Source organism: Shewanella marisflavi (assembly GCF_002215585.1).
Classification (GTDB): domain Bacteria; phylum Pseudomonadota; class Gammaproteobacteria; order Enterobacterales; family Shewanellaceae; genus Shewanella; species Shewanella marisflavi.
Genome location: NZ_CP022272.1, coordinates 519,044 through 980,416 on the forward strand (window position 1 = coordinate 519,044; position 461,373 = coordinate 980,416).

Consider the following 461,373-nt stretch of genomic DNA (forward strand, 5'->3'; position numbering starts at 1 on the left):
CTTTCACACCCGTGACCCTAAATGCCAAAGAGGAGCAGCGACTGGACAACAAGTTGTCTCAGCTGGGCTGGCAGGTGGAGCGCAACACCGAGGGGCAGCGTGGTGGCGATAAACTAGAGCCCGAGCCCTATCGCGAACGCGACGCCGATCGTCAGGTGACCTTCAGTGAGAAGGAGGTCAATGCCATGATAGGCCGTAATCCTGACTTTGCCGAGCGGGTAGCGATAGACTTCTCCGACAACCTGGCCAGCGCCAAGATTTTAGTGCCTATCCCGCAGGATTTTCCCATTATGGCGGGTGAGATCTTAAGGGTTAATGCGGGATTGGATATCCATTTGGACGCCACTCGTCGCCCCGTGGTGGCGCTGGTGGGGGTTAGCCTGATGGGCGTGCCGATCCCTAACGCCTGGCTCGGCAACATGAAAAACGTCAATCTGGTGGGGGAGTTTGGTGACCGTGGTTTCTGGACGACTTTTGCCGACGGCGTTGATGATCTGCAGATCCGCGATGGCGAGCTCTATCTTAAGCTAAGACGCTAGCGGTGGTGCTGATAACTCAGGCTCATGCTGAATAGGAAAAGTAAAAGCCGGTGATGAAGGCCGGCTTTCGATGCAGTGGTGTAGGGAGTGTGTGAGATGGTGCTTAATCCTTAGCTTGCTGCGTGTTCGTCTCCTGCTGCGTGCCACTCTCTTGTTTCGTCTCTTCCTGTTTAGGTTTCTCGGCCTGACCGCCGCATCCGCCACAACAACTCATAATGACTCCTGTTATCTCGATTAAGTGGCCACAGAGTACTTGATTAAAATAGTCGGGTATTTGATCTCGATCAGCTTTTAGTGACTTGTTGTGATCGCCGCCGGGATCGGTCGGCGATCACATAGGCCTTAGGCTGTGAGTTCTTGCGGCGCCGTGCTGGCGCGTTTAGCGGCGAAATAGGTCAGGGTGTCGCCAATGATCACCTTACGCAGGCCGATCAGGGCGATGAGATTCGGGATCGCCATCAGGCCGTTAACCGTATCGGCCAACATCCAGATCAGATCCAGCTGAATAAAGGCGCCACCGGCGATAAGACTCAGAAAGATAAACTGATAGATCTTAATGCCGTTATCCCCTAAGCGTTTCCCCGTCAGATAGTACCAACAGCGCTCACCATAGTAGTGCCAGCCGAGTATAGTGGTGAAGGCGAAGCAGACCAGGGCGATGGTCACCAGATACTGACCGACGATGGCCGAACCGCCGCTGGCAAACGCGGCGCTGGTCATGGCGGCACCCGCGGTGTCTCCGCTCCATACGCCTGTGATGATCAGCACGAGTCCCGTCATGGTACAAATAATCAGGGTGTCGAAGAAGGTGCCCGTCATGCTGACCAGTCCCTGTTCTACCGGCTCCTTGGTCTTGGCCGCAGCGGCGGCAATGGGGGCGCTCCCCAGGCCTGATTCGTTGGAGAAGACGCCGCGGGCTATCCCTATCTGAATCGCCTGCGCAACCGTCGCCCCTAAAAAGCCTCCGGCGGCCGAGATGGGGCTGAAGGCCGACTGCACCACAAGTTGTAATGCCGGGACTATCTGATCGCTAAAGGTAAACAGGATCCACACACAGGCCAGCACGTACCCCAGTGCCATGCTAGGCACCAACTTTTGCGCCACATTGGCGATCCGCTTAACGCCGCCCAGGGTAACCGCGGCCACGAGTAGCGTAAGGATGATAGCGGTGACCCAGGTGGGCACATGGAAGGCGATGGTCATGGCATCGCTGATGGCGTTGACCTGAGCAAAGGTGCCAATGCCGAAGAAGGCGACGCCGACACCAAATAAGGCGAACAGTTTGGCCAGCCAGCTAAGCCCTAATCCGCGCTCTATGTAGTACATGGGGCCACCGGCAATATTGCCGCGCGCGTCTGTGGTGCGATACTTGAGTGCCAACATGCATTCGGCATACTTGGTGGCCATGCCGAAGAAGGCCGCCAACCACATCCAGAAGAGAGCGCCCGGACCACCAATCTTAATGGCGGTGGCCACACCAACGATATTGCCCGTGCCTATGGTGGCAGACAGTGCAGTACACAGGGCGGCGAAGGAGGAGAGATCGCCCTTGCCACTGGCAGGCTTAAACAGCAATCTGAGCGCCAGAGGGAGCTTAAAGATCTGTATTAGCCGCAGACGCAGGGTGAGATAGAGACCTGTTCCCACCAACAAGCAGAGGGTGATAGGGCCCCAGACGATGGCGTTGATCTCGCTTAGTAACGCGTGAAAATTCATGGTGTTCCTCGAATATTAAACTCTAGGGTCCGTAGACCCCCTAATATGGAGGAGGAAAAGAAATGTCTGTTTGGAGACTGGCGTTTGTGGCTTTGTGACACTTAATTAGCAGTGACAGGTATTCACTGTGACACGCTTTAAGGGTGGCGTGCACTAACAGGCCAAAAGTAACAAACGACAGTGACTGAATATAGCCGGGGCTATAACCGCTACAGTCATCCTCTCCTCTGTCCTTTTGCCTGAGCGTTTCGCGTAGCGCCTTGGGGGCTACACTTTCGCCTTCGGCGCCGTGATACTCAGGGATCATCCTTAGCTCACAGTCTCTCCAGAGGCTCGTCCAGTAACAGTCCACGCCATCATCATGGCACCTGAAAGAGTGCTTTATCGCCGATAACGCATGGCGAAAAAGTTGCCTCGTCGGTGTGGGGTTAACTCCCCACTCTCCTGCTACCTTCATCCGAACGGAATCCGGGGGCGGCAGCCCCCGGGGCCGTATAGGATGCGCTAAACACCGCCGTATCTCAAGGGATCTACGTCACATTTTTAAGGGGAGGAGAGGGCGAAAGTATGAGTGAGATAGCGATCATACTGGAGGGAGCATTGACGGCTGCTTTAGACCAAAGGCTTAAGATTTTTTTCGCCCAGCCCCTTACCATAGCGCCCTTCTAGGGTTTAGAATAAAAGGCCTTAACCACATTGTGGTTATGCAGGCATTCTTTGCTTAGCTGTCCAGCCTCTACGCTCACAGAAACTTCAGGTGTATCGTCACCTCACGACTTGCCATTTTTTGCCAAGTGCAGACAAGCCTTGATCTCGACTCGTTACACTCGATGTTCGCCATTGTGTCGTGGCAGCTAGCATCATTTCATCGGGATCAACATGTTATCAGCAGTTAGAAAAAGCATTAGCGCTAAACCCTCTTTGCAGGAGATACAGACCAATATCCTGGCGGGTTTGACCGTCGGGGTGATTGCCCTACCACTCTCTATGGCACTGGCGATCGCCAGCGGCGTGCCGCCACAACATGGCCTCTATACGGCGATGATCGCCGGCATAGTGATCGCCATTTGCGGCGGCTCTAAGGTCAACATCTCCGGGCCGACGGCGGCCTTTGTGGTGATTTTACTGCCCATAGTGCAGCAGTATGGTTTGGGGGGGCTGTTGCTTAGCGGTCTGATGGCTGGCGTGATTTTGCTGCTGATGGGCCTGGGTAAGCTGGGGCGATTGATTGAGATAGTGCCTTACCCAGTTACCGTCGGCTTTACCGCCGGGATTGGCGTGGTGATCGCTACCTTTCAGATCAAAGACTTCTTCGGCCTCGAGGTCGCCGCGGGTGGCGAGCATTACCTTGAGAAACTCTCCTATATCGCTCAGGCGCTGGGCAGCATCGCCTGGCAGGAAACCCTGATTGGCGCCCTGACCCTGGCCGTGCTGCTAACCTGGCCAAGATTGAAATCTAAGGTGCCGGCGCACCTGGCCGCGCTGTTAGTGGGCGCCTTAATCGCCTGGGTGATGACACTGTCTGTTGAGGGCTTTTCTGTGGCAACCATAGGCAGTCGCTTTCACTATGAGCTAGATGGCGTGCTGGGCAGCGGTATTCCGCCCATTATGCCGAGCTTCGACTGGCCCTGGAATCTGCCGGGCGCCGATGGCCAGCCCATAGGCATAAGTTTCGAGTTGGTGCGTGAGCTGCTGCCGTCAGCCATTACCATCGCCATTCTGGGGGCGCTGGAATCTTTGTTGTGCGCCGTGGTGGCCGATGGCATGTCGGGCAAGAAACATAACCCCAATGATGAGCTTATCGGTCAGGGACTGGGGAACATGCTGGTGCCTCTGTTTGGCGGTATTCCGGCAACGGCGGCGATAGCCCGCACCGCTGCCAACGTCAAGGCGGGGGGCAGCATTCCGCTGGCCTCAGTGGTGCATGGTCTGTTTATATTGGCGGGGATATTATTGCTGGCGCCGCTGCTCTCTTATATTCCCATGGCGTCTATGGCCGCGCTGCTACTGGTGGTGGCCTGGAACATGAGTGAGGCGAAGCATTTTGTGCGAACAATCAAGGTGGCGCCGAGGGATGATGTGCTGATCTTAGTGCTCTGTTTCGCGCTTACCGTGCTGTTTGACATGACGATTGCCGTGGCGGTGGGCATGGGGCTGGCAGCCATGTTGTTTATTCGTCGCAGTATTAGTTTGACCGACACCAGGGCGATAGAGACCAATCATCAGGCCTATAAGGTGCCAGAGGGGGTCGTGGTGTACGACATCAACGGGCCGCTGTTTTTTGGCTCGGCCCACAAGGCGCTTAAGACTATCGCATTGGTGCGCCCGGATGTGCGGGTGGTGATTTTGGATATGTCTGAAGTGACCCTGCTGGATATGAGCGCCATAGTCGCCATGGAGTCCATCGCCAAGGAACTGGCGGCGAAACAGGTGGGGTTAATTATCAATAACCTGCAACCACGCATGTTGCTAAAACTTAGGCGCGCCGGGATCCGTAAGCGTCGCGGCCAGGTGGAATATGCCCGCACCATGGATGACAGCTTTGCCCTGGCGCGGCGCATGACGGTGCAGGCCTAAGCGGGCTGGGATTTGGCTATTTAGGCGCTGGCGGCCTTTGCATGTCGAAACGTAGCGCCTCTGAGATGCCATAGTAGGCCGAAGGCCCACCCGCCCTGAGAATGGGTTCGGCCTTGGCGGTCAGGTAGGTGCCATCGGCATCCAACAGTTGGCGGTCGATATGCACGGCGACTACTTCGCCCAGCACCAGCCAGGTTTCAATTTTTTCGCCGCTGGCCGATTGCAGCTGCAAAGACTGCGATAATTTACACTCGAAATTCACCGGGCTTTCGGCCACTCGGTCGGCGCCCACCAGATTGCCCGGCACTGGCGTGAGCCCGGCAAATTCAAACTCATCGCTGCCTGGTGCTAGGGCTGCGGAGGTGAGATTCATCTTCGCGGCCAGTGGTCGGGTCGCCAGGTTCCAGACAAATTCGCCCGTGGTCAATATGTTGGCCAGGCTGTCTTTATAACCCACGCTGGCAAAGCCTATGATGGGGGGATGGTAGTTAAAGCAGTTGAAGAAGCTATAGGGGGCTAAATTACGTTTACCGTCCTGGCTGTGCGAGGCGATCCAGCCTATGGGTCTTGGCCCTATGATGGCGTTGAGCGGGTCGTGCGCTAAACCATGTCCTTTACTGGGCTCATAGTAATAACGTGCTTGTGTATCCATCTTATTGTCCTTTACCAAGACTGCCATCGATAGGGCTATTTAACGCTCCTTAACCTTGAAAAACAACTCTCTGGTCATGGACTGAGTTTTTGATTAGTCTAAAAAATCCCCGATATGAGAGATGAGACAATTAATGCTGGCTAATAAGAATAATAACTTGAGCCTCTATGCCATTTTTTGGCTGTTGTGTTTGACCTTGCTGCCTCAGACCAGCCAAGGTGCCGCAACGGACGAGATACTGCCGCTGCGAGAACGGGCGGCTTTGATAGACAGCCTGACCGAGAAACGTGTGCAGCAGTTGCTGCCCACGTTGATGCGCGAAAGCGATATCGATATGTGGCTGCTGATCAGCCGCGAATATAACGAAGATCCTGTGTTGAAAACTATGCTTCCTGCGACTTGGCTGTCGGCGCGGCGTACTACCATATTGGTGTTTGCCCGTGATAAGCAGGGCGAGGTGAATGCCTATGCTATCGCGCCTTACAGTGTCGGCAACTTGTTCACTAAGGCCTGGGATAAGGAGACACATCCCAGTCAGTGGCAGGCGCTGAATGCCTTAGTGGAGCGTTATCAGCCCAAGCGTATCGGCGTTAACCGCTCTGCCAGCTGGGCCCATGCCGACGGTCTGGTATCGGGTGACGAGGCGCGGCTATTGCGTCATCTGCCGGAACCCTATCGACAGGCTCTGGTGTCTGCCGAGCCACTGGCGATTGGCTGGCTGGAACGTCGTATCCCAGAGGAGGTTGCCCTCTATCCCAGTTTGGTCAAAATGGCCCATGAGATCATCGCTCAGGGCTTTTCCAATGAGGTGATACAGGTGGGCAAGACCACGAGCGAGGATCTGGTGTGGTGGTTCAGGGAACGGGTAAGAGAGCTGAAACTGCAAACCTGGTTTCAGCCCAGTGTCACCATTCAAAGGGCCAAGCAGGCCGACCTGTCCGGTGATACTGTGATCTTGCCTGGGGATCTCTTGCATGTGGACTTTGGCATCACCTACCTGAGATTAAACACAGATACCCAGCAACTCGCCTATGTGCTGCGCAGTGGCGAGACCCAGGCGCCAGACTATCTGGTGAAGGCGTTTAACAGCGGTAATCAATTGCAAGACATATTAACCGCTCAGTTTGCCGTGGGCAGGACGGGTAACCAGGTGCTGAAGGCCGCACGGGAGCAGGCCATTGCAGCCGGGCTTAAGCCGACGATTTACTCCCATCCCATAGGTTATCACGGTCATGGAGCGGGCACGACCTTAGGGATGTGGGATGCCCAGCAAGGGGTTGCTGGTTCAGGGGATTATCCGCTGCACCTCAATACCGCCTATTCCATTGAGCTTAATAACGCCGTGTTGATCCCAGAGTGGGAGCGGGAGATCCGCATCATGCTGGAAGAGGATGCCATGTTTGACGCCAGTGGGGTCTGGTATCTCAATGGTCGCCAGACGGGACTTATCTTAATCAAATCAGCATTAAGTATGAAAACCCAGACAGAACAGTAATGCGTTTGTTGTATTTTTGTTGACAGTTGATTGGCGTAGCAGTAGCTTCTAGTTTGTTTTTTTGAGGGAACAAAATCGTGACTAACTACAAGATACAAAAACATTTTTCGCTAATTTTAGGGCTTGTTTTATTAGGGCTGACAACAGGCTGTGCCACCTCCTACAAGGTGGACCCTGAGTTGGTCAGTCAATTCAAACCTGAAGCGACACCGACTCAGGATGAAACCTTCGTTTATGTGATCCGTGGATCTAATTTTCAGGGGGGTGCCCGCGGCGCCTGGGTGGCGGCCAACAAAGATGTGGTTGCCGATCTCTCCAACGGCAGTCATACCCTGTTAAAGCTGGCAACTGGGCTGAACTCTGTGCACCTGGTGCAGGGCTTGGTGGGATTCGGTTATAGTCGTGTGGACAATCGTCCCGGTGAGACAGTGTACCTGACCATAGATTACACCACGGGTAAGATGAAGGAGGTCGAGCACGATTTAGGGGTTTCTATGATCATGCAGACTAAGAAGGCCAAAGATATCGGCGCACCGAGAAAGAACGACGCCTACGATAACCTGATGGCCAATCCCGCCTTACTGGGCTTCCCTGTCATGAAGCTAGGTGTTGAACCGATTAAGCCCGATGAGAATTCGGCGGTGATCAACTTCTACCGCATGGAGAGGCTGATAGGTGAGGTGCCTTTTGATATTTGGTCTGAAACTGGCTATGTGGGCAGCACCAAGGCAGGCACCTATTTTCAGGTAAGAGTTACACCGGGTAAGCATACCTTCGTATCGCTTTCAGAGCGCTATTCTGTCCTTCAAGCCGAGGTCGAGGCGGGTAAAGAGTATGTGGTCGAATACGACGTCGACATGGGATGGAACCAGGCTCATGTTCAGATCTTACCGATCGATCCTGTCAAATCGGCTAAGACCATCAAGAAGTGGCAGGAAAAAGCCAGGCTGATGGTGCTGGATGAGACTGTCGTGCAACAGCCCGAATTTGCCCAGCGTGTGCAGATGGCAAAGGAATATCTGACGCCGAAATTTAAGAGCATAGATGCCGGCGAGATGAGTACCCGCATCTTGACTAAGCAGCACGCGCTCTAGTCCTTAAAGGCCGTATTTCAAAGGCGAATCACTGTTTAGGTGGTTCGCTTTGCTATTTTTTAGCCAATGCGAATATGAGCGCGTGTGAGCTGGCCCTCAGTTTCATTCCATAAGATCTTCCACAATCCAGTTATTGGCGTATGCCAATAACCTATGTTCAAACCGTTCTCAATGTCTTGCCTTGGTTTAGTCGCTATCGATTTGTGGCCATCAAATGATGGTTATGCCTGCTCAAGTCAATGTGGAAGTGGTTGAACTCATCGCAATTTAATCGATTAAGGGAATGGCCATGCCAAGACCTAAGAAATGCCGCCGATTGCAGTGCTGTGTACCCTGCAGCTTGTTCAAACCTAACGGTATTCCCAGTACTGAGCTAGAGAAAATCCAGCTTGATGCCGATGAATTTGAGGCCTTGGCGCTTGGGGACGTGCAGCGACTCAGTCAACTCGAGGCAGCGGCGTCTATGGGGATCTCCCGTCAGACCTTCGGCAATCTGTTGGCCAGCGCTCGTCAAAAGGTGGCGACGGCGATCACTCAGGGCCAGGCCCTGGTTCTGCCCTCATCGAATTCATAAGGAATTATCATGATAGTTGCTATGCCAATGAGCCGTGGACGTCTTGCGGCGCATTTTACCAAGGCGCAAAGGATCGGTTTTTTTAACGAGTATCACCAGTTAATCACCAGCTTCGATAATCCAGCACTTGAGGGAAACTGCCGTGCTAAGGCTGAGTTGCTGCGCCTGTTCCAGGCTCAAAAGACAGATATTGTCATAGTGCAGCATATCGGCGAGCGCATCTTGGGTAAGTTGTTAGCGGCGGGTATTAGCGTTAGCCAGGGGGATAAAGAGGAGAGTATCGAGGTGTTGCTCTGTCAGACTAAGGTGCTGGAGCGGCGCCTGGTTGATGCCTCTATGGGGCGCGCCTCACTCAATCATGCCAAGAAGGGCGGTTGCTGTGGCACTGGTGGCAGTTGCGGTTCGGCCGGAGGTTGTGACTGTGGCGGTATTGAGGCCGATAGTGTGCCACCTTCAGTGCTGCTGCAACCTTCAGTACTTAACAAGTCTATGTCTCATCAAGGCGTTGATACGCCTGTCGCCTATGGTGGCTTTCGTCCCTTTAAAGGATAAACTCGCCACACTTAGTCCAGTAGTTGATAGGGGCGGGCGATCGCCTCTTTCACCTCGGCCAAAGAGAACACCTTGATAAAGCGCCCAAATGCCTGGCCGTGAAAGTAGAGTTCAATAACTGGCAGGGTAAATACTCTATGGGCGGCGGCAATGTCGCCATGGGCTTCACAATCGATATAACAGAGCTGCACCTTTGGAAAATCACTGGCCAGCAGCTCGGCTAATCTGGGTTTGATACTCTGGCAGACGCCGCAGTGTTCCCCGCCAAACAGTATCATGACCGCTTGGGTGGTCTGTATGTAATGCGTTAGTGCCTCGGAGGATTCAATCTTGTCTGGATTCAACGGCCTTGCCTCTCTATATTAATGATTCGCTCTTGGGTGAGCAGGATGCCTCTAAAGAGGTATTTAAATTCAATATCATAGCCTAATCTCGCTATCTGGTTCACACTTCTTTATATCACCTTTAATTTCCATTGTTCAGCCGTGCTTGTCTCAGTAGACTGGCGACTATAAAGCTATATTTAAGATGTTTGTTTAAGCTTTTCTTTGGCAGAGGCGCAGAAGATGCTCAATATTGATGACCCTAAAGTGATCGACAAGACACCGGCGATTTGGCGTTTGGGTTTTCGGCCCTTTTTCTTAGGCGGTGCCCTGTTGGCCGCCCTCTATATACCGCTGTGGTTGATCACCTGGTATCTGCCTGAAATGAGTCTGTTACGGGAACATTTTTGGGTCAAGGTGGTGCCGCTCTGGTGGCATCCCCATGAGCTGCTGTTTGGCTTTGCCATGGCAATCGTTAGTGGCTTCCTGCTGACCTCGGTGCAGACCTGGACCAATCAGCCGAGCCTTAAGGGCTGGTCTTTAGCCTTGGTGTTTGCCTGCTGGTTACTGGCGCGTGTTTTGTTGCTATTGCCGCTTGAGCTGCCAGTCTGGTTACCGGCGCTATTTGATAGTCTGTTTCTCTTGTTGACCGCCGCCAAACTGTGGTCTTGTATCTACCGCGTCAAACAGTGGCGCAACATAGGTTTCCCCATCATGTTGCTGGTGGCCACAGGGATCAACTTACTGAGTTATTACGCCCTGAGTCAGCGAGACTTTGTACTGAGCCATCATATCTGGCAAGGCATGCTTTGGTGGCTAGGCTTGTTGATCACTATTGTGGGGGGACGAGTTATTCCCTTCTTTACCGCTGTGCGTATTAAGCAAGCCAAGCCCGATCCCATCAAGGCGCTGGATTTGAGTGTGATTGGGCTGATGATCTTATTGATAGTTCAAGGGATCACTAAGTGGTTGCCCCTTAGTGCCGAGCAAGCCTTGCTTGGATTAGCGGCTCTGGCTCATCTGCTGCGTTGGTTACGCTGGCAGCCCCATAAAACCTTGAAAGAGCCTATGCTCTGGTCATTGCAGCTGGCTTATCTCTGTCTGCCCGTGACCCTGGCGGCTATCGCCTGGAACATTGAGGATGAGAATGCCTATCGTCATCTGCTGCACCTGTTTGCTATCGGCACCATGGCTGGGCTCTGTCTATCTATGATATCTCGCGTCTCTCTGGGGCATACCAGTCGTAACATCTATCAGGGCCCTAAGATGGCGTTTGCCTTTTTATCTATTAGCCTGGCAGCCCTATGTCGCGCCGTGATGCCCTTATGGTTTCCAGCCTATAGTGAGCTTTGGCTCTGGATGGCGGGCAGTTTCTGGAGCCTGGCCTTTGGCTGGTTTGTCTGGTGTTATGCGCCAATATTGACCCGGCCCAGAGTCGACGGACGACCAGGTTAGCCCTGGCGTAAGTAAGAATATTAATGAGTGTGGAAAGTCCAATGAAGAAACTAAGCGCTATCGCATTGAGCCTACTGGGCTGGTGCACCCTGAGTACGATTTCAAGTTCGGCCTTAGCGGCAGATGTGAGCACTAAGGCTATTGAGAGCATGCAGGCCATGCAGACCAAGTACCCTAATCAGTATGCCAGCTGGGAGGCGACCTCGACCCAAGATGCGCGCAGCGACATGCTGGCCAGCTATCCTGCCGCCATCATACTCTGGGCGGGATCTGCCTATGCCAAGGAATACCATAGCCCCAGGGGACACCAGTTTGCGGTAGCAGATGTGACTCATACCCTGCGGACCGGCGTGCCGCCGGAGGCGGGGCAGAAAGGACTGTCGGCGAGCTGCTGGACCTGTAAATCGCCCGATGTGCCAAGGCTTATCGATGAGATGGGCGTGGAAGGCTTTTCGGCTAAGAACTTTACCGATCTCGGCACCGAGATGAACAGCGTCGTCTACTGCAGTGACTGTCATGAGCAAGGTAAGGCGGCATTGACCCTACCGCGCCCCCACGCGAGAGATGCCATGGCCAAGGTACACTTGCCATTCGACAAGCAAAATCAGTCGATGCAGGGGGCTCAGGTATGCGGCCAGTGTCATGTGACTTACTATTTTCAACCCGAGCGCAGCAATAAGGTGAATATTCCCTGGATCTTCGGTAGCAGTGCCGATTTGATCGAGAAATATTACGATACTCGCCGCTTCTACGAGTGGATCCATCCCGTTTCTAAGACCCCCATACTTAAGGCTCGCCACCCAGAGTTTGAGCATTGGAGTCGCAGCGAACACGCCAAGGCAGGCGTCACCTGTGTAACTTGTCATATGCCGGCCGCTACCGACAGTGAGGGTAAAGCCTACACTAACCATCAGGTGGGCAAGGCGCTGCCAAATTATGACTCTGTCTGTCAGGGCTGCCACCAAGATAAATCGGCCTTGATGAAGCAACTTAACTCCGCTAAATCAGATATTGCCGCGAAGGCCAGAAAAGTGGAGCAACTCCTGGTTAAGGCTCACTATGAGGCGGGCGCCGCCTGGGATGCAGGCGCGAGCTGGGCCATTATGAATGATGCCATCATGGCGATCCGTCATGCCCAGTGGCGCTGGGACTTTGCCATGTCATCTCATGGCAGTTATGCCCATAACCCTCAGGAAGCTAATGCTCTGCTGGATAGGGCGATAGTTCAGGCCGAATATGCCCGTCAAGGCCTTGCTGAGATCTTGAGCATGCTCTCTGTTACCAAAGTGAACTATCCCGATATCTCGACCAAGGAGGCGGCGCAGCAGGCGGTGGGTATAGAGCTGGATAAGCTGACTAAAGCCAAGCAGGCCTTCATTAAGCAAGAGGTGGATAAGCATTGGCCGGCGGTGAGCCTAACTGGTTACTAAGGTCAATAGCTTAAATTGCACAACGCCAGCAACCAACCCCTAGGGTTAATGCTGGCGTTGTTATTTTCTGGATATTGAATTGTGTTTACCGTTTGAGATCAGAGATCAGGTGCCACCGCCTGCGCCCCATCTCTAATATCACGCCTACGGCGAGTCCGGCGGCGGTATTGATGGTGAGACAAACGGCAGCGGTGGCCAAGATCACTAAGATGCAGAAGGGCTTTCCATCGATAAAGCGCTGTGACCAGGCGAGTTGCAAGCCGGCGATTGCCAGCAGACTACCGAGAATCGCCAAGGGGATCAGTGATAACACCTGAGCTATGGTGTCACCCCAGCACAGGGCGATCACTAAGCAGGTCAGGCCAAACAGGGCCGGAGCGCGCCAGCTGCGGGCGCCGAAATGATACTGCACCGCCAACCCTCCTGCGCCATGACACATGGGCGTCGCACCAAATGGTGCTAACACCAGGTTTGCCCAGCCTGAGCTGGTGGCCAGGCGACGGGGCGTAAATCGTTTGCTGTCGATCAGGGCATCTTGAGGGAATTTTCCACTTGCCATGGCTGAGGTGGCGATCACTGCATTGGTCAGCGTCAATGCCAGCTGTGGTAGTACAAGCAGGAGCGCCGCCGAGCTCCATTCCTCCATATTGGGCCAGCCCATTTGCCAGTCTGTGGTGGCCGATAGCGTAAAGCTGGCGGTACTGCCTTGAGTCGTTTGCCACAGGACACCTAGCCCTAGTACCAAGGGCATAGCAAGATAAGGAAGCGGCAGGAAACGGCTCATGAATAGCGCGCTGAATGCCAGGATACCGATTAGCCAGGTACCGCTCATCATCTGTCCGCCCATCCAGATCAGTTGTAACCCAATGGCCAGTTGAATGCCGATACTGATGGCGGGTGACAGCTGCCTTGCCATCCAGTTGATAGCTCCGCTATAGGCCAAGATGAGTAAAATCAGCCCCATCATGATGCCACTGGCTTGCAGCATGCCCGGTGTCAGCCCCTGGGCGATCACCAGCGCGGCGATCACCTTCATAGGTTGTACCGGAATGGGTCTGCGGTAGAAGTAGGCGGTAAAGAGGGCGAACAGGCCAAACCCGAGAAAGATCCCCTGAGGGGAAAAATGGTTGATGGCGATCAGTCCGAGTACGAGGGGCAGGAAGGTGCCCAAGTCGGCAAAGGCGCCGCTAAACTCTCCTATATGCTGGTTTAAATGGTTAAAGAATTTGGTTTTACATCTCATATTACTTGCCGTGGGAAATCATCACTTAATTTTGTGGCAAATTTAATGCCATGATTTTTGTAAGTCTTTTTGGGGTAAACCGAGGTAAAGTGCGCCATTTGGCTGAAGTGGATGAGACAAGTTGTCACACATTAGGTCAGCACTGGGACAAGAGATCTCAATATTGATTATTGCTAACTTTTTATGAAGTCTGCGCTAGCAGTGAATTTTTGGCTGCTTGTGGCTGTAAGTATGCCGCTTCTGACAAACGAAAAGAGATTAAGTCATGGGATAAAACTGTTTGTTAAATTGGGACCCGTTTTTTTGCTGTAGCTCGCATTCAGAGTCCACTAACGTTTAATAGGCACAAGGCCCGCAAGGCGGGTCTTGTGTTTCGTCAGAGTTGGTTATGCATATCGTTTAGGGCGCTGTGCAGCAGATCGTCATCATGAGCACTGGTATGCTGATCGTCTTTGGGATCTTCTATATCCATAAGGGATGGATGAGTCTTCTCTTTCTCGTGCTCCTCCAGCAGCGGGTTGTCGAAGTGATCGGCAGGAGTCAGGGTGAGATCGTCGGCGTCGAAGCGCTCTGTGGGCATCAGCGGCGTCTCCAGATCTGGCTGAGCTTTATTGGGACTATCGATTTGCGCCATACCCTGCTGACTCAGTCCCACCATCTGCAGATAGTGATCCACTGGTGCGAGCGCCACGGCCATAACTGGTCGGGCGTCGGTGACTTCTCCATTCGATTCAGCGCCATGGGATTCGGCGCTACTTTCAGCCAGCTCGTGGGGCTGGTTATGAACCGACTTGTCATCCTGATCTGCAGCATGCTTATCTTCTGCCTTATCTTCGTCTGTTGGGATGATAATCACCTGGGCATCATCTATCGCGTCTTGGTCGCCATCCCATTGGGGCGCATCATGTAGCTCTGGTGGTGCGGCAGGATTTGGCGTGGCTGGCGTGACCGTCATATCCACCAACTGGGTCGATAGTTGGTTGTGACCGCTGTGACCGTGAACATAGGTGATATCCAGATTCACTTCCACATCCACATTAGAGGAGTGGCTGTCGTGATAGAGAATATGGAAGATATCGTGATGGGTTTCAGACATGGTTTCGCCCGCCCAATGGGTACCGCCAGCAGCCTTGTCGCCCGGTGTTGGTGCCTGGTTATAGACATAGTCTACATGGCCGGTATCTGGGTCTATGGTCAGAGTGCCGTATTGGCCCCTAAGGCTCAGGGTGGGATGACCATGACCGTCATCGATCGCCCAGGCGCCCGTGGTAGGGGCGTTGGGCGCAAGCTGTTGCAGTAACGGCGGGGCAATGAGATCGCCCGAAATGTGGGAGCCGATGGCGCCCGTCCCCGTTGGCGTAGGCGGCGTGAGAAAACTCATGCTGGGAATGGGGTTAGCGTGGTCGACCACATACAGGGGGCTGCTCATCTGCGCGTGATTCCCCGCCATGTCGTTGACCATGGCCTTGATCTCCAGGTTCCCGCCCGGCAAGGCATCGACCTCGGCGGCGCTTAGTTGAGTGCTCCAGCAACCGTTATGCACGTCGGCATGGTATTGCTGCCCACCAATGGTGACTGTGACGGCCTGTCCCTCTTCGACATTGCTCACCGTCCCGCTGATGGTGAGTGGTTGATGCTGCTCGCCGGCCAGTAGCATGTTATCGCCGGCGATGGGGTTCATGTCTATGCTCGCCTGGGTGTCTAGTGTGATCGCCAGCGGAGTGGCTTGTACAGCTTGTTGGCTGCCGGGGGCCTGGGCGCTGGCGCTGATCTGATGCGCGCCCTCGTTCAGGCCGCTGAGCGCGACGCTGAAGTGCCCCTGGGCATCGCTTAACACGCTGGTGAGCTTGTTGCCCTGCTCATAGAGGGTAACCAGGGAGAAGGGGATGTCCGTCTGCCCTTCGACCACAGGGTGAGTGTCATGGGTGAGCCCGTCGCTGTCGGAGGATCCGGTATCGCTGCCATGGCTCAGGGTGAGGGTGATGGCGTTGCCTATGGTCTGTGTCGGTGTCGGCTGGGGACTGGTGTCTACCAGCTGCGATGGGCTGGTGACTGTGGCATGTAATTGGGGTTGTAAGCCTGCGCCTGTTGGCGCGGTGAGGCTGACCCTGGCATCGAAGCTGATAAATTTGGTTTCGCTGCCACCATGGTTATCACTGACCTGCACCTCGAAGGTGTCTGTTCCTTGGTACTGTCCGCTGGCCTTGTCGTAATGCATGCCGGCGACGCTCTGATTGAGGTGGTAGCTGTAGGCACCAGTGTCCGGGTCGACAACCAGGGTGCCAAACTGTCCTGTTTGCTGGGCAACCGAGAAGCTGTGGCTGTCTTGGCTGTCTGGGTCTTGTAGAGTGAGATGCCCCGTGGTGCTGGATAGCTGCGCCACGCCTAGCTTAGGGGCATCGTTGGTGCCAGTTATCTTGATGACGATATCCTGCGCCGTGCCATCCAAGGTATAGACTCTGTGGGTAACCAAGACCTCCTGATGTTCGCTCAGCTCTTGTAGCCTGGCGTTGTCGACGTCGTAGGTCCAGCTGCCGTCGGCGCCGATATGCAGACTACCGCCAAAGGGATCGTCCACTTGTGTCGCCGTGCCCGCTTGGAAAGCCGCCTGCCCCGCGTCGGGGTCCTGCACATTGAGTTGGCCCGAGATGGCTATCTGGTTTTGGGTGCCTAGGTGTTGATCCTCGACTAGCTCGCCCTGGGTATCCCCCGAGACCTGGGCCTGGTCACTCACCGCCGTGAGTGTGGTGCTGGCACCAGCGTGAGTTACGCCGCCGTGAGCATCTTTCACGTCATAGGTAAAGTGTACCGCGCCGTTGTAGTCCTTCTCAGGGGTGAAGGTGAAGCTGCCGTCGGGGTTGGTGGTGATAGTTCCATGATCGGCCTGGAGATTGTCGACCGTGAGTTGGCCGGCGTCGTTATCGTCGACATCTCTGGCGTGAGCCAGCAGCTGCGCCGGGGTGAGCCGCATCTGGGTATCTTCCTGGCCGTTGCCAAGACGGACGGCAGAGCTGATCACCGGCTTATCGTTGGTGCCATGCACCGTCACGCTGATGGTTTGGCTGGCACTGCCGTCGATGGAGGTGACGGTGAAGGTCTTGTTGAATGAATCATTCGCGCCCAAGTGCTGCAGATTAGCGTTGTCGATAGTGTATGACCAACTCCCGGAAGCATCGATTTGAAAATGGCCACCCTCAGGCGTGTTGATGCTTTGTGGGATAAAGCCCGCCTGATCATGGTCTGGATCTATAGCCACTACAGTGCCACTGCTATGGAGTTGATTGGTGGCATTACCCAGGGGAAGACGATCTTCATAAAGGTGGTTCTCTAGGGGGGAATACTTACCGACTTCGATGCGCGCCTGGTTATCTTCGCCGATGATTTTGACCATGACGGTGAGGCGCTGGCCGTCGCTGGTGCGCACCTCGTAAGGAACCTCCATCGACTCGCCTTTGTGTAGACTGGCGACCTTGTCATCGGCGTGATGGATGTGGGCGCCATCTAAGTGGAATTCATAGTGACCATCGGGCCATACGAATAGGTCCCCGGGAGCATAGCCTTGGCCGAGGTAGGTACCACTGAATGCAAAGTCTGTTTGATCGCCGCTATCGGGGTCGAACAGTTGTAGATGCCCCCCGTAGGCGACCTTTTGGCTATCGAGCGCCTGCGTCTCCGTCATCTGGATCACGTTAGAGACCAAGGTTGCCTTATCATCTGTGCCTTGAATGATCAGTTTGGCCGTCTGCTCTGTGCTGCCGCCGTGGCCATCTTCGACCCGATAGGAGAGAGTGATCGTCTGGTTCTGCCCCTTGGCAAGGTGTTCGAAGGCGGGATTAGTGGCATCGACCACCAGGCTGTGACCATCTGACGCCAGTGTTACGCCCGCCGGCAGTTGGCGCGAGGCTGGTTGGCCGTCTACGCTAACGCTGAGTTGGCTGATGGTTAGCTTGTCCCCCTCCTTGTCGGTAGCCCCTTGAAGTAGATCTATCGCATGTGTTTGTGGATCGCCTTCAGTGACGCGCTCTTCGAACGGCGACACGTCGGGCGCGTCATTGACCGCCGCGAGCGTGGTACTGGCCTGTGCGTGAGCGATACCACCGTGTGCGTCTTTGACGTCATAGGTAAAGTATACCTCGCCGTTGTAGTCTTTGTCGGGCGTGAAGGTGAAACTGCCGTCGGGGTTGGTGGTAATAGTTCCATGATCGGCAAGCAGGTTGGCGATGGTAAGTTGCCCGGCGTCGTTGTCATCGACATCAGTGACATTGGCGAGCAGCTGGGTCTGGGTGATGGTGAAGGCGTGGTCTTCCAATCCAGCTGGGAGTATCTGGGTGGCGCTAACCACCGGGGCATCGTTGGTGCCCTCTAGGGTGATCTTGATATCTTTACTCGTCCCATCGGTGCTGTAGACGCGATAGACGACCTGCTCAAACTGCCCCTTACCTAAATGCTGAAGGGCGTCATTTGAGACCACATATTGCCACACACCGTGCTTCTCGATATCCAGGCTGCCACCGATGGGATCCGATATCGCTTGAGCGTTGTGAGTCGCCCGAAAATAGCTCTCTCCCTTATCGGCATCCTGAACGTTAAGCGCTCCTGTGTAGTGCAGGGTTTTGTACAAGTCTCCGGCAGGATAGTAATCTTCCTTAAGGTGCCCTTTGTCTTCTCCGGTGATGACGGCGGCGTCATCTTGCCCTGCTATCTTGATCGATATCTGCTGCTCACTGCCATCCAGACTATGTACCGTCAGATTTTCGGTGAGCGATTCGCCGGACTTTAGCCCCTGAATGGCGGCTTGGGAGTTGTCGGCGGTGTAGGTCCAGTGGCCGAGATCGTTGATGGTCAAAGTGCCGTATTGGCCTTGCAGGCTGGTGGCGATAAATTGCGCCTCGCCATGATCGGCATCTGTGACCGTCAGCGCGCCATCGACTCTCAGTTGTCCCTGGTAGAGGTCTCTGTCCTCGGTCACGGCTCCCGTTGCCGTGCCGCCAATTACCGCCCTGTCGTCTGTGCCATTGATGGTGACGGTGACTTTCTGCGCTGTGCCATCGACGCTGTGGACATATAGGGTCTCGGTGAGTGACTCGCGGGACTTTAGCCCCTGAATCGCGGCTTGGGAGTTATCGGCGGTGTAAGTCCAGTGGCCGAGTTCATTGATGGTGAGGGTGCCGTACTGGCCTTGCAGGCTAGTGGCGGTGAACTGGTTTTGTCCGCTGTCAGCATCGGTGAGCGTCATCGCGCCATCGACTCTCAGTTGTCCTTGATAGCGATCTTTATCTTCGGTCACCGTCCCTGTTGAAGCGCCGCCAATCACCGCTTTGTCGTCGCTGCCATTGATGCTGACGGTGACCTTCTGCTCTGTGCCATCGACGCTGTGGACATATAGCGTCTCGGTGAGTGACTCGCCGGACTTGAGCCCCTGAATCGCGGCTTGAGAGTTATCGGCGGTGTAAGTCCAGTGGCCGAGTTCATTGATGGTGAGGGTGCCGTACTGGCCTTGCAGGCTAGTGGCGGTGAACTGGTTTTGTCCGCTGTCAGCATCGGTGAGCGTCAGCGCGCCATCGATTCTCAGCTGACCTTGATAGCGATCTTTGTCTTCGGTTACCGTCCCTGTTGAAGCGCCGCCAATCACAGTCTTGTCGTCTGTGCCATTGATGGTAACTGTGACCTTCTGCTCTGTGCCATCGACGCTGTGGACATATAGGGTCTCGGTGAGTGACTCACCAGATTTAAGCCCCTGAATCGCGGCTTGAGAGTTATCGGCGGTGTAAGTCCAGTGGCCGAGTTCATTGATGGTGAGGGTGCCGTACTGACCTTGCAGGCTAGTGGCGGTGAACTGGTTTTGTCCGCTGTCAGCATCGGTGAGCGTCAGCGCGCCATCGACTCTCAGTTGGCCTTGATAGCGATCTTTGTCTTCGGTCACCACTCCCGTGGCGGTGCCGCTTATTACCGCTTTATCGTCGCTGCCATTGATGCTGACGGTGACCTTCTGCTCTGTGCCATCGACGCTGTGGACATAAAGCGTCTCGGTGAGTGACTCGCCGGACTTTAGCCCCTGAATCGCGGCTTGAGAGTTATCGGCGGTGTAAGTCCAGTGGCCGAGTTCATTGATGGTGAGGGTGCCGTACTGACCTTGCAGGCTAGTGGCGGTGAACTGGTTTTGTCCACTGTCGGGATCGGTGAGCGTCAGCGCGCCATCGACTCTCAGTTGGCCCTGGTAGAGATCTTTGTCTTCGGTCACCGTCCCTGTTGAAGCGCCGCCAATCACAGCCTTGTCGTCTGTGCCATTGATGCTGACGGTCACCTTCTGCTCTGTGCCATCGACGCTGTGGACATATAGGGTCTCGGTGAGTGACTCGCCGGACTTGAGCCCCTGAATCGCGGCTTGGGAGTTATCGGCGGTGTAAGTCCAGTGGCCGAGTTCATTGATGGTAAGAGTGCCGTACTGGCCTTGCAGGCTAGTGGCGGTGAACTGGTTTTGTCCGCTGTCAGCATCGGTGAGCGTCAGCGCGCCATCGATTCTCAGCTGACCTTGATAGAGATCTTTGTCTTCGGTAACAGTCCCAGCTGAAGCGCCGCCAATCACCGCCTTGTCGTCTGTGCCATTGATGCTGACGGTGACCTTCTGCTCTGTGCCATCGACGCTGTGGACATATAGGGTCTCGGTGAGTGACTCGCCGGACTTTAGCCCCTGAATGGCGGCTTGGGAGTTATCGGCGGTGTAAGTCCAGTGGCCGAGTTCATTGATGGTGAGGGTGCCGTACTGACCTTGCAGGCTAGTGGCGGTGAACTGGTTTTGTCCACTGTCGGGATCGGTGAGCGTCAGCGCGCCATCGACTCTCAGTTGACCTTGATAGCGATCTTTGTCTTCGGTCACCGTCCCTGTTGAAGCGCCGCCAATCACAGCCTTGTCGTCTGTGCCATTGATGCTGACGGTGACCTTCTGCTCTGTGCCATCGACGCTGTGGACATATAGGGTCTCGGTGAGTGATTCGCCGGACTTTAGCCCCTGAATGGCGGCTTGGGAGTTATCGGCGGTGTAAGTCCAGTGGCCGAGTTCATTGAAGGTGAGGGTGCCGTAGTGGCCTTGCAGGCTAGTGGCGACAAATTGATTTTGACCGCTATCGGGATCGGTGAGCGTCAGCGCGCCATCGACTCTCAGTTGTCCTTGATAGCGATCTTTATCTTCGGTCACCGTCCCTGTTGAAGCGCCGCCAATCACCGCTTTGTCGTCGCTGCCATTGATGCTGACGGTGACCTTCTGCTCTGTGCCATCGACGCTGTGGACATATAGCGTCTCGGTGAGCGATTCGCCGGACTTTAGCCCCTGAATGGCGGCTTGAGAGTTATCGGCGGTGTAAGTCCAGTGGCCGAGTTCATTGATGGTGAGGGTGCCGTACTGACCTTGCAGGCTAGTGGCGGTGAAGTGAGCATCGCCGCCATCGGGATCGATCACCGTTAGCTGCCCCGATGTCTTTAGTTGCCCAGCGATTAGATTTCTGTCTTCTGTCACCGAGCCGCTGGCCATGCCATGGATTAGGGCTCGCTGATCTGCGCCGTGAATCTCTATGGTCACTATCTGGCTGACGGGTTGTCCTGAGCTGTCGGTTGCTGTGACTCTGAAGGTCTCAGTAGCCACCTGACCCGAATGAAGGGAGAGGGTGTTAGGCGAGCTATTATCGAGCCGATACTGCCAGGCACCTGTATTTGGGTTGATCACCAGCTCACCATAGATACCAGATGAATGGGGCACGGCCCAGTGAATACTGTCACCCGTATCCGGATCCGTAGCAATCAATTGCCCCGATATCCGGTCAACCGAGCCTAGTTCGTTGAGACTGGCGTGATGGACGCCTGAGATCACCGGTAGATCGTTACTGCCCTCGACGGAGACACGTATGACGCTGCTTACTCTGTTGCCCAGATTATCTGTGGCCGTAATGGTGAAGGTTTCATTGTGGTGCTCGCCTTCAAACAGGGCATTGGTCTTGGCATCGTAGTTGTTGAGATGATAGTGCCACTCACCTGTGCTGGGATTGAGCACAAGATCGCCATATTGCCCTTTACTGGTCTCCACCGTCCAGATGACGGCGTCCTTAGTGTCGCCACTGGCCGCGAGTTTGCCCGATACCGTATCGATAATACTATTTTCTTTAATCGTTTGAAAATCTTGTTGACTATCAATATGTAACGGGTTTTCATGCGTGCCAGTGCCAGTGCCAGTGCCAGTGCCAGTGCCAGTGCCAGTGCCAGTGCCAGTGCCAGTGCCAGTGCCAGTGCCAGTGCCAGTGCCAGTGCCAGTGCCAGTGCCAGTGCCAGTGCCAGTGCCAGTGCCAGTGCCAGTGCCAGTGCCAGTGCCAGTGCCAGTGCCAGTGCCAGTGCCAGTGCCAGTGCCAGTGCTAGTACCCGTCAGCGAGACCTGGGGCTCGGTAGTGGGGCGCTCTGTGGTTGGGGGCTGTGTGCTCGGATGCTGTGTCGAGTCGGTGCTCGGCTGCAGCGGCTTGTGGGCTGATGTCTTGCTGGTCGTCAGAGTCACCTGAAAGGCGGGCGGCTTGCCATCTGAGGTGAGGGCGTGGGCGGTGGGGGTCAGGCTCGGTGCCTGGCCAGTGTCTTTGTCGAAGCCGCTAAATTCATCTAGCCCCGTGGTCTGCGCCGAGCGATGAGCCAGCTTGTTTTGCGCCTGCGCTGCATTTCCTTGTGCTTCTAGCGTTTGGGGTTCTTGTGATTGAGCTTGCTGTGACTGCGCTGCTTGTGATTTTGCGGCTAATGAGGCCGAATCTAGCGACTGTGCATCTGATACTATCTTATCGTCTAATCCTGCTGTGTCAGGTGTCAGGTCGCCTTGAGCCTTCGAGTCGAGATCTGCACTATCTGCCAGATCTGAGTTTAGTTCCTCTGGCGCCGTGCTAGCGCTAGAGGGCGTGTGCCAAGGTTTGTCCGCCACTAGATCTTGATTGAAGCGTTTTTCTGTTTTGCTGTCGCGATACTCTTCGGCTTTGAGCTGCTTTAACGCTTTGTCCTGCGCCCTGGCGAGATGCTTCGCCTTTCGTTCACGCCGCTGAGCCTCCGTTAACTGCTCAGGCTCGCTCGCTGGCTGCGAATTGGTGAGCGGCTTGTCCTTATGAGGCTTGTTCTGGGGGCGCTTATTTTGGCTCATGGTGTTCTCCTAACGTTCACCAAAGGCTTCGGTCACATTGGTAAAGACTGGCTTCCACAGGTACTGGAAGACAGTTTTGTCGCCGGTGACTATGTCGGCTTCCCCCGTCATGCCTGGGATCAGTGCCAGCTTGTCAGGTTGGTCGCCGAAGTAGGGTTTATCGATGGCGATTTGTACCTTATAGAAGACTCCTCCCTTTTCGTCCGCGTCCGTGCTGGGGGAGATCTTCTTCACCAGCCCATCGATGGCGCCGTAGCGGCTGTAGTCGAAAGCATCTATCTTTATTCGGGCCTTCTGCCCTACGGTGACGAATCCTATATCTCTGGGTGACAGCTTGGCCTCAAGCAGCGCCGTGGGGGTGGTGGGAACTATCACCGCCACTGTGCCGCCAGGCTGGATCACGCTACCCGCCGAGTTGTTGGGGATAGATTGAATGATGCCATCTACCGGCGAGGTGACTCGGTTCTGCTGTACCAGGGAGTCAGAGGATTTGAGCCGGGCAATGATGCCCAGCAGTTCGGCCTGGGCGTCGGCGCGTTTCTCACCTACCTCGTTGAAGAGGCTCGCCTGTTTCTGGGCGAGCTGTTTCTCTTGATTGTCGATATTGCGTTGCAGCACGCTACGACGCCCCTCCAAGACTTTGAGTTCACGAATATAGGAATCAAGTTTCTGTTGCGATTCCATCATCCTGAGCTTAGAGACCGCTTGCTGCTCCTTGACCGAGTTCATCATCTGGAGAGTCTGTTCGACCGAGCGGATCTGATCTTTGAGTGGGGGAATTTCCTGCTCGATACTGGAGAGTTCAGCCTCAGACTTAGCCACGTCAGATTCGGATAGGGCGATGATCGCCTGTTTCTCCTGATTCATACGCGCTAGGGCGTTGATATGCTGTGTTACCAAGGTGGGAAATCCGAGCTGATAGGCGTTGAAGTCTGCCTCGCGCTCTTCGAGGAAGGCGTTGTAACGCTCTATTTTCAGCTCTAAGTTGGCCTGTTTGCTCTGAAGCTCCTCTTTGAGAGCCTGGCTGTCGGTGGCGACGAAGTTAGCGATCAGGTCGCCTTTCTGAACCAAGTCTCCCTCGGCGACGGCGATCGACGCCAAGGTGCCGCCGGTCTGGCTCTGGATCACCTGCCTGTGGCCCAGCGGCACCACCTGGCCCTTGGCCTTGGCGATCTCCTCTATGTTGGTGAAGATAGACCAGATCAGTAGAATAAAGACGGCCGCGGCGATAAAGAAAGTAATACGGCGAATGGCGCGCTTCTCGGCGGGCGCCTCGATGGCCTCGGTAAATTCGTGTTCAGGCCAGGAATGCTGAGTAAGTTGGCTGTCATTCATTTTGTGAGGCCTCCATGCTGGGGGTTGAGTCCTGATGAGTTGCACTTTGTGTTGTCACACTGTCTTGGTTAGGCAGCGGACCTGCGTAGACCACGGCGCCCTTGTCGAGGATCACTACCTTGTCGGCCTGCTGGATCAGCGCTTGATCGTGTGTGGTGAACAGGATTGTGGTCTTGCCCTTGAGACGTTTGAGGGTTTGGATAAAGCCCTGTCGGGCAAAGGGATTGCGATTGGCTATCGGCTCATCCATCACCAGGAGGGGAGAGCCTTTCAATAGGGCCCTTGCCAAACTGATATAGCTGCTCTCCACTGCCGAGAACATGCTGGTGCCGCGGGAGAAGAGGTTGGTATCTATGTTCTGTTTCAGCGCCTGCAGCAACGAGGCGCCACCGGCATCTGTGAGGGCCTGTTTGAGCTCCTCATCGCTGGCCTCTGGCTTGGCCAAGCGAAGGTTGTCGGCCAGGGTGCCGGGTAAAATCTCGCTATTGGTGGGGCTAAAGGCAGCCCATTGGCGGAAGATCTCTGGGTCGAACTGTTTCAGGTTTTTGCCATTGATGGTAACAAAGCCTGCCTGGGGCTCGATAACCCCTATGGCGGTGAGCAGCAGCGAGGTCTTGCCGCTGCCGTTAGGGCCGATAATGGCTACCGTCTCACCCGCTTCTATGTCGAGCGTAACCCCCGATAGGGCGGGTTCGCTGTCGGCGCAGTATCTCTGGGTCACATGTTTAAAGGATAGCGCTGGTGCCTGGTTAAGATTCGGTGAGTCGAGCCTGAGTTCATTGAACTCTGTGGTCACAGCCATGAAGCGATCAAACTGATCGATGGCGCCCTTGAGCAGGTTAAACTTTTGGCGCGAGGCGAAGGCCAGTTGCGCCGGTCCTGTGATCCGCCAGATCAACATGACACAGGCGATCAGCGCCCCCGGACTGATACTTTGGTTAAGTACCAGGAAGATGCCAGTAAACACTGTGGCTAGGGCGGTAAACAGCCCCATGGCATGGGCCACCGCGGCATTGAGGCCAGCACGTTTACTGTAGAGAAAATTCTGTCGGCAATGCTCCCGGGCCCGGCGTATAAATTGCTCGTACCAGGCGCCGCTTTCTCCCGCGCTCTTGAGCGGCAACAGGTGAGTCGCCAGCTCGTTGAGACTATTCTGATACTCGCCACTTATGGTAGGGGCTGCACCTTGGGTAAACTTATCCAGCGCTTTCATTACCAAATAGAAGAGTACCAACATCACCAACGGTACCAGCACTAAGTAGCCACTCAATAGCGTGATGGCGACGAGGGCGATGAGGGTAAAGGGGAGATCGATGAGGCCTGCGCCGCCTGGCCCAGCAACTAGGCTGCGTACCTTCTCGGCGTTACGCATCCTGGCAATATGGCTGGAGAGGCCAACACGCGAGAGCAGGCTAAGGGGCATGCTCAACAGACGATTGAAGGTGATGCCGGAAAGATCCCTCGCGAATCGGTTGCTGACATTGGCTAGTGCCTGTGCCCTAAGTAAGCGGCTGGCGACAAATATTCCCAAGGCCAAGGCAGCGCCAAAGGCGATACTAGGAAGGATCTGCGGCGCCTGACCACCAATAACCCTATCATATACCACCATCGTAAAGAGGGGGATGGCTAATCCGCTGAGACTGGAGAGCAGACTTAGCCAGAAGATGGGGCGATACCAGGACTTGAGTTTGGCTAGATGGGAGGCAAACACACTGCTGCTTTTGCTCTGGGTTGGCAGGCTCTCCACTAGAAACACGTGGCCAGTACTCGGCAGCTTATCGAGCGTGATCCATTGATTATCCTTGCTCAAATATTGAAAGCTATGGTTGCTGCGCCGCGCTACCATAGGTTCTCCATCCTGTGGCAGCAAGATGAATGGGTAGACGCTGTGTACCAAGAGGTCGGCATCCAGAGCTTGCACATTGATGCCCACATGATGTTTCTTCAGCAGAATATAAGCTTCAAGGTAGGTAAGCCTGTCGTCTAGGGGGCTCTTGTCAATATTACTGGCCTGAACACTGAGCCCTAGCTGATGGAACAGGGCGATCAGCAGTGGCTTAGGCAGATGTATCGGGTCTTGGGACTGATTCATGGACGCGTTCCTCCTTTCGTTAGGCTGAGGAGCTCGCCGCTTTCGCCAAGTGCGATCTGCACGTCGCTTAGCGCCGCGACTTCATCAAAATAGGAGGCGATGATCACCGTCATCTGTGTGCGACGCTCGTGTAACAGCTGCAGCAGGCGCGCCTGAGAGTCCGCATCCAGAGAGACCATGGGCTCATCCAGAAGCAGTATAGAGGGTGACTGCGCCAGTGCTCGCACTAAGGCGATTAACTTTATTGCGCCTTTGTTGAGCACCTGATTTTCAGTGCTGCCCACTTGAGTCTGGTAGCCTGCCGGCAGCTGAGCCAGGGTCGCCGATAGACCGAGTTGGTCGGCAATCAACATGGCGCTGGCCTCGCGTTCACGGCGAAACAGAGTCAGGTTGTCTAAGATGGAGCCGCTGAAGAGACTAGCCCACGGGGGGACATAGCAGATGGATTGGCGGTATTCGAAGCCATCGTGATCTTGCTGTGGCACACCCGCGATAGCGATCTGCCCGCTATCTAGTTGATGATAAGCCCCTATGGTACTCAACAGCAGGCTGGCATGGGTCATGGGATTGGAAGTGATAGTGGCTATGGCACCTGCAGGAATGGTTAGGTTGATGTTGTCGAGCCGGGCGCTGGTTTTCTCGGCGCAAACATCCTCTAAACAGATGGGACCCAGAGGAAGCTTATGTTGATAGCGAGTCTGGCCGTTAAAGGTTTCCTGGGGGGTATCGACTAGGGCGTTGACTTGATCCATCGCCTCTTTAGCGCTGACATATTTGGTCCTCAGGCTGCCGATGGCGCTAAGGGGAGCAACGGCGCGACCGGCCAGGATGGAGCATGCCGCCAAGCCGCCAGTGGTCAGGTTACCATTGAGCACCTCGAAACAGCCAATCATCACAAGGCATAGGGTGGTGGCTTGGGCGGTGCCCTGAATCAGCTCCTGTAGTTTCGCCGAAAGCCAGTCGACTTCTTCCTGCTGAGCGAGACGTTGATGATTGATCTTTTTATAGGCGTAGGTCATGCGGGATTCGAGCGCCATCGCTTTGGTGGTCGTGAGCCCTGACAGCACTAGCATCAAGAGGCGGGTGCGTTCATCCTGACTCAGGCTCAGCTCCTTGGTGGCGAGTGAGAGCTTCTGCCCCAGTTGCCATACTCTTATGCCTGCAATTAGCCAAACGATCAAAGGGATAAATACCAGAGGGCCACCAATGTAGGCCACTAGGGCGAGGAAGATAAGAACGAAGGGGAAATCCATCAGTGCCACGGCCGCCTGCCCTGAATAGATGTCACGCATTGCCGCTATGCCATGGATGCCGTGTGAGATCTTGCCTGCGCCGAGATTTTCAATGTGGTGGTAATCGGCATTGAGCAGGCGTTTCACCACTCGGGTTATAGTGTGCAACTCGTAGTTAGCCGCCGAGGCGCCTAGTAGCCAGCTGCGGGCGTATCTGAGTATTAGTTCTAGCAGGATAGCGATGGCTACCCCAATCACAAGTACCGTTGCGGTACCGTGCGCCTCATTGGGCAAGATGCGATCGTAGATTTGCAACATGGTGAAAGGCAATGCGAGTGAAAGCAGATTGATAAACACAGAGGCCAGGAGCAGTTCGATGAGCGACTGATTCTGTGCGAGCAAACGAAAGGTTTTAACCATCTATGCCATCCCTTGGAATAATTGGCGATTAAACAAGAGTGTAGTTCAATGTTGCTGGGACTAAAACTAGCAGTTATGACAAGGCTAAGATATAAAACAAATGTCTATATTTCTGATTTAACAGCAAAGCTCGGTTTGTCATAGTCAGTTGCTGAATGGGGCGGGGATAAGTTGCTTGAGATAAAAAAGAGGCCTGGCGAACCAGACCTCTTTACTGCGGGGGTGATGATGAAAATGATTACTTATTTAGCGTGTTTAGGGCCTTTCTTGTTTTTCATTGGGTCGCCGTCGTAGCCTAAGGCTTGCCAATTTAAACGTGTGCCCTTGTTGTGGCAGTCGTTACACTTGAGCGCCTGATCCTTTGGCGAAACCATGTGGTTGATGCGCCACCACATCTCGGTCTCGGCGAAGCCGTACTCGCCACTGTACTTGATGCCTTGTTGGGTCAGTGCCTGATTAGCTTCCATGCCAAGCTTGGCGGCCTTATCCCAATCAAACTCGGTCCAGTAACCGCCTTTGCCATAGGTTTTTGCCGTGATGATGATGTTCTGTTTAGCATCGAAGATCTGCTTGCCGCGATGTACCTTGAATGGATAGATCTTAGCTGTCTTGTCTGTGATATCACCCAGTGGTGAGGTGAGTTTAGTGACCTTAGAGGGATCCATCTTGTCACCAGCCATGTAGGCATCGGCCTTACCGTTGTACCAGGCATACTCAGGCTCAACCATCTTGCCCCAGACAAAGCTACCTTTCTTCTTCTGGAAGGTCTTTTTGCCGTTTTCATCCTTGGTTTCAGGTAGGTCTTGTCCTGCGGTAGACCAATCCCAACTCATCTTGGTGGGTTCGTTACGCGCGAAGAAAGGAATGTGACAGGTCTGACAGGCGACACTGGCGGTATGGGTATTGAGGCGCTTGTTGGCGTGCGGCGCACCATCGTGGCAGTTTTCACAGCCGATATCGTTCTGTCCACCTGGTGAAACCCCCATGGCATTACCGGTGATCTGGTGCTCCTGTGTGGTGTGACAGGTTTGGCACTGGAAGTCATTGCCGTCTGTGTCCATATGCACATCGGTGGCTTTATCGGGATAGGCCATAGAGGAGTCGAGATCTCCATGTTTGACCGCATCGCCGCCGCCACCATAGAAGTGGCAGCTACCACAATTGTCACGCACCGGCATGCCAACATTTTGCGCAACGCGCTCTAGGTTGACCTTTGCCAGAGCTTCACCTGCGCCGGCGGGATCTTTGATGTAAGTGCCCGTCGTGTCGTGACACACCAGACAGTCGACCTTGGTCATGTCGCTAAAGTCGAAGTTATTGTCTTTCCAACCATAGCCAGCGTGACAACTGGTACATCTTGGCTCGTTACCCGAAATTGAGGTACAGAAGTTATTGATAGCGTTCTTCTTACCACGCTTTACTGTGCGTCCAGGGAGATCTTGTTCCAGTTCCCAGGTCCAGTGAGAAGACTTCATAAAGTCTTTGGCGTGATCTTCATGGCATTCGATGCACTGCTCGGTCACCTGAGAGCCCTGGGTAAAGGGCCCCTGAATGGCTTCCTTGTGCGGATTTTCGGCAACAGCATTAAGGCTGGCCAAGCCGAAGATCCCTGCAGCAAACATCGCCGTAAGAGAGTATGTGAGTTTCATGCTGATTTCCCTACCCCCGGCCGAAGCCGGGGGAGACAATAAAGTTAGAAGTTGATGACTAATGAAGCGTTGAGGTCATAGGCAGTATCGACCACAGGCAACATTGAGTAGGCTGAGCCATTTACCACGTCATCCACTTTTTGTGGGGCGCCTACCGGAGTGCCGCTGCCGGTATATTCGTAGTCGTAGTAGAGACCAGCCAGCTTGATGAACATTCTTGGATTGATATCAAACATATAGTAGGCCTCTGCCACATGACCACGGGTAGCTAGCTTGCTGCCGATAGGGTCATCCTGCGCCTGAGTAAATGGGGTCCAGTACTTGGAACCATAGTTATACTCGAGACCGAACTTGCCGTAAGGTGCAGGGATTTGAATGCCCACATAGATACCATAACCATCTTTGGTGTCAGCTTCGTCGGCGGCACTTGGCATCATGATGATCTCGCTGCCATCGGCATTAAGCTGAGCTTCAAATATTGCATCGCTTAGCATGCCGCCAAACATACCTGCATTGCCGTTGCCTTCGGCGCGGGTCCAGCCGAAAGAGGCGAAGGCCTTGAAGTCTTCATCGCTCTCGTAGGCATAACCTATACCGCCAAGGTACATGTCGCCGATAACGCCGCTAGGCTGTACTCGGGTTTGGAAGTTGAAGTTACTGAACTTCTGCATGTCCTGGTACATGGTAGGGGCAAAGATTCCCGCAAGCTGAGTTGGGAAGGCCATAGTGCCCTTGAAGCCGTCGTTGATGTCTTTAGCACCAAACAAGGTAAATTGCAGGAAGTGATTACCGTCGTTGATGGCGTCGATGTTAAAGCCACCTAAGTGGGTGTCTTTAGTGACGATATCGCCAAACATCTCACCATTACCCCACTGGGATTCGAAGCCCTGGCCGTAGCAGAAACGTACGACTTGGCCTTCGATACCCGTGATCTCACCGAGATTGTAGCCCAGGGTCGCACCGTCGAAGTTGAAGTTCACCAGGTGGCCAGACGGTGTGCCGCCGCGTTTCTCATTTTCACGATACTGGGTTGGTGGGCCATAGGTAGATGGACGACGACCAATAGATAGGTAGGTGTTGCTGCCACCGATATTTTTCCAATCGAAATAGGCGCGTTCAACCCTTAGCCAATCGCCGCTGGTGTTACCGCTATTGGTGCCATCCATGGTGAAAGAGCGCCATGAATCGAAGACCTGAACACCCGTTGAGTCGCCCCAGTTTTTGTACATGCTGAGACGACCAGCAAAGCTGACGTTGTCCCATACCTTGGCCTTGAGGTTGAGTCTCAGACGCGTGGTGTAGAAGATATCGTTGTTGATGTCTTGTGTGGTTTTAGGTGCCAAGACATAGGGCATCACGCCTTGCAGCATACCGCTTTGGAAGGCCGCGGCGAGTTCCGGATTGGCTGCCATCATCTGTCCCAGCGGGGAGTCGGGATCGTTAGGCATACCAAAGGCACCAGACATGGCTTTAGCCCCAAAATCATTAAAGTCTACCTTGATTGCAGGGTTCCAGGTGACATTTTGATAATGCAATGAATGGGCCTTGGTACGGAAATCACCGGTGATTTCAAGTCGGTCGAGAGCAGTGTGGCGCTCGTTCTTGTCGACGCGGCTATTGATATTGTCAATCTCTTCGGTAAGGTCGGCAAGTTGTTGTTTCAGTTCAGCTAATTTTTGTGCGTCGCTATCGACAGCATAGGCTGTGCCTGACATAGCCAGGGCGTTAGCGATCAGTATAGACAGTAGAGTACGCATGTGAATCTCTCCTTAGGCGCTCATCGGGAGCAGTGAATGAGCGCTTCGATTACGAAACTGTGGTTAACCGCAAGTTTGTGGTTGATCGGAATCGGCCGCGTGGTCGTATAAAAATTGCTGAATATCCAAGCGCTCTTTGTCGGAGAGTTTTTTAAATACTTCAGGTTGAGCGCTGTGCATATCGCGTTTAAAGAAGCGGTCCCACTGGCTCATGGTCTTGCTCATAGGAGTGAGTTCACCAGCGGCATCCCCCTTGCTGTGGCAGGCTTTGCACTCTTTTTTGTAGAGATGTTTGCCTTTCTTAGGGTTACCGCCATCGACGGCGTAGACTTGTCCGCCGACGCAGAAAGCGAGTAGTAAACAGGTGCTGATTTTGGATAGGTTTTTCATCATCTTTTTCCTTAATCGCTACTGTGAGCGATTTATTAACATGAAACAAAATGCTTGTTTCTTGTTGGAAAATTTACCAAAAATGGGCAGTTGTAAATTTGATGTTGATCACCTTCATGAAATAAATCTAATTGATAAAAATATCATGGATAAAAATCTAATGGATGTTGCTTAAGTTGTTGAAAAATATTGTTTGTTTTTGTTTTTTAGCGAGAAAAACCAAGCAATAATTGGAGTGGTTAAGATCACACTTTGTTATTTAAGCACCCTCTAAATAGGTATTTAGACTTGTTTTAGCTCAGCCAATGCGCTCAATAACTCAAGTCGCAGAGCAGGTTTGTCGGCAAAATATTGTTGTAGGCGCTTGGGGCTAAAAAGGGGTGAAAAAAATTATCAAATTGTCCTGTTTTGCAGTCACTGTTTTGAGGGCATGGTCTATCTTTAAATACAGCTTGGTCAGTTTTTTAGAGCAAGTACAAGAATAATGAATGGGGTGAATGATATGAAATACCTTAGCTTGGCTATTGCGGTGTTATTGTCTTGCCATGTCTCTGTGGCGTCTGCTGCTTCTCTCTATAGCGAGGCTAGGAGCGATGCCATGGGCGGAACCGGGGTTGCGGCATCTAACCGCGAAGGTGCCGCCTTTATCAACCCTGCTCTGTTAGCTATTCATGCTCCTAAGTACTCTAGTGGTGCCGTGATGATACCGGCTTTGGGGGCCGAAGTGGGCAGCCTCGATGACCTCATTGACAAGTTTGACGCTCTGCAGGATTCCTATGACGGCCTTGAAGCCGCCATCGATGCCGGTGACGTGACGGGCATAAGCAACTATCGAGATCTGCTGATTTCCGATCTAGAGGCACTCGATGGCGAGAACGCTTACGCCAAGGTGGGACTGGGTTTTTCTGTGGTGCTGCCGACTAAGCGTATGCCCATGTCGATTTTCTATAAGACATATATAGATGTGGCGAGCGTGGCAGTGATAGAGCAGAGCGATATCGATTCCTTGACGAATCTGGATCCCAACAATCCTCCAGAGGTGACAGATTTAGACTCACAGGGCGCCGTGGTGGCGGGGGCTATTTCAGACCTTGGGCTTGCCTTGAGCTTTCCACTCTCGATAGTCAATATGCCGATAGCGGTGGGGATTTCTCCCAAGCTTCAGCGTATAGATACCTATAACTATGTGGTCAGTGCTAATAACTACGATGTCGATGACTTTGACGACAACAAGTATCGCAACGATGAAAGCGTGTTTAACTTGGATATCGGCGTGGCCATGCAGCCCATAGAAGGCTTAACTCTGGGCCTATCTGGACGCAACTTGGTGAGTCAGAAGCTCGATACCGTTGAGACCTTGGGGCGTCAGTTTACCTATCGCATCGAGGCCTTATACACCTTAGGTGTTGCCTATGATTGGGATAAGTTCAGTTTGACGTCCGATGTGGATCTCAATGGTCATAAGCGCTTTGACGAGCTGGGTGAAACACAATATTGGCGCATAGGTGGTGAAATGAGAGCCACAGATTGGTTTGCGCTGCGTTTGGGTTATCGCCACGATATGAAAGATACCAGTAGTAACCTCTATAGCTTAGGTACGGGCTTTACCATAGGGCGCTTCTTTAACTTAGATCTTACCGGTTTAGTGGGCAGTGACGATGCCTTTGGCGGCGTGATTCAAACTTCTTATCATTTTTAGCCTAAGGTAGCGATAATCGAAAAGCCGGCAATATTGCCGGCTTTTTCTATTTTATAGCAGACTCGTTATCGACTTGGCGGCCAATAGGATAGCACTCAGGCTACAGAGGATAAGCGTCATCATACGGGTCTTTTGTTTGTCTATGCGTCCGACGAGTCGGTTTGCCATCAGATAACCAAGCAGCACTGAGGGCAGTAGTAAGGCCGAGGAGTAAAAGTGTTGCGGGGTAAGCAGCCCTGTCAGCCCTAAGATCACCATGGCGATGGCGGAACTGAAGATAAAGAAGGCCGACAATGCAGCGCGAAACTGCTTGGCATCTTTGCCCGAGAGTAAGATAGCCAATGGCGGACCGCCGATGGCAGCTATGTTGCCGAAGATCCCCGAGATCACGCCAGCGCTAAAGAGAGAACGTCGATTGACCACCAGGCTAACCCTGAGCAGGCTCAGCACTACGGCAATTGCGACAATGATGGAGATTGTGAGTCCTAAGATAGCTTGTGGGGCGAACAAGAGTAAACCAGCGCCGATAAATCCACCTGGGATTCGACCGAGCAAGGCGTATTGCAGCCCATTAAACTCCAAGGCGCCGCGTTCACGAAATAGGGTCAATAGGGCGATAGAGAAACCCATTAAAATCACGGGCGCCGGAACCAATGAGGGCTCGATAAGATAAAGTAACGGTGAGGCTACTATCGCCATGCCAAAGCCGATAAGGCTCTGGGTGAGAGCGCCGACAAAGACGATAAGCGAGGCGAGCGCCAAGATCTGTGGATCGAGCGGAAGTGCAGGCACAGGGATAGTCCAGACTAAGTGTGAAAACTAAAGAGGGATCGCCTAGCGATCCCTCTGTCGATTAGTGTGTGGCCGTGTTATTCCATCTCTTCCCACTCAATGCCCATTTCGGTCATTAGGCGTTTTACCTCTGCTGGAATGCTGTCGGGTTTATCTTTAGACAGGTCATCATCGTGCGGCAGTGGCTGGCCAGTATAGGCATGTAAGAAAGCTTCGCAGAGTAACTCACTATTGGTGGCGTGACGTAAGTTATTGACCTGGCGCCGAGTGCGCTCATCGGTTAATACCTTAAGCACCTTTAGAGGAATAGATACAGTGATCTTCTTTACCTGCTCATTCTTCTTACCATGTTCAGCATAGGGGCTGATATAATCGCCATTCCACTCAGTCATTGACTCACCTGTAAATTCTCAAATTCGGTGCAGATTTTAAACCCTTACAAAATACAGTCAAATTATTGCCTCTAATTTTTGGTAATTGCAAATAGATTTCTAAATGTTTGGACGTCTAAACGTCTAAAGTTGTTGACGCTACCCGTTGGCTTAGGTACATTTAGACGTCCAGACATCTCTTTTGCCAGAGGTCTCTGCCCAGATTCGAATTGAGGAGTTGAAGATGACAGAGCGTAAACTAGCCACCGCCGCCGTAAGACAAGGCATAGAGTCAGACACTCAGCATGGTGCCGTGGTGCCGCCTATCTATCTGTCGACAAATTACTCGTTTGAAGGGCATCAACAGCCGCGGGCATTCGATTATAGTCGTTCGGGCAATCCTACTCGCTCAATCTTGGGCGATGCAATTGCCGAGTTGGAAAAAGGGGCTACAGGCGTGATCACCTGCACCGGCATGGCAGCCATCACTCTTGTGACCAGCCTGTTGGGGCCTGAGGATCTCTTGGTGGTGCCCCATGACTGTTATGGCGGCAGCTATCGACTCTTTACCAACCTCGCGAAGAAGGGGGCCTTTAAGTTAGCCGTAGTGGATCAAACCGATGATGTCGCGTTACGCCAAGCGCTATCACAAGCGCCTAAGATGGTGTGGCTTGAGACACCTTCTAACCCGCTGCTGAGGGTGGTCGATATTGAAGCCATTGCACAGGCGAGCCATCAGGTTGGGGCACAGGTTGTAGTGGATAACACCTTCTTGTCTCCCATCTTGCAGCAACCTTTGTTGCTCGGCGCCGACATAGTGGTGCACTCGACCACCAAATATATTAACGGCCACAGCGATGTTGTCGGCGGCGCCGTGGTGGCCAAAGAACCTGAGGTCGGCGAGTTACTGCACTGGTGGTCTAATACTTTGGGGCTGACCGGTTCGGCTTTTGACAGCTACCTGACCCTGAGGGGATTAAGAACTCTCTCGGTGCGTATTCGTGAACATCAGGCCAACGCCCAGAAGGTTTTGGCCCTGCTTTGTGACCACAAGGCGGTAGAAAAAGTGTATTATCCGGGCCTTGTCGAGCATCCTGGCCATGAAATTGCGGCTAGACAGCAGAAGGGCTTCGGCGCAATGCTCAGTTTTGAGTTAAAAGGCGGTGAATCGGCACTCGTTGCCTTCTTAGATGCGTTACAATACTTCTCGGTAGCCGAGAGTCTGGGGGGCGTGGAGAGTCTGGTGGCAGTACCTGCGACTATGACCCACAGAGCGATGGACCCAGAGGCGCGTCGCGAAGCGGGTGTAAAAGATACCCTGATCCGCTTGTCTGTAGGGATTGAAGATGGTGAGGATCTGGTGGCAGATATACTCGCCGGTTTAGAAGCGGCTATCGCGGTAAGTAGTTAAAGGGTTTGAGGAGCATAAAATGACACGATGTCATTTGCATAAATTTGGTGGTTCTAGTTTAGCGGATGCAGATTGTTACCGCCGCGTCGCTCACATTTTACTGACTCATGGCCACAGCGATGATTTGATCGTGGTGTCGGCTGCGGGTAAGAGTACCAATTTTTTATACCGCTTGCTGGAGCTGTGTGACTCAAATCAGCTATGGCAAGAGGAGTTACAGGTGCTGGTGAGTTACCAGCAAAACCTGATTGAACAGTTGCTCTCCAACGAGCAGGCCCGTAGCCTCAGAGAGCGCCTGTCGACCGACAAGTCGCAGCTGAGTAGCCTGCTGTCGCTGGATGAACTGAACGACTATCAACGTAACCAGGTAGTAAGTTTCGGCGAGCGTTGGTCTTCGCGTCTGCTGGCGGCGCTGCTGAGAGAATCTGGCGTGGCCGCATCGGATGTCGATGCCCGTACCCTGCTGGTAGCCGATGAAGGCGCCGTGCCGCAGATCCGCATAGGCGAGTCGAGACAAAGAGTGCAGGCACTGCTTGAGGCTCATCCTCAAGAGCGTCTGGTGATCACCGGCTTTATCTGCGCCAATGAACAGGGTGATACCCTGCTGCTTGGTCGCAACGGCTCAGATTTTAGTGCCACCCTGTTGGCCAGTCTGGCAGATATCGAGCGAGTCACCATCTGGACCGACGTCGAAGGGGTGTTTAACGCCGACCCCAACCGAATTAATGATGCCAAGTTGCTTAAGAGCATGTCGCTGACCGAGGCGAATCGCCTGGCGCATCTGGGCTCCCCTGTGCTGCACAATCGTACCCTGCAGCCTCTGTTTGATACCGAGGTTAGCCTGGCGGTGCGCTCAAGTTATGCCCCCCATACCGACTTCACCCTGATCGCGCCAAAGAGCTCGTCGGCCAGTGCCCCTGTGGTGACCAGTCTGCCGAGCGTTAGCCTATTCAGCTTGACCATAGATGTCGAGTTGCCGCAGTTACTGGCTTGCTTTGCCCGTGCAGGGCTGACGCCACTGGCCTATTGGTCATTGGCTCATGGTCGCGCCGAGCTGGCCTTTACCCATGAGAATCAGAAGCAAGCCCAGGCGATTTTTGAAGCCAATACTGGCGAGTTGGGTATCGATGAGTTGCAGCTTAGAGACGATCTCGGCCTAGTGGCCTTAGTGAGTGCCGACGCCAGCCTCTATCGTCGCGGCTTTTCCCGCCTGCTGAGCCGAGAGGCGCATCCTTTGTGTAACGATGGTTTGAGTCTGGTGACCTTAGTGCCTAAGGCCCAGGTGAATTTGTTAACTCAGAAGGTGCACAGACGCTGCGCCGGTCCACGTAAGCGCATCGGCGTCCTGCTGCTGGGTATAGGCAACATAGGTGAAGCCTGGATCGATCTCTTTAAGCGTGCTCGCCCTGTGCTTAATAAGGAGCTGGAGGTCAGCGTCGAGTTAGTGGGACTGCTGAGTTCCAAGAAGGCGCTGCTCAGTGAGACAGATATCGACCTTAACACCTGGCAAAAGGCCTTTGAAGAGCGAGGTACAGCCTGGCAATATACTCATCTGTTTGAGCAGCTTCAGGCACTGGACTGCGATGAGTTGATCGCTTTGGATATCAGCGCCAGTGCCGACCTGACTCTGCAATATCCTGAGTTCTTTGCCCGCGGTATTCATATTGTCAGCGCCAACAAGCTGGCGGGGTCTGGCCCGCTGGCTTTCTATCAGGAGCTGAAACAGCAGCTGGGCAACCGCCGTCTGTTCTGGCGCTATAACGCCAGCTGTGGCGCGGGTTTGCCTGTGCAACATGCACTCAACGATCTGCATAACAGTGGCGACAGTATCGAGGCCGTTGGCGGGATCTTCTCGGGAACCCTGTGCTGGCTGTTTGAGCACTATGATGCCACTAAGCCTTTTTCGCAGTTGGTGTTGGAAGCCAAGGGGCTGGGGATCACCGAGCCGGACCCACGCGATGATCTTTCTGGGCGGGACATGCAGCGTAAGTTGTTGATTCTGGCCCGTGAGATAGGCTATGACATAGAGCTTGATGATATTGAGCTTGAGTCATTAGTGCCGGCGTCTCTGGCTGAGATCCCATTGGATGACTTCCTTTCACGTATGGCGGAACTCGATGGCGAGATGTTGCAGCAGTATCAGGCGGCCGCCGAGCAGAACAAGGTGCTCAGGTATGTCGCTTCGCTGGACAGCCAACAGGGACAGCTTAAGGCTAAGGTGGGAATTGAGTGGGTCGATAGAAGTCATCCCTATGCCAACCTGACACCGGGTGATAATGTCTTTGTGATCCGCAGTGATTTTTATCAGGATAACCCGCTGATCATCCGTGGCCCGGGGGCCGGGCGCGAGGTGACGGCGGCTGCGGTGCAGTCAGATCTGGCGCAGATGTGCCGGGATCTTCTGCAAGAGTAATCTAAAGGGTCGATGCGTGCATCGGCCTTTTTTTATACCTTTTTATCTTCTTCTTTTTATCTCTCTTTCAGTGGGTTTCGCCGGATGAATCGGTGAGATCGGCCTGCCTGTGTCAGCCGTTTCGCTTTCGGACTATCTTATAAACAGATTGTTTTGCAATGAGTCAATTTTTAGGCTTGACATCACTCTGAGTTTCTCTAGTATATGGACATATAGACGTCCAAACGTCTAAAAATATTTTTGCTCTAGGTCTGAGGGAATTAAGATGGCTTTTCACCACGCACAACACGCCAATTCGTTAAACCAAAGCTTGTCTGAGCTCAATGGTGACATCAATGTGTCCTTTGAGTTTTTCCCGCCGGCCACACCTGAGATGGAAACTATCTTATGGAACTCTATCAGACGATTAGAGCCGCTTAATCCTAAGTTTGTGTCCGTGACTTACGGTGCTAATTCTGGCGTTCGTGATCGTACCCATGGGGTGATCGAGCGTATTCAAAAAGAGACAGACTTAGTGGCGGCGCCCCATCTGACCCTAGTCGATGCCAGCGACGAAGAGTTGGTGGAGTTAGCGAAACACTACTGGAACTCGGGTATACGCGATATCGTCGCCCTGCGTGGTGATCTCCCAGCGGGAAGCCCTAAGCCAACTCGTTTTGCCAATGACTTAGTGCGCTTGCTGAAATCTGTGGCCGATTTCGATATCTCTGTGGCGGCCTATCCAGAGGTTCATCCCGATGCCCCTAACGCCCAGGCGGACCTGATTAACCTTAAGAAAAAGATTGATGCCGGGGCCAACCGCGCCATCACCCAGTTCTTCTTCGATGTCGAATCTTATCTACGTTTTCGTGATCGCTGCGTGGCGGCTGGCATAGATGTAGAGATAGTGCCTGGCATTTTGCCTGTGACCAATTTTACTCAGCTGAAACGCTTTGCTGGCATGACCAATGTGTCTATTCCAAGATGGCTGCACAAGCAGTTTGAGGGGTTAGATGATGACCCATCTACCCGCCAGATGGTCGGTGCTAACGTGGCCATCGATATGGTCAAGGTGTTGTCCCGCGAAGGGGTGAAGGATTTTCATTTCTATACCCTAAACCGCGCCGAATTGACCTATGCCATCTGCCATACCTTAGGTGTCAGACCGGGTAAATAATCCATTTATCATCACCTCCGGCCCCGCTTTTATCAGCGGGGCTTTTTTATACCTATTGCCAGTATGCGTGGTGGGGTTTTACTCCTATGATTAACCACAGCTAATAAGGAGGTTGATATGTACAAAATGCTTATCGGAGTGACCGTTCTTTTTTTGAGTAACCAGGCGATAGCCGCCAATGAGATGCCGCCTGCAGCGGCGCTGTGTGGTAGTTGCCACGGCCCTACGGGGATGGGGATTGAGCCTATTGCGCCGCGAATTGCAGGCTTATCGTCAGACTATATTGCCAAGCAGATCCACTTGTTTCAGCAAGGTGACAGGCAGAACCCGACCATGACGCCTATGGCGATGACGGTGCAGGGAGATGCCATTGGTCAGGTCGCCGATTATTTCGCGGCGCAGCCTGTGCCCGCACCGACAATAGTCACGCGTGGCAGTCAGCTCACCTTTGATTCGGTTGCCGAAACCTTGGTGTATCAGGGGGACTGGCAGCGTACTTTACCTGCTTGTGTCACTTGTCATGGCCCCTCGGGGATAGGTGGTGGCCAGTTTCCTCGTCTGGCGGGCCAGCAAGCCAGTTATCTTAAGAGCCAGCTGGAGGCCTGGCAGTCAGGCACGCGCAAGGGGGATATTGATGGAATGATGAGTCATATCGCCAATAAGCTGAGTAAAGATGAGATAGCGGCACTTGCCGACTATTTTGCCAAGATGAAATAAAGGAGGCGGAAATGAACAGGAATCTATTGAGTCAGACACTAAGCGGCTTACTCTTAATCGCCCTTGGCAATAGTGTGCAGGCAGGGGAGTTGCCCGATAAGCAGGCTGAATTGAAGTTGGCGGCGCCAAGCCCTGACGCTGAGTATCTCAAGATGCGTGCGCTCTCGACCATTCCCCAGGGCGCATTCGGTGACAAGGTGCGGCTCGGGTATCAGCTGTTTGTGAATACGCAGCAGCTGCGGGGTAAGTATGTGGGCAATGAGCTTAATTGCGTTAACTGTCATATGGATGCCGGCCGTAAGGCTAATGCTTCACCTTTGTGGGCCGCCTATCTGGCCTATCCGGCCTATCGTAAGAAAAACGATAAGGTAAACAGTTATCAGGAGCGGATCCAGGGCTGTTTTACCTATTCGATGAATGGCAAGGCGCCCGAGTCTGGCAGTGAGCCATTGGTGGCGCTGTCGGCTTATTCTTACTGGTTGGCCATGAGTGGTCTGATGGACAAATATGGCGTAGCGGGGGCTGTGCCTGAGCTGAGTGATGAAGAACTGCTTAAAGGGGGCAAGCGGGAGGACTTTGTTTTACCAGAGGCGATTGCCAAGGCGACTAGCCTGGATGAGCGCGCTAAATTGCCGGGCCGCGGATTTCCCGCCATTCCCAAGCCAGAGCAGGCCTATTCTCCAGCACGCGGGGAACAGGTGTATCGAGCCCATTGTCAATCTTGCCATGGTGAAAACGGCGAAGGTGTTGCCATGGCAGGGGTTTATAGCCTGCCGCCTTTATGGGGACCAAACAGCTTTAACTGGGGGGCGGGTATGCACAGGGTGAATACCGCGGCCAACTTCATCTATGAGAACATGCCTTTAGGTAAGAGCATTCAGCTCAGTCATCAGGATGCCTGGGATGTCGCAGCTTTTGTGGTCTCCCATGAGCGACCACAAGATCCACGTCTGAAAGAGGGCAAAGTGGCCGACCTTGCCGAGCGTTACCACAAACATCAGGGTTACTATGGTCAGTCGGTAGCAGAGGGGGCCGTACTGGGCACTCAATCCTATCCCATCAACCCGGCGAAGCAATAAGCCCTAAACTTGTTCAACCCAAGACTGAGTGTTACCGTTGATGGCTAACACTCAGTTTTTTAATGTATGAATATAAAAGCCAGTATCTGCCCCCTGTGTCAGCAGCCTAATGCTTGTGCCATGGCGGCTAAGCGTCCGATAGAGACCTGTTGGTGTCAGCAGCAGGTCTTTGTGCCTAAACACCAGTTGGCACTGGATAACTTGGCGCCTGAACGCTGTATCTGCCAAGTTTGCGCTGAGGCCTTGAAACAAGAGGCTTTGCTAGGTGTCAGGCGTGTCGATAAGTAAAAAAGTATGATTTAAGGACAAACATCAATGAAAAAAATAGCAATAACCCTGTTGGGAGTTTTGATGCTACCAGGATGTGGCAATTTAAACCTAAGTGCCAATATTGCCCCTTCACCAGAGGAAGCTTTGAAGACTTATAAGGTCGAGGTGTACAGTGTGGAGGAGATTCATCGTTATAAGGCGGATTCTTTAGGCAAGGTTTCAACCTCCTTTTGCAGGATGCGTTCGAGCCAGCCAAGACCAACAGAATCTTTGTTAGTGGGTAATTTAAAGCATAAGGCGCAAAAGCTAGGGGCCAATGGCATAGTGGTCATGGAATGTGTCGACCATAAATTGAACAACGATTGTGCCGAGTATTTGCGTTGCGATGCGCTGGCGTACAGGGTTGATTTCGACAGGCTTTAAAAAGAAAAAGAGGCGAAATTGCCTCTTTTTTATCCTCTAACGAGCGCTCGGGGCGTTGCTTATTTAATTGAGTCTAAAGGCAAGCGTTTCTTTTCCCCAGTCAGATAACATTACATCTCTTATACGCTCGCCGTCCCCTTCGGAGCTACAAGCCCACATCTCGGCACAAGTTCGGCCGGCGATTTTGGAACCAGTACCCGATTCGGTATCGGGGCGAGTGGTGTTGAGACGGGCGATCTCATCATCGAAATAGCGATGATAGTCGGGGGCCGTAACAGTAATGGTTTCCATCTCACCAACAGGGGCATTACTGCCTGGTTTAGCGTTTTTATCGGCTTCGACCAAGGCGTATAACTTTGGAAGTGCTAGGTTTTTTTCCTGCTCTGAGTTTTTGAGCTTATTGGCAAGGTTTTTGGCAGAAACATTGTTTAGTTCGTAGGCTTTAGATAGCCATTTGTCTGCTTCGGCAAGATCTTGTTTGACGAGATTGTCATTGAGATAAATCTTACCCAGTATCAGGGCGCTCGGTGAAAAATCGACTTTCAGGCTACGTTCCAATAAAGATATAGCCTTATCGACATCCTGATAGTCGGTATCTTGAAGATACATGACTGCAGCCTTGTATTGTGCCGTAGTATTGCCAAATTTAGCCGCACGTCGGAACCATTTGAGTGCCTTTTTAGGGTTTTTCTTTGTGCCGTGACCCGCATAATAGAGTTCACCTAAGGTTGCCATGGCATCTGAGTGACCCCGCTTGGTTAAAATGGTGTAGGCCTTGAAGTATTCCTTACACTCGGCTGAATCACATTCAGACAAGCCTGAAGCATAACTGCTGGAGCTGATCGCCCACAGGGTTAAGCCTATAGAGAGCGATTTGATTATCCTTTTCATTTTAAACATCCTATTGAGGTGGTTGGTTGAGTACAACCCCTTAAGTCGTTAGTGACCTAAAGTACGACATGTTGAAGTGTTAAGTTATCTGAAAATAAGTGCTGCGGCTCCCCAGTCAGACAGGAGGAAGTCGCGAATACGATCGCCATCTCCTTCACTGCTACAGGCCCACATCTCGGCGCAGGTACGTCCGGCAATATTTGAGCCTGTGCCCTTCTCTGTATCGGGTTGGCTATGGTTAAGACGAAGAATTTCGTCATCGAAATATTGCGTATAATCCGGTGCCGTCACCGTAATGGTTTCCATTTCACCGACGGGCGCATTGCTGCCGGGTTTGTCGGCGCTTTTGGCGTCGATCAGGCTATAGAGCTTGGGTAGTGCTACTGTTTTGCCAAGCTCAGAGCCTTTTAGTTGTTTGGCAAATTTTTGCGCCTCCTGATTATTAAGCTCATAGGCCTTTGACAGCCAGTGATCGGCTTCGGCGAGATCCTGTATGACGAGCTCATTACCAAGATAGATTTTGCCTAATACGAAGGCGCTGGGTGAGAAATCGACCTTAGTACTGCGCTTCAGCAGGCTGATACCTTTGTCGATATCTTGATAGTCGGTTTGCTGCAGGTACATGATCCCTGCTTTATATTGAGCCGTGGTATTGCCAAACTTGGCGGCGCGTCTAAACCATTTGAGTGCTTTCTCAGGATTTTTTTCTGTGCCATAGCCTGAATAATAGAGCTCGCCAAGAGTCGCCATCGCATCCGAGTGACCTCGTTTGGTTAAAATGGTGTAGGCTTTGAAATATTCCTGACATTCTGCCGTGTCACATTCAGGCAGCCCGGCTGCGTAGCTGTATGAGGTTAGTGCCCATAGGCTGAGTCCGAGCGAGAGTGCTTTGAGTGTGTTCTTCATCATTTAGTCCCTTTCTTAGAGCCGATCATGTTCAACTCTTCTAGCTATACATGGCTATAAGTACGACATGTTGAAGTCAAAATTATCTAATGTTTGAAGCTAATGCGATATTTCCCCAGTCTGACAGCAAGGTATCTCGAATGCGTTCATTGTCTCCTTCGCTGCTACAGGCCCAAATATCTGTACAAGTGCGTCCGGCGATGCTGGAGCCCGTGCCTTTCGCTGTGTCAGGGCGACTACGGTTAAGCTGTGCGATCTCCTCATCGAAGTAAGCGGCAAAGTCAGGCGCTTCGACGAGAATCACTTCCATCTCTTCCATGGCGTTTTTACTGTCTGGCGCTATTGGCTTTTCTGCATCGACAAGAGCAAAGGCTTTAGGCAGCTTGAGTGAGCGAGTGTCGGGTGATTCTCTAAGTGCCTTGGTGAATTTCATAGCCTCTAAATTATTGAGTTTATAGGCTAGAGCGAGCCATCTGTCGGCCTCTTCGAGATCCGGTTCGGTTAAGGTATTTTGTAGATATATCTTGCCAAGGGCCAGTGCGCTTGGGGAAAAAGCAGCCTTAGCACTGCGCTTTAATAAATTGATCCCCTTATCGATATCTTGATGTGCCGAGGTTTGTAGATACATGATCCCCGCTTTGTATTGCGCCGTGGTGTGGCCAAATTTGGCAGCACGCCTAAACCATTTAAAGGCTTTATCTTTATCTTGCTCTGTACCGTAGCCTGAATAGTAGAGTTCACCAAGGGTCGCCATGGCACTCGAATGGCCACGCTTGGTTAAGATGGTATAAGCGTTAAAGTAATCTTCACATTCCGCCGTATTACAGGCGGACAACTGGGATGCATTACTGGTAGAGGTTATTGCGACCAGAGCAGCAGCTAACAAAAGCTGATTCACGATTCGCTGCATGCCAAACTCCTTTTGTAAAATGTTAATCACTATTACTATCAGTAACTAACGGATAGTGCCATAGTACTTAAGTGCTAATGTAGAAGCGTGATTCAAGGTGAGTTTTACGGTTAGTATCAGTGGGTCTCTGGGTCTGTTATAAGCCGATGATGCTTAATGTTGGTAGTATGGCCCGGTTGGGACGGCGACTATCTTTTTGATTAACCGGATATAAATTAAGGGAGAAAGCGGGCGATGGATAAGATGGATGCAGTGGTCGTTGGCGCCGGGGTAGTCGGGCTTGCGGTGGCTGCCAGGCTCAGCCAGCGTTTTAAGCGGGTGCTGCTCGTCGATCGCGCCGAGGCCATAGGTACAGGGATCAGCAGCCGCAACAGTGAGGTGATCCATGCGGGGATCTATTATCCCACTGGAAGCCTGAAGGCGAGACTGTGTGTGCAGGGAAAACATGACCTCTATGCCTATTGTGCCCGCCGTAGCATCGCGGTTAACCCCCTCGGCAAGGTGATAGTTGCCAGCCATAAGGGGCAGGAGGCTAAGCTAGATGCCTTGCTCGAGCAAGGACGGGCCAATGGGGTGGAAGATCTCGAGCCCCTGAGTCGTCGGCAATTGGCGGAGCTGGAGCCTGCGCTTAAGGCGGCGGGCGGGCTATTTTCTCCCTCAACCGGCATCATAGACAGCCATGGCTATATGTATAGCCTATTGGCTGAAGCCGAGGCAAATGGGGTGATTTTTGCTGCGCATACTGAGTTTATGGGGGCGAGCGCCCACAACAATGGCTTTAGCATAGAGCTGGTAAATGATGGATTAGTGCTGCAGATAGATACCCATTATTTGATTAATAGCGCCGGGCTTTATGCCTGTGAGCTGGCCAGTAAGATAGAGGGGTTGGGTAGTGCGTTTATTCCTACCTTGCATTGGTGCAAGGGGCACTATTTTTCCTATCAAGGGAAGAGTCCTTTTCGCCATCTTATCTATCCCGTGCCTGAGCCCGGTCTTAAAGGTCTGGGGATTCATGCAACCTTAGACTTGGCGGGTCAACTCAAATTTGGTCCTGATACCCTTTACTTGCCGCGAAGCAGCGGTGAAGAATATGCGGTGCCAGAGAGCTTGAAGGCGACATTTTACCGCGCTATCTCGGCCTATTTTCCTCAGATTGAGCTTGATAGATTGCAAGCTGACTATGCGGGTATCCGGCCTAAGTTACAGGGCCCGAATGATAGCCAGGTATCTGATTTTGTTATTCAAGGTGAGGCCGAACATGGCCTGGCGGGATTGGTTAACCTAATAGGGATAGAGTCGCCGGGGCTCACCGCGAGCCTGGCCATTGCCGATCAGGTCTCTAAGAGGTTACCTAGCCTGTGAGGCAACAAAAAAGGAGCCCTTAGGCTCCTTTTCTTTAAACGTCTAACGCTTAAGCGTTATCTTTACCGCCTTTGCGGTGAGATTTACGCTCGCCGACAGGCTTACGACGACGTGCTGGACGGCTGTCATCTGACGCACCCGCAAGTTCAGTTCCCGCTTCGCGAATATTGAGTGGCTTACCACATACGCGCACCTTCTTGAGGTGTTGCAGTATATCTTTTGGCATGCCATCAGGCAGATCGATAGAGGTCATCTGATCGAATAGCTGGATCTGGCCAATGTAGCGGCTGTCGATGTTGGCTTCGTTGGCTACGGCGCCCACAATGTTACCCACACCCACGCCGTGGTCACGGCCGACATCTATGACGTAACGGCACATCTTGACATCTGGATGATCTTTAAGCGTGTCAGCCTTACCCAGATTGGTTGGCGTTGGACGCGATTCACGACGGCCACGAGGGCTACGTTCGCCGCGCTCACCACGTTCACTACGATCACGTGAGTTACGCTCATCACGACTATCGCGCTGGCGTTCCTGGATCGGTGGCAGTTGCAGTGGACGCTCTTTTTGCACCATGTTAAGCAGGGCGGCAGCCAAAGCTTCGGTATCCACTTCCAGCTGCTGACAAAGCTGTGCAACGGCACCATGCATAAAGTCTAATGACTCATTGTTGATGGTGTTTGATACCTGCTCACCTAAGCGAGACAAACGACGCTCGGTAACGGTTTCTGGGCTAGGTACATTCATTGGCGAAATACGACTCTTGGTCGCACGCTCAATGGTACGCAGCATACGCATCTCTCTGTGGGTGACGAACAGAATCGCCATACCGGTACGACCCGCGCGGCCAGTACGACCAATACGGTGTACATAGGCTTCGGTATCGTATGGGATGTCGTAGTTGATCACGTGACCGATACGCTCAACGTCCAGACCTCGGGCGGCAACATCGGTAGCGATCAAGATATCTAGCTTGCCGCGTTTAAGCTGGTCTACTGCGCGTTCACGGGCCTGCTGGTTCATATCACCATGCAGCGGTGACGAGGCATAGCCACGGGCTTCAAGTTTCTCAGCCAATTCGACACAGCTGTTACGGGTACGCACGAAGATGATGATACCTTCAGTGTTTTCCACTTCCAGTACGCGTACCAAGGCTTCGAGTTTGTTGTGTTGTGACACCTGAACAAAACGCTGCTCAATTGACTCAACCGTGGTGTGGCTGGCGGCGATGCTGATGTGTACCGGCGTTTGCAAATACTTGTTGGCAACGCGCTTGATCTGCTCTGGCATGGTTGCAGAGAACAGCGCTAGCTGGCGTTGCTTAGGCGTATGCTCCAGGATCCACTCGATATCGTCGATAAAGCCCATCTTGAGCATCTCATCGGCTTCATCGAGCACCATAGCTTTTAGCGTTTCAAGCTTCAGGGTGCCACGACGCATATGGTCCATGACGCGGCCTGGCGTGCCGACTACGATCTGTGGACCACGACGCAGCGCATTAAGCTGCTGGTGCATGCTTTGACCACCATAGATAGGCAGTACATGCAGGCCTTTCATAAATTTGGAGTAGCTACCAAATGCTTCGGCGACCTGAACGGCTAGCTCACGTGTTGGCGCGAGTACTAAGATCTGTGGAGTATTGGCATTGGCGTCGATAGCATTTAATAAGGGAAGTGCAAAGGCACCTGTTTTACCTGTACCGGTTTGTGCCTGGCCTAAAATATCTTTACCCTCCATGAGGGGATCGATACTAGCTGCTTGAATTGGCGTAGGTTTTTCGTAACCTAGCTCGTCAAGAGCACGCAACAAAGGCTCGGACAGGCCGAGTTCGCGGAAAGTTTTTTCACTGGATGACATGGGTTGTAGCCTTGTGGTGTAACTAAGTGCAGAGACTGCACCAAAAGATTTTAAAGACAGAAAATCAACCCCGTGTCGACTTCCCGCACCGAAAACGAATCAGTAAGCCGATTATTATACCAGTAAGTGAGATATCTTTCCACCACTTGGCATAATTTTAGCAGTAAAGCAGGAGTGCGGTTAATTTAAACAGATATTTAACAATGAGTTACATTTTTCAGAAATACAAAATTCCCTGTGTTTTATATTAGTTATTTAAAAGATAACTATCAATTATTAACAGTTTGTAGGCAGTTTCCGTAACAGCGGCTAGAAAATTAACATCTATCTTGGATATGTCATCGCCAGGTTGGTGGTAATCCTTATGGGGTGGGACCCCGAAGTAGAGCCAGGGAATGCCTGCTTTATGAAAAGGATAATGATCTGAAGCTCTTAACCAGTCGATACGCTGAATGGTTTTGCCCGCTTCGGGGGGATGATTGGCGCGAATACAGAGGTTGACAGTTTGTTCCAACTCAGTCTTCAAGGTGTCGAATTGGCTAAATCCGCGACGCCCCTCGAGATAGATGCGGGCGTTACGTGCCGGTCGGCCTATCATATCCAGGTTGATCACCAATTCGATCTGTTCTGGCACGAGCTGAGTGTCTGGCGCCATCAAACCGTCGACAAACGCCTTGGAACCATACAGTCCAGGTTCTTCAGCATCTGTGGCAATAAACAGTAGGTTGGCTTCTCTTGGTTGACTGGCTATGTGGGCGGCTATTTCCAGCAAGGCGGCGACACCAGATGCGTTGTCGTCGGCGCCGCCATAGAGTTTGGAGCCCTGTTTGCCTAAGTGATCATAATGGGCCACCACGACTCGCCAGCGGTCACTGGGCGCGGTGGCGGGTAGCGTGCCGATCACATTGGTGCCGATGCGAGTACTGAATTGATACTTGTATTCGAAATCGTGTGAAAATTTGCCCTGCCAAGGGGTGAGTCCTGCGCCCTGCATCGCTTCTATAATGTACTCTCGGGCGAGGGCGGCGCCTTCTGTGCCTGTCTTGCGTCCCATGTAGGCTGGAGAACTCAGCGTGGCGACCCGCTCATATAGCATTTGTTGATTGGCCCAGGTGAGACGATACTCTTCGCTGCAGGTGGGCTGGGTATTGGCACAGCCCATTAGGCTCGTTGTGACTATGCACACAAGCAGCAAGCGGATCAGCTGACGAGCAGGGTCTGTGGCAAGAGGGGTTGTCAATTCAGTGATACCCTTTGGATGAAAACTCCTAACCTACCGAGGTTTGCTCAATAAAGGAAACAAAAAAGCCAGCCCGGTGAGGCTGGCTTTTGAAGGGTTGAGTTAGGATTAACCCTTTAGCAGCGGCTTAAGGAAGCGGGCCGTGTGTGAACTTTTATGCTCTGCCACCTGCTCCGGCGTGCCGCTGACCAGTATGGTGCCGCCGCCCGAGCCGCCTTCTGGGCCAAGGTCGATGATCCAGTCGGCGGTCTTTATCACATCCAGATTATGCTCGATGACGACGATAGTATTGCCGTGGGCCTTGAGGCGGTGCAGCACATCGAGCAGCAGCTGGATATCGGCAAAATGCAAACCTGTGGTGGGCTCATCGAGGATATAGAGTGTCTTGCCGGTATCGCGCTTAGACAGCTCCTTGGCGAGCTTGACCCGCTGGGCCTCGCCGCCTGAGAGGGTAGTGGCGCTCTGCCCAAGGCCAATATAGGAGAGACCTACTTCCATCAGCGTCTGCAGCTTACGGGCGATGGCTGGCACGGCGTCGAAAAATTCGCGCGCCTCCTCGACCGTCATCTCAAGCACCTCATGAATGTTCTTTCCCTTGTAGCGTACCTCTAAGGTCTCGCGGTTATAGCGCTTGCTCTTACAGGCGTCACAGGGCACATACACATCCGGCAAGAAGTGCATCTCGACTTTGATCAGGCCGTCGCCCTGACAGGCCTCGCAGCGACCGCCCTTGACGTTGAAGGAGAAACGTCCCGGCTTGTAACCACGGGTTCTCGCCTCCTGGGTGGCGGCAAATAGCTCACGGATTGGGGTAAAAATTCCCGTATAGGTGGCCGGATTAGAGCGCGGCGTGCGACCGATAGGGCTTTGATCGATATCCACCACCTTGTCGCAGTGCTCCATACCAGTGACTTTCTGATAGGGCGCGGGTTCATCTACCGTGGCACCGTTCAGCTGGCGATGGGCAATTTTATAGAAGGTATCGTTGATTAGGGTCGATTTGCCCGAGCCCGATACCCCGGTGACACAGGTAAACAGACCGACGGGGATAGTGAGATCGACGTTTTTCAGGTTGTTGCCCGAAGCGCCAAATAGCTCTATGACCTTGCTAGCATCGTACTGGGCGCGCTTTTCGCTGATCTGAATCTGCTTCTTACCCGAGATATATTGGCCGGTGATCGATTCGTCACAGGCAATGATCTCTTTTAGCGGACCGTCGCAGATCACCTGACCGCCGTGCACCCCGGCGCCGGGACCGATATCGATAATATGATCCGCCATACGAATGGCATCTTCGTCATGCTCGACCACGATCACCGTATTGCCGAGATCCCTAAGGTGGATCAAGGTATTGAGCAGGCGTTCGTTGTCTCGTTGGTGTAAGCCGATAGAAGGTTCATCCAGCACATACATGACGCCGACTAAGCCTGCGCCGATTTGACTGGCGAGACGAATACGTTGGGCTTCACCGCCAGACAGAGTATCGGCGGAGCGCGACAGACTGAGGTAGTTGAGGCCGACGTTGACCAGGAAACCGAGGCGATCGCGCACCTCTTTGAGGATCTTCTCGGCGATCTGGGCTCTTTGCCCGCTTAGGGTCAGTTGTTCGAAGTACTCCATCGCCTCACCGATAGACCACTCGGTGAGTCTTGGTAGGTTGAGGTCTTCAATAAACACATGACGGGCTTCTTCCCGCAGGCGCGAGCCGCCACAGCTCTGACAGGCCTGAGTATTGATATATTTGGCCAGCTCTTCGCGTACCGAGTTGGATTCGGTCTCGCGGTAGCGTCTGTCCATGTTGTTCAGGATCCCTTCGAAGGGGTGGTTGCGCACCACCACGTCGCCGCGATCATTGATGTATTTGAAGGCGATGCTCTCCTTACCTGAGCCATGCAAGACGATATTGCGTATCTTGGCGCTCAACTTCTCGAAAGGGGCTTCGACATCAAATTTGTAGTGCTCAGCCAAAGAGGTAAGCATCTGGAAATAGTAGAAGTTACGTCTATCCCAGCCGCGAATGGCGCCGCCAGCCAGCGACAGTTCGGTGTTAGTGATCACCCTGTCGGCATCGAAAAACTGCTGCACCCCTAAACCGTCACAGGTAGGGCAGGCGCCGGCCGGGTTGTTAAAGGAGAAGATGCGCGGCTCAAGCTCGGCCATGGAGTAACCACAGTGGGTACAGGCAAAGTTGGCCGAAAAGAGCAGTTCTTCGGTGTCACCATCCATAGAGGCGACAGTGGCAATACCGCCTGAGAGTTCCAGCGCGGTTTCGAAAGATTCAGCCAGGCGCTGCTGCAGATCATCGCGCACTTTAAAACGATCCACTACCACTTCGATGGTGTGTTTCACATGCAGTTCAAGCGTTGGAGGATCGGACAGATCGCAGACTTCGCCGTCGATACGGGCGCGAATAAAACCTTGGGCGGCTAGGCTCTCGAGCAGCTTAACGTGCTCACCCTTGCGATCATTGATCACCGGCGCCAGCAGCATCTGCCGGCTGCCTTCTGGCAGTGCCAATACCTTGTCCACCATCTGGCTAACGGTCTGCGCCGCCAGCGGCTGGTTATGAGTCGGACATCTGGGTTCGCCGACACGGGCAAATAATAAACGCAGGTAGTCGTAGATCTCTGTGATGGTTCCTACGGTAGAGCGCGGGTTATGTGAGGTCGACTTCTGTTCGATGGAGATCGCCGGGCTCAGACCTTCGATATGGTCTACATCGGGTTTTTCCATCAGGCTTAGGAATTGGCGCGCATAAGCCGATAAGGATTCGACATAACGACGCTGCCCCTCGGCGTAGAGGGTATCGAATGCGAGTGAGGATTTTCCTGAACCCGACAGGCCAGTGATCACGATTAGCTTATCTCTGGGGATCGTCAGGTTGATGTTTTTGAGATTGTGGGTGCGGGCGCCACGTACTTCAATCTTGTCCATCTGTCTCTCTGGTTGTGCCGAAAAAGAGACTGATTATCGCATAAAAATTGAGTTAGGTCATAGAAAAGCCAAGCTTGTGATCTAGCGATAGGCGAATGGTAATAGTGCATTTTGGTCGCAGCTTTTACTTTTCTTTTTGAGCTATTTCCATGCTTCATGATAAACTGCGCGACTTATTTATGGATACAGATCAGGGCGAACAATGGCCAATAATGGACTGTCTAAGACTGAGAAAAGAGTCGCGTTTTCACTAGCCAGTGTATTTGGGCTGCGCATGATGGGCTTGTTTATGATCATGCCTGTCTTTGCGTTATACGGACAACACCTTGAAGGCTTTTCTCCCTTATGGGTAGGCGTTGCCATCGGGGCATATGGATTAACTCAGGCCATCTTACAGATCCCAATGGGGATCTTATCAGATAAGTATGGCCGTAAACCTATCATTCTGATTGGTTTGGCAGTGTTTGCGCTGGGCAGCTTGTTGGCCGCTTCGGCCGATTCCATTTATGGTGTCGTTGCTGGTCGTGCGCTGCAGGGAATGGGGGCGATTGCGGCGGCTGTGTTGGCGCTGGCCGCCGATCTGACCCGGGATGAGCAACGTACCAAGGTGATGGCTATCATAGGGATGTGCATAGGTTTCTCGTTTGCCTTATCTTTGCTGGTTGGCCCTATTGTGGCTGAGCATTTAGGTCTTTCAGGCTTGTTTGCCATGACCGCAGGCCTTGCCCTGCTGGGTATGGTGATAGTGCAGCTGCTAGTGCCGACGCCTATAAGTCAGGCCCCTAAAGGCGACACGGTCGCGGCGCCGGCTAAGCTCAAGGCGATGCTTACCGATCCTCAACTGTTTCGTTTGGATGCGGGGATCTTCATTCTCCACCTGGTATTAACCGCAGTGTTTGTTGCTTTGCCGCTGGATCTTGTCGATGCCGGTCTGGTGAAAGAGAAGCACTGGATGCTCTATTTCCCTGCCTTTGTGGGCGCTTTCTTCCTGATGGTGCCGCTGATCATCATAGGGGTGAAAAAGAAAAACACTAAGGCGACTTTTCAAGTTGCGCTGATGATCATGATTGCGGCCTTAGCTGCCATGGCAATGTTTGCCGATAGTCTGATGGTGTTGAGTGTGGCCGTGGTGCTCTTCTTTACCGGTTTTAACTATCTTGAGGCCTCCTTACCTAGCCTGATCGCCAAATTCTGCCCTGTGGGCGACAAGGGATCGGCCATGGGGGTCTATTCCACCAGTCAGTTCCTCGGCGCCTTCTGTGGTGGTTTGCTCGGCGGTGGGGCTTACCAGTTACTGGGGGCGGCGGGCGTCTTTGCCGTGGCGCTTGGATTGATGTGTATCTGGTTACTGCTAACGCTGGGAATGCAAAACCCTGTGTTGTTAAAGAGCTATACCCTTGAAGCAGTGGTGGAAGGTAAAGATCAGGCTCGCGCGATGGCGACTGAACTATCGCAATTGCCAGGGGTGGCCGAGGCCATTGTGGTACTTGAGGAGAAGGTCGCTTATTTGAAAGTTGATGAGCATTTCGATTTGAGACAGGCGCGAGCTGTGTTAGGCTCTTCCAATTAACACTTTATCGGCCGCAGGTCGCTCGTTTAAAGTGTACTTAATTTAGATTTGTAAGATTATCGCAGGAGATTTCAATGGCCAGTCGTGGTGTCAATAAGGTAATTTTGGTCGGTAACTTAGGGAAAGATCCCGAGGTTCGTTACATGCCAAACGGCAACGCCGTAGCCAACTTTACAGTGGCGACCAGTGAGTCTTGGAAAGACCAACAAGGTCAGATGCAAGAACGTACAGAGTGGCACAACATTGTAATGTACCGTCGTCTTGCTGAGATCGCCGGTGAGTACCTGAAGAAGGGCTCAAAAGTTTATCTTGAAGGCAAGCTGCAGACCAGCAAGTGGCAAGATCAGCAGACAGGCCAAGATCGCTATAAGACAGAGATCAATGTCAACGAGATGCAGATGCTTGATAGCCGTGCTCAAGGTCAAGGCGGTCAAGGTGGTCAGCAAGGTTATGGTGCACCGCAGCAGAACCAGTATGCGCCTCAGCAATCGGCTCCAGCGCCACGTGCACAACCACAATCACAATCACAACCACAGCCATCGGGCGCAGCGCCTCAGGGTGGATATGGCGCGCCGCAGCAAGCGGCACCACAACAAGGTTATGGCGCACCAGCGGCACCAGCCTACGCTCCTAAGCCACAGGCGGCGCCGCAACAAGCACCGCAGCAACGTCCTGCGCCGCAGCCTCAGCAAAACTTCACGCCGGATCTGGATGATGGCTGGGACGACGATATCCCGTTCTAGATCCCAGTTATTATAGTTATGTAAGATTAGCTAACATAAATAACCCTAAACCCAGTCATTTGATTGGGTTTTTCTTTTTCGCGCCCGAATCTCTGTGGTTATGCAGGGATGGTATACTCGCGCTGGAGTGTTCATTTGCCGCCATGCGGTGTAAAATGCGCGTCCAGCCCCTAGAAGGGCACTGCTAAACTTGGGTTATCCTTATTTATGTCATCTGCCACTATGCCAACTGCCATTAATCGTACTTTCTCCATTGCGCCCATGCTCGATTGGACTGACAGACACTATCGCTATTTCGCGCGTCTCATGTCTTCTGAGTTGTTGCTGTATACCGAGATGGTGACGACCGGCGCAATCATTCATGGCAAGGGTGACTATCTCGCCTATAACCAGGAAGAGCACCCGCTTGCTTTGCAGCTAGGAGGCTCAAATCCTCAAGATCTGGCCAAGTGTGCCAAACTAGCGGCCGAGCGCGGCTATGATGAGGTTAACCTTAATGTGGGCTGTCCATCGGATCGCGTGCAGAATGGCCGTTTTGGTGCCTGCTTGATGGCTGAGCCTGACCTGGTAGCCGAGTGTGTGGCGGCGATGAATCAGGTGGTGGATATTCCGGTAACAGTGAAGACTCGCATTGGTATCGACGACCAAGATAGCTACGAATTTCTGACTGAGTTTGTCGATAAGGTGAGCGCGGCCGGTTGTGACACTTTTATTATTCATGCCCGTAAGGCTTGGCTGCAGGGGCTTAGTCCCAAGGAGAATCGCGAGATCCCCGAGCTCGACTATGACAGAGTCTATCGCCTCAAGCGGGATTACCCTCAGCTGAGCATCTCCATCAATGGTGGCGTTAAGACATTGGCTGAGTGCGGCGAGCATTTGACCCAGCTAGATGGCGTCATGGTAGGGCGTGAAGCGTACCAGAACCCATATATGTTAGCGCAGGTGGATCAGCAGTTGTGTGGCTCGGATAAGCCTGTGTTGAGCAGAGATGCCGTTTTGGAGAATATGATTCCTTATATAGAGAAACATCTGTTGTCCGGCGGACGACTAAATCATATCACTCGCCATATCACAGGTTTGTATCAAGGCGAGGCGGGGTCTCGGGCCTGGCGTCGTTATTTGAGTGAAAACGCTCATAAGCCTGGCGCAGGTATCGAGGTCGTGCATCAAGCGCGTGCTAGTATGGATGCTAAATAGGCGATATAAAATAAGCCTTATTTAGTATGGGTTTAACCCATATCTCATCGTAAAAGCCACTGCAGTGTTAGTGGCTTTTTTTGTTTATTATTTAAACTAACCACCAAAAATAGTGAAAATTACCAGCGGGTAGTGAAACTCACTATTTGTTGATTTTCGCTTTTCTTAAAAAATCCTTCACCGAATCATTATTTTTAGATAAATGCTTATTTATCATATTGTTATGTCTGAATATCAAAGTTGGCACACCCTTTGTATTGTCTAAGATGTCATAAACGAAATGGAAAGGAAGACATCATGAACAAGCTAACTAAAGTATCGCTAATCGCCTCTCTACTAGTAGGTGCTAGCTTCTCTGCCTCGGCAGACGACTTTATCCCAACAGATATTACCGCCAAGCTGGAGCGTCATTTAGCCACTCAAATGCAAGAGATGATGGCCACCGCTCAGCAGGAACTTAGCCTATCACTGCAGGCGCAGTTGTCAGAATCACTGTTTGATACCAACGTCAAGTTGGCCGAAACAACGACAACAACTGAAGAAGCGCCAATGACGAGTGCAATGGTTAAGGAATAACTCTGGTTAAGGAATAACTATGACTTATCTATTTGAGTTAGCAGCACTATTACTGCTCCCTGTATTGAGCTTCGCGCTCTGCGCAACCTTAGTCTGTACGTTGAAATGGCATAAGGTGTTATAGCGGAAGCTCAAGACTTTTTTGATGTAAGGACAAGCGTTATGAATATCGATGATCTGGTTAGAAGACTGAAAAATCCCCGCAGCATAGTGTGTGGTGTCGCGGCGATGACGGCGGATAAGTTTGCCTGGTCTTGTCTGTGGACTCGAGTGGTTTGGGCGGTTGCAGCCTTTATGAATCCCGCCTTAGTGTTATTGGTTTATTTTGTATTGGCGCTGGTGCTGCCCAAGTGGAAACCCGGTTATTAGTACCTAGGGAATGATAGTGTGAAAGGACGTACAGTATTACATAAAGCACTGGATATCTTCTTGGTCTTGGGAGTCATTACCTTTGTCGCGGCGACCATTCTGATACTAGGCCATTACTTTGAAGTCAGCTGGTTTTATATCACTCTCGAATCGCCCCAATGGATAGATATTGGTTTGTGGAGTAGTGCCTTGGTCAGCGCACTGTTACTGATTTTACTTTTATGGCTGACACTGGCATTTAGTTTTATCGCCCTGGTTTCTTCATTCTGCGTATTGAGCGCCATCGCCATGATGTTTGCGGGTTTTTCCCTATTTTGGCCGCTACTTTTGTTATTGTTGGCCGCATGGGGAGTCGGGTTGGCCAGTCGAGTCGACTAGCCAAGTTGAGTCATTATTTGCTGAGAAAGGCCTTAAACTTCGCCTTAGCCTCGTCGCTCTGTAATCTTAGGGCAAACTCTTCTAACTCCTTTAGCATCTGCTCTCTGATAAGCGCCTTATCGCCTCGGAGCAATTGACGACTGATCTTGAGTGCCTGAGGAGGTTTCTGTGCCAGCTTGATGCTTTGCGCCAAGGCGTAATTCATGAGTTCATCGCTTGGCACTGTTTGATTGATAAGCCCCATGGCTTGGGCGCTTTGAGCGTCGAAAGGTTCACCTAGCAGCAAGAGTTCATTGGCTTTGGTCTGGCCAACAAGGCGGGGCAGTAATAGGCTGGCACCTGCTTCTGGCACAAGGGCTAGATTGATGAAGGGCAGCTGAAACTTAGCCGTGTTGTCGGCGTACACAAGATCGCAATGCAATAGTAAAGTTGTGCCAATCCCAACTGCTGGGCCAGCCACTGCTGCGACTATAGGTTTAGTGAGATCAAGTAGGGTAAACAGGAACTTGAAGGTGGGGTGATTCGGTCCTAAGTCACTATTTTTTAAAAAGTCAGCAACATCATTACCAGAGGTAAAGCAATCACCTTCACCTTTAAGCAGAAAGGCGTTAATTCCGTTGTCGGACTCCCCTTGGATAAGGTATTCTGTGAGCCGAGTGTACATCTCAAGGTTCAACGCGTTGCGTTTGTCGGGGCGATTGATCGTGATGATGCGAACGCCCTGCTCATCTTGAAATTGAATAGTACTCATTGGTCAATAATCCTTATAGGCAAATGGGGTTAAAAAGGAGTTTAAGGCATTGAAACAGATTTTCAAACAAGCGTTTAATTTCGTCTTGCTATCATGCACTTCATTTTCTGTATTAGCAAACGTCATGTTTGTGGATGGCTATGTCAGAGCCATGCCGCCGAGCGTGCCTAACACTGCTGCCTATTTCACCCTGATGAATCACGGGCCAGATCTTGATCTGGTTGGTGTCGAGACCGACGTGGCGGGGGAAGCGCAATTACATACCCTGATCGAAGAAGATGGCGTGATCAAGATGCGTCAATTGCCTAAGTTTACCCTGGCGAGTCACAGTAACCTTGAGTTGAAACCCTCGGGGAATCATGTGATGTTGTTAGGACTAAAACAACCGCTGACCGAAGGACAGGAAGTGGTGTTAAGGCTAAAGTTTAGTGATGGCAGCGAGCAGCAAGTGACGCTTCCAGTTAGCAAGCAAGCGGCAGCGACACAAGATGATGGTGAGCATCATCATCACCATTAATGGAGTAATCATATGCAGGTAACATGGAAACGGGTCAGTCTAGCGGTGGCCATATTGTTTTTTATTGGCTACATCATCAGCGTTTGGTGGAGCATTGAGCCCGATGGTATAGAACCTCATCAGCTCAATAATGAGTCAGGCCATAAGATTGTCGGTTATGCGACAACGACGTCTTTGATTTTGACCATGGAAACACTCCTGGATAAAAATGGCGGTTGGCTGTCGAATGATGTCATGCCACCCTCGTTGTTTATGGATAATATGCCCGCTTTCGAGTTTGGTGCCATCGAGCAGGCGAGGGACTTGGCGCTGATCATGCGCAAAGAGTTTAGTCGCTCACAGTCGCAGTCTACCGCCGATAAAGATCTACTGGCGGCTCATTCCAAGCTGAATATCGAACACACGAGTTGGCTGGTGCCTAGCGCCGAAGGCGAGTACCGTGACGCCATTAAGCTGCTGAAGCTCTACCGTGCCCGCATTGCTGATACCAATAATCCAGATGCCCAATTTTATGCTCGTGCCGATAATTTAAATGAATGGTTGAAAGAGGTGCAGAAGCGTTTGGGCAGTATGTCTCAGCGTTTGTCTGCCAGTGTCGGGCAGGAGCGTATTAATACCGATCTGGCTGGCGAGACTGAAGCCAGTCAATCGACTCCTAACCTTGCGAGCCAGCAGATTAAAACCAGTTGGTGGAAGATAGATGATGTCTTCTACGAGACTCGTGGTGCTACCTGGGCACTGCTTAATTTTATGAAGGCGATTGAGGTCGACTTTGCCGATGTACTGAAGAAGAAAAATGCTGAGGTCAGCTTACAGCAGATCATTCGTGAACTGGAAGAGACTCAGCAGTCTGTGTGGAGCCCAATTGTCTTAAATGGATCTGGGTTCGGCATAGTGGCCAACCATTCTCTCGTGATGGCCAATTATATTTCCCGCGCAAATGCCGCGGTGATTGACTTAACTAACTTATTGACTCAAGGCTAAATAGATGAAAAAAACACTAGTTGCATGTGCACTGCTAGGGTCTATAGCAGCGACGTCCGCACACGCGGCCACAGTTGTTGGTTTTAAAGTGGGTGGTGATTATTGGGAAGCCGATGCAGAGGGCACCTTTGCGCAAAAAGGAGTAGCCCAACAAGAGTTTGATTACAGCTCTTCATCTCAAGGCAGTGTATGGGTTGCTATCGAGCACCCAATTCCATTAGTGCCAAACTTTAAGATCCGCGAAAACCGTTTGGATGCCGATGGTAAAGCAACACTCGGTGGCGACTGGGCTTTTGGTGGTAACGTGTTTAACGACGACGTGACTACGGCGAGTAACCTGAGCAATACCGATTTTGTACTTTATTGGGAGCTGCTAGATAACGATATCGTCGCTTTGGATCTTGGTGCCGCCTATAAGAAGATGCATGGCTCTTTTCGTGTTCATCAGGTCTCGCCATCTGGCGTAGTGGGTGCCTACTCACAGAAAGATCTCGATGATGGTGTCGTGATGGCCTATGCCAACGCCGAAGTGGGGATTCCTGGCATAGGTTTGTATGTTTTTGCCGATGTGATGCAGGGCGTAGATGAAAGTAGCGTCTATGACTATCAGCTGGGCCTAGGCTGGGCGTTTGATGGTACGGCATTGGATACTAAGATCCGTTTCGGTTACCGTGACTTTAACTTTGACGTGAATGACTTCGATGGTGTGACCGCTAATATGCAGTTCAAAGGCTATTTTGCCGGACTTGAACTGGTTTTCTAACGTCTTGTTTCAAGCATAAAAAAAACCGCCATTATGGCGGTTTTTTTATGTCTAAAGGCTTGCTTTCAGAGGTCTTACTGACTGACTTCTGGTGCCTTTAGGCCGTTATTGATGGCGATGACATCGTCTTCGCTCAATGTGCCTGTGGCCTGTTTCAACGCTAGGATAGAGTTGATGTAACCGTAACGGGCATTAGAGAGCTGACGCTTAGAGTCGTATAGGTCACGCGTACGGTTGAGCACGTCAACAATGGTACGGGTACCGACTTCAAAACCGGCTTGGGTGGCTTTCAGCGCACTTTCTGAAGAGACCACAGATTGCTCATAGGCGCGGATTGAGCTGATAGAAGCGCCAACGTTATTGAAGTTGTTACGCACATCTTTGACTACCTTGCGGAAAGTCTGCTCCATTTTTTCACTGGCTTCTACGTATTGGTATTGAGCCTGATTGACTTTGGAACTGACTTTAAAGCCTTCAAAGATAGGCACGCTAAGGGTCAAACCGACATTGGCATTGTCATAATCGTTCAAGTTACCCGTCTGATTCTGCTGATCCAGATTGGTGGTGTAACCCGCATTAAGGCTTAATGACGGCATATGACCGGCCTTAAAAAGCGAGATGGTTTGCTGAGCGATATCTTTACCGATACGTGTCGTTAACAGATCTACACTATTGGTTTCGGCCATCTTTAGCCACTCGCTTGGGTTACCTGGGGTTGGTGGTACCGCGGTAAAGCGTGTGGTATCTAAGATATCGATAGACTTGTGGTCTATGCCGGTGATTTCTCGCAGGGCTTCGTAGCTGTTGATCAGCTGGTTTTCTGCCAGAATTTCAGATGCACGAGCCAAGTCATATTGGGCTTGGGCTTCATGTACGTCTGTAATGGCGGTAAGGCCCACAGCAAAACGTTGTTTAGTTTGTTCAAGCTGACGCTCGATAGCACGTTTTTCTGCGCCTTTAAATTCATAGTTGTCTTTCGCGGCTAAGACATCGAAATAAGCACTGGTGACACGAATGATCAGGGACTGAAGTGTCGAGGCATAGGCCGCGTCTGCTTGAGAGGCGGCAAGCTCCGCAAGATCGAGTCCGACCCAGGCGCTATGATCGTAGATGACCTGTCTCAGCGAGACACCTGCATCTAGGCCGCTGTTGTACATGTCATCATCAACGTTGCTCCAACTTTTTCCATAGCCAATGTTGGCACTGATAGTTGGTAGGAGTGGAGCACGGTTTTCTTCGATCTGCTCGTAAAGACGGTCACGCTGTGCTTGTGCCTGCAGCGCAACAGGATCATTGGTTAGGGCCTGCTGGTATATCTGCAGGAGATCGTCGGCCTGCACGGCAGTAGTCGTTGCTGCAAGCGTCAACGCTGCACATAAGGTGCGGATCTTAAATTTCATTAGCTGTCCTTTTTTAGACATAAATACTCCTAGATGGGAGCCATTTACTTAATAAAGTTAAGTGATGCTTCTGGCAATTCATTTGCTCAAAAGCGGTTTGCGCTTCCCGACGCTTCCCATAGATCTAAACTTATTAAGGTTAAGATATTAAGAAATTAACCATTTTTAAGTCAACTAGGAAGTGTAACAGTTTTTAACTGTAAGTCTGCAAATTTTAGCGATCAACATGCTATATTGTGAGCCCTTTGGGATAAGCAATCACTAACAAAATCGTGGGATGTGATATGAGCCAGAAATTCACCGGTGATGATGTACAAATGTTGGGCAAAAGAACCCTTTACCAGGGCTTTTTTCGCATGGAAGAGTACAGATTCAAGCATAGGCTGTTTGCCGGAGGCTGGAGTCAGGAGGTGGTGCGTGAAGTGTTCGAGCGTGGCCACGCCGTGGTAGTCTTACCCTACGATCCCGTGACCGACAAGGTAGTGCTGATTGAACAGATCCGTATTCCTGTCCTGGAGGCCGCACCGACGCCTTGGCTGCTAGAATTAGTTGCCGGCATGATTGAGACGGGCGAGTCGGCAGAGCAGGTCGCCCATCGTGAGCTGCAAGAAGAATCAGGATTGGTGGCCAGTGAGATGCACTATGTCAGTCAGTATTTTTCAAGCCCTGGTGGTACCAGTGAAAGGTTTGACTTCTACTGGGCCAAGGTCGATGCTTGTCAGGCTGATGGCCTGCACGGGCTGGATGAGGAGCATGAGGATATTAAGGTGCATGTGATGCCGCGAGAGGCTGCTTATCAACTGCTGTGTGACGGCATCATCAACAATGCTTCGACTGTTATTGGCTTGCAGTGGCTGCAGTTACATTATCAAAACTTAAGGTCAACCAAGTGAGTGTGTCGTTAAATAAGCGCAAGCAGGACTATCAGGTCAATGTGAGTCGATTTCTTGCCCTGTGTAGTCGCAACTACTTTAATATCTTACGCTGGCTGCCAGCCAATTGTGAGCAGGGAGAGTGCTGGCAGGTCGAAGGCGATTTCGGTTGCCTAGAGGTGCGGCTGCTGGAAAACACTCAATACACTCAATTAGTCGAGATATCCCGAACGCTGGATATGGTGCAATATGTTGATACTCCTAAAGTTGTAGTACGTGTTTACCATGACGCTAAATTAGCAGAAGTGTTAACTAGTCGACAGATTTATCGATTAAGACCAGTATATGATTACCCGAATATACGTATGTACCATAGAGACGAAAAGTATCAGGTAAATGCTTTTCTTGAAGAGCTACTCATGATTGACAACCATGCCCGAGTTATTTGTCAGTCCGAATCTTAGGGTTTTAATGTGCTAAAAGAGGCTATCTCTTATTCTATTGATCACGATGAGAGCGTTAAGCTGGTTCAGGTGACGGACCCTCATCTTTTTGCTGATCCCGAAGCGCAGTTGTTGGGTGTCAACACCGCACATAGCTTGGATGCTGTGTTAAACACAATAAAAGCGGTTGAATACCCGGCACACCTCCTGTTGGCAACTGGTGATATTAGCCAAGATTATTCAAACCAGTCTTACCACAACTTTGTGGCAGCCATCGAAAAACTCAATCTTCCTTGTCATTACTTGCCTGGCAATCATGACGACCCGCGTATCATGAATCTGCATATGCAGGGCCCTAGGGTCTATGGTGATAGGCGTATCCTGTTGGGAAAGTGGCAAATTATCATGTTGGACTCCACCGTTAGGGGGAAACCTGGTGGGCATATGGCCGACAGTGAGATGGCATTTATCGAAGAGGCTGTGGCTGCCCATCCCGATAAACATACGCTCTTAGCTATGCATCACAATCCTATCCTGGTGGATTGCAAGTGGTTGGATCAACACTGTATGGACAATGGCGAGGAGTTTCTCTACCGGGTATCGTCACTGCCTCAGGTTAAGGGCTTGTTGTGGGGCCATGTGCATCAAGGGTTAGATCAGGTCTATGCTGGAAATAGCGGGCCGCTGCGATTGATGGCGACCCCGTCGACCTGCATTCAGTTTAAGCCTAAGTCTCCCTATTTTGCCCTCGATGCTCAGCAGCCGGGTTATCGCCTGCTCGAGCTCAGACCCGACGGTTCCATTTTGACCAATGTCTATCGGGTGCCTGGAAATAAGTTTTCACCAGATCACGAATCGAGCGGTTACTAGCCTTATAAGGCCCGCTAGACAATGCGGGCCTTGTCTATTATTGAGCGTTAATATTTGGTTAATTGCGTCGCCGATGTTAGCATCTTGATGCCGGTGCCGTATGGAGCCACTTATCCTATGGTGCTTCGTATCGGCGGGCCTGATTTGCCGTTTTATCAATCGCTGTCGAGGAAATATGCTGCTCTATATTCATGGATTCAATAGTTCACCACAGTCAGATAAAGGCGTGGTAACGGCCCAATATATAGCCAAGCACTTTCCACAGCTCAAAATTATTCAACCACAATTGCCAGCCACACCTGAAGCGGCGATGGAGATGTTAATCGATCTGGTTGAGCAGGCCTTGGCTCAGGGTGAGTCTCTGCGTTTTATTGGTTCATCCCTTGGGGGCTACTTTGCCAGTTATCTGGTCGAACGCTATGGTGGCCGAGCCGTATTAGTTAACCCTGCCGTGAAGCCTTTTGAGCTGTTTGATGAGTTTCTCGGTCCCCAGTACAATCCCTACACAGATCAAGCTTATCAAATTTTACCCGAGCACAAGTTGGAGGTCGCCAAGTATGATACACCCGCGATTCAGCATCCAGACCGTTTTCTTGTGTTACTGCAGTCAGGGGATGAAGTGCTCGATTATCGGCAAGCAGTGAATAAATACCAATGTTGTCAGATGCTGATTGAAGCAGGTGGTGATCACAGCTTTGTCGGATATCAACAGCAGATGGAGGGGATCTGTCGATTCCTGTTTCTTGACAAATAGACATGTAGGGCCGCAACATGGCCTGAATAACAATATACTGTGTGCGCTATGACTAACCAATACACTTCAGATGCAATTGAAGTCCTCAATGGACTCGATCCGGTAAAACGTCGACCCGGTATGTATACCGATACCACGCGTCCAAATCATTTGGGGCAAGAGGTTATCGATAACAGTGTCGATGAAGCCCTCGCGGGACACGCGACCAAGATTGATGTAGTGCTGCATAAAGATAACTCGTTAGAGGTGATCGACGATGGTCGAGGTATGCCTGTCGACATCCACCCGGAAGAGGGCATTCCCGGGGTCGAACTCATCCTGACTAAGCTTCACGCCGGCGGTAAGTTTTCCAACAATAACTATCAATTCTCTGGCGGCCTTCATGGGGTCGGTATCTCGGTTGTGAACGCCCTGTCTAATCGTGTCGAGATCACTGTGCGTCGTGGCGGCCAGATCTATGATATGGCTTTCGAGCATGGCGATAAGGTGGAAGATCTCACCGTGACAGGTACTTGCGGTCGCCGCAATACCGGTACGCGGGTGCATTTCTGGCCAACCGCCAGCTATTTCGATTCAGCCAATTTCTCTATCCCTAAGCTTATCTATCTGCTTAGGGCCAAGGCGGTGCTTTGCCCTGGGTTACGAATTAAGTTCACTAACAAGCAGACGGGTGATGTTGAGGAGTGGTGCTACGAGAGTGGCCTCACCGACTACCTTAAGTCATCGACGCAGGGCGCAGTGACCCTGCCCGAAGAGCCATTTATCGGCAGCATGACGGGTAATACCGAAGCGGTTGATTGGGCCATTACCTGGCTTCCCGAAGGGGGGGATTCACTCAACGAGAGTTATGTGAATCTGATCCCGACCCCGCTGGGGGGCACACATGTGAATGGCTTCCGTCAGGGCCTGCTTGAGTCGATGCGTGAATTTTGTGAGTTTCGCAATCTGATCCCTCGGGGGATCAAGCTGTCACCAGAAGATATCTGGGATCGCAGCAGTTTCATCTTATCGATAAAGATGCAAGATCCTCAGTTTGCCGGGCAGACCAAAGAAAAGCTTTCTAGCCGTCAAAGTGCGGCCTTTGTCTCGGGGATTGTGCGTGATGCCTTTAGCCTCTGGCTCAACACCCATACAGATCAGGCCGAAGCCTTGGCCGAAATGTGCATCAGCAATGCGCAGAAGCGCCTGAAGGCTGCCAAGAAGGTAGCGCGTAAGAAGGTCACTTCTGGCCCAGCGCTACCGGGCAAGTTGACCGATTGTAGTGGCCAAGATCCTATGCGCGGCGAACTCTTCCTGGTGGAGGGTGACTCGGCGGGCGGCAGCGCCAAGCAGGCGAGGGATCGTGAATTTCAGGCGATCATGCCGCTGCGTGGTAAGATCCTCAATACCTGGGAGGTGGATGCGTCGCAGGTGTTGGCCTCTCAAGAGGTACATGACATCTCGGTGGCAATCGGATGCGATCCTGACAGCGAAGATATTTCTGAACTGAGATACGGTAAGATCTGTATTCTTGCCGATGCCGATTCCGATGGACTGCATATTGCAACCTTGCTGTGCGCCTTGTTTATGAAGCATTACAAGGTGTTGGTGGAGAAGGGACATATCTATGTCGCCATGCCACCACTGTTTAGGGTCGATGTGGGTAAAGAGGTGTATTACGCCCTGGATGAGGCCGAGAAGCAGGGCATTTTAGATCGCATCGCCGCCGAGAAGAAAAAGGGTAAGGTACAAGTGACCCGATTCAAAGGTTTGGGTGAGATGAATCCCTTACAGCTGAGGGAAACCACCATGGATCCCAACACAAGAAGGCTGGTACAGTTAACCATAGACGACGCCGATGACACTATGGCTATCATGGACATGTTGCTGGCGAAGAAGCGTTCAGGTGATCGCAAGACCTGGTTAGAAACCAAAGGCGACTTAGCCCAGCTATAGCTATGTCATTAAAATAAAAAAGATAATTTGTTAGACAAGCTTAATATAATGCATAAAAAAAGAGTTAGTTTTTATTTTCTGAGTACTTTTTTTGCCATGATGGCGACTGGGGTGACGCTCGGCGTGAGAGCCGAACAACCTATCATGATCACTGTCACCAAAGGGTTTGGATTATCCCTGTATGCCTCTGACCTTGGTGACGCCAAGCAGATGGCGTTGGGCGATGAGGGTACTCTGTTTGTCGGTTCCTATAAGGCGGGTACCATTCAGGCCTTGGTCGATAGCAATGCCGATGGCCGAGTCGATAAGCGCTATGTGGTCGCCAAAGGGTTGGAATACCCAGAGGCGATAGCCTTTCATAACGGTGACCTGTACGTCGCCGAAGAGGAACGCATTCTACGCTATGTCGATATAGAGAACCGCCTGCGACGCCCAGGCCGTGGTAAAGAGATTTATGATCGCCTGCCGGGTAAGACCAATAAGAGCCGCCGGGCAATGCGTTTTGGACCCGATGGTCGTCTCTATGTCGCCATAGGTGCCCCTTGTAATGTCTGCGAGGCCCATGCGCCCTTTGGTAGTATCATTGCCATCGATCTAGAAACTGGCAGCAGCGAGCAGATAGCAACAGGGATCCGCAATGTCACAGGTTTTGACTGGGCCCCTGGCGATAACAAGCTGTGGTTTGCCGATTTGGGCCGCGACTGGATGGGAGACCGACTGCCACCAGATGAAATTAACCGTGTCGATACCATAGGTGCTCACTATGGCTTTCCCTATATCCATGCCAGTAGCGTACTAGAACCCGCCTACGAGAAACCCAAAGGGCTTAAAGTCACCCGGCCCGTCTTTGAGCTACCGGCTCACGTGGCACCCATGGGGCTTGAGTTCTATCGTGGCAATAGCTTTCCAGAGAAGTATAGAGAACAGCTTTTTGTGGCAGAAAATGGCTCTTGGAATCGTTCTAGTAAGATAGGTTATCAGGTCACCATGTTGACCCTGGAAGGTCAACAGATCAGCAAGCGCCAGACGGTAGTGAGCTTTCTTGATGGTGAGTTTCCTGTCGCCAGGCCCTATGACTTAATTATGGCGCCAGATGGTGCCATGTACATTTCAGACGATTTGAAAGGCAATGTGTATCGCCTGTTTTATAAAGAGAACGCGAGCGAAGAAAGTGAAGCGAGTGAACAACAGGATCCTAACCAATGAGTGATGCGATAGATTTAAGCCTCGATGGCGTCGAACAGATGCCTTTGAGACGTTTCACCGAAGAAGCGTATCTGAACTATTCAATGTACGTCATCATGGATCGCGCCTTGCCGCACATAGGTGACGGTTTGAAACCAGTTCAGCGCCGTATTATCTATGCCATGAGCGAACTGGGCCTGACGGCTCAGTCGAAGCACAAAAAGTCGGCAAGAACTGTGGGTGATGTCTTGGGTAAGTACCATCCCCATGGTGACAGCGCTTGTTACGAAGCCATGGTCTTGATGGCGCAGCCTTTTACCTATCGCTATCCGCTGGTGGATGGTCAAGGAAACTGGGGTGCACCGGACGATCCTAAGTCATTCGCGGCAATGCGTTACACCGAGGCGCGTCTTTCAAAGTTTTCTGAGGTATTGCTGAGTGAGCTGGGTCAAGGCACTGTCGATTGGGGAGTTAACTTCGACGGTACTATGAAAGAGCCGCTGGTATTGCCTGCGCGCTTGCCACATATTTTGCTAAACGGCATTACGGGGATTGCTGTGGGCATGGCGACCGATGTGCCGCCCCATAATGCCCGTGAGTTGGTCAATGCCTGCGTTGAGTTGATCGATAACCCTAAAGCCGATCTCGAGCGTTTGATGGAGTTTGTGCCCGGCCCGGATTATCCGACCGAGGCGGAGATCATCACCTCTAAGGCCGATATCGCCAAGATTTATGACACGGGTCGCGGTTCAATCAAGACCCGCGCCGTTTACACCATAGAGTCGGGTGAGATAGTGATCACCGCGCTGCCCCATCAGGCTAGCGGCGGTAAGATCCTGGAGCAGATCGCGGCTCAGATGCAGGCGAAGAAATTGCCTATGGTGGCGGATCTGCGTGATGAGTCCGACCACGAGAGCCCTGTGCGTATCGTGGTTGTACCACGCTCCAATCGTGTCGATTGCGATCAACTGATGGCTCATCTGTTTGCCACCACAGATCTTGAGAAGAACTTCCGCGTTAACCTCAATGTATTGGGGCTTAACGGGCGACCCCAGGTCAAGGGGCTGAAACAGCTATTGACCGAGTGGTTGGAGTTCAGATTGACCACGGTCAGACGTCGTCTGGAACATAGATTAGATAAGGTGTTGGCAAGGCTGCATATTTTAGAAGCCTTGATGATCGCCTTCCTCAATATTGATGAGGTGATCGAGATCATTCGTTATCACGATGATCCGAAAGCCGAGCTGATGGCTCGTTTCAAGCTGACGGAAGAACAGGCCAATGCCATCTTAGACCTTAAACTGCGCCACCTGGCGAAGCTGGAAGAGTTTAAGATCAAGACTGAGCAGAGCGAGTTGGAAGCTGAGCGTGAGAAACTTGAGCAGTTGCTGAGCTCAGATCGCCGCATGAAGACCCTGATCAAGAAAGAGTTAAAGCAAGACAGCGAAACCTATGGCGATGAGCGCCGCTCACCTTTGATTGAGCGCAGCGAATCTCGCGCCCTGTCGGAGCAGGAGCTGGTACCGGCCGAGTCGGTAACTGTTGTATTGTCTGAGAAAGGCTGGGTGCGTTGTGCCAAGGGGCATGATATCGACCCAACGGCACTCTCTTACAAGTCGGGTGATGGCTTCCTCTGCGCCGCCTCAGGGCGGAGCAATCATGCTACTGTGTTTATCGGTTCCACAGGCCGGGCCTTTGCCACCGATACCCACACCCTACCATCGGCCAGAAGCCAGGGGGAACCAGTAACGACTCGCTTCCAGTTGTCTCCTGGGGAGTCTATGGTTCATGCCTTGCTGGGTGAAGATGGCCAATGCTTCCTGCTGGCCTCGGATGCGGGCTACGGCTTTATCGGCGACTATAAGGATATGGTGTCTCGTAATAAGGCGGGTAAGGCGTTACTGAGTCTGCCGGCCAATGCCCAGGTGCTGCCGCCGAAACGGGTAGATAAGAGCCGTAGTGAGTCGATTTTGGCGATCACCAACGAAGGGCGTATGTTGCTCTTCTCTGTCGATGCCTTACCGCAACTGGCTAAGGGTAAGGGCAATAAGATCATAGGTATCCCGAGTGACAGGGCCAAGAGCCGTGAAGAGTTGCTGGTGCACCTACATGTTGTGCCGCAAGATACCGCGGTGACCCTGTGGGCGGGTAAGCGTAAGCTGACTCTTAAGCCGAGCGATCTTGAGCATTACCGCGGTGAGCGTGGCCGTCGGGGCGCCAAGTTGCCTAGAGGGTTACAGCGCGTGGACAAGGTAGAGTTGGGCGAGGATGAACCGACGCTCTAGTGAATTGACCATAAAAAAAGCTGCAATTAAGCAGCTTTTTTTTATGGAATAAGGGTAGAAGTAGGCGTTAAGCCACTTCGTAGAAATTGGGGGTGACATCCAGTCTTGCCTGAATGATGTCAGTTGCCATTCGGCTGCATTTACCACATTGATTACCAACACCTAGACGGCGCTTTACATCGGCTAGCGACATATCACCTTGATCTACGGCTTCTTTAATTTGCTTGTCGGTAATAGCATGGCATAAGCAAACGTACATTGATTTAACCCCTCTACTTCAGATGCATGCAAGTATAAATGAAAACGATTCTCAATGCTAATAACGACTAGTTATAGACAGTAGCGAAGGGCAATAATCTGCGTAATTAAAAAATGTGATCCATCCCCCAGGTTATGGGGGATCTGTCTGATACGCCGGCTTAGTAGCCGCGCTCGAAGTTGACCCTATGGCTTAGGGGCTCGCCCTTGATGAATTTGTGGTAGTTGTTGGCAAAGATCTCTACCACCTGTTCAGGGAAACTAGGGGCGGCGATGTGAGGGGTGATGATGACATTCTCCAGTGACCAGATGGGGTGTTCTGCTGGCAGCGGCTCCTGATTGAACACATCTAAAATAGCCTGTTGTTGTGGATGCTGCTGTAATTGTGCGAAGAGGGCGTCAAGGTCCAGTACATCACCCCGTCCCAAGTTGAAGAGGATGGCTTCGGGTTTCATTAGCTCCAGCAACTGTTTATTGAGTGCGCCTTGCGTCTGCGGCGTGCTGGGTAAGATAGCGGCGATGGCATCGGCTTGGCCTATGTGGTGACATAGGTTTGACAGAGTATCGACATTATCGAAGCCTATGGTTGGCTTAGCGCCGCGATTTATCCCAGTGACCCGCATACCAAAATGTTTTGCAGTCTGGGCGAGGTGCTTGGCGATATTACCAGTGCCGAGCAGTAGAAGGTGTTGTCCCTGCAGAGTGCGAAAATTACCGGGACGCCATATTTTTTCAGCTTGCTGCGACTGATATTGCTTGTGCTGACGCTGGTGGGCCAGCAGATAGCCAAACAGGTATTCGCTCATTAAGGGGCCGAAAATGCCCCGCACATTGGTGAGCATATAGTCTCGGCGTAGCCTGGGTTTCACCAGAAGATCGACGCCAGCATAGGTGGACTGCATCCACTTTATCTGTTTGGCGTGGCCGACTAATGGCGCCGCCAGTGGTGGTTCGGCCAGCCAGATATCGGCATCGAGTATGCTTTGCGGATCGTCGCCAAGCAGTGTTAGATGAGGAAGGTGACAAGAGCCGAGTAAAGTGCGGTATTTGTCGTTGTCGCTGGTGAGTAGCAGTAGCTTGTGTTCCATAGCGAGTCCTTGTTGCTGTTTTTATTTTTGTGTTGTTAGACCCTGATTTGCATCAGTTGCTATTGTCTTTTGGCTGCTAAGCCCTGTGTGATGATCTCGTTGAGATGCTTCTTTTGTTTGGATAAGCGTTAAGCTTACAGTTACAAAAAAAGCCAAAGGTGTCTATACCGCTTATGAGATTTGCTTATTTGTTGGGCATGTTAAGGAGAGTAGGTACTTGCGGCCTCACGCGTGAGCAACAACTGATGAACACAGTCTGCGCTGACATCAGGAAAATTACTGAAAATGCCATCGACGCCCATCTGCGCGAGATAATGGATATCGTCGCGATTATCGACGGTATAGACAAATACCATAGCACCGCGGGCATGGGCGTCTTGTACTAACTCTCGGTTGACGAAGTTGATGCTAAGGTGCAAAGAGAAGGCATTGAGGCGAGTAACGATGGCGGCTAAGTCTTCTGGTACGCCTTCGATAAGCGGTGCCAGCACGGCTTCTGGGTAGGCTTGTCGTAGCTTAAACAGGAAGCCGTGATGAAAAGAGGAGATAAGTAGCTGATCGGCGCGATAACTAAGCTTGTTTAGTATTTGAGGATAGAGTGCCATAAAGGGCTCAATAGAGTTTAACCCCTTGAGTTCTATGTTGATCAGGGCGTTAAAAGATTGCAGATAGACCAGCAGATCCCAAAGTTTTGGGATGGGCTCGCCATCTACGGTGACACTTGCCAGATACTCTTGGGTGACCTCTTCAATCAGCCCAGTTCCAGAGCTTTTTCCATCGAGTCTACGGTCATGGAATACGTAGAGTTCTCCCTCGACACTGTGGACATCTATCTCGACCGCGTTGCAGCCAAGTTCGACCGATTTTTTGATGGCAGCCAGGGTATTTTCGGCAACGTAGCCACTGGCCCCACGATGAGCATAGATACGCATTAGCTTCTAATTAACCCCTGAGTCTCTTTGTTCTGACCACCTTTAATATGCACCTCAAGTTGTGGATAGGCGAGCTCTAAGTTGTTCTCTCTGAGTGTTTTACTCACCTGTTTATGCAGTTTGTGTCTGAGTGGCCAACGTGTGTTCATATCCTTGGCATAGGCGCGAATTTCATAATCTTGGGTATGCTTACCAAAACCAGCAAACCAGACTTCAGGTTCAGGTGTCGTCAAAGCGTCATCACACTCTTCAACCGCTTGGTACAGGGCGGCTTCTACCCTCGCCGGATCTGAATCTCTGGCAACAGAGACATAGACGATCACTCTGGTAATAGGATCTGACAGAGACCAGTTAATCAATTGCTCGGTAATAAAGGCCTTATTGGGAACAATGATCTCCTTTCTATCCCAGTCGACAATGGTGGTTGCGCGGATCTGGATCTTACTGACGGTGCCAGTGAGCTCACGAATAGTTACGGTATCGCCGATTCGTACTGGTTTCTCAAAGAGTATAATCAGACCCGAGATGAAGTTAGCGAAGATCTCCTGCAGACCGAAACCCAGACCTACAGAGAGAGCGGCAACCAGCCACTGTAGTTTAGACCACTCCATCCCCAGGGTGGAAAAACCGCTGAGCATACCGAAGAAGACCACTAAATAGCGACTTACTGTAGTGACCGCAAAGCCTGTGCCCTGAGAGAGATCCAGTCGCTGTAGGATCATCAGTTCTAACAGACCTGGTAAATTGGTGGCAATCATCAGCGAGAAGCCGACGATGATCAGCCCGAGCAGCAGGGACTTTAGGGTGATGGGAAGCTGTTGAGCGATACCATCGACTGTACTCGAGCTGGTCCATAGGGTGATGCCGTCCAAGAAGGAGAAGATGGCGCTATGGGTTTGTGTCCAGAGCCCTATCAGACTGATTAAAAATGCCAGGGTGAGCAGTGAGCGCACCAGTCCGAGAGATTGGCTGGAGATGGTTTCTAAATCTACCACCGGCTCTTCATAGGTATCGGGAGGCTCATTGCTGTTGGGATCGTCCTCTTTTTCACGCTGAGCCAAGATCTCGGCGCGCTTAGCCTTGGCACGGTTGAAGGCTATGCGTCGTCGCTCGATCAACATCCAGCGCTTTATCAGTAGATACAGCAGGATAAAGCTTAACGATAAGATCAATGAAAGCTGAAGCTGCAGTAGCATCTGGTAGGCAGTGAAATAGTAACCTCTAAAGGCCAGTACAGCGCAGATGGGTGGCAATAAGATGAGTATCGACCAGAGCAGTTTTTGTAGTAGTCGTTTGTTCTTATCATTCTGGTGATAGTGATGTTCTAGCTTCGATAGGCTCAAAAGATCCCGGTAGAACCAAAACAGCATGACCGCCAGCAGAATAAAGGCCCCGCGCCCCAAGCTGTTACGTACCATAGAGGCTTCTAGGGTCTCGGTAAACCCGACGACGCCCACGATGGGCATGGCCAGTACAGTCAGGGCGCGCAGACGTTGCTGGCCGGCGCGAATGATAAGCTTATTTCCTTTAAAGTGGCCGATCAGCAAACCATTGTCTAATGCCAATAGATAGGTGAAACGGTATAGCAGATACAGCATGCCTATGGCCAAAACTCCCATCCCAAGAGAGGAGACCAAGTTATGGTCGCTTAGGTGGAAGATAAGGCCACCGACTATCAGCGGAAGTGGCTTGATGGTGCTGTAGAGTAAGGAGGCCACCAGAGTGTAGAAGGTATAGATAAACTTATCTTGGGTAACGTTGCCCACATAGGTGACGTTTTTCGCCATCAATTGGGTAAATTTGGGCGTGATCAGATCCTGCATCACCAAGCAAAGTACCATTAAGATCACCCACCATGACCAGAGAGTGCTTTGTTCGCTCAGGGAGTCTTTTACCTGATGCCAAGGTGCCTGGGTGAGTAGCCACTGGGTGCTTTGGAGTAGATCACTTACCCAGTGGCCATCTATGCTATTGGCATTTGCCACCCAAAATAGGTGTTCGTTAAGTGTGGTTTTGAGCGTTTGATACTGCTGGCTGAGCTGTTCATATTGCACTCTGAGCTCTGCCAGTTCGCCCAGGTAGAGATCATAATTTTCCAGTAATTGACGTTGCAGTGTTTGCTGAGCGCTCAGGAGTTTTTCCTGCAGTGGCGTTAGTGCCTGTTCGCTATTGCTGAGCAGAGGATGTAGGGCTTGCTCTTGCTCTATCTCGTAGCGTGCCAGACGTGCACTGGCGATCTCATTGCTGATCTTATCTTGGCTCGGCGGCTTAGGCAGAGAGTAAAGGATACGTAAGAAGCGCTCGCCAAAGGCCGAATTAAGTTTAACTAAGCCTATCTGCTGTTGAATATTAGTGAGCTGCTTAGCCTGTAATTGATACTGGGTCTCCGCCTGCTCCTGTTTATTGACTGCAGCTGTCATGGCGTGAGTCAGCTCTTTAAGCTGCTCACCATAGGCCTGATTCTGCGCGTTAAGCTTGAGAGCGATGGCATCGTCTGTGATGCTGGTTTCTATCTGGCTGGCCGCAATGGTCGCAGCGGTTGCCTTATGGCGCTGTTCGGCAATCGCGCTGTTGAGTTTTTCAATTAAGGCTTCTTGCTGCACCAGCTGGCTGCGCACTAAGGCGAGTTGCTTTTGGGTCAGAGCGATCTGCTTCTGGCTGCTTGCCAGTTCCGACTCGAGTGTCGACAGCGTCTGTATATAGACTCGGCGCTGCATCTCACTCAGAGGCTGGTTGTCGTTTTCAGTGGCCTGTTTATGTTTAGACAAGGTGAGGTTGGCCTGGCTGATCAGGCTAGGAAGCTGACGCTGACGCTTAATGAGCTCATTGACCTGATTGGCGAGATTGGCCTCTGTGTCCTTGAGTTCTGACAGTCTGAGGTAAGAGAGTGACGCCTGCTGACTCAAATCTTGATTGGGGTTGTACTTAAGGGGGGAGGTGGAGTCTTTCTGTTGCTGGTTTAGCGCCTGCTTCTGACTCTCATAGCTATGAATGATGGCATCAAAATTGGATTGCAGGGCTTTTTGTTCGGTAAGCTGCTGCTCAAGGATCGCTAGCTGCTCAGCGGTACTTTTATTACTGACCTGGGAATCCTGTCCTATGCCAAGACGCTTATTGAGGTTCAAGGGCGAATTTGCAGCGCCCGAGAAAGAGATTAGACAGAGAATAATCAGTAAAATACGAGACATAAGCCGCTTTGTTCACACCAGCATGAATGGACGAATATATATTACCAAGTTAGTTTAAAAATGATATCTATGAATCGTTTAATTTGACCCGAGTGGAGATAAGTTTGCCGCAGATGCTAGAGGGTTAACGGCTGGCCTTCTGAGCGCGATTGGCTTTGTGGCTCTTTTGGGTTTCATATACAGCGGTAAACACCACCAGGGCGCCACCGATTAAGGTTTTCAGCGCCAGTCCTTCGCCCAAGATTAATAGGGCCAGTAGGGCACCGTATAGGGGTTGCAGGCAGGAGACCAGACTGACCGTCTTGGCACTGAGCTGGCGCAGCGCCGAGGTAAATAGGGCGTGGGGCGCGGCGGTAAAGACGATACCTAATAAGATAACTAGCCACCAGACGTTGGCTTGGATGCTGCTGGGCTCGACCTCGAGCCAGGGTAGCAGAAATAGTGCGCTGACGCCGGTTTGGTAGTACATGGCTTGGGCGCCCGTGTAGCTGGCAAAGTAGCGCTTATGTAGGAGGTTTCTCGCGGTAAACAAAGCCGCAGAGAGTACTCCTATGATGATCCCTAGGGTGACATCATTCCCTAGGTTGGCTTCGGGGATCAGCAAGCTTACGCCAAGGAGCACGCAGATACCGCTGATAATATCGGCCAGCTCCAGTCGCTTGCCGGTAAAAAATGGCTCGACCAGAACGGTCATCACAGGGTAGGTAAAGAAGGCTATCATGCCGATGGCCACAGACGAGAGCTGCATGGCGGCAAAGTAGGTGACCCAGTGGAGGCTGACGATGATGCCTAGCCCAATGGCAATATAGTAGTCTTTAACTTGATTAAGCTTGAGGTGATAACCACTCAGTTTAACCAATAGGCCGAGAGCAAGTGCGGCGATGCAGCAGCGTAGCGCCGTGATATCCAGGGCGCTGAGTGGGATCAGTTTGGAAAAGAGTGCCGTTCCCCCAAACAGGAGGACGGCCAGATGCAGTTCAATTAATCCCGAGCGTTCGCTGCTGTGCGTATTCAATATTTCCTCTAATCGATTTTGGCGAAGGCTTGTCCCATGCGGGTGACGGCCTTAGGCTCTACGCCATCGGCAAAGTGTTCGATCGCGTCTTTGGCAAACAGCATCACGACTGTGCTACCCAGCTTGAAGCGTCCCATCTCGTCGCCTTTGTCTAAGGTAATTGCCTCTGGGCCCTCGGTCGGATAGTCCCAGGTAAACACCTTCTTGCCTGTCGGTGGCGTGACTGTGCCTGCCCAGACGGTTTCTATGCTGGCGACGATCGTCGCACCTACTAATACCATGGCCATAGGACCAATTTCGGTTTCGAAGATGGCAACCACACGCTCGTTGCGGGCAAATAGACCCGGAACATTTTCCGCCGTCAGTGGGTTAACCGAAAACAACTCGCCCGGTACATAGGTCATCTTAGACAAAGTGCCTTTGATGGGCATGTGAATTCTGTGGTAGTCCTTAGGTGCCAGATAGATAGTGGCAAAGTCACCGCCTTCGAAGCGTTTGGCATCATCACTTTGATCGCCTAAAAGGGCAAGTGATGAATATTCATGTCCTTTTGCCTGAAAGATGCGACCCTCTTTGATGGGACCGCACTGGCTGACCGCACCATCTACCGGATGGACGATATAGTCGTCATCATCACACAGAGGACGGATACCGGGCTTTAAGGCGCGAGTGAAGAAGGCGTTGAAGCTGGCATAGGCTTCAGGCTCGCTTGCGGCGGCTTCACTCATGTCTATTTTATATTGCTTGATAAACCATTTAATTACACTTGTGGTCACTGCGCCAAGTTCGGCGGCTGCCAGTTTACCCACGAGTCGTGATAGCAGGTGCTTTGGCATTATGTATTGCAAGGCAATCTTCAATTTGTCCACAGTATGTTTTCCTTCAAATCCAATCTGGCTGTTCTTACTTTAGGGTCTGTTGATCTCTCAAGTTTAAGCAAAGAACAACAGGCCCTAGTTAATCGGTGTCGTTTCTGAAATGACGGGCATGGCGCTGCTCATCTAGGCTATCGATTATACGATGATAGTTGTTGTATCTGTCTTGGGAGATTTTACCCTCCTCGAAAGCCTGGGTGATGGCGCAGCCCGGGTCATTTTTATGTTTACAGTCTCTGAACTTACAGGTGCCGAGGTAATCTCTAAATTCAATAAAGCACCAGCCTACGCGCTCGGCAGGCAAGTGCCATAGGGCAAATTCTCGTACACCCGGAGAGTCCACCAGATCGCCGCCGCTGGGGAAATGCAGCAGTTTGGCCGTGGTTGTGGTGTGTTGACCCAAGCCTGATGTTTCAGATACATCACCTGTGATCAATTCAGCTTCTGGTAACAGAGCATTAATAAGCGAAGACTTACCCACACCCGATTGACCAACAAATACGCTGACCTTATCTTTTAACAGGGCTTTAATGGCTTCAACCCCTTCGCCTGACTTGCTACTGACTTGATAGACGGAGTAGCCAATGGCCTGATACCGCTTTAGCGCCGCTTCGACCTGAGGTGCCTCTTCGTCGCTAAGCAGATCGATCTTATTGAGTATGATGACAGGGGCTATGCCTGTGTCTTCGGCAGCAACGAGATAGCGGTCGATAATTTGAGTCGTAAAACTAGGGACCACTGACGACACAATAAGGATCTGGTCGATATTAGCGGCGATAATCTTGATGCCATCATACAGATCCGGGCGTGAGAGTGACGAGTGCCTAGGATGAACGGCTTCGATGACGCCAGCTATGGTGGCGCTGGTTTCGGTGGCCTGACGAACAATGACTTTATCGCCAGTGACCAAGCTTTGAATGTTTCGGCGAATATTACAGCGAACCAGTTCGCCGCTTTCTGTTTCAACATCAGCATGTTGACCGAAACGAGAAATGACGGTGCCGAGCTGCTCTGGTCCCAGTGAGCTATCCTGTAACTCAACGGTGGCGTTTTCGGTGTCTTTTCGCTGCAAACGCTTCTCTTGATTGGCACGCATGCGACGGCGTTGACCTTGGCTTAGGGGTTTCTTCTTACTCACAATATCGTCATCGTCAAAATAAGGTTATTTTGTGTCATCTAAAAAAGCAGTATGATACACGGTCTTAAATAAAAAAGCCTGAATTTAGGCAAACACGCATTGATAAGGCAGATATATGGCTGCAGATGAAACGAATCTGATTTGGGTAGATCTTGAGATGACAGGGTTAGAGCCTGAGGTCGATAGAATTATTGAAATTGCGACAATCGTGACAGATAAAGAGTTAAACATATTGGCCGAAGGGCCCGTGATTGCAATTCATCAGAGTGAAGATGTATTAGCCGCCATGGATGATTGGAATCAGAAGCACCATGGCGAGTCAGGCTTGATCGAAAGAGTCAAAGCGAGTGACTTTAGTGAGCAAGATGCTATAGAGCAGACGATAGCCTTTCTTTCACAACATGTCCCGGCAGGTGTTTCACCCATGTGTGGTAACAGCATTGGCCAGGACAGGCGTTTTATGAATCGTTACATGCCAGCCTTGGAAGATTATTTCCATTACCGCAATATTGATGTGAGTTCAGTCAAAGAGTTAGTGCGTCGCTGGAAGCCAGAGGTGATGAACGGTTTCAAGAAGCAGGGGACTCACCAAGCCTTGGTTGATATTCAGGAGTCGATTGCCGAACTGCAATATTATCGCGAGAAAGTATTTAAAATTTGACCAAACGGTAGAAAATTTTAAATTAGGGGGTTGCAGAGGGGCGAAATTCTCCTATAATGCGGCCTCAACTTTTTACTAGCGTGTTCGTTGGTAGAGATTGAAATGCGATATTAGCTCAGTTGATAAAAGGTGAAAGACGATAACTTTTGTTGATGATGACAGTTAATTTAGCTCGAAAAAATTTATGCGACATTAGCTCAGTTGGTAGAGCGATACCTTGCCAAGGTATAGGTCATCGGTTCGAACCCGATATGTCGCTCCAAATTACAAAAGTTTGGTTACACCAATATCCAGACTCACAGATTTTAAGCGACATTAGCTCAGTTGGTAGAGCGATACCTTGCCAAGGTATAGGTCATCGGTTCGAACCCGATATGTCGCTCCAAATTTTATGCGACATTAGCTCAGTTGGTAGAGCGATACCTTGCCAAGGTATAGGTCATCGGTTCGAACCCGATATGTCGCTCCAAAATTTTATGCGACATTAGCTCAGTTGACTCTTTGTATAGAGCAAAAGAGCGATACCTTACCAAGGTTTATGTCATCGGTTGTTTGTTTCGAAGCCGATATGTCGCTCCAAGTTTAAAGATTTATGCGACATTAGCTCAGTTGGTAGAGCGATACCTTGCCAAGGTATAGGTCATCGGTTCGAACCCGATATGTCGCTCCAATCTTCTTTTTAGTTTTAACTCCCCCTTTAAAATTATTCACGACATTAGCTCAGTTGCTGCTTTGCGCAGAGTAATAGCGATACCTTGCCAAGGTATAGGTCATCGGTTCGAACCCGATATGTCGCTCCAATCTTCTTTTCAGTTTTAACTTCCCCTTTAAAATTATTCACCACATTAGCTCAGTTGACTCTTTGTATAGAGCAAAAGGGCGATACCTTACCAAGGTTTATCTCATCGGCTGTTTGTTGCTAAGGCGATATGTCGCTCTAATCTTCTTTTCAGTTTTAACTTCCCCTTTAAAATTAATCACCACATTAGCTCAGTTGCTGCTTTGTGCAGAGTAAGGGCGATACCTTGCAAAGGCTTAGGTCCAGTTCGTAGGGCTTATGCGTCTAACTCTTTATGTTGCTGCAAATTTCCCATCTAAAGTTTTTAATCCCATAGAAGCACTTTATTTCACTTATGTGTTGTTGTCACTATCGGCAACATTAGCTCAGTTGACTCTCTGTATCCTTCGCTGAGCGTATCTTGCAGAGGTATGGGGCCAGCCAATATGCCCCAGCAGGTTTTTTCTCACAAGCTTTTTTACAGCAAAACATCCTACTTCGATTTACCTCTGGGTTTGCCGTCAGCGGCACTCGCTCGATTGAATCTAGCTCCTTTGAATCCTGGCTTATCGGCTAAAGCATGCTCAGTTACCAAAAGTTGTTTGAAGGGTTGAGTCCTTCAAATTGTATTGTTCGTATATTAAAAACTGGCATAAATTAATCACAAGACGGAGAGATGGCAACAAAGATGAGTTCCCCCCGCTAGCTTGAGGAGGACCTAATCATACATTGACTACTTTCTGGTGAATCGAGAAGGGGAGGCAGAATCACAATGCAAATTAACATTGCGATTTTATCACCCCAACTATGGCCCCTGCTGTTTTGGCCGGTTCACGTAATCAGTCACTTGAGTTCATTTTGCAACCAAGGTGCATTGAACAATCAAGTTGTACTGGATTTTTAGTTAAGCCAACACATTGCAATCAATAGATTTATTAATGCGTAGGTTTTGTAGATTTAGTTCAAATTAGGAGACTCCACAATGGCTGGAATTCTAGAAGGTATCCGAGTAATTGAAGTTGCATCAATGGCAGCTGCACCATCTGCAACCGTAATGCTTGCCGACCACGGTGCTGAAGTGATTAAGATTGAACCGCTAGCAGGCGACCCATGGCGCTATGGTCACATGGTTGCTGGCATGCCAAAAAGCAAAATAGCCTACACCACCTATACACAGAACCGCACTAAGAAGTCAGTGGCTCTGGATTTGAAAAAGCCAGAAGCACAGGCGGCGTTACTTAAGTTAGTCGCGACGGCGGATGTGTTCTTAACTAACTCTCCACGTAATGTGCAAAAACACCTTAAGCACACCTACGAAGATATCAAAGCGGTCAATCCAGAAATCGTATACGCCTGGATAAACGGCTTCGGTTTGGAAGGTCCAGACAAAGATGCCCCAGGCTTTGACATGACAGCTTGGTATGCACGTACAGGCATTATGGAAGAGCTGCGTCCGAAAGAAGCTAGCCCAGTTCCGCTCCCAGTTGGCACCGGCGACTTGAATACCGCCACGGCGCTGTTCAGTGCAGTAATGACAGGCCTTTTCCATAAAGAGCGTACAGGTAAAGGCTCTAAAGTCTCTACCTCTCTGATGAATAACGGCTTGTGGGCTAACTCAAGCATGATGCAGGCCGCATTAGTTGGCGCACCAGCGATGAAGAAGTATCACCGCGAAGAGTGGCCAAACCCAGTCACTGGTGGTGTGTTCAAAACCCAAGATAACCGTTATGTCATTATCGTTGAGCTGAACCCAAACAACGTTGATAACTTGCGCGATGCCTTCGGCGCGGATCACTTAAAAGGTGATGAGCGCTTCGCAACGCCTGAGCAGCGTGCGGTAAACCATCAAGCGCTGTTTGATGAGATGCAAGCGATTGTTGGCCAGCATGATCTCGCTAAGGTTAAAGCACGCCTAAAAGAGTTCGGAGTCAACTTCAGCGTGGTGCAAACCACTGAAGAGTGTACTCGTGACGAGCACATGATCGCCAATGGCTGCTTCCCTGAAGTAGAGGGTACTGACGGTATCCGCACCATTGATAGCCCAATCCAGGTTGAAGGTAACGGCATTAACAAGGTTAAGCCGCAAAACCCACCTAAAGTTGGCGAGCACACTATGTCTGCGCTAACTGGCCTTGGCTATAGCGAAGAAGAAGTGCAAGCACTGGTTGCAGCGAAAGCCGTTGGACTTCCACGTTAATCACATCAAGCGAAAAGATGTAATACCAACCTGGGTGTATCTATAAGGCTATGGCCAGGTTGGGTTTCCAAATTCAAATAGAAGGTAAATATCATGTCAGATCATAAGTTTTTTGAAGATTTCGAAATTGGCGAAAGCTTTGTCACTAACGCACGCACCATTACGGAAACCGACATTGTCATGCATGCCATGCACAGTGGTGACTGGCAACCGCATCACACCAACGAAGAATTTGCTAAAGAGCAACCATTTAGAACGCGTATTGCCCACGGCAATCTGACTTTCTGTGTCAGTACTGGTTTGATTTTCCAGTCTTCTTCAGAAAATCCAAACATCATGGCTTACGGCTTCAACAAAGTGCGTTATCCAGCGCCTGTCTTTCCTGGGGACACTATCAAGGTAGAAGTCACCATCATTGAGAAGAAAGACCATCCTAAGCAGAAAACACACGGCCTGATAACACAGACCGAAGTGACCACTAACCAACGCGGCGACACCGTGGCTTATGTTGAGCATGAGTTGTTTGTGACCAAGCGAACTCCTACGGCATAACCCCAAGTGATTGAGCCTACCCCGCTATTGATATTCAGCGAGGATAGGCTCAGCCAGATGGCATGGTGCAGATGTTCGATGCCAAGCTAAATTTCCTTAAATTCTGCGACATGCAGAATTCAAAAAGAGAGAACAGATATGAGTGAAGTAGCGAAGTATAAAGAAGTAGCCAAATTCTTTGAAGATTTTGAAATCGGCGAAACACGTACGACTGCAGGCAGAACCATTACAGAAACTGATTTTGTTATGCACGCAATGCATTCGGGTGACTGGATGCCACACCACACAGATGCTGAGTGGTGTAAGACACAACCGTTTAAAAAGCCGATTATCCATGGCAACGCGACATTTAGTATCAGCACGGGGTTATGCATTCAAGGTGAGCCATTAAACCCACATGGCATGTCTTACGGCTACGACAAAATCCGTTACCCAAACCCTGTGTTTGAAGGTGACACCATTCAAGTCACCATGACTGTGATTGAGAAAAAAGATCATCCTAAACGCCCGACTCACGGTTTGATCACTGAAGAGAAAGTGACCACTAACCAACATGGTCAAGTTGTATGCGTCGCTCACCACGTTATCTATGTAGAGAAACGTAATCCTTAGTCTTTAAGGTTTATCTCGCAATTATCGTTGAAAGGAGAATAAGTCGATGAAAGTAAACGAACATAAAGCCTCTAAATTGGAACAGTTTCGTTGTATGGACGTTGCTTGGCTGCTGAACCAATGGGTTGAGCGCCAACCAGACAAGCCGTTTGTTGTTTGGTCTCCTTTCGATGACAGCCCAAGTCAATCTTGGACTTATGCGGAGTTATCACTTGCAGCCAAGCAGGTTGCAGCCGGACTGAAAAAGCGCGGGGTAAGTGAAGGAAAATTTGTCTTAATGCATTTTGACAATTCTCCTGATTTTCTTATCGCTTGGTTTGCCTGTGCTTATCTTGGTGCTGTGCCGGTGACGACCAATACGCGTTCAGTGGCGGAAAATGTTCACTATTTCGCGCAGGTCATGAACCCTGTGTGTGCGATCACGTCAGCAGACTATGCAAATGTGGTGCGTGAAGCATGCGGCGACTTAACGCCGGTGATTGTCTCTGGGGAGATGACACCAGAAGCTGTTGCCATTTTACATACAGAATCTTTTGCCGATCTCGCGTGCAATGAGCCCATTCCTGAGCTGACCAGCGATCCTGAGCGTAATTTTGCGGTTCAGTTTACATCAGGCACCACCTCACGCCCTAAACCCACCATGTGGAGCAATGCCAATGCATTGTGGGCGGGTAAGTCGATGTCAACCAACCTGCGTTTAAATAACGACGACAGAACTTTACTCTTTCTACCCCTGTTTCATGCCAACGCGCAGATCAGTTTATTAAGCACCTTGTGGGTCGGCGGTACTGTCGTTGTGCAGCCTAAATTCTCAGTATCGCGTTTTTGGGATGCTTGTGTTGCTCATGATATCACTTGGATATCTATGATTCCTTTCGCTTTTAAAGCGCTTAAAGGTAAGCCAGTGCCTTCAGACCATAAAGTCCGAGTGATGATGGGGCTTGAGCTGATGCCCGAGCTTGAAAAAGAGTTTGGTGTACAAATTATGGCGATGTGGGGCATGACGGAAACCCTCTCTGCTTGCATCGTGACCGACCCGTTTCACCCAGGCCCTGCGGGGAGCATTGGCCGTCCTTCACCCTTCTACGATATCGAAATTCGTAAGGAAGAAGATGGGCGTTTAGCCGGGCCAGGCGAGCAAGGTCTCTTGTTCGTGCGTGGCGAGCGCGGCGTGACGCTGTTTAAAGAATATTACCAACAAGCTGACCATACCGCGGAAGCGTTCGATAAGAGTGGCGCTCTCGATACCGGCGACATCATCCGCATCGATGAGCAAGGCTGGCTGCATTATGTCGCGCGTTACAAAGATATGTTGCGCGTTGGCGGTGAAAACGTTGCTGCACTAGAGATCGAAACTGCCATCGATGAAACCGGTTTGGTGATGGAGTGTGCCGTGGTTGGCCAGAAGCACTACATGTTAGGTGAAGTCCCAGTTGCATTTGTTTCATTGAGTGATGAAGGCAAAAAACTCAAACATGAGCAAGTGAGTGAGAGAGTGATAGCCCACTGTCGTGAAAAACTGGCGGATTTCAAAGTCCCCAGAAACGTGATGATTGTGGCGAGCTTTCCACGGTCAACCCTAGACAGAATTTCGAAAAAAGTATTGAGAGAACGACTGCCTCCAATCGAGTCATAAGCTCATTGTTGACGCGATTTTCAACTCAATATCAAAAACTTGTAAAGAATTAGTAATTAATCAGGAGCTAAAGATGGCGACCTACAAATATGTAACTACAGAACAGATTGGCAATGTGGGAGTGGTGACTTTTAATCGCCCTGAAGCATTAAACGCCTTGAACGAACAAGTAGAAATGGATGTGACCGATGCACTGAAAGCCTTCGATGCAGATGACGCTATAGGCTGCATGGTACTGGCGGGTGGCGACAAAGCTTTTTGTGCTGGCGCAGACCTAAAGTGGATTGCCTCACAAGACTTTGATTCGGCTTATCGTGGCAACCTTGCGGCCTATATGGACCAAGTGGCTAAGCTGCGTAAACCAGTAGTGGCAGCTGTGCGTGGTTTTGCCTTTGGTGGCGGCACCGAAATCGCTTTGATGTGCGACATCATCATTGCCGATAGCACCGCTAAATTTGCCTTACCTGAAGTGACACTAGGCGTGATTCCTGGCGGCGGTGGTCCTGCTCGATTAACGCGTGCGGTAGGCAAAGCCAAGGCCATGTATTACATCCTGACTGGTAAACCTTTCAGCGCCGAAGAAGCAGAGCGCATCGGCTTGATCACTAAAGTCGTTGAAGACGGTCAATTACTCGATGAAGCCTTGGCAGTAGCAAGTGCCATTGCCAGCAACCCCCGTTTAGCCGTGTTAGCCGGTAAAGAAGCCGTTAACCAACAAGCCGAAGTGCCACTGGCACCTGGGCTTAACCTTGAGCGTCGTCTTTTCCATGGGCTGTTTGGTACGGAAGATCAGCGCGAAGGCATGACTGCATTTGCCGAAAAACGCAAACCTAATTACAAAAAATATTAATTTTCACAGATAAGTATTGAGGAAAATATTATGAGTAAAGTAATCGTCGAAAAGAACAAGGGTATTGTGCATGTAAAAATCAACCGTCCTGAGGTGATGAATGCCTGTGATGGTGAAACCTATAATGCGATCGCCGATGCCTGGGATGAGCTGGAAAACGACCCAACGCTGCGTGTTGGTATTATCAGTGGTGAAGGTCGCGCATTCTGTGTGGGCACTGACATCAAATGGGTGAACTCTCCTGCCGCCGATGGTTTTGTTGACCGCCTATACCCACGTCTTATGACCATGACAAAACCTGTTATTGCGGCTATTCACGGTCACTGTAACGGTGGTGGTTTGGAGCAAGCTTTAGGCGCGGATATCCGCGTATGTGCCGATAACGCACACTTTGGTTTTGGTGAGATTCGTCTTGGCTGGATCCCTGGTGGTCACGGTACCCAACGTTTACCACGCGTGATCCCTCTGGGTAACGCGCTGGAATTGCTTTACACAGGTAACCGCATCGATGCCCCAGAAGCGCTACGTCTTGGCTTAGTGAATCACATGGTTCCCGCTGAAGAGCTGATGGCGAAATGTGAGCAGATCGCCAAAGATATCGTCAGTTCGGCACCACTTGCCGTACAGAAAATGAAATCTACCGTGATGAACGGCTTAGATCTGCCACTGCCTGAAGCGGTGAAACTTGAGAAAGCAGCGTTTGAATGGCTAATGGCTACTGAAGATGCCAATGAGGGTGCTACCGCCTTTGCTGAAAAACGTGCACCTAACTGGCAAGCCAAATAACGGCTAGTGGCTAGGTATTTAGCTTTAAGCTTATAAGGCCGCCATGGCTTATAGACTTTATGAAACAAGATATTGTTTATAGGATTCATCATGAAAAAGTTTAGTCAAGTCTCCAAATCTGTGCTTTTAGCCTCTGCGTTTGCTTGCGTTTTGCCGCAAGCGATGGCTCAAGATAAAACACCTCTTATTGAGTTTAAAAATGGTTTTCCAATAGAGCTTGAGAAGGCCACCCGTGAAGCAAACTATGGCGAGCTGTTTTTAGGCGGTGATATTTCTGCTTATTTCAACATGCGCGCTTCTGAGTTTTTACCTACGGCAGTGTTACCGGCTCGCCAAGCGGTGATGCCATTGGGTCAAAAGCCTATGCCTGAAGTGGGCTTAATAAAATCTGACATGACGTCAGAGAGTAAGTTAAAAGGGCCGCTGACGCTGGATCAGTTTTTAGAGCAATCTGATGGTGCCCAGGGTTTCCTCGTGGTGCACAAAGGCAATATCGTATACGAAAAATACCCACGGATGCGCCAAGAGGATGTTCATGTTTGGATGTCTTCAGCGAAACCTACCGCTAGTTTATTGATCGACATGCTTATCAGTGAAGGCAAAATTGACGAAAATGCCCCAGTAACTAACTACTTAACTGATTTTAAAGGCACCGATTGGGACGGCATTACCACACGCGATATCTTGGATATGGCGACCGGTATGGATTTGGAAGATACCAGCGAGTCTCGCTTTGATCCCAATAACGTGGCACGCCGTGTTTATGAAGCTGAATTTGGTTTCCCTAACGAAAAACACGGTCTAGAAACTTTGGCTGAAGTACTTAAAAGCACTAAAGCTAAAGAAGAACCGGGTTTGTCTTTTCAGTACGCTTCAGGCCTTACTCAAATGTTAGTGCTTATTGCTGAAGAAGTAGAGCATGAACGTTGGCATCAAATATTTGACCGTCGAGTATGGTCAAAAGTGGGCGCTGAAGGTTCGCTACAGTTACACATGACTACCGACGGTGTTGTGGCAGCTCATGGTTTAATCTCTAGTAACCTGAGAGACTTCGCACGCTTTGGTATGCTTTACACGCCAAGCTGGAACAAAATCTCTACCGAACAAGTAGTTTCAGATGACATTCTAAAACGCATTCATACTGAAAAACGTTCTCACGAATTCTTTATGAAAGGCTTCGATGGCGCTGTTATGGAAGACTATTTAGGTTCTACCGATATCGTTGCTAACAGCCGCCAGTGGGATGTACTTTGGGCTGATGGCGATATGTGGAAAGGTGGTTTGATGACTCAAGGTTTATATGTATCACCTAGCCGAGACCTAGTGATTGTATATTTCAACGTCAATAACGAAGACCACTCTGGCCACCGCTATGCGCGTAAAATTGCCACGTCAGGCTTATTCGACAAATAAACCGCGCTTAATCGCAAGTTGAATACTCGTAAGGCGGCACCCAATGGGTGCCGCTTTTGTATTGCTGGCGTAGATACGTTTTCACTTAAAGCCGGGGGGCATAGTGTTATAGGCGTTCATTGCAGTCGCTAGAAAGTGTCTAGGTTTCTCGCGCCTTAACAAGTGGCTGTCCGACGCGGAGGATGAATTTTTATGCATTGTGCTGGCTTCAATCTAAACCAGTTGTTGCCGGGCAAGTAGGTTGCCAAAGCCCCTAAATTAGCGACTATTGGCAAGACTGCGGTGAGAAGATCACAAAATTTGCATTTGCGTGATGTGAGATAAAATTCTTTAAGCTTGTCTAATGTAGCGACTCCAGAAGTGCCCAAACTATGACATTGTTCAAAAAAAACTGGGGTAAATACTTCCATAATGAAATCAAGTCAGTACTAACGCCTAGAATTGGCATCGATTGGAGAAGGTAAGATGAGATTTCAACAACTTAATGAACAGTTGGCATATGTCTCTAAGTGTCGCTTGGAAATGGCCCGTCTGTATGCGCGTTTGCATAGTGCTGTAGATTCTTCTCGTGTGAAGTTGATGCTGGAGTATTTACAGCAACATGAAAAAGAAGTGTCTCAGAAGATAGATGATTACATCGAAGAGGCACCATCTCGTCTGTTAGAGCTGTGGTACAACGATATCGTGTTCGAAGACTTTATCAAACGCTGCCAGGAGGTGATTCCTGCGGCCAATATGAATGAAGATGATCTGTTAGAGTTGCACCTGGATCTGGATAATCGTTTGATCGGTCTGTTTGAGAAGACGGCCGAATCCTCTGTGCCGGGTGATGTGAAAAATGCTTTAAATGATCTGGTGCGTGTCGAAAAGATCCAGCAACAACGTCTGGTGCATAGCAGCCTGAGAATGGAAGATATTTAACCCAGCAATATGTTGTAACGCTTGTTAAAAAAGGTGCCTTGTGCGCCTTTTTTGTTTGTGATGCTAAATATTGAATGTTTTATTCTGCACTCCCCTATTTTAAATCGCTTTTTTTCCTTACCTTTCTTTTTTATTTACGTAATCATCCCTGTTAAAGCCAGTTGTTGTGATAGCAATCTAACTGATTATGGCTGTTAGGGGGCTGTTTGTTGTCTGGGTGGCGATAACTGCCTATCAAGTCTTTTGAGTCTCCCTGTTGTTTTAGGCCGCGATTTCTTGTGCCAGATCAAACTTCTTTCATTCAGTGCTGTTTGACATGAATCTATTGGCGATTAAAAGCTCAAATATCGAATATGCTTAGGAGATTGGCTAGGGAGCCCGAAAAGATGAGATTTGTAAAGGAGATTCCAGATGTTGTTTAGTGACGGGCAGCTTCCATCTGCGTTATATACGGCGCAAGCAATAAGGGAAGCCGAAGCGCGCATGATTGCGTCCGGTGAGGCAAGTTTATGCGAATTGATCGACAAGGCAGGTCAATCGGCTTTCGAGCTATTACAGCGCGAAGGGAAGCTCAATAACAAAATTCTGGTCTTGGCCGGCTATGGCAACAACGGGGCTGATGCTTACATTTGCGCGACCTTGCTGCTCGAATCTGGCTGTGATGTCTCCTTGTATGCCGTTGAGCGTACCGAGTTAGGTGAGGGGGTCAATTATGCGAAGGCGGCTTTTTTGGCTGCCGGTGGGCATCAATTAACCGATTACAAAGACGCCTTAAAAGAGGCTGAGGTCGTGGTTGATGGCCTGTTGGGCACAGGGGTTAAAGGCGAGGTTCGTGCGCCCTTTGTGGATATCATCACCTTAATGCAAAGTTACTCGCCTTGGATCTTGTCACTCGATGTTCCCTCAGGAATCGATGTCGATACCGGCGCAGGTTTGTTGGCCGTTAGAGCTGATGTCACCTTGACTTTTGGCGCGCCCAAACAGGGCCTGATCACAGGTAAGGCAAGAGATTGTGTCGGGCGACTCTGGTTTGCCGATATTGGCTTACAGCCCTTCTTACCCGAATCTAAGGTGACTAATATCGCTTACCGTCTTACTGATCTCGGTTTGCCCGCTAGGGCAAAGAACAGTCATAAAGGCGCCTGCGGCAAAGTCACAGTGATCGGCGGTGACTTTGGGATGGCCGGGGCGCCTCGATTGGCGGCTGAGAGCTGTCTAAGGGCTGGCGCGGGCTTAGTGGCAGTGATCTCAAGGCCTGAACATTTGACCGTAGTGAATGCGGGTCGTCCGGAAATCATGTTCTGGGGTTGCGAGCTGGTGGATATGGAGGTGTATCAGCGTCTGGGCTGGGCGGATATTTTGCTGATTGGTCCAGGGCTAGGTAAACGCGACTGGGGTTACAACTTGCTCAAGGCAACGGGGTTGAGCGATAAACCCTGCGTGATGGATGCCGATGCGCTGAATTTGTTGGCATTAGAGCCGACTAAGCAAAGCAATTGGGTGTTGACGCCCCACAGTGGCGAGGCCGCCCGTCTTTTGGGAATAAGTATTGCAGAGGTGGAGGCGGATAGGTTCGCTGCCGTCTACAAGTTGCAGGCTAAGTATGGTGGCGTTGTCGTGCTAAAAGGTGCTGGCACCTTGATTTATGACGGCAAAAATTGCCATGTTGCGCCTGTGGGTAATCCGGGGCTTGCGAGCGGCGGCAGTGGTGACGTATTGGGCGGGATTATTGCAGCCTTAATGGCGCAAGGGATGCCTATGATGGACGCCGCCAGTGCAGGAGTGGTGGTTCATGGTGTGGCGGCTGATTTTGCTGCTGAAAAGGGGGAGCGGGGGATGTTGGCCTGTGACCTGTTTGAACATATTCGCGCCCTGGTTGATAAGATTTAGCTCAGGGCCCGTTGGTCTTTCAGGGGGCATTTGGATGACCCCTTTGTACGGCATTATCGCCAGCCGGTGTAGATAAAAACTTTACCGGCTCTGCCTTGTACAATTGGCCAACAAGCTGCTTCAAAAACAATCAGGAAAGATTAACAGGCTCTAACCAGATTAAAATGCGCTAATGTTTGTTTAGATAAACGCCGGTTTAGGTTAAAGTATCTGGCTCAAAAAAGGTTTGTCCTGAATTAGTGATAGATACGATGAGAACAGTGAAAGTTTATCTTGAAAATGAAGCAGAAACCGTTAGTTTAGGTCAAAGGTTAGCCAGTGCGATTAAGCCGCCATTGACTCTCTATTTGAGCGGTGAATTGGGCGCAGGTAAAACCACATTTAGCCGTGGTTTGATCCAAAGCCTAGGGCATAAGGGCGCGGTAAAGAGCCCTACCTATACACTGGTTGAGCCATATGAGTTGGGTGATATAGATGTGTATCATTTTGATCTGTATCGGTTAAGTGATCCTGAAGAACTTGAATTCATGGGGATTAGAGATTATTTCACTGAGTCGAGCCTGTGTATCGTTGAGTGGCCTGACAAGGGCGTTGGACTCTTGCCTGAGGCTGATCTGGCGATCGATATTCAATATCATCAACAGGGCCGCGAGGTCACACTGACGGCGCAATCGCGTGCCGGCGAGATTTTGTTAGATAGTTATACATAATAATGATAAGAACTGAATCACTAATAAAACGTATATTATTGATTGTCCTACTTTGTATTCCTTCCATTGCCTATAGTGCAAATAAGCTGGAAGGTGTACGCATCTGGGCGGCTCCTGAATCGACACGTGTGGTGTTTGATCTGCGTGAGCCGCCAAAATACACCCACTTCACCCTGACCAGTCCCTATCGTTTGGTCGTGGATCTTGCGACCACGGCAACGGGCCTAGATCTAAGTAAGATTGAAAATAACAGTAAGCTGGTAAAACGGGTACGTGTTAGTAAACCGCCGAAGAAGGGAACGCTGAGGTTGGTGATTGATCTGGTGAAGCCTGCTAAAGCTAACTTATTTTCATTGGCACCCACAGCCCCCTATGGTAACCGCCTGGTCGTGGATCTTGAAGGGGATAGTGTTAATAAGAAAACGGTAAAAGCGGAGCCAGAGCAAGAGCTTAGGGACGTTATCGTGGCCATTGATGCGGGACATGGTGGCGATGACCCAGGTTCCATTGGGCCCAAAGGCACTTATGAGAAAAAGGTGGTGCTGCAGATCGCTAAAAAGGTGGAGGCCAAAATTAATGCCACCCCTGGTATGCGCGCCGTCATGACCCGCACCGGCGATTACTTCGTCAACCTGAATAGGCGCTCGGAGATTGCCCGCAACAGCAAGGCGGATCTGCTGATCTCTATCCATGCAGATGCCTTTACTTCTCCTCAGCCTCACGGCGCCTCGGTATGGGTGCTGTCGATGCGCCGGGCCAACAGTGAAATTGGTCGTTGGTTAGAGCAAAAAGAGAAACATTCTGAACTGCTTGGTGGAGCCGGTGAAATTATTCAAAACACCGACAATGAGCAGTATTTGGCTATGACGCTGCTGGATATGTCCATGGATAGATCGATGGCGATCAGCCACAACATTGCCGGCGACGTACTAGACAACTTGGGCAAGGTGACGCGTCTGCACAAGCATAAGCCTGAGGCGGCGAGTTTCGCGGTGCTCAAGTCGCCAGATATTCCTTCCATTTTGGTCGAAACAGGCTTTATTTCGAATCATAGAGAAGAGCGTCTGTTGACCCAGCGCGATCATCAAAACAATATCGCCAATGCCGTTCATAAAGGTGTGGTGCGTTATTTCGAGAATAATCCGCCCGCACATACCCTGCTGGCGAGCAAGAGCGGTTTCAAGCATAAAGTGGCCGCCGGTGAGTCTTTATCTGTGATTGCCCATCGTTATCAGGTTTCAATCGCCAGCATTAAAAAAGCCAATAAGCTCAAGTCGAATACCTTGTTTATTGGCCAAAAGCTGATTATTCCCAGGGCTTAAGGAGCCAAGATGACGATTAGAGTTTTGCCTCCTCAATTGGCTAACCAGATAGCCGCCGGGGAGGTGGTGGAACGTCCGGCATCTGTTATCAAGGAGTTAGTTGAAAACAGCCTGGATGCGGGTGCCACACGTGTCGATATCGAGATCGATAAGGGCGGCAGTAAGCTTATTAAGATCACAGATGATGGCTCGGGTATTCCCAAAGAGGAGCTCAGTCTCGCGTTGTCGCGCCATGCCACCTCTAAGTTGGCCTCATTAGACGATCTCGACGCTATTTTGAGTTTTGGTTTTCGCGGTGAGGCCCTTGCCAGTATCAGTTCGGTATCCAGATTAACCTTTACCTCTCGTACCCAAGAGCAAGCAGAAGCCTGGCAAGCCTACGCCGAAGGCTCAGAGATGGCGGTCAAGGTGATACCTGCTGCCCATCCTGTGGGCTCCACGGTCGAAGCGGCGGACCTGTTTTTCAACACACCAGCCAGGCGCCGATTTCTAAAGAGTGATAAAACTGAATTTACCCATATCGATGAATGGCTTAAGCGTATTGCCTTAGTGCGTAGCGAGATTCACTTTACGCTTAAGCACAACGGCAAACAGGTGCGTAACTATCGTCCAGCGAAGACCGAAGCCCAGTATCTGCAACGTCTGGGTCAAGTTAGCGGTAAGGCTTTTGCCGAGAATGCCCTAAAGGTCGACTGTGAGCATAACGGCTTGAGCTTGAGTGGTTACATTCAGTCTCCCAACAGTGAGATGCCTGTCGGCGATACTCAATATTTTTATGTTAATGGCCGCTTGGTGCGTGACCGTTTGGTGAATCACGCGGTGCGTCAGGCGTTTGCACAGCAACTACAGGGCGAGCAGATAGCCTTTGTGTTGATGTTGAGCTTGGATCCCCATCAGGTTGATGTGAATGTGCATCCGGCCAAGCATGAGGTGCGCTTTCATGAGAGCCGCTATGTGCATGATTTTATCTTGCAAGCCCTAGAGTCGGCGCTGCGCCAAAGTAGCGAACTGAGTTTTGAACCTGCATTCGCTAGGCCTGCCAATGTTCCCGCTGCAGAGACGCAAACCGCTTATATCAGGCCGTTGATGTCTGAGTCTCAACGGGGAGAGAGCGGGAGGGAGTATGGCAACGCTCGAATCAGCGAGTCTCACGGCCAGGGTTACAGCAGTCAGCACCAGACGAGCAGTCGCGGCCGAAGTTATGCCAGTACCGAGCTCCCAAGCCAGGCGGCAGTCGATAGTTATGCTCAGTTGATGACCACTCCTGGTCAAGTAAACCATCAGGCTACAGCTAATCAGCCGCAGATGCCTCAGGTGCTAGACGGCCGCTATTGGCTGCTGGTGCGAGGAGCCGAATTGGCTTTGCTCGGTTTATCTAGCGTGGCGCGCGAAGTTGCTCGGCAACAGATATCGGCCAAGCTGGCATCGGGGCTGATAGGTCAGCCGCTCTTAATGCCTGTGTCGGTTAAAGTCGATGAAGATTGGCAACAAACCCTGTTTGAGCGTGAGCAGCTAATTAGAAAATTAGGCCTAGAGCTAACTATTCGTCTTGGCCAGTTGATAATTAAAAAAGTGCCCCCATATCTAAGGCAGAGTCAGCTGGCGAGCGTGGTTCCTGAGTTTTTACAGTGGATACGTTTCGAAGAGCCCACGACCGATGCGCTGATTAATTGGTTGGTTGAACAGTCGAGCGGCCAGTTTAGTTCTGCCAGTGCGCTGTGGGCTGAACTTATGGGATTACCAGAGTCGCAGCAGCAAGAAATTTTATCTATGGCTAAGGCTTTGCCTTGGCAAGAATGGTTAGGTGAGCAAACGAGTGAATAGCGAGAGTCAGCCGACAATTATCACCCTGATGGGACCGACCGCGTCGGGTAAGACTGCGCTTGCGATGGCTTTGGCCGAAGAGCATAATTGCGAGATCATCTCGGTGGACTCAGCGCTTATCTACCGTGGTATGGATATCGGCAGTGCTAAACCGACCCAGGAAGAGCTCAGTCGTGCACCTCATCGTTTGATCGATATTCGTGACCCGAGCGAAAGTTATTCCGCGGCGGATTTTCGCAGCGATGCGATAGCAGAGATAGAGCAGATTTTAAGTGAGGGTAAAACACCACTCTTGGTGGGAGGCACTATGCTCTATTTCAAGGCGCTATTAGAGGGGTTATCTCCATTGCCGCCAGCCGATGAAACGATTCGGGCAGAGATAGCGAAAGAGGCTGAGACCAAAGGGTGGCAAGCCTTGCATGATCAGTTACGCCAGATAGACCCTGTGTCTGCTGAGCGTATTCACCCTAATGATCCGCAGCGACTGTCACGGGCATTAGAGGTATACCGCATTAGTGGTAAGAGCCTGACGACCTTAACAGAGGTTAAGGCTGATGCTTTGCCTTATAAGGTGGTGCAATTTGGCATAGCACCCAAAGATCGTAAAGTGCTACACCTTGCTATAGCAGAAAGATTTAAATTGATGTTAAATCAAGGTTTCGTCGAAGAGGTGCAAGCGCTCAAGGCGCGAGAGGATCTGCATCTAGACCTGCCTTCGATGAGATGTGTGGGATATCGCCAAGTGTGGCAGTATCTCGATGGGGAATATGACTATGATACTATGGTCGAAAAATCCATAGTTGCGACTAGGCAATTGGCTAAGCGTCAATTAACATGGTTGCGAGGATGGGCTGATCTAAATTGGCTGGAGAGTGGTGATGAATCAAATCTGGCGCGACTATTAGAGCATTGTCGCTAGCTAATTCATTCACTCTATATAATACTAAAACCAAACCAGAAATTGATGCTGTATTAGGTTTTAATTAATTTTAATAAAAAGGAAATTACAAATGGCTAAGGGGCAATCTTTACAAGACCCATTTTTGAACGCATTACGACGTGAACGCGTTCCGGTATCTATCTACCTAGTTAATGGTATCAAGCTTCAAGGACAGGTTGAGTCATTCGATCAGTTTGTTATTTTATTGAAGAACACCGTCAGCCAGATGGTATACAAGCACGCTATCTCAACTGTGGTGCCTGCACGTCCATTTAACGTGAGCAGCCACCATAATACGCCAAATCAGTCTGCCGGTTATAACGCACCGCATGATGATAGTGCTGAGTAATTTCCTAAGGAGTTCGATTTTTGTTTGAACGCTATGAGGCGGGAGAAGCTGCAGTACTTGTCCATGTCGACTTTTCAGATGAAGACAGTAGGGAAGATATTACCGAACTTCGTTTATTAGTCGAATCGGCAGGCGCTGAAACCGTAGGCGTGATCACGGGAAGTCGTCGTTCTCCAGATAGAAAGTATTTTGTTGGTACAGGTAAAGCGGAAGAGTTGGCAGCCATGGTTGCCGCTACTGACGCCAATGTGGTGATTTTTAACCACGCCTTGAGTCCTGCACAAGAGCGTAATCTTGAGCTGATCTGTCAGTGCCGGGTCTTAGACCGTACGACACTGATTCTTGATATTTTTGCTCAGCGCGCCAGGACTTATGAAGGCAAGTTGCAGGTGGAGCTAGCGCAATTACGCCACATGTCAACGCGCCTGATCCGTGGTTGGACCCACCTTGAACGTCAAAAAGGGGGCATCGGCCTGCGGGGACCGGGTGAAACTCAGCTGGAAACCGATAGACGTTTGCTTCGTGGTCGTATTAAGACCATCAACAAACGGCTCGAGAAAGTCGATAAACAGCGTGAGCAGAGTCGACGCGCAAGACAAAGAAGCGAGTTAGCCACAGTATCACTGGTGGGTTACACCAACGCGGGCAAGTCAACCTTGTTTAACGCGTTAACCGTTTCCGAGGTCTATGCTGCCGATCAGCTGTTTGCGACACTCGATCCGACCTTACGTAAGCTGGACTTAGAAGACGGTTCGGTCATTTTGGCTGATACCGTTGGTTTTATCAGACATCTTCCCCATGACTTGGTGGCTGCGTTTAAAGCCACGTTACAGGAAACTCGCGAAGCGGATCTTCTGTTACATGTGGTTGATAGTGCTGATGAAAACATGGGCGACAATTTTGAACAGGTACAATTAGTACTGAAAGAAATTGGCGCAGAAGAGATTCCACAGCTCATTGTCTGTAACAAGATAGATCTGTTGGAAGAAGTGGGACCTAAGATCGACTATGATGGCGATGGGGTCCCAACGCGTGTTTGGGTTTCGGCTCAACAGCGTTTAGGCTTGGAATTACTTGAAAAGGCAATCAATCAATTGATTGGTCGTGCCATAGTAGAGTTGACCTTGTGTATTCCGGCGACGGCCGGACATTATCTTGGCCAGTTTTATCGACTGGATGTGATACAGCAGAAAGAGTATGACGATCTGGGGAACTGTATCGTGTCTGTACGCTTATTGGAGGCCGATTGGCACCGATTAGCTAAGCAGAGCCAAGGGGAGTTGGAAACCTTTATTGTTGAAACAGCATCAATAGAGTAGTTTTTAGTAATCTCGTTTATTTCATACACCTATGGAGTGCTAAATGGCTTGGAACGAGCCCGGTAACAAGGGTCAAGACCCTTGGGGAAACAAGAACGGCAATGACAAAGGGCCACCAGATCTCGATGAAGTATTTAAGAATATTTCTAAGCGTTTTGGTGGTAAAGGTAATGGCGCTGGCGGTGGTTTCAGTGCATTAGGTTTTATCATTGTATTAGGCATCGCCGTTGTCGTGTGGGGACTCTCAGGTTTCTATACGGTGAAAGAAGCCGAAAAGGGTGTGGCGCTACGTTTTGGTGAATATATTGGCCAAGTAGAGCCGGGCCTGCAGTGGAAGGCAACCTTTATCGATGAGGTCTTCCCAGTGAACGTGAGTAATGTTCGCTCTATTCCAGCCTCTGGCAGCATGCTTACCGCGGACGAAAACGTCGTGCTGGTTGAGCTGGATGTGCAATATATTGTTGTCGATCCTTATCGCTATTTGTTTAGCGCGGTTGATGCCAATTCGAGCTTGCGTGAAGCGACTGACAGTGCGCTGCGATATGTCGTAGGTCACAACAGGATGGATGACATTCTGACGACTGGTCGTGATCAGATCCGTCGTGATACTTGGGAAGAAGTTGAGCGTATCATCAAGCCTTACAATCTAGGTATTGAGATCCGTGACGTGAACTTCTTGCCAGCACGTCCGCCTGAAGAGGTAAAAGATGCCTTCGATGACGCCATCGCCGCTCAGGAAGATGAGCAGCGCTTTATTCGTGAAGCTGAGGCTTATTCTCGTGAGATCGAGCCTAAGGCGCGCGGTACTGTGCAGCGTATGGAGCAGCAGGCAAATGCATATAAAGAACGTGAGATCTTAGAGGCTCGCGGTAAAGTGGCTCGTTTCGAGAAGTTGTTGCCTGAGTACCAGGCGGCACCAGAAGTGACTCGTAACCGTCTCTACATAGATGCCATGTCAAAAGTGCTTTCTGGCACCAATAAGGTATTGGTCGACTCTAAGTCGGGCAATAACATGATGTATCTGCCGTTAGATAAGTTAATGGAACAGCGCACTCAAACTAAACCGACTAAGTCTGTTGAGTTGGATGCGGTCAATGATTCAGTTAATAGCATAGTAGATAGTGTGAGCATGCCGCTGGATGGAAGACCTTCTCGTAGCGACCGAACTCGTCAGGGGAGGAACTAAACATGGGTAGATTATCTGTCATTATTGCAGCTATCTTAGTTGCCGTAGGCCTGTCATCTTTGATGGTGGTCAACGAAGGTGAACGCGCTATCGTGTCTCGCTTTGGTAAGATCCTTAAAGATGATGGTGTGACTCGTATCTACAAGCCGGGTCTGCACATAAAGTTACCAGTGATCGATAAGATCAAGATTTTAGATTCTCGTATCCAGACGATGGATGGCGCTGCGGATCGCTTCGTGACCTCAGAGAAGAAAGACTTGATGGTCGATTCTTATGTGAAATGGCGCATCAAGGATCATGAGAAGTACTATCTGGCCACTAACGGCGGTAACAAGGTTCAGGCTGAGTCTCTACTCCAGCGCAAGATCAACAACGATCTGCGTACCGAGTTTGGTCGTCGTACCATTAAAGATATCGTTTCTGGTAGCCGTGATGAGCTTCAGCAAGACGCTTTGCGTAATGCCTCTGATAGTGCTCAAGATCTAGGTATCGAGGTGGTCGATGTGCGTGTTAAGCAGATCAACCTGCCTGCTAACGTGAGTTCGAGCATTTACCAGCGTATGCGCGCCGAGCGTACTGCGGTGGCGAAAGAGCATCGTGCTCAGGGTAAGGAGCAGTCTGAGATCATTCGCGCTAAGACAGATGCGAGTGTGACTATTCAGATCGCCGAGGCTGAGCGTAAGGCTCTGCAGGTACGTGGTGAAGGTGATGCCATTGCCGCGAAGATCTATGCAGATGCTTATAAGAAAGATCCTGAGTTTTACTCTTTCTTGCGTAGCCTAGAGGCTTATCAGGCAAGTTTCGAGAAGGGGTCTAACGTTATGGTCATTGAGCCGGAAGGTGACTTCTTCAAGTATATGAAGGACGCTAACGCTAAATAGTTCTCATTGAGTCTGATTTGTATTAAAGCCCGACAAGTTCGGGCTTTTTTTACTCTTATCGGCGCAAGTTACTAATTTAGCTTTGGTTGTTATTCTTGTTTATTATTTTTTGTCGTAAAATCCTGGTCGATTATCTTTTGTATTGCTGCTCTTTATCTTCTAGAATCGCCATTTTTCTATCATAGTTAACTTTGTGCTTTGTTTTACTATGATCTGGTTCTAATTTTTGGCTATAATGAGCCCCGCCTCAAATTTGATTTTTGCGCTTTGGGGTAAAACCCCAAAATCAAAAATTTTTAAAACAAAAATTCCAACACTCTCTGGAGATAAGTGGATGAGCAATGCGCCAGTCGATACCGGACGTCGCAGATTCCTGACCGCAGCAACCGCCGTAGTGGGTGGTGTTGGTGCCGTCGCTGTAGCGGTTCCTTTTATAAAGTCGTGGAATCCGAGTGCCAAAGCGAAAGCTGCAGGTGCGCCGGTTGAAGTAAATATTAGTAAGTTAGAACCGGGTCAGCTGATCCGTGTTGAATGGCGTGGTAAGCCTGTATGGGTTGTCCGCCGCACTGAAGAGATCTTAAACGGTCTTGCTACTCTCGATGATCAACTACGTGATCCAGCCTCAAACGAAGAGCAACAACCTGCCTACGCGCAGAATGCGGTTCGTTCTATTAAGCCTGAGTATTTTATTGCTGTTGGTCTATGTACGCATCTAGGTTGTTCGCCAACGTATCTACCTGATACCTTTGGTGAGCAAGTAGAAGGCGTTGCGTCTGGTTTCTTCTGCCCATGTCATGGTTCTAAGTTTGATATGGCGGGCCGTGTATTCCAAGGTGTACCAGCGCCGTTGAACCTAGTTGTTCCACCTCATCAATATATTGATGACGGCAACGTGATTATCGGTGTCGATCAGGGGGCTGCATAATGGTTAAGAATATTATCGATTGGATTGATGCACGCATCCCAATGACGGCGACTTATAATCGTCACGTTGGTCAATATGCGACGCCGACCAACTTCAACTTCTGGTATTTCTTTGGTTCTTTGGCCATGTTGGTGCTGGTAAACCAGCTACTGACCGGTATCTGGCTAACCATGAACTATGTGCCGACTGCAGAAGGTGCGTTTGCCTCTATCGAATACATCATGCGTGATGTGGAGTATGGCTGGCTATTACGTTACATGCACTCAACGGGGGCTTCTGCCTTCTTCGTGGTGATCTACCTGCACATGTTCCGTGGACTGCTCTATGGTTCATACCAAAAGCCAAGAGAACTGCTCTGGTTGTTTGGTATGTTGATCTTCCTGGTACTGATGGCTGAAGCCTTTATGGGTTATCTGCTGCCATGGGGACAGATGTCTTACTGGGGAGCACAGGTTATTATCTCGCTGTTCGGTGCGATTCCTGTTATCGGTGACGATCTAACACTTTGGATCCGTGGTGACTTCGTTGTTTCTGGCGCGACACTGAACCGTTTCTTCGCCCTACACGTTATCGCGCTACCTTTAGTCCTAGTGGTATTAGTGTTCTTACACCTTATCGCTCTGCACGAAGTGGGTTCGAACAACCCTGATGGTATCGAAATTAAGAAGAACAAGGATGAGAATGGCTGGCCGAAAGATGGTATCCCATTCCACCCATACTACACAGTGAAAGATATCATGGGCGTCGCTGGCTTCCTGATTGTCTTCTGCTACGTGTTGTTCTTTATGCCTGAAGGTGGTGGATACTTCCTGGAGAAGCCAAACTTTGAAGCGGCTAACCCAATGAAGACCCCAGAGCATATCGCTCCTGTTTGGTACTTCACGCCTTTCTACGCCATTCTGCGTGCGATTCCTGATAAGTTATTAGGGGTTGTCGGCATGGGCCTAGCGATTGCTGTCCTCTTCGTTCTACCTTGGTTAGATCGTTGTAAGGTGAAGTCAATTCGCTACCGTAGCATGATTCATAAGCTGAATATTGGTCAGTTTGCCGTATCTTTCATTGTCTTAGGCTACTTGGGTGCCGTACCTGCGACGCCGACGCTGACAATTGCTGCGCGTATCTTTACTCTGACATACTTCGGTTTCTTCTTAGCGCTGTGGCTATACAGTAAGAATGAGAAAACTAAGCCTGTACCAGAGAGGTTGACCCACTAATGAAAAAATTACTGATTGCATTAGTTACATTAGTACCATCTCTTGCGTTTGCTGCAGGTGGTGCCAATGTTCATCTAGAAAGTGCTAACGTCGACCTGAATGACAAAGAGTCGCTCGAACGTGGTTTGGATGCTTTCCAACACTACTGTTCAGGTTGTCACAGCACTCAGTACCAGCGTTATAACCGCGTTGCCGAAGACTTAGGTATCTCTGTAGACGATATGCGTAACAAGTATATGTTTAACAGTGACGCTAAAGTAGGCGATCTGATGGAGAACGCCATTCCTGAAGCCGAAGCGGCTAAATGGTTTGGTGCGGCGCCGCCAGATTTGACCTTGGTAGCTCGTGTACGTGGTGAAGACTGGGTTTACACTTATTTGAAGAGCTTCTACAAAGATGACTCTCGTCCATTTGGTGTAAACAACACAGTATTTCCGTCAGTGGCCATGCCACACGTACTGGAAGAGCTGCAAGGTTTGCCGGTTAAACAAGAAGATGGCAGCTTTGTCACTATGGGTGGCAAGTTAACCGCAGAAGAATATGATCAAGTGGTTCGTGATATCACTGGCTTCCTGGTTTATTCGGGTGAGCCAGTCAAACTTGAGCGTGAACGCTTAGGTTGGTGGGTATTGGGCTTCCTGTTTATTTTCTTTATTGTGGCCTACCTCTTGAAGAAAGAGTACTGGAAAGATGTACACTAACCCCCAATAAAGGTTAGAATATATTATCCGCATATTATAAACGGGGGGCTCTGCCCCTCGTTTGTTTTTGCTTTTTTAGCTTTTTGAATTTAAATCTTGGAGGGTATCAATGGCTGTTGCTGCCAATAAACGCTCAATCATGACCCTGTTTTCAGGCGCCGACGATCTCTATAGCCATCAAGTCCGTATCGTCTTGGCGGAGAAGGGAGTGACTGTCGATGTTCTGCAGGTAGATCCTAGTGAAATGCCTGAAGATCTTATTGAGCTAAATCCATACAACACAGTACCGACTCTGGTTGATCGTGAACTTGTGCTCTATAACTCACGCATCATCATGGAATATCTGGATGAGCGTTTCCCGCATCCACCTCTTATGCCTGTTTACCCTGTATCACGTGGTCAGACGCGTCTGATGATGCACCGCATCGAAAACGACTGGTACAGCCTGGTCGATCGTATCCGTAATGGCGATCGTGCCGATGAGGCGCGTAAAGAGTTGCAGGAAAGCCTGACGGCTATCGCACCTATCTTTAACGAAATGCCTTACTTTATGGCTGAAGAGTTCGGTCTGGCCGACTGCTACTTAGGCCCGCTGTTATGGCGTCTGCCTGTATTGGGTATCGAGCTAGATAGCCGCACAGCAAAAGAGGTTAAAGCCTATATGACACGTCTGTTTGATCGTGATTCATTTAAGGCGTCTTTGACCGAGGCTGAGCGCGAAATGCGCATGGGTATCTAAATGAAGCCGATGACCCCTAACCGTCCTTATTTGTTGCAGGCCTACTATGATTGGCTTATGGACAATGAGCTGACACCACATGTAGTGGTCGATGCCTATGTACCTGGTACGCAAGTGCCGCAGCAGTATGTTAAAGATGGACAGATAGTGCTTAATATTACCGCCAGTGCCGTGGGTAATTTGCAGATAGGTCATGACTTCATCGAGTTTAACGCCCGTTTTGGTGGCGTACCCCAGCAGGTGGTATTGCCTATGGCCTCGATCGTCGCTATCTATGCCAGAGAAAATGGCGCAGGTACAGTATTCGATCAGGAAGAGGCCTATCAACTGGAGGCGGATGCCCAAGATTTAAGGCTCTCCGTTGTCGATGAGACTAAGACTGAAGACAAGCCGTCTTCAACGGCGTCGCAAGACAAGGAAAAGCCAAAGCGTCGTGGTCACCTCACCATAGTGAAGTGAAACACCAACACCCGATAAAAAACCAGCCTAGGCTGGTTTTTTTGTATCACAAATCTTCCATTAGTATGTTGCTTTATCGGCAGAGGCTCAGCTCGAATAGGCAGAGTGGATGATCCCATCAGGACTCTGTGTTAGCATCTGCGCCAGAAAAACGCGACACAACTCACACGAGCAATTTATCCATGATCCTGATGATCGACAACTACGACTCCTTTACCTTTAACCTAGTGCAGTATTTTCAGCAGTTAGGTGAGGAGATAGTTGTCAGGCGCAACGATGAGGTGACGCTTGAGGAGATAGAGGCCTTGGCTCCGAGTTTGTTAGTGATTTCACCTGGCCCCTGCAGCCCCAATGAGGCGGGGATATCCTTAGCAGCCATCAGCCACTTTGCCGGCAAGCTTCCCATATTGGGTGTGTGTCTGGGTCATCAGGCGATCGCTCAGGCCTTTGGTGTTAAGGTGATTCGAGCGAAGCGGGTGATGCACGGCAAGACCAGCGCCATCACGCACAGCAATTGTCGCCTGTTTCAGGATTTAAATCAGCCGCTGACCGTCACTCGCTATCACTCCTTGCTAGTCGATGAAGTGCCAGAAGGATTTGAGCTGGATGCCTGGTTTGATGACCCTGTACATGGGCGTGAGATCATGGGCATGAGTCATCCTAGCCTTGGTCTCTACGGCGTGCAGTTTCATCCAGAATCGATACTGACCGAACAAGGGTTAGAGCTTCTGGCCAATATGGTTAAGTTAGCCCAAAGGCCATTAAGCTAGTTTTTACTTCCAGAAATACCAGCTTTTCTCTCTCCAAATTAGGTGTCGCAAAAGTTAATGAATCGCGCGGCTTTTTTTCAAAATGTTACAAGTTTTATCCTGCTAATCTCACCGTCCTTTCCTCATTTTATGATATAAAAGGCAGCAAAATAACAAGGCTCAGCCTCTTGCTGTCTGGGTAATATCAATAATAAGGAAGGACGATGACGGGTGCGTTTCGTGGATTGGGTCTGAGCATATTGACCCTCACCATCTTAGGGGGCTGTGCTGCAACCCCTTCAACTGACAAGGTTCAAACCAAGGCGCCATCGCCTGTCGTGCTGGCAACGCCGCCGAGTGTTGACAGTCAGCTGACACTGAATCAGATCATGGCTAATCCAGATTGGATGGGTATCCTCGCCAAGGGCGAATACTGGAGTGATGACAGCCAGTCAGTTTACTTTGCCCGTCAGGCGCATCAGTCTCCTCTGCGAGACTATTATCAACAGTCAATAACAGCCGGTGAAGCCTCAAAGTTGGCACTTGATGCCCTACATCAAGCGGATCAGCAATATGGCGTACTAGATAGTGACCGTACTCGTAAGGCCTATATCTATCAGGGCAATCTGTTCGTTAAAGATCTGCTCAGTGGCAAGGTGTCACAGCTGACACGTCAAAACACTAAGGTCGATGGCGTGCGTTTCCTGACCAATGGCGATATCGCCTATTGGCAAGGGCAGCAGGTGTTCCGTATCCATGGCGATACTGGCCTGTATGAACAGATTGCCAATATTAAGATGGCTAAGGCACCTAAAGGTGTTGAGGCGCCGAGCGGCTATATCGCCAAGCAGCAGCACAGGCTGATTGAGTATGTCGCCTTGCAGCAGACCCAAGCCGAACAGAAAGAGCAATATCAGGCTGAACTTGCCAAGCAAGATCCCACAATGACCGCTAAAACCTGGTATCTGGGCGAAGAGGAAACCGTTTCCCAGATGAGTCTGTCGCCCGACGGTCGCTACCTGCTGCTCTCTCTGGTCGATAAAAACTATAGCTGGCGCTCAGAGCATGACATTATGCCCAACTACTTAGGCAGCCAGGGTTATGTAGATGCTGTACCTGCCAGGGCCCGTGTCGCCGAAGATAAGTTTCCCGGGGAGCGTCTGGTGCTGCTTGATCTGGTGCAGCATGAGAAGCGCGATATCACTATCGAAGGACTCACAGGTTTCGATGAAGATGTGCTGGCTTCGGTAAAGGCCGAAAATGCCAAAGCGAAAGGCGAGACCTATAAGAGCGAGAAGAGTCCGCGTAAAGTCCAGCTGATGCAAGACTGGGGCTGGACTCAGAGCGCTATGCAGTGGCAGGCCAAGGACAACAAAGTCGCTATCATGCTCGAAGCCGTGGACAACAAAGATAGATGGATTGCCACCCTTAACCTGGCTGCAGGCAAGCTTAATACCGAGCATAGACTGCACGACGATGCCTGGGTTAACTACAATTTCAATCAGTTTGGCTGGCTACCAGAGAGCGATACCCTTTATTATCTCTCGGAAGAAACCGGTTATTCTCACCTTTACCTTAAGCCAAGTGGAGCCAAACCCCAGGCACTGACCCAGGGTCAGTATGTGGTTAGCGACATCACCCTGGGCCCCAAGGCCGAGTATATCTACTACAAGGCCAACAAAGACCATCCGGGTATCGACAATGTGTACCGCGTTAAGCTGGCCACGGGGCAGAGTGAGCAGCTTACCCAATGGGATGGTCAGTTGGATTACAGCCTGAGCCCAGACGGTAGCAAGCTACTGCTTAATGCATCGCGCCGCACCCAGCCTAGCGAGCTGTTTGTACAGGCCATTGGCGGAGAGCTTAAGCAGTTGACTCATTACACGTCAGATGCCTTCAAGCAGTATCCTTGGCAGGCACCAGAAGTGGTTAAGGTGCCATCGAGCCATGGCGCAGGCGATGTCTATGCAAGGGTTTATCTGCCGCAAGGTTATGATAAGGCGAGCGCTGATAAGTACCCAGCGGTGATCTTTAATCATGGTGCGGGTTATCTGCAAAACGCCCATTATGGTTTCTCGGGCTACTTCCGTGAGTTTATGTTCCACAACCTGTTAACCCAGCAGGGTTATGTGGTGATGGATATGGACTATCGAGGCTCTAAAGGCTATGGCCGTGACTGGCGCACAGCGGTGTACCGCAACATGGGCCACCCAGAAGTCGAAGATCTCAAAGATGGCGTCAGCTGGATGGCAAGCAATGTCAATGTCGATGCCAATCGCGTCGGCACCTATGGTGGCTCCTACGGTGGTTTCCTCACCTTTATGGCGCTGTTTAACGAACCAGAGTTGTTCCAGGCCGGGGCGGCACTGCGTCCGGTAAGCGATTGGGCTCACTATAATGCGCCTTATACCTCTAACATACTCAACACCCCGGATGTGGATGCTATCGCCTACGAGCGCAGCTCACCGATTGAACATGCCGAGGGCCTGCAGAAGCCTCTGCTTATCATGAGTGGCGTACTGGATGATAACGTTTTCTTCCAAGATAGCGTGCGTCTGGTACAGCGATTGATTGAGCTCGAGAAGCCAATGTTTGAAACGGCAATCTACCCGGTTGAACCTCACGGTTTCCGTCAGCCATCGAGTTGGTTAGATGAATATCGCCGCATCTTTAAGTTATTCGAGCAAGAGTTAAAGTGATAATCAAGAGGGTCTCCAATGGAGACCCTTTTTTTGTTGCCAACTTCTCGCTGTGAAGTCACTGAATTGGTGTAATATAAGGCCAGTGAGCTTAGTTTGCTGAGGAGAACAGCTTAGGTGGCAAAGTCCATTGCCGGTGGTGTCCGTCCGGGGATCATCATAGATATAGAACACAGGCTTTTGAAACAGATCATCGTCGGCAAGCAAAAAGCCGCGGCGTCTATGTTTGATGACCTAGACCGTGAACTGGAAAATGATGCCAATAAGCTCGATATCGAGCGTGACGCCGTGTTTGAGCGCCTCTCAAAGCAGATCCAAGCCAGGCAGGTGTATGAGGCGGTGTCGGCCCAGCTGATCACCACGATCACCACCACCTTGGATAATCAACTGGCGTCGCCTGATCTCTTGATAAAGCAGTCGGGGATCAACGAGAACCAGATGTTGATGCTGGAGCTTCTGTATGAGAAAAACCTCGATCTCAATCGTTTACGCCTGCTGATCGCCGATCTGCCTTGGCTGGCGCGGGATCTCACCAATATGGTCAATAGTCCATCCTTCAGACACAAGCGGCAACATCGTTCTGACGTTAAGGTGACTGAGATAAAGCTAGTGCTTAACTTTATTGGGGTGGAAAACCTTAAGCTGGTGATCCCCTATTTTTGCTTGCGTAATTGGTTGCCTACAGGCCATGCCAATCTACTGTGGACAACACGTAAGCTGTGGCGATACGCCATGTTAACTGGCATTGCCGCCAAGGCGTTGGCACAGCTTAACGAGCTGGATATCGCCCAAGCTTATACCAGCAGTCTGCTGCACCAACTCGGGATCTCTGTGGTGCTGAAAAACAGCGCTAAGGTTTATGAGAATATCTGGGGTACCTGGCTGCGCGAGGCTAGTGCCAGTCGCGATAAGGAGCTGCATGATGCCGTGCTGGCTACCGAGTTCCCCGCCGAGGAGATCTATCAGCAGGTGCTACAACATGCCCACAAGTTGAATTGGCGCCTGCCGGAGCTGCTCGACTTTAACACCAGCCTCCTGACCCAGACGCAAAAAGAACTCGACACCTCGCTTAGTTATAGTGAGCTTTCCGAGTATGCCGCCTTAGTGGCTCGCGCCAGCTGTTTTGCTAAGGTATTGATGCTCGAAGAGATGCGGATGATCTCGCCGAAAGAGAAACAGCTGATGTTCGACTATTATCTGTTGTCAGAGCAGGAACAGATACGTCTTAAGGGGCAAAACTACCGCAAGCTAGATCTTTATTGATTTTGCTTGTTGGATCCTTGTTATTTGGGTAAAGCCACGGCGCCTCTAGTGAGGGCTGTGGCTTTTGTTTTATGGAGCGCTAATCCCCGGCAGCAGTGGTCTGAGGTAACAGAGCCGGCGGAAAAGGCGGATTCATTATGACAGTCGAAATGAACTGGGTTACTGCCTGTTTTTAGTGTTATTTGCTGTGGAAATGTTTTACTATCCATTCACGTCGAATGTGACTATATATTCAAAATATTTACATTATTAGTGAAAGCTTGGGTCGATAAATTTTTTTCTGACTATTTATGCTCAACGCGGGGTTATAAACGCTTGTATAACCTTTAAGCTCAAATCTTTATGCATTTGTTATGCACATACAAAGAAGGCTTGACTAGAGGAACTGGTATTTTGATCACGTTTTCGCTATTAATGACCCCCTAGAAAACAAAATAACCGTCATCGAAGGGCGCCGCTTTTCGAAAAAAGACGGGTACGACAGGCTGTTGAAGCCTTCGGCAACATTGAAAGGATGAGTAGAATGAGCGTAAACCATAAGCTAACCCGAGCCCAGTTTGATGAAGTAATGGTGCCTAACTATGCACCATCGGCTGTGATCCCTGTCCGTGGTGAGGGGAGCCGAGTTTGGGATCAGGATGGCAACGAGTTTATAGATTTTGCCGGTGGTATCGCGGTGAACTGTTTAGGTCATTGTCATCCGGCGCTTGTGAGCGCATTAAAAGAGCAAGGCGAGAAGCTTTGGCATCTTTCAAACGTTATGACTAACGAGCCAGCTTTGGCGCTGGCGACTAAATTGGTTGAGGCCACTTTCGCCGAGAAGGTTTATTTTGCCAACTCTGGCGCAGAAGCTAACGAGGCAGCCCTAAAGCTGGCGCGCCGTTATGCCATGGAAAAATTTGGCGCTGAAAAAGATCAGATCATCGCCTTCGACAAGGCTTTCCACGGCCGAACCTTCTTCACCGTAAGTGTTGGTGGTCAGGCGGCATACTCTGACGGTTTTGGTCCTAAGCCACAATCTATTACTCACTTACCATTTAACGACATTGCGGCGCTTGAAGCCGAAGTGTCTGATAAGACATGTGCCATCATGCTTGAGCCGCTTCAAGGCGAAGGCGGTATCATTGATGCCGATCCTGAGTTCCTGCAGGCAGTTCGCGCCCTGGCCGACAAGCACAACGCCCTAGTGATCTTCGATGAAGTACAAACGGGTGTGGGTCGTCTGGGTGAACTTTACGCCTACATGCGTACCGACGTGGTACCGGATATCCTCACTACCGCTAAGGCGCTAGGTGGTGGTTTCCCTATCGCGGCGATGCTGACAACGACTGAGATTGCCTCTCACCTTAAGATTGGTACCCATGGTTCGACTTACGGCGGTAACCCGTTAGCGTGCGCCATAGGCAATGCGGTACTTGACGTAGTGAACACCCCTGAGGTGCTTGAGGGTGTTAAACGTCGCGAGCAGCTGCTACGTGATGGCCTGAACCAGATCAACGAAAAGTACAATGTATTTAGCCAAGTGCGCGGTCAAGGTTTGCTACTGGGCGCGGTGCTGAATGAGCAATACCAGGGTCGTTCAAAAGATTTCTTGGTTGCCGGTATCGGTGAAGGCTTGATGAGCCTGGTTGCCGGTGCAAACGTTATTCGTTTTACTCCTTCTCTTGTTATCCCTGAGGCCGATATCGCCGAGGGTCTTGCTCGTTTCGAACGTGCAGTAGCCAAAGTAGTAGCTGGCTAAGCGACAGTATAAGCGCGGGGTAACAGCCGCGCTTTTTTGTCTGTGGAAATACTTGAACCTCAAACGTGTCATATTGGTCTTAGTGTTAAGACTGTCTGCGTTTGAACGACAAGGACAAGTGAGGAGACTCAGAGATGTTAATTATCCGCCCCATCCGCTCAAGCGATTTTGATGCCTTGTATCAGATCGCTATCGAGTCTGGACATGGATTCACGTCTTTACCAGTCAATGAAGAACTATTAAGAAAAAAGATTGCCCGCGTTGAAGCCTCGTTCGTCAAGGAGATCGAGAAGCCCTTCGATGAAGGTTATCTTATGGTGCTGGAAGATACAGAGACTGGCGAAGTGGTCGGTACCTGTGGTCTCGAGGCCGCCGTAGGCATGGTCGATGCTTTCTATCACTATCGTCTGGGTACCGAGGTCTACTACTCTGAGCAGATCGATGTGCGCAACGAAGTGGAGACTCTGACCCTGTGTCATGATTACACTGGCGCCGCCGAACTATGTACTCTGTTTTTGCGTGATTCCTATCGTAAAAACAACAATGGCCGCATGCTGTCTCGCAGCCGCTTCCTGTTTCTGGCGCAGCACGCCGAGCGTTTCGGTGAAACTGTGATTGCCGAGATGCGTGGCGAGAGCGACGCAGAGGGCAACTCGCCTTTCTATGGTTGGTTGCAGAAGCATTTCCTGGGCATAGATTTTGTGCAGGCAGATTACCTGTCTGGCCTGGGGCAGAAGGCCTTTATGGCCGAGATGATGCCGAAAAACAGCGTCTATGTTTGTCTTTTACCAGAAGAGGCGCAAAAGGTGATTGGCGAGGTGCATACTAACACTCGTCCAGCGCTTAACCTGTTGCAGGCAGAAGGCTTTAGGTGTCGTGGCTATGTGGATATTTTCGATGGTGGCCCGACGGTGGAGTGTAATCTTCACGACATTCGCTCGGTCAGAGAGAGCCGTCTGCTGACGGTTAAGTTGGGTGAAATGCCCGCCTCTAGCTGTAGCTTTATTATCTCAAATACTTTGTTAGCGGGTTACCGTGCAACCTCGGCCAAATTGATGGTCAGCGATGAAACGGATGAGGTGATCCTCTCCCCCGAACTCGCCGGTGCGCTCTTGGTGGCCGAAGGTGAACAGATCCGTGTTTTGGCAATGTAGGAATTTATGATGAGTCAATTTATTAACGGCCAGTGGGTTGCCGGTCTGGGCCATGATGTGGTCTCGAAGAACCCTGCAAATCAAGAAGTCATATGGGAAAGCAAGACGGCGACACCTGAACAGGTTAATGCAGCGGTTGAGGCGGCTCGCGCCGCACAGTTCGACTGGTTTATGTCGGGTTTCGATGCACGTCTGGCGATTGTTGAAGCCTACCGCGATCAGCTAGAGGCTCACAAAGCCGATATCGCCGAGGTGATCGCTCAAGAAACCGGTAAGCCACAGTGGGAAACCGCCACCGAAGCGGGTGCCATGATTGGTAAGATCGGTCTGTCGGTTGCGGCCTACCATAAGCGTACCGGTACCACCGAGAGTGATACACCAGCGGGTCGCGCTGTGCTGCGTCATAAGCCTCATGGTGTAGTGGCTGTTTTTGGCCCCTATAACTTCCCGGGTCATCTGCCTAACGGCCACATAGTGCCTGCACTACTGGCGGGTAATACTGTCGTATTCAAGCCCTCTGAGCTAACCCCTAAAACGGCTGAGCTAATGCTTAAACTGTGGGAAAAGGCGGGTCTGCCTGCTGGAGTGATCAACCTGGTTCAAGGTGAAGTGGAAACCGGTAAGGCGCTGGCGTCACACTCTCAAATCGACGGCCTCTTCTTTACCGGTAGCTCTCGCACAGGTCATATCCTGCATCAGCAATATGCGGGTCATCCGGGTAAGATCCTGGCCCTTGAGATGGGTGGTAATAACCCGCTTATCATCAAAGGTGTTAAGGATACCAAGGCTGCCGTGCATGACATTATTCAGTCGGCCTATATCTCGTCGGGGCAACGCTGCACTTGTGCTCGTCGTCTATACGTACAGAAGGGCGCCGAGGGCGATACCTTGTTAGCGCAACTTGTTGAGGCGGTTAAGCAGATCAAGGTTGGCCCTTGGGATGCCCAGCCACAGCCTTTCATGGGCTCTATGATCTCAGAGACGGCGGCTAAAGGCATGGTGGAAGCTCAGCGTAACTTGGTTAACTTAGGCGGTACGCCTCTGGTTGAGCTGCAGCACCTAGAAGCCGGAACGGGTCTGGTTTCTCCGGGTCTTATCGATGTGACTCAGGTGATCGAACTGCCTGATGAAGAGTATTTCGGTCCACTGCTACAGGTGGTGCGTTACACTGATTTCGACGAAGCGATCAGGTTGGCAAACAACACCCGCTATGGTCTTTCAGCCGGTATTTTGGCCGATAGCCGTGAAGATTACGATTATTTCCTGGCGCGTATTCGTGCGGGTATCGTCAATTGGAACAAGCAGATCACTGGCGCATCAGGTTCGGCTCCCTTTGGTGGTGTCGGTGCCTCGGGTAACCACAGAGCGAGCGCCTTTTACGCTGCCGACTACTGTGCCTACCCAGTGGCTTCGGTCGAGGCCGATGCGCTGGCGATGCCAGCGAGCCTGAGTCCAGGTTTGACTATTTAGTAAAACAAGCATGGGAGTGGGTATTTTGCCTGCTCCCATTTTTATAGGCGTACACGAAAACTCTCGTTGTACTTATATCGTGAAAACAAACAAACCGGCGCGATAACGACCGGTAACACGATGATGTTAAGGAAGAAATTGATGCATACCGATGTAAACCAGCTATTTGCCGCCCTATGGGACGACTATGTTGAAATGACCCCCTCAGCCGCCAAGGTTCACCAGTTACTGGCCAAGGGTGAGACCATCATCAACGATCATATCGCCCTACGTACCTTCAACATTGCCAAGGTGAACCTGAGTGTTCTGGCTAAGCATTTCGAGTCACTGGGCTATGTGGCCTGCGGCGATTACGACTTCGAAGCCAAGAAGCTAAAGGCCAAGCACTTTGAGCATCCGGATCCAACTCAGCCAAAGGTGTTTATCTCTGAGCTGATGGTTGAGGCATTTAGCCCCGAGCTACAAGCCATTGTCCATGGCCTGGTGGAGCAGGTGGACGAAGCCGCAACCACTGCGGATAACTTCCTCTATTCTGGTCGTCACTGGGAGCTGGATTATGCAACCTATGAGCAGTTACTGGCAGAGAGCGAGTATGCGGCTTGGGTAGCGGCTTTCGGCTACCGTGCCAACCACTTTACGGTATCAATCAACCATCTGCCTGGATACAACACTATCCTCGAGGTGAACGAGACCCTTAAGCAGGGCGACTTCGTGCTGAACAGTGTCGGCGGCGAGGTGAAAGGGTCGGCTGAAGTATTGCTGGAGCAGTCATCCACCATGGCGGACAAGGTTGAAGTCAGCTTTAAAGATGCCCAGAAGACGATTCCAAGCTGTTTCTATGAGTTTGCCTTGCGCTACCCTAAGGCTGATGGCGAGCTTTACACAGGCTTTGTGGCAGCCTCTGCGGATAAGATCTTCGAGAGCACTAATAACGCCGGTTAATATTAGGCAGATAAAAAAAGCCGATGCACTGCATCGGCTTTTTTATGTCTGAATGTTAGGCATTGAAGCCTAAGGTGATCTTCAAGCCGCCGAGTTGTTGGCTATGCTCGAAGTTCAGGCTTATCTCGTACTGCTCGGCAATGTCTTTGACGATGGAGAGGCCGAGCCCATGGCCCATAATGCCCTCATCCAGGCGCTTGCCTCGTTGGGTTAGCTGGCAAAGCGCATCGTCAGCCACACCCGGGCCATCATCTTCTATGGTGAGCAGTATCTGCTCCTTGGTTAATTTCGCCGAGACTGTGACCTCTTGATTGGCCCACTTGAAGGCGTTATCCAGCAGGTTACCGATAAGCTCCATACCGTCTTCACGGTGAATGGGCAGGCGACAGAGTTGGTCGGGCAGATTGAAGCGGCACTCAATGCTCTTGTGACCGTGGACCTTGGTGAGGGTCTGCGTAAGATCCTGCAGATCTTTAGGCAGTTGCATCTGCGCCGCGGGTAGCATGTCGCCGGTGATCCTCGCCGCCGCCAGCTTGCGCTCTATCATCTTGTGGATCTGATCCAGTTGATTCTGCATGGCGCTGGCGGTCTCGGGATCTTTCAGCCCCAAGACTTCCACCTGTTGCTGCATCACCGCCAGCGGCGTCTTAAGGCCATGACTGAGGTTGCCCAGATTATTGCGGCTACGCTCCATCTGCTTGCTCGAATACTGCAGCAATTCGTTGTAGGTCTGCGCCAGGGGAGCCAGTTCAGGTGGGATCTTATTGACCTCAAGCGCCGTGATCTCGCCCTCTCTGAGTTTCATCAGAGCCTGCTGCATGTCGTTGATCGGTTTGAAGGATTGTCTTAGCAGAATAAAGATCCCCGCCACCATGGCCAGTAACATGGCGAGGTTGACCGACAGCTTAGTGCCATACACCTGGGAAAATACCTGACGACCGATACTGAGATCCTGGGCGACCGTGAGCGTTGCCTGTACCTTGGCGTCGGCACTGCTAAGTCCTAGCGACAGTAGCTGGATATCATGGTTTTGCGGCCCCTTAGTTTGCCAGACACGTGTCTGTCCCTTGGGCAGCGGTTGTATCTCTAGACGCTGATCCCACAAGGAGCGGGACCTGAGTTCGATATCTTTGAGATTTAGCTGGTAATAACGCCCGGAATAGACGGGTTTATAGAAGTTAGAGACCTGGCTGGGGTCAATGCTGATATCGCCGTTGTCGAGCTGTATCGCCAGTAATACTTGTTCTAAGTCTTCTTCAAGACGATCGATAATCGAGTCATGAAACGCCTGGCGTAACATGGACTCGAAGATAACGATCGCCACGAAGGTGGAGATGATGACTAAGGCTGACAGCCAGAGGCTGAGCTTAGTGCGGATTGATATCATGGTTTCAGGCCATGGAAAATATAACCCTGTCCACGGCGAGTCTCGATGGCCGTTTTGCCTAGCTTCTTACGTAGGTGGGTTACATAGACCTCGACCACGTTACTCTCTTTCTCGTCGTCAAATTGGTACAGCTTGTCTGTCAGCTGGGCCTTGGAGAGCAGTTTCTTGGGTGACATCAGGAAGATCTTCAGCAGGCGGAACTCCATGGCGGTGAGTTCAAAATGTTGCTCGCCTACGGTGACACTCTGCTGCCCTTCATCTAAGGTCACGCCTTCGAAGCTCAGCTCCTTGGTGGCGGTGTTGGTCTTGCCATGGGCGCGGTTGATCAGCGCATGAATACGCGCCAGCAGCTCCTGGCTGTGGAAGGGTTTACCCAGATAATCGTCGGCGCCGGCGTTAAAACCTTCGACCTTCTCATGCCATTGGCTGCGTGCGGTGAGCATGATCACTGGCGTGTTAATGCCTTGGTTGCGCCAGGTTTCCAATAGCTGCAAACCATTGCCATCGGGCAGGCCGATATCCAGGATGACGCAGTCGTAGTGGGTCTCTTTGATGAGGTAGTCGGCTTCGGCGGCTCTATCGGTGACATCGGTAACATAACCAGCCTGTTTCAGCTGTTTGGCAAGCTCTTCGACCAGTAGGGTGTTGTCTTCAACCAGCAGCAATTTCATCGTTTCTTTCTACCTTAGCGTTGTCGCACTGAATCTAGTTCTTGAGGCGCTTTAAATCGGACGCCTCGATTGATAATACACTTTTTCGTCTTAAGCGGATATTTTAGCGCTAGTTTTTGTGCGGTACGCAGGCGTCTGGCAGGGGCTTACCCGTCTGATGTTGGCCAGTGGTAGCGTCAATATCGAGGGAGATGAGTTCACCGTTTGCGGATTTGATCTGCAGATCATATTGCCATCTGCCCTGGGCATGGAACAGGTGGGCATCGACCAGTTTGCCATCACAGTAGGCCTGTACCTGGCTGAGGGTGAGATCGAGAGAGAGAATTTTACCTTCGCTGACCAGTTGTTTGGCCTGGTTGTGTTCCAGTTCGATGGCAGCGTTTACGGCAGGGCTTAACAGTGAGCTGACGATAAGCATGAGTGTGCTGGCTACGGCTGTCGGTTTCACTGATGCTGTCCTAAAAAAAATGGCCTGACAAGGAGTCAGACCACTTTAACTAAGATCTATTAAATCTAACTTAACGTTAGCTTAGCGGGTGCCATAAACCACGATAGTTTTGCCGTGGGCTTGGATCAAGTTCTGCTCTTCAAGCATCTTGAGAATACGACCCACAGTTTCGCGTGAACAGCCAACGATCTGACCAATTTCTTGGCGAGTGATCTTGATCTGCATACCATCAGGGTGAGTCATGGCATCGGGTTGCTTCGCTAGGTGCAGCAGTGTCTGCGCGATGCGACCAGCAACGTCTAGGAATGCAAGGTCACCCACTTTCTGGCTGGTGCTTTGCAGACGGTAAGCCATCTGAGAAGAGAGCTTCATCAGGATCTCAGGGTTTACCTGGATCAGCTGCTTAAATTTCTTGTAAGAGATCTCGGCAATTTCACAGGCTTGTTTAGCGCGAACCCAAGCGGTACGCTCAGCTTGCTCTTCGAACAGACCTAATTCACCGATGAAGTCACCTTGGTTTAGGTAAGAGAGGATCATCTCTTTGCCTTCTTCATCTTTAATCAAGACGGCGACAGAACCTTTTACTATGTAATACAGAGTATCGGAGTCTTCACCTGCATGGATCAGAGTGCTTTTGGCTGGGTATTTATGAATGTGACAGTGTGATAAAAACCATTCCAATGTTGGATCCGGTTTAGGCTTACCAATCAGAGCCATGCCTGTGTTCCTCGACTGATTAATGTAAATACAAGAATATGCTAAATAAGCAGACTACGTCAATTAGACCCCAAAAACCTCGTCAGAGATCAAATTATTGCAATAAGTATGCAGCGGGTAACGTAATTTAACTTGCTCTCAATAGTGGGAGTTTATTTTGATACATTAGTAATATATGTCAACTAATACCGTACGGTGCCCTGTTTATTTGGCTGACAATGCTGCCCATATCACATCTGTCTAAGATCTTGCTGTGCTTTCAGGAGATAAAGCTAGTGATTTTCATGCATTAAAATGCGGTTTTTACTCGACTTAGCCGGGAGATTATTGGTAGTGTTAGCCTCTGCGTCCCTGTAAATCCTTGGACAGAGGAACCTTAACGTTGTGGCTATTTCGTGTCTGTTAGCTGATAACACGAACTGGTGAAGGAGAGTCTTGAATCGTGACAAAGCATGTTTGGAAACTGGCTACCGGTCTGTTCGCCCTGTTTGCCTTGCATCAGCAAGCCATGGCGTTTTCAATTCCCGCAACCGCCGCGGCAGAGCCCGCCAGTAAGTTAGCCCATATTCAACTTAAGGCGACTCAAGGAGAGTCTGAGGCCCAGTTTCTGCTCGGCCTTATGTATCTCTCTGGTCGTTTCGTCGATCCCAATCCGCAGTTAGGTGCCACTTGGGTTGAACGCGCTGCCGAAATTGGTCACAAGAAGGCGGCTCAGACCATAGCGGATCTGGCCTTTGACGGTAAGATCATCCCGCGGGATCTTGCCTTGGCCGAGCGATGGTATCTAAGCCTTGCCAGTGAGAATGACAAGTGGGCTCAGTTTCGTTTGGGGTTCATCTATGCCGCCGGTGGTCACGGTGTGACACGCAATTGCGGTAAGGCGGTGGACCACTTCCTGGCGGTGGGCGATGAGATCTCATTGGGCAATGTGGTGTGGATTCTCTCTACCTGTCCCGAGGCCAAGTACCGTGATGGCGGAAAAGCGCTGGCAATCGGTAAGGGCTTGGTCGCGGCGAACAGCCAAGACCCCACCAATCTGGATAACCTAGCCGCTGCCTATGCCGAAATTGGTGACTACAGCTCGGCGGTCGACTTGCAAAAGCAAGCGATAAAGGCGCTCAAGCAGACGGCAGAGTATGATAAGTCAGATGAGTTTGAGTTAAGACTGGAAAACTATCGTCAGCAAAAACCTTACCGTGAAGTGGTGCCACTGTCGCAGTAATGAGTGTGTTCTCGCTGTAAAGATCTAGCCGTAAACGCCGACGCAAGTTGGCGTTTTTTTATGCCTATCGCTGGGCAACGCCTAGGGAAATCATTGCTCATTTGGCGGAAACGCTGAATATCAAGGGCGACGAATTAGATAATTTAGCTTTGGAGTGGTATCGCTGGAAGAGTGTCGGGACGCTAGCATACTCAAGGAAGCAAACAGATCAAGATGGGGGAATTCACTCCCAAGAGTATACTAACTATCAGTCTTTCGCCTGAAATCCCGATAGCAAACATTCTATGTGAGCTGACTTAAATAAAGCTTAAGTGAAACTCACTCTCGCTGAACTTCACCTATTTGCCGAAATATTACTCGTTATCGAGATCCAAAAGGTGCTGACGCTTCTCCATGAGATCGCGGATCAAGGGCGTCAGGATCAGTTCCATCGCCAGCGACATCTTGCCACCAGGTACCACAAGAGTGTTGATGCGCGACATAAAGGAGCCGTCGATCATCTTCAGGTAGTAAGGAAAATCGACATTCTTGATGCCGCGAAAACGGATCACCACGAAGCTTTCATCCAGGCTGGGGATGGTCTTGGCACTAAAGGGGTTAGAGGTATCGACCGTGGGTACCCGCTGGAAGTTGATATGGGTACGGGAGAACTGCGGCGTCATATGATTGATGTAATCTTCCATGCTGCGCACGATAGATCCCATCACCTTTTCGCGGCTGTGTCCTCTGTCTGAAGTGTCGCGAATGATCTTTTGAATCCACTCCAAGTTAACGATTGGCACCATGCCAATGAGGAGATCCACATGCTGAGCCACATCGCAATCTTCGGTCACTACGCCCCCATGTAACCCCTCGTAATAGAGCATGTCGGTATTTTCCGGCAGTGGGCGCCATTGAGTAAAGGTGCCAGGCATCTGGTTAAAGGGCACCGCCTCATCGAAGGTGTGAAGATAGGAGCGGGTTTCGCCCTGTCCGGTGGCACTGTAATCGCTAAAGCACTGTGCGAGCCTGGCAAAGTCGTTGGCCTCTGGGCCGAAATAACTGATATTACGGTTTTCATTTTGCGCCTGGCGGATCTTTAGCTCCATCTCGGGACGCGTGTAGTGGTGAAAGCTGTCGCCCTCTATCATCGCGGCGTTGATCCCCAGCTGACGAAAGATATGACTGAATGCCGTCGTGGTCGTAGTGGTACCTGCTCCAGAGGAGCCGGTGACGGCAATAATTGGGTGTTTGGCTGACATGTTCCTACCTAAAAGCGCTAAAGCCACGCCTTTTCAAAAGCATTTGTGAATCAATAGTTATACGGCACGGAGAACCTAAAGGTCAATAAGGACCATCATTTCGCCCCGATGACGCCAGGGTATTTTGTCTATGACGAATGGCGATAGATTCATCCTCTTCACTGTACTCCACAACGAGTTCATTGCGGGCCAGTGCCTGACGACACTGCTTGATGGCATGGGTCAACGCCGCGTCATCCAGGCTGGCGAAACTGCCATCTTCGGTCTGCGCGAAGAGGAACTCCTTGATCAGATTATCCAGGGTGTCGCCGGGGAGCTGCAAAAGCGCCTCATAGGGGACTAACATGCTGCCTCCAGGAGAAAGTTAACTATACGTTGTTCCAGATAAAACCTGGGTTTGAGCGGATGACCGCCGTCGATAAAGCCCACATGACCCCCTTGCTGATGTAGCTCATAGGTAACCTGAGGCGACAAGGCCTCTTGGCTAGGGATCACTTCATCTGTCATGAAGGGATCGTCCTTGGCGTGGATCACTAAAGTCGGCTTAGCCACCTGGCTAAGGTAGGGCAGGCCGCTGGCTCTGTGGTAATAGTCTTCCACGCCGCTAAAGCCGTGCAGCGGCGCCGTGATCCTGTCGTCGAAACGATGAAAGGTGGTCAGGCTGTCGACTTCGGCAGGGGTGACCGGCATCTGAGCGCTCAGTGTCTCCATGGCCAACTTGTCGCGAACCTTCTGCTGTAGCTGCTTGATGAGATAGCTTTGATATACCTTAGAAAAACCACGCTTAAGCCGGGTGGCACAGGCGCCCAGCTGCAGCGGCGCCGAGATCACCACGGCGCGCTCTACCAGACTGTCGGCGCCTTGTTCGCCCTGATACTTGGCCAGCACGTTACCGCCCAGGCTGTAACCCACCGCCAGCAGTGGTGAGTTGGGATAGTCTCGTTTTAGCATGCTCAGTGTGGTGTGTAGATCTTGCGTATCGCCGCTGTGATAGCTGCGGGCGAGGCGATTAGTGACTCCGGAGCAGCTGCGGTGGTGATGCACCAAGGCGCTGACACCATCCTGACTTAGTCGGCTTAACAGGCGTCTGGCATAGTGTGAATCGGCGCTGCCTTCGAGTCCGTGCACTATCACCACTATGGGCTCACCTGGGGCGGGTTTGGCTAACCAGTCGAGATCGATAAAGTCGCCATCTTCCAGCTCCAGCCGTTGACGGATTAAGCTGGGTTTATCCACTTTTCTCAGAACGGGCAAGATGGTTTGCACATGAGGATTTCTTGCCCACCAGGGGGGCGTAAAGGTACGCTGGGTCATAAATCGCTATTGCCGAAAATTAAAACGTATGTTTAATTACTAGATGTGTGGCTAGTGTAACATAATTTAGAGCGCGCCCTTGCTCCCTAAGGACGGCTCATAGGATATCGTCAATGACAGAGCACAGGGAATAAGATGAACCGACGCACCTTTCTGACCACGGCCCTGGTGGGCACAGGCGCCTTAGCCCTGGGGGTGAACCTATATCATCCACCGCAGGTGAGAGTGAGTGCCTCCTTGGATCAATCCCACCGACTGCTCTTCAGCCTTCTGGTGCCCGTGTTTCTCGATGGCGCCTTACCCGATACTCAGTCGCTAAGGGTAGCGGCGCAAAATCGCACCCTAGATGCCATAGTGGCAACCATGGATCTCTTGCCCGATGACTCCCGCGATGAACTTGAACAACTTTTAGAGCTGCTGGAATCGCGCCTGGGGCTTTTGCTGCTTACGGGGAATATGACCCCACTACTGATGAGGCAGCCTCAAGAATTAGTGGCCATGTTAGAGGCTTGGCGAACCAGTTTTCTCGACCTTATGGTTACCGCCTATCAGGGGCTGAGGGAGTTAGTGATGGCCAGTTACTATAGCTGCCCCGAACATTGGAAACGCCTAAATTACGAGAAGCCCAGTTTGTTTGGGTAACGAACAATTCCATATAGTTAGCGCATAAGAATAAGCCCTTAATCTCAGGGCAAAGGAGCAATATTGGCCATTGAAGATCCCATAGTAAGCGGCTTAGCCAGGGGGTGGCAGCATATTGATGCCAGCCAGCTCACCGAAAACAGCACCTTGGAGGCCGATGTTGTCATCGTTGGTAGCGGCGCCGGTGGCGGCGTGGCGGCCGAGATACTGACCGAGGCGGGCCTTACTGTGATTATTGTCGAAGGCGGGCCGCTGAAATCGTCGCAAAGCTTCAATATGGAGGAGCGCCGCGCTTACCCCAATCTCTACCAGCAGGCCGCGTCGATGAAGACCAAAGACAAGGCGATCGGCATCTTTCAGGGGCGGGCGGTAGGGGGCTCTACTACCATTAACTGGACCACCTCGATCCGCACCCCAGAGAATGCACTGGCGTTTTGGGCTGAGCACAAGTCGGTGACAGGTTTTTCCAAAGAGGAGTTGGCGCCCTGGTTCGATAAGATGGAGCAGCGGCTCAATATCACTGAGTGGCCTTTTGAGCCTAATCGCAACAATATGGCGCTCAAGCAAGGCTGTGAGGCGCTCGGTTGGGAATACACTGTCATTAAGCGTAATGTGGCTGGCTGCTGGAATACCGGCTATTGCGGCATGGGCTGTCCGGTTAATGCCAAGCAGTCGATGTTGATCACCACCATTCCTGCGGCACTGGACCGTGGTGCCACCTTAGTCAGTCGTGCCAAGGTGCATAAGATAGAGCATCACAACGACAAGGTGTATGCCCTCAAGGCCCAGGCGCTGAACGAATCACTGCGCCCTAACGGCGTACAACTGATGTTTAAGGCCAAGCACTATATCTTGAGCGGCGGCGCCATCCACACGCCTGCGCTGATGATGCGCTCTGGCCTCGCCGATCCACAGCAGATCTTGGGTAAGCGGACTTTCCTTCACCCGACCGTGCTCAGCGGCGCCCTGTTTAACGATGCCATTAATGGTCATAGTGGCGCGCCCCAGTCCATCTATTCGGATCAGTTTGTCTGGCAAGATGGTGCCGACGGTGAGCTGGGCTATAAGCTGGAAGTGCCGCCTATTCATCCCGTGTTGATCGCCTCTAAGTCCCTGGGCTATGGCCTGAGTCATGCCGAGCTGATGGCGCAGTTTAATCAGTTACAGATAACCATCGCCTTGATCCGCGATGGTTACCACGCCGACAGCCCTGGCGGTCAGGTGATGCTGACCGACAAGGGCTATACCTTGGACTACCCGCTGACCGACGCCTTCTGGCGTGCGGCGCGCCGTGCCTTTGCCAGTATGGCTGAGCTACAATTTGCCGCCGGGGCGCAGAAGGTATTGCCCATGAGTGAAGGTATGCCTTATCTGCCGAACTGGCAGGCGGCCAAGGAGGCGATTGCCGAGATGACGCTGGCTCCACTTAAGACTGTGGTGGCCTCGGCTCATGTGATGGGGGGCTGCCCTATGGGCGAAGATAAGATGCTCGCGATGGTCGATAGCCGAGGGCGTAGCCACTATCTGGAGAATCTGTCTGTGATGGACGGTTCGCTGTTTCCCACTAGCCTGGGGGCCAACCCACAGCTTTCTATCTATGGGATCACCGCCCGTAATGCCAGCCTGTTGGCCAGTGAGCTGACGGGAGCGACCGCCAGTTAATTCTTAGTCCAGTGAATCCTTAGTCCAGTGAATTCTTGGTCCAATGAATTTTTAGTTAATTGGCGTTAGGGTCTGTGCCAACTGCTGATACTGCTTCAAATCTATCTGATAGAGGGCGAGATAGCGGGGTAGGTTGGCGCTGCGCTGCTCGTTTGCCAGCTGTCTGAGCTGGAGGAGTATCATCGCCTGTGACTTGCGCTCCAGCATCAGCTCAACCTCTAGCATCTGCTGATACTCTGCCTTGGCCAGATTATGTTTGCTTAGCTTTCTCAGCCTGCGGTAGGGCTTGAGTACCTTCTCTTCCCAAGCTGCCACCTGGTCGGCTAACTCTTGCCAGTCTTGATCGCTCAGGTAATAGTGTTGCTCGTCGAGCCACTGGGCCAGCAGCAATAGGTTGACGTTGAGGCCATAATCATCCTGCAACTTGAGATAGAGCAGTTGCCCCTTCTCATAGAGGCGGTCACAGGTCTGCCAAAGGGAGGCGTCGAAATGATTAACATGGCTCATGGTTCATCCTTGTTGTGTCGGCCTGAGTGTTGACCTTAGCGTTGGGGGTTAGCCCAGCGCCTTGGCTTCTTGTTCTATGGCTTCGATGGTCTCTTGCAGTTCGAGCCACTCCATCTCACTGGCCTCCAGTGTCTGGGTGTGCGCGGTACGCTCGGCCAGGATCTGGGTCAGTTTGGCCTTGTTGTCGGCCTCATACAGACTGGTATCAGCCAGCAGATTTTCCAGCTCGGCCAGCTTGTCGCTGCACTCTTGCTGTACCTTCTCCAGCTTGGCCTGGGATTTTTTCAGCGGTGACAGCTTCTGTCTCAGCTCGGCTTCCAGGCGTTTCTGCAGCTTCTTGTCCTGAGCCGGCGTGGCCTCAAGTGAGGTGGCCTGTTTATTGGCCTCTTTGGCGGCGTCCAGCAACCATTGATGGTAGTCATCGAGATCGCCATCGAAGCTCTTCACCTCGCCGCCATCCACCAGGTAGTAGTCACTACAGCTCAGGCGCAGCAAGTGTCTATCGTGGGATACGATGATCATGGCACCTTCGAAGGATTGCAGGGCCATGGTCAGGGCGTGACGCATCTCGAGATCCAAGTGGTTGGTGGGCTCATCGAGTAGCAGCAGGTTAGGTCGTTGCCACACCAGCAGCGCCAGCACCAGACGGGCCTTTTCGCCGCCGGAGAAGGGACGAACTGGCGAGAGTGCCATGTCGCCGTTAAAGCCATAACCGCCGAGGAAGTCTCTCAGTTCTTGCTCTCTGTGTGTGGGGGCGAGTCGCGTCAGGTGCTGCAGTGGCGACTCATCCAGGCGCAGAAATTCCAGCTGATGCTGGGCGAAGTAGCCGATATTGAGGCCTGGGTTGGTTTCGTAAATGCCGCTCATGGGCTTGAGCTGCTCCGCCAGTAGCTTAATCAGCGTCGACTTACCTGCGCCATTGCGTCCCAGCAGGCCGATACGGGCTCCGGGCACCAGGTTGAGGTGCACATGGTTTAAGATAGGCGTGTCGCCATAGCCGACCGAGACCTGCTCCATCTTCACCAAAGGATTCGGCAGGGCATCGGGGGCGCGAAATGACATATAGAAAGGGCTGTCGGCCTTAGACGGCAGCAGCTCTGTCATCCGTTCCAGCGCCTTAAGGCGGCTCTGGGCCTGTTTGGCCTTGCTGGCCTTGTAACGGAAACGGTCGACGAAAGATTGTATATGGGCACGCTCTTTCTGTTGGCGCTCAAAGGCGACCTGTTGCTGAGCCATGCGCTCGGCGCGGATCCGCTCGAAGGAAGTGTAGTTGCCCTTGTAGAAGTTGAGCTTATGGTGCTCAACATGGACTATCTCGTCGACGATGGCGTCGATAAAGTCTCTGTCGTGGCTAATGAGGACCAGCGTGCCTTGGTAGGCCTTGATCCAGCTTTCCAGCCAGTACATGGTATCTAAGTCGAGGTGGTTGGTCGGTTCGTCCAGTAGCAAGAGGTCAGAGCGGCATAGCAGTGCCTGAGCCAGGTTGAGGCGCATGCGCCAGCCCCCTGAGAAGCTCTTCACCGGATTACCCTGCTCGGCTTCACTAAAGCCTAGACCGGCCAGCAGACTGGCGGCGCGTGACTGTATGCTGTAGCCGCCAATGGCGTCTATCTTGCCGTGGAGCAGGGCGATTTGGTGGCCGTTATCCTCAAGCTGGGCCTTGTTCAGGGCTTGTTCCAGCTCGCGATATTCTCTGTCGCCGTCAATCACATATTCCAGGGCGCTGACATCTAATGCCGGGGTCTCCTGCGCAACGGTGGCTATTTGCCAACCCGATGGCACGCTGATCTCGCCCTTATCCAGACTAAGCTGCCCCATGATCAACGCCAGCAGAGATGATTTGCCCGTGCCATTGGCACCCACCAAACCCACTTTGTGGCCGGGATAGACGGTCAGAGAGGCTTCATCCAATAGGGTCTTGGAGCCGCGAATAAGTTGCGCTTGGGAAATGGTGATCATTGAGGTCGACTTGATGCATAGCTAAGGATTAATAAGCTTGGGATGATAGCCCAGTTGGGGTGTTGCTTACCACTCTTTAGCGGGGAGATTTTGAATCCGATAGGGTGTTTTACGCTTGCTTATGGCAAAATGTCCCTATCGTCAGAGTTATCATCACCACAGGTTGAGTCAAGCGTGAGTAAAGTGAGAGTCAAGAAACGTTTCGTTGCCGGTGCCAAGTGCCCCAAGTGTCAGGCTCAGGACAGCATAGTGTTGTTTAAGGAGCAGGGTGTCGAGACGGTTGAGTGCGTCGAGTGCGATTACCGTGAGCAGCAGGCCGAGGCCGAGGTGGCCAAGCAGGCCACCGGAGATGTAATAGGCGTGTTTAAACCCTAGTCGTGAAAGCCCTGTTGTAGAAACAGGTGGCGCGTCTGGTTAAAGCGCGCCTCATCGGCAAGAACGAAGTCGATCGCCAGCTGGGCGTTTTCCTGTCTGAACTTCTCTGTTTTGGCTATCTCATATTCGTTCATCACGATATTCATCGCCTCTACCGTCCATTCGCACTCCCCCTGGCCTATGCTGACCTCGTCGGGATCATAATGGGTCACCATCCAGTCTTGTAACTCTTCATTGTCTATCTTGGCCTGCTGCCATGCCGTGAGTTGATCGATAAGTTGCTGTTTGCTGATATTCGTTGTGCTCATTTTTCTCAAATGTCTGCTGTAAGTGGGCATTTCGTTGGATACATGATAGCGATAAAGCGCTTTTGATGCGATGGTGCTGAGCTAGCGCCTTATCATCTCAGTCAACAAGAATGACAGTCTGGCACCAGCCATTGAGGGTTGCCTCCGTTCCCTCAGCCCCCATTGGGTGGCGTTTGTTATGGTCTTTTGGTCAGTTTGTTGGCTTCTTTTTGTAAAAATTGATCCCTGTCATGACGCTAAGGTTGCGTCCTTGCTCGCCTCAGGGTAGTTTGAGGTGTTTTTTCGCCTGGAAGACTAAAAATGAATAATAAAGCTACGTCCACTGCGGCGCCGCGCTTTCCTAGAATTTTCTGGATCGCCAACGGTGTCGAGCTGCTCGAACGAGCGGCATATTATGGGGTGTTTATCGTTATCACCCTCTATCTGTCACGCATCCTTGGCTTTAGCGATGTCGAAGCCGCCTGGCTGGCGGGTTCATTCTCCGCGGGTCTCTACTTTTTACCTACCTTTAGTGGTGCGTTAGCCGATAAGATTGGCTTTCGAGGCGCCCTGCTGTTGGCGTTTGGCCTGTTAACCATAGGCTATGCGTCGCTGGCGATATTTCCGGCGCTGATCGAATCTCAGGGGCTGGTGGAGTATGGCAAGGAGACGGTTTATCACGGCTTGAGAGAGGCAGATATCCGCTGGGCAATTGTGCCTATCCTTATCGTTATCATGATAGGAGGCTCCTTTATCAAGGCGGTGATCACAGGTACCGTGGCGCTGTCTACCACAACAGAGACCCGCGCCAAAGGTTTCTCGATCTTCTACATGATGGTTAATATCGGCGCCTTCTCGGGTAAGACAGTGGTGAAGCCGCTGCGTGAATCCATGGGCGATCTGGGTTTGATTAACCTTAACTATTTCGCTGCCTCTATGACGCTGATCGCCTTCTTCAGTATCTTCTTGTTCTTCAAGAGCACAGAGGAGAATCGCTCGGGCAAGAGCCTGGGTGAGATCTGGCAGGCGCTGCTTAAGGTACTCGCCAATGGGCGTCTAATTGCGCTAATTCTGATCATTACAGGTTTCTGGATGGTGCAGCATCAGCTCTACGCCACCATGCCAAAATATGTGCTGCGTATGGCCGGTGAGGGCTCATCACCTTCTTGGTACGCCAACGTGAATCCGCTGGTGGTATTCCTCTGCGTCAGCTTGGTCACGGGTATGATGGCTAAGCGTAGCGCGCTGACCTCTATGACTGTGGGGATGTTTATCATGCCTGTGTCTGCACTATTGATGGCATCGGGCAACATGTTTGCCGGTACTGAGACCATCTTAGGTATGCACCCTATCGCGGCTATGATGATTGTCGGTATCGTATTTCAGGGCTTGGCCGAGTGTTTTATCTCGCCGCGCTTCCTGGAGTACTTCTCGTTGCAGGCGCCTAAGGGCGAAGAGGGGCTCTATTTGGGCTTTTCGCACCTGCACTCCTTCATCAGCTCGCTGCTGGGCTTTGGTCTGTCGGGATACCTGCTGGAAGCCTACTGCCCAGATCCACGCAACTTTAGCGACCATTCCGCCTGGGTTGAGGCTTCGTCTCACGCCCATTACATCTGGTATGTGTTTGCCGCTATCGCCAGTATCTCGGCGGTCTCTCTGATCGTTTATGGCGCCGTGATCAAGCGTATCGATGCCAAGACTGACACAGACGCAGAACTGGCCACCGCATAAGCACGATAGCCGCCGCGACGGTTCGCGGCGGCTTTGATTAAATTCCCTTCCAATAGGCAGCATTGGTGAGTATTTGCTGCTATAATCGCCGCCATATTCACGCATGCCCTTGATCCGACTCAACGGCTGCGGCCATCTATTATTTGCATTACTTGTGTTTGAGACCGCCGAGTCTCATCGAGACACATCATTAGGACATTACCGTGAGTCAATCTGACGCTACTACGCCAAGCGGGGCTTTTGATAGCCTGCCGCTAAAACCCGCTTTGCTTGAGACCCTGCAATCCATAGGCTTTTATCAGATGACGCCTATTCAGGCCCAGAGTCTGCCTGCCATTCTCAATGGACAGGATGTCATAGGTCAGGGGAAGACGGGGTCGGGTAAGACGGCCGCCTTTGGTTTAGGGCTGCTTAACCGTCTGGATGTGAAGCGTTTTCGTATTCAGTCTCTGGTGATGTGTCCTACCCGTGAGCTGGCAGATCAGGTGGCGGCTGAGCTACGCACCCTGGCGCGCGGTATTCATAACATTAAGATCCTCACCCTGTGTGGTGGTGTGCCTATGGGGCCGCAGATTGGCTCGTTGGAACACGGAGCCCACATTATAGTGGGTACCCCGGGACGCATTATCGATCACTTAGACAGAGGTCGTTTAGATCTCGACAACGTCAACATGTTGGTGCTCGACGAGGCGGATCGTATGCTGGAGATGGGTTTTCAGCGCGAGCTGGATGCCATCATGCAGTCGGTGCCGCGCGAGCGACAAACCCTGCTGTTTAGCGCCACCTTCCCCGAGCAGATCCAAGGGCTTAGCGAGCAGATCATGATCGACCCCCTCATGGTGAAGGTCGAGGCCCAGCATGACAGCGAGAGCATCAAGCAGCATTTCTACGAGTGCGGCAATAACAATGATCGCATGAAGGCGCTGCAGCTTCTGCTGTTGGCTCATCGCCCCGAGAGCGCTGTGGTCTTCTGTAATACCAAGCGTGAAACCAAAGATGTGGCGGCGAAATTAATTAATGCCGGTTTTAGTGTGGTGTCACTGCACGGCGATCTGGAGCAACGGGATCGCGACCAGATGCTGCTCAAGTTTGCCAACAAGAGTGCCAACATCATGGTGGCGACCGACGTAGCCGCTCGCGGCCTAGATATCGACGCCTTAGACATGGTGGTCAACTACCATGTGGCCTATGACACAGAGGTGCACATTCACCGCATCGGCCGCACCGGACGTGCCGGCAGCAAGGGCGCGGCCTACACCTTCTTTAATCACGAAGATGGTTACAAGATAACACTACTGGCGGACCTTATTGGCCGCGAGATAGACGGCGAAGAGTTACCAGACGAAAGTCTGCTAAATACCCTGCCGCCTCAGCCTAGAATGGTCACCATTCAGATCGATGGTGGTAAGAAACAGAAGGTACGTCCAGGCGATATCTTAGGCTGCCTCACCGGTGACAACGGCATCGAGGGCAGTGAAGTGGGTAAGATTAAGATCACCGAGTTTCGCTCCTATGTGGCGGTGGATCGTAAAGTGCTGCGCAAGGCGCTCAATAAGATCGTCAAAGGTAAGCTCAAGGGTAAGAGTTATCGGGCGTGGGAATTGAATTAATTAATCGCGTAATATAGCGCGGTGATTGAAAAGGAGCTGACTAAGGTTAGCTCCTTTTTTGTTGCCTGGTGTTTGGCGGGATTTGGTATAGGGGAGTTTGTTTGTAGGCCATACCTTCATGGATACTTATTGCCTGCCGCAGGCTTTATGTGCAGCTACGCCTGTGAGACGGTGAGTGAAACGCAGCTTCGTGCTTACGAACGAGAGGCATGGATGCCGAACGGGCATTTAAACACGGATGTTGTTTGAATATATCCCTATAGGCTTCACGGCGGTACTGACCTACATGGATGTTGGAAATGCCAAAAAATGTAGGGAACATTTTTGGCCATGCCGCCGAGAGCCAAAAGCGTGCTTACACCCGTATCTAACGTCTCTTCGATTTGACTTTTTTGGTGTGAAGAGGGAATCAACTGCCCCATTCTGTGCAGACGCACTACTAAGCCTATTGACCAAATTTTAGTAATGCTACAACTTGGCCAGAACAAGGGGGCGATTCACATAAGAAACATGAATACCTCGATAAGCTAGGATTTCTTCGATATCTCGCAAGCTGAGTGTGAATCGATGAGTGAGTTAAACGGCATTACTGATGATTTGAGCCGGATATCGATGGCCGGAATTGATAGTTTTCATGCGGCTAGGATGCAATAACCGCGAAGATATTGCTTAACCTGACAGTACCTGTCTAATTAACGAGGTCCACTGCAGTGATTACTATGGTTATAGTACAAGAAGTAAAGGATTCAGGAAGTTAATAAAATGGAAAAAAATATACGTATCATGGTTTTGTTGCTTTCTTTGTTAGCGGCGTTCGGAGGGATGGCTAAGCCTAGTTTACCTGACCTAGATTTCGAAACCCATGATAAGTTTCCCACTGATGGGTGGAGGGTATCTGGAGGGGATACTGGGTATAGCTTTTCGGTTGACGATAAGGTTTTTCAACGTGGGCAGAGATCCGTTTCAGTTGAGTTTAAAGGAAGTAATCCTGGCGCTGGCTCCTTTGGTTATTGGTTGGCGCTCAAAGCGAAGGGGCAAAACATTAAGCTGAGGGGGGCAGTGAAAACTGAGGGAATTACTGATGGATGGGCGGGTTTGATGCTTAACGTTCACCCTGATCAAGCCTTTAGTAATATGTGGGAACAGAAGTTATTTGGTGACAATGATTGGAGGGAATTTGAGATTAGTTTGGATGTCGATCTTAAAAATGCTTCTTCTATTACAGTTGGTGGTGTGTTATCGGGTAATGGGAAAGTTTGGTTCGATGATCTTCAGATATTGATAGACGATAAGCCATTAACAAGTTCTCAACTACGTGAGACTCCTCGCGCATATAAGGATGACGAATTTGATTCTGGTTCAATATTGGTTTTGTCGGGATTGGATGAGACAACACTAATAAACTTAGACCTTTTAGGGAGGGTGTGGGGGTTTCTGAAATACCATCATCCAAATGTGGCAAGGGGAGATTATAACTGGGATTATGAACTGTTTAGGTTTCTTCCCGATTATCTTTCAGCTGTGGATGTTCAGGAGAGAGACAAGAGTCTGGTCGGTTGGATCGATCGGTTAGGTAAGGTGACTCCGTGTATTGATTGTAAGGTGACAAATCAGGAGTCTGTTCTGAAGCCAGATCATAGATGGTTCTATGAATTCGGTCTATCAAAAGAACTAATCAAGAAATTGAACTCGGTCTATGAGGGCCGGAGACAAGGCGCGAGCTTTTATGTAACCACTGACAGTAGGCGGAGGGTCATTTTTTCAAATGAAAAAGCTTATTCTAATATGCCGTATCCAGATGATGGGTTTAGGTTATTAGCTTTATACCGGTACTGGAACTTGGTTCAATATTTTTTTCCGTATAAGCATCTGACTGAAAAGGAGTGGGGTAGTGTTCTCGCTGAATATATTCCATTGTTTCTAGGCGCAAAAAATCGGTTAGATTATGAAAAAGTGGCGCTATCTTTAATGGGTGAGCTTAAGGATACGCATGCTAATTTATGGGCTGGTCGCGGTGAAGTTGAAAAAATGCGAGGTGAATTTTACCCTCCAGTTTTCACAAGGTTTGTTGAGGGCGAGCTTGTTGTTGTAGATTTTTACACGGAAAACAAGCGTGATATCAGCGATATGTCCCGTCTGAGCGGCCTGTCTATAGGCGATGTTATTACAGAGATCGATGGTGTCGCCGTGGAAGAGTTGGTTAGGGATAAGCTGCGTTATTACCCGGCATCAAATGAGGCTTCAAGGCTAAGAGATATTGCTCCTGATTTGTTGAGGTCGAATAAGGCTAAAATAGATGTAAGCTTTAGGCGCGACAAGTTAATGGGTAATACGTCGCTAAAATTATTCAAAAAGGAAGAGTTGCACGTTTTCCAGTTGTATCGCAAACCTACGGGTGAAAAAAGCTATAAAACTATCGATGGGGATATTGGTTACGTTACGTTGGCCATCATTGAAAAAAAGGATTTGGATTCTATAAAAAATCAATTCAAGGATGCGGCAGGCATTATAATTGATATTCGAAATTATCCTAACACTCCATCAATGTATAGTTTGGGTTCATTTTTCGTGGAAGATAAAAGAGCATTCGCGAAATTCACTTATCCAAACATAAATAACCCGGGTGAGTTTGGCGTTGGTAATGTAGCGGTTCTTAAACCGTCGGAATTGACTTTTAAAGGAAAGCTAGTTGTCTTAGTGAATGAAAATACACAAAGTCAGGCCGAGTTTACTGCGATGGCATTTAGGGCGGGTAGAGACACTACGATAATAGGGAGTAAAACGTCAGGTGCAGATGGCAACATTGTGAGCTTTGCTCTGCCGGGTTTATTAAGGACGACTTTTTCCGGTATTGGAGTTTATTATCCTGACGGTGGAGAAACTCAAAGAGTAGGTATTATTCCGGATTTAGAGGTTAAGCAAACCATAGAAGGAGTGAAGGAAGGTAGGGATGAGTTAGTGGAAAAAGCTATTGAGATAATTAGGGCTAGATAGGCTGCGATTAAGTAGTTATCTAATCCCTGCATGACTGTAGTTTTAATATTAGCCCTGACTGCGGCTCTGGCGGTATCTGGGCAGGTCATCGCTTATTATGAGCCAGTCTGGCTGCTGATCAGTGTGAATATGATATCTGGGCGCCACAGCGTTTGGATTATCGAGCGAGGCGATGCTCAGGGTGTAGTAATCTGGGTAATCGGTACTGCGATAGCTGATGCTGGTACCACACTGGTCGCAAAAGCCGCGGCGAATGGTGTCAGATGAGGCGTACTCCTTGGGCGTGCCCTTGAGCCAGTTGACCTGATCGGTCTTAAAATCCATCCAACAGGCGGCCATCGCGCCTGTGCTCTTGCGGCATTGGCTGCAGTGACAATAATCGCTGTCAAAGGGCTCGGCCGATACCCGGTAGCGCAGGGCACCGCACAGGCAGCCGCCTTGTAGTTGAGTTGCTGTTTTCATTCCTTTATTGCCACCCTTTGTTTCAGAATTCATTTCGTTTGCTCAACATTGCTAAACCATCTGCGTGTTGCTTAGTTGCGTGGGTAGATTTCGAGAATGGGAAACTTGTGCTCACCAAAGGCTAAGGTAATCGAGAGTATCTCGTTGGCGGCAAATCTCCTTTTAAAGATTTGCGGTGTTAATCTTTCACCGTTGGCAAACAGTGCCATTAGGTGGTTCTGATTTAAGGTACGTTGACCAGATGCCAGGTTTTCAATGGTCATAACCGCCCAACGTTCACCCGCTTCATTACTCATCAGCACGCTATTGAGCACCTTGAAGTCACTGATATCTGGTTGAGTGTTATTTTCGTTGGGAAATGAAGATTGAAAGCTACCTGAGACGCTACGGTCGACGGTTAACACATCGTCTATCGCCGCTACTGCGCCTGAACTTAACAGGGTGATGGTTAGTAAAATATATTTCAACATAGTGACCTCACTTATCGTCCATTTGGGTTCCGTCATATTAGGGGATTGTGCTATTTGACCTCGAGATCGAAGACAACCGTTATCGAGGAAGAAAAGCTAATGGTGGCTTGTAGATAGCGGCCTGGAGCTAGATCGCCGGCATCAATTTTTGAACCTGTTACAGAGATACGTTCAACATCACTGTATGCACTATATCCGTATCGACTAGAGTCGCTGCTTGAATTGATGCTGTAGATATTTCCTAACTCAGCGCCGAAGGCGTTGGCTAATGAGGTGGCCTTAGCTTTCGCATCTTCAACGGCGAGTACAGTCGCTTGTTTTTTATATTCATGTGACCGCGTTGATAACAATTCTACATCTTCGATTTCATTGATACCGACGCTGAGAGCAAAGTCGATAAACCCGTTCATCTGTTGCAGATCATTAAGGGTGACTTTCAATGTTCGAGTCGCAACATAGCCTGCGATCACCTCTAAGTCTTCATCGGTATAGTTCAGATGGGGTTCGGTGAGCAGATTAGAGGCCGAGACCTTGTCCTCATTAACTTTGAAATCATCTAAGCCTTTAAGCAGTGCATTGACGCGTTGATCAACCTCTTTCTTAGCTGAGAGGGCATCTTTTTGAATGCTTTGCACTTCAAAGGTGATTCTTGCCATATCAGGTTTGGTGACAATTTTCCCTGACCCGTGAGCCACAACATGTCTGTGGTTGGGAAGGCCCGAATTAGCCTGAGTGTATAGGGGGGTAAGGCACAAGAGGATGAAGGCGATGTATTTCATATTAAAAGTCCATTTCTAAAGCGTAACGGGTCAATGTTGTCGACCTAATGATGAGGCCGCTAACGGGTACTCATCTTTATAAATAACGACAATACAGTGATTTAAGCGAGGATGTAAATGTTAAGCGTGAACTTTCGAGTGAGATTCGATGGTGAGATTGAGACGGGTCTAAATAAAACTGGGGCGCAGACCTGCCAGGCCCCAGATGGGTTCTAGATTAGTTTTTTGCCTGAGTCGCTTGTCTCGGGCGGCGACGTCTGCGACGCGCTGGGGCGTTACCGTCTCTGTGCTCGCTCTTGCCTTGGCCCGCACTTTGTTGCTTACCTGCAGATGCCTGACCTTGGCTAGCAGGCTTGCCATTGCCCGAGCGACCTTTGCTTTGGCCTTCATTATCTGCCTTGGGCCTGTTGGCCTTCTGGGGCTGGCCGCTGCGCGAGTTGCGGTTGCCATCTGATTTGGGATTACGAGGTCCCTTGTGCTGGCCATGGCGCTTAGGCGTCAGCGTGGTCTCAGGCAGCTCGTGGGTCGGCTCAAAGCCCTCTACCTCGGTGCGGGGCAGTTGCTTGCCGATCAGACGCTCGATATCCACCAGTAGCTTAGCTTCTTCGCTGCTAACCAGAGAGATCGCCTTGCCGTCGGCGCCGGCGCGACCGGTACGGCCGATACGATGCACATAATCCTCGGGCACATTGGGCAGATCGAAGTTGACCACTTGAGGCAGTTGATCGATATCTAGGCCGCGGGCGGCGATATCTGTGGCGACCAGTACGCGTACATCGCCGCTCTTAAAGTTGGCCAGCGCCTTAGTGCGGGCGCCCTGACTCTTGTTGCCGTGGATCGCCGCTGCGGTGATCCCTTTGCCGTCCAGGGTCTTGGCCAGACGGTTGGCGCCATGTTTGGTACGGCTAAATACCAACACCTGCTGCCAGTTATTCTGTTTGATGAGGGCGATTAGGGCCGCCGACTTCTTACTCTTATCTACGGGGCAGATAAGCTGCTGTACCGTATTGGCCGTGGTGTTACGTGGCGTAACCGAGATCTCCACCGGATTGTTAACCAGCCCTTTAGCCAAGGTGCGGATCTCATCGGAGAAGGTGGCCGAAAACATCAGGTTCTGACGTTTGGTCGGTAAGATGGCCAGGATCTTCTTAATGTCGTGAATAAAGCCCATATCCAACATGCGGTCGGCTTCGTCCAGGACTAAGACCTCCAGCTGGCTAAAGCTAAGAGCATCTTGCTGGTAGAGATCCAACAGACGACCTGGCGTGGCTACCAAGATATCGACGCCGCGCTTAAGTTGACTGATCTGCGGCCCAATGCCGACACCGCCAAACACTACGGCGCTGCGAAGAGGCAGATGCTTTCCATAGGTGGTAACGCTTTCGGCGATCTGCGCCGCTAATTCGCGAGTAGGGGTGAGCACCAGGGCGCGTACCTGTTTGCTGCGGGCACGTGGTCCCTTGCTTAGTAGCTCGAGTAACGGCAGGGTAAAGCCTGCGGTCTTGCCTGTCCCGGTTTGCGCGGCGGCCATCACGTCCTTGCCTGACAAGACGGCGGGTATTGCCTGGGCTTGGATGGGGGACGGCGTCAGATAACCTTTTTCGGTTACGGCGTTTAAAATGGGGGCGGATAAACCTAGGGAGGTAAAACTCATAGATGGGTCTCTTGGGCTACAAAGGGCAGCAAAATACGGGGCCAAGTGCACTGGCGGGCGTGCAGCTTACAGTAAGACAGGCTAAAGTGCTATTTAATTCGCCTGATCGCCGTAGGGCCAGGGCGGGGATTGGTGCTAGGTTTTATGCTTGTTAGCGCCTGGTTAGAGGGATCTTTTTTAGCGAATTGTGCGCGCTAATGATTGAGTTTTATCCAGAGGAGACTACAATAGCCGCCTTTCTGACGACAGTGGATAAATTCATCGACTGTTTCCCTCAATGAGCGGCAAGTTTGCACTCGAAGATCGAATTAGGAAATTAACATGACACAACAAAAGAAATACGGTCTTCGCGTGATCGAAGCCGAAGGTAGCTGGACCGCTGAAGTGACTCGTCGTATGACGGCGCGCAAGACAGTGGTGACTAAATCAAAAACTGGCTTTGCCACTGAAGCCGAGGCGACCGCCTGGGGCGATGAGACCCTAAAAGGTATCGTTGAAAACCTGATGGTGCGCAACGAGCGCCGCGCCAAGCAACGCGCCGAGCGTGATCAGGCGCTTGCCGATAAAGAAGCTGCCGCCGAGAAATGGCGCGCCGAGCGTGATACGGCTGGCGAAAGCGATGACGACTTGTTCGACGAAGACGACGAGTAATCGCTCGCACAACATATGCGAAGAACCATAAAAAGCCCAGCATCTGCTGGGCTTTTTGCGTTAGTGGAGATGAATTTCGTAACTTCCTTAGCTGATATAGCTCTGACCCGCGTAGAGCACAAAGTGTCTCAGCGCCAGCACCCCGGTGAGGCTACAGCAAGCCACCGCAATCATTACGCCCTTGCTGTGGCGCGTCTGTGATGGCATCAGCATGGTGAGCAGTGGGATGGCAAAACCGATACCGACCACACCGACCCAGAAGACACTTGCCCACACACCTGTAGTGAGTGACGCCAGCGCCGCTGCAGCTGCACCGCCCTTGAAGTAGAGGGCGCAGAACAGCATGAACAGGAACATGATCTCGCTTAGCATCACGGGCAGTTCCAGGCCGTGCATCTTGCCCAGATTCGCATCATGGGGGTGAGTGTTAAACATCAGCAGCGCGCCAACGGCGTTGGCTGCGGCGCCTGCAGACAGACCCGATACCAAAAAGAGTGCCGGTAGCACAGCCGTGTTTAACATAGGGTAGGCGTTCATCGCCGAGATGAGGAAGCCTGTATAGGCACCGACACCAATGGCGAGCACAAATAACACCACTTCCATCGCCTTTCTAAATGGCATTAAAGCGTGTGCCACTGGCACTAGGAAGCCCAGTTTCCACTTAGGCAGCTCATCTCGCAACACAATTAAGGAGTAGGCGATCCCTATGGGTGAGTAAGCTAACAAAGCCAGCACCCCTATGGACATTACCGAGCTCAAGTTGTAGTTGATTAGAATAAGCCAGAAATCAAACGGCTTAGTTAAATCAAATATTAAGCAGGCAAGACCGACAGAGATAGCAACTGGGCTGATAATCGCCGCCGCTTTTAATATTGCACTCTCTACCGACTTATCTTTGCTGTACCAGCGCAGACCTATGCCGATCAGAATGGAGCCTGCCGAGAGGCCTGCCATAAACAGGTAGACCGCGATAATCCAGTTCCAGGTGACTGGATCATATTGCGCCATATCGCCCCAGGTATTGTTCATGACTGTATCCCCCCACGTTTAGTTGGAATGCGATAAACCCTGGGCTTGGTACCCAGATGGGTCTTCTCCTGATAGGTCGCTTTAGTGTTGATCAGTTTGGCCACCTCGCTGCTTGGATCGTTGGCATCGCCAAAGGTGAGTGCATCGGTGGGACACACGGTCACGCAGGCTGGCAGTTCGCCACGGGCCAGGCGGGTATCCTTACAGAAGTTACACTTGTCGGCCGCCTTGGTTTCAGGGTTCATGAAACGTACCTTGTAGGGACAGGCCGCCACACAGTACATACAGCCGACGCACTTATCTTCTTTGATAGAGACCAGTCCATCTTCGCCCACATAGGCCGCGCCTGTCGGACAGACGGTGACACAGGGCGCGTTTTCACACTGCTGACAGGAGACGCGGTTGTATTTAAAGTGCAGGTGCGGGGCATCGCCAAAGGGGCCTTCGACTCGCACTTGCAGACGGGTGACCCCTTCTGGGGTACCGTTTTCGCTGCGACAGGCGACGCTACAGGCCTGACAGCCGATGCAGCGATTCTCGTCGTGCACCATTACATATCTTTTACTCATACTGGACTCCTATTAGATCTTCGCTAGCGTGATGCCAGTAGTGTGAATATTCATGCCGCAGACAGGCGCCGTTTTGTTTGGCAGTAGGTTACCGCAGTGAACCCCTTTGCCGGTCGCTCTGGATAGCTCTTTATTTTTGGAGCCGAAGCCCATGTAGGCGAACACGGTATCCTGACGAATACCTGGGGTGACCAGGGCGGTACCTTCTTCGCTGCCGACGCTGCTGGTAAGGCGGATCTTATCGCCGCTGGCGATCCCTAAGCGTCCTGCGGTGATAGGGTGGATCCACACGCCGTTGTCAGACATCAGGTTGGCCAGCATGGGAATGTTGTGGGTGGCGCCATTGGTGTGCACCGCTACCTTGCCCTGAATAAAGTAGAGTTCGTTGGCTTGCTTGAGTTCGACTGGACGATACTTAATGACTCCGCGTCCGGCGGCCATCTGCTCGACCTTGTCTGAGCTGAGTTCAATCTTGCCGCTTGGGGTCTTGAAGCTCATGGCGTTGGCATAGGTGCCATCGTCATCGGTGGGCTTAGCATTGGGATACTGCTTCACGAACGCTGCTACCATGGCGGGTTCACGCAGCATCAATGGCTTGCCGTAGCTGACATAGCCCTTTTGCTTGATCTCATTAAAGCGTGCTACGTCGCGATCGACTTGCAGCAGTTGTAGGCTTTCCATGTTTTCCCATGGGAAGTATTGGCCTAGCCCCAACTCGTGGCCTAGCTCTTTGAAGATTTGCCAGCTTGGCTTAGTGTTGCCTATGGTCTCAACCACACGTTGGCGCACGTAGTAGGCCGGACTCTTGCCTGACTTGTCGGCGATCTCTTCGTCCCGTTCCAGATAGGTGGACTCGGGGAGAATGATGTCGGCGTAGGCCGCCGTTTCGCTGATATAAACATCACAGCTGACCACAAACTCGAGTTTCTTCAGGGTCTCAACCACCAAGGCTCTGTCTGTCATGGTCTGCATCGGATTGGTGCGGCTCATCACCCAGGCTCTAAGCTGATAGGGTTTGGCTTCTAAGGTGGCATCGAGAATGGTTTGATAGATACCGCCAGATGACCACATCATGGCGTACTGCTCATCTACCTGATCGATACGCTTGGCCTGTGGCTTAGGCATGCCTTCGACACCGGGTTTACCTAGACCTGGAGCAACCTTGTCACCGGCAAACTTGTTGTAAGTTTTAGCCTTCTTACCCAGGTAGAGACCGCCCTTGCGCTCAATGTTGCCGATTAAGATGTTGGCGGCAAACAGGGCGCGGCGCATCTCAAACTCTTCTGGGGTGAAGGTGGCGCGGTGACCAAAGTCCACTACGGCATGGGGCGCCTTGGCGGCAAACTCATGGGCGATACGGCGAATGTCCTTGGCTGGCACGTCGCTGATCCCTTCGGCCCATTCTGGGGTGTAGGCTTTGACTTCCTTGGCGAAGGCATCGAATCCTTCAACATGGCGCTCGATAAAGGCTTTGTCGTAAAGGTTGTCGTAGATCAGCACATGGCACAGGGCCAGCGCGACTGTGACATCCGTACCCGGACGTATGGCAAACCATTCGTCGGCCTTGTCGGCGACCACTGAGAAGCGTGGTTCGAATACCACTAACTTGGCGCCTTTATCCATCTGGGCCTTCATCATGCCGCGAGTCTCGGACATGTTGATCCCTTCATAGAGATTGTGGCCGAAGTTGATGATGTACTTGGAGTTGCCTAAGTCACGCTTCACCTTAGTGCCAAACATCGCCTTGGCGGCAATCACATAACCACCCGGGCAGGTAGTGGCATGGGTAAAGGTATTGGGTGAGCCGAAGGCCTTGGCTAAATGGAACAGGTGGCCTGAGAGTGAGCCAGATTTAGAGGAGAAGGCCACGGCCTCTGGGCCATGATCTTGCTTAATTTGATTGAGCTTCAGGGCGATCGTCTTATAGGCCTCTTGCCAGCTGATCTCTTCCCATTTGCCTTCACCGCGCTCGCCGACCCGGCGAAGCGGTTTAACGATACGCTGTGGATCATACAGCAGGCTGTGTCCGGCGCCGCCTCGGGCGCAGACTTTACCGCCAAAAGATTTGGCTGCCTTATTACCGCTAATAAATACATTCTTGTCATCGACGACCCGTGCCGAGATGGGACAACGCGTCGAACACATTTCACAGATACTGGCGACTTCCTTGCCCACCCCTTTTAAGGGTTTCTGCTCCAGCGCAGCTAAAGAACCGGGTAATAATGTCGCTAGCGCACAGCTTGCACCCCCTGCGCCGGCGCCCTTAATAAACGTTCGTCTATCAAGCTCTATCATGGTTTCCTCCTTCATCTGCCTGAGCAGATGAAATCACACACTGTTATTGGTTTTTGTTCCCTCCCGCAGGAGGTCTGAGCCATTGTTATCCCATATGAAATACAGGGGTATTGTGGTAAACCACATAGGCTGAGGTGGCGTGATCTGGCGCAACGATTTTTAGCGCGAATGTAAAAAAAGTGTGATCTTCACTCTCGCGTAGAGGCAATGAGGAGGGGGAACCGCTGGGTGATAAAGGCCAGGGCTAACAGCCAGGCTGAGCCGAGTGACAAGTCAGCAAGTGCATCTTAAGTGTCAGATTTGGCTGTATTTTGCCAGCTCTGCCAGGTTGTGTACCTTGAGCTTTTTCATTACGTTAGATCTGTGCACTTCTATGGTGCGCAGCGATAAATAGAGTGCCTCGGAAAGTTGCTTGTTGGTTTTACCTTGAATCAACAGTTCCAGAACTTGATGTTCACGCTCGCTGAGGGTGGCTAGGTTTTGACTCAGCTGTAGCGCCTCGAAGGCCTTCTGGCTGTGGAGCATGCTCTTGTCGATGGCGGCCGACAAGGCCTGACCCGAGACTGGTTTTTGGAAGAAGTCGCAGGCGCCCTGGCGAAAGGCGTTGACCGCCATGGGCAGGTCACCATGGCCGGTGAGAAAGATGATCCCAAGTGGGCTTTGCTGGTCCAGGAGTTCCTGTTGCAGCGCCTGACCGCTAATGGCTGGCATGCGGCTGTCGAGGATGACGCAGCCTGGCTGGCTCAGATCCACCTCTTCTAAGAAGTGCAGGCCAGAGACAAAGGTGGTGAGTTGGTAGCCAAACTGGCGCAGCATATAGCTGAGCGAATCGAGCACCGCTTCATCATCGTCGACCAAGTAGAGGGGCTGAGGTTGTGACATGGGATCTCCTGAGTCAGTTGCATCTAGCCTAGCGCCTTGATGGGCAAGCGGCAAAAATGGCGTTTGGGCCTTTGAGACAGATCACTAAATGATAATTTTCTGATGGAGGCCCTAGAGGGAGTTTGCACCGCTTCACATCAAAGCGTGGGCTTCTTGCTTAGAGTAGGGTTTGGATTAAGTGATTGGGCGCGCGATGAAAAGGCAATTAGGTAAATGGTTAGTATCTTGTCTGTGCACTGGCTGGCTGAGCCTGTTTGTGCCCTGCCTGTTACTGAGCTCCAGCGCCAGCGCCGAAGAGGGCAAGCAAGAGCGCGCGGATCTTATCCATCTCAGAGTCGGGGTATTGGCTAATCACGGGGTGCAGAAGGGAATTGAACGTTGGCAGCCCATGATGGATTATCTTTCTCAAGAGGTGCCTGGCACCCATTTTGAGGTGGTGCCGGTGGATTTCGATGAGATGAGCCGCCAACTGCTGGCCCATGAGCTGCAGTTTATCGTCACCAACCCTGGGCAATACTTAAACCTCAGCAGTAACTTTCCGCTTTCCTGGCTGGCGACCATGAAGAGCCACATGCATGGCGGTGCCACCTTTGCCATCGGCTCCACCATTATCGTGCGCGCCGATAGTCAGATCTATACCCTGCAAGATCTCGAAGGCAAACATCTGGTGGCCAGTGACCCTCAGGCGTTGGGGGGCTATCAGGCCGCCATAGGTCTGCTGCATAAGATGGGTTATAACCCTGAGAACTACTTCGCCTCGCTGCGCTTTCTGGGTTTTCCCTTAGAGCCCATCGTCTATCAGGTGCGCGACGCGACCGTCGATGCCGCTATCACCCCCTTCTGTACTCTGGAGGAGATGATTGAGGAGGGGCTGGTAAACAAGGAGGATTTTCGGGTGATCCACCCCACCAAGCCCGCGGGCTATGAGTGTTTGGTGAGTACCCAGCTTTATCCTAACTGGTCATTTGCCGCTGCCGATACCGTGCCCTCGGCCATTACTCAGAAGATCACCCAGGCACTGTTTGCCTTGCCTTCGGATCATCCCGCCGCCATTCAGGCCAAGACGCTGGGTTGGACCGCCCCCATCAGTCAGCTTAGGGTGATTAAGCTGTTCAAAGAGTTACAACTCAAGGCGCCACCGCCACCCCTGCATCATACGGTATTGAAGTGGATGGAGAAGAACAAGGAGTGGGGCCTGACGTTTCTAATGCTGTTTCTGGTGTCCACCGTCTATCACCTCTGGCTGGAATATAAGTTCAGGCAGAAGAGTGACTTTTTGATCGACACCGAGCGCCAACTTAAGGACAAGGCGCTGCAGGTAGAGCGGATGAAGAGCGCGGCGATCCTCGGCGAGATAGGCTCGGGTCTGGCCCATGAGCTGAACCAGCCTATCGCCGCCATTACCCAATACAGCGAAGGCGGCATGATGCAGCTTAACCGTCATGGTGATGCCGACTCAGAGCTCTACGAGCTGCTGGCCAAGATCAACGCTCAGTCTACTAGGGCAGGCGCTGTGGTGCACCGCATTCGAGGTCTGCTTCAGCGGCGTAAATCCCAGTATGAAGAGCTGTCCCTCGATGAGCTGGTCACCAACACTCTGGCGCTGTTTCGCCGCGAGTTTCAGCAGCAGGGAGTCGTCCTCACTCAGGAGGTTCAGGGAGAGCCCTATCGTCTGTGCGGCGATAGCGTCGGCCTGAATCAGGTGCTGGTGAATCTGATTAAAAACAGTCTCGATGCCATGGCCGAGATGCATTCAGAGCGGGAGAAGCGGCTGCTACTCAGCCTTGATTATGGTGAGCAACAGGTCATCCTCAAGCTGGTGGATAATGGCCCCGGCCTCAAGGGTAAGGCGCAGGATCTTATGGCCTCCTTCTACTCCACCAAGGATGACGGTCTGGGGCTGGGGCTTGCCATCTGCTGCGACGTGATGCGTCAGCACAAGGGCAAGTTCACCATAGATAATTGCGCCGATCACGCCGATCTTTCCTGGAAGGAGGGATGCGTGGTGAGTTTAACTTTACCAAGAAAGTTGGGGGCTTGTGAGAAGGGAAGTTAGCCGGTTTGGGCTAATCGGCAAATTAGCCTTGTTACCGTTGACTACATTAGTTGTAGTTTGAGTTTAGTTACTTAGTTGTAGCGTTAACCTGAGTTGTAACCAATAGCCTGCGGCTCGCTTTTGTGCAGATACGCCTGTGAGACGCCGCAAGTACGTTCCCTGTAGGCTCTGCCGTGACATCCATGTCACGGAAGCTCACTGGCCTATCTACACTGGGTATCCAATGTCTCTTCGATTTGGCGGTATTGGGTGCGAGTAGCGTTTGGTGGCATGTTTATTTGTTGAGTGGATTTGCAGGCTGTATTTTCAAGGTTATCTAACGCCTCCCCGGCGGGGGGCTGTCCATCGAGATATCCTATCTCTTTGTTTGATAGGTGTTTGGTTGCATGGTTATTTATTGAGTGAGTATGAAGGTCGCCCCTTCATGGCTATCTAACGCCTGCCTGGCGGGGAATGTGCAAGCACTCTTTTGGCCCGCCACGAGCACTTCCATGTGGGCTTCACGGCGGCGGCTATGCCGCCGAGAGCCAAAAGCGTGCTTACACCCGTATCTAAACGTCTCTTCGATTTGGCGGTATTGGGTGCGAGTAGCGTTTGGTGGCATGCTTACTTGTTGAGTGAGTTTGAAGGTCGACCCTTCATGGAAACTTATTGCCTGCCGCAGGCTTTATGTGCAGATACGCCTGTGACACGCTGTGCGCCATCCCTGGCCGCTCTACGGTTTCATCCCTGAAACCGAAGGTCACAGTCGTATCTGCACTGGGTATCTAACGTCTCTTCGATTTGGCGGTATTTGGCGCGAGTAGCGTTTGGTGGCATGCTTACTTGTTGAGTGAGTTTGAAGGTCGACCCTTCATGGCTATCTAACGCCTACCGGCGGGTGCTGTACATGGAAGTACCAATGTCGTGATCACAAGGATGTGAAGGAACGACGTACGTGTATTTCTTAGAGGTTATAACGTCAACCTGAAGCCTATGTTTTATAGGTTGTCGATGGTCAATCCATCACTGTTATCAATAGCCTGCGGCTCGCTTATGTGCAGATACGCCTGTGACACGCTGTGCGCCATCCCTGGCCGCTCTACGGTTTCATCCCTGAAACCGAAGGTCACAGTCGTATCTACACTGGGTATCCAACGTCTCTTCGATTTAACCTCACTGAATTTTCCCTAAGACAAGCTATTATTTTTCGAGAAAAAACAGGCAAATATGTGACATAACATGTTGATAGCCACTAACAAGATAGATTAAAGTATCACCACTTAAGGACAGAGCTAGGCCTACTCGAATCAAACATCGACCACGCCATTCAGGGAATGGAAAAGCCAATCTCCACTCGCCAATCAACTCCCTTATAAAGTTAACTCTGACCCCATTTATTTACAAAAAATGTAATCGGGTAGCCGGAGGTATCTAGCCTTCATTTTAAACTTTGTGGGGTTTAATTTTTGTACAAACGCCACAATTATCAAGGAAATATAATAGTAAAAGGAGCGAAGGATGCTTTGGCCTGATAATGAATCAAAGGTTGATTTACTCAATTACCAAGCGATTAGTTCTGCGATCATTAAATTATTGTCAGACACTAGTCGCTTACCTGTTTCTGTTGGTGTTCATGGGGATTGGGGAGCTGGAAAGTCTAGCATCTTAGCCATGCTTGAAAATTCCTACCAAGATGACGAATCGACAGTATGTATACGGTTTAACAGTTGGTTATTTCAAGGTCTTGAAGACGCTCAAACAGCCTTAATGCAGCAAATCACCTCTGATTTAATAAAGAAAAGAGGAAAGGTTGAGGGCTTTAAACAGCAGGCTAATGACTTTCTTGACCGAATTGATTGGTTCAAGTCATTTAAAACTGTTGCCAACTGGGGAGCTACTGTTTTCAGCGGTATTCCGACACCTTCTGCTATTCAGGATGTTAGCCAAGGTTTAGATAAATTAAAGGAATCAGTAACTAACCTTAGCAAAGACGACATTGAAAGTGGCCTATCAGCATTACAGGACGTAATTGGGAAACCTAAAGCCAAGCGCGTTGTTAAAGAAATATCTGACTTTCGCAATGAATATAATAAATTACTTAAAGCCGCAAAAATTGAGCGTCTTGTTGTCTTAGTGGATGACTTAGACCGTTGCTTACCTGAAACAGCCATTGCGACTTTAGAGGCAATGAAGCTCTTTTTATTCATGCCTAATACTGCTTTTATCGTTGCTGCTGATGAAACGATGATCGAATATTCTGTTAGGCGACATTTTCCTAAATTGTCCGAAGAAGTAGGTGGTGCAGCATACACGAGAAATTATCTAGAAAAGCTAATCCAAGTACCATTCCGGATACCTGCACTTAGTGAAAATGAGACGTCTATATACCTTTCTCTTTTAATTTCCCAAAATGTGTTGAAGGCTGATGAGGCTCAATTTGAGAGCGTTTTGTCTTTTGCAAGACAATCTCTGAAGGAACCATGGAAAAAAAGCGCTATCTCCGTACAAAAAATTGAGGAACTTACAGGCAAAACACTCTCAAGTGAAGACAAAGAGTTATTTCTGATGGCATCGCAGATTGCACCTGTGTTGACAGATGGAACTAAGGGGAATCCTCGTCAAATCAAGCGTTTTTTGAATGCTTTTATGACGAGGATTCTTGTCGCTGATGGTGCAGGTTATAAAGATGCTATAAAAGATTCCGTGCTTATAAAACTGATGATACTTGAACGTTTTAATCAAAAGGCATACGAGCAGCTTAGAAAAGATAGTTTAAACGGTGATGAAGGGGTTTCAAGAGCATTAAGAGAGCAAGAGAAAAATATAGAGCCTCAAGAAACGGATCCTGACGCTAAAGATAAGGTGATAAAGGCAAAAGTCGCTCCTATTTTTGATATAGAGAACGACTTCTGGTTATCGCAGTGGGTTAGAATGGAACCCCAACTTGGTGATGTTGATTTGACTCCTTATCTATTTTTAACCAGAGAAAAGGTTAAATACATAGGGCTATCTCAAGGAAGCGAGCTTGTAGAGCGGTTAATACGAATATTGCTCGGCAGTAAGCTTGAGGTAGCCGCAGCGACAAAGCTCTTGGAGCAGATTAGTGATGATGATGCTGAAAATGTCATGGACGTATTACTAGATAAAATTTCCTCCAACGCAGGAGTTAAATCTCCGCCGGGTTTTGCAGGAGCGCAGGAGCTAAGTAAGAGATTTAATCATTTACAGTTGAAGCTGCTTCAAACACTAAATGCCCTTCCTGAAAACAAGCTAGGAACTTGGGCGCCAGTTGGATGGGATGGAGTGAATCTTACGCCAGATGCAAGATCATATTTAGATGAAATGCTTCAAAAGTGGTCACAATCTACAGAAAATGCCATGTTAGCCAAGGTGGTCAATACGACATTGAAAAGGAATTAAGGAAGTATGGGAACGTCAACGACAAACTCAGGGCCTAACAGTAATAACCCTCTTGTACCCACTTGGCTTGAAGGTCAAGGCGGTGGTACAGGTGATGATAAAAATGATGGTCAAAATAACAAACCTGAGCAGCTGAAACAGCCACAAATCAAGCCTCAGCAGGGGAGAAGGTTTCAGAGCGCGAGAAGCGGTATAAATGACTATCTGAGGACAGGTAACACTGGTTCTATGAAGAAAGGAATCAGCCGTTACGTTAAAAGTTCAGGTGGAAAGTCTTCCGCTGTTAAGCGAATGGGAGCATCTCCACGAGCTGCTAGTAATTTTGTTTCTTTTCTAAGTGATGTTGCTCAAAATGGCATTCAGGCTGTAGCGAAAAACCTTAACTTAGCGCTACAAGGAAACGAGTCTGCTGATCAGCTCTTACTCAGAGTGGCGGATCAAATTTGTGAAGTTTCAACTAGCAGCATTCCTGATGCGGTAGTGAGAGTTTCTTATGCTGAAACAGTGGTTGAAATGACCACTACACTTGGAGTAACAGACTTAAACGCTATAACTTCCGAGCAAATTAAAGCCAGTCTAAGTTGTTTCATTGGAAAAAGTGTAACCAACAGAATAATCAATGATATCTGTAATAATCTGGTTGCTCAAAAGGCATCTCCGGAGAATTTACAAGCCGCATTAAGTGAATTGAGTGGCTATATCGAAGGACGAGCTGACGACGTTATAGCTAGCTTTCCGACAGAAAATTTGTCTTTGACAGATGAAGAGTTAGTGGGGGGAATAGAAAACCTGTATTCCGAGGTTTTTGAAATTTTAGCATCAGTGGAGGATGAATAATGAAGCGGTGTTCTGTAGTTGGTTTAATTGATTCCAAAGATACAGTTGAGCTATCCAATCCTGATAGCATATTGCTAAGCCTTGTATTACCTAATAAACATGAAAATACAAAGTATGGTGTAGGCGCATTTGTAAAAAGGGCAAAAAAGGTTATCAATGACCCAAATATTCATGCGTCCGAGTTACTCAATCTCGCAGCTCTAATTTATGCTGCGGACACCCGTATCAGCCGGAAGGAAAACTCTCAGGATGGCTGGACTCGAGAATTTGATATTTATTTTCCTGTTAATAACGTACAAGAATGGGAGCCTATTAGGCGAAATATCCAAGACATTCTGTCTTTTTTGACAGGAGACCTTTGGAGAATTTTTCTGCGAGCAAGGCCCGAAGAAAAGCCCTTAGAGCCATTACAATGCGATAGAGAAGAAAAGCTACAAATCAATGCTGTATCGCTCTTGTCCGGTGGGTTAGATAGCTTTATAGGAGCCATAGATTTACTAGAATCAAAAAATAACACTATATTTATGGGCCATTATACTGCTGATGGTACCCAGAATTATCAAAACCTAATTGAATCTGCTCTTAAAAATGAATACCCCGATTACTTCAAGGAGTACATAAAGGGGAATGTCTCTTTTAATAAAAGAGTTATTGATGATCAGCATAAAAGTATCGCGTCAGAGAATAGTCAGCGCTCACGATCGTTTTTATTTTTAGCCATGGGGGCGTATTTGGCATCTGGTGTTGGAGGTGTTTGTAAACTTGTTGTTCCTGAAAACGGATTTATAGCTCTAAATGTACCACTGGACCCGCTCAGAATTGGAGCTAACAGTACGAAAACTGTTCACCCAAATTTTATGTCGAAGATTAATGATATATTTAAATATCTGGAGTTGGGGATCGACCTTCGAAATCCTTACCGGCACAGCACTAAAGGTGAGATGATGTCTGATTGTTTAAACCAGAAGTTGCTAAGTGAGCATGCCTTTAAAACGCTATCTTGTGCTTCACAGGGTAAAATGCGATGGGATAATGGTAATAAGGCGAAAAGATTAGGCGGTGCTGGAGGTAATGGTAACTGCGGGTATTGCTTCCCTTGCCTCATACGAAAAGCTGCTTTTAAAAAATCAGCGGTTGCAGATGACACTCAATATGTTGCTATCTCAGATTTCGCTAAAGCGGAAATTAAGTCCGGAAAAAGTGGAAAAGGTTATGCTGAATCAAGAGATATCCTCTCCGTGCAATTTGCTGGTTATAAATTAAACAAAGGGTTGATCAATCCTGCAATTGAAATCCATAAGTCAGGTTCATTATCAACAGTAGAAGATGAGTGGAGTACTATCGCCGATATGTATCGCCGAGGGCTTAATGAAGTCTATGAATTGGTCAAAGATGTACCTATCAAACAAACTTTGTAATTTATATTATGCTCAGTAATAAAACGAAACTTGTCGATTTTCATTGTCATTATGACTTGTTACCTACTTTTGGGCGTGAACCTGGTGCGCAGCTATCTGATGTAACTATTTTAGGTGTAACTACAACACCACTCGCATGGTTGAAGAATCTGAAGGTGTCAGGAACAGTAGACAGAATTATTCCTGCACTTGGAATGCACCCTCAGCTGATCTCGTCTAGAGCAAAAGACTTTGAAAAGTTTTCCTATTACGTGGAGGACTCACGCATAATTGGTGAGGTAGGACTAGATGGTTCAAAAAACTTTTCTGATAGCCTTCCTACTCAAGAAAAAATATTTTCGAATATTCTCTCAATGTGTAATTCAGAAAACCCCAAAGTACTATCAATTCATAGTCTGAAAGCTGAGAGCAAAGTTATCAGTCATTTGAAAGAACATACCAATAGTTCTTCTGTGACACCAATAATGCACTGGTTTACTGGTTCTGTAACTCAAGCATCTAAGCTCTTAGATATGGGCGCAAAATTTTCGTTTAACCACAAGATGTTAAAAACAAAAAGTGGCCAAAAGTTATTAATGTACTTGCCTCGTGATTCAGTACTCACGGAAACGGACTTACCTTTTACCAGTAAATCGTATTCCCCAGAATTGCATCGAGATTTACTCGTAAACTCTGTTGACATGATAGCAAGCTTTTGGGATACCTCTTTAGAAGATTGCACAGAACACTTGTTGAAAAACGCTAACATCGTACTCCGTGAAAAATGAAATGGTACGGGTGCAATTACAGCATCAATCACGATAGAAAAACAAACTCCAATGATATGAAGGTGCGACCTTCAAAAAGTTAGCAAACACAACCCCCAGTAGTGGCTACAGTCATTAACCTAGTCACATGAAGACTGCATGAAATCCATCAAAATCCAACAAACCTGACACCTTAAAAACCAAACTCGATAAAAACTGAGTTCCCAGTTTTTTTGATCTAGCTCAATTTTTGTGAGCCTACTAACAATTCCCCACCCATTGGTTTATTCCTGTGCGATTGCCTGCGATACTCTTCTATAGAACTTAGTATCCTGCCTGATAACGCACGGAGCTCAATGGATAAAACCCTCGAAAAAGTCCTCGGCCGCTGGCTTAAACAGCAAAAATCGGCCTGTGGCGCCTATCTTAATTTAACTGTCCTGTTTGGCGTGCTCACCGGCTTTGCTCTGGTGGCCCAGGCCTATCTGCTGGCGACCATGCTTCACGGTTTGATCATCGAAAAATTGCCGCGGGAAGCCTTTACTAGCGAGTTTATCGCCCTGATTGCTGTGATAGTGCTGCGAGCAGCGCTGGCCTATGGGCGTGAGCGCATTAGCTTTAAGGCGGGCATGTTGCTGCGCAGCCGTATTCGTCAGACTGTACTGGATAAGCTGGTGGAGCTGGGGCCTGTGTTTATCAAGGGGCGTCCGGCGGGGAGCTGGGCCAGTATCGTGCTGGAGCAGGTGGAAGATCTCCATGATTTCTATGCTAAATATCTGCCGCAGATGATGCTGGCGGGCTTCATTCCCCTGACCATATTGGCCGTGGTATTTCCCATCAACTGGGCGGCTGGGATCATCTTGCTGGCGACCGCGCCGCTGATCCCTCTGTTTATGATCTTGGTAGGTATGGGCGCCGCCGATGCTAATCGCAAGAACTTTGGCGCTTTGTCGCGCCTCAGCGGCCACTTCATGGATAGGCTGAGGGGGCTAGGCACGCTTCGTCTGTTCCATGCAGGGGCAAGGGAGCAGCAGGCGATTGAGAGTGCCTCTGAGGAGTTTCGTAGCCGCACCATGGCGGTGCTGCGTATGGCGTTTCTCAGCTCGGCGGTACTGGAGTTTTTCGCCGCCGTTTCTATCGCCGTGCTGGCCGTCTATTTCGGTTTTAGCTTTTTAGACCATCTCGATTTTGGTCATTATGGTGCTGGCCTAACCCTGTTTATCGGTCTGTTCGTACTGATTTTGGCCCCTGAGTTTTATCAGCCACTGCGTGACATGGGCACTCACTATCATGCCAAGGCCCAAGCCATAGGCGCCGCCGAGGCTTTGATGGAACTGCTTAATCACCAAGGGGATGAGGCTGTTGATGCGCCGCGAACGACCTTTGCCAGCGAAACTCCTCTGAGCATTAAGCTGCAAGGGGCCGAGGTGTTAAGCCCGGACGGTCAGGTGTTGCTGGGGCCGATAACGGCTGAGATCTCCAGCGGCGAGCAGGTTGCCATCGTCGGGCCGAGCGGGGCGGGTAAGACCAGCCTGCTCAACATGCTATTGGGCTTCTTATCCTATCGCGGCAGTGTCCTGGTCAATGGCGAAGAGCTGAGCAGCTTAGACAGGGCGAGCTATCGCCGTTACCTTGCCTGGCTGGGGCAGGAGCCGCAGCTGTTTCACGGCACCATTGGCGACAACGTCGCCATGGGCAAGACGATGACGGATGAAGCCATCTATAAGTTGCTGGACAGTGCCCGCATCGGCGATTTTGTAAGGGCGCAGCCAGAGGGGCTATCTCACCCTATAGGGGAGCAGAGCGCCGGGGTTTCGGTGGGGCAGGCGCAGCGTCTGTGTCTGGCAAGGGCGCTTGGGCAGTCGGCCAAGCTGTTTGTGCTCGATGAGCCGACCGCTAGCTTAGATAGCCATAGCGAGGCGGCGGTAATGCAGGCACTGACTGATGCGCGTCTCGGTGCCACTAGCCTGCTGGTGACCCATCGTCTGGATGCCTTGGTTGAGATGGATAAGATCTGGGTGCTCGATGGCGGCAAGCTGGTGCAACAGGGGGATTACCACACCCTGATGGCTGAGCCCGGGCTGTTTAGCGACCTGTGTCATCGACAGGAGGAGGCGTAATGAAACATCTGCTGCCTTTTATCAAGCTGTTTAAGCGCCAGTGGTTGATGATGCTGGTGGGACTGCTGCTAAGCGTGACCACCCTGATGGCGGGTATTGGCCTCTTGTCTCTGTCGGGCTGGTTCCTGTCGGCTACCGCCGTGGCGGGACTGAGTGTGGCGACCGCTCAGGCCTTTAACTATTTCACGCCGGCCGGTGGGGTGCGTTTTCTCTCTATTGCCCGCACCGCCAGCCGCTATGGTGAGCGTTTGGCGACCCATGAGGCCACCTTCCGTCTGCTGACCGAGCTGCGAACCTGGACCTGGGGCAAGCTGATGCCATTGAGCGCCAAAGATCTTAGCCATCTGCGCGGTGGCGATCTGCTCAATCGTCTGGTGGCGGATATCGACACCCTAGATCATCTCTATCTGCGGCTGATAACGCCGCTGCTGGCCTCGCTGCTGATGATTGCCGCCCTGTATGGCTTTCTTTCTTGGTTCGATAGTGAGCTGGCGCTGACCCTGTGTAGCGTGCTGCTGACCCTGTGGTTTTTGTTGCCGCTGGTCTTCTATCGCCTGGGCCATAGACCGGGGATCGCCCAGTTGGAGAACCGACGTCAGTATCGGGTGCTGCTGCTGGAATACTTGCAAGGTCAGGCGGAACTGACCCTGTTTGGCGCCGAAAAGCGCTTTAGGGCCGAGCTGGATGACGCCCAGGCCAAGCTGTTTGCCAGCCAGTCCACCATGACGGCGGTGACTGCCCTGAGTCAGGCGTTATTGATCCTAAGCCATGGTCTGGCGTTGGTATTGATCTGTTATCTCGCCGCCGATGGCGTGGGGGATAAGGTACCGCCCGGGCCGCTGCTGGCGATGGTGGTGTTTATGACCCTGGCCTGTATCGAGATGTTGATGCCGCTAGCGGGCGCGTTTCAGCACCTGTCGGCCTGCGTACAGGCAGCCGAGCGGGTAAGCGATATTACCGAGCGTCGCCCCAGCATTGGCTATGGGGAAGAGGCCAACCTGTCGGCGAGTCGCGGCGCGCTGTCTATTGCGGATGTGCGTTTTGGTTATCAGCCGGGCCAGAAGGTGCTTGATGCACTGAGCCTTGAGGTGAAACCGGGCGAGAAGGTAGCCCTGCTCGGGCAAACCGGCTGCGGTAAGTCGAGCCTGCTATCGCTTATCACCCGGGAGTGGACGCCTGAGTCGGGCACTCTCTTACTCGATGGCCGACCCATTGAGGCCTATAGCGAGCAGGCACTGCGCCGTGCCATGACTGTCGTGAGTCAGCGCATCTATCTGTTTGCCGGTACCTTGCGCGATAACCTCACCCTGGCGCAGATTGAGCAGGTGGGCGAGGGCAGCCGCGCCGAGCGTAAGGCCTGGCGTGACGCTAACGATGCCAAGTTAATTGAGGTGTTAGAGCGTGTCGGTCTGGGAACATTAACCCAAGGCGACAAGCCGCTGGATAACTGGATAGGCGAGGGCGGTAGGCAGCTCTCAGGCGGCGAACGTCGCCGTATTGGGGTCGCCAGGGCACTGCTACGCGATGCGCCGCTGCTGCTGCTTGACGAGCCAACCGAGGGGCTGGATCAACGCACCGAGCGGGAGATCATGGCGCTGCTACTCGATTTCGCCAAGGATAAGACCATGGTGATGATTAGCCATCGTCTGACGGCCATGGAGAAGATGGACTGTATCCACCTGATGGAAGCGGGCAAGATCCGCATTAGCGGCAATCATCAAACGCTGCTGGCCCAGGATGCCCATTATGCCAGCCTGAATCGGGTATTGAGTTAGGCGTCTACTTAGTCCTTATTCTTAGTCCTTATTCTTAGTTCTTTTAGCCCTTGTGATGGCTAATAAAAAAGCCAGTGGTTGTCCACTGGCTTTTTTGTTTGTCGCTTAACGAGAGCGCTTAGCGAGCGAGATTAATCCTCGCTGTCACCCAGAGAAAGCAGGGTCGCGTTACCGCCGATGGCGGTGATGTTGTTGGTGCGCGTCTTCTCGGTCACGAAACGGCTCAGGTAGTGTGGACCACCCGCCTTAGGACCTGTGCCCGACAGGCCTTGGCCGCCGAATGGCTGTACGCCAACCACAGCGCCGATCTGGTTACGGTTGATGTAGACGTTACCCACATTCACCTTGTCGGCCACTTCCAGGGCGTGACCCTCGTTACGGCTGTGAATGCCTAGGGTCAGACCGAAACCGGTAGAGTTGATCTCGTCGATCACCTTAGGTAAGTCGGCCGCCTTGTAGCGGATCACGTGCAGGATAGGCCCGAAGTGTTCTTTTTCAAGCACCTTGATAGAGTCGATCTCGACCGCAGTCGGTGCCACGAAGTGACCATTTTCGGTACCCGCTGGCAGCTCCAGCTGGTTGATCAGACGACCCACCTGCTTGATATGGTCGATGTGCGCGTTCAGGTTCGCCTTGGCTGTCGCATCGATCACTGGGCCTACATCTGTCTTCACCGAGTTTGGGTTGCCTATGGTCAGTTCGTCCATGGCGCCCTTCATCACGTCGATCACACGCTCGGCGATATCTTCCTGTAGATAGAGCACACGCAGGGCTGAACAACGTTGACCGGCGCTGGTGAACGAAGAGGAGATCACATCGTTAACCACCTGCTCAGGCTGTGAAGTTGAGTCCACTACCATAGCGTTTTGACCACCCGTTTCGGCGATCAGTGGGATGATAGCGCCGTCGCGCTGAGCCAGCGTCAGGTTGATGCGCTTAGCGGTCACGGTCGAGCCGGTAAAGCAGACGCCGCCGATACGCTCATCGGCGGTAATGGCCGCGCCGACGGTAGCACCAGTTCCTGGTAGGAACTGTAGGGCTTCTTTCGGAATACCGGCTTCATGGGCCAGCTGCACCGCACGGTAACCCACGATAGAGGTTTGCTCGGCAGGCTTAGCAACCACAGTGTTACCTGCCGCTAGCGCCGCAGCGACCTGACCTAGGAAGATCGCCAGTGGGAAGTTCCACGGGCTGATACAGACGAATACGCCGCGACCTTGCAAGAACAGCTCGTTCAGCTCACCCGTTGGGCCAGGCAGTAGTTCAGGCTTGCCCATCATCTTCTTGGCTTGTACCGCGTAGTAGCGACAGAAATCGACCGCTTCGCGCACCTCATCGATGCCGTCTTGAATGCTCTTACCCGCTTCACGGGTACAGAGGGCGATCAGCTCTTCACGGTTCTCTTCTAACAGATCCGCCAGCTTTTGCAGGGCATTGGCGCGCACTTCAACCGGGGTTGAGCACCAGCTGCCGAAGGCGTTGTGAGCGCTGGCCAGGGCCTGCTCTACCGCTTGATTGTTGGCGAAGGCAACCTTGCCGACGATCTGTGTGGTGTCGTACGGGCTCTTCACCTCAATGGTGTCACCGCTGAGGGTTTCGCCATTGACGATTGGGCCGGCAGACCACTGTTGATCTTTAAATTTATCCAGTGCGGCGAAGAAAGGCTCAGATTCTGAGATGATGTTCATGTTGATTCCCTTGGAGTTTTTACGCTCGGCGCCGAAGATGTCGATGGGCTGAACGATTTTATTGTTGGCTAGGGTTTTATAGCTTTGTAGGGTCGTCAATGGATGGACAACCAAAGATTCGATCGGTGTCTTAGGGTCGACCAGCTTGTGCACGAACGAGGTGTTGGCGCCGTTTTCCAGCAGGCGACGTACCAGGTAGGGCAGCAGATCTTTATGGGCACCCACAGGGGCGTAAATACGTACCGTGCTTACGCCGCTCTCGGCTAGCAGGGTGTCATATAACTCTTCGCCCATGCCGTGTAGGCGCTGGAACTCATACAGACGATCGCTGGCCATGTCGGTAATGGCGGCCACAGTCTGGGCGTTGTGGCTGGCAAACTGCGGATAGATGGCGCCGCGGGTGGCGTCAGACAGCAGGTAGCGCGCACAGGCCAGGTAAGACACGTCAGTGCCTGCCTTGCGGGTAAACAGCGGGTAGCCGCCTTCACCAGCCACCTGAGCCCATTTCAGCTCGCTATCCCAGTAGGCACCTTTCACCAGGCGTACAGGGATCTCATCGCCCTGATCTTTAGCCAAGCGGGTGAGCCAGCACAGCACAGGCAGGGCACGCTTAGAGTAAGCCTGCACCACTATGCCTAGCAGACCCCAGCCCTTGGCTGTTTCTGAGTTATAAAGCTTCTGGAAGAGTTTCAGTGATAGTTCGAGACGGTCAACTTCTTCGGCATCGATAGAGACGCCCACATTAAGGCTACGCGCCTGTGAGACCAGCTTGACGAGCGTGTCGTACAGCTCGGTCATGGTTCTGTCTTCGTTAGCCACCTCATAGCGAGGGTGCAGCGCTGATAGCTTGATAGAGATAGTCGGACGTGGCGCCTCACTCTCATCGTATTGCTGCGCGCCCAGGGCCGCGATGGCACTGGAGTAATCTTCAAAGTATTTCCGCGCGTCTTTCATGGTCAGGGCGGCTTCGCCCAGCATGTCGTAGCTGTGGGTGTAACCCAGCTTGCGCTTGTCGGTGCTGTTTTTCAGCGCCTCTTGCACAGTGCGGCCAAGCACGAACTGCTTGCCCATGATCTTCATCGCCGCCAGCATGGCTTGACGGATCACTGGCTCGCCTAAGCGGTTGACCAGACGGTTTAGCAGGCTGCTTGGTTTGCCGTCTATGCTCTTGTCCAGGGTGATAATCTTACCTGTGAGCATCAGGCCCCAGGTCGACGCGTTGACCAGAGTCGAGTCACTCTTACTCAGGTGCTCATCCCACTTGGCGCCAGAAAGTTTATCTTCGATCAGGGCGTCGGCGGTTGCGGCGTCGGGAATACGCAGTAGGGCCTCAGCCAGACACATCAGGATGATCCCTTCTTGGGTCTCCAGGCTGTACTGTTGCAAGAAGGCGTCGATACCGACCATGAGTCCTTTCTTGTCGTATTGACGCACCTTGTGCACCAGGTCGTGAGCACGCTTGGTAATGCGCTGAATCTCGTCGTCGCTCGAGGGAACAAGCTTAATCAGTTCAGAGAGGTATTGCTCTTCGTCGACAATATAGTTGTTGGTGATCGCTTGAAATAGCTCATCTAGGGTAGCTGAGTCGTAACGACCAGTCAGAACTTCACTTGCTTTGAACATAGTAATCACTTCCACCTGGACCTAAATAGGGACAGTTTTGGCTTGAACAAAAGGTAAGTTTTCAGGCGTTTAGTATTATTTTTGTATACAATCTGGCGCCTTTCGCGCGCCGATTATACATCCAAAATGTGACGAGGGACACTCTTGTGTGGGCGAATGTGACCTTTGTTTGATCTCATCCGGCCAGAAGGCGCGTGAGGCCACTGTTTATGGGGCCTGTGGCGAATAAAAGCACAGCTAATTGGCGCCCAGAATTGAGCTGGATTGGATAGTAAAAAGCCAGGAACTGGGTCCTGGCTTGTTTGTTTCTGGCAAGAATTACCAGCGGTTTTTCTGGCGACGACGGGGACGCGGCAGATAGACCAGGATGACGCCGATTAACACACCAATACCGGCGATCATGCCGCCTTGCTTCATCAGCTCGAAACGCTCATCATTTTTTAACTTGGTCAGCTCACGAGTCGCGCTGTCACGCTCGCTCGAGGCTTTGGCTAGGGCTTCTTCGGCGCTGGCCAGTTGTGTACGTAGCTGGCGTATCAGCTGCGCGCTGCTGTCGCTCTCGTTAGTGACGCTCTCAAGCTCGGCCTTGACCTTGTCCAGTTCGGCCTGTACTTCAGGCAGCTGCACACGGAAGCTCTTGCTTGATTCGAGCATCTTGCTATCGACCCAGCCTTCGCGGCCCTTGTGGTCAACCACTTTGGCGTAGTCATTTTGCATCTCACCCAGGTAGGTGACGGGCTGACCGGCTTCGACACTGCCTAAAATGCGGTATTGGGTGCCTGGACCACCGTGGAGGAAGGTGTAGACGTTATCTGAGATATAACGGGTTTGCTCTGCCGCCATTAGCGACGATGACAGCAACATCATTGCAAGGATAGATAGGAGTCTTAACACTTTGAGTTCTCTTCAGCGAAATATTGGCACATGCTAGGGATTTAGCTAGCTATTTGCAAGTCCAACATGGGAAGTGTTACCAGGAATTAATCTTAGTATCAGTGCCATCTGGCAGATACCTTGCCCAAAACAGATCCGTTGCAATGTGATACAAAAAAGGAAGCCCTGAGGCTTCCTTTTTCTTTTCTCAATGATAGGGCTTAGCTTAGCTAAAGATCCCTTTAATCATGAAGAAGAAGATGATCGACAGACCCGCGCCCGCAGGTAGGGTGACGACCCAAGAGACCACGATGTTACGCACTACGCCGATATTGATCGCAGCGATACCACGAGCCATACCTACACCCAGTACAGCACCGACTAGTGTCTGTGTGGTTGAGATAGGCAGACCGGTACCCGAGGCGATAACCACGGTTGATGCGGCAGCCAGCTCGGCGGCAAAGCCGCGGCTTGGGGTCAGGTGGGTAATGTTTTTACCTATGGTTTGCATTACGCGCTTACCAAAGATAGCCAGACCCAGGACGATACCAAAGGCACCCAAAGGTAAGATCCACCATACCAATTCAGCTTTGCTGGCGATCTCACCACCGCTATTTACAACGGATACCACTGCAGCCAGCGGGCCAATTGCGTTGGCGACATCGTTAGAACCGTGGGCGAATGCCATACAACATGCGGTCACAACCATCAGGATAGCGAACACCTTCTCCACGTTGCCAAACTGGGTTTGACGATCGGCGCTCTTGCTCATCTTCAGACGCTTGATGGCTACCATGCCGCCAAGACCAACCAGGATGGCAATAAAGACAGCCAGTGAGTAGGCTTCCACATTGGTAAAGTGCAGACCAACGTGCTTAAGACCCTTCTTGATGGTCACCAGTGACATCACAAAACCAGCCAGTGCCATATAGAAAGGCACATAACGCTTAGCGTTTTCCAGCGGATTGTCAGTGTTGAAGATCAGCTTCTGTACGCTTTGGAAGATGGTAAAGGCGATAAAGCCTGAGATAGCCGGGGTGACCACCCAAGAACCGACGATCCCAAATACCTTGCTCCAAGCAACAGAGTCAGCACTTACACCAACGGCGGCGAAACCAACGATCGCGCCAACGATAGAGTGAGTGGTAGATACTGGCCAGCCCAGTGCTGAGGCTACAACCAGCCAGATACCTGCAGCAAGAAGCGCAGAGATCATACCGTAGACCAATAGCTCTGGTGAGTCGACAAAGTAAGCCGAGTCGATGATCCCTTTACGGATCGTGCTGGTTACTTCACCGCCTGCTAGGTAAGCACCGGCAAATTCGAAGATCATTGCGATGATGATCGCTTGTTTAATGGTGATCGCGTTAGAACCTACTGAGGTTCCCATTGCATTAGCGACATCGTTCGCGCCAATACCCCACGCCATTAAAAATCCAAATGCAGCCGCAATGGCGATCAGCCATGGGCCATTGGTGATTAATACATCAACCATGTTGATACCTTGATAACTTGTTTTTAGACGCGAGCCAACATTAGCTCTAGGCGGGAACCGACACGCTCGGCAAGATCTGCCAAGTCTCCAACCCACTCAATTATCTTGTACAGGAACATCACATCCACAGGGTTTAGCTCATTTTCAATGCTAAACAGCTGACGACGGATCTTGACTTGTAAATCGTCTGTGTCCTCTTCAATTTTGTCGAGTTCACCGATCATTTTTGCGACGAGATCGACTTCACGGCCTCTAAAACCTGTTTCTAGTAGGTCGTCGAGTTCGTTAATCGCTTGCTTAGCCTGTGCGACAGCATCGATGCAACGTGCTAGGTAAGCATTAAAAGGTTCTTGAATTGCTTCTGGGACAAGTAGTTGTCGGCCAATAATACGACCGGAAATGTCTTTCGCCTTGTTGGCGATCTTATCTTGCTGGGTAAGTAGCTCCAGTAAGTCAGTTCTTTCAACTGGCATAAACAGGCCACCGGGCAAAGTTAAGCGGATCTCACGCTTGAGTTCATCTGCTTCACGTTCTGCTTGGCTGATTTGTTTACGAAGTTGAACAGCTTTGTCCCAGTCACCTGCGACAGTAGCTTCAAAAAATGGTACAAGGATCGAGGCGCAGTCGTGCACTTTGTCGATATGATCTTGTAATGGTTTAATTGGCGATTTTGCAAACACGCCCAAAATAGAGTTTACTGGCATTGCCGTGTACCTATTTAGGTTATTCCACTGTTGGAAAATGCGGGCGCATGTTAACCCAAGCGTCCGCGTATTGAAACTGCGTTTTTATATAAAAACAGACAGTTTTTATTCTAACGAGTTATATATAAACTGCAATGCGAGATACTAGTGCCCTATTGTGACACTAATATGACACTGTGAAATTTTCATGAAAGTATAATGACACATTCATTACAGTTCCGAATTTTAGATCAAAAAAGTGAGCAGCTGGCGAATGGAAGCCGAAATAGAGTTAAAACTATTTTTCCCCGAAAACAAACGCGAAGCCTTGGTATCACTGCTAAACAGTCTACCTCATAGTGATGCAAAAGGCGCAACTCATCTAACGAATAGCTACTACGATACCCCCGAACTGCAGCTCAGGCAGTGGGACATGGGGCTGCGTGTTCGTGGCCGCAACGGCACCTATGAACAGACCATTAAGACCGCAGGTACAGTGGTGGGCGGGGTGCATTCTCGCCCCGAGTACAATATTGATATCGATCAAGCAAAGGTGAATTTATCGCTTTTTCCGCAAGCGATTTGGCCACAAGGCGCCGACATCGATGCGGTGCAGGCAAGCCTGGTGTCCCTGTTCGATACCGATTTTACCCGTATGAGTTGGCATATCTATATCGATGAGAGTCTGGTGGAAGTGGCGCTGGATATCGGCAGTATTACGGCGCAGGGCATCAGCGAACCTCTCTGTGAGTTGGAATTTGAACTTCTGGCCGGTGATGCCCAGGCGCTACTGAGTCTCGCCTCTCGTGTCACCGAACAGATCCCTGCGCGTTTAGGTCGTGCCAGTAAGGCGCAGCGTGGCTATCGTCTGGCGGCCATGGCCAGTCCTTTGCAGCTTGAGACCCTAGAGTTTATCGCGCTGCCGCAGGGCGGCTCGCTGAAACAGGCGCTGGTGACGTTACTGGAAACCGGTTTGGATCGTTGGCAGCAGCTGGAAGCTATGCTACTCGAGTCCCGCGAGGCCAGGGCACAATTGCCGCTATTGGGTTATCGATTGCGGGCTTGTATTCGTCTGCTGCGCTGCACTCTAGAGCAATTTTCCCTGTTAGATGATGCCCTTCAACAGGCCTTTGCTGCCGTTGAGGCGCACTTAGATTTCGTCGAGCCGGGATTGAGCCTGTGTGAGCTGTTAGATAACGATGGCGCCTTGCTGGGTAATCTGAGCGAGCCTGAGGGGCTGCTCGATGCGGTGAACTTGCAGCTGAGTGAGATGGCGATCCCGCAGCAGATAGATGCCATGTTGATGGATGTGGCCTATGGTCATCTGCAGGTGCGTCTGGTGAGCCTCTTGATGGCAATCAATGCCGGACAGGTGCGGATCGATGAGTTGCAGAGTCTGCAGATCTTTGCCGATACCCTGCAAGAAGCCTCCTGGCAGCGAATTGTCGAGCTGATGCCATCTAATGCGGAGCTAAGCAGCGAAGATTATCAATCTTTTGCCAAGGCATTGGATGAGAGCATCTTTGTGGGCGTGGCCTATGGCGAGCTTTATCGGCAGAAACCGCGGGATCAGTTTCGGGCGCCATGGCAGGACTTAGTATTGGGTATTCGTACCCTGGCCGCTTACCGCCGTTTGCGAGAGATTGCCACACAGTTGGGGCGTGACATAGGTGATTGGTTGGACAACAAGGAGCAGAGCCTGCTGTTTGCCATGGAGCATTCGCGCCGCTCGGCGCTGAAGGTTCAGCCCTACTGGCGCTAATGGCCTGATGCCTTAGAGATGGGCGACTTTCGCATGGGAGTCGCCTGTTATGGTTTACCTTTCTCATCCAGTTGTTGCTTGAGGATCGCTATCTCTTCGAGCAGTGTCTCTTGATTCTTTTCCATCCTGTGAAGCACAACTTCCAACTCGTCGCGCATCTGCTGGCTATGGGTTTCCTGTTGCTGTTTGCTGTCGGGGGCGATGAAGATAGAGGCCATATAACCTGAAATCACCCCAAAGAAGCTTACGCCACAGATTATTACCAAACCGCCGATGAAATGGCCTATGGTGGTCACAGGGTAAAAGTCGCCATAACCTACGGTGGAGATGGTCACCATGGCCCACCAGATGGCATCTTCTGCCGTGCGAATATTGGCATTGGGTGCACCGCTCTCGACCAGTAAGATCATGACAGAGGAGAGGGTGAGAATAGTGACCATGGCCACCAGTAGGCTGGCGAGTGTCGCCTCCTGACGCTGGCGCATCAGAGGAATTAAGATGGAGCGCGTCATGCGGATCAGGCGGATCACCCGCAGGATCTGGAAGAATCTGGCTAGCCTCAAGGCTTCGATGGCGGGAATGCTGGCGATCAGATCGATCCAGTGGTGTTTGAAGTAGTCGCGTTTATTGTCGGCACGAAACAGGTTGACGAAAAAATAAGTGATGAAGATAAGGCAGATGCTGGTATCGATAAAAAAGAGTAGACGGCGCGTCTCATCTTCCAGCTTGGCGAAGGTCAGCATTAACACTACGATGACCGATAGCAATGACAGTAGCATCATCGCCAATTCGAAGGGCGTGGGGGTGCGGTCTATTGGCAGTAACCAGCGCTTTTTATCGGCCATGAAATCGATTCCTTTTAGGCTGTGGCATCCAAGGTTAGCCTCACGGGGAGTCGCCTATGAATAACGTCAATTCATGATCTTATTCGTTTTCGTCGACAAAATGAACCAGGTCATCCAATACACGACGTTTTATTTCTAGCTGCTCATCGGCAGATAAGCCATATTTGTCTGCGAGTAACTGGTAATCTTCCGGGCTGAGGGAGACAGTGAGCCTCGGACGCTTAGGGCGTTTAGTGGTGGCGAGCCCTAAGATGCTGCGGATCTGATCCGAGGGGCTGACACCAGCATCCAGTGCGGCTTTGCGAATAGAGTACTGAAACTTCTCATCCAGATCGAAAGCAACCTGAGTAGCCTTGGCGGCTTTTTGATTCTGCTGCCACTGTTCGGGAAGCAATTTTTTATTCTTGGTCATTGGCTTACCTTAGAGTGCTATGGCTCTCTCTGATAAGGCGGCGTAGGCGCCGCCCTGTGTTGTTTATAGCTGCGCTGGCCAATATTGGCGAATATCGCTCAAGGGGCGATAGAGGGTCAGGCTAACGTCTGTGTCGCCACCCTCATAGACCTCGACTTCGACGGCGCGGGTTTCATCTTCGTCCAGTAGTAGATAGCTCTCGAAGGGTTCGCCCGATGTGTGTCCCTCATCTTGAGGTGGACGCATACCGCGATAATCGGCTCGGTGGAAGTAGCCAAACTGGGCAAAATTAATCTGATGATAGCGCTCGCTAAGCCAGCCCGTGAGGCTAGATGGAGTCTCTTTAACCTCGAGTTCGGCGTGACAATCCTCTTCGAAGATCTCGCTAAAGGCGTCTAGATCGAAGATCTGCTCCACCTGGCTGCGGGGCAGTTTGATCGAGAAGGCCAGATAGGTTTCGTCGTCTTCATCTAATGAGAGACAGAGAGTGTCGCTGCCGTGTCCCTTGAGTACCCATTCGCAGATCTGTTTGCGCTGATATTCGTAGGTGTTGACGCCTTCGACCCTCAGCTGTTGACCGCGCAGTTGCTCGGGCAGGGCGAAGCTGTCATCCAGGCTGATAATATCGCCTTTTTGTAAATGATTCGGGTGATCGAGCTGGCGTTTTGGCGCCTCTTTCTTACCAAAAAGCCCTTTTAAAAACCCCATTTGCGACCTCGTGCGATGAATAATGGTGAATACCAATCGTAATAAATAATTGATCTTTCTAGCTTTTTAAACGTTCGATAACTGGGTTACTTTTTTGATTGTAAAATAATGCGTTATCAAAAAGTCCTGCCTTGTTCTCAAGCGTTTTTCCTGCGCTATTTATGATCACTTACATATTGTTATAGGTATAAAAGCACCTTGGGCAGAGCCGCAAGGTGCTATTGGTTGATTTAGCAGGTGTTATTTACGTGCTTTGAGGCGATCCAATACCGCATTGGCGTTGGACTTCTGTTCGCCAATGCCAGCCTCGGCGAGTTTGGCCTGTAGCGACTTGTCGCTGTTCTCATCGGCCAGGGTTTCGGCGGCCTTGAGACGGTCGTCGAACTGCTGCTGGCGCGCCTTGATACGCTCTAAAGAGTCTTTGGCGTTGAGCAACTTAGAGTTGCTGCTGGCAAAAGAGTCTGTGATCGTCGCCGTGGCTTTCTGCACGCTTTCAGTGGTCTTGACCATGCTGAGCTGGCGTTGGTAATCGGCCAACTGACGCTCTGTCTTACGCACCAGATCTTTCAAACGAGCCGCGTGGGCGCTAAAGCTGTCATTGGCGCTTTGCTGTTCGGCCAGTTCTTGATCTAACTGGGCGATCTTCTCGGCAACTTCTAGTGCCAAGGCTTCGTTTTCTTTTTCGAGCGCTTGAGTGGCATAGCCTTCATGTTCGGCGATGGCGCGCTTAAGGCGATCCACCTCACGGCTGGCTTGCATCTCTTTGGCCATGACGTCGGTCAGCTCGCGCTTGGCCTTAGTCAGGTGTTTCTCGGCGTCACGGATCTCCTGTTCGAAGATGCGTGTTGAGTTGGCGTCGACAATGCTCTGGCCAACTTCGGTGGCACCACCGCGAAATGCGGTGAGGATCTTGTTCAGTATGCCCATAATATGACTCCTTTTGGGGTAACGGCACGGCTCTTGATGAGGGCCATTACATGACTAAATTGGTTCGCTGTTACTTTAAGAAATCGGCGAGTTCGTCGATCACTTCCAGGCAGTTGTCGGATAAAACTGACAGCTCCTGCTCTATCTCTAACATGCTCGATTGCACAGACAAGGCGCCATAGACCACATATTTATCGTCGACCTTAGCAAAGGAGGACAGTGGCATAGGGATGTTAAGTTCGAGCATGGTTTCAAACATCTCGCTGCGACGTTCTTGCTTAACTTCGTCTTCGCCCCATAGGTAGCTGATGCATAGGATTTGGTTGTCCGTTACCGATACAAACACAGGGATCTCTTCGCGCCCCACAATGTTGACTTGCAGTACTTCGACGTCACCATCTATGGGGTAGCAATCGAACTGAAAGCCTGTATGGCTATTGTCGCCAAGTTCATTGAGATGGTTGGCAATGTTGTGAATGTTCATATTTATCCTCTTTGACATATTATGTCTGCGATTAAAGATAGCACTGCGACATAATATGTCAAGCGCTATTTTCCCGTTCCATTTTTCCATCAGTTTAGGGTTAGGTTTTCACTCTCAGACCAAGCACGTTGATGGTAACGATACAGGTGCATGGAGCCGATATCGTTGACTTTCACTTTATCTGCATCGTCATAATAATTCTTAGGAAACTCAAAGGCTGCCTTGATAAGCCCTGGTGTAAGCCAGGGATCGTCTACGGGCAGTTGCGTCATGCTCGACAGCCTCTGCCTGGCATCTTGGCCCTTTATTGTGCCCAGGCTCCAGCCCCATTCGCCAAAGCTTGGCACATTATGATGATACTGCTGCACCTTGAAGCCCGCGGCCTCCAGTGTCTTACCCACTGAAATAAAGGCTTGCGGCGCATGGTAGGGGGAGGTCGACTGCACTGAGATCGCCCCGTCGGCGCTTAGTAGCTCTTTGAGCTTGCGATAGAAGAGATCCGAATAGAGCTTATTGAGATCAGGATGACTGGGATCGGGCAGATCCACGATAATGGCGTCATACTTTTCGCCGCGCCCGATCAGCCTGTCGGCACCGTTAAAGGCATCGTCTATCAGTACTTCGACGCGCTGATCCTCGAAGGCATTACCGTTCAGTTGCAGCAGGGCATTTGCGAGCCGCTCAGGCATCTCTGGGTCGCCCTCTTTGAAGAGCTTTACCAGATCGGCGTCAAGATCCATCAGGGTCACCTGTTTGGGTTGCCACTCGAGCACCTGTCTTAGGCCCAAACCATCGCCACCGCCTATGATCAACACCTTGTCATGACGCGCGCTGGCGGCCAGCGTCGGATGAACCAGGAAGGCGTGGTAGATATGTTCATCCTGGCTGGAAAACTGCAGGCGGCCGTTGATATAGAGGGAGTAGACGGGCGGCAGGTGATTACCCCGCAAACGCTCGGTAAAGGTTAGCTGCTGAAAACGGGTCGCCTTAGCGTAGACCACCTTATCCTTGTAGAGCAGGTTGTTGAACGCCTGATCCCATTTGGGGCCATGAATGGCTAGCACTAACAAGATGCCTGTGGCCATCAGATGCCCGACGAGTAAGAGTTTGGCAAAGCGGATCTTAGACCAGAAGCGCCAGATAAACAGAAAACCGGCCAGCAGATTAAAGCTGGCGGTGAGCGCAGCCGACAGCTGGATATCCAGCGCCAGCATGAAGAGTACCCAAATCGCCGCCCCCACGCCGGCGCCGATATAGTCTGCGCCGTAGATGGTGCCCGCGTTGTGCAGCAGGTGTTGGTCACACAAGGACTGTCGCACTCTAGCGATAAGTGGGATCTCCATGCCTATCATCAGGCCCAGCAGTACCCCCCAGACGTAGGGCAGGTACTCACTCAGTTTCTGCAAGGTGCCGATGAAACCCCCTTGAGGCAGCTGATCAGGCGGCAAACCTATGGTGTTTGCGATGATGATAGGTAGTTGCTGGCCGAAACCTATGACGGCGGCGGTAATGAGAATCGCCAGGGCGCCACACAGGGCTACGCTGAGTTCAAGCATCGCAAAGCCAGTGAAGGCGCAGCGGATCTTGCGCGCCGCGAAGGCCCCTATGCCCATAGAGACGATCATCAGGCCAATCATGGTGTAGATGGCGGCTTCTAATGCCCCTAATATGCGCCCGGCATAATGGGAGAGCAGATATTCGTAGATAAGGCCGCAGCCAGCCAGCACCGCCATGATCCCCAACAGCAGGAGATCATCGAACCAGCTTAATGATTTAACGCCTGCAGGTGCAGGCGTTGTAGTGTTTGTCGATTGCATTAAGCGTTTGGCTCTTAGGCCATTAGGCTGGTGAGTATCAGGGCGATGGCGATACAGATTGCAAGCTCGACGGTGGCGATCCCCACGTTGTGCTGCTGCTCGACCTCATCTTCAAGATTAATATTGGCCAGCACGAGTTTTTTCACTAAGGCCAGCAGTAGCGAAAGTGCGACCAGCATGATCACCGAGAAGGTTAGCCAGCCGATGATGTTGGTGACATAGGCCGTCGGCATAAAGACGATAAAGTGACTGGCGGCATTGAAACTTAGGGCCATGGCGAGCATATAGCCGCTGTGGCGAATGGCCAGTGCCGTATGCCCCTTGGCCAAAGCTGTCTGCATAGAGGTGTCACCATGGCGCTTGGCAAAGCTGCGCTCGCGCAGGCGAGTAAGTAGCACTAACATCAGCTGCGAGATAGCAAAAGCGCTGAAGATGGCGATAAAGGTGTCCAGGGTGAGATCTTCGGCCCATAGCAGCACAGAGCGGATAATGATGGCGGTGGCAATGGCGGCGGTGGCATCGACGATGGCGACCGAGATATTGCCCTTTAAGATCATGGCGTTTTTATCAATTTCGTTCAGTGCCACCTTGTCATGCAGGAAACGGCCAAGCTTGATAAGCATAAGGCCGAAGATACCATAGGCACTCATGCCGATGGCTTCCATCATGTAGGACTGGGCCGCTTCACCTGTGATTGCCCCGGTGAGCACAATCCCCAGGCCAGCCACTGCGCCAGCGGTACTGATACCGAAGGCGAAATTGTCGCGCTCGGACAGTTCATGGGTGCTGTTGACTTTAATGGTCCAGCCTTGCATATAACGCATGGCGGTGAGCAAGATGATGGCGATGGTCAGATCGATGGCCAAGATGATCGCCAGTTCCTGGGTCAGGCCGTAGTGTTGAAAAAATGTCATCTTAATATCCTTTATTTGCCCCGACGAACACCGCGCGTCGTACGACTGCTGGAGTTTCTGAAGTTACTGTTCTTAGAGTAGTTTGAGCGGAACTTACTGCCGCTACTTGCCCGTCCTGCCGTGCTTGCCTTAGGCGTAGAGGTACTCTGACGCGACAAGCTGGTGGAACCTGAGCGAGACTTGGCATAGGGGCTGTCGAATTGCTTTCCCTGACGGTTGAACTGCTTCTTAGTGCGCTCATAGGTCTGGTTCTGTGCACTGGCCTGTTTGGGTGAGGTGTAACGATAGCGACCGACGTCATTGTAGTAGCTGTAGTTACGGCGGCTCGACCATCTGTCGTAGTAGACGGGGCCGCGCATCAAGTTGGAAAACATGGAGTACATGCCGTACCAGGCCCAGAATGACATGCCGTTGCTACCGGTTTGCCAGCTACCATAGGCTGGGTTTCCCACCAGTTGACTGCCTGCGCCAAAGTCTTCGCCGCCGTTGGCGAGAATATCAGCCTCTCGGCTGATGGCATTTACCCTGGCTAAGGCGCCACCTGACATGTCGGCCACTACATTGACCGGATCTGACAGCATATCGTTAAACAGGCTAGGGTCGGCGGCCTGATAGAGGTTTTCCGCCTCGGCTAGCTGCTGATCCAGATCGACAAAGTTGCTCTCATTACCCAGCTCTTGCAGACGCCGTTTGAGCGAGCTGTACATAGGCCCTTGGCTGCTGGCGTCTTTGGAGAGCTCCTGCAACAGAGGTGCTACATCGGGCTTTTGCGAGGCGAGGATATCGGCGTACTGCTTGAGTAGGTTGGCGTTGCGCAGCTCACCGCCGTCGAGCATCTGGCCTAAGTTGTCGACCCTTGCTTGGGCGAGCTGCTGAAACTTGGCGATCTTCTCTGGCCTGTCGTCGCCACATCCGGTCAAGGCAAAGACCAGGGTCAGCGCGAGAACACGCATTAGCATCACTGCCATGTTTTCTCCATAAAATTAGTTAAGATTGAGACTGATAAATGAGTGATCAGTCTGCGACTTCTTTGCATAATATAGCGGTAACCTGAGTTATAGTAACCTGTAGGGCAAGATAAAAAGCCATCTTTAATACCCCCAAGTAATATTGATGACAATTTTATGCCAAGATGATTACCGCTTAGTTGCATTGACACCTTATCTATATCATCGATGACATAATATGTCGACCGTTTAAGGCTGAAGGATTTTTCTGGCGATGGAAAACATGAGTGAGCAAGCGTTACCCCATGAAGTCAATCAGGTTGCCGAGCAGCATTGGCAGCGCCTCGTCGAGTCCTGGCCGGATATTTCCGAACAGCTGACCCCGGAGCAGACCCGTGAGCTGAGAACCATTTTTGGTCTCAGCGATTTTGTCGCCGAGCAGCTATGCCGTCATCCCAACTGGATTGTTAGCCTGTTCGAGGGGCAATTAGCCAATGTCGCTCGCGATTGCTTCAGCACAGAGCTGCATTCTATCTTGGCTGGCGCCGAAGATGAGGAGCAGGTAAAGGCGATACTCAGGCGATACCGTAATCGCCAGATGGTGCGTCTCGCCTGGCGGGACTTTTTGGGCTATGCAGAACTCAACGACTCTTTATTGGATCTCTCTGCGCTGGCCGAGGCCCTTATCATCGCCGCTCGCGACTGGCTCTATGGCCAGATGTGCAAGCAGTATGGCACTCCCTGTGACAGTGAGGGGAACCCTCAGCCGCTAATGATTTTAGGCATGGGTAAGCTGGGTGGCCGTGAGCTTAATTTTTCTTCAGATATTGACCTTATCTTTACTTTTCCCGAACACGGCGATACCCAAGGTGGGCGCCGCAGCCAAGACAATCAGCAGTTCTTTATTCGTATGGGGCAACGTCTGGTCAACCTGCTCAATCAGGTCACAGTCGATGGCTTTGTCTACCGGGTCGACATGCGTCTTCGTCCCTACGGTGAAAGTGGTCCCTTGGTGGTGAGTTTTAGTGGCCTGGAAGATTATTATCAGGAGCAGGGCCGGGACTGGGAGCGTTACGCCATGGTCAAGGCCCGCGCATTGGGGCCCTGGAGCGCTTATAGTGATGAACTCCACGACATGCTGCGTCCCTTTGTGTACCGCCGCTATATCGATTTTTCTGCTATCGAATCCCTGCGTAAGATGAAACAGCTGATCACTCAGGAGGTCAGACGCCGTCGTCTAACAGACAATATTAAACTCGGGGCGGGTGGCATACGCGAGGTCGAATTCGTGGTGCAGAGTTTTCAGTTGATCCGTGGTGGTCGTGAACCGGCGCTGCGCCAACAAAGCCTGTTTGGTGCCATCGATACGCTTTATAAGCTGGGGCAACTGGAATATCTGGCGGTGGATGAGCTGAAACAAAGCTATCTCATGCTGCGACGGGTAGAAAACCTGCTGCAAGCCATAGGGGATCAACAGACTCAGACTCTGCCGCAAAACTTGCTGGATTGGCAGCGCCTCTGCTATGCCCTAGGTATGGCGAGCGAGGCCGAGCTGCGCACCCATATTGAGGCGGCGATGGCGAAGATCCATCGCTACTTCAAGGAGACAGTGGGAGGCCAGGAGAGCGATGAGGTGGCCGAGCTGTGGACGGCTCAGCTGTGGAGCTTGTTTGATGATGAAGACGCCGAAGCCTTGCTCAAGGAACATGGTGTGGAAGAAGAGGCGCTTTGGCCCGCCCTCAAGTCTTGGCACGCCACTGTCGCCAAACGCACCATAGGCCCCCGCGGCCGGGAAACCTTAGATAAATTAATGCCCTGGTTGTTGCAGGAGCTTATTCTGCTGCCGACACCGACTAAGGCCTTTATCCCAGTGACTAAGGTGTTGGATCAGATTTTGACCCGCACCACCTATCTTGAACTCTTGTTTGAAAATCCCGGTGCGCGCCAACAGCTGGTGAGTCTCTGTATGGCTAGCCCCTGGATTGGCGAGCAGCTGGCTAAGTTCCCTATGCTGCTGGATGAGTTGATCGATCCGGCCCAGCTTTATGACACTACGTCTCTTGATGATTATCCCAGCGAGCTGCGTCAATACCTGCTGCGGGTGCCCGAAGAGGATATGGAACAGCAGATGGAGGCATTGCGTCAGTTTAAGTTGTCACAGCAGCTTAAGATTGCCGCCGCCGATGTAACCGGTGTATTGCCCGTGATGCAGGTGAGCGATCATCTGACCTTCCTTGCCGAGGCGATTATCGAGCAGGTGGTTCTCCACGCCTGGCAGCAGGTAAGCAAGCGTCACGGCGTGCCGCCCTATCTGGCTCCTGAGGAGATGGGCTTTGCCGTGATCGGCTACGGCAAGGCGGGTGGCTTGGAGCTGGGTTATGGCTCAGATCTGGACTTGGTGTTTCTACACGACTACACCCGTGACAAGTACCCTGACGCTCTACAGACTAACGGCGATCGCCCGATAGATATCGGCCACTTCTACCTCAAGCTGGCTCAGCGTATTTTGCATCTCTTCTCGACCCGTACCACGTCGGGGGAACTCTACGAGGTGGATATGCGACTGCGCCCCTCTGGCGCCTCAGGGCTCTTAGTGAGTGAAATTGAATATTTCGGTAGCTATCAACGTGAAGAGGCCTGGACCTGGGAGCATCAGGCATTAGTCAGGGCGCGTTTTCTGTTTGGTGATAATCGCCTGGCAGGGCGTTTCAGTGAGTTGAGGGCCGATGTGTTGGCCATTGTTCGGGATAAGGAACTGCTGGCCAAAGAGGTGCGTGAGATGCGTCAGAAGATGCGCACCCACCTGTTAAAAGTCGATGAGGGCCGTTTCGATCTCAAGCATAGCCCAGGCGGGATTGCGGATATCGAGTTTATCGCCCAGTATCTGGTGCTGGCCAATACTCATGAGCATCCGGAGTTGGCTATCTGGTCCGATAATGTACGTATTTTCGAGGTGTTGTCTGAGCTTGAGCTCTTGCCTCACCTTAGCGCGCAACACCTGACTCAGGCCTACTGCTATCTGCGCGATGAAAGCCATAGGTTGACGTTGGCAGGCGAGGTGGGTCAGCTTTTGGTGGAGCAGGTCGAGGAGCATGCCGATCGTGTGTGTGCGATTTACAGCACCGTCCTTGGCGGCGATGCACCGGATGCAAGCAGCGAGTAACACTCGCGCGCCGATGCATAGCGTTAAGGTGTGCCGCAATCTAGCTGATAAGCGCTAGGTCGTCACCAGCGCATCGCAATAACGGCCTATTCCACGGGCGAGTTGTTGCAGCTCGGTCCCTGCTGCCGGTGCCAGATGCAGTGCCAGCTCCATGGCGGCCGCTGTAGGCAGCCCGCTTATGAGCTGGTGTTCATGGGCCCTGATAAAACGGCTGGGCAGCAGGCTTATTCCAAGGCCTGCCGCCACGGCGCAGAGTACCCCTTCGAGGGAATTACTGCTGTAAACCTGTTGCCATTGAATGCCCGCTTCATCCAGTAACTGCGCCATTTCGTTGCGATACAAGCCTCCCACTGGAAAAGTCACCAGCGGCAAAGGGCTGTCATCGAGCTTGGTCTGCCAGTGGCTAGCCGCCAGCCAGGACAAATGCTCGGGCCACAAGCCCCAGGCGTCCTGCTCACCCTGACGCTGTTTAATCAGCGCTACATCCAGCTTTCCCTCTTGAAAAGCCTGATATAACGGCTTGCTCAGACCGGATTGGACTTCCAGTTTTACATTTGGGTATTGCTCCCTGAGCCTGACCAGTACTGGCATCAGGGCCGCCCCGGCAAAATCTTCGGCAACCCCGAGCCTTACTAAGGGCCGGCTTTGGGGCTTGCTACCAGCCTCGGCCATCAGGCTTAGTATGTTTCTGGCGTAACTCAGCAGCCGCTCGCCCTCCGCCGTCGGTACCGCATAGCGCCCTTTGCGGCTCAGTACTTGATAACCCAGTTGCTGCTCGAGCCGCTTAAGTTGCTGACTGACTGTGGATTGGGTTAGGTGGGTGGTGGCGGCCGCCCGGGTAAAACTGCCGCTGTCGGCCACGGCCACAAAGGCTCGCAGAAGTAGGGGATCCAGTAATTCCTGATGAGCCAGAAGCTGTTGCTTGGTTGTTGGGGGAGGCATAAACAATACCAGTTGGAAATCCACTAGTGATTATTTCTTTATTTAATTTCTAAATCAATTATTGGCCGCCTAGAATGAAGCCACAATAAGAATATTCCTTAAGGACTCATAGCCATGCGCACACTCAAGCCTGTTTTATTCAGCCCCCTGACATTAACCCTCAGTTTGACCCTGGGGCTGATGACCCCTTCCCAGGCAGAAAGCCTGAAATTAACTAATTTCCAGATGGTGGATGTGGAGCAGGGCCGCCTAGTGCAGGGCAAGCAGCTGCTGATTGAAGATGGCCGCATAGTGCGCATAGCCCCGGCGAATGAAGTCATGCAGGCAGATAGCAGTAAGGATCTGGGCGGTCAGTATCTGCTGCCCTCCCTGTGGGACATGCATGTGCATTTTGAGGGCCGTGAACTGGTAGAAGACAATGCTATCTTGCTGCCGCTCTATCTTGCCTATGGCATTACGGCCGTGCGGGAAGCGGCCAGCGATCTGGCCCCAGAGGTCATGGTGTGGCGTCAGCAAATTGCCGAAGGAAAGCGCATTGGCCCGCGGATTTTTTCGGCCGGACAGAAGTTTGAAGGAATAGACTCTCTCTGGAATGGCGATATGGAAGTGGGCGATGAGGCTGCCATGAAGCGGGGTATGGACAAACTAGCGGCCATGAAGGTGGACTTTATCAAGATCACCGAAAATACCATGACTCCGGATCTGTATCTGAAAACCGTGGCCGAGGGCCATCGCCGTGGTTATCGCATTTCCAGCCATATTCCCTATGGTGTCAGTATCAAAGCGGCCGTAGACGCCGGGTTGTCGAGCATAGAACATGAGTCTTATGTGATGCGCCTTGGCCATCGGGACGAAGCGACTATCGCGGCTCAGGTGCGGGCCGGAAAGCTCACTGCCAAAGAGGCATCGGCCCGTTATCGCGAGGGCTTCGAGCAGCAAATGGCGGATAAGGGCTACCGTATGCTGGCCGCCAAGGGGGTGGCCGTGACCCCAACCCTGATAGGTGGCTATCAGCTGGCGAACCTGGATACCAATGATCACAGCCAGGATGACTATTTGCGTTACCTGACCACGGCCTTTACCGATAAGTATCGCTGGCGCATCGAGCGCATGGGGGAGCAAACCACGGAACAGTGGCAGGCACGTAAGCTGCGTTTCCAGGGCGAGGCAAACCAGCTTCCTCATTTGGAAGCCGCTGGGGTGATGTTGCTGGCGGGCAGCGACTCGGCCGCACTGAATACCTATGTGTATCCGGCCGAAGGTCTGCATAACGAGTTGCAACTCTGGCAGGACGCAGGTCTGAGCCCGGCTCGCATTTTGCGTGCCGCTACCCTGGATGGAGCCAAGTTTATGGGGCTGGATCAGGAGTATGGCAGCATAGCCATAGGTAAGCGGGCGGATCTGCTTATCTTGAACGCTAATCCACTGGCCGATATTGCCGCCACTATGAAGATAGACAGCCTGATCCTCGCGGGGGAATATCACGACAAGGCTCAGCTGGAACGCTGGAAAGCCGAGACGGCCGCCGCGGTGCAAATTCTCAATACTGGTCGTCAGGGGCTCTAATCTGGGCGACCAAGCAGTTTAACTTGGCCAGTCGGCGCGCAACATCTGCCTGAGCCAGCTCTGGTTGCGGTAAAACTTTAAAGCTCGGCTTGCCGTGGTCGTCGGACTGGTCTAGGGGCCTGAAGTTGCTGGTGGAAAGGTGGGCTGGTGGGCAAACGCCACAACGCTCCCTTATCTGTATCGGGAGAGTTTGGTTTTACTTGTTTAGCAGGGGCTTGCCATCTATCAACAGCTGCTCAATAGCGGCCACTAGCCCTTGTTGCGCGCTCAGATTCTGTTGCTGCGAATAGGTTGCGTGGCAATATATCTGAGCGGCTTTTTGCCTGCTTCGAAGGCGCTATCAAGGAAAGGCATGAGTCGCAGCTTAAGCCTGCACCACAGAGGTTAGCGGATTCGTTTGATGAGCAACTTGCCACTGTGATCTAGGCTGTGACGTAGCGCCAGGCTTAGGGCGCAGGCGACGCTCAGGCTTAACATGACCAATATTGCCAACATGATCACCAGTTGATATTTCACGGCGACTAAGGGGTCACTGCCGCCGAGGATCTGTCCTGTCATCATACCAGGCAGGGTGACCAGCCCCATGGTGCTCATGGCGGCTATGCTGGGGGCAAGAGCCTGCTGCAGCGCGTTTTGCAGAAAAGGAAAGGCCGCCTGCCAAGGCCTCGCGCCTAGGGCGAGACGTCCCTGATACTCTTCTTGTTTCTCTTCCAAGGCGCTAAAAAGACGTTGCAGCGCCAGTATATTTCCTGACAGGCTATTGCCCAGTAACATGCCCGCTAGGGGGATCAAATATTGCGCTTGATAGACAGGTGTGGGTTGCAGCAGCGCCAGCAGCAGTAGCCCCAGTAGTGGCAAGAGGCTAATGCAGAGGCTAAAGAGGAGCGCCGGCATTAATCTGCGTTTAGGCAGTTTAGCCCCGCCTAAGATAGCGCTGGCACCCACTATCAACATGAGTGCTAACCAGAGCAGATTGACCCAGAGGCTTTCAAGGTTAAACAGAAACTTAAGGTAGATACCCACCAGCAGTAACTGCGCCGTCATGCGGGTGGCGGCCAGTAGCATGGCTCGGCCCTGGGCCAGTCTAAATCCCCAATTGATCCCCAGTGGCACCAGCAGAATCAGCATAAACAGCCCGAGTGATAACCAACCTATATCCAGACTCGTCTGCATCTCCATGGTTTATGCCCTCTGCTTTGGCCGAACTGTGCTCAGGTATTGCCGCGATTGCATCTCGATCAGGCGACTGATGGTGCGTCTAAACTCGAAGGCTAGGGCGCCCGGCGTATAGAGTTGCTCCAACGGCAAACTGGCTTCGAGATAGAGTTTAACCCCTTGATCGTAGAGCTCATCCACCAGGGCGATAAAGCGTCTCGCCGGATCATCCTTGGGTGCGTAGTTAAGCTGGCGGTCACCTGCGGCCACCGCCGCGGCGCCATCTTCAGTGCCTCTGGCGCGGATCCAGCTGCGGGGCGTGCCCCCAAGGGGAGGCACATCGCTTAGTAACAGAGTGTCGAATTGGCTGGCGATGGCAATATAGTCGAGCTGAGAGCGCGGACCGCCGCACAGGGCGTCGAAGTCGAGCCAGAGGGTGGAGCTACCCCGGCGGATAACGCTAATCTCTCGGCCTAAGATGGTTAGCGGCGAGTCGCTGCCGCCTGGCTCCAGCTCGTCGAAGCGCTTGGCAAACTCTCCCTCACCATGCAGAAAATAGGTCTGCACCTTGTCGAGATGACGCAGGCGATGATCCACGCCGCCATCAAGGTGCAGGGCATCTGTATGTGTTTCTAACAGGGCGATACAGGGCAGAAATCTGTCTCTTGCCAGCCCATTCTCATAGAGGCGGGCTATGGGGGTATTGGAGGTGGCGACCAGGGTGATCCCCTCGGCAAACAGGGCCTCAAACAGGCCGGACAGTATCATGGCATCACCTATGTCGCTAACGAAGAACTCATCGAAGCAGATGACTCGGCAGCTTTGGCTGAGTTTACTGGCGATGCGCCTTAAAGGATCGCGCTTGCCGCTCTCGGCCTTGAGCTCATTATGAACCCTCTCCATAAAGCGATGAAAATGCAGCCTTAGCGCCATCCCTTCTGGCAGGCTCTGACAGAAGAGATCCATCAGCATGGTCTTGCCACGCCCTACATCGCCCCAGAGATAGAGTCCCTTGGCGGGCTGATCTTCTGATTTATGTTTTTGTAAGGCCTGATAGAGGGCCTCTAGGCATAGTATGGCCTGATGTTGAGCCGGGTCGTCGACAAAGTTCTCCTGGGTGAGTAGATGTTGAAAACCTTGTAGGGGAGAGCGCGACATGAAATGACCCAGGTAGTGAGCGGACGGCCATTATATCAAGATGTTATCAATTAAACAGCGCCCACAGGGGCGCCGTTTGATGATGCTGCTATTGCATGTCTGAGCGCAGTACCAGTTCGACACGGCGATTACGCTGTCTACCCGCCTCGTCCAGGTTGTTGGCCACGGGTACATATTCCCCTACGCCCATGGGGCTGAGCTGCTCCTTGTCTATGCCGTGAGATTGGGTGAGGGTGGCGACTACCGCCTTGGCCCGCTGCTCTGAAAGCCCCTTGTTGTAGCCTTGCTTGCCCTTATCATCCGTGTGACCCACCACATAGAAGCGCTGCTTAGGGTGGCTCTTAAGGTAGGTGGCCAGGATGGTGATCACTTCATCTGCTTCGGGCAGCATCTGATCGCTGTCAAACTTGAACAACAGGCCATCCAGCGCCACGTGGCCCTGCTGGGCGATCTTATCTTTGAGTCCCTCGAGATCTATGACCACTCTGTCGTCGACGAGTTTGGTCTCTTCTACCACCTTTATCTCGCTCCACAGGCCGCCATGATAACCTGTGATAAAGACCATGGCGTGCACAGCGCCCTCGGGGCGCTCTAACTTATATAGGCTGTAATATTGGTTTTCATCGAAACCTATATGGATCAGGGTTTTGATGCGACGTTCGATGAGATCTGTCTCACCGCATTTTAAGCCCTGGCAGTGAAAGCCGCGCACAAAGCCTAGTTTTTCCAGCGCCGCCTTATAGTTAGCGTCGACCTCATACTCCGAGTAGCCCCTTGGGAGTTTATAGCCAATGTCGGTGACCTTACCTTCTAGGGTCTTAATCTTGTGTTGGCCCTGTTCAACACCGTCAAATACCAAGGTCTGGGCATAGCCCTGTTGATGATATTTTTGGATGAAGGCACCGGGGAGCCTGGCGATCATCGGGTGATCCTTCGAGCCTTGGGTGTCCTTATTGCCTCTGTCTTTAAACTCGGTCTGGCTGACCTCGCTTGTCAGGTAGGCCTGGTTGGTGGCAAGCAGACCCAGCGGCTCGTCAATTACCTCGACGATATCCAGCTGTAGGCCAGCGCCGTTGTGCCAATTAGCGCCATAGACAGAGAGGTAGAGCTGTTTCTTGGTAAGCGTCAGCTTGGCGGTTAGCAGCGCGGGTGTCTTCTTGGGAATGTCGCTGAGCGGCGCTATCTGTTTTGAGAGTTTGTGGTCATCGCCGCAGGCTTTCTCCTGGCACTCGAACAGTATTGTGCCGCCGAGTTTTTCGATCTGAGCCTTATAGTTGTTGACGGCGTGGGAGGCCAGGTAGCTGCTTGGCAGCTTGTAATTGATTCGTTTCAGCTGACCGGCAACCGTCTGCGTCTGGTAAGTGTTTTTGTCGACGCCAATCACTAGGTCAAAGGGGGTGTAATGGCGCTCATGTTGTTTGTAGAGCTTACCCTCTGGTAGTGGCTGAAAAGGGAGGTCATTGGCCTGAGCCAGTCCGCTAAGGCCTAAGCCGCTGCATAAGGCGAGTGTGAAGGCGAGAGTTTGGGGTTTCATCTTAATTCCCTTTAAGTTTCTGAAAGGTTTGCTTTATCAATATCTGTTTTGTGTATATTGCACGCCCCACTTAAGGCGCGGGGCAATCGGTCATTATGGTGAGCCCCTGCATCGATGCCTGGCGTTGCATGAGGTCGGCCATGGCCTGTGGCGATAGGCCTTTGTAAAGCAAGGCAACATTTGGCTGTTCTGCGAGCGGCTTCAAGGCGTCGCAGCGGGTCGGCGACATGATGGCAATCGACTCGGCCTGGGCGTCTGCCAGAGCCTGCCAGTCTTGGCTATCGACCTCGCTGAAGCTAAGGTTGCCCTTAAGTGCCTTGAGGTCACCAAAGGTGATGATTTGACTCTGCTCTATGCTCAGCAGACTGAGATGGTTAAGGCTTGCCAGCGCCGACAGGTCGGTCAGCACGCCGCCCTGCAGGCTCAGTATCTCCAGGTTAGATAGCTTGCTCAGCCGGTTTAGGCTGACGGAGGCGCTGGATAGGCGGCAGCTCAACACAGTAAGCGCCTGGGCCGATGTCAGCCCCAGTTGCGAGACCTGCTGCTTGATACAGGCATCGAGCGCCTCGTCTTGCTGGCTAAGCTTGTCACTGTCGGCAGATTTTGAGTCAGAAGTGCTTGGAACTGCTGCATTATCATCGGGGCGGTTAGCATCCGCGCTTTCAATATCAGTCCCGTTAAGATCTGGTGCGTTAATGCTTGATTCGTCCGAGCTAATTTCATTAAGGCTAGATTCTGAATGCTCTAGCCCTTCAGGCTCGGATGTCGATAGGTTGGCCGCTTCTACCACTTCGGGTAGCCGCTCGGCCATAAGCCCTTCGAGCAGGAGGATATCCTGGGCGACTTCCGGCATGGCCTGGGTAACATAGCAAAGTTTGCTAGTCTCCAGCAGGTTGATCAGTATCGCCGCTTTGCTCTGACCGATATTTATCGCCATCAGAGCCGCGTAGGCTTCCCCTTGGTCTTGGGTCTGGGCTTGGGATTGAGTCAGGTCTTGCAGCTGGTTGAGATAGTCTTGTACCTCGTCTCTGGTCTGCTGAAATTGTGCGAGTCGTTTGGGCTGATAACAGCTGGAGTTTTTGTCGATTCGCGCGAGGAAGGCGCGATAGCGCGGCAGATAGTCGTTGGTCAGGGTTAACATCTTGCCTGCGGTGAGCGCCATCTCACCGATTAAGGCATCTTGCAGTAGCGGCCTGGCATCCTGGTATTCGTCAAGCTTGTTAGAGAAGCTCTCCATCTGCTGATTGTGTTTGCGACTGAGCTGATGGGCGCGCTCGGTCAGCGGCGTCGTTTCCCGTTGAAACTGTTTGATGGCATCTTTGTCTGCGCCGGTATCGCCGTACGCTAGGCCGCTAATTGAAACTAAGCTCAGAGCCGAGGTCAGCGCCAGTGCGAGCAGCACCTTGCTGCCGAAATTGGATATGCTTTTGGAGTTCCTAAGGTCTTGAGTAAATATCACGACTTAGCCTTTTCAGAGGGCGAGCGCTGAGGGATCCAATCCAAGGATTGAGGCGACTTGGCATCGACGCTCGTGCCCATACCAAGTCGATTAGGTTAGAAGTAGAGGTTGTCTACTAGCTTCTCGTTGACATAGAGCTCGCACTTATCGGCGGTGCTGCTCTTAGAAGATTGCACTATGCTCGCGATGGCGCCGAAGGCACCGCCTTGATTACCCAAAACAGAGCCGAAGTAGCAGTGGCTTCTTACGGCAAAGTCTTTGTAGTTCGCCTTAAGGTTTTGGGTAGGAGTGTAAGGGGCGAATCGGCCCTGCATGATAGGGTCGCCGTTGACGCTGAGGATCAAGATGTTTTTCTTGTCGTGGTAGCTGCCGTTAAATTTGAGCACTTTGCCATCGATTTCAACCGTCTTTTCCAGTGCCATGCGCGGGCCGGGATCTGAAGCGCAGGCGGTCAATAACAGGGCTAAGCTCAGGGCAGAGAGTGAAGCAATTTTCATTGATATAGTCCTTTATATGGGAATAAATTGTCCTGAGTGGAGGGAGGGCTTTGAAGACGAAATGTTCATCAATATGCTTTATTCACAACCACTTAAAATAAGCCTTTTGGTTTATTTGTTTGCGATCCTATCGCAAAATATCGGCCGGAAACATTATTCTTTCGGGTGTATTTCGGCGGTTAAATCGGCGAAAAATATTTCCTCGATCTACTTGTCGAGACCAAGGTATTGGCTCAAGAAGACGGTATCGACCCATTTCAGATTTTCCAGCAGGTGATTGAGTGAGTTCATTGTGATGAAAAGTCCCTTATTCTTCCCTTTAATGCTATTGCCATCCATGGTTTGTGCATTTGGTTAGCTCCTTGTTAAGTTGACGGCCTTACAGAAAATACTCTTTAAACAGCAAGCCAGTTACCGCTACAAGGGCGACTAAGGGAAAGGCGACAAACAGGCTACGAGCGACGATGGCCAAAGAGTGTCGACGTTTTTGCAGCGTGATTGGGTAGTCGAAATAGACCAGCAGGTAAAGTAGTGGCTTAATCGGGAAGTAGAGGCTCTTTAAACAGATTGATTGGCCCGATTCGAGTTTGATGATGAGTTCACTGACATCGTAGCTGGTGCGCAGATCGCGTGTGCTTGGCCAATAACGCACGCCTATCTCCTTTATGTCTCGTCGCTGAATTTCCACAGGGCCCGCTTTGGTATCGATAAGGCGACTGCCGGGAATGCTGAGCCTTTCAGCGTTAATTTGGCAAACTTGTTTTCCCCCTCGGCCATAGATGCTAGTGATGAACAGTTTTTTGAGGATCAGATAGCCTAAGAGGGCGGCGATGTTTAGCGTAAGCCAGTCCTCGGGAAGCATCAGGCTAGGATTGATAAAGGGCAGAATGGCCAATGTCAGTGGGCCAATGAAAAAGAGTATTTCTAACGGTAAGGGCAGCGGATAGAGCAGCCTAGATGACTTAAGGCGAATGTTGCTGTCGCTAGTTAGTTGATTCTTTCCCTTGAAATCTGTGGTACCAAACCAGGGAGTGTCGTCAAGGGTTAGCTTTTCCATGCCTTTCGAGTCCTTTCAAGTTGGTTGGGCTTGTGATTACCAGCTAAGATGTCCAAAAATGGCAGTCAAATTGCCCTGAACTGCGCTAAGAATGTCTCAGATAATAGGTGTTAATTCAAGGCTATAGCCGTAACGAGCGGAAATACCAGCTGTCACCTATGCGTAGGTATTTGCAAGCCGTCGCGCTACTGTTGCCTTTGTTACTGGCGATATAGAGGTCTACCTCCTTGGCCTCTAGCGCACCTAACTTCTCTTGCTCGACTTTGGCAGCCTTGGCTGACGTTACAGCCTTGATTTTTATGGTGTCAGGCTTAGCTTGGTATTCTTTAACATATTTACCATGGCGATCGGCGAGCTGTTTCCTCAAGGTTTTTTCACCGAAGATGCCTAGCCAGGGCTCGGGAAGTTCTGCCACATAGGCGTCGAAGTCCTCTGCGGCGTAGATATCCAGCATCTTGATGCAGCGCTGAGCCAAGGGGTCATCACTGAAATTTTGCTCGGTCGATGCTTGGAGGTTGGTTGATATTAGCGTTCCCGCTAATGTTCCCATTAATACTAATGCCATCCATGGTTTGTTCATCTGGTTCGATCCTCTCTAAATCATACTGCAATGGAGTTGGAGAACGGTGACAGTTGCCTAACCCGTTCCCTATTTAAGGTTGGCCACCCACACTCTATAATTTTTATTACATAATAAGTTTGATTATTACTCTTTTCATCAAAGTTGTTATTTCTGTATTTTTATCACTGGTTATATTTAACCAGGAGTTGTCCACGGCTCTTACAGTCGGTTTTTTTGTAAATGTTTTGTAAATGCATTTTGATGGTATTTATTGAAACATTCATTTTATTTGCTGCTTCTGAATTGCTCAGGCCCATACAGATAAAAGAGAGCACCTCTTTCTCCTTCTTGGTGATGCCTTGAAACAGTGCATGTTGCTCGGAGGGTTTAGAAGGTTTTTGCTGAGTCTGAATATAGTGCGACAGGGCGCTCAGGCTGAAAAACAGGTTGCCCTCGAGGACATTATCTAACATCTGCATGATGGCATGTGCCGGGCTGCAAGCCTTGGTTGCTCCACTAAATCCATGTTTTATAAGTGTTAGCTCGTCATCCATCGAGAGGTTTTCGCAGATAGCGATATGTTTACCCGCTGATAAAAGGTCAGGGTCTATCAGGCCAAGTTCGCTTTGTACGTCTTTGAGGAAATGAAACAGAATTTTTGGGGTTTTCTGGGTGTTATTCCAAGTGGTCAAGGGGGTAATACTGGTATTGACCTTTAGATTGAGTAACCCAGAAATATTCTTTAATAGCTGAATATTTTTAGTCGATTTACTCAGGGTAAATAATTCACCATTATACATTTCACATCCTTATGAGATTTATAATGTACTACTTTGTTACTAATAGGGTGTATTTATTTTGTAGAGCGTAATACTTTATTATGAATGAATTATTAAACGCTCGTTTATTTTCCCGTATTCTATATAAGGAGGAATTAATATCAAGGGGTGCGATTCATCATCTGTGTAAACTTGGTAGACATCGATAATCAAGCATCTGTGAAAAAGTGGTATGCGTCTGTGCCTTAAGGAAGGTGGTGAGACAACACCTTGCGGCCTCACCTTTGACATGAGGCTAGTCTATCGAGATGAGCTTGAGCTGCCAGTTGGGAAGTTTTTCTTCAAGATCTGGCCTGATGCGCTCAAGGTCGCCGCGAATGACGATAACTGGCACATGATTAAAGGTTTGCTGTGCTAAGGCTTGTAGCGCCTCGGGTGTCAATTGCTGCCAGAGTAGGAGTCGGTCTACCCTAGAGTCCCTTTGTGTTTGCCGGGCGAGCGCTTGGCTATAGTCTTCCATGCGCTTGCTCGAATCATCCTGTCGCAATGCGATCTGGCTAAACTGAGAGGTCTGCAGCGCTTCAAATTCGGCCTGTGATGGTGGTGCATCGGCCGCCAGCGTCAGGTGATCTAAGATGCCACGAATGAAGGCGCCCGTGTGCTGTTGTTGAGTGGCGCCGTAGTATTTGAGAATTCGGGCCATAGGATTGTTGAAGCAGCGGCCGTAGATACCATAGGTGAGGCCGCGCTGCTCCCTGAGATCGTAATAAAGACGTCCCGAAAAGCTACGTCCGAGCCAGTGACTGAGGGCCTCACAGGCAAATGCCTCTTGGCTGCCAGCCTTGAGTGGCAGGTGATAGCCGATCCGCACCTGAGTCTGCACAGTGCCGGGCGCATCAATAACAAATAACTGTTTGCCGTAGGGGCTAAAGATATCGACGAAGTTTTCCTCGTGTTCTGCTGTCTTGCCCAGCTCACTCAGACTGGCGGTAATTTGTTCCTTTGAGGGGCTATCAACTTCGTGTATTCCCTCTAGCACCAGATGCCACTGGCTCTGAGCCTTGGTTTGCTCGACCAAAGTGAGTAGTTGAGGCAAGTCCAGATCTTGCTGTAGTGCCTTGTTATTTAATGCCTTATTGTAGGGATGTGCGTTGCCGAGGATCTTCTCGGCCCAGACCTGTTCAATCTCGCTGCCGGTAAAGGCCTTGATATGCTTGTCCAGAGCCAGCTGGCGCCTGAGCTTGGCCAGATCCAGCTCGCGATAGGCATCTGGTGACCAGCTTTCGGCTAGAATATCGACCGCCTGCTGCAGTTCAGATGGCGGACATTTGAGGCTAAGGCGCAGGCTGTGAATGCTGGGGTGAATCGCCAGTCTTTCGATACAGGGCAAGTCGTGACGATTGGCAAATCTCAGGCGGAGTTGATCGAGCGCCCCATGCAAAACATCCAGGTTTTCATAAGGGGCATTTGGACTCACCGCCACCAGATGTATGCCGAGCAGTTGCGACGGGGGGCCTGGGAGTCGGTGCAAGCTTAAATTGGGCGACAGTGGCACAACCTCAGGTAATGTTATCGCCTCAAAGTTGGTTTGTATTACTGCTGGCGCATTGGTCGGTGCGGTAAAACCTGGGATCTTGGGAGCTTCTACTGGTGTAAAGGTCAGCTGGGTTTGCTGACAGCCACTGCTCCAGAGGCAGCAGCCGAGTAATATTAGCGAGGTTAGTCTCATAGCACTTTCTCCTCCAGCGAGTCAGATACGCCTTCGGGTAACCACTCTAATATCGCCTTGCCCCAACGAATGTACCAGGGTGGCAGTAGATCCAGACGGACATAACCCGGGCTCAGGTACTGTTGGGTGACTCTTTGGATATCCTCCGAAGTCACGGCTGCAATGCGCTCCCAGGGACCCGAGAGTGGCTGCTTGAGATCCCTTTGCTGGCTACTGCTGAGCAGATTAGCCAGTCCCACGTCGTTGTCGAGTTTGCTCAGATGGCCTAATAGCCAGCGACGCTTGAGTTGGGTTAGCTCTTTGTCGGTGATCCCTTTGTCAGCCAGTTGGTCGACCATTTGGCTAATGCGCTGGCTGAGCTCGTCGAGTGAAACCTTAGCCCTGGGCACCAAAATAAGATTCATCACGCCCAGATGTTCCATGGTTAGCGGGATGGAGTAATGCAGCAGGGTGTCAGGCGTCTTAAGCTGGTACTGCTCCAACATGCTAGTGCGATTTTGTAGCAGATAATCTTCGACTAAGGTGATCGCCGCCGCGTCTTTGTCCAAGGCGCCTACCGTGTGCCAGGCTAACAATAATCCCGGCCAGGGGCCGCGGCCATCGACTATCTCCCCTTGAACCGGGTGTCTGTCGACCTTAAGTGGTGTGAAGTTGGCGAGCGGAGTCGTGGGCTTCTGCCAGGCGCCGAAATATTGCTCGACCCAGGTGCGTGTCTGTGCGGGCAGGTCGCCGACGATAGCCATCTGCATCGCATCGGGGCGATAAAAGTCATGATGAAAACGGCTCAGGCTGGCAGGCGTGGCCGCGGAAACATCGTCAACCGAGCCGATCACGGCATGGCCATAGGGGCTGTCTTTTATCTGATTAAGCAGGAACTCCATGGCTGGGCGGATATAGGGTTGGTTATCTATCGTGGTGGCCATCTCTTCGAGCACGGTTTGCTGTTGATTGCGCACTGTCTCGTCGCTGAGTCTGGGCCGGATAAAGCGATCTGACTCGAGCCAGAGGGCTAACTCTAAGGCCTGGCTGGGCAGGTTGACATAATAGTTGGTGGCATCGAAGAAGGTACTGGCATTGAAGCGGCCACTGTAGGCACTCATGGTCTGGCTGTAACTATCACCCGGGGCATTTTCGCTGCCCTTAAACAGCATATGCTCGAACAGATGAGCGTAACCCGACTCTCCCTCTGCCTCGTTGCGTGAGCCGACGGCAAACTGGCTGGAGATGGCCACACTCTGCTTATTTGGCAGTGGTAGCAGATGGAGTTTCAGGCCGTTGTCCAACTCATGGTAGCTCAGTTGCTGCTCTAGCTGATAAAGCGGAGCGGCTAACGGCTCCAGGCTTGCCTCGTCAGCCATAGCACTTAAGCCTAGCAGACTAAGCAGGGCGATGAGCAGTGGTTGAGCGTGTCTAGAATTGGGCATCTTATTGTTATCAATGATATTCGAGTTATTTTAACCCTATCCGTTTTGCCAGGCGGTGTAAATTCCCCGAGTCCACTTCCAGCGCCCTGGCGGTGGCGGCCCAGTTGTCGTCATGTTGTGCCAGCGACTGTCGAATAAAGTCTGCCTGAAAGGCTTCGGTAGCCTGTTTGAGGCTGCCGCTATACTTGTGGCTGAACGTACGGTTTTGGGTAGGGACGATGCGCGGCGTTGTGTTGGCAAATTCAAAATGTTCAGGATTGATCAGGCCATTGCTGCCTGATGACTGGGCTCTGGCCAAAATGGCGGCGCGGTAGAGGCTATGTTCCAGCTCCCGGACGTTGCCGGGCCATTGATAGCCCTCTAACATCGTCAGACTGGCAGGGCTTAGTCTCAGTGTCTGTAGCCCAAGTTGCTGGCGGCAGCGCTCGACAAAAAAGCCGCTTAGCAGGGTGATATCTTGCTCCCGCTCTCGCAGTGGCGGCGCCACTAGAGGAAAGACACTCAGTCTGTGATAAAGGTCGGCACGAAAACGTCCCGCCAGTACCTCATTTTTCAAGTTTTTATTGGTGGCGGCGATGATCCTGACATCTACCTTGAGGCTGCGATCGTCACCTACCCGCTGCAGATCGCCATATTGCAAAACCCTGAGCAGCTTAGCTTGCAGCGTCAGAGGCAGCTCGCCTATCTCATCGAGAAACAGTGAGCCCTTGTCGGCCATCTCAAATTTACCGCTGCGATTGCTGACCGCGCCGGTAAAGGCACCTTTTACGTGGCCAAACAGTTCACTCTCGGCCACAGACTCGGGTAAGGCGGCGCAGTTGAGGTAAACCAAAGGTTGAGCGGCGCGCATGGAGCCTTGATGGATCTCGTGGGCAATCAGCTCTTTACCCGTGCCTGTTTCCCCCATGATCAACACATTGAGATCTGTTGGCGCCACTACGGCGATCTCCTGCTTGAGGCTGTTCATTACCTGTGAATGGCCAATGATCTCCTTGTTGCCCTCCTTGCTCTGGCCTGCGCTATCGCCTTTGTCCCACTGGGATTGCAGTGCTTGTTTCTCCAACTTGTCGATCAACAGGGCATTGTTGAGGGAGGCCGAGGCGATGGCGCTTATCCCTCTGAGCTGTTCGTTGGTGAAAGATTTAAACTGATCCGGGTCGAAGCCGTCTATGGTTACCGCACCTATCAGGTTGCCATCGGCCAGCAGCGGCAGGCCGATACAGGCGTGGACGGTGAGGTTGTCGCCTTGGTTGGGGATCAGGCCATCGTAGGGATCGGGCAGATCGCTGTCGGCGGGAAAGCGCACCACATCACCAGCGCGGGCGATCGCCTCGAGCCTGGGGTGCTCATGCAGTACAAAGCGACGTCCCAGTACATCTGGGCTCAGGCCATTGATGGCCAGGGGAGTAAACTGCTGTCCTTTGAACTCCAGTAACGCGGCGGCGTCGCACTGCATGCTTTCCCTGATGGTATCGAGCAAGCGCGAGAACCTGTCATGATTGGACAATCCCGAGGTGATATCTAACGCCATACGCGTCAGTTGGGTTTGACTTAATGCCATGGGGTCTCCGAAATGTAGCGCCTATGCCAAGGCATATCCTTCTTCGTTGGCATGCAGCGGCTGTATTAGGATGAAGTATATGTCAATTTAACAGTAATGTTTATTGTCATTTTTACACTTACTTTGAGGGTAAAAAGGGGTCGATATGACCCCTTTGTCGAGTGATGTTAGGCCTTATGCTTTAGCCGATAGCGCTGCATCGGCCACAGGCTCAGTGCCTTTAGCACTAATGGCCTTCTTGATGATGTCGAACAGGAAGGCACCGAGGAACAGACCGCCTGCACCGAAGACGACGTCACCAGGGACACGCATCCAGACCAAGGTTTCTACCAATGGGCTGTGGATCACCTCTGGTGAGCGGGCGAACCAGTAGCCGTTTTCGATGACGGCGAAGAACTGAGTCAGACCGACAGGTAGCAGTGACATGAAGACCATGGCTGCGAGACCAATATTTAGGCTCCAGAAGGCACCTTTAAGCAGCTTCTCATTCCACTGGATATTGCCCGTCAGACCACGCAGACAGAAGAGCATCAGACCAACACCCAGCATACCGTACACGCCCATGAAGGCAGCGTGGCCGTGAGTTGCCGTGGTGTTCAAGCCTTGGATGAAGTAGAGCGCGATAGGTGGGTTAATCAGGAAGCCCAGTACACCGGCACCGACTAAGTTCCAGAAGGCGGTCGCGACGAAGAACATGATGGCCCACTTATAACGTATCATCCAAGGGCTGGCGTTACGCATACGATAGCTTTCGATGGCTTCGAAACCGATCAGGGCTAGTGGAACGACTTCCAGTGCCGAGAAGATAGCGCCCCAGGCAATAACACCTGTTGGTGTACCTGTGAAGTAGAGGTGGTGCAGGGTACCGATAAGACCACCAGTGAGGAAGATAACCGTGGCGAAAAGTACGGCGCCGTTGGCGCTGCGGGCACGGATAAGTCCAAGACGCACTAGCATCAAAGCGATTACCGAGGTAGCAAAGGTCTCGAAGAAGCCTTCAACCCATAGGTGAACAACCCACCAACGCCAGTATTCGGCTATGGCTAAGTTAGTGTGTTTACCCATGAAGAGGCCGGCACCGTAGAATAGACCGATGGCAACACAAGAGGCGTACAGCACCCAGATCACGGGGCGCATTTCGCCTTGTTGTTTAAGGGCTGGACGAATAGAGGCGGTGACCAGTGCAAGCCAGATCAACAGACCCGCCAGTAACAGTACCTGCCATACACGACCGAGATCGATATATTCGTAACCTTGATGACCGAAGAGGAAGTTAGTGTCTAAGTCGAAGTACTGCTGTACGCCGATCCATTCACCAGCCATAGAGCCCAGCACCACAACTACCAGCGCCACCCAGAGGACGTTGACGCCCAGGCGTTGGAACTTAGGCTCGTAACCCGACAGCGCAGGCGCTATGTAGAGGCCGGTGCCAAGCCATGCGGTGGCAATCCAGAATACCGCCAACTGAGTGTGCCAAGTACGGGTGACAGAGTAAGGCAGTATTTCCGACAGTGGGATACCGTAGAAGTTTTGGCCTTCGACCGCATAGTGGGCCGTGATACCACCTAAGACTATCTGCAACAGGAAGAGTCCCACGGCAGTGACGAAGTATTTACCTACGGCCTTTTGTGAAGCGGTAGGCTTCTTAAGGAAGAGTGGATCTTGGTCCGCTGGTGTTGGCAGTGGCTCATGCTTACCCGATGCGTGATGCCAAACTAGGGCACCGATACCGGCGATCAGGGTGACAATACTTAAGATTGACCAGACGATGTTGTCTGAGGTCGGAGTGTTACCCAGCTGAGGATCGAATGGCCAGTTGTTGGTATAGGTGTAGTTTTGACCGTCACGTTCGGTAATTGCCGCCCAGGCGCCCCAGAAGAGGAAGGCATTAAGCTGCTGACGACGCTCAAGGTCAGGCACTGTGCCTTCTTTCATGGCGTACTGTTCACGCAAAATAGACAGTTCAGGGTCGTCACCAAAGAGTGACAGATAGTGCTCTGAGACTTGCTCTATGGCCTGAATACGCGTGTCTGACAGGCTGATGCGAATGTCGCCATTAGCTTGGGTTGTCAGGGTATTACGACGCATATCTTCACGAAGTGACTGCTCTAGGCCTGCTTGTTTGATCGAATCCAACTCATTAAAGGGGCGGTTATACTGCGCCTTGGCGGTGATATCCAGCCAGGCCTGCGCCTCTCGGTGCAGCCAGTCGGCGGTCCAGTCTGGGGCGACATAGGAGCCATGACCCCAGATGGAACCCAGTTGGTGTCCGCCCATGGAACGCCAAACCAGTTGACCACGCTCAATATCGTTTTGGGTGAACAGGGGCTGCCCCTGAACATCGGTAAAGGCAGTGGGAATAGGGGGTTTTTCGCGATAGATGTCACTGCCTATGCTCAGCAGGACAGAGAAGGAAGCGATAAGTACTATTAAGAGTGCTATCGCCGTTAGCCGTTGTTTATTCATAGAGCCTCTCAGCGCAATATAATTGTTGGTGTGGAGTACTCTGCTATAGCAGCTAACGTGCCACTATTTTAAGTTTATGATTTTAAATGATTTGCTGTCTGTTGGTGTCTTATTGATTTGTCAATATGACAATTGCCATCAAGTGTAGAAATGACACCGCATGTCATATTGACAATTGTTGTATGTGGGTGTCGATTTGATACTTTTTGAGCAGTTTAGTGGACGTTATCAAGCCAGCCCGAGGGCTGGCCTTTGGGAGATAAACACGGCAGGCTTAGCGATAAAGCGAGGGATCGTCTTTATTGGGACGTGTTTTAAAGCGTCTGTGTAGCCACATATATTGCGCCGGACTGCACGAGATGATGGACTCTATGATGCGGTTACCGCGCTTGGCATCCTCTACCTCGTTTTCGCCGGGGAAATCCTCAAGTGGCGGTTGGATCTCTATGGTGTAGCCCTTGTCATCTGGGTTGCGTACTACGACAAAAGGCATCACCTTGGCCTTACCCAGTTTAGCTAGTGTGGTGGCGCCCGTGATGGTTGCCGCATCTGGTACAGCGAAGAAGGGGATAAAGACGGCGCTGGAGCGACCAAAATCCTGATCGGCGGTATACCAGACCACATTTGGGTTTCTCAGGCTGCGCACCATCTGTCTGATATCTCGCTTGTGTACTAACCCTTTGTTAGAGCGCAGGCGCCCCTTGACCTGAAGGTATTCCATCAGTGGATTATTGTGGGGACGGTAGACCCCAACGCCTGGCTGAAATTGACCCAGGATGCGTGCCCCCATCTCAAGTGGTAGGCAGTGCACCGCAAACAGGATCACCCCCTGACCGGCTGCCAGTGTGCTTTCGACATGTTCTCGCCCTTTTATCGTCATGTGGCGTTGAACTTTCTCATCATTCCACCACCAGGCATTGGCGATATCGAAAATAGCTTTGCCTGTTTCTTCAAAATTTTGCGTAAGCAGCTGTTCTTGTTCCGCCGGACTCATCTTGGGAAAGCAAAGCTCGATATTGCGTTTGGCAGTATTGACGCGGCTGCCTGCAAGTTTCATCGCCAGTCGACCTATGCCTTTTCCCAGTGTCATCTGTGCCCGCAAGGGAAGCAGCTGTGTCAGTCGCATCAGGGCAACCCCGAACCAGATTAACCAGTATTTTGGATGAAAAAATTGTGAGGAGAATTGTGCGTTTTCGACCACGGCTGACTCTACGGGGTTAACAAAAATTACTGCTTATTCTAACTCAATTTGTGTAGAAAATTAGGTATAATCAGGGATTAATTTTCGCAAAAAGATAAGTGCCATATGAAGATTTCTCTGCCTGCTTTTGAAAAAGCTAAAGTTCTGGTCGTCGGTGATGTGATGTTAGACAGATACTGGAGCGGCCCGACGGGGCGTATTTCGCCTGAGGCGCCAGTGCCCGTGGTAAGAGTGAATCAAATTGAAGACAGACCCGGCGGTGCGGCAAACGTTGCTTTGAATATCGCCACCTTAGGTGGTCAGGTGCGCCTTGCAGGCATAGTGGGCGAGGATGAAACAGCTACTGCACTGACGCAGGGGGTTGAGGCGCTAGGCGTTGTGCCTAAGTGGCACAGAGTGGCTCACCTACCAACCATCACTAAGCTCAGAGTGATGTCCCGTAATCAGCAGCTGATCCGTCTCGATTTTGAAGAGGCCTATCCGGCCGAGCAGAGTCAGGCGCTGCTGGCTGGTGTCGAAGCTGAACTCGACAGCGTAGCCGTGGTGGTGTTGTCCGACTACGCCAAGGGTGCTATCGATAAGCCAGAAACCTTTATTGCCAAGGCGAAGGCGAAAGGGGTTAAGGTGCTGGTGGACCCTAAGGGGAGTGACTTTTCACGCTATCGCGGCGCCAGCCTGCTAACTCCTAACATGAGTGAGTTTGAGCAGGTGGTCGGTAAAGTTCAGGATGAAGCGGATCTGGTGGCAAAGGCCAAGCAATTGTTAGCTGATTTCGATTTTGAGGCGCTACTGGTGACGCGCTCAGAGAAAGGGATGACACTGATCACTAGAGATGCCCCCGAGCTTCATATTCCCACCGTTGCCCGAGAAGTTTATGACGTCACTGGCGCCGGTGACACGGTGATCTCGACCCTGGCCACCTCGTTAGCGGTAGACTGTGAGCTACCAGTCGCCTGTGCCCTGGCCAACACAGCCGCAGGCATTGTGGTGGGTAAACTAGGTACCTCTACCGTGAGCCGCATCGAACTTATTGCCGCGCTGAATCTCAGTCATGGTGAGAGTGGTTATGGCGTCGTCAGTGAAGATCAATTGGCCTATGCCCTCGAAGAGGCAAAGCTTAAGGGCGAACGCGTGGTGATGACCAATGGCTGTTTCGACATTCTGCATGCCGGGCATGTGAGTTACTTGCAGCAGGCGAAAGCGCTAGGGGACAGACTTATCGTGGCCGTTAACAGCGATGAATCGGTGAAGCGTCTTAAGGGCGATGGTCGCCCGGTTAATAAGTTGGAGCGCCGCATGGCGGTGCTGGCAGGACTCGCATCGGTGGATTGGGTTGTGCCCTTTAGTGAAGATACACCGCAGCGCATCATCTCACGGCTATTGCCAAGCAAGCTGGTGAAGGGCGGCGACTATAATGTCGAAGATATCGCTGGTGGAAAAGAGGTGATTGCAGCAGGAGGCAGCGTTGAAGTTCTAGGCTTCGAAGACGGTGTCTCTACCACGGCCATCATAGAAAACATCATGGCTAAGCAGTGATCCTTGAGACGTTTCTGATTGCCAGTGCTTGGTTTTGGGCGCCAATGCCCTCTGGCCAGGCATTGGTGTGTCAAACGTCTCAGATAACCGACTGTCTGGCCGAGCTTCCGCCTAAGGCCAGAGCCCAACTGCCAGGCGATCCTCAACTCTTGCTAACGCAGATGGGGCGGCGCGGTGCCATGGTCAAACCCTTGTCGCACCCTCAAGTGACAGGTTTGGTATTGTTGGCCAAGGAGCGGATACCTAGCGCTTATTCGGCGCTCTGGAATGGTCAGGTCTATGTTTTGCCGATTGCTCAGGGCTATCAGATGACCTTGGCCCACGAGCTAGGACATTTGGCGGTGAGTCGTTCAAGCTCGGTTTACTTGCAAACTGATAAGCTGAGCCCCTATCAACACGAATGGTTGGCTGACTTTTATCTGCTTTGGTCTCTGGCCCGGGCTGGGCAGAGTGAGACGCTAGCCTGGCAGCAATACCATAGACGTAATCTAGAGGTATTTGAGAGTGTGACGGCCATTTCTCATTGGTCACCACCCATGTTGTCGCAACTACTGGCGCGCTACACTTGGCAGGCCCTGGGGCAGTTTGACGATTTCGATAGTCTCATCAATGCCATTTACCCTGAGTTGGTTCAATATGAACAGCAGGAGCTCGACGAGTTTGCCAGTCTGATCCAACGTGTCTTTGGGGCCGGCACAATGCACAATTTACCGCAATATATGTTTTGGCGGCGGCCTAAAATGGGGGAGTTTATTCGCCCAACCATACGTCATATGATGGGCGAGCCTGCGGCGGAGCAGTGGTTGATTCAGCAGTCGATGCAAGGTGAGTAACTTATACCTGGGGCGACCAGATAAACGGCAAGCTGAAGCTGTCACAAGTTGGTCAGCAACAAGTTGGTTAGTAAAACGTTGAGCAGTAAAAAAGGAGCCTAGGGCTCCTTTTTCATTATTGCTTTCGAGGTGGACGTCGTTCACGCAAAACGATATCGGGATTAAAGTCGATATCTCCATCATCGTCTATGGTCGCGAGTTGATCTTCCTGCTTGGCGATGGCAGTACTCATTGTGGGTGTCTGTCTGACAAAGAGTAGCTGGTAGCCAAGTTTCGCTAAGGTGTAGAAGGCGAATCGCTGCGCCGTCGTCAACCTATCCCAATGTTCGTTAGCGTGAGCCTGAGAAACGCGTCTATCATCGAAAGATAGCAGTCCATTATTTAGCACTTGAGTTTGCATTTTCAAAGCCTCTTTAGGAAACGCTAACATGAGCATATGGTGATTATATAATCAGATGTGAACTCATTATGCAAGTGATTCACTTAGCCAAAACGCGGCCCCACAGCTTAAGTATAGTCGAAATGTTTAGATAACTTTCCATCTCACGGTGCAGGATTTTTAGCTGGAAAAGTAAACTGCTATCGAATCAATAAGATTTATCTAATTTTATTTTCTTTACCCAATAAAAAAGGCCGTCATGCGGCCTTTTTGACTCCTTGATACCTTAATCGGCTTCTTTAAGCGATTGAGTCAGATCCACAATCGCCTTCTTACCATCACCAAACAGCATGAGGGTGTTATCTTTGGCAAAGAGTGGGTTAGGTAGACCGGCAAAGCCTGGGCTCAGTGAGCGCTTAACTACAACCACGGTGCGCGCCTTATCGACGTTGAGGATTGGCATGCCATAGATAGGGCTCCCCTTGTCTTCACGGGCCATGGGGTTGGTGACGTCGTTGGCTCCGATGACGATGGCGACATCTGTCTGCTCAAACTGAGGATTGATCTCATCCATCTCGATAAGTTGCTCGTAAGGTACTTCGGCTTCGGCTAGTAGCACGTTCATATGGCCGGGCATACGACCAGCCACTGGATGTATGGCATACAGCACCTGGGCACCGCGCGCTTCCAGTACAGAGGCCAGTTCACGCACCGCATGCTGGGCTTGTGCCATCGCCAGGCCATAGCCAGGAACGATCACCACACGCTCGGCGGTTTCAAGGAGCATGGCCACCTCTTCAGGCGAAGAGGAAGTGACCTTACCCGCATACACCTCATCGGCATCTACGGTTTCACCGCCTTCGGCCATGACGCCAAAGAGTACGTTAAACAGTGAACGGTTCATCGCCTTACACATGATCTGCGTCAGGATGATCCCCGAGGCGCCAACTAAAGAGCCTGAGACAATCAGCACAGTGTTGCCTGTGATGAAACCTGTGGTGGCCGCCGCAATCCCCGAGTAGGAGTTAAGCAGGGCGATAACCACGGGCATATCGGCGCCGCCGATAGGCACCACTAGGAAGAGTCCTAACAGCAGTGAGACTGCTACCAGACCATAGATCAGTCCGGTATTCGTTGGCTCTAGCACTAGGCCAACGGCGAGTGCCAGCGCTGCGAGCAGCAGAGTGGCGTTGATGAACTTGTTGCCTGGAACCCGAATAGGGTTACCCGAAATAAGCTCCTGTAACTTAGCGAAAGCCACGAAAGAGCCCGACAGGGTCACAGAACCAATCAGTACCGTCAGGCCGATAGAGATCAGCGCCACAACATGGGTCGCCGAGCCAGGATCGAGGAAGCTCGCCAGGGCGATAAATAGCGAAGCACCGCCGCCGAAGCCGTTGAGTAGCGCCACCATCTGTGGCATGGCAGTGACCTGGATCTTGGTCGCCATCACGGCGCCTATTGAGCCACCCAGTAAGATACCGGCAATGATCCACTCATAACTTAAGATATTCTTGTCCAGTAGAGTAACGACAACGGCGATAAACATGCCGAGGGCCGACAGCTGGTTGCCGCGCACGGCGGTACGAGGCTTGGTCAGCCCCTTGATCCCTAAAATAAACAGACTCGCAGCCACAAGGTAGGCGAGATAGATAATCGTCATACTCATGTTGGCTTATTTCCTTTTAAACATGGCTAGCATACGGTTGGTGACCATGTAGCCACCGACGACGTTAATAGTGGCCAAGACCACAGCGATAAAGCCCAGTACATTGACCCAAATTCCCGCGCCAGAACCGGCTGACAGGAGCGCACCCACTAGGGAGATACCCGAGATAGCGTTAGAGCCTGACATGAGCGGGGTGTGCAGCGTAGGGGGGACCTTAGTGATCAGCTCAACCCCAAGAAAGACCGCCACCACAAACAGGGTGAGTAGTAATAAGATCTCCATTATTGAGCCTCCTCTGTTGCCGCCAGTGGCGGCAGTGCTAACAGGTCACGCAATCTGGCGTTAACCACTTCACCCTGATGGGCAACCACTGTGTCGCGCACAATCTCATCTTCGAAATCGAGCTGTAACTGCCCCTCATCATCGACAATGAGTTTGAGCAGATTTTCTATGTTGGTGCCATACATCTGGCTGGCGTGGGTCGCTGCGCTTCCCGGCACATTTGACGGGCCAAGAATGGTGACGCCGTTATGAATAACAGTTTCGTCCAGTTGGGTCAGTTCGCAGTTACCACCGGTTTCGGCCGCTAGATCGACGATGACTGTGCCTGGCTTCATGGCATCAACCATGGCCTCGGTGATCAACACTGGTGCCTTACGACCAGGAATAGCGGCGGTAGTGATAACGATATCTTGCTGGGCGAGCACATTGGCCATCGCCTGTTGCTGGCGCTTGATAAAGTCGTCGCTCTGCTCGGCCGCGTAACCCCCTTTGGTTTCAGTATTTTCGGTTTCCAGGTCCAGCTCTACTGGCTTAGCACCGACCGAGAGGATCTGTTCACGCGCCGCCGGGCGAATGTCATAGGCTTCCACCACGGCGCCAAGACGTTTGGCGGTGGCACAGGCCTGCAAGCCGGCAACCCCGACACCCATGATAAAGGCGCGTGCGGGCTTAAGTGTGCCTGCGGCTGTCATCATCATGGGGAACATGCGCGGCGCCTGATGGGCCGCAAGCAACACCGCCTTATAACCGGCGATGGTGGCCATGGAGGAGAGGATATCCATGCTTTGGGCGCGAGTGATTCTGGGAACCAGTTCCAATGCCAGAGCGCTGGTGCCTGTTTCGGCCAGCGTAGCGGCATTTTCGGGGTGCGTCAGGGGATCCATCATGCCGATAAACAGCTGCTCAGGCTTTGCCTTTGCCTTGATCTCATCGAATTGCTCGCCCTTTAGGTTGACCAGGGTGATGATATCGGCACCGAGGGCCTCCGCTCTATCGGTGATGCTAGCACCCGCTTCTTGATATTCCTGATCGCTGAATCCTGCAGCGAGTCCGGCTCCGCTTTCCACGAGAATTTGGAGGTTTTTTTTGATTAACCGAGTCACATTTGCCGGGATCAACGCAACGCGTTTTTCGTCGGCATGGCTCTCTTTAGGTAGACCTAGTTTCACTGAGAAACCTCTATAGTTGGGGACAGACGTCGTTTTGAATTATTGGCTCGCTATTGTGGCGAGTCTGAATTTAGACACAAGCGCGAATTATTCATAATCAGCGCTCATGCACTGGTCGGAGCAAAAAGTTTGCGCTAGTCCACAAAATTTCATTTCAAATTCTGTGGTTAAGGGCACACCTTAAGCAAATATCGCTCACCACTCTCACTTTTGTAGCTCAAATTATAACCTTTGCATATTCCAAAAACGAATTAAAAATTAGATTTTATTCTTTTTTGCTTTTCTATTAAGCCACTAAGCTAGGTTCATTACACTGTTATAGGGCCGTCTTCCATGCTGTTAAAAGAGCTTCAATCATTGGCTTCTCCTCTATCTGCGACGCAGGTGGATAAGCTTAAGCAACTCACCGCTGAACTAAATGCCGTACAACTCGCCTGGGTGGGTGGCTATCTTGCGGCAACCGCAGAGTTAAGCGGTAATGCCCCTGCTGCACAGCAAGAAAGTGAGCAGACCATTACCATTTTATACGGCAGTCAGACGGGGAACGGTCGAGGTGTTGCCACTGCGCTGGCCGAGAAGGCTCAGGCTCAAGGCTATGCGGTCAACCTGGCTTCGATGGCTGACTACAAGGTGCGTCAGCTTAAACAGGAAACCCTATTGCTTGCCGTGGTCAGTACCCATGGTGAAGGTGAGGCGCCGGATGATGCTATCGAGCTGCATAAGTTTTTGGCCTCTAAGCGCGCACCTAAGTTAGATAACCTGCACTACTCAGTATTGGCTCTTGGCGATTCCAGCTACGAGTTTTTCTGCCAAACGGGTAAAGATTTCGATCAGCGCCTCAGTGCCTTGGGTGCCAAGGCGATCGTGCCGCTCACCGAGTGTGATGTTGACTATGAGTCTGCGGCAGATAAGTGGCAGGAACAAGTGTTAACTGAGGTTAAACCATTTATTTCAGCTGGTGCCAGTGTGGTCTCTATTGGCAATGTCACTAGCGTGGCCAGCTCAAGTTACAGCAAGCAGAAACCCTACAGTGCCGAGCTACTGGCGAGCCAGAAGCTAACGGGACGCGACTCGGATCGTGATGTGCGCCATGTGGAGATAGATCTGGGTGAGTCTGGCCTTAACTATCAGGTGGGCGATGCCCTTGGGGTCTGGTTTAGCAACAGCGACGCACTAGTGACTGAGATCATCCAGGGCTTGTCACTGGATGGCGAGACAGAGGTCACTCTGGGTGAAGAGACGTTAAGTTTGGCTCAGGCGCTGAAAGAGAAGCGCGAGCTGACCCAGCTTTATCCTGGTTTGGTACAAAACTGGGCCCAGTTAAGCGGTAACAGCGATCTGCAAGCGATCAGCGAAGACAGAGAGCAGACCCGCCAGTTTGTGCTGAATCATCAGCTGGCAGACTTGGTGGCCAAGTATCCTGTGGATATCACCGCCTTCCAACTGGTTGAGCTGCTGCGTCCTATCACCCCAAGACTCTACTCGATCGCCTCTAGCCAGTCTGAGGTGGAGAGCGAGGTGCACCTAACGGTTGCCTTGGTGGCAGATGAGCGCGACTCAGGCACTCGTTTTGGCGGCGCATCCCACTTTTTAGCAAGTGCCGAAGAGGGTTGCGAGGTGAAGGTTTATGTTGAGCCAAACAACCACTTCCGTCTGCCGGAAAACACAGATACGCCAGTGGTCATGATAGGCCCAGGTACAGGTGTCGCGCCGTTTCGTGCCTTCATGCAGGAGCGCGCGGCCCAAGGTGCCCAGGGGGATAGCTGGCTCTTCTTTGGTAATCCGCACTTCGAACAGGATTTCCTCTATCAGACTGAGTGGCAGCAGTACCTTAAAGAGGGTGTGCTGACCCGTCTAGATTCGGCCTTCTCACGGGATCAGGAGCACAAGATCTATGTGCAACACCGCATCAAAGAGCGCGGTGCAGAGCTGTGGCAGTGGATAGAGCGCGGCGCGCATCTCTATATCTGCGGCGACGCCGAGCGTATGGCCAAAGATGTTCACCAGGCGCTGGTGGAGGTGATTGGCGAGCATGGTGGTAAGAGCACGGAGGAGGCCGAGGCCTTGCTCGAGACGCTGCGCAGCGAGAAACGTTACCAGAAAGACGTTTATTAATTGAGACAGGCGCCTATGGCGCCAACAGATTCATTTGCATGGGCCATGCCGGTGCAATCAATAGGATAAGGCAGTAGCCATGAGCGATCAGAAATTATCAGTAAACGAGTATCTTAAGACCGACAGTAACTACTTGCGTGGCACTATCGAAGAGGGGTTAGATACCTCGCTGACCGGTGCCTTCAACGACGCAGATCAGCAGCTGATCAAGTTCCACGGTTTCTATCAGCAGGACGATCGCGATCTGCGTAACGAGCGTAAAGAGCAGAAGCTGGAGCCTCTCTATAGCTTTATGCTACGTGCCCGTGTGGCCGGTGGTGTCTGTACGCCTAAACAGTGGTTAGGGGTGGACAAGATTGCCTCGACCCTGACCAGCTCAAACAGTATTCGTCTGACGACCCGCCAGACCTTTCAGTATCACGGTATTCCTAAGCGTAACCTTAAGACGCTGATCCAAGATCTGGACAGAGAAGCGCTGGACTCTATCGCCGCCTGTGGCGACGTGAACCGTAACGTGATGTGTAACCCTAACCCGGTAGAGTCTAAGCTGCATCAGCAGGCCTACTACTGGGCCAAGAAGCTGTCGGACAACTACCTGCCGCGCACCAAGGCCTACGCCGAGATCTGGCTGGGTGACGACAAGGTGGCGGTGAGCGAGAGCGAAGAGGTAGAGCCTGTTTATGGCAAGACCTATCTGCCGCGTAAGTTCAAGATGGCTGTGGCCGTGCCGCCGGATAACGATGTAGATGTCTACACCAACGACCTTGGCTTTATCGCCGTGGCCGAAGACGGTGAGTTGGTCGGTTTTAATATGGTGGCTGGCGGCGGCATGGGCTCGACCCATGGCGAAGTCGCTACCTTCCCGCGTTTGGGTGATGACTTTGGTTTCATCAAGGCCGAAGACTGCCTTAAATTTGCCGAGGCCGTGCTTAAGGTGCAGCGTGATTGGGGTAACCGCTCGGATCGTAAACAGTCGCGTCTTAAGTACACCATAGTGAAACACGGTTTTGAGGCCTTTAAGGCTGAAGTAGAGCAGCGCGCCGGGGTAAAATTTGAGCCTAAGCGTGAGGTGGTGATCGGCGATCGCGGCGATCGTTACGGCTGGATCAAGGGCGTGGATAATCAGTGGCATCTGACCCTGTTTATCGAGGGTGGCCGTATTAAAGATCTGCCTGGACAGCCTCTGCAAACCGGCCTACGTGAAATCGCTTTGGTACATAAAGGTGATTTCCGCATGACAGCTAACCAGAACATCATCATCGCCGGTGTGGCGGAAGAAGATAAGGCGCAGATAGAGGCGATTGCTCGCAGTCATGGCCTGATGGGGACGTTGATCAGCCCAACCCGTGGTCACTCTATTGCCTGTGTGGCGCTGCCGACCTGTGCTTTGGCGATGGCTGAGGCTGAGCGTTACTTCCCGGACTTTATGACTAAGGTCGAGGCGCTGCAGGAGAAGCATGGTTTCCTGGAGCAGCCGATAGTGATCCGTATGACAGGTTGCCCTAACGGCTGTGCGCGTCCATTTGCCGCCGAGATAGGCCTGGTGGGTAAGGCGCCTGGACGCTACAACCTCTATCTGGGCGCGAGTTTCGAGGGGACACGCCTGAACAAACTCTATCGCGAGAACATTCAGGAAGCCGAGATTCTGGCCGCACTGGATGAACTGTTTGCCCGCTACGTTAAAGAGCGTGAAGCTGGCGAAACCTTTGGTAACTTCACCGTGCGTGTCGGCGTGGTGAAGGCGGTAATCGATGCCGCTAAGGATTTCCATGGATAACTCAGTGATCTCTGCCCAGGCGCTACAAGCATTGCTGAGCGCACCTAAGGCAGAGCAGGATGCAGAGCTGGCCCGAGTCAACGCCTTCCTGGCGGGACTCACGCCTGCCGAGCGGGTGATCTGGGGTTTGGCTTATTTGCCGGGCACCCATGCGCTGTCGTCGAGCTTTGGTATTCAAGGCGCCGTGATGCTGCATCTGGTCACTCAGGTGCAGCAGGATATCCCGGTGATCCTGACGGACACTGGCTATCTGTTTCCGGAGACCTATCAGTTTATCGATGAGCTGACCGAGCGACTCAAGCTCAATCTGAAGGTGTACCGCGCGCCTATGACCAGCGCCTGGCAGGAAGCCCGTTTCGGTCGCCTGTGGGAGCAGGGGCTCGATGGCCTGGAGCAGTACAATCGCCTTAACAAGGTTAATCCAATGCAAACTGCGCTCAAGGAGTTGGGCGTCGGGACCTGGTTTGCCGGCCTTCGCCGCGCGCAGTCCAGTACGCGCGAGGAACTGCCGATACTGGCGATCCATGGCGATCGATACAAGCTGCTGCCGATCCTGGAGTGGAGCAACAAGGATGTGCATGAGTATCTCACCAAGCACGATTTGCCCTATCATCCCCTGTGGGAGCAAGGCTATGTGTCGGTGGGCGATACCCATTCCAGCCGCCCGTTGGAACTGGGCATGACGGAGGAGGAGACTCGCTTCAACGGTCTCAAGCGTGAGTGTGGTCTGCACTACGAAATTTGACGCAGATGGTAAATTTAATGACTGATAGTCGTATGATTTATTAATACTTTATTTTGATTTGTGCACTTTTTTTGCACAGGCTTATGCACAGATTTTTATTTTGATCTATAGTTGTAAGTTCCCGTAGATGGTTTTGAATTGTTGTCTGTATCGGATCTGATTTGGATCCAGTCGCTTTATCTTCCTCTTTGAAGCGACAGACAGAGCCGCCGACAGCTCGAAACCCAACTCGCTTAGCGAGAGCTAGATGTTTGATTGGTCTGCTGGCGCATGCTAATTAATAGCCATAGGCCCTGGATAGTCCGCTGCGGCTATCCAGGGATATCCCTGCTAATCTTATTTCCCTTTTTATTCATCTATATAGTAATATCGACGCCATTCTTTTCTTATAGCAATCAAATTAAGTCAGTGATCAGAAATAGCGTTTTAACCAGCTAAAATGATCAGCTATTTAATACGATTGGTATTACGTGCTTGCCAGCTTGGGATTGGCCTGACTGTCCGCACGAATTAACAGGGAGTTTACTGAATGAAGAAGGCATTAGTGGCGGCGGCCATCGTCGCCATAGGCGCGGGTGGCTACTGGGCGATGCAACAGGCGCCTAAGTCCGTGGACAATCAGGTATTGGCCTATGTGCCTGCCGATACACCGCTATTTTCCGCACAGTTTGAGCCTTTTCCGATAAAGGATTATATCGATGCCCTTCCTGAGGCGCAGAAGCAATACCCCAAAGAGATCAAGACCCTGCTATCTGAGGAAGACGATCCCAGAGCACAGTTTTTCTTTAGGGTGTTAGAACGCTATTTTGATGCCTCTCAGAGTGGTCAGCAGCTGATCGATACCTTCGGTCTGCCGGAGAAGCTCACTAGCTACTTCTATACCTTAGGTGTGATGCCTGTGGTCAAGTTAGATGTCGCCAGCCCAGATCGTGTATGGGCGGTGTTGGATAGGGCCGAGGCCGATAGCGGCATGACCCATGATGCGAAACAGATTGGCGAGGTTAAATACCGTAGCTATCGTCTTACCGACGAAGGGGAAAGCGAGCGTGTCGATCTGATCGTTGCCATCGACAAGGGCATGCTTACTCTGACACTGGATACCAGCTTCCTTGAGCCTGAACTGCTTGAAATTGCCCTTGGGATCAAGCCGGTTGAGCAGTCGCTTGCTAAGGCGGGTACTGTGGATGCGATCATTAACAAGCACGGCTTTAGCAAAGCCGGTATCAGCTACTTCAATCATGAGGAGCTCGTTAAGGCGATCACCACCTCAGATGGCAATCAGATGGCGCGCCAGCTGACGAAGATCTTCGCGCTGATCAAAGACGACCCCTTTGGCGAATTGCGCTCTCAAGCCTGTCATCGCGAGCTGAGTGGTATTGCGGCCAACTGGCCTAAAACCGTCATTGGTTACACGGATTTTGAGGTGAAGAACAAGCAAGCCAAGCTAGGCTTTAGCACGGTTATCGAGAGCAATAACCAGGTGATCCTAGGTGCCTTGCAGCAGATGCGTGGCTTTATCCCGGCCCATACCCAGACGATTGACAGTGGCGTGTTTTCCATGGCCCTTGGCATAGATGTCAATCAGTTCGTGCCGAGCGTTTCTAAGATCTGGGACGATCTACTTACCCCTAGTTATCAGTGTGAGCCGCTGGCACAACTGCAAAGTGAGATGGAAGGTCAAAGCCCGGCAATGCTCGGCATGTTTACAGGTATGGCCAACGGTGTGAAAGGGGTGTCAGTCTCCCTGCTCGATTACGCCTTGGAAAATGATACTCAGCAGATCGCTTTAAAGAGTCTGGATGCTGTCGCAACCCTGTCGGCGGATGATCCGGCGACCCTGTTTAACATGGTTAAACCCTTTGCGCCTGAATTGGCGAATGTCAGTCTGCCAAGTGATGGCAGTGCAATTGATCTTGCGGCCGCATTGCACCTACCGCCTTCATTAGGGGTTAGTGCTAAGATGGCGCTCAAGGGTCAGCATCTGGTGATCTACACGGGTGACAAGAGTGAGGCGATTGCCGATAAACTTGCTGGTGAGAAGCCTGTCGCCAACGGTTTGATGTCACTGTCGGCAGACTATGCCAAGCTGTTTACGCCAGCCATGAACCTGATGGCCATGAGCGGTGAACCTATCCCCGAAGAGCTTGAAGCACTAAAGGATTATCGCACCAAGTTACAGCTAGGTATGGACATTAATGATAAGGGGATCGTTTTCGATACCCTGATGCAGACACGTAACGATTAATATCTAGCCTGGTATAAAAAAGCCCCGAGACCTAAGTGGCTCTCGGGGCTTTTTATTGGGAAGAAAATATCCTTGAGTTACTCGGCCTTAGCGATGCCTAAGGCATTCAAGTTGGCGGCAATATCTTCGGCGGCCGTCTCGGGATTAATGTCTTCGTCGATTTTCAATATAGTGCCATCTTCACCTATGTAGAAGGTGACCCGGCTTGCCACTCTGACCAGATTGAGTACATCGTAGGCCTTGGCGGTTTCCTTAGTGGGATCGCTCAGCATAGGAAAATCGGCTTTCTGCTCCTCGGCAAATTTTTGGTTATCTTCGAGATCATCGACACTGGCCATCATGTAGACGGCCTTGTACTCGCGAATAAGATGACCTTTTTGCACTAAAGACTTGCACTCTAAGGTGCAGCCTCGCGTGTTCGCCATGGGATACCAGGCAAGTACTAAGGTCTGTTTACCCAGGTAGTCGCTGAGCTGATAATAATGACCATCTGTGGCCTGCAGTTTGAAATTCGGTGCCTTGTCGCCCACCTTCAGATCTGTGGCACTGGCTTGTAGCGACATTAAGAGTCCCAGGCTCAGGCCAAAGAGGAGTTTGCTGATTAGCTTATTCATAGTTTTTCCTTTCTTCTGTTAGTTGGGGGAAGCGGGAGCAAATAGCTCGATTAAGTTTTCCCAATAGACGGGGTCATCCATGGGGCGAATGATATCGGGTTGGGTAGCAATGCCCGATAAGCGTCTGCCGATGGCATCATACACTTGGGTGGCGTTGAAGCTTATCTTGATGGCGCTGTTGGGCAGAGAGATTTGCTGTAGTTTGCCAAAATCACCGCGGGTTGGCTCTCCAACCAAGAGGGTGTTTGGCCAGGATCTGGCAAAGTGGGCGATCCACTGGCATTGCTGACGACAAGCAGGGCCGATAATGAGCATCAGCTTACCCGTCTTAGGTTGTGGCAGACCGGCCCATGGCTGGCTGGAATGTTGCCAAAACCTTATCTGCCAAGGGCTAAAGTGAGGATTATCCTCTGGCAGCAGCGAACTCACCAGCTCAAATTGCAGACGCTGAGATTGGTTGAGGCTAGTTGCCGGCATAAAGCCTAAGGGTTTTAGATAGTCGCTGCGTAGATTCGCGCCCTTCTTATAGCGGGCAACCGCAAAGAGTGAGTCAGGCCATTCACTTAATAGTGGCGGCGTGACATCTGGGCTGAAGTAGTGACTCAAAAATTTTAGCAGCTCATCGCCAGTGCCATATCCCTGCTGTAGGTCCAGTATGGTAACAGGCGAAAATAGCGCACGTTTAAGGCGTTGTCCCAGTGGACTGTCAGGCGTAAAGCGTGAGAGATCGTAGAAGTTGAAGACGCCTTGGGGGAGATTGTCAAAGCTCTCTTGATGTTGTGGTGAACTCAATACTGTGGGCGGCTTGTGTGTTAGGGCGAGACTTATCTGATGCTGGGTGCCTTGGTTGTCAGTCAGGGTCAAACGACAGTCATCCCTGGCGGCAAGTCCAATCTCACGTCTGAGCATAGAGAGCATCTGCAGGAGTTTAGCCTGCTCTATGTTGCTTTCGGCCAGACTGGGGGGCAGAAAAGCCTTAGTCGCCGATAGCCAGAGGTCGATGGGTAGCCCATCTATGTGGCTAATAAATGGAGTCTCGTTATTCAGGGGCTGATGGTCTAGATCCAGCGCCAGCCAGCTATCCTCCCTTTTTCTTAAGGTGATAGGCAGATAAGCCTGAGCCTGAAAGGAATCGGCCTCTGCGAGTGGATCATCAAGGGCAGTTAAGACTTTTACTAGCTGCTGGGCGAACAGCATTCGTTCGCCTTCTAGCGGTAATTGGCTGAGGGCCTTATTGATCTGGTTTTCTAATTGGCTTTGACGTAGAGGCGACTCGGCGGCATTAGCCGAGTATTGCAGCAGGTGTTGCTGCAGATAGTCGAGATCTGCGCGCATCTCCTGCTGAGACAATTGGGGTTTGGGTGGTTCTTCACGCAGGGCTAAGGCCGTCAGCTGAATGCAGCTGATCAGCATGATGAGGCCGAAACCATTGATAATGCTCTGGTGTCCGAATGTCATCTGTTTTCCCTATTGTCATCGGCGCTTGGCGAATGAAACGATATTCGGTTAGAGAATGTCGTTGATCGAGAAGCCGATGCCGATCCGTTGGGTATGGGCGTTATAGTCGATTAGGCTTTCGCCATAGCCATTAAAATATTGCGTATACACGCGCAAGTTACCAATGATGGGGTAACTCCAAGTGAACTCGACGGCGCCGCGGTTGGGACTCTCAAGGTTATTACGCAGCATGAGCGTAAACCTGTGTTGGTCGATACCATAGACGCTGGTCAGCTCGAAGTTACCCATATAATCCAGAATATCTGGGTTGTCATCTCCCTTGGCCGACGTAGGTGTTTCTTTCTCATCTTCTGGAATACGCCACCACACTTTCAAGCCAAGGGCGAAAGGGCCATTATCGAAAAGCATGGTGCCATAGATACGGTTCCAACTGCGGGAGAGATCACCGGATTTACCGTTAGATTGATGCACGGCACCGACGCCCCAGAAGGAGTTGGTTAAGGGGCCGATTTTCCAATCGTTGTTGAACAGCATAAAGATCTCCGGCTCGTGGTTGGTCTCACGAAATGGCGAGGAGATCTCCTTGTTGTACACCTGCCAATAAGACTGATTGGTGTAGGCGACAAACAGATGACCATTGTCCCCAAACACGTTGTACATCAAGGGGAACTTAAAACTTATCTGGAACTTAGCTTCCAGGTTATCTATCTCGGAGTTGTTCTCGGCCAGCTCTTCAGCAAAAGGGTCCATATTGGGTGAGCTGTTATAGGTAACAGGGAAAAAGTAGTTGACCTTGTGCGGGGTTATCACGAAGGGACTCTCAGAGGTCGCCAACTCATCCTTGACGCGTTTGTCGAGTAATGAGGTATCGTCTTCGCTTTGAGCTGTTTGGCTCTGCGCTTCTTGGGTTGGCTCGGCGCCTAGGCTGGTCACAGGTAGGGAGAAGAGTCCGATTAAGGCGATCCATATAAAAGATTGGGTGATTTTCATCCGTGGTTCCTTTGCTTGCGCTGTCTGAGATCAACATATGTCGCAGTAAATCTTGCCTATGTTGTAACATTTGCAACTTACTCGTGCACCTATTTTCAATCTGGCCGTCTGATTTTACTCACTAAATGTCATGTAATGCTCTTTAATAACCAAATGGAATAAATTCTAATTATTATCTATTTTTTAAGATATAAGAATGACGCTATATTAACCTCATCACTATTGTATGAGATGCGGTTATGGAACTATTTACTCTTACCGGGCAGCAGGCACAGGGCAAAGTCTGGCTTGTGGGCGCTGGCCCTGGCGATCTTGAGCTATTAACGCTCAAGGCTTACCGCATCCTCAAGAAGGCCGACGTAGTGCTGTATGATGCCCTGGTGAGTGATGAGATACTCTCGCTGATCCCCAAAGAGGCCGAGCTTATTGCCGTGGGTAAGCGCGCGGGTAAACACAGTGCTGCCCAGGATGAGATCAATCAGTTACTGGTAACCAAGGCCTATACCCGTAAGAATGTGGTGCGCCTTAAAGGCGGGGATCCCTTTATCTTCGGCCGAGGTGGCGAGGAGCTGGAAACCTTAGTCGCATCAGGTGTGGCCTTTGAGGTAGTGCCTGGTATCACCGCCGCCAGTGGTACCTCTGCCTATGCAGGGATCCCTCTGACTCACAGAGATCATGCCCAGGGCGTGACCTTTATTACCGGTCATTGCAAGCTGGAAAGTCGTCCTATGGATTGGCAGGCCTATGCTAACAGCGCCAATACCTTGGTCGTTTACATGGGTATACTCAATGCCAATACAATACAACAAGGTTTGATCGGTGCGGGCCGCTCACCGCAGACGCCAGTGGCGATTGTCTCTAAGGCGACCACGGCGGCGCAGCAACGCTTCTTTGGTACCTTAGGTGAACTCACCGAACTGGCGGCTCATCCTGAACTGGAGATGCCAGCCTTGATGATCATAGGTGAGGTGGTTGGCCTGGCAGACAGCCTACACTGGTTTGAGCCAGAGACCAGCCCTAGAGTCTTGGATACGTCGATAAAGCAGTCTCTGGGTCAGTAATCTATCTTAAAGTCTTTTTTGAACAGTGCCTGCAGCGCGCGGGCATACTCTTCATCTGCCTTGGGGCGCACCAGCTGCGCCAACTCATCGCCGGTTGGCGTCAAACGATAATAGCTAAATACCAGATGACCATGCTTGGGCGTCAGTGTCATACGTTTGCCCGAGAGGGTGAAGCTGATGGGGTTTTTAGCGTTGAGCTGTCCCGTTTCAAACTCACTTCTGTGTAACAGCCCCGCATCGACCAGTGTCAGTATAGAGGAGTAGGGCAGGCCAAATTGCGACAGGGCGATCTGTGTGGCGTCGGATTTGCGAAACAGCTGACCAAAGCCACCATCATGACGAAAGCCGATCACTAGCTTGAGCTTAGTTTCGTTGTTGACAGTGACCGCCATCCCCAGTGCTTTTTCAAATATCTGTGCCTCTTTGTGAGTTAACTGTCTCAGAGTGGCCAGGCTTCGTAGGCTAAAACTCCCTGGACTGGTGATCTCATTGGCTAGGATGCGCCCCCAAAGCGCCTGCATATTACGGTTGTGGATCTGTTCCGCCTGCTGAAAGAATTGATGGATCCAGTCGGGGTCGAGATCTGTGCCTGTAACATCCGAGGGGGTATGAGAGAGGGCGATGGCGTAGATATTTTCCAGATTAGCCTGATATCGGCTAGCGAGCTTACGCAGGCGATGATCCGAGCGCTCGGCAATTGAGGCTTGGGAGGGGCGGTAGTCTTCATCACTACCCAGACCAATAAGGCGCCCCAGTAGCAGCGCTTTTCTGCGGGCAGATACATCGGGCTGGTTCGACCCTGAGTCGGATAGGTTAACAATCTCGGCCATAGTCTTGTCTTTCTTATATTGAATAAATCGATTCTATCTGAAAATCGGCGCTCACCCTAGCCTCAGGCGCCGGCAGGCCAATTGACGTGCTTATCCTGGGCCGGGTGGCGGGGAATATTGAGTGCCAAAATCAGAGAGCAGATGGCGAAACCCGCACCGATAAAGAAGACCCACTGGTTGGAATAGAGCCAGAGCATCCCCAGCAGTGCTGGGATCACCACGGCCGCGATATGGTTGATGGTAAAGCTGACCGACATGGTGGCGGCGATATCCTTAGGTTCGGCGATCTTCTGAAAATAGGTCTTGATGGCGATAGCCATGGCAAACAGCAGATGATCCAGCACATAGAGTACAGCCGCCATCTCGGCTTGCTCGACGAAGGCGTAGCTGGTGAAGATCATGAACAGACCCACATATTCTATGGTCAAGGCATTGCGCTCGCCGATGCGGCCGATGAAGCGGCCTATGGCTGGGGCGAACAGCAGGTTGACCACATAGTTGATCAGAAATAGTGCGGTGATCTGACTGACGCTATAGCCAAATTTTTCCACCATCATAAAGCCGGCAAAAACCATGAAGATCTGACGTCGCGCGCCGGAGAAGAAGGTCAGCAGGTAGTAGAGCCAATATCTTTGTCTGAGGATCACCTTTTTATGCTGTACCTCTCCTTGGGGAAACTGCGGAAAGTAGAGCGTCAGGGCGATCACCATTAGCAGCCCCAGGCCCCCTATGATGGCGTACATCCATTGATAATCCAGCTGCAGATAGGTCATCACTATCCAGATGCTGCCATAGCCTGTTAAGGCGGCGGCCGAGCGCCAGGCCAGCGCCTTACCCATGAAACCTGCGGTATCTGCCTTATCGACCCATTGCAGGGTAAGGGACTGATTAATGGTCTCGTAATAGTGAAAGCCCACCGACATTAAGATGGTTGTCAGATAGAGCCCCAATACTTGGGGAAAGAAGCCTGTAATACCAACACCTATGGTGAGTAAGGCAAGGGAGATCAAGGCGAAGGTCTGCTCTCTGAGCAGCAGCAAGATGAAGATGGCAGTAAAGGCCAGGAATCCGGGGACCTCTCTCAGGCTCTGCAAGATCCCTATCTCGGCGCCGGTAAAGTTTGCTCGTTCGATGACGAAGTTGTTGAGTAGCACCTGCCATACAGAAAACACCAAGGACATTACGAAGGTCATTAGCAGTAATAGGGTTTGTGGGGTCCTTTTTAACATTCCTTTGATTCCTGTATCGCACAGAAAGCTCAGTCTACCTCATCCTCTAGAGCTTGTTGATCTTTTCTGTTTGGTGATTAAAACCCAATGCGGTCTGTCTATGATTGAGCCGCTAACCAGGCTGCCTAACTAATGTTTTTCCGCTATCTTGCTCTATGCAATGGGCGAAGTCTTAAGCTATCGTTGCTGGTTGTCGTTAGGCTCGCCCAGGGGGAGTCGCCTTACCTAGGTTGCGATTTTTTATCACAAAATGTATCCATAATGTAATTTGTGAACTAGGTAAACTTAAGCCGGATTTTGCCCTTAGGGCTCGTGATCTGTTTCAATTAAATATTGCTCGGATTCCCCTATCATGATGCTATAGAAAAAGCTAAATCGACTTAGGGGCCTTTGTGAGCAAAATATTAATCATCTATTCAAGTGTGCATGGGCAAACCCGTAAGCTGTGCGATTTCATGCAGCGTGAGCTCGAGGCGCTGGAACATAGTGTGACCTGCGCCAGCATAGATAACCCGCCTTCTCTGGATGAGTTCGATAAGATAGTCCTGGGCGCAAGTATTCGTCACGGCAAACACAACCCTAAGGTGTACCAGTTTATCAGCGAGAATATTAAGGTGTTGCAGGAGAAAGCCAGTAGCTTTTTTGCCGTGAGTCTGGTGGCGCGTAAGCCCGCCAAGAATACCCCAGAGACCAACCCTTACATGCAGGCGTTTTTGGCCAAGTCTCCCTGGCAACCTAAGTTGCTGGCAGTATTTGGTGGTAACCTGGATTACCAAGGTTATAACGCCTTAGATCGTAACATCATACGTTTCATCATGTGGATCACTAAAGGCCCAACCGCGCCGGATACCAAGGTGGAGTACACCGACTGGGATAAGGTAAAGCACTACGCCCATGAGGTGGGTGCGCTGTAACCAATATGAGTGTGGTGCTTAGAAAGAGTCGTAAAAGCGCGTATATAGCACCTTAATGTGCCTAATAGGAGAAACATGATGAAGATGCTGGCCAAATTTAGAGAGGTACTGGAAACCTATCAGCACCTGTTTGCCATTCTCTTGTCGCTGTTTCTGATCGGCACCAGTGGCTGGATCATGATGGGGCGCGCCCTGCGAGCCAATGCCTCAGTGTGGGACTGGCTTCATGTCTATTTGGGGTTGTTGGCCGGGGTATTCTCTGTCACTATGCTGGTGACCAATGTGGTGCGCGGTCAGTGGCGCCAATATTTCCCCTATCTGGTGGGCGACTTTACTCAGTTGAGTAACGATGTATGTGGTCTGAAGCGCGGCAAGTTGCCCCTGGCTGGTGGGCGTGGCCTGTTTAGCGTGATAGAGGGAATTTGTATGTTGCTGTTTGTGGCGGTTGCGGCCACGGGCCTTATGTGGTTTTTGACCCAGGGCAGTAGCGAGGCGCTCAATTGGCGTAGCTATCATCACAGCGCGGCCCACGGTTTTATCGTCTTCATGGTGATCCACGCCCTGTTTGCCCTGTCGCATCTGCTGGATTTTATTCGTCGCTAGTATGATGCTTTGCGATAGACGAGGTTGAGTCGGCAATCTGAGTCGTTAGCGAATCGGATCTTTAATTTTGCGAAGCCTCATCAGAGATAAAAAAGCGCGGCAGAAGCCGCGCTTTTTAATAGCTCAATCAGTTCGCCTCGTCGGTTTTTTCTGCGCTGGGCTGAGGGTCTTGGTGTAACAGATTGAGCAGCAAGGTACCAATGAGCACTGCGATACTGATAGACACTAATCTGACCAATTGCGCAGAGAGGGCATCGGACTCCAGGTGGCTAATGATCTGATATACCAATACTACAAAGTTGGTAAACAGTAGTTGATAGATAGACTGGGGGCACTGGCGGCGTATCGCAAAACAGGCTAGCTGTATACCGCTGAATAGGGCTAAACCTATCACTACCCAGGTTGGCAGGCCGAAGGCAAAGGCCAACATAACCGGAAAGGTGAACAGGATACCGACTGCTGTGGTGACGAGGCGGTTTTGCTTAAAGCTTTGATGGTCTTCAGGATCCGCCAGTCTTATCATGCTGCCTATGGTAATGGCGATCAGCATGCTTTGTGAGCTACCCAAGCCAATTAAGGCTATCAAGACGATTGTCATGGCGGTGGCCTTTAGCAGGATAACCCCCATGTGAGTACTGCTGCTGTTTTCCTGGATTTCATCAGGATGAATATCTTCATCATTTCCTGGAAAGATGAAAAAAATCAGGTAGGTGAGAACCAGGGCCTTCAGCGCTGACACCATGAGTAACCAGGGAAGTACCTCAATCGACACCTGTAGCTGTTTGCTCATAACTGTCATGATGATCACCACGATCAACATGAGGGTAGAGAGAAGATCCTTAGGATCGTTATGGCTGCGATAGAAGCTCCAAAACAGCAGGGACCAGCAAAAGAGTAGATAACCTGCCGGGGTGTCGAGCAACATGCCGCCGACAAATACCAATCCGAAACTGACAAACATGACCACAAGCAACAGTTTGACCATGAGATTCAATGGCGGGCGCGATGGCATCAAGGTGAGAAAGAGCACCATGAAAACCGGCGCCAGCACTGGCAGTGGCGCAGCCTGATCCCATAGGTAAAACAGCAGTAAAATGGGGCCGAATACCAGACGGATGATAGGGTTCGCGGCGCTACGAAACATAGGTCCAGAGACTCACTATCTTGATCCAGATACCGACGAGAAACTCGCCTATGCTGCTCTGCTCAGTATAGAAGGCCACAGTAGCTTGAGAGCCGTAACGAATATTGCTGGGTGGTCTACCCTCGCTGAAGACGATATTAACCGGATACCTTTGTGCCTTGATTGCACTGTTATCTGCGGTGAGAAAACCGGTATTCTGATCTATGTTGTTACTACCGCCCGTACCCCAGCCAATGCTCTCCACGCGACCTTCAAGTATGCGACCAGGTAGCGCATCGAGTACGACTTCGACCTTTTGACCGACACGAATGTTTTCCAGCGAGTTTTCTCTCACCAGCGCTGAGATCCAGACGCTGCGGGGATCGATAAAGGTTAACAGTGGGCTACCCACATTGGCCCTTTGTCCCGGGGTCAGTTGTAGGTTGGTTACCACGCCTTTGCTGGGCGCCAGCACTTGGGTCTTTTGTAGATCCAGCTGAGCTTGTTCCAGCTTGGCCATGGCCGACAGGATCTGTGGATTGTCTTGACCCTTAGGGCCTAATGCTTGCGTGGCCTGGGCCAATGACGCCTCGGCGGCTTCAAGATTCGCCTGAGTTCTGTCTCTGGCTTCGATGGCGTTATCCAGCTCTGACTGGCTTAACACCCCTTGCCCTGCCAGTTCGCTGATCCTGGCAGCCTGTTCTTTGGCATTGTTGCGGGCTGCGATTGCATCGACAACCTTGGCCTGAGCGACTTCGACCGCGGCAGTGCTGGCACCGATATTTTGCCCCGCTAGCTCTAAGTTGGCTTGGGCAGCCTGCAGCGCAAGTTGGTAGTTGCGTGGATCGATTTGAAATAGGGGATCCCCCGCTTCGACAACCTGGTTGTCTTTGACATTGACTTCAGTGATGTTACCGGCGACTTCGGCAGCGACTCTTACGATATAGGTATGCACTCTGGCCTCGCTGGTCATCGGCGTGACCCGGTCGGCCCAAAGGCTATATAGCCAGACAGCAAAGATTAGCCCAATGATATAGAAACTCATTTTCCGTGATGATTTTTCCGCAGCAGACATCCCATGGCCTCAACAAATTTAAGTTATTTTATGTTAATCGGCGATGGTGTTATCAGCAAGTGAGATAGGTTAAATTAAGCGTTTTTATATGACATAGGTATCTAAAAATAATGAAAAAGCTATTTTGCTCTTGCTGTAAATCAGATAGAAGTCTATTAAGGAGTCTGGTAGCTTGCTGAATCCTTGCGCGCTTGCAGTGGGCGCCATAATTCAATAAACAGTAAACACTTAGGGAATAAATAATGTCAGGGAATATTTTTAAATATAAAGACGCTACCCGCTTGACGACATGGGTGCGTTATCTGCTCTACGTCCAGATCTTAGTGGCGTTGATTTCAATGGGCTCAAATTACTTAGAATACCAGCTGCTATTAGACTATCAGACTGGAGTGTATCAGTCAGAAGCGGTAGCCATTGCCGATGGTGAGGCGAACGATCAACGTCAGTTTCTGGTCGGCCTGCTGCATCTTGCGGTGTTTATCGTCTCGGGGATCATGATCCTTAAGTGGATATACAGGGCCAACTTTAATGCGCGTCAGTTAGGTGCCACTGACATGAACTTCACCCCAGGATGGTCTATCGGTTTCTACTTCGTTCCTTTTCTCTGCCTCTGGAAGCCCTATCAGGCGATGAATGAGATCTGGCATGCGAGTCATGATCCAGAAAACTGGAGCCTGAATAACGCAAATTCTGCCGTCAACCTCTGGTGGCTGATGTGGATCGTCAGCAATGTGCTGGGGCAGGCCGTGTATCGTTTTACGAATAAGGCCGAGGAGCTGCAAGACTTTATTAACGCTAACATGGTGTCTCAGGCCGCTGAGGTGGCAAGCATCCTTTTAGCGCTGGTGACCTTGAGGCTGATTAATCATATCTACCGGGCGCAGACTAAAAGCCAAGTACGGGCCGAACAGGAGGCCTTTCAGGGGGCGCAGCAGGTCGTCGTAGGCTAAATTATGACAAAGAAAAAGGCGCCATCAGGCGCCTTTTTTACAATCTATCTACGGCCTATTTGTGTTCTACGGCCAGGTAGTTGATCAGGTCGATCAGCTCACCCAAGGTGCGGATCTGGCTTAGGTTGACTGCATACTTATCGTTAACGATAAAGGTCGGCACACTCTGAACGCGAAACTCTCTTTGCTGAGTACGCCAGAGATCTAACTTGTCACTTACTGCTTTGCTGTCGGCGATTTCATCATACTTGCTGATATCTATGCCGTGGTCGGCAAAGACTTTCTTGATGTCATCTCGGGTATTGATAGCTGGCTTCTCATGGGCGCTATGGTCGTGGTCATGGCTGTGTCCATGGCCGCCTGGTTCGCCTTGGATGGCCGTAAACATGGCATGGATCATCTTGTCTTCGACGCCCATCTCATGAATCACACCAAGTGAGCGCATCACTTCTGTGCCAATGTCAGAGTTCATGAAATCCACATGCTTGGTATCGAAGCTGACCTTCTTGTTGAGGTTGGCCTTAATGTCGCCCAGGAACTGGGTCTCCATATTGAAGCAGTTGTGGCAGTAGAAAGAGAAGAATTCGGTCAATTTAGGACTGGCACTTGGCGCCTTGTCAGACACAGTCATAAAATGTTGGCCTTCGACAAACTTGGCGGCAAAACTACTCAGTGGAGCCACTGCTAGGGTCAGGGCGAGAGCGATATGTTTAATCATGATTATCCTTAAATGATAGCGTCGTGGTGCGATCAATGGCTAATGTCATTCGTTATTAGGTTTAGCCTAAATGGCAAAGCTTAATTATGACTGAAGCGCGCCGAAGAAACAGTCGCTAGAGTGTGACCTCGGCTAAAGAACTGTGATTCTTTGGGGTGATAGATGGGATCTTGGCAGATCGTCAGGTTCAGCGCTGCTCGCGTAAGGTCTGCCACGCCTCGCAGATCCGTTTAAATTGGTTTGCGTCGCCGCCATCGCGATCTGGATGCCACTGTAAGGCCAATTTACGCCACTGCTTGCGAATCTCTTTATCCGTTGCATCTTGTTCCAGCTCAAATACCTTCAGAGCCTGACGTTTCGGCATAGCGTTGGGGCTGGCGCCAATATAGGCTTCGTAGCGATTCCAGAAGGATTCCAACATCTCCTGAATGATATCCGGGCAGGTATCATAGTGTTGCCAGTCCAGATAATAGTCTCTTAAGGCGTCGTCCTGACTGAGTTGGGTCTCCAGATTAGTGGGAATAATTCTGAAGATCTGTATCTCCATCGCTTTAACCTGTAACCAGCAGCCGGGCAGCAGCATGGCTTGCAGTTCAAACAGGGCATTCATCAATAGAAAATTCTGTTTAAAGAGGGCCTTTTGTGGTTGTTCGTCGAGATCTTTCAGGAGTCCTTGTTCTTGCAGTGCGGCGGCCAGGTGATGAACCTTCCAGCTATGGTTGCTGCGTTTTAGCAAAGAGAGGAGTGGCCAGATTAGCGGGTTGTCACCCTTGAAAGCGAAGCACTGGGTGCTTGACGCCTTGTCTTGCAACAGGGGGGCTGTCGTGGTTGATTTAGCAACTAGCATCCTGAGAGTCTCATCCGTGACTGGTGATAATTTCTACTATGACAATCACCAAAATGGAACGCAAGTCTTATTCGTCGACCTATTAGCTTGTCGGGCCACAAAGCCCCACCGCAAGCAGTGAGGCTAAACTTAGGCTGGGATACCCAACGAGTTAGTGGGTATCAGTAGGCTGATCAGATCTCGGTAAAGAGTGTCTCGATAGGCAGGCGTGACTTAGGTAACTTAGCGTTGAAGTCTTCTTCGCTGCGATAGCCCAAGGAGACAACAACCGTGGCAGCATAGCCCTGTGCAGGGAGATCCAGCACCTGGTTGAGCTTAGTGGCGTTGAACCCCTCAATTGGGCAGGCATCGATATCCAATAGGCTAGCGCCCAGTAGTAGCGTACCCATGGCCAGGTAGACTTGTTTTTCCATCCAATGTTGAGCGTCTTTCAGCTCTACCCTGTGCATGTTGACGAAGAAAGAGCGGCCGTTGTGTTGGCCCTGTTTCGCCTGCTCGTCAGCAAAGCGGCCATCGGCAGCCTCTTGCTCGAGGAGTTTTTGCAGGTGCGCATCGTCCATACTGGTCTTAGCGCACAACACCAAGACATGGGAAGCATTGAGGATCTTGGGGGTGTTAAAGGCGAAGTCACTGGTGGCCTCAGCAATTTTAGCCTTTCCCTCATCGGTCGACGCCAAGACAAAGTGCCAAGGTTGAGAGTTGGTCGATGAAGGGCTCATGCGCAGCAGCTGTTTAATCTCTTCTATCTTTTCTTGGTCTATCTTACGGTTAGGGTCAAATGCCTTAGTCGTATAACGCTTGTTAGTGTAGAAACTGAGTGGTTGCATGATGAGCTTCCTGTGTGAGTCGATGTTGAGACCGATTTTACGTGACTCAACAGGTGATAAAAACAGATAAAAGTCACATATACTTTCAAAAAAATTTTGATAATTGGGTTTTCTTCTGGCCGCCACGACTCGGCATGTGGATTGTAAGCGACTCAAAAGATAATTTAGGCTTAACATTCTGAGTTACCAGCCAATGTTATACTCAACTGATACGCTCAGAGGGGATCGAGCTTAGGGCGAGCTTCAGACTAAGGAGTACAAGTGACCTATCCGACAACCGTGGATGAACAGCTAAGGCTGGCCAGCTTTAATCTGTTTAACTTTATCGCCCCGCCAGATGCCTATTATGAGTTTAACAATATCTACACTCAGGCTCAGTGGCGGCAGAAGTGTGATTGGATAAGTCACTATCTGACAACCCACCAGCCCTGCGTGATCGGCTTTCAGGAGGTGTTTTCGCCCGAGGCGTTGCGCGCTCTGGTGGCCGAGGCTGGCTATCCCCATTTCGCGGTTATCGATAGCCCTGAGGTGAGTGATGATTTTATCTATCGCCACCCTGTGTTGGCGCTTGCCAGTAAGTACCCTATTATCGACAGCATCGCCTGTGGCATAGATCGAGATGTTGCCAGCCTGATGGGAATAGCCCCTAGTTTTCAATACAGTCGCCTTCCGCTGAGGGCCACTATAGTGCTGCCCCATCTTGGCCCTTGTGACTGTTATGTGGTGCATTTCAAGTCGAAACGTGCGCTGTTCGAACCCGAACTGGCGGGTAAAAGTCAGCAGGGGGCATGGTTATTTGCCGCCGAGGCCGCGGCTAAGTGGGCGGCGTCTATGGTGCGGGGGAGTGAGGCGAGTCTACTCAGGGTGGAGATTGCCAAGCGCCGCGCCGAAAAGGGGTATCCTGTGGCGCTGTTTGGAGATTTTAATGACAGCCTGTCAAGCGGCGTCTTATCCGTGCTCGTCAGTGAAGATACCCGCCTGCTGGGGCAGTTTGATGAGCGAACTTTTCATGGCTATCGCCTTCAGGACGCATATCAATTATACCAAGCCTCTCAGTATAGTCCGGCCTCTATTGCCCGCGCACCAACGCATTATCACCTCAATCGCGGCGAGGTGATCGACTATATTCTCCTCTCCAATGAATTTGACCCTCACAACGATCAATGTCTGGCCGAAGTTGCCGGATATCACACCTATGATCGTCATCTGATCAATCCACAATATGAGCGCGACAGTCACAGCACAGATCATGCGCCAGTGATGGTTAGCCTGAAAATCAGAGAATAATAGACTTTAGCAGTCAGGGGGTTAACGTCTAACAACGTTAAAGCTAATGGCTATATTATTGTTTTAATTGTGGAATTAATTAGTTCTATCGGCTATATTTTGCTCAATAAAAAAGGCCGTTAGGCGAGTGTCAGTAATCACAGTAGTGGTGACAAAGGATAAGTTATGGACAATGAAACCAAGACGATACAGAGCAAACAATTTATCAGCAATATGACGGAGTCGGCGATACGTATCGGCCTGCTCGCCATCTTAGTGATCTGGACCTATGATATCGTGCGGCCTTTCCTGGTGCCTGCCTTGTGGGGCGGCATTATCGCTGTGGCCTTGATGCCCCTCACCCATAGGCTGGAACGACTGTTTAAGGGGCGACGAGGCTTGGCTGCGACTGTGGTCGCACTGGTCGGAATCGCATTGTTGGTGACCCCCTTTGTGGTGGTGTCGGGTTCCATCTTCGATGGCGTGTCCACTACGCTAAAAGTGTTGCAAAGTGGTGAGATCAACCTGCCGGAGCCGACGCAGCGGGTAGCAGACATTCCCATCATAGGTCAGAGCCTGTTTGATGCCTGGAAAGACTTTAGCAGTAATTTGGAAAAAGCCATCATCCACTTCTTGCCTGAGATCAAGGCGGCTTTTTCTGCGTTGGCGGGGATTATAGGTAGTAGCTTAGCTACTCTGGTGATGTTTATTATTTCGCTGCTGATCGCCGCAGGTTTCATGGCAAACTCAGAAAGCTGCGCCGCTGGCCTGAGCAAGATGGCCGTTCGAGCGGTAGGGCCTAATGCTCACGCATGGACCAGCCTGATGGCGGCGACCATTCGCAGCGTGTTACTCGGGGTTGTTGGTGTGGCTTTGATTCAAGCCATGTTAATTGGATCCGCGCTATTCGTCTTCGGTGTCCCTGCCGCAGGCCTGCTCACTCTGGTCACCCTGTTTCTGGGGATCGCCCAGCTACCGGCCCTGATCATCATAGTGCTGCCGCTTATTGGCTTTGCCTACTCATCGATGGAGGCCACCTCGGCCACCATCTTTAGTATCTGGGTCTTCCTCGGCGGTATTTCTGACAATATTCTTAAGCCGATGTTAATGGGGCGGGGCGTTGATGTGCCTATGCCTGTGATTTTGATCGGTGCTATTGGCGGCATGCTGTTTGCCGGCATCATAGGTTTATTCCTAGGCGCTGTGGTGCTGGCGATTTGGTATGAGTTGTTTGTTGCCTGGTTAAATGGCGGTCATCCTGAGGAGGTGTTGTCTGAGAGTCAGGGCGACTCCTCTGTAGATGCCGGTGACGGTATCTAATCGAGGTAGGTCATGTTAGATGCCATCTGCAAAATCGCAGACCATGCGCCGAAAACCTATTCGGTATTTAGTTTTCAGCGTCTGAGCGAGTCGGAGATAGAGAGTCTGCGTCAGCAGCTCTACTGCCCAGTGTGTGGCGGCAGGGCTTATTTTCGTAAGGCTTCGCGTGATGGCAAGGCTGCCTGCTTCGGCTCGCGCTACCATAAAGCAGATTGCAGCGAATTTAATCCATCAGCCAGCCGGCGTCAGGAGGAGCAAGACGCCCTCGAGGTCAACCAGCAACTGCTGGACAATGACGCCCTGATGATTGATTTCACCCTTCCCCCTAAACGCACGTCCAGCAAAGCATTGCGCCATACAGTCAAGCCTGACTTTGATGACAGTTCGGCTACAGATGCGGTAGATGGCGTTGAGAGCCCAAGGGCTCACTATCGACCCAGTTCTGCTGAGCCTAATGAAGCAAATAAGGCAGATGAAGCGCCAGAACAGCCGAAAGTCGCCACCCAGGGGCTGGAAAAATTACTGCACAGCCTGCTGAGAGGCAGCGATCTGGCCAGTTCAGATCTCTGGGTCTATACCGGCGATAAGTATCGCTGGCGAGCCAAGAACCTGTTTGTTAATTTCGCCGATGCCGAGCCTACAGAGCGAGGAGCGCCTCGTATGTATTGGGGCACCATCTCTCATGCAGACAAGGCGATGCTCTGGCTCAATCCCGCCGATTGTAACGATGTGGGCATCCCTATAGAGGCCTTCAAGAGTGAGCTATGCAAGCGCTTCGATATCTCCGATCGTCATGCACTGGAAGGCGCAGGTATTATGCTGTTTGGCAAATGTTTCTGGAACAAAGACAAGACGCGAAAAATTATTCAGTTGTGGAACAAGGATGTGACCCGCATGCATCTGGCTAAGGCCGATGATTAGTGATGCAAACTGCATTGCCATACGCATTTTTTTGACGTCTATTGGCAAGGAGCGCTTCGCCACGTATCAATACCTACAGAGATAATACTCAGTATGTGAATGGCTTAGCGTCACTTTTGCTCACTTGGTACGGCTTATGCTCCATCTGGTTATCGAACCAGACACCTCGATTGAGGATAAGGAGTCGGCGATGATAGTCAGTATCCAATCACCCCAGCTGGGATTTGAGGTCAACCAGAGCCTTTATGCCAGCAACCCAGCCTACCGCCAGCGTATCGACTACATTCGTAAGCTGATGAGACAGACAGTGAGCGATGCACCTGGCTGCTGCTTGACTCGTCGAGAGCGTCAGGCCCAGAGCCAGTTAAGTTGACTGGCTTAATTTTCCAGTTTTAGTTGACCGGCTAAGTCGACCGGCTTTGTTTTCGGTTTAGTCGAGCTGCGAGGCGCTCTTAGCCCGGCGTCGCGCCAGGAGCTTGTCTCCCCATTGATATAAGCCAAGCCCCGCAAGCACAAAACCTGCGCCTATCATCAAGGTTTGAGAGATATGTTCCTGATTCACTAGGGCGCCCAGGGTCATGGCAAAGACTGGCGTGATCAGGGTGACCAGGGCGACCGTGCTGGCATTGAGGTGCTGCAAGATATAGAAGTAACCGATAAAACCGATAAGCGAGCCAAAGATCCCCAGATAGAAGATGGCGGCAATCGAGCGCACCGACCAGGTGTCGATTGGCAGGCTGGCATCAAACAGTAGCCAGGCCAGTGCAAATAGGGGGGTAGAGAAGATCAAGGCGCCGACCGTGCTGGCGATAGGGTGAATGGCAAGTTCGACCGTCTTGATCAGCACGCCGCTAAGGCTAAAGAGAAACACGGCGCACAGCACAAGCACCAGACCTACCCAAGCCTCGCTACCTAGCGCGAGTTTTGCCGAACAGACAATTCCCAGACCGGAAAATGCCAGCACTAGGGCGATGATTCGCATCACGCCAAACTTGGGTTCGCCAAGCAGTCGCTGGGCCAGGAGTCCAGAGATCAGAGGTGATAACCCAAACAACAGCGACATGGTGCCCGAGGCCAGATAGCGAGCGGCAAAATAGCTGAGCAACATGCCGCCGACGATGCCGATGGCCGAAAATGCGTAAAGCTTAAAGGCGGTGCGATTCCAGGGTAGGCGTATGTTACTAAAGAGGATGATCAATCCACCTATGAGTAACGCAATTACCATGCGCAGCAAGACTGCCATGGTGGGATGTACAGTCTCGCTACTCCAGACGATCCCCAGTGGTGTGGTCGACCAGATGAGCACCACGGCCATAAAAGAGACGGGAACCAGCCGGGGAAGTGGCTGAGGCATTTGGCCTGACTGAAGGTTGGATGACATGGGAGAACACGCCCTGCTACAAAATTAAGGGATGATTGATAGAGGCGATTTTGACCGAGATTGTGGATGAAAGCTATGGCCAAATGTGGCCTTGAGAAAAATTTATGCCTGGGTGGCTAAGTTGGCTGGGCTTAAAAAGTCAAAAGGGGCAATGCCCTTTAGCATATGCCCCTTTTGTTGTTGGCGTTTGTATGAGCCTTTACCCTTCTTAGGTTTCTCAACGCGCATCTTAAATAACTCGCTGGTAACTATCGCCTTTAGGGCGTTGTCTTTAATAACACCGCGGCCGGTCTCATGGGGAGCCTGCGCAGTGCGCCGCTGTTTTTTGCTCATGCTATTTCCTCTATTGATCTATCACTTATCCTGGGTTGACGATAGCGAATCGCTGCGCCAATGCCATTGCCTGTGTAGGCTTTAACCTGTCAGGCGGCGCAAGATTACGCCTAGGTTGCTCAAAAAGCAAACAATATTTTACCATAAATAAGCAAATAACATTAGACTTTATGATTCAATGCCTTAGTTAGTATTGAGCTCAGATAAACAGGGTTGACCCACCAGAGATGGAGCAACCCTGAGAGGATTAGATCTCTGCCAGCTCATGGCGGTAGGGGATGGAGCGCTGCGCCCCTTGGCGGGTTACCGACAGGGCAGCGGCGCGATGGGCAAACTCCACCGCCGCCTGCATACTCAGGCCTTCTCCCAGCGCCACCATTAAGGCGCCGTTAAAGGTATCTCCGGCCGCCACAGTGTCTATGGCGTCTACCTCTACACCTGGCACCAACATACAAGCCTTATCGCTGCTGAGCAGGGCGCCCTGTTTACCTAGGGTGATGATCACCGTTTTGGGTCCCAGTTGATGTAGCATCTGCGCCGCCAGTTTGGCGCTTTGTTCATCGATGACCTCTATGCCTGTGATGGTTTCAGCCTCGGTTTCGTTAGGGGTGATCACATCGACCAAACGAAACAGATCTTTGCCGATCACCATGGCGGGCGCCGGATTGAGTATGGTGGTTACGCCCTTGGCCTTGGCGCGTTGTAAGGCGTCGAGTACCGTCACTGCAGGGGTTTCCAGTTGCATCAGCAGGTAGTCAGCCTGATCGATCAGCGGGTAGTGAGCCTTTAGCGCCTCCGGTGTCAGGGTGGCATTGGCGCCGGCGGAGACCCCAATCATATTTTCACCATTGTCGCCGACAAAAATCATTGCCGTACCCGTTGGCTGTGTGTCTGTGTAGGTGATCCCCTCTGGGGCGATGCCATCTTGCTGCCAGGCTTGAGCCATGGCTTGGCCTATAGCGTCTTGGCCCAGGTGGCAGATGAAGTCCACCCGGGTACCTTCTTGGCTCAGGCGGGCCGCTGCCACCGCCTGATTGGCGCCCTTGCCGCCATGTTCGAGGCGATAGCCACGGCTCATCAGGGTCTGTCCTGCGCTGGGCAGGTATTCCAGATTCATCACGTGATCGGCGTTGGCGCTGCCTAAAATTAACAGTCTACTCATGATGTCCTCTTGCCTTGTTGGAGGGCGATGCCCTCCATAGGTGATTTAGTGATTATAGGCGCTAAGGCAATCGACGAGCAGGTCGACGAAGCCCTGGCGATCCAGGCCAAAGAGTACGCTGGCATTGGCGGGACGGCCGGTGAGTTGATAGCGATCCACCACTGTCATCCCCTGGGTATGCTCCCCTTTGGTTTCGACACCGACCCAGCAGTCCTGCGCGTTAAACAGCTCAGGCTTGAGTAACCAGGCGATGGTACAGGGGTCGTGCAGCGGCGCGCCGGTAAAGCCCCATTTGGGATCTCTATGGTAGATCATGAAGAAATCCAGTAGCTCGGCAACGCACTTGGCCACAGGGTTGGGGATGGCGCGGATCCGCTCAATATCCTCATCCATGATCTGCGCCTCATGGGTCACGTCCAAACCACACATGGTAATAGGTATGCCAGATTTAAACACCATATCGGCCGCCTCTGGATCGACGAAGATATTAAATTCGGCTGCCGGGGTCCAGTTGCCAACCCCTGCGGCGCCACCCATCAGCACGATGCGGGCGACCTTGCTGTGTAACTCAGGATAGTTAGCGATAAACAGGGCGATATTGGTCAGTGGCCCAGAGGGCACTAAGGTCACAGGCACGTCGCTTTGGCGTACCTTTTCAGCCATCAGTTCGATGGCATTTTGGGTCACGGGTTCAAAGCCGGGATCGGGCAGTTTTGGACCATCAAGACCGCTCTCGCCATGGACGTTGTCGGCAATGATCAACTCTCTGGCGAGGGGCTTCACTGCGCCGCCTGCCACGGGAATATCGCTGCGGTTGAGCAGGGTCAGGATGCGCAGGGCGTTGTTCAGTGTCTTGTCCGGCGTCTGGTTACCGGCGCTGGTGGTCACCGCTAGCGGCTTAAGTTGCTCACTGCTGAGAGCCAAAATAAGCGAGATAGCATCGTCATGGCCGGGATCGCAATCGAGAATAATGGGAGTGGCCGAGGCAAGCGGGTGGATGATTTTGGGAGAAGCTGTAGCTGCAAAAGAATCTGTGGCAGCGGTTGTTTGAGTCATGGTCATGCTCCTTTGATTGACACCTGAGGCAGAGTAACACGCTTTAGAGTCGTGTCATCTCTGAAATGAAAATTTGTGATTAAACAGACAAAGCGGCGTCAGTCGGAGTCGTTTGGTCGGGAGCTGAAACGCATGTAGGAAGCACACGGCACCATTAATTAAGCGTTTTGGTTGCATAAGCCCTGTTTAGATGAGGTGAGAGATTAGCGCATTATATTTTACTTATATTGATATTTATCAGTGATTTATTGGTTTTTTCTGCCAGAGGTAAAATTTTTTTGTCGTCGGATAACTATTTCTGATTGACTCAGTCGTCATTGCAGATTATTTTGCGCCCGATGTTTTAGCTGGGGTCAAAAATAAAGGCATGGTTCGCTAAGGGCGAACGTCGTTATGTCCATAATAAAGCAGCAACTAAGCGTATAACTTTTTGGGTTCTACGCCGAATAAAATGAGTTTGCCGTATCGGCTCAATTTTAGAAGGACCTTAAGCCATGTCTGACGCGACAGCCTTAAGTCTTATTCCACCTGTGGTGGTATTGGTGTTAGCCATTTGGCTGCGCCGTCCAATCCTTTCGTTAGTTATCGGTGCCTTAGTGGGGTTAGTCCTGTATCAACCTGATCAGGTACTGAATAATTTCTCCGATATTTCGCTTTCTGTCATGGCCGATGAGACCATAGGTTGGTTGATTTTGGTCTGTGGTGGTTTTGGCGCCCTGATCGCTTTGCTGGTAAAAACCGGAGGCTCTATGGCCTTTGGTCGCCATGCGATCAAATACGCTAAAGGGCCTAAATCATCGTTATTTATGACCTTTATTCTGGGTGTAGTGATCTTCATCGATGATTATCTTAACGCCCTGACAGTGGGTTCGACCATGAAGTCGGTGACCGATAAGTTTAAGGTGTCACGCGAGATGCTGGCCTATGTGGTGGACTCAACCGCCGCGCCCATCTGTGTGTTAGTGCCTCTTTCTACCTGGGCGGTCTTCTTCGGTGGATTGTTGGTGGATAATGGTGTGGCAGGTGAAGGCCAGGGGATCAGCGTCTATATGTCGGCCATCCCTTACATGCTTTATGCCTGGTTGGCGGTGGCTATGGTGCTGCTGGTGGTCCTGGGTATCGTGCCTGCATTTGGCCCGATGAAGAAGGCTCAGCTGGCGGCCATGGCGGGCAAACCCGCCAAGGCGGTAGATGCCAGTGATGAGGTGCAGACTTCTGACGACTATGGCCTTAAGGCGATCGAAGAGGAGTTTAAGCATGCCGATAACCTGGGCAAGCTGCATAACTTTATGGTGCCTATCCTGCTATTGGTTGGTTTTACCGTCTACTTCGATATCGACGTGTTAAAGGGGCTTATCGCTACCTTAGCCGTGACTCTGCCTTACTACGGGGTTCAACGCCTGATGCCATTGTCAGAGATGATGGAGCAGATGCTCGATGGTTTTAAATCTATGTTGCCGGCCATAGGCACTGTGATTGCCGCCTTCGTATTTAAGGATGTCTGCGACAAGCTGATGTTGCCGCAATATGTCATTGGTAATTTGAGTCCCTTTATGACGTCCCAGTGGTTGCCCGCCGTGGTGTTTTTAACCATGTCGATTCTGGCCTTTGCTACGGGATCGAGCTGGGGGATCTTTGCCGTTTCTATCCCTATCGTGATGCCATTGGCACAGGCGGTGGATGCAAATATTCCTTTGGTGATCGGTGCCTTGTTGTCGGCGTCATCTTTCGGTAGCCAGGCCTGCTTCTATTCAGACTCTACCGTGCTGGCGGCGCAAGGATCAGACTGTAACCTGGTAAGTCATGCGGTGACCCAGTTACCCTATGCCTTGATTGCCGCTGGATTTACCTTTATCGGTTTCCTATTTTTGGCCTAAGCGGTCGTTATAGATAAATAGAGAAAGGGGCGTTGAATAGTCGATTCAACGCCCCTTTTGTTTAACCCATAGGGTGACTATAGGTAATCTAATCTTTTAAAACGCTGCTCTAAATATACCGCAACCTAAAACAGTGAGGCGTTCAGCCACAGATGCACCAGAATACTGGCTGCGTAGCCAAGGGCTATCACGGGCGTCCACTTGAGGTGGCTGGCGAAGGTATAGATACCGCGCGCCTGTCCCATCAGGGCGACACCCGCCGCACTGCCGATAGAGAGCATGCTGCCGCCTACACCAGCGGTGAGGGTCACCAGTAGCCATTGACCTAGCCCCATATCGGGATTCATGGTGAGTACGGCAAACATCACCGGAATGTTATCGACGATAGCCGAGAGCACCCCAACCGCCACATTGGCATAGGTCACGTCCCAGTGGGTATACATGGCCTCGGAGACCAAGCTGAGATAGCCCATAAAGCCCAGGCCGCCAACACAGAGCACCACACCATAGAAGAAGAGTAGGGTATCCCACTCGGCGCGGGCGATGCGGCTAAAGACATCGAATGGCACTACGTTGCCCAGCTGCTCCAGACGTTTGATGTTGTTATCTCGCTCGGCTTGCTCTTTTGCCTTGAGTACGGCCTTAGGGAAGCTCTTACGTAGGAAGAAGCCAAAGAATTGCAGGAAGCCAAGGCCCGTCATCATGCCCAGTACTGGTGGTAGGCCTAGCAAGCTATGAGTGCAGACAGCGGTGGCAATGGTCAGCAGAAACAGGGCGACTATGCGTCTGGCGCCTCGTTTCATGATCACCTTTTCCTCTTCAGCTTTCTGCTCCGTATTGACGATGAAGATGCTCATGATCGCCGCCGGTACCAAATAGTTGACCAGAGAAGGGATAAAGAGGGCGATAAACTGCTCGAAGTGCACCACCCCTTTTTGCCAAACCATCAGGGTGGTGATATCGCCGAAGGGGCTAAAGGCACCGCCGGCGTTGGCCGCCACCACTATGTTGATACAGGCCAGGGCAATAAACTTCTTGTTATCACCGCCGACTTTCATCACTACCGCACACATCAATAATGCGGTGGTAAGGTTATCGGCGATAGGTGAGATAAAGAAAGCCAAAAAGCCCGTTAGCCAGAATACGGTGCGCTGGCTAAAGCCCTTGCCCACCATCCAGGCCCGCAGGGCATCAAACAGATTCCGCTCTTCCATGGCGTTGATATAGGTCATGGCAACCAGTAGGAAGAGTAGTAGCTCGGCATACTCTAGCAGGTTGTGTTTAAAGGCCGCTTCTGACAGTTCAGACATGCCGTGTTGCACATAGATGTAGCCTATGATGCCCCAGATTAATCCTGCCGCCACCAGGACGGGTTTGGATTTTCTCAGGTGTAACACCTCTTCGCCCATCACCATGATATAAGCCAGAATGAAGATGACGAGTGCCACATAACCTGCACCAGTGGCGGTGAGATCTAATAGCTGGCCACTGGCCTCGCCACTACTGGCAAAGACAGCTGGGCTAAACAGGGTGGCCAGACATAAGAGTAAGCTTGTAAATGTAATGGCAAGGTTGCCAAAGTGGGGCTTAAGGTTTCTCATTAAGTATTCTCTGTGTTAGGAATCGCTTAAAAATTACCACAGCTTTTCTGTTGAAAATCTTGATGCGCCTCAAATTTATTTGCATTAGTTTCGTCTAAGTCACATAAAGTTTGCGAAATTATGCTTCAAAAATAAGCATTTACTCACAAAGTGGTAGTAAATGTATCTCTCGTTTTGTGAGAGTTACCTGTTTTACCTTGTTGGAGATCTTGCTCTGAGTCACGTTTTTACAGCCAGAAATGGCCTTTGTGCAGGGTAAAAAAAGAGAGCCTGGTGGGCTCTCCTTAATATGCTGGTTAGATGGCGCCGAATCGCCCAGCCTGATAGTCCTCGATCGCTTGCTGGATCTCTTGCTGGCTATTCATCACAAATGGACCCATATGTACGATCTTTTCGCGGATAGGTTCACCGGCAAATAATAGTGCTCCGGCACCTTGTTCACCTGCGGCGAGATCCAGTAGCTGCTGGCTGTCGACAATCAGGTATTGTCCAGCTTGGTAGGCTTTATCTGGCACAGATTGGCTGTAGATCTCACCTTGGTACAGATAGAGCCCGGCAAATTCTCGCTCCTTGAGATCGATCTGGGCGGTGCCCTTGGGCGGGAACATGAGATCGGCAATCTTGCCTTGACCCGCTAAAGTTTGAATTGGCGCCGCTATCGTTTTTTCGTCCGACAATTGCCAACTGCCAGCCAGGGCTCGCAGGCAGGTGCCACTTTTGTTGCGAGTTTCTGGTAGCGGCTTGTCTGTGCTGTCACGATAAATAGCTGGGCGCATCTTCTCCTTGGCGGGCATGTTAAGCCAGATCTGAAAGCCATGCAGACCATCTTTGGCATCGGCCAGTGGCATCTCTGAATGCACTACGCCGCTGCCAGTGCTCATCCACTGCACATCACCCGCCTTGATAGCCTTGACATTGCCTAGCTGATCTCTGTGTTCGAACCCCCCCTTACGAATATAGGTAAAGGTTTCTATGCCCCTATGGGGATGAGGTGGGAAGCCGCCGATAAAGTCTTTTTCATCGTCAGACTTGATCTCGTCCAGCATTAAAAAAGGGTCGAATCTGGTGTTCATAAAGTCGGCCACACGGCGTATGTTAACGCCATCGCCATCCATTGCGGGGCGAGCAGTAAATTGACTGTTCACTTTCATGGTATCTCCTCGCTAAAGTTGTCTAATGCCGGCTGGTTAGTTAAGTCTAGCTGGCGGGAATGATGTCAGATTAACATTCGCCTAATAGAACAAATATCGCGAAATTACGCTCAAATCATTCGATTAAATAGTAAATTTATTCTTGGTCGATTAACTTACCTTATGTTGTTTAATGAACTGGTGCTCTGTTACTAATTGTTTTTGTTATTAAATATTTTCATTTCGTCAGTATTATTGCCACGGAGCTGTGCTAGTATTCACGGCAAAATGAATCGGCATATCAGCGACACTGACTAAGCACGACGTTAATGAGTCGTGCAAGGTACAGATATCGAGGTCGTCCCTGCTTGCCGAGGAGCAAACAGCTACTAGTTGATTAGAGAAGGATCTTTTAATGGCAAATATTTGTCCTGGCTGCCATAAGGGCGTACTAAAAACCTATAACTTTCATGGTGAAATGGTCGACTGTTGCCGCCAGTGTGGGGGGATCTGGTTTGAAAATGGCAAGCTTAATGCGGCGCTGTCGAAAGCAGATAACGGTGATGAAAATGTCAGTTTTGAGGAGAGCTTAGGGCAATTACTGGGGAGGTCCAGCCGTTCTTGCCACCAATGTGACCGTAGCCTGCATCGTTACCATTTGATGGAGAGTTATCATGTGGAGGTGGATATCTGCCACTCTTGCAGTGGGGTCTGGATCGATGAGCATGAGCGAACCAAAGTCGTGCAATCACCAAGAATAAAGCAGGTGTTAGGCGAGCTGAATGCTAAGCCTGGGGCCATTAGTTGGGTATTTCAATTTCTATTAAAGATGCCGGTGGAGTTTAACCTTAAACCTAAGTCTCGCCCGCTGATCACCTATCTGCTACTGGCGTTAAATATTGTGATTTTTGCTGCCTATGGCTTCAATCAAGCCTCGACCGAGCAAGTGTTTGCTCAATTTGCCATGCGATCCAATGAGGTTTTGGCGGGGCATCATCCCTGGACTCTGCTGAGCCATATGTTTCTCCATGGCGATATTATGCACCTGGCAGGTAATATGTATTTTCTCTATGTGGTGGGGGATAACCTCGAAGATGTATTGGGGCGGGCTAAGTTCCTCGGTCTCTATCTGTTGTGTGGTTTAGCGGCCGCTGCGGCGCAGATAATTGCCGAACCTGCCTCAAGCGTTTACATGGTTGGGGCGAGCGGTGCAATCGCGGGTCTTTTTGGTATGTATCTAATGTGGTTCCGTCATGCCAGCCTGACCTTCATGATATTGATATTCCAAAAGAAGCTTAGCCCTATGGTATTTTTTGCGATCTGGCTGGGATTCAATATTTTCGGCCTATTGATGGCGGGGCAAGGCGTGGCTTACTGGGCCCATATCGGTGGCTTTGTTATGGGGTTGATATTGGGTATCACGCTAAAGGAAAAGGTCATGCACAATAATCCTATGTTGGCACTCCTCAGCGAACCCGAGGTCAAAATTGTTCGTTAGAGTGACGACTTACTAACAAGCCCCGTCTGTGGACTGGGCTTTTTATTGGCCGATTTTTGCCGCTGAAACTTAAGTGAAAAAACGGCGTCTACCCCTTGAATATATTCAGATCTTGATAGCTGGTAATTCGGGTAAACTTGGATACAATGTAACCATCATAACTGTCAAAGCGAGAGATAAATGTCCAGAGCCAAAATCTTGATCATAGATGATGATCCCGTCTGCACCGGAGTACTACTCGCCATGCTGGGGGACGACTATGACGTGACCTCGGCCAATTCTGGTATTGGTGGAATCGAAGTGTTGAAGTCTTTGACGCCAGATCTCATCTTGTTGGATATCACCATGCCCCATGTGAATGGCTATCAGGTGATCCAGCACCTTAAGGGAAACGAGCAAACCGCTAGCATCCCGGTGGTCGTGATCAGCTCGCTGACGGAGCAATCGGACAAAGCCTTTGCCCTCAAGCTTGGAGTGGATGGCTATATCACTAAACCTATCATGCCTGATGCCATTCAAGAGGTGATAGAGGATTACCTTTAACTCGCCTTAGTGCCTCGTCGCCCACTATTGAGTGTCGAGGCTTTCAGTTTAAATCATCTTTTTCAGTGGCTTGCATTGTAATTAGTGAGTCACTCATTCACCGATAGACTTCTCTCTAGACAGGTGTTCAGGCCTGGGCTATCTTATGGCGGCAACAAGGATGTCACCGCTTGGTTGACCAATTCAGCAAGTTAAATTAAGGGATTAATGATGAAAGCAAACCTGCTATTGCCGCTATTTTTTCTTCTCAGTAGCGCCCAGTGCGCCGAACTTCCGCCACCTGATGCCTATGGACTGGCCGGCATGGAAGTGGATGTCGCCAACCTTATCGAATATAACGTCTCTCAAATGAAGGCTGACGGTGACTTTATTGCCATGGAGCAGGTTTCAGGTATCGACAGTGGCAAGCTCGAGCGCGGTTACCGACGCGCCATGAAGAGCTGTTTCGATAAGCATGACCTCATGTCAGAAGAGAATGCTGAGCGTTTGTCTAACTGCTTTATCGACGAGACCGCTAAGGGGGTAGGTGCTACCCCTGAGCAGTTTAATGCTTGGTTAGATGAGCTTGACCGACAAGACGCCGAAAACCCCGACGCTATGGACGCCCTCTTTAATGAGATGGATAAGATCAGCGAAGCCATCTATGCCCTGCAGGATAAGCCTGAGCGAACCGAGGCTGATGAGGCGCAGCTCGAGAGGTTAGAGCGAAAGCTTATGGAGCTGAGCGAGCAGCGCGACAGGCTGCAGGCGCAGGAGACGGAAGCCACGGCCGCAGAGATGGAAGCCCTCTTTAAGCGCTAGTCATGCGCGAGTCGTTCACACATAACCTTATCGATAAAAAGGCTCGGTACTGTTGCATTCAGACCGAGCCTTTTTAATGTGCTTCTGGCCTAACTCTGACCTTATTAAGGCCTACCCTCTGGCGATGGTGATATCGGCAATATGCCCATGGGCGGTGGCCTTTAGGGCGCCCTGCAGCATCTGGGCGGCTTCATCGGCGCTCATGAAGCTTGAGGTGTCGAGGGTTTTGCCGCTGGTGGGCCAAAAACCAGTATCCATGCCGCCGGGATAAACGGCGATGATCTTCATCGGTTTGCCTTTGAGTTCCAGGCGTACCGACTCGATAAAGCCGCGTACTGCCCATTTGGCGGCGCAGTAGGTGGACTCTCCCGCTTTGGCTTGCTGGGCTGCGGTTGACATTACCACCACCAGATTCAGCGGCGTGTCCTGATAACGTTTGACTAGCTCTCGTACCAGTAAGATGCTGGTGGTGACGTTGTTTTGCATGAGCTTTGCTATCTCATCCGCCCGTTGCTCGGCGATAGGGCCGAAGTAGCCGCTGCCAGCGCAGTGGATCACCGTCTCGAGTGCGCCGCCCATTGTCGTTACGGCATCGAGCAGCGCCGCGACGCCTTGTTCATCGCAAAGATCGGCGGCAAGAGGATGCAGATTCATTGAGGTCTGTGCGATACCGGCCAGTTTGGCCTGGTTACGGCCGGATATGACCACCTGCTGATCCGCGTTGGCATAACGCTGAGCCAGGGCTGCGCCCAGACCGCTGCTGGCGCCGGTTATTAACATCATGATTGACTCACTTTATCACTTGCCATGGTTGGGTTGTCTATTATGCCGTAACGGCTAAGGGATGCCAGCCAGGCGGCACTAGAAAAAAGGGAAGCCTGAGCTTCCCCTTGATGGTGTGAGCTAATGAATGCTCTGGTAACTAAACCTTAAGTGCTTAGCATCTTTGATCAGCTTGATGAAATCTTCACGGCTGAGATGCACCAGGCTGGTGTGATCGCCAGCCTCAAGGTAGAGTTCTTTAGCTTCGATCAGCAGATCATCATAGATGGTCTCGATATTATAGGCCGCGCCGAGAGAGGGAATGGCGCCATGTTCGCAATCGTCAAACATCTGGTAGACGGTTTGCTCCTTCACCAGATGCAGATCGCGGTTGAGCTTCTCGCCCAATGCCTTGAGGTTGATCTTATGATTGGTAGGCAGCACCGCCATGATCCTGCGTCCCTGATGATCTTCTAAGATCACGCCTTTGGCCACTTGAGCGGGCGCCAGATGGGCGGCGATAGCCGAACTGATGGAGTTGTGGCTATGGCGATGCAGCACTATCTCATAGTTCACATCATGCTCGGCCAGATAGTGATTTAACCGGTTTGAAATACTCATATACTTGCCTCGTTAACGTTGTGAAACGTTATCGGTAAGTATAGTTCAGTAAGGCTCTCGCGCCGCTTTTCACTCTGCTAATGTCCCATGAAAAGTCGTTTACCTATCGGCTTATCCAAGTCTTGAACCGGCTCAGCAATGAGGGGCGATAAAATGGCGTTATCTTACCCAGGCAGTAATCGCTTACCGCATCGTGTTTATCAGTCTTGAGCAGATAAGGGCGAACCTCCCAGCCGTGAAGCTCCACCTCTTTGTGCAGGTGGCGACAATCGCTGCGAATGCGGCTGAAATCATCGCTTATCCTGTCCCCTTCGAGGATAAGGGCTAAGGTAAAGACGCTGTTCTGGCCGCCGCGGCGAATGTCCAGCTCGCAAGATTCCATGAAATAGCCGGCCTTCACGCTGGGATACTTGGCCAGCAGGGCGCGCACCGCGCCGAACATGGGCAGATCGCTTGCCAGTACCTTGCCTAGCAGCAGTAGTTGATTTCCCTGAGTGAGTAGCGTCATGTCAGGCAGCAACATATAGCGGATCTCATCGCTGCTGACGACCTTAGATAAGTTGCTATTGGGGTTGAGAGCCATATCCATCTGATTGGTCAGTAGCAGCTGAAATGCTTGAGGCGCATCTATCTCTATCTGACCGTGAAATTCGCTGCCCTCTGCTTCCATAACCGCCTTAGCCTGGTCGACCGACTCCTGCGAGGTAAAAATCGGCACGAAGTAGTGCACTTGCTCATCACTGACGGGGATGTGCCACTGCATGATGGAGAGCTCTGTGGTGCCATCGGCCTGAGGCGTGTCCTGGCCATCGCTCAGCAGGTAGAGCCTGGCCTTAATTAGGTGTTCATAGAGGGCTTTGGCCTGGGTGTGATCGGCAAGTGCCGCCTGCAGGGCGGTTTCGAGTGCGTTGCTCGGGGTGAGTGTAACTTCCATTTTCTTAAATCCTTGTTTCCAGCAGGTAGAGACCAGACATCCTGGTGAGCTGGCATAGTAGATCAAGGTGTTAGCCTGGGTCTAGTTTTGGCGAGCTAAATATCTAATTGTAATAGGTAAGTCATTACTTTTAGGGAGGTCACTCCTTTCGTTGAGAGAGGTCTCAATTGTTGTATCCACTGTCTTTTCAAAAGGGGGGGGGGTGTTTGGCATCACCTTTCTGTGGGAGCTCAAACCTCCTCCTATCAATCATTTGATATTGGCTGAGAACTGAGCCGTTTGTTTTATCAGTAAGACGAGTCAAATCTCGATTGGCAAGGCTATCATCATCTTGAGTTGTAGCGGCATAGTGGATTTAGCCAAAATGGGTATAGGCATATCTAGTGAGAGCTCTACTCATTTCATACTCTTTTTGTCTTCGCTTGGTCCCTTTTTTTGCGAATAAGTATTCACTTTGATCGCCTTTTGATTCTGATCGCCTGGTGTTTATTATACTTTGTCGAGCTTTTGAGTTGTTAACATAACCTTAATTAGAACTTAATATTCAAGCCAACCTTGCTGGCTAAAAATGCCACAGGCTAGATAGGTCGGCATATACCACTATATTAGCGGTTAATATATGAGCATTTGTTTATTTTTTCTTTTTATATAGCGACTTAGGCTTAATTATCTTTGTTGAATATATCATTTATGGTGAAAAGTTTGATCTTGAAGCAGTAATCAATATACCTCTTTAGGGATATTTTGACTGATCGCCAGTGACAATCTTCACACAAATGTTACCCGTATGTTTCTTCTTAACTATCCCTTTTGATATAGCTTTAATCGTCTTGATGACGCAGTGCTTACAATAAAATAACTACATAAAAAGTGAATAAAGTTCACTTGCAGGAGAGTAAGATGAAATTACAAAAGCTTGCAGTTGCTATTGCGGTCTCTGCCGTATTAGTTGGCTGTGGTGATGACGATGACACACAATTAGTGACTTGTGGTGAGGGTTCAACACTCAATACTGAGACGAATATCTGTGAAGTGATTGCTGTTGACCCCGTAGATCCCGTTGATCCTGTCGTGTGCGGTGAAGGAACTGTGTTAGATGCAGAGACCAATACCTGTGTTATTCCGCCATCAACTGGGCCTGTCGACCTATATAACAGCGATAACTGGCAAGAAAACTTCCCAGATCAACATGCAACTTGGGCAAGCACTGAAGAAAACAACCCTGAGTCTGGTGCGCCAACCGATCTGCTAGAAGCTAACCCTAATTTGGTTAGCGCTTGGGCTGGTTATGGTTTTGCCAAAGATTACAACCGCGCTCGCGGCCACCATTATGCATTGACCGATGTGATCAAAACGCTGCGAACCGGTAATCCGATTGTCGGTCATGATGGTAATGTTGTCGGCGAAGCGATGGCGGCATCTTGCTGGTCTTGTAAGTCTCCAGACGTTGCACGCATGTACGATCTGGTGGGTGAAGGTAAGTTTGCCAACAATAGCTGGTCCACGTGGGGCCATGAGATGAGCAACACCATAGGTTGTGCCGATTGTCATGAGCTGGGTGAAAATACACTGCGTTTGAGCCGTCCATATGCCGACCGTGCTATGACAAAAGTGGGTCTGACATTCGAAGCGCAAAATCATAATGATCAAGCGAGCCAAACTTGTGCTCAGTGTCACGTCGAATACTACTTCGATGGTACCGACAGTAAAAAAGTGCGCTTCCCATGGGATCACTGGGTTCCTGGTGTAGAAACCGATTATGCAAGTGTCGTAGGTTACACGGGTGATGATAAGCTCTATAAGGGCTTCGCTGCCGAGGCTCAGTTAGCCTACTACGACAAGATTAATTTTAAAGATTGGACTAACGCCATTTCTGGTACGCCATCACTGAAAACGCAACATCCTGAATATGAAAACTTAATGGATAGAGCTTCCCATGTGATGCCTAACCACCTTGAGTTCAGCTGTAATACCTGTCATATGCCTAAAGCTACAAATGCTGATGGTATCGAATACTCGAACCACAATGTTAAATTTGACCCCGCCAAGCTCCCTTCAGACTGTACGACTTGTCACAATGATAGTGCGCTTGAGTCTATTCTGGAAAAGAGAAAGACAGAGATTGAGAAGCTGCGTTTCGCAGCTACGGGTACCGATCCTCGTCTGACCGAAGCACACTTTAAGGCACAGGCTATCTGGGCTGCAAACGGTGTTGAAGGTATCGAAGCTGGCAAGACGATTGGCGAAGCTAAAGGTAACTATGAGGCAGCGCTGAAAGCAGGCAATGAGTTAGCGACCGAAATGAATAGTCTGCTTGGTAAACTCAGAAATGCTCAGTGGTTCTGGGATAGTGCAACGGCCTCACATGGTATGTATGCGCATAACTTTACCGAAGCAAAACGTCTGTTGGTTAAGTCTAATGCCATTCTGGACACTGTGATTGCTGAAGCTGACTTGCTACTGGCTAAATATGCGCCTGATTATGTCTATGACGCCACCAAGTACGATACGAAAGCTGAGGTACAACTAGAAGCTGGCCTTAACTTAGACGCTATGAAAGCGGCTAAAGAAGAGTTCATTAATGAGCGTGTTAAGAAAGAGTGGCCTGTCGAACTACGCTAAGTAGTCACTTCATCTCCAAACCACTTTGTCTCTAAGCAAAATGCCGGTCAGTTAAACTGACTGGCATTTTTTATCTCATGGCGATTGAGTTATGGTCTGCATCTGAACATGACTTTCCTTATAGCGTTTTGTGTCTTTGATTCTCTGATGGGGAAGGGGATCTGGGAACGATAAAAGTCGTGGAAATTGTGCCATGGCACTTGAAGTGCTGGCCGCTAAACAGGATAGGTAAATCACAGTGTTAATCGAGTAGAGCGACATCATTAGTCGCAAGAGGTAAGTCTAATGCTTGGTGGGAGCAAGTGTTGCAATCTTCATATGAGATGGCTGACAGTATGGATAAGCATACTGTCAGCAAGATGACCAATAGGGCGGTTATTTGATGTCGGTTGTGATTGACTCTACAACATAGTTGTCGAAATAAGCTGAGCGGATTTCACTGCCACTTCTAGAGTCTTTGGCCCAGGCTTCACGAATACCGTTCATGCCGACCGCATGATAATAACCAAAGAGTGTGAGGTCGACTTTTTCAATTTGTGTCGACAAGCTATCTTCTATTGCTGAAGGAAATTTCAGGTCAGGAATGACACCGCTTAGTTCGCCAAATATCGTCCAGTCCAAATTGCTACTCACTACACTGAGCTGCATGGCTTGATATCCGGTATTAAAATTGGTGAAGTCGTAGTTTGTTTGCGAGCTCGAATTGGTCGCAATATCTGTCATTGCTTGTAGTAATTCGAACTGGTTTTCTGGCAGCAGGATTTCATGGTTTTCATCTGGGTCGTTAATTGGATACCTGCCTCCTGCAGAGTAGAAAACTAAAGACTCTTGGTCGTTGCGAAGTTGTTCATGTCTATAGAACTGAATGAAATTTTTGGGATTGAGTTGTGGAAGCACAAAAACATTCGGTTGAGTATTGTAGTAATCCATTGGTCGGTACTGAAAGTGTACCCGTCCACTTTCGTTTGAGCCGTATGCATAAATGACGTCAACATCCAGATAGCCTCTATAGTAATTGACCTTTTTTGCCTGATTCTTCTCTTCGGTGAAGATGTCTGCAGAGACAGCGATAGTGTTTTGCGCATTGGGGATGTCGAGCAATGCACCATAGGCTTCTTCGTCGGCTTCGTTCGTCGGCAATAAGAGTAGATCTAAAGGCTTGAATGCTTCTTGAGGCGCGCGGCATACACGTTGAGCACCAGGCGCCGACGTATCTATGATAGTGCTTGCGATTTGTAATTGATGATTTGGATAAGCCGCTGCAATGTCACTGTAATCCAGGCTGATATCCTGGCAGATACAGTTAGCATTTAACGCGTCTGAATAGAAATTTTGAATGCCCATGTCACTCACATTTAAGTTGAGTGAGGTGTCAATATTGTAGTATCCGTTGTCTTGCCAAATCGTGGTGAGATGTTTGGCATCTTTGGGCCATGGGATATCAAACTTTCCTTGAGTATCCATCTGGTATTGACTGAGAACAGAGCCGTCAGCCTTATGAACAATAAGGGTTACATCTGTGTTGGCAACACTATAATCGCATTGAGTCGCGCTTGACTTAAACTCGCCGACTATTTGCTTAACTGGCAAGTTTGAATTTTGATTGTTATCTGTTTCATCTGAGCTGCCACCGCAGGCGGTCAGCAATATTCCCGATAATAGGAGGGGAGTCCCTTTTAAGAGTTTCATATGTCTTCCCTGAAAAAGTTAGTGTTTAATTCAACTTTGTCTAAATTAATAGATCTTTATTTTGTTATTTAATTTAGTGGTTTAGGTTATCATTTTGTTTCTTTTTAAGGAAGCCTAAACCGTTAGATCTTGGATTAATCACTGTGTATCAGGTTTAACTCGACAGTTAGGGAGTGTTGGTCTGGCGACCGAGGAAGTCGTGGGATTCCATCCTACACCCGGGAGAATGCGGCCTGATGGCCGAGGTAAGTTTCACTCAGGGTTAATTAGCCTCACGGCTGAAAAAGTCGTGGAACTCCGTTCCACACCAGGGCAAGAAGGGGATCAACAGCAATCCCCCTCTTGCATCTCCCCCTGCCGCCCCAGACGAAGTTGTTTTTCCCTCGTGCTTATGGATAAATCGCTATCGCTTCCGAAGGATGCATCCATGCACCTGCGGAAGCTAGTCGGGCATCCATGCCCGCCTCACCCGATTAATTCCAACGCCCTTCGGCAACTTCGATGGGGATCTGCTGTAGCCACAACCTTCTTTTCGAGATAATTATTATAACTTTAGCTTTAACTTAACTGACCGTTTTAAAACAAAATATCTGGACAGGTTATTTTTTGAACGCTATGTTGAATGCTGTCGATAGAAAGTGCTGCAGGGAAGGATTGGTACACTTAGGTATTTATATCTTAAGTATATTTCATGGAAGACGACGAATAAGAAACAATTATCAATTGCCTCCCATTAAATGTATCTCATTCTTTGCAATCATTTTAGGTTGTTTAGGGTTTCGGATAGTAAAGGTGTAGTCGTCTCGCTGCTATCTAGAAGCCTAATTTAGAGAGTCGAGATATCTATGAAATTATCCCAAGTTTTATCAAGTATTAATCAGGTCGAAAAGTCGAAATTTATTTCATGCTTAGATAAGTTGTGCACTAGTGCTTTACCAAATGATAAGCAATTAGCAAAATCAGTGGGTAAGATCGATGGACAGATAAAGAATGCTTCAGGTAGTGAAATCACTTCCTTGTTTGCTTTGGTTTCTTCTATATATAAAGAGTTTATTCAAGAGCAAATTGCTATGTCAGACGCTCAAATTGGTCTGCTGGTAAATATTCTTACGCGAGATGGGAATTGCATCGCTCGTATATCTTGGATTGAACACTTGTATAATAAAGAGTGGAAGAAGTTAAATGACTCATCACTAGAAATAAAAGATTTGATTGAGAGGGATAAAGATTCCGAAGATATGTGTTGGGGGAGGCAATTAGCCATATATCATGATTGTTTCAGTGTTGCATTCCTAAATGATGAGAAGATTAATCGCGAAGCAAGAATTACTGACGATGAAAGAAGTATATTGAATACCTTGGCTGATCGATTAGGTATATCTATGGATGAAGCTTCTGCAATAGAGCATCTGATTAATCCGATACCTCAAAATAATGTTCTGGATGGTTTGAACTCCTTGAGGGAAATGGGAGTGTTGTTTATAAATAGGAAGCGAGCAGAGGTATTGGTTGCGGATGAAGTTGTTGCTATTTTAAATGAGCTTCAGGGTAAGGAATTGGCAAATAAACACACCTTAAGAATACTTAGATCACTATCTGACCCTGAATTATCTAATGTGTTTAAACATTATAATAAGAAGATTAGAGGTGTTGAACGTTATAAGAAGATTAATGAAATTATTCATTCTAGAATTCCTATAAGAAATATTCTTCAACGAGATATATTTAGTTCTGGCGAGCCTCTTAATGAAAGAAAGGATAGGTTAAAGGCGCTAATACATGACTTGGATCTGAACGTAGATAAAATTGGCGCTACATTGGACGATAGAATTAACGTTATTATATCTAAATTAAATAACTCAACTCACCAAGAGTTCGAAAGTCTTAGTGCTGCAGGCTTTAAGGAGCTGTATGTAACACTTCAAACTCACTTTCCTGACTTTGAATCAATACTTAGAACTGAGTTTGAATTGGAAGAGTCTGAAGACATTGATACAGAGAAATTGAGGGCTTTAAGTATTACGCCGGTTGACATCCTCTATTTGTTAAGTAATGAACAAATAAAAGTGGTTCGGGATAAAATGTCACTGTCGAAAAGGGGGAATCCAAGGCAGCTGATTTTGGAGTCTTTCGCTAATGCAAATGAAAAATTAATAGATAATTATCCTGCGCTTGCAAGAAGGGATCTGGCTGCCTTAAGAAAAGCGGCAATTGAAATATCAGAAGCAGAGGTAGGTGTTAAATTTGAAGAGATAACCAAAGAGATATTTGAAAACTTGAATTTAGTTGTTGATGAAGATGTGAGGAAGTCAATTAACACAGCCAAAGATAAAGCAGATATAGTCATATCTTTAAGTGATGACGATGTGATTATTGGTGAGGCTAAGACATTTAAAAATGGTGATTTTGCAAAATATTCAACAACATCAAGACAGGTCAAGGCATATGTAAATCGCTGTGAAAATCAGGGGAAAAGAGTTGCTCAGGTATTGATTATCGCTCCAAGTTTTTCGCAGGACTTTGTTGAAAGTGCTGAAATGGATACAGAAATTAATATATCACTATTGGAAGCGGAAGGATTGAAGATGATCTATGACGCTTACAAATCTCGCCGTAACCCTAAATTCTCAGCAAAGTTACTAACTAAAGGTGGTTTACTAAAGGCTGAGTTGATTGCAAAAAATATCTAGATTTTGAGGTTGTTTATTTTTATCAGCTGTCATTATTAGTTTTCAATGCGGGTTAAAGCTACAACAAGTCCCCATCGAAGTTGCTGAAGGGCGTTGGAATAAATCGGGTGAGGCGGGCATGGATGCCCGACTAGCTTCCGCAGGTGCATGGATGCATCCTTCGGAAGCGCTAGCGATTTATCCATAAGCACGAGGGATCACAACTTCGTCTGGGGTGTCCTTGGGGATGCAAGGGGTATTGGACAAGCAATACCCCTTGGCCGGGTGAAGCCTGGAAGGCTTCGAGTTTTAGCCAAGCAAAGCTTGGCTCATCAAAGCGTAATAAGGTTTACGCAGGAACCCTCTTCGCTAAACATCATAATCAAGCACTGGTGCTAACCACCGCTCTGTCTCCTCGACACTCATTCCCTTACGTTTGGCATAGTCCTCCACCTGATCCCGGCCGATATTGGTTACGCCGAAGTAGCGCGACTGCGGGTGGGCGAAATACCAGCCGGAGACGGCGGCGGTGGGGAACATGGCGTAGCTCTCGGTGATCTTAAGATCTATGGTCTCATCGGGCTTTAGTAGCTCCCACAGCAGGCCTTTTTCGGTGTGATCCGGGCAGGCGGGGTAGCCGGGAGCCGGACGTATGCCTTTGTATTTCTCGCGGATCAGCGCCTCGTTATCTAGCTGCTCATCGGCGGCGTAGCCCCAGAACTCCTTACGTACCCGCTCGTGCATCCGCTCGGCGAAGGCCTCGGCCAGTCGGTCGGCCAGACACTTAAGCATGATGGCGTTGTAATCATCGTGGTTGGCTTCGAAGCGGGCCACATGCTCGTCGATGCCGTGCCCGGCGGTAACTGCGAAGCCGCCCATGTAGTCGGCGACGCCTGAGTCTTTCGGCGCGACAAAGTCGGCGAGACAGAAGTTGTCGTTACCGACACGCTCTATCTGCATCCGCAGATGGTGGGTGGTCATCTCGACCTGGCTGCGGGTCTCGTCGGTGTAGATCTCGATATCATCATGGTTAACCGTGTTGGCCGGGAAGAGGCCGATAACCGCCTTTGCTGTAAGCCATTTCTCTTCGATGATGGTCTTGAGCATCGCCTTGGCATCTTGATAGAGCTTGCGCGCCTCTTCGCCCACTACCTCGTCGTCGAGGATCTTGGGGAAGTGGCCATGTAGCTCCCAGCTGCGGAAAAACGGTGTCCAGTCGATACGCTCGATAAGATCTTCCAGCGGATAGTCGTCAAATACCTGTCTGCCCAGTTGATTGGGCACGAAAGGCGTATGAGTATTCCAGTCCTGCTGGCAGCGGTTTTCCCGCGCCGCCTCGATGGAGATGATCTGCTTGCGCTTAGCCTGTGAATTGCGTTTGTCGCGCATCATTTGATACTCGTCATAGGTGGCGTCTATGGTTGCCTGACGGGTCTCGTTGCTGATGAGCTTAGCTACCATGGGCACGGCGCGTGAGGCGTCGGCGATGTAGATGGCACCTTTGGGGGCATGGGGGGCAATCTTGACTGCGGTGTGTATCTTAGAGCAGGTGGCGCCGCCTATGATGGAGGGTATGGTGAGTCCCGCCTTATGGAAGGCTTTGACGTTGTGTACCATCTCATCCAGGCTTGGGGTGATCAGGCCCGACATACCGATAATGTCGACATTTTCCGCCTTGGCCACCTCGATGATCTTCTCGACCGGCACCATGACACCCAGATCGATCACCTCATAGCCGTTACAGGCCAGCACCACCCCGACGATGTTCTTGCCGATGTCGTGCACGTCGCCCTTGACCGTGACCATGAGGATCTTGCCGTTGGACTGCCCCTCGACCTTCTCAGCTTCGATAAAGGGGTTGAGGTAGGCCACGGCCTTTTTCATTACCCGCGCCGATTTCACTACCTGAGGCAGGAACATCTTACCCGAGCCAAACAGGTCGCCGACCACGTTCATGCCATCCATCAGCGGGCCTTCGATCACATCCAGTGGACGAGTGGCCTGCTGGCGTGCCTCTTCGGTGTCTTGGTCGATAAAGTCGGTGATCCCCTTAACCAGTGCGTGTTCCAGACGCTTGTTGACGGGCCAGCTGCGCCACTCAAGATCTTCTTTCTTGGGGCCAGCAGAGCCGTCGCCACGGTACTGCTCGGCGATCTCCAGCAGCTGCTCTGTGTTGTTAGAACCTTCAACCGGGCAGGGCAGATTTAGCACCACAGCCTCAACCCTGGCCTTAAGCTCGGGATCGATATCATCATAGATCGCCAGCTGTCCGGCGTTGACTATGCCCATGTCCATCCCCGCCTGGATGGCGTGGTAGAGGAACACGGCGTGGATCGCCTCGCGCACCGGGTTGTTGCCGCGGAAGGAGAAGGAGACGTTGGACACGCCGCCTGAGATCATGGCATGGGGTAGGGTGCGCTTGATCTCGCGCGTTGCCTCGATGAAGTCCACCGCATAGTTGTCGTGCTCGTCGATGCCGGTGGCGATGGCGAAGATGTTAGGGTCGAAGATAATATCTTCTGGCGGGAAGCCCACTTTATCAACCAATACCCGGTAGGCGCGGGTACAGATCTCTATCTTGCGCGCCATGGTGTCGGCCTGACCGACCTCGTCGAAGGCCATGATGATGGCCGCCGCGCCGTAGCGTTTTACCAGGGTGGCCTGCTCGATAAACTTCTCTTCGCCCTCCTTGAGGGAGATGGAGTTGACTACCCCTTTGCCTTGAATGCATTTGAGTCCGGCTTCGATCACCTCCCACTTGGAGGAGTCGATCATGATAGGTACCCGGCTGATATCTGGCTCTGAGGCGATAAGGTTGAGGAACTTCTGCATCACCTCGACGCCGTCGAGCATCCCCTCATCCATGTTGATATCGATGATCTGGGCACCGTTCTCTACCTGATCCCGGGCGACCGACAGTGCCTCTTCGTATTCGCCAGTCTTGATCAGTCGCAGAAACTTGGCCGAGCCGGTGACATTGGTGCGCTCGCCCACGTTCACAAACAGGGAGTCAGCGTCTATGGTTAGGGGCTCCAGTCCCGACAGGCGGCAGGCTACGGGCAGTTTAGGCAATGTGCGGGCGCTGTGTTTAGTGACAGCCGCGCGGATCACCTTGATATGCTCAGGTGTGGTACCGCAGCAGCCGCCGATAATGTTGAGCAAACCTTCTTCTGCCCAGGGGCCTATCACCTCGGCCATCTCCTCTGGCGTCTCGTCGTACCCGCCAAACTCGTTGGGCAGGCCGGCGTTGGGGTGGGCGGAGACATAACACTCGGCGATCTTCGACAGCTCCTCCACATAGGGACGCAGTTCTTGTGGGCCCAGGGCGCAGTTGAGGCCGATAGAAAGTGGCTTCACATGGCGCAGCGAGTTATAGAAGGCCTCTGTGGTCTGGCCCGTCAGTGTGCGGCCCGAGGCATCGGTAATGGTGCCTGAGATCATGATAGGCAGGCGTTGGCCCAGCTGGTCGAATACCGTTTCGATGGCAAACAGCGCCGCCTTGGCGTTGAGGGTATCGAAGATGGTTTCTACCATGATGATGTCGGCGCCGCCTTCTATCAGGGCCTCGATGGACTCGATATAGGCGCTGACTAGCTCGTCGAAATGGATATTGCGATAGCCGGGATCGTTGACATCCGGGCTGATAGAGCAGGTGCGGTTGGTGGGCCCCAGTACCCCGGCAACATAGCATTGGCGACCAGTTGCGCGGGTCACCTCGTCACAGGCGGCGCGGGCGAGGCGAGCGCCCTCAAGGTTGATCTCTCGTGACAGCTCCTGCATCTCATAGTCGGCCATGGCCACACGGGTAGCGTTAAAGGTGTTGGTTTCTATGATGTCGGCGCCAGCCTCAAGGTAATCCTTGTGGATCTGTTTAATCAGCTCAGCTTGAGTCAGCACCAACAGGTCGTTGTTGCCCTTAAGATCGCAGGGCCAATCGGCAAAGCGCGCGCCGCGAAAGTCGGCTTCTTCCAGTTTATGGTTCTGGATCATGGTGCCCATGGCGCCGTCGAGGATCAAAATTTCGTTATTGAGTCGCTCGCGGATCGCGTCGTTAATCTGTCTTACGTTTTGAACAGGGGATGGGGTCGCCATAACTTTTACCTACTTCAACTGACCTATTGCCTAAACTGACTGCGTCTAGCTCATCGACGCACTATTTTTGTTTTGGATGTATAAACGTATAGACGTCTATACTAATCGACTTATAATACCCAGGGCAAGTCAAATGAGTATAAGCGTAAACCCGGATGAAATTCGAGAGTTGCGCCGCTGCGTCCTGTTTAAACTGCATTGTATGGAAAGGCCGACAAAGATATTTAATTTGAAAGTTTTTCAATGTGTTAATTGTCTGGCGTTGCCAAGCTTATTGCCATAAGGGTATGCTGCTAGCGACTTAACTTGAAAAGGTTTAATGCTGCGGATATGACGCAAACGACACTCTATTTGATGCGACACGGCGAATGCGAAGGCGGTAACCTGCTGAGGGGGCACAGCGATCTGCCCCTGACAGAGATAGGTTTTGCTCAGATGCAACTCGCCTTTGCCAAGCTGCCGGAGCCGGTAGACAGGGTGATCAGCTCGCCGCTTAAGCGTTGCCGCGTGTTTGCCGAGCATTTGACTAGCAAGAGTCAGATCAAGGTGGCGTTAGATGCTGGTTTAAAAGAGATCTATTTCGGCCGCTGGGATGGTCAGCCCATTCCTGAGCTGCACGCCGAGCATGGCGCTGAGTTGAGCGCCTATTGGCAAGACCCCTGGAAAAATCCCTTGCCTGAGGCTGAAACCATGGCGGCCTTTGAGCAGCGTATCGACGAGATGGTCGAGCAGTTGGTACATCAGCATAGCGGTGAGATTTTGCTGTTGATCACCCATGGCGGGGTGATCCGTCACTTGATGGCCAAGGCCCTTGGGGTAGAGCGAGCGGTAGGCTTCTACACCCAGCTGAGCCTGGATTACGCCAGCGTGGTTAAGATAAGTCATTACCGCGACAAGGGGGGGGAAGGCTACTGGCGATTGCACTGGCATGACGCCGAATAAGCCATGGACTAACTTGTGTTTCGCCTTGTCTCTTGGCGGAAATACCGCATAATAACCGGGCGCAGGGACCGCCTGCGCCGGGAGTAAGGTGTCGAGATCCCACAGGGAATAACTCGGACTTAATAGGGAATTGGGGAAGGCCAAGTGCCGTTAGCCCAAACTGTGCCCGCAACTGTGAGTGTGCTGCCAGGTCGTATTATCGCCCGGGTCGCCACGAGTCAGGATACCTGCCTACTCTCTAACTACTATCTCAAGCGGGTGACTTGAGGGAGCCTATAGATGAAGAATACCTCGGGGCCGAGTTTGGCCCAAGGGCGAGGGCGCCTCGGCGCTGCTCCCCGGAGGGCGCGACCTTGAGCGCCCCTAGTCAGCCATCACAAACAGAATCACTCCTGTCTCTCGGCGCCAGTGACGGTGCTATTTTAGGTACAGACACAGGTGCTGGTGCAGCCATCGGCGATGGCGCCTGTGCGCGCCCGGCGCTGTCGGTGCGGGATCTCAGCTGGCGCTGCGGCGAGCGCGCCATCCTCTCTGGGGTCAAGCTGGATCTGCCAGAGGGTAAGATGCTGGGGATTATAGGTCCCAATGGCGCCGGCAAGTCCAGCCTGCTGCGCTGCCTCTATCGTTTTCTTACCCCGAGTCGCGGCGAGATCAAGCTGTTTGGCCAACCCATCGCCAGCCTGAGTGCCCGGGCCTTTGCCCGTGAGGTCGCCGTAGTGCTGCAAGATACGCCGCAGCATTTCGACATGACCACGGCGCAGCTGGTGGCACTTGGGCTGACGCCTCACAAGAGCGCCTTTTCGATGACGACCCCCGCCGACAAGCAGGCGGTGCGCCGCGCCTTGGAGACAGTGGGCTTAAGCGATCGCGCCGGGCAGGCATACGAGTCCCTCTCGGGCGGTGAGAAGCAGCGCGCCCTGATCGCCCGCGCCATAGTGCAGCGCCCTAAGCTATTGATCCTCGATGAGCCCACTAATCACCTGGATATCCGTTATCAGATCCAGATCCTTGAGTTGCTTAAGACCCTTGGGGTGACAGTGGTGATCTCTATCCATGATCTGAATCTTGCCAGTGCCATGTGCGATAAGCTGTTGTTGCTCGATCGCGGCTGGGCCGTGGCTCAGGGGACGCCTAAGCAGGTGCTGAGTGAAGCCCAGATCGCCAACACCTTCGGTGTCTGTTGTCAGGTGGCGCCTCATCCCCAGCATGGTAATCCGCAGATCCACTATTTCTATGGCTATTACGGCGAGCAGGCCCAATCTCACGGTGAGCAGGAGGCAAATCATGTTGAGCCTTAACCGTGGCGATCATAGCGCCAGGCGCTCACTGGCGCTTGCCTGCCTGGCGCTCTTGACGCTGGTGACGCCCATTTTGGCGGTGAGCTTCGGCGCCGCCGAGATAGGCGTGCTCGAGGTGCTTGAGCTATTGTTGGCTAAATTGAGCGGCGCCGATCCTGGCGGCGTCACAGCTAGGATCGTGCTGGAGCTACGTCTGCCGCGTATCTTGCTGGCTTTTATCGCTGGCTTCGGTCTGGCCATCGCCGGCGCCGTGTTACAGACGGTGACCCGCAACCCTTTGGCCGACCCCTATCTGTTTGGTATCTCCTCGGGTGCCTCCTTTGGCGCCGTGGTCGTGATCACCCTGCTGGGCGGCGCAGGTGGTGCCCTGGCCTGTATCGGCTTGCCGCTCGGCGCCTTTATCGGTGCCAGCCTGGCGGTGCTTATGGTGCTGGCCTTGTGCGGCGCCAACTTGAGCACCCAGATAGAGCGTATGCTGCTCTCCGGCGTGGCGATCTCCTTTCTGTTTGGGGCGCTGGCCAGTCTGATGCTCTATTTCTCCGGGCCGCAGTCGGCCGCCGCCGTGCTGTTTTGGAGCCTGGGCAGCTTTGCCAAGGCGAGCTGGCAGATGCTCTGGTTGCCCTGGGTCCTAGTGTTGGGCGCAACGGCTATCTTGCTGTTGCTCAAGCGGCAGATTTTGGCGATCAAGGCAGGAGATGAGACGGCCCATACCTTAGGGATCCAGGTGCGGCGCCTGCGACTGATCAGTCTGCTGCTCTGCTCGTTAATCACCGCCGTGCTGGTGGCCAACTGCGGCGGCATAGGTTTTGTCGGCCTGATGGTGCCCCATATGGTGCGCCTTCTGTTACCTGGTCGCTTCGCCCTGATGTTGACGGCCTTGGTGGGCGGTCTGTTTATGATCTGGGTGGATGTGCTGGCCAGGTGCCTGCTCAGCTATCAGGAGCTACCCGTGGGCATTATTACCGCGGTGATCGGTAGCCTGTTCTTTTTGTTTATTTTAGGCGGTAAGCGCCGTGGTTAGGCAAAGGTCCCCTATTGGGCGCCAGTGTTGTCAGCCAATCATAGAGGTTAAGCAGTATGTTTGAGATAGTCGGAGTCAGTGGCGAATTTGATGCCAAGATCCAGCAGCGAATCGATAGCAAGACCAAGCCGCTGGGCGCACTGGGCCAACTGGAATCTTTGGCGATGACCATCGCCCGGGTATTGGGCCCTGATAACCCGCAGATAGTCCATCCTGCCTTGTTGGTGTTTGCCGGCGATCACGGCATCGCCGCCTCGGGCGTCTCTATCGCGCCCAGTGAGGTGACGACTCAGATGGTGATGAATTTTCTCTCTGGCGGCGCGGCGATTAATCTTTTTTGTGCCCAGGCTGGGGTGACCATGGAGGTGATCGATTGTGGCATTGCCAATGAAATTGCCGACCAGCCTAGGCTGATTAACCAAAGGCTCGGGGCTGGCACGGGCGCAATACATAGAGAGAGTGCCATGACCCTAGGGGCGGTGAAACAAGGCTTTGCCATGGCCAAGGAGCGAGTGGCGCTGCACCATGGGCGCGGTTGTAACCTAATTGCCTTTGGTGAGATGGGCATAGGTAATACCAGCTCGGCGGCGGCCATTATGGCGGCGTTGCTGAAGCGCGAGGCGGCCGAGTGTGTCGGTCGTGGCACAGGTATAGATGCCGCTACCCTGGCGCGTAAGCAGCTGCTGGTCGAACAGGCGTTGCATCTGCACCGCGAACAGCTCGGCGATCCCTATGGCGTACTGGCCTGCCTGGGCGGCTTTGAGATAGTGCAGATGACAGGCGCCATATTGGCGGCGGCAGAGCTTAAGATGCTGGTGTTGATCGATGGCTTCATCGCCACCGCAGCGGCTTTGGCGGCGGTGACTATCGCGCCCCACGCTCGGGACTATATGATCTTCGCCCATGAGTCGGATGAACGGGGGCACAAGCTAATGCTCGAGCACCTTAATGCGCGGCCTCTGCTCTCTTTGGGGCTACGTTTGGGTGAGGGAACCGGCGCCGCGCTGGCGGTGCCTTTAGTGCAGGCGGCGGCCAAGTTTTACAACGAGATGGCCTCCCTCGAAGAGATGGGCATAGAGATTTAGCGGCAATAACCATGTAACGGTTACGGCAAGTAAAAGGATGAGGTTGGGATGTTTGCCAGAGAGTTAACCCTGTTTTTTATCGCCATGGGCTTCTTTACCCGGATCCCCATGCCGGCCTGGGTGCAAGTGGATAGTGAGCGGCTCAATCAGGCGAGCCGATATTTTGCCTTGGTGGGCGTATTGGTAGGCGGGATCTGCGCCCTGGTCTATGGCCTGAGCACCAAAGTCTTACCCAACAATATTGCCATCTTAATGGCCATGCTCACGGGTTTGCTGCTGACCGGCGGTTTTCATGAAGATGGTTTGGCCGATACCGCGGACGGATTCGGTGGTGGCTGGCGCGTGCAGGATAAGCTCACCATCATGAAAGATTCCCGCGTCGGTACCTATGGCGTGCTGGCGCTGGTGATGAGCCTGCTGTTTAAGTTTGTGTTGCTCAGTGAAATTGCCCTGTTTGATGGCGATCTTTTGATGGCGGCGCTGGTGGTGGGCCACTGTTTGAGCCGCCTGCTGGCGGCTTCACTGATCTTTACCGAGACCTATGTACGCGATGATGACACCAGTAAGAGCAAGCCTCTGGCGCAGTCACAGACGCTGAATGAGCTTGGGATCCTGCTTTTGACCGGCATAGTGACTCTATGGCTGAGTGGCATCGCCTCGGCGCTCTCTCTCTGCCTGGTGCTACTGGCGCTCCGCCAGCTATTGGTGCGCGGCTATCGGCGTCAGATCGGTGGCTATACCGGGGATGTCTTGGGGGCAACCCAGCAGGTGAGCGAGCTGGTCTGCTATCTGTTTATTCTGGTGATCAGCCTATGATCCATCTGGTGTTAGGCGGCGCTCGCAGCGGCAAATCACGATATGGAGTGGCCTTGGTGGCCGACTATGTGGCTAAGGGCTATGAGTGTCTGTTTGTGGCCACGGCCCAGGCGCTGGATGAGGAGATGGCCGCGCGTATCTCCCGCCATCAAACGGAGCGAGCCCAGGATGAACTTCCTTGGCAGATGCTGGAATGTCCGCTGGCGTTGAGTGAGTGCATCGAGGCCAATGCCCAGGAGAATCGGGTGATCTTAATCGATTGCCTTACCCTTTGGCTGACCAATCAGCTACTCGAAGGAGATGCTTGGTGTGACGCTAAGGCGGCGCTGCTGCGCGCCCTAAAGACGGCCCCAGGGGCTATCGTGCTGATCAGTAATGAGGTGGGTTCTGGCGTGGTCCCTGGCGATCCCTTGAGTCGGCGCTTCGTCGATGAGGCGGGTTGGCTGCATCAGGCGATTGCCGAGTTGGCCGACAAGGTGGTGCTGGTTTGCGCCGGGCTGCCGCTGACGCTCAAGAATGCTGACGCTCAAGAATGCTGACGCTTAAGGATGCGGCGAATCTGGCCCCCAGGGGATAGGAAATAACAGCAATGACAATGGATAACCCAAATAAGCAGTTTGATGCTGCTCAGCCGAGCTCTCAGCAGGCGGCTATCTTGATGGTGCAGGGCACCACCTCGGATGCGGGTAAGAGCACCCTGGTGGCGGGGCTATGCCGCTATTTCGCCCGTCAGGGAGATAAGGTGGCGCCCTTTAAGCCGCAAAACATGGCGCTCAACAGCGCCGTCACCATAGATGGTGGCGAGATAGGCCGCGCCCAGGCGCTGCAGGCCGAGGCCTGTTATCTGGCTCCCCACACAGACTTTAACCCGATTCTGCTCAAACCCAACTCGGATACCAGCTCGCAGGTGATTGTACAGGGCAAGGCGCTGTCGCACATGGACGGTAAAGCCTATTTCGGCAAGGATAGTCAGGGCTATCGCACCAAGGCGATGGCAGCGGTGCTCGACTCATTGTCGCGCCTAAGAGAGCAATATGCGCTGATCATGGTGGAAGGGGCGGGCAGCCCGGCGGAGATCAACCTGCGTGAGGGCGATATCGCCAACATGGGCTTTGCCGAGGAGGTCGACTGCCCGGTGATCCTGATCGCCGACATCGACAAGGGAGGCGTATTTGCCCATATCGTCGGCACCTTGGAGTTGTTGTCAGAATCGGAACAGGCCAGGGTTAAGGGCGTGGTGATCAACCGTTTTCGCGGCGATATTGCGCTGTTACAGCCGGGGCTGGATTGGCTGGAGGCCAGGATAAACAAGCCTGTGCTTGGTGTCTTGCCCTACCTTAAGGATCTGCATCTTGAGGCGGAAGACGCCCTGGATGCCCGTCAGGTGACTCAGGGTCAGGCTCGTTTTAAGGTGCTGGTATTGGTCTTTCCTCGCATCAGCAACCACACGGATTTCGATCCCCTTAGGCTGCATCCAGAGATCGACTTTCGCTATCAGACAGTGACCGAGGCCTTCGATGGCACACCGCCACAGGCGGATCTCATCATACTGCCTGGCAGCAAGAGCGTACGTCAGGACCTGGCCACCCTGGTAGAGCAGGGCTGGGATCGCATGCTTAAAGCGCACTTAAGATATGGTGGTAAGGTGATCGGCATCTGCGGCGGTTATCAGATATTGGGGCTGGCGATTGAAGATCCCCAAGGGGTCGAAGGTGAGGCGGGTGAAAGCGATGGCCTGGGGCTGCTGCCCATAGTGACCGAGTTGACGGCAAGCAAGCGTCTGGCCCAGGTGAGCGGTAGCCTGCACTTGCAGGGTGAGACGGCGCCAGTGACTGGCTATGAGATCCACTGTGGTCGCTCCAAGGTGCTGTCCTCGTCAAAGCATCCTTTGTCGCTTGAGGGGGATGATGGCAAGCACTTTAGCGACGGCGCAGTGTCGGCGGATGGGCAGATCTTGGGCAGCTATCTGCATGGCCTGTTTGATACCCCCGCCGCCTGTGAGCTGCTACTGAGCTGGGCGGGATTGACACAAGCTGCGGTTATCGATACTCAGGCAATTAAGCAGGCGCAGTTAGATCGCCTGGCCGATACGCTGGCCGAACATCTGGATATGACACGCGTAAGCGCACTGCTGCAGAGAAACCGCTAAAGGGCGACTGGAACAAATGAATTATTTACAGGGGAACAGGATGAACAGTGACAAGCAGTTAGCGGACAAGGCCGAGCGTCATAAGGCGCGCCAGCAGAAGGTAAAAGAGGCGGTCGACGCCAAGATCGCCAAGGCCCAGACCGAAAAAGGGGTCTTGCTGGTGATGACGGGGAACGGCAAGGGGAAGACCACGGCGGGCTTTGGCAATATCACCCGCGCCGTGGGTCATGGCAAGAAGGCGGCCGTGGTGCAGTTTATTAAGGGCAACTGGCCCTGCGGCGAGCGCGCCGTGTTAGAGCAAGTTGGCGTCGAGTTTCATGTGATGGCCACGGGCTTTACCTGGGAGACCCAAGACAGAGAGAAAGATACTCTGGCGGCGCTGAGCGCCTGGGAGGCAGCCGAGACCCTGCTGAGCGATGACACCATAGACATAGTGCTGCTCGATGAGCTCACCTACATGGTGAGCTATCACTACCTGGATCTGGACCGGGTGCTGACGGCACTTAAGAATCGTCCGCCCATGCAGCATGTCATCATTACAGGGCGTGCCTGTCATAGGGCGATTTTGGAGCTGGCGGATACGGTGAGCGAGGTGCAGCCCATAAAGCATGCATTTGATCACGGCGTTAAAGCCCAGCTCGGCTTCGACTACTGAAAATTGCTATTGCAGTGCTCAATTGCGGCGTTGCGACCTCATTCACGGCTCGCCTACCTATAGGTATGTCTTCGCCGTTCATTGCGGGGCGTCTTGCACTGGAGCACTTCATGACGCAATTTGGCTTTCTGCCTGTTTGCTCCTGTGGCGGTATTGTCTGCGCCGGCTCACCCAATCACATACTCATGTATGCTCATGGGCTGAGCCAGCTTGACGGCTTAGCCACAGAAGCGAACAGTTTGAAATGACGGATATGGGCTTCATGACGCAATTTGGCTTTCTGGCTGTTTGCTCCTGTGGCGGTATTGTCTGCGCTGACTCACCCAATCACATACTCATGTATGCTCATGGGCTGAGTCAGCTTGACGGCTTAGCCACAGAAGCAATCAGATTGAAATGGGCGAGTGGATTTTCTTCTCGCTCACCACGGTGGCGTTATTGTCTTCATTTCTACTGCCAATCACATACTTCTGTATGCTCATGTCATTAGAAAATCGACGGCTTAGCCACCGTGGCGATCTCTGTGAAAAATAACTACGAAGCTGCGGATTTAAATGAGTGGGGGCGCGAAATGAAACTGTTCAGTCTGCTTACTATGAAAAGGGAAAATGAATAGATGAAGATGAGGGTTAAGCTGTGGCTGTTGTTGGCCTTATTGCTGTGTGTGCCTGGGCTTAAGGCGGCGCCTGCGAAGCGGATCATCGCCCTGTCGCCCCATGGGGTGGAGATGCTGTTTAGTATAGGGGCGGGGGACAGTGTAGTCGCGACCACAGATCACGCCGATTTTCCCGATGCGGCCAAGGCGATCCCGCGGATCGGTGGCTACTACGGCATACAGATAGAGAAAGTTATAGAGCTCGACCCGGATCTGATTGTCATCTGGGGCGGCGGCAACAAGCGCGAGGATATCGAGCGCCTGACCCAGTTGGGTTATCCCATCTATAACAGCGACCCTAAGACGTTGGAGGCGGTGGCTGACGATCTGCTGGCGCTGGGTAAGCTGACCGGCAAGGAGCGCGAAGCGGAGCGGGTGGCCGAGCAGTACCTTATCGGCCTTAAGGCGCTCAGTAAGGAGAACCGGGCCAAGGCGGCGGTGCGGGTCTTCTATCAGCTCTGGTCCGTGCCCCTGATGACGGTGGCCAAGGGAAGCTGGATTGAGCAGATCATTGAGGTCTGTCATGGCGAGAATGTATTTCGAGATGCGGCCAATGAGTATCCTCAGGTGAGTCTGGAGGCCGTGCTGCTCAAGCAACCTCAGGTGATTCTGCAGAGCCAGGATGAGGGTAATGTACGCGGGATCGACTGGTCGGCCTGGCAGGAGATCCCTGCGGTGAAACAGCGCCATATCTATCAATTAGATGCCGACCTCTTGCATCGCGCCGCGCCAAGGGCCATCTTAGGGGTTGAATCTCTGTGCCAAGCCTTGGACAGGGCGAGATAATTCAGGAGAATATTAATGACTATGCTTTTGGGCTGTTTACTCTTTGCCATGTTGCTACCCTATCTGGCCAAGGTGCCTGTGGGCATGGCGATGGCCAAACAGGGGGGCTATGATAATGCCTATCCCAGAACCCAGCAGGCTCAGCTGACCGGCTTTGGTGCCCGGGCCTTGGCGGCACATCAGAACGCCTTCGAGTCCCTGCTGATCTTCGCGGTGGCGGCGCTGACCGTAATGGCGCGAGATAAGGTCGACGACACCGTCGGCTTGTTGGCCCTAGTGCATGTGGCGGCCAGATCTGCCTATCACCTCTTCTATCTCATGGATAAGAGCACGCTACGCTCTCTTTCTTGGTTTGTGGCCATCATCGCCGCCTTCAGCATCTTTGCCCGGGCGTTCTAATTCTTTCCTGATAGCCCTTCATGATAGCCCTTTATGATAGCCCTTCATTGGCGCAGTCCCTTGCCCTTCAGCGGTAAGGGCTGCGCACCAGCTCGCTAATCTTCCTATCGTTTTCATGATTTGTCCGCACGCTTTCATACGTCCGCGCTTTCTCATATGTCCGGCTTTCCTCATATGCGGACACCTGGGGAAAATGACCGGACACTTTTACGGGTGTCCGCGGACACTTTTAGGGGGCGTCTAGCGGGCATCCTTATCTAAAGCATTGAAAAATATTGAATATAAAAGTTGGCACGGCAATTGTAATCCTAATGGGCAGAATTCGACTCAGTCGAGTAACGGACACTGTTAGGGATAAACAATGATTAAAGATACCAGCGGACAAGATAAGCAAGTTGCCCCCAGTCTGGGACGCCGCATTAAATGGCCTGTCACTATCGGCGCAGGTGTACTTTTAGTTTCTGGCCTGGTGTGGGCCAGTGTGAGTGGCAGTAGTGTGAGCGAGTCGATTGACCGCAGCGAGCTGCGTTTTGCCACCCTGGAGCGCGGCACTCTGGTTCGCGATATTGCCTCGACCGGCAAGATAGTCGCCGCCAATGCCCCTATCCTCTACGCCCCGGAGAAGGGCACAGTGACCCTTATCGCTAACCCAGGTGACAAGGTGGAGCAGGGCCAAGTAGTGGCAACCATTGAGAGCCACAGCCTGACTAACAGCCTCAAGCAGCAACAGGCGCTGCTGGAAGGGATGCAGAGCGCTCTGGAGCGTGCCCGTCTCGACGCTCGCCGCGACCAGCTTAAGGCGATACAGACCCTGGATATGGCTAAGGTGGATCTTGAGGCCGCCGATCGCGAGAGCCGTCGTGGCGATCAGCTGATCGAGTCTAGCCTGATCTCCAAGATAGATTATGAGAAGAGCAAGGATGAGCTGCACAAGGCCAAGTTGCTCTATGCACACGCTCAGCAGGAAGCCGAGCTGATGAAAGATACCTTGAGCTTTGAGCTGAAAAACAAGGCCTCCGAGGTGGATCGTCAGGCCTTAGTGGTTAGCGAGCTGGAACGTCAGGTGGCGGCGCTAAATATCACGGCTCCTGTCGGTGGCATCATAGGTAACTGGTTGACAGAGCAGAAGGCCCGCATCGGCCATAGCCAGCCGATATTGACCGTGGTGGATCTTAGCGCCTTCGAGGCCGAGCTGGCGGTGCCTGAATCCTACGCCGACGAGCTGGGGATTGGCATGGATGTCGAGCTTAATTTCGGCGGTCAGCTGGTGATGGGCAAGCTGTCGGCCATCTCGCCTGAGGTGCGCAACCGTGAGGTCACTACCCGAGTACGCTTTAAGCAGCAAGAGGCGTTACACCTGCGTCAGAACCAGCGCCTGTCGGCCCGCGTGCTACTGGAAAACCGTCCCGACGTGCTCATGGTCAAGCGTGGCCCCTTCGTCAACAGTGGCGGCGGCACTCTGGTCTATGCGGTCGAGGGGGATCTGGCCGAGCGCACCGAGATCCAGCTTGGGGCACGTAGCATGAGTCATATAGAGGTGATCTCGGGTGGCGAGGCTGGTGATCAGTGGATTATCTCTTCCACAGACGCCTTTAAGAACGCCGAACAAGTATTGATCCGTTAAGGAGCGCAGCGATGAAGACCCTGATATTAAAGCTTAATCCGCAGCAAGTCGTCTCAGGCCTGGCCTTATTGCTCCTGCTGGTGGCGACTCAGGTCTATACCCAGTCTGCCTCAGACTGGTTCCTGCTTGGACTCAACATTTTAGAAGCGACCGGCATGCATGGGCAGGCCGTCGATACAAACCAACTTCCCGACGTCGCCAAGGTTGGCGGTGATCTCACTCAATGGTTATTGGCCCGATTGTCCTAAAGCATTTTGACATTGGTGCAATAACAAACTGAATAACGCGATACAAAAAATGAAGGAAACAACCCATGTTAACGATGAAAAATATCAACAAGGTGTTTAAAACGGATTTGGTGGAAACCCATGCGTTACGGGATTTCAATCTCGAGGTGAAAGAGGGCGAGTTTGTGGCCGTCACAGGGCCATCGGGATCAGGCAAAACGACCTTTCTCAATATTGCCGGCCTGTTAGAGGGCTTTACCCACGGTGAATATCATCTGGACGATGTCAACATCTCTAACCTGAGCGACAACAAGGCAGCAGCCATTCGCAACGAGAAGATAGGCTTTATCTTTCAGGGCTTTAACCTTATCCCGGATCTTAATCTGGCGGAGAATGTCGAGGTGCCATTGCGCTACCGCGGCTTTAGCGCCAAAGAGCGTCAGCGCCGGGTGAAGGCCGCGCTGGAGCAGGTGGGCCTGGGGGCGCGTATGAAGCATCTGCCGTCACAACTTTCCGGTGGTCAGCAGCAGCGTGTGGCGATTGCCCGCGCCCTGGCTGGCGAACCAAGATTTCTCCTCGCCGACGAGCCAACAGGTAACTTGGACAGCCTGATGGCTCGTCAGGTGATGGAGCTTTTAGAAGAGATCAATAAGGCGGGCACTACCATCATCATGGTGACCCATGATCCTGAGCTGGCGCGCCGCGCCCAGCGCAATATTCAGATCGTCGATGGTCAGGTGTGTGACTTTACCCTTTATCAGGGCGGTCAGCCGCATCTGGTGGACTCGGCCGAAAAAGCCGCCAGCTAAGGAGAGTAAATATGTTTTTATATTACGTCGATCTGGCCTGGCGCAGTATCCGCAAGACACCGATTATGTCGCTGCTTATGGTGCTGGCCATCTCCGTGGGAATAGGCATCACCATCACCACGCTAAACGTTTACAGCATGATGGCCTATAACCCAGCGGGGGAGCGCTCCGAGCAGCTCAACGCGATTCAATTCTGGTCACAGGGACCGGACTCCTGGGATGATTTTCACCGCCTGATCACCTATCAGGATGCGATGAACCTGCGTAAAGATAATAAGGCTCCGGCTCAAGCGGCGATGTTTCGTAGCGGCATGGCGGTGCAGACAGATAACCCAGAGGTGTTGCCAAGGTTGCAAGGTATTAGAGTCACAGATGGTGATTTCTTCAAGATGTTTGAAGTGCCCTTTGTCTTTGGTAATCCTTGGGACAAGGAGGTGGATCTGAATCCGGCCTATCAGGCGGTGATCGGTGAGAAGCTCAACCAAAAATTGTTTGGCGGTGAAAATAGCGTGGGCAAGACCATCTACCTCAACCGTAAGCCCTATCAGGTGGTGGGGGTAATTGGCGACTGGAACCCTCAGCCTAAGTATTACGACCCCACCAGTGGCGCCTTTGCTAAATCGGAGCAGATCTTTGTTCCATTTTCCCTGGCGGCTAACGAGGAGTTCAGCATCTGGGGTAACTCATCTGGCTGGAAATATGAGCAGATGAACAACTATCAGGACAGGTTGAATTCGGAGAAGGTGTGGCTGGAGTTTTGGACCTATCTGCCGACGAGTGAAGATCGCGCCGCTTATAAGAGCTATCTCGCCAACTATGTGGAGCAGCAGAAGGCGTTGGGTCGTTTTACTGATAACAAGTCGCCTGAAGATTCCCTGCTTATGTCTGACGTTGCAGGCTGGTTGGAGCGCAGCCATGTGGTGCCGGAAGATAATAAGATATTGGTGGGGTTAAGCGCCCTGTTCCTCAGCGTCTGCCTGGTCAATATTCTCGGCCTGATGTTGACCAAGTTTCTTAAGCGTGCCCCCGAAGTGGGAGTCAGACGTGCCATCGGTGCCAGCCGTGTGCAAATCTTCTCTCAGTACATGGTGGAAGTAGGGGTTATCGGCCTGTTTGGTGGCCTGGTGGGGCTGTTGTGGGCCTGGGGTGCTCTTTATGCCCTGTCTGCGCGCTTTGGCGTCGCCGAGGGACTGACCCATCTTTCTATGAGTATGTGGCTGATCACTCCAGCTATCGCCGTGGGTACCGCACTGCTGGCCGGACTTTATCCTGCCTGGGTGGTGTGCCGCACTAAACCAAGCGTCTACTTGAAGAGCCAATAAGGGATTGAAAATGCTTAATATTAAACCAATTTTTAGCAGCTTGTTGCGCAGTAAGAGTGGCCCAGTATTGCTGTTTGTACAGATAGTCCTATCGGTGGCGATTGTCGCTAATGCCAGTTTCATCATTCATGAGCGTCTGCAGTTGATGCAGCGCGACTCTGGCATAGATGAAGAGCAGGTACTGACCTTTAGTGTGTTTAACTTCGATCCCAGCATAGATGGCGAACAGCAAAATAAGATCGATCAGCAGATCCTGCGCGCTTTGCCTAACGTAGAGGCGGCCACCTCCACTAACATGTTACCCCTGAGCGGCAGTGGTTGGTCGAGCACCCTCAATCTGGGGCCAGATCCTGAGACGGCCAAGTCAACGCCACAGTTTGCCATGTACCTGGGCACAGAGCATACCGTTAAGACGCTTGGACTCAAGCTCGTCGAGGGGCGTAATTTCTACGCCGATGAGATCAATAAGAGCGTCAACGATCCCGGTAAGCTGGCGATCATCTCCAAGGCATTGGGTGAGGCGGTATGGCCGGGTGAGTCGGCCATCGGTAAGTTGCTCTATGTCGATGATGAGCAGCTTGAGGTGGTTGGCGTAGTGGAGAAGTTTCAGGGCGCCTGGGTCGACAGCGACGAGCTTGAATACAGTGTGATCCACAACGTCGACTTTGCGGGTTATAGCTATATGGTGCGTGCGGAGCCCAGTCAGCATAAGGCAGTGCAAGACGCTATTACCAAGGCGTTGATGAAGGAGAATCCCAACCGAGTGATCGACGATTTTCAGTCTGTCGCCGAGGTGAAGAAGCGCTCCTACCGGGATCACGAGCTGATGATTACCGTGCTCTCTATGATGGTGGTCCTGCTGCTGTTGATAACTAGCCTGGGCTTGACAGGTATGGTGATGTTCAATATCCAGCGCCGAACCAAGCAGATAGGCACTCGTCGCGCTCTGGGAGCGACCAAGGGAGATATCTTGAGCCTCTTCCTGGTGGAGAACTACCTCATCTGTCTCTCGGGTGGGATATTAGGCGCCAGCCTGGCGGTACTGCTGGGGCAGCAGTTGATGAAGTACTATGATCTGCCGCAGCTCAACCTCCTCTACCCGGTACTGACGGTAGTGGGTATGTTGCTGGTGACCACGGTTGCCGTAGTGCTGCCGGCACGCAAGGCGGCGAACATCTCGCCGGCCATGGCGACCCGTAGCGTCTAACACAAGGATGTTAACCCAAAGACGTTAACCTAAAGACGTTAACCCAAAGTCGTTAACCACAGATTCACCGAGAGCGTTTGCCCTTTTCATCGGCGGCGCTTTCGGTTAGTTTGTTGTTTTTATGTGTAAAAGGCTTAGGGTCTGTTTATCTTTCAGGTTTAGTTTATGTTCAATCTAAACGCATTTTTCTCAAGGCATGCGCAATGCGGCATAGCAGCGCTATGTTAATTGCGTATAACACAGAGCAGGAGGCGTTTAGATGAACCCCTTGGGCAGCGTTTGTAGGTCATTTTTACGGCGTTCTCGCCAGTTAGAGTAGAACAACTATAGGATACAGGTTTTGCCTTGTATCAATCACAGGCAAACGGCTGCAGAAACAAATAGGAAAGGTCAACAGACCCTATTAGAAGATATGGATACGATTCTCATCGTCGATGACAACCAGGCAGTTTGCAGCGCGCTTTCTTTAATGCTGGAACTCAATGGATTTAAGACCCTAAGTTGTTTCTCGCCGGACGAAGCCCTGGCGTTGGTGGCCGAGCAGGAGATCGCCCTGGTGATCCAGGACATGAACTTTACCCAGGACACCACCTCGGGCGAAGAGGGCAAGCGCCTGTTTTACGACATTCGCGCCTGTCAGCCCCAGCTGCCCATCATACTCCTGACCGCCTGGACCCAACTGGAGCTGGCGGTTGAGCTGGTAAAAGAGGGCGCCGCCGACTACATGGGCAAGCCCTGGGACGATGACAAGCTACTTAACAGCGTCAACAACCTGATCTCCCTTCACACCCTGTCACAGCAGAATTCTCAGCTGGCCCGCTCGGAGCATCAGCGGATGTCGGCGATAAAGGATGCCGATCTTTGCGGCATTGTCTTTGGCAGCGGCGCGATGCAGCGCTGCATTGACCTCGCGCTGCAGATCGCCAAATCCGACGTGTCAGTATTAATCACAGGGCCAAACGGTGCCGGTAAGGATAAGCTGGCGGACATACTGCACGCTAACTCGCCCCTCAAGCATAAGCCCTTCATCAAGGTGAATATCGGCGCGCTACCTATGGAGCTGCTGGAGGCAGAGCTGTTTGGCGCTGAGGCGGGCGCCTTTACCGGCGCCAATAAGACGCGTATCGGCCGTTTCGAGGCCGCCGACGGTGGCACCCTGTTTCTCGATGAGATAGGCAATCTGCCACTGTCTGGGCAGGTGAAACTGCTGCGTGTGTTGCAGACCGGCGAGTTCGAGCGTCTGGGCAGCCATCAGACCCGCAAGGTGAAGGTGCGGGTGATCAGCGCTACCAATGCGGATCTCGCCGATGATATCGCCAGCGGTCGCTTCCGTGAGGATCTTTTCTACCGTCTCAATGTGATCGAGCTGGCCCTGCCGCCCCTTAATCAGCGTCAGGATGATATTTTGCCCCTGGTGAATCACTTCATCGGTCAGGATTTTAGCCTGAGTAAGCCTACCCAACAGGCGTTGGTCAGCTATCCTTGGCCGGGCAATGTGCGCGAGCTGGAGAATGCCTGCAAGCGAGCGGTGATCCTGGCCGCCAGCCCCACGCTGACCATGACCGACTTTGGTTTGAAGCCTGTGAGCGACCAGCCATCTGTGGCGGCATTCAACACGGCACCGCAGGCGAATCCCTCTGCTGTTAGCCAAGCGCAAACCGCTACCGCTGAAGGTGCAGCTGATGTGGCTGAGACCAGCCGCAGCGAGCCTACCGAAGCCGATATCGAGCAGGCCCTGGCAGAGCATAACGGGGTGATCGCCCGTGTGGCCAAGTCGCTGGGGCTAAGCCGTCAGGCGCTCTATCGCCGCATGGAAAAATTTGGGATCGAGAAATGACCCTGACGCTGCGCACTAAGCTTATCTGGGGCAATGTGATAGCCAGTCAATTGGCGATAGGCCTGTTTGCTTTGCTGTTAGTAAATCTGTTCCCTGAGTTGTCGCAGAGCCTGACCCTAGGGCCTGTGCTGACTTGTATGCTGCTGGCTGGTGCCTTGGTTTGGCTCTTGACCCGCTGGTTGACCCAAGGGCTATCCACCAGTCTCAAGGCGCTGGAGGTCGGACTGCTTAACATCAAAGACAATGATTTCAGCGTCAATATTCCCGAGAGCGGCGACAGTCAGCTTAAGGCGTTGTCGCGTTTGTTTAACGAGTCGGCAGCGGTACTTCGCCGCGAGCGTCAGTATATCTATCAGCGTGAGCTGCTGCTGGACAAGGTGATCCAAAGTTCTCCCAATGTGATGGTATTGCTCGATGATCGCCAGCGCATCATCTATGCCAACGACGCCGCCCGTCATCTGTTTGCCAAGGGAGCCAGGATCGAAGGGGGCATGCTCGATGAGCTGCTAAGTGGCGTCAGTGAAGAGCTGGCGAGCGCAGTGAATAATCCCAAGGGTGGCCTGTTTACACTCGCAAGCCTAGATGAGGGCTGCGAAGATGAGACCTGGCATCTCTCTCGCGGGCGCTTTCTGCTCAATGGTCAGTATCATCATCTTATCCTGCTTAAGCAGATGACCCGGGAGCTAAACCGTCAAGAGGTGGCGGTGTGGAAGAAGGTTATTCGCATCATCAGCCATGAGCTCAACAACTCGGTGGCGCCTATCGCCTCTATGGTGAACTCGGGGCGCAAGCTCACCGCGCCGCTTGATGACCCTAAGCTTAAGCTTATCTTCGATACCATAGAGGACAGAACTACCCACCTGAGTCAGTTTATCTTCAACTATGCCCGTTTCGCTAAACTGCCTCTGCCCAAGCGCAGCGAGGTGGATTGGCACAAGCTGGTGGCCCAGTTGGCGGAGCATTTTCGTTTTACCTTTGTGGGGGAACTGCCCCAGCGCTGTGGTTACTTTGACCTTATTCAGCTGGAACAGGTGCTGCTGAATCTGCTGAAAAATGCCCACGAGTCAGGCTCGAAGGAGGAGGCGATCACCTTGAGTGTTAATGAGCAGCATTTGGCCGATGGCAGTGACGGGGTGAATATCGAGATAGCCGATGAGGGCAGTGGTATGTCGCCGGAGGTATTAACCCAGGCGCTGCTACCTTTTTACTCCACCAAGCACTCTGGCACTGGACTAGGCTTGGCTTTGTGTAGGGAGATCATCGAGGCCCATGATGGTCGCATCAGCCTGCATAATCGTGAGCAGAAGGGGTTAGTGGTGCGCATCTGGCTGCCCTATGATTTAACTCAGCCAAGCGATTAAGCGCTTAAATAAGACTAACTGAAACAGCAAGTTAAAATAAAAAAAACACCGCCATCGGGCGGTGTTTTTTATTGGCGAGATGAGCAATGGTTAGGCTTCAACCTGCCATTCTATGGTTTCGCCAGCGCGGATCGGCACGACGCCTGTGTCACCCAGTGGATAAGTGGCGGGCACTTCCCAGCTTTGCTTGACCAGAGTGATGGTGTCTGTGTTGCGCGGTAGGCCGTAGAAGTCCGGGCCGTTGAAGCTGGCAAAGGCTTCTAATTTGTCCAGAGCATTCACTGACTCGAACGCCTCGGCATAAAGCTCAATGGCGGCATGAGCCGTGTAGGAACCCGCACAGCCACAGGCGGCTTCTTTACGATCTTTGGCGTGTGGCGCCGAATCGGTGCCCAGGAAGAACTTCTTGCTGCCGCTCGCTGCCGCCGCCAGCAGTGCCTGCTGGTGGGTGTTGCGCTTGAGAATAGGCAGACAGTAGAAGTGAGGACGAATACCGCCGGCCAACATATGGTTGCGGTTATAAAGCAGGTGGTGAGCCGTGATAGTCGCGGCCACATTGTCAGGCGCGCCCATGACGAAATCCACCGCATCTTTGGTGGTGATATGTTCCAGCACTATCTTAAGTGACGGGAAGTCGGCAACTACCTGCTTGAGGGTATTGTTGATAAAGGTGGCTTCGCGGTCGAAGATGTCGATGCTCGAATCTGTTACCTCACCGTGGACCAAGAACAGCATGCCCACTTCCTGCATCGCCTCGAGTACCGGGTAGATGTTCTTCACATCTGTCACACCCGAGTCAGAGTTAGTTGTGGCGCCCGCAGGATAAAGCTTGGCGGCAACCACCTTACCCGAGGCCTTGGCGGCGCGGATATCGTCAGCCGTAGTATTGTCGGTCAGATAGAGCACCATCAGAGGTTCGAAATTGGTGGTGCAGACCGCTTTGATGCGCTCATAGTAGGCCAGCGCCGAGTCGACATTGGTGGCCGGAGGCACCAGGTTTGGCATGATGATGGCGCGGCCCATGTAGCGGCCAGTGTCTCTTACGGTATCGGCCAGCACGTCACCATCGCGTAGGTGTACATGCCAGTCATCGGGGCGGGTAATGGTTATTTTGGTCATCGAGGTATCTTTCTTTTGCGTAGAATGGCTGGATCTTATGTGGCTAAGGTAAGCCTGTAAAGGGTAAACGGCCCCAATAATTGACTATTTTTATCTTGTTTAAGAGAGTGGCTAAGCGCCACTCTCTGATTGTATAGAGACAATTAACGCAAGTGTTAGTGACTGACGCTCAGCTCAATATCGATGTTGCTGTGGCTTGGCTGGTTTTTTATTATCTTTTGGCAAGTTTCCTCAGTATTAGCCTTAGGCTATGACACTGCAACCGTGGTATTAGTTACTTATGTGGCAACTCAAATAGGTTTTGCTACCTCTTGGATGAACCCTTTTAGTGTGGCAATTGCTCAGGGGATCGCTGATGTTCCTATTATGTCTGGAGCAGGATTGAGAGTAAGCGCCTGGTGGCTATTTACCCTTACGGGGCTAATCTTTACCGTCAGGTACGCTAAAAAACATCAAGGTCAGCCAGAAAATCTAGCGACAGAGAAGCTTGGTGATATTCGCTGCGGAAGGTTTGAATGGTTAGTTGTTGCCAGCTTAATGGGGGTTATCGCCTGGGTTGTCTGGGGCGTTGTTGTGCAAGGCTATTATATCCCTCAGATCGCTAGCCAGTTTTTTGCCTTGGCACTCTTGGTGGGGGCCATTGCGATTCTGTTTAGGCGTCGCAGTGCTAATCAGGTGTCAGCTTCCTTTCAAAAAGGAGCTGCTGAATTACTACCCGCTGCGATGATTGTCGGTTTTGCCAAAGGCATAGTGATTATTTTAGGTGGCGACGATCCTACTCAAGCCTCTGTTTTAAATACTGTGCTTCATTACGCCGGTGAGTCATTGGGGTCTTTACCTCAGACCTTATCGGCGGTCGCTATGTACCTATTTCAGTCCTCGTTGAATTTCTTTGTGGCATCGGGATCTGGGCAGGCCGCTTTGACTATGCCACTGATGGCCCCTCTGGCTGATATTGCCGGTGTGAGTAGACAAGTGTCTGTACTCTGTTTTCAACTGGGAGATGGATTAACCAATTTAATTATTCCAACATCGGCCTCATTAATGGGGTGTTTGGGTGTCGCTAAGCTGTCATTTGGTCAATGGGTTGGTCTAATATGGCGTTTTCAGTTGCTGTTGACCTTCATGGCTAGTGGCTTGATTTTGTTTGCTGTTTTCATTGGATATAACTGATGCTAACTCTTATACGTAATGCTGCAATTTATAATCCTGAATTTATTGGTATTCAGGACATTCTTTTTAGTGGCCGTGATGTCATCAGTATCGGAGCCAAGATTGAGATGCCCCAATCACCATGGCTTAATCAGATTGATGCTAAAGGAAGAGCACTCATTCCTGGGCTGGTCGACCCCTTGGTGCATATCACTGGAGGTGGTGGTGAAGGTGGTTACCATACCCGCACCCCTGAGATGAACTTAACTGATGCCACACTCGCCGGGGTGACGACATTGGTTGCCGCGCTTGGTACTGATTCTGTGAGTCGTAGTCTCAATGACTTGGTTGTCAAAGCGAAAGCGCTGAATTACGAAGGGCTGTCGGTTTATTGTTATACCGGATCCTATGAATATCCCGTCAAGACGCTGACCGGCGATATCACCCAAGATCTGATGTTAATTGATAATGTTATCGGGGTGGGGGAAATTGCGATTGCCGATCATCGAGGTTCTCAATTGACCTCAGATGAACTTGCACGAGTTGCCTCTCAGAGCCGGGTTGGTGGCATGTTAAGTGGTAAAGCTGGAATCGTTTTTGTGCATGTGGGAGATGGGCGGTCGGGTTTAGCGCTCTTACATGATGTTGCCAAAAACAGTGATATCCCCCTGAGTCAATTTTATCCGACCCATATAAATCGCTCACAAACACTGCTGGAGCAAGGTGTGGCCTTTGCTAAAGCGGGCGGAGTCATTGATTTTACCGCATCGACCAATGCTTATTATCTAGATGAAGGAGAGGTCTCTATTGTTGATGCTGTGCAATTTGCGCTTTCTCAGCAACTGCCGCTAAGTCAGATCAGTCTTAGCTCAGATGGCAATGCCAGCCTGCCGGTATTTAATGAACGCGGCGATTGTGTTGGGGTTGAAGTTGGTCAAGTTGGCAGTTTGTTTGAGGCTTTTACGGCCTTAAGAGAGTCGGGTCTTTCTTTGGAGCAAGTGTTACCTATGGTGACGAGTAATGCGGCAAGAGTGCTGAAATTATGGCGCAAGGGAGGTATAGGTGTAGACAAAGATGCTGATTTGGTGCTGCTTGATGAACAGATGCAAATAGATAAAGTGTGGTGCCAAGGCCATCTGTTAGTCGATGCTGGTAAGCCTCTGCGAAAAGGAACATTTGAATAAAACCCAAAGTAAATGTGAATTAAATGCAGCCAATATGGCTGCATTTTTTTGAATTGATGCGGCTTTATTGAGCTGTTTATCGATATTGATCACTGTTTCAAATTTTCACTTAGATTTTTCTAATAAAACAAATTTGCATGTACAGGCGAATGTAATACACTCTCGGCCAAGGTCTGATTTGTGCAGTAGGAGAAGCATTGAGATGAAGAAGATACTGATCATAGGCGGCGTCGCGGGTGGTGCATCGGCGGCGGCAAGGGCGCGCAGACTCAGCGAAACCGCCGAAATCATCATGTTTGAGCGCGGTGAGTATGTGTCATTTGCCAACTGTGGTCTGCCCTATCATATCAGTGGCGAAATCGCTAAGCGCAGCGCCCTTGTGCTGCAGACTCCGGAAAGCTTTAAAGCCAGATTTAACGTTGATGTACGCGTGATGCATGAGGTGGTTGCTATCGATCGCGCCGCCAAGTTAGTAACCGTCAGACGTCTGAGTGATGGCAGCGAATATCAGGAAAGTTATGATGCCTTGCTGCTCAGCCCTGGTGCAGCGCCTATCGTGCCGCCAATCCCTGGCATAGACAACCCGTTAACCCATTCGCTGCGCAATATTCCCGATATGGATCGCATTCTGCAAACGATCCAGATGAACAATGTCGAACACGCTACGGTTGTTGGTGGTGGCTTTATCGGTCTGGAGATGATGGAGTCCCTGCATTATCTCGGTATTAAGACCACGCTACTGGAGCTGGCACCTCAGGTGATGACCCCTGTTGACCGTGAGATGGCGGGCTTTGTCCATCAGGCAATCCGCGAGCAAGGTGTTGATCTGCGCCTGGACACGGCGTTGAAAGAAGTCAATTATCAGGCGCAAACTCACGTGGCGAGCGACGCCGCCGGTGAAGAGACCGCCCATCAGCATCTAAAGGGACGCCTTAACCTCACCTTGAGCAACGGCGAGACGCTAGATACAGATCTGTTGATCATGGCCATTGGTGTGCGCCCCGAGACGCAGCTGGCCCGCGATGCGGGACTGGCGATTGGTGAGCTTGGTGGTATCGCGGTGAACACCATGATGCAGACCAGCGACCCCGCTATCTATGCGGTGGGCGATGCCGTCGAGGAGCAAGATTTCGTTACCGGTCAGGCTTGCCTGGTACCCTTGGCGGGCCCGGCAAATCGTCAGGGCCGCATGGCCGCCGACAACATGTTTGGCCGCCAGGAGCATTATCAGGGCACTCAAGGGACGGCGATCTGTAAGGTGTTCGATCTGGCCGTTGCTGCCACCGGCAAGAATGAGAAACAGCTTAAACAGGCTGACATCGCCTATGAGAAGGTCTATGTGCACACCGCCAGCCACGCCAGTTACTATCCTGGCGCTGAGGTAGTCTCTTTCAAACTGCTGTTCGATCCCGTTAAGGGCACCATCTTAGGGGCTCAGGCCGTGGGCAAAGATGGTATCGATAAGCGCATCGATGTGATGGCGGTTGCCCAGCGCGCCGGAATGACGGTTGAGCAGCTTCAGCATCTTGAGCTGAGCTATGCCCCGCCATACGGCAGTGCCAAGGATGTCCTCAATCAGGCCGCCTTTGTGGCCAGCAACATCATCAAGGGGGATGCCACACCGATTCACTTCGATCAGATAGATGATCTCAGTGATGATCAACTTCTGCTGGATGTGCGTAACCCTGGCGAGCTTAAAAATGGTGGCTTCGAGGGCGCGGTTAATATTCCGGTGGACGAACTGCGCGATCGCATGCATGAGCTGCCTAAAGATAAGGAGATAGTGATCTTCTGTCAGGTAGGGCTGCGGGGTAATGTGGCCTATCGTCAGCTGGTCAACAATGGCTATCGGGCGCGTAACCTCATCGGCGGTTATCGCACCTATAAGTTTGCCACTCTTTAAATTTTTACCAGAGGGTCTAATGGCCCTCTCGCTTTCTTTTCGCGACAGATGAAAGAGGTACTCGATGTTTTCATCACTCGCTATCGCCTTGTGCGGTGGTCTATTGATTGGCTTGGCGGCAAGCCTGCTCTTGGTCGTTAACGGCCGAATCGCCGGTATTAGCGGCATCATATATGGCGCGCTGTGGCGCCGCGAGTCTAAGTCCATATTGGGCTGGCAAGTTTATTTTCTCGCAGGGCTGGTGTTAAGCGGCCTGTTGCTGGCCGCGCCACTTAAGGAGTGGCTGGCGATTGAACCTGTGGTCTTGAGTGCCGGGGGGATCGCCTTGCCGACCCTACTGCTGGCAGGTTTGCTAGTGGGCATAGGCAGTTCTCTGGGCAACGGCTGCACCAGCGGTCATTGCATCTGCGGCATCGGCCGTTTGTCGCCGCGCTCCATTGCCGCGTCGCTGGTGTTCATGTTGGTGGGCATAGCTGCCGCCGTGTTGCTGAACTAGGGGGCGATATGCGTAATTTAATTGCTTTACTCTCGGGCCTGTTGTTTGGTGCCGGTCTACTGCTCTCGGGCCTTGCCGATCCCGCTAAGGTGCTGGGCTTCTTGGATGTCAGCTTGATCGCGAGCGGTCAATGGGACCCCAGCTTAATGTTGGTGATGGGCGGTTCCCTTAGTGTCTATCTGCCCATTTATCTCTTGTGGGTAAAACCCAGAATGGCCCAAAAGTTAGGTCCTGTGCTGGATAGTCATTATCAGGTGCCAAACAAGACACGTATCGATGGTCCTCTGGTGGTGGGTGCAGGGCTATTTGGCCTGGGCTGGGGCATGTTAGGTATTTGTCCGGGCCCAGCTGTGGTGAATCTCTCCAGTTTCGATCCCTTGGCGTTGGCCTTCATGGCGGCGATGATCTTAGGCGCCTATTTAGGTCGCCTGCTTCAACGCCTGCAACAGCGCAGAATGCAGACACAGGTCGAGGCTTAACTTACTTATTTTAGTGCGAAAGTACTTGGCAGCGCCTGGCTTTGATGCTTAGCTAATAGTGATTGATGGGGCGCGATGTTCGCGCCTCATTCTGGCCTTCACTTGACGAGTGTTGAGGCCGAACTGTTTAGGAGGCGCTGATGCATCGATATCGATTTCCCCATTATATTCTCTCCCTTGAGGCAAGCCCGGTACGCTAAATATGGCTATGATGGGGCTGAGCTTACTGTTACTCCTGGCGCTGTGCGTGCTGGTGTTTCTCTTGCTGCGAAGACGCAGCTGGGAGCCATTACGCTTTGAAACCTTAGCCTCCCAATTGGATGACGGTGTTATCCTTATCGATGCTAAGGGCAGTATTCTTGCCCATAATGCCCTGGCGGTGAGCTTGATGCAGGAGGAGGCGACCGATCTTAGGGGCAAGTCGCTGGCCTTGTGGCTTAAAGATTCTAATGGGGCACAACTGCGGCAGATTGACGATCGTCAGTTGGGGACCAGTTTGAATCTGGGTCGTGAGTTCTTAAGTTTTACCCGCCTGAGCCAAGAGGCGCGCGGCCAGTTACTCATAGTGCGTCACCACTCCTTAGAGCAGGATATTCGTCAGGATATTACCCGTTATCATCACAGTCAGTATTTTGCCCAAATAGGCACCTGGGACTGGGACGTTGGCACAGATACCCTCTATTGGTCCGATGCTATCTATGGCATCTTCGGCTACAAATTGGGGGAGGTCACCCCAAGTTATGAGTTCTTCTATTCTCGAGTTCACCCTGAGGACCGCGAAAAGGTTAGGGCGGGCGAAGAGCGCTGTATTGCTACCGGTGAGAATCACGACGAGGAGTACCGTATCCTCTGGCCTGACGGCTCGGTGCGCTGGGTGCGCGAGACGGGTAACCTGGTGAAAGACAGCGAGGGGGAATTGCTTAAGATGGTGGGTGTGGTGCGCGATATCACACAGGATAAGGCGCTGCACAACAAGCTTGAGCAGATGGCACATCAAGATCCTTTGACCGGCTTACCCAATCGTTTGCAGCTCGAACAGCATCTGGCACAGGCGATAGCGCGAGCGAGTCAAATCAAGTCGCGAGTGGTGCTTATCTTTATCGACCTCAATAACTTTAAACAGATTAACGACACCCTTGGCCATCAGGCAGGCGATCGCGTCTTGATGACGGCAGCCGAAAGGCTAAAAACCTGGCAGCGGCCAGAGGACCTGGTGGCGCGTATTGGTGGTGATGAGTTTGTCATCATGGTGCCAGATCTGCCTCTGGAGGCGATGCTTGAACAGGAGGTCTCAGCGCTTGCTAAAGGACTGTTCGAAGGCTTTCGTGAGCCCCTCTTGCAGACAGGAAAGGGGATTCAAGCCAGCTTAGGCTTTGCCGTTTATCCCGATCATGCCAGCAATATGGACGCCCTGCTGCATGTGGCCGATCAGGCGATGTATGTTGCCAAGGGGCGTGGGGATGACCAGTACCATCTGGGGCCGGATCTTCGTGCCGATCTCGGCCACCGTCTGGCGCGCTAAGGCTTCCTCTTTAGCGGCTAAGAGCCTCCAGCGTCTGGTTTGTCTGGTTCTGGTCTCGCTTGCGGCGCAAAAATAAGCCGTAATACCAACTCATCGCCGAGCACCAAGCGATCGCCAAACTCCAGACGTCGTGTGATAGAAAATGTGCGCCTCTGAGCTGCTGCGCCACGCCAAAGATAACCCCCAGCCCAAGCCCAAAGCCCAGCCCCAACCAGCGATAGCGCGGCGCGTAGCTAAGGGCAAAGAAGTAGAGTGCTACCCAGGCATAGCCGCCGCTAGAGTGACCTGCCGGAAAGCATTGCCCGGGCGAGTTGGCATCAACCTTAGGTGAAAACAGCGAAAAGTAATCGGCAGCTCCCCCGAATATCTTCAGATGCCAGGGGCAGTCTAGGTGAATAAAAGACTTGCCGAGTCTGACCAATATCACGCTGCTGAGCACGCTCATCAAGAGAAAGATCAAACCTCGGCGATAGTATGCCAGGGTGGCTTTTTTGCTGCTCAGGGCGAGCAGACTAATGACTATGACTCCTAGCAAGATCACCAGATCGCGGCCACCGACATGGATCAGTTTTTCTGTCAGCCAGGCGCTGCGTAGCGGCCAGCCATAGATACCGCCTTCGAGGTGAAACAGCCATTGGCTGAGGGCGAGGTCGATATGAAACAGTTCGATCAGCATGACAGCCAGGATAAACAGCATGCCGGGTACTAGAAGATGTTGGCGCCAAAAGGCGGTAGAGGTTTGCGTGTCTGCTGACATATAGATTGCCCCATTGGCACCTCGGTTGAGGTGCTAAATCAAAACAAAGTGCTGGGGACAAGTCTATGGGTATGGGCGTGAATATTATGTCAACAAGCACTACCTAAGGAGCAAGGCTGAGGAGTTAGTTGGCGGCCGCCTTGATCGCCTGTGCCAGCGCCAGTACGCCATTGGTTCGCGATGGGCTTAGCTGACCACTGAGTCCCAACTGCTCGAAATAGGCGTCAAGATCCAGGGCTGCGATGCTGGCCTTATCTTGCCCATGCGTAACGGTCAGCAGCAGGGCGATCAGTCCCTTGACGATACGGGCGTCGCTGTCCGCCAGGTAGTAATGTTTGCCGTCAATCTCTCTGTGATAGAGCCAGGCGTTGCTCTCGCAGCCTCTGACTTGGGCCGAGGGTTGCCGTAAAGCCTCGTCCAGAGACGGTAGGCGTTTGCCCAGCAACATCAGGGCGCGGTAGCGCTCCTGCCAGTTTGCCGCCTGGGTGAAGTTTGGCAGTATCTCCTGGGGATCCAGTTCGAGGCGGGTAAAGGCCTCTGGTTCTGGGCTTAAGGGGGTATCACTCATCTAGGACTCATCTTCGTCAGTTGTGGCGCGAGTTAGCGTCAATTAAAGCAAAAGGTCTTTTACCGATTGTAGCGCCTCGATAAAGCGATTTATATCTTCATCGCTGGAATAGACGCCGAGCGAGGCACGGCAGCAGCCTGAAAGGCCCAGTGTTTGCATCAGCGGCATGGCGCAGTGATGACCGCAGCGAACGGCGATCCCTTGTTGATCCAACAAGATCCCTACATCCTGGTGATGTTCGCCGGTGAGGTTAAAGGCTACCGCGCCGACATTGTCTTCGTGGGCGCCATAGAGGGTGATCCCGCCGAGGGCGTTTAGCTCGGCCTGCAGGCGTTTGAGCAGTACCTGTTCATGGGCCCTGATTTCAGCCCTTGGCAGCGACTGAAGAAAGTCGATAGCGGCGCCCAGGCCAATCACCTCGGCGATGGGCGGCGTACCCGCCTCGAGACGATTGGGCAGTATATTAAATGTGGTGCCCTCGAAGCTGACCTGTTTGATCATCTCGCCGCCGGTAAGCAGGGGCTCGAGTTTGTCTAGCTGATCAAAGCGGCCATATAAGATCCCAACGCCGGTCGGGCCATACATCTTATGGCCGGAGAAGAGGTAGAAGTCGCAGTCGATGGACTGTACATCCACCTCAAGATGGGCGATCGCCTGGGCGCCATCGATAAGGGTCAGAGCGCCAACCGACTTGGCCTGGCTAACCATCTCGGCTACTGGGTTAACCGTGCCCAGCACGTTGGAAACATGGCTCAGGGCAACGATACGCGGCTGACGTTTGAGCAACTCACGGTAGGCCGTTTGATCCAGACGTGCGTCATGGGTCAGTGGGATGGGGACGATTTCGGCGCCGGTTTGCTTGGCCAGCATCTGCCAGGGAACGATATTGGCATGATGGGCGGCGTTGTCGATCAGAATCAGATCTTGCGGTTTTAATTGGGATGCTAACCCTTGGGCGACCAGGTTGATCCCTTCTGTGGTGCCATGGGTGAAGATGATCTCTTCTCTTCTGGCGGCATGAATAAAGCGCTGAACCTGGCTGCGCACCGCCTCATATTGGCTGGTGGCTCGGGCGGATAGCTGATGGGCGGCGCGATGCACATTGGCATTATCTTGGGCGTAATAGCCGGTCATGGCGTCGATCACCCCTTGGGGTTTCTGACTGGTCGCGGCCGTGTCCAGATACACCAGGGGATAGTCGCCGAGTGTCTGGCTGAGGGCAGGAAACTGACTGCGCAGCTGGCTAAATTCCATCAATTGGTTCCGTTGCGTGGTTCAAACAAAAAAGGCGCTCAGATCTTGGGAGATCTCAGCGCCTATTGCAAGGTGCATTTCGTCTTTTAGGGTTGGCTAGGTCCACAAACCCCTTTTAAGGGCAGGGGATACGGTAGATGTTCGCCAGCTCGTCGATTCTGCCTAGCAGTTCATCGCTCAGGCTAACCGAGGCGCTGTCGATATTCTCTTTGAGCTGCTCGAGGTTGGTTGCCCCTATGATGTTGCTGCCCACGAAGCGGCGGCCGTTAACGAAGGCCAGGGCCATCTGCGCCGGACTCAGGTTAAATTCCCGTGCCAGCTCGACATAGGCCTGGGTGGCATCTAAGGCCATCTGCGAGCCAGTATAGCGGGCGAAGCGCTTGAACAGGGTGAGTCTGGCTCCATCTGGCCATTGGCCGTTTAGGTATTTACCACTCAGGGCACCAAACGCCAGCGGTGAGTAGGCCAACAGAGGTAACTCTTCGCGATGAGCGATCTCTGCCATACCCACTTCAAAGCTGCGATTGAGCAGGTTGTAGGGGTTCTGCACGCTGATGATGCGCGGCAGACCATGTTTTTCCGCCAATTGCAGATACTTCATCAATCCCCAAGGGGTCTCGTTAGACACCCCTATGTAGCGGATCTTACCCGCCTTGATCAGATCGGCCAGGGCCTCGAGAGTATCGACTATGGGGGTGAGCTTCTCCTGGTCACCTTGCTGGTAGAAGAGCTCGCCGAAAAAGTTGGTGTTGCGATCGGGCCAGTGCAGTTGATAGAGATCTATGGTTTCAATCTGCAGACGCTCTAAGGAGTCGTTGACCGCCTGATGTATGTTGCGCCAGTCCAGCGCCATGTTTTGACGAATATAGTCGCTCTTACCGCCTGGCGCGGCCACCTTGGTGGCGATCACTAAATTGTCGCGATTGCCACGTGCCTTGAGGTAGTTGCCAAGTATGCGCTCGGTTTCGCCCTGGGTTTCCGCCTTAGGAGGCACAGGGTACATTTCGGCGGTATCGATAAAGTTGATGCCTTGTCCGATGGCGTAGTCGAGCTGTTCGAAGGCCTCAGCCTGGGTATTCTGTTCACCCCAGGTCATGGTGCCCAGGCAAATTTTACTGACGTCTAAGCTGGAATGGGGGAGTCTAGTATAGTCCATTCAAATCTCCAGAATGCACAAGGATTACCTTTGAGGCTAGCAAGCTTTTTTAGGAAACACTAGATAAATTAACTCATCGTGAAGTAACAAAATATCTCGATGATTTAATTGTAATTTTCCTGGTTAAAGTTTGAGCAGCATAGGCATTTCGCAGGCATCGTGACCCGTGTTACCAAGGGGAGCATCCAGATGTTCGAATCCCAGTTTTTCATATAGCTTAACCGCCTCATGCAAACAGGCGGTAGTTTCAAGATAGCAGAGGCTAAATCCCTGGCGTCTGGCAAATTCAAAGGCCTGCAGCGCCATGCGCTTAGCGAAGCCCTTACCTCTGAGCTTGGGGTCGAAATACATCTTCTGCAGTTCACAGATCTCACTATGGCCGGGTAGGGGAGCGATACCGACGCCGCCCATGACCAAGCCCTTATAATCCACCACCCAGTAGTGCGCCTTGTCGCCTTGGTAGACGCTGTAGAGATCGTCCAGGGTGGGATCGGCGACGCTATAGCCTTTGTCTGGGGTTAAACCATATTCGGCAGAAACGTTACGGATCACCCGGGCAATATGGCGGTTATCTTGTTCTTCAAGGCTTCTGATCTCATAACCTTGCTGGGCGTTCGCCAGCTCTATGGCCCGGGTATATTGGCTGAGGCTGGCTTCGAGCTGGGCGATCTGCTCAAGTGAAAGCTGGGCCAGGATCTCCTGGTACATCTTGTTTTGTTGCTCATTTAAGCGGGTGAGCTGACGTTTGCCCTGAGGGGTCAGCTGGCACAGAGAGCTACGGCTGTCTCTGGGGTTGTTACGGCTCTTGGCAAAGCCCTTTTCGCATAGCTGGCTGACGGCACGGCTGGCGTTGGACTTGTCGATATTCAGCGCCAGCGCCAACTGCTTTATTGAAAGCTCCTGGGAGTCGAGTTCAATCAAGGCGTGGGCCTGCACCGGTGATAGTGGTAGATCGCCGCAGGCTGAGTTGAGCATGCCAAGCTGCCTTACCAATAGCCTGGAGAGGCTACGCAATGAAGAGCAAGTCTGCGGCAGTTCTATAGTCTGTGTGGGAGCTGAATCATCGAGTGTCGAAGGACAAAGTTGAGACATTGTGGCGATCCGAGTGTGCTATTTAGTTGCGGTTTACATCTAACTTAGTCGCCTAAATTTAGAAATGCAAGTTTTTGCTAATGTAGAGTATTTAAGCAGACGCAAGCTGTCGGCGTCTGCTGTTCACTTGGCTTATGCGAAGAGTTCTGGATTGAGTATTGGGGCCATCGCCAGCACGATCGCCTGGGTGTAGACACTCTCTCTGCTGGCCCTACCTTGGGTAAACAGACCGATGGCACCGCCTTTTTGTTTGATATTGACCGTGTTGAACAACCTGTCCATCACATCGCCCAGCTCTTCACCGGTCACCAATGCCTGATAGACCTTGCCCGGCAGTGGTAATTGGGCACTACGTCCTATGCTCAGCTCATTGTTGTGAATGATCGCCATATAGGCATAGGTCGCCGCGCCATGGTCGAACAGATCTACGCCGCCTTCCATCGCAATATAGAGGTCGGCCTTTAGCTGCTCATTCTCCTGTCCCATCTGTGCACAGTAGCGGGCACGGTTGATGGCGCCTTCGCGGGTCTCTTCATCTGTCATCGGCTGCGGCGCAACTCCGGAAGGCGCATGTATTCCCTGGCAGCGGATCTCAGCATCGGGAAACAGCAGCGAGAGCGCCTGACGTGCGGCACCAATTTTGACTGGATTGGTTGAGCCAACTGTGATGCTGATGGTGGATTGATGGGTTAACGCACAGAGCATGGGGTATTCCAAAAGTGAATGAAACGACAGGGCGCTATTTTGCCACAAAGTAACATTTGATGCATGGCAGTGGCGAGTCGGTGGCAAGGGGAGATGCTTAACCTATTGAGTCGGGTCTATAGGGCTAATGGCCCGTTTCTAATGGGGTTGCGTAAGAGGTCGCTCTAAATACCGTCTGGTGAACAATTGTAAAAAGGGTAGCGCGGATGTGAGCTTTTGGTTCGCTTTGGTTATCGCTAGATTGCCTTTGTGAAAATTTACAACGGAATAATTTGGACCTAGTTCACAAACTCGGTTTATTCTGAAATTTCATTACAAAATGAGGCGCCAGATCAATTTATCTCGGGGTCGCTGCTATATGCTGAGCGCGAATTTTAGTCGTACTTTCCGGGTTGAAAGCTTGCTCGGCGGGGCGTCGAAACACTCGAATGCTAAAGCATCGATAAGGTCAATTTATGCAAAACGAAGCGACAATCTCTGACGTTAATATTACCCAGCGCCCTGGCTGGACACGTAATGACACTACCTGGATGTTGAGCCTATTTGGCACCGCAGTGGGTGCCGGTATTCTGTTTCTGCCAATTAATGCCGGTATGGGGGGATTTTGGCCCCTGGTATTGATGGCGTTGATCATCGGGCCTATGACCTACCTGGCCCATAGAGGTTTATCTCGTTTCGTCTGTTCTTCTCAACGACAGGGCAGTGACATTACCCATGTAGTAGAGGAGTATTTTGGTGTCGGCGCCGGTAAGGCGATCACCTTACTCTATTTCTTTGCCATCTATCCCATAGTGTTGATCTACGGTGTGGGAATTACTAATACCGTCGACAGTTTTATCGTTAACCAGTTGGGAATGGCCTCACCACCACGCTTCCTGTTATCGGGTATTCTGGTACTGGGTATGATGTCTGTGATGGTGTCTGGTGAGAAATTTATGCTTAAGGTCACCCAGCTGCTGGTCTATCCGCTGGTGGGGATCCTGGCCTTTATGTCTCTCTATCTGATCCCAAGTTGGAAGATGGACGCCCTGATGGAAGTGCCTGCGACAGGCGAGTTTCTGGGCACAGTGTGGTTGACCATCCCAGTGTTGGTGTTTGCCTTTAACCACTCGCCGGCGATTTCTCAGTTCTCGGTATCACTCAAGAAGCAGTATGGTAATCAAGCTGCTAAGAAGGCCGATGTGATTTTGCGTAACACCAGCATGATGTTGGTGGGTTTCGTGATGCTGTTTGTCTTCTCATGCGTGCTGTCATTAAGCCCGGCGCAGTTGGCCGAAGCCAAGTCTCAAAATCTGCCGATCCTCTCTTATCTGGCCAACGTGCATGCCAGTGGTTTTGTAAGCTATTTTGGCCCCATCATTGCCGTGATCGCTATCGTCTCCTCTTTCTTTGGCCACTATCTGGGCGCCACAGAAGGTCTTAAGGGGATCATCACTAAGCAGCTGCGTAGCAGTAAGAAAGATCTATCCGATGCCAAGATCGACAAGTTTATTTTGGGCTTTATGTTCCTGACTATCTGGGGTGTCGCAGTGATCAACCCCAGCATCTTGGGCATGATTGAAGCTCTGGGTGGCCCTATTATTGCCGCCATTCTTTACCTTATGCCTATGTATGCGGTCTATAAGGTGCCTGCGCTGAAGGCTTATCGTGGCCGTATCAGCAACATCTTGGTGATCCTCGCAGGTCTGCTGGCAATGACCGCCATACTGTTTGGCATGCTCTCTTAATTAGCTCTCATCTGCGCGGTGTTTTGGCACCGCGCGATTGATGGTGGAAACAACTATGGTTAGCGCATTTGATATTTTTAAGATAGGTGTGGGTCCCTCCAGCTCACACACTGTCGGGCCGATGAAGGCCGCCAAAGGTTTTGTTGACGACCTGCGTCAGCGTGGAGAATTGCTGAATATTACCAGCGTCAAGGTCGACATTTATGGCTCCCTGTCGCTGACGGGTAAAGGGCACCATACCGATAGCGCCATCATCATGGGGCTGGCGGGTAACAGCCCTGAGACAGTGGATATCGATCTGACTCCTGAATTTATTCGCCAGGTGGCAATGACCTCTTGTTTACCGCTGGGCAGCGAGGGTCACGGGGTGGATTTCCCACCCGAGGCCGTGGTGTTTCACCCTGAGGCGCTGGCACTGCATGAAAACGGCATGACGCTAAGCGCTTTTGTTGGTCAGCTGTGTGTCTATAAAAAGACTTACTATTCCATTGGCGGTGGCTTTATTGTCGATGAAGAGCACTTTGGCCTGACGGCGGCTAACGAAGTGATCTTGCCTTACCCCTTCGCCGATGCGAGCGAGCTGTTGGCGCTGTGCCAAGAGACTGGCATGAGCATCAGTGCCATCATGATGGCGAACGAGAAGGTGCTGCATAGTGAGGCTCATATTGCCGAAGGCTTCGAGGCGATTTGGCTAACCATGAAGGAGGCCATAGAGCGAGGTTGTCAGACCGAAGGTGTGTTGGCCGGTCCGCTAAGAGTACCACGTCGCGCCCCCGCGCTATTTCGTCAGCTGGTGAGCAATGAGCGTCTGTCGTCTGATCCCATGATGATCGTCGATTGGATCAATATGTTTGCTCTGGCGGTAAGCGAAGAAAATGCCGCTGGTGGCCGGGTGGTGACCTCTCCCACCAACGGCGCTGCGGGGATCATTCCTGCGGTGCTGGCTTATTTCGATAAGTTTATCCAGCCAGTGGGGCCGAAGGAATACACTCGCTACTTCCTCGCCGCCGCAGCGATTGGTGGTTTGTATAAACGTAACGCCTCTATTTCTGGTGCCGAAGTGGGGTGCCAGGGCGAGGTAGGAGTGGCTTGTTCTATGGCCGCTGCCGGGTTGGCGGAGCTGATGGGAGGAAATCCTGCTCAGGTCTGTATCGCCGCCGAGATAGGTATGGAGCACAACCTGGGGCTGACCTGTGACCCGGTTGCCGGGCAGGTGCAGGTACCTTGTATCGAGCGCAACGCGATTGCCTCGGTGAAGGCGATTAACTCGGCCCGTATGGCGATGCGTCGTAACAGTGAGCCTAAGGTGAGCCTGGATAAGGTGATCGCGACTATGTATGAAACCGGTAAAGATATGCATGTGAAATACCGGGAAACCAGTCAGGGTGGTCTGGCGATTAAGGTGACCAGTATTTGTGCTTAAGCCAAATACTTACCAGAATGAAAAAAACGCCCGTCAGGGCGTTTTTTTATTGGGATGAATTGACCTACTTTTCCTCATACATCAGGTAGTAGCTCTGTTTCATGCCTAGGGCCTCATAGGTCTGCTGCGCCTTGCTGTTCTCTTGCTCCACATAGAGCCTGAAACTGGCTGCGCCGCCGTTTTCTTCGGCGATCTTCTTAACGGATTGATACAGTTTGGCGTAGATCCCCTGGCGACGGTTTTGCGGGCGGATATAGACGCTCTGGATCCAGTAGTAATCTTTGGCGCGCCAGTCGCTCCACTCAAAAGTGACCATGAGCGAGCCTAAGATCTCGCCTGCTTCTTCAGCCACCAGGTAAAACCCCCGGGCAGGGTTTTCCAGAAGTGTCTGTACCCCTTGGGTCAGCGTGGCTTGGTCTAGCTCAAGGCCTTCGGTTTCGTTGGCCATGGCCTGATTAAATTGTACCAGTGCGTTGAGATCAGATTGTTGGCCTTTTCTTATTTGCATTATCGCCTCCTTCAAATTTGGCCATACTCTAGCATGCTTCATGGCTAAGCCAAGGCAGAATTTTTTCGATTGGCCCTTAGACTAAAGTCTAACTCTGCTATGCTTTTAAGATGGGTCAGCTAAGTGGCTATGGGGTGGGGAGATGAGTGATTCTGAACAGCAAAATGTTAATAAACTCAATCCAAATCAGCGGGATAAGTTGGAGCTTAGTCGAGAACAGGAAGCGGTAAGTCACCTACTACATTTTCTGCTTACCTTGGCGACCTTTGGCCTGTGGGGATTGGTATGGTGGTATTTAATTCTGAAAGCTCAGGGAAAAGCTGAGCAACTGTTTCATGGTTTTGACGATGCCTATTGGAGCCATCTTATCGAGCGTGAGCAGCCTCCCGCCGCCTTACATACCTTCAGGGTCGATGCGAAACAGGAATCTGTCTATTTCGAGGCCTGATGGGCTCTCCCTTGATGTGAATCACAGCATGTTACGCTTTTATCTGCTATCATCGCCGTCCAATTTGCGTCTGCGTCACGCGCGTCTTTCATGACGGCGGCAAGGGCTATCACTCTCGCGATTCAAGGTTATTAACATGCGTCAACAATCCCCTTCTTGGCTAGGCCGTGCCTGGTCTGGCTGGATGTCTGTGCCTCTTTGGCTACAAATTCTTATCGGTATGCTGCTGGGTATCTGCACTGGCCTGGGCCTGGGCGAACAAGCTGTAATGCTTAAGCCCATAGGTACGCTTTTTGTCAACACCATCAAGATGTTGATCGTCCCCTTAGTGTTCTGCTCCCTCATAGTGGGGGTCACCTCTATGCAGGATACTGCCAAGATGGGCCGCATCGGTTTTAAGTCGTTTGCCTTCTATCTGGGTACTACCTCTATCGCCATCACGTTAGGTCTGGCCGTGGGCTACATCATGCAGCCTGGTGCTGGTCTGGGAATGACCTCGGAGGTGGCCAGTGGCGCAGTAAAAGAGGTGCCTTCTATCATGGAGACACTGATCAATATCGTGCCCACCAATCCAATTGCCGCCCTGGCCAGTGGTCAGATTTTGCAGGTGATCGTCTTTGCCGTTGCCTTAGGGATCGCCCTGGTGTTGATTGGCGATCATGGTAAGCCGGCGATCAAGGTGTTTGAGAGCCTAGCTGAGGCGATGTACAAGCTGACCGATATGATCATGAAACTGGCACCTTATGGGGTGTTTGGTCTCATGGCCTGGGTGGCCGGCCAATACGGCGTGGATATGTTGATGCCGCTGATTAAGGTGATCCTGGCAGTCTACATCGGCTGTGCTCTGCATATTATCGGCTTCTATAGCTTAGTGCTGACCTTTGTTGCCAAGCTTAATCCTATGCAGTTTTTCAAGGGCATTCGCAGCGCCTTGGCGGTGGCTTACACCACCTCAAGCAGCGCAGGTACCCTGCCAGCCAGTATGAAGTGCGCCAGCGAGTCCTTGGGGGTCAATAAGAAGATCTCCAGTTTCGTGTTGCCCCTGGGTACTACGATTAACATGGACGGTACCGCATTATATCAAGGGGTCACGGCGCTATTTGTGGCTCAGGCCTTCGGTATCGATCTGACCTGGGTCGACTATATCACCATTATATTGACAGCGACCCTGGCCTCTATCGGCACCGCGGGTGTGCCTGGTGCCGGTCTGGTGATGTTGACGCTGGTGTTAACCACAGTTGGTTTACCGCTGGAAGGGGTCGCTATTATAGCGGGTATCGACCGTATCTTGGATATGGCACGTACCGTAGTGAACGTCTCCGGTGACCTAGTCGCCACCACAGTGATTGCCAAATCAGAAGATGAGCTGAATCTGGAACACTATAACGCCGATGCCGAGCGTAGTCAGCTGATGGCCGAGCAGCTGGACAAACAAACGAGTTAATAAATTGGAATAATAAAAAACCGCCGAAATGGCGGTTTTTTATTGCAGCCAGATAAGGATTATTGCTTGCTAAGTACCAGCACTGTGTTGCCGTCGGCGTCGCTGAGCATCAGCTTACCTTTGGTTAATGTACCTTGAGTCACCATAGACATAGACTGCATCACCTTCTGTTCTTGCTGCATCAAGGCGTCAACACAGGCCTTCATGGTGTTGCCAGCGGGGGAGAGGGTTAAGCTGCGACCATCGAGTTGGTATTGACCGAAAAACTGATTGCAGCTGTTGTTGCCGCTGAGTGCACCATCTGCGGCGAAGACAAGCTGCGCCGGGCTATAGTCGATCACTGGTTTGCCTTGGGTGGCTTCGATGTGCCAGGTGCCTAGAATATCAAGATCTTCGTTGTCGAGAATGGAGACACTTTGACAGGCTGATAAACCGAGTAGTGCGATTGCAATAAAAATACACTTTTTAAACATGGGAGAGATTCCAAAACAGCGAGAAGAATATTTTGACAAGCTTAAGGCCAATTAAAAAGCCCTTTTTAGGGTTTTTCCATGATATTTTGTTCATGATAAGCTGCTTCTGCTGTCGTTAAGATAAGGCCGATATCTTTGTGTCGAACAAGAGGAAAGATAAAGTGATGATGACCGGATTGAAAATTGCCCACTGGTTAGGCGTGATCATGGTGCTGGCGGGGCTGGGGATCTATGGTCTTACTCAGTGGACTGAGCAGATCCAAGGGATTCTGCTCGTTTCTAGCTTGATCGGGCTGGGACTCGTAATGATGTCACCTTTCCCCATCGTAATGTTTATTCAATGGGCAAAGGCGCAGGAATCTGACCAGGCCTAAGCCGTGTAGTTCTTTTGCTGGCGAATCACACTGGCCTGTAGGTTCTGCCTTGCGGCTTCTACCATAGGTTCTATCGCCAAATGGGTGTTAGGCGTGAAGAAACTGACACCGATCGCGATCTCAGCTTTTATCTCCTCTTTGGCAATCTGCTTGAGTAACCTCTTCGTCAAGGCATCCAGATTGGCCTGGTTATCGACAAAGGCCAAAATGGCAAACAGTCCATCCTCGATGCGGGCAGATACGTCGGCGTCACGCATATTATGATGAATCACCCGCGCCAGTTGTCGCAGCCCCTGACTCTGTTCTAACGTCCCTTTGTATTGGGTCAGATCCTGAAGCAATACGATACCCGCGTGAGAACCGAAGCGGCGACTCAGGCTTAGCTGCCTTGGTGCCATCAGGTTAAAGCCATAGGGGTTGAGCATGCAGGTAAGATCGTCCTGTACCGACATCATCTGGATCTGCTGCATTAAAAACAGATGCTTAAGTTCAGACTGGATCAGCGCCTTGCTGTTTTCCAGTAACGGCAATAAGCGCCTAAAATGTTTGGTGCGTTGGCTGTCACAGATCAATATGACGCCGAAAGGTTGACCATCTGACCAGTAGAGAGGCAAGGCAAGTAGCTGTGAAAATTGCGCTAAGTGGCTCTTACTGTCTTGGCTGCTGGTGAACTGCAGCAGACCATAACCCGTATGGGCGCTCAGCGCCTGGGTCAGGCTGGCATCGTGAAATAGAGTGCCGGCGTAGAGGTTGAGATCGGTATCTTGGCGACTACAGACAACCTGGTATTCGCCTTCGATATGTTGCAGGACGATACAGGCCTTAGACTGATAAAATTCGTTAAGTAGATCAACTTGTTGCTGCCAACGTGGCAGTGTAATGGCAGGATGCCCAGATTCTCTGAGCCAAAGGCTGGTTTCGGCGCATTGTAATAGCATAGTATTGCTCTCTTATTGTTATTATTAAATTGCAGAACTCGCTAGGTGCGGTGCATCAAACGAAAGTCTGACAGCACAAACTGTTTACATCATACTCAAAAATCATATGTTGTGAGAATGTAAATTTTCAAATTTGCGAACAAAATCTGCTTTTTATCTCCTTTTAGTACAATTTAACCTGTCATTTGTTCGGTTTCTCAGGCTTTGTGCAGACAGTGAAACTGCTAACGACACCTATACCCAAATCGACACAAAGAGCCCTAAAGCTAAATAACAGGGCTTATTTTACTTGCACCTCATCTTGAGTTGTCTGCTGTGATTTTAGCTGCTGTTTAGCCTTTTCCAACATGGGCGCTAACTTGGCCGAGGAGTCGGGAGAGAAGAAGGAGTGGCCAGCGTCGAGCTTTAGCCTATCGTTTTGCTGTAGCAGTAACTTTTCGACCCTGCGGCTGATATGGTTCAGATCTCGTTCTGCGTCGACAAATACCAGTACAACAAATTGGCTATGGCTGTAATGGGCGGCAATATCGGCAGTCCGTATAGTGTCTTGAATGATGTTGCCCAGCAATCGAATGTGTTTGTCTTCTATCTTGTCGATCAGCGGTGGGTTGGGATAAAGCTCGAAAAATAAGATGCCGGCATGGGCGCCAAAACGTCGGCCTAAGTTAAGCTGGCGGGGGGCCATCATGATAAATCCATAGTGGTTTAACATGCCGGTATCGCGATCGCGCATCGATAGTGACTCTATGCGCTGACTTTGGCACAGGAGTGCCAGATCTTGTTGCAGCAGGATCTGGAAGGGTTCCAGCATAAAGGCATTGGCGTTGGCCGTTTCGCTATTAGCCGGGTTGACCACAACGAGGCAACCAAAGATGGTACCGTCTGGCCAAAGGATTGGGCGTGATAACAGATTGCTGGCGGTGGCGAGATCCTTAGGCAGTTCGGCATTGGATTCCTGGCTCAGGCTGATGCTCACCCCTTCTGGCTGACTGTTGGACATCCGGGTGAAAATATCAAACTTTTCATTGTATAAGGTGCCGGAGATGAACTTACGAGTGTCGTTAATGGAGCTGACGATGACCTCAAAACCCAGGTCAGTCTGCTGGGCGACAAAGGCGACGTCGGCTTCGAAGTAACGCTTCATCAGCTCACATTGATGCATCCACCTGACTAAGTTGATTTGTGTATTATCGTTTTCAAGTATACTCACACCCGTATGAATGTTTTCCGGCAGCATGATCGACCCTAAGCTATTGGTGTTTCAGGTTTGTTAAGTTTGGTAGTCGATCTGATAATTTGCAAATAACCCAACAAATAAAGGGGATATCATTGGGACACATGGACCAAGAGAGTGAACTCTTGATTCGGCAGGCCAGCGCCGCCGATCTCGCTGCCATTACCGCCTTAGAGGCCAGTCAGTGGCAAGCCGAGTTGGCTCCCGAGCAGCGAGGCGAGCTGATGAGCGGACAACAATTTAGTGTCCAGTCGCTTAGTGCTCTTATCAGCGACCACTATATTGTCGTGGCCCAGCATAAGGGGAAGATTGTCGGCTATGTGATTGCCGGCAGTTGGGCGTTTTTTGCGGCTTGGCCCATTTATCGTCGTCTGCTGAAAAATTTAACTGACCATAGCCTGGCTGGCCAGCCTCTGAGTGTCGATAACAGCTGCCAATATGGCCCCATCTGGATCGCGCCAGCCTATCGCGGCGCAGGGCTTTTTGCCGATATGGTCGCCAAGCTTAAGGCATTGGTTAAGCCTCAGTATTCCTTTATGTTGACCTTTATCGCCGAGGATAATGAGCGCTCTTTTGCTGCCCATACTCATAAGGCCGAGATGCAGGTGCTGGATTTTTTTGACTTCGACGACCGCGGCTATTATCTGTTAGCCACATCGACTCAGGCAGATAGCGCGAGCAGTGTAGGAGGGTAAAAGTGACAAGAGAAACAAGAGTGGCAAAGCCTAACTCAGAGCCAGTGCCTAACCCAGAGACTGTGCCTGAGATCGCCCCTGAACTCGCTCAGCGCCTTGCACCATACGCCGCGGTGCAACTGAGCGCCTTTGATAACCTTAAGCTGTTAACCGCGTTGGCAACGCAAGCTGAGCTTGATTGTGAATCTATTGAGTTGCATCGTGATGGCCGGGCGTTTTACGCGTTGAACTGGCAGGAGTGCTGGCTTGATTGCGGTTATAGCAATGACTACGCCGCCAAGATTACTCCCATGTGTGCGCCAAGCGAGCAGATGTTAGCTGTGGCCAGGAAGGTCGAGGTGCCAGTGCTAAACGCGCAGCAACTGAGCTTCATGTGTATGGAATATAGTCATTTTGATCACTGCTAATCTAATTAACTTTAAGCTTTTTCAGCGGATTGTGATTGTCTTATGGTGAAATTATTTGCCGGCTTAAGTGTGCTATTTAGTCTGTTTCTGGGCTGGATTATTTTCAGCGCCAGCACTGGGCAGTCTAATCTGTTTTTTGAGCTCGTGAAGCGAGTGCCTTATGGCGATAAGTGGGGCCACTTGTTGCTGTTTGGCACCCTGACACTCTTGGTTAACTTGGGTACCAATTTCAGGCGAGTTTATCTTGGTGGCTTTAAGCCCTATTTAGGTGCGATTGCTGTTGCCGTTTTCGTCTTCATCGAAGAGTGTAGCCAGGCGTACTTGCCGCAACGCACCTTTGACCTGTTTGATTTATTTGCCGATGCCTTGGGGATATTCTTATTTAGCTGGCTTAGCTATCTGATTGAAATGAAAACTAAAACCCTTATCCGTTAGTTGCCCCTGTCACCTAAGATGATCCCAACGCCTGCTTAATGCGTAATATCTTTAAATTCCCTTAAGCAGAGTGCGTCTATGTCCAAAACTTATTCTATGTTGGGGTATGCAGGGTTACTCCCCTTTATTTTGTCTACCTGCTTAATGCTGACGGGGTTGACCTTCTTCAGCCTAGACCCTTTTATGCTGTTCACCACCTACAGCGCGATTATTCTCTCGTTTTTAGCGGGCACCTTGTGGGGACGAGAGAGCTGCAAAGTTCACTATCTCACTGAGGATAAGCTCCTGATCATCAGCAATGTGGTCAGTGTCGCCGCTTGGGTCGCTATCGTCGTCAATCATCTTTATGTCTCGCTGCTGATATTGAGCGTGGGCTACCTAGTGGTCTACCTGAAAGACAGGCAGCAGTGGCGGGAAAAAACCTTATCCGATGAATATATTCAATTACGCACTCGGCTAACGGCTGTGGCAGTGCTATGTCATCTGATCATATTGGGGGCCGCTATATCATGAAACTACGTATTTTTTATGACAGTCAGTGTCCTCTATGCGCTGCAGAGATGGCTAAGCTCAAACGTTGTGACACTGAAGATGTGATTGAACTGGCAGATTTGGCAAGCGATGACTTTTCGGCCAAGTACCCACATATCGATGCCAAGTACGCTAATGAGATATTGCATGGTGAAACCGAAAATGGCGAATTGCTCACGGGTCTAGACGTCACCTATCTTGCGTGGGCGCTGGTGGGGAAAAAACATTACGTGGCGCCTCTAACCTGGCCAGTGATTAAACCTGTCGCAGACTTCCTGTACTTAAAATTTGCGAAGCATAGATATAAGGTGTCCTATCTGCTAACAGGCAAAAAACGCTGCGAAAGCGGTCAGTGTGGTTTGTCATGAAACCGGTAGTGACCCAAGCAGTAAACGGTGAAGGGGTGTCTGTCATCATAGGCGCCAATAGCGCTATCGCCCAGGCGTTAATTCAACGGCTGTTATTGCAAGGACCTGTGATTGCTATCAGCCGCCGACCCCTAGGCGTGATTGCCGAAGGGCTTGAATCCCTGCAGTGTGATTACAGTGAAGATGCGATATCCACCTTAGTTAACGAGCTAGCAACGAGGCAGCTGGTTATTAGTAGTGTGTTTATTTTTAACGGCATCTTGCATCAAGCGAGCATTAAGCCCGAGAAACGGCTCGAAGATTTAAGCGTAGAAGCGATGAATACCCTGTTTCAGATTAATACCGTCACGCCTATGCTATGGCTGAAACATCTGATGCCCCTGGTCAAAGGCGATAAAAAATGTGTGGTCGCGGTAATGAGCGCACGTATCGGTAGTATTAGTGATAATCGCCTCGGTGGTTGGTATAGCTATCGTGCATCTAAGGCTGCGCTGAATATGTTGCTGCAAACGTCAGCCGTTGAGTATGCCCGCCGCGCCAAGAATGTTGTCATTTTGGCATTTCATCCTGGTACAACCGACACACCCCTGTCCAAACCCTTCCAGCAAAATGTCGACAAAGAAAAACTCTTTTCAACCGAATTTGTTGCTGAGAGATTGTTAGCGGTGGCCCAAACCGTGACGCCTTCTGCGGAGGCTTACTTTATTGATTGGAATGGTGATTCAATTTTATGGTAAATCGAACCGTGCATATCGACCAAAACCAGTTAGCTGAGATGGAGCAGCGTTATCGAGCGCATCTGGTCAATAGTTTGTCTGGCTTTAAGAGTGCCAATCTCATAGGCACTATCAATGAGTCGGGGCAAACCAACTTAGCCATTGTCAGTTCTGTGTTTCACTTAGGCGCAGACCCAGCCTTAGTCGGATTTATCAGTCGGCCTAACTCAGTGGCGCGAGATACCTTGAGTAATATTATCGCTACGGGCAGCTATACCATTAATCAGGTCAATAGTGATATTTGGCAACAGGCTCATCAAGCATCTGCTCGCTATGAGCCGCAGCAGTGTGAGTTTGCAGAGGTCGGGTTAACTCCAGAGTATTATCAGGAGGTGCAGGCGCCCTTTGTGGCCCAAAGCCGATTAAAGTACGGCGTTAAGCTCGAGAGCTATCAGAGGATCGAACTGAATCAAACCTTGCTGGTGATTGGCAGTATTACCGATATATTGCTTGATGATGTGGCGCTCAAAAATGATGGCAGCATCGATATCGAGCAGCTCAATAGCGTTTGTGTATCAGGGCTTGATTGTTATCACCGCACCGAGCGGTTAGGCAGGCTCAGTTATGCAAAGCCAGGTAAGCCATCAACGCTTATCGATTAGCGGCTGCGCTGATAAAGGTGAGAAGCGGTCAGCAGGGGGGAATTACGCGAGTACCGACATAAAAAAACCGCCATGTAGGCGGTTTTTTTATTAAAGCGAATTACAGCTTAGCGTCTGCGCGCAGCGCTTCAGCTTTGTCGGTGCGCTCCCAAGGGAACTCGTTACGACCGAAGTGACCGTAAGCAGCGGTTGCCTTGTAGATAGGACGCGCCAGATCAAGCATCTCGGTCAGGCCGTATGGGCGCAGGTCGAAGTGCTGACGTACTAAGCCGATTAACACCTCTTCTGACACCTTACCGGTACCGAAGGTTTCAACGCTGATAGAGGTTGGCTCTGCCACACCGATAGCGTAAGAAACTTGAATCTCACAGCGATCTGCCAGACCAGCAGCGACTATGTTCTTGGCTACATAACGAGCCGCATAGGCCGCGCTGCGGTCAACTTTTGACGGGTCTTTACCCGAGAAAGCGCCGCCGCCGTGACGAGCCATGCCGCCGTAGGTATCAACGATGATCTTACGACCTGTCAGGCCACAGTCGCCCATAGGGCCACCGATAACGAAACGACCAGTTGGGTTGATGAAGAACTTGGTCTCTTTGTTCAACCACTGTGCTGGTAGTACAGGCTTGATGATGGTTTCCATCACGCCTTCGATCAAATCAGCTTGCTTAACACTGTCACAATGCTGAGTAGAGAGTACCACCGCGTCGATGCCGACGATCTTGTTGTCTTCGTAGGCGAACGTCACCTGGCTCTTGGCATCTGGACGCAACCAAGGCAGGGTGTTGTCTTTACGTACTTCAGACTGACGCTTCACCAATGCATGTGCATAGGTGATAGGGGCTGGCATGAGTACGTCGGTTTCGTTGCTGGCATAACCAAACATCAAACCTTGGTCACCTGCGCCTTGCTCTTTAGGATCGGCGCGATCAACACCTTGGTTGATGTCAGGTGATTGCTTACCAATGGCGTTCAGTACCGCACAAGAGTCGGCATCGAAGCCCATGTCTGAGTGGGTGTAACCGATCTCGCGAACCGTCTTACGGGTTAGCTCTTCGATATCAACCCATGCAGAAGTGGTCACCTCGCCACCTACCATCACCATTCCGGTTTTGACGTATGTTTCGCACGCAACACGTGCCTTTGGATCTTGCTCTAAGATCGCGTCGAGTACCGCATCAGAAATTTGATCGGCGATTTTATCTGGATGACCTTCTGAGACCGACTCAGAGGTAAACAAGTGCTTTGCCATAATGGAAAAATCTCGTCTTTAAACAATTTGAATGTGTAGAAGTATCTACATCTAGACGGCCATTTTAGTGGAAATCAGATCGGATAACACCCTTTTCAGTAAAAATTGTGGAGTAAAACCGGGTAAATATTCTAATGCCTGGGATGAGTTAATCTATTTTTGTTGTCTAAGGTTATGTTATTTATAGCCTTTAGTTGCTTTATCTAACTTTAAACTATCTTATTTCGATACGGGCGAGATTGCGCGGGTGATCAAATCTGCCTGGCTTGGTGTGGTCAATCTTATTCCGTTAGCCCCAGTAAAGGGTAAATAGCGGCGGACCCTAGGTGGGGGAAATTAGCGGCTATATGGATTTAATCTAAGGGAATCGGTGAATTTTATTTGCGTCCCATCCGCGAGTAGGGGAAAATATGCCCCCAATTATTGCCCGCAAAATCCCCAACATAAAATCAGCAGGAGAGAGCATGTCATCTCGTAAAGAACTCGCAAACGCTATCCGTGTGTTAAGTATGGATGCCGTTCAAAAAGCCAACTCTGGTCACCCAGGTGCCCCAATGGGAATGGCTGATATCGCTGAAGTGCTTTGGAATGACTTCCTTAAGCACAACCCGAATAACCCAGAGTGGGTCGATCGCGATCGTTTCATCCTATCTAACGGTCACGGTTCAATGCTGATTTACTCTCTGCTGCACCTAACAGGTTATGCATTGCCAATCGAAGAGCTGAAGAGCTTCCGTCAATTGCATTCTAAGACGCCGGGTCACCCAGAATATGGTTACACCCCAGGTGTTGAAACCACCACAGGTCCTCTAGGCGCAGGTATCAGCAACGCCGTGGGTATGGCGATTGCCGAGAAGACACTGGCGGCGCAATTTAACCGCCCGGGTCATGATATCGTCGATCACTTCACCTACTGCTTCCTGGGCGATGGCTGTCTGATGGAAGGTATCTCTCACGAAGCATGTTCACTGGCGGGCACACTAGGTCTTGGCAAGCTGATTGCGTTTTGGGATGACAACGGTATCTCTATCGATGGTCATGTTGAGGGCTGGTTTACTGACGACACGGCTAAGCGTTTCGAATCTTACGGCTGGCATGTGATCGCCGGTGTTGATGGTCATGACAGCGACGCGATTCGCGCGGCTATCGAAGAGGCTAAGTCAGTTACCGACAAGCCAAGCATGATCTGCTGCAAAACGGTTATCGGTTTCGGTTCGCCAAACAAGTCTGGTAGCCACGACTGTCACGGCGCGCCACTGGGTGATGCGGAAATTGCCGCGGCACGTGAGTTCCTGGGTTGGGAGCACGCACCGTTCGAGATCCCAGAAAACGTTTATGCAGGTTGGGATGCTAAAGAAGTGGGCGCGGCTAACGAGTCTGCCTGGAATGAGAAGCTGGCCGCTTACGAGGCTGCCTACCCAGAACTGGCTGCAGAATATAAGCGCCGCGTGATCACTGGTGAACTGCCAGCCGATTTCGAAGAAAAAGCACAGGCATTCATCAAAGAGTGTCAAGAGAAGGGCGAAAGCATTGCTAGCCGTAAGGCGTCACAAAACGCTATCGGTGCCTTCGGTGCCATCCTACCTGAACTGCTCGGCGGTTCGGCTGACCTGGCAGGTTCTAACCTGACTCTATGGTCTGGTTCTAAGGGCATTCAGGAAGATCCAGCGGGTAACTACATCTACTACGGTGTACGTGAATTCGGCATGAGCGGCATCATGAACGGTATCTCGCTGCACGGTGGTTTCATCAACTATGGCGCAACCTTCATGATGTTCATGGAGTATGCACGTAACGCGGTACGTATGTCAGCGCTGATGGGCATTCAAAACATCTTCGTTTACACCCATGACTCTATCGGTCAGGGTGAAGATGGCCCGACTCACCAACCGGTTGAGCAGCTGGCTAACCTGCGCATGACACCAAACATGATGGTATGGCGTCCATGTGATGCGGCTGAAACGGCTGTGGCTTGGAAGATGGCTATCGAACGTCGTAAGGCGCCGACCTCTCTGATCTTCAGCCGTCAAGGTCTGCCTGCACAGGCACGCACCGATGAGCAACTGGCTAACATCGCCAAGGGTGGTTACGTGATGCAAGACTGTGCCGGTACGCCAGATCTTATCCTGATCGCAACCGGTAGCGAGATGCAGTTAGCACTGGATTCAGCCAAGGCGCTGACCGAGCAAGGTAAGGCGGTACGTGTAGTGTCTCTGCCATCGACCGACGTGTTCGACGCACAAGATGCGGCTTACAAAGAGTCTGTATTGCCTAAGTCTGTTACTAAGCGTGTGGCTATTGAAGCGGCTCACGTGGATTACTGGCACAAGTATGTTGGTTTCGACGGCGCGGTTGTGGGCATGACCACCTTCGGTGAGTCTGCACCAGGCGGCGATCTGATGAAGCACTTCGGTTTCACCGTTGACAATGTTGTAGCCAAGGCAAACGCCATTTTATAAGGCCTAGTGCCACCCAAAAGGCATAGGGCAAGCAGTTGCTCTATGCCATGATGACCCGGCTTATCGATAACGATAGGCCGTTGTCGCATTCAGGAATGCCTATCTCAGGACGGTGTTAGGAGTAGAAGCACTTAAATGATTAAAGTTGCTATTAATGGTTATGGCCGAATTGGTCGCTCGATTCTTCGTGCCCTCTATGAGTCTGGCAAGCGGGATAAGATCCAGATTGTCGCCATTAATGAACTCGCCAAACCCGAAGCCATGCTTCACCTCACCCAATACGATACCACCCATGGTCGCTTTCAATCTTCCGCGTCACTCGACGACAATGTGATGACTATCGGGGACGACCGTATCTTATTAATCCATGAGCCCGATGCTGAAAAGCTGCCCTGGCAATCTCTGGATGTCGATATCGTGTTCGAGGCCACTGGTGCCCTTATCGATCGCCAGGCCTGTGAGGCTCATATCAAGGCGGGGGCAAAGCAGGTATTGATCAGCCACCCTTCATCGAGCGATGTGGATGCCACCATAGTCTATGGCGTGAATCATCAAGATCTCATGGCCGAGCACCAAATCGTCTCTAACGCCTCCTGCACCACCAATTGTTTAGTGCCTATCATTCAGGTGCTTGATCGCGCCTTTAAGGTACATAGTGGTGCTATTACCACGATTCACTCGGCTATGAACGATCAGCAGGTGATCGACGCCTATCATGATGACCTCAGACGTACCCGTGCGGCGGGACAATCTATCATTCCGGTAGATACCAAGCTGGCCAGAGGAATTGAGCGCATTCTGCCTGAGATGAAGGATAAGTTTGAGGCGATATCTGTGCGCGTGCCAACAATTAATGTGACGGCAATTGACTTATCGGTCACCTTAGATAAACGTGTCGATATCGATACAGTGAACCAGGTATTATCTCAAGCGGCAAATGGCTCATACCAAGGGGTTGTAGGCTATACTAATGCGCCATTGGTATCGTGCGATTTTAATCATGATCCCAGATCCAGTATCGTCGATGGCACCCAGACGCGGGTGAGCGACGGCCATCTGGTCAAATTGCTCTTGTGGTGTGACAACGAGTGGGGCTTTGCCAACCGTATGTTGGACACCAGTTTAGAGATGATAAAGGCCGTCAGAGCCTGATTTTAAAGTTTTTAACCCATGGCCGGTGAAGCGTCCTGGCGGTGGGTTACTCAGTTTTGCTTTAACTTTTACTTTTAACTTTACACTTAAGGAAACGTGAAATGGCGATTATCAATATGTCAGCGTTAGATCTTCAGGGCAAGCGTGTGCTTATCCGTGAAGACCTCAATGTTCCGGTAAGCAATGGTGTGGTGACCAGCGATGCGCGTCTGCGTGCCTCTTTGCCGACCATCAAGCTGGCGCTGGAAAAAGGCGCGGCCGTGATGGTGATGTCTCACTTAGGCCGTCCGACCGAAGGCGAATACAACAGCGAATTCTCTATGCAGCCTGTTGTGGATTACCTGGACAAAGCGCTGGATTGCCCGGTACGTCTGGCTAAAGACTATCTCGACGGTGTAGAAGCCAATGTCGGCGAAGTCGTGGTATTTGAGAACGTACGCTTCAACGTGGGTGAGAAGAAGAACGACGAGGCGCTAGCTAAGAAGCTTGCGGCCCTGTGTGATGTATATGTGATGGATGCCTTCGGCACCGCGCATCGCGCCCAGGCTTCGACTCATGGCGTTGGTCTGTATGCCCCTGTGGCTTGTGCTGGTCCTCTTCTGGCCGGTGAGCTGGAAGCCCTGGGTAAGGCGATGGATAATCCGGCGCGTCCGCTGGTGGCTATCGTGGGTGGTTCTAAGGTATCAACCAAGCTGACTGTACTAGAGAGCCTCTCAGGTATTGTCGATCAGCTAGTGGTTGGTGGCGGTATCGCTAACACCTTTATTGCGGCTGCTGGCCACAACGTAGGTAAGTCGCTCTATGAAGCAGACCTTATCGATGAAGCCAAGCGTCTGGTCGCCAATGCCCAGAGTCGTGGCGGTGACATCCCTGTGCCAACTGACGTTGTCGTTGCTGGCGAGTTCAGCCCAACGGCGAGCGCAACCCTTAAGGCGGTCGATCAGGTCGCGGATGAAGATATGATCTTCGACATCGGCCCAGATAGCGCAGAAGCCCTGGCTGAGATCCTCAAGAGCGCTGGTACCATCGTCTGGAATGGCCCTGTGGGTGTGTTCGAGTTCGACCAATTCGGTGAAGGCACCAAGCGTATCGCCCAGGCGATCGCCGAGTCATCAGCCTTCTCTATTGCCGGCGGTGGTGACACCCTAGCGGCAGTGGACAAGTATGGTATTGCCGACAAGGTCTCTTACATCTCTACCGGTGGTGGTGCCTTCCTGGAGTTCCTGGAAGGTAAGGAACTGCCTGCTGTAGCTATGCTGGAAAGCCGCGGCGAATAAGTAAAAAATAACTAGGGTCTGTTTATCTTTCAGGTTTAATTTTTGTTCAATCTAAACGCGTATTGCTCGCGGCGTAAGCAATGTTGCATAGCGAGCTATGTGAATTGCGCACAACAAAGAGTAGGGCGCGTTTAGATGAACCCTTCGGGCAGCGTTTGTAGGAGATTTCTACGGCGTTATCACCCGCTCGTGTAGAATAGCTACACCACACGGGTTCTGCCTTGCATAAATTGCCTGCAAACTACTGCAAAAACAAACAGGAAAGGTTGACAGACCCTAATATTATTATAAGAAACCGCCGACGGTTAAGGCGCACAGGATGCATGCACTGACTGTCGGTATCAAAATCTGTCCAAACGATAGTGACCTCGGTGGCTGAGCGGGTACTGCCCGAACACCACCCTATTATTGGAGTTAAAAATGGCCTTAATTTCCCTACGTCAACTGCTAGATCATGCCGCAGAGCATGGATATGGCGTTCCCGCATTCAACGTGAACAACCTGGAGCAGATGCGCGCCATCATGCAGGCGGCAGAAGCTACTGACAGCCCTGTGATTGTTCAGGCATCAGCCGGTGCACGTAAGTATGCCCGTCCTCAGTTCCTTAAGTATCTGATGGCGGCAGCACTTGAGCAGTACCCAGATATCCCTGTGTGTATCCACCAGGATCACGGTACTCATCCTGACGTATGTCAGCGTTCTATTCAGCTGGGTATGTCATCTGTGATGATGGACGGCTCTCTGATGGCTGATGGTAAGACACCTGCGTCTTACGAGTACAACGTTGACGTGACTCGTAAAACGGTTGCCTTTGCTCACGCCTGTGGTGTGTCGGTTGAGGGTGAGATCGGTTGTCTGGGTAGCCTGGAAACTGGACAAGCCGGTGAAGAAGATGGTGTTGGCGCGGAAGGTATCCTGAGCGAAGAGCAACTGCTCACTACGCCAGAAGAAGCGGCGCGTTTCGTTGCCGATACTCACGTTGATGCACTGGCCATTGCTATCGGTACCAGCCACGGTGCTTACAAGTTTAGCCGCAAGCCTACCGGTGATGTGCTGCGTATCGACCGTATCAAAGAGATCCACGCCCGTATTCCAAACACTCACCTGGTAATGCACGGTTCATCTTCTGTGCCACAAGAGTGGCTGGAAGTGATCAACCAATATGGTGGCGCTATCCCTGAAACTTATGGCGTGCCACTGGAAGAGATCGTTGAAGGTATCAAGCACGGTGTGCGTAAAGTTAACATCGATACTGACCTGCGTCTGGCTTCTACCGGTGCAGTACGTAAGTTCCTGGCTGAGAACCCAAGCGAATTCGATCCACGTAAGTTCCTGAAAGCTTCTATGGACGCGATGGCGGATATCTGTACCGTACGCTACGAAGCCTTCGGTGCGGCAGGCATGGCCTCTAAGATCAAGCCTAAGTCGCTGCAAGCCATGTATAAGGCTTACCAGTCTGGTGAATTAGATCCACAAGTGAACTAATCTGCTTCACATGAAAGAGCCCACCTTCTTGGTGGGCTTTTTTTTGCTTAATGTAAGCCGAACAAGACAAGCTAGAGTCACGCTGAAGGTAGGATTTACGCTTCTTTTTGGTACTTTCGGTAGTTCAATTTGCTGAAAAGGCAAGTGCAATTGTCATTTCTGTGTGCTGGATGTTAATATTGCGCCAATTTTTAAGGGACTTGGAACTATAGGTAAATCGATAATGAAAAAATTGCTGACAGCTACGGCTATCCTGATGGCAGCCCCCTTTGCAGCGCACGCGGGTGCCGATTTTGTTAAGGGTGACAGAACCTTTGCGGCAGATGCTGAAGTGGGTGCGACAGTGACCACAGGTAATACTGAGACGACTTCGCTTAAAGGGCGTCTGGATATGAAGCATGAGCTGGGTAACTGGGAAAACCAATACCTGCTAGAAGCCCTCTATAAAGAAGATAGTGGTGAAGAGACAGGTAAGCGCTACTACGGTCTGGTGCAGGGTAACTATAAGTTCAGCGATATCAATTATATGTTTGCCAACGCTAACCATGAGATAGACCCTTTCACTGGTTTCGACTCAAAGTCGACAGTATCAGTGGGTTATGGTCATAAGTTTGTCGATACCGAAAAGACAACCTTTGCCATCGAAGTGGGTCCGGGTTTCCAGTACAAGCGTCTGGACGATGTGAGCGCCGCTGAAGCGGGTTATGACACCGAAGAGAGCTGGGTGGCGCACGGGGTGATTAACTTTGAAACAGAGATCACCGACAACTCTAAATTCAAGCAGCTATTTGTCGCTGACTATGGTGAAAGCCTGGAAGGACGTTCAGAGACATCTATCACAGCTAACATTGTGGGTGCTCTGGCGATGAAATTTGCTGTGATCGTGCGTTATAACAGCGAACCGCTGGATGACAAGAAGAGTACAGATACAGAAACCAATATGACCTTGTTGTATTCATTCTAATATACTGATCTTATGCATAAAAAAATGGCGCCCTAAAGGGCGCCTTTTTTTTGAGCAAAACTCAGGCTGAATACAGGCTTAACCCAAGTCTAATCAGGCTTAAATCTGTATCTGGATGTATCATAATTATTCAGTTATTTTAATGAGTTATGTGCTTTTAGTCACGAAAGTTACCCCGCTTAAATGTCACACTGTAGGCCTAGGTTGCTTAGGCACCCCGAGATAAATAGTTGTACTCGTTAGTGTGAGAATTTTTAATGCAGATAGGTAGCTGTTGGTTTGATCCGTCGCAATCGACCCTATCAAACCAGGACAATGACACCAGTTGGCGTATGCCATGTGCGGAGTTTGCCGTACTCAAATTATTGACGAATCACAGAGGTCAGGTGCTGTCCCATGCCGAGCTGCTGGCGGCGCTGCCCGCTGAGGAGGCAAATATGGCCCGTCTCGTTCAGGCGATTGATCGCATTCGCTTCTTTTTAGGAACCCCCTCTGGCAAGTTACTGGAGTCCATCGATAATCAGGGCTACATACTGCATCATAAGCTTTCGCCTAATCTTGATTTAGTGGGGAGTGGCCCCACAAAACGTATGACTAACCAGCAGTATATCCTGTTGATTTCTCAGTTATTACTGCTAATTCTGCTCGTTTATTCTGTGTTTGAGCCTTTCAATTATCTTCCTGCTTTAAGAGAGTTTATCCGCGAGCAATAACCTCACCTCGCTTTGTTTTTGCTAGCCTTGCTTTGGCCGGTTCAGCGCTATTTTGTGTGCGTGTTGAACTTTGTCTATGGGACATAAAAAAAGGGCCACACACTAGGTGATGGCCCCCAAAGTGGTGCAGTGGGTTAAGTGGAGGGGAGCAGAACCAGTTCGTTGGTCGCCTTGGCACCTTTGATCTCTATGGCAACTTTAAATTCTTCAACCGAACCAGGAGCGGTATTGGCATCCCAGTCTAGATCGGTTGCACTAAAGCTGTATTGGCCATTATCTGTTTCTTCTAGCATGCCCTGGCAGTCGCCAGCGGCGCTATCGCATTGATAGCTTTGCGTCACGTGCCAATGTTTCCAAGCCTTGGCATTGCTTGACTTTGATTCGCCATCAGGGAAACCAAAGTAGACGATGTTGTAATCTTTGGCATTGGTAATCGCCAAGCCATCATCATCTTTCAGGGCAAAGCTCAGGGTGCCTGTCTCGCCGTCAAATTCGGCCAGAGTCAGGTTGATGGCCAAGGCCTCACCGGCATCTATGGTGACTGGTGGAGGCGGAATGATCACACCGCCGTCATCGTCATCATTGTCGTCACTACCGCAACCGCCGCACATTAGCAGTGTTGCTAATAGAGCTGTTAATAACTTCTCATTCATGACCTGCTCCTTTAGTTAAAGTGGCCGGTATGGCAAGTCGTGCATTCCATATCTGACTTCACGCTAGCTGCACTACCCATGGTTTCGCTGACGCCGTGACAGCTTTGGCAGGCCTGCGCTTCTTGTGAAGGCTTTGATTCAGGTAGCGCCGAGATATCTTCGCCCTTATAGGCGCGGTTCAGCAGCTCGACCACGTGATACGCAACAGAGGCCGATAGACGCTTACAGCGCTCGCCCTTCTGGCTGAAGGTAAAGCCTGAGGCCTTAGACCAGTTACTGATAGAAGAGTGACACAGGATGCTGTTGGCAACTGATGACTTACCCACTTCGGCTGTTTTCTCGGCGGTTGAACCTATGCCGGCAACGAACTCATCGCTATAGTATGGGAGTTCTTCAGTTTCATAGTAACGGAAAGAGGCGCCAATAACCGCGGCATTTTGGCCGTTGATGTCGTCTAAGATGTTCACCAACATACCGGTAGCATTGTTGTTACCGCACACTGTGCCCTGACCAACAATACCCGCCCAGCCATAACCAGCCAGCGCAGTAGGAATCGTCTTAAACTTGTCGGCATCGGCGCTTTCAGAGTTAGCCAGCATAGTGACTAGGGCATGGAAGACCTGGTGCATACAGCCGCCGCCAGTCTGATAAGCTAGCTTGGCGGTTGCCATAGGATCGAGTGGGAAATACTTAAGCTTTTCGCCTAACTCCAGTTTGTAATTACCTTGTTCGTCGGTAGCGGCGAAGGCTGATGTGCCCATAAGGGTGGCGCCCGCCGCCGCTGTGCTGATGCCGATGATTTGGCTAAGTGCTTGGCGTCTATTGATGGTCATGACAATGTCCTCACTTGGATAGATGTTATTTTTGTTGTTGGCACAAACTAAAAGATGCGCCGTTTTGAACTTGGAGCCAGTGTGGCCCTGGTAGATTGCAAATAGTGTGATTTGAGTCAGATGAAGCCTTGGGATAGGAGAGAGTTCGTTATCACAGGTTTTTCTAATGTTTTGTATCGGCTATCTGAATCAATACCCCGTTAGATTATCGGCGTGGGCGGTTGTGATGCGATCTGTGTCACCTTATTTGTAAAATTCATGTTAATTTACGGGTTTTTGCGCGCTTATAAATATCGACGTGTTGAGCGTGAAGAAAGAGGCGGAAGTCACAGAGGTTTATTTTCCTTACTCTTGTTAAGGATATTTTTTACATGACTTTCTAGGAGATAGAGGGGATCACAGATTTTTTTTGCTAGCTTGCATAAGATTATTTGCATCTGAATGACAGAGTAACCAAGATGCAACTGGGCGATTGCCGATTTGACAGACATAAAGGCGTGCTCACCAATGAATTGACGGGTGAAGAGTGGCATCTGCCGCGCGCTGAATTGCAGGTCTTATCACTCTTACTGGCCAATAATGACAAAGTGGTGGCTAAGCGGGTCTTAGGGGCGGGCGATGATGAGCATGCTCCTTTAAGTGACTCGTCGGTGGCGCGTGCCGTCTTTATGTTGCGCTCATTTCTCGGCCCGCTTCATGAGCATATGATAGAAACCGTCAAGGGTAAGGGTTATCGCCTACGCCTTGAAAACGCGGTGCCCTCAACGGTGCAGGCGAGTGTGAGTCGTGAGCCCTATGGTTTAGGTGAGCGGATTGAGGCGGTGTTGGCCTGGTTGTTTGGTAAGCGTCATCGCTGGATCAAACTCTGGGTTGGACTGATCGTCTTGCTGCTTGGCGTCCTGGTGTCACTGCAGCTGTTCTCCTCGGTTAATTTTGAGATAGAGCACACAGAGCCTTATTTGCGTCATAGCATTACCTTGGAGTCTGGGCAGAAGGTGATGTTTATCAGCTACGCAAAATCTAAGACCAATAACACTTCGCTATTGCGTCTGTCTGAGAAGATGTCTCAGGCGTTTGGCCACTGCGAGTCATCGCCTTGGAAAGAGGTCTATATGTCGCTTTCTCACGATAAACAGGTCTTTAATATCACGATGCGCGGCGAGAGGATGGGGCAGTCCTTGGTGCGCAACCTTAAGTTAACCGATTACAGGCAGCAGAAGGTGTTTATCTCCGATGTCTGGTTTAAAGAGGTATCTTTGTGTGAATAGAAAGGTGCTGTGGGCGATCAATTTCTTAGTGCTGGCGCTGTTAGCGGTTAGCATAACCATTAGTTATCGCTACCTTAACCCTAGCGAGAGTTTGATGCTGAGCTGTAGCTCAGAGTTATTCGATCGCCGCGATAATGCCAATGCTGAAGGGCGCCACTACCTATTGGTCGATATCATGGCCAAGCAGCAGCAGGCGCAGATCAACTATCGCTATTTTAACCTCGACGGTACGTCGGCCGGCACCATACGCATGCAGGGCAAGTATTTCGAGATCGATAAGCACAGTGGACGCTACCATTTTTCGGTAGAGACCAAGGAGGAGAGTGGCGCCGAATCCACCGAGGCCATGCCCAGACATATGCAATATCTCTCTTACATCAGCTCCTTTAATTTAGACAGTAAGGGGATGCATAATTTATCTATCGAACCGCTGGAATTAGATCCCCACAGGGACTATGCCGTGGTATTGTTTCAGCCTAGCAACACCGTCTGTGGTTGCCGTATAGTGCAATAGCCACTCTTCGGCTATACTCAGGATGTTAGTTTCTAAATTACTGAAATAATTCCATAATTCTGAGGTTTTGTGTCTAAGGTTAATATCAAGCAGGAAGAGTCACTGTCGATTAAGTTTACCCATCAAATGAAGGTGGGTGACCATAGACGGCTCGACCTCTATTTCTTTCTGCCCAAGGAGATGGGGATCAATTCCCAAAGCCTTGATGAGGAAGAGTATTACCATGCCGCGATTGCCGGTCGACGCTCCTATTACTCTTCGGGCTTGCATCTTCCTCTGGTGCAGGGGCGTTTTATCAGCCAGAAGAAACGTACCGTCGAGGAGTTCAGGCTCTACCTGAACCTATTTGCCTACCAGTTTGCCGTGGCGATTGAGACCGACAGTAAGGAGCTGGCTCAGGTAGAAGATATCGAGAAGTTTTATACCTCGCTCAAAGAGCTGAGCGAGATAGTGACTCAGCTACTGAAGAAGTTTCGCCGTAACGAGCCCAGCGACCCTAAGTGGAAACACTATTTCGAAAACTCAGATAACTATCTCTCCTGGTTCTGCGAGCAGCAGTTGTTGAAGCTGATGTCCCATGCGCCACGTAGCAGTGATTACAGCGAGGTGGTTGAAGAGGTGATTAACCTGTGCCGCAGCGAGAGTAGCTATCGTGACAGCAAGAACTACAACTCGGCTCAGACCCTGAATGATCCTAACCGTATCTCCAATAAGATGTTGCTGCTGCGCCGTTTGATCCAGCAAGGGGTTGTATTAAAAGAGGAGCAGAAGCGTCTTGGCGTAGGGCTTAAGAAAATGACCACAGGGATAGCCACCGCCTTTGTAATGCTGGTGGTTTCAACGCTTATCATCAAGGCCCAAGGGGTCTTTAGCGGCCTAACCATGGCCTTGGTGTTTACCCTAGCGGTGATCTACGGTTTTCGCGAGATCTTCAAAGAGGATATTCGTAATGCCCTGTGGCGAGTGATTCAGAAGGGACGGCCTCGTTGGAGCCGCATTCTGCGCGACACCACCAGTCAGGCGATGATCGCTAAACAGCACGTGTGGATAGACTTTATCAAGTCTAAGGACCTGCCCGAGGAGATCGACGAGATCCTAAGGCGCCGCCACAGCCAGAATAAGCTCGATGCCGACATATTGCACTATGGCATCAACTCCCGCATCGCTAACAAAGGCTTCCTTGCCGGCTACTCCACCATACAGGAGCAGGTGAACTTTAGCCTGGCGCCCTTCGCTCGTTATCTTGAGCGGGGCAAGGCAAAGATCTATAAGGAGGCCGACGGTAAGATCAGCAGCGACTCGGTAGAGCGCCGCTACCAGATCAACCTGGTACTGTCGCTGCAAGAAGGCCGCAACCCGCCACAATTCGCCCGCTACAAGATCACCATGAATCGCTCCACCATAGTGGATATCAGTGAGAGTGCGCTACCAGATGGAGTAGAGGCCATTGGGATGGAACACGATGAGACTGAGGGCTAACTTGCCCTTCGTCGGGGCTGATTACGAGGTTTAGCCACTACCTGAATAGGTGTTTGATAGAAAACCGTTCACCATGACATATGGTGTATCAATTGTCTGCCGCAGGCTCATGTGCAAACACATTTGTGACACGCTACGAGCACATCCCTGTGAGCTCTACCTCGGCATCCATGCCTCGGAAGGTCACAAATGTGTTTACACCTAGTTCTCTGTCTCTTCGATTAACCATTGTGGTTGATGGATAGGTTGATTTAGGTACTTCTGAAGACACGCTGATTCTTTTTGTATAAGAGGCATCCCGCGGAGCTCTACGACAGCATCTGAGCTGAATGGATTTACAAATGCCGCGATGACATGGAGGTCATAGAGCGGCCCGGCCTCGGAAGGCCTCAGCCGCACCTACACCGAGTTATCTGTCTCTTCGATTTAGCCGCATTTGATCTTTGCAATTGTTCAAGTTAAGCCATTTTTGGACATTTTCGAGTTAAAGCCTTAATTCTAACCTGTCAGTTTCGGATAAAAATTTCTATGGGATAACGCCGCATTAAGGTGTGAGCGACGCTTGGCTATACTTGAGCGAAGCGAAACTGCCAAGCGTTGCGAATCACTCTTAAATGCTTTGTTAGCTGGTATATAGTGACTGACATTTTTGTGGTATAGTTCTCGATTACGTTAGTTACCACTGTATAAAAAAACAGCATTAGTCTATCGTCTTAGTACTAAAATTTAAGAGTTAGCAATCGACATGACAAGAAATTTCGTATCACTATTCAGTGGAGCAATGGGGCTAGACCTAGGCATTGAACAAGCTGGTTTTGAAGCTGCTGTGTGCGTAGAGATAGACAAAGCAGCTATTAAGACCATTAAGAAAAATCGCCCAAACCTACCCGTGATTGAAAAAAGTGTCGCAGAAGTATCTGGGGATGAAGTTAAAAACATCACAGGTATTGATGAAATCGACCTACTCGCTGGTGGTCCTCCGTGCCAAGCTTTCAGTGTCTTTGGTAACCGTTTAGGTATAGAAGACGCTAGAGGGCAATTGATTTTTGAATACTTAAGATTGGTAGAAGAACTCAAACCTAAAGTGTTTATTATGGAGAACGTTAGAGGATTGATGTCTATGTCTATTGTTCCAAACTCAAAGAAAACTAAAGAAAGTGACATTGATCCAAGCTATCTTGAGAAAGGCTCTTTATTGAACAAAGTTATCAATGATTTCAATGAAATAGGCTATCACGTAGATTGCTTCGTTGTTAATTCAGCAAACTACGGCGCACCTCAGATACGTGAGCGTGTAATCCTAATCGGTAACAGGTACGGTCATAAAGCAGACTTTCCTCAACCCACTTTTAGTAATCGCCCTGAAGACAACTTACCTCCATTTAAAACCCTCGGTGATGCCATCGGCCCTGGAAGCAATTTTATCGACCCTTGCCCTGAGGTAATGAACTTTTCACCAAGAAAACTTAAGTATTTAGCGCTAGTCCCTGAAGGTGGAAACTGGAGAAGTATGCCAGAAGACATTCAGAAGGAGTCTATGGGTAAAAGTTGGTACCTAAAAGGTGGTCGTAGTGCATACTGGAGAAAGTTATCTTACGCCTTCCCATCTCCGACTGTAGTGACCATGCCGAACCATGCAGGAACAAGCATGTGCCACCCTAAAGAACTTAGAGCTATTAGTGTCGGTGAAGCAGCAGCAATTCAGGAGTTTCCTCTTAACTGGGACTTTCAAGGTACTACAACTCAAAAATTCCGACAGATTGGAAACGCAGTACCTATACGCTTAGGTAAAGTTGCAGCGGAAACAGCGAAGAGAATACTTGAAAAAATAGAGCAAAGCGTGCCGCCTGAGTTTACACACCCTTCTAGGACTGAAGAACATATCAGACCTCATATTAGAACGAGAACTTTCTTTAAGAATGGTAAAGCTTTTAATGGTGACACCTCATACTATCAAGCAGAAGAAAGTAAATCATCCGAGCAAGGTGAGTTGTTTTCTTAACTCAAACTGAGTTGATCTAGATAGAATGAAGAGGAGCCTTGCTCCTCTTCATTCTGTTTGTTTAACCATTAATCATCTTTAATAGTTTTTTCCAATCTGCATCACCATTCTCATCCAATACGGTTTTATTATATTTATCAACAACATGAAGTTTAAACTCATCGATTAGTTTCTTGTTGGTTTGCTTGATATCAGCTTCGATCACTGCTTCCTCAATAGCTTCAATCACCCAATACTGCGTGTCGCTCTCACCATCATTAAGCCATGCCCAAAATTCATGTCCAGCATAAACTTGAACATGTTCAGTAAGATCAACAACATCGTGGTTTGCTCCAGTGTTGATTCCTCTTAAAATCCTATACTTATCTGTAAGATCCGAGTTTTGACCATAAAAAACTCCCACCACGATACTGTCGAATTTATCAGAATGGTGCGAAAGTATGTCGTTAAAAGAATGGTTTAACTGGACTGCCATTGTTAGCTGAATAGTCCATTTCCCTGCTTTTAGTGACAGCAGTTCTACATCACCGTTCTCACGTTTAACGATATGATCGATCTCATCAAAGCAAGATTGGTTATACGGTGGATTTTGTTCTCTGAATTTTTTATCTAACTTTTGAGCACCAAAAACGTTCGGTAGAATTTTCTCATCAATTAACTTACCAAACCCAGTATCATGCCCTGTCATTAAATGTTTGGAGATAATCATTTCGACAACTTCATCGAAATTCTGTAGAGAATGGTACTCGAAAAGAAATGGCATCATGAACGGGTTTATAGACATTGTGTCAGACATCAATTCTGTAAGCTTCTTCTGTCTCTGCTCTATCCACCAGTTTGTCCACTTCTTTACTTCAAGCTTTACGTCTTCCTTTTTCATGCTTATTTCTCTAAAAGCATGAATTCTAACTCAAAACTATAAGTTTCATACTAATTTAATACTTGAATGACTTTTTTTTGAAGCGGTAGTCACGAATTATACCTGCTAACGCCTGCAGTTGCGGCTTGGGTGAACTGGCGGCTTTTTTGCTGCGCAGCGCGAAAAAGGTGACAGTTTACCCAAGTCTGGCAAGCTGCACTGGTTATGTGATTTCAACGCCACCACTCTGGCACTTCTGCAGTATGCTCAATTCCACGGTTGTCTACTGCGGTAGCTCTGGTTGAATACGTTGCCGCCTCAGGAGCTTTCCACGGGCTTTTAAAAATGAAACCTGGTGGATTTTTAAGCGTTTCATTGAAATCATAAGTTATCGATAGAGTAAATGAAACTACCATATCAGTAGATACGTTTTGGCTAGTAAGTATATTGATAAAACTAGAACGAATACCTTTAATATATGGAAGTATTTCAAGTGTGTTCATCGATACAGGCGCTATTGTTTCGGCTAATACATTAATTGTTATTTCTTGAGCATTAGCAGCCTTTGCAGCAGTGTACAAAGCCTTAACAAAGTAGCTATGATCATTGAAGTTTTCAATGCTCATAAACGAATGAGCCCAATTATGAATAGCACTCTTGATGTTCTTGTATTTAGCCATTTAGTTCACATAACGCTCCAATCAGAGGCAATAAAACAGATGGCTAAAATTAGCGACGAAGGAGCAAAAGCCAACTGTTTTTTGTCCTACTGAATTGGCTTGTTATATTTTTATACATGCTCTCTGATGATTTTATTTATTCCGTCATACCCATCATCATAAAGGACGTCAGGGATGATTTTTCTAAAATACATATCTCGCCAAATTATGTTAACAATATATTCTGATTCTTCATTCCATTCCAAATGCTCATTTGGATTTGCCATTGTAACCACACCTACAGCGTGTATTTTATTTCCATTTCTTTGATTGAAATATTGTTGCAGAGAGGCTAGTTGATTCCTTTCTTGATAAAACTCACTCTGCATGCTTTCTTTGTCATAATAACCATCATCCCAAATGGGAGCATCTTTCATTCCAAGTTGGGTTTGGAGGTATTGTTCATATTCTTCTCCAACATGGCTGACATGCTGATTTTTAACACATAAAGTCCAAATATCTATTTTGGATCCTTCATAAACACCGCTTTCCGCACCCATGATTGCGAGATTGTAACTACTAGACCTGCAATGACACTTTTCAACGTAGTTTGATGAAAATGCTTGATAGTAAGACACCAAATCATAGAATTCATGAAGAAAATTCTTTACTAATTTATAATCTTGTTTAATAACGACAATATTTTCAAAACTGTCTTTTGCTTTTTTAGACCAGTTGAAGCTACCTGTAATCACAATCTCATCATCGATAACGCAAAATTTATTGTGCATAAATGCTGTTGCTAACCTAGTGTCAATTGCATATGTACTATATAAATTGGTGGGCATTAACCCGTGAGTAGTGTTTGTTGGGTCATTATTAAACACTACTTCAATTTTCACTCCTCTAAGTGCTAACTCTTGTAAAACAGGAGCATAAACTTGCCTACTAATCCACGCCACACAAATACGAACTGATTCACGGGAAGAACGAAGTAATTTTTTTATTTCCCACTCAATATCTTCAAAATATGTTTCAACATTCATAATTGTGATTTTCACTTACATCGAAAAAATATAACATTTTATTAGTGCGCATGCGCGTTTTCCAAACCTATTATCTCAAGTTGTCAACACATAACTTATTGATAAAAATGAATTATATGAATTAGTACGTGTATAAACGCGCAAAATTATTTCACTATTTTCCTTGATATTCGGAAATATCAAATAATACTGTACAAATAAACAGTGCTTTAGGGTGAGGTTATCATGAGTCTAAAAAGCCCATTTCTAATCGGTGTTCAAGAAACAATGCGCATGCGTGGTTACAGTATTAGAACAGAAAAAACTTATCTGTATTGGATCAAGGCATTCATTAACTTTCACCACAAGCGTCACCCCGAAACAATGGGAACGGAAGAAGTTACACAATTTTTAACCTTCCTTGCCAACCAACGGAATGTGGCAATCAACACTCAAAAAATTGCACTTAATGCATTGGCCTATTTGTATCAGAAGCATTTGCACCATGAGCTTGGGGATTTAGGTTTTTGCTATGCCACTAAACAGCGACATTTACCGACAGTGTTATCCCCATTGGAAATATCATCGATATTAAATCAACTCTATGGCCGCGACAGGCTAATCATTGAGCTGCTCTATGGTAGTGGACTGAGAGTTTCAGTGTAGTGGTCAACTAAAATTGGCCACGGTTTTGTATTCAAGCCAGTATCTTCGCTCTGACTCATTGGGTGTCAGCCCACCGTTATATTGATGTGGTCTCAGCTGACTGTAATACCCCGTCACATATCGCGAAATCTCACTCTTAGCCTCACCGATATCCCGATAGCCTGTCATCGGTATCCATTCTGTTTTTAAGCTTCTAAAGAAGCGCTCCATCGGGCTGTTGTCCCAGCAGTTTCCTCGTCGACTCATGCTCTGCTTAATCTGATAACGCCAGAGCTGTTGGCGGAAGCGGCGGCTGGTATAGTGGCTTCCTTGGTCACTATGGAACATTAGGTCTTTCGGCCTTCCTCGCGCCTCAAAGGCCATGGTTAGTGCCTTGCTTGTTAGCGCACTATCGGGCGAAAATGACATCGCCCACCCCACCGGTTTCCGTGCAAACAAGTCCAGAACAACGGCAAGGTAAGCCCATCGTTTGCCTGTCCACACATAGGTCACATCGCCACACCACACTTGATTGGGAGCCGTCACTGCAAACTGGCGGTCAAGGAGGTTAGGGATGGCGACATGCTCCTTGTCTGCCTTTTTGTAGCGATGTTGCGGCACCTGGCAGCTCACTAGCCCCAGCTTCTTCATCAGTCCTGTGGCACGATAGCGCGTCAACCTAACGCCAGCAGTCGTCACCATATCAGCCAGGGTTCTGGCACCCGCTGACCCATTGCTGGCTTCATAAGCCTCCCGCACCAAGCTGTGCAGTTTTACCCGCTGCGAGTCAATGGTGGTAGGTCTGCCTCGCCAATACTTGTAACTGCTGCGGTGAATACCAAATACTGAACAAATCCGTTTTACGCTATGGCTCTTCTTGAGTTTCTCGACTAACGAGAACTGTTCAGTGAGTCTGACATCAAGAGAGCCGTAGCCTTTTTCAAAATGGTGTTCTCTTCTTCAATGCGGCGGATTTTCTTCTCCAGCTCACGGATCCGCTGTTGTTCGGGGGTGAGCGGTGCGCCTTTGGGGGATATGCCTTGCTGCTCTTGTCGAAGCTGGTTTACCCATTTACGCATGGCTGAATTACTCACGCCCATCGCGCTTGCAGCCTCAGCTATGCTGTATCCCTGTTTCGTTACCAGCTGCGCAGCTTCTAATTTGAACTCTGCACTGAATGTCGGTCTTGTGTTCTTCATTTCTACCACCTTTTTTCCAGAAGTTAGTCTATCACTTCGTCTATTCAGGTGGCCAAATTCACTATGCCACTACACTACAGTTCAAGAGTTACTTGGCCACAATGACGTGAGTACAACACAAATCTATACACATGTACTTGGCCAACATTTCGCGGGGACAACGAGTCCGTTAGACACACTGTAAAGTCGGAGTACTCTAGAAACTCTGTAGCATTACTAAAATTTGGTCAACTTATAGTTTGTAGAGTTAATTGTCAGCTGCCCCAATAACTCGCAATGGGGCAAAAATAATCCAGCCTTTAGATTCGCTACTCGTGCCAAATACCGTTAAATCGAAGAGACGTTGGATACCCAGTGTAAACACGATTTTGGCCTTCGAAATCAGGGATGATTTCGCAGAGCCCACAAGGATGTGCTCGCGGCGAGCCAAAATCGTGTTTGCACGATCCCCGCCGGACAGGCGTTAGATTGTCATGAAGGTACGACCTTCAATAGCCCTCCCAGCAACAAATCCGGTAGACGCTATAACAGCGAAATGTGCACAAACGAACCTGCCAAAGGAAAGGCATCAAGTCGCCATGCCGGGCACTCCATCCCCCCACCCGCTAAACAAAAAATTTAGCGGCAAAAAAAGGCACCCGAGGGTGCCTTTGACATTGCAGGGTGGAACTCGGTGCTCGGTGAGGGCGAGCACCTTTGGGTCTTACAGTTGATGACCGTGAGCGTGCATCAGCTTCTCAGGCGTATGACAAGTGGCGCAGGCTTCACGAGCGGCCTTGGCGCTGGCCTTGTCAGCACCAATATAGGCGCCGTTGTTAAGCATGTGAGCGACTGCGGCATCAGAGAGATACTTCTGATGACAACTCATACAGGCCGCGGCATCTGGAGAGGCATACCAGGTCTCTACCGGATTAACGGCTGGGTCGTTGCTCTTACCAGGGATAAAGCTAGGCACAGTGTGAGCTTGTCCCGCGTTACGGCCTAGCTCGAAGCCGTAGGAGAGACCGCCCCAGCCAGCTTCGGCCGAGTGACAGGTCATACAGTCAGTCTTGAGCAAGGTACCGCTGCCGCCATGGCCGTTGTCATGTCCTTTCGCCTTGTGGGCTTTGTACATTAAGCTGGTAGACTTCTTCTCGCCCCAGGCAACCGCATCGCCGTTGGCATCTTCAACTGAACCGAGCTTCTTATCATTGGTGTGGCAGGCGATACAGTTAACGCCGTTAGAGTCATGATAGAACTCATAGCTGTGACAGCCGTAACAGCTTTGGCTGTCGATGATGGCGCGGCGATCGGCAACAACGGCTTCGCTGTCATTAAGCACGGTGCGATAGGCGTCGGTTTGCACATAGGCTGGGTAAGCATTGTCCGCATCACAGCTGACGCGGTTGCTGCTGCCTTCGGCAAAGCAAACTTTTAGCACAGGCAAGACTTCTAACGAGCGTGAAGCGATGTCGGCAGGGAAGTTCATCGCCACCTTGACGCTGACGCTGTTGTCGGCATTCCAGGTAGCCTTGTTGGGATCTTTGATATCGATACGACGCTGGCTGTAGGGCGACTGTTCAAAGTCGGGATAGTCCTTTTCCACGTCCCAGCTCACCACCATGTAGGGCTTGCTATAGCCCAGCTTATATACCTCTTCCTGGCTGACCAGGTTGCCAGCAGGGTCGGTTATCGCAATATCGAAGCTGATCTCGTTTGCCGCTGAGATGGCGACCTTGCTGACGGTGACATCATAGTCTTTCGCTGCCTGGTAAGGCTTGGCGTGATCACCATGCACGGCGGCGCTATGACAATCGGTGCAGCTCAGCGCCGGGTTCTTGTCTGAATTATGCTGGGCAGGTGAGTCGGTGTGACAGCCGGTACAGGCATTGGCGTTAGCGTTGGCTAGCCAGAGATCTTTGTCTGCCAGATTTTCATCTTCGACGTGGCAGGCCGCACAGTCCATGAAGGGCTTTGTCGGGAAGGCGGGGTAGTCGAAGGCATGGTCGCCACCGTAACCTGCGATGGTGTAAGGCATAGGCACGACATTGCCGTCAGCGTCTTTACCCTCACGGTGCGGCCCCATATGAATAGCGTGTACCATATGGCCAAACTCGACCGAGATGGCATTAGGGTCTGTGACGATACCGTTATGACAGGCCTGGCAGTTTTCCATGTCTAGACGGCGGCCGCCGTGTGCCTCGAGGCTATCGACCTGGTGACAGGTGTAGCAGGTTTGCATGGTCACTAACTCACGGGTGTCGATCCCTTCGGTGCCATTGGTTGACGGTATCCAGTCGAAGTGAGCATTCTCAGCCAGCTCATGGCCTGAGTCATATTCGAACTGCATTTCGATGGCAATGCGTTGAGTCAGGTCGGGATTAAACTCAATGCCTGCGGCATCTTCGGCAGTGGTGAGGTTAGTGTTAAAGGTGTAGGTGTAGCTACCATCATTATGATCGACCAGGCACTCGATGCAGTCTTTAATCTTCTCGAAGCCTTGCTCAAAGGTGGTGCCGTCATCGTTGGTGGTGTCGTTGAGTAGCGATATCCACTGTTTCAGCTCGCTGCCTTCATGCGTCTGCAGCTGCGCCAGTGAAAAGCGGAAATCGTGAAACGGATTTTCGCCACTTAACCCAAACAGACCGACGCCCTGACGGTTTTCCAGTTCAAAATCGACGCTAATGATACCGTCGGCGTAACTGGCATTGGTGATATTGGCGATAGCGTCTTCAGCCATATCAATATGTAAGCCGACGGCGCCAGGTGCACCAGGATTGCCCGGCTGACCATTTTCACCATCGATACCATCTTTTCCATCATTCCCATCTCCACAAGCAGACAGCATCATTGCCGAAGCGATAAGTGCCGCCAGTGTGGTTGTTTTTGTTGTTATCATCATTTCTTCTCCAAGATAAACCACTGGGGTATAGCCAGGAGAAATGTTAAAGAAGTGGGCTTTTTTCAGATATGAAGCACATCACTTTAACAATAATGATTTGGGCGACGTTATATTCTGCTTATGGGTGTTGCTGGTGGTGGTTTGTTGTTGTGCCGACGCTTTGGTTTGGCGAGTTATCTTGTTTTGGCCTGTTTTGCTAGTGAGGTGTCTCGCTTTTTAGAAAGTGGAACTCTCATATTCATATTATGCAAATGGTAAAAGTGAATTTTGCCAGGCAAGATGGTTTTTTCGCTATCCTTATGTTTCTTTTTGGATATTTTGTTTTCCGCCCTTCTGGTTAGCCGCTGATTCTGGTTATCTACACTCTGGTGTGAATGGCATTTTTCGATGTCACATATTTAACAAATATCTTTATTTGGGGATAAAAGTTTGCACTGGATAAACGTAATGGCAGATTACATAGCGTAAATTAGCGTGTGTGCACTTAAGCGTGATTTCCCAAGGAGAGGCATGAGCAAGATCAATGCTAATACACTATTTAATATTAAAGTTTTTGTCTTACTGTTTGATACCTTAAGCGCCACCGAGGTGGCTCAGCAGCTGGGGGTGGCATCTTCTAAAGTCAGTCGCAGCCTCAAGGCGTTACGGCACGCCTTCGATGAACCCTTGTTTGTTCGCAGGCAACATGGCTTTGAGCATACTCCCTTTGCCCAGCGCATCTATCCCCATTTGAAGCGAATGTTAGCCCTCTCTGAAGCGAGCCTTAGCTGTTCCGATAAGGACACAGAGCAGGCGCATACCGAGCTGACGATTGCCTGCCCACCGCCCATCTCGCTCAATCTCTTGAGCTACCTGCAGGACAAAGCTTCTCAGCTTAAGCAGCGTTATACCTTCAACATCAAGCCTTGTAGTAATGATATCGATAAGTTGCTTATTCGACAGGATGTGGACTTGGCCATCACCTTGCGGGCATTTAACTCCGAGCGTCTGGCGTCAGATTTTGTCGCTCGGGCAAATGCCTATGTGCTGGTGGGTAACCAGCAGCATCCAATCTTTCATGGTGACGCCAGAACCGATGTCGAGGCGATATTGCAATACCCCTATATCAGCTTTAATGGCCACGAATTCGAGCTGGAACATGACCCGCTAGCCTTGTATGCATTAGATCACGGACTGACGATTAACCTGGTTGCTAAGGTCTGTCTGCTGTCGGATCTGATGATCCAGCTGGAGCGTAGCGATGCGCTCACTCTTATCTGTTATCGCGATGCCGTGGCATTCCTCTGTGCTAAGGCTAACCTGTCGGCCATGGCGCTGCCCGAAGATCAGAACCGATTACTTAACCGACGCGCCGATGGTCACAGCCATTACCTAACTAAGCTAAGAGACGCGGGCAACCGGCCACCATGGTTGGAGCAGGAGATCGCCTCTTATATTCAGGGGAATGTTATTTTAAATTGTGAGGGAGCCAGCCATGCCAAAGGATAAGCTGCTGGACATTTCGCTGGCGACCATAGAGATATTTTGTCAGGTCTATGTGAAGAAAAATGCCATCGAAGTGGCGAATTATCTGGATCTGTCACAGCCCAAGGTGAGCCGCGCCTTGGCGGCACTGCGCGCCGTATTTGATGACCCCTTATTTATTCGCCGCGAGAGTCAGTTTCAGGCTACCGATAGGGCCCATGACCTTTATCCCCTCTTTAGTGAGATGTTGCAGTGCCGTCAGCAGGTCGAGCTCTTGATGCGGGGCGTCGCAGGTGAGGGGCGCGAACATGTTGAAATAGCAACGGTACCGCAGCTGGAGGTCAACCTGACCCAAAGCGTTAAACAGGCAGCGCTTAGCGTCATGAATGATGAGTTGATGGTGGGCACCTCCCCTTGGGGAGAATCGACCCAGCAGCAACTGCTTAATGATGAGGTGGCTGCTGCCATCTGTTTCGAGCGGGCCAGCGATCGTGCCATCTTGTCTAAATCTGTCATTCAACATCGTGGTGGCTATCTTGTCGCCCGTGAAGATCATCCTATCTGGCAGGCCCCCAATGTGGATAACATGATTCATTATCCTCTGGTTAAGCTCAGAACCATGCCATTTCCCGCCAACAGATCGCCACTGGGCAATTATGCCAAACGGCAGGGCAAGCAGTTACAGATCTACGCGACGGCGCCGGATCTTGGTAGTGCGGCCAATAGCCTGCTAAATTCAGATGCGATCATCATCATAGGGGTGAAGGGAGCGGTAAACTTCTTCAGAAATATTAAGGGGCTGCGAGCGCAGAAGATAGATGCGGAGCAGGACCACATCATCTTAGAAAACTTCAGTCACCCTACGGTTTACCTCTGGCTAAAGCTTGATAGCAGCGGCAAGGTCACCACGCCTTTCTGGCTGCAGCGTTGCCTGGAAGACTACATTATTACCGCGCATCAGTAGTGAGCTGATTTCCCGCAGGGAATGGCCTGCGGGGGAATCTTAATTCTGCCTCGTAAACGCCTGGCAGATATTCTGCTCACCGATCTGCTTGGCACGCTTAAGCGCTACTTCGGCGTTACTCAGGTATTGCTCCAGATTCTGTCCGGTTTGATAGCTGGCGATCCCCATGCAGATACCCGTACCCAAGCCGATTTCGTTGAGGCTGCTTAGGGTTTTCACCGCAAAATGATGCGCATCGTCTGAGCTGGTGTCGGGCAGGATGACGATGAGTTTGCCTAGCTGCCAGTGGGACATCTGATAGTTGACCGGCAGCGACTTGAGGATATGAATCTCTACCTCACGCTGACGGCTTTCCAATTGGCCGATGTCACTCATGTGGCTTAGCATGCTCTCGGCGGTGATATCCAGTAGCAGCAAACTGGATTGTTCGCGGCTACTTTCGCTAAGGGATTTAAAGTAATCATCGAGATCCCTGAGGTTGACCAAGATGGTGCTGCGATGGGGAATAAAGTCGCCCCTGTCTTGCAGCAGGGCGCGTTTTTGCGCTTGTTCCAGGGTGCAGACGATATGTTCTATCTCTCCGGCGGCGTCCAGGTGTCCCTTAAGCGTTGCCTGTAGGCAGGTATTTTCCGTGTTGTTAGGGTCACACAAGATCTGTCCCTTCCAGCTACCTTGCAGGGAGATCTGCTGGGTGATTCTAGGCCATTGTGAGCAGAGATCGTTATTGAGCAGCTCGGTCAGATTCTTGTTATGGATATCATGGATAGAGACCAGTTCCATAAAGGCCTGGTTGGCCAGCTCAAGCATGCCGTTGGCCTGCACTAAGGCACAGGGGATGGCGTTGTCGTTTAACAGTTCGTTAAGCTTGGCTTGATGCTGGGCCTCTCTCAGCTGAGACACATCCTCGAAGGTGACCAGATAATATTTCTCCTGACGTTTGCGAGGTGGAGAGCTGGTCACTGTGATAGACAGATGGCCGCTAGAGGAGGACTCGACATCGATCACCCCTTGCCATTTTTGATCTTTTTCCAGTGCGGCGGCAATTTCGGCGTACTGCTCGTTTTCAAACTGCAAGATGCGTTGCAAGTTACGATCTGATAGTTCATCCAGCGGCAGACAGAGCAGCTCGGCCGCCTTTTCGTTGGCCGTCATGATGCGACTCTTGTCGTTGATAATCACGCAGCCGATATCTTGATGAAACAGGCGGTTTGCCAGCTCTATACTGAATTCGCGCGAGCGCTGACCGATACGGTAAAAGTGGCTGAGTAAAATCAGTGCCAGAGCCAGTAGGGTCAATATCACTGCGCCGACGATCAATATGTTGCGCCACTCGGAGAACAGGTCGGCGATGTCATCGTTTCGCACATAGGAGACCAAGTAGTATTCCCTGCGGGTCTCATATTGGGTGGTCAGTTCAATCTTGAGGTAGACGAAGGTGGCGTCATCGCCGTGGAACTGGCCAAAGTTGCTCATCGCCATCTTGCGCCATAGGGCCGGATAGGTCTGGCGCAGGCTGCCGCCCATGGTGTCTGGCATACGGTTGATAGTGGGCTTAATTTCGGCACCAGCGTACAACAGCCCCTGGGTGTCGACCATCAAGAGCGGTGACTCGGCACTGGAGTAGGCGGGTTTGATACTCTTTAACATGCGGCTCATTGACTGATACGTCAGCAGGTAGCCTCGAATGCTTTGGTCTGGGTTTTCCAGCCAGGCCAGCTGATAGAAGTAAGGTTCAAGCTTGCCGTTGATGGGGGTAAATTCCAGCGGCGAGGTATAGACCTCGTTGCCCCCCATGCTGCGCGCACCACCCAGTAGTGAAGGGGGGAGGGGGTCGCGGCTAAAGTCGTTAGTGGTGGAAAATTTAAACTTGCCTTGAGGGTCAAACAGAGCGATATCCAGCAGTTCCGGAATATTGCGTATCATCACCTCCCAGCTCTCCTGCAGCTTACGCTGACGTACCTCACTGGGAATCGTCAGATAGCGCTTGAGCAGCTCAGCGTTGGCAAACATCTGGGTACGAAACTGTTGAAAGGAGACCTTATCGGCGATCAGTGTGCCCACAGATTGCAGCTCGCTATACCTTTGGGTGGCCCAATCTTCCTGCAGGCGGCGCTCGCCCAGGGTGATAATGATGTTCGTGAGTAGCAATACGCTGATCAGCAAAATAATGATCTGTGTGACGACAGAGAAGATGCGTTGTGCAGACCAGTGCAGGCCCTGTCCGGCGATCAGTTGTGGATGTTTTTGCGTCAGCATTGCTCGCGGTGTTTTGTCAGTGATTTTGCGGCTATGTTAGCATGATTTTCGCCGCATAACACAGCCGCTTACATTCCGGTAACGCTTAACCGACTACGCCCAGCTTTCTATGTTTAAACTCTGCCTTGGCCGCCAACACCTGCTCGCGGCAGCGGTCAATATCCACCCCTTCTAATCCCTCGATGGCCGAGACCTGAACCTCGCCAATATACTCAGGTGCCAGACGAATAAAGTCCCATAGGGCTTCATAGGAGCCCTTAAGTTTAGGTCGACAATGAGTGAGATAGTCAGCTTCTGTGTCGGTATTGAGGGAGATAGAGAGGGCGTCAACCACCTCTGCCAGCTCTGGCAGAATATTACGGCGGTGAAATAGATTGCCCAGACCATCAGTGTTCACCCTTACCCTGCCGCCTCGGCGTTTGATCTCGCCTGCCACCTTAAGCAGGGTATTAAGGTTAAGCGTTGGCTCGCCATAGCCACAGAACACATATTCATCGAAATGACTGACATCGCCCAGTAGGGGGATGATCTCTTCACTCTTAGGTTGATGGTCTAGATCCAATTGATACTCGTGCACCTGCTTGCTGCCGTTATGTTTAGGACAGAATTGGCATCTGAGGGTGCAGCGTCCTGTGATGTTCAGGTAGCGGCTGCCGCGTATATCGTAGACTAAGGTAGATTGACTCATGGCGATGTTGGGCTAAATTTTTGGCTTAAAGGCAGGTGAATGGTGATGGCGTGAGTCTAGCGTTTTTTACCGGGCTAAAACCTCTGCTGGATCAAAAAGGGAGGCCAAGCCTCCCTTTTTAAGTTGATTACTCGCCTTGACGCTGGCTTCTTGGCTGCCACCACCAACGGATGAGGCGTCCCAGTGCCTGCCAAATGCGTCTCAGCAACTTTCTGATATCATCAAGAATTATGTAGAGCACAGGCACAAGGATCAGGGTTACCAGGGTCGAGAACAAGATACCAAAGGCCAGCGAGGTGGCCATGGGGATCACGATCTGCGCCTGCAGGCTGCGCTCGAGTATTATGGGCACCAGGCCGACGAAGGTGGTCATAGAGGTGAGGATAATCGCGCGAAAACGATAGCAACCTGCGTCTATGGTGGCATCTTTAAGCGGCAAGCCCTGTGTCCGGGCGCGGTTAACAAAGTCCACCAGGATCAGCGAGTCGTTCACCACTACCCCTGCCAGCGCCACGATACCACACAGACTCAAGACGCTCATGGAGAGCCCCAAGATAAAGTGGCCAAATAGGGCGCCGATGATGCCAAAGGGGATCACCGACATGATGATCAACGGCTGGCTGTATGACTTGAGCGGGATCGCCATCAAAGCGTAGATGGTGAACATGGCAAAGAAGAAGCCTTGGATCAGGCCTAACATGGCGCTCTGCTCGTCGGCGCTACCACCATCTAACGTGGTAGAGATGTGGCGATACTTGCTCTCTAAGTAGGGCAGGAAATCCTTTTGGATCTCGCCGACCACCTTAGAGGGCTCGACCTGATTTTTGTTGGCGTTGGCGATCACCGTAATGGCGCGGCGTCCGTCTACGCGAGTAATAGAGGAGTAGGAATCACCCAGCTCGATATCCGCGACGCTCGAGAAGGGAACCGAGGTGCCTTGGGGCGTGCGGATCATCATGTTTTCCAGATGTCCCAGGGTGCGACGCTGCTCGAGCGGGTAACGCACCATCACTTTCACTTCTTCCTTGTTACGCAAAATGCGCTGGGCCTCAAAGCCGTAGAAGCCATAACGCACCTGACTGGCCAGATCCGACAGGGTCAGCCCCAGGGCTTCGGCTTCGGGCTTGATGGCCAGGCGGATCTCGTGGCTACCGGACGAGTAGTTGTCTGAGATATCGTACACGCCCTCATAGGTGCGTAGCTTCTGTTTGAGCTCGTCGGCCGCTTGGGAAAGCTGCTCAAGATCGCTCGAGGTAAGCCTGAAGGAGATATCGCCGCCGGCATCATTGGTGCTGGCGTTGATATTGAGTTTCTTCACCGAGATCAGCTCTGGTAGCGCCTTGCGCCAGGCATCGGCGATGGTGACGCCGTCTACCTCTCTGTCTTCCCCTTTGGTGAGTTCGGCAAAGATAAAGGCTGATGTACGTGAACCCATATTGATAAAGCTGTGCTGCACTACAGGCTTGCCGTACTCCTCTTCCATCTGATCGTTCATCACATAGAGGGCGTTTTCGATCTCCTTGACCACCTTGAGGGTGTTGGCCTCAGAGCTGCCTACATCCATCTCTAGGCGCACTTGGATAAAGTCGGAAGGAATATCGGGGAAGAACACCCAACGTACCTTGCCACTGGTGACCAGCGCAATTGAGAGGATAAGCACACCGATAAAGGTGGCGACCACATTGTATCTGTGTTCAATACAGTGACCGATAAATACCCGGTACTTATGGTGGATGAAGTGTTGCACCTTGTTGTTGAGCGCCATCTTGAAGCGCACAAACGCATTGGGGTTGTCATTGGGGCGGCGCGGTTTTAGGTGTGCCAAATGAGCCGGTAAAATCAACTTGGACTCGACCAGCGAGAACGCCAGACAGAGGATCACCACCATACCGATAGATTTCCAGATGATGGCCATCGGACCGGACACCATCAGCATGGGGATGAAGGCGGCAATAGTGGTTAATACCCCGAAGGTCGCGGGCATGGCGACGCGCTGTGCCCCTTTGACCACATTGTCTAATGAGTGCCCATGCCGTTCTATCTCGGTATAGGCGCTTTCGCCGATAACGATGGCATCATCCACCACTATCCCCAGCACCAGAATAAAGGCAAACAGGGTCAGCATGTTTATCGATAGCGAGAAGGGCTCTAGCGGCATGAGTAACATGGCGCCGAGGAAACAGACGGGCAGGCCCATCATGACCCAGAACGCGAGACGCAGATCCAGGAAGAGTGCCAGAATGATAAACACCAGTAGGGCACCGTAGAACATGTTCGACAGCATCATGTTCAGACGTCCCTTGAGGTAGTGGGTGAGATCCCCCCAAGTATCTAGTTTGGCATATTCAGGCAGTGTGCCGCGGCGCTCCTCGACAAAGTCTTTGACTTGAGAGGAGATATCCAGCGCGTTTTGATCGTCGACGCTCAGCACCTCGATAATGGCGGCAGGCTTGCCGTTAAAGCGGGTGTATTCCAGGCGTTCCTCGAAGTCGTCGCGTATATTGGCCACCTCGGGCAACATGATACGGCTGCCGTCCTGGCGGGTCTTAACCACAATTTGGGCAAAGTCCTCGCCTGTGTAGGCCTGGCCTTTGGTACGCAGCAGAATGTCGCCATCTTCGGCACGAATCGAGCCGCCGGGTAGATCTATGGAGGAGTTACGTACCGCTATCGCCACATCGGCGAAACTCAGGCCATACTCTCGCAGCTTGTCTTCAGAGACCTCTATGCCGATCTCATAGTCTCGCACGCCAGTGACCTGAGCGCGGGTCACGGCCGGCAGGGCGGTGATCTCTTCGCGAATGCTTTTGGCCAGCTCCTTCATCTCATGCAGACTCATGTCGCCATAGACAGAGACCCAGATGACATTGTTTTCTGGCTTGAGGCGGAAGATATTGGGCTTCTCGATATTGTCGGGGAAGGTGGCAATTGCGTCGATTCTTAGCTTGGCTTCATCGAGAATATCCTGGGGATCGAAACCATCTTCAACCTCAATGGTGACATTGCCTGAGCCTTCACTGGCCACTGAGGTCACCTTTTTGATGCCGCTAATATCCTGGATCGCCTCTTCGATCTTGATGTTGATCCCCTCTTCGATCTCTTGCGGGGCTGCGCCTGGATAGGCCACGGAAATTTGCAGATAGTTCAGCTCAAAGGAGGGGAAAACCTCCTTGTTAATCAACACTGTGCTAAATAGACCACCGATTAGCAGCACCACCATCAAGAGGTTCGCCGCCACGCTGTTGCGGGCAAACCAGGCAATAATGCCCTTGTTTGTATTGCTCTCCATTACTGTTCCCCTGCTGCCACTAAGGTTTGCTGGGACTCTTCATCTTGATCTAGGCTTTGTGGTTTTTCTTCTTCGCCAATCACCTTGACCACTTGGCCTGTAGACATGTTGTTGATGGTGGTGAGCGAGATGCGTTCGCCGTCTTTGAGGCTGTCTTTGATATAGACGTTTTCGATATCGCTGCGTACGACGTTAACCTCACGCATCTCTAGCGTGTTGTCGTCGCGCACCACGGCAACATGATGCTCTCTGACGATGTAGCGTGGTAATTTGACTATGCCTTCGACGGTGCGCCCCTTGATGATAGCGTTAACGAAGCTGCCATACTTGAGCGGCAGTTGGCCTTCAACCGTATGCTCTCTCAGGTAGGGATCTTTCACCTCAGCCACCAGATAGACCATGCGGTTGTCAGCGTCGATCACCCCTTCACTGCGTACAACCTTGCCTGTCCAGCTCACAGTGCGTCCGGCAAGCTCGGCGCTCAGGGTGACTTGGGTGTCGGGATTATCTATCGACTCCAGATAGGCCAGTTCTTGGTTGGCCAGTGGCAGGCGGATCTCGGCAACGCGGGTGTCATACAGCTCGCCCAGGTTAGTTCCCAAGGTCACATATTGACCCAGATCCACGTTGCGAGCCTTGATGATGCCGTCGAACGGCGCGCGAATCGTCGTGCGCTCCAGGTTACGCTGGGCACGCGCCAGCGCGGCCTCAGCAAATTTTACATTGGCTTGCTCTTTCTTGAGTTGAGGCAGACGCAGACCCAGCTCAGGGGGGACACCGCCGTCATAACCTTTCCAGTCGTTCTTAGCGACTTCACCACGGGCGATCTCTTCATCCAGGGCCGCCTTAGCCTGAGCCAGGGTAGCCTGAGCCTGCATCAGATCGGCTTCATAATCAGAAGGTTCTATCTGCGCCAACATGTCGCCGCGTTTGACTATGCCCCCAGCAACAAATTTGTCAGAGATGGTCAGCATACGCCCCTGCACCTCTGTGACTAATTGCGTTTTGTTTTTAGGCTGTACCACACCGTAGGAGGGGAGATTCAGTGAAACGGTTTCACTCTTAACGGGCATCACATCGACAATAGGTACTGGTACCTCTTCCTCTTTCTGCTCAGGCGTTTTTTGTGTGCTCATCATAAGCTGGGCCAGTAGGCCGAAAACGACCAGAATAAAGAGGGGGGGAAGGACTCTTCGTAAGATAATTTTTATCATTGACTTCATGCTATTCCATGCTGAGCGTAATGCCTTATAAATTACCAGAGTCTGCTACGGTGACAAAAGTCTTTTTGTAAATAAATTGTGTCAAATTTGACGAAAAGTATGAATTTAACATATTGATAATCCAGTGAAGAGCAGTTAATTGATATCAGTTTGTTAAATTGGCATAAAAAAAGCGCCCCATGGGGACGCTTTTTTATACGCAGTTTGTTTATGCCTTAGCCCTTTTTCTTGGCCTTTCCTTTCTTGGCGGTTTTCTTATCCGCGCTCTTGGCCTTTTTCTTGGTGGGGATCTTGGCTTCTTTGTGTTTAGGCCGCAGTGAATCGATGACTCGACGTTTCAGTGGCTGCTCAATATAGCGTTCAATTTTAGCCACTACACGCATGTCATGGGCTTCAGCCAGAGAGATCGCCGTGCCTTTGTTGCCGGCGCGACCGGTACGGCCGATGCGGTGTACATAGGTGTCGGCCGAGCGTGGCATGTCGAAGTTGATCACATGGGTGATGCCGTCGATATCGATACCGCGGGCCGCTACGTCAGTGGCCAGCAGCACATTGACTTCCCCTTTGGTGAATCGGCCCAGAGCCTGAAAACGTGCCTTCTGCTCCATGTCGCCGCGCATAAAGGCGCAGGTGATCCCTGCCTGTTGCAGCTGGCCTTCGAGGCTGGCGACAACGTCACGGGTCTTGACGAAAACGATGGCACGACTCACCTCTTCGCGCTTGAGGATATCGCACAGCAGGGCAAACTTATGATCCTTGTCATCGGCAAGGTGCAACCATTGATGGATCTTGGCCTTCTCGCTGCGCGGCGGCTTGGTTTCTATGGTGATGGGATTCGACAGCAGCATCTCGGCAAATCGACTGACGCCGCCGCCTTCGAGGGTCGCAGAAAACAACATATTGTGTTTACGCCCTTGAGCCTGGATAGCGATCGCCTGCACCACAGAGGAGAAGCCCATATCCAACATGCGGTCGGCTTCGTCGATCACTAAGATCTCAACCGATTGCGCATCGAAAAGGTCTTTATCCAGATATTCCATCAAACGGCCCGGTGTTGCCACCAGAATGTCGATATTGTCCTTGAGCGCCTTCTCTTGAGGGGCATAAGGCACACCGCCGGTGATGATGGCGATATCCAGATCCAGTCCTGTTGCCAGGTGAGAGGCGTATCTGTGTACCTGGCTGGCCAGCTCACGGGTAGGAGTGAGGATCAACACGCGCGCATGCCCAGAGAATCGACGTGGGAAGTCCAGCAGATGTTGCAACGCTGGCAGCAGGAAGCTGGCAGTTTTACCGGTTCCGGTTGGTGCCCTGGCCATAATATCTTTATGTTCCAGAGCTAACGGAATCGTCTGTTGCTGGATGGTCGTGGGGGTAAGATGCCCCATCGCCTTGAGCGACTCAAGCAGGGTGTCGTCAAGGTGGAAATCTTCAAATTGCATGCGCTGCGTCTCTCAAAATAATAGCGCGGCATTATACACCCAAAGCTGGCTAAAGTGCGAGGCCGCCAGCAAGGGCAGAAGCGGAAAGTTAAAGTTTCAGGTAGAAGGCTCGCGTGAGGGCGATCATCGCCTCGCTATAGTGGCCTTTAGAGTCTCTGACACAAAGGGTTTGGGTTGCGACTGGGTGGTGGCAATCCTCGTCCTGGTTTTTGTCTGGCTGATGACCAAGGGTCAGCAGGTGTCTATGGGCTGTTTTACCGCTGACGCTGGCGACATCGAGTCTGACCTGCAGGCTTAATTCATGGCTGGGGAGCAGGCCAAGAAAGCGTTCGATGCTGGCGCTTGGCAAGATGAGGCTCGCCTGGCCTGTTGGGCTCAATAGCTGCTTAATCGCCTTAAGGAGAGCATCAAAGCTCAGGCTGTCTGTGTGTCTGGCCTGGGCGCGCTTGTCACATTGCGACTGAGGACCGTTTTCGAAGTAGGGTGGGTTGCAGAGGATATGGTCAAATTTTGTGTGGGCTTGAACATACCAATCGAGCAGGTCCGCCTGGATTAACGTGATGCGATCAGTCCAAGGGCTCTGGTCGATATTGTGCTGGCAATCTTGCGCCGCTAAGGGCTCTATCTCTAAGGCGGTGATATTTGCATGACTGCGCTGAGCCGCCATCAGGCTCAGTAGGCCGCTACCGGCGCCGATATCCAGAATGTTTTGCGCCTGAGTGAGCGGTGCCCAAGCGCCAAGCAATACGCCATCTGTACTGACGGGCATGCCGCAGCGGCTGTCATCGATATGAAATTGTTTGAAGGAAAAGGGCATTAACCTGTTGCCGTGTTCATTACGCTGGGGCGCCATTGTACGTTATCGCGCCAAAGGCAGAAAGCTTGCTGTTACGAGGGCGTAAAACAGTGAATTTCGCTAGGAGTAAATGTTGTTTCTTGTGAAGGGTGAAATCAGTTTGTGGGTTAATTGTTAAAGTTTGGCTCTTATTTGCGCCCTTGTTAGGCGGGATTCTTGTGTCTTAATTAGCTTTTTGCTAATAGTAGGTGCTCTTGTTGGGGCTGAAAGCCTTGATTTGAGCCAGGTAAGCCAGTTTGAATGCATTTTTAGCGTTAGTTAATCCTGCTGTCGTTCAAGAAGTAGCCAAGAATGGGCTAGATTTACCACGGAGACGTGTAATATTAAGTTTACACGCAATGAAGGTCGCGGTCATTGGTTAATTATTTCCACTAAGCGATTAAGATCATTACATAAAGCAGATTAACGGGGCGTTGTGTGCAAAACAATAAATTAAGTATGACAGATACATTAGGCTTAGGTTTTATGACCTTTGCCTTCTTCCTAGGGGCGGGTAACCTTATCTTCCCGCCTTTGGCCGGATTTCTTGCCGGTGAGAATATGTCTTGGGCCATGTTGGGCTTCTTGCTGACGGCCGTGACCCTACCACTGATCACTCTGATTGCCGTGGCTAAGGCCAATGGTAAGGTGATGGGCTTGCTACCGCCTCTTGCCGCGACCCTACTGGCGATTGCTATCTATATCATCATTGGCCCAGCCTTTGCGGCGCCCCGTGCTGGTTTGGTTGCCTATGAGATGGGCTATAAGCCTTTTATTGAAAATGCCGAGGCGAGTTTCGAACTGGCTGGTGTGGTATTTACCAGTGCACAACTGCTCTATACCATCATCTTTTTCGGCCTTGCCATGCTGCTGTCACTCTTTCCGGGCAAATTGCTCGATAGCGTAGGCAAGGTACTGACTCCTATCATGATCGTTTTGCTGGTCGGGCTGGCGTTGTCTGTGGTTATCCTGCCTGGTTCTGAAGTAGGACAAGCGGTGGGTGACTATCAAGCCAATCCGCTGACTAAGGGCATCATCGAAGGTTATAACACCATGGATACCTTGGCCTCGCTGATCTTCGGTATGTTGATTATCGATCTGCTGCGTAAGAAGGGCATTAATGCTCCAAAGGAGCAGACTAAATATCTGGTACGCGCAGCCTTTATCGCGGCTGGTGGATTGGCATTTGTATATGTTTCGCTTTTCTACCTGGGCGCTAGCGCTGGCGATCTTGCGGCGGGTGCCGACAATGGCGGGGTGATCCTGACTAACTATGTGAACCATCAGTTTGGTGCTACTGGGCAGGTGCTACTTGCCGCCGTGGTCACCCTAGCCTGTTTGACCACAGTGGTCGGTCTGGTCTCTGCCTGCGCCGAGTACTTCAACGAATTGATGCCTAAACTGTCTTATAAGTTACTGGTTGTTGTGATTAGTATTATCACCGCCGTTGTAGCTAACGTCGGCCTTGCACAGCTGATTAGCATTAGCATCCCTGTACTGGTGACTATCTACCCGGTTGCCATTGCGCTGGTAGCTGTGACTTACCTGACAGAACGCTTTGCCCAGCCGGCTTTTGCCCATCGTATGGTGCTGAGTGTGGCACTGGTGTTTGGTATCATTGATGGCCTTAAGGCGGCAGGTGCCGACATGAGCATGTTCGATGCTATGCCACTAAGCGGTCAGGGAATGGCATGGCTCATTCCGACAGCCATTACCATCTTTGCCTGTTTAGTGGTCAAACGCCCACGCAATGAGACAGTGTTGAATTGATGTCGTTTACGCCAATAGCGTAAGATAACGGTGTTAGCTCTAAGAGTTAGCACCGTTTTTTTTAATCTGATAAGGGAGTTTATATATGTCCGACCCAGTTCATCATATGGACCCGCTTATCGAGCCCTTTCTGGATGATCTTTGGGCCGCCAAGGGGCTAAGCGATCATACCCTTCAAGCCTATCGTAGTGACCTGTGCCATTTCGACCGTTATCTGCAGAAGCAGCGCCTGACACTCAGCAGCGCCGCTCAGGGTGATGTACGTGCCTATCTGGCCCAGCGAGTCGAGCAAGGCTTTGCTAAGACCAGCAGCGCCAGACTGCTCAGCAGTTTAAGACGTTTCTATAAGTACCTGTTAGCCAAGAAGCTGATTGAGCTCGATCCCATGGCGATGATCAAGCCGCCCAAGTTGGCGAGAAAGCTGCCCGACTCCCTAAGTGAGGCCGATGTGGAGCGGCTACTGGATGAACCCAATATAGAAGATCCCGTCGAGGCCAGGGATCGTGCCATGCTAGAGCTGCTCTATGCCAGTGGGCTGCGGGTGTCTGAGCTGGTGGGGCTGACCTTAGATCAGATGAGCCTAAGGCAAGGCGTGGTGCGCATCGTCGGTAAGGGGGGCAAAGAGCGCCTGGTGCCCTTTGGTGAACAGGCTGTGGCGGAGATCGAAGCCTATCTTAAGTCTGCCAGATTTGAGTTGTTAAAAGGGAAGGCCAGCGATGTGGTGTTTCCCTCAAAACGGGGCAATATGATGACGCGGCAAACCTTCTGGCACAGGATTAAGCTCTATGCTCAGCGCGCCGGTATTGCCGTGCACCTGTCACCCCATACCCTAAGACATGCCTTTGCTACCCATCTGCTCAATCATGGAGCAGACTTGCGTGTGGTGCAGCTATTGCTGGGCCATAGCGATCTCTCAACCACCCAAATTTACACCCATGTGGCTAAAGCCAGATTGGCGCAGCTGCATCAGGCGCATCACCCAAGAGGCTAGTTGCCAAGCGCATTGGATATCAGTAGGCAGTGACTAATGTGTCACTTTGCCATTATTCGTTTGCTTTCATTGTGATGAGCATGTAACTTTTCAGCCTTTAGGCCGGTCTATAAAAATGACATATTGCTCGTAGCAAGTTTTAGTAACAATTTAGGTTGGAATACCGACAGCCTAATTTGCTTTAATGCTATGAGCCCTAACACCCTATAGGAATTCGAATGAAGTTTACCCGAGCGCTCACCTTAGTTGTTGCCATGGTGGCCACCCCCCTGATGGCGGCATCAAATAACGTGGTCGAAAATGGCGACCAGTTGAAGCAGAAATTGTCAGACACATTAGGTGTTGAGGTGCAAAACCTTAGCCAGTCTCCGATTCCTGGCCTGTATGAGGCGATCACTAACCGTGGCGTCCTCTATATCAGTCAGGATGGCAGTAAGCTGTTCCACGGTAGTTTGTATGATCTCGATAACGGCATGAAAAATCTGACCGAGGCGGCACTGGCTGGCCCACGTAAAGAGGCAATCAAACCGTTTGAGCAAGATATGCTGGTTTATAAGGCCAAAAATGAGAAGCATGTGATCACTGTGTTTACCGACATCACCTGTGGTTATTGTCGTAAGCTACACAATCAGATGGACGAGTATAATAACTTAGGCATTACCGTTCGTTATCTTGCCTTCCCACGTCAGGGCGTGCCGTCTAAAAATGCCGTGGATATGGAGGCCGTATGGTGCTCAGCCGATCCACTCAAGGCTATGACAGATGCCAAGGCGGGCAAGCAGGTTTCCGGTGCTAAGTGTGATGCTAAGATTGCTCAGCAGTATCAGCTTGGTCAGAGTCTTGGGGTAAACGGCACGCCAGCTATCGTGCTGGAAGACGGTACCATGATCCCAGGATATCAGCCGCCTGAGCAGCTTATTCAGGTGCTGGATCGCATCCAATAAGTTGCTAACGCGCGAAACAAGGTGAGCCTGGGCTCACCTTTTTTTTGGCCATCTTTTGCTGTGTGTTCCTAGCTGGCTTTGCTATGCTAGCGGCAAGATTTTTTGAGGTTGTTTAAGTCGTGATCCATAAGATAGTACGCCGCCCTAAGGTAGATGATAGCCATCTGCCGAATCATCTTTCGCCCATCTTAAAGCAAGTCTATGCCAGCCGAGGATGCACCACGAGCGACTGCGAGTTAGCGCTGGCTAACCTACTGCGCCCCGATACGTTAAAGGATGTAGATAGGGCCGCGGCCATTATTGCCGACGCGATGGCCCAGCAGCAATCCATCTTGATCGTGGGCGACTTCGATGCCGACGGTGCCACCTCCACCAGTGTCTGTCTGCTGGCTCTGAGAATGATGGGCGCTGCCAATGTGGATTACCTTATCCCTAACCGATTCGATTATGGCTATGGTCTCAGTCCTGAGATAGTGCAGGTGGCCCAGCAAATGGGGGCGCAGCTGCTGATAACCGTTGATAACGGTATCTCCTCCATCGAGGGGGTCGCCGCCGCTAAGGCCTTGGGAATGCAGGTGGTGATCACCGACCATCACCTGCCGGGTCAAGCTGTACCGCAGGCCGATGCGATAGTGAATCCTAACCAGCTGGGTTGTGGCTTTGCCAGTAAGGCGATCGCCGGGGTTGGCGTAGCCTTCTACTTAATGTCAGCCCTGCGCGCCGAGCTGCGCAGTCGTAACTGGTATCAGGCTAAGGGCATTAATGAGCCTAATCTGGCGACCTTGCTGGATATCGTGGCCTTGGGCACAGTGGCGGATGTGGTGTCACTGGATACCAATAACCGCATCTTAGTGGACGCCGGGCTCAAGCGGGTGCGCGCCGGGCGCTGCCGTCCAGGGATCACAGCTTTATTAGAGGTGGCCAAGCGTAACACCTCGCGCATCGTGGCCTCTGATTTTGGTTTTGCCGTTGGCCCCAGGCTAAACGCCGCCGGCCGTCTCGATGAGATGGCTTTGGGGGTCGAGACCTTGTTGTGTGACGACATGATGCGTGCTCGGCGCATGGCGAGCGAGCTGGATGGTCTAAACGCCGAGCGGCGCGAGCTGGAAACCGGCATGCAGCAGGAGGCACTAAAGAGCCTAGAGAGCCTGTCCCTTAATGAGGCTGAGCTACCCTGGGGTATCGCCCTCTACCAGCAAGACTGGCATCAGGGGGTGATAGGTATCTTGGCGTCGCGGATCAAAGACAAATACCACAGGCCAGTTATCGCCTTTGCCGAAGCGGGGGAAGGCGAGATCAAGGGCTCGGCTCGCTCTATTAAAGGCTTGCATATGCGCGACCTGTTAGAGCTGATCAATGCCCGTCATCCTGGAATGATCATCAAGTTCGGCGGCCACGCCATGGCGGCGGGTCTGTCGCTGCGTGCCGGTGAATTCGAGCGTTTCGCCAAGGCCTATGATGAGGCGGTGCGTGAACTGTTAGCGCCCGAGCAGTTGACTGGCGAGATAGTCAGCGACGGCGAACTAAGCCCTGCTCAGCTCAATATGGCGCTGGCCAGAGAGCTTCGCAGCGCTGGTCCTTGGGGGCAAAATTTCCCCGAGCCGATATTTGATGGCGTGTTTCGTATCCTGCAGCAGCGGATTGTGGGTGAGCGTCACCTCAAACTCGTGCTTGAGAGTGAATGCGGTCAGACCATGGTCGATGCCATTGCCTTTAACGTGGATCTCACCACCTGGCCCGATGCCACCATTCAATATGCCGAAGTTGCCTATAAACTGGATATCAATGAGTTTCGTGGTAATGAGAGCCTACAGCTCATGGTGGAGCAGATCGAGCCTAAGTAGCCTTGTCATTAAGGCTGGTGCTTACTTTGCCGACAGGCGGTATTTTTTGAAATAGCATCTGATGGCCTTATTTTTGATACGCTTTTGGCTTTCGGCTACGTCCTGTCGCTGACAGTCAAAGGCGTAATAATACCCTATTGTTTCTTCGATTTGACTTCATTGCAGGCTCTATTACCTTGTTTACTCATGACAAACAGGGCGATGCCGCCGAGGACGGCGATGGAGGCGATGAGGAGTCTCGTGGTCATGGCTTCGCCGAGCCAGATAAAGCCGCCAAAGGCGGCAATCACAGGTACGCTAAGTTTCACCGTCGCGGCGGTTACCGAGGTGAGTGAGGGCAGCACTAAGTACCACAGGGCGTAGCCCAGGCCCGAGGCGAGGGCACCAGATGCCACGGCGTAGCCAATCCCGGTGGCGCTGATAGTCTCAGAATGGACGAGCAAGGCAAACGGCACCAGGGCCATGGGCACCGTGCGGATAAAATTGCCCGCCGTGGCCAGGGTTGGTCGATCAGTACTGCGACCGAGTAAAGAGTAGACCCCCCAGGAAATACCCGCGATTATCATCAGCACGGCGCCGACTAGGGATGGCGCGCTCACCCCCGGCAGTACCAGCCAAACCAAACCCGCTCCGGCCAGTAGCGCCCCTATTGTCTGTTTTCGATTTATCCGCTCGCCAGACCACAGACCGTAGAGGATCATGGTTATCTGCACCGCACCAAACAGCAATAAGGCACCCGTGCCAGCGCTTAGGCTGTTGTAGGCAAAGGAAAATGCGACTGCATAACCAAATAGCGCCGCTGCCGACAGCCAGTTGCCGCCCAGGCCGCCAGTGCGAATGTGAGGTGAAACCAGTATCCCCAGCATCAGGGCGCCGGAAGCGATACGTATCAAGGTGAAACTGGCGGCGCCGATACTGCCCGATGCCAGAGCCTCCCGGCAAAACAGCGAGTTGGCCGCGAATGCCAGCATAGTGACCGAGGTGAGTAATAGCAGGCGTATCCTTGAAAGTTGGGGCATGGTTAACCTTATGCTTGGGGGGCTTAGCGAGTCATATTCGTTATTCATTTCAGTGTATCGTGGGATTGACCGATTGCCACAGTGGTTTAGCGGTTGAGCTTTTGGCGGCGCTCTTGTTTGATTAGGGATTTGAAGGTCGTACCTTCGCTGCTATCTAACGCCTGCCCGGCGGGGGAGTGCGCAGATACGCCCGTGACACGCTGTTCGCCATCTGACCTCCAAGGATGGAGGAAATGCCAAAATATGTAGGGAACATATTTGGCCTTGGCCGCTCTGCGGTTTCATCCTTGAAACCGAAGGTCACAGGCGTATCTGCACTCGGTGTTCAACGTCTCTTCGATTTGACTGGATCTGTTGCTATTAAGGTGAACAGCTTTTGGTTGCATGTTTGTTTATTGAGGGATTTGAAGGTCGTACCTTTGCTGCTATCTAACGCCTGCCCGGCGGGGGATGTGCAGATACACCCGTGACACGCTGTTCGCCATCCCTGGCCGCTCTGCGGTTTCATCCCTGAAACCGAAGGTCACAGGCGTATCTGCACTCGGTATCCATCGTCTCTTCGATTTGACTGCATTTGTTGCCGATAGATAGGAAAACTTAGTGCATCTTTGCCGCTTTGTTATCTATAGGTGGCAAACCGTGTGATTAAAAAGCTCTTAAATTCATGTGCTTAAGCTTAAGTTTGTTAGGCGGGAGGTTTGGAAAAGCACATGCGCATTTTTCTGGATGGTGTATTTGAAGTAAAGGTGATAACTTCGTTGCAATACAATTAGTTAACAATGCGCGTGTTCACGGTTCTAACGAGGTAAACGCACATGCGCACTAATAAAATGTTTGGTATGCGTGAACATCGGCATTACGTTGCTCACCTTAACAGGGCTTTAGAGTTTTATGCAAATATTCGATACCCGCAATCCATATTCAATCTTCTTTGTATTAGGAACGATAATAGTCCTAATATTTAGTTTTTGGGGAATTGGGCATCAATCGGTAAACTCTCAAACACGCGAAAAAATAGCGAGACAATTGGAAATTTGGAAACAAAATGAACCTGAAAGGTACAGCTATGTTGCCCAAGAAGGTTGTATGTATGTAGCAGGATCAAAAGTTTTAGTCGTAAATGGTGTAGCACTTTTTGAGAAACTTGGTGAGCACGAGCATGAATTAGTTATTGACGATCTTTTTAAAGCTGCAAATAAAGGGTTATTTGAAGCTGCAAGTATGGAAATTAAATACCACCCAAAATTTGGATTTCCAGAAGTAATTGAAGTTGATTGGAGTAAAGACACAATAGATGACGAATGCTTTTATGAAATTAGTAAATTCAAAGTCATCGAGTAAAAAACTCTAACAAGGCCATCATGGCAATTGGACGCAAAACGCTTGGCTTGCGCTCATTCTTCGCTAAGTTTAGCCAACAATTTTAAGCTCGGTAGCGAGGTGCTACCCCTATAAATTCGATCTAAGTGGGTTAGAACAAAAAATCTAACATTGGAAATGTCCGGAACTTTCCCATGTCGTGTAATCGAAGAGATGGATAACCGGGTGTAGATACGCCGGTGAGCTTCCGAAACAGGGATGTTTCGGCAGAGCCTAAAGGGACTTATTTACGGCGTCTCACAGGCGTATCTGCACATTAGCCTGCTGCAGGCAATTGATACACCATGCTGTCTTGGTTAAAGGATGCCTTTCAAATACGAAATCGGGTAGATGTTCTAAAAGGATACTTTAAGAAAGCGTCATTAGGCTGGCCGCTAACCAGTCTAGGTTAGAGTAACCAGCCTGGGTCAGAGGGACTAGCCTAGTACCTCGGCCAACACCCGCTGCCAATTCCCCCCCATGATTTTAACGCGATCGCATCTTCTGAATCCGGCGCGGGATAGGGCACTGTCGATACGCTCCATGCGCTCGATATGGTTAAGCTCTGGGATCACCACATGCTGCGGTTCGTGGTCGAAGCCGAGTACGCCGCGTGCCCTAAGGCTGTACCACCACTCAATGTATTGTTTCACTCCTTCGGCGTTGTCATTACCCAGCGCCAATAAGTTTTCGTGGCCCCGCAGCGGATAGTCGTTGGCAATCGCCACGGCGTCGATGCCGCCGACATTGGCCACATGCTTGAGCTGCGCCAGGTAGTGGTCTGTGGTGGGTGTGTGCTCAGTGGTGAGCCAGAAGGTCATCATAAAGACGCCGAATAGGCCGCCGGTATCGGCGATCGCCTTGATCACCTCATCGGGTGAGCAGCGGGCGTGATTGACGATGGCACGCACGGCGCCGTGGCTCTGCACTATGGGCGCGCGGCTGGCCCTGGCGCTATCTAGTGCCGACTGAGGGCTGGAGTGGCTGACATCGAGCAGCATCCGCTTGCTGTTGAGCTTGTCGATTAGCTGATGGCCGGCCTGGGTGAGCGGTAGGTTGAGTCCCTGCTTGCCGTCGTTGTCCAGTGCGCCGCCGCTAAACAGGTTGCCATAGTGGTGGGTAAGCTGCAGTACCCTAAGGCCGCGCTCATAAAACTCATCCACCTGATTGAGATCTTGATTTATGCTCTGCTCGACGCAGTCGGCGCCCTGAATTTGAAAGAAGACGGCAGTGCGTCCGCTTTCATGGGCAAGCTCGATATCCTTGGCGCTGCGCCCCAGCAATAGTTTGTCTGGGTTGGCGTTTACCCGCTCTAAGGCCTCGCTGATGCTTTTGACACAAGCCTTGTAGGTGCGTTTGTAGTTTGTGGTGCCATCGGCCTGTTCTATGGCTTCGATGGCTGAGATATCACACAGGTAGGCATCAAGCTTTGAGGCGCTGAGATCGGCTAAGTCGTCGGGCAAAAAGGAGAGGCCATCGATATAGAGGGCTTTTTGAGTCGCTTTTGCCCATGCAGGGAGGGGGGCTAGCTGAGTCAATAGACCGGCAGCGGCCAAGCCCTTAAGTAGATGGCGTCGTTGCATTTGCACAGGCATATAGCGCTCCTCATATAGTTGTTATTATCGCGGCAAATCAATGGGATTAAGCTGCTGATACTAACATCAAACCATCTGGCAGTGGAGCTTTGCGGGACACTCATGGCCATTGAATTAGCCATTGAATTAGCCACGGAAATGACCATGAGTGTCGGTTGAGCTTAAGCTAAGTGTGCGGCAATCGCCTTACCAACGGAGCCAGCACTGGCAGGGTTTTGCCCGGTAATGACTCGTTGATCTTCTATGATGAAGGCATTCCACGGCTGGACCTTGTTATAGCGCTTTGCGCTGCGGGTCAGTGCTTCTTCGAGCAGGAAGGGGATCTTATCTATGGTGCCATAGTCGATCTCCTCTTCACGGGTAAAGCCGGTTACCGATTTGTCGGCAATCAGTTTTTCGCCATTGCTCAGTGTGATGGGCAGTAAGCCGGCTGGTCCGTGACACACGGCGCCAATGACACCACCATTTTCGTAGTGCGCCGCACTGAGCTGGGCAACGGCTTCATTGGTGGCCAGATCCGATAGCAAGCCAAATCCACCCGGATAGTAGATAGCGCTGTATTGCTCAATATCTATCTGTGAGGCGGGAATGGTATTGTTGACCCGGCTGATAAACGAGGCGTCCTGCAACATAGATGCGTTGACCTCATCACCTTCGATATCTGTGCCATATAGGGGGGCCTTGCCGCCGTCGATTGAGACAAGATCATAATCAAGGCCTGCGGCTAATAGCTCATGCAGCGCATGGGTGAGTTCTGGCGCAAAGGTGCCATTGGCTTCGTCAGTGGTGCCGAGTGTGGCGTGGTTTGTCAAAAAGATGAGTACTTTTTTCATGGTGCAGAGTCCCTGTTATTACAAAGTGGTCTCATTGTAATTGTTGCAGGTTGTTGTGATAATCCATCAAGTTTGCAAATTAATATTGTTATATAGCAACAATGGTGATGCATGGATAGTTTTGAGGGGATTGTCGAATTTATTGCGGTTGCCGAGTCTAATGGCTTTTCGGCGGCGGCACGCCAACTGGGAAGTTCGACCAGCCATGTGAGTCGTCAGGTGGCGAGGCTTGAGGCGCGGCTTGGCTGCGCCCTATTTGCAAGGACCACTCGCAGCGTTAGCCTGACACAGGCTGGGCTGGGTTATTATCGCCAGTGCCAAAACCTGATGGTGGGACTTAGACAGGCCAATGAGGAAGTGAGTCAGCAGCAACAGCAGCTCAGTGGCACCCTGAGGGTTAGTGCGGCCGGGGCGTTTGCCGAGCAGTATATCGCTCCGGTATTGATCGATTTTGCCAGGCAACATCCCGCCTTAACCATAGACATGGACTTCAACAGTCGTATGGTTAACTTTGTCGAAGATGGTATCGATTTCGCGATTCGCTTTGGAATGTTAAAAGACTCAGGCCTGGTGGCGCGTAAGTTAGCGAATCGAGACATGATGGCGGTGGCAAGCCCTGAGTATCTGGCCGAACATGGTACTCCTAAGACGCCTCAGGATCTCAGGTTGCATAGCTGCATCATCTCTAACAATGATCACTGGCTGTTTCAACAAGACGATATAGAGCTGAACATCAAGGTGGAAGGGCGCTGGCGCAGCAACAATGTGCCAGCGGTGATCGCGGCAGCAGAGCAGCATTTGGGGATTGCCTATCTGCCTAAGAGTAGCTTTATCGTGCCGCTGGCTAAGGGCAGCCTGGTTCCAGTGTTGTCACCCTATTGGAATCGCGGCCTCACCAGCTGGATTGTTTACCAAAACCGCCGTTTCTTACCCATGCGGGCGCGAATGGCTATCGACCATCTGATTGCACATTTTGCCGATTGGCAGGAGTGATCACCGCGCGGCCATGGCATTCCAGAAGAGGGCAAAGCTAGCGGCGCGCTGCTCTTCATCTTGCCAGCGCTCAGGGTGGTCGACAAAGTAGCGGGTGGCGGCCAGGTATTGGCCGTGGCAGTTGTCTTGCATCAGCTCAATGGGATATTTAGCCAGCTCGCCACTTGCCTGCCCCTGTCGGATCAATTCGGCAATAAAGCCTAGGATGCTGTGCATCGCCTGAGCGCGCACCGACTGCTCGACGGTTGGCGACATCGAATAGAGCTGAAAAAAAGCCTGTTTGAGCGGATTGGCCATGGCCCAGGTGAGCGCGGCAAACCACAGCTGCTTGGCATCTTGCTTAAGCTTGCCACTCTTGCTTGCACCCGCTTGTATGGCGTCGGCAAACTCCTGTTTGACGCCGAGAAACAGCTGCTCGAGCAGCTGCTCTTTAGAGGGAAAATGGTGAAACAGTGTGCCTGTGGCTACGCCTGCCTCGCGGGCGATGGTGGCCGTGCTGGTAGCGTGAAAGCCCTGACTGACAAAAAGCTGCAGGGCGGTATCTAAGATGGCTTGTTTCTTCTGACTTTTGCCCATGGCAATCTCTCTCAATCTCAACCTTTAGCGTAAAAATAGCTTCATCAGCAGCCGCTGAATGGCAGTGCCATAGGGAGGGTGTACCAGCTTGCCGGTATTGAGCTTGCCACGGCTCAGTATGGTCTTGGCGTGGCTCATGGTGAGGAAACCTTCCTTGCCATGGTAGTGGCCCATGCCTGAGGGGCCGATACCGCCAAAGGGGGCATCGTCCGCCGCCACATGGAATACGGTTTCGTTGATGCACACACCGCCCGAGTGGGTCTGGTTGAGTAGACGCTGTTGGGTATCGCTATCGAAGCTCATGATATAGAGCGCCAGCGGACGAGGGCGGTCATTCACATAATCGATCGCCTGCGCCAGGTTGTCATATTCGATGATGGGCAGCAGAGGGCCGAAGATCTCCTCCTGCATGACGAGCATCTGCTCGTTCACCCCAGTGATCAATTGTACCGGCAGCTTGCGGCTGTCGGGGGTAAGGGTTTCCTGAGAGCTTGGGATGATCTGCGCCCCTTTGTCGCGGGCGTCTTGCAGCACCGCCTGTAGGCGCTCGAATTGTCTTGGATTGATGATGGCGCCGTAATCTGGGTTATCAGCTATCTCACCGTACATCTGCTTAAATTTGGCGATAAAGGCCTGTACGAAGGCGTCGCTCTTGCCTTTAGGTAGCAGCACATAGTCGGGAGCGACACAGATCTGTCCGGCGTTAAGGCATTTACCGTAGATCATCCGCTCCACGGCGGTATCCAGTGGCATGTCCGGGGCGATGATCACAGGTGACTTGCCTCCCAACTCTAAGGTGACTGGCGTGAGATTGTCGGCGGCGGCGCGCATCACATGGCGGCCAACCGTGGTGGAGCCGGTAAATAGCAGGTGATCGAAGGCCAGTGCCGAGAAGGCGGCGGCGACGTCGGCTAGCCCTTCGATAACGGCAACCACACTCTCATCAAACAGGTCGGCGAGCATCTGTTTGAGTGCCTTGTTGGTCTCTGGAGTGAATTCAGACAACTTGATCATGGCGCGGTTGCCAGCCGCAAGCGCCGTGATCAAGGGGCCGATGGAGAGCATCACAGGGAAGTTCCACGGCACTATGATGCCCACGACGCCCAGGGGCTGATACTGCACCTGCACCTTGGCGGGCGCTAATAAAATCCCCGCGTGGCGACGGCTGGGCTTCATCCAACCTTTGAGCTTTTTCAGTGTGTAGTTGATGTTGTTGACGCAGGGCATGATGTCGGAGATGCGGCTGTCATCACTGGATCTGTGGCCATAATCGGCATTGAGGGCATCGACGATCGCCTGTTGATGGCTCAGCAGCGCCTGCTTAAGGGCGATAAGCTGTGTCTCGCGTTGCTGCCTAGATGGCGCCCCTTGCTCACGAAAGCTTGCCTTCTGTCTGGCGAGCAGCTGATTGAGGCTTTGGCTTATGTCGAGATTTGCGGGCATATTCATCTGGCTATCCATCCTGTCTGCGTTAAGTCTTTGATAAGCGATGACGCCATTTTTTACGGCGTCATAGGCGTGTTTCAAAAACCGACTGATTAGTCGGTCTAATATTATGTCAAGCTTGAAGTTAGGTCAAATCCTGAGCGATATCCGAGCAAAGTGTGATCTAGATCAAATGCGTGGTGATGGGATGAAAACTAAAATTTAGTTAGGGTCTGTTGAGCTTTGCTGTTTGTTTTTACAGCAGACCCTAGGCACTTTTGTTGTCTTGGCAGGAGGTTGTCATGAGCACTGAGTTACATGGTATCGCTATCGGTATAGAGCGAAATCAGGAGAATGTTTATCTCACCTTTAAGGCGGTCGGCAAGTTGACCCATCAAGATTATCTGCAGATGACGCCGCTACTCGAATCTGCCCTGGCCGGGGTTGAGAGCCCTGAGATCCTGGCGCTTATCGATATTACTGAGCTCGATGGTATTTCGCTACATGGTGCCTGGGACGATCTCAAGCTGGGGATAAAACATGGCAAAGAATTTAAGCGGGTTGCCATCGTGGGTGAGGGTGATGTGCAGCAGTGGATGACGCGTGTGGCAAACTGGTTTACCTCGGGTGAGTTTAAGTTTTTCGAGGATAAAAAGAGCGCGCTCGCCTGGTTGTTCTAGCCAGTTTAGTGCTTGATCTTCGTCAGTGGTGAATGGATTTGAGCTTAGCGATTAATCTTAGTTTAAGTAGTGGCTTGCGCAGCACTTGGGTATTAAGGTTAAGGGTGATAAAGGGCGCTGCAAGGGTAGGGAACTGTCAAGCCTGTGTCACCTTTATCCGCTATGCTTAAGTAAAGTGATTGCCGATTGTGCTAAGGAGTAACAAATGAGAAAAGGTCAAATTTTATGCCCGACAGATTTTTCTGACACGGCGTCCCATGCCCTGTCTTATGCTATCGAAATGGCAAATCTTTATCAGGTGGGATTTCGCCTGCTCCATGTGGTAGAGCAGCCTATGGGTGATGAGAATTTTCAGATCTTGGCTATCACGCCCGAAGAGCTTGCCAAATCGATGGAAGAGGCAGCCGGCGAAAAAATGAAGTCCTTGCTGGCTAAACTCGATAGTAATCTGCCTATCGAGACCATGATACGTCGTGGCGATCCCGTTACCGAGATTCTGGCCGAGGCGGAAGAGAGCAATGTAGGCATGATAGTGATTGCCAGCCACGGCCGCACAGGCTTGTCTCATTTTCTGCATACCAATGTGGCTGAATCGGTGGCTAACCGCGCCAAATGCCCCGTGCTGGTGGTGAAATAGAGTTGTGCTCAGATAGCACCGAACTAGCTTAGCGGGTCTGCCAAATCGGGGCGCGGCGAACGCTATATTTGAGGAGGTGTACTATGCGTACACGTCAAATACTGTGCCCAACGGATTTTTCCGAGACGGCATCACACGCCTTGGGTTATGCCATTGAGATGGCGACCCTCTATGGCGTCGATCTACGTATCGTTCATGTGGTGAGCGAACCTTACGGCGCCCATAACTATGGGATTGTAGTGGAGAGTAACGAGGAACTAGAGCAGCATCTGCATGCCTATGCCAACGGCAAGTTGGGAGAGGTGGTGAGAGAAGCAAAGATTAAGATGCCGCCAAACCTCAAGGTCCATAGCGAGGTTCGCTCCGGTGGCGTACTGGGCCAAATCTTACTCGACGCCGAAGAGCATGATGTGGGCATGATAGTGATCGCCAGCCACGGCCATACCGGTCTGGCACATCTGCTTAATCCCAGTGTGGCCGAGGAGTTGGCCAATAAGGCTAAATGCCCAGTGATGGTAGTGAAATAGCCTAACTGCGGCAGGTGTCTTGAAGAAGTTGCTGCGCCAGAGCGTGCAATACCTCTGGCGCGGGTTTGGTATGGGCAAAGGTTCTGAGCCCATAGATCCCCATGATGAAATAGCGCGCCAGGTGGCCGCCATCCCCTTTAATCTCGCCCTTGACGATAGCCTGTTCAAACTGGGCTTCCAGCGTCTGTTGCCAGCCGTCGAGATGTAGCTTAATAGCGTCTCTTATCGACTCATCTTGTTCAGCCACTTCATTTAGGGCCTTGGTGAGCAGGCAGGCTTTAGGTGTGCCCTCGCACAGACACTCATCGACTATGCCGGCTAAATAGCGTTTAAGCTGCTCGACGAAGGGGAGTGACGAGCTGAAGCAGGCCGTTAGCTCGGCGTGACGGTCTTGACCATATTGTTCGATGACCGCAAGCAGCAGGCCCTGCTTATTGTCGAAGGCGCAGTAGATGGAGCCAGGGTGTAACCCTGTGGCCTTGGTGAGATCTTGCATACTGGTTTTGGCATAGCCCTTGTCGATAAAGGCATTCATGGCCTGTCTCAGTACCTGCTGGCGATCAAATTCGGCGTTGCGCATCTGGCTCTTCGTGTTGTTGCTTGGGCGATAAAGGGCATTGTACTTAATTTTGAATGTTCGTTCAAAAAAGATCTTGAATTGATCCTAAGCAGGCGTTATCTTGAACGCTCATTCAAGATAGAGACCCGAATATGACTGCCAATCTTTTTGAGCCTTATGCGCTTAATGCCAGTATTACCCTTAACAATAAGATTCTCATGGCGCCGCTCACTCGTTGTCTGGCAGACGATGACTTGGTACCCACTCAGGCGATGGCGGACTACTATGCTCGCCGTGCCGATGCCGGACTTATTATCTCCGAGGCGGTGATTATTCGCCCCGATGGCCAAGGCTACCCCAACACGCCTGGCCTGTTTACCCCAGAGCAGATCCAGGGCTGGCAGAAAGTCACTGCCGCCGTTCACGCTAAAGGCGGTAAGATCTTTGCCCAGTTGTGGCACACCGGCCGTGTGGCGCACTCACATTTCTTCGGTGGGCAGATAGTGGCGCCATCGGCGGTTAAGATTGAAGGTACAGTGCCACGTCAGCGTGAACTGGCCTATGAGGTGCCTAAGGCGCTGACGACTGAAGAGATAGCTCAGTTGGTGGCCGACTATTCACAGGCTGCGGCGAATGCGATCGATGCCGGTTTCGACGGCGTCGAGATCCATGGCGCTAATGCTTACCTTATCGATCAGTTCTTGCATCACGACAGTAATCGCCGCGATGATGAGTTTGGTGGTACGCCAGAGAATATGGCGCGCTTCCCGCTGGCTGTGGTCGATGCCATCGTTAAGCGTATCGGCAATGATCGCACAGCGCTGCGCGTATCGCCCGGTGCCTACGTTAATATGCAGGGTGACAGCCGTGATCGCGCCGTGTTCGACTACTTCTTAAAGCAGTTGGAGTCTCGTCAGCTCGCTTATCTGCATGTGGGGATATTCGATGACGCCATGGAGTTTGATTATCTTGATGGCCGAGTGTCTGACTATGTGCGTGCGCATTATGGTCAAACCTTAGTGGGCGTAGGAAGCTACACGGCAGAGACTGGCGCGCGCGCCATCGCCGATGGACGCTTCGATCTGTTAGCTATTGGTCGTCCCTTTATCGCCAACCCAGACTATGTCGCCAGGGTGCGCGATAAGCAGCCGCTGGTGGAATATTCTGATGCTATGTTGGCCGAGCTGGTTTAATTAGATATTCGATAATTTATTCAAAGAGTTGCTATTAAAAAGGGCATATAGGTTTTCCTATATGCCCTTTTTACGTCGGGTTAGATCTTCCAGCTAAGGGTGGCGCTGTAGTTTGCGGGAGCGCCATAGAAGGCCTGAGCCCAATAGAGACTGTTGAGATATTTCTCATCGGTCACATTGTTGGCGTTGACGCTCAGTTGAACGTTCTCGTTAAACTGATAGCGGGCCATAAGATCGACGATGGCGTACGCGTCCTGCCGGGTAATGATCTCTTCGCCCGCATTATCAAAGCCATCGCCAACCACGCCCTGATGACGCGAGATATCGTCCTGCCAGCGCATGTTCATCCCAATCGATAAGCCTTCGATGGCGGCGACATCGTAGGTGGCGGCGAATTTGAGCAGGCGGCTTGGGGTATAGGCCGCGACTATCTCGGCGTTTTCGTCGTGACCATCAATATCGAAGTCGGTAAAGCCCAGGCTCAGGTTGAGGCCATCAAATACCTCTCCGGCGACTTCAAATTCATAGCCCTTACTGTTAATGCCATCGGCGCCTATGTAGCGCTGGTCGGTCGGCGGCAGATCCGCAGTGCGTGGATCTGGCACGGCCAGATTGACCTGTTGAATGTCGAAATAGGCCAGGCTGGCGATAAGGCGACCATTAAATAGCTCGCTCTTAAGACCTATCTCCTTACTTTCACCTGTAACAGGCGCCAGCAAGTTATCGTCGATATCCTTCTCGGTTTGCGACTTGAAGGTCTCGGTATAGCTGGCATAGGCCACTAATTCAGGAGTGATGCGATAAACGGCGCCCAGGTAGGGGATAAACTGGCTATCTTCTACATCTTGTAGCTTGCTGTAGGAGACCCCTTCGGCCTGCCACTTATTGAAGCGACCACCGGCGATAAGATGGAAGCCCTCGAACAGGTTAAAGCGACCGGTAAAGTAGGCGGCTTGCTGCTTAGCGCTGACGTCGCTGCCGCGGGGGCTGTCGGCAAAGATGGGCTTGGGCGTGTTACCATCCCAGTCGTTGAGATCTGGCATGGCCGGGAAACCGTTGCCCGTGGTGTAGTCATATAAAGAGGTGTCGATATAGTCCACCTTGGCATAGTTCACCCCGGCGACCAACTGATGCTCGCGGCCAAACAGGCTGACTTCGCCATCGACATAGATATCTACCAGATCATGACTCTCGTCGAGATCGTATTCGCTGCCATAGCCGGTGAGACCCAGGCCGGTTTCTCGGTCGGGCGTGCCGTAAACATAGAAAAGTTCGGTATCTTCATCGGTACTCTTGTGAGAGTAAGTCGCGCGTAGACGCCAGTCGTTGCCGAAGTAGTGACTTAACTCCACCACGGTATTTTGCTTGATCACCTGCCAGTTAGACCAATCGGCCGAGGTGTTGGTGGATCTATCGTAGTGGGTTGGGCTGCCATCTGTATAGTAGAGCGGCAGCGCGCCCCAGTTATTGCCCGTAGCATCGTTGTTGATGTAGCTGTGGCTGACCGACAGGCTGGTGTCGTCGCTCAGGTTAGCCTCCAGGAAGGCATAGAGCACGCTCTTATCTGTCTCGTAGCGATCGAGGTAAGACTCCTTTGTCTGTTTCACTGCCACCACGCGCCCGTCAAAGGTGTCGTTAAGGCGGCCACTGGCATCGGCCTCCACCCTAAGGTTGTTGAAGCTGCCGTAGCTGGCCTGCAGATTAAGCTGATTGTCAGCCGTTGGGCGCTTACGAATAAAGTTGACCGTGGCAGAGGGATTGCCCACGCCCGTCATCAGGCCGTTGGCGCCGCGGATCACCTCGATGCGATCATAGATGGCGGTGTCTTCGTCGGCATGGTTGTTACCCGAGGTGAGCGGCAGGCCGACGCCGTCTATCTGAAAGTTGGTGATGTCGAATCCGCGCGCCGTGTAGTAGGTGCGGTCGGTCTCGATACGCTCAACATTGATACCTGTCGCACTGTCCAGGGCGCTGTTGATGTCATTGAGCTGGAAGTCGTCGAGCTGTGCATCTGTGATCACCGAGACAGACTGAGGAATGTCGACAATGGCCAGATCCAGCCGTGAGGCGCCGCCAACTGAATGGGCGTTGTAGCCTTGCACATAGCGTCCGCGAACCTCGATCTTCTCGATCTGTTCATCGACCTGTTGCTTTTCTTGGTTTGTCTGAGCGGTTTGGGTTTCTGCATGGCCAGGCATGGAAGTCATGCTTAGGGCACAGAAGATTGCGAGCGAAATAGGCTTTAGTTTCATGATCTGTCGTCATCTTAGCGAAAGAGGAATAGTGAGGAGTCGTGCAAGCCGTTGAGGCTCGGCATGCCGTCCAAATTAACGCAACAAAGGATACCCAAAAAAAGCATCAGCTTAAATAGTAATGGTTATCATTTACATTTGTGTGGAGTGTAAAGAGAAATTAAAGAAAACCGCCAGGCCGTGGAGAAAAGCGCCTTTGTTCGCAAGTTCGCCGGCTTTTCCTATACTCAGTTATGTGAACTGGATCTGATTTTAAGGTGAGGCTGTCATGAGAAGAAGCGTAATACTGCTAACCACTCTGCTGTTGATATCAGTAAGCAGTTTGGTTCAAGCCGATCAAGAACTGGCAAGGACGAGCACGACGCCCGCATTTGACCATGCCCATGCTAACGCCGCCTTCCTGCGTTGTGGTACCCGTACCCCCTCAGATATTGAGGTGCGCTTACTTAATGAGCACCTGAAAGCCTTAAAGAAACCTAGCGGCGTTGGTAACGGCAATGGCGGCGGTGGTGGCAACGGTGGTGGTGGTTCGAGCGACCCATACACCCCGGTAGGTTACAATATTCCTGTTTACGTGCATGTTATCGTGAGCAGCAGCGGCGATGGCTATGTCCACTCCTTGATACAGGATCAGATAGACGTGCTTAACGATGCCTTTTCTGGTGCGGGCGGCGGAAGCGGCTTCGATACTAAGTTCAGTTTTACCTTGCAGGGTACCACAACGACAGAAAATGATGCTTGGTATACCGCTGGGCCGGGCACCAGTGCCGAGCGTGATATGAAGCAAACACTGCACGCGGGTAACGCCGAGACCCTGAATATCTATGTGTCCAACCCTGGTGGCGGCTTGCTGGGCTGGGCAACTTTTCCTACCGATTATGCCAGTAACCCAAACGATGATGGGATTGTGATCCTGAATCAATCTCTGCCAGGCGGCACTGCGGCGCCGTACAACGAGGGGGATACTGCCACTCATGAGGTGGGTCATTGGCTGGGCTTGTACCACACCTTCCAGGGCGGCTGTAATGGTGGAGGGGATCAGGTTGGGGATACACCAGCCGAGCGCTCAGCAGCTTACGGCTGCCCCACGGGGCGCGACACCTGTAGGCGCGACGCCGGTGACGACCCCATCTATAACTTCATGGACTATACCGACGATAGCTGCATGGTCGAGTTTACCCAGGGCCAGTCTGAACGTGCCGATATGTTGAGTGGTTTCTACCGCTGGCAGGCGAAATAAGGATATGCCTAGTTCTGTGCTGAAACAGGGCCTATGGACTCTCGCCATAGGCCTTTACTTTTGGGGAACGCCCTGTTTTGGCGAGCGGCTGCGCGCCCCCGATTTTGTTCCTTGCGATCGCAACCATCTTACCTCCTGGCAGGGGGAGGTGTTTAATTATCACAGGAGCGAAACTCAGATAGATTTTGGCATTCGTACCCTCGATGGCACCATAGAAAGGTTGAATATTGCCTATCAGCTGGAGCAGATGCGCTTAAACGGCGGCCTGTTTACCCGCCCCGACTGGAAGACGCTGGAGCTTTCCCCCGGTGTACTCAAGCCATCAGTGGCGGTGCGGGTATGGCGCTGTGAGCAAGCTGGGGTTGTCAGCTATATGATAGATTGGCGCAACTAATCTATCTGAGTGTTAGTGAAGCATGGCGGCGATACTGCCGCAGAGCGTCATTAAAAACAGAAACCACTTCAACACATTTGGACTGACCTTAATGGCCAGTTTCACCGCCAGATGAGCGCCCACCATAGTCCCTGCCGCTAAAATTAAACCGGGTAACCAGAGAATCAGATCTTCATAGATAAACACCAGCAGTGAGGCCAAGGTAAAAAACAAGGTGCAGAACACCTTTAAGGCATTGGCTCTGACCAGATCATATCTCAGGCTACCCGCCAAGGCGGCCAGGAGGACAAAGCCAACGCCAGCCTGCACGAATCCGCCGTAGATCCCGGCTAGCGTCAGCCAAAACCAGGCCTTGGGGGTCTGGCTCATCTTGTTAACCGGGGTGCCCAGTTCGGGGGAGATGATGGCCGGGCGCACCAGTATGATAAAGGCCATTAGCAGCATGGTGCCCAGTAGCAGGGGTTTGATCAACTCGCTGGGGGCGTAGGCGGCGGCGCCCGCACCAATAAATCCGCCGACAATAGTGGGCAGTAAAATAGGGCCCTTGTCGTCGGTATCCAGCTTGCCATGCTTATGAAAACCTATCATGGCGGTGATCGATTGCACAGTGACGCCGACGCGATTGGTGGCATTGGCCACCTCGGCGGGCATGCCCATCACCATGAGTGCGGGCAGGGTCAAGTTGGAGCCGCCACCAGCCAAGGTATTAATGATACCGGCCATAAAGCCGGTGACTAACAGCAAGAGGCCGTGGGCCAGGGTGATCTCCATGGGTACTCCTTAATCCCTATGGGTTAAAAGCTTGAGCCGGGCTCGGCGAGAAACGCCAGCTCCTCTTGGGTCGATTGTCGTCCTAAAATGGCGTTGCGATGGGGATAACGGCCAAATCGGTCGATGATCGCCTTATGTCGCTGTTCAAATGCCAGGTTATTCTCGGCACCCTCACGGTTAAAGAGGATCAGAGCTACCTCATGAATTGCCCTGGACTCGCTGTGCATATAGGGCATATAGAGAAAGGGAACTTGCTTAGGTTGCAACTGTTTGTCGACACCAGCGGCGACCGCTTCCTGGGCCAGGGCTAATGCCATGGGATCGGCGGCGAATGCCAGGGGCGTGTCCCTGTGGATGTTACGGCTAAATTGATCCAGCACTATGATCTCAGCCAGACGCCCCTGAGGTGTGGTGCGCCAGTGATAGAGTTCGCCATTGATTGCCTGAGTAAGCAGCTCGCCAAAGCGCGTTTTGATCCCTTGGTCAAACGCCAGATCTTTTGCAAACCAGGCTTTAGGCTCAATCTCCTCGAACCAAAACTTGAGTATCTCGTCAGGCGTATGGCTTATCCGGTTCATTTGTGCTCCTTAAATCCAGTTTTTGGGATCTTGCCTGGTTAAACTTAACGCGGTTTCGGCAATCAATCTAGCCTCTGTCAGCGGAATATAGGGGATCACCAAAGGTCCTGACGCAAGCCCTAAATGCAAGGTGGCCAGCGCGTTGCGTTTTTGCCCCGGTGTCTGTGAGATACTGACATCCTGAGTTTTTATCAAGGGAACCAACTGCCAGGATTGACCCAATATGCCGCTGTGGATCCAGCAGTCATCTCCCTCGAGATGATAACCACACTGGCGATAGTGCAGATACAGGCCGATTAGCGACAATAGGGTTAAGCCATACACAATTTGGGTAAAGGGCGTAAAACCTGTGATGGGGGTTAGCAGTAGAGGAAGGAGTGCCAGCGGCAAGGCGCGGCGCCAAAACCAGCCGATGTGGATCCCCTGAAAAGCTGAAGGCAAGCGATTTGCCTTAGTCGCCAGGTCATCGAGTCTGGGCAGCATCTCTGCTATGTCGCCTTGGGTCATGCTGGGGATCAGCAGGTGACGCTTGGCGAGCTGCTCTACCTCATTGCCCTTCACCTGCTCGAAATGCACCGTCCAGCGCTGTAACAGGCGGCCGATAGCGGGTTGCTCGAAACGCACTGTCTGGACCCTGTGCAGGCGCAGTGCATCTTGTTGTTTGGCCAATACTCCGCCGGTTCTGTGGAGTGTCCCTTGACGTAAGCTGAGACGATAGGGGTAATACTTGAGCACCGAAGATGCCATGGAGATCAGCGATAGCAAGAGGTAGACAAGCGTCAAAGTGACAAGAATAAATAGCGCCTGATAGCCAAGCCCGGTAGCGATATGGGTCTGATACCAGTGCAGCAGCCCTTGCACCAGCGCATTGTGCTGCAGGTTTTCCCAATCTATCTGTCCCAAAATAGAGCCTGAGATCAGTGACAGCCAGATGAGGTTGTTTTGGTACAGACCGAAGATCATTAATGCCTTAAGATCTTTGGCGATCACTAAGCCTTCTTTTGGTATTTCATGGTTGAGTTGAGTCTTAACCTGTTGTTCTATTGGTGACTGCTTTTGTGTATGCGCCCTAAACAGCTCTCTTTTGAGCTGCATCGCCTGGCGATAGTTGACGGCGGCGAGTACGGCTTCGTCTCGTTTGGAACCCGCGGTTTCCACCACCAAGCTATAGAGGCCAAGGGGGCGAAAATAGAGCGGCTGTTCCAGGCGGACATTCTGAATCTTGTTAAGGGGAATTTCCTGCGCCCGTTTAAAGATCAATCCCTGACGGATCCCCAACTTGGCGTCTTGCAATCGATATCGATACCAGGCCCATTGCAGGCTGGCATAGCTTAAAGTAAGCAGACAAACGCCTAACGCGACCAAGAGTACCCAAGGGGAGTTAAAACCCTGCTGCCACCCGGTATAGACCAGCGGGATCAGGGCGTAGCCATTGGTCAACAGTTGCTTGAGACCGCCAAAACTAAAGCTGATGATAGACCAGGGAGAGAGGCTGGCCCACTGGGCAAACCTAGTATTCATCAGCTTAGGCTTCCTTCTCGTCTGAGCCTTGCTGGCTTAACGAAGCCTTGGCCAGCAGGTGTCTGCGTAGCGGCTCAGCTTCCTGGGTATCCAGTCCTGGTAGGCTGATTTCGGCACTGCCGCTGCCAGCACTGAAGCACTTGAGGGTATGCAGCGAAAAGTAGCGTTCCAGCGGCCCTTGAGAGAGGCTGACATGTTGCAGTCGTGTATAGGGAAGGGCGGTCTTCTTGTGCCAAATTAGCCCTTTTTGCATGACAAACTCATGTTCAAATACGCCGTAGGCGATAGAGAGGGCGTGGCGATAACGGCAATAGCCGACTGTGGCTGCCAGGATAAGCAGTAGCGTACTTAGGGCGATGATCAGGCTGCCGGGCAGGTTGAGCAATATGCTGGCGATAGGGGCGATGATCAGTAGCGGCGTGAAGATCAGCAGGCTTTCTATCTGTACCTGCTGAATATAGGCCTGTTTGAGTTGGGTCAGTGGCAGCTCATCAATATTGAGCCAATCAGAGCTGTCCAGGCGTTGCCGTATCGGTGCAGAGGTCGCTTGTTGAGGAGTCACATCTTCCATTTGTTATCCTACCAAGTGGCGATTGAGTGCTGTTGATGAATGACTATATCACTTTTATCAGCGGCGTCAGCACTTTGCGCCTGTATGTGATGAATCTTTTATGTTACAAGAGTAAGAATACTAATTGTGGTAATAAGTTAGAGAAGAGAGGAAGCCTTGAGCCCCGAGTTATCTAAGCAGAAAATTGCCTTCATGAGAAAGCTCTATCTGGCCCATTTGATTGATGCTGAACAGCATAACCTGTTGTCGCTCAATAAAGCGACCTCTATGCCTCGGCGTACCCTGCAAGATGCCATTGCCGCCCTTGGGGATATAGGCATTAGCTGCACCTTCGTGCAGGATGGCGAGCGTCATAACGCCGGTTACTATCGGCTGAATGACTGGGGACCTATCGATAAGCGCTGGGTGAAGGCCCATATCGAGGAGATCGCCCAGTCCTTAACGCAGGCGTGATATCGCCCTAGCAGTCATAGTGCCGCCTTAATGATTGAGCAGGTAGGCACAAATAAAACCAACCCAGCTGAGGGCAAGCAGTAGCCAGGGCAGAATATTCACCTGCCTGGCCTCTGGCGATGGCGCTTCGGTGTCTGTGTCGTGCTGCTGACGCTGTTTGGCTTTAAGTTCTTGTTTACGCGCCTTATCCCTGTCTCTTGCCTTACTCTTCTGACGTTTCTTGTATTCGGCAATTCCCTTTTCTATCCCCTGGGCAATCAGCTTGGTTTGCTCTTTGGTTTGTCCCGGCTTTTGGGTCGCCTTGGCAATTTTTAAGGCTTCATCTTTGGTCTCGGTGGAAAACTGCTGGGCCATAACATCTTAAGGTGGTGAATTGTGGCCTCACTATAACATGAGAAGGTGTAGGAAGGAGGGGGGATATAGCAATGAATCCAGGAGTTGCCGATGACCCTATACGATAGTATGAATATGATTTTGTTTAGATATCGCTTAACCTGATCGCGGCTAATCAATAAATAATACTAAGCAATCAAGGATAAGAATATGCTCAATAAGGCCGCTCAACCTCTGGTAAAACTGGTCGATCGTTACCTACCCGACCCCTATATTTTTGTGTTGCTGCTGACGCTGCTGGTGTTTGGCGCTGCTATGCTGGTGGAGCAGCAGAGCCCTGTGCAACTGGTGACCTATTGGGGCCAAGGCTTTTGGTCGCTGCTCAGCTTCTCCATGCAGATGCTGCTGGTGCTGGTGGCGGGTTACATGCTTGCCAGCTCGCCACCTATCAAGCGCCTGCTCGATAAAATTGCCGGCCTGGCCAAGAGCGCTCCCCAGGCGATCATTTTGGTGACCTTAGTGTCCCTGATGGCCAGCTGGATTAACTGGGGTTTTGGCCTGGTGGTGGGCGCCTTGTTTGCCAAGGCCTTGGCGCGTCAGGTTAAGGTGGACTACCGCTTGCTGGTGGCCAGTGCCTACTCGGGCTTTGTGGTTTGGCACGCCGGCTTAGCGGGCTCTATTCCCCTGACCATAGCGACCAAGGGGCACTTTGCCGAGGATAAGATAGGCATCATAGCCACAGAGCACACTATCTTCGCCGGGTTTAATCTGGCCTTGGTGGCGATCCTATTCGTGCTTATCCCACTGGTTAACCGCTTCATGCTGCCAAGCGACGAGGAGAGTATCTATGTCGACAGGGACAAGTTAGCAGAACCCGAAGCCGAAAAAGAGGCCATTGTTCGGCCTGCCGATCATTTGGAAAATAGCCGTTTGCTTGCCTGGGCAGTGGGGGGATTGGGTCTTGCCTACCTGGGGCATTACTTCTTTGCCGCCGGTGGTAAGCTGAATCTTAATATCGTCAACTATCTGTTTCTGTTCCTCGCCATTATTTTGCATCAAACGCCCCGTAGTTTACTGCAGAGCCTGAATGAGGCGATTAAAGGTGGCGCAGGCATAGTGATCCAGTTCCCCTTCTATGCGGGGATCATGGCCCTTATGGTGCAGTCAGGGCTGGCCCAGAGTATTTCTGCCGGTTTTGTGGCTATCGCCAGTGCCAACAGCCTGCCGTTTTGGAGTTTTATCAGCGCCGGGATTGTTAACATCTTCGTACCCTCAGGGGGCGGTCAGTGGGCGGTGCAGGCGCCTATCATGATCCCTGCGGCCGAGGCCTTGGGCGCAGATGTGGCGCGGGTGGCGATGGCGGTCGCCTGGGGTGATGCCTGGACCAATCTGATCCAACCTTTCTGGGCGCTGCCGGTACTGGCGATCGCGGGCTTGAAGGCGCGGGATATTATGGGTTACTGCTTGATGTTGCTACTGATCACTGGCGTAGTAATTAGCATAGGCCTCACCTGGTTCTAGCGAGTCCTTGTCAGTCAGCATTAGGCTAGAAACAAAACCCGCTTTTCATGGCGGGTTTTGTTATTCTGTCAGCTAATTGCCCTAAATCGCTTAATCTAAGGAAGGCTTGCTTGTCTCAACCACTTGCCGCTGAGGTTACTCAAAGCAGATCCTCAAATACCAAGCGGGCCGTGCTGCCCTGGATTGGTGGCTTCTTACGCCCTTACCGTCGCCGTGTGGTGGCCGCTATTCTCTTTCTGTTTATCGGGTCCTTGGCCTGGCTGTCACTGGGACAAGGTGTGCGCCTCATGGTGGATGAGGGGTTTCTTAGGGATAACGGCGACCGCCTAAACGAGATCATCTTGCTGGTGATTGGGATTACAGCGCTAAGCAGCTCTGCCATCTTCTGTCGTTTCTATCTGATGACTTGGTTAGGGGAGCGGGTCAGCGCCGACATACGGCTTAAGGTTTATAACCATCTGCTTGAGCTCTCCCCAGGTTTTTACGCCAAATTGCGCACCGGTGAGGTGATTTCGCGCTTTACCGCCGATGCGACCTTGCTGCAATCTGTGGTGGGTTCGAGTCTCTCTATGGCGCTGCGGGCCAGTGTGACTGTGGTCGGCGGCCTGGTGATGATGGCGATCACTAGCCTTAAGCTTACCGCCTTAGTATTGCTGGCGGTGCCCTTGGTGCTTGGCCCTATCTTCTTCTTTGGCCGCAAGGTGCGTGAACTGTCGCGCCGCAGTCAGGATAAGGTGGGGGATCTCGGCGCTTATGTAGATGAGTCATTGCACGAGATCCACACGGTACAAGCCTATTGCCATGAGGATCGCGACAGGCAGCTGTTTGCCGAGCGGGTCGAGGAGGTGATGGCTGCTGCTAAAGGGCGCATCAAGTACCGCGCGATTTTGATCTCTTTGGTGATGTTTCTCAGTATCTTGGCTATTGCCTTGATCACTTGGGTGGGGGCAAAAGATGTGATGGCACAGGCGATCACCCCGGGTGAATTGTCGGCCTTTATGTTCTACGCCGTGATGGTGGCGGGCGCCGTAGCGACCATCAGTGAAGTGATTGGCGAGATCCAGCGCGCCGCCGGGGCTACCGAGCGGTTGATCGAGCTGGTGGATACACCCATAGACATTCCTCAAGCGCTTCATCCTAAGTTGCTGCCCGCTAAGGTGCGCGGTGAGCTCAAGTTAAAACAGGTACGCTTTGCCTATCGGGAGGCCGCCGAGGGTCAGGGAGAGAGTGAACATAATGATGAGGTGATCCGCGGTCTGGACCTGCATATTCGCCCCGGTGAGCGGGTGGCCCTGGTGGGGGCTAGCGGCGCCGGTAAGAGCACCCTGTTTGAACTGCTACAGCGCTTCTATGTGCTCAGCAGCGGTGTGATTGAACTCGATGGCATCGACATTGCCAGCCTGCGTCCCCAAGAGCTGCGCCAGCAATATGCCTTAGTGCCGCAGGAGTCGGTGATCTTTGCCACTAGCGTGCTGGAAAATGTGCGTTATGGCCGCCCCGATGCCAGCTTAGAAGAGGTGGTTCAGGCCTGTATCGCCGCCCGCGCCGATGAGTTTATTCGCGAGTTTCGAGAAGGTTATCAGACCTATCTGGGTGAGCGCGGCGTGCGTTTATCTGGTGGGCAGAAGCAACGTATCGCCATCGCCAGAGCGATTTTGGCAGACCGTCCCGTACTACTGCTGGATGAGGCGACCAGTGCCCTGGATGCGGTGAGCGAACAGAAAGTTAAGCAGGCGCTGGATCGTCTGATGCAGGGGCGTACCACCCTGATTATCGCCCACAGGTTGTCGACCGTGCTCAATGCCGATCGCATCTTGGTGATGGAGAAGGGGCAATTGGTGGCCAGTGGCACCCATGGTGAGTTGATGCAGGGCAACAGCCTGTATCGGGAGTTCGCCAGCTTGCAGCTGCTGACTGAAGAGTCCTAGCGGACAGGGGCTGATAGATTTAAGGGCAAACAGCAGGTGTTTGCCCTTTTCTACTAGCCTATGAATTAGCCTCTGTGGCCGCCGTGGCCGCGACCACACTGATGGCGTGTTTCTCTGCCACCATCTTCAACGGTGATCTCTCCGCCATCCTCAAACAGGCTAAATGCGCCTTGAGTCATATCGTTTTGGGCTGGATCATCCAGGTGTCCCAGGCAGGTATATCCCACCCTGTAGCTTCCCGAAGGCAGATATCCCATGGCAAAGAACCAGTTGCCATTGATGTCTTGGCGTACGGGGGAGATGGCTACCGGCGAGAAGAGACCATCGCTGCGGTCCTGAACTATGTCGCCCATCTGCGAGATGTTAGTCACTTCATTGGAGTAGAGGTAGGCCATGTGGTAGAACTGACCGCCCTCTGGTGCGTTATCGGCGTTTTGGGTCTCGCAGTCTGCAATCCATTGAGAGTCCATCTCACCGAACAGATGGCCCATGGTTTCATTGTCTATAGAGTAGACGCCGTGATGGTTGAGCTGATATTGGCCGTCGGAGAAGTGCATCGACTGGTAGAGATCAATCTCCATCGTCAGGTTAAGGTGCTGATGTTCACCTAGGGTAAAGTTCGCCATAGGAAGGTGGCCATTTTCTATCATCAAGGGGTGTAAGCCCTGACCGTTCTCAATGGCGCAGCCTTGTGCCTGATCGCCGTTGACTAAGGTGAAATGCACATCATGATATTGGCCTGCAGGAAGTTCGAGGCCATCGATCACTTTGTGGCTCTCTTTACCTTGGTAATCGAGCAGATTAAACCTATGTTGAGCCATATCCCGGCTATGTACTTGGCCATGAGCATCGGTCATCACCAATTTGTCGAGCACCAACTCGACCCGGCTGACCTGACTCATGGGGGCATCTGAAATGGCAATACTTACACTGCCGGTGCTAACAACTTGTTCTGGTGGGGTGTTATCGTCTGAGCCGCCGCAGCCCGCTAACATAAATCCAGAAAGAGCAAAGGGTATGAGGGTAAGGGGTAGAGTAAAGGATCGCATCTGGGGTACACCTTTTAATGAGTTTTTTCTAATGGTATTACTCATTCTAAGGGCACCTTAGTTAAAGAATAGTGATTTGTTGGTTAAAATTTATACTTTGTGAGCGGGCTAACGCTTAGGGAGAACAAGAGTTGAAGGCCCAATAAAAGTGCGATAGGAAAGCCATTTAGCCCCTAGTGAACCTTAGGGAAAATCGCTGCGTATTGCTTTAAAGATATGATTTTTCAAGCACACCTCAATAATTGGAGTATCCAAATGAAATGGCCGTTAACCCTGAGCTTGGTTTGTCTGTTAACTTTTTTGAGTGGCTGTACTAGCGCGCCCAAGGGCATAGCGCCGATTGAGGGATTTGAACTCTCAAGATATCTGGGCACCTGGCATGAGATCGCCCGTTTAGATCATGGCTTCGAGCGCGGCCTCAGCCAGGTGAGCGCAGAATACCAACTGCGTGATGATGGTGGTGTCAGTGTGATCAACCGTGGCTACTCGGCGGCGGATAAAAGCTGGAAAGTTGCCGAAGGCAAGGCCTACTTTGTCGAGAGTTCAGATATTGGTCATCTTAAGGTCTCCTTCTTCGGCCCCTTTTATGGTGCCTATGTGATCTACCGATTAGACAGCGATTACCAATACGCTTTTGTGACCAGCTACAACCGAGATTACCTCTGGTTGCTGGCGCGCAGTCCAGAGATAGATGAGAGCTTAAAGCAGGATTTTATTAATCAGGCCAAGGCGCTGGGCTTTGATACCCAAGCGCTTATCTGGCCGGGATGAGCAAAGGTGAGGTCAGCGCCGGGCGTTGAGAGAACCCCCGGCGTGATGCCCGGCCTATTGTCTTAGCTCTCTGCGTAGTATTTTGCCCACGGTCGATTTAGGTAAGGCGGCCATAAATTCGAAAATCTTCGGCACCTTGTAACCTGCCAATTGCTCGCGGCAATGCGCTAGCAGCGCCTCTTGGGTCATCTGGTGATCAGATTTAGGGTCTCTCAGCACGATGGCGGCCTTAACGGCCTCGCCGCTGCGGCTATCTTCGACGCCAATGACAGCACATTCCAGTACGCTCTCATGGGCCGATAGCACATCTTCCACCTCGTTAGGGTAGACGTTAAAGCCGGAGACATTGATCATATCTTTCATGCGATCCACTATCTTATGCATCCCATTATCAGTGGCCAGGGCAATATCTCCTGTCTTGAAGAAGCCGTCCTGGGTCATCACCTTGGCGGTCTCGTCCGGCTTTTGCCAGTAGCCTCTCATCACCTGCGGACCTTTGACTGCCAGCTCGCCGACCTCTCCGTGGGGGACCTCTTGTTCATTGGCGTCGATGATCTTGACCTGAGTGTAAATCACGGGGCGGCCTATGGTGCCAAGACACTCAAGGCCGGGGGCGTTGAGCGAGACCACGGGGGAGGTTTCTGACAAACCATAGCCTTCGGAGATGGTGCAGCCTGTAGTGGTTTGCCATATGGATGCTGCTGCCTGGGTCAGTGCTGTGCCGCCGGAGATAGTGATCTTAAGGTGGCTGAAATCCAGTCCTTGAAAGGCCTTTTGATGGCACAGGCCAACAAACAGGGTGTTGAGTCCGGCGAATCCGGTAAACGCATGCTGTGACATGGTTTGGATCAAAGCGCTGATGTCTCTCGGATTTGGGATGAGTACGCTACAGCCGCCCTGTTCAAAGTAGACAAAATTCACCATAAAGGCATAGATATGATAGATGGGTAATGGTGCGATGAAGATCTCTTCGCCCTCGACAAACTTACTGGACAGGCGTGATTGTACCTGCAGCATATTGGCCAGCAGGTTGCTGTGGCTCAGCATAGCGCCTTTCGACAGGCCTGTGGTGCCACCTGTGTATTGCAGCGCCGCCAGGCTCTCTTGCGCCACCTTAACTTGGCGATAATCAGATTGGCTGCCCAGGGTTAACACCTGCTCAAAACTCACGGGGGCCAACGGGCTGTCGACAAGGGGCTGAGGCGCGATGAGATCGAGGGCATGGGTGGCGATAAGGGTCTCAACTTGGGTGGCTGGGATCACCTGCTCCAGTGTCGGTAGCAGATCGCTAAGCACCACCAAGGCCTTTGCTCCAGAATCATTGTATTGATGGATCAACTCCCTTTGGGTATAGAGGGGGTTAGTGTTGACCAATACCATTCCGGCTCTTAGCGCCCCATAGGCGGCGATAACAAATTGGGTAATGTTGGGCAGCTGGATGGCAATTTTGTCGCCAGCCTTCAGCTGGGTATGTTGTTGCAGGTAGGCGGCGAAGTAGCGGGAGTCGCGTTCTATATCGGCAAAGCTGCTGGCTTTACCCAGACAGACATAGGCTGTCTTATCGCCAAAGCGCTTAGCAGCGGTTTCGATCAGATCGATCAGTGAGCCATATTTGTCCAGATCGACATGGGTATACGAATCATAATCCATGGACGCTTCTCCTTTGATTATTATTGTCAGCGTTATCGTAGAGTCTCAATCAAACAAGTGTTTAGACTGTGCTAAAAATTCGCCTAGGTCAACCATAACCGGAAGAAAATAAAACGCTTGTTTAACTAATATCTTGCTGAATAAAAAGTGATTTTCTTATTGCGGAGTGTTTATCTGGTCTGACCATGTGGTGAGGCCGATGGGAAGTATAGGCGCTAAAACATAAGTAGAGAGGCATACTCGCTTAGGGCTGCATACTCAGGTGTTAACCTTTTCATCGCCTTAGGAGTGTAACGGCCCCGGCTAAGGGGAAGCGCGTTTGGGCCGTTACCTACTTGGTCTTGTTAGAAGGGACTCAGACTAAAGAAAGGACTCGATTGAGAGACCTTATCCTTGGGACTACTCAGGTTGGTGACGGTAAAGTCGATAGTCTGCTTTTGCAGTTTAGTGCCAATGAAATCGGGCTGTTTTTGCTCGTACACTGTCACCGGATAACTCAGTTGCTCACCCGCCTTGATCAACACCTTTTGCGCTGTTTCTTTGGCGATGCTGTGGTGGTCAGTGCCAGTTAGGGCAATAAGATAATGGTGATCCTCCTGGGTCTTGTTGCGGATCTTCAGCGTATAGCTGTTTTCTATGCGACCATTGCCCACCTCTCGATATAGGCTCTGACGGTCACGTATCACATTGAGATCTATGCTTTGATGGCGATAGAGATCCAGCGCAAATACACTCAGCATAATCAGCACCGCCACACCATAGCCGACAAATTTAAAGGACGAGAAGCGTTTCACCTGCTTGCCCTGTAACTCATTTTCGCTGGCATAGCGGATCAATCCCTTGGCATAGCCAAATTTGTCCATGGTTTGATCGCAGGCATCGACACAGGCACCGCAGTTGATGCACTCATATTGCAGTCCGTTTCGAATATCTATGCCTGTGGGGCAGACATCGACACACAGATTGCAATCGACGCAGTCGCCAAGGTCGGTGGCCTGTTTACGTTTTCTCGGACCGCGTGACTCACCGCGGGCAGCATCATAGGAGACCGTCAGTGTGTTGGCGTCGAACATGGCAGACTGAAAGCGGGCGTAGGGGCAGCAGTGCAGACACATCTGCTCGCGCATCCAACCTGCGTTGAGGTAGGTGCATAGCGCAAAGAACCAGACCCAGGCGCTCACCCAGAAGCTGCCGCTGAGGGTAAAAATCTGTACATAGAGTTCGTTCGCCGGGATGAAGTAGGCGATAAAACCACAACCTGTGATCAGCGCTGCTAGTCCCCAGGCGAGGTGCTTGGCGGTGCGTTTGAGGAGCTTCTCTAGGTGCCAGGGCGCCTTGTCCAGGGCGTGACGCTTGTTACTGTTGCCCTCAATCTGCCTCTCTATCCAGACGAAGGCAAAACTCCAACTGGTCTGTGGGCAGAGGTAGCCGCACCAGACACGCCCCCAGAACACGGTGACGAAGAAGAGGGCGAAGGCGGCGATGATAAACAGCCAGGCCAACAGGGTAAAATCCTGCGGCCATAGGGTTAGGCTAAAGAAGTGAAACTCCTGGCGCTCGACATCCAAAAGGATCGCCTGGCGTCCTTGATAGGGGATAAAGGGGAGCAGGAAGAAAAAGAGGATAAGCAGGCTGTTGAGGCCGGTGCGCAGGCGTTGATAGCGACCCTTTTGCTCTTTGATGTGGATTTTTCCTGGCTTGGCGGGCAGGTTAACGACCGGGATTGCAGTGCCCTGTTTGGCCTGGGGCGAGGCGAGGGCGGCGTTACGGCTAAGATCTTGACTCATTGAATTTCCAAACTCTTGCTTAAGGGATTACCCGGAGCTAATGCAAGGAGGAAACCAAGTTTTTATACTATGTAATACATTGAAAAGTATAGGTTTAATTTTTTAGTTTGTAGTAGGTGTTAGCGATATATCGTGCTTTGGCGATATATCGCTAATTTACAGGTTGTGTGGCGCTATTATCCCGGGCGCTTTATTCCGAGTTTTTGCATGCGGGATCTTAGGGTACTGGCTGGCAGGCCAAGAACATTAGCGGCGCCATTGGGCCCGGAGATCCGCCAGTTGAGGCGTTTTAAGGTGCGGCGAATGTGGGCGGCCTCAACCTGCTGAAGGGTTTGAAATTCTCCCTTATCCTCGGGCGCAGGTTCGGCCTGCAGTGCGGGGATCTGCAAAATCTGTCCGTGGCAGAGTATGCTTTGACGTTCGATCACATTTTGCAGCTCTCGTACGTTGCCGGGCCAGTGATAAGCCATTAGGTGTTGCAGCCCTTGCTTACTGACCCCCTTTATCTTCTTACCTAACTTAAGATTCAGATTGGACACAATATCTTTGATTAATAGAGGGATATCTTCGAGTCGCTCGCGAAGCGGCGGTACATGCAGCGGAAATACATTGAGACGATAGTAGAGATCCATGCGAAACAATCCCTGTTCGACGCGTTTAAGCAAGTCGTGATGGGTCGCTGTCACCAGGCGGATATCGACCTTGATGGGAGTGCTGCTGCCCACGCGTTCAAACTCCTGCTCCTGGATCACCCTAAGCAGCTTAGACTGCGCCTCGAGGGAGAGTTCGGCCACCTCATCGAGAAACAGTGTGCCTCGATGCGCCAGTTCGAAACGGCCTTTGCGGCGGCTGGTGGCCCCGGTAAAGGCACCTTTTTCATGGCCAAACAGCTCACTCTCAAGCAGTGTTGGCGAGAATGCGGCGCAGTTGACACTGACCAAGGGCTGATGGCTGCGATCGCTCAGCGCGTGTATGTTGCGGGCAACCAGTTCTTTACCCGTACCGTTTTCACCGTTGATCAGTACCGTACTATTGGTGTTGGCCACTAACTTGATCTGATCGATAAGTGACTGTATTGCCTCACTCTCACCCGATATATTGACCTCTTGTCTGTGGCTGGCCAGCTCGGTCAGCAGATAATCATTTTCGTTAGCCAGCTTCTCCGATAGTGCCTGCACCTGTTTCAGCGCTTCTCTGAGCGAGGCTTCGGTCTGCTTCTGAATGCTGATGTCGCGAAATATCGCGACCACGCCGATGAGACGGTCCTGTTTGTACACTGGGGTAGAGGTGTAATGTACAGGGAAGCTGCTGCCATCCTTGCGCCAGAAGAGATCATGGCTGATCTCCCGTGCGATGCCATCGTGCAGCGTGTTATAGATTGGGCACTCTTCCTGGGGATAGGGGCTGCCGTCGGCATGACTATGGTGGTGACAGTCGTGGATATTTTTACCCAGTAGCTCCTCAGCTTTCCAGCCTGTCATCCGCTCCGCTGCTGGGTTGATAAACACCGCATTGCCTTCGAGATCGAAACCGTATATCCCTTCTCCTACGGCGTTCAGTAGCAGTTTATTCTCAGGTAAAAAGTCCACATGGGCATCGGCTACCCCTTGGTGCTTACAACTCATTTTCCCCACTCCGTGTTGGTGCCTGTTCCGCTAGTTTAGCCTGGGTCACGATATTTCGCTAAAAAAATTTTGAGTGGCCAGGCACTGCATACCTAACACTGCATCGTGGATGAACTCAATTATTCATTTAGAGGTATAAGTTAAATATTAGTTAAATTTTTATCATGTTTTGAGTAATTGTTCTATAGTGGCTGTTTGAGCTTTAATGGCTATTATTTTTAGTTTTTTGTCGTGAAATCATTACTATTGTTCACATTTTCGAGTTAGTGGCTTATGGCCTATCTGACTTATTTAGAACAATTAGTATTAGCAATTATTTCTTGTTTGTTATAGAAGTGTAAATGAAATGTTTTTATTTCACTCTGGGGAACGCCTGTGGTGGTTCGTGTGTTTTAGGCGCGAATGATGGCGAAATATAACAAAAATTATGCGGGAAATATGATGACAACAAATAAGAATAAAGGTTTTGGCGTGAGTGCGCTTAGCTTTGCCATCTCGTTGGCGTTAACGGGGTCGTTAGCCAGTACACAGGCGCTTGCCGATGAGCAGCAGGCTGCAGCGTCTGACAATATTGAAAAGATCGCCGTGGTGGGGACACGTTCTGCCCCGCGCTCAATTGGTGATTCGCCAGTACCTATCGATATTATTAGCAGTGATGATCTTAAGAAGAATGGTTCTACCGACATGATTGACATGCTGGTGACCTCGGTACCTTCCTTCAACTCCCGTGCTCAGCCAATTAGTGATGCGGCCACTCTTATTCGTCCGGTCAACCTACGTGGCCTGCCGTCTGACAGTACCCTGGTATTGGTCAATGGCAAGCGTCGCCATAGAGCCTCAGTGATCGCTTTCCAGGGGGGCGGCATTAACGATGGTGCCCAGGGACCAGATATCTCTGTGATCCCCAGTGCGGCGCTAAAACAAGTTGAAGTGCTGCGTGACGGTGCCGCGGCGCAATATGGCTCAGATGCCATTGCCGGTGTGATGAACTTTGTTCTTAAAGATGACGCCGAAGGTGGCTCGATCACCGTAGGCCAAGGAGAGTACTACGAGGGTGACGGTGCCACCACCACTATCGATGCAAACGTGGGGCTACCTCTGTCTGACGCTGGTTTCGTTAACCTCAGCCTGCAATACAAGAATGCCGATCCTACCAGTCGCAGCATGCAGCGTCCCGATGCGGCAAACCTGATCGAGCAGGGCAACACCTTCGTCGAAGACCCAGCACAGATTTGGGGTAACCCTGAGATCAAAGACGACTACAGCTTCTTCCTGAACTCAGGTTACGATATCAACGATAATGCGCGCTTCTATGCCTTTGGTAACCTTTCATCCCGCGATGTGGTGGGGGGATTCTACTATCGTAACCCTCACAATCGTGGCAATGTCTACTCGGTGGATGATGGCGAGACCTTGCTGGTGGGGGCGGTCAATGGCGATCCTTCGACCTGTGCCGTGGTTCCTATCCCTAAGGTAGATCTTGACGGTGATGGGATTCCCGATGTCGATGGCAACGTGCTCGAGACAGATGCCTACAAGGCGATGGTCGCCGACCCTAACTGTTTTGCCATGAACCAGCTGCGTCCCGGTGGTTACACACCACAATTTGCCGGTACCGTTGAAGATGCTTCATTTTTTGCTGGCGTGAAAGGTGAGTTAGGTGCCTGGAACTATGATTTCAGCGCGGGGATGGGTAACAACAAGTCTACCTTCAGCCTGAAGAACTCGCTGAACCCCTCGCTGGGCTTAGATACGCCTACCGACTTTGAAACCGGTGCCTATGAGCAGGCCGAAACCACGGTTAACCTGGACTTCTCACGTATGTTTACCGTGGGCAGCGTAGAAGATATCAGCTTTGCCAGTGGATTCGAATGGCGAGAAGAGTCCTTTGAGATCACTCAGGGCGAGGAAGCTTCTTGGATCGCCGGTCCCTATGCCGACCAGGGCTTCAACATTGGCTCTCACGGCTTTAAGGGCTTTGGCCCCGAGGCGGCAGGTAAGAACTCTCGTAACAACATAGGTGTGTATGCCGATATAGAAGCCTACCTGGGCGAGCGTTGGTTGCTTGGCGCCGCGCTGCGTTACGAGGATTTCTCAACCTTCGGTGACACCCTAAACTATAAGCTGACGGCGCAGTTCTCGGCCACCGACGCGCTCTCTTTCCGCGCTTCTCACAGCACTGGTTTCCGTGCGCCGACAGTGGGTCAGGAGAATGTGGTAAACACTCAGACCTCTATCGTTGAGGGCGATTTGATCCAGACCTTCATCGCGCCGCCAACGGATCCGCTATCGGCCTTCTATGGCGGTAAGGTGCTTAAGCCCGAAGAGTCGGTCAGCTACGCCATCGGCGCCGTATTTGAGCATGAAAACCTCTTCGTGACGGTCGACTACTACAATATTGAAGTGACTGGACGTATCGCTCAGTCGAGCCAGATAGAGGTTAAAGCCGATGACTATGAGGCGCTGCGCGCCGCTGGTGTCGAGTTCCCAGAGCTGATCTCTGCGGTGACATACTACACCAATGACTTCGATACCACGACTCAGGGTATCGATCTGGTGGCTTCTTATGATGCTCAGTTGTTGTCTGGCGATACTAAGTTCAGCCTGGCCTATGGCTGGACAGATACCAGTGTCGACAAGTACAACCCAAATACTACAGATGAGGGTAAGGTGCGTCGTTTAGAGGAGGGGATCCCGTCTCATCGTGCAACCCTGACCTGGGCTCAGTCTTGGGATAGATTCAGCATGTCGCTGCGCGGTAACTACTTTGGCGAGTATTATGCGACCCACGCCGACGACACCTCGGATTGGGGTTCAGAAATGGCCGATGCGGCGGTAACCTTGGATCTTGAGCTGAGCTATCAGTTCCTCGATAGCCTGACTGTCTCTATCGGTGCCAATAACCTGTTTGATCAGGAAGCGCAGAAGCTGAAAGACGGTACCCGTGGTGAGCTAGGTGCGATCTACTATGAGAGTGGCCCGTTCGATTACAACGGTGGCTACTACTATGGTCGTGTGAACTACCGTTTCTAATCTCGGCGCCCCAGGCGCTAGCGATTGAAAACATAAGAAGGCTGCATTGCAGCCTTCTTTTTTAGCGACTCTTTCTGTGCTGAATACACCTAGCCGCGAAGGGGGAGGGCGCTGAGCAGATCATCTATAGATAGCACCCTGGGCAGTATCAGCCCATTAGGATAAGCCTGGCTGTAGACGATATTAAAAGGCACACCATAGGCCTGATACTTTGCCAGATAGGCCTCAATCATGGCATCGCTGTGGGTGAGTTCGCCGCGCATTAACACCATATCCTTATCCTTTAATCGCTCAACCACCACAGCCTGATGCAGTACCCTGTCTTTATTGGCTTTGCAGATGTTGCACCAATCGGCGCTGACATCCACAAATACCGTTTTGCCCTCAGCGAGTATGCTCTCTATTTTTTCGGGGACGAGTGGCTGCCACACCAACTCTTTATAGGCATTGGCGTCGGCTTTAGGGTAGATAAAATAGCTGATGGCGCCATTAATAGATGCAAACACTAGCAGCAAGGCCAAGACGGCTGCAGGAATTTGACTGCCCTTTGCTTTCTTGTAACTGAGCCAGGCCAGTAGACCAAGCAGTAAGCTCAGGGTGAGAGCGCTGATCAATAAGATGCTATTCATGCTGTCCTTAGTATTTGTTTCATTGCATTATTTTACGGAACTGTCTTGCGTCGGCCAGTGTAACACCCCTTGGCTTAATTAAAGCTTGTTGGCGAATGGGGTGTGAAAGATTTGTTTGCAATTGATGCTTTGCGCCGACTGTAGAATCTTTGTAAGCTGCCCCATCACCACAATAGAATAACAATAATAGGATGTTTTTAATGGCAGATTTATGTTTGCGACCATTCTCGGTAATTCACAGCAAAATTAAATTGACCAAATATCTATGCGCTGCGGCTGGGCTGTCGCTCATGTTGTTGAGCTTGCCGGGTCATAGCGCAGAGCAGGACAAGGCAAAGACCGATAAGCCACAGGTCGCGGTCGAGCCTAAGGTCTACACCAGCGAAGGTCAGGTTAAAATTGCAGGAGAGCGGGTACATTATCGCACCATAGCGTCAGAAACCATCTTGGAAGATGACAAAGATAAGCCGCTAGCCAGTATCTTTTCAGTGAGTTATCTGCGCACCAAGACAGACACTAAGACACCAAGACCAGTCACTTTTGTGTTTAACGGTGGGCCTGGCTCGGCATCGCTGTGGCTGCACATGGGCTTGTTTGGTCCTAAGCGTGTGGTAGTGCCGGGTGATGCCAAAGACGATGGCGCCGCTCCTTATCGTTTAGTGGATAACGAGTTTTCGATTCTGGATAAGTCTGATCTGGTGTTTATCGATCCTGTCGGCACAGGCTTTAGCCGAGCACTAGGGGAGAACAAGGGGCAAGATTTTTGGGGCGTGAAAGAGGATGCCCAGTCGATCGCCGAGTTTGTCCGCCGCTGGCTTATCGAACATGGCCGTTGGAATTCGCCTAAATATATTGCCGGTGAGAGCTATGGTACGACCCGCGCGGCGGCATTGGTGAATGAGCTGCAATCTGGCTGGACAGATATTTCGGTCAATGGCGTTATGTTGATCTCATCGATTCTGGACTTTAGCCATGCCCGCTATCAGCCAGGAAACAATCAGCCCTATATCGGCTTCCTGCCAACCATGGCGGCGACCGCTTTTTACCATGACAAGGTGGCCGCCACCGATAAGGCGATGGGGCTAACCGCCTTCGTCGAGGCTGCGCGTCAATTTGCGATAAAGGATTATGCCTTGGCGCTGTTGCAGGGCAGTCGTTTGCCTGAGCAGGATTATCAGGCGGTGCGTCAGCAGCTGGCTCGTTTTACCGGCTTGAGTGAAAGCTACTTAGACAGAGTGAATCTCAGGGTTAGCGCCAGTCGTTACACCAAGCAGCTGCTTAGGGACCAAGACCTTACTGTCGGTCGTTTAGACAGCCGTTATCTGGGGAGAGACTATGACAGTGGCGGCGAGCGCACCGATGGCGATCCTTCTGGTTATGGCATAGATGGTGCCTATACGGCGGCCATTCATGAATACCTGTATAAAGACCTTGGGGTGCAGATCACTCGTCCATTTAACGTACTCTCTGTCGACGTTAACCGAGGTTGGAACTGGAATATTAGCGGTAAGCAGATGCACTATGTCAATGTGGCGCCATACCTTGGCGAGGCGCAGCGGGAAAACAGCGACTTTAAGATCTTGGTGGCCAATGGTTACTATGACTTTGCGACTCCCTTCTTTGCCACCGAAAATACGATGGCCGACAATGGTATAGACAATAGCCGAGTAGAAATGCACTACTATGAGGCGGGCCATATGATGTATGTGGAGCCAGCATCGCTGGCGGCTCTGGCTAAGGACGTTCGCCAGTTCTATCAGGCGAATTAATCTTGCGACAGAGGAAACGATATGAGTTTTAGTGCGTGGCTGGGGTTGTTAGCCATTTGTTGTTTGGGGGCCATGTCTCCCGGGCCGAGTCTGGCCATGGTGGTGCGCCATACCTTAGGTGGCGGTCGGGCAAATGGCATTGTCTGTGCTTGGGCGCATTCCATTGGCATAGGCGTCTATGCCCTGGTCACCCTGCTTGGGCTTGCTGTGCTGCTCAAGCAGGCGCCGCTGGTGTTCAATGGTATCGCCATTATTGGGGCGCTTTACCTGGCCTATATCGGTGTACAGGCGCTGCGCTCTAAAGGCGGGATGTCAGACAAGCTAGCGGCGGGGAAGTCGACCGATCTTGTGACTGCGGCCCGTGATGGCATAGCTATCTCATTGTTTAATCCCAAGATAATGCTATTTTTCCTGGCACTCTTTAGTCAGTTTGTGTTGGTGGCCGATGAGCTTTGGGGGAAGTCGCTTATCGTGTTGACGCCGCTGGTGGTCGATGGTCTTTGGTACACACTGATCGCGCTTTTGCTGTCGCACAAATCCGTGCTGCCTAAGCTCAGGGAGAAGGCGGGACTTATCGACAAACTCTCAGGGATAGTGTTGATTTTACTGGCGGTAAGGGTGCTAGTGACCCTCTAGTCTTAGGCTATGCGGCCAAGGTGTCTCCTTAGCCGCTAACCTGATTTCGCTTTTCAGCCGGTTCTAACCGTTAAATACCTGTACGGCATCGTCTTTAGTGGCTTCAGGCTCAGTCTTGGGTGGATTGTCGATATGATCATCCAGGTTATCGCTGAGCATCTCTTGATATTCTTTGGTAAACCACTCCAGAGCGTTAGCTTTTTCTGCCTTAAGATCGGCCGACTTAAGGGCGGCTTCGAAGGCATTGAAACGTGCTGCGGCAAAACGCAGTGCCGTGCCGACTTTGGCAACATCTTGCTCCTGGGCACTTAGCTCGTTGGCTAAGGCAATAAACTTATCGGCTAATTGAAAAATTGTGGTTTCTTTTTGCTGTTCAGACATGCGCTCGCTCACAGGTAAGTCAATTTGTAAGTCTGCATAGTAACGTAAATTAGCCGTTAGTGAAGCATAGATTTGGGCGTAATGAGATCTGTATCGCCAATCCTACCGGGTGTTTCAACCCTTAATTTAGCGGATCGCTATCTACGCTAACCTGGCCGTTACGCGAGTCATAGTAGATACTGAGTTTCTGGTTGTCGCTAAGGTGGTAGCGGCACTGATTTACGCTGATATAGTTGGCCTTATAATCTGTGTTACTCTGATCATCGCTGCGTGAGACACTGGGTTCGTCCCCCTGGAAAATGGTTTCCCATACCGAGATACAATCTTCGACATTATCCAGTTGTGGTGAGGCTTCGTCGTCTGTGAAATAGTGCTGAGCCGGCCAGCCGTTGACATTAAAATCCATCTCACCACTTTCGTCATCGCCAAAGGTTTTGAGGTTTTCTGCCGGGCCTGAACCGACGCGAACGGCCCAGACGGCGTGGGCGAGATCGATGCCGGATTTAAAGGCGCCACCAGTGGCTTTGACGCTGGAGACTTGAGCGTCCTGAGACAGGTTGATAAATTTCGGCAAGGCGGTGACCGCCAGGATCCCCAGCACTATGATCACAACGACCAGTTCTATTAGGGTAAAACCATGTTTATGGGCTAAGGACATAGTCAAAAACCTCTTGGATATGCAGAGTGTATGCTCACTGGGTGTGAAAGCTTAGCGTTTTGTTTCGTAATCAGAGCTTTGTGCCGGCAATACTACTTGGTTTTAATTATTTTTGAAGAGATAGAAAGAGATAGATATGACACAGATCAGCCAATGGCAAGATTTTATCGCCGAGGAAGCGCAGCAAGATTACTTTCGCCAGTTACAGGACTTTGTTCAGGCCGAGCGAGACGCGGGTAAGGCGATCTATCCGGCTAAAGAGCAGGTCTTTAGCGCCTTTGAGCTGACTCCACTCGATAAGGTGAGGGTAGTGTTGATAGGTCAGGACCCTTATCACGGTGAGGGGCAGGCTCATGGCCTCTGTTTCTCAGTGCAGCCCGGTGTTAAGGTGCCGCCATCGCTGGTGAATATGTATAAGGAGCTGGCCAGTGATATCCATGGTTTTACTGTGCCTGACCATGGTTATTTAGCCAAATGGGCCGAGCAGGGGATATTGATGCTCAATACCGTGCTCACGGTGGAGCAGGGTAAGGCGCATTCTCATGCCAAGATGGGGTGGGAGACCTTTACCGACAATGCATTAAGGTTACTCAATGCCCAAAATCGTCCCATTATTTTCGTGTTATGGGGCGGGCATGCCATGAAGAAGAGCAAGTTAATTAAGGCGGCGCAGCACCATCTGGTGACCGGGCCGCACCCATCGCCATTGTCGGCGTATCGAGGATTTTTTGGCTGCAAACATTTCTCAAAAATCAATGCCTTGTTAAAGGATTTAGGGCAAACTCCGATCGAGTGGCAGATATAAAAAGCAGACAAACATGCTACAAAATCATACTTGCCGTACCATGAAAACCTAATTATATTGATACATGAGTGTAACGTAACTGTTAATGAAACTGATCTGGATGACTCAGTTTCATTGCTTCAACAGGTTATGACTGCTTGGGTAGGTAGCAAACTTATCCAAACATGGCTTTCAAGGCGGACGGGAATATGGATATTAGAGCAAAGCGAGGAACGCTTGTTCGTTGGAATCAGGAGCAGCGCGTAGGCTTTATCGCACCGGAAGATGGTTCTGACGAACTCAGGATCTTTGGCATCAATCTGCTCCCCTATGAACACATGCCCAAAGAGGGCGAGCCTGTCGTGTATCGACAGTGGAAAGACACGCTACGTGGCACTAAGGTGACTAAGGCCGAGATAGATCTGGGTAATCCCATCACACTGACCTCTCCCTTCGAATCTTACGATAAATTTGCCAATGACGATGCGATCAGTTGGCGCGTCAAGGTCGCATTGGTGGCACTTGCTATCGCCTTTGGTAATCTGCTTTACCTGTTTATGATTAATTACGATGTGTCCGGTGAGGTTGATATCAAACCGCCTGAAGGACTTTTCCCACCCGGCTCTGAATACTATGTCGGTAAGCAAGATCTATCGGATGTGGTTTTTAGTTGCGATGCCCGGCAGCAGTGCCTGCAGATGACCTCTTGCCAGGAGGCCAAATTCTTTGTGCAAAACTGCCCAGGGTTTCAAAGCAAAGTGGGTGATATGCCCTGTGAAACGCTTTGGTGTAAACCTGATTAGGTGCCACTTAGATGATCAGTTAGATTTTCTCAGTTGATATTGCTGTGCCAGTGCCCCTTTAATGCGTTCGCCCTTTTCATCTAACATAAACAGAATATTCTCACCGACCTGAAGCTGCATTCCTCTGGCTTTGTCGTCTAAGATGATCTTATTGCCCTGGCCATTCCAGCGAAATTGCCCTTGTTGCTCAATCCCCTGTTGCTTGTCTGATTTCCCCAGGTATACCTGACTGAGTTGGTAGCTGTAGTCGGCGTTAATCTGCAGACGCAGAGCTATCCCTTGGCAGTCGGCGCAGGGCAGGGTGCCCGTATAGAGGCCGGGCCAATCTAGGGCGTTGCGGCTGGTATCACCTATGGGGATTTCGGCTGTTTTCACGGCTTGTGGCTCAGGTGCTTGACTGGTTTGCTGGGCACAGGCGCTAAGGGCAAGCAGGGCCATGGGCAGTAATCGCGCGGCAATCTTCATTTATCTTTTCCTTACTGGCGGCGTGAGCATGACTGAGGTAGAAACAGGGATGCGTAACACTTAAAAATACGATACTTGTCTTTGCACACTTTAGCCCGTCTTGGTGGGGCTTTCAAAGTGGGTTTCACTAAGACATTGCTTGCTTCGGTATTAAAACGTTCCGATGACAAAAATTAGACTAGATCTGCTTTATCTAACATTAGTGTTGGCCGTTAATGACTCCTCCGGAACAAACAGTATATTTGATGGGGTGACGATAAGCGGCAGTGGAATATCCCAGTGCTCGGTGGGCAGTGATTCGACCCGCTGGCAGTCATGGGCATAGCCGATGGGGTAGGGTTTACCCGTAAGCTGCCAGTCGCTCAGGCAGCGGTCATAGTAGCCGCCACCCATCCCCATACGATTCCCCTGCTCATCGAAGGCCACGAGAGGCGTAATGATGACGTCGAGATCCTGAGGCAGAATCATCTCGGTAATATCAAGTTTGGGTTCCCAAATCTTAAGACAGTTTTGGAGCAGATGGCTGGTGGGTAGGTATCTAAAAAACAATAAATTGCCTTTAGAAAATGGGTGTAGCCTCGGCAAATAGACGGTCACGCCCTGCTGCCATAGGGTTTCAATCAGGGGCTGGGTATCGAGCTCACCATCGCTGGTGAGGTAGAGAGCCACGTGTTTGGCCTGACGCTGGCGGATGATCTCCATTAGGCGAGCTGCAGCCTCGTGGGCAAAGCGTTTCTGCGCATCAGTGGGAATCGCCCGTCTTGCGCTGCGGACCTTATTTCGTATGGCTTGACGATCGATCTGCTTGGCCGCACTCGGTGTAAAGGCTGGTTTCAATATCCCTGCTCCCGTTAAAGAGGTCACTGAAGTCATTAGTGATTGAGCCACAGTCTAGCTTTGTTGTATCTGAGTTTTCAACACACTAAAGATAGAGGTTTGAATTTGATGGCGGCCAAGGCTAACTTGCTTGGGATATAAAAAAGGCCGAAAAGTGACCTTTTCAGAGCAATGTCTTCCAGCCTCTCTAATTTGAATTGCTCCCCAAGATGCCGTTATCTGTGTGGCTCTTGAACCCATAAGGGTTTTGAGGTGGGCTGTTTGCTTGGGAGATAAAAAAGGCCAGAAGGTTATCTTTTCAGACCTATGCCTTCCAGCCTCTCTAATTTGAATTGCTCCCCAAGATGCCGTTATCTGTGTGGCCCTTGAACCCATAAGGGTTTCGAGGCGGGCTGTTTGCCTGGGATATAAAAAAGGCCGAAAAGTGACCTTTTCAGTTCAATGCCTTCCAGCCTCTCTAATTTGAATTGCTCCCCAAGATGCCGTTATCTGTGTAGCCCTTGAACCCATAAGGGTTTCGAGGCGGGATGCTTGCTTGGGATATAAAAAGGCCGAAAAGTGACCTTTTCAGATCAATGCCTTCCAGCCTCCCTAATTTGAATTGCTCCCCAAGATGCCGTTATCTGTGTGGCCCTTGAACCCATAAGGGTTTCGAGGCGGGCTGCTTGCTTGGGATATAAAAAAGGCCAGAAGGTTATCTTTTCAGACCTATGCCTTCTAGCCTCTCTAATTTGAATTGCTCCCCAAGATGCCGTTATCTGTGTAGCCCTTGAACCCATAAGGGTTTCGAGGCGGGCAGCTTGCTTGGGATATAAAAAAGGCCAGAAGGTTATCTTTTCAGACCTATACCTTCTAGCCTCTCTAATTTGAATTGCTCCCCAAGATGCCGTTATCTGTGTGTCCCTTGAACCCATGAGGGTTTCGAGGTGGGCTGCTTGCTTGGGATATAAAAAAGGCCGAAAAGTGTTATACCTTTCAGCCTTATCGCTTATTAGCGTTAGTGTTTGAATTGCTCCCCAAGATGCCGTTACCGGTGTAGCCCTTGAACCGTAGGTTCAAGGCGGGTAAATGATTAAATCCTAAGGCTTCTCGGTTCGCGCCGAGCTTGCGCAATGTCATCAAAACATTCACCCTGAGTTTGTAAATATCGGCACAGGGACATAACCGACTCACGCACACCACAGGGAGCAAAATTGTTGCGTATCGACTCAGGCTTGGCCTGTTAGCCTAGCGGAGATTCAAGTAATGAATCGTCTCGCCTCACGCGTAATTACAGTTTAATCGTCTTTCGTTGCGCGCTCAACTAGCGCACTCTCTAAGGTCGACTGCAGCAGACCGATCTTTTCATCCATCTGCTTAATATAATCTTGATTCTTCTTCTGTTCTTCCAATAACTCGTAGCCAATATTAAGTGCCGCCATAATGGCAATTTCTTCTCTACTTAAGTTTTTGGTACGAACACGCAGGGAACTTAGCTGCTTTTCCAGCTTGTTGGCCACATGACGCAAAGCATCTTCCTGTCCAATCGGACAAGCGATGGAGTAGGTACGGCCCAATAAGCTAATTTCTATAGCATGGCTACTCATTTGCGATGTAGATCCTTTTATCCTGTTGTTGAGCGGACTATATCGGGCTGCCCTGGAAAGTGCAATAACACTGGGGGCTTAATAACGCTTTGTTAGATTAAATGTTGTTTAGATAACCAATAGTTTAGGTCACCGTGGTGAAAGGTGTTCGAATTCTGCGCTAAGTGAACGCTGGCGGAGTTTAAAGGGCTCGATGGCGTCAAAATACCTTATGGTCAGCTTACCGCTTTTGGCTTGGTCGTGCAGGCCAGATCTGCTAGCATGTCAGAAGTGATTTTACGATTGGAACCTCTTATGGCAACCCCTCCCTCTTTACGTATCGAAATTCTTTTCGCCGAGCTTACAGCAGCCGAGATCGCACAACATCCCGTAGAAGTTCATGGTTCCCTTGTGGGGCTTATCTGTGGTGGTGTGGGACAGGCCAAGAGCGAGTGGATCAAGCCGCTGCTGGAGCTGATCAACGACGGTCAGTTGCCGCCACCTTCTTTGGTGCAGCTGCTTGAGGAACTCTACCAAGATACTATCGCGCGCATCACAGACGCGGAATTTGGTTTTACTCCTATGGCGCCTGAAGAGGAAGAAGCTTTAAGCAAGCGTGTCGAGGCGCTCTCTTTATGGGTGCAGAGCTTTCTTACGGGGATTGCCATGGCACAGCCTAAACTGAATCGCGCCTCGAGTGATGTGAAAGAGGTGATTAAAGATTTGGCAGAGATCGCTCAGGTTGAATTTGATGTGGCCGAAGATGAAGAGTCTGAAGCGGCTTATATTGAGCTGATGGAGTTTGCCCGCATGGCGGCGCTGCTCTGTTATGCCGAATTCGGTCCAGAACCGAGCGAGATCAAAGATCAAGACCCCATGATTCATTAATATTGTCTGCATTTATCGGGGCGAGCAGGGTTAACTGCTTGCCACAGAAAGAGAAAGTGAATGACCACTTCGTCTACCCCTAATAACGCATTTGATATTGCCATCGTTGGCGGTGCCATGGCCGGTGCCACCTTGGCACTTGGGCTGGCTAACCTGGCACAGATTCAGCCGCGACCGCTGCGTATTGCGCTTATTGAAGCCAATCTCCCAGGTGATGGCCATCCCGGTTTCGATGCCCGCTCTATCGCTATCGCTCAGGGCTCCATATTCGAACTCGAACGTCTAGGTATCTGGCCTAAATTGTCCCATCTGGGCACGGCGATAGAAAATATTCATGTTTCAGATCGTGGCCATTTTGGCATGACCACACTTAACGCCAGTGACTTTCATCTGCCGTATCTGGGCCAGGTGGTGGAGCTTGAGCGGGTCGGTGCCAAACTGTTTAGCCTGCTGGAGCAACAGGATGTCAGCCTGTTCTGTCCTGCTAAGGTGGCCAGTATCGTCGCCGGAGTAGATGCTCAGCAATTGACGCTAGACGATGGCACTGCCATCAGCGCCAAGCTGGTCGTGGCCGCCGATGGTTTGAATTCTAAGATCAGACAAGATTTTAAGCAGCCGCTTGAACAGGTGGATTTCGAGCAGGTCGCAGTGGTGGCCAATGTGCTCACCGATAAGCCACATCAAGAATGGGCCTATGAGCGCTTTACCGACAGTGGCCCGTTGGCTATCTTGCCTATGGCTAATGTGGACGGGCAGTCCCGTGTCTCCTTGGTGTGGGCCTTGGCGCCCGAACATGCTGAGCTAATGCTGGGAGCGGAAAAGAGCGCATTTTTAGATGCGCTGCAAGATGCCTTTGGTTATCGTGCCGGTCGATTTATCGACGTGGGCGAGCGCTATGCTTATCCTCTCAAGCTATCTTACATGGCGCGTCCTATTTATCAGCGCACCGTATTTATCGGCAACGCCGCGCAGACACTGCATCCTATCGCAGGTCAGGGCTTTAACCTGGGGCTGAGGGATCTGGTCTGCTTGCTCGAGGTGATCGGCGAGACGCTCGAACAGGGCGAGGATGTTGGTGGTGCCAAGCTAACCCATGAATATCTGAGTCGCCGTCAGCAAGATCGCGACGCCACCATAGCTAATGTCGAATTCTTAGTGCGCGGTTTCTCTAATCAGTATTGGCCTCTGGTTGCCGGACGTAACCTAGGGCTGCGGCTACTCTCCTGGTGCCCGCCGCTTAAGACGCCTATTGCTCGTAAAGCCATGGGGTGGAAATCGCCCCAATCTGCCAGCCAGTTTCGATAAAGGATCTCTATATGTTCAGTACACAAACCTATGACGTGGCTATTGTCGGCGGAGGCATGGTGGGCTTGGCAACTGCCATCGGCCTTGGGCAGGAAGGCTTGCGGGTCGTGGTGATCGACGCCGGTGAAACCCATGCCGTATCGGGCGAGGCTAGACTGCGTGTCAGTGCCATCAACAAGGCCAGTCAACGATTGCTTACCCATCTGGGAGCCTGGGCTTATATCGACGAGTCCCGCATCGGCCCCTACCAGAAGATGGCGGTGTGGGATAAGGATAGCTTGGGCAAGATATGCTTCGATGCCCATTCGATTAGCGAGCAGACTCTGGGCAGCATCATAGAGAATGACAACATCAGCCATGCGCTGGCGACCCGAGCCAGTGAGCTAACTGAAATCACTCACCTGGAAAATCATCGTTTGGAAAAGATTGCCTTTGGTGAGCGCGAGGCCTGGTTGACCCTGGATAATGGCGACAACCTGTCGGCGGCGCTGGTGATTGGCGCTGATGGTGCCAACTCCTGGGTGCGCGAGCAATGTAAGATCCCCATGACTTTTTGGGACTATGGCCATCACGCCATTGTTGCCTCGATTCGCACCGAGCTGCCACACAACGCCACCGCCAGACAGGTGTTCTTAAGCGAAGGCCCATTGGCGTTTCTGCCGCTATTTGAAAAAGATCTCTGCTCTATCGTCTGGTCGGTGCCGCCAGCCAAGGCGCAAAGCCTCTTGGAAGGTGACAAGGTGCAGTTTGAGCGCAGCTTAACGGCCGCCTTCGACGGTAAGCTGGGCATGTGCAAGCTTGAGAGTGAACTGCAGGCCTTCCCGCTACGGATGCGTTATGCCCGTCACTTTGCCCGTCATCGCCTGGTGCTTGCCGGGGATGCGGCTCACACCATACACCCGCTGGCAGGTCAGGGCGTCAACTTAGGTTTTCTTGATGCGGCGGCTATTATCGAGACGCTGAGTGAGCTAAAGGCCAAGGGCAAAGATATTGGCGATTATGCCAATTTACGTGCCCTTGAGCGTTGGCGTAAGGCCGATGCGCTGGAGATGATCGCGGCGATGGAAGGCTTTAAGCGCTTGTTCGAAGGCAGCAATCCGGTGAAGAAAGCCCTGCGCGATCTGGGCCTTAACCTGGTTGATAACCTTTCTCCTGTGAAAACACTGTTTATGCAACAGGCTATGGGTAACAAAACCCGCTTGCCTGAGTTGTGTAAGTAGGTCGTGCTAGAATGCGGCGCCTTATCATTTTGTTTTTAAATACAAGTGGTTGACATCATTTGATTTGATATACGGATTTTCATGTAACAAAACTACATTTGAAACATGAGAAAAAGTAATGGAAAAATGGTTCGGATTAGAAAATTCTCTTGTATACAAAACTGTGACGCAAGGTATAATTTCGCCGCATTTTGATACCAAACACGTATCTTAAAACAAAATTTGTTGATGCATCTTATTCGACGCAATTGATGCAAAAACTCATCTTTGCAATCACATCCTGGCCCTATGTACCCTAGGTTCAGGTGTGTCAGTTCGAGGCGGTTTACCATGATCGTCTGCATCGCTTAAGCCTATTGATGACAAGAGAGTGCTTGACCGACCCTTTCGGCCTTAGCCCCATTTCATCAATCACGCCCTAGCACTGAGGCACCGCCAGGTAAGACCCGAAAAGGGCAAAAAAGAAGAGATAATAATGGCTAATAAAACTGTACTCTTTAACAAGCACCTAGAAGCTAACGCCAAAATGGTCGACTTCCACGGTTGGGACATGCCGCTAAACTACGGCTCTCAAATCGAAGAACACCATGTAGTGCGTCAAGACGCAGGTATGTTTGACGTGTCTCACATGACAGTAGTTGATGTTACGGGTGCTGAGGCCTGTGCTTTTCTTCGTAAACTGCTGGCTAATGACGTCGCCAAACTTAAGGTGCCAGGTAAGGCACTCTACGGTGGCATGTTAGACCATAATGCAGGCGTTATTGACGACCTGATCACCTATTATCTCAGCGACACCCATTACCGTATCGTAGTGAACTCGGCGACTCGCGAAAAAGACCTCGCCTGGATCAACGAGCAAGTTAAAGGCTATGACGTAACCGTCACTGAGCGTCCTGAACTGTCTATGATCGCCGTTCAAGGTCCTAACGCTAAGGCGAAAGCCGCAGCGGTATTTACCGACGAGCAAAACGCCGCAGTAGAAGGCATGAAGCCTTTCTTCGGTGTGCAGTCTGGCTCTCTCTTTATTGCGACCACAGGTTACACAGGCGAAGCCGGTTACGAAATCATCGTACCTGAAGCCGAAGCCGAAGCGCTGTGGCAAGCTCTGTTAGACGCTGGCGTTAAGCCATGTGGTCTGGGCGCCCGTGACACCCTACGTTTAGAAGCCGGTATGAACCTTTATGGTCAGGACATGGACGAGAGCGTTAACCCGCTGGCGGCTAACATGGGCTGGACCATCGCCTGGGAACCTGAAGACCGTGACTTTATCGGTCGTGAAGCGCTGACCGCTATCAAAGCGGCAGGCACAGAGAAGCTAGTTGGTCTGGTGATGGAAGCTAAGGGCGTACTGCGCACCGGCATGTCAGTATTTTTCACTGACGCAAACGGCGTTGAACAGCAAGGCACTATCACCAGTGGCACCTTCTCACCAACACTAGGTTACTCAATCGCCATGGCGCGTGTGCCTAATTCTGTTGGCGATGTCGCAGAAGTAGAGATGCGCAAGAAGCGCGTCCCTGTTAAAGTGATCGCACCTAGCTTCGTGCGTAACGGTAAGCAGGCCTTCTAACTGTTTGATAAGGGTTATCTCTGTTTAGCCGCCGGGCTGTCGAAAGGGCAATGGCGGGCCTGAGTTGCTGTGCATTATGCAACCTAAGCAACTTAGGCCAAAGCTGCTAAAATATCGGCTGACCCAGTCGAATGACAGGCGCTTGAGTGGTTATACAGTCTTAGTTTTTAAAAATTTAGCACTACGGAACAAGGAACAAAAATAATGAGCAATATTCCGACTGAATTGAAATACGCTTCTTCACACGAATGGATCCGCAAAGAAGAAGACGGTTCATACACTGTTGGTATCAGTGAGCACGCCCAAGAACTTCTAGGCGACATGGTATTCGTTGAGCTACCAGAAGTTGGCGACACTGTTAGCGCTGGTGATGACTGTGCGGTAGCCGAGTCGGTAAAAGCCGCTTCAGACATCTACGCGCCACTTTCAGGTGAAGTTATTGCGGTTAACGAAGCCCTAGAAGATTCTCCTGAGCTGGTTAACAGCGACGCTTACGGTGATGGCTGGTTCTTCCGCATCACGCCAAGCGACCTGAGCGAACTAGACAATTTGCTTGATGCCGAAGGCTATCAAGCGGTTATCGACGAAGAGTAATTGTCGATGCCTACGAAGCCCCATATCGCAAAGAGATGGGGCTTCGTTCGTTATAAGCCCGGGCATTATGCTAGTGGCGTATGACGAAAAGTAGAACCACATCAAACAACGAGACCGGTAACACCAGCCCCCTACAGCTAGGATACTGGCAAAAATGGAACTAGGTTAATCATGACCACTGAAACCCTCACTCAGTTAGAGCAGCACGAACTATTTATCCGTCGTCATATCGGCTCGGACAACGCAGAACAGCAAGAGATGCTGAACTTCGTTGGTGCAGAATCTTTAGAAGATTTAACGCAGCAGATAGTCCCTGAGTCGATTCGTCTTGGACGCGACCTTGCCGTTGGCAGCGCCTGTGGCGAAGCCGAAGGCCTTGGTGCAATTCGTAAGTACGCGGATAAGAACAAGGTGTTCAAGAGCTATATCGGCATGGGTTACTACGGCACTATCGTGCCAAGCGTGATTCAGCGTAACGTATTCGAAAATCCAGGTTGGTACACAGCGTATACTCCATACCAGCCTGAGATCGCCCAGGGCCGTTTGGAAGCCATCCTGAACTTCCAACAGCTGTCGATGGATCTTACCGGTCTTGATCTGGCCTCTGCCTCTTTGCTAGATGAAGCCACAGCAGCTGCCGAAGCCATGGCGTTGGCCAAACGTGTCTCTAAGGCGAAGAAAGCTAACATCTTCTTCATCGCCGACGATGTGTTCCCACAGACTATCGACGTGGTAAAGACCCGCGCCGAGTGTTTTGGTTTCGAAATCGTAGTTGGCCCAGCCAGCGAAGCGGTTAACTATGAGCTGTTTGGTGCCTTGTTCCAATACACCAACCACTATGGTCAAATCACCGACTTCACCGAGCTGTTTGCCGCGCTGCAAGAGAAGAAAGCTATCGTGACTGTGGCCGCTGACATCATGTCACTGGTATCACTTAAGTCACCGGGTTCAATGGGCGCCGATGTCGTATTCGGTAGCGCCCAGCGTTTCGGCGTGCCAATGGGCTTTGGTGGTCCACACGCTGCCTTCTTCGTGACCCGTGATCAGCACAAGCGTTCACTACCAGGCCGTATTATCGGTGTGTCACAAGATACTCGTGGTAACCGCGCCCTGCGTATGGCGATGCAGACCCGTGAGCAGCATATCCGCCGCGAGAAAGCTAACTCAAACATCTGTACTGCACAGGTACTGCTGGCCAACATGGCCTCTTTCTACGCCGTATTCCATGGCCCACAAGGCCTGAAGATTATCGCCGACCGTATCCACCGTCTGGCCGATATCTTTGCCGCTGGCTTGAAGGCTAAAGGCGTTGAGCTGGTAAACAATACTTGGTTCGATACCGTTTCCTTCAAGGTTGCAGATAGCGCCGCCGTGCAGGCTCGCGCCATCGCGGGTGAAGTTAACCTGCGTATCGACAGTGATGGCATCTTAGGTGTTGCCATGGCTGAGACCACCACTCGTGAAGATGTGGCGCAGCTGTTTGATATCGTTCTGGGTGAAGGCCATGGTCTGGATGTGGCGGCAATTGACGCCGACATCATCGCTAATGGCAGCAACTCAATTCCAGCCGAGTTAGTTCGTGAAGACGCTATCCTTGAGCATCCAACTTTCAATCGCTATCACAGCGAAACAGAGATGATGCGTTACATCAAGCGTCTTGAAAACAAAGATTTAGCACTGAACCACTCGATGATCTCACTGGGTTCTTGCACCATGAAGCTGAACGCGGCAACCGAGATGATGCCTGTGAGCTGGCCAGAATTTGGCAACATGCATCCTTTCTGCCCGCAAGATCAGGCCCAGGGTTACGCAGAGCTTATCGAAGAACTGTCAAACTGGTTGGTTGACATCACTGGCTACGACGCTATGTGTATGCAGCCTAACTCGGGTGCATCGGGCGAATACGCTGGCTTGCTGGCAATCAAGAAGTACCATGAGTCTCGCGGTGAAGGTCACAGAAACGTCTGTCTGATCCCTCAGTCTGCCCACGGTACTAACCCTGCTTCGGCCCAGCTTGCTGGCATGAAGATTGTGGTTACCGCCTGTGACAAACAGGGTAACGTGGATATGGAAGATCTTAAGGCTAAGGCTGCCGAAGTGGCCGAAAACCTGTCTTGCATCATGGTCACCTACCCATCGACTCACGGTGTGTACGAAGAGACCATCAGCGAGATCTGTGAAGTGATTCATCAGCATGGCGGTCAGGTGTATCTGGACGGTGCCAACATGAACGCTCAGGTAGGCCTTACCACACCAGGTTCAATCGGCGCAGACGTGTCGCACCTTAACCTGCATAAGACCTTCGCAATTCCACACGGCGGCGGCGGACCAGGTATGGGCCCAATCGGCGTGAAAGCACACCTTGCGCCATTCGTTGCTGGTCACGCTGTGGTTAAGCATGGTCGTGAGTCAGACAACAACGGTGCGGTATCGGCAGCGCCATATGGTAGCGCCAGCATCCTCCCTATCACCTGGATGTACATCAAGCTACTGGGTTACCAGGGCCTGAGACAGTCTACTCAGATGGCACTGCTGAACGCTAACTATGTGATGAAGAAGCTGTCTGCCCATTACCCTGTGCTTTACACAGGCCGTAATGACCGCGTAGCGCACGAATGTATTATCGACCTGCGTCCACTGAAAGAAGCCTCTGGCGTTACCGAAATGGACATTGCTAAGCGTTTGAACGACTACGGTTTCCACGCACCGACCATGAGCTTCCCGGTTGCGGGTACCCTGATGATCGAGCCGACAGAGTCTGAGTCTAAGGCTGAACTGGATCGCTTCATCGAAGCCATGGTAGCGATTCGCGGCGAGATCGCCAAGGTTGAAGCAGGTGAGTGGCCAGCGGACAATAACCCGCTGCACAACGCGCCGCACACCATGGCCGATATCATGGATCCTGAGTTCGACTCACGTCCATACAGTCGTGAAACCGCCGTATTCCCAACGGCTGCGGTTAAGGCGAACAAGTTCTGGCCGACCGTGAATCGTATCGATGACGTGTACGGCGACCGTAATCTAATGTGCTCATGTGCACCGATTGACGATTACAAATAATTGCTGCTTGGACTCGCTACTGCGGCGTTGAATCTCAGCTTTCGTGCTCATTGACACAAGTCAACTGCGCGCGAAAGCTCTCAATCCGCCTTGCATTAGCTTCGTCAGCGACGCAATTATGTAATAGCTAGCTTCATCTGAAGCTTAGATATAACAAAGCGAACCCTTGTGGTTCGCTTTTTGTTGGCTAATTAGTTTGTATAGTACGGCGTCACCCCGTTGTTTTCGCTGCTCATTGACTACAGTCAACTGCGCGGCGAAAACAGCAGGTTTCCTTGTCTTATCTTCGGCAGTAACGTCATTTGGGATGTGTACGGCACCGACCATAATAAAAAGCGAACCCTTTGTGGTTCGCTTTTTTGTTTCTGATTCTCTATTGTGTTTTGCCCTTCTAAAAAGTTAGCCCTTAATACGATAATCGCCTTTGGTCGTCAGGGTGACGGTGACAGGCGCATCGCTCTTGTTCTTCCAATACCAGCCGTGAGATCCGGCAAATGGCGTGGTGAGCGAGCCTTTCATTTCATTGGCGATGGTGATTGAAAAGCTTTCGTAATAGCCCGTGGTATCGCCTTTGGGTTCGCCATGAAAATCGAAGTAGAGCGGTTGGCCATCGGTATGCCATTCATATTCCAAGTGCACATAGGCATCCATGAGTAGCTTGTATTCCAAGCCTTTGCCCGCTGGGATAAGGATATCTATCGTATCGCTTCTCAAACCTGGGGTTTGGCGCGCCGCCTTTATCTGCTCGACGATTGACTTATTTACCGCCTCAGACGCCATGAAACCCAATTCGGCCTCTTTCATCGGAGTTGGCATTTCATTTTGCATCTGGCTGGGTTCTGCGACGCCTGTTTGTACCGCTTGCGCCTGGCTCGATTTCGCCAGCTCAGTTAATCCTGCCGCCTGGCCAAAGCCTGTTGGGTCGACATCATATTCCGCGGGTAAGATAAACAGCACCAGTATAACGGCGGCGATAAGGGTTGCCGCCAGGCTGGCTTTGATAAGAGTTTTGTTGCTGTGCACTGGGATATGTTCATGTGCTTGATGATTTGACTGCTTCATATTTAATTCCTTGTCCCGATTTATGATTGGAAATAACCGGTTAATTGATATCCGACTAACATCAAACCGCTGCTCATTAACAGGGTATTGGCCGCCACTGAAAATGTGAGGTAGTTGCGGTAGCGACGCCAAAAGCTAAACAGGATTAGCACCACGCCAAGGGCCAAGAACTGGCCTATCTCTACGCCCAGGTTAAAGGCCAAAATATTACTGACCAATCCTTCCTGTGGCAGCTGAAATTCTTGAATCTTGGTCGCCAGACCAAAGCCATGGAACAAGCCAAAAATCGCGACGGCAATCTTAGTATTGGGTTGGTACCCAAACAGTCGACGAAAGCCGCCAAGGTTATCAAAGCCTTTATAAATAATGGAAAAGCCGATAATCGCATCGATAAGGTAGGCATTGACCTGTATGTCGTTGAGTACCCCATACAGCAAGGTAATACTGTGCCCTAGGGTAAACAGGCTCACGTAGATCAGGATATCCTTGCCTTTAAATAGGAAGAATATCACCCCCACGAGAAACAGCAGGTGGTCATAGCCAGTGACCATGTGTTTTGCGCCGATATAGATAAAAGGCAGTATCGATACGCCTTGATTCGTCGACAAGAAAGCCTGTGTTCCGTCATCCACGCCGTGGGCAAACAGCGAGGTGGATATAAACAAGCAACAGAAGGTTACCAGCAGGGTCAACCCGCCAGCAATTGAACGATTCATGATTACACTCCCAATTCGATTAGGATAAAAATACAGTTGTTTTGTTGTGTTTTTACCCAGCCAAGAGCGGAGGGCGAATTGGTGGCGCATCACAGCGCGTCAGGCAGACTTGTATCAGCGGTGTGAGTGTTTGCGCTTGGCGCTGCACACTGACAACCCTGTATTCCGTTGGAGGATGAGAGGCCATGTAGCTGTGATGGTCGTGCTGATGCTCTTCATATTTCGTGGCAGGTTTTTCGATATCAGAGCTATTAATATGAGCGGCAGTTTGCTCGGCCAACGATGCGATGCTTTCAACGGCGTTAAAGGGGGATAACTGTTCAACATCTCTAAGGTCATCGCCAGGATGATCGGTGTGATTATGGCTTAGATGATGAGCTTGATGATGGCGGTTGGCAAAGGAGTGTGAGTGACTGATTGTGGCGCCGAAAGCATGGCGTTCGTTGGCGTAGCGCACGCTTAACGCGGCCCCGGTTGCTAGAGACTGGCACAAGATCACTAATAGCAAGCAGATCAATAGCATTGATGATGAGTGTCTACGCTTAGTCGGCGCAAAATGGGGGCTTAACAGCGCGGGCTCCTACGACAATTGGGTCGATGTTATTTTTTATTATTTGATGATTGATTAAACCAAAAATTTACAGAAACTACGAGCCTTAGATTCGGTGAGCCAGATGCTGTGCTTTGCTATCAGGTCCCCTGTAAATGTTCGTTTGAGCTGAGGTTCTAGTGTCTGTTCTGGCGAATGTTTTGATGTATGTACTCGTGTATGTAATGGTGTATGTACTCGTGTAGGTGCTCGTGTATGTATTAGAACCGTTTAGCGCTTGGTCATTGCATCAGCACGGGTTCACCAGCACAATCAAAGCTTATCGATAAATGAGTTTATCCCCACAGCCAAGGTTTAGGGTAAGCAGACAGGTAAGTAAGCGAAAAGCTTACGCAAGAGGTAAAGAAAGCCATGCAGCAAGGATTTCCCATCACTATCACGGCCGATGACAGATTTTCGAGTTCACTTAAGCCCTTGCTGGCTAAGCTTGAGATGTGGATCAACTTTCAGGCGCTAAAGGCGGACTGGTATGGTAAGGAAGACCATATTTTATCCTTCGATTTCACCCTGGTCAGAACCCTGGATGACAAGGCTGAGCAGCTAACATCAAAGAACTGGGTCGTCGAGCCGGGCTATGCCTACCACTATGAGAGTAGTCACCTGATGACCATTGCTTTTATCGCCGTTGATGACTTGCTTGAGCGCGGTACAGGGATCGAGGAAGAGATAAAAAGCCGATTGGTAGCGGTTGCTAATGCGGTGGGGCAGCAGCATGGCCTCATCAGTCTAATTGCTGCTTAGGATTGATAATACTGTCTCAGTTCGAGATTTTCACATTATTCGAAATAAGGAGTTTGACAGCAGTCAACTCCGCGGCGAAAGCCCCAAACTTCATCATCTTATCATCGCCAGCGATGCAATTATGGAGTAGCTGTTATTAGTGGCCTTGGGTAAAAAGAGCTAGACGGTAAGGACTCTATTCACGCATCCACATCGGAGGCCAACCATAAGTCTCGGAAACGGCTCTGGATATTTCGTGGATTAATTGGAAGCCGTTGTCCGAGTTGGTCATCACAACAAAGCCTCGCCCAGAATTAGCAAAGGAAACTGCATAGCAAGTGTATCCGGCGTTTCCGCCGGTATGCCTAAATCGAAATGCATTTGCTTCACCATCGATCCCTATGCCCGTCCCACCTGCGCCTGGCACTCTGGTTAACATTGTTTTGGCTGATTGTTGAGATAGTAGAGTTTCATCCTCGCCGCGGTAGGCTTTACCCAGTGCGATCATAAATTTTGCCAAATCGGTAGGCGTGCTCCATAGACCTGCTGCAGCTTTCTCTGGATAGAGATGATAACCGCCTTCAATCATGTTTCCTTGGCTATCGTATCCATTTGCAATCTGGTTCCTGAGTTCATTCGGCAGCGGTAGCTCGAAAGAGCTTTGTTTCATATTCAAAGGCTTGAGTATCAATTGTTGCATCAGTTGTGAAAAAGGCTGCTCACCACTATCTTCCATCAAAAGCTGCAAGACTGTCATGCCTCCACCAGAGTAATACTCAGATTCCCCCGGTGTCTGAAAGACCTTAACCGCAGGGGAGTTACTCAGGCTACTTCCTTGTAGAATTTGCACTATTGAGGGAATCGTCTGGTTTTGGCTATAACCTTCAAATCCAGAGACATTCAGCCCCGATGTATGGCTCATGATTCGGCTTGGCGTGACTTTTTGTTGTTGAGTAAATTGATTTTCGGGTACTTGCCAACGTTTTAGCTTTAAGTTCACATCTTCATTGAGGCTAAAATTACCCTTCTGAATCATTTTAAACGCCGCGACGCTGGTGACGGCTTTTGAAATGGAAGCTGCCTGAAACAGTGTGTCCGTGGTGACCTTTTCATTTGATTCTATGTCTGACTTTCCGTACCCCTTCGACCAGATAATTTGGTTGTTATCAAATACTGCGATACTCACCGCCGGGACGCCATAAGCCTTCATTCGCGCTTCCAGCGTATTGGTTGATGTGCTGCTGTTTCCATCATCGTCGATTGAACGAATGCTGCTTTCGAATGCTTGTTGACGGGCGAGTTGTTGATTTGCGGCTGTCGATTCTTGGTTGCTGACCGAGCATCCTGCCAACGCAAGAAACATCGTTGTGAGTGTGAAATGGCTAAGCTTCATTTTGTTGCTCCTAATCTTCTTGTTTTCTGTCCCTGAGAAGTCACTTGTATGCCGTTTGTTTTATCGACAATAAAGGGATTAGCTATGTATTCCAACACTTACATATTTCCAATTGTTACATTAAGTGTTTAGGGGGACTGTCTCATTGGGAGTAGAGGGGAAGCTAGCCGGCAACAGTGGTGGATGGTGTTAGCTTAGCTTGGGCATTTGATGGTTATCCTTTTCTTTTCTGTCTAGAGCAATCAATACGTTCATGGTGGAGAATATCTTGCAAAAGCTTTTAGGCATTACACCGCTTATCTACTAAGCGCTATGACGCTAAGTCATTAAGGGTCTAATGCTCTTGGCAGTATGTTCACAATGTTATAACAAAGCTTACCTAATTTGAGGTAGGTCAATATTAGATAAACTGCATTGGTTAAAATTTAACCGTTAGCTGTCGCCTTTCCACAGCTTAAAATCAATGGGGGCAAATATGATGTTCAATAAACTCTCCTTTATCGCGCTTTGCACGAGCTTGCTTATCGCCCAATGTTTTGCGGCAGATGTGGTGCCTACCGAAGTGCAGATGCCAGGGACTCAGCAGGGGCAAGCTGGCAATTTTGAGTCACCGGACAAGTGTGATAACTGCCACTCTGGCTATAACAAAACCAACCCTGAGTATGAGCCTGCTACGGGCTGGCGCGGTAGTGCCATGGCCAATGCCAGTCGCGACCCGATCTTCTGGGCGACCATGGCGGTGGCAGAGCAAGATTTTGATGGCGCGGGAGATTTTTGTATCCGCTGCCACAGCACCAAAGGCTGGTATGAGGGGCACTCAACCCCAACCGATGGTTCGGGAATTCCTGCGATGGATGATAATGGCGTGGATTGCGACACCTGCCATGTGATGACCAACACCGACAATTCCGATCCTGTGTTGCAAGGTGCGATGATTGCACCCTTTATTGCTAACTGCAGCGATAAGGCATTAGCGCCGTCGGGCACATGTCAAAGTGCCGATGAAGGTTTCTATGGTAGCGGCATCTTGTCACTCTGGAATGCCAGCAGCGCCAAGTTAGGCCCTTATGTCGATGCTGATGCCCGTCATCAGTTTATGCAGTCAAAGTTTCATCGCCATGTGGACTTTTGTGGCTCCTGTCATGATGTGTCCAACCCTGTGGTGGGCGATTTAGCTCCAGGTAATGGCACGCAGCCCGGAGCGCCGCTGGTGATCTCCTCTCAAGAAGCGAGTGGAATCCCAAATGTGGGCGGCTCTGTGGTTGATAAGGCCGCGTTTAATAATCCTCCTTATGCTTATGGCGTGGTTGAACGTACTTTTAGCGAGTATAAGGCCAGTGCATTTCCCACCACACAGGTGGCTGATTTCCTGTCTTTGCCTGAAAACTTACGTCATCCAGGCGGCGCGATTGAGCAGACCTATCAGGCTGCACTGTTAGCGGGAACCGGCGGTAATTATGCCGATGGTGATATTCGTTATTTCAGCTGTCAAAGCTGTCACATGCGGCCAGTGCAAAGCGCCGGTGCTAATAAGCGCGGTGTCCAAGTGCGTAAAGATCTGCCACAACATGATTTTACCGGCGGTAACAGCTGGATTGGCGATGTCATCAAATATCAGGACAGTCGCTCGCAGTTAAGGCTGGGTGATGGGCTGACCACGGCTCAGTTGTCGGCTATCGATCTGGCGACCGACAGGGCGAAGCAGCATCTGCAACAGGCGGCCAACTTGAGTGTGGCAGGGAACCTGCTCACTGTGGTGAATCTCACCGGACATAAATTGATCTCAGGTTATCCCGAAGGTCGACGTATGTGGCTCAACATCAAGTGGTATGACGGCGATGAGCAATTGTTACGTGAAGATGGCGCTTATGGGCCAATAGGTGTGACGTTTGCCAACCCTGCCGGTGGCGCAGCTGTCGAAGTGGAATCGATAGTGGATTTAACTGGCGCCAATACCCGTATCTATTCGGCGCATTATGGGATAACCCAAGCCTGGGCAGAGCGGTTAGTGTCCTTAGGTGTCAGCGGTGATTTAGCACTAGCCTATGACCGTTTTAGCGGTGAGGTGTTAACGACTCTGGCGGATTTAGCCGCTGGCAGTGGCGACGGTGTTGCGGACAGTTTTCACTTTGCGTTAAACAATCATGTGGTGGCCGACAATCGGATTCCTCCATATGGCATGAGCTTCGATGAGGCTAAAAGGCGCAATGCGTTGCCTGTACCCGCCAATCAGTTTGGCGCTCCCGGTGTTGGCGGTGTGTATGATCATTATGACCGGCTGACCCTCAATCCTCCGGCTGGTGCTGTGTATGCCACTATCGACCTGCTTTACCAAGGCACCAGTTGGGAGTACATACAGTTCCTCTACTTGGCCAATAATCGCCAGAGCGCATTTCTCGGCGCTGAAGGCGATAACATGCTGGAAGCTTGGCTCAATACGGGGATGGCTAAGCCGCAGTTGATGGCGTCAACTACTTGGGGCTCACCACCTGCGACTGATGATACCTTGGGGGTGAGCAGTATCAGCACCGGGTATTTACAGCAAAGTGGTAAAGGTAAATCCCAGACAACCACTTATATCGTTTCAAGCACTATGACAGTCGGCGATGAGGTGGTCATTCGAGCCTTGGTGCAGGAAGCTAATGGCGAGCTAGAGGAAGGTGCTGTCGTCAGTATGAATGTGACCAACACTACGACGCTGGAAAGTTTTACGCTTGTTAGTGGTGCCAGTGACAGTGCTGGGGTTGCAGAGGTCCGCTGGAAAACCTCTGCGCCCAATAGAAAAGGCAATGGTGGTACGACGCCCGGCACCTATAACATTAGCGTCACCCATGTCAGCGGAAGTTGGGATGGTGTGCCGACCAGTAGCAGTTTCAATTTAGTGAATTAACACTTGGGCTGTAAATGGTTTCAGGCACCGAAAGGTGCCTGATTTTTGTGACTTAGCTTATATTTAACATCAAAATAATTCTGCTTAGATTTATCCACATCTGCATAACATATAGACTTTTAAAGTATTCAGTCTAATTATCTAAAAAATCGATTAAATGAAGTTAAAAAATCGAATAGATCCTCATATTTGTAATACATATAATCCCCCGTCTAATTTAGCTTGCTTGTTTTTTAACCTATAAATCCTGTGGGTATTACCAGTAGATAATTTTGTAAAACTTTAACTTAGTAGGTCTTTTTGTGTCAGATAGCAAGTGTGTAGGGAATGAAGTTCGTTTTTCTGAAAGTGATGTTTTACTTTCAACCACCGATTTAGACAGCAGAATCACTTACGCCAACAGTGACTTTTGTAAGGTGGCTGGATACTCATTGGAAGAGATGGTCGGTCATCCTCATAACCTAGTGCGTCACCCGGATATGCCTAAGCAGGCGTTTGCCGATATGTGGCAAAACTTGCGTGCAGGTGAGTCCTGGATGGGGCCGGTTAAGAATCGCTGTAAAAACGGGGACTACTACTGGGTTAATGCCTTCGTGACACCGATTAAAGACTCGACCAATAAGACTACGGAATATCAATCTATTCGCACTATGCCTGATCGGGACGTGGTTGAAAGAGCGACAGCTGAATACCGCAAGATCAATCAGGGTAAAAGCTCTGGTGCGTTAAAAAGCCACTTCGATGTGACTTTTTACGTAATGGCGCTGTTGGTGCTCGCTAGTGTTCTTAACGGCGTTGCAGTTGTCGCCAGTGGTTTTACTTTGACTTCGATTTTACCTTTATTGTGTCTAGGTGTTGGTTTTGGTCTGTTTGCCCTATGGCGCGGAAAATATCTGGCATTGGTGAAGAAGTCTCAGGCTATCTACGATAACTCGATCATGTCTTATATCTATTCGGGCACTAATGATCTCTCTGCTGTCGTTAATCTTGCCCTTGAGATGCAGCAGGCCAAGTTAAAGGCGGTAATAGGTAGAGTCAATGATGTCACCGAACACGTAAATGAAAGTGCTCAGATCACGGTTGACAGCGGCAAGCAGGTATCGCAACTGCTTAAAGATCAAATTGACGAAACCACTCAGATGGCGGCGGCTACAGAGGAGATGTCCTATACCATTCAGGAACTGGCTAAGATTGTTGAGCAAGCGAATGAAGCGTCGGCTATTTCCAAAGAGCAAACCAATGCCAGTAGTCAGTCGGTTCAGAAAACTATTGAAGCCATCCATGATGTCGATAAGCAATTATCGATAGCGCAAACCGAGCTAAAAACCTTGGTGGGTGGTAACGAGCATATTGTTAAGAGCCTGTCGGATATCAATGCTATTGCTGAGCAGACCAACCTACTGGCCTTGAATGCGGCGATTGAAGCGGCCAGAGCGGGTGAGCATGGCCGAGGCTTCTCTGTGGTTGCCGATGAAGTTCGTGCCTTAGCCGCCCGAACTCAGCAGTCGACTCGGGATATTGCCGAATTGGTGGCAAACCTTTCTCAAAGCTCAAGCAATGCCCAGAGCGCCATGAGTCGAGGGATTGCTCTGTCGGGACAGAGTGTTGCGCAGGCACTGGAAAGCGGTCAGAGTCTGGCGTTAATCGAAACCGAGATAGAAAGATTAACAGAGCTCAATCAGCGCGTAATGCAATCGATTGAAGAGCAATCGTCGGTGAGCGAGCAAGTGGCCGTAGGGATCCTCAATATTAAGGAACTGGCTGTCTCGACCGGTGATCGTGGCGCAGAATCACAACGCTCGAGCGAAGGCTTGTTGAACAAAGTCGCTGAGCAAACGGCACTGATACGTCAGTTCAGTTAATAAGGCTGACTGGCTAAACAGAGTCACTCTTTTCATATCATCGGCAGGCGTCCTATATTGAATTGTCTGCCTACTTTTCATTGCATCTTGCTCATGTTGTTAGCGTTAGCCATCATCCATTACCATGATCAAATACTATAGATTTTGAGTGGCAAGCTATAGAAGTTTGATCTAGGTTAAATATTATCGATATTGATTATCATTTGCATTTCGGTTTTTGTGTTTTGATTGTACAATGACGCCCATAACAAGATTTACAGGTCTTAGGTATTCTTTCTTAGGGGTTTACAATTATGGTCGTCATACGTCCAACAACACTTGGTCAGGCAATCCGCAATGCGCTTAGCTTAACGTTATTGCCTATCTCATTTGCTTTTGTCTCTCACGCTGTCGCCGAAGAAATACCATCAGAGACCGAGTCGATGGAAACCATCATTGTTACCGCCTCGGCGTTAAAGCAGTCAGCGCCTATGACGGAAACCGCGCAATCGGTAGATATTATCGATGGCGACGAGATTAAGATGCGTGATGTACAGAAACTAGATGAAACTTTCCGCTACAGTGCCGGTTACACTTCACCTTATGGTGCCGATAACGATGCCGAGTGGATGTATATTCGTGGTTATGAGCCAAGTGTATTACTCGATGGAAACCGTCTGTACAAAGAGGGGTTCTTTGCCTGGACGGTAGAACCTTATGGTCTGGAGCGTGTTGAGCTGATTAAAGGGGCATCGTCGGTACTGTATGGCGATTCTATGCCGGGGGGGTTGGTGAACGCGGTGCAGAAAAAGCCTACCGATAAGCCAGAGGGTAATGTCACGGTTTCTGGTGGTAACAAAGACTTTTTAGGCTTGGCGGCTGATTTCTCCGGTTGGGCTAATGAAGATGGCTCACAGCGCTATCGTTTAGTGATGATGGCGGATCAGAAAGAGGGCGAGTTGGATGGCACTGAGTACGACCGTATTTATATCGCGCCAAGCTACACTATTGATTTTTCTGAGGATACTTCGCTGATACTTCTGAGCAGTTTCCTCAAAGATGATGGCGTACCGCAAAACGGCTTCTTCCCTATGTATGGTACGCGTTATGAGCTGCCAAACGGTGAAACTATCGACCCTAGCACAAACTATGGTGAGCCGGGTGATGACCAGTTTGATAAGACTCAGTTCTCTGTGGGTTATCAGCTAAGCCACTACATCAATAACACTTGGACGTTCAAGCAAAATGCTAATTATGCCCATACAGACCTGTATCTGCGTAGCACATCGGCTTATGGTTCGCCTTGGGATCCAAGTGCCGATCATTACACGCTGAACCGTTATACCCTGATTAATGATGGTACCGTAGACAGCTTTACTTTAGATAACAATGCTACTGCTGAGTGGGATACCGACTCGTTTGAAAATCGCTTCTTAGTGGGGGCGGATATTCAGCATCATGTTAACGAATTTGCTGGTAACGGTAGTGGCGCCTGGGTAGGCGTGGTCGATGCGCTTAATCCAACCTATGGCAATGTGCCTCAGCTTGAACTGTATGACAATGAGATCACTAAGCAGCAGATTGGTGTTTACTCTCAGTTTCATACTAGATGGAACAACTGGCTTGCAAATGTCGGCGCGCGTTATGACTGGTTTGAAGTCGAAAACAAAGGCCAGTATGAAGACGCGATCGATGATGGTCAGCTTTCATGGAACTCAAGCCTGATGTATCAGGCGGATAACGGCATGTCACCCTATGTGAGTTACTCAGAATCTTTCTATGTGATGAGCAGTCTAGATTATGTGACTAACAAGTTGTACAAGCCGGTTGAAAGCAGTCAGTACGAAGTGGGTATGAAGTATGAGCCAGAATGGATGAATGGTTACATCAATCTGGCTTGGTTCGACCTTGAGCAGAAAAATGCCACTTCAACGACCAAGGATGAAAACGATATCATCACCAGTACACAAACCGATAAGGTGAGCACTCAAGGCGTTGAACTAGAGACGAAAGTCCAGGCAACTGATAACCTAATGTTCACCGCCAATTACACCTATTTAGATGCGCGTACTGGTAAAGATGAGGTCCGTAAATCTATGGTGCCACAGCATATGGCCAGTGCCTGGGTACATTATGATCTGGGTGACTTGGGCATTGAGGGATTAACTATTGGCGCAGGTGTAAGATACACAGGCACTTCGGTGGATAATGCTTATTTTATCAATGATAAAGTACCGGCCTATACCCTATGGGATGCAATGGCAAGCTATGCCTTTACCGATAAGTTGAACCTTCAGGTAAACGTCAATAACATTTCTGATAAAGAGTACTTAGCCGGTTGTGATTACGGCATCTGTTATTACGGTGAATCACGTCGTGTTACGGCGAGCTTAAGTTATAACTGGTAAACCCACTTAACAAAGCTCAAAGCGAACCAATGTGGTTCGCTTTTTTTTTTGGTTAATTATCTGACTGCAGCACAGATGATATTGCTGATAGTTCGCTCCGATGTTTTAGGAGGTTGTAATTGAAAGCGGGAAGAGGGATAGAAAATAGAACTACTTTGTTAATTAAAAGTGTCTGATTAAAGTGTTTCAAGACGATTAAATGAAATATTAAGTTGTTCTAACGAGTGTTGTATCGTTGCTATTTCGCTATAAGTTATTGTTTTTACTGTAGCATTTTGTAGCAAATGCCTCTCTGTTAATTGACGGCTGACGCTTCCGAGGTGATCATTCTTGTTGTTTAAAAATTGTTACCAAAAGGTAGCGGTTTATCGAGAGTACATTAAGGATAGAAAATGCTTAAACTCAATAAAGTCGCAACTATGGTTGCTGCAGCCTTATATGTAGGCAGTGGAGTAGCCGCAGCAGATGCGATCAATGCAGGAGTCGACAGTGCACAGTGGACGACAGCACCTGCAGATTATGCTCCACAACCGGTTCAACCTGACGAATATACTTGGGATAATCAGGTTAACAAGACCATTAGAAAACAGCGTTCAGTATTCACTCCTGAAGATGAAGTTACTGGTGTTAACAAGTACATTATCCAGTTAAGCGACGCGCCTATTTCTACCTATAACGGTAGTGTGAGTGGTTTAGCGTCAACGCAGCAAACGGTTTCTAAGGCACGCATGTCTAAGGCGCCGCTGAACCTGAACCAGCCCCAAATTCAGGCTTATAGCAGCTACCTTGCACAAAAACGTGCCAACGTAGTTTCTCAGGCACAGGCAATGCAAGGCCTGAATATTCAAGTGGGCCGTGAGTTTTCGGTTGCCTTGAATGGTTTTGTGGCTGAGCTGACCCAAGAGCAAGCCGCTAAACTGGCTAAGGTGCCTGGTGTTAAGCGTATTACTCGTGAAAAAATCTATGAGCTACAAACCTTCAGCACGCCTGAGCAAACCGGTGCCACCAGTGTATGGACCGGTAGCGCACTAAACAGCTCAAACAAAGGTGAGGGCATGGTTGTCGGTATTATCGATACCGGTATAAACACAGATCACCCTTCATTTGCCGCTGTAGGTGGTGATGGCTATCAGCATACTAACCCATTAGGGACAGGCTTTTTAGGTGACTGTGCCGAGTCTCCTGAATACTGTAACGATAAGCTTATCGGGGTGTATTCTTACCCTGAAATTACTCAGGCTTATAGTGATCCGGTATTTAGCGAAAGTCGTCCTGCCATTGGTGAAGACTATAACAATCACGGCTCTCACGTAGCGGGTACCGTTGCGGGTAACGTACTGACTGATGTCGCGCATGTTATCTCTGAGAACACCAAAGATGGTAAAGGGATTGAAACTGGTTTGGTGCTACCACAGATTTCGGGTATGGCACCGCACGCTAACATCATCGCTTATCAGGTATGTTGGCCTGGTGGTTCGGGTGACCCATATGCAGGCTGTCCAACCTCTGCGATCCTTGCAGCGGTTGAGCAATCAGCTATCGATAATGTGGATGTGATCAACGCATCACTGGGTGGACTTGAAGAAGATCCTTGGCTGGAGCCAATCGAGCAAGCTTTCTATAACGCAGCCGCTTCAGGTGTTTTTGTTGCAGTGGCGGCGGGTAACTCAGGTCCTTACTTGAAATCGGCGGATCACTCATCACCTTGGGTGACTACAGTTGCGGCGCATACAGCCGATCAAATCGTGACCTTTACCGACAATGGTGTTGAGCAGATGTCAGGTGGTGACACTACACCTCCTAGCGATATCGTTGGTGCAACAAAATCTTTTGAGTCGGCTTCAGGGATGATTGTCGATGCGACCAATTTTGCTAACCCTAATGAGAGTTATGCTCCAAACATTAAGAACTGCGACAGCCCATTCCCTGCAGGTACGTTCGACCTTGCTGACAATCCAGATACGGCAGATATCGATGAAAGTCAGCAGGATGTTATTGTTATCTGTAGCCGTAGCTCTAAGCCGTTAATTTATAAGGCGGATAACGTTAAGGCGGGTGGTGCTGAAGGTGTGGTGATCACCAACCTTTATTCGTTCCAAGATAGCAATATTCCAGGTATTCCTTATTCAATACCGGGTACTTTGATCCCATCGACTGACGGTAAAGCACTACGCACTTGGGTCAATTCCGGTGCTGGTCACATGGGTACGCTAACGGCGAGTGCCGGTGAGATATCGGATGTAGATAAAGAGCGTGTGGCTAACTTCTCAGGTCGTGGTCCTTCATACTTCGGTATCGATACGCTATTTGTTGATATCGCGGCTCCTGGTGTTGATATCTTCGCAGCGGCATCTGACGATCAACCTTTCACCAGTAACCCATATTCTGGTGAGTGGGCGACACTATCTGGCACTTCTATGGCGAGTCCTCACGTTGCGGGCGCTGCAGCGCTTCTACGTCAATCTCATCCTTATTGGACACCGATGGAAGTTCAGTCGGCGTTGATGATGACTGCTTCAAAAACCTTAACCAATGCAGGATTCCTAGATAACTATGGCGATTACGGTGAGATCTCTGGCTTACATGATGCGGGCGCGGGTCGTATGCATGTTGAGTTGGCAGATAAAGTCGGTCTAGTGCTTGATGAGTCCATCGAAAACATGGGTGAAGCTAACCCTAGTCTAGGTGGTAATCCTAAGAACCTGAACACCGCTTACATGGTGGATAACGACTGTCCTCATGAGTGTTCATTTGTACGTACTTTTACGGCAACTCAAGATGCTAGCTGGACGGTTGATACAGAAACTTGGATTGGTAACTTTGATATTTCAGTACAGCCAACAAGCTTTAGTCTGAAAAAAGGTGAAACTCAATCTTTGGTGATCACCGCTAAGACGCAGCAAAATGTCTCGGCTGCTATTTATGAAGATTTAACGGGTAATCAAGGTCAAATCCGACTCATCCCAGATATCCCTAATTCGCCTGTACTTGAGCTGCCAGTTTGGACATACAACGGTGATTCAGGTCTGCCTGAGTACCTGAAGATCAATGCTCACCGCACCTCATCGACCTTGAACGTTGGACCGTTCAATACCGCTGAGATCACCGATTTTACCGCACGCAGTTTCGGTATGGTCAAAGGTACAGATCAAACTGTGCATCTGTATACCGATAAAACCGGTGGTGATCCGTTCGATCTACTCGATGGTGAAGAGGGTGAGGCTCAATATAACCCGAACCATGTTGAGTGGACCCAAGTTCCTGAGGGGACTAAGATGCTGGCCGGTAGTGTGGTTGGTGATGAGTTCGAACGTGTGTTGGTATTCATGGGGCAAGATACCGATGGTGATGGTCTGCCATCAATGGATGAAACCCTATGTATGTCGACAACCTACAGCATTGCTAACTTCTGTACTATTACCGATCCGCAAGCTGGTCGTTACTTTACTGTCTATATGAACCTAGCCACCATCTCTTATGGTGAAGAGGATCTGGGCCGTGATATCACTATCTCAACTGCTTTGGTGACTGAAGATAACGCTAATTTAACCGTGAGCGGACCTTCACAGATCTCTGGTTATTCAGAGTATCAGCTTGAGATGGCTTATAACCTGCCAGAGATGCAAGTAGGCGATACTTACTTCGGTGGTTTTGATATCGGTAGCAATGCCAATGATGCGGGTAACTTAGGTTTTGTTCCCGTGATCATCAATCAGATCGATCAGGACGTTAACTTCAGCGTTAACAAACAAAATGCTAAGCCTGGTGATGTACTTGAATTCGAAGTGAGCGTAATTGCTAACAACGAAGACAGTGCCCGTGACTTTGCGCTGAACGCCAACTTCCCTGAAGGTATTCAGATCATTCCTGACTCAGTTATTGCATCTCATGCAACGCCTGGTGAGCCCGTACTAGAAGCTAACCGCCTGTCTTTGGAAGGTGTTCAGGAAACCACTAAAGATGTCGTGCGTAATTATACGATCACCAATAACCAAAATGATCCTATGTGTTCGTTGACTGCGGCTCACTCGCCAACGCCGGGTTACCTTGAGTTAAAAGAAGGCCTAGGTTGGAGAACCTTAGAAGGCGTCGAAGGTGATTATCGTAATTACTTCGAGTATAAGCTAAGTGATCTGATGAATACTTCTGCGGATATTAGCTTCCCGTTCTTCAACAAATACCATGTTGATACAGTTAGATTGAGTCCTGCGGGTCTGATCAGCTTTAACTCGGCGCGTCGTATTCCGTCGTTCCACGTTGAGTTCCCCGAGGCGCATAACATGGTGCCTGAGTATGTTATCGCACCATATTGGGTGGGTGATAACACCATTCCTGCTCGTTTCGATGGCGGTTATGGTAAGTATCATCTGAACGCCGGTATCACACCAACTTATACCTCTTCTCGTGAGTGGTTAGTGCTTGAGTGGGATAACGTTGAGCGTAGCAGAACCCCAGGTCAGCTGGTGGACTTTGAGATGTTCCTACGTATGGGCATCGATTATGAGGCAGGTGAGTATGAGATGCTGTTTGCCTACGACAACCTGCAGATGGTTGACGATCAAGGTACGATCGGCTTCAAAGCCGCCGATGGCCGCATCATTGTCGACGGTGATATGCCTATCGATCTGAACCTAGGTGATTCTGTTGCTTACAATAACCTAGGCGATGTGATCAGCGATAAGTATGTGGTTTGTATGGATTATACCGGTCCTGAGCAGTCACAGTTCAACATTAAGTTTAATGCTTATGTGTCTGAAAAAGCAGCTGGTACCACGCAAACCCTTGTGGTTGAAAACCATCTGGTTGGTTCAGATGTTGAACAGCTTGAGCTACAAGTTGACGTAACAGCCAACATTGTTGTTGCTGAAATCGCCAACATCTTCATCGAAGAGAACCAAGAAGTGAGCTTTGAAGTTTACTACTCTGATGAAAATCAGGTGAGTAACATCATCGAAGTAACTGGTGACAACTTCTCTGCTGAGATTGACGGTAACAATTCTGGTAGTAAGGTTACTCTGACACCGACGGAACACTTTAACGGTGAGACTGAGGTGACTGTGACTGTGCGCGATTCGGTTAACTCTGGTGATGCCACCTCAACCAGCTTCAAGCTGATTGTTGGTTCTGATGGTATTGAGCTAGGTTGTACTGACTCAAGTGCTGTTAACTACGATGCTAACGCTAATACCGATGACGGTAGCTGTGAGTATGGCGTCGAAGTAGGTGCCGATGATAAGGACAGCTCAGGTGGTTCTTTAGGCTGGCTAGCGCTGATTCTGCTTCCCGTTGCATGGTGCAGAAGAAAACTAGCTTAACGTCAGAGATGCAGCGTTCAGACTAGTCTTTGGCGGTTAAGATTAACACGCTAAATGGATAATAATAGCGAGCCCTCGGGCTCGCTTTTTATTGGCATTCTGAAACCATCTCCTATGGCGGTATTTTGCTCATAAGTCATGCTCTTATAGACAATGCGAATTGGTCGCCTTGAAGGAGAGCGGTGAGATAATGATGGCCAAAGCTCGATAGGAATTAAGTGGCACGAGGTTTCGGTTGGGTATCTGCGCCAGAAGCATTTTGAAAGTGAGAGAAACGGTGGCGGATGCTGGTAGGTATTCAGGGAATACTTTGGGAGAGGTTAAAGAGTGAGAAAGGGCAGAGTTAGCTCATTAATGTCTAGCTCTGCCCCAAAGCTGCTTTGGCTAGCTTATCCCACCTGCATCCAATCGACCTCGACGCCTGCCTGCTCGAACATATCTTCGCTGACCTTTATCTTATCGCCCCAGCGGGAGAGGAAGTCATCGCTGGGTTGTGGGCTGTGTACTACCTTTAGCCCTGTTTGAATGATCTTGGCGGCGCAGTTGGGGCAAGGAAAGTGGGTTACCCAGATCTCGCAGCTGCTGAGATCCCGCTTGGCGTAGAGAATGGCGTTCTCTTCGGCGTGCAGTGTCTTGAGCAGTTTCATCTCACGGTTGTCTGTCTCGGCACTGTCTGAGATCCCGTGTGGGTAGCCGTTGAATCCCAGTGAGACAATGCGGTTGTTTTCAGTGATCACGGCGCCTACTTGGGTGGAGGGATCTTTACTCCATGAGGCTACCAGTTCGGCCATTTGCAAAAAACGTATCGCCCATTTGCTCATCATCTACTTAGCGTCCCTATTCTATATGGCTGAATATATTGGCTTAACCAGAAACCATTTTCTGTGGTGAACAATGATAAATCAAGCGGCGCGCAACACAAAGCAAAGTCTGGTGGAATGAGTATTTTCGATGATCTTATTCGTCGTTCAAGTTTGCGGGGCAGTGGACGGTCAGCATCTAATCAGGGGAGCAGGTAACGACTCTTTATGAGCTTTCCCCCTGACTGATGTTAGTGGCGGCTTATTGCTGTGGCCTCATTCGCTACTGGCTTTGGTGCAGGTATCGGCGTTTTGTGGCGTGCAAAGTTTGATGGGGGTGTAGACAACCTGCTCAAAGGCTTGGTCACTGACGATTTTATGCAGAGTAAAGATGGCCTGCCTGCCCATCTCATAGGGGCTTTGGCCAATATTGGTATGAGCTAGATGGTCTTGTAACATCGAAATCTGTGGCGGGGCCGCATCAGAGATAATCACGACAACTTCTTTATTATCTAGCTTCTCCTTATAGGGCGTTATCATCTTTCGATAGAGGGTTTCATCATGTTGTGGCCAGCCACCCACGGCGATAAAGGAGTCGGCCTTGATGGGTTTGCCTTTCATGACAGACTCCATCTGTTTCACCGCCTGACTAAGCTGATCGAAGTTGGAAAAGGGCTCTCTAATCTCGGTCCAACCGTTGTCGTTATGCAGCCGCTCGCCAGGTGGATTTAAATAGGTCTTGCCTGATAGTGCGCTGCGAACGCCCATGATCCTGAGATTCAGATTCGGCGAGTCAGGGCGGCCGGTTTGGATAATTAGAGAACCGCCATTGGGTCTGAGTTTTTTAAGTTGCTCGCCCAGTGCGACGCCAAAGGCAAAGTTATCTGTCCCTATATAGGCGCGGCGCAAGTCTTGGTGTTCGGCTAAGGTTGGGCCGTCGAAATCTGAGTCGTAGGTGATCACCGGAATGCCTGCGGCTTTGGCTTTTCTGAGGCTATTTTCGGCGAGAAATTTAGACTGGGTGATGGCAACGGCGATACCGTCAATTCCTTGTTCGATCAGATCTTCTATCACTTTATCTTGCAGGCGCACGCTGGAGATCTCAGGCCCCAGATAGATGCACTCGACGCCTGTCAGTTGGCTGGCGGCATCTTGACAGCCCAGACCACTCTGATCGAAGAAAGATCCATAAAACTTGGGCACCACAGCAAATTTAAGGTCTTTGGCGCTAACAGGTGAGATGACCAATAAGGTCAATGAGATGAATGCTATTAGTAACCGATTCACGTTAGCCCCTCAAATGAATGAAACTAGGAGTTAAAGAGGTTTTTTACACTTTGATAACTTAATTTAGCAGAGCATTAGGTGTAAAGATATGCGTCACGTCAATGATTTTACCGAGTAAGGTTTCAAGTCGCCTGGTGGCGACAGTGAGGCAGGGCGCCTTTTACAAGGCGCTTGACTGACTAGGCTAATAATGGACTAGGCTAACTTAAATTTGCTCACCATGGCGCTGAGTTGTTGATTGGCGCTCGATAGGCTTTGAGTGCTTTCGAGGGTATATTGGCCATTTTGCAGTAGAGCCTGTGCCATCGCCTCTATGGTATGCATGTTTTGGCTTATCTCGGCGGTTACCACACTTTGTTCTTCAGAGGCGCTAGCGATCTGCCTGCCCAAGTCGTTTATTTCGGCGATAGAGCGGGTGACCTCGCCTAGGTTTGAGGTGACCCGGGCGGTATTTTGCGTGACCTTATGGCAGCTATTCTTGGTTTCGAGCATCACCTGCTCGGCGGTGTCGGCATCATGCCTTAAGGTTGAGAGTATCTGCTCTATCTGTGTGGTGCAGGATTGAGTGCGCGAGGCGAGCGAGCGCACCTCGTCAGCCACCACGGCAAAGCCCCGTCCCTGTTCGCCAGCCCGTGCCGCTTCGATGGCGGCGTTTAGCGCGAGCAGATTGGTTTGGTCGGCGATCTCCTTAATCACGCCCAACACAGAGATGATCTGGTTGGTATTGTCGCTCATGGTATGAATACTCTGGGTGGCTGAGTTCATCTCCTCTACCAGGGCTTGCACACTGCCAGCGGCATCGGTCACTGTGATCCTTGAGGTCTTGGCTTCTTCATTGGCCTGCTGGGTGCTGGTCGCCATGTTAACGGCACTCTGAGCCACCGCATTTGCCGAGGCGTTCATCTGACTGATGGCAGTGACCACCAGTTCGGTTTCGCTTCTATGATTGGTCAGCGCCTGACGATTATTTTCCGAGTGGCTGTCGAGCTGGCTGATCTCTTGGGTGATCTTTTGTGAGGCGCTTGAGATCTCCAGCATCATGGCTTGCAGATAGCCGATAAAGTTATTGATTGAATGGCCTATCGCCGCCAGCTCATCCTTGCTGGTGATGGCGAGGCGAGAGGTGAGATCGGCATCGCCTGTTGACAGGGTATCGATACGGTTTTTCAGCATCACCATATCGGCAATGATCTTATTGAGCAGAAATACGCAGAAGGCCAGGGCGACGATAATGAGCACGCTGGCAATGGCGATGCTGCGGTAGATCTTGCTGTTAAATATCGCCTTGGTACTGTCGGTGAGTCCCTGCTCGATGGCGCTGATGTTGGATTCATAGGTGCCAGTGCCTATTACCCAGCCCCATTCTGGCAGGATCTGTCTCACGTAGGCTATCTGAGCTTGCCGGGTTTGAGTGACTGGGTCTAATACGGGGAGGGTGACGAAGGCGTCGGCTTGATGGCCCAAAGCCTGCTTTACCTTGGTGGCGTTTGGTGTGATTTGACCTATCAGGGCTTGCTGGGAGTGGGCCAAAATTTTGCCGTTGCGATCTTGTACCCAGAAGTGGCCGTCTTCACCGAACTTGGCCGCCAATACGGTTTGCAGTGCGCTGTTGAGTTTATCTTGCCTCAAGGTACTGATGTATTCGCCGGTGGCGATCACCAGATTAAGCGGCTCAAAGTAGAAGGAGGCTGACAGCTTCTCTTCCACTTCACCCGTTGAAGGATTGGAGAAGAAGTAGCTGGTAAAGCCTATAGGGTTGGCCTTTGCCGCCGCGACTATGTCACGTGCGTAGTAGTTACCCTTTTCATCCAGGGCATCTCGGCTGCTACCCATAGACACACCGCCCATGCCTGAAGCTTCATTTGCCAGGGTATCGGCGTCGTAGGCAAACAGGTAGCGACCATTGCCCCAGCGATATTCATTGAGAAAGGTGTATATCAGCATGGCGGCATCGTCGGTGAGATTATTCTCATACATGCGATTGATGGCATCGCGAAATATCTTTATCTCTTCACCCAGCGCTTGCTTGATGTTTTCTTCTCGGGACTGTTGATAAAAGTCGTTGACGGATCGGCTGAGGGTGTCGACTTGGCCTATGAGGTTCTGTTTGACGAGGGCTTCAACTTCATGGCTGACGTTGAGCTCTTCTTGCTTGAGCACCTCTTGCGCGATGATAAAGGTATTGATGATAAACAGGCCCGAAACCGCGACAAGTAAAGCACCTACTAATATGATTAGTTTAGCTTTTATTGTTATGTTCATAGACACCAGCCTAAGACTAATTTGCCTAGATATAAGAAAAATCTAATGAATATTAGGCGGCAAAATTAACCTAAAGGCAATCTGACGATCACAGAAGCGTGATGTGGGTGCAGCTTGTTGGTTACAAATGAGAGTTGACTAGCAATTATGGCGAATAGGTGAGCTATATAGTATAGAAGAATAATCTAAGATACTGATATAAATTAGTTATTTGGCGTGCGCCAACAATCTTAATAAGGGGTAAAGAAACCTGGGGGCTTTTTTAGGGGCTGTAAGGATAAAAAAGGAAGCCTGAGCTTCCTTTTTGCAACACTGTAGAGCATTCGACAATTTACTTGTAGAAGGCTTCGACTGTGCCTTTGACTGTCATCAGCAGCGGCTGACCATGACGGTCTAGCGCCTTAGGACTCGGGATTTTTACCCAACCTTCACTGATGCAATATTCTTCAACGTTAAAACGCTCTTTGCCGTTTACGAGAATGCCGATGTCATTTTCGAAGATCTCGGCCACGTGGTGAGGGCTGCGAGGATTGACGGATAGACGATCTGGCAGTGCCGGTAGTGATTTAGTGTCAGTCATAGTAGTTATCTTTAGTGAATAATTCGTGCGCTATTGTAGGCAATAGTGGTTGTGGGCTCAAGATGTATAGAGCTACTGAGCTTTAAGGTTGAGTTTTTATCTGTGGGCTGGAAAAATGGCCTACCTATTTACCAGTCCGGCCTCATTACCTAAGGATACCGCCGCAATGAATGAAGCGATCGCCATTGCATTACCCTCGCTGATTCATCGGATTGGCCGAGAAGCGGTGACTCAGGCACAAACCCTGGCTGGCGATTTTGCATGTAGCCTCAAGCGGGTGAGGCGCTCCCGCAACTGGCTGCTAACGGGAGGGGCCGTGGATGTGCAATCTTTCACTCTGGCCCTTAAGCAGCACCAGGGTGAGGCGGCGCGTTATCTTATTACTAAGCTTGAGGCTGGATTGGCACTACACGCCGATAAGTTGGAGCCGTTGGAAGTGAAGCTAGTACGTCTGATCCGCGAGACTCCGGGTATCACCCTGGGCGAGCTGGTGGAGCAGACTCAATGTACCCTCATTCAGGCGCGTCAGGCCAGGTTCGATGCCGACAGTTAAACCAAGTTTTTAATTTAAAAACAAGGGGGATAGCCTATTTGGCTATCCCCCTTGTGGTTATGGGTCAGAATAAAAGGTGCTAGGCGCTCAGTCTGCGCCAGGCGCTGCCCATCAAGGTGAAGATAAAGGTAAACAGTTTGTAGGTGAGCCAGCAGAAAAAGATAAAGCCGCCGATCATCAGCACCCAGACGATCACCTCTACTGTGGTTGAAGGTTCCTTCTTAGCCTTGCCAGATTCAGCGCCTTGTTCGCCAGTAGATTTAACTGCCTGTTCGCTTGTGGCCTCTTGTTCTGGCTCAGCGGCTTTTGCACTCGGCTTCACGCTCGGCTTGTTGGTAGCGGCGTTGTCGGTATCGGCTGTGACCGACTTGCCATTGATTGGCTGTAGGATGATCCCAAATTGGTTCTGGTTGTGATCTAGCCTCACCCTAAGGCTGCGGGTCTTATAGCCTTTGTCACTGATCTCAAGCTCGTAGTTGCCGGGGGAGAGGGGCATGCCAAACTCATATTTAGGCCCTATGTTCATCACCCTGACTTTGGCGGTTGCCGGCTGGGTGACAACCTCCAGCGGGAAGGTCTTGCGTCCCTTCTCCCAGAAGGTGAGGGTGACTAAGTTGCGGCGCTTGGCCTGCATGTATACCTTGCGTGAGATGGCCTGTTTCTTCTTGTCCTTGGGACTGGCCTTGAGCCAATAGGTGCCGGGCGCTAGATAAGCTTGGCGGCTGATCTCAATACCTGCGCCATTGGCGCTTTTTGACAGCGTCGCCTTGTCGAGATCTGAGTTGCGGCCCAGATCCAGCAGGCCGGCATTCTTGTCGGCGCTCACCAGTTGATATTGGTTACTCTCCACCTGAGCGATCAGGTGTGACAATCCGGGCAGCTGGGCCAGTTCACCGGCGAAGGCCTCGAAAATGCCGTCTTCTATCTTGTCTTTGAGCTTCTGTTTTAGATCGGCGTGGGCAACCTCGGGAGCGAGGAGCAGTAGCAATGCCGCAAAGCAAGGTAACATCCATTTATTCATCTGAACCTCCGATGATCTGTAGCAGTCCTGCGGCCAGCTCTGGGGCAGCGTCACCCAAGAGATCGATAATCATCAATACGGTATCGGTATCGCCGTGGTTGACGATATAGTCGCGAATGACCGCATCGACCATCTCCTTGTTTTGTCGGTAAAGTTCTTCGCCACTGCTCTTAATCAGCTCGTCCAGCGCCTCACCTCTTAGGGCGTCTTCAAGCTTTTCGGCTAGCTGGTTCGACGCCTCCGTCTGGCGCTTTACCTCAAACGCAGTCTGGTTGTTCAGTTCGATCATATGACCGTTAATCTGCGCCTCGCTCATTCCCATCATCTGGGCGAACAGGGAACTGATGTTAGAGAGGGCGACCACATCGAAGATATGCTTCTCGATCTCCGTCTTTTCCGGCATCTTTTGTTGGGTGGGGCGGCTAATGTTACAGACGTTGGAGTCTGGGAAACATTTATATTCTCCCTTGGCGACCTCTTGCTCGTCTATTACGAGTCGCCATTCGAACACCAGTCCAAATACGAGCCAGAGCATGTTACCACCGGGATATTGGGTATCGCCCATGGTGATCGTTTTGTGTTTCAGCTCTCCGGTCCAGACGCCGGATGCACGCTTACCCTGCTGGGCGTTGAGCGACTGCATGTAACTGAACTCCAGGCGGGCATTAGGTTGTTTAAGGCCTATGTCACTGTGGGGCGTAAACTGTACCAGTTCATCGCCAAGGAAACGCTTCTTGCCCTGGTTTAGCACGCTGGCGAGCTGTTTCTCCAGCAGCCTGCTGGCGACGTGGGGCTCAGGGTAGGTGAAGCGCAGATGCTCTGGGGTCTTGAGCAGTTGAGCTTCAAAGGCATCGGGCTCTGCCTTCTGCTCGGCGCGCGCCTTGCGATTAGCATAATAGCGCTGCATGAAGAGCTGAGGATCTAAGCCACTCCAGCCGGAGACGAGCATATTAATATCGTCAATCTCGGCGGCAGACTTACGGCAGGGCATATGTGCGGCCTTGATGCTGATCTGGGAGTGACCCGATTGAATCACCTTATGCAGCATGTCGAGGAACTCGGCGTTGAGCCCTCGCTCGGCCCAACCCTTGCGGTACATCTCTAGCTTCAGGCGTCCGCGCTGATCGATAGATTGCATGGCGATATCCGCCTTCTTGATCATGCTGGTGCAGTGGGCTCGCCTGAGTGGGTTGCTGCGCGCCCAGGTTAAGAAGTCACGATAACCCGCCTTAGTGTCAGTGCTGACAGCCTCCTGCCAGCGCTTATCGGTATGGCGATGACGAGAGAGGTAGGCGGTCAGCCAGATAAGCAGTAGCAGGGTGCCTAAGAACTGGCTGAACCCCTGAAAACGCGGCTCGTAGGGATATTGCTGGGTGAGGGAACGCTCGGTGGTCTTGCTCATGGGAAAACTGGTTTGATAGTCCAGTGACAGTAGCACAGGCTTGGCCAATACCTTGATGGGCAGTAGGCGATTCTCTTCCCAGGCGAAGACGGTTTGCACCTTGTTTTTATAGGTAAATATCTTGTCTGTGTATATTTGATATTTCGCCGAGCCGAAGGCGACCACCACAAACCAGGCGACGGCGCCGAGCATCAGGTAGCGGGCTAATCGTCTAAGCTTAAGTCGCCAAATTGAGTCAGGTTTAGATTTGCTGAGTTTGCGAATAAACATCCATGCCACAAAACAGCCAAGAATGATCAGTTTTATCATTATCTCTTCCGTGTCCAGCTGAGGTGCTACGGCGCGAGTAGGACTGAGTGATTGACTCGGCGGCGCCATGAGCTAGGGTTACATTTGTTAAAACTATACCTGCAGCTGTAACTAAAATAAACCTGACGCTTGGCGTAAGTGTGTGATTAATCACAGTTAACCTATCTGTAATGATTGTTACCCTGATGATGGGGCAGTCAGTATTGGGCAGAGTGAACGGTTAGCCAGGCACTGGTGTATATCTTACTTATCGCTATCTCGCTCTCTGCTTGCTTTAGCGTTTGCGCGGCAGCTGAATATGTTAGATTGACGAGTCCTCATGGTTAGGAGGCAAGATGAATGTGTGGTCGACTCAATGTGATTAGCGATCCCTTGTGTGACTGGGTGTCGGGTCAGCTGGGGATCAAGTTCTATTGCGAGAGCAACAGTGACCTAAGGCCAAGCCAGAAGGTGGCGACGATTGCATATCAAGATCAAGGGTTACAGCAGGTTGATGCCAGTTGGGGGATCAAACCTGATTGGGCCAAACGCCTCTTGATCAATGCTCAGGCTGAGACAGTAAGGCAGAAGCGCACCTTTGCCCAGGCGTTTGCCAGCCATAGGGTGTTGGTGCCCTGTAGCGGTTGGTATGAGTGGCAGCAGGCGGGCGGAACCAAACAGAAATACCTTTTTAAAGGTCGTGATGAACAGCCGCTATTGATGGCGGGTATTCTCTATCCTCAGTTTGATGGTAGCCATGCTCTGGTAACCCTGACCACTAAGCCGATTGCCAGCTGCGCCCCATATCATCATCGTATGCCGCTACTTGTTGAGCCTCAGGCGCTGGGGTATTGGTTTGATACAAGTGGCGATATGCTCGAGGCTTTGCTGCACTCGCCAGAGATCCCGCTTCAGGTCACGCCCTGCTAGCGACTGTAATTGCTGTCGCTTGAGCCACTTGAGTTAAGCGCACCATCAGGTTGTTTGCTGGGATGTAGTTCGCCTGTTGGCTTGGGGGGCATTTCATGGGTCTGGGCAAGGGACACCTGCTGCCATTTCATGATGATCCTGGCTAATTCTCCCTGATGTGATAGATCTGAGATGCTCTGATTAATCGCATTTAACAGCGTTCGGTTATTGACCTTTTTGCTAAACATGAAATGAATTTGATTACTGTCGACCAATAGGTTGAGGGGCGAAAGTACCACTCCTTCAGCGTGCTGGGCCATATAGGGCAGGGCGATGGCATCGCCGATAAGAATGTCACCGCGTTCATAGCTCAGCATTTGAATCGACTGGTGGCTGTTGGGGCTGAGTACCAATAGCCCTTGGCGTGAAAGCTCCTCTTTAGAGCGCAAATAGTCGAGGCCATACCAACCATAGGTGGGCACCAGCAACTTTAATCGCTGAGTGAAAATGTCTTGCCATTTGTCGACGTTAATCTGTGTTGCTCTATCCGCTTTAACGAATAGCCTGACTTCTTCTGTTCGATAACTATCAGAAAAGTAAGCATAAGCTGTTCTGTCTTCTGTAAAACTTGCCCCCATTATCAGGTCTAAGGTACCTGCTTGCAGCATCTGGTGTGCCCGTTTGGCTGGCATCTTGATAAAGGTGAGTTGGCAGCCTAAGTGATTGGCGACCAATGTGAGCATATCGACATCGAGACCAACGGCTTTACCCGAGGTGTCGGTCCAAGAGTAGGGAGCCCATTCGTTGAAGCCGACTTTTATCGTCTCTGGGCAGGGTGTGTCTGTTTGTTGCCCGATAGCTAGTGCGGGCATAAGCAAAAATGTGATGAGTAAGAGTATTTTTTTGTTCAAACTACCGCCTGTTGATACGTTTAACCCTAATACTGTGAACTCATAAGTCACGAGCTTTTTATTAATCCTAGCCGTGTCTACACCTCTACGCCAGCCTGTTATACTTTTGTATGGTGTGAGTGGGGAGCTTGGTCACTAGTGGCTGAACTGTTGGCTATATTTAGGTGGGTTCAATTATCTCGATGAGAGGGATTATGACGCAAAAGCAAGCACAGACTCCAACGATAGAAGATAAGCTTATTTTGCTGTTAAAAACCTCTATTGTTCTAGGCTTATGCCTAATCGCATTAGGGATCTACCTGCACAACTTCAGTGACACCATGGAAGCTATGGGGGTGACTGGCATTATTATCAGTGCCGTCTGTGTCGCCTTTGGTATGGTGTTATCTTTACCCACCAAGATGTATCTCACTTTTTTGCTGGTTAAACGTGAATCCGAGAAGCAGCAATAAAGGCTTAATAGCGAGAGTGTTCTGCTTCTGAGCTTTTATTAGGTTAAATTAACCATGCAATGCTGCACAGGCCCAAATAAAACTGTGATCTGAAACTGAAGTCATCTAAGGTAATTCATTGGTTTGTATCTATCCTTAGCTAAACTTGAGGCTAAGAGTCAGTTGCTGGTTTCAGGCTAAAGCTTTGACCATTAGCATGTATGATAAAGCCGAAAAATGGTTCCGTTACTGCGGATGCCGAGTTAAATCTGGATGAGTAAAAAACCTGTCGCTGTTATGGATAAATATGATCCCCAGAGCATGAATCTGACCTACACCAAATATAAAAAGAGCTTGCTCTATTCCCTGCTGCTCCTGCTGTTTCTCGTTGCAGTGCTGGCTATCGTTTATCTGATGTCTAGCAGTAATATCGCCCGTGAGCGAGGCAAGCGTCAGTATGCCGAGCTTGGCAATATGCGGGCTAGCCTGACCGCTGAACTCACCATTGTCGGCACAGATCTGGCCTATTTTGCCCACAGCGATCTGGCGATTTCTACCCTGGAGCAGGAAGACTCCAATGCCAAAGCTTATTTGACCTCCTTGATGTTTCAGATCGGCAACCTTTATAAGCATTATGACCAGCTTCGTTTGCTAAATAGCATAGGTGATGAGGTGATTCGTATCGAGCAACGCAGGGATGGCGGTTTACAGCTAACCCCTGAGGCGGCGCTGCAAAATAAGGCGAATCGATATTATTTTAAGAAGGTACTCGAACTGAATCCCCAGAGGATCTATACCTCGCCCTTCGACCTTAATGTTGAGCATGGAGAGATCGAGCAGCCGATAAAACCCACCATACGCTTTGCTACACCCGTGCACTCCAAAGAGGGCAACTTTTTGGGCGCAGGGGTGATCAATTACAACGGCAAAGATCTCCTGCAAATTCTCGAAGCTCTGAATATACATAAGGGAGATAGCGTCTATCTGCTTAATGGGGAGGGTTTCTATCTGAAGGGCGACCAGGCCAACAAGGAGTGGCGTTTTATGTACCCCGAGATGGAGCAGTTACGTTTTGGCGATGAACACCCCAAAGTATGGCGTCAGATGCAAAATGCAGAATTGGGCAAGGTGACGACTGAGGAGGGTGAGTATTATTTTAGTCGTTTTGAATTGTCGCCCAATGAGATGTTTAATCTGGTGAATAAGGAAAGTATTTACTTGCTGATGTTTGTGCCCGATAGCAAGATTCAAGACGCACAGAAAAACCTCAACAACAGTGCGCTGTTTGCCTTCCTACTCGTGTCGCCCATGTTTATTTTCCTGGCTTATAAGCTGGCTGGTTCTCAGGTGGAGCAGCAGCGTTTATTCGCTCAGCTCACCTTCGATGCGCGCCATGATGCTCTAACTGGCCTGTATAACCGTAGCGCCATTTTAGAGTATTTAAGTAAGAGTATCAGTAACACCCGCCGGCGAAAGTCATCCTTGGCGGTGAGCTTTATCGACGTCAACGACCTTAAGAAGACCAATGATCTTTATGGGCATGAGGCGGGAGATATGCTGCTTAAGGGGGTGGCTAAGGTGATTAACATGTCGATCCGCGAGAGCGACTTTGCCGCGCGTATCGGCGGTGATGAGTTTTTGATTGTGTTTATCGACTGCGATGGCCCGGCAGCGAATGAGATCATGCAGCGGATCCAGGCGGCCTACAGTGTTGAGGGACAGAGTCAGGCGGGCAGGGAGTGGAACTTGAGCTTTGGCTGCACGCAATTGCTGCATGAGACAGATGATGTCGACAGCATTATTGAGCGAGCAGACAAGCTGATGTATGAACATAAGATGGGGCAAAAAGGTCAGCTCTAGCGCTAACATAAGGTCAAAGGTGCGGACTATGCCGCGTCGTCCTTGGCATTAATTCGGCTAATTGGCCTATTTAGGTAATTAACCCAAGACTAATGGGTCAAAAACACCGATAATTCACCTCAATTGTCTCTTGTTGAAATAAAGCCTGCTGCGTTAAGACGTGGTGGCGCAGTGGAAGTACCTAATGGAAATCAAAGTTAATTTTCTCGATAACCTCAGACTCGAAGCTAAGTTCGACGATTTTACCGTCACGGCCGATCAGCCCATTCGTTACAAGGGTGATGGCAGCGCGCCGAGTCCCTTCGATTACTTCCTGGCATCTTCAGCCCTGTGCGCGGCCTATTTCGTCAAGGTTTACTGTAAGGCCCGTGACATTCCCACGGATAATATTCGTCTGTCTCAAAATAATATCGTCGACCCAGAGGATCGCTATAACCAGATCTTCCAGATCCAGGTAGAGCTGCCCGACGATATCTCGGACAAAGATCGCGAAGGGATCTTGCGCTCTATCGATCGTTGCACGGTGAAGAAGGTGGTGCAGACTGGCCCAGAGTTTAAGATAGAGACGGTCGAAAACTTAGACGCCGATGCCAATGCCATGTTGATGGGCCAGCCCGATGGCGACACTAGTACCTATATCTTAGGTAAAGACCTGCCACTGGAGCAGACCATAGCCAATATGACCGGCCTGTTAGCCGATCTGGGGATGAAGATAGAGATCTCCTCTTGGCGTAACATAGTGCCTAACGTCTGGTCGCTGCATATTCGTGATGCAGCTTCGCCCATGTGTTTCACCAATGGTAAGGGGGCAACTAAAGAGAGCGCCCTGTGTTCGGCGCTGGGCGAGTTTATCGAGCGTCTGAACTGTAACTTCTTCTATAACGACCAGTTCTTCGGCCTGGATGTGGCAAACAGCGAGTTTGTCCATTATCCCAACGAGAAGTGGTTCGCCCTGACTGACGATGATTCACTGCCTGAAGGCATGCTGGATGACTACAGTCTGGCTATCTATAATCCAGATGGTGAGCTATGTGGCTCGCATCTTATCGATACCAACTCAGGCAATATCGAGCGCGGTATCTGCAGCATTCCTTACAAGCGCCGCTCAGATGGTGAGACGGTTTATTTCCCGTCGAATTTGATTGAGAACCTATTCCTCAGTAATGGCATGAGTGCGGGTAACAACCTGCAAGAGGCCGAGGTGCAGTGTCTGTCAGAGATCTTCGAGCGTGCCGTGAAGCGCCAGATCATCGAAGAGGAGATAGTGCTGCCCGACGTACCTATGGCTGTGCTGGAGAAGTACCCAAGCATACTAGCCGGTATCAAGGGACTGGAGGAGCAGGGCTTCCCCGTGGTGGTTAAAGACGCTTCTCTTGGCGGTCAGTTCCCCGTGATGTGTGTGACGCTGATGAACCCTAAAACGGGCGGCGTATTCGCCTCTTTTGGCGCACACCCTACTTTCGAAGTGGCGCTGGAACGCAGCCTGACAGAGCTATTGCAAGGCCGTAGCTTCGAGGGACTCAACGATGTGCCTAAGCCGACCTTTAATAGCATGGCGGTGAGCGAACCTGAAAACTTTGTTGAGCACTTTATCGACTCCACCGGGGTGATCTCCTGGCGCTTCTTCAGCAGCAAGTCTGACTTTGAGTTCTGCGAGTGGGACTTCTCAGGCACTAACGAAGAGGAAGCCAAGGGGCTGTTCGGTATCTTAGAGAGCCTGGGCAAAGAGGTCTATGTGGCCGAGTTTGAAGAGCTTGGCGCGTCTGCTTGTCGCATCCTGGTGCCTGACTACTCAGAGGTTTATCCGGTCGATGACCTCATTTGGGATAACACCAATAAGGCGCTGGATTACCGCGAAGATATCCTCAACCTGCATAGGCTGAGCGATGATGAACTGGCTGATCTGGTTAACCGCCTGGAAGAGAGCCAGCTGGATAACTATACCGATATCCGCACCATGATAGGCATAGTCTTCGATGAAAACACCGTTTGGGGACAGCTAACCATTATCGAGCTGAAGATCCTTATCTATCTGGCCTTGGGCGCCCATGAGGAAGCCCTGGAGCTGGTGGAAGACTTCCTGCAGTTTAACGATAACACGGTTGAGCGCGGTCTCTTCTATCAGGCGATGGCCGCGGTACTCGAGGTCACCTTAGATGAAGAGCTGGAGCTTGAGCACTTTATCCATAACTTTACCCGTATGTTTGGTGAAGAGGTGATGGCTCAGGTAGTGGGGTCGGTCAACGGCGAAGTGCGCTTCTCAGGCCTTACCGAGACCAGTATGGCGCTCGAAGGTATTGAGCCGCATCTGCGCCTTATCGAGAGTTACAAGAAGCTGCATCAGGCGCGTAAGGCGAAAGCAGGACTATAATTTCTGTTTAATGGGCTTGTGTGAGTAAAGAGAGATAAAAAAATCGGAAACCAATGGGTTTCCGATTTTGTTTGATACTAAGTGCTCTTGAACTTGCTAAAGAGACTTAATATTACTTTTGACGACGGCCCAGACCTGCTAAACCCAATAGCATCAAGGTGAACCAACCTAGGCTACCACCAGAGCTCGATGTGCTGCTATCACCTGCATCAACCCTAACGGTAATGCTGGCGACAGACTCTAACTCACCGTCACTTACCGTGACGTTAAAGTTATGCTCACCCACACTTAGTCCAGTTACGCTAGCGATTGCTTGATCAGCATTGCTAATTTCACCCGGACCTTCCCAGCGATAAGTGAGCTGATCGCCATCATAGTCAGTGCTAAGTGACGCATCTAAGGTAATGACATCACCCTCTTTTGCCTGCACCGAATCTGTTGTGACTTTCGCTTCAGGTGTATCGTTGGTTCCCATCACGGTTAAAGTGAAACTGGTTGAAACACTGTCACTCACATATTCGTTATCTTGAACTGTGACTGTGACAAGGGTTTCGCCACTAAAGTTTTGCTTAGGCTGTAGTGAGAAGCTGTTACCTTCCACTGTCGCTTCAACATTGTCGCCACTAACGATAATAGTGTTGTTCACTTTATTGGCGTCGACGTATACCACTTCAATACCTTCGATAATACCGTCTTCTTCAACCGTTAAATCAGGCATCTCGGCAAGCTTGATGTTGCTTGGTACTTCGATGGCGCCCACAGTGGTTTTCATTGAGTCGCCTTCAATGGTGTAATCCATTGAAACATCCAGCGTTTGACCAACAGCTTGTGGTTGAACAACGGCTTTCATACTCAATTGAATGGCACTGGCTTCAGGTCCCATGTAATCAAAACAGATCACTAGGTCATCAGACAGTTTTTCATCTAAGTCATCGAAACCAATCATGCTGTATAGATAGCCATCTTTAGGGCCAGCATTTTTCGAGAATGTACTGTCAAAGCCTTCAATGAATACAGCACCTTTTGCCAAGTTTGCACCTAAGTTGTCGTAGGCAAACATGATTTCATATCGCTGTGGATTGAAATTGATGCTTGGACTCATGATGACTTGATAGTCATATTGATCGCCCGTGGTCTTGTCTGTGACGTTATCGAACTCAAGGAATAGCATATCACCAATATCTGGACGCTCGCTGTTGTATTGAGCTGCGATGGTTAGACCCCAAGGATCTTCAGGGTTTCTGCGGTGATTCATTTCGAAATCGCCACGCCAGAAAGGTGCTATAGACTCGTATAAGAATCCAGGACCTCGGTGCATACGCATTGCCCAATAAGCGGTATTAAACTGCATAGCGCCCACAGGGTGCATTCTTAAGAACCCAGCGTTATCTTGGTTATAGAGTTTTAGCTGTTCACTCTCCATGCCCCAGAATAACCACCACATTGGGATATCGTAATAGTCTCGATTGCTTCCCACATACCAATCATGCACGGGTTGTAAACCAAACTCACGCAGATCGATATAACCACCCGTTGAGTATTCATCGATAAGTGGTGTTTTACACTGCTGATCGCTCAGGCTATTGGTGACGACATATTCTCTTTGAATATTACGTGTAGAGGCCTGAGTTCCTTTTAAGCTTAGGCCTTGCTCATCGATGGTAATGGCATCCATCACTTCCTGGTTACTGGATATTAAGGTACTAGGTACCAGACGCATGCCTTCAGGAACACTCAAATTGAAATCATAAGTGCGATCATTTGACTCCATATTTGGCAGCACATCGACAGTGATATCGATAACATCCATTACACGGGCTTTAGTTTGACTGACATCAAAGCTAACCAGGTCGCTACCACGGGTTAATTTAACCGAGGTAAACCCAAGAGTGCCTTCTTCGCCAGGCATATTGCCCATGTCGAAACCGCCATAGTAGACGTCGCCTTCCATTGCATCAGGAATATCCCAATTTAGGCTAATTTCATAGTTACCAATACCATCATGAGCTGCAGGACCCGTTAGCGTGAGGTTATTGTTATCGCTTTGCTCGGCAAGCATGGCATAACCGGTCGTCACTTCATGGCGTTTATTGTTACCGCCAATATTGGTGACGGCTAGCCAATAGGTGCCTGGCGTCGGATCAATAATGTTGCAGTAGTTGTGTATTGATTCTGAAGAGGACTGACACACAAGTTCACTAAAGTATTCCATTTGAAGCGCTTGCTGATTTTCATCTTGCTCTTCTTGTGACGGAATGAAAGTGCCATTGTTATTAGCATCAAGACCTAAGGTTAGCATTGGATGCGAATGGATATAACGTGGGTTAAGCTCATCTTCTGGATTGATTTCTTCAGATGAGAGTACTTCCACGATTAAGCGCTTAGTGCCTTCCGGAACCGTGATCTGCTGGATGCTCCAACCTCTATCAATATAATCTTGATCGAAGAAAGGTCTTACTTCATCTAGCTCTACGGTCGAGGTCGTTGGCTGAACTAAGCCATACATTCTAGGAGTAAACTGGCTGTAATTATCAGTGTTGACCGTGAAGGTCTCTGAACCCGTATTACGGTTAATGGTAAGCTTTTTCTCATGGGGGAGTTCAGTCGGCTTTGAGAAGCTAACGACAGGCATGTGTAGCTCAGGTGAGTTATTGCTCGTCTCAGTTAAAATCACTGTGCCATTGTATGGCATATAGTCATTCGACATTTCCCATGGGCTTTCTGGTTCATTCGGCTCTATCGCATTAGAGACACGACCTGGGACCTTCATCGTCACTAAAATTGAACGAGACTCGCCTTTTTTCAAGGTAAACTCACTCGGAGAGACAGTGAGTGAAGCACCATCACCTTTTGTGGTGGTTGATACGACCCAAGAACCATCTTTGGTTGCTGTGACAGTGCGCATCCAGGTGCACTCACTTTCACACTGACTATCAACCATCGAAGGTAGGTTTAACCAATTCGCGATACCGCCATTGTTTGGATTGGCATCTAAATAGTTATCTATGGTTTCATCCATGATTAAGCCAGTTTCTGCCGCTTTAGCGACATCGATGGCGCCCGCACCAGCCATAAAGTGATATGGCAAAGATGCTGGCTCAGCACCGCTGTATGGCTGATATTTGACTTCGTTGGCAGTCAACATCAGTGCAGATTGAATTTCAGCGGGGGTCCAATCAGGATGTAGCTGTGTCAATAGCGTCATGGCACCAGCAACATGTGGTGATGCCATAGAGGTACCGCTCATCATGGTCCAATCGCTAGAACGAGGAGCGTTAGTAAATGGCTGATCATCCGCGTTTGCGGCATAGATATTAACGCCTGGCGCCGTTAAGTCAGGCACTAGATTGTCAATATAACGACTCGGTCCCATAGAGCTGAAGAGTGCCAGCAGGTTACCGTTTTCAGGCGTTAGATCGTAATCATTACTGTGGGTTGTGATGGTTGCTTTTGCCGTTCCTTCACTACTGTATTTAATCCAGTTTTTGATTTTGTAACGGTCACTCGCAGCGACATTGATACCGGGAATCACAAACTTATCGGCTACCAATCTGTCGCCGTAGCTCATGTTCTGTAACACGATACCGCCCGCACCGCCGGCTTGAACATTGACGGCTTTGTCCACACGCGCAATATCGCCTCGCTCACACACAACAATTTGATCGCTAGTGAAAGTTCCCGCAGGGAAAGGTACGTTACAGCTAGCTGCTGTGTATCCATCATTCAGATCGGGATCCGGATAGTTTTCAGCTAGTACAAAAGTACCTGAGAGTTCACTGGTAAACCCTTTACCTGAAATGTCACTCGATGGAATGCGATAGCTTGGGGCATCACCTTCAAAGCCCGTAATTGTCGTGTTGCCTGCGTTTAGCGTTCTATCATGGGTTGAAGCACCCACAGTGGTGACCCAAGGAGAGGTGTGGTCGGCAGAGTAGAAACTTGGACCAGAGTTACCAGCGGCCGCTGCTACAGAGATCCCAGCCTCACGGGCCGCTAAGAAGGCGAGCTCCATCGGATCTTCCCAAGGAAAGCTTTCACCGCCACCAATGGAGAAGTTGATGACATCAACACCGTCTTTAATCGCATCTTCAAAAGCCGCTAAAATAGCTTCTTCAGGACAGCCTGCATAAGCATCTCCACCGCTACCTGGGTAACACACCTGGTATGAAACGATGTGAGCGCGGGGAGCAACGCCTGAGGTTGATTCAAAAGTGAAAGGCAGATCGACACCGTCACTCACGGCTTCGCCGTTACTGGCTTGCAGTGGAATATTGGTTAAGCTGTTACCCGCTGCTGTACTTGCGGTATGCGAGCCATGGCCATTATAGTCTTCCCCATTTTCCGGGCGAATTTGCTTAGTTTGCCATGAGTATTCTTGAAACTCAGGGGCGTCGTAGACCTTGGTGATCGTATTGTATGAGTAAACCCCAATCAGTTTATCGTTACACAGTGTGCTGTCTTGCACACAATCACCTAGGAAATTACCTGCGCCTAGTGGGTTATTCGCGGCAAAATCATCATCTGATGCAAAAGCAGGATGGTCTGTATTGATACCGGTATCGATAATACCGACCACCATGCCTTCACCCTTAACACTAAGACCCGCGTCAGTATTGCCTTGCCAGAGTTCTTTAGCACCGATGAATTCAGGCCCGCGATCGGTTTTTAAATCAAATATGCGGCTTGGGGTGATCTTCTTCACCCCTGCCGTTTGTGCAAGCAAGGCCGCATCACGTTGCGTCATCCGAACAGCCATTGCATTGTTGGCCAGGGTGTATTGGCTGAGTAGATTTAGGTTAGCGCCTTTACCTTGAGCTTTTGATAATACACTTTGTTGTTTTTGTTTTAGTAAGCTTTGGTAGCTTTTTACCGAGCGACTATTGATGTCAATGCTTGAGCGAGCCTGGATTGAGGCTGACGCTGTTACCGCGGTAGCGGCATAACCTTTGATATCACCTTTGTATGTTGCCACAGGATCATCATGTAATTGCACAATGAACACATGCTCACCTTTAATGGAGTCATCAAAGGTAAATACATTTTTATTGGTTTGACTGTGTCGATTGACTTGTCCTGGTTTGCCAGCAAAGACTTCGCCATTTTCATGGGCCTTTCGTTGTTGGTTAAACTCTATGACTTCCTCTGACGTGAAGGTGGGAGTATAGAAGCCGCCTTTGCTTGTTTTTTCCATACCAATATCGGCGAGGGCATATCCTGCTGATCCAATGGATATTGCCCCTAAAACCGCCAATGAGGCTTTTTTAAGTTTAAATTGTTTTTCCATGTTCAATTTAATTAATCCCTATAGAAAGTATTGATTGCAATGTGTGCTTTATGTGCGTGTTAAACCCGCAGTCAGATACAAGCTATTAACATCCTTGTAAAGATTCAACTGTCACCAATAATGCTTGTTTTTTTATACAAGGCTATTGTGTGATGTCTATTTTTAAGGATTTCTTAGTGTTTAATGTTGGTTTTTTTTATCTCACTTAATATTGGCACTGTAAAATGTTGCAGCTTTAGTTGAATCAATTTATTTGGCCTGGCGGGTTATTGGTGTGAGTGTTTATTTTCAAAATGATGAGGGAGGTGCTGTTTTATTTGGTGACTTGCTGCAAACCCTTATGTGTCGGGGGTGTTGCAGGGAACAGTATGAAAAAACAATGATGTTCTATTTTTTCGTGACACTTTGTATCTGTATCAGCTCTGATACATTTGTTTTATCTGAAAAAGGAGAAGTTCGGAGGGTAAAATTAGCGTGTTTGATTTAAAGGAAGTGATTAGGTTAGTTGAAATGATATTTATTTGACGGCCAAGATTTATAGATGATTTGTTGTGAAGCGGGGTGATTAAATAAAAAATTATAATCGAATTGATGTGATTAGTGAGTGTGACTGATAAAGCGAATCGTTAATGCCCATGGCTTCCCCGTATATTCTGATTATTTCGCATGTTGTTTTTAGAGCATCATTGAATGAGCTTAGATAGACAGTCATTGAGGCTTTGCAAATACTCGGTTCTTTCTAATTTGTATTGGCCTGTTTTATCTGCTCAATACAGGTGCCGGCATTTTGGTAGTCAATGGGGATTGGCGTGATGCCTGTAGCGGTTTGCACAAACAGGGAAGGAAAACTATTGCCACCGATTGAGCGTGCAAATTGGATTTCAGCTAATAGGGCTTCTTGTGTCTTGTCATGCTGCAAGTCTGCGCTGAATTTAGTCTTATCTAATCCAAGTGTGTTGGCTAAATCGATTAACACAGGGTTGTCACTAGGATTACGTGCCTGTAGGTAATAGGCCTTTTGTATGGCATTTAACATCAAGATTTCAGCCTGTTGGGCGCGAGCGGCGAGTATGGCTCGGCAGGCCGGATAGGTTGCGCGTCTCGGTGTGTTGAGCGTCCAAAATTCGTGATTAAATTCAGTGCCCAGCAGGGTTTCAATTTTGTGCCAATAAGCGGCAATTTGCTTTTGCATCGCAATGGGCATTGGCTGGTCGCTATCTGGCGCAAGTCCGCCAAGCAGATACACTATTTCGATGTCACCTGATAGCGCTTGCTCGATTTTCTCCCAGGTTGGTTTGAATCCCCAGCACCAGGAGCACATAGGATCGTAAACATAATACAATTTATTCATATCAGGTGATTTCTCTTCCGAAATACGATGGACACTATCAAGACTCAAAGCCATTGAATTGATAACAGCTTTGCTGCGAATATGCGAGCTAAGCTTATTGTTAATGTGGGCGCAATACTCGCGTGCCACTATGATAGTCGGGAATGTTAGCCGAGAATGACAGCCGGGAATAATAGTCGGTTTTCGCTATAGGGACGAACAGTCCGCCGCTGCTCATCGATTCGAATCGACATTCTTCTTACCTAGGCTAACACTGTCTCTAACATATTCTTTTATTGAGTTTTTTCTCATGCAGCCCCAGACAGAGTCTGCTTTACTCTAACTGAGGGCACGTGAGTGGCTTTTTCGGCTAGGCTGCGTGGGGATAAAACCTGGGACATTCGCGGCTCCTGGGTTCACATCCAGGCTGAGTCGGGGTAGAGTACGCGGCATTAAGTAGAGCCTGTTTGCAGGCGGATAAGATGAGAAGCAAAGTCATGAGTGATGATAAGACTGTAATCGATAACCTGGACGATTTAGCCAGCTTTCTGTTGGCGGTGGAGAATGGTGGTTTGGGACTGGAAGGCGTAGAAGGTGTCGGCATGGCGACCAATAATGCCGATGGCCGTCATTTTGTGGCCGTATTCGATAAGAACCACAAACTCTTGCATGCCCGCTGGATCACCGATGAAGTGTTTGAGCAGGGTAAAGAGATGGTGCGTAAAGGCGTCTCACGTCACTAAGATGTTGGTATAAAAAATTAAGCCCGCGGCATGACACCGCGGGCTTAATTAAATGCCCCCTATATGAGTCTTAGGGGCCTCTCAGAGGTAAACCATCATGCCCAGTATTTAAGTTATTAGTATCGATTTAGCTACTTAAACAAAATCACAGGCATTTTTATTGGTTTACCAGATCTTCACGCGTTGATCTTCAGGCAGGTACAGGGCATCTCCTGGCTTAACATCGAATGCCTTATACCAGGCATCATGGTTACGCGGTGCAAGAGCGCGGTAACGCCCAGGCGCATGGGTGCCGCCGCGAAGCTGGTTAAGCATGCTCTGTTCGGTGCGCTTCTCTTTCCATACCTGAGCCCACGCTAAGAAGAAACGTTGATCGCCGGTCAGACCGTCGATAACGGGAGCTTCTTTACCATTAAGGCTCAGTTTGTAAGCGTGATAGGCCATCGCCAGGCCACCCACGTCACCTATGTTTTCCCCTAAGCTGTTACGACCATTAACGAAGTTACCTTCGATTGGCTCATACTTGCTGTACTGGGCCGCAAGTTGATCGGCTTTGGTTTCAAATGCTGCGCGATCGGCATCTGTCCACCAGTTACGTTGGATACCGTTAGCGTCAGACTTAGAACCCTGGTCATCGAAACCGTGTCCCATTTCATGGCCTATCACAGCGCCGATACCGCCATAGTTAACGGCTGGATCGGCATTAGGATCGAAAAATGGTGGTTGCAGAATGGCTGCAGGGAACACAATTTCGTTAAACGAGCTATTGTAGTAAGCATTTACACGCTGTGGTGTCATGCCCCAACGGTTGCGATCAGTTTTTTGCAGCTCTTTGGCGACGCTGTCTTCACGGAAGAAGGTTCTTAGATTTTTAATGTTACCCACTAAGTCGTTGTTGCTGATGGTCAGGCCATCAAACTCTTGCCAAACATCAGGATAACCAATTTTAGGATTGAAAGAGGCCAGTTTTGCGTGAGCATTGACTTTGGTTTCTTCACCCATCCAATCTAAACCATCGATACGCTGCCCCATGGCGGTGCGCAGGTTTTCCACCAGCTCAGCCATCTGCTGCTTCGATGATTCTGGGAAGTAACGTTTGACGTAAACTTTACCTATGGCAAAGCCTAATGACTGGGTACCTGACATTTGCTCTACTGCGCGCTTCCAGCGTGGACGAGGCTCTTGCTGTCCGTTTAATGTCTTGCCGTAGAAGTCGAAGTAAGTGGTGTAGATCTCATCTGACAAGAGTTCGGCGTTATCACTGACGGCGTGGAATGTCAGGTAATCCTGCCAAACCGTTAACGCCTCATTATTGATCAGTTCGATCATCGCCTTAATCGGTTCTGGCTGAGAGATGTTAAGCTGAGGGACTTTATAACCTGTCTCGGCGAAATAGATATCCCAGTTAAAACCTGGATACTCAGTGCTGAGTTGATCACGCTTGATCTGGTTTAAGGTGAGGTCGCGGTTACGGCGTTTCTCACGTGGCCAATGGCCTTCAGCGATTTTGGTTTCTAACGCTAAGATGGCCTCTGCACGAGGAGCCGCATCTTTAACACCAGCAAATTCAAGCATTTTGATGATGTGGGCTAAGTAAGCTTCTCGAATCTTGACGAAACGTTCACTGTCTTCCAAATAGTAAGAGCGATCCGGGAGACCCAGGCCACCGGCACCGATAGACATCTCATATTGATCAGGATTGAGGCGGTTAAACCACATACCACCACCAATAGGCGCGCTAATTCCCTCTAACCAGGCATTACCAAAGACTTTAGTAAGATCATCGGTCGATTTGATAGCGGCAATTTGATCTAAGGTTGGCTGAACCGGGCTGATACCCAGTTTGTTGATGTTATCGATATCCATGTAAGCCTTGTAGAAGTTAGCGATTAGTTGCTCTTCTGCATTAAGCTCCTGACGGCTGGCGATATCATCAATAATCTCTTTTACCTGAACTTCACTGCGCTCAGCCAAGGCATTAAAGGCGCCGTAACGGGTTTTGTCAGCCGGCATGACGAAGTTGTCATACCAAGTACCGCTGGCATACATGAAGAAATCGTCGCCCGGTTTGACATCAAGGTTACGGGCTGTGAGATCGACACCAAAACTGCCTAATTCGGCTTTGGCCTGAGATGGGGCGACCACTTCTGATGAAGCAGCATTGTTAGAACGGGTATCTTGGTTGCTGCAGCCACCGAGAACAGCGGTGGTTAAGGCTATAGCGATTAGGGATTTTTTCATTGGTGCTCTCTTCCTTACTGAGTTATTTTTTTGGTTTTAAAGGTACGGCGGTAGAAGCTTACCAAGGTGAACAACAAAGTTAAAACGGTTATCAGCCAGACAATTGTAATAAAAGAATACACAGCTTAATGTCAGGTTGGCCGAAATTGGAAGTTACCGCCCAGTTTGAGGCTGAGTGTCTACGCAGAGATGTCTTGGTGTTGGTCTTGGCGTTGGTCACAGCCTTAGATGACAAGATAAGTTAGTCTAAGAGCAATGCCCGCCCTGTTAGGGTGCGTTAAGCCTAGAGCATCAGGATATCGAGAATAAGGAGTCGCTATGCAGGGCGCGGATTACTTCATTAAAGAGCTTGAGTTAGAGCAGCATGTCGAAGGGGGTTATTACCGCTCTTCCTACCGGGCGCTGGAGCAGTTTGACGACAAACGTCAGCTGTGGACCAGTATCTATTTTCTACTGCGTACTGGCGAAGTGTCTCATTTTCACCGTTTGACCGCCGATGAGATGTGGTATTTCCATGGTGGTGAGCCCTTGACCATTTATATGATCGATGAGGAGGGCTGCTTAACCACGGCTCAGCTGGGGCTAGATGTCGCCGCTGGGCAGCGGCCACAATTTCTGGTGCCTAAGGGTTGTATCTTCGGCTCGGCCATGAATAACCCGGGGTTTTCCTTGGTAGGTTGTATGGTATCACCTGGGTTTACCTTCGAGGATTTTGAGCTGTTCGAGAGGCAAACTCTGCTAAATGCCTATCCCCAGCACAGACAGATCATCGAGCGGCTGACTCGATAAGTCATAAAGGACTGCTTAAAGGCATTTTTTGGGATTATTCCCACATCACATTCTGATTGTTGCTGGCCGCCGATTCGAATAGCTCGATAAGGGGCAATGCACGCTGCCTGAGACTGACAAAGGGGCCTTGGTCTTCATCCTCTTCTGCCTGTGGGGGCTCTGTTGGCGCATTGGCTACCGCCTGTTGCAGCCGGGAGAGGGCGGCTGGTACATCTTCGGCACGTATCGCGCCCGGCACAGATGTACTGTGGCCGAGTATTGTTAAAAAGGTTTGTGCTACATCGCCAAACAGTGTGATATCGGCGTAGTGCTTGGTTTTAAAGGTGACTAGCATTGTGTTATTCCTTATTTGGAGTTGCATTTGGCGCTAAGTTCAATCCTCTAAAGGAGCCTTGGCTGTGTGATTTAGCCCGGGAGATGCTAGCTTGAAAGGAGTGATCCAGTATATCAGATCTCGTGTCATTAAAATTATAACCTATTGTCTCTTGGCCTGACTTTTACCGAGCAACTTTATAACGGCTAACCAGGATAGTTAGCCCCTCTGTCTGAAGGGCTAACTCTAACTAACTTAGGGCTACTACTTAATTTTAGTCTGCTTTAGCTTGGCCATGGCTTGGTTGTGCCATGGTTTAGTCGTGCCATGGCTTGGTAGCAATAGGTCTTGGTAGCAATAGGCTTTGGTATTAATCGTTGAGGGCTCTGTGCTCAGCTGGCTGAGTTGGGCTTTGGGTTTCGGCCACGACTCGGTTTCGGCCGCAGTGTTTGGCCTGATAGAGGGCATTGTCGGCGCGGTTGATCAGCGACTTGGTGGTGTCATCACTCCTTAATGCAGACACGCCTACGCTGATGGTTAGTGATTGGGCGGCAAACTTTTGGCTTGCCACATCTTGGCGTAATTGTTCTGCCAGTTTCATTGCCTGAGGCAGTGTGGTCTCTGGCAGTATGATCACAAACTCTTCTCCACCCCAGCGGGCAAGAAAGTCACCTTGACGGATCAGGCTCTTTAGGCTGTCGGCCAGCTGGCACAGTACCTGATCTCCGGCCAGGTGGCCGTAGGCATCATTAATCTGCTTGAAGTAATCTACATCGAGAATCAGTAGGCTAAGGGGCATTTGTTGATGATGGCTTTGCTGTACGCCTTGCTCTAGCGTTAAGTCGAGCTTCTCCCTGTTGTAGAGACCGGTCAGCTTGTCGGTTTCCGCCAGCTTCTGGATCTTGGCGTTGCGCTCGGCCAGCTGACGATAGGCCGAGGAGCGGGTGCCCTCGTAGAAACGAAACAGCATAATATGGGCAATCGATACCTCGATAACATTGAATAGCGAACCCATGCCGAAGGTGACGGGCTTAGCCTCCTGGATCTGGCCATAGACTATATAGGCGCACACACCGAAGGCGATAAGGCAAATTAGGCTGCCTCTTTGACGGCCAAGGAGGAAGAAGGCGAACGGCGGGATCAGGGTGGCCCAATAGAGAGAATGGGCATAGCCACCCACCGAGGCAACAAATAGCAGGATTAATCCCGTGACCATCAGGGTCACCGCCCAGGAGGCGAGGTTAACGTTGGCGGTTCTGTTAAAGAACAGCAGGATCGATAGGGAGATTAGCAAGCCGCTAGCGTCTAAGGCGGCGTACTCATAGCTTTCGAAATAGAAGATATTGAGCAGGGTCAGCACCAGGAAGAAGGAGCTGCTAAGTAGCAGAGTATGACCTATTAAACGAGTTCGCCAATAGTCTCTGTGCCCCGGTGGATATTGGGCAAAGTCTTTGTACCAATACTTGAGCATGATGTCCCTTTCTTCTTTGCGTATGAGAATTATTACCCAAATTTACGGCGATTAACAGTGGCTTATCTGGTGATTTCCAGTACCTTTTTAGTTAGGTAAGCTTAATTTTGCTGCAATTAGGGAGTGTGACGCCTTGTTTGAGTCTATGTTAGGGTTAGCGCACAGGAGAAGACGTTGATTTTCTGGCTGTTAGCTTTAGAGGGTATAAAAAGCAATGACAGCATTCTTACTGCAGAGGTGGAGTGAGGATTAACGTTGGCAGCTAAAGTCTTAGGGGGGATGAAAAGGAATGACAGCATTCTTACTACAGAGATGGAGTGAGGATTAACGTTGGCAGCTAGTGTCTTGGGGGGATGAAGAAACTATGACAGCATTCTTACTACAGAGGTGGAGTGAGGATTAACGTTGGCAGCTAGTGTCTTAGGGGATATGAAGAAACTATGATGGCATTCTTACTGCAGAGGTGGAGTGAGGATTAACGTTGGCAGTTGGCGTTTTAGCTTTATAGAGGATGAAAAGCAATGACAGCATTCTTACTACAGAGATGGAGTGAGGATTAACGTTGGCAGTTGGCGTTTTAGCTGTAGAAGGGATGAAAAGCAATGACAACATTCTTACTACAGAGATGGAGTGAGGATTAACGTTGGCAGTTGGCGTTTTAGCTGTAGAAGGGATGAAAAGCAATGACAGGATTCTTACTACAGAGATGGAGTGAGAATTAACGTTGGCAGCTAGTGTCTTAGGGGATATGAAGAAACTATGATGGCATTCTTACTACAGAGATGGAGTGAGATTGAGTGGCAGCTTGATGTCGATCAGGTGCTTGCCATGGCATTGCTGGCGCTTTGGTTGTGGGCTATTTGGCCCAGTGAAGATGTGAAGAGCCTGCTTAAAGACAAGGCTCTGCAAACGCGACTGCTGTTGGCCATCTTCTTCATCAACGCCCTGTGGCTGATTGATGCCAGCATCACGCCGGGAATTCACGCACATTTTCTTGGTCTGGTGACCCTAATGCTGATGTTTGGCTGGCGTTTGGCCACCTTAGCACTGCTGTTACCCGTGGCCTTTTTTGCCACCTTTATGCTCAAACTGCCGCTGGACTTTGCCATCTATAGCCTGGTGGCGATAGCTCTCCCCCTGTTTCTCTGTTATGTGGTCTACAGCCAGGTATTTAAGTATCTGCCGCACCACCTGTTTGTCTATATCTTTTGCGGCGCCTTTCTTAACGCCTTCTTATGTATCATCTTTCATATTCTCTGTTGGTCGACCTGGCTCTATCTCAGTACAGACTATGACTGGGCTTACCTTGTCGATAACTATATTTTGCTGATCCCTTTATTGGCTTTTCCAGAAGCCTTGCTCAATGGTATGGCGGTGACCTTGATGGTGGTTTATCGCCCCGAATGGCTTTATGACTATTCGGATAGAACCTACTTTTAGATTGATTTTCAGACCTATTGAGTGTCATCTCTCTGTCGCATTGGCGGGGTAAGTTAGGCTCACGGAACAGCAGTGTTAACCTGGGGATATGAGCCGGTTTTCCTTCGAGCATGCTTTTGAAATCGATACCCTTAAGCGGTTAATCGCCCAACATCAGGCGCATTTTCGTCATCGCTCCTTACTGGATTTTTATTATCGCGGTGAACCGCTGTCGGTGACCGCAATCGAGCTGGGTTCACAAGAGAGTCACGCGCCTTGTGTGCTGTTTGTGGGCGGTGTACACGGCGTCGAGCGCATCGGTGCCCAGGTGGTGCTGGCCTTTCTGGGCAGTTTACTCAATCGTCTGCCATGGGACACCCATTTGCAGGCGCTGCTCAACAAGGTGCGTTTGGCCTTTGTCCCAATAGTGAACCCTGCGGGATTTTTACGTGGCAGTCGCGGTAATGGTCAAAATGTGGATTTGATGCGTAACGCCCCTATTGAGGCGAAGCAGCGCGTCACCTTTTTGCTGGGCGGCCAGCGTATCTCAAAACATTTACCTTGGTATCGTGGCGAGGGGATGGAAGGTGAGACTCGGGCGCTGGTGGATTATGTCAAGGCACTGCATAGTCGCAGTAGCAGTTTGCTGGCCTTAGATGCGCACTCGGGTTTTGGTCTTAAGGATCACCTCTGGTTCCCTCATGCCCACACCTGCGATCCCTTTGGCGGTATCGGTTACGTGTATCAATTGCATAAGTTGTTCGAGACCAGCTATCCCTATCATGGGCACTATCAATTGGCGCCCCAGAGCCATTTTTATACTACCCATGGGGATATTTGGGATCATCTAGTGGCGAGTTCTGACTGCAAGGTGCCTTTTGTGCCGCTAACCTTAGAGATGGGGTCGTGGGCCTGGGTGCGAAAAAATCCTCGCCAGCTGCTGAATTTCGCCGGCTATTTTAACCCTCAGGCATCCCACAGGCATCACAGGATCTTGCGCCGTCATCTGGTGTTAATGCAGTTTCTGCTCAATGCCGCTTATGGCGAGGTACTTGAGCAGATCACCCCGCCTGAGCTGATTCGACTGACCGACGAAGGGTTAAGGCTTTGGTTTAATCGAGGAGTAAGATGAGAACCTTAGTATTGCTTAGAGGCTTGATGCGTGACGAGCGTCACTGGCAAGGGTTCGCCGAGCGATTAATGGCTGCTGGCGAGCAGGTGGTTTGTGTCGATCTCCCGGGGAACGGCCGTCTCGCCGATGAGATTAGCCCGATGACTATCGACGGCTATTGTGACAGGGTGTGGTCTCAGGTCACGCCTCACATCAGTCCCTTTAAGGGCAAGTCTGTGGTGTTGATTGGTCTTTCTATGGGCGGCATGACGGCGCTCGCGCTGGCCAGGCGTTACCCTGACTGTATCCGTCAGGTGGTGCTGCTCAATAGCAGCGCGGCTAACCTCTCGCCTTGGTATAGGCGCTTTCGTTTGTTGCCGCTGCTTAGGGCGTTGCTGGGGGCCATACGACTCAAGCTGACACAGTTGAGCTGCCGCCTCAGCCTGGTGGAGACCTGTGTGCTGCAATACACCAGCCGCTATCATGGCGACAATTTGGTATTGATCGCTAACTGGAGCCGCTGGCGCAATGAGCGGCATACCAGCCTGGGAAATGGTATTCGCCAGCTTATCGCCTGCGCGCGTTTCAAGGCGCCAAAGTTTGAGAGTATTCCTGTGGTGGTGCTGTGCGGCGCCGAGGATAAGCTCGCCGACCCAAGTTGCGCCCGTTCGCTGGCAAGTTTTTATCGCACCCAAGCATTGGTGTTGCCCGATTGTGGACATGATATGAGTTTGGATGCACCCGAGGTGTTACTGGCCTGCTTGCAGTCCAAACTGCTCTAAGTCGGCCTGCGGCAAATTGTCATATTAATTAGGTCTAACTGTCATCTGTACTGACTAGTATCCCTGCGCAAATATTGTTAAATGAGGGGATAATCGATTGCCAAATCAAACAGCTAATCTTATGGCCTTAGCGGGCATACTATTGGGCAGCTTTAGCCTGACAGCATGTAACAGTAGTGATGATGACAATCAGGTCGAGAGCAATCCGCTCGCTGCCGTAATGGGGATCGACAAACAGGTGTCGGCTCAGGTGGGACTCAGACCTCTGTTTCTGATGGATCAGATGGTCGATGGGGAACTCAAGAGCCAGCTGGAGCAATGTCGTCAGGGGCCTTTCTATCGCAGCGACTTTTCTATTGGGCATCGCGGTGCCGCCATGCAGTTTCCAGAGCATACTAAAGAGTCTTATCAGGCCGCCATCGATTCAGGCGCTGGCGTAGTGGAGTGTGATGTGACCTTTACTGCCGACAAGGCGTTGGTGTGTCGCCACTCTCAGTGCGATCTGTCGACCACTACTAATATCTTGGCCATCGACGATATCGCGGCCAAGTGCAGCGTACCCTTTACCCCGGCCGATCCTGTTAATGGCGTGAGTGCCAGCGCAACCTGTTGTACCAGCGATATCACCCTGGCGGATTTCAGGCGTCTCAAAGGCAAGATGGATGGCGCTAACCCCAATGCCACCACGGTAGAAGCCTATATGGCGGGCACCGCCAACTGGCGCACGGATCTCTACGCCGGAGACGGCACTCTGATGACCCATGCCGAGAGTATCGCCATGTTTAAGGCCGCCGGGGTCAAGATGACTCCCGAACTTAAGGCGCCGAGTGTGGCTATGCCGTTCGATGGTATGACACAAGAAGATTATGCTCAGATGATGTTGGATGAATATCAGGCGGCTGGGGTTTCGCCATCAAGCGTCTATCCCCAGTCTTTCAATCTGGCGGATGTAAAGTATTGGATTGCCAATGCGCCTGAGTTTGGTCAGCAGGCGGTTTATCTCGATGACAGATACGATTTGAGCGATTTCGATCCGCAAGACAGCGCCACCTGGTCGCCGAGCATGGATAGCCTGGCGGCAGATGGCGTGCAGATCATCGCACCGCCACTGTGGGTATTGGTTACGCTGGACGATGAGGGCAAGATAGTGCCTTCTGAATATGCCAAGGCAGCCAATGCCGCCGGGCTAAAGATCATCACCTGGACTTTGGAGCGCTCTGGTCTGCTGACCCAAGGGGGTGGCTGGTACTATCAGAGCATCACAGAGGCGATCAAGGATGAAGGCAAGGCTTTCGAGTTGTTGGATGTGCTCGCAAAAGAGGTTGGGGTGATAGGCGTATTCAGTGACTGGCCGGCGACTGTGACCTACTACGCCAACTGCATGGCGAAATAGCTAGGGATATCTCTGGCGAGATAAACAAAAGGCGCGCTCTTGATTGGGCGCGCCTTTTGTTTCTGTGGGGATCTTTATCGGGGAGGGGCCCCTTTAGCCGAGCGACAATTCCCTTGCCCTACGTGCTGCGCTATCCATTGCCCTGGCGACTAACTCATCTAGCTCGCCGTGCTGAAAGGCCAGTACGGCCTGCTCAGTCGTCCCCTTAGGTGAAGTTACCTGATGGCGCAGAGTTGACAGGTTTTCCTGACTGGCGATCGCCATAGAAACGGCGCCCATAGCGCTCTGCAGCACCGCCTTGCTGGCGGTTTTTGGCGGTAAGCCCTGTGCAATCGCGGCCTTTTCCATCGCTTCTAAAAACAGGAAGAAGTAGGCGGGTGAACTACCGGCCGTCGCCACTATGCTGGACATCTGGCTTTCATCATCGAGCCAAACTGTGTCGCCTACGGCGTTCATCAGCTTATCGGCGTCGCTAAACGCCATTCTATCTTCCTGGTTAGGAACAAAGAGGCCGGTTAACCCTTTACCTATCGCCGTCGGCAGATTAGGCATGGCGCAGACTAGCTTGGAGCCCTGAGGCAGCTTGTCTGTAATGCTGGCATGGGTCAGCCCTGCCGCGATAGAGATGAGCAGTTTTTGCTGACACAGCGGCGCCAGAGCCGGGCGCAGTTCATCACACACTAAGGGCACGATAAAGGGTTTTACCGCCAAGATAATGATGTCGGCAAAGGCCACTGCAGCACTGTTATCTGAGTGCACCTTGACGTTAAAGCGTTTTACCAAGGCGCTGCGGGTTTTCTGGCTCGGCGCACAGACGAGGATCTGCTCGCTACGATGGCCATGTTTGATCAGGCCGCGAATAATGGCTTGGGCCATGTTGCCACCGCCGATGAAGGCGATGCGCAACTGGGGATTTAAGCCTGTGTCTTGATAAGAGATAGAAGGCCTCCTCTTGGTGAGTTTGCTCGTTGGGTTTATCTTAGGCGCGGATCTGTCCGTCGCCTTCGACCAGATATTTTTCTGTGGTCAGCGACTCCAGTCCCATAGGGCCATAGGCGTGTAGCTTAGTGGTGGCAATGCCAATTTCGGCGCCTAAGCCTAACTCGCCACCATCTGAGAAGCGTGACGAGGCATTGACCATGACCACAGAGGCATCAACCGTGCGCTGAAAGCGTTTGGCCGTCAGCTCATTTTCGGTGCAGATCACCTCGGTATGGTTACTGCCGAAACGGCGAATATGATCGACGGCGTGATCGAAATCGCTCACCTGGCGCACGGCAAGTTCTAGATCCAGATACTCCTGACCAAACTCCTCCTCTTGCAATACCTGGGCATCGCTGAAGTACTGCTGAGTCTCATGACAGCAGTTGATCTTCACCTTATGCTTAGCCAGTGCAGTCGAGGCCATGGCAAGAAACTGAGGAGCAACATCTCTGTGGACTAACAAGCCTTCGAGGGCGTTACACACTCCGGTGCGCTGGGTCTTGCCGTTAAGCAACAGGGCTAAGGCCTTATCCAGATCGGCATCTTTGTCGACATACAGGTGACAAACACCTTTAAAGTGCTGAATAACCGGGATTTTACTATTCTCAGTCACAAAGTTAATCAGGCCTTCTCCACCTCGGGGGATAATGACATCGATAAAATCGCGCTGCTGCATCAGCTCCATCATCAGATCTCTATCTGGATCAGGAACCACGGCGATTAGCGCCGCTGGCAGGCCATATTGCTTAAGGACTTTTTGTAAGATGGCGGCGATCACCTTGCTGGTGTTCAGCGCCTCTTTACCGCCCCTTAGCACCACGGCATTACCGGATTTAAAACAAAGTGCTCCGGCATCGGCGGTAACATTAGGTCGCGCCTCGTAAATCATGCAGACCACCCCGAGAGGAACGCGCATCTTGCTGATGTTCAGTCCGTTAGGACGGGTACTCAGTGGACGCTGCTCGCCGATCGGATCGGGCAGTGAAGCTATGTTCTCAATCCCCTGGGCCATTGCCTCGATACGCTCGACATTAAGCGTTAGCCTGTCCATCATGGCTGCGCTAAGCCCAGCTTTTTCGGCATTGGCAAGATCGATAAGGTTGGCACTACGGATCTCAAAACTGTTGTCGCGTAGGGATCGCGCCATATCCAGCAGTATGGTGTTTTTGGTCTGGGCGTCGACTAGGGCTAGTGCCTGTGCCGCCTTTGCGGCATCTTGTGATAACGTTTTAATAATGCTCATATTTACTCCAATATGGCGATGTTCTTATCGCTGAGGATCGGGCCGGTTTGCTGTTCCACATCGTGGGCAAACTCCCTGTCTTCCTGTTTTGCGATGAAATTCAGTAAACAACTGCTGTAGTTGGCTTGTGCCTTGGCCAGTTTAGTGCCATCGCCTTTGCGCACTAATACTGTATCGCCGACGGAAAAGTTGCCTTTTACGGCCACTACATCGTCACTGGTCAGTTGTGTTTCATGTTCGTCCAAGGGCCCATCGAAGTTATTTTCGACAATCAGTTCCCCCTGGGCCTGTGAGGTATGGGTCATCCAGTGCACATGCTCTTGCATTGGCTGTTCAAACGGGGTGAACAGCGTGCCCGGGTTTTGCCCCTTTAATAGTTGGTTAAAGGCATCTGGGTCGAAGCCATTGACGATCACCGTCTCAATGCCGTGGGCGATCGCCTTTTCGGCCGCTTCAATCTTAGTGCGCATGCCGCCGGTACCGACCTGACTGGTGGCGCCGCCTGCCATGGCGTAGATATCAGCGTTGATCTCTGTTACCTGCTTGATCAGCTTGGCATCGTCGTGCAGCTGAGGGTTCTTGGTATAGAGCCCCTTAACGTCCGAACAGATGATTAAGGCATCGGCATCGGACGCAGCTGCAACCATAGCCGAGAGGTTGTCGTTATCGCCCACCCGTAAGGTGTCTGTGGTCACGGCGTCGTTTTCATTGACTATGGGCAATAGGCCGTGATCCAGCAGGCTGAATAGGGTGTTTTTAATGCTGATATAGCGCTCGCGGTCCCTGAGATCCCCGTGGGTAACCAGTAGCTGGGCCGAGGGAAAGTCAAACAACTTATCCCAAGTGGCCATCATGTCTGCCTGACCGGCGGCCGCCATCGCTTTCTTTTGCGATACGCTAGGCTGGTCTACATTGCCCAGCCTGTGCCAACCTGCAGCGACAGAGCCTGAGGAGACCAGGACAACCTGGACTCCCTGGGCGCGACAGTTCGCAATAAATTGGGCGATACCCAGTAGGTAATGACTACTGCATCCTTGTTTGTGGGGAGCAATCAAGGCACTTCCCACCTTAACGACGATGCGTTTCCAGTGTATGTTTGCCATGTTTGCCTCGCTTTATCTTTGTTCTGCTAGTTGTCGTCCGGCTTCGTCGAAGGTTTCTATGGTGTCTTGGCAAGGGTCGCCGTCTAAGGCGCTCACCACCCAGATCACCAAGCTGCTGGTCATAAAGCCAGGGATCATCTCATAGAGGACTGAACTTAACGCCTTACCCTCAGGTAGCACTGGCGCGTAAATCCAAAACAGTACCGTGGCTGCACCCGAGACAATACCGGCAACGGCTGCCTTGTGGGTAAGGTTCTTCTTGTACAGACTAAATAGCACCAGCGGACCGAAGGCGGCACCAAAGCCTGCCCAGGCATTACTTACCAAGGACAAGATGCTGTTAGAGCGATCCAGTGCCAGTAGACTGGCGACAATGGCTACCCCGGCAACACCGAAGCGTCCAAGTTTCACCATCTCCTCTTCGCTGGCCTCTTTTTTAGAGACTACGCGGTAGATATCTTCGGTCAGCGAACTAGATGACACCAACAGCTGAGATGAGATAGTACTCATGATGGCTGCTAGAATCGCCGCTAACAGGAAGCCACTGATCAAAGGATGAAATAGTAGCTCTGAGAAGACGATAAAGATGGTCTCAGGATCGGTTAGTTTCATATTAAACTTGTTTGCATAGGCAATACCTACAAGACCTGTACCCAAGGCACCTATGATGGTGACCGTCATCCAGCTCATGCCGATATTCTTAGCGGTCTTGATATCAGACACGCTGCGGATCGCCATGAAGCGCACTATGATGTGGGGCTGACCAAAGTAGCCCAAGCCCCAACTGAGCGCCGAGATGAGTCCCAATAGGGTGACATTTTGCATCGCCTCACCAAAATGGGGGATAGACTCATAGGCAAAGTTCATCATCTTGTCGGCACTTGTAAACTCCTGATAGGCCACCACGGGTACCAAGATCAGCGCGACAAACATGATGCAACCCTGCACAAAGTCGGTCAGGCTCACGGCCAAAAAACCGCCCAACAGGGTGTAAGACACCACGACACCTAAGGTGATCGCCAGTCCCAGCTCGTAATTAACCTCAAAAGCTGACTCAAACAACTTACCACCGGCCACTAGACCTGCCGAGGTGTAGAGGGTAAAGAAGATCACTATGATCGCCGCCGATATGATGCGGACATTGCTGCTGGAATCGTGAAAACGCTTGGCAAAAAATTCAGGGATCGTCAGGGCGTTGTTAGCCACCTCGGTATAGACCCTAAGCTTTGGCGCCACGACCAGATAGTTAACCAAGGCACCCAACAAGAGGCCTAGCGCGATATAGATGGTCTCAAATCCCACTAAAAACATGGCTCCGGGTAACCCCATAAGCATCCAGCCGCTCATGTCGGAGGCGCCAGCGGAAAGTGCCGTGACCTGAGGGCTTACTTGTCTGCCACCTAAAATGTAGCCAGAAACATCACTGGTTGAGCGGCGATAGGCAAACAGTCCAATGGCCAACATCGCCATAAAGTAGATAGCGAGTGAGATGTAGGTTAGGTAATGCATGTGTTTAGTGGCCTCCTAACGCTTTGTTATTATGAATCCCGCCGGGTTTCAACATGATAAAAAGATAGGTACTTAAGATGGCGAAGAGACAGGTTAACTGCATCGCATAAGTGGCCTTGCTCTTTAGCTTGCGCCACATTAGTGAGATGAGATTTTCTTCTGTTGCATTGTCTGACGACATTGTGCCCTCCTGAGCAGTTATAAAAAATTTAATTAGAAAGCTGATAGTTAGTGCTCGAACTATATTAGCATCGATTTGATCCATTTTTCCACCCCAAATCAGGCTTCAGCGACTGAGTTGTCTGTAGTTTGCAGGCTTGTATCCATTGCTGTTACTGGGCTTGCTGTAACTTGATGTATGCAGAAAATAAAATTTAAAAAAGGTAATAAGCCTAATTTAATTAAGGTTTATGACGAGTTTTTTGTATGATAAATCACCAGTGACGTGAAGGTTTTTGCATGCCGGCACTCAGTTTTGGCGCTGATGACAGCCATAAATACGCCCATATTAGGCAGTGGGTTAAAACCGTTTTTGGTTATACCTGTAACTATCTGTTGGCGTGTTTTCTTGCTGTGTGTCTTCTTGTTGTGCTTTTGCCAGTTGTTGGTATGCCTCAGTCAGGTCGCAGGTGCTCAGTAGGGTTAGTAAGGGAGGTGGCGAAATTTAGTAAACCGCTAGACGCATGTTGAAGTGGTCGCTGCGCTGCACATGCTAATTATTGCAGTGTTAGCGAAGTGTTTGACTTTGAGGCCTAAATCACGCTTTTCGTTCCGGCTGTTATACTCAATGAACGGCAAGTATTAGGGGAAATGGCATGAGCTGGCAGGATATCAAGGAGATCTTATCTTTCGTTCTTTTCACCTATGGTGATTCGTCGATCACTGTGTCTCAGGTGTTGCAAGTGCCGCTGCTTCTTTTGCTGGCCTGGTTTATCGTCACCCGAATCGGCAAACTTATCCGCCGTACCCTGTTAGCGCGTAAGGTCGCCCCTGATGCTGTGCATCTGTTTTCCCGTATCTACCTGGTAATCGCAATTGCCATCATCTTGGTTACCAGCCTTGAGATCCTTAATATTCCTATCAAAGCCTTTGCCTTTGTGTCGGGGGCAGTGGCTATTGGTGTAGGTTTTGGGGCACAAAACATTATCAATAATTTCATCAGCGGCTGGATCTTGATGTGGGAGCGGCCGATCCGTATTGGTGATTTTCTGGAGATTGGCGACACCAAAGGGGTAGTGGAGAGCATCAATACCCGCTCAACCCTGATCCGCCGTAATGATGGTGTGCATATGTTGGTACCCAACAGCCACCTGCTGGAAAATACCGTCACCAACTGGACCCTGATCGACAATACTGCCCGTTCCACCGTTAGGGTTGGAGTTGCCTATGGTTCCGATGTGGAGCGAGTTGCCCAGATCATCAAGCAGACCCTGGATGATCACGATGAGATTTTAGATACGCCCGCGCCCATTTCCATTTTTGAAGATTTTGGTGACAACGCGCTGATCTTCGATGGAATCTTCTGGGTGTGCGCCAATACAGAAGCGGATATTCGCCGTATTCGCAGCGATATCCGTTTTCGTATCTACAAGCTATTTACTGAGGCGGGTATAGTGATCGCCTTTCCTCAGCGGGATCTGCATCTGGACGGCGAGCTTAAGATCACTAGCACGCCGCCAAGTACCTCTGAAAAGCAGGCCCTTGAGGAGTAGAGCTTAAAGAATCAGCAGGGTTGCCAATCCTAAGAAGGAGAAGAAACCCACCACATCTGTGACCGTGGTAAGCACTACACCGCCCGCCAATGCAGGGTCTATTCCTATGCGCTTAAGTAGCGGTGGTATGCTGGCCCCCGCTAACACGCCAGTGATCAGGACAATGATCATGGCGAGTCCAAACACCAGCCCCAGTTGCCAATCACCAAACCATTTAAGCGCGATAACGGCGACCAGTGATGCCCACAAGATGGCGTTGAGCGCGCCAATACTGAATTCATGACCAATCAACTTAATAATGTTATTACGATTAATCTGATTCAATGCCAGGCCGCGTGTGACCAGGGTGAGGGTTTGACTGCCAGCGACCCCGCCCATGCTGGCGACCACTGGCATGAGCACCGCCAAGGCCACAATTTTTTCGATGGCGGCCTCGAATAGACCTATGACCCAGGCAGCGAGAAAGGCCGTCAGTAGGTTGATACCCAACCAAAGAGCACGTCGGGTGGCACTTTGGACTATGGGGGCAAACATGTCGGGGTGATTGTTCAGACCCGCCTGAGAGTAAAGCGCCTTGTCGGCTTCATCTTGAATCACGTCGATCACATCATCCACCGTGATGCGGCCTATTAATCTGTGTTCATGGTCCACTACTGGCGCGGATAGCAGATCTTTGTCTTTAAAGGTTTGGGCGACGCTGGTGGCGGGCATTTCGGGGGTAAAGCTAGTGACCTGAGTTGACATTATCTCCCGCACGCTGGTGTCCATCTCGGTGGAGACCAATAGGCTTAAGGGGACTATGCCCAGTAGGGTATTGTCTCGGTCGACCACCATCAAGCTGTCCAGGTGCTCTGGCAATGTGCCCTCGCGTTGGCGAAGGCGGCGAAGAAAACGCAGCGCAGCTTTTATCGATACGTCGGCACGCAGAGCGCTGATATCCACATCCATCAAGCCGCCAGCGCTTTGGTCTGGATAGTCTCTGACCCGCTCGTATCGCTGCCTGCGTTGGGCATCCATCGCCTGCACCATGGCCGACACCACAGGGATAGGGAGATCGGCATCGATATCCGCCAGTTCATCCATCTCCATCTGGCTGAGGCCGATAATCAGCTTAGCTTCATCGGTTTGCTCGATCAGCGCGCGGCGCAGCGGCTGGGGGAGCGCTAACAGTACCTTGGCGCAGCGTTTAGGAGTGACCTGAGGCCAGACTCTCAGACGTTCTCTAGGTGGCAGCGACTCAAGCAGACGCGCAGTTTCAGCGCTGCTCGCCTGGAGCAATATTGCTTGAATGACACTCTGATCGCCTTGGCTGATGGCGTTGTCGAGTCTGTCTGCAAGCTGCTGAAATTTATCGGTCATTCAATATCCTTAACTACATAGGCTGGGCTATTCGGCTTGTCAGGTTGGGGGCTCAAGCAGGCATAGCAATTGTTAACCTGGACCTTCCAAGCTTAGTTTACTCTAACGAATTTAGATTCTTAGTGACAGTTACATTCTTTAAGGTCTCAGTTAAAGGTTTCAACTAAAGGTGCTAGTTGGTGGCCTTAGTAAGGACATTTAAAGTGAGGTGAAACATGATGAGTGGAGCACCTATATTGCCTCTCTCCAGTCGAGGTGTACACCCGAAATATAGGCGTTAAGGGCAAGCGCGATGTTTTTATTGTCTAAGCTCATCTGCCGTATATGCTTTGATGTAAGGCTCTAATAGCCTGAGCCAGCTGAGTGAGATGGCTGAGTATTCTTCGATGCAAAGCTCGGCTCTTTCTTCCCCTAGCAGCCCTTTTTTGACGATGGCGACATACTTGTCGGGGGCGCTGCCGTAGACGTAACATAGGGTCGTAAATGTTCCCGACATTTATCGGCATTTCCTCCTTCCGTGGAGGTCAGATGAAATCGTAGAGCGGCCAAGGATGGCTTCACAGCGTGTCATAGGCGTATTTGTACATCCCTCGCCGGGCAGGCGATAGGTCACATCGAAGGTAAGAATTTCAAATCGGTATATAAGTCTATTAGGACGTTTGTTTTACACCGAAGAAGCAAGGTTTAAACCGGTTGGCGGAGAGGGGTAACAATCACCCCCTTTGAACACTTAGGCCAGATCTTAGCATCACGTCCGATACAAGACTTTCACCACATGCCAGCCGAATTTGGTCTTCACCAGATGAGGTGTGATCAATTCGCCGGTGAAGCAAACCTTATCGAAGGCGGGCACCATCTGACCTTTCTTAAATTCCCCCAGGCTGCCGCCTTTCTTACCCGAGGGGCAAGTGGAGTGTTTTTTGGCGAGTTGGTCGAACTTAGCGCCTTTATTCAGCTTGTCGATGATCTCTTCGGCGAGTTCTTTATGTCTAACGAGTATGTGAAGCGCCGCTGCGGTTCTTGCCATCTAATGTTGCCTCTTGGCCAGTAGGTTGGATCTCATGCTGGTTATTATACTGTGTTAGGTCGTGTGCGCCCAAGGGGGATTAAGTTTCAGCATAATTTTAGCTGGTAAGGCTGTTTGCAGTCGTTGGCCAAGGGCCTTCGGGGTGAAGGCCCTGAGTCTGCTCAGTGAACAGATATTCAGGCGGTGGAGATTTAGTCAACGGAGCGCAGGTTTACTTTTCGATGCGCATAATGATTATTGATTTGCAGATTTTCAGATAGGGTCATGGCGGCAGTCGACACCAGCTCACCATCTTGTTGAAACTTGTTGACTTTATTGTTAACAAAGTCAACAACATAAACTGATTGGCTCTCTTGCTTGGCAAGTACCTTAGTGGCTTGCTGCTGCGCAGCGGCTGCTGAGCAATCATTACATTCAACGGCATTTAAGTTAGCGTAAGTTGCGCCTGAAAGTGTCGATGAGAGCAGCAGGAGCAGGGTAGGGGCCATCTTTTTCATTATTATCTTCCTTATATAAATGTGATGCGCGTCACATTTATATTGCTGTGCAAATTATCGTTTGTCTAGTTTTTGTCCTAAAAAACCGTACCTTGCTTGGTGCTAAATTAGTGATTGCTATAGGGTTGTTGATGGGGGCAATGAAGCTCAGTGCACAAGTTAGGGATAGGAGATAAATTAAAGCCTTGGGGGTGGCGGGGCCTAATGGCTAGCATTTATCGGTGCTGATGAGGAATTTATTGATGGAGCGCAAGCTTAATGAGGTAAGATAGCTACCTGACACAGTTGGTTTTGTTATAATTCCTATCTATTTCTAATCGGTTTTTTCGAGGCTTTTGATGGCGCGTAGTCTAGGCACAGAACTTGAGCTCATCCATCTTTTTGTGCACCTGGTCAATGCGGGTGGTTTTTCCCAGGTGGCTAAAGAGCTGGGTATGCCGGTGGCGACAGTGAGCCGTAAGCTGACTAAGCTGGAAAGCTTGCTTGATACTCAGCTGATCATGCGAAGCACCCGCAAGCTGAGATTGACCGAAGAGGGCGCAGAGCTATTTAGTCGTTATCAAGATGTGGTCGCTCAGTTTGATAGCTGCAGTGATACTCGTATCGAAAAACCCGAGGGGACGCTGCGTATTGCCGCGCCCGTGTCGATTATCTCAATGATTTTTATCGGGGTGATCAACGACTTTTCTAAGGCCTACCCGGATATTCAACTGCATATTACCCAAAATAACTCCAGCATAGATCTGATTGATGAAGGGGTCGATGTGGCAATTGTGGGCGGTGCGCAGCCAGATTCTTCTTGGGTGTCTAAGTCACTGGGTGTCCTCGACTATGGACTGTTTGCCTCGCCGGGGTATCTTGCTTGCGCGGGTAGCCCCCATCATCCGGATCACTTGGTGGAGCATTCGCTGATCAAGGTATGGCCGCTGTTTAACTGGTCGATGAAGCATGTTAGTGGTGAAGATTTTTACTACGAAGGCCCGGCCAAGTTGACCCTTGGCGATTTAAATGGAGCCGTGCGGGCGGCAGTCGATGATGGCGGTATTCTCTATGGTCCTGAGTTATTTGTTAAGTCTGAGCTGGCGACAGGGGAACTACGCCGGGTATTGCCCGATTGGCATGGCGAGCAGCGCCGCATCTCGCTCTTATATCATCAGCGTACCCACCAACCCCTCAAGGTCAAGCTGTTCATCGAATTCATGCAAGACAGAGCCAGTTGCTTGTTCCACTAAGGAGCAAGGTGCGAGGAACTGTATCGCCTTTTCACTGGGGGAGCATCAAGGTCTCCGACCACTTTCTTAAGGTTAAGCTGTCATTAACTCAGCGCAAAATAGCGCTGTAACCTGTCTCATTTAGCGGTTTTCCATTTTTTTAGTCAAAAAAAAGCCACCCTGTAAAAGCGGTGGCTGAGCAGTTTGAGGCTGCGAAATAGGGTGTTGTGGTTACTGTTAGATCAGATACACATTCAAGCTACAGGCGCCATGGGCACCGACCACCAGAGCCTGCTCGATATCGGCCGTCTTAGAGGGGCCGGCGATAAAGACACCGAACTCACCGCTTTCCAGACCAATCTGCTTGATAGCCTGGTGCATGTTGGCAACTACCTTGTCTGCGCTCACCACCAAAAATAGGTTTTCACAGATGAAAGGGGTAACCCTATGACCTAAGTGCTGGTTGTTGACCCAGATGGCACCGTTTTCGGCAACGGCTAAGTCACCAGGGATCACCGCAAAGTCGATATCTCTTAGCTCATGAGCCGTCTCAGGCGCGTTGCGGTTACCCGTGACGCCTTCAACTTGTGAGATCACCTGCTTACCTTCTTTGACCAGTTCATCGACCTTGGCTTGCAAGGCGGCTAGACCACCTTCTTTGTGCAGAGTCCCTGCCACTGTGCCCAGGTTAGTTTCAAACTGACCAATTACATCATCCAGACGTGGACTGACATTGATTGACGGCATAGCCTGAGGTTCAACCGCGACGCTTTTTAATGCATTGAGAATAGATTGCTTGCTCGACATTTTATTGACCTCTGTTTTTGTTAAACCAAGCTTCGAAGCTGGACTTAGGCGCTACGGGCAGTTCTCTGTATTTACCCCAGGCACCCGTGAATGGCTTCAGCAGTGAGCCAGGTAGAATACGCAGCGCAGTACGAGCGACGCTCATAGAGCAGTTCAACATGGTTTCGCTGGCCATAAAGTTGCCCACAAGTGGCATATAGTTGCGCTTGCCGTAAGGTAGTTTGCCCGCCTTGGCCTTGAGGCGACGGTGATGGTGGATGATCTTATCCAATGGCACCTTAGTTGGGCAGACATAGGTACAGCTGCCGCACAGGGTACAAGCCCAAGGGATTGAGTGAGTATCATCGGCCTGGGCACCCACGGCGATACCGATAGGGCCTGGAATGGTGTAGTTGTAGCTGAAACCACCTGAGCGACGATAAACAGGACAAGTGTTCAGGCAGCCACCGCAGCGGATACATTTGAGCGACTCGGCTAGAATCTTGTCTTGCAGCATGTCGGTACGGCCGTTGTCGACGATGATCACATGCATTTCGCCGCCAGTCTGTGGACCGCGGTAAAAGCTGCTGTAGGTCGTGACAGGCTGGCCTGTGGCGTTACGCGCCAGGGTACGCAGTAGCACGGCGGCGCTGTCGAGATCCGGCACTATCTTATCTATGCCCATAGAGTGCAGTTGTAACTTGGGCAGGTTGGCGCCCATGTCAGCATTACCTTCGTTGGTGCAGACCACCACGGCGCCTTTGTCGGCGATCGCCATGTTCACCCCTGTCATGGCGGCATCGGCCGTCAGGAACTGTTCGCGCAGGTGAGCACGGGCGGCTCGGGTCAGATAGAGTGGATCAGAAGCGCCTGCTTTAGTACCTAATTTGTCATGGAAGAGGTCGCCCACTTCCTCTTTTTTTAGGTGGATAGCCGGTACCACGATATGTGATGGTGGCTGCTTGGCCAGTTGGATGATGCGCTCACCCAAGTCGGTGTCGATCACCTCAATACCTTTGCTTTCAAGGTATGGGTTAAGGTGACACTCTTCGGTCAGCATAGACTTGGATTTCACCAGCTTTTTCACCTGATGTTTGGCCAGGATGCTGTGTACTATCTGGTTGTGCTCGGCGCCATCTTTGGCCCAGTGCACTACGATACCGTTGGCTTGACAGTTTTTCTCGAAGGTTTCCAGGTATTCGCCCAGATGAGTCAGAGTGTGTAGCTTCATCTCTGAGCCGATCTCACGTAGCTGTTCCCATTCTGGTAGGCTACCGGCGGCGCGGTCGCGTTTTTCACGCAGGGTCCAAAGCGCCTTAGAGTGCCAATCGACGCGAGCTTCATCTTTGCAAAAAATGTCGGCCTTTTTAGCGTGCACACCTGAGTTGATGGCTGTGGTTTGACTAGACATGGTCTGCTCCTTATAGGGCTGCGTTGATGACTTCGGCGATATGACGGGTCGAGATCGGTAGTAGCTGGCGGCGGATCATGCCGTCCAGATGCAGCAAGCATGAGGGATCGAAGCCAACGGCGTAGGTTGCACCGGTAGCAGCATGGGCTTGTGCCTTGTCTTTACCCATCTTGGCCGAAACGGCGCCTTCATCAACGGCGAAGGTACCACCGAAACCACAGCACTCATCGCGGCGATCCGGGTAGACGATCTCGATGCCAGGAATACGACTCAGAACGGCCTCGACCTTATTGGTACGTGGGCCCATCTGCTCGCTTGGCGTCGCCAGATCCAACATACGGATGCCGTGGCAGCTAAGTTGTAGGCTGACCTTAAACTTGAATGGTTTGTTGAAAGCGGGAACTGGGGCAACGTCGTGCAGAAACTCGGTAAGTTCATAGAGTTTGTCGATCACCGCCTGGGCTTCTGGGCTGTTGTCGAACTCATGGAAGTTTTCTTTGGCAGCAACCAGGCAAGAAGCTGCCGGGCAGACGATAGCGTCGCACTCAACGCCTTTGAAAGCGTTTAGCAATTTTAGGGTGGTCTTCTTGGCTTCATCAAAACAGCCCGAGTTAGTCATGGGCTGACCACAACAGGTCTGGCCCTTGGGCAGTATGACCTGATGGCCGAGTTTTTCGAGGAGTTCGACGGTGGCGATGCCAACATGGGGCATCATCTGGTTCACCAGACACGGAATAAATAGGGCTATCTTCATGAAGCACTCTCTTATTTGAAGGCTGCATGTGGGCGAATGCGCTGGCTTATTGTGCCGCTACAGGTGGCATAAGCTTGGTATTTGTCCCATATTGCAGGGTTGTTTGTGATGATAATTTAAGCTTATATCCACATAATAAGTAGTGCTAATTTAGTAAATATATATGCTCATTTTTTCATTTTTGAAACAGCGTGATTTTGCTCTCTTATTGTCAAAAAAAGTCTCTGATCTAGGTCAATAAAGGTCTGATTCAAACAAATATATGAAACAGGTGTTTAAATTTTTTATTTGAGCGTACACTTGTAACCTTTTGAAAAGCCAGATATTAATTTTTAGTTGTGTTTGTAACTGTAAAATAAAGCATTTTTTTACAGTTAGAATGTTTGATCTAATTTCTTTTTTGTGACGTAATGCACACTAGGTTTCCTGGTCGGATGAGTCTGAGAGATGAGTATTAGAACAACATTTAAAAAAGTACTGCCGAGTATATCTACCACTGAACAAGAGGCACTCGATGCCGGTGATGTCTGGTTAGAGGGATCTATTTATCAGGGACTACCTGATTTTGATGCCCTGCGTCAGATCCCAGGAGCTAGCCTGTCCGATGAAGAGCAGGCCTTTCTCGATGGTCCAGTACAGACCTTGATTGAGATGGTGGATGATTTTGCCATTCAAAACAGCCTGCATCTGCCAGACAATATTCTGAATTTCCTAAAAGAGCATAAGTTTTTCTCGCTGATCATTCCTAAAGCCTTCGGCGGTCTGGAATTTAGCCCTTATGCCAACTCAACGATTGTTGCCACCATTGCCGCTAAGAGTTCGGCAGTGGCTGTTACTGTCATGGTGCCTAACTCTTTAGGTCCTGGCGAGCTGCTGATGCATTACGGTACGCAGGCGCAGCAAGATTTTTGGCTGCCTCGTCTGGCGAACGGCCAAGAGATCCCTTGCTTTGCCCTAACCAGCCCAGAGGCGGGCTCGGATGCCGGCGGCATTCCCGATGTTGGTACTGTCACCATGGGTGAATACCAAGGCGAGCAGGTGCTTGGTCTGTCGGTCACCTGGGATAAACGTTATATCACCTTAGCCCCTATCGCGACCGTACTGGGTTTGGCCTTTAAGGTCGAAGATCCTCAAGGTCTGCTGGGCGGCAAAGAGCAGCTTGGTATAACCTGCGCCCTGATCCCTAAGTCGCATCCTGGTGTTGAGCTGGGTAATCGCCATGATCCTATGGGTTGTCGTTTCTACAACGGTACTACTCGTGGCGAGAATGTGTTTATTCCGATGGAATTTATTATCGGTGGTCAGCAGAATATCGGTCGTGGCTGGCAGATGCTGGTGGCCTGCCTGGGTGCTGGTCGCGGTATCTCGTTACCTGCCCTAGGGGTCTCGGTGAGCCAGGCGTCTTTCAAGTCGTCGGCTGAATACGCCGCAGTGCGTGAGCAGTTTGGTTTAGCGATTGGTAAGTTTGAGGGGATTCAGGAGAAGCTGGCGGATATCGCAGGTAAGACCTATCTGCAAGAAGCGATGCGCGTGCTGACCACAGAAGGTTTGGGATTAGGACTTAAGCCCTCAGTCGTAACAGCGATTGCTAAATACCATATGACAGAGATTGGCCGTGATGTGCTGAACTCCGCCATGGATATCCAGGCTGGTAAGGCGATTCAGCGTGGTCCGCAAAATACCTTGGCTTCTGGTTATATGGCCCAGCCAATTGCCATCACGGTGGAAGGGGCCAACATTCTGACCCGCAACCTGATGATCTTTGGTCAAGGGGTCATGCGTTGTCATCCACATCTGCAAAGCATGGTTGAGGCGATTCACAGCGATGATAAAGATGCCGACAAGACCTTTAATCGCATCTTCAGACAGACAGTGGGTTACAGTGTGGGCAACAGCCTGCGCGCCTTCCGCTTAGGCCTGCTGCCTTTCACTGCCGCTGCCAAGTCTGAACTTAGCGAAGTGGTGGAATATGAGAAGGCGGTACACAAGCTGGCGGCTAAGCTGGCTGTCTATGCTGATTTCTCCTTGTTGGTGCTTGGCGGCAAGCTCAAGCAGGCCGAGATGTTGTCTGCGCGTCTGGGGGATGTCATGAGCTACCTTTACGCAGCTATGGCATCGATTCGCTACTACGAGCAGAAGGTGAGTAGCGAACATCGTGCCCAGGCCAAGCCTTACTTTGACTATGCTACACGTTGGGCTTTGGTGAATGCCGAAAAAGCACTGCTGAGCTTCCTGGATAACTTCCCTTCAGCACCGACGCGTCAGTTGATGAAACTGATCACTGTCACCTATTCGCCTAAGATGAAGAAAATCAACGACGATTTAGTGCGTGAACTGGCGCATCAGGCGCAGCTCAACACTCATATAAAGCGTCAGTTGACTCATCTGGTGAAACCTGTACCGGGCGATGGTAATGATATCAATCAGCAGGCCTACCTGGCTAAGATTGCCTGTCTGCCGCTGCTGGCCAAGGTGAAGAAGGGGCTGAAGCAGGGTTACTTTAAATCGGGTGTCAGATTTTCCGAGACCCTGGACAGGGCACGTGCCGCTAAGATCATCACAGAAGGCGAGCACAAGCAGCTACTTGACTATAACCTCAAGCGTGAGCGGGCCATTCGCGTCGATGAGTTTGACTTTGACATGCAGTTGGTCGATGACAGAGCGGCGTTGAAGATAGCCTAACGTCACACTGAATGCTTAGCTAAAAGCCGCCCTCGGGCGGTTTTTTTTATGCTAGATATTAATCCACAGGGAATGAAACCGCCGCAGCGCTTAGGTTAACCTGCTAATAGCTGGCGCTGCTGCTTAAGCCAAAATAGGTTATGATGGCCCAAGTTATCGAGCAAAGGCAGATCAGTGCTAAAACGACATCATTATCAGCGTCAGGGGCCAGACTATCGCTGCGGCGAGCAGGTAAGCTTTCATGATATCAAAGAGGTCTTTGGCCTAAATCATATTCGCCTTGGCAGCTGGGTCGAGGAGGAGGAAAAGCATAAGGCGGCCAATCTTATCTTCGACGCCTTTGCCGACCTTGCCTTTATGCTAAAGCTGCCGCCTAAGGCCATGGGGCTGAGACAGACGCTGAATTTGGCTTTTGGTACCGGTGGGCAGATGGGCGTACAGGCGCACTACATGCCTGCGCAGCGGGAGTTGGCATTGGCCAAAAATGCGGGGGCGGGGGCCCTGGCGCACGAGTTCTGGCATGCCTTCGATCACTATATTGCCGCCAAGACATTTGATATCCCGTCGACGGGCATTGCCTTTGCCAGCCACTGTTGGCTCGCCGATCACACACCTATTGTGCATCCACTCAACGATCGCCTGATGCAGGTGTTTGCCACCACCTTGCTGAGCATAGACGGGCAGGACAGTCATGACTATGTGAGCCGCTCCGTGGCGCTGGATAGGCAGCAGGGCAGGCAATATTTCTCCAAACCTACAGAGCTGATGGCTAGGGCATTTGAGGCCTGTATCGAATCCCACCCGGAGATCCAAAATCCCTACTTAGTCAACGAGACTCTGGATTCGCCACTGGCGAAGGCGGGTGGTTATCCTAGCCTGGCGCACAGGCAAAGCATCTATCAGCAGCTGTTGGCTTATTTTGGCCCCCTGGGTGATGCCCTGGGACGCGAAGCCTAAACCGAAGTCGTTACTCCACCCAATGGAGTACATCGCGAATGATGGACCATCTGGGTTTGGTTTCGCTGGCCCCCTGACCCAGCATCCAGTAGTTGTAGAGCTTCTGCTGGTGACCATCGACCTTACGCAGTTTCTGCCAGTTGTTGACATAGTTAAGCAGCGACTGGTTATCCTGGGCCACGGCGTAAGCGACAGGATATTTGACCTTATATTCCAGCGGCGCGATGCCATAGCCGGGGAAGAAGAGGGTCCAGGCGGAGCCAGCCTCGGCGCTGATCACCACGGCGTCATATTTATCGCCCTTCTGACGGAAGAAGTTTTTATAGCCCTTTATCTTGACGAAGTTGAGGTTGGGGTAAAACGCCTTGGCATCTTCTATGATATCGCTGTGCTCTACATAGGCGATGGTCACATCCTGCATCGCCTTGATTGACTGGTTGCTCTTAAATCCATTGACCTTATGATCTTTGGCGGCAATAGCCAGGTTGAGCAGCAGCACAGGCTCCACATAGCTCAGCTTGTCCATCTGCTCGATATCCATCGCCAAGCCCGACATGGCGATATCGAAGAAACCTGCATCTAATGACGCGGCCAGCTTCTCCTTCTCAAAGGGGATAAACTCCACCTGCACACCGAGATCGTCTGCCAGACGATTCGCCATGGCGCTGTCAAAGCCCACCAGTTGCCCGGCATTGTTGTAGTAGCTAAAGGGGACATTGCTGGGGATATAGCCGACTCTCAGCACGCCCCTGCTGCGGATGGCGTTAACGTCGGCGACGGGGCGACTCGGTGTCTGGCCGAGGATCGGGAACTGCTTGTTCACCTTAGTGGGCACCTTATCGGCGACCTGCATATTGGCGATCACACCGCTGGTGACCTCTGGGCTATGGATAAACAGCCCCATGCCGATACGGCAAACCAGTAAGGTGACCGCCACGCTGGCGCCTATGCCTATGCCCATCTTTAGCAGATGGTGTGGCCTGAGTCTCAGGCGTTTCTCAAATAACGCTACTGTGAGTAGCGTCAGGGCAAACAGGTTCATGACGGCGGCGATGGAGTTGAACTTACCTGTGATAAAGCCCGACATCACAAACAGCTGAAACAGATCCTGAGGCAGGTGCACGAGATCCAGCATAAAGGGGATCGCCACATAGACGCTGCCAAACAGCGACAACAGACCGCTGATGGAGAGCGACGGGAGCGCACTCAGTTCTACTGGCGTACCGTTAAACCAGCCAGCAAACAGCACGAAGAGGATAACCGTTAGCTTGCCTATGTTGGGGAAGGTGAAGGCGATAGGCACCAAAATTTCAACTAAGGTTTCGGCATCATCACTCAGACTCTGATGCTCGCGCATGATCTGCTTACACTCTTCGACAATCACTGGAATTACGATAAAAATGTTGCCGGTGGCAAAGGCGGTGACCAGGCTGGACTTACTGATCCGCAGCGCCTGAGCGAAGGTCACCGGAGTGAGTGAGGCGACGATCCAGGGGAGCACCCAGAAGGTAAGCAGCAGACAGAGGACAAAATAGCTGATGAGATAAACCTGCATGCTGGCAAACTCATCCACTCCCATGGTGCCCGCTGCCGAGGCCGACATGGCGAAGATCCCTATGGGTAACACTTTGACCAGCGCCTGGGTGATCTTGGAGAAGATCTCACTGCAGGTGTGCATAAAGTTGATGATCAGCAGCTTGTTGTCGCCCTCCATGCCAATCAGGGCCAGCCCCATGGCGATGGCGAAGATCACCATGGCGGGTACATAACCTTCGGCCATAGATTGGAACGGATTGGAGGGGATATAGAGCTTAAAGTAGTCGATGGCCGCGGCTGGCTCTATGGAGCTGGTACTGAAAAAGGAGGCGGTTTCGACAAAGGGAAAGGACAATGGCATCAGCGCCACTAATACCAGGCCAACTGCCCAGAGCAGCAGCATGATCACGCCTGCGCGGCTAAAGATCAGGCTGGCGGTGGCACGCTTGAGTTTGCCTATGCCGCCCACCAGAGAGACCAGAATGTAGGGCAGTACCGTCATCTGCATCAGCAGGATCACACTGGTCCCTATGTTGCTCATCCAGCCGACGGACTCACCAAAAAACAGCCCCACCGCAAAACCGATAAACATGGCGACGAGCATCTGAGTCGAACTGCTCATGGAGAAAAGTTGCTTTAGCACGACAATAGTTCCCTTATGTGACACATACCTGTGATGGCTGGGCATCATAGATTGGTTATCAGATTATAGAAGGGGGGATAGCGAGGTAAAAGGCTTGATTGTCAATCTGTTGCGGTTAAGCACAGTTTTTGGCCATGTTAGTGTGATTTAAGGGATTGCTGCCAGTCGGCTCAGCTTGAGCCGACGCAGTTTAGTGGACTCTTATTATGACTTAGAGAGAAAGCACAGTGTGTGAGGCCTTGGGGATGGCGCGTTCGGCTTCAGGGTCGAAGACACAGATGCGATCCCGTCCGGTTTCCTTCGACTGATACATGGCGCTGTCGGCGTCGTTGATCAGCCGCTCCAGTTTAAATCCTGACATCTGAGTGTCTGTGATCCCAAAGCTGGCGGTGACCTCAAAATCATGACCCGTTTCGCTGCAATCTATGTTGGCAATTGCCTTACGGCAGCACTCCGCTAGTTTGATGGCGGTTTGCAGATCGCATCCCGGCAACGCGATACAAAATTCCTCGCCGCCGATACGGGCGAAGATATCGTTCTTTCGTCCTTGGGCCTGACAAGCCTTGGCGACCTTTTTCAGTACCCAGTCACCCACGGCATGACCATATTTATCATTGATCTGCTTGAAGTTATCCAGATCGAACAGGATGTAACTTAAATCCACATCACTGCTTTCACAGTAGGCCAATGCGCTTTGTGCTACCTGAGTGAAATGGCCGCGATTAAATACATGGGTCAGGGCATCAAATTCAGCCAGCTGCTTGAGGCGCTTCTGAATGGTCCATGACTTATAGGCCCAAAACCCCAGTAGTGTGATGATGGCGATCAGCAGCGAAATAAACAGGCGGGTATTTTCCGCCTGGGTCTTCGCCAGTTGCTGCTCTGTCAGGAGCAGGTTGTTTTGTCTGTCGAGCAGGGCGATACGGCTCTTCTGCTCCGCCGCTTGATGCTCGGCGAGCTGGAAGGCCAGATGCTTGGTCTTGATATCGTCCAGGTAAGCCTTGTCGGCCTGGGCGTATAACTCATGGTAATAAAGAGCGCTAACACTATCATTTTGTGATTTGTTGATTTGATACAAAATTTTATATGCATTTACTCCAGACTCTGAGTTAGCTATGCCTTTGGCGTACTCGAGTGACTGTAAGGCATGGTTTTTCGCACGGCTTAATTCGTGTCTATCAAAATGGGCTTGGGCGAGGAGTGAATGATAAATGGCGATATAGGGGGCGTATTGCGATACTTCTAGAGTTTCTAAGTTACTATTTAATATCTCGATGGCCTTCTCTGGCCTGCCCTCTTGTATATAAAGCGTTGCTAGATAGCTATCTATCGCGCTTTCCATTATGGGTTCGTTGGCTTCCTGGCATGCATTTATACCTTCAATAATTTCAGGGGAGTTAGGCTGAAGTCTATGTAATCTAAACAGTGACTCTAGTTTTAAACTGTGGGCAACACAGTAATTTCTTTGCGTTGTCTTTCCTGTAAATAATTGATTAGTAAAACTAAGACCCAGCTCATACTGACTCAGTTGATTGTAAATCAGTGCTGCAGAGGCGATACCTAATTGCCTTAGTTCATCATCTCGTATGGATGGTGCAAGGTGAGTTAGATTGGATAGTTGCCTAATTCCCTCATTCCAATTTTTCGATATGGCGTAAATATTCACTAATGAGATGATAGTTTTATATTTTATTTCATTCTGGCCTTTCATCTCGAGAATTTTATTGTAGGTCGATATCGCGTTGGTAAAGTCACCTTTAAAGGAATATTGATAGCCAATTAAATAAGCAAGATGGTATTGTTGAGATTCGGAAAGGCTCTGACGTGAAGTTTTTATTTTTTCTATTAAGTCATTGAATTCATATGGGGATGAGCTTTTTATTTGCTCAGCCTTTGACAGTAATCTATCCGCCTCTAGATTATCTAAAGCGAAGCTGTTACCTATGATGAAAATAAGGCTCGCACAAATCAAGCGAGCCAGATTTTTTAAACGCAGCGAAGTAACCATATATCGTCTTATGCTGAAAGCCGTTGATTAGTGATGTCCTGTTCTTCTTCACGCTCTTCTTCTTGTTCAGGCTCGTCTTCAGCAGGCAGCATAATACACACAATATCAGGACAAACATCTAGCTCTCTCTTGAGGCTAATATCGTCTCGATTTAATAGTGATGCTTTTAGCGTAGTGCTGAGCGTTGATTCTGTAATTGCCTGCTGGAAATTAGCTTCGTTTTGTAGCGTGGCGTCTTGCCCCATACGTTCCAGTAGTTGAATGATGTTCGGCATTGTTCGTCCTTATTGTTAGTGGTTGTTTTCAGGTACTAGGCTGTCATCAACTTGGAGGGCCGCCTCTAGTTTAGCCAGCTTCTCCAAGATGGTTGGATTCGGTCGCATTTTCTCGCTCGGCGGGATCACCAAGGTGGTGTGCATGAAGATCTCGGCATCGGCCAGTTTACCTAGCGTCAAAGATTGCTTACGTACCTTATCAATAGGGAGTACGGCGGCCTCGTAGAGGATCACCTGGTGATCTAGGGGATAAGTCTCTGCCAGCAGCTCTATCAGTACCTGCCGATGGGCCTTGCTGGTGGCGAATTTGGTCATGCTCTTGTCACCGGCCAGGCCTATCTGCCAGAGGACCAAGTAACTGGAGGGGTCGAAGCGGCGCTTATAAAACATAAACTGGCTGGCTTCAAACTGCTGGCAACCAAATTGGCCTGGGTCTATGCCAAGATCGGCGATGAGGCAATCTTCGGCCGAGATACCTGGCACCATAACCGCCTCGAAGCCTTCGGCGCGCGCCGCCTCAATAGAGCGGTGGGGCGCCTGGGCGAAAACTCCGGGATGACCATAGAAGGCGCCGACGACTTTCTTGCCTTGTCTGACTTCAGACATTATGGCGTCGACCATCTCTCGATAGGTGATATGGCGCGACTTTCCCTCGTCGTAGAAGATCTGCAGCGAGCGCACGTCTGAGTGCATCTCCTGTAACCAGAGTTCCACGATACCGTTGGAAACACCCGAAAAAACCACGTCGGCTTGTTCAATATAGCTGCGTGCCAGGGGGCAGATGTGGGCACCTAAGGTCATCCCAATGCCTACGCAGGCTAGGCTTCCCGCCATGAAATTGAGTCCTGATGTTACGCTTGTTAATTGAGGGTTAAAGTTAACAGCAATCTTAGTATTTTAAAACTGCTAATTACCTTGAATTGGAGACCTATTTCATACTTATGTAATGGACTCTTTCGGCGAAACAGGATTTCATCTTTTGTGGGTAATTCTCATTTTCTTTAGGAAGTGAAAAGGGAGCCGTTTCGAATACAAATCCGAGCTTTTTGACGAAGCGTTCAGTCGCTAGATTTTTGGCGGCAAAATTAGCCTGTATACGCTCAACCTTTAGCTTAAGGTAGGCATATTCCATCAAGGCACCCATGGCTTCCTCCGGATAGAGCTTGCCGTTAGCCTCGGGCAACAACATGATGCCGATCTCGGCCCTGCTGCGATCGTTTCCCTGCCAAGTCAGCCCTTGTATACCTATGGCGCGCAACCTTTTCTGTTCCACTATGGTCCAGTTCATATATTGAGTAGTAGGCACAGTGTCTGATAGAGCTTGCGTCATCTGCGATAACGCTATTTGAAACGCCCTGTCGGCTTGGTGTTGGGTGAGCGGTGGGGCTATATGACGCATCACCCGCTCATCACAATAGAGGCGGTGATACAACTCCCTGTCCGTTGCCGATATAGGGCGCATGGTCAGGCGCTCACTACAAAAACTGTGTTTGGGCAGATATTTGGTTAACCGTGATGGGAGTAGCGAGTTACTTGGCAAGTTGCGCCTCCGATATGGCCAGGGGGCTTTGCTCGGCAAAGCGAATCACTCCCTTGTCATCCACCGAGCGGTCAAATATCACATAGTAGCCACTCATCAGTGGTAGGCCCAAGATAGATTGATTTGGCCAGTTGGGCAGCTGTGAGAGCAACTTAAAGCAGGCCTTGCCTTTGGTTGGCGTATTGATTTGCCAGTAGTGCTGGGGCGTGACGCGGATGGATACTGGCTCACAACCCGGTGGGCAGCTGGGGTCACTACAAGTGGGCGCCGCGTGCAATTCGCTCCGTGGGCCAATAAAGTAGAAGGTGAGGTCCGGCCATAGCTCCAGTTGCAGGGTCTCCATGTCGATGCCGGTTTGCTGAAAGGCGATCTCGCTAAAAGGGGCAATCTGCTCAGTAAATAGCGGGTTGATCGCGTCTAGCGCCTGTTTCATGGCATCAAATAAATGACGGGTGAGCACGATGGCGGAGGCGCCTGTGTCGATAATGGCGTTGCTTTGACCGCGCAGGGTGTCACAGATATGTACCCCGTGCGTATGCAGATGTTGGCCATTGTGACATAGGGCGCTACTTGGCGGAGCCTCTTGGGGCTGTTCGTTTGCGGCCTGGGCTTGCTGTTGCGCCTGAGTTAGCAGGCTGGGGATCATCTCATTGTCGCCGACACTCAGCCCCAGCAGATTGACGTTGTAATACTTGTTTTCAATCACAGCTATGGTTTTAAACTCGCCTTGATAGAGCTCGGTATGTTCTTCACCGCCTCCTAAAATCAACCAGCCTTGGTTGAGAGGATCCTGGCCTAAGAAGGCGAAGTCGTTGGCGCTGTTGGGTGCCACCACTTCTTGGCTCCTTACATGTATGCTGGAGCGGCGGGCAAAGAAGGCAAACTTATTCGGTGTGAGGCCGTGGGTGGTTAAATTGTTGAAGTAGGGCGGCAGACTATCTGTGGGCTGGGTGCGCAAGAAGCGCTTAAACTGGCGCAAATCTTCGCTGTTGAAACTCTGGTCTGTTGCCTGATGCCAAAGGATGTCCGCTGCTTGATCTATCGAGAAGTCGCTGCTGGCTTGATTGAGGATCGGGCGATAATGCTGGCTGGAGAGATGGATCTCTTCATCAAAGGGCCAGGGAAAAGTGAGCGCGGGCGCTATGCCATAGTGATGGAAATAATCTTTTAGATCATAGACCTTGTTGAGGCTGTCATAAGCCAGCCCCAGAATGCCATCGGCGTCGGCGAAGCTAGTTTCCTGAGTTAAAGAGGAGACTACGGCGACGGCGCATCGCTCCAGCACTATGGGCTGATGGGCCTGGGGGAGATGCTCGTCATGAATATCGAAATCTATCTCATCTTCGCGAATACCCACCCGGGTATAGACTACAGGGCCGTCCCAACCGCCGATGCCGTAAAGCACCTCTTGTGCCAAGCTGGTGGGGACTAAGGCGTTGTCGCGCTCTTCGACATAATCGCTGCCGGATACCACTAAGGTGCTGCTGCCCGTATCTAAGATCAGGTTCAGCGGATGTTTCTCTGCGCCGATGCGCAGTTGGGCGCTGTAACCGCCTTTGGCATACACATTGACCAGGGGAACTTTTAGGGTGCGAGGCGTGGCCTTAGCTGAACTCATCGATGACCTTTTGGGTTGAGGGAATTCGTTTTGTTTTTATATAAGCCATTGTTTTACCCGATCCGCAGAAGGGGATCAATCCAAGGTAAACCCGTGGCAAATAGCGAGGAGGTGAGGGTGTCACATTAGGTGAGAAGCATTGTTTAGTGTCAGCAACAGAAAAAGAGCAACGCGGCCCCTTTTCACATATAGGTTTTGACTGCAGGCCTTAGCCGGCGGTCACCCGAACTCTTTCTATTTCAGTTTTTGGTGCCGACATCATGAAGTCCAGTTGTACCTTGGCCTGCTTAACGCCGTTAGCTGAAGATTGGTATCGCCATTGAGACAGGGCTTTAACGGCTTCGCTGTCAAATATACCTGCCGGAGACGACTTGATCACCGAGACATTGCTGACATTGCCTTGCTTGTCGATATCAAACTGCAGCTGGACATACCCCTCGATATGTTTCTCGGCTGCCTCGACGGGATAGCTTGGCTCGATCCGCATGACTGGGCTCGGCGCCTTGGTTTCATCATGGTGTTTGTCACCCGCATTAGCGCTTTGGTTGATTAAGGCTCCCGATAACCCCAGTGTCAGCGCCAGGCCTAGAATGGCAAGGGGACGCTTGGTGTGTGTTCTCTTCATTTGCATGATCCGCTCCTTGAGGATGGTCTTGTTTCCATAGTGAGTGTGTAGCATGCCCAATTGGGCCTGCTGGGAGTACGCCAGTAGCGTTTGGCTATAGGCAATTCTTTGTTGTTTATTCATCTTCTGAGTGACTTCGGCATCGCAGGAAAGCTCCTGGTCGTCACGAAAGCGGCGATAGGCCAGCCAAAAGACGGGGTTAAACCAAAACAGTGACACCAGCAGGTAGCCAAACAGGTTGGCCAGAATATCCAGACGCTTTTGATGATTCAGCTCATGGCAGATCACCGCCGCCTGCTGGCTTATTGGTAGATGTTCAAAACTGCCTGGTACTAAGATCACCGATTTATAGAGTCCGGCTAGCATGGGTGAGTCTATGCCGTTGTGACGCCTAATTTGTATGGGGTGATTTGACTCGGCGTTGGTGTCTAGATGAATCGGCTGACTCTCTTGTATCAGTTGTCTGAGCCGGTAGGCGTGATAGATGAGTGCACCCAGCAGCATCAGGCTGCCCACAAGCCAGATGCTGGTTAATGTCAGCTTGAGCCAGCTGAATTGGCTCTGAGCTAACAGTTCGCTGGCTAACACGCGGTAATGCTGAAGTTGTTGCAGTGAGGCACTGTTGATATTGCCAGGGGAGAGCTGCCCGTAAACAGTGCCAATCAGCAGCAGTGGGACGCTGTTCCACAAGGCATAGGTGTTATGGGCGCCAAGGCGTGCCAGTAGCGGTTTGTGCAGCAGTATTAGGGCAGTGCATAACAGCGTCAGTGGCAGCATGATGTTAAGCAGTAAGGTCATCATGACGATTGATCCTCTTCCCAGTGCTCGATGAGGGCCTTCAGCTCGGCAATGTCTTCTGGACTGAGTTGCTTCTGCTTGGCAAAGCCTGCCACCAGTGGAGCGACTTTACCGGCGAACACTCGCTCGACAAAAGATTGGCTCTCTTTGAGTTGGTACTCGCTCTGATCGATTAGCGGGTAATAACGATAGGCGCGCCCCTGTTTTTCAAAGCCTAGGGCCTGCTTTTTTACCAGACGGTTGAGCAAGGTTTTGACGGTTTTTTCGTGCATGCCCTGGCTGCTGGCGAGCGCTTCGACGACTTCACTGGCGCCTAAGGGGGAGTTGCGCCATAAGATGTTGAGTACCGATAGTTCGGCGTTGCTGATCTCTTTCATCATGTCTGTTCTATTTGTCTGTTAGTTTGATTACAGTTGTAATTTTTAATCAAGATTACACTTGTAATCTAATGCGTCAAGTCATTTTTTGAACGCTATTTTTTGTAAATGGCGCAGCTTTTTGTCGTCGCTTTGTAGTAATATCTGCTGGATATCACTCTGTTTTAGTGATTTTAACTGCATGTAGGCATTGATTAGCGAGCAATTCGTTTACGTGAGCCTGTGTCGCATGGTTGAGGATGAGGTATATAAAAATGGATTTTTTACGACCCGGTTTATCTAAGATGTTGGCGCGGCGGTTAGGTTTGGCACTGCTGGTTATGCCATTAAGTGTTGCGGCTAACAATGGTGGTCCATCGGCTCCACAAGCCAGTCAATTAACGATTTTCAAACAGCAGCTAGGGCTGTATTTCCCATCAAGCTGGCGCCTGGCCCACAGTGAGCAGCAGGGTGATATGTTTTCTGCCGAGTTTGTGCCAGCAGAAGAGCTATTGGCCCATTGGTCTTCCCTCTATTGTGTGCAAGGATTTAAAGGGATGGCTGGCCGTATCGGTCCCGAAGATTTTCTTGATACTTTTGCCGAGCAATATCGCCATATCTGTGAGGGAGAGATGCAATATCAGAAGCTCGGGGCAAGCGATATTAGCGGCAAGGCAAGCTATAGTGCCATGCTGACCTGTGACAAGATGCCTCTGACGCATCGCGGTGAGGATGGGGTGAACAAGCCTATAGGTGAGATTGGCCACTACACAGTTATCGCCGGTGAGGAAGATCTGTTTCTGCTGCATCAATCGGCGCGGGGAGAAGCATTATTATCTCTCTCTACCTTGCCGACAATCGCGCCGCCAATAGAGCGCGTTGCCAATATGGCGAGTCTGCGTTAACGCCGCCGCAGATCTCTAGATTTGCGAATTCCCGATAACCCTGGTTTACCAGGGTTTCTTTTCTGGTTGTTTTTACAACAATTTGTTGTCATGTTATTGAGGTTTAAGCGTTCGCCTGAACGGTTAGCCAGTGATTCGCTGTGTCTGTTAACCGCCGGTGAGCATATTTTAGTCCAGAGATGATAAACGGGTCATAATGAAAAATAATAAGCTGCTTCCCCTTGCCGCCATGACGGCGATCTTTCTATCTCACTCCCTTAGCGCAGCGGAGGTCACAGTGATCCATGCCGGTATTTTACTGGCCGACCCCGCTGCCAAGCCTGCTTCTGAGCAAACCTTAGTGATCACCGACGGCAAGATAAGCCAAGTGGCCGCTGGGTATCAGAGTGTCGAGACTATTGCCCCAGGCGCACACTATGTCGATTTGAAGCAGGCTTTTGTAATGCCTGGCCTGATGGATATGCATGTGCATCTACAAGGCGAACTTGGGCCCAATAATGACAGTCAGCGACTGCGTATGTCTGATGCCGATGTGGCGATGCAGAGTGCCTATTTTGCTAAGAAGACGCTGATGGCGGGCTTTACGACGGTGCGGGATCTTGGTGCTAAGCCTGAGCAGATCTATGCCCTGCGTGATGCGATCGATAAGGGCTGGCTTGATGGGCCGCGTATTATCGCCTCGGGTGGAGTGTCGGTGACAGGCGGACATGGTGATGTGGATGGTATGAGCCCGGATCTCTTGGATAAGTTTACCACTAAGACGATTTGTGATGGTCCTTATGATTGCCGCCGTGCTACCCGACGTGCCATCAAGTTTGGCGCCGATGTTATCAAAATCACCTCCACCGGCGGCGTCTTGTCTGACACCAACACCGGCACCGGGCTGCAGATGAATGACGATGAGATTAAAGAGATTGTCGAGACAGCCCATGCCCTAGGACGCAAGGTGGCCAGCCATGCCCATGCAACTGAAGGGATCAATGCCGCTTTGCGCGCCGGGGTCGATAGCATAGAACATGGTAGCTATGCCGATAAGGAAAGCATTAAGCTACTGAAGAGAAATGGTGCCTTCTTAGTTCCTACCTTGTTGGCTGGCGATACCGTGGTGCATATGGCCGAAGAGTCCAACTTTATGTCGTCAGCGATAAAGCAAAAAGCGACCCGGGTGGGCGCCGATATGACAGCCAACTTTACCCGCGCCTATAAGGCGGGCGTTAAGATTGCCTATGGTACAGACAGCGGTGTGTCGGCTCACGGCATTAATGCCCGCGAGGCGGTGCTGATGAGTCAGGCGGGCATGAGTAATCAGGATGTGTTGATCTCGGCCACCATAAACGGCGCCGCGCTTATCAATATGTCAGATAGCTTGGGTACCCTGGCGGTAGGCAAGCAGGCTGACATTATTGCGACCCAGGGAAATCCCCTCGAAGATATCTCGGCCCTGCTGGATGTTGGCTTTGTGATGAAAGGGGGTAAGGTGGTCAAATCCGGGTTAGAGAGTCAGATGCAGTGATATTAGACATTTATACGTGTAGACGTCTATAATGCCCGCGCTTTGTCATCTATCTTGTTGGCGACATACCTGCGTTGTCGTGAGTCGGTCAGCTTGCGCGTTTAGGTCGACACAGAGCAACCAAATTTAGTCAACCTTATGTGGTGCCCTGGCCAAAATGGCGCAAGGGATAATCGGGAAGCCAGTGAAAATCTGGCACTGCCCCCGCAACGGTGAAAGGTGAGAGCTGGATGCGCTAGTGCGTTAACAATCCTTGCTCGTCGTTTAAACAGCTTGTTTAGACTTAGCCTCAGTCCGGAGACCGGCCCTTAAGGTGATTTTGAGATTTCGGTGGGCAGATCTCAAAATGCGACCCTGGCGGTTTTATGGACTGCGCCCAGTCGTGACACCTTGCCCTGTTTCCCTTTTAGGAGTTAAAGGAAATGGGTACACAACCTAGTAAAATCGCGTTACTACTTGGCGCATGTTTGGCTGGCAGTATGCCTGCTATGGCGGCAAACTCAGGCACCCCTGGGCCTGTGGATGAGACCATCACAGTTATTGGCCGCAGTGAAAACACCCCTATTAATATTGCGGCCAACGTCAATGTGATTGATGCAGCCGCCATTGAGCTCAGCGGCGCCACCAATCTCACCGACTTGCTGCGTGGACAGAGCGGTATTCAAGTTTCAGACTCAAATTCGGGCGCGGTCTTTGCCATGCGCGGTTTCGGTGCCGGTCAGGCTGCCAACAACACCTTGATTCTTATCGATGGCCGCCGTCTCAATAATATCGATATCGCTGCCCCCAGCATCAATGCTATTGGTCTCAATCAGGTAGAGCGAGTCGAGATCCTCTCAGGCAGTGCCGGTGTGCTCTATGGCGATCAGGCGGTCGGCGGGGTGATCAATATCGTCACTAAGGCGCCTAAAGATAACGGTGGTAGCGTGCAGGTCTCGGGCGGTAGCTTCGATACTTATGAAGCTAAGGCCGATGGCTCGGTAGCCATCAATGACAACTGGCGTCTCTATGGCGCGGCCAATTACCTTAAGAGTGATAACTACCGCAAGCACAATGCCAGCGAGACCAGCTCTGTGCTGGGACGCCTGCAATATGACGATGCGGCGCAGCAGTTCTTCGCCGAGGCGAGTCATTACGACAACCGTCGCGAGTTAGCTCCCGCGCTTACCGAAGCGCAGATTAAAGAAGACCCCAGGCAGGCGGGCGATCTGTTTGTCGATGCCTATCTGCACGAAATGACCACGGCGGCCCGCACCGGCTATCAGCGCCAGCTTAACGAGGCTTGGTCACTGGGCGCGGATCTTAATTATAGTGACACCCTGATAACCGGGCTCAGCACTTGGGCGACTAACCGCCGCGATACCCGCTCCTTGCTGGAGTTTAAACCTAAAGCTGTGGCCAATATCAAGACGGATAATGGCGAGCTCAAGCTGGTGACCGGCTTAGATCTGAGCCGAGGAGAGTCGGTATTTAGTAATGGCCGCAGTAATGTGCAGAAGCTGGCGAGCGCCTACTTGCAGGCGACAGTGCCGCTGACTGATACCTTCAGCTATGTGGTGGGTGGACGTTACGCCGAGGTGACCGATGAGCTGGTTGACGGCAAAGCCTATCCAAATGGGATCGATCTCGATCAGGATGCCCATGCCTTCGAGCTTGGCATCAACTATCGCCCTAACCAGCAGCAGCGCTTGTATCTGCGCGCCGATGATAACTTCCGCTTTGCCAAGGTGGATGAGCAGGCCTATACCCCGGCCAGCATTCAGGGACTCAAGCCACAGACGGGTCGTTCCTATGAAGCGGGCTGGGATCTGCTGCTTGAACATAACACGCTGCGTCTGAGTGCTTACCGCCTGGATCTGGAAGATGAGATCGTCTTCGACCCGAGCGCCGAGACGCCGATTGGTGGCAGTTTCCCGGGTGCCAATGTTAATGCCGATGCTTCGCGCCGTTATGGGGCAAGTGTCGATTGGGACTGGCAGGTGAGCAAAGCGGTGCAGCTTGGGCTTGAGTATAACTACATAGACGCCGAATTTACCGAAGGCGCCAATGAGGGCAAAGCGCTCTCTTGGGTGGCCAAAAACAGCGGCCGTGGTTATGTCAGTTTTGATGTTTATGCGCATCTACAGCTATTCGTCGAGGCGGTCTACACGGGCGAGCGCTATATGGAGGGTGACAATGCCAATCAAGGGGATAAGCTCGATGCCTATACCTTGGCGAACATCTCGGTGAATTATTCCCGCGATGCTTGGCTGGCTAGCCTGAGAGTGGATAACCTGTTGGATGAGGAGTATGTCAGCTCCGGCTATTTCAGCACTTGGGGAAGTGGTTTTTACCCTGGTACTGGCCGCTCGCTGCGTCTGACCGCCAGCTATCGTTTCTAAGCCTGCCTTGTTTAGGAGAGCCAGTCAGATCTGACTGGCTTTTTTATTACCAGCTGTTCATCATGGATGGCATATGAGTGATAAGGGAGCTAAAAGATTGAAGTTGAAATGGTTGTTGTTGCCCGTGGTTCTGTTGTTGGTTGTCTGGCTGTGGCCTGAGCGTGGACCGTCATTATCGCCACTGCCACTCGATGCCAAGATACTCGCTTTTGGCGATAGTTTGACCCAAGGGGTTGGTGCCAGTCGCGAGCTGGATTATCCCAGTCAGTTGAGTAAGCTGACTGGTCGCGAGGTGATCAATGCCGGGATTTCGGGGGAGACCACAGCCCAAGGTCGGTTACGTTTTGCCCGCGTGCTGGATGAGACAACCCCGGATCTTGTGATACTCCTAGAAGGGGGCAACGATTTTTTACGTAACGTCAGCGAGCAGCAGGTGGCCGCCAATCTCGACGCCATGTTGAGCCTAGCGCGTCAGCGCAATATCCCTGTAGTGCTGGTTGGTGTACCTAAGAAGAGCCTATGGCTGGAAACGGCGCCCCTGTATAAAGTGTTGGCTGAGCAATATCAGCTGCTATTTATTGAGGATTTTTTGACAGAGCTGCTAAAATTACCAGAAGTAAAATCTGATGCTATTCACCTTAACGACGAAGGCTATCGCCGACTCGCCGAGCACCTATATCAGCGTCTGCAACAGGCCGGTGCCCTATAACCGAAAACGGTGCGAACAGCCCAGAGATACAGGGTGTCACTTGCTTGTTAAGTGGCAGAAATTTGTCGTTTAGCCTGGCCCAACGGGCAAGCGCGAGTGGCAAGATGAATTTATTTAGGTTAATGTCCGTTTTTACCCCAAATCGACTTGACCCAGATGGGCTTTTTATGGGTAAATTCTCGGATAACAAATGGCGCCGTGCCAATAATAAATCAGGTTAATAACTTCTCATGACAGATCTTGAGCATCAGGTATTCACTCAAGTACGCGCAATTATTGCCAATGAAGAACAGGTCATCGGACGACGGGGCATTCTTATCCCGTTGAAAAAAGCCATTATTGCCGATGGCGATATCCGAAATGTGATTGACATTGTCTCCTCTGATCCCGCCTTAGCGGCACATCTGCTGTGGCGCAGCAATTCAGCGGCTAACGCTGGTGGTATCGTCTCATCGAAAAACCGTTCGTTAAAAGATGCCTTGGTGCGTTTAGGTCAGGTCAATATCTATCGTTACGCCTTTACCTTCTATCTGAAGGAGCGTTTGGACGAGTTGCCGCAGCCCTATAAGAAGTTGGTCTATGGTTACTGGGCGCTGACCGAGAGTATTGCTACCGATGCCGTCGATAGCCTGCATCATATGGAAGGAGTCGACATCAGTCCGGATGAGGTGCAGACCCTGGCGCTGTTTAGCGTGTTTGGCGAGATAATCGCCCTGACTGCCTTTGCCTATCTGAACGCCGAGTCGGAGCAGTCATTCCCGCTCTCTATCATTAAATCATTGATCGATAATCAGAAGCAGACCCTGACTCTGGAGGCGTTTGAGTCTCTTGGCCTTGACGAGGAGTTAAGGGAAGAGTTTATGATCGCCCATAACCTGCGTCAGACCCGCAATCCAAATTCGCCAGGTTTGGTGCTACGCCGGGTGCTCTCTATGCGAAATCAGCTGCTCAACCCGCTATAGGCGTTTTGACCAGCTAAAAGAAAACCTGCCAAGTGCAGGTT

381 protein-coding genes, 5 tRNA genes, 1 other RNA gene, 4 pseudogenes and 4 riboswitches (1 of these 395 running past the window's edge) are annotated in these 461,373 nt (G+C 51.0%); of the genes and pseudogenes, 208 read left to right on the plus strand and 183 right to left on the minus strand.

Annotated elements, in window-relative coordinates:
* Positions 1-539: the 3' portion of an arginine N-succinyltransferase gene (locus tag CFF01_RS02375; protein WP_088903734.1), read on the plus strand. The gene continues 148 nt to the left of window position 1, outside the view; the window shows 539 of its 687 coding nt (coding positions 149-687); the start codon falls outside the window, past its left edge; the stop codon is at positions 537-539.
* Between the two features lie 342 nt (positions 540-881).
* On the opposite strand, the gene CFF01_RS02380 is transcribed toward CFF01_RS02375, so the two are convergent.
* Entirely contained in the window at positions 882-2,255 is a 1,374-nt protein-coding gene (locus tag CFF01_RS02380) for an alanine/glycine:cation symporter family protein (protein ID WP_088903735.1), read from the minus strand.
* 217 nt (positions 2,256-2,472) lie between these two features.
* Positions 2,473-2,594, minus strand: a riboswitch (glycine riboswitch).
* Positions 2,595-2,602: 8 nt separating this feature from the next.
* Positions 2,603-2,712, minus strand: a riboswitch (glycine riboswitch).
* A 410-nt stretch (positions 2,713-3,122) separates the two neighbouring features.
* On the opposite strand from CFF01_RS02380, the gene dauA reads away from it, so the two are divergent.
* Complete coding sequence (gene dauA / locus CFF01_RS02385; RefSeq protein ID WP_408640508.1) at positions 3,123-4,832, plus strand: C4-dicarboxylic acid transporter DauA; 1,710 nt, start codon at positions 3,123-3,125, stop codon at positions 4,830-4,832.
* Between the two features lie 16 nt (positions 4,833-4,848).
* Here the strand turns inward: dauA and CFF01_RS02390 are convergent, their stop codons facing one another.
* The gene (locus CFF01_RS02390; protein WP_088905854.1) at positions 4,849-5,484 is read right to left on the minus strand and encodes a flavin reductase family protein; all 636 of its coding nucleotides are present in this window, start codon (positions 5,482-5,484) and stop codon (positions 4,849-4,851) included.
* Between the two features lie 133 nt (positions 5,485-5,617).
* Between CFF01_RS02390 and CFF01_RS02395 the strand changes: the two genes are divergently transcribed.
* From CFF01_RS02395 to CFF01_RS02410, 4 genes are all read left to right on the plus strand, one after another.
* Entirely contained in the window at positions 5,618-6,979 is a 1,362-nt protein-coding gene (locus tag CFF01_RS02395) for a M24 family metallopeptidase (RefSeq protein WP_088903737.1), read from the plus strand.
* 77 nt (positions 6,980-7,056) lie between these two features.
* A complete protein-coding gene (locus CFF01_RS02400; RefSeq protein WP_088903738.1) occupies positions 7,057-8,073 on the plus strand; it encodes a hypothetical protein in 1,017 nt (338 codons plus the stop codon).
* 289 nt (positions 8,074-8,362) lie between these two features.
* The gene (locus CFF01_RS02405) at positions 8,363-8,647 is read left to right on the plus strand and encodes a DUF134 domain-containing protein (RefSeq protein WP_033538808.1); all 285 of its coding nucleotides are present in this window, start codon (positions 8,363-8,365) and stop codon (positions 8,645-8,647) included.
* A gap of 9 nt (positions 8,648-8,656) precedes the next feature.
* Positions 8,657-9,199, plus strand: a complete 543-nt coding sequence (locus CFF01_RS02410) for a NifB/NifX family molybdenum-iron cluster-binding protein (protein ID WP_088903739.1) — start codon at positions 8,657-8,659, stop codon at positions 9,197-9,199.
* A gap of 11 nt (positions 9,200-9,210) precedes the next feature.
* Here the strand turns inward: CFF01_RS02410 and CFF01_RS02415 are convergent, their stop codons facing one another.
* Positions 9,211-9,543: a thioredoxin family protein gene (locus CFF01_RS02415; RefSeq protein ID WP_232479491.1), complete on the minus strand. Its 333-nt coding sequence runs from the start codon at positions 9,541-9,543 to the stop codon at positions 9,211-9,213.
* A gap of 222 nt (positions 9,544-9,765) precedes the next feature.
* On the opposite strand from CFF01_RS02415, the gene CFF01_RS02420 reads away from it, so the two are divergent.
* Both CFF01_RS02420 and CFF01_RS02425 read left to right on the plus strand, forming a co-directional pair.
* Complete coding sequence (locus tag CFF01_RS02420; protein ID WP_088903740.1) at positions 9,766-10,977, plus strand: NnrS family protein; 1,212 nt, start codon at positions 9,766-9,768, stop codon at positions 10,975-10,977.
* A 41-nt stretch (positions 10,978-11,018) separates the two neighbouring features.
* Positions 11,019-12,407, plus strand: a complete 1,389-nt coding sequence (locus CFF01_RS02425) for an ammonia-forming cytochrome c nitrite reductase subunit c552 (RefSeq protein ID WP_232479492.1) — start codon at positions 11,019-11,021, stop codon at positions 12,405-12,407.
* An 85-nt stretch (positions 12,408-12,492) separates the two neighbouring features.
* On the opposite strand, the gene CFF01_RS02430 is transcribed toward CFF01_RS02425, so the two are convergent.
* From CFF01_RS02430 to CFF01_RS02465, 8 genes are all read right to left on the minus strand, one after another.
* Positions 12,493-13,650 (minus strand): putative sulfate/molybdate transporter, encoded by a 1,158-nt coding sequence (locus tag CFF01_RS02430; RefSeq protein WP_088903742.1) that lies wholly within the window; start codon positions 13,648-13,650, stop codon positions 12,493-12,495.
* Positions 13,651-14,026: 376 nt separating this feature from the next.
* On the minus strand, positions 14,027-22,807 hold the full coding sequence (locus tag CFF01_RS02435) for a VCBS domain-containing protein (RefSeq protein ID WP_088903743.1): 8,781 nt from the start codon (positions 22,805-22,807) through the stop codon (positions 14,027-14,029).
* 9 nt (positions 22,808-22,816) lie between these two features.
* Complete coding sequence (locus tag CFF01_RS02440) at positions 22,817-24,142, minus strand: HlyD family type I secretion periplasmic adaptor subunit (RefSeq protein WP_088903744.1); 1,326 nt, start codon at positions 24,140-24,142, stop codon at positions 22,817-22,819.
* Positions 24,135-26,234 carry an ATP-binding cassette domain-containing protein gene (locus tag CFF01_RS02445; protein WP_088903745.1) on the minus strand — a complete coding sequence of 700 codons (2,100 nt, stop codon included), beginning with the start codon at positions 26,232-26,234 and terminating at the stop codon, positions 24,135-24,137. Before CFF01_RS02445 ends, CFF01_RS02440 begins: the two co-directional genes overlap by 8 nt.
* Positions 26,231-27,886 carry an ABC transporter transmembrane domain-containing protein gene (locus tag CFF01_RS02450; RefSeq protein WP_088903746.1) on the minus strand — a complete coding sequence of 552 codons (1,656 nt, stop codon included), beginning with the start codon at positions 27,884-27,886 and terminating at the stop codon, positions 26,231-26,233. Before CFF01_RS02450 ends, CFF01_RS02445 begins: the two co-directional genes overlap by 4 nt.
* Before the next feature lie 242 nt (positions 27,887-28,128).
* Positions 28,129-29,508: a tetrathionate reductase family octaheme c-type cytochrome gene (locus CFF01_RS02455; protein WP_033538829.1), complete on the minus strand. Its 1,380-nt coding sequence runs from the start codon at positions 29,506-29,508 to the stop codon at positions 28,129-28,131.
* A gap of 71 nt (positions 29,509-29,579) precedes the next feature.
* Positions 29,580-31,292: a DUF3373 domain-containing protein gene (locus tag CFF01_RS02460; RefSeq protein ID WP_088903747.1), complete on the minus strand. Its 1,713-nt coding sequence runs from the start codon at positions 31,290-31,292 to the stop codon at positions 29,580-29,582.
* A 63-nt stretch (positions 31,293-31,355) separates the two neighbouring features.
* Positions 31,356-31,685, minus strand: coding sequence for a c-type cytochrome (locus CFF01_RS02465; protein ID WP_088903748.1), 330 nt, complete (start codon positions 31,683-31,685; stop codon positions 31,356-31,358).
* A 499-nt stretch (positions 31,686-32,184) separates the two neighbouring features.
* On the opposite strand from CFF01_RS02465, the gene CFF01_RS02470 reads away from it, so the two are divergent.
* Positions 32,185-33,381, plus strand: coding sequence for a conjugal transfer protein TraF (locus CFF01_RS02470; protein ID WP_088905856.1), 1,197 nt, complete (start codon positions 32,185-32,187; stop codon positions 33,379-33,381).
* A gap of 51 nt (positions 33,382-33,432) precedes the next feature.
* Here the strand turns inward: CFF01_RS02470 and CFF01_RS02475 are convergent, their stop codons facing one another.
* Together CFF01_RS02475 and metJ are read right to left on the minus strand one after the other, a co-directional pair.
* Entirely contained in the window at positions 33,433-34,173 is a 741-nt protein-coding gene (locus tag CFF01_RS02475; RefSeq protein ID WP_088903749.1) for a sulfite exporter TauE/SafE family protein, read from the minus strand.
* 77 nt (positions 34,174-34,250) lie between these two features.
* On the minus strand, positions 34,251-34,565 hold the full coding sequence (gene metJ, locus CFF01_RS02480) for a met regulon transcriptional regulator MetJ (protein WP_033538801.1): 315 nt from the start codon (positions 34,563-34,565) through the stop codon (positions 34,251-34,253).
* A gap of 223 nt (positions 34,566-34,788) precedes the next feature.
* Between metJ and metB the strand changes: the two genes are divergently transcribed.
* The 7 genes from metB to CFF01_RS02515 all read left to right on the plus strand — a co-directional run bounded on the left by metB (position 34,789) and on the right by CFF01_RS02515 (position 42,013).
* Positions 34,789-35,955, plus strand: a complete 1,167-nt coding sequence (metB, locus tag CFF01_RS02485) for a cystathionine gamma-synthase (RefSeq protein ID WP_088903750.1) — start codon at positions 34,789-34,791, stop codon at positions 35,953-35,955.
* Positions 35,956-35,974: 19 nt separating this feature from the next.
* Positions 35,975-38,368: a bifunctional aspartate kinase/homoserine dehydrogenase II gene (locus tag CFF01_RS02490; protein ID WP_088903751.1), complete on the plus strand. Its 2,394-nt coding sequence runs from the start codon at positions 35,975-35,977 to the stop codon at positions 38,366-38,368.
* Between the two features lie 265 nt (positions 38,369-38,633).
* On the plus strand, positions 38,634-39,524 hold the full coding sequence (gene metF, locus CFF01_RS02495) for a methylenetetrahydrofolate reductase (protein ID WP_033538798.1): 891 nt from the start codon (positions 38,634-38,636) through the stop codon (positions 39,522-39,524).
* Between the two features lie 126 nt (positions 39,525-39,650).
* Positions 39,651-40,241, plus strand: coding sequence for a c-type cytochrome (locus CFF01_RS02500; protein ID WP_232479539.1), 591 nt, complete (start codon positions 39,651-39,653; stop codon positions 40,239-40,241).
* Between the two features lie 11 nt (positions 40,242-40,252).
* Complete coding sequence (locus tag CFF01_RS02505) at positions 40,253-41,320, plus strand: c-type cytochrome (protein ID WP_198387112.1); 1,068 nt, start codon at positions 40,253-40,255, stop codon at positions 41,318-41,320.
* A gap of 66 nt (positions 41,321-41,386) precedes the next feature.
* The gene (locus CFF01_RS02510; RefSeq protein ID WP_088903753.1) at positions 41,387-41,608 is read left to right on the plus strand and encodes a cysteine-rich CWC family protein; all 222 of its coding nucleotides are present in this window, start codon (positions 41,387-41,389) and stop codon (positions 41,606-41,608) included.
* A gap of 27 nt (positions 41,609-41,635) precedes the next feature.
* Positions 41,636-42,013, plus strand: a complete 378-nt coding sequence (locus tag CFF01_RS02515; protein WP_088903754.1) for a hypothetical protein — start codon at positions 41,636-41,638, stop codon at positions 42,011-42,013.
* Positions 42,014-42,076: 63 nt separating this feature from the next.
* On the opposite strand, the gene CFF01_RS02520 is transcribed toward CFF01_RS02515, so the two are convergent.
* From CFF01_RS02520 to CFF01_RS02530, 3 genes are all read right to left on the minus strand, one after another.
* Positions 42,077-42,904 (minus strand): tetratricopeptide repeat protein, encoded by an 828-nt coding sequence (locus CFF01_RS02520; RefSeq protein WP_088903755.1) that lies wholly within the window; start codon positions 42,902-42,904, stop codon positions 42,077-42,079.
* A gap of 84 nt (positions 42,905-42,988) precedes the next feature.
* Positions 42,989-43,813: a tetratricopeptide repeat protein gene (locus CFF01_RS02525; RefSeq protein ID WP_088903756.1), complete on the minus strand. Its 825-nt coding sequence runs from the start codon at positions 43,811-43,813 to the stop codon at positions 42,989-42,991.
* Between the two features lie 79 nt (positions 43,814-43,892).
* Complete coding sequence (locus tag CFF01_RS02530; RefSeq protein WP_033538793.1) at positions 43,893-44,720, minus strand: tetratricopeptide repeat protein; 828 nt, start codon at positions 44,718-44,720, stop codon at positions 43,893-43,895.
* A gap of 234 nt (positions 44,721-44,954) precedes the next feature.
* On the opposite strand from CFF01_RS02530, the gene CFF01_RS02535 reads away from it, so the two are divergent.
* Complete coding sequence (locus CFF01_RS02535; protein WP_088903757.1) at positions 44,955-46,082, plus strand: NAD(P)/FAD-dependent oxidoreductase; 1,128 nt, start codon at positions 44,955-44,957, stop codon at positions 46,080-46,082.
* A 49-nt stretch (positions 46,083-46,131) separates the two neighbouring features.
* Here CFF01_RS02535 and CFF01_RS02540 read toward each other — a convergent pair whose 3' ends face one another.
* The 3 genes from CFF01_RS02540 to uvrA form a co-directional block, all read right to left on the minus strand.
* Complete coding sequence (locus CFF01_RS02540) at positions 46,132-47,940, minus strand: DEAD/DEAH box helicase (RefSeq protein ID WP_088903758.1); 1,809 nt, start codon at positions 47,938-47,940, stop codon at positions 46,132-46,134.
* A gap of 247 nt (positions 47,941-48,187) precedes the next feature.
* Entirely contained in the window at positions 48,188-49,180 is a 993-nt protein-coding gene (locus CFF01_RS02545) for a M20/M25/M40 family metallo-hydrolase (RefSeq protein WP_232479493.1), read from the minus strand.
* Positions 49,181-49,288: 108 nt separating this feature from the next.
* Positions 49,289-52,114, minus strand: a complete 2,826-nt coding sequence (gene uvrA / locus CFF01_RS02550) for an excinuclease ABC subunit UvrA (protein WP_088903759.1) — start codon at positions 52,112-52,114, stop codon at positions 49,289-49,291.
* Positions 52,115-52,316: 202 nt separating this feature from the next.
* Here uvrA and CFF01_RS02555 point away from each other — a divergent pair, with 202 nt between their 5' ends.
* The 6 genes from CFF01_RS02555 (at position 52,317) to CFF01_RS02580 (ending at position 56,947) form a co-directional block, all read left to right on the plus strand.
* Positions 52,317-53,684 (plus strand): MFS transporter, encoded by a 1,368-nt coding sequence (locus tag CFF01_RS02555; protein WP_033538789.1) that lies wholly within the window; start codon positions 52,317-52,319, stop codon positions 53,682-53,684.
* A 74-nt stretch (positions 53,685-53,758) separates the two neighbouring features.
* The gene (locus CFF01_RS02560; protein ID WP_088903760.1) at positions 53,759-54,427 is read left to right on the plus strand and encodes a single-stranded DNA-binding protein; all 669 of its coding nucleotides are present in this window, start codon (positions 53,759-53,761) and stop codon (positions 54,425-54,427) included.
* Between the two features lie 207 nt (positions 54,428-54,634).
* On the plus strand, positions 54,635-55,624 hold the full coding sequence (dusA, locus tag CFF01_RS02565) for a tRNA dihydrouridine(20/20a) synthase DusA (RefSeq protein WP_088903761.1): 990 nt from the start codon (positions 54,635-54,637) through the stop codon (positions 55,622-55,624).
* Between the two features lie 297 nt (positions 55,625-55,921).
* On the plus strand, positions 55,922-56,200 hold the full coding sequence (locus tag CFF01_RS02570; RefSeq protein WP_088903762.1) for a hypothetical protein: 279 nt from the start codon (positions 55,922-55,924) through the stop codon (positions 56,198-56,200).
* 162 nt (positions 56,201-56,362) lie between these two features.
* A complete protein-coding gene (locus CFF01_RS02575) occupies positions 56,363-56,569 on the plus strand; it encodes a PspC domain-containing protein (protein WP_033538785.1) in 207 nt (68 codons plus the stop codon).
* An 18-nt stretch (positions 56,570-56,587) separates the two neighbouring features.
* A complete protein-coding gene (locus tag CFF01_RS02580) occupies positions 56,588-56,947 on the plus strand; it encodes a hypothetical protein (protein WP_088903763.1) in 360 nt (119 codons plus the stop codon).
* Positions 56,948-56,960: 13 nt separating this feature from the next.
* On the opposite strand, the gene CFF01_RS02585 is transcribed toward CFF01_RS02580, so the two are convergent.
* On the minus strand, positions 56,961-57,698 hold the full coding sequence (locus CFF01_RS02585) for an enoyl-CoA hydratase (protein ID WP_088903764.1): 738 nt from the start codon (positions 57,696-57,698) through the stop codon (positions 56,961-56,963).
* A gap of 49 nt (positions 57,699-57,747) precedes the next feature.
* Here CFF01_RS02585 and CFF01_RS02590 point away from each other — a divergent pair, with 49 nt between their 5' ends.
* The 3 genes from CFF01_RS02590 to CFF01_RS02600 are packed head-to-tail and all read left to right on the plus strand — an operon-like array spanning position 57,748 to position 59,962.
* Positions 57,748-58,215 carry a copper chaperone PCu(A)C gene (locus CFF01_RS02590; RefSeq protein ID WP_033538782.1) on the plus strand — a complete coding sequence of 156 codons (468 nt, stop codon included), beginning with the start codon at positions 57,748-57,750 and terminating at the stop codon, positions 58,213-58,215.
* 12 nt (positions 58,216-58,227) lie between these two features.
* Positions 58,228-59,199, plus strand: coding sequence for a DUF2333 family protein (locus tag CFF01_RS02595; RefSeq protein WP_033538781.1), 972 nt, complete (start codon positions 58,228-58,230; stop codon positions 59,197-59,199).
* 4 nt (positions 59,200-59,203) lie between these two features.
* On the plus strand, positions 59,204-59,962 hold the full coding sequence (locus CFF01_RS02600; protein WP_033538780.1) for a TIGR04219 family outer membrane beta-barrel protein: 759 nt from the start codon (positions 59,204-59,206) through the stop codon (positions 59,960-59,962).
* Between the two features lie 74 nt (positions 59,963-60,036).
* On the opposite strand, the gene tolC is transcribed toward CFF01_RS02600, so the two are convergent.
* Positions 60,037-61,362, minus strand: a complete 1,326-nt coding sequence (tolC, locus tag CFF01_RS02605) for an outer membrane channel protein TolC (RefSeq protein ID WP_033538779.1) — start codon at positions 61,360-61,362, stop codon at positions 60,037-60,039.
* A 284-nt stretch (positions 61,363-61,646) separates the two neighbouring features.
* Here tolC and nudF point away from each other — a divergent pair, with 284 nt between their 5' ends.
* From nudF to parC, 7 genes are all read left to right on the plus strand, one after another.
* Positions 61,647-62,255 carry an ADP-ribose diphosphatase gene (gene nudF / locus CFF01_RS02610; protein ID WP_033538766.1) on the plus strand — a complete coding sequence of 203 codons (609 nt, stop codon included), beginning with the start codon at positions 61,647-61,649 and terminating at the stop codon, positions 62,253-62,255.
* A complete protein-coding gene (locus CFF01_RS02615; protein WP_033538765.1) occupies positions 62,252-62,698 on the plus strand; it encodes a DUF1249 domain-containing protein in 447 nt (148 codons plus the stop codon). Before nudF ends, CFF01_RS02615 begins: the two co-directional genes overlap by 4 nt.
* 9 nt (positions 62,699-62,707) lie before the next feature.
* Complete coding sequence (gene cpdA / locus CFF01_RS02620; protein WP_088903765.1) at positions 62,708-63,547, plus strand: 3',5'-cyclic-AMP phosphodiesterase; 840 nt, start codon at positions 62,708-62,710, stop codon at positions 63,545-63,547.
* A gap of 175 nt (positions 63,548-63,722) precedes the next feature.
* On the plus strand, positions 63,723-64,301 hold the full coding sequence (locus CFF01_RS02625) for a YqiA/YcfP family alpha/beta fold hydrolase (RefSeq protein ID WP_033538763.1): 579 nt from the start codon (positions 63,723-63,725) through the stop codon (positions 64,299-64,301).
* Positions 64,302-64,349: 48 nt separating this feature from the next.
* Entirely contained in the window at positions 64,350-66,236 is a 1,887-nt protein-coding gene (parE, locus tag CFF01_RS02630; protein ID WP_033538762.1) for a DNA topoisomerase IV subunit B, read from the plus strand.
* A gap of 96 nt (positions 66,237-66,332) precedes the next feature.
* On the plus strand, positions 66,333-67,442 hold the full coding sequence (locus CFF01_RS02635) for a PQQ-dependent sugar dehydrogenase (protein WP_052125552.1): 1,110 nt from the start codon (positions 66,333-66,335) through the stop codon (positions 67,440-67,442).
* Complete coding sequence (gene parC / locus CFF01_RS02640; RefSeq protein WP_088903766.1) at positions 67,439-69,706, plus strand: DNA topoisomerase IV subunit A; 2,268 nt, start codon at positions 67,439-67,441, stop codon at positions 69,704-69,706. The genes CFF01_RS02635 and parC overlap by 4 nt, the downstream gene beginning before the upstream one ends.
* Positions 69,707-69,773: 67 nt before the next feature.
* Here the strand turns inward: parC and CFF01_RS02645 are convergent, their stop codons facing one another.
* The 7 genes from CFF01_RS02645 to rsgA all read right to left on the minus strand — a co-directional run bounded on the left by CFF01_RS02645 (position 69,774) and on the right by rsgA (position 78,200).
* A complete protein-coding gene (locus CFF01_RS02645; RefSeq protein WP_033538759.1) occupies positions 69,774-69,965 on the minus strand; it encodes a bacterioferritin-associated ferredoxin in 192 nt (63 codons plus the stop codon).
* A 160-nt stretch (positions 69,966-70,125) separates the two neighbouring features.
* Entirely contained in the window at positions 70,126-71,052 is a 927-nt protein-coding gene (locus tag CFF01_RS02650; protein ID WP_088903767.1) for a D-2-hydroxyacid dehydrogenase, read from the minus strand.
* Between the two features lie 200 nt (positions 71,053-71,252).
* Complete coding sequence (locus tag CFF01_RS02655) at positions 71,253-71,984, minus strand: glycerophosphodiester phosphodiesterase (protein WP_088903768.1); 732 nt, start codon at positions 71,982-71,984, stop codon at positions 71,253-71,255.
* The gene (locus CFF01_RS02660; RefSeq protein ID WP_088903769.1) at positions 71,984-75,172 is read right to left on the minus strand and encodes a mechanosensitive ion channel domain-containing protein; all 3,189 of its coding nucleotides are present in this window, start codon (positions 75,170-75,172) and stop codon (positions 71,984-71,986) included. Before CFF01_RS02660 ends, CFF01_RS02655 begins: the two co-directional genes overlap by 1 nt.
* Before the next feature lie 124 nt (positions 75,173-75,296).
* On the minus strand, positions 75,297-76,187 hold the full coding sequence (locus CFF01_RS02665) for a DMT family transporter (RefSeq protein ID WP_088903770.1): 891 nt from the start codon (positions 76,185-76,187) through the stop codon (positions 75,297-75,299).
* 8 nt (positions 76,188-76,195) lie between these two features.
* A complete protein-coding gene (gene asd / locus CFF01_RS02670) occupies positions 76,196-77,056 on the minus strand; it encodes an archaetidylserine decarboxylase (RefSeq protein ID WP_088903771.1) in 861 nt (286 codons plus the stop codon).
* An 88-nt stretch (positions 77,057-77,144) separates the two neighbouring features.
* Positions 77,145-78,200, minus strand: coding sequence for a small ribosomal subunit biogenesis GTPase RsgA (rsgA, locus tag CFF01_RS02675; RefSeq protein ID WP_088903772.1), 1,056 nt, complete (start codon positions 78,198-78,200; stop codon positions 77,145-77,147).
* Between the two features lie 115 nt (positions 78,201-78,315).
* On the opposite strand from rsgA, the gene orn reads away from it, so the two are divergent.
* From orn to CFF01_RS02850, 35 genes are all read left to right on the plus strand, one after another.
* Positions 78,316-78,861, plus strand: a complete 546-nt coding sequence (gene orn, locus CFF01_RS02680; RefSeq protein ID WP_033538752.1) for an oligoribonuclease — start codon at positions 78,316-78,318, stop codon at positions 78,859-78,861.
* 186 nt (positions 78,862-79,047) lie between these two features.
* Positions 79,048-79,123: transfer RNA gene (locus tag CFF01_RS02685), tRNA-Gly, on the plus strand.
* A 47-nt stretch (positions 79,124-79,170) separates the two neighbouring features.
* Positions 79,171-79,246 (plus strand) — tRNA-Gly (locus CFF01_RS02690).
* Between the two features lie 8 nt (positions 79,247-79,254).
* Positions 79,255-79,330, plus strand: a tRNA-Gly gene (locus CFF01_RS02695).
* 9 nt (positions 79,331-79,339) lie between these two features.
* Positions 79,340-79,440 (plus strand) — tRNA-Gly (locus CFF01_RS19110).
* 15 nt (positions 79,441-79,455) lie between these two features.
* A tRNA-Gly gene (locus tag CFF01_RS02700) sits at positions 79,456-79,531 on the plus strand.
* A 1,090-nt stretch (positions 79,532-80,621) separates the two neighbouring features.
* The gene (locus CFF01_RS02710) at positions 80,622-81,836 is read left to right on the plus strand and encodes a CaiB/BaiF CoA transferase family protein (protein ID WP_088903773.1); all 1,215 of its coding nucleotides are present in this window, start codon (positions 80,622-80,624) and stop codon (positions 81,834-81,836) included.
* A gap of 93 nt (positions 81,837-81,929) precedes the next feature.
* Positions 81,930-82,388 (plus strand): MaoC/PaaZ C-terminal domain-containing protein, encoded by a 459-nt coding sequence (locus tag CFF01_RS02715; RefSeq protein ID WP_088903774.1) that lies wholly within the window; start codon positions 81,930-81,932, stop codon positions 82,386-82,388.
* A 138-nt stretch (positions 82,389-82,526) separates the two neighbouring features.
* The gene (locus CFF01_RS02720) at positions 82,527-83,000 is read left to right on the plus strand and encodes a MaoC family dehydratase (protein ID WP_033538749.1); all 474 of its coding nucleotides are present in this window, start codon (positions 82,527-82,529) and stop codon (positions 82,998-83,000) included.
* Between the two features lie 46 nt (positions 83,001-83,046).
* Positions 83,047-84,636 (plus strand): AMP-binding protein, encoded by a 1,590-nt coding sequence (locus CFF01_RS02725; protein WP_088903775.1) that lies wholly within the window; start codon positions 83,047-83,049, stop codon positions 84,634-84,636.
* 73 nt (positions 84,637-84,709) lie between these two features.
* Entirely contained in the window at positions 84,710-85,486 is a 777-nt protein-coding gene (locus CFF01_RS02730; protein ID WP_033538748.1) for an enoyl-CoA hydratase-related protein, read from the plus strand.
* 30 nt (positions 85,487-85,516) lie between these two features.
* Entirely contained in the window at positions 85,517-86,272 is a 756-nt protein-coding gene (locus CFF01_RS02735) for an enoyl-CoA hydratase/isomerase family protein (RefSeq protein ID WP_033538747.1), read from the plus strand.
* A gap of 90 nt (positions 86,273-86,362) precedes the next feature.
* Entirely contained in the window at positions 86,363-87,685 is a 1,323-nt protein-coding gene (locus CFF01_RS02740; RefSeq protein WP_088903776.1) for a serine hydrolase domain-containing protein, read from the plus strand.
* A gap of 465 nt (positions 87,686-88,150) precedes the next feature.
* Positions 88,151-88,606: a hypothetical protein gene (locus CFF01_RS02745; protein WP_033538746.1), complete on the plus strand. Its 456-nt coding sequence runs from the start codon at positions 88,151-88,153 to the stop codon at positions 88,604-88,606.
* A gap of 411 nt (positions 88,607-89,017) precedes the next feature.
* A complete protein-coding gene (locus tag CFF01_RS02750) occupies positions 89,018-90,496 on the plus strand; it encodes an NAD(P)H-hydrate dehydratase (protein ID WP_088903777.1) in 1,479 nt (492 codons plus the stop codon).
* A gap of 251 nt (positions 90,497-90,747) precedes the next feature.
* Complete coding sequence (tsaE, locus tag CFF01_RS02755) at positions 90,748-91,206, plus strand: tRNA (adenosine(37)-N6)-threonylcarbamoyltransferase complex ATPase subunit type 1 TsaE (protein WP_033538744.1); 459 nt, start codon at positions 90,748-90,750, stop codon at positions 91,204-91,206.
* A gap of 2 nt (positions 91,207-91,208) precedes the next feature.
* Positions 91,209-92,528, plus strand: a complete 1,320-nt coding sequence (locus tag CFF01_RS02760) for an N-acetylmuramoyl-L-alanine amidase (RefSeq protein WP_088903778.1) — start codon at positions 91,209-91,211, stop codon at positions 92,526-92,528.
* A gap of 9 nt (positions 92,529-92,537) precedes the next feature.
* Positions 92,538-94,352: a DNA mismatch repair endonuclease MutL gene (mutL, locus tag CFF01_RS02765; protein ID WP_088903779.1), complete on the plus strand. Its 1,815-nt coding sequence runs from the start codon at positions 92,538-92,540 to the stop codon at positions 94,350-94,352.
* Positions 94,345-95,271, plus strand: coding sequence for a tRNA (adenosine(37)-N6)-dimethylallyltransferase MiaA (gene miaA, locus CFF01_RS02770; protein WP_088903780.1), 927 nt, complete (start codon positions 94,345-94,347; stop codon positions 95,269-95,271). The genes mutL and miaA overlap by 8 nt, the downstream gene beginning before the upstream one ends.
* 91 nt (positions 95,272-95,362) lie before the next feature.
* Entirely contained in the window at positions 95,363-95,641 is a 279-nt protein-coding gene (hfq, locus tag CFF01_RS02775; RefSeq protein WP_033538740.1) for an RNA chaperone Hfq, read from the plus strand.
* 20 nt (positions 95,642-95,661) lie between these two features.
* Positions 95,662-96,960, plus strand: coding sequence for a ribosome rescue GTPase HflX (gene hflX, locus CFF01_RS02780; RefSeq protein ID WP_088903781.1), 1,299 nt, complete (start codon positions 95,662-95,664; stop codon positions 96,958-96,960).
* A 43-nt stretch (positions 96,961-97,003) separates the two neighbouring features.
* Positions 97,004-98,146, plus strand: coding sequence for an FtsH protease activity modulator HflK (gene hflK / locus CFF01_RS02785; protein WP_033538738.1), 1,143 nt, complete (start codon positions 97,004-97,006; stop codon positions 98,144-98,146).
* A 2-nt stretch (positions 98,147-98,148) separates the two neighbouring features.
* Positions 98,149-99,027 (plus strand): protease modulator HflC, encoded by an 879-nt coding sequence (hflC, locus tag CFF01_RS02790; RefSeq protein WP_033538737.1) that lies wholly within the window; start codon positions 98,149-98,151, stop codon positions 99,025-99,027.
* A gap of 334 nt (positions 99,028-99,361) precedes the next feature.
* On the plus strand, positions 99,362-99,952 hold the full coding sequence (gene petA, locus CFF01_RS02795) for a ubiquinol-cytochrome c reductase iron-sulfur subunit (RefSeq protein WP_033538736.1): 591 nt from the start codon (positions 99,362-99,364) through the stop codon (positions 99,950-99,952).
* On the plus strand, positions 99,952-101,166 hold the full coding sequence (locus CFF01_RS02800; RefSeq protein ID WP_033538735.1) for a cytochrome b: 1,215 nt from the start codon (positions 99,952-99,954) through the stop codon (positions 101,164-101,166). The genes petA and CFF01_RS02800 overlap by 1 nt, the downstream gene beginning before the upstream one ends.
* Positions 101,166-101,867 carry a cytochrome c1 gene (locus CFF01_RS02805; protein WP_033538734.1) on the plus strand — a complete coding sequence of 234 codons (702 nt, stop codon included), beginning with the start codon at positions 101,166-101,168 and terminating at the stop codon, positions 101,865-101,867. The genes CFF01_RS02800 and CFF01_RS02805 overlap by 1 nt, the downstream gene beginning before the upstream one ends.
* A gap of 109 nt (positions 101,868-101,976) precedes the next feature.
* The gene (gene sspA, locus CFF01_RS02810; RefSeq protein ID WP_033538733.1) at positions 101,977-102,606 is read left to right on the plus strand and encodes a stringent starvation protein SspA; all 630 of its coding nucleotides are present in this window, start codon (positions 101,977-101,979) and stop codon (positions 102,604-102,606) included.
* Positions 102,607-103,065, plus strand: a complete 459-nt coding sequence (locus CFF01_RS02815) for a ClpXP protease specificity-enhancing factor (protein WP_088903782.1) — start codon at positions 102,607-102,609, stop codon at positions 103,063-103,065.
* A 182-nt stretch (positions 103,066-103,247) separates the two neighbouring features.
* The gene (locus CFF01_RS02820) at positions 103,248-103,835 is read left to right on the plus strand and encodes an anthranilate synthase component II (RefSeq protein WP_088903783.1); all 588 of its coding nucleotides are present in this window, start codon (positions 103,248-103,250) and stop codon (positions 103,833-103,835) included.
* Between the two features lie 203 nt (positions 103,836-104,038).
* The gene (locus tag CFF01_RS02825; protein ID WP_088903784.1) at positions 104,039-106,513 is read left to right on the plus strand and encodes a S9 family peptidase; all 2,475 of its coding nucleotides are present in this window, start codon (positions 104,039-104,041) and stop codon (positions 106,511-106,513) included.
* A 117-nt stretch (positions 106,514-106,630) separates the two neighbouring features.
* A complete protein-coding gene (locus CFF01_RS02830) occupies positions 106,631-107,776 on the plus strand; it encodes an HDOD domain-containing protein (RefSeq protein ID WP_088903785.1) in 1,146 nt (381 codons plus the stop codon).
* A gap of 523 nt (positions 107,777-108,299) precedes the next feature.
* A complete protein-coding gene (locus CFF01_RS02835) occupies positions 108,300-109,517 on the plus strand; it encodes an aspartate aminotransferase family protein (protein WP_033538728.1) in 1,218 nt (405 codons plus the stop codon).
* A 134-nt stretch (positions 109,518-109,651) separates the two neighbouring features.
* Positions 109,652-110,671, plus strand: a complete 1,020-nt coding sequence (gene astA, locus CFF01_RS02840) for an arginine N-succinyltransferase (RefSeq protein WP_033538727.1) — start codon at positions 109,652-109,654, stop codon at positions 110,669-110,671.
* A 9-nt stretch (positions 110,672-110,680) separates the two neighbouring features.
* Positions 110,681-112,141, plus strand: coding sequence for a succinylglutamate-semialdehyde dehydrogenase (gene astD / locus CFF01_RS02845; protein WP_088903786.1), 1,461 nt, complete (start codon positions 110,681-110,683; stop codon positions 112,139-112,141).
* 141 nt (positions 112,142-112,282) lie between these two features.
* Entirely contained in the window at positions 112,283-113,083 is an 801-nt protein-coding gene (locus tag CFF01_RS02850; protein ID WP_033538725.1) for a DUF1338 domain-containing protein, read from the plus strand.
* 55 nt (positions 113,084-113,138) lie between these two features.
* Here the strand turns inward: CFF01_RS02850 and CFF01_RS02855 are convergent, their stop codons facing one another.
* The 4 genes from CFF01_RS02855 to crp form a co-directional block, all read right to left on the minus strand.
* A complete protein-coding gene (locus tag CFF01_RS02855) occupies positions 113,139-114,470 on the minus strand; it encodes an ATP-binding protein (protein ID WP_033538724.1) in 1,332 nt (443 codons plus the stop codon).
* A complete protein-coding gene (locus tag CFF01_RS02860; RefSeq protein ID WP_033538723.1) occupies positions 114,467-115,141 on the minus strand; it encodes a response regulator in 675 nt (224 codons plus the stop codon). The genes CFF01_RS02855 and CFF01_RS02860 overlap by 4 nt, the downstream gene beginning before the upstream one ends.
* Positions 115,142-115,250: 109 nt before the next feature.
* Positions 115,251-115,589 (minus strand): PepSY domain-containing protein, encoded by a 339-nt coding sequence (locus tag CFF01_RS02865; protein WP_088903787.1) that lies wholly within the window; start codon positions 115,587-115,589, stop codon positions 115,251-115,253.
* Positions 115,590-115,670: 81 nt separating this feature from the next.
* Positions 115,671-116,306: a cAMP-activated global transcriptional regulator CRP gene (crp, locus tag CFF01_RS02870; RefSeq protein ID WP_011864391.1), complete on the minus strand. Its 636-nt coding sequence runs from the start codon at positions 116,304-116,306 to the stop codon at positions 115,671-115,673.
* Positions 116,307-116,814: 508 nt separating this feature from the next.
* Here crp and CFF01_RS02875 point away from each other — a divergent pair.
* Entirely contained in the window at positions 116,815-117,528 is a 714-nt protein-coding gene (locus CFF01_RS02875) for a tetratricopeptide repeat protein (RefSeq protein WP_283104802.1), read from the plus strand.
* Between the two features lie 353 nt (positions 117,529-117,881).
* Here the strand turns inward: CFF01_RS02875 and CFF01_RS02885 are convergent, their stop codons facing one another.
* The 3 genes from CFF01_RS02885 to CFF01_RS02895 all read right to left on the minus strand — a co-directional run bounded on the left by CFF01_RS02885 (position 117,882) and on the right by CFF01_RS02895 (position 120,083).
* Positions 117,882-118,769 carry a phosphoribulokinase gene (locus CFF01_RS02885; RefSeq protein WP_033538722.1) on the minus strand — a complete coding sequence of 296 codons (888 nt, stop codon included), beginning with the start codon at positions 118,767-118,769 and terminating at the stop codon, positions 117,882-117,884.
* Positions 118,770-118,851: 82 nt separating this feature from the next.
* Entirely contained in the window at positions 118,852-119,115 is a 264-nt protein-coding gene (locus tag CFF01_RS02890) for a YheU family protein (RefSeq protein ID WP_033538721.1), read from the minus strand.
* Entirely contained in the window at positions 119,109-120,083 is a 975-nt protein-coding gene (locus CFF01_RS02895; protein ID WP_088903790.1) for a hydrolase, read from the minus strand. The genes CFF01_RS02890 and CFF01_RS02895 overlap by 7 nt, the downstream gene beginning before the upstream one ends.
* 135 nt (positions 120,084-120,218) lie before the next feature.
* Here CFF01_RS02895 and CFF01_RS02900 point away from each other — a divergent pair, with 135 nt between their 5' ends.
* Together CFF01_RS02900 and CFF01_RS02905 are read left to right on the plus strand one after the other, a co-directional pair.
* On the plus strand, positions 120,219-120,725 hold the full coding sequence (locus CFF01_RS02900) for a twin-arginine translocation signal domain-containing protein (protein ID WP_088903791.1): 507 nt from the start codon (positions 120,219-120,221) through the stop codon (positions 120,723-120,725).
* A 63-nt stretch (positions 120,726-120,788) separates the two neighbouring features.
* Positions 120,789-122,387, plus strand: a complete 1,599-nt coding sequence (locus CFF01_RS02905) for a GMC family oxidoreductase (protein ID WP_088903792.1) — start codon at positions 120,789-120,791, stop codon at positions 122,385-122,387.
* 51 nt (positions 122,388-122,438) lie between these two features.
* Here the strand turns inward: CFF01_RS02905 and CFF01_RS02910 are convergent, their stop codons facing one another.
* Together CFF01_RS02910 and CFF01_RS02915 are read right to left on the minus strand one after the other, a co-directional pair.
* Positions 122,439-122,894, minus strand: a complete 456-nt coding sequence (locus CFF01_RS02910) for a TIGR02444 family protein (protein WP_033538717.1) — start codon at positions 122,892-122,894, stop codon at positions 122,439-122,441.
* Between the two features lie 48 nt (positions 122,895-122,942).
* Complete coding sequence (locus CFF01_RS02915; RefSeq protein WP_088903793.1) at positions 122,943-124,853, minus strand: ABC transporter ATP-binding protein; 1,911 nt, start codon at positions 124,851-124,853, stop codon at positions 122,943-122,945.
* Positions 124,854-125,027: 174 nt separating this feature from the next.
* Here CFF01_RS02915 and CFF01_RS02920 point away from each other — a divergent pair, with 174 nt between their 5' ends.
* Positions 125,028-125,228 carry a YheV family putative zinc ribbon protein gene (locus tag CFF01_RS02920; protein WP_033538774.1) on the plus strand — a complete coding sequence of 67 codons (201 nt, stop codon included), beginning with the start codon at positions 125,028-125,030 and terminating at the stop codon, positions 125,226-125,228.
* Here CFF01_RS02920 and CFF01_RS02925 read toward each other — a convergent pair.
* Positions 125,225-125,536, minus strand: coding sequence for a hypothetical protein (locus tag CFF01_RS02925; RefSeq protein WP_088903794.1), 312 nt, complete (start codon positions 125,534-125,536; stop codon positions 125,225-125,227). The two genes, CFF01_RS02920 and CFF01_RS02925, sit on opposite strands and share 4 nt — an antisense overlap.
* 300 nt (positions 125,537-125,836) lie before the next feature.
* On the opposite strand from CFF01_RS02925, the gene CFF01_RS02930 reads away from it, so the two are divergent.
* Together CFF01_RS02930 and dbpA are read left to right on the plus strand one after the other, a co-directional pair.
* On the plus strand, positions 125,837-127,246 hold the full coding sequence (locus tag CFF01_RS02930) for an MFS transporter (RefSeq protein ID WP_088903795.1): 1,410 nt from the start codon (positions 125,837-125,839) through the stop codon (positions 127,244-127,246).
* A gap of 203 nt (positions 127,247-127,449) precedes the next feature.
* A complete protein-coding gene (gene dbpA / locus CFF01_RS02935; RefSeq protein ID WP_088903796.1) occupies positions 127,450-128,856 on the plus strand; it encodes an ATP-dependent RNA helicase DbpA in 1,407 nt (468 codons plus the stop codon).
* A 501-nt stretch (positions 128,857-129,357) separates the two neighbouring features.
* Here dbpA and CFF01_RS19405 read toward each other — a convergent pair.
* Positions 129,358-129,492, minus strand: a pseudogene (locus CFF01_RS19405) (IS6 family transposase); the annotation flags it as partial.
* A 126-nt stretch (positions 129,493-129,618) separates the two neighbouring features.
* Between CFF01_RS19405 and CFF01_RS02940 the strand changes: the two are divergent.
* Entirely contained in the window at positions 129,619-131,850 is a 2,232-nt protein-coding gene (locus tag CFF01_RS02940) for a S41 family peptidase (protein ID WP_088903797.1), read from the plus strand.
* A gap of 48 nt (positions 131,851-131,898) precedes the next feature.
* Here CFF01_RS02940 and CFF01_RS02945 read toward each other — a convergent pair whose 3' ends face one another.
* The 4 genes from CFF01_RS02945 to CFF01_RS02960 form a co-directional block, all read right to left on the minus strand.
* Positions 131,899-132,312 carry a GFA family protein gene (locus tag CFF01_RS02945; protein WP_088905859.1) on the minus strand — a complete coding sequence of 138 codons (414 nt, stop codon included), beginning with the start codon at positions 132,310-132,312 and terminating at the stop codon, positions 131,899-131,901.
* Between the two features lie 71 nt (positions 132,313-132,383).
* Positions 132,384-132,782 carry a hypothetical protein gene (locus CFF01_RS02950; protein ID WP_088903798.1) on the minus strand — a complete coding sequence of 133 codons (399 nt, stop codon included), beginning with the start codon at positions 132,780-132,782 and terminating at the stop codon, positions 132,384-132,386.
* Between the two features lie 50 nt (positions 132,783-132,832).
* On the minus strand, positions 132,833-133,561 hold the full coding sequence (locus tag CFF01_RS02955) for an SIMPL domain-containing protein (RefSeq protein WP_088903799.1): 729 nt from the start codon (positions 133,559-133,561) through the stop codon (positions 132,833-132,835).
* A 217-nt stretch (positions 133,562-133,778) separates the two neighbouring features.
* Complete coding sequence (locus CFF01_RS02960) at positions 133,779-135,215, minus strand: DEAD/DEAH box helicase (RefSeq protein WP_088903800.1); 1,437 nt, start codon at positions 135,213-135,215, stop codon at positions 133,779-133,781.
* A 321-nt stretch (positions 135,216-135,536) separates the two neighbouring features.
* On the opposite strand from CFF01_RS02960, the gene CFF01_RS02965 reads away from it, so the two are divergent.
* Positions 135,537-135,866 (plus strand): DUF3622 domain-containing protein, encoded by a 330-nt coding sequence (locus CFF01_RS02965; protein WP_088903801.1) that lies wholly within the window; start codon positions 135,537-135,539, stop codon positions 135,864-135,866.
* An 87-nt stretch (positions 135,867-135,953) separates the two neighbouring features.
* Here the strand turns inward: CFF01_RS02965 and nrfD are convergent, their stop codons facing one another.
* The 4 genes from nrfD to CFF01_RS02985 all read right to left on the minus strand — a co-directional run bounded on the left by nrfD (position 135,954) and on the right by CFF01_RS02985 (position 140,641).
* Entirely contained in the window at positions 135,954-136,895 is a 942-nt protein-coding gene (gene nrfD / locus CFF01_RS02970) for an NrfD/PsrC family molybdoenzyme membrane anchor subunit (protein ID WP_033538709.1), read from the minus strand.
* Positions 136,892-137,464, minus strand: a complete 573-nt coding sequence (locus tag CFF01_RS02975) for a 4Fe-4S dicluster domain-containing protein (RefSeq protein ID WP_033538708.1) — start codon at positions 137,462-137,464, stop codon at positions 136,892-136,894. Before CFF01_RS02975 ends, nrfD begins: the two co-directional genes overlap by 4 nt.
* A gap of 12 nt (positions 137,465-137,476) precedes the next feature.
* On the minus strand, positions 137,477-139,759 hold the full coding sequence (gene phsA / locus CFF01_RS02980) for a thiosulfate reductase PhsA (RefSeq protein WP_088903802.1): 2,283 nt from the start codon (positions 139,757-139,759) through the stop codon (positions 137,477-137,479).
* 294 nt (positions 139,760-140,053) lie between these two features.
* On the minus strand, positions 140,054-140,641 hold the full coding sequence (locus CFF01_RS02985; protein WP_088903803.1) for a response regulator transcription factor: 588 nt from the start codon (positions 140,639-140,641) through the stop codon (positions 140,054-140,056).
* Between the two features lie 193 nt (positions 140,642-140,834).
* Here CFF01_RS02985 and CFF01_RS02990 point away from each other — a divergent pair, with 193 nt between their 5' ends.
* The 7 genes from CFF01_RS02990 (at position 140,835) to cydC (ending at position 152,995) form a co-directional block, all read left to right on the plus strand.
* Positions 140,835-142,697, plus strand: a complete 1,863-nt coding sequence (locus CFF01_RS02990) for a sensor histidine kinase (RefSeq protein WP_088903804.1) — start codon at positions 140,835-140,837, stop codon at positions 142,695-142,697.
* Between the two features lie 1,500 nt (positions 142,698-144,197).
* Complete coding sequence (gene qatA, locus CFF01_RS02995; protein ID WP_088903805.1) at positions 144,198-146,099, plus strand: Qat anti-phage system ATPase QatA; 1,902 nt, start codon at positions 144,198-144,200, stop codon at positions 146,097-146,099.
* 6 nt (positions 146,100-146,105) lie between these two features.
* Complete coding sequence (qatB, locus tag CFF01_RS03000; protein ID WP_088903806.1) at positions 146,106-146,936, plus strand: Qat anti-phage system associated protein QatB; 831 nt, start codon at positions 146,106-146,108, stop codon at positions 146,934-146,936.
* Positions 146,936-148,354 (plus strand): Qat anti-phage system QueC-like protein QatC, encoded by a 1,419-nt coding sequence (qatC, locus tag CFF01_RS03005; protein WP_088903807.1) that lies wholly within the window; start codon positions 146,936-146,938, stop codon positions 148,352-148,354. Before qatB ends, qatC begins: the two co-directional genes overlap by 1 nt.
* A gap of 8 nt (positions 148,355-148,362) precedes the next feature.
* Positions 148,363-149,121, plus strand: coding sequence for a Qat anti-phage system TatD family nuclease QatD (gene qatD, locus CFF01_RS03010; protein ID WP_088903808.1), 759 nt, complete (start codon positions 148,363-148,365; stop codon positions 149,119-149,121).
* 335 nt (positions 149,122-149,456) lie between these two features.
* On the plus strand, positions 149,457-151,220 hold the full coding sequence (gene cydD / locus CFF01_RS03015) for a heme ABC transporter permease/ATP-binding protein CydD (protein ID WP_088903809.1): 1,764 nt from the start codon (positions 149,457-149,459) through the stop codon (positions 151,218-151,220).
* Positions 151,220-152,995: a heme ABC transporter ATP-binding protein/permease CydC gene (cydC, locus tag CFF01_RS03020; protein ID WP_088903810.1), complete on the plus strand. Its 1,776-nt coding sequence runs from the start codon at positions 151,220-151,222 to the stop codon at positions 152,993-152,995. The genes cydD and cydC overlap by 1 nt, the downstream gene beginning before the upstream one ends.
* A gap of 131 nt (positions 152,996-153,126) precedes the next feature.
* Here the strand turns inward: cydC and putA are convergent, their stop codons facing one another.
* The 4 genes from putA to CFF01_RS03040 form a co-directional block, all read right to left on the minus strand.
* Entirely contained in the window at positions 153,127-156,306 is a 3,180-nt protein-coding gene (gene putA / locus CFF01_RS03025; protein WP_088903811.1) for a bifunctional proline dehydrogenase/L-glutamate gamma-semialdehyde dehydrogenase PutA, read from the minus strand.
* 318 nt (positions 156,307-156,624) lie between these two features.
* Positions 156,625-157,173, minus strand: a complete 549-nt coding sequence (locus CFF01_RS03030) for a TIGR04211 family SH3 domain-containing protein (protein WP_081953789.1) — start codon at positions 157,171-157,173, stop codon at positions 156,625-156,627.
* Between the two features lie 232 nt (positions 157,174-157,405).
* On the minus strand, positions 157,406-158,674 hold the full coding sequence (locus tag CFF01_RS03035) for an inorganic phosphate transporter (protein WP_088903812.1): 1,269 nt from the start codon (positions 158,672-158,674) through the stop codon (positions 157,406-157,408).
* Positions 158,675-158,697: 23 nt separating this feature from the next.
* A complete protein-coding gene (locus CFF01_RS03040; protein ID WP_033538699.1) occupies positions 158,698-159,378 on the minus strand; it encodes a TIGR00153 family protein in 681 nt (226 codons plus the stop codon).
* A 253-nt stretch (positions 159,379-159,631) separates the two neighbouring features.
* Between CFF01_RS03040 and CFF01_RS03045 the strand changes: the two genes are divergently transcribed.
* Complete coding sequence (locus CFF01_RS03045; protein WP_088903813.1) at positions 159,632-161,119, plus strand: CYTH domain-containing protein; 1,488 nt, start codon at positions 159,632-159,634, stop codon at positions 161,117-161,119.
* Positions 161,120-161,166: 47 nt separating this feature from the next.
* On the opposite strand, the gene CFF01_RS03050 is transcribed toward CFF01_RS03045, so the two are convergent.
* The 8 genes from CFF01_RS03050 to CFF01_RS03085 all read right to left on the minus strand — a co-directional run bounded on the left by CFF01_RS03050 (position 161,167) and on the right by CFF01_RS03085 (position 168,194).
* The gene (locus CFF01_RS03050; RefSeq protein ID WP_088903814.1) at positions 161,167-161,964 is read right to left on the minus strand and encodes a potassium channel family protein; all 798 of its coding nucleotides are present in this window, start codon (positions 161,962-161,964) and stop codon (positions 161,167-161,169) included.
* A gap of 79 nt (positions 161,965-162,043) precedes the next feature.
* On the minus strand, positions 162,044-162,376 hold the full coding sequence (locus CFF01_RS03055) for a hypothetical protein (RefSeq protein WP_033538696.1): 333 nt from the start codon (positions 162,374-162,376) through the stop codon (positions 162,044-162,046).
* A gap of 63 nt (positions 162,377-162,439) precedes the next feature.
* Complete coding sequence (locus CFF01_RS03060) at positions 162,440-163,084, minus strand: DUF4178 domain-containing protein (protein ID WP_088903815.1); 645 nt, start codon at positions 163,082-163,084, stop codon at positions 162,440-162,442.
* Between the two features lie 240 nt (positions 163,085-163,324).
* Complete coding sequence (locus tag CFF01_RS03065; protein ID WP_033538694.1) at positions 163,325-164,011, minus strand: PspA/IM30 family protein; 687 nt, start codon at positions 164,009-164,011, stop codon at positions 163,325-163,327.
* Positions 164,012-164,081: 70 nt separating this feature from the next.
* Positions 164,082-164,495, minus strand: coding sequence for a YjfI family protein (locus CFF01_RS03070; protein ID WP_033538693.1), 414 nt, complete (start codon positions 164,493-164,495; stop codon positions 164,082-164,084).
* A gap of 89 nt (positions 164,496-164,584) precedes the next feature.
* Positions 164,585-166,312: a polyamine aminopropyltransferase gene (locus CFF01_RS03075; protein WP_088903816.1), complete on the minus strand. Its 1,728-nt coding sequence runs from the start codon at positions 166,310-166,312 to the stop codon at positions 164,585-164,587.
* A 14-nt stretch (positions 166,313-166,326) separates the two neighbouring features.
* Positions 166,327-167,226 (minus strand): DUF350 domain-containing protein, encoded by a 900-nt coding sequence (locus tag CFF01_RS03080; RefSeq protein ID WP_033538691.1) that lies wholly within the window; start codon positions 167,224-167,226, stop codon positions 166,327-166,329.
* An 11-nt stretch (positions 167,227-167,237) separates the two neighbouring features.
* Positions 167,238-168,194, minus strand: coding sequence for a hypothetical protein (locus CFF01_RS03085; RefSeq protein ID WP_033538690.1), 957 nt, complete (start codon positions 168,192-168,194; stop codon positions 167,238-167,240).
* 253 nt (positions 168,195-168,447) lie between these two features.
* On the opposite strand from CFF01_RS03085, the gene glnE reads away from it, so the two are divergent.
* Positions 168,448-171,336, plus strand: coding sequence for a bifunctional [glutamate--ammonia ligase]-adenylyl-L-tyrosine phosphorylase/[glutamate--ammonia-ligase] adenylyltransferase (glnE, locus tag CFF01_RS03090; RefSeq protein WP_408640503.1), 2,889 nt, complete (start codon positions 168,448-168,450; stop codon positions 171,334-171,336).
* Positions 171,337-171,390: 54 nt separating this feature from the next.
* Here the strand turns inward: glnE and CFF01_RS03095 are convergent, their stop codons facing one another.
* Positions 171,391-172,278 carry a LysR family transcriptional regulator gene (locus CFF01_RS03095; protein ID WP_157704927.1) on the minus strand — a complete coding sequence of 296 codons (888 nt, stop codon included), beginning with the start codon at positions 172,276-172,278 and terminating at the stop codon, positions 171,391-171,393.
* A 114-nt stretch (positions 172,279-172,392) separates the two neighbouring features.
* Between CFF01_RS03095 and CFF01_RS03100 the strand changes: the two genes are divergently transcribed.
* Positions 172,393-173,844 carry an amidohydrolase family protein gene (locus CFF01_RS03100; protein WP_088903819.1) on the plus strand — a complete coding sequence of 484 codons (1,452 nt, stop codon included), beginning with the start codon at positions 172,393-172,395 and terminating at the stop codon, positions 173,842-173,844.
* Between the two features lie 384 nt (positions 173,845-174,228).
* Here CFF01_RS03100 and CFF01_RS03105 read toward each other — a convergent pair whose 3' ends face one another.
* The 14 genes from CFF01_RS03105 to CFF01_RS03165 form a co-directional block, all read right to left on the minus strand.
* Entirely contained in the window at positions 174,229-175,017 is a 789-nt protein-coding gene (locus tag CFF01_RS03105) for an ABC transporter permease (RefSeq protein ID WP_088905860.1), read from the minus strand.
* Between the two features lie 9 nt (positions 175,018-175,026).
* The gene (zapE, locus tag CFF01_RS03110; RefSeq protein WP_088903820.1) at positions 175,027-176,157 is read right to left on the minus strand and encodes a cell division protein ZapE; all 1,131 of its coding nucleotides are present in this window, start codon (positions 176,155-176,157) and stop codon (positions 175,027-175,029) included.
* Positions 176,158-176,245: 88 nt separating this feature from the next.
* Positions 176,246-177,691, minus strand: coding sequence for an OmpA family protein (locus tag CFF01_RS03115; RefSeq protein ID WP_088903821.1), 1,446 nt, complete (start codon positions 177,689-177,691; stop codon positions 176,246-176,248).
* A gap of 70 nt (positions 177,692-177,761) precedes the next feature.
* Positions 177,762-179,150: a hypothetical protein gene (locus CFF01_RS03120; protein WP_157704929.1), complete on the minus strand. Its 1,389-nt coding sequence runs from the start codon at positions 179,148-179,150 to the stop codon at positions 177,762-177,764.
* Between the two features lie 95 nt (positions 179,151-179,245).
* Positions 179,246-179,647 carry a hypothetical protein gene (locus CFF01_RS03125; RefSeq protein ID WP_088903823.1) on the minus strand — a complete coding sequence of 134 codons (402 nt, stop codon included), beginning with the start codon at positions 179,645-179,647 and terminating at the stop codon, positions 179,246-179,248.
* Positions 179,648-179,854: 207 nt separating this feature from the next.
* Positions 179,855-179,986 (minus strand): hypothetical protein, encoded by a 132-nt coding sequence (locus CFF01_RS19350; protein ID WP_269768273.1) that lies wholly within the window; start codon positions 179,984-179,986, stop codon positions 179,855-179,857.
* 40 nt (positions 179,987-180,026) lie between these two features.
* Entirely contained in the window at positions 180,027-180,704 is a 678-nt protein-coding gene (locus tag CFF01_RS03130; protein WP_088903824.1) for a hypothetical protein, read from the minus strand.
* Between the two features lie 121 nt (positions 180,705-180,825).
* The gene (locus tag CFF01_RS03135; protein ID WP_088903825.1) at positions 180,826-181,284 is read right to left on the minus strand and encodes a hypothetical protein; all 459 of its coding nucleotides are present in this window, start codon (positions 181,282-181,284) and stop codon (positions 180,826-180,828) included.
* 164 nt (positions 181,285-181,448) lie between these two features.
* On the minus strand, positions 181,449-182,066 hold the full coding sequence (locus CFF01_RS03140) for a helix-turn-helix transcriptional regulator (protein ID WP_088903826.1): 618 nt from the start codon (positions 182,064-182,066) through the stop codon (positions 181,449-181,451).
* Between the two features lie 274 nt (positions 182,067-182,340).
* Positions 182,341-183,774 carry a M16 family metallopeptidase gene (locus CFF01_RS03145; RefSeq protein WP_088903827.1) on the minus strand — a complete coding sequence of 478 codons (1,434 nt, stop codon included), beginning with the start codon at positions 183,772-183,774 and terminating at the stop codon, positions 182,341-182,343.
* A complete protein-coding gene (locus CFF01_RS03150; protein ID WP_088903828.1) occupies positions 183,771-185,198 on the minus strand; it encodes a M16 family metallopeptidase in 1,428 nt (475 codons plus the stop codon). The genes CFF01_RS03145 and CFF01_RS03150 overlap by 4 nt, the downstream gene beginning before the upstream one ends.
* 25 nt (positions 185,199-185,223) lie before the next feature.
* Positions 185,224-186,759 carry a nitric oxide reductase transcriptional regulator NorR gene (gene norR, locus CFF01_RS03155; protein WP_088903829.1) on the minus strand — a complete coding sequence of 512 codons (1,536 nt, stop codon included), beginning with the start codon at positions 186,757-186,759 and terminating at the stop codon, positions 185,224-185,226.
* Between the two features lie 174 nt (positions 186,760-186,933).
* Positions 186,934-189,225 (minus strand): nitric-oxide reductase large subunit, encoded by a 2,292-nt coding sequence (locus CFF01_RS03160; protein WP_033538665.1) that lies wholly within the window; start codon positions 189,223-189,225, stop codon positions 186,934-186,936.
* 274 nt (positions 189,226-189,499) lie between these two features.
* Entirely contained in the window at positions 189,500-190,426 is a 927-nt protein-coding gene (locus CFF01_RS03165) for an LpxL/LpxP family Kdo(2)-lipid IV(A) lauroyl/palmitoleoyl acyltransferase (RefSeq protein WP_088903830.1), read from the minus strand.
* 105 nt (positions 190,427-190,531) lie between these two features.
* On the opposite strand from CFF01_RS03165, the gene hldE reads away from it, so the two are divergent.
* Positions 190,532-191,962: a bifunctional D-glycero-beta-D-manno-heptose-7-phosphate kinase/D-glycero-beta-D-manno-heptose 1-phosphate adenylyltransferase HldE gene (gene hldE / locus CFF01_RS03170; protein ID WP_088903831.1), complete on the plus strand. Its 1,431-nt coding sequence runs from the start codon at positions 190,532-190,534 to the stop codon at positions 191,960-191,962.
* Positions 191,959-192,795, plus strand: coding sequence for a hypothetical protein (locus tag CFF01_RS03175; protein WP_088903832.1), 837 nt, complete (start codon positions 191,959-191,961; stop codon positions 192,793-192,795). Before hldE ends, CFF01_RS03175 begins: the two co-directional genes overlap by 4 nt.
* Before the next feature lie 115 nt (positions 192,796-192,910).
* On the opposite strand, the gene CFF01_RS03180 is transcribed toward CFF01_RS03175, so the two are convergent.
* From CFF01_RS03180 to CFF01_RS03195, 4 genes are all read right to left on the minus strand, one after another.
* Positions 192,911-193,195, minus strand: coding sequence for a hypothetical protein (locus CFF01_RS03180; protein ID WP_052125547.1), 285 nt, complete (start codon positions 193,193-193,195; stop codon positions 192,911-192,913).
* A gap of 265 nt (positions 193,196-193,460) precedes the next feature.
* Positions 193,461-194,843, minus strand: coding sequence for an NAD(P)(+) transhydrogenase (Re/Si-specific) subunit beta (locus CFF01_RS03185; RefSeq protein ID WP_033538661.1), 1,383 nt, complete (start codon positions 194,841-194,843; stop codon positions 193,461-193,463).
* A gap of 6 nt (positions 194,844-194,849) precedes the next feature.
* The gene (locus tag CFF01_RS03190; RefSeq protein WP_033538660.1) at positions 194,850-195,125 is read right to left on the minus strand and encodes an NAD(P) transhydrogenase subunit alpha; all 276 of its coding nucleotides are present in this window, start codon (positions 195,123-195,125) and stop codon (positions 194,850-194,852) included.
* Complete coding sequence (locus CFF01_RS03195; protein WP_088903833.1) at positions 195,125-196,294, minus strand: Re/Si-specific NAD(P)(+) transhydrogenase subunit alpha; 1,170 nt, start codon at positions 196,292-196,294, stop codon at positions 195,125-195,127. Before CFF01_RS03195 ends, CFF01_RS03190 begins: the two co-directional genes overlap by 1 nt.
* Positions 196,295-196,627: 333 nt before the next feature.
* Here CFF01_RS03195 and CFF01_RS03200 point away from each other — a divergent pair, with 333 nt between their 5' ends.
* The 4 genes from CFF01_RS03200 to CFF01_RS03215 all read left to right on the plus strand — a co-directional run bounded on the left by CFF01_RS03200 (position 196,628) and on the right by CFF01_RS03215 (position 203,176).
* On the plus strand, positions 196,628-198,409 hold the full coding sequence (locus tag CFF01_RS03200; protein WP_088903834.1) for an assimilatory sulfite reductase (NADPH) flavoprotein subunit: 1,782 nt from the start codon (positions 196,628-196,630) through the stop codon (positions 198,407-198,409).
* A gap of 79 nt (positions 198,410-198,488) precedes the next feature.
* On the plus strand, positions 198,489-200,186 hold the full coding sequence (gene cysI / locus CFF01_RS03205) for an assimilatory sulfite reductase (NADPH) hemoprotein subunit (RefSeq protein WP_088903835.1): 1,698 nt from the start codon (positions 198,489-198,491) through the stop codon (positions 200,184-200,186).
* Positions 200,179-200,931, plus strand: a complete 753-nt coding sequence (locus tag CFF01_RS03210; RefSeq protein ID WP_232479494.1) for a phosphoadenylyl-sulfate reductase — start codon at positions 200,179-200,181, stop codon at positions 200,929-200,931. Before cysI ends, CFF01_RS03210 begins: the two co-directional genes overlap by 8 nt.
* 529 nt (positions 200,932-201,460) lie before the next feature.
* Positions 201,461-203,176, plus strand: coding sequence for a hypothetical protein (locus tag CFF01_RS03215; protein WP_088903836.1), 1,716 nt, complete (start codon positions 201,461-201,463; stop codon positions 203,174-203,176).
* Between the two features lie 77 nt (positions 203,177-203,253).
* On the opposite strand, the gene CFF01_RS03220 is transcribed toward CFF01_RS03215, so the two are convergent.
* From CFF01_RS03220 to CFF01_RS03230, 3 genes are read right to left on the minus strand one after another with little or no spacing between them, the layout of a single operon-like run.
* The gene (locus CFF01_RS03220; RefSeq protein WP_033539868.1) at positions 203,254-203,790 is read right to left on the minus strand and encodes a peroxiredoxin family protein; all 537 of its coding nucleotides are present in this window, start codon (positions 203,788-203,790) and stop codon (positions 203,254-203,256) included.
* 18 nt (positions 203,791-203,808) lie between these two features.
* The gene (locus CFF01_RS03225) at positions 203,809-205,248 is read right to left on the minus strand and encodes a S41 family peptidase (RefSeq protein WP_088903837.1); all 1,440 of its coding nucleotides are present in this window, start codon (positions 205,246-205,248) and stop codon (positions 203,809-203,811) included.
* 48 nt (positions 205,249-205,296) lie between these two features.
* On the minus strand, positions 205,297-206,238 hold the full coding sequence (locus CFF01_RS03230; RefSeq protein WP_088903838.1) for a phospholipase A: 942 nt from the start codon (positions 206,236-206,238) through the stop codon (positions 205,297-205,299).
* Between the two features lie 239 nt (positions 206,239-206,477).
* Here CFF01_RS03230 and cobA point away from each other — a divergent pair, with 239 nt between their 5' ends.
* Positions 206,478-207,299 carry a uroporphyrinogen-III C-methyltransferase gene (gene cobA, locus CFF01_RS03235; protein WP_033539870.1) on the plus strand — a complete coding sequence of 274 codons (822 nt, stop codon included), beginning with the start codon at positions 206,478-206,480 and terminating at the stop codon, positions 207,297-207,299.
* Here cobA and CFF01_RS03240 read toward each other — a convergent pair.
* Positions 207,293-208,129: a TIGR03899 family protein gene (locus CFF01_RS03240; protein WP_033539871.1), complete on the minus strand. Its 837-nt coding sequence runs from the start codon at positions 208,127-208,129 to the stop codon at positions 207,293-207,295. The two genes, cobA and CFF01_RS03240, sit on opposite strands and share 7 nt — an antisense overlap.
* 62 nt (positions 208,130-208,191) lie before the next feature.
* Positions 208,192-209,358 (minus strand): MFS transporter, encoded by a 1,167-nt coding sequence (locus CFF01_RS03245; protein WP_181404202.1) that lies wholly within the window; start codon positions 209,356-209,358, stop codon positions 208,192-208,194.
* 392 nt (positions 209,359-209,750) lie between these two features.
* Between CFF01_RS03245 and hemG the strand changes: the two genes are divergently transcribed.
* A complete protein-coding gene (gene hemG, locus CFF01_RS03250; RefSeq protein WP_088903839.1) occupies positions 209,751-210,272 on the plus strand; it encodes a menaquinone-dependent protoporphyrinogen IX dehydrogenase in 522 nt (173 codons plus the stop codon).
* Between the two features lie 75 nt (positions 210,273-210,347).
* A complete protein-coding gene (locus CFF01_RS03255; RefSeq protein ID WP_033539874.1) occupies positions 210,348-210,875 on the plus strand; it encodes a cytochrome b/b6 domain-containing protein in 528 nt (175 codons plus the stop codon).
* 127 nt (positions 210,876-211,002) lie between these two features.
* Here the strand turns inward: CFF01_RS03255 and CFF01_RS03260 are convergent, their stop codons facing one another.
* Positions 211,003-212,019 (minus strand): DUF2955 domain-containing protein, encoded by a 1,017-nt coding sequence (locus CFF01_RS03260; RefSeq protein ID WP_033539875.1) that lies wholly within the window; start codon positions 212,017-212,019, stop codon positions 211,003-211,005.
* On the minus strand, positions 212,009-213,073 hold the full coding sequence (locus CFF01_RS03265; protein WP_033539876.1) for an HlyD family secretion protein: 1,065 nt from the start codon (positions 213,071-213,073) through the stop codon (positions 212,009-212,011). The genes CFF01_RS03260 and CFF01_RS03265 overlap by 11 nt, the downstream gene beginning before the upstream one ends.
* Positions 213,074-213,315: 242 nt before the next feature.
* On the opposite strand from CFF01_RS03265, the gene CFF01_RS03270 reads away from it, so the two are divergent.
* Complete coding sequence (locus tag CFF01_RS03270) at positions 213,316-214,023, plus strand: DUF4328 domain-containing protein (RefSeq protein WP_088903840.1); 708 nt, start codon at positions 213,316-213,318, stop codon at positions 214,021-214,023.
* 55 nt (positions 214,024-214,078) lie between these two features.
* Here CFF01_RS03270 and CFF01_RS03275 read toward each other — a convergent pair whose 3' ends face one another.
* The 3 genes from CFF01_RS03275 to CFF01_RS03285 form a co-directional block, all read right to left on the minus strand.
* Entirely contained in the window at positions 214,079-214,741 is a 663-nt protein-coding gene (locus CFF01_RS03275; protein ID WP_088903841.1) for a thiol:disulfide interchange protein DsbA/DsbL, read from the minus strand.
* 187 nt (positions 214,742-214,928) lie between these two features.
* Positions 214,929-215,588 carry a DNA-J related domain-containing protein gene (locus tag CFF01_RS03280; RefSeq protein WP_088903842.1) on the minus strand — a complete coding sequence of 220 codons (660 nt, stop codon included), beginning with the start codon at positions 215,586-215,588 and terminating at the stop codon, positions 214,929-214,931.
* Between the two features lie 173 nt (positions 215,589-215,761).
* Entirely contained in the window at positions 215,762-216,415 is a 654-nt protein-coding gene (locus tag CFF01_RS03285) for an oxygen-insensitive NAD(P)H-dependent nitroreductase NfsB (protein ID WP_033539880.1), read from the minus strand.
* 261 nt (positions 216,416-216,676) lie between these two features.
* On the opposite strand from CFF01_RS03285, the gene CFF01_RS03290 reads away from it, so the two are divergent.
* From CFF01_RS03290 to CFF01_RS03305, 4 genes are all read left to right on the plus strand, one after another.
* Positions 216,677-217,702 carry an endonuclease/exonuclease/phosphatase family protein gene (locus CFF01_RS03290; protein ID WP_088903843.1) on the plus strand — a complete coding sequence of 342 codons (1,026 nt, stop codon included), beginning with the start codon at positions 216,677-216,679 and terminating at the stop codon, positions 217,700-217,702.
* 165 nt (positions 217,703-217,867) lie between these two features.
* The gene (locus CFF01_RS03295) at positions 217,868-219,001 is read left to right on the plus strand and encodes an AI-2E family transporter (RefSeq protein ID WP_088903844.1); all 1,134 of its coding nucleotides are present in this window, start codon (positions 217,868-217,870) and stop codon (positions 218,999-219,001) included.
* Between the two features lie 12 nt (positions 219,002-219,013).
* On the plus strand, positions 219,014-219,922 hold the full coding sequence (locus CFF01_RS03300) for a hypothetical protein (protein WP_088903845.1): 909 nt from the start codon (positions 219,014-219,016) through the stop codon (positions 219,920-219,922).
* A 136-nt stretch (positions 219,923-220,058) separates the two neighbouring features.
* Positions 220,059-220,295 (plus strand): hypothetical protein, encoded by a 237-nt coding sequence (locus tag CFF01_RS03305; RefSeq protein WP_088903846.1) that lies wholly within the window; start codon positions 220,059-220,061, stop codon positions 220,293-220,295.
* A gap of 57 nt (positions 220,296-220,352) precedes the next feature.
* Here the strand turns inward: CFF01_RS03305 and CFF01_RS03310 are convergent, their stop codons facing one another.
* The 4 genes from CFF01_RS03310 to rihA form a co-directional block, all read right to left on the minus strand.
* Entirely contained in the window at positions 220,353-221,303 is a 951-nt protein-coding gene (locus CFF01_RS03310; RefSeq protein ID WP_232479495.1) for a DMT family transporter, read from the minus strand.
* 102 nt (positions 221,304-221,405) lie between these two features.
* Positions 221,406-221,636 (minus strand): ribosome alternative rescue factor ArfA, encoded by a 231-nt coding sequence (locus CFF01_RS03315; protein WP_088903847.1) that lies wholly within the window; start codon positions 221,634-221,636, stop codon positions 221,406-221,408.
* Positions 221,637-221,883: 247 nt separating this feature from the next.
* Positions 221,884-222,798, minus strand: coding sequence for a ribokinase (gene rbsK, locus CFF01_RS03320; RefSeq protein ID WP_088903848.1), 915 nt, complete (start codon positions 222,796-222,798; stop codon positions 221,884-221,886).
* 45 nt (positions 222,799-222,843) lie between these two features.
* Positions 222,844-223,854, minus strand: coding sequence for a pyrimidine-specific ribonucleoside hydrolase RihA (gene rihA, locus CFF01_RS03325; protein WP_232479496.1), 1,011 nt, complete (start codon positions 223,852-223,854; stop codon positions 222,844-222,846).
* Positions 223,855-224,348: 494 nt separating this feature from the next.
* Here rihA and CFF01_RS03330 point away from each other — a divergent pair, with 494 nt between their 5' ends.
* Entirely contained in the window at positions 224,349-225,731 is a 1,383-nt protein-coding gene (locus tag CFF01_RS03330; protein ID WP_088903849.1) for a Na+/H+ antiporter NhaC family protein, read from the plus strand.
* A gap of 125 nt (positions 225,732-225,856) precedes the next feature.
* Here the strand turns inward: CFF01_RS03330 and nhaD are convergent, their stop codons facing one another.
* Entirely contained in the window at positions 225,857-227,332 is a 1,476-nt protein-coding gene (gene nhaD / locus CFF01_RS03335) for a sodium:proton antiporter NhaD (protein ID WP_088903850.1), read from the minus strand.
* Positions 227,333-227,628: 296 nt separating this feature from the next.
* Complete coding sequence (locus tag CFF01_RS03340; protein ID WP_088903851.1) at positions 227,629-228,483, minus strand: pirin family protein; 855 nt, start codon at positions 228,481-228,483, stop codon at positions 227,629-227,631.
* 394 nt (positions 228,484-228,877) lie between these two features.
* Here CFF01_RS03340 and CFF01_RS03345 point away from each other — a divergent pair, with 394 nt between their 5' ends.
* The 3 genes from CFF01_RS03345 (at position 228,878) to CFF01_RS03355 (ending at position 231,304) form a co-directional block, all read left to right on the plus strand.
* Complete coding sequence (locus CFF01_RS03345) at positions 228,878-229,960, plus strand: rhomboid family intramembrane serine protease (RefSeq protein ID WP_088903852.1); 1,083 nt, start codon at positions 228,878-228,880, stop codon at positions 229,958-229,960.
* Positions 229,961-230,140: 180 nt separating this feature from the next.
* Positions 230,141-230,503, plus strand: a complete 363-nt coding sequence (locus CFF01_RS03350; RefSeq protein ID WP_088903853.1) for a response regulator — start codon at positions 230,141-230,143, stop codon at positions 230,501-230,503.
* Positions 230,504-230,710: 207 nt separating this feature from the next.
* Positions 230,711-231,304 carry a hypothetical protein gene (locus CFF01_RS03355; protein ID WP_198387113.1) on the plus strand — a complete coding sequence of 198 codons (594 nt, stop codon included), beginning with the start codon at positions 230,711-230,713 and terminating at the stop codon, positions 231,302-231,304.
* 111 nt (positions 231,305-231,415) lie between these two features.
* Here CFF01_RS03355 and CFF01_RS03360 read toward each other — a convergent pair whose 3' ends face one another.
* The 3 genes from CFF01_RS03360 to CFF01_RS03370 all read right to left on the minus strand — a co-directional run bounded on the left by CFF01_RS03360 (position 231,416) and on the right by CFF01_RS03370 (position 233,621).
* A complete protein-coding gene (locus CFF01_RS03360) occupies positions 231,416-232,087 on the minus strand; it encodes an SDR family NAD(P)-dependent oxidoreductase (RefSeq protein ID WP_088903855.1) in 672 nt (223 codons plus the stop codon).
* 120 nt (positions 232,088-232,207) lie between these two features.
* A complete protein-coding gene (locus CFF01_RS03365) occupies positions 232,208-232,687 on the minus strand; it encodes a YbaK/EbsC family protein (protein ID WP_033539893.1) in 480 nt (159 codons plus the stop codon).
* A gap of 103 nt (positions 232,688-232,790) precedes the next feature.
* Positions 232,791-233,621, minus strand: coding sequence for an SseB family protein (locus tag CFF01_RS03370; RefSeq protein WP_088903856.1), 831 nt, complete (start codon positions 233,619-233,621; stop codon positions 232,791-232,793).
* A 900-nt stretch (positions 233,622-234,521) separates the two neighbouring features.
* On the opposite strand from CFF01_RS03370, the gene CFF01_RS03375 reads away from it, so the two are divergent.
* Positions 234,522-236,243: an ammonia-forming cytochrome c nitrite reductase subunit c552 gene (locus CFF01_RS03375; RefSeq protein WP_088903857.1), complete on the plus strand. Its 1,722-nt coding sequence runs from the start codon at positions 234,522-234,524 to the stop codon at positions 236,241-236,243.
* A 375-nt stretch (positions 236,244-236,618) separates the two neighbouring features.
* Here CFF01_RS03375 and CFF01_RS03380 read toward each other — a convergent pair whose 3' ends face one another.
* Positions 236,619-237,932, minus strand: a complete 1,314-nt coding sequence (locus tag CFF01_RS03380) for a hypothetical protein (RefSeq protein WP_088903858.1) — start codon at positions 237,930-237,932, stop codon at positions 236,619-236,621.
* Positions 237,933-238,777: 845 nt separating this feature from the next.
* Here CFF01_RS03380 and CFF01_RS03385 point away from each other — a divergent pair.
* Entirely contained in the window at positions 238,778-240,622 is a 1,845-nt protein-coding gene (locus CFF01_RS03385; RefSeq protein ID WP_088903859.1) for a hypothetical protein, read from the plus strand.
* A gap of 348 nt (positions 240,623-240,970) precedes the next feature.
* Here CFF01_RS03385 and metH read toward each other — a convergent pair whose 3' ends face one another.
* On the minus strand, positions 240,971-244,693 hold the full coding sequence (metH, locus tag CFF01_RS03390) for a methionine synthase (protein ID WP_088903860.1): 3,723 nt from the start codon (positions 244,691-244,693) through the stop codon (positions 240,971-240,973).
* Between the two features lie 330 nt (positions 244,694-245,023).
* On the opposite strand from metH, the gene CFF01_RS03395 reads away from it, so the two are divergent.
* The 18 genes from CFF01_RS03395 (at position 245,024) to CFF01_RS03475 (ending at position 262,886) form a co-directional block, all read left to right on the plus strand.
* On the plus strand, positions 245,024-245,635 hold the full coding sequence (locus tag CFF01_RS03395) for a histidine phosphatase family protein (RefSeq protein ID WP_088903861.1): 612 nt from the start codon (positions 245,024-245,026) through the stop codon (positions 245,633-245,635).
* 68 nt (positions 245,636-245,703) lie between these two features.
* A riboswitch (cobalamin riboswitch) is annotated at positions 245,704-245,884 on the plus strand.
* Positions 245,885-246,087: 203 nt separating this feature from the next.
* The gene (locus CFF01_RS03400) at positions 246,088-246,933 is read left to right on the plus strand and encodes an ABC transporter ATP-binding protein (protein ID WP_408640509.1); all 846 of its coding nucleotides are present in this window, start codon (positions 246,088-246,090) and stop codon (positions 246,931-246,933) included.
* A complete protein-coding gene (locus CFF01_RS03405) occupies positions 246,920-247,954 on the plus strand; it encodes a FecCD family ABC transporter permease (protein WP_088903863.1) in 1,035 nt (344 codons plus the stop codon). The genes CFF01_RS03400 and CFF01_RS03405 overlap by 14 nt, the downstream gene beginning before the upstream one ends.
* Positions 247,955-248,010: 56 nt before the next feature.
* Positions 248,011-249,039 (plus strand): nicotinate-nucleotide--dimethylbenzimidazole phosphoribosyltransferase, encoded by a 1,029-nt coding sequence (gene cobT, locus CFF01_RS03410; protein WP_088903864.1) that lies wholly within the window; start codon positions 248,011-248,013, stop codon positions 249,037-249,039.
* 48 nt (positions 249,040-249,087) lie between these two features.
* Positions 249,088-249,855 (plus strand): adenosylcobinamide-GDP ribazoletransferase, encoded by a 768-nt coding sequence (locus tag CFF01_RS03415; protein ID WP_088903865.1) that lies wholly within the window; start codon positions 249,088-249,090, stop codon positions 249,853-249,855.
* Complete coding sequence (gene cobU / locus CFF01_RS03420; protein ID WP_088903866.1) at positions 249,852-250,394, plus strand: bifunctional adenosylcobinamide kinase/adenosylcobinamide-phosphate guanylyltransferase; 543 nt, start codon at positions 249,852-249,854, stop codon at positions 250,392-250,394. The genes CFF01_RS03415 and cobU overlap by 4 nt, the downstream gene beginning before the upstream one ends.
* Before the next feature lie 50 nt (positions 250,395-250,444).
* The gene (locus tag CFF01_RS03425) at positions 250,445-252,004 is read left to right on the plus strand and encodes a cobyric acid synthase (protein WP_088903867.1); all 1,560 of its coding nucleotides are present in this window, start codon (positions 250,445-250,447) and stop codon (positions 252,002-252,004) included.
* Between the two features lie 40 nt (positions 252,005-252,044).
* Positions 252,045-252,659: a cob(I)yrinic acid a,c-diamide adenosyltransferase gene (gene cobO / locus CFF01_RS03430; protein WP_088903868.1), complete on the plus strand. Its 615-nt coding sequence runs from the start codon at positions 252,045-252,047 to the stop codon at positions 252,657-252,659.
* A gap of 110 nt (positions 252,660-252,769) precedes the next feature.
* The gene (locus tag CFF01_RS19115) at positions 252,770-252,907 is read left to right on the plus strand and encodes a hypothetical protein (RefSeq protein WP_157704931.1); all 138 of its coding nucleotides are present in this window, start codon (positions 252,770-252,772) and stop codon (positions 252,905-252,907) included.
* A gap of 368 nt (positions 252,908-253,275) precedes the next feature.
* The gene (locus CFF01_RS03435) at positions 253,276-254,100 is read left to right on the plus strand and encodes a cobalamin-binding protein (protein WP_088903869.1); all 825 of its coding nucleotides are present in this window, start codon (positions 253,276-253,278) and stop codon (positions 254,098-254,100) included.
* A 15-nt stretch (positions 254,101-254,115) separates the two neighbouring features.
* Entirely contained in the window at positions 254,116-254,499 is a 384-nt protein-coding gene (locus tag CFF01_RS03440; RefSeq protein WP_088903870.1) for an MAPEG family protein, read from the plus strand.
* Between the two features lie 361 nt (positions 254,500-254,860).
* Entirely contained in the window at positions 254,861-256,123 is a 1,263-nt protein-coding gene (locus CFF01_RS03445) for an efflux RND transporter periplasmic adaptor subunit (RefSeq protein ID WP_088903871.1), read from the plus strand.
* 11 nt (positions 256,124-256,134) lie between these two features.
* Positions 256,135-256,371 (plus strand): hypothetical protein, encoded by a 237-nt coding sequence (locus CFF01_RS03450; RefSeq protein ID WP_088903872.1) that lies wholly within the window; start codon positions 256,135-256,137, stop codon positions 256,369-256,371.
* 65 nt (positions 256,372-256,436) lie between these two features.
* On the plus strand, positions 256,437-257,159 hold the full coding sequence (locus CFF01_RS03455) for an ABC transporter ATP-binding protein (protein WP_033539911.1): 723 nt from the start codon (positions 256,437-256,439) through the stop codon (positions 257,157-257,159).
* An 11-nt stretch (positions 257,160-257,170) separates the two neighbouring features.
* A complete protein-coding gene (locus tag CFF01_RS03460; protein ID WP_088903873.1) occupies positions 257,171-258,481 on the plus strand; it encodes an ABC transporter permease in 1,311 nt (436 codons plus the stop codon).
* A 10-nt stretch (positions 258,482-258,491) separates the two neighbouring features.
* A complete protein-coding gene (locus CFF01_RS03465; RefSeq protein WP_088903874.1) occupies positions 258,492-259,688 on the plus strand; it encodes an FtsX-like permease family protein in 1,197 nt (398 codons plus the stop codon).
* A gap of 412 nt (positions 259,689-260,100) precedes the next feature.
* Positions 260,101-261,525 carry a sigma-54-dependent transcriptional regulator gene (locus CFF01_RS03470; RefSeq protein WP_088903875.1) on the plus strand — a complete coding sequence of 475 codons (1,425 nt, stop codon included), beginning with the start codon at positions 260,101-260,103 and terminating at the stop codon, positions 261,523-261,525.
* Positions 261,522-262,886: a sensor histidine kinase gene (locus CFF01_RS03475; RefSeq protein WP_088903876.1), complete on the plus strand. Its 1,365-nt coding sequence runs from the start codon at positions 261,522-261,524 to the stop codon at positions 262,884-262,886. The genes CFF01_RS03470 and CFF01_RS03475 overlap by 4 nt, the downstream gene beginning before the upstream one ends.
* Before the next feature lie 90 nt (positions 262,887-262,976).
* Here CFF01_RS03475 and pyrC read toward each other — a convergent pair whose 3' ends face one another.
* Positions 262,977-264,005, minus strand: coding sequence for a dihydroorotase (gene pyrC, locus CFF01_RS03480; RefSeq protein WP_088903877.1), 1,029 nt, complete (start codon positions 264,003-264,005; stop codon positions 262,977-262,979).
* 183 nt (positions 264,006-264,188) lie between these two features.
* Between pyrC and CFF01_RS03485 the strand changes: the two genes are divergently transcribed.
* The 6 genes from CFF01_RS03485 to CFF01_RS03510 all read left to right on the plus strand — a co-directional run bounded on the left by CFF01_RS03485 (position 264,189) and on the right by CFF01_RS03510 (position 270,741).
* Positions 264,189-265,178, plus strand: a complete 990-nt coding sequence (locus CFF01_RS03485; protein WP_088903878.1) for a transporter permease — start codon at positions 264,189-264,191, stop codon at positions 265,176-265,178.
* Positions 265,178-266,341, plus strand: coding sequence for a beta-aspartyl-peptidase (gene iadA, locus CFF01_RS03490; protein WP_088903879.1), 1,164 nt, complete (start codon positions 265,178-265,180; stop codon positions 266,339-266,341). The genes CFF01_RS03485 and iadA overlap by 1 nt, the downstream gene beginning before the upstream one ends.
* 202 nt (positions 266,342-266,543) lie before the next feature.
* Positions 266,544-268,244 carry an FAD-dependent oxidoreductase gene (locus tag CFF01_RS03495; protein WP_033539917.1) on the plus strand — a complete coding sequence of 567 codons (1,701 nt, stop codon included), beginning with the start codon at positions 266,544-266,546 and terminating at the stop codon, positions 268,242-268,244.
* Between the two features lie 64 nt (positions 268,245-268,308).
* Positions 268,309-268,740, plus strand: a complete 432-nt coding sequence (locus CFF01_RS03500; RefSeq protein ID WP_033539918.1) for a YeeE/YedE family protein — start codon at positions 268,309-268,311, stop codon at positions 268,738-268,740.
* A gap of 8 nt (positions 268,741-268,748) precedes the next feature.
* The gene (locus CFF01_RS03505; protein ID WP_088903880.1) at positions 268,749-269,219 is read left to right on the plus strand and encodes a DUF6691 family protein; all 471 of its coding nucleotides are present in this window, start codon (positions 268,749-268,751) and stop codon (positions 269,217-269,219) included.
* Positions 269,220-269,421: 202 nt separating this feature from the next.
* Positions 269,422-270,741: a diguanylate cyclase domain-containing protein gene (locus CFF01_RS03510; RefSeq protein WP_088903881.1), complete on the plus strand. Its 1,320-nt coding sequence runs from the start codon at positions 269,422-269,424 to the stop codon at positions 270,739-270,741.
* A gap of 10 nt (positions 270,742-270,751) precedes the next feature.
* Here the strand turns inward: CFF01_RS03510 and CFF01_RS03515 are convergent, their stop codons facing one another.
* From CFF01_RS03515 to yjjX, 6 genes are all read right to left on the minus strand, one after another.
* Entirely contained in the window at positions 270,752-271,498 is a 747-nt protein-coding gene (locus CFF01_RS03515) for a phosphatase PAP2 family protein (protein WP_232479497.1), read from the minus strand.
* Positions 271,499-271,622: 124 nt separating this feature from the next.
* Complete coding sequence (locus CFF01_RS03520; protein WP_088903882.1) at positions 271,623-272,066, minus strand: SufE family protein; 444 nt, start codon at positions 272,064-272,066, stop codon at positions 271,623-271,625.
* 42 nt (positions 272,067-272,108) lie between these two features.
* Positions 272,109-273,320, minus strand: a complete 1,212-nt coding sequence (locus CFF01_RS03525; protein ID WP_088903883.1) for an aminotransferase class V-fold PLP-dependent enzyme — start codon at positions 273,318-273,320, stop codon at positions 272,109-272,111.
* A 115-nt stretch (positions 273,321-273,435) separates the two neighbouring features.
* Positions 273,436-274,476 carry an NADP(H)-dependent aldo-keto reductase gene (locus CFF01_RS03530; RefSeq protein WP_088903884.1) on the minus strand — a complete coding sequence of 347 codons (1,041 nt, stop codon included), beginning with the start codon at positions 274,474-274,476 and terminating at the stop codon, positions 273,436-273,438.
* 123 nt (positions 274,477-274,599) lie between these two features.
* The gene (locus CFF01_RS03535) at positions 274,600-275,568 is read right to left on the minus strand and encodes a bifunctional helix-turn-helix transcriptional regulator/GNAT family N-acetyltransferase (RefSeq protein WP_081953840.1); all 969 of its coding nucleotides are present in this window, start codon (positions 275,566-275,568) and stop codon (positions 274,600-274,602) included.
* A gap of 132 nt (positions 275,569-275,700) precedes the next feature.
* Positions 275,701-276,273: an inosine/xanthosine triphosphatase gene (gene yjjX, locus CFF01_RS03540; protein ID WP_088903885.1), complete on the minus strand. Its 573-nt coding sequence runs from the start codon at positions 276,271-276,273 to the stop codon at positions 275,701-275,703.
* Between the two features lie 455 nt (positions 276,274-276,728).
* On the opposite strand from yjjX, the gene CFF01_RS03545 reads away from it, so the two are divergent.
* A complete protein-coding gene (locus tag CFF01_RS03545) occupies positions 276,729-278,000 on the plus strand; it encodes a serine/threonine transporter (RefSeq protein WP_088903886.1) in 1,272 nt (423 codons plus the stop codon).
* Between the two features lie 55 nt (positions 278,001-278,055).
* A complete protein-coding gene (locus CFF01_RS03550) occupies positions 278,056-279,423 on the plus strand; it encodes an L-serine ammonia-lyase (protein ID WP_088903887.1) in 1,368 nt (455 codons plus the stop codon).
* Between the two features lie 64 nt (positions 279,424-279,487).
* Here CFF01_RS03550 and CFF01_RS03555 read toward each other — a convergent pair whose 3' ends face one another.
* Positions 279,488-279,931 carry a GNAT family N-acetyltransferase gene (locus tag CFF01_RS03555; RefSeq protein ID WP_033539926.1) on the minus strand — a complete coding sequence of 148 codons (444 nt, stop codon included), beginning with the start codon at positions 279,929-279,931 and terminating at the stop codon, positions 279,488-279,490.
* 142 nt (positions 279,932-280,073) lie between these two features.
* On the opposite strand from CFF01_RS03555, the gene CFF01_RS03560 reads away from it, so the two are divergent.
* Both CFF01_RS03560 and CFF01_RS03565 read left to right on the plus strand, forming a co-directional pair.
* On the plus strand, positions 280,074-280,379 hold the full coding sequence (locus tag CFF01_RS03560) for a DUF4234 domain-containing protein (RefSeq protein ID WP_088903888.1): 306 nt from the start codon (positions 280,074-280,076) through the stop codon (positions 280,377-280,379).
* 136 nt (positions 280,380-280,515) lie between these two features.
* Positions 280,516-281,823 carry a dicarboxylate/amino acid:cation symporter gene (locus CFF01_RS03565; protein ID WP_088903889.1) on the plus strand — a complete coding sequence of 436 codons (1,308 nt, stop codon included), beginning with the start codon at positions 280,516-280,518 and terminating at the stop codon, positions 281,821-281,823.
* A gap of 59 nt (positions 281,824-281,882) precedes the next feature.
* Here CFF01_RS03565 and CFF01_RS03570 read toward each other — a convergent pair whose 3' ends face one another.
* On the minus strand, positions 281,883-282,296 hold the full coding sequence (locus CFF01_RS03570; protein WP_088903890.1) for an META domain-containing protein: 414 nt from the start codon (positions 282,294-282,296) through the stop codon (positions 281,883-281,885).
* Between the two features lie 164 nt (positions 282,297-282,460).
* Here CFF01_RS03570 and CFF01_RS03575 point away from each other — a divergent pair, with 164 nt between their 5' ends.
* Complete coding sequence (locus tag CFF01_RS03575; RefSeq protein WP_033539930.1) at positions 282,461-282,670, plus strand: hypothetical protein; 210 nt, start codon at positions 282,461-282,463, stop codon at positions 282,668-282,670.
* On the opposite strand, the gene CFF01_RS03580 is transcribed toward CFF01_RS03575, so the two are convergent.
* Together CFF01_RS03580 and CFF01_RS03585 are read right to left on the minus strand one after the other, a co-directional pair.
* Positions 282,667-283,608 (minus strand): GGDEF domain-containing protein, encoded by a 942-nt coding sequence (locus CFF01_RS03580; RefSeq protein WP_033539931.1) that lies wholly within the window; start codon positions 283,606-283,608, stop codon positions 282,667-282,669. The two genes, CFF01_RS03575 and CFF01_RS03580, sit on opposite strands and share 4 nt — an antisense overlap.
* 280 nt (positions 283,609-283,888) lie before the next feature.
* The gene (locus CFF01_RS03585) at positions 283,889-284,845 is read right to left on the minus strand and encodes a nucleotidyl cyclase domain-containing protein (protein ID WP_088903891.1); all 957 of its coding nucleotides are present in this window, start codon (positions 284,843-284,845) and stop codon (positions 283,889-283,891) included.
* A gap of 101 nt (positions 284,846-284,946) precedes the next feature.
* Here CFF01_RS03585 and CFF01_RS03590 point away from each other — a divergent pair, with 101 nt between their 5' ends.
* The 7 genes from CFF01_RS03590 (at position 284,947) to CFF01_RS03620 (ending at position 288,656) form a co-directional block, all read left to right on the plus strand.
* Positions 284,947-285,537 (plus strand): GNAT family N-acetyltransferase, encoded by a 591-nt coding sequence (locus CFF01_RS03590; protein WP_088903892.1) that lies wholly within the window; start codon positions 284,947-284,949, stop codon positions 285,535-285,537.
* Between the two features lie 2 nt (positions 285,538-285,539).
* Entirely contained in the window at positions 285,540-285,944 is a 405-nt protein-coding gene (locus CFF01_RS03595; protein ID WP_088903893.1) for a hypothetical protein, read from the plus strand.
* A 42-nt stretch (positions 285,945-285,986) separates the two neighbouring features.
* Complete coding sequence (locus tag CFF01_RS03600) at positions 285,987-286,379, plus strand: VanZ family protein (RefSeq protein WP_088903894.1); 393 nt, start codon at positions 285,987-285,989, stop codon at positions 286,377-286,379.
* Positions 286,380-286,457: 78 nt separating this feature from the next.
* On the plus strand, positions 286,458-286,892 hold the full coding sequence (locus CFF01_RS03605; RefSeq protein ID WP_033539936.1) for a DUF3429 domain-containing protein: 435 nt from the start codon (positions 286,458-286,460) through the stop codon (positions 286,890-286,892).
* The gene (locus CFF01_RS03610) at positions 286,889-287,278 is read left to right on the plus strand and encodes a thiol-disulfide oxidoreductase DCC family protein (protein WP_088903895.1); all 390 of its coding nucleotides are present in this window, start codon (positions 286,889-286,891) and stop codon (positions 287,276-287,278) included. Before CFF01_RS03605 ends, CFF01_RS03610 begins: the two co-directional genes overlap by 4 nt.
* Positions 287,275-288,015: an SDR family NAD(P)-dependent oxidoreductase gene (locus CFF01_RS03615; RefSeq protein WP_088903896.1), complete on the plus strand. Its 741-nt coding sequence runs from the start codon at positions 287,275-287,277 to the stop codon at positions 288,013-288,015. The genes CFF01_RS03610 and CFF01_RS03615 overlap by 4 nt, the downstream gene beginning before the upstream one ends.
* On the plus strand, positions 288,009-288,656 hold the full coding sequence (locus tag CFF01_RS03620; RefSeq protein ID WP_088903897.1) for a flavin reductase family protein: 648 nt from the start codon (positions 288,009-288,011) through the stop codon (positions 288,654-288,656). Before CFF01_RS03615 ends, CFF01_RS03620 begins: the two co-directional genes overlap by 7 nt.
* A 100-nt stretch (positions 288,657-288,756) precedes the next feature.
* Here CFF01_RS03620 and metK read toward each other — a convergent pair whose 3' ends face one another.
* Positions 288,757-289,908 carry a methionine adenosyltransferase gene (metK, locus tag CFF01_RS03625; RefSeq protein WP_088903898.1) on the minus strand — a complete coding sequence of 384 codons (1,152 nt, stop codon included), beginning with the start codon at positions 289,906-289,908 and terminating at the stop codon, positions 288,757-288,759.
* A gap of 464 nt (positions 289,909-290,372) precedes the next feature.
* Here metK and tkt point away from each other — a divergent pair, with 464 nt between their 5' ends.
* The 6 genes from tkt to CFF01_RS03660 all read left to right on the plus strand — a co-directional run bounded on the left by tkt (position 290,373) and on the right by CFF01_RS03660 (position 297,958).
* A complete protein-coding gene (gene tkt, locus CFF01_RS03630) occupies positions 290,373-292,367 on the plus strand; it encodes a transketolase (RefSeq protein WP_033539938.1) in 1,995 nt (664 codons plus the stop codon).
* A gap of 135 nt (positions 292,368-292,502) precedes the next feature.
* Entirely contained in the window at positions 292,503-293,519 is a 1,017-nt protein-coding gene (gene epd, locus CFF01_RS03635) for an erythrose-4-phosphate dehydrogenase (protein WP_088903899.1), read from the plus strand.
* 101 nt (positions 293,520-293,620) lie between these two features.
* Entirely contained in the window at positions 293,621-294,796 is a 1,176-nt protein-coding gene (locus CFF01_RS03640) for a phosphoglycerate kinase (protein ID WP_033539940.1), read from the plus strand.
* A gap of 420 nt (positions 294,797-295,216) precedes the next feature.
* Positions 295,217-296,281: a class II fructose-bisphosphate aldolase gene (gene fba, locus CFF01_RS03650; RefSeq protein WP_033539941.1), complete on the plus strand. Its 1,065-nt coding sequence runs from the start codon at positions 295,217-295,219 to the stop codon at positions 296,279-296,281.
* Positions 296,282-296,504: 223 nt separating this feature from the next.
* Positions 296,505-297,245, plus strand: a complete 741-nt coding sequence (locus CFF01_RS03655) for a DUF481 domain-containing protein (RefSeq protein ID WP_033539942.1) — start codon at positions 296,505-296,507, stop codon at positions 297,243-297,245.
* A 257-nt stretch (positions 297,246-297,502) separates the two neighbouring features.
* Positions 297,503-297,958 (plus strand): winged helix-turn-helix domain-containing protein, encoded by a 456-nt coding sequence (locus CFF01_RS03660; protein WP_088903900.1) that lies wholly within the window; start codon positions 297,503-297,505, stop codon positions 297,956-297,958.
* 134 nt (positions 297,959-298,092) lie between these two features.
* Here the strand turns inward: CFF01_RS03660 and CFF01_RS03665 are convergent, their stop codons facing one another.
* Both CFF01_RS03665 and CFF01_RS03670 read right to left on the minus strand, forming a co-directional pair.
* A complete protein-coding gene (locus CFF01_RS03665) occupies positions 298,093-298,611 on the minus strand; it encodes a hypothetical protein (RefSeq protein ID WP_088903901.1) in 519 nt (172 codons plus the stop codon).
* Positions 298,612-298,622: 11 nt separating this feature from the next.
* On the minus strand, positions 298,623-299,444 hold the full coding sequence (locus tag CFF01_RS03670) for a cytochrome c3 family protein (protein WP_088903902.1): 822 nt from the start codon (positions 299,442-299,444) through the stop codon (positions 298,623-298,625).
* Between the two features lie 458 nt (positions 299,445-299,902).
* On the opposite strand from CFF01_RS03670, the gene CFF01_RS03675 reads away from it, so the two are divergent.
* From CFF01_RS03675 to CFF01_RS03690, 4 genes are all read left to right on the plus strand, one after another.
* Positions 299,903-300,712 (plus strand): winged helix-turn-helix domain-containing protein, encoded by an 810-nt coding sequence (locus CFF01_RS03675; RefSeq protein ID WP_088903903.1) that lies wholly within the window; start codon positions 299,903-299,905, stop codon positions 300,710-300,712.
* Entirely contained in the window at positions 300,705-301,226 is a 522-nt protein-coding gene (locus CFF01_RS03680; RefSeq protein ID WP_033539946.1) for a hypothetical protein, read from the plus strand. The genes CFF01_RS03675 and CFF01_RS03680 overlap by 8 nt, the downstream gene beginning before the upstream one ends.
* 69 nt (positions 301,227-301,295) lie before the next feature.
* A complete protein-coding gene (locus CFF01_RS03685) occupies positions 301,296-302,705 on the plus strand; it encodes a hypothetical protein (protein ID WP_033539947.1) in 1,410 nt (469 codons plus the stop codon).
* Between the two features lie 745 nt (positions 302,706-303,450).
* Positions 303,451-304,707 (plus strand): DNA cytosine methyltransferase, encoded by a 1,257-nt coding sequence (locus tag CFF01_RS03690; protein ID WP_082331752.1) that lies wholly within the window; start codon positions 303,451-303,453, stop codon positions 304,705-304,707.
* A gap of 61 nt (positions 304,708-304,768) precedes the next feature.
* On the opposite strand, the gene CFF01_RS03695 is transcribed toward CFF01_RS03690, so the two are convergent.
* From CFF01_RS03695 to CFF01_RS03705, 3 genes are all read right to left on the minus strand, one after another.
* A complete protein-coding gene (locus CFF01_RS03695; protein ID WP_198387115.1) occupies positions 304,769-305,587 on the minus strand; it encodes a PmeII family type II restriction endonuclease in 819 nt (272 codons plus the stop codon).
* A gap of 212 nt (positions 305,588-305,799) precedes the next feature.
* Positions 305,800-306,246, minus strand: coding sequence for a hypothetical protein (locus CFF01_RS03700; RefSeq protein WP_088903904.1), 447 nt, complete (start codon positions 306,244-306,246; stop codon positions 305,800-305,802).
* A gap of 110 nt (positions 306,247-306,356) precedes the next feature.
* The gene (locus CFF01_RS03705) at positions 306,357-307,271 is read right to left on the minus strand and encodes a phospholipase D-like domain-containing protein (RefSeq protein ID WP_088903905.1); all 915 of its coding nucleotides are present in this window, start codon (positions 307,269-307,271) and stop codon (positions 306,357-306,359) included.
* Positions 307,272-307,496: 225 nt separating this feature from the next.
* Between CFF01_RS03705 and CFF01_RS03710 the strand changes: the two are divergent.
* A pseudogene (locus CFF01_RS03710) lies at positions 307,497-307,910 on the plus strand (phage integrase N-terminal SAM-like domain-containing protein); the annotation flags it as partial.
* A gap of 9 nt (positions 307,911-307,919) precedes the next feature.
* Here CFF01_RS03710 and CFF01_RS03715 read toward each other — a convergent pair.
* A protein-coding gene (locus CFF01_RS03715) for an IS3 family transposase (protein ID WP_088903906.1) occupies positions 307,920-309,094 on the minus strand; the annotation gives its coding sequence in 2 pieces (ribosomal slippage) (positions 307,920-308,836 and positions 308,836-309,094; 1,176 coding nt in all).
* 76 nt (positions 309,095-309,170) lie between these two features.
* Between CFF01_RS03715 and CFF01_RS03720 the strand changes: the two are divergent.
* Positions 309,171-309,278 (plus strand): annotated as a pseudogene (locus CFF01_RS03720) (recombinase XerD); the annotation flags it as partial.
* A gap of 519 nt (positions 309,279-309,797) precedes the next feature.
* Here CFF01_RS03720 and CFF01_RS03725 read toward each other — a convergent pair.
* Positions 309,798-311,975, minus strand: a complete 2,178-nt coding sequence (locus tag CFF01_RS03725) for an OmcA/MtrC family decaheme c-type cytochrome (protein ID WP_088903907.1) — start codon at positions 311,973-311,975, stop codon at positions 309,798-309,800.
* Positions 311,976-312,485: 510 nt separating this feature from the next.
* Between CFF01_RS03725 and CFF01_RS03730 the strand changes: the two genes are divergently transcribed.
* Both CFF01_RS03730 and CFF01_RS03735 read left to right on the plus strand, forming a co-directional pair.
* Positions 312,486-313,463: a LysR family transcriptional regulator gene (locus CFF01_RS03730; protein WP_088903908.1), complete on the plus strand. Its 978-nt coding sequence runs from the start codon at positions 312,486-312,488 to the stop codon at positions 313,461-313,463.
* Positions 313,450-314,403: a LysR family transcriptional regulator gene (locus CFF01_RS03735; protein WP_088903909.1), complete on the plus strand. Its 954-nt coding sequence runs from the start codon at positions 313,450-313,452 to the stop codon at positions 314,401-314,403. Before CFF01_RS03730 ends, CFF01_RS03735 begins: the two co-directional genes overlap by 14 nt.
* 39 nt (positions 314,404-314,442) lie before the next feature.
* Here CFF01_RS03735 and CFF01_RS03740 read toward each other — a convergent pair whose 3' ends face one another.
* The 6 genes from CFF01_RS03740 to CFF01_RS03765 all read right to left on the minus strand — a co-directional run bounded on the left by CFF01_RS03740 (position 314,443) and on the right by CFF01_RS03765 (position 324,118).
* Entirely contained in the window at positions 314,443-316,659 is a 2,217-nt protein-coding gene (locus CFF01_RS03740) for a PAS domain-containing protein (RefSeq protein WP_052125707.1), read from the minus strand.
* Positions 316,660-316,744: 85 nt separating this feature from the next.
* Positions 316,745-317,347 (minus strand): TatD family nuclease-associated radical SAM protein, encoded by a 603-nt coding sequence (locus CFF01_RS03745; RefSeq protein WP_088903910.1) that lies wholly within the window; start codon positions 317,345-317,347, stop codon positions 316,745-316,747.
* A gap of 127 nt (positions 317,348-317,474) precedes the next feature.
* Complete coding sequence (locus CFF01_RS03750) at positions 317,475-320,636, minus strand: efflux RND transporter permease subunit (protein ID WP_088903911.1); 3,162 nt, start codon at positions 320,634-320,636, stop codon at positions 317,475-317,477.
* The gene (locus CFF01_RS03755) at positions 320,636-321,850 is read right to left on the minus strand and encodes an efflux RND transporter periplasmic adaptor subunit (protein WP_088905864.1); all 1,215 of its coding nucleotides are present in this window, start codon (positions 321,848-321,850) and stop codon (positions 320,636-320,638) included. Before CFF01_RS03755 ends, CFF01_RS03750 begins: the two co-directional genes overlap by 1 nt.
* Positions 321,851-322,074: 224 nt before the next feature.
* Positions 322,075-323,301 (minus strand): ATP-dependent RNA helicase SrmB, encoded by a 1,227-nt coding sequence (gene srmB / locus CFF01_RS03760; RefSeq protein ID WP_033539954.1) that lies wholly within the window; start codon positions 323,299-323,301, stop codon positions 322,075-322,077.
* An 88-nt stretch (positions 323,302-323,389) separates the two neighbouring features.
* The gene (locus CFF01_RS03765) at positions 323,390-324,118 is read right to left on the minus strand and encodes a tRNA1(Val) (adenine(37)-N6)-methyltransferase (protein ID WP_088905865.1); all 729 of its coding nucleotides are present in this window, start codon (positions 324,116-324,118) and stop codon (positions 323,390-323,392) included.
* 477 nt (positions 324,119-324,595) lie between these two features.
* On the opposite strand from CFF01_RS03765, the gene brnQ reads away from it, so the two are divergent.
* The 4 genes from brnQ (at position 324,596) to recJ (ending at position 329,685) form a co-directional block, all read left to right on the plus strand.
* Entirely contained in the window at positions 324,596-325,906 is a 1,311-nt protein-coding gene (gene brnQ, locus CFF01_RS03770; protein ID WP_088903912.1) for a branched-chain amino acid transport system II carrier protein, read from the plus strand.
* A gap of 85 nt (positions 325,907-325,991) precedes the next feature.
* Positions 325,992-326,897, plus strand: a complete 906-nt coding sequence (gene xerD, locus CFF01_RS03775; RefSeq protein WP_198387117.1) for a site-specific tyrosine recombinase XerD — start codon at positions 325,992-325,994, stop codon at positions 326,895-326,897.
* A gap of 218 nt (positions 326,898-327,115) precedes the next feature.
* The gene (gene dsbC / locus CFF01_RS03780) at positions 327,116-327,841 is read left to right on the plus strand and encodes a bifunctional protein-disulfide isomerase/oxidoreductase DsbC (RefSeq protein ID WP_033539956.1); all 726 of its coding nucleotides are present in this window, start codon (positions 327,116-327,118) and stop codon (positions 327,839-327,841) included.
* Positions 327,842-327,960: 119 nt separating this feature from the next.
* The gene (gene recJ / locus CFF01_RS03785; protein ID WP_088903914.1) at positions 327,961-329,685 is read left to right on the plus strand and encodes a single-stranded-DNA-specific exonuclease RecJ; all 1,725 of its coding nucleotides are present in this window, start codon (positions 327,961-327,963) and stop codon (positions 329,683-329,685) included.
* A 134-nt stretch (positions 329,686-329,819) separates the two neighbouring features.
* Here the strand turns inward: recJ and CFF01_RS03790 are convergent, their stop codons facing one another.
* A complete protein-coding gene (locus CFF01_RS03790; RefSeq protein ID WP_088903915.1) occupies positions 329,820-330,704 on the minus strand; it encodes a DMT family transporter in 885 nt (294 codons plus the stop codon).
* An 891-nt stretch (positions 330,705-331,595) separates the two neighbouring features.
* On the opposite strand from CFF01_RS03790, the gene CFF01_RS03800 reads away from it, so the two are divergent.
* Positions 331,596-332,045, plus strand: a complete 450-nt coding sequence (locus CFF01_RS03800) for a DUF6174 domain-containing protein (RefSeq protein ID WP_088903917.1) — start codon at positions 331,596-331,598, stop codon at positions 332,043-332,045.
* Between the two features lie 455 nt (positions 332,046-332,500).
* Here CFF01_RS03800 and CFF01_RS03805 read toward each other — a convergent pair whose 3' ends face one another.
* On the minus strand, positions 332,501-333,658 hold the full coding sequence (locus tag CFF01_RS03805) for a membrane dipeptidase (RefSeq protein ID WP_088903918.1): 1,158 nt from the start codon (positions 333,656-333,658) through the stop codon (positions 332,501-332,503).
* A 161-nt stretch (positions 333,659-333,819) separates the two neighbouring features.
* Positions 333,820-334,491, minus strand: a complete 672-nt coding sequence (locus tag CFF01_RS03810; protein ID WP_088903919.1) for a type 1 glutamine amidotransferase domain-containing protein — start codon at positions 334,489-334,491, stop codon at positions 333,820-333,822.
* Between the two features lie 111 nt (positions 334,492-334,602).
* On the opposite strand from CFF01_RS03810, the gene CFF01_RS03815 reads away from it, so the two are divergent.
* Positions 334,603-335,484 (plus strand): LysR family transcriptional regulator, encoded by an 882-nt coding sequence (locus tag CFF01_RS03815; protein ID WP_088903920.1) that lies wholly within the window; start codon positions 334,603-334,605, stop codon positions 335,482-335,484.
* On the opposite strand, the gene CFF01_RS03820 is transcribed toward CFF01_RS03815, so the two are convergent.
* Together CFF01_RS03820 and CFF01_RS03825 are read right to left on the minus strand one after the other, a co-directional pair.
* Complete coding sequence (locus CFF01_RS03820) at positions 335,485-336,060, minus strand: TetR/AcrR family transcriptional regulator (RefSeq protein WP_088903921.1); 576 nt, start codon at positions 336,058-336,060, stop codon at positions 335,485-335,487. It lies immediately after the preceding gene.
* A gap of 24 nt (positions 336,061-336,084) precedes the next feature.
* Positions 336,085-337,509: a coniferyl aldehyde dehydrogenase gene (locus tag CFF01_RS03825; RefSeq protein WP_088903922.1), complete on the minus strand. Its 1,425-nt coding sequence runs from the start codon at positions 337,507-337,509 to the stop codon at positions 336,085-336,087.
* Positions 337,510-337,787: 278 nt separating this feature from the next.
* On the opposite strand from CFF01_RS03825, the gene CFF01_RS03830 reads away from it, so the two are divergent.
* The 3 genes from CFF01_RS03830 to CFF01_RS03840 all read left to right on the plus strand — a co-directional run bounded on the left by CFF01_RS03830 (position 337,788) and on the right by CFF01_RS03840 (position 339,329).
* Positions 337,788-338,165, plus strand: a complete 378-nt coding sequence (locus CFF01_RS03830) for a SpoIIAA family protein (RefSeq protein WP_088903923.1) — start codon at positions 337,788-337,790, stop codon at positions 338,163-338,165.
* 205 nt (positions 338,166-338,370) lie between these two features.
* Complete coding sequence (locus tag CFF01_RS03835; RefSeq protein WP_088903924.1) at positions 338,371-338,802, plus strand: universal stress protein; 432 nt, start codon at positions 338,371-338,373, stop codon at positions 338,800-338,802.
* An 83-nt stretch (positions 338,803-338,885) separates the two neighbouring features.
* Positions 338,886-339,329 carry a universal stress protein gene (locus CFF01_RS03840; RefSeq protein WP_088903925.1) on the plus strand — a complete coding sequence of 148 codons (444 nt, stop codon included), beginning with the start codon at positions 338,886-338,888 and terminating at the stop codon, positions 339,327-339,329.
* Position 339,330: 1 nt separating this feature from the next.
* Here CFF01_RS03840 and CFF01_RS03845 read toward each other — a convergent pair whose 3' ends face one another.
* Positions 339,331-339,909: a TetR/AcrR family transcriptional regulator gene (locus CFF01_RS03845; protein WP_088903926.1), complete on the minus strand. Its 579-nt coding sequence runs from the start codon at positions 339,907-339,909 to the stop codon at positions 339,331-339,333.
* A gap of 131 nt (positions 339,910-340,040) precedes the next feature.
* On the opposite strand from CFF01_RS03845, the gene CFF01_RS03850 reads away from it, so the two are divergent.
* Positions 340,041-341,081 (plus strand): alkene reductase, encoded by a 1,041-nt coding sequence (locus CFF01_RS03850; protein ID WP_088903927.1) that lies wholly within the window; start codon positions 340,041-340,043, stop codon positions 341,079-341,081.
* A gap of 80 nt (positions 341,082-341,161) precedes the next feature.
* Here CFF01_RS03850 and CFF01_RS03855 read toward each other — a convergent pair whose 3' ends face one another.
* Entirely contained in the window at positions 341,162-343,333 is a 2,172-nt protein-coding gene (locus CFF01_RS03855) for a TonB-dependent siderophore receptor (protein ID WP_088903928.1), read from the minus strand.
* A gap of 268 nt (positions 343,334-343,601) precedes the next feature.
* Here CFF01_RS03855 and CFF01_RS03860 point away from each other — a divergent pair, with 268 nt between their 5' ends.
* Both CFF01_RS03860 and CFF01_RS03865 read left to right on the plus strand, forming a co-directional pair.
* Positions 343,602-344,573, plus strand: coding sequence for a zinc metalloprotease (locus CFF01_RS03860; protein ID WP_088903929.1), 972 nt, complete (start codon positions 343,602-343,604; stop codon positions 344,571-344,573).
* A 4-nt stretch (positions 344,574-344,577) separates the two neighbouring features.
* On the plus strand, positions 344,578-344,967 hold the full coding sequence (locus tag CFF01_RS03865; protein WP_088903930.1) for a hypothetical protein: 390 nt from the start codon (positions 344,578-344,580) through the stop codon (positions 344,965-344,967).
* Between the two features lie 12 nt (positions 344,968-344,979).
* On the opposite strand, the gene CFF01_RS03870 is transcribed toward CFF01_RS03865, so the two are convergent.
* From CFF01_RS03870 to CFF01_RS03885, 4 genes are read right to left on the minus strand one after another with little or no spacing between them, the layout of a single operon-like run.
* Positions 344,980-345,738, minus strand: coding sequence for a sulfite exporter TauE/SafE family protein (locus CFF01_RS03870; protein WP_033539729.1), 759 nt, complete (start codon positions 345,736-345,738; stop codon positions 344,980-344,982).
* Between the two features lie 23 nt (positions 345,739-345,761).
* Positions 345,762-346,316: a DUF924 family protein gene (locus tag CFF01_RS03875; protein ID WP_088903931.1), complete on the minus strand. Its 555-nt coding sequence runs from the start codon at positions 346,314-346,316 to the stop codon at positions 345,762-345,764.
* A gap of 9 nt (positions 346,317-346,325) precedes the next feature.
* Positions 346,326-347,837: a PH domain-containing protein gene (locus CFF01_RS03880; RefSeq protein ID WP_088903932.1), complete on the minus strand. Its 1,512-nt coding sequence runs from the start codon at positions 347,835-347,837 to the stop codon at positions 346,326-346,328.
* 4 nt (positions 347,838-347,841) lie between these two features.
* The gene (locus CFF01_RS03885; RefSeq protein WP_088903933.1) at positions 347,842-348,408 is read right to left on the minus strand and encodes a PH domain-containing protein; all 567 of its coding nucleotides are present in this window, start codon (positions 348,406-348,408) and stop codon (positions 347,842-347,844) included.
* Positions 348,409-348,564: 156 nt separating this feature from the next.
* Between CFF01_RS03885 and CFF01_RS03890 the strand changes: the two genes are divergently transcribed.
* The gene (locus CFF01_RS03890; protein WP_088903934.1) at positions 348,565-348,861 is read left to right on the plus strand and encodes a winged helix-turn-helix domain-containing protein; all 297 of its coding nucleotides are present in this window, start codon (positions 348,565-348,567) and stop codon (positions 348,859-348,861) included.
* Between the two features lie 27 nt (positions 348,862-348,888).
* Here the strand turns inward: CFF01_RS03890 and CFF01_RS03895 are convergent, their stop codons facing one another.
* Positions 348,889-349,215 carry a DUF2956 domain-containing protein gene (locus CFF01_RS03895; RefSeq protein WP_088903935.1) on the minus strand — a complete coding sequence of 109 codons (327 nt, stop codon included), beginning with the start codon at positions 349,213-349,215 and terminating at the stop codon, positions 348,889-348,891.
* Between the two features lie 189 nt (positions 349,216-349,404).
* Between CFF01_RS03895 and CFF01_RS03900 the strand changes: the two genes are divergently transcribed.
* Together CFF01_RS03900 and CFF01_RS03905 are read left to right on the plus strand one after the other, a co-directional pair.
* Positions 349,405-350,715 carry a short-chain fatty acid transporter gene (locus CFF01_RS03900; RefSeq protein WP_088903936.1) on the plus strand — a complete coding sequence of 437 codons (1,311 nt, stop codon included), beginning with the start codon at positions 349,405-349,407 and terminating at the stop codon, positions 350,713-350,715.
* A gap of 110 nt (positions 350,716-350,825) precedes the next feature.
* Entirely contained in the window at positions 350,826-352,643 is a 1,818-nt protein-coding gene (locus CFF01_RS03905) for an ABC transporter transmembrane domain-containing protein (protein WP_088903937.1), read from the plus strand.
* Positions 352,644-352,708: 65 nt separating this feature from the next.
* Here CFF01_RS03905 and CFF01_RS03910 read toward each other — a convergent pair whose 3' ends face one another.
* Positions 352,709-353,692: a DUF4382 domain-containing protein gene (locus CFF01_RS03910; protein WP_088905866.1), complete on the minus strand. Its 984-nt coding sequence runs from the start codon at positions 353,690-353,692 to the stop codon at positions 352,709-352,711.
* A 255-nt stretch (positions 353,693-353,947) separates the two neighbouring features.
* Between CFF01_RS03910 and CFF01_RS03915 the strand changes: the two genes are divergently transcribed.
* Complete coding sequence (locus CFF01_RS03915) at positions 353,948-354,463, plus strand: lipocalin family protein (protein WP_088903938.1); 516 nt, start codon at positions 353,948-353,950, stop codon at positions 354,461-354,463.
* A 54-nt stretch (positions 354,464-354,517) separates the two neighbouring features.
* Here CFF01_RS03915 and CFF01_RS03920 read toward each other — a convergent pair whose 3' ends face one another.
* From CFF01_RS03920 to CFF01_RS03930, 3 genes are all read right to left on the minus strand, one after another.
* Complete coding sequence (locus tag CFF01_RS03920; protein WP_088903939.1) at positions 354,518-356,113, minus strand: AMP-binding protein; 1,596 nt, start codon at positions 356,111-356,113, stop codon at positions 354,518-354,520.
* A 344-nt stretch (positions 356,114-356,457) separates the two neighbouring features.
* Complete coding sequence (gene ccoG / locus CFF01_RS03925) at positions 356,458-357,900, minus strand: cytochrome c oxidase accessory protein CcoG (RefSeq protein WP_088903940.1); 1,443 nt, start codon at positions 357,898-357,900, stop codon at positions 356,458-356,460.
* Between the two features lie 176 nt (positions 357,901-358,076).
* Complete coding sequence (locus CFF01_RS03930; RefSeq protein WP_088903941.1) at positions 358,077-359,525, minus strand: sigma-54 interaction domain-containing protein; 1,449 nt, start codon at positions 359,523-359,525, stop codon at positions 358,077-358,079.
* 441 nt (positions 359,526-359,966) lie between these two features.
* Between CFF01_RS03930 and CFF01_RS03935 the strand changes: the two genes are divergently transcribed.
* Entirely contained in the window at positions 359,967-362,558 is a 2,592-nt protein-coding gene (locus tag CFF01_RS03935; RefSeq protein WP_408640510.1) for a TonB-dependent receptor plug domain-containing protein, read from the plus strand.
* An 89-nt stretch (positions 362,559-362,647) separates the two neighbouring features.
* Here the strand turns inward: CFF01_RS03935 and CFF01_RS03940 are convergent, their stop codons facing one another.
* Positions 362,648-363,187 carry a thioredoxin family protein gene (locus CFF01_RS03940; protein ID WP_088903942.1) on the minus strand — a complete coding sequence of 180 codons (540 nt, stop codon included), beginning with the start codon at positions 363,185-363,187 and terminating at the stop codon, positions 362,648-362,650.
* A gap of 290 nt (positions 363,188-363,477) precedes the next feature.
* On the opposite strand from CFF01_RS03940, the gene CFF01_RS03945 reads away from it, so the two are divergent.
* Both CFF01_RS03945 and CFF01_RS03950 read left to right on the plus strand, forming a co-directional pair.
* Positions 363,478-364,956: a S10 family peptidase gene (locus CFF01_RS03945; protein WP_088905868.1), complete on the plus strand. Its 1,479-nt coding sequence runs from the start codon at positions 363,478-363,480 to the stop codon at positions 364,954-364,956.
* A 21-nt stretch (positions 364,957-364,977) separates the two neighbouring features.
* Entirely contained in the window at positions 364,978-365,592 is a 615-nt protein-coding gene (locus CFF01_RS03950; protein WP_088903943.1) for a LysE family translocator, read from the plus strand.
* Positions 365,593-365,655: 63 nt separating this feature from the next.
* Here the strand turns inward: CFF01_RS03950 and CFF01_RS03955 are convergent, their stop codons facing one another.
* Positions 365,656-365,973: a DUF3144 domain-containing protein gene (locus tag CFF01_RS03955; RefSeq protein WP_033539716.1), complete on the minus strand. Its 318-nt coding sequence runs from the start codon at positions 365,971-365,973 to the stop codon at positions 365,656-365,658.
* Between the two features lie 121 nt (positions 365,974-366,094).
* Complete coding sequence (locus CFF01_RS03960) at positions 366,095-366,631, minus strand: type II secretion system protein (RefSeq protein ID WP_033539715.1); 537 nt, start codon at positions 366,629-366,631, stop codon at positions 366,095-366,097.
* Positions 366,632-366,767: 136 nt separating this feature from the next.
* Here CFF01_RS03960 and ung point away from each other — a divergent pair, with 136 nt between their 5' ends.
* Both ung and CFF01_RS03970 read left to right on the plus strand, forming a co-directional pair.
* Positions 366,768-367,436, plus strand: a complete 669-nt coding sequence (ung, locus tag CFF01_RS03965) for a uracil-DNA glycosylase (RefSeq protein ID WP_033539714.1) — start codon at positions 366,768-366,770, stop codon at positions 367,434-367,436.
* Positions 367,437-367,624: 188 nt separating this feature from the next.
* Positions 367,625-368,218 carry a hypothetical protein gene (locus CFF01_RS03970; RefSeq protein WP_088903944.1) on the plus strand — a complete coding sequence of 198 codons (594 nt, stop codon included), beginning with the start codon at positions 367,625-367,627 and terminating at the stop codon, positions 368,216-368,218.
* 15 nt (positions 368,219-368,233) lie between these two features.
* Here CFF01_RS03970 and CFF01_RS03975 read toward each other — a convergent pair whose 3' ends face one another.
* From CFF01_RS03975 to CFF01_RS03990, 4 genes are all read right to left on the minus strand, one after another.
* Positions 368,234-368,683, minus strand: a complete 450-nt coding sequence (locus tag CFF01_RS03975) for a copper resistance protein NlpE (protein WP_232479499.1) — start codon at positions 368,681-368,683, stop codon at positions 368,234-368,236.
* A gap of 189 nt (positions 368,684-368,872) precedes the next feature.
* Positions 368,873-369,520: a 5-formyltetrahydrofolate cyclo-ligase gene (locus CFF01_RS03980; RefSeq protein ID WP_088903945.1), complete on the minus strand. Its 648-nt coding sequence runs from the start codon at positions 369,518-369,520 to the stop codon at positions 368,873-368,875.
* Positions 369,521-370,529: 1,009 nt separating this feature from the next.
* A non-coding RNA gene (ssrS, locus tag CFF01_RS03985) (6S RNA) lies at positions 370,530-370,710 on the minus strand.
* An 87-nt stretch (positions 370,711-370,797) separates the two neighbouring features.
* Positions 370,798-371,106 carry a cell division protein ZapA gene (locus CFF01_RS03990; RefSeq protein WP_033539711.1) on the minus strand — a complete coding sequence of 103 codons (309 nt, stop codon included), beginning with the start codon at positions 371,104-371,106 and terminating at the stop codon, positions 370,798-370,800.
* A 294-nt stretch (positions 371,107-371,400) separates the two neighbouring features.
* Between CFF01_RS03990 and CFF01_RS03995 the strand changes: the two genes are divergently transcribed.
* From CFF01_RS03995 to gcvP, 6 genes are all read left to right on the plus strand, one after another.
* Positions 371,401-371,973 carry a UPF0149 family protein gene (locus CFF01_RS03995; protein WP_033539710.1) on the plus strand — a complete coding sequence of 191 codons (573 nt, stop codon included), beginning with the start codon at positions 371,401-371,403 and terminating at the stop codon, positions 371,971-371,973.
* A gap of 60 nt (positions 371,974-372,033) precedes the next feature.
* The gene (gene ubiH / locus CFF01_RS04000) at positions 372,034-373,278 is read left to right on the plus strand and encodes a 2-octaprenyl-6-methoxyphenyl hydroxylase (protein ID WP_088903946.1); all 1,245 of its coding nucleotides are present in this window, start codon (positions 372,034-372,036) and stop codon (positions 373,276-373,278) included.
* Positions 373,279-373,289: 11 nt separating this feature from the next.
* Positions 373,290-374,498, plus strand: a complete 1,209-nt coding sequence (locus tag CFF01_RS04005) for an FAD-dependent monooxygenase (protein ID WP_088903947.1) — start codon at positions 373,290-373,292, stop codon at positions 374,496-374,498.
* Between the two features lie 475 nt (positions 374,499-374,973).
* On the plus strand, positions 374,974-376,068 hold the full coding sequence (gcvT, locus tag CFF01_RS04015) for a glycine cleavage system aminomethyltransferase GcvT (RefSeq protein ID WP_088903949.1): 1,095 nt from the start codon (positions 374,974-374,976) through the stop codon (positions 376,066-376,068).
* A gap of 204 nt (positions 376,069-376,272) precedes the next feature.
* Positions 376,273-376,662, plus strand: a complete 390-nt coding sequence (gene gcvH / locus CFF01_RS04020) for a glycine cleavage system protein GcvH (protein ID WP_033539705.1) — start codon at positions 376,273-376,275, stop codon at positions 376,660-376,662.
* Between the two features lie 171 nt (positions 376,663-376,833).
* Complete coding sequence (gcvP, locus tag CFF01_RS04025) at positions 376,834-379,722, plus strand: aminomethyl-transferring glycine dehydrogenase (protein ID WP_088903950.1); 2,889 nt, start codon at positions 376,834-376,836, stop codon at positions 379,720-379,722.
* 399 nt (positions 379,723-380,121) lie between these two features.
* Here gcvP and CFF01_RS04035 read toward each other — a convergent pair whose 3' ends face one another.
* The 3 genes from CFF01_RS04035 to CFF01_RS04045 are packed head-to-tail and all read right to left on the minus strand — an operon-like array spanning position 380,122 to position 382,023.
* Positions 380,122-380,784 (minus strand): hypothetical protein, encoded by a 663-nt coding sequence (locus CFF01_RS04035; RefSeq protein WP_088903952.1) that lies wholly within the window; start codon positions 380,782-380,784, stop codon positions 380,122-380,124.
* A gap of 20 nt (positions 380,785-380,804) precedes the next feature.
* Positions 380,805-381,500: a HupE/UreJ family protein gene (locus CFF01_RS04040; protein WP_088903953.1), complete on the minus strand. Its 696-nt coding sequence runs from the start codon at positions 381,498-381,500 to the stop codon at positions 380,805-380,807.
* A 52-nt stretch (positions 381,501-381,552) separates the two neighbouring features.
* A complete protein-coding gene (locus tag CFF01_RS04045; protein ID WP_088903954.1) occupies positions 381,553-382,023 on the minus strand; it encodes a hypothetical protein in 471 nt (156 codons plus the stop codon).
* A gap of 438 nt (positions 382,024-382,461) precedes the next feature.
* Here CFF01_RS04045 and CFF01_RS04050 point away from each other — a divergent pair, with 438 nt between their 5' ends.
* Positions 382,462-382,851: a hypothetical protein gene (locus CFF01_RS04050; RefSeq protein WP_088903955.1), complete on the plus strand. Its 390-nt coding sequence runs from the start codon at positions 382,462-382,464 to the stop codon at positions 382,849-382,851.
* Between the two features lie 175 nt (positions 382,852-383,026).
* Here CFF01_RS04050 and CFF01_RS04055 read toward each other — a convergent pair whose 3' ends face one another.
* Positions 383,027-384,223: a serine hydrolase domain-containing protein gene (locus CFF01_RS04055; protein ID WP_088903956.1), complete on the minus strand. Its 1,197-nt coding sequence runs from the start codon at positions 384,221-384,223 to the stop codon at positions 383,027-383,029.
* Between the two features lie 475 nt (positions 384,224-384,698).
* Here CFF01_RS04055 and CFF01_RS04060 point away from each other — a divergent pair, with 475 nt between their 5' ends.
* The 4 genes from CFF01_RS04060 (at position 384,699) to CFF01_RS19355 (ending at position 396,677) form a co-directional block, all read left to right on the plus strand.
* The gene (locus tag CFF01_RS04060; RefSeq protein ID WP_088903957.1) at positions 384,699-387,113 is read left to right on the plus strand and encodes a hypothetical protein; all 2,415 of its coding nucleotides are present in this window, start codon (positions 384,699-384,701) and stop codon (positions 387,111-387,113) included.
* Positions 387,114-387,415: 302 nt separating this feature from the next.
* On the plus strand, positions 387,416-388,975 hold the full coding sequence (locus tag CFF01_RS04065; RefSeq protein WP_088903958.1) for a methyl-accepting chemotaxis protein: 1,560 nt from the start codon (positions 387,416-387,418) through the stop codon (positions 388,973-388,975).
* Positions 388,976-389,268: 293 nt separating this feature from the next.
* Positions 389,269-391,362 carry a TonB-dependent siderophore receptor gene (locus CFF01_RS04070; protein ID WP_088903959.1) on the plus strand — a complete coding sequence of 698 codons (2,094 nt, stop codon included), beginning with the start codon at positions 389,269-389,271 and terminating at the stop codon, positions 391,360-391,362.
* Between the two features lie 392 nt (positions 391,363-391,754).
* Positions 391,755-396,677: a S8 family serine peptidase gene (locus tag CFF01_RS19355; protein ID WP_088903960.1), complete on the plus strand. Its 4,923-nt coding sequence runs from the start codon at positions 391,755-391,757 to the stop codon at positions 396,675-396,677.
* 389 nt (positions 396,678-397,066) lie between these two features.
* Here the strand turns inward: CFF01_RS19355 and CFF01_RS04080 are convergent, their stop codons facing one another.
* From CFF01_RS04080 to CFF01_RS04095, 4 genes are all read right to left on the minus strand, one after another.
* Complete coding sequence (locus CFF01_RS04080; RefSeq protein WP_033539694.1) at positions 397,067-397,501, minus strand: dCMP deaminase family protein; 435 nt, start codon at positions 397,499-397,501, stop codon at positions 397,067-397,069.
* Positions 397,502-397,753: 252 nt separating this feature from the next.
* The gene (locus CFF01_RS04085; protein WP_088903961.1) at positions 397,754-398,764 is read right to left on the minus strand and encodes a substrate-binding domain-containing protein; all 1,011 of its coding nucleotides are present in this window, start codon (positions 398,762-398,764) and stop codon (positions 397,754-397,756) included.
* 195 nt (positions 398,765-398,959) lie between these two features.
* Entirely contained in the window at positions 398,960-401,026 is a 2,067-nt protein-coding gene (locus tag CFF01_RS04090) for a methyl-accepting chemotaxis protein (RefSeq protein ID WP_088903962.1), read from the minus strand.
* Positions 401,027-401,357: 331 nt separating this feature from the next.
* Positions 401,358-401,606: a DUF3297 family protein gene (locus tag CFF01_RS04095; protein WP_033539691.1), complete on the minus strand. Its 249-nt coding sequence runs from the start codon at positions 401,604-401,606 to the stop codon at positions 401,358-401,360.
* Positions 401,607-401,772: 166 nt separating this feature from the next.
* On the opposite strand from CFF01_RS04095, the gene CFF01_RS04100 reads away from it, so the two are divergent.
* Positions 401,773-402,159 carry a ribosome recycling factor family protein gene (locus tag CFF01_RS04100; RefSeq protein WP_088905870.1) on the plus strand — a complete coding sequence of 129 codons (387 nt, stop codon included), beginning with the start codon at positions 401,773-401,775 and terminating at the stop codon, positions 402,157-402,159.
* Positions 402,160-402,238: 79 nt separating this feature from the next.
* Here CFF01_RS04100 and CFF01_RS04105 read toward each other — a convergent pair whose 3' ends face one another.
* Positions 402,239-403,180, minus strand: a complete 942-nt coding sequence (locus tag CFF01_RS04105) for a hypothetical protein (protein ID WP_088903963.1) — start codon at positions 403,178-403,180, stop codon at positions 402,239-402,241.
* Positions 403,173-404,891 (minus strand): hypothetical protein, encoded by a 1,719-nt coding sequence (locus CFF01_RS04110; RefSeq protein WP_088903964.1) that lies wholly within the window; start codon positions 404,889-404,891, stop codon positions 403,173-403,175. The genes CFF01_RS04105 and CFF01_RS04110 overlap by 8 nt, the downstream gene beginning before the upstream one ends.
* A 339-nt stretch (positions 404,892-405,230) precedes the next feature.
* Between CFF01_RS04110 and CFF01_RS04115 the strand changes: the two genes are divergently transcribed.
* Entirely contained in the window at positions 405,231-405,800 is a 570-nt protein-coding gene (locus CFF01_RS04115) for an SOS response-associated peptidase (protein WP_088903965.1), read from the plus strand.
* Here the strand turns inward: CFF01_RS04115 and CFF01_RS04120 are convergent.
* On the minus strand, positions 405,797-406,690 hold the full coding sequence (locus CFF01_RS04120; protein WP_232479500.1) for a substrate-binding periplasmic protein: 894 nt from the start codon (positions 406,688-406,690) through the stop codon (positions 405,797-405,799). The two genes, CFF01_RS04115 and CFF01_RS04120, sit on opposite strands and share 4 nt — an antisense overlap.
* Positions 406,691-406,884: 194 nt before the next feature.
* Between CFF01_RS04120 and CFF01_RS04125 the strand changes: the two genes are divergently transcribed.
* From CFF01_RS04125 to CFF01_RS04135, 3 genes are all read left to right on the plus strand, one after another.
* A complete protein-coding gene (locus tag CFF01_RS04125; protein WP_033539686.1) occupies positions 406,885-407,142 on the plus strand; it encodes a hypothetical protein in 258 nt (85 codons plus the stop codon).
* Positions 407,143-407,394: 252 nt separating this feature from the next.
* Positions 407,395-408,981, plus strand: coding sequence for a sensor domain-containing diguanylate cyclase (locus CFF01_RS04130; RefSeq protein ID WP_232479501.1), 1,587 nt, complete (start codon positions 407,395-407,397; stop codon positions 408,979-408,981).
* Between the two features lie 184 nt (positions 408,982-409,165).
* A complete protein-coding gene (locus tag CFF01_RS04135; RefSeq protein ID WP_088903967.1) occupies positions 409,166-411,352 on the plus strand; it encodes an OsmC domain/YcaO domain-containing protein in 2,187 nt (728 codons plus the stop codon).
* Positions 411,353-411,464: 112 nt separating this feature from the next.
* Here the strand turns inward: CFF01_RS04135 and CFF01_RS04140 are convergent, their stop codons facing one another.
* Positions 411,465-416,543 carry a S8 family serine peptidase gene (locus CFF01_RS04140; RefSeq protein ID WP_232479502.1) on the minus strand — a complete coding sequence of 1,693 codons (5,079 nt, stop codon included), beginning with the start codon at positions 416,541-416,543 and terminating at the stop codon, positions 411,465-411,467.
* Positions 416,544-417,375: 832 nt separating this feature from the next.
* Complete coding sequence (locus CFF01_RS04145) at positions 417,376-418,116, minus strand: DsbA family protein (protein WP_232479503.1); 741 nt, start codon at positions 418,114-418,116, stop codon at positions 417,376-417,378.
* A 347-nt stretch (positions 418,117-418,463) separates the two neighbouring features.
* On the opposite strand from CFF01_RS04145, the gene CFF01_RS04150 reads away from it, so the two are divergent.
* Positions 418,464-418,709: a hypothetical protein gene (locus tag CFF01_RS04150; protein WP_088905872.1), complete on the plus strand. Its 246-nt coding sequence runs from the start codon at positions 418,464-418,466 to the stop codon at positions 418,707-418,709.
* Positions 418,710-418,874: 165 nt separating this feature from the next.
* Here CFF01_RS04150 and CFF01_RS04155 read toward each other — a convergent pair whose 3' ends face one another.
* On the minus strand, positions 418,875-420,950 hold the full coding sequence (locus tag CFF01_RS04155) for a M13 family metallopeptidase (RefSeq protein WP_088903970.1): 2,076 nt from the start codon (positions 420,948-420,950) through the stop codon (positions 418,875-418,877).
* Positions 420,951-421,268: 318 nt separating this feature from the next.
* Here CFF01_RS04155 and CFF01_RS04160 point away from each other — a divergent pair, with 318 nt between their 5' ends.
* Positions 421,269-421,739 carry a cupin domain-containing protein gene (locus CFF01_RS04160; protein ID WP_033539682.1) on the plus strand — a complete coding sequence of 157 codons (471 nt, stop codon included), beginning with the start codon at positions 421,269-421,271 and terminating at the stop codon, positions 421,737-421,739.
* 34 nt (positions 421,740-421,773) lie between these two features.
* On the opposite strand, the gene CFF01_RS04165 is transcribed toward CFF01_RS04160, so the two are convergent.
* A complete protein-coding gene (locus tag CFF01_RS04165) occupies positions 421,774-422,073 on the minus strand; it encodes a DUF1840 domain-containing protein (protein ID WP_088903971.1) in 300 nt (99 codons plus the stop codon).
* A 349-nt stretch (positions 422,074-422,422) separates the two neighbouring features.
* Entirely contained in the window at positions 422,423-423,523 is a 1,101-nt protein-coding gene (locus CFF01_RS04170; protein WP_088903972.1) for a GGDEF domain-containing protein, read from the minus strand.
* Positions 423,524-424,282: 759 nt separating this feature from the next.
* Here CFF01_RS04170 and CFF01_RS04175 point away from each other — a divergent pair.
* The 4 genes from CFF01_RS04175 (at position 424,283) to CFF01_RS04190 (ending at position 428,228) form a co-directional block, all read left to right on the plus strand.
* On the plus strand, positions 424,283-424,963 hold the full coding sequence (locus CFF01_RS04175) for an energy-coupling factor ABC transporter permease (RefSeq protein WP_088903973.1): 681 nt from the start codon (positions 424,283-424,285) through the stop codon (positions 424,961-424,963).
* 88 nt (positions 424,964-425,051) lie between these two features.
* Positions 425,052-426,074, plus strand: coding sequence for a DUF2817 domain-containing protein (locus CFF01_RS04180; RefSeq protein WP_088903974.1), 1,023 nt, complete (start codon positions 425,052-425,054; stop codon positions 426,072-426,074).
* Positions 426,071-426,835 carry an alpha/beta fold hydrolase gene (locus tag CFF01_RS04185; protein ID WP_088903975.1) on the plus strand — a complete coding sequence of 255 codons (765 nt, stop codon included), beginning with the start codon at positions 426,071-426,073 and terminating at the stop codon, positions 426,833-426,835. Before CFF01_RS04180 ends, CFF01_RS04185 begins: the two co-directional genes overlap by 4 nt.
* 121 nt (positions 426,836-426,956) lie before the next feature.
* Positions 426,957-428,228: a glycerophosphodiester phosphodiesterase family protein gene (locus CFF01_RS04190; protein ID WP_408640511.1), complete on the plus strand. Its 1,272-nt coding sequence runs from the start codon at positions 426,957-426,959 to the stop codon at positions 428,226-428,228.
* 93 nt (positions 428,229-428,321) lie between these two features.
* Here the strand turns inward: CFF01_RS04190 and proC are convergent, their stop codons facing one another.
* The 4 genes from proC to putP all read right to left on the minus strand — a co-directional run bounded on the left by proC (position 428,322) and on the right by putP (position 433,067).
* Positions 428,322-429,134 carry a pyrroline-5-carboxylate reductase gene (gene proC / locus CFF01_RS04195; RefSeq protein WP_033539675.1) on the minus strand — a complete coding sequence of 271 codons (813 nt, stop codon included), beginning with the start codon at positions 429,132-429,134 and terminating at the stop codon, positions 428,322-428,324.
* 73 nt (positions 429,135-429,207) lie between these two features.
* Positions 429,208-430,455: a glutamate-5-semialdehyde dehydrogenase gene (locus CFF01_RS04200; RefSeq protein WP_033539674.1), complete on the minus strand. Its 1,248-nt coding sequence runs from the start codon at positions 430,453-430,455 to the stop codon at positions 429,208-429,210.
* Between the two features lie 2 nt (positions 430,456-430,457).
* The gene (gene proB, locus CFF01_RS04205) at positions 430,458-431,558 is read right to left on the minus strand and encodes a glutamate 5-kinase (protein WP_033539673.1); all 1,101 of its coding nucleotides are present in this window, start codon (positions 431,556-431,558) and stop codon (positions 430,458-430,460) included.
* 12 nt (positions 431,559-431,570) lie between these two features.
* Positions 431,571-433,067: a sodium/proline symporter PutP gene (gene putP / locus CFF01_RS04210; protein ID WP_088903977.1), complete on the minus strand. Its 1,497-nt coding sequence runs from the start codon at positions 433,065-433,067 to the stop codon at positions 431,571-431,573.
* Positions 433,068-433,882: 815 nt separating this feature from the next.
* Between putP and CFF01_RS04220 the strand changes: the two genes are divergently transcribed.
* Positions 433,883-434,779, plus strand: coding sequence for a mechanosensitive ion channel family protein (locus tag CFF01_RS04220; protein ID WP_088903979.1), 897 nt, complete (start codon positions 433,883-433,885; stop codon positions 434,777-434,779).
* A gap of 3 nt (positions 434,780-434,782) precedes the next feature.
* Here the strand turns inward: CFF01_RS04220 and mgtE are convergent, their stop codons facing one another.
* The 4 genes from mgtE to CFF01_RS04240 form a co-directional block, all read right to left on the minus strand.
* On the minus strand, positions 434,783-436,138 hold the full coding sequence (gene mgtE / locus CFF01_RS04225) for a magnesium transporter (RefSeq protein WP_033539670.1): 1,356 nt from the start codon (positions 436,136-436,138) through the stop codon (positions 434,783-434,785).
* A 298-nt stretch (positions 436,139-436,436) separates the two neighbouring features.
* The gene (locus tag CFF01_RS04230) at positions 436,437-436,634 is read right to left on the minus strand and encodes a DUF4344 domain-containing metallopeptidase (protein WP_157704933.1); all 198 of its coding nucleotides are present in this window, start codon (positions 436,632-436,634) and stop codon (positions 436,437-436,439) included.
* A gap of 252 nt (positions 436,635-436,886) precedes the next feature.
* Positions 436,887-437,165, minus strand: a complete 279-nt coding sequence (gene ppiC / locus CFF01_RS04235) for a peptidylprolyl isomerase PpiC (RefSeq protein ID WP_033539668.1) — start codon at positions 437,163-437,165, stop codon at positions 436,887-436,889.
* A gap of 191 nt (positions 437,166-437,356) precedes the next feature.
* A complete protein-coding gene (locus CFF01_RS04240) occupies positions 437,357-437,662 on the minus strand; it encodes a hypothetical protein (protein ID WP_052125662.1) in 306 nt (101 codons plus the stop codon).
* Positions 437,663-438,000: 338 nt separating this feature from the next.
* Here CFF01_RS04240 and CFF01_RS04245 point away from each other — a divergent pair, with 338 nt between their 5' ends.
* The gene (locus CFF01_RS04245) at positions 438,001-438,894 is read left to right on the plus strand and encodes a LysR family transcriptional regulator (protein ID WP_033539667.1); all 894 of its coding nucleotides are present in this window, start codon (positions 438,001-438,003) and stop codon (positions 438,892-438,894) included.
* Between the two features lie 216 nt (positions 438,895-439,110).
* On the opposite strand, the gene CFF01_RS04250 is transcribed toward CFF01_RS04245, so the two are convergent.
* From CFF01_RS04250 to CFF01_RS04260, 3 genes are read right to left on the minus strand one after another with little or no spacing between them, the layout of a single operon-like run.
* Positions 439,111-439,680 (minus strand): LutC/YkgG family protein, encoded by a 570-nt coding sequence (locus tag CFF01_RS04250; protein WP_033539666.1) that lies wholly within the window; start codon positions 439,678-439,680, stop codon positions 439,111-439,113.
* Position 439,681: 1 nt separating this feature from the next.
* Positions 439,682-441,070: a lactate utilization protein B gene (locus CFF01_RS04255; RefSeq protein WP_088903980.1), complete on the minus strand. Its 1,389-nt coding sequence runs from the start codon at positions 441,068-441,070 to the stop codon at positions 439,682-439,684.
* A 10-nt stretch (positions 441,071-441,080) separates the two neighbouring features.
* Positions 441,081-441,824: a (Fe-S)-binding protein gene (locus tag CFF01_RS04260; protein ID WP_033539664.1), complete on the minus strand. Its 744-nt coding sequence runs from the start codon at positions 441,822-441,824 to the stop codon at positions 441,081-441,083.
* Between the two features lie 447 nt (positions 441,825-442,271).
* On the opposite strand from CFF01_RS04260, the gene CFF01_RS04265 reads away from it, so the two are divergent.
* Together CFF01_RS04265 and CFF01_RS04270 are read left to right on the plus strand one after the other, a co-directional pair.
* Positions 442,272-444,506, plus strand: coding sequence for an acyl-CoA dehydrogenase (locus tag CFF01_RS04265; RefSeq protein WP_088903981.1), 2,235 nt, complete (start codon positions 442,272-442,274; stop codon positions 444,504-444,506).
* A 174-nt stretch (positions 444,507-444,680) separates the two neighbouring features.
* On the plus strand, positions 444,681-445,463 hold the full coding sequence (locus CFF01_RS04270) for a CLCA_X family protein (protein ID WP_088903982.1): 783 nt from the start codon (positions 444,681-444,683) through the stop codon (positions 445,461-445,463).
* Positions 445,464-445,473: 10 nt separating this feature from the next.
* Here CFF01_RS04270 and CFF01_RS04275 read toward each other — a convergent pair whose 3' ends face one another.
* The 9 genes and pseudogenes from CFF01_RS04275 to CFF01_RS04310 form a co-directional block, all read right to left on the minus strand.
* Positions 445,474-447,642, minus strand: a complete 2,169-nt coding sequence (locus CFF01_RS04275) for a cation:dicarboxylate symporter family transporter (protein WP_088903983.1) — start codon at positions 447,640-447,642, stop codon at positions 445,474-445,476.
* 211 nt (positions 447,643-447,853) lie between these two features.
* Positions 447,854-448,984 (minus strand): tetratricopeptide repeat-containing diguanylate cyclase, encoded by a 1,131-nt coding sequence (locus tag CFF01_RS19265; protein ID WP_232479504.1) that lies wholly within the window; start codon positions 448,982-448,984, stop codon positions 447,854-447,856.
* A 369-nt stretch (positions 448,985-449,353) separates the two neighbouring features.
* Positions 449,354-449,650, minus strand: a pseudogene (locus CFF01_RS19395) (GGDEF domain-containing protein); the annotation flags it as partial.
* An 8-nt stretch (positions 449,651-449,658) separates the two neighbouring features.
* Positions 449,659-449,925 carry a hypothetical protein gene (locus tag CFF01_RS04285; protein WP_088903985.1) on the minus strand — a complete coding sequence of 89 codons (267 nt, stop codon included), beginning with the start codon at positions 449,923-449,925 and terminating at the stop codon, positions 449,659-449,661.
* Positions 449,926-449,940: 15 nt separating this feature from the next.
* Entirely contained in the window at positions 449,941-450,759 is an 819-nt protein-coding gene (locus tag CFF01_RS04290; protein WP_088903986.1) for an SAM-dependent methyltransferase, read from the minus strand.
* 94 nt (positions 450,760-450,853) lie between these two features.
* Positions 450,854-451,387 carry a GNAT family N-acetyltransferase gene (locus tag CFF01_RS04295; RefSeq protein ID WP_088903987.1) on the minus strand — a complete coding sequence of 178 codons (534 nt, stop codon included), beginning with the start codon at positions 451,385-451,387 and terminating at the stop codon, positions 450,854-450,856.
* Between the two features lie 67 nt (positions 451,388-451,454).
* The gene (locus CFF01_RS04300) at positions 451,455-453,083 is read right to left on the minus strand and encodes a pepsin-like aspartic protease (RefSeq protein WP_088903988.1); all 1,629 of its coding nucleotides are present in this window, start codon (positions 453,081-453,083) and stop codon (positions 451,455-451,457) included.
* Positions 453,084-453,291: 208 nt separating this feature from the next.
* Positions 453,292-454,509, minus strand: coding sequence for a M56 family metallopeptidase (locus CFF01_RS04305; protein ID WP_088903989.1), 1,218 nt, complete (start codon positions 454,507-454,509; stop codon positions 453,292-453,294).
* Positions 454,506-454,883, minus strand: a complete 378-nt coding sequence (locus CFF01_RS04310) for a BlaI/MecI/CopY family transcriptional regulator (RefSeq protein WP_088905873.1) — start codon at positions 454,881-454,883, stop codon at positions 454,506-454,508. The genes CFF01_RS04305 and CFF01_RS04310 overlap by 4 nt, the downstream gene beginning before the upstream one ends.
* Before the next feature lie 254 nt (positions 454,884-455,137).
* On the opposite strand from CFF01_RS04310, the gene CFF01_RS04315 reads away from it, so the two are divergent.
* The 5 genes from CFF01_RS04315 to CFF01_RS04335 all read left to right on the plus strand — a co-directional run bounded on the left by CFF01_RS04315 (position 455,138) and on the right by CFF01_RS04335 (position 461,332).
* Positions 455,138-455,767: a hypothetical protein gene (locus CFF01_RS04315; RefSeq protein WP_157704935.1), complete on the plus strand. Its 630-nt coding sequence runs from the start codon at positions 455,138-455,140 to the stop codon at positions 455,765-455,767.
* Between the two features lie 196 nt (positions 455,768-455,963).
* A complete protein-coding gene (locus CFF01_RS04320) occupies positions 455,964-457,280 on the plus strand; it encodes a metal-dependent hydrolase family protein (RefSeq protein ID WP_088903991.1) in 1,317 nt (438 codons plus the stop codon).
* A 123-nt stretch (positions 457,281-457,403) separates the two neighbouring features.
* Positions 457,404-457,604: riboswitch (cobalamin riboswitch) on the plus strand.
* Between the two features lie 98 nt (positions 457,605-457,702).
* A complete protein-coding gene (locus tag CFF01_RS04325) occupies positions 457,703-459,661 on the plus strand; it encodes a TonB-dependent receptor (protein ID WP_088903992.1) in 1,959 nt (652 codons plus the stop codon).
* Between the two features lie 97 nt (positions 459,662-459,758).
* The gene (locus CFF01_RS04330) at positions 459,759-460,370 is read left to right on the plus strand and encodes an arylesterase (RefSeq protein WP_088905874.1); all 612 of its coding nucleotides are present in this window, start codon (positions 459,759-459,761) and stop codon (positions 460,368-460,370) included.
* A gap of 230 nt (positions 460,371-460,600) precedes the next feature.
* Positions 460,601-461,332, plus strand: coding sequence for an HDOD domain-containing protein (locus CFF01_RS04335; protein ID WP_033539653.1), 732 nt, complete (start codon positions 460,601-460,603; stop codon positions 461,330-461,332).
* The last annotated feature ends 41 nt before the right edge of the window (positions 461,333-461,373 follow it).

Bases quoted from the DNA above. Each gene is read 5' to 3' on its own strand.
- CFF01_RS03755 (WP_088905864.1), bottom strand. From the start codon at position 321,850: ATGATAAAAATTATCTTACGAAGAGTCCTTCCCCCCCTCTTTATTCTG.
- metB (WP_088903750.1), top strand. From the start codon at position 34,789: ATGACAGAGCGTAAACTAGCCACCGCCGCCGTAAGACAAGGCATAGAG.
- parC (WP_088903766.1), top strand. From the start codon at position 67,439: ATGAGTGATGCGATAGATTTAAGCCTCGATGGCGTCGAACAGATGCCT.
- CFF01_RS04100 (WP_088905870.1), top strand. From the start codon at position 401,773: ATGAATGAAGCGATCGCCATTGCATTACCCTCGCTGATTCATCGGATT.
- CFF01_RS04255 (WP_088903980.1), bottom strand. From the start codon at position 441,070: ATGTCTAGTCAAACCACAGCCATCAACTCAGGTGTGCACGCTAAAAAG.
- CFF01_RS02635 (WP_052125552.1), top strand. From the start codon at position 66,333: ATGATGGCGACTGGGGTGACGCTCGGCGTGAGAGCCGAACAACCTATC.
- CFF01_RS02975 (WP_033538708.1), bottom strand. From the start codon at position 137,464: ATGAGTAAAAGATATGTAATGGTGCACGACGAGAATCGCTGCATCGGC.
- CFF01_RS03445 (WP_088903871.1), top strand. From the start codon at position 254,861: ATGATTAAAGATACCAGCGGACAAGATAAGCAAGTTGCCCCCAGTCTG.
- CFF01_RS02960 (WP_088903800.1), bottom strand. From the start codon at position 135,215: ATGAGTTTTACCTCCCTAGGTTTATCCGCCCCCATTTTAAACGCCGTA.
- CFF01_RS02435 (WP_088903743.1), bottom strand. From the start codon at position 22,807: ATGAGCCAAAATAAGCGCCCCCAGAACAAGCCTCATAAGGACAAGCCG.
- CFF01_RS03825 (WP_088903922.1), bottom strand. From the start codon at position 337,509: ATGAATATGCCCGCAAATCTCGACATAAGCCAAAGCCTCAATCAGCTG.
- CFF01_RS03860 (WP_088903929.1), top strand. From the start codon at position 343,602: ATGAGAAGAAGCGTAATACTGCTAACCACTCTGCTGTTGATATCAGTA.
- CFF01_RS03695 (WP_198387115.1), bottom strand. From the start codon at position 305,587: ATGAAAAAGGAAGACGTAAAGCTTGAAGTAAAGAAGTGGACAAACTGG.
- CFF01_RS03895 (WP_088903935.1), bottom strand. From the start codon at position 349,215: ATGGCCCAGCAGTTTTCCACCGAGACCAAAGATGAAGCCTTAAAAATT.
- CFF01_RS03665 (WP_088903901.1), bottom strand. From the start codon at position 298,611: ATGAATGAGAAGTTATTAACAGCTCTATTAGCAACACTGCTAATGTGC.
- CFF01_RS03050 (WP_088903814.1), bottom strand. From the start codon at position 161,964: ATGGCCGATAAAAAGCGCTGGTTACTGCCAATAGACCGCACCCCCACG.
- CFF01_RS03315 (WP_088903847.1), bottom strand. From the start codon at position 221,636: ATGAGCAAAAAACAGCGGCGCACTGCGCAGGCTCCCCATGAGACCGGC.
- CFF01_RS02940 (WP_088903797.1), top strand. From the start codon at position 129,619: ATGGAAAAAAATATACGTATCATGGTTTTGTTGCTTTCTTTGTTAGCG.
- xerD (WP_198387117.1), top strand. From the start codon at position 325,992: ATGTCCGACCCAGTTCATCATATGGACCCGCTTATCGAGCCCTTTCTG.
- CFF01_RS03125 (WP_088903823.1), bottom strand. From the start codon at position 179,647: ATGAAAATTGCTTCACTCTCTGCCCTGAGCTTAGCCCTGTTATTGACC.
- putP (WP_088903977.1), bottom strand. From the start codon at position 433,067: ATGCATTACCTAACCTACATCTCACTCGCTATCTACTTTATGGCGATG.
- rihA (WP_232479496.1), bottom strand. From the start codon at position 223,854: ATGACTCAAACAACCGCTGCCACAGATTCTTTTGCAGCTACAGCTTCT.
- CFF01_RS03565 (WP_088903889.1), top strand. From the start codon at position 280,516: ATGCGTCAACAATCCCCTTCTTGGCTAGGCCGTGCCTGGTCTGGCTGG.
- CFF01_RS03590 (WP_088903892.1), top strand. From the start codon at position 284,947: ATGGACCAAGAGAGTGAACTCTTGATTCGGCAGGCCAGCGCCGCCGAT.
- CFF01_RS03955 (WP_033539716.1), bottom strand. From the start codon at position 365,973: ATGTCTGAACAGCAAAAAGAAACCACAATTTTTCAATTAGCCGATAAG.
- CFF01_RS03185 (WP_033538661.1), bottom strand. From the start codon at position 194,843: ATGAGTATGACGATTATCTATCTCGCCTACCTTGTGGCTGCGAGTCTG.
- CFF01_RS02500 (WP_232479539.1), top strand. From the start codon at position 39,651: ATGCTTATCGGAGTGACCGTTCTTTTTTTGAGTAACCAGGCGATAGCC.
- CFF01_RS03835 (WP_088903924.1), top strand. From the start codon at position 338,371: ATGAGAAAAGGTCAAATTTTATGCCCGACAGATTTTTCTGACACGGCG.
- CFF01_RS03230 (WP_088903838.1), bottom strand. From the start codon at position 206,238: ATGAAAATCACCCAATCTTTTATATGGATCGCCTTAATCGGACTCTTC.
- CFF01_RS02390 (WP_088905854.1), bottom strand. From the start codon at position 5,484: ATGGATACACAAGCACGTTATTACTATGAGCCCAGTAAAGGACATGGT.
- CFF01_RS03150 (WP_088903828.1), bottom strand. From the start codon at position 185,198: ATGCCCAATTCTAGACACGCTCAACCACTGCTCATCGCCCTGCTTAGT.
- mgtE (WP_033539670.1), bottom strand. From the start codon at position 436,138: ATGACCGATAAATTTCAGCAGCTTGCAGACAGACTCGACAACGCCATC.
- CFF01_RS04080 (WP_033539694.1), bottom strand. From the start codon at position 397,501: ATGATGAGCAAATGGGCGATACGTTTTTTGCAAATGGCCGAACTGGTA.
- CFF01_RS03300 (WP_088903845.1), top strand. From the start codon at position 219,014: ATGTTAGATGCCATCTGCAAAATCGCAGACCATGCGCCGAAAACCTAT.
- CFF01_RS03065 (WP_033538694.1), bottom strand. From the start codon at position 164,011: ATGGGCATACTGAACAAGATCCTCACCGCATTTCGCGGTGGTGCCACC.
- CFF01_RS19350 (WP_269768273.1), bottom strand. From the start codon at position 179,986: ATGGATGGCAATAGCATTAAAGGGAAGAATAAGGGACTTTTCATCACA.
- nrfD (WP_033538709.1), bottom strand. From the start codon at position 136,895: ATGAACAATACCTGGGGCGATATGGCGCAATATGATCCAGTCACCTGG.
- CFF01_RS02760 (WP_088903778.1), top strand. From the start codon at position 91,209: ATGATAAGAACTGAATCACTAATAAAACGTATATTATTGATTGTCCTA.
- CFF01_RS02890 (WP_033538721.1), bottom strand. From the start codon at position 119,115: ATGTTAGTCCCCTATGAGGCGCTTTTGCAGCTCCCCGGCGACACCCTG.
- CFF01_RS03915 (WP_088903938.1), top strand. From the start codon at position 353,948: ATGAAATGGCCGTTAACCCTGAGCTTGGTTTGTCTGTTAACTTTTTTG.
- mutL (WP_088903779.1), top strand. From the start codon at position 92,538: ATGACGATTAGAGTTTTGCCTCCTCAATTGGCTAACCAGATAGCCGCC.
- CFF01_RS02955 (WP_088903799.1), bottom strand. From the start codon at position 133,561: ATGAAATACATCGCCTTCATCCTCTTGTGCCTTACCCCCCTATACACT.
- CFF01_RS02380 (WP_088903735.1), bottom strand. From the start codon at position 2,255: ATGAATTTTCACGCGTTACTAAGCGAGATCAACGCCATCGTCTGGGGC.
- CFF01_RS03305 (WP_088903846.1), top strand. From the start codon at position 220,059: ATGCTCCATCTGGTTATCGAACCAGACACCTCGATTGAGGATAAGGAG.
- CFF01_RS04285 (WP_088903985.1), bottom strand. From the start codon at position 449,925: ATGCCGAACATCATTCAACTACTGGAACGTATGGGGCAAGACGCCACG.
- CFF01_RS04245 (WP_033539667.1), top strand. From the start codon at position 438,001: ATGGCGCGTAGTCTAGGCACAGAACTTGAGCTCATCCATCTTTTTGTG.
- CFF01_RS03725 (WP_088903907.1), bottom strand. From the start codon at position 311,975: ATGATGATAACAACAAAAACAACCACACTGGCGGCACTTATCGCTTCG.
- cobU (WP_088903866.1), top strand. From the start codon at position 249,852: ATGATCCATCTGGTGTTAGGCGGCGCTCGCAGCGGCAAATCACGATAT.
- astA (WP_033538727.1), top strand. From the start codon at position 109,652: ATGTTAATTATCCGCCCCATCCGCTCAAGCGATTTTGATGCCTTGTAT.
- putA (WP_088903811.1), bottom strand. From the start codon at position 156,306: ATGTTCAAAGCAAGTGAAGTTCTGACTGGTCGTTACGACTCAGCTACC.
- CFF01_RS19115 (WP_157704931.1), top strand. From the start codon at position 252,770: ATGACGCAATTTGGCTTTCTGCCTGTTTGCTCCTGTGGCGGTATTGTC.
- CFF01_RS02950 (WP_088903798.1), bottom strand. From the start codon at position 132,782: ATGTTGAAATATATTTTACTAACCATCACCCTGTTAAGTTCAGGCGCA.
- CFF01_RS02720 (WP_033538749.1), top strand. From the start codon at position 82,527: ATGAGTGAAGTAGCGAAGTATAAAGAAGTAGCCAAATTCTTTGAAGAT.
- CFF01_RS04160 (WP_033539682.1), top strand. From the start codon at position 421,269: ATGCAGGGCGCGGATTACTTCATTAAAGAGCTTGAGTTAGAGCAGCAT.
- CFF01_RS04045 (WP_088903954.1), bottom strand. From the start codon at position 382,023: ATGCTATTGATCTGCTTGCTATTAGTGATCTTGTGCCAGTCTCTAGCA.
- CFF01_RS03225 (WP_088903837.1), bottom strand. From the start codon at position 205,248: ATGACATTCGGACACCAGAGCATTATCAATGGTTTCGGCCTCATCATG.
- CFF01_RS03100 (WP_088903819.1), top strand. From the start codon at position 172,393: ATGCGCACACTCAAGCCTGTTTTATTCAGCCCCCTGACATTAACCCTC.
- CFF01_RS03800 (WP_088903917.1), top strand. From the start codon at position 331,596: ATGCAAATATTCGATACCCGCAATCCATATTCAATCTTCTTTGTATTA.
- CFF01_RS03620 (WP_088903897.1), top strand. From the start codon at position 288,009: ATGGTAAATCGAACCGTGCATATCGACCAAAACCAGTTAGCTGAGATG.
- CFF01_RS03280 (WP_088903842.1), bottom strand. From the start codon at position 215,588: ATGCTAGTTGCTAAATCAACCACGACAGCCCCCCTGTTGCAAGACAAG.
- CFF01_RS03340 (WP_088903851.1), bottom strand. From the start codon at position 228,483: ATGAAAGTGAACAGTCAATTTACTGCTCGCCCCGCAATGGATGGCGAT.
- CFF01_RS03180 (WP_052125547.1), bottom strand. From the start codon at position 193,195: ATGCAAACTCAAGTGCTAAATAATGGACTGCTATCTTTCGATGATAGA.
- CFF01_RS03440 (WP_088903870.1), top strand. From the start codon at position 254,116: ATGACTATGCTTTTGGGCTGTTTACTCTTTGCCATGTTGCTACCCTAT.
- CFF01_RS03260 (WP_033539875.1), bottom strand. From the start codon at position 212,019: ATGTTTCGTAGCGCCGCGAACCCTATCATCCGTCTGGTATTCGGCCCC.
- CFF01_RS03070 (WP_033538693.1), bottom strand. From the start codon at position 164,495: ATGAACATTCACAACATTGCCAACCATCTCAATGAACTTGGCGACAAT.
- CFF01_RS04070 (WP_088903959.1), top strand. From the start codon at position 389,269: ATGGTCGTCATACGTCCAACAACACTTGGTCAGGCAATCCGCAATGCG.
- CFF01_RS02395 (WP_088903737.1), top strand. From the start codon at position 5,618: ATGCTGGCTAATAAGAATAATAACTTGAGCCTCTATGCCATTTTTTGG.
- CFF01_RS02825 (WP_088903784.1), top strand. From the start codon at position 104,039: ATGACGGGTGCGTTTCGTGGATTGGGTCTGAGCATATTGACCCTCACC.
- CFF01_RS04190 (WP_408640511.1), top strand. From the start codon at position 426,957: ATGGCCTTAGCGGGCATACTATTGGGCAGCTTTAGCCTGACAGCATGT.
- CFF01_RS04150 (WP_088905872.1), top strand. From the start codon at position 418,464: ATGAGTGATGATAAGACTGTAATCGATAACCTGGACGATTTAGCCAGC.
- CFF01_RS03765 (WP_088905865.1), bottom strand. From the start codon at position 324,118: ATGCCCTTTTCCTTCAAACAATTTCATATCGATGACAGCCGCTGCGGC.
- CFF01_RS04130 (WP_232479501.1), top strand. From the start codon at position 407,395: ATGAGTAAAAAACCTGTCGCTGTTATGGATAAATATGATCCCCAGAGC.
- CFF01_RS03610 (WP_088903895.1), top strand. From the start codon at position 286,889: ATGAAACTACGTATTTTTTATGACAGTCAGTGTCCTCTATGCGCTGCA.
- gcvT (WP_088903949.1), top strand. From the start codon at position 374,974: ATGGCTAATAAAACTGTACTCTTTAACAAGCACCTAGAAGCTAACGCC.
- CFF01_RS03145 (WP_088903827.1), bottom strand. From the start codon at position 183,774: ATGAGACTAACCTCGCTAATATTACTCGGCTGCTGCCTCTGGAGCAGT.
- CFF01_RS03210 (WP_232479494.1), top strand. From the start codon at position 200,179: ATGGATAACTCAGTGATCTCTGCCCAGGCGCTACAAGCATTGCTGAGC.
- CFF01_RS04155 (WP_088903970.1), bottom strand. From the start codon at position 420,950: ATGAAAAAATCCCTAATCGCTATAGCCTTAACCACCGCTGTTCTCGGT.
- CFF01_RS03105 (WP_088905860.1), bottom strand. From the start codon at position 175,017: ATGCAGACGAGTCTGGATATAGGTTGGTTATCACTCGGGCTGTTTATG.
- CFF01_RS03295 (WP_088903844.1), top strand. From the start codon at position 217,868: ATGGACAATGAAACCAAGACGATACAGAGCAAACAATTTATCAGCAAT.
- CFF01_RS02560 (WP_088903760.1), top strand. From the start codon at position 53,759: ATGGCCAGTCGTGGTGTCAATAAGGTAATTTTGGTCGGTAACTTAGGG.
- CFF01_RS03990 (WP_033539711.1), bottom strand. From the start codon at position 371,106: ATGAGTAGCCATGCTATAGAAATTAGCTTATTGGGCCGTACCTACTCC.
- tkt (WP_033539938.1), top strand. From the start codon at position 290,373: ATGTCATCTCGTAAAGAACTCGCAAACGCTATCCGTGTGTTAAGTATG.
- CFF01_RS02600 (WP_033538780.1), top strand. From the start codon at position 59,204: ATGAAAAAAACACTAGTTGCATGTGCACTGCTAGGGTCTATAGCAGCG.
- CFF01_RS03850 (WP_088903927.1), top strand. From the start codon at position 340,041: ATGACTGCCAATCTTTTTGAGCCTTATGCGCTTAATGCCAGTATTACC.
- CFF01_RS04040 (WP_088903953.1), bottom strand. From the start codon at position 381,500: ATGAATCGTTCAATTGCTGGCGGGTTGACCCTGCTGGTAACCTTCTGT.
- CFF01_RS04300 (WP_088903988.1), bottom strand. From the start codon at position 453,083: ATGAGTTCAGCTAAGGCCACGCCTCGCACCCTAAAAGTTCCCCTGGTC.
- CFF01_RS03820 (WP_088903921.1), bottom strand. From the start codon at position 336,060: ATGGGCAAAAGTCAGAAGAAACAAGCCATCTTAGATACCGCCCTGCAG.
- CFF01_RS03130 (WP_088903824.1), bottom strand. From the start codon at position 180,704: ATGGAAAAGCTAACCCTTGACGACACTCCCTGGTTTGGTACCACAGAT.
- CFF01_RS03510 (WP_088903881.1), top strand. From the start codon at position 269,422: ATGGCTATGATGGGGCTGAGCTTACTGTTACTCCTGGCGCTGTGCGTG.
- CFF01_RS03995 (WP_033539710.1), top strand. From the start codon at position 371,401: ATGGCAACCCCTCCCTCTTTACGTATCGAAATTCTTTTCGCCGAGCTT.
- CFF01_RS02505 (WP_198387112.1), top strand. From the start codon at position 40,253: ATGAACAGGAATCTATTGAGTCAGACACTAAGCGGCTTACTCTTAATC.
- CFF01_RS03530 (WP_088903884.1), bottom strand. From the start codon at position 274,476: ATGGACTATACTAGACTCCCCCATTCCAGCTTAGACGTCAGTAAAATT.
- CFF01_RS02835 (WP_033538728.1), top strand. From the start codon at position 108,300: ATGAGCGTAAACCATAAGCTAACCCGAGCCCAGTTTGATGAAGTAATG.
- metH (WP_088903860.1), bottom strand. From the start codon at position 244,693: ATGGCGACCCCATCCCCTGTTCAAAACGTAAGACAGATTAACGACGCG.
- CFF01_RS03370 (WP_088903856.1), bottom strand. From the start codon at position 233,621: ATGGAAGTTACACTCACCCCGAGCAACGCACTCGAAACCGCCCTGCAG.
- CFF01_RS03465 (WP_088903874.1), top strand. From the start codon at position 258,492: ATGCTTAATATTAAACCAATTTTTAGCAGCTTGTTGCGCAGTAAGAGT.
- CFF01_RS02910 (WP_033538717.1), bottom strand. From the start codon at position 122,894: ATGAGCCATGTTAATCATTTCGACGCCTCCCTTTGGCAGACCTGTGAC.
- CFF01_RS03035 (WP_088903812.1), bottom strand. From the start codon at position 158,674: ATGGTTGATGTATTAATCACCAATGGCCCATGGCTGATCGCCATTGCG.
- CFF01_RS03615 (WP_088903896.1), top strand. From the start codon at position 287,275: ATGAAACCGGTAGTGACCCAAGCAGTAAACGGTGAAGGGGTGTCTGTC.
- CFF01_RS03920 (WP_088903939.1), bottom strand. From the start codon at position 356,113: ATGGATTATGATTCGTATACCCATGTCGATCTGGACAAATATGGCTCA.
- metF (WP_033538798.1), top strand. From the start codon at position 38,634: ATGGCTTTTCACCACGCACAACACGCCAATTCGTTAAACCAAAGCTTG.
- CFF01_RS03840 (WP_088903925.1), top strand. From the start codon at position 338,886: ATGCGTACACGTCAAATACTGTGCCCAACGGATTTTTCCGAGACGGCA.
- CFF01_RS02805 (WP_033538734.1), top strand. From the start codon at position 101,166: ATGAAAAAATTACTGATTGCATTAGTTACATTAGTACCATCTCTTGCG.
- phsA (WP_088903802.1), bottom strand. From the start codon at position 139,759: ATGATAGAGCTTGATAGACGAACGTTTATTAAGGGCGCCGGCGCAGGG.
- CFF01_RS02555 (WP_033538789.1), top strand. From the start codon at position 52,317: ATGGCCAATAATGGACTGTCTAAGACTGAGAAAAGAGTCGCGTTTTCA.
- CFF01_RS03750 (WP_088903911.1), bottom strand. From the start codon at position 320,636: ATGGAGAGCAATACAAACAAGGGCATTATTGCCTGGTTTGCCCGCAAC.
- qatA (WP_088903805.1), top strand. From the start codon at position 144,198: ATGCTTTGGCCTGATAATGAATCAAAGGTTGATTTACTCAATTACCAA.
- CFF01_RS02520 (WP_088903755.1), bottom strand. From the start codon at position 42,904: ATGAAAAGGATAATCAAATCGCTCTCTATAGGCTTAACCCTGTGGGCG.
- CFF01_RS02730 (WP_033538748.1), top strand. From the start codon at position 84,710: ATGGCGACCTACAAATATGTAACTACAGAACAGATTGGCAATGTGGGA.
- CFF01_RS04305 (WP_088903989.1), bottom strand. From the start codon at position 454,509: ATGATGACCTTACTGCTTAACATCATGCTGCCACTGACGCTGTTATGC.
- CFF01_RS03355 (WP_198387113.1), top strand. From the start codon at position 230,711: ATGATGAAAGCAAACCTGCTATTGCCGCTATTTTTTCTTCTCAGTAGC.
- CFF01_RS03735 (WP_088903909.1), top strand. From the start codon at position 313,450: ATGCCAAAGGATAAGCTGCTGGACATTTCGCTGGCGACCATAGAGATA.
- CFF01_RS03060 (WP_088903815.1), bottom strand. From the start codon at position 163,084: ATGGGGTTTTTAAAAGGGCTTTTTGGTAAGAAAGAGGCGCCAAAACGC.
- srmB (WP_033539954.1), bottom strand. From the start codon at position 323,301: ATGCAATTTGAAGATTTCCACCTTGACGACACCCTGCTTGAGTCGCTC.
- CFF01_RS03700 (WP_088903904.1), bottom strand. From the start codon at position 306,246: ATGGCTAAATACAAGAACATCAAGAGTGCTATTCATAATTGGGCTCAT.
- CFF01_RS03240 (WP_033539871.1), bottom strand. From the start codon at position 208,129: ATGGCCGAGATTGTTAACCTATCCGACTCAGGGTCGAACCAGCCCGAT.
- CFF01_RS02750 (WP_088903777.1), top strand. From the start codon at position 89,018: ATGTTGTTTAGTGACGGGCAGCTTCCATCTGCGTTATATACGGCGCAA.
- CFF01_RS03350 (WP_088903853.1), top strand. From the start codon at position 230,141: ATGTCCAGAGCCAAAATCTTGATCATAGATGATGATCCCGTCTGCACC.
- CFF01_RS02570 (WP_088903762.1), top strand. From the start codon at position 55,922: ATGAACAAGCTAACTAAAGTATCGCTAATCGCCTCTCTACTAGTAGGT.
- CFF01_RS03945 (WP_088905868.1), top strand. From the start codon at position 363,478: ATGTTGTTGAGCTTGCCGGGTCATAGCGCAGAGCAGGACAAGGCAAAG.
- nudF (WP_033538766.1), top strand. From the start codon at position 61,647: ATGAGCCAGAAATTCACCGGTGATGATGTACAAATGTTGGGCAAAAGA.
- CFF01_RS03885 (WP_088903933.1), bottom strand. From the start codon at position 348,408: ATGGAAGATGTGACTCCTCAACAAGCGACCTCTGCACCGATACGGCAA.
- CFF01_RS04325 (WP_088903992.1), top strand. From the start codon at position 457,703: ATGGGTACACAACCTAGTAAAATCGCGTTACTACTTGGCGCATGTTTG.
- CFF01_RS02410 (WP_088903739.1), top strand. From the start codon at position 8,657: ATGATAGTTGCTATGCCAATGAGCCGTGGACGTCTTGCGGCGCATTTT.
- CFF01_RS03140 (WP_088903826.1), bottom strand. From the start codon at position 182,066: ATGTATAATGGTGAATTATTTACCCTGAGTAAATCGACTAAAAATATT.
- uvrA (WP_088903759.1), bottom strand. From the start codon at position 52,114: ATGGACAAGATTGAAGTACGTGGCGCCCGCACCCACAATCTCAAAAAC.
- epd (WP_088903899.1), top strand. From the start codon at position 292,503: ATGATTAAAGTTGCTATTAATGGTTATGGCCGAATTGGTCGCTCGATT.
- CFF01_RS03500 (WP_033539918.1), top strand. From the start codon at position 268,309: ATGTTTTCATCACTCGCTATCGCCTTGTGCGGTGGTCTATTGATTGGC.
- CFF01_RS02965 (WP_088903801.1), top strand. From the start codon at position 135,537: ATGACACAACAAAAGAAATACGGTCTTCGCGTGATCGAAGCCGAAGGT.
- CFF01_RS02525 (WP_088903756.1), bottom strand. From the start codon at position 43,813: ATGATGAAGAACACACTCAAAGCACTCTCGCTCGGACTCAGCCTATGG.
- CFF01_RS02660 (WP_088903769.1), bottom strand. From the start codon at position 75,172: ATGTCTCGTATTTTACTGATTATTCTCTGTCTAATCTCTTTCTCGGGC.
- CFF01_RS02450 (WP_088903746.1), bottom strand. From the start codon at position 27,886: ATGGTTAAAACCTTTCGTTTGCTCGCACAGAATCAGTCGCTCATCGAA.
- CFF01_RS03525 (WP_088903883.1), bottom strand. From the start codon at position 273,320: ATGGAATTTAGCCAGCTGCGCAGTCAGTTTCCTGCCCTCAGCCAGACA.
- CFF01_RS03545 (WP_088903886.1), top strand. From the start codon at position 276,729: ATGCAAAACGAAGCGACAATCTCTGACGTTAATATTACCCAGCGCCCT.
- CFF01_RS03575 (WP_033539930.1), top strand. From the start codon at position 282,461: ATGATGACCGGATTGAAAATTGCCCACTGGTTAGGCGTGATCATGGTG.
- CFF01_RS04335 (WP_033539653.1), top strand. From the start codon at position 460,601: ATGACAGATCTTGAGCATCAGGTATTCACTCAAGTACGCGCAATTATT.
- cydD (WP_088903809.1), top strand. From the start codon at position 149,457: ATGGATAAAACCCTCGAAAAAGTCCTCGGCCGCTGGCTTAAACAGCAA.
- CFF01_RS02440 (WP_088903744.1), bottom strand. From the start codon at position 24,142: ATGAATGACAGCCAACTTACTCAGCATTCCTGGCCTGAACACGAATTT.
- CFF01_RS03970 (WP_088903944.1), top strand. From the start codon at position 367,625: ATGGATATTAGAGCAAAGCGAGGAACGCTTGTTCGTTGGAATCAGGAG.
- CFF01_RS03600 (WP_088903894.1), top strand. From the start codon at position 285,987: ATGGTGAAATTATTTGCCGGCTTAAGTGTGCTATTTAGTCTGTTTCTG.
- CFF01_RS02850 (WP_033538725.1), top strand. From the start codon at position 112,283: ATGCATACCGATGTAAACCAGCTATTTGCCGCCCTATGGGACGACTAT.
- dsbC (WP_033539956.1), top strand. From the start codon at position 327,116: ATGAAGTTTACCCGAGCGCTCACCTTAGTTGTTGCCATGGTGGCCACC.
- yjjX (WP_088903885.1), bottom strand. From the start codon at position 276,273: ATGCTCTGTGCGTTAACCCATCAATCCACCATCAGCATCACAGTTGGC.
- CFF01_RS03960 (WP_033539715.1), bottom strand. From the start codon at position 366,631: ATGTCCTTAGCCCATAAACATGGTTTTACCCTAATAGAACTGGTCGTT.
- CFF01_RS03160 (WP_033538665.1), bottom strand. From the start codon at position 189,225: ATGAATAAACAACGGCTAACGGCGATAGCACTCTTAATAGTACTTATC.
- CFF01_RS04240 (WP_052125662.1), bottom strand. From the start codon at position 437,662: ATGAAAAAGATGGCCCCTACCCTGCTCCTGCTGCTCTCATCGACACTT.
- CFF01_RS03790 (WP_088903915.1), bottom strand. From the start codon at position 330,704: ATGCCCCAACTTTCAAGGATACGCCTGCTATTACTCACCTCGGTCACT.
- rbsK (WP_088903848.1), bottom strand. From the start codon at position 222,798: ATGAGTAGACTGTTAATTTTAGGCAGCGCCAACGCCGATCACGTGATG.
- CFF01_RS02425 (WP_232479492.1), top strand. From the start codon at position 11,019: ATGAAGAAACTAAGCGCTATCGCATTGAGCCTACTGGGCTGGTGCACC.
- CFF01_RS03550 (WP_088903887.1), top strand. From the start codon at position 278,056: ATGGTTAGCGCATTTGATATTTTTAAGATAGGTGTGGGTCCCTCCAGC.
- CFF01_RS04230 (WP_157704933.1), bottom strand. From the start codon at position 436,634: ATGTCGGGAACATTTACGACCCTATGTTACGTCTACGGCAGCGCCCCC.
- CFF01_RS02875 (WP_283104802.1), top strand. From the start codon at position 116,815: ATGGCGTTTTCAATTCCCGCAACCGCCGCGGCAGAGCCCGCCAGTAAG.
- CFF01_RS03580 (WP_033539931.1), bottom strand. From the start codon at position 283,608: ATGCTATTACAATGCGCCGAAACCAGCCTTTGGCTCAGAGAATCTGGG.
- CFF01_RS02800 (WP_033538735.1), top strand. From the start codon at position 99,952: ATGGTTAAGAATATTATCGATTGGATTGATGCACGCATCCCAATGACG.
- nhaD (WP_088903850.1), bottom strand. From the start codon at position 227,332: ATGAGAAACCTTAAGCCCCACTTTGGCAACCTTGCCATTACATTTACA.
- hfq (WP_033538740.1), top strand. From the start codon at position 95,363: ATGGCTAAGGGGCAATCTTTACAAGACCCATTTTTGAACGCATTACGA.
- CFF01_RS02490 (WP_088903751.1), top strand. From the start codon at position 35,975: ATGACACGATGTCATTTGCATAAATTTGGTGGTTCTAGTTTAGCGGAT.
- CFF01_RS03535 (WP_081953840.1), bottom strand. From the start codon at position 275,568: ATGTCTCAACTTTGTCCTTCGACACTCGATGATTCAGCTCCCACACAG.
- CFF01_RS03455 (WP_033539911.1), top strand. From the start codon at position 256,437: ATGTTAACGATGAAAAATATCAACAAGGTGTTTAAAACGGATTTGGTG.
- CFF01_RS02885 (WP_033538722.1), bottom strand. From the start codon at position 118,769: ATGTCAGCCAAACACCCAATTATTGCCGTCACCGGCTCCTCTGGAGCA.
- CFF01_RS04180 (WP_088903974.1), top strand. From the start codon at position 425,052: ATGAGCCGGTTTTCCTTCGAGCATGCTTTTGAAATCGATACCCTTAAG.
- cydC (WP_088903810.1), top strand. From the start codon at position 151,220: ATGAAACATCTGCTGCCTTTTATCAAGCTGTTTAAGCGCCAGTGGTTG.
- CFF01_RS03560 (WP_088903888.1), top strand. From the start codon at position 280,074: ATGAGTGATTCTGAACAGCAAAATGTTAATAAACTCAATCCAAATCAG.
- CFF01_RS02715 (WP_088903774.1), top strand. From the start codon at position 81,930: ATGTCAGATCATAAGTTTTTTGAAGATTTCGAAATTGGCGAAAGCTTT.
- gcvP (WP_088903950.1), top strand. From the start codon at position 376,834: ATGACCACTGAAACCCTCACTCAGTTAGAGCAGCACGAACTATTTATC.
- CFF01_RS04110 (WP_088903964.1), bottom strand. From the start codon at position 404,891: ATGATAAAACTGATCATTCTTGGCTGTTTTGTGGCATGGATGTTTATT.
- CFF01_RS04200 (WP_033539674.1), bottom strand. From the start codon at position 430,455: ATGAGCATTATTAAAACGTTATCACAAGATGCCGCAAAGGCGGCACAG.
- CFF01_RS03450 (WP_088903872.1), top strand. From the start codon at position 256,135: ATGAAGACCCTGATATTAAAGCTTAATCCGCAGCAAGTCGTCTCAGGC.
- CFF01_RS02515 (WP_088903754.1), top strand. From the start codon at position 41,636: ATGAAAAAAATAGCAATAACCCTGTTGGGAGTTTTGATGCTACCAGGA.
- CFF01_RS02470 (WP_088905856.1), top strand. From the start codon at position 32,185: ATGAAATACCTTAGCTTGGCTATTGCGGTGTTATTGTCTTGCCATGTC.
- CFF01_RS02510 (WP_088903753.1), top strand. From the start codon at position 41,387: ATGAATATAAAAGCCAGTATCTGCCCCCTGTGTCAGCAGCCTAATGCT.
- CFF01_RS03815 (WP_088903920.1), top strand. From the start codon at position 334,603: ATGGATAGTTTTGAGGGGATTGTCGAATTTATTGCGGTTGCCGAGTCT.
- qatB (WP_088903806.1), top strand. From the start codon at position 146,106: ATGGGAACGTCAACGACAAACTCAGGGCCTAACAGTAATAACCCTCTT.
- metJ (WP_033538801.1), bottom strand. From the start codon at position 34,565: ATGACTGAGTGGAATGGCGATTATATCAGCCCCTATGCTGAACATGGT.
- CFF01_RS03855 (WP_088903928.1), bottom strand. From the start codon at position 343,333: ATGAAACTAAAGCCTATTTCGCTCGCAATCTTCTGTGCCCTAAGCATG.
- CFF01_RS03215 (WP_088903836.1), top strand. From the start codon at position 201,461: ATGAAGAAGGCATTAGTGGCGGCGGCCATCGTCGCCATAGGCGCGGGT.
- petA (WP_033538736.1), top strand. From the start codon at position 99,362: ATGAGCAATGCGCCAGTCGATACCGGACGTCGCAGATTCCTGACCGCA.
- CFF01_RS03200 (WP_088903834.1), top strand. From the start codon at position 196,628: ATGCTGTTAAAAGAGCTTCAATCATTGGCTTCTCCTCTATCTGCGACG.
- CFF01_RS04135 (WP_088903967.1), top strand. From the start codon at position 409,166: ATGGAAATCAAAGTTAATTTTCTCGATAACCTCAGACTCGAAGCTAAG.
- CFF01_RS03045 (WP_088903813.1), top strand. From the start codon at position 159,632: ATGGAAGCCGAAATAGAGTTAAAACTATTTTTCCCCGAAAACAAACGC.
- CFF01_RS03705 (WP_088903905.1), bottom strand. From the start codon at position 307,271: ATGAATGTTGAAACATATTTTGAAGATATTGAGTGGGAAATAAAAAAA.
- CFF01_RS02465 (WP_088903748.1), bottom strand. From the start codon at position 31,685: ATGATGAAAAACCTATCCAAAATCAGCACCTGTTTACTACTCGCTTTC.
- CFF01_RS03870 (WP_033539729.1), bottom strand. From the start codon at position 345,738: ATGGAGATCACCCTGGCCCACGGCCTCTTGCTGTTAGTCACCGGCTTT.
- CFF01_RS03475 (WP_088903876.1), top strand. From the start codon at position 261,522: ATGACCCTGACGCTGCGCACTAAGCTTATCTGGGGCAATGTGATAGCC.
- CFF01_RS02745 (WP_033538746.1), top strand. From the start codon at position 88,151: ATGAGATTTCAACAACTTAATGAACAGTTGGCATATGTCTCTAAGTGT.
- CFF01_RS03910 (WP_088905866.1), bottom strand. From the start codon at position 353,692: ATGCGATCCTTTACTCTACCCCTTACCCTCATACCCTTTGCTCTTTCT.
- CFF01_RS03085 (WP_033538690.1), bottom strand. From the start codon at position 168,194: ATGGCAGTGATGCTAATGCGTGTTCTCGCGCTGACCCTGGTCTTTGCC.
- CFF01_RS04055 (WP_088903956.1), bottom strand. From the start codon at position 384,223: ATGAAGCTTAGCCATTTCACACTCACAACGATGTTTCTTGCGTTGGCA.
- CFF01_RS03055 (WP_033538696.1), bottom strand. From the start codon at position 162,376: ATGACCAAGAATAAAAAATTGCTTCCCGAACAGTGGCAGCAGAATCAA.
- glnE (WP_408640503.1), top strand. From the start codon at position 168,448: ATGGAAAACATGAGTGAGCAAGCGTTACCCCATGAAGTCAATCAGGTT.
- ccoG (WP_088903940.1), bottom strand. From the start codon at position 357,900: ATGAGTCAAGATCTTAGCCGTAACGCCGCCCTCGCCTCGCCCCAGGCC.
- crp (WP_011864391.1), bottom strand. From the start codon at position 116,306: ATGGCTCTGATTGGTAAGCCTAAACCGGATCCAACATTGGAATGGTTT.
- CFF01_RS04115 (WP_088903965.1), top strand. From the start codon at position 405,231: ATGTGTGGTCGACTCAATGTGATTAGCGATCCCTTGTGTGACTGGGTG.
- CFF01_RS04315 (WP_157704935.1), top strand. From the start codon at position 455,138: ATGGATTTTTTACGACCCGGTTTATCTAAGATGTTGGCGCGGCGGTTA.
- CFF01_RS04125 (WP_033539686.1), top strand. From the start codon at position 406,885: ATGACGCAAAAGCAAGCACAGACTCCAACGATAGAAGATAAGCTTATT.
- CFF01_RS03360 (WP_088903855.1), bottom strand. From the start codon at position 232,087: ATGATGTTAATAACCGGCGCCAGCAGCGGTCTGGGCGCAGCCCTGGCT.
- CFF01_RS03310 (WP_232479495.1), bottom strand. From the start codon at position 221,303: ATGTCATCCAACCTTCAGTCAGGCCAAATGCCTCAGCCACTTCCCCGG.
- CFF01_RS03935 (WP_408640510.1), top strand. From the start codon at position 359,967: ATGACAACAAATAAGAATAAAGGTTTTGGCGTGAGTGCGCTTAGCTTT.
- CFF01_RS02645 (WP_033538759.1), bottom strand. From the start codon at position 69,965: ATGTACGTTTGCTTATGCCATGCTATTACCGACAAGCAAATTAAAGAA.
- CFF01_RS02855 (WP_033538724.1), bottom strand. From the start codon at position 114,470: ATGATATCAATCCGCACTAAGCTCAGCCTCTGGCTGTCAGCCTTAGTC.
- CFF01_RS03570 (WP_088903890.1), bottom strand. From the start codon at position 282,296: ATGTTTAAAAAGTGTATTTTTATTGCAATCGCACTACTCGGTTTATCA.
- fba (WP_033539941.1), top strand. From the start codon at position 295,217: ATGGCCTTAATTTCCCTACGTCAACTGCTAGATCATGCCGCAGAGCAT.
- tsaE (WP_033538744.1), top strand. From the start codon at position 90,748: ATGAGAACAGTGAAAGTTTATCTTGAAAATGAAGCAGAAACCGTTAGT.
- CFF01_RS04295 (WP_088903987.1), bottom strand. From the start codon at position 451,387: ATGCGCCCTATATCGGCAACGGACAGGGAGTTGTATCACCGCCTCTAT.
- CFF01_RS03345 (WP_088903852.1), top strand. From the start codon at position 228,878: ATGGCAAATATTTGTCCTGGCTGCCATAAGGGCGTACTAAAAACCTAT.
- CFF01_RS03220 (WP_033539868.1), bottom strand. From the start codon at position 203,790: ATGAATAAGCTAATCAGCAAACTCCTCTTTGGCCTGAGCCTGGGACTC.
- CFF01_RS03330 (WP_088903849.1), top strand. From the start codon at position 224,349: ATGTCTGACGCGACAGCCTTAAGTCTTATTCCACCTGTGGTGGTATTG.
- CFF01_RS02655 (WP_088903768.1), bottom strand. From the start codon at position 71,984: ATGCGTATCTATGCTCATCGTGGGGCCAGTGGCTACGTTGCCGAAAAT.
- CFF01_RS03745 (WP_088903910.1), bottom strand. From the start codon at position 317,347: ATGAGTCAATCTACCTTAGTCTACGATATACGCGGCAGCCGCTACCTG.
- CFF01_RS03555 (WP_033539926.1), bottom strand. From the start codon at position 279,931: ATGCAAATAAGAAAAGGCCAACAATCTGATCTCAACGCACTGGTACAA.
- CFF01_RS19355 (WP_088903960.1), top strand. From the start codon at position 391,755: ATGCTTAAACTCAATAAAGTCGCAACTATGGTTGCTGCAGCCTTATAT.
- CFF01_RS02540 (WP_088903758.1), bottom strand. From the start codon at position 47,940: ATGTCATCCAGTGAAAAAACTTTCCGCGAACTCGGCCTGTCCGAGCCT.
- CFF01_RS03930 (WP_088903941.1), bottom strand. From the start codon at position 359,525: ATGAGTTGTAAGCACCAAGGGGTAGCCGATGCCCATGTGGACTTTTTA.
- CFF01_RS02530 (WP_033538793.1), bottom strand. From the start codon at position 44,720: ATGCAGCGAATCGTGAATCAGCTTTTGTTAGCTGCTGCTCTGGTCGCA.
- zapE (WP_088903820.1), bottom strand. From the start codon at position 176,157: ATGTCGCGCTCTCCCCTACAAGGTTTTCAACATCTACTCACCCAGGAG.
- CFF01_RS03365 (WP_033539893.1), bottom strand. From the start codon at position 232,687: ATGAGTATTTCAAACCGGTTAAATCACTATCTGGCCGAGCATGATGTG.
- CFF01_RS03585 (WP_088903891.1), bottom strand. From the start codon at position 284,845: ATGCTGCCGGAAAACATTCATACGGGTGTGAGTATACTTGAAAACGAT.
- CFF01_RS03255 (WP_033539874.1), top strand. From the start codon at position 210,348: ATGATGAAGATGCTGGCCAAATTTAGAGAGGTACTGGAAACCTATCAG.
- sspA (WP_033538733.1), top strand. From the start codon at position 101,977: ATGGCTGTTGCTGCCAATAAACGCTCAATCATGACCCTGTTTTCAGGC.
- CFF01_RS04170 (WP_088903972.1), bottom strand. From the start codon at position 423,523: ATGCTCAAGTATTGGTACAAAGACTTTGCCCAATATCCACCGGGGCAC.
- orn (WP_033538752.1), top strand. From the start codon at position 78,316: ATGGCTGCAGATGAAACGAATCTGATTTGGGTAGATCTTGAGATGACA.
- CFF01_RS03425 (WP_088903867.1), top strand. From the start codon at position 250,445: ATGACAATGGATAACCCAAATAAGCAGTTTGATGCTGCTCAGCCGAGC.
- CFF01_RS19265 (WP_232479504.1), bottom strand. From the start codon at position 448,984: ATGGAAAGCGCGATAGATAGCTATCTAGCAACGCTTTATATACAAGAG.
- metK (WP_088903898.1), bottom strand. From the start codon at position 289,908: ATGGCAAAGCACTTGTTTACCTCTGAGTCGGTCTCAGAAGGTCATCCA.
- CFF01_RS04175 (WP_088903973.1), top strand. From the start codon at position 424,283: ATGATGGCATTCTTACTACAGAGATGGAGTGAGATTGAGTGGCAGCTT.
- CFF01_RS03830 (WP_088903923.1), top strand. From the start codon at position 337,788: ATGAGCACTGAGTTACATGGTATCGCTATCGGTATAGAGCGAAATCAG.
- hflC (WP_033538737.1), top strand. From the start codon at position 98,149: ATGGGTAGATTATCTGTCATTATTGCAGCTATCTTAGTTGCCGTAGGC.
- CFF01_RS04250 (WP_033539666.1), bottom strand. From the start codon at position 439,680: ATGTCGAGCAAGCAATCTATTCTCAATGCATTAAAAAGCGTCGCGGTT.
- CFF01_RS04220 (WP_088903979.1), top strand. From the start codon at position 433,883: ATGAGCTGGCAGGATATCAAGGAGATCTTATCTTTCGTTCTTTTCACC.
- CFF01_RS03660 (WP_088903900.1), top strand. From the start codon at position 297,503: ATGCAGATAGGTAGCTGTTGGTTTGATCCGTCGCAATCGACCCTATCA.
- CFF01_RS04140 (WP_232479502.1), bottom strand. From the start codon at position 416,543: ATGGAAAAAACAAGCAAAGGCGGCTTCTATACTCCCACCTTCACGTCA.
- CFF01_RS02430 (WP_088903742.1), bottom strand. From the start codon at position 13,650: ATGAGATGTAAAACCAAATTCTTTAACCATTTAAACCAGCATATAGGA.
- CFF01_RS02985 (WP_088903803.1), bottom strand. From the start codon at position 140,641: ATGTCACAACCTCAGCCCCTCTACTTGGTCGACGATGATGAAGCGGTG.
- CFF01_RS02595 (WP_033538781.1), top strand. From the start codon at position 58,228: ATGCAGGTAACATGGAAACGGGTCAGTCTAGCGGTGGCCATATTGTTT.
- CFF01_RS03875 (WP_088903931.1), bottom strand. From the start codon at position 346,316: ATGAACCGGATAAGCCATACGCCTGACGAGATACTCAAGTTTTGGTTC.
- CFF01_RS02575 (WP_033538785.1), top strand. From the start codon at position 56,363: ATGAATATCGATGATCTGGTTAGAAGACTGAAAAATCCCCGCAGCATA.
- CFF01_RS02815 (WP_088903782.1), top strand. From the start codon at position 102,607: ATGAAGCCGATGACCCCTAACCGTCCTTATTTGTTGCAGGCCTACTAT.
- CFF01_RS03040 (WP_033538699.1), bottom strand. From the start codon at position 159,378: ATGCCAGTAAACTCTATTTTGGGCGTGTTTGCAAAATCGCCAATTAAA.
- CFF01_RS03975 (WP_232479499.1), bottom strand. From the start codon at position 368,683: ATGAAGATTGCCGCGCGATTACTGCCCATGGCCCTGCTTGCCCTTAGC.
- qatC (WP_088903807.1), top strand. From the start codon at position 146,936: ATGAAGCGGTGTTCTGTAGTTGGTTTAATTGATTCCAAAGATACAGTT.
- CFF01_RS04260 (WP_033539664.1), bottom strand. From the start codon at position 441,824: ATGAAGATAGCCCTATTTATTCCGTGTCTGGTGAACCAGATGATGCCC.
- CFF01_RS02460 (WP_088903747.1), bottom strand. From the start codon at position 31,292: ATGCGTACTCTACTGTCTATACTGATCGCTAACGCCCTGGCTATGTCA.
- CFF01_RS03950 (WP_088903943.1), top strand. From the start codon at position 364,978: ATGAGTTTTAGTGCGTGGCTGGGGTTGTTAGCCATTTGTTGTTTGGGG.
- CFF01_RS03485 (WP_088903878.1), top strand. From the start codon at position 264,189: ATGTTGCTGTGGCTTGGCTGGTTTTTTATTATCTTTTGGCAAGTTTCC.
- cobA (WP_033539870.1), top strand. From the start codon at position 206,478: ATGGAACTATTTACTCTTACCGGGCAGCAGGCACAGGGCAAAGTCTGG.
- tolC (WP_033538779.1), bottom strand. From the start codon at position 61,362: ATGAAATTTAAGATCCGCACCTTATGTGCAGCGTTGACGCTTGCAGCA.
- CFF01_RS04320 (WP_088903991.1), top strand. From the start codon at position 455,964: ATGAAAAATAATAAGCTGCTTCCCCTTGCCGCCATGACGGCGATCTTT.
- astD (WP_088903786.1), top strand. From the start codon at position 110,681: ATGAGTCAATTTATTAACGGCCAGTGGGTTGCCGGTCTGGGCCATGAT.
- CFF01_RS03520 (WP_088903882.1), bottom strand. From the start codon at position 272,066: ATGAGTGATACCCCCTTAAGCCCAGAACCAGAGGCCTTTACCCGCCTC.
- CFF01_RS03460 (WP_088903873.1), top strand. From the start codon at position 257,171: ATGTTTTTATATTACGTCGATCTGGCCTGGCGCAGTATCCGCAAGACA.
- CFF01_RS03080 (WP_033538691.1), bottom strand. From the start codon at position 167,226: ATGACATTTTTTCAACACTACGGCCTGACCCAGGAACTGGCGATCATC.
- ppiC (WP_033539668.1), bottom strand. From the start codon at position 437,165: ATGGCAAGAACCGCAGCGGCGCTTCACATACTCGTTAGACATAAAGAA.
- ubiH (WP_088903946.1), top strand. From the start codon at position 372,034: ATGACCACTTCGTCTACCCCTAATAACGCATTTGATATTGCCATCGTT.
- CFF01_RS03505 (WP_088903880.1), top strand. From the start codon at position 268,749: ATGCGTAATTTAATTGCTTTACTCTCGGGCCTGTTGTTTGGTGCCGGT.
- cobT (WP_088903864.1), top strand. From the start codon at position 248,011: ATGTTTGAGATAGTCGGAGTCAGTGGCGAATTTGATGCCAAGATCCAG.
- CFF01_RS04105 (WP_088903963.1), bottom strand. From the start codon at position 403,180: ATGAATAAATGGATGTTACCTTGCTTTGCGGCATTGCTACTGCTCCTC.
- CFF01_RS03655 (WP_033539942.1), top strand. From the start codon at position 296,505: ATGAAAAAATTGCTGACAGCTACGGCTATCCTGATGGCAGCCCCCTTT.
- brnQ (WP_088903912.1), top strand. From the start codon at position 324,596: ATGACAGATACATTAGGCTTAGGTTTTATGACCTTTGCCTTCTTCCTA.
- CFF01_RS03095 (WP_157704927.1), bottom strand. From the start codon at position 172,278: ATGCCTCCCCCAACAACCAAGCAACAGCTTCTGGCTCATCAGGAATTA.
- CFF01_RS02420 (WP_088903740.1), top strand. From the start codon at position 9,766: ATGCTCAATATTGATGACCCTAAAGTGATCGACAAGACACCGGCGATT.
- pyrC (WP_088903877.1), bottom strand. From the start codon at position 264,005: ATGACCAAAATAACCATTACCCGCCCCGATGACTGGCATGTACACCTA.
- CFF01_RS03880 (WP_088903932.1), bottom strand. From the start codon at position 347,837: ATGAATACTAGGTTTGCCCAGTGGGCCAGCCTCTCTCCCTGGTCTATC.
- CFF01_RS03245 (WP_181404202.1), bottom strand. From the start codon at position 209,358: ATGTTAAAAAGGACCCCACAAACCCTATTACTGCTAATGACCTTCGTA.
- CFF01_RS03030 (WP_081953789.1), bottom strand. From the start codon at position 157,173: ATGATGTTGCTGTCATCGTCGCTAATGGCGGCAGAGCAAACCCGTTAT.
- CFF01_RS03135 (WP_088903825.1), bottom strand. From the start codon at position 181,284: ATGAACAAACCATGGATGGCATTAGTATTAATGGGAACATTAGCGGGA.
- CFF01_RS03275 (WP_088903841.1), bottom strand. From the start codon at position 214,741: ATGATTAAACATATCGCTCTCGCCCTGACCCTAGCAGTGGCTCCACTG.
- ung (WP_033539714.1), top strand. From the start codon at position 366,768: ATGACACAGATCAGCCAATGGCAAGATTTTATCGCCGAGGAAGCGCAG.
- CFF01_RS03845 (WP_088903926.1), bottom strand. From the start codon at position 339,909: ATGCGCAACGCCGAATTTGATCGCCAGCAGGTACTGAGACAGGCCATG.
- CFF01_RS03605 (WP_033539936.1), top strand. From the start codon at position 286,458: ATGTCCAAAACTTATTCTATGTTGGGGTATGCAGGGTTACTCCCCTTT.
- CFF01_RS03470 (WP_088903875.1), top strand. From the start codon at position 260,101: ATGGATACGATTCTCATCGTCGATGACAACCAGGCAGTTTGCAGCGCG.
- CFF01_RS03375 (WP_088903857.1), top strand. From the start codon at position 234,522: ATGAAATTACAAAAGCTTGCAGTTGCTATTGCGGTCTCTGCCGTATTA.
- CFF01_RS02445 (WP_088903745.1), bottom strand. From the start codon at position 26,234: ATGAATCAGTCCCAAGACCCGATACATCTGCCTAAGCCACTGCTGATC.
- CFF01_RS03415 (WP_088903865.1), top strand. From the start codon at position 249,088: ATGTTTGCCAGAGAGTTAACCCTGTTTTTTATCGCCATGGGCTTCTTT.
- CFF01_RS02625 (WP_033538763.1), top strand. From the start codon at position 63,723: ATGCTGCTCTATATTCATGGATTCAATAGTTCACCACAGTCAGATAAA.
- CFF01_RS02735 (WP_033538747.1), top strand. From the start codon at position 85,517: ATGAGTAAAGTAATCGTCGAAAAGAACAAGGGTATTGTGCATGTAAAA.
- CFF01_RS03900 (WP_088903936.1), top strand. From the start codon at position 349,405: ATGCTCAATAAGGCCGCTCAACCTCTGGTAAAACTGGTCGATCGTTAC.
- CFF01_RS02925 (WP_088903794.1), bottom strand. From the start codon at position 125,536: ATGAGCACAACGAATATCAGCAAACAGCAACTTATCGATCAACTCACG.
- CFF01_RS03115 (WP_088903821.1), bottom strand. From the start codon at position 177,691: ATGAAACCCCAAACTCTCGCCTTCACACTCGCCTTATGCAGCGGCTTA.
- CFF01_RS02740 (WP_088903776.1), top strand. From the start codon at position 86,363: ATGAAAAAGTTTAGTCAAGTCTCCAAATCTGTGCTTTTAGCCTCTGCG.
- CFF01_RS03805 (WP_088903918.1), bottom strand. From the start codon at position 333,658: ATGCCTGTGCAAATGCAACGACGCCATCTACTTAAGGGCTTGGCCGCT.
- CFF01_RS04290 (WP_088903986.1), bottom strand. From the start codon at position 450,759: ATGGCGGGAAGCCTAGCCTGCGTAGGCATTGGGATGACCTTAGGTGCC.
- dusA (WP_088903761.1), top strand. From the start codon at position 54,635: ATGTCATCTGCCACTATGCCAACTGCCATTAATCGTACTTTCTCCATT.
- CFF01_RS04060 (WP_088903957.1), top strand. From the start codon at position 384,699: ATGATGTTCAATAAACTCTCCTTTATCGCGCTTTGCACGAGCTTGCTT.
- CFF01_RS02915 (WP_088903793.1), bottom strand. From the start codon at position 124,853: ATGATCACCATTTCCCAAGCGCAACTTATTCGCGGCTCCAAGACCCTA.
- CFF01_RS03690 (WP_082331752.1), top strand. From the start codon at position 303,451: ATGACAAGAAATTTCGTATCACTATTCAGTGGAGCAATGGGGCTAGAC.
- hldE (WP_088903831.1), top strand. From the start codon at position 190,532: ATGAAGATTTCTCTGCCTGCTTTTGAAAAAGCTAAAGTTCTGGTCGTC.
- CFF01_RS02405 (WP_033538808.1), top strand. From the start codon at position 8,363: ATGCCAAGACCTAAGAAATGCCGCCGATTGCAGTGCTGTGTACCCTGC.
- CFF01_RS04265 (WP_088903981.1), top strand. From the start codon at position 442,272: ATGAGTATTAGAACAACATTTAAAAAAGTACTGCCGAGTATATCTACC.
- hflK (WP_033538738.1), top strand. From the start codon at position 97,004: ATGGCTTGGAACGAGCCCGGTAACAAGGGTCAAGACCCTTGGGGAAAC.
- CFF01_RS03435 (WP_088903869.1), top strand. From the start codon at position 253,276: ATGAAGATGAGGGTTAAGCTGTGGCTGTTGTTGGCCTTATTGCTGTGT.
- CFF01_RS03405 (WP_088903863.1), top strand. From the start codon at position 246,920: ATGTTGAGCCTTAACCGTGGCGATCATAGCGCCAGGCGCTCACTGGCG.
- CFF01_RS03265 (WP_033539876.1), bottom strand. From the start codon at position 213,073: ATGTCTGCTGCGGAAAAATCATCACGGAAAATGAGTTTCTATATCATT.
- CFF01_RS02945 (WP_088905859.1), bottom strand. From the start codon at position 132,312: ATGAAAACAGCAACTCAACTACAAGGCGGCTGCCTGTGCGGTGCCCTG.
- CFF01_RS02860 (WP_033538723.1), bottom strand. From the start codon at position 115,141: ATGAAATTGCTGCTGGTTGAAGACAACACCCTACTGGTCGAAGAGCTT.
- CFF01_RS03285 (WP_033539880.1), bottom strand. From the start codon at position 216,415: ATGCAACCACTCAGTTTCTACACTAACAAGCGTTATACGACTAAGGCA.
- CFF01_RS04165 (WP_088903971.1), bottom strand. From the start codon at position 422,073: ATGCTAGTCACCTTTAAAACCAAGCACTACGCCGATATCACACTGTTT.
- CFF01_RS03495 (WP_033539917.1), top strand. From the start codon at position 266,544: ATGAAGAAGATACTGATCATAGGCGGCGTCGCGGGTGGTGCATCGGCG.
- CFF01_RS02710 (WP_088903773.1), top strand. From the start codon at position 80,622: ATGGCTGGAATTCTAGAAGGTATCCGAGTAATTGAAGTTGCATCAATG.
- CFF01_RS04035 (WP_088903952.1), bottom strand. From the start codon at position 380,784: ATGAAGCAGTCAAATCATCAAGCACATGAACATATCCCAGTGCACAGC.
- CFF01_RS04185 (WP_088903975.1), top strand. From the start codon at position 426,071: ATGAGAACCTTAGTATTGCTTAGAGGCTTGATGCGTGACGAGCGTCAC.
- proB (WP_033539673.1), bottom strand. From the start codon at position 431,558: ATGGCAAACATACACTGGAAACGCATCGTCGTTAAGGTGGGAAGTGCC.
- CFF01_RS03810 (WP_088903919.1), bottom strand. From the start codon at position 334,491: ATGAAAAAAGTACTCATCTTTTTGACAAACCACGCCACACTCGGCACC.
- gcvH (WP_033539705.1), top strand. From the start codon at position 376,273: ATGAGCAATATTCCGACTGAATTGAAATACGCTTCTTCACACGAATGG.
- CFF01_RS02820 (WP_088903783.1), top strand. From the start codon at position 103,248: ATGATCCTGATGATCGACAACTACGACTCCTTTACCTTTAACCTAGTG.
- CFF01_RS03385 (WP_088903859.1), top strand. From the start codon at position 238,778: ATGAAATTATCCCAAGTTTTATCAAGTATTAATCAGGTCGAAAAGTCG.
- CFF01_RS03740 (WP_052125707.1), bottom strand. From the start codon at position 316,659: ATGCTGACGCAAAAACATCCACAACTGATCGCCGGACAGGGCCTGCAC.
- CFF01_RS02535 (WP_088903757.1), top strand. From the start codon at position 44,955: ATGGATAAGATGGATGCAGTGGTCGTTGGCGCCGGGGTAGTCGGGCTT.
- CFF01_RS02650 (WP_088903767.1), bottom strand. From the start codon at position 71,052: ATGGAACACAAGCTACTGCTACTCACCAGCGACAACGACAAATACCGC.
- CFF01_RS03865 (WP_088903930.1), top strand. From the start codon at position 344,578: ATGCCTAGTTCTGTGCTGAAACAGGGCCTATGGACTCTCGCCATAGGC.
- CFF01_RS02585 (WP_088903764.1), bottom strand. From the start codon at position 57,698: ATGAGTACTATTCAATTTCAAGATGAGCAGGGCGTTCGCATCATCACG.
- CFF01_RS04005 (WP_088903947.1), top strand. From the start codon at position 373,290: ATGTTCAGTACACAAACCTATGACGTGGCTATTGTCGGCGGAGGCATG.
- norR (WP_088903829.1), bottom strand. From the start codon at position 186,759: ATGGCATTAAGTCAAACCCAACTGACGCGTATGGCGTTAGATATCACC.
- CFF01_RS04310 (WP_088905873.1), bottom strand. From the start codon at position 454,883: ATGAAAGAGATCAGCAACGCCGAACTATCGGTACTCAACATCTTATGG.
- CFF01_RS03075 (WP_088903816.1), bottom strand. From the start codon at position 166,312: ATGCAATCGACAAACACTACAACGCCTGCACCTGCAGGCGTTAAATCA.
- CFF01_RS04090 (WP_088903962.1), bottom strand. From the start codon at position 401,026: ATGAACATAACAATAAAAGCTAAACTAATCATATTAGTAGGTGCTTTA.
- CFF01_RS02930 (WP_088903795.1), top strand. From the start codon at position 125,837: ATGAATAATAAAGCTACGTCCACTGCGGCGCCGCGCTTTCCTAGAATT.
- cysI (WP_088903835.1), top strand. From the start codon at position 198,489: ATGAGCGATCAGAAATTATCAGTAAACGAGTATCTTAAGACCGACAGT.
- CFF01_RS03270 (WP_088903840.1), top strand. From the start codon at position 213,316: ATGTCAGGGAATATTTTTAAATATAAAGACGCTACCCGCTTGACGACA.
- CFF01_RS03640 (WP_033539940.1), top strand. From the start codon at position 293,621: ATGGCGATTATCAATATGTCAGCGTTAGATCTTCAGGGCAAGCGTGTG.
- cobO (WP_088903868.1), top strand. From the start codon at position 252,045: ATGAACAGTGACAAGCAGTTAGCGGACAAGGCCGAGCGTCATAAGGCG.
- CFF01_RS02990 (WP_088903804.1), top strand. From the start codon at position 140,835: ATGAAAAGGCAATTAGGTAAATGGTTAGTATCTTGTCTGTGCACTGGC.
- parE (WP_033538762.1), top strand. From the start codon at position 64,350: ATGACTAACCAATACACTTCAGATGCAATTGAAGTCCTCAATGGACTC.
- CFF01_RS03670 (WP_088903902.1), bottom strand. From the start codon at position 299,444: ATGACCATCAATAGACGCCAAGCACTTAGCCAAATCATCGGCATCAGC.
- CFF01_RS03675 (WP_088903903.1), top strand. From the start codon at position 299,903: ATGCAACTGGGCGATTGCCGATTTGACAGACATAAAGGCGTGCTCACC.
- CFF01_RS04050 (WP_088903955.1), top strand. From the start codon at position 382,462: ATGCAGCAAGGATTTCCCATCACTATCACGGCCGATGACAGATTTTCG.
- iadA (WP_088903879.1), top strand. From the start codon at position 265,178: ATGCTAACTCTTATACGTAATGCTGCAATTTATAATCCTGAATTTATT.
- CFF01_RS03730 (WP_088903908.1), top strand. From the start codon at position 312,486: ATGAGCAAGATCAATGCTAATACACTATTTAATATTAAAGTTTTTGTC.
- CFF01_RS03395 (WP_088903861.1), top strand. From the start codon at position 245,024: ATGACGCAAACGACACTCTATTTGATGCGACACGGCGAATGCGAAGGC.
- qatD (WP_088903808.1), top strand. From the start codon at position 148,363: ATGCTCAGTAATAAAACGAAACTTGTCGATTTTCATTGTCATTATGAC.
- CFF01_RS02895 (WP_088903790.1), bottom strand. From the start codon at position 120,083: ATGACCCAGCGTACCTTTACGCCCCCCTGGTGGGCAAGAAATCCTCAT.
- CFF01_RS02725 (WP_088903775.1), top strand. From the start codon at position 83,047: ATGAAAGTAAACGAACATAAAGCCTCTAAATTGGAACAGTTTCGTTGT.
- CFF01_RS02900 (WP_088903791.1), top strand. From the start codon at position 120,219: ATGAACCGACGCACCTTTCTGACCACGGCCCTGGTGGGCACAGGCGCC.
- CFF01_RS04095 (WP_033539691.1), bottom strand. From the start codon at position 401,606: ATGACTGACACTAAATCACTACCGGCACTGCCAGATCGTCTATCCGTC.
- CFF01_RS03940 (WP_088903942.1), bottom strand. From the start codon at position 363,187: ATGAATAGCATCTTATTGATCAGCGCTCTCACCCTGAGCTTACTGCTT.
- CFF01_RS03190 (WP_033538660.1), bottom strand. From the start codon at position 195,125: ATGGAGATCTTATTACTACTCACCCTGTTTGTGGTGGCGGTCTTTCTT.
- CFF01_RS03515 (WP_232479497.1), bottom strand. From the start codon at position 271,498: ATGTCAGCAGACACGCAAACCTCTACCGCCTTTTGGCGCCAACATCTT.
- CFF01_RS02455 (WP_033538829.1), bottom strand. From the start codon at position 29,508: ATGTTTGCTGCAGGGATCTTCGGCTTGGCCAGCCTTAATGCTGTTGCC.
- CFF01_RS03380 (WP_088903858.1), bottom strand. From the start codon at position 237,932: ATGAAACTCTTAAAAGGGACTCCCCTCCTATTATCGGGAATATTGCTG.